This is a genomic window from Paenibacillus sp. FSL H3-0469, assembly GCF_038051945.1.
Classification (GTDB): Bacteria; Bacillota; Bacilli; order Paenibacillales; family Paenibacillaceae; genus Paenibacillus_AQ.
In genome coordinates, this window is sequence record NZ_CP150302.1 from 2,305,686 (window position 1) to 2,767,058 (window position 461,373).

General features: G+C 52.4%; 382 protein-coding genes, 3 tRNA genes, 1 other RNA gene, 1 pseudogene and 1 other annotated feature (2 of these 388 running past the window's edge). Of the genes and pseudogenes, 76 read left to right on the forward strand and 311 right to left on the reverse strand.

The features are described 5' to 3' along the window. Both NSS83_RS10030 and NSS83_RS10035 read left to right on the forward strand, forming a co-directional pair. Positions 1 to 450, forward strand: partial view of an FGGY-family carbohydrate kinase gene (locus tag NSS83_RS10030; RefSeq protein ID WP_341348163.1) — the final stretch only. Its footprint begins 1,176 nt before the window's first position; 450 of the gene's 1,626 nt are visible here — the last part of the coding sequence; the start codon falls outside the window, past its left edge; it ends in the stop codon at positions 448 to 450. Further along, complete coding sequence (locus tag NSS83_RS10035; RefSeq protein ID WP_341348164.1) at positions 447 to 1,016, forward strand: hypothetical protein; 570 nt, start codon at positions 447 to 449, stop codon at positions 1,014 to 1,016. Before NSS83_RS10030 ends, NSS83_RS10035 begins: the two co-directional genes overlap by 4 nt. A 542-nt stretch (positions 1,017 to 1,558) precedes the next feature. Here the strand turns inward: NSS83_RS10035 and NSS83_RS10040 are convergent. The 21 genes from NSS83_RS10040 to NSS83_RS10140 form a co-directional block, all read right to left on the reverse strand. Continuing rightward, positions 1,559 to 2,365, reverse strand: a complete 807-nt coding sequence (locus tag NSS83_RS10040) for a Nif3-like dinuclear metal center hexameric protein (protein WP_341348165.1) — start codon at positions 2,363 to 2,365, stop codon at positions 1,559 to 1,561. Positions 2,366 to 2,383: 18 nt separating this feature from the next. Further along, positions 2,384 to 3,277, reverse strand: coding sequence for a carbohydrate ABC transporter permease (locus tag NSS83_RS10045; RefSeq protein ID WP_036699441.1), 894 nt, complete (start codon positions 3,275 to 3,277; stop codon positions 2,384 to 2,386). 12 nt (positions 3,278 to 3,289) lie between these two features. Continuing rightward, the gene (locus NSS83_RS10050) at positions 3,290 to 4,219 is read right to left on the reverse strand and encodes an ABC transporter permease subunit (protein WP_341184580.1); all 930 of its coding nucleotides are present in this window, start codon (positions 4,217 to 4,219) and stop codon (positions 3,290 to 3,292) included. Positions 4,220 to 4,289: 70 nt separating this feature from the next. Next, complete coding sequence (locus NSS83_RS10055; protein ID WP_341184579.1) at positions 4,290 to 5,831, reverse strand: ABC transporter substrate-binding protein; 1,542 nt, start codon at positions 5,829 to 5,831, stop codon at positions 4,290 to 4,292. A gap of 532 nt (positions 5,832 to 6,363) precedes the next feature. Beyond that, on the reverse strand, positions 6,364 to 7,959 hold the full coding sequence (locus NSS83_RS10060; RefSeq protein ID WP_341184578.1) for a helix-turn-helix domain-containing protein: 1,596 nt from the start codon (positions 7,957 to 7,959) through the stop codon (positions 6,364 to 6,366). Between the two features lies 1 nt (position 7,960). After that, positions 7,961 to 9,679, reverse strand: a complete 1,719-nt coding sequence (locus NSS83_RS10065; protein ID WP_341184577.1) for a histidine kinase — start codon at positions 9,677 to 9,679, stop codon at positions 7,961 to 7,963. A gap of 330 nt (positions 9,680 to 10,009) precedes the next feature. Further along, entirely contained in the window at positions 10,010 to 10,822 is an 813-nt protein-coding gene (locus tag NSS83_RS10070) for an alpha/beta hydrolase-fold protein (protein ID WP_341184576.1), read from the reverse strand. Positions 10,823 to 10,848: 26 nt separating this feature from the next. Next, entirely contained in the window at positions 10,849 to 12,315 is a 1,467-nt protein-coding gene (gtfA, locus tag NSS83_RS10075) for a sucrose phosphorylase (protein ID WP_341348166.1), read from the reverse strand. Positions 12,316 to 12,326: 11 nt separating this feature from the next. Further along, positions 12,327 to 13,283, reverse strand: a complete 957-nt coding sequence (locus NSS83_RS10080) for a sugar kinase (protein ID WP_341184574.1) — start codon at positions 13,281 to 13,283, stop codon at positions 12,327 to 12,329. 97 nt (positions 13,284 to 13,380) lie between these two features. Then, on the reverse strand, positions 13,381 to 14,313 hold the full coding sequence (locus tag NSS83_RS10085; RefSeq protein WP_341348167.1) for an alpha/beta hydrolase: 933 nt from the start codon (positions 14,311 to 14,313) through the stop codon (positions 13,381 to 13,383). A 46-nt stretch (positions 14,314 to 14,359) separates the two neighbouring features. Beyond that, entirely contained in the window at positions 14,360 to 15,334 is a 975-nt protein-coding gene (locus NSS83_RS10090) for a LacI family DNA-binding transcriptional regulator (RefSeq protein WP_341184572.1), read from the reverse strand. Between the two features lie 395 nt (positions 15,335 to 15,729). After that, entirely contained in the window at positions 15,730 to 16,719 is a 990-nt protein-coding gene (locus NSS83_RS10095; protein WP_341184571.1) for a LacI family DNA-binding transcriptional regulator, read from the reverse strand. A gap of 107 nt (positions 16,720 to 16,826) precedes the next feature. Beyond that, a complete protein-coding gene (locus tag NSS83_RS10100) occupies positions 16,827 to 17,654 on the reverse strand; it encodes a carbohydrate ABC transporter permease (RefSeq protein WP_341184570.1) in 828 nt (275 codons plus the stop codon). Further along, a complete protein-coding gene (locus NSS83_RS10105) occupies positions 17,654 to 18,535 on the reverse strand; it encodes a sugar ABC transporter permease (RefSeq protein ID WP_341017703.1) in 882 nt (293 codons plus the stop codon). The genes NSS83_RS10100 and NSS83_RS10105 overlap by 1 nt, the downstream gene beginning before the upstream one ends. Positions 18,536 to 18,618: 83 nt before the next feature. Further along, positions 18,619 to 19,980: an ABC transporter substrate-binding protein gene (locus tag NSS83_RS10110; RefSeq protein ID WP_341184569.1), complete on the reverse strand. Its 1,362-nt coding sequence runs from the start codon at positions 19,978 to 19,980 to the stop codon at positions 18,619 to 18,621. 446 nt (positions 19,981 to 20,426) lie between these two features. Beyond that, positions 20,427 to 22,055, reverse strand: coding sequence for a response regulator (locus tag NSS83_RS10115; RefSeq protein ID WP_341348168.1), 1,629 nt, complete (start codon positions 22,053 to 22,055; stop codon positions 20,427 to 20,429). Next, the gene (locus tag NSS83_RS10120; RefSeq protein ID WP_341184567.1) at positions 22,009 to 23,721 is read right to left on the reverse strand and encodes a histidine kinase; all 1,713 of its coding nucleotides are present in this window, start codon (positions 23,719 to 23,721) and stop codon (positions 22,009 to 22,011) included. The genes NSS83_RS10115 and NSS83_RS10120 overlap by 47 nt, the downstream gene beginning before the upstream one ends. 56 nt (positions 23,722 to 23,777) lie before the next feature. Further along, positions 23,778 to 25,484, reverse strand: coding sequence for an extracellular solute-binding protein (locus NSS83_RS10125; protein ID WP_341348169.1), 1,707 nt, complete (start codon positions 25,482 to 25,484; stop codon positions 23,778 to 23,780). Positions 25,485 to 25,588: 104 nt separating this feature from the next. Beyond that, entirely contained in the window at positions 25,589 to 26,467 is an 879-nt protein-coding gene (locus tag NSS83_RS10130) for a carbohydrate ABC transporter permease (RefSeq protein ID WP_341184565.1), read from the reverse strand. Positions 26,468 to 26,485: 18 nt separating this feature from the next. Next, positions 26,486 to 27,346: an ABC transporter permease subunit gene (locus NSS83_RS10135; protein WP_341185239.1), complete on the reverse strand. Its 861-nt coding sequence runs from the start codon at positions 27,344 to 27,346 to the stop codon at positions 26,486 to 26,488. Between the two features lie 886 nt (positions 27,347 to 28,232). Continuing rightward, entirely contained in the window at positions 28,233 to 32,564 is a 4,332-nt protein-coding gene (locus NSS83_RS10140; protein WP_341348170.1) for an endo-1,4-beta-xylanase, read from the reverse strand. Positions 32,565 to 32,719: 155 nt separating this feature from the next. Between NSS83_RS10140 and NSS83_RS10145 the strand changes: the two genes are divergently transcribed. Then, positions 32,720 to 33,130, forward strand: a complete 411-nt coding sequence (locus NSS83_RS10145; RefSeq protein WP_341348171.1) for a hypothetical protein — start codon at positions 32,720 to 32,722, stop codon at positions 33,128 to 33,130. A gap of 45 nt (positions 33,131 to 33,175) precedes the next feature. On the opposite strand, the gene NSS83_RS10150 is transcribed toward NSS83_RS10145, so the two are convergent. The 13 genes from NSS83_RS10150 to NSS83_RS10210 form a co-directional block, all read right to left on the reverse strand. Beyond that, positions 33,176 to 35,545 carry a glycoside hydrolase family 95 protein gene (locus NSS83_RS10150; protein WP_341348172.1) on the reverse strand — a complete coding sequence of 790 codons (2,370 nt, stop codon included), beginning with the start codon at positions 35,543 to 35,545 and terminating at the stop codon, positions 33,176 to 33,178. A gap of 94 nt (positions 35,546 to 35,639) precedes the next feature. Continuing rightward, positions 35,640 to 37,373: a hypothetical protein gene (locus NSS83_RS10155; protein ID WP_341348173.1), complete on the reverse strand. Its 1,734-nt coding sequence runs from the start codon at positions 37,371 to 37,373 to the stop codon at positions 35,640 to 35,642. Between the two features lie 8 nt (positions 37,374 to 37,381). Then, positions 37,382 to 38,254 carry a carbohydrate ABC transporter permease gene (locus NSS83_RS10160; protein WP_341184560.1) on the reverse strand — a complete coding sequence of 291 codons (873 nt, stop codon included), beginning with the start codon at positions 38,252 to 38,254 and terminating at the stop codon, positions 37,382 to 37,384. A gap of 27 nt (positions 38,255 to 38,281) precedes the next feature. Next, on the reverse strand, positions 38,282 to 39,148 hold the full coding sequence (locus tag NSS83_RS10165; protein WP_341018635.1) for an ABC transporter permease subunit: 867 nt from the start codon (positions 39,146 to 39,148) through the stop codon (positions 38,282 to 38,284). A 132-nt stretch (positions 39,149 to 39,280) separates the two neighbouring features. After that, positions 39,281 to 40,873: an extracellular solute-binding protein gene (locus tag NSS83_RS10170; protein WP_341348174.1), complete on the reverse strand. Its 1,593-nt coding sequence runs from the start codon at positions 40,871 to 40,873 to the stop codon at positions 39,281 to 39,283. A 348-nt stretch (positions 40,874 to 41,221) separates the two neighbouring features. Next, entirely contained in the window at positions 41,222 to 43,471 is a 2,250-nt protein-coding gene (locus tag NSS83_RS10175; RefSeq protein WP_341348175.1) for a helix-turn-helix domain-containing protein, read from the reverse strand. An 18-nt stretch (positions 43,472 to 43,489) separates the two neighbouring features. Further along, the gene (locus NSS83_RS10180) at positions 43,490 to 44,692 is read right to left on the reverse strand and encodes an MFS transporter (RefSeq protein WP_341348176.1); all 1,203 of its coding nucleotides are present in this window, start codon (positions 44,690 to 44,692) and stop codon (positions 43,490 to 43,492) included. A gap of 10 nt (positions 44,693 to 44,702) precedes the next feature. Then, on the reverse strand, positions 44,703 to 45,686 hold the full coding sequence (locus tag NSS83_RS10185; RefSeq protein ID WP_341184556.1) for an ROK family protein: 984 nt from the start codon (positions 45,684 to 45,686) through the stop codon (positions 44,703 to 44,705). Between the two features lie 43 nt (positions 45,687 to 45,729). Next, positions 45,730 to 46,908 (reverse strand): ROK family transcriptional regulator, encoded by a 1,179-nt coding sequence (locus NSS83_RS10190; RefSeq protein ID WP_341184555.1) that lies wholly within the window; start codon positions 46,906 to 46,908, stop codon positions 45,730 to 45,732. 150 nt (positions 46,909 to 47,058) lie between these two features. Beyond that, complete coding sequence (locus tag NSS83_RS10195) at positions 47,059 to 47,670, reverse strand: GNAT family N-acetyltransferase (protein ID WP_341184554.1); 612 nt, start codon at positions 47,668 to 47,670, stop codon at positions 47,059 to 47,061. Between the two features lie 64 nt (positions 47,671 to 47,734). Next, a complete protein-coding gene (locus NSS83_RS10200) occupies positions 47,735 to 48,310 on the reverse strand; it encodes a TetR/AcrR family transcriptional regulator (protein ID WP_341348177.1) in 576 nt (191 codons plus the stop codon). 358 nt (positions 48,311 to 48,668) lie between these two features. Then, positions 48,669 to 50,615, reverse strand: a complete 1,947-nt coding sequence (locus NSS83_RS10205) for an alpha-L-arabinofuranosidase C-terminal domain-containing protein (RefSeq protein WP_341348178.1) — start codon at positions 50,613 to 50,615, stop codon at positions 48,669 to 48,671. 257 nt (positions 50,616 to 50,872) lie between these two features. Further along, positions 50,873 to 51,886, reverse strand: coding sequence for a cellulase family glycosylhydrolase (locus NSS83_RS10210; RefSeq protein ID WP_341185238.1), 1,014 nt, complete (start codon positions 51,884 to 51,886; stop codon positions 50,873 to 50,875). Positions 51,887 to 52,073: 187 nt separating this feature from the next. Between NSS83_RS10210 and NSS83_RS10215 the strand changes: the two genes are divergently transcribed. Next, on the forward strand, positions 52,074 to 52,856 hold the full coding sequence (locus tag NSS83_RS10215) for a helix-turn-helix transcriptional regulator (RefSeq protein WP_341184551.1): 783 nt from the start codon (positions 52,074 to 52,076) through the stop codon (positions 52,854 to 52,856). A 2-nt stretch (positions 52,857 to 52,858) separates the two neighbouring features. Here NSS83_RS10215 and NSS83_RS10220 read toward each other — a convergent pair whose 3' ends face one another. From NSS83_RS10220 to NSS83_RS10310, 19 genes are all read right to left on the reverse strand, one after another. Continuing rightward, entirely contained in the window at positions 52,859 to 56,023 is a 3,165-nt protein-coding gene (locus NSS83_RS10220) for an alpha-mannosidase (RefSeq protein ID WP_341348179.1), read from the reverse strand. Between the two features lie 17 nt (positions 56,024 to 56,040). Beyond that, positions 56,041 to 56,976 carry a TIM barrel protein gene (locus NSS83_RS10225; RefSeq protein WP_341348180.1) on the reverse strand — a complete coding sequence of 312 codons (936 nt, stop codon included), beginning with the start codon at positions 56,974 to 56,976 and terminating at the stop codon, positions 56,041 to 56,043. Between the two features lie 95 nt (positions 56,977 to 57,071). Continuing rightward, a complete protein-coding gene (locus NSS83_RS10230; protein ID WP_341348181.1) occupies positions 57,072 to 58,568 on the reverse strand; it encodes an extracellular solute-binding protein in 1,497 nt (498 codons plus the stop codon). Positions 58,569 to 58,599: 31 nt separating this feature from the next. Continuing rightward, the gene (locus tag NSS83_RS10235) at positions 58,600 to 59,478 is read right to left on the reverse strand and encodes a carbohydrate ABC transporter permease (RefSeq protein WP_341184547.1); all 879 of its coding nucleotides are present in this window, start codon (positions 59,476 to 59,478) and stop codon (positions 58,600 to 58,602) included. 24 nt (positions 59,479 to 59,502) lie between these two features. Beyond that, positions 59,503 to 60,453, reverse strand: coding sequence for an ABC transporter permease subunit (locus NSS83_RS10240; RefSeq protein ID WP_341348182.1), 951 nt, complete (start codon positions 60,451 to 60,453; stop codon positions 59,503 to 59,505). Positions 60,454 to 60,648: 195 nt separating this feature from the next. Beyond that, complete coding sequence (locus tag NSS83_RS10245; protein WP_341348183.1) at positions 60,649 to 62,286, reverse strand: hypothetical protein; 1,638 nt, start codon at positions 62,284 to 62,286, stop codon at positions 60,649 to 60,651. A 281-nt stretch (positions 62,287 to 62,567) separates the two neighbouring features. Then, the gene (locus tag NSS83_RS10250) at positions 62,568 to 64,820 is read right to left on the reverse strand and encodes a helix-turn-helix domain-containing protein (RefSeq protein WP_341184544.1); all 2,253 of its coding nucleotides are present in this window, start codon (positions 64,818 to 64,820) and stop codon (positions 62,568 to 62,570) included. Between the two features lie 175 nt (positions 64,821 to 64,995). After that, on the reverse strand, positions 64,996 to 65,370 hold the full coding sequence (locus NSS83_RS10255) for a glyoxalase (RefSeq protein ID WP_341348184.1): 375 nt from the start codon (positions 65,368 to 65,370) through the stop codon (positions 64,996 to 64,998). Between the two features lie 110 nt (positions 65,371 to 65,480). Next, positions 65,481 to 65,903 carry a hypothetical protein gene (locus NSS83_RS10260; protein ID WP_341348185.1) on the reverse strand — a complete coding sequence of 141 codons (423 nt, stop codon included), beginning with the start codon at positions 65,901 to 65,903 and terminating at the stop codon, positions 65,481 to 65,483. A gap of 90 nt (positions 65,904 to 65,993) precedes the next feature. Further along, on the reverse strand, positions 65,994 to 66,443 hold the full coding sequence (locus NSS83_RS10265) for a macro domain-containing protein (RefSeq protein WP_341184541.1): 450 nt from the start codon (positions 66,441 to 66,443) through the stop codon (positions 65,994 to 65,996). Positions 66,444 to 66,485: 42 nt separating this feature from the next. Continuing rightward, positions 66,486 to 67,133: a hypothetical protein gene (locus NSS83_RS10270; protein WP_341348186.1), complete on the reverse strand. Its 648-nt coding sequence runs from the start codon at positions 67,131 to 67,133 to the stop codon at positions 66,486 to 66,488. 48 nt (positions 67,134 to 67,181) lie between these two features. Continuing rightward, positions 67,182 to 68,873, reverse strand: a complete 1,692-nt coding sequence (locus NSS83_RS10275; RefSeq protein ID WP_341348187.1) for an ABC transporter ATP-binding protein — start codon at positions 68,871 to 68,873, stop codon at positions 67,182 to 67,184. A gap of 70 nt (positions 68,874 to 68,943) precedes the next feature. Continuing rightward, complete coding sequence (locus NSS83_RS10280; RefSeq protein WP_341348188.1) at positions 68,944 to 70,755, reverse strand: ABC transporter ATP-binding protein; 1,812 nt, start codon at positions 70,753 to 70,755, stop codon at positions 68,944 to 68,946. 172 nt (positions 70,756 to 70,927) lie between these two features. After that, a complete protein-coding gene (locus tag NSS83_RS10285; protein ID WP_341348189.1) occupies positions 70,928 to 73,312 on the reverse strand; it encodes a glycoside hydrolase family 2 TIM barrel-domain containing protein in 2,385 nt (794 codons plus the stop codon). A gap of 70 nt (positions 73,313 to 73,382) precedes the next feature. Continuing rightward, entirely contained in the window at positions 73,383 to 74,969 is a 1,587-nt protein-coding gene (locus NSS83_RS10290; protein WP_341348190.1) for a DUF3502 domain-containing protein, read from the reverse strand. Positions 74,970 to 75,062: 93 nt separating this feature from the next. Further along, positions 75,063 to 75,974: a carbohydrate ABC transporter permease gene (locus NSS83_RS10295; protein ID WP_341184537.1), complete on the reverse strand. Its 912-nt coding sequence runs from the start codon at positions 75,972 to 75,974 to the stop codon at positions 75,063 to 75,065. Between the two features lie 12 nt (positions 75,975 to 75,986). Then, complete coding sequence (locus NSS83_RS10300) at positions 75,987 to 76,856, reverse strand: ABC transporter permease subunit (RefSeq protein ID WP_341185237.1); 870 nt, start codon at positions 76,854 to 76,856, stop codon at positions 75,987 to 75,989. Between the two features lie 366 nt (positions 76,857 to 77,222). After that, positions 77,223 to 78,272, reverse strand: coding sequence for a LacI family DNA-binding transcriptional regulator (locus tag NSS83_RS10305; protein ID WP_341348191.1), 1,050 nt, complete (start codon positions 78,270 to 78,272; stop codon positions 77,223 to 77,225). 236 nt (positions 78,273 to 78,508) lie between these two features. After that, positions 78,509 to 79,192, reverse strand: coding sequence for a type II CAAX endopeptidase family protein (locus tag NSS83_RS10310; RefSeq protein WP_341348192.1), 684 nt, complete (start codon positions 79,190 to 79,192; stop codon positions 78,509 to 78,511). A gap of 203 nt (positions 79,193 to 79,395) precedes the next feature. On the opposite strand from NSS83_RS10310, the gene NSS83_RS10315 reads away from it, so the two are divergent. Together NSS83_RS10315 and NSS83_RS10320 are read left to right on the forward strand one after the other, a co-directional pair. Then, positions 79,396 to 80,130 carry a response regulator transcription factor gene (locus tag NSS83_RS10315; protein WP_341348193.1) on the forward strand — a complete coding sequence of 245 codons (735 nt, stop codon included), beginning with the start codon at positions 79,396 to 79,398 and terminating at the stop codon, positions 80,128 to 80,130. Then, positions 80,127 to 81,866 carry a HAMP domain-containing sensor histidine kinase gene (locus tag NSS83_RS10320; protein ID WP_341348194.1) on the forward strand — a complete coding sequence of 580 codons (1,740 nt, stop codon included), beginning with the start codon at positions 80,127 to 80,129 and terminating at the stop codon, positions 81,864 to 81,866. Before NSS83_RS10315 ends, NSS83_RS10320 begins: the two co-directional genes overlap by 4 nt. Before the next feature lie 45 nt (positions 81,867 to 81,911). Here the strand turns inward: NSS83_RS10320 and NSS83_RS10325 are convergent, their stop codons facing one another. Next, complete coding sequence (locus NSS83_RS10325; protein WP_341348195.1) at positions 81,912 to 82,292, reverse strand: hypothetical protein; 381 nt, start codon at positions 82,290 to 82,292, stop codon at positions 81,912 to 81,914. A gap of 119 nt (positions 82,293 to 82,411) precedes the next feature. Here NSS83_RS10325 and NSS83_RS10330 point away from each other — a divergent pair, with 119 nt between their 5' ends. Beyond that, positions 82,412 to 82,732, forward strand: a complete 321-nt coding sequence (locus NSS83_RS10330) for a DUF6809 family protein (protein ID WP_341348196.1) — start codon at positions 82,412 to 82,414, stop codon at positions 82,730 to 82,732. Between the two features lie 179 nt (positions 82,733 to 82,911). On the opposite strand, the gene NSS83_RS10335 is transcribed toward NSS83_RS10330, so the two are convergent. Then, positions 82,912 to 83,295, reverse strand: a complete 384-nt coding sequence (locus tag NSS83_RS10335) for a hypothetical protein (RefSeq protein WP_341184530.1) — start codon at positions 83,293 to 83,295, stop codon at positions 82,912 to 82,914. A 521-nt stretch (positions 83,296 to 83,816) separates the two neighbouring features. Here NSS83_RS10335 and NSS83_RS10340 point away from each other — a divergent pair. From NSS83_RS10340 to NSS83_RS10355, 4 genes are all read left to right on the forward strand, one after another. Next, positions 83,817 to 84,908, forward strand: a complete 1,092-nt coding sequence (locus tag NSS83_RS10340; protein WP_341348197.1) for a cohesin domain-containing protein — start codon at positions 83,817 to 83,819, stop codon at positions 84,906 to 84,908. A gap of 36 nt (positions 84,909 to 84,944) precedes the next feature. After that, complete coding sequence (locus NSS83_RS10345) at positions 84,945 to 85,727, forward strand: hypothetical protein (protein ID WP_341184528.1); 783 nt, start codon at positions 84,945 to 84,947, stop codon at positions 85,725 to 85,727. A 348-nt stretch (positions 85,728 to 86,075) separates the two neighbouring features. Further along, positions 86,076 to 86,219: an SOS response-associated peptidase family protein gene (locus NSS83_RS10350; protein WP_341184527.1), complete on the forward strand. Its 144-nt coding sequence runs from the start codon at positions 86,076 to 86,078 to the stop codon at positions 86,217 to 86,219. Next, positions 86,212 to 86,334: a hypothetical protein gene (locus tag NSS83_RS10355; protein ID WP_341348198.1), complete on the forward strand. Its 123-nt coding sequence runs from the start codon at positions 86,212 to 86,214 to the stop codon at positions 86,332 to 86,334. Before NSS83_RS10350 ends, NSS83_RS10355 begins: the two co-directional genes overlap by 8 nt. Before the next feature lie 275 nt (positions 86,335 to 86,609). Here NSS83_RS10355 and NSS83_RS10360 read toward each other — a convergent pair whose 3' ends face one another. Both NSS83_RS10360 and NSS83_RS10365 read right to left on the reverse strand, forming a co-directional pair. Further along, positions 86,610 to 88,283, reverse strand: coding sequence for a GBS Bsp-like repeat-containing protein (locus tag NSS83_RS10360; protein ID WP_341184525.1), 1,674 nt, complete (start codon positions 88,281 to 88,283; stop codon positions 86,610 to 86,612). 160 nt (positions 88,284 to 88,443) lie between these two features. Beyond that, the gene (locus NSS83_RS10365; protein WP_341348199.1) at positions 88,444 to 89,523 is read right to left on the reverse strand and encodes a discoidin domain-containing protein; all 1,080 of its coding nucleotides are present in this window, start codon (positions 89,521 to 89,523) and stop codon (positions 88,444 to 88,446) included. 186 nt (positions 89,524 to 89,709) lie between these two features. Between NSS83_RS10365 and NSS83_RS10370 the strand changes: the two genes are divergently transcribed. The 10 genes from NSS83_RS10370 (at position 89,710) to NSS83_RS10415 (ending at position 98,569) form a co-directional block, all read left to right on the forward strand. Beyond that, the gene (locus NSS83_RS10370) at positions 89,710 to 90,072 is read left to right on the forward strand and encodes an Imm8 family immunity protein (RefSeq protein ID WP_341184522.1); all 363 of its coding nucleotides are present in this window, start codon (positions 89,710 to 89,712) and stop codon (positions 90,070 to 90,072) included. Positions 90,073 to 90,190: 118 nt separating this feature from the next. Beyond that, a complete protein-coding gene (locus NSS83_RS10375) occupies positions 90,191 to 90,736 on the forward strand; it encodes a hypothetical protein (protein ID WP_341184521.1) in 546 nt (181 codons plus the stop codon). Positions 90,737 to 91,042: 306 nt separating this feature from the next. Continuing rightward, positions 91,043 to 91,336 carry a phosphatidylinositol kinase gene (locus tag NSS83_RS10380; protein WP_341184520.1) on the forward strand — a complete coding sequence of 98 codons (294 nt, stop codon included), beginning with the start codon at positions 91,043 to 91,045 and terminating at the stop codon, positions 91,334 to 91,336. 2 nt (positions 91,337 to 91,338) lie between these two features. Next, positions 91,339 to 91,494, forward strand: a complete 156-nt coding sequence (locus tag NSS83_RS10385) for a DUF2642 domain-containing protein (protein ID WP_339219403.1) — start codon at positions 91,339 to 91,341, stop codon at positions 91,492 to 91,494. Positions 91,495 to 91,918: 424 nt separating this feature from the next. Continuing rightward, a complete protein-coding gene (locus NSS83_RS10390) occupies positions 91,919 to 93,517 on the forward strand; it encodes a spore germination protein (RefSeq protein WP_341348200.1) in 1,599 nt (532 codons plus the stop codon). A 25-nt stretch (positions 93,518 to 93,542) separates the two neighbouring features. Continuing rightward, complete coding sequence (locus NSS83_RS10395; RefSeq protein WP_341348201.1) at positions 93,543 to 94,736, forward strand: Ger(x)C family spore germination protein; 1,194 nt, start codon at positions 93,543 to 93,545, stop codon at positions 94,734 to 94,736. A gap of 6 nt (positions 94,737 to 94,742) precedes the next feature. Then, entirely contained in the window at positions 94,743 to 94,976 is a 234-nt protein-coding gene (locus tag NSS83_RS10400; RefSeq protein WP_341348202.1) for a hypothetical protein, read from the forward strand. 12 nt (positions 94,977 to 94,988) lie between these two features. Beyond that, positions 94,989 to 96,110: an endospore germination permease gene (locus tag NSS83_RS10405; RefSeq protein ID WP_341348203.1), complete on the forward strand. Its 1,122-nt coding sequence runs from the start codon at positions 94,989 to 94,991 to the stop codon at positions 96,108 to 96,110. A gap of 312 nt (positions 96,111 to 96,422) precedes the next feature. Next, entirely contained in the window at positions 96,423 to 97,367 is a 945-nt protein-coding gene (locus NSS83_RS10410; protein ID WP_341348204.1) for an AraC family transcriptional regulator, read from the forward strand. Between the two features lie 146 nt (positions 97,368 to 97,513). Then, complete coding sequence (locus tag NSS83_RS10415) at positions 97,514 to 98,569, forward strand: aldo/keto reductase (protein WP_341348205.1); 1,056 nt, start codon at positions 97,514 to 97,516, stop codon at positions 98,567 to 98,569. A gap of 275 nt (positions 98,570 to 98,844) precedes the next feature. Here the strand turns inward: NSS83_RS10415 and NSS83_RS10420 are convergent, their stop codons facing one another. The 21 genes from NSS83_RS10420 to NSS83_RS10520 form a co-directional block, all read right to left on the reverse strand. Continuing rightward, positions 98,845 to 99,684 carry a carbohydrate ABC transporter permease gene (locus tag NSS83_RS10420; RefSeq protein WP_341348206.1) on the reverse strand — a complete coding sequence of 280 codons (840 nt, stop codon included), beginning with the start codon at positions 99,682 to 99,684 and terminating at the stop codon, positions 98,845 to 98,847. An 82-nt stretch (positions 99,685 to 99,766) separates the two neighbouring features. Continuing rightward, entirely contained in the window at positions 99,767 to 100,702 is a 936-nt protein-coding gene (locus NSS83_RS10425; protein ID WP_209988272.1) for a sugar ABC transporter permease, read from the reverse strand. Positions 100,703 to 100,719: 17 nt separating this feature from the next. After that, on the reverse strand, positions 100,720 to 102,633 hold the full coding sequence (locus tag NSS83_RS10430; RefSeq protein WP_341348207.1) for a GH32 C-terminal domain-containing protein: 1,914 nt from the start codon (positions 102,631 to 102,633) through the stop codon (positions 100,720 to 100,722). 95 nt (positions 102,634 to 102,728) lie between these two features. Continuing rightward, a complete protein-coding gene (locus tag NSS83_RS10435) occupies positions 102,729 to 104,342 on the reverse strand; it encodes a helix-turn-helix domain-containing protein (protein WP_341348208.1) in 1,614 nt (537 codons plus the stop codon). Positions 104,343 to 104,347: 5 nt separating this feature from the next. After that, positions 104,348 to 106,129, reverse strand: coding sequence for a histidine kinase (locus NSS83_RS10440; RefSeq protein ID WP_341348209.1), 1,782 nt, complete (start codon positions 106,127 to 106,129; stop codon positions 104,348 to 104,350). A gap of 90 nt (positions 106,130 to 106,219) precedes the next feature. After that, entirely contained in the window at positions 106,220 to 107,548 is a 1,329-nt protein-coding gene (locus NSS83_RS10445) for a sugar ABC transporter substrate-binding protein (RefSeq protein WP_341348210.1), read from the reverse strand. A 122-nt stretch (positions 107,549 to 107,670) separates the two neighbouring features. Then, positions 107,671 to 109,239: a response regulator gene (locus NSS83_RS10450; protein ID WP_341348211.1), complete on the reverse strand. Its 1,569-nt coding sequence runs from the start codon at positions 109,237 to 109,239 to the stop codon at positions 107,671 to 107,673. Between the two features lie 15 nt (positions 109,240 to 109,254). After that, a complete protein-coding gene (locus NSS83_RS10455) occupies positions 109,255 to 111,006 on the reverse strand; it encodes a sensor histidine kinase (RefSeq protein WP_341348212.1) in 1,752 nt (583 codons plus the stop codon). Between the two features lie 72 nt (positions 111,007 to 111,078). After that, on the reverse strand, positions 111,079 to 111,915 hold the full coding sequence (locus NSS83_RS10460; RefSeq protein WP_341348213.1) for a carbohydrate ABC transporter permease: 837 nt from the start codon (positions 111,913 to 111,915) through the stop codon (positions 111,079 to 111,081). After that, positions 111,915 to 112,796 carry a sugar ABC transporter permease gene (locus NSS83_RS10465; RefSeq protein WP_341348214.1) on the reverse strand — a complete coding sequence of 294 codons (882 nt, stop codon included), beginning with the start codon at positions 112,794 to 112,796 and terminating at the stop codon, positions 111,915 to 111,917. The genes NSS83_RS10460 and NSS83_RS10465 overlap by 1 nt, the downstream gene beginning before the upstream one ends. Before the next feature lie 82 nt (positions 112,797 to 112,878). Continuing rightward, positions 112,879 to 114,228: an extracellular solute-binding protein gene (locus NSS83_RS10470; RefSeq protein ID WP_341348215.1), complete on the reverse strand. Its 1,350-nt coding sequence runs from the start codon at positions 114,226 to 114,228 to the stop codon at positions 112,879 to 112,881. 15 nt (positions 114,229 to 114,243) lie between these two features. Beyond that, complete coding sequence (locus tag NSS83_RS10475) at positions 114,244 to 115,704, reverse strand: glycoside hydrolase family 32 protein (RefSeq protein ID WP_341348216.1); 1,461 nt, start codon at positions 115,702 to 115,704, stop codon at positions 114,244 to 114,246. A gap of 629 nt (positions 115,705 to 116,333) precedes the next feature. After that, entirely contained in the window at positions 116,334 to 117,770 is a 1,437-nt protein-coding gene (locus NSS83_RS10480) for a GH32 C-terminal domain-containing protein (RefSeq protein ID WP_341348217.1), read from the reverse strand. A 47-nt stretch (positions 117,771 to 117,817) separates the two neighbouring features. Further along, positions 117,818 to 118,984 (reverse strand): glycoside hydrolase family 172 protein, encoded by a 1,167-nt coding sequence (locus NSS83_RS10485; RefSeq protein WP_341348218.1) that lies wholly within the window; start codon positions 118,982 to 118,984, stop codon positions 117,818 to 117,820. A 34-nt stretch (positions 118,985 to 119,018) separates the two neighbouring features. After that, entirely contained in the window at positions 119,019 to 119,837 is an 819-nt protein-coding gene (locus NSS83_RS10490) for a carbohydrate ABC transporter permease (RefSeq protein ID WP_341348219.1), read from the reverse strand. Beyond that, positions 119,837 to 120,715, reverse strand: coding sequence for a sugar ABC transporter permease (locus tag NSS83_RS10495; RefSeq protein ID WP_173128580.1), 879 nt, complete (start codon positions 120,713 to 120,715; stop codon positions 119,837 to 119,839). The genes NSS83_RS10490 and NSS83_RS10495 overlap by 1 nt, the downstream gene beginning before the upstream one ends. A gap of 32 nt (positions 120,716 to 120,747) precedes the next feature. Further along, a complete protein-coding gene (locus NSS83_RS10500; protein ID WP_341348220.1) occupies positions 120,748 to 122,001 on the reverse strand; it encodes an extracellular solute-binding protein in 1,254 nt (417 codons plus the stop codon). A 150-nt stretch (positions 122,002 to 122,151) separates the two neighbouring features. After that, positions 122,152 to 123,345, reverse strand: coding sequence for a response regulator (locus tag NSS83_RS10505; RefSeq protein ID WP_341348221.1), 1,194 nt, complete (start codon positions 123,343 to 123,345; stop codon positions 122,152 to 122,154). Next, positions 123,342 to 125,087: a sensor histidine kinase gene (locus NSS83_RS10510; RefSeq protein WP_341348222.1), complete on the reverse strand. Its 1,746-nt coding sequence runs from the start codon at positions 125,085 to 125,087 to the stop codon at positions 123,342 to 123,344. The genes NSS83_RS10505 and NSS83_RS10510 overlap by 4 nt, the downstream gene beginning before the upstream one ends. Before the next feature lie 279 nt (positions 125,088 to 125,366). Next, the gene (locus NSS83_RS10515; protein ID WP_341348223.1) at positions 125,367 to 126,260 is read right to left on the reverse strand and encodes an ROK family protein; all 894 of its coding nucleotides are present in this window, start codon (positions 126,258 to 126,260) and stop codon (positions 125,367 to 125,369) included. Beyond that, a complete protein-coding gene (locus NSS83_RS10520) occupies positions 126,241 to 127,791 on the reverse strand; it encodes a glycoside hydrolase family 32 protein (RefSeq protein ID WP_341348224.1) in 1,551 nt (516 codons plus the stop codon). Before NSS83_RS10520 ends, NSS83_RS10515 begins: the two co-directional genes overlap by 20 nt. Before the next feature lie 746 nt (positions 127,792 to 128,537). On the opposite strand from NSS83_RS10520, the gene NSS83_RS10525 reads away from it, so the two are divergent. After that, positions 128,538 to 129,575, forward strand: a complete 1,038-nt coding sequence (locus tag NSS83_RS10525; protein ID WP_341348225.1) for a LacI family DNA-binding transcriptional regulator — start codon at positions 128,538 to 128,540, stop codon at positions 129,573 to 129,575. 483 nt (positions 129,576 to 130,058) lie between these two features. Here NSS83_RS10525 and NSS83_RS10530 read toward each other — a convergent pair whose 3' ends face one another. The 3 genes from NSS83_RS10530 to NSS83_RS10540 are packed head-to-tail and all read right to left on the reverse strand — an operon-like array spanning position 130,059 to position 135,525. Further along, a complete protein-coding gene (locus NSS83_RS10530; protein ID WP_341348226.1) occupies positions 130,059 to 133,016 on the reverse strand; it encodes a hypothetical protein in 2,958 nt (985 codons plus the stop codon). Beyond that, positions 133,013 to 133,627 carry an ABC-three component system middle component 1 gene (locus tag NSS83_RS10535; protein WP_341348227.1) on the reverse strand — a complete coding sequence of 205 codons (615 nt, stop codon included), beginning with the start codon at positions 133,625 to 133,627 and terminating at the stop codon, positions 133,013 to 133,015. Before NSS83_RS10535 ends, NSS83_RS10530 begins: the two co-directional genes overlap by 4 nt. Further along, positions 133,624 to 135,525 (reverse strand): ABC-three component system protein, encoded by a 1,902-nt coding sequence (locus NSS83_RS10540; protein ID WP_341348228.1) that lies wholly within the window; start codon positions 135,523 to 135,525, stop codon positions 133,624 to 133,626. Before NSS83_RS10540 ends, NSS83_RS10535 begins: the two co-directional genes overlap by 4 nt. A 592-nt stretch (positions 135,526 to 136,117) precedes the next feature. Between NSS83_RS10540 and NSS83_RS10545 the strand changes: the two are divergent. Then, a pseudogene (locus tag NSS83_RS10545) lies at positions 136,118 to 136,360 on the forward strand (JAB domain-containing protein); the annotation flags it as partial. A gap of 109 nt (positions 136,361 to 136,469) precedes the next feature. Here NSS83_RS10545 and NSS83_RS10550 read toward each other — a convergent pair. Further along, positions 136,470 to 136,661: a helix-turn-helix transcriptional regulator gene (locus NSS83_RS10550; RefSeq protein WP_341348721.1), complete on the reverse strand. Its 192-nt coding sequence runs from the start codon at positions 136,659 to 136,661 to the stop codon at positions 136,470 to 136,472. 160 nt (positions 136,662 to 136,821) lie between these two features. Here NSS83_RS10550 and NSS83_RS10555 point away from each other — a divergent pair, with 160 nt between their 5' ends. Then, positions 136,822 to 137,112, forward strand: a complete 291-nt coding sequence (locus tag NSS83_RS10555; RefSeq protein ID WP_341348229.1) for a hypothetical protein — start codon at positions 136,822 to 136,824, stop codon at positions 137,110 to 137,112. A 90-nt stretch (positions 137,113 to 137,202) separates the two neighbouring features. On the opposite strand, the gene NSS83_RS10560 is transcribed toward NSS83_RS10555, so the two are convergent. The 3 genes from NSS83_RS10560 to NSS83_RS10570 all read right to left on the reverse strand — a co-directional run bounded on the left by NSS83_RS10560 (position 137,203) and on the right by NSS83_RS10570 (position 138,659). Further along, positions 137,203 to 137,288 (reverse strand) — tRNA-Leu (locus NSS83_RS10560). A 144-nt stretch (positions 137,289 to 137,432) separates the two neighbouring features. Then, positions 137,433 to 137,897, reverse strand: coding sequence for a WGxxGxxG family protein (locus NSS83_RS10565; RefSeq protein WP_341348230.1), 465 nt, complete (start codon positions 137,895 to 137,897; stop codon positions 137,433 to 137,435). A 75-nt stretch (positions 137,898 to 137,972) separates the two neighbouring features. Further along, positions 137,973 to 138,659 (reverse strand): M15 family metallopeptidase, encoded by a 687-nt coding sequence (locus NSS83_RS10570; protein ID WP_341348231.1) that lies wholly within the window; start codon positions 138,657 to 138,659, stop codon positions 137,973 to 137,975. A gap of 181 nt (positions 138,660 to 138,840) precedes the next feature. Between NSS83_RS10570 and NSS83_RS10575 the strand changes: the two genes are divergently transcribed. After that, positions 138,841 to 139,002, forward strand: a complete 162-nt coding sequence (locus NSS83_RS10575; protein WP_200869526.1) for a hypothetical protein — start codon at positions 138,841 to 138,843, stop codon at positions 139,000 to 139,002. 42 nt (positions 139,003 to 139,044) lie between these two features. On the opposite strand, the gene NSS83_RS10580 is transcribed toward NSS83_RS10575, so the two are convergent. Continuing rightward, complete coding sequence (locus tag NSS83_RS10580) at positions 139,045 to 139,380, reverse strand: YolD-like family protein (protein ID WP_341348232.1); 336 nt, start codon at positions 139,378 to 139,380, stop codon at positions 139,045 to 139,047. 275 nt (positions 139,381 to 139,655) lie between these two features. On the opposite strand from NSS83_RS10580, the gene NSS83_RS10585 reads away from it, so the two are divergent. Next, on the forward strand, positions 139,656 to 140,081 hold the full coding sequence (locus NSS83_RS10585) for a GNAT family N-acetyltransferase (RefSeq protein ID WP_341348233.1): 426 nt from the start codon (positions 139,656 to 139,658) through the stop codon (positions 140,079 to 140,081). An 87-nt stretch (positions 140,082 to 140,168) separates the two neighbouring features. On the opposite strand, the gene NSS83_RS10590 is transcribed toward NSS83_RS10585, so the two are convergent. Further along, the gene (locus NSS83_RS10590) at positions 140,169 to 140,771 is read right to left on the reverse strand and encodes a hypothetical protein (protein WP_341348234.1); all 603 of its coding nucleotides are present in this window, start codon (positions 140,769 to 140,771) and stop codon (positions 140,169 to 140,171) included. Between the two features lie 201 nt (positions 140,772 to 140,972). Between NSS83_RS10590 and NSS83_RS10595 the strand changes: the two genes are divergently transcribed. After that, a complete protein-coding gene (locus tag NSS83_RS10595) occupies positions 140,973 to 141,464 on the forward strand; it encodes a PH domain-containing protein (RefSeq protein ID WP_341348235.1) in 492 nt (163 codons plus the stop codon). A 17-nt stretch (positions 141,465 to 141,481) separates the two neighbouring features. Here the strand turns inward: NSS83_RS10595 and NSS83_RS10600 are convergent, their stop codons facing one another. Then, positions 141,482 to 142,957, reverse strand: a complete 1,476-nt coding sequence (locus NSS83_RS10600; RefSeq protein WP_341348236.1) for a glycosyl hydrolase — start codon at positions 142,955 to 142,957, stop codon at positions 141,482 to 141,484. A gap of 162 nt (positions 142,958 to 143,119) precedes the next feature. Between NSS83_RS10600 and NSS83_RS10605 the strand changes: the two genes are divergently transcribed. Further along, positions 143,120 to 143,560, forward strand: a complete 441-nt coding sequence (locus NSS83_RS10605) for a NucA/NucB deoxyribonuclease domain-containing protein (RefSeq protein ID WP_341184506.1) — start codon at positions 143,120 to 143,122, stop codon at positions 143,558 to 143,560. Positions 143,561 to 143,647: 87 nt separating this feature from the next. Next, a complete protein-coding gene (locus NSS83_RS10610) occupies positions 143,648 to 143,836 on the forward strand; it encodes a hypothetical protein (protein WP_341184505.1) in 189 nt (62 codons plus the stop codon). Positions 143,837 to 143,883: 47 nt separating this feature from the next. Here the strand turns inward: NSS83_RS10610 and NSS83_RS10615 are convergent, their stop codons facing one another. After that, positions 143,884 to 144,039, reverse strand: a complete 156-nt coding sequence (locus NSS83_RS10615; RefSeq protein WP_155991357.1) for a hypothetical protein — start codon at positions 144,037 to 144,039, stop codon at positions 143,884 to 143,886. A 168-nt stretch (positions 144,040 to 144,207) separates the two neighbouring features. On the opposite strand from NSS83_RS10615, the gene NSS83_RS10620 reads away from it, so the two are divergent. From NSS83_RS10620 to NSS83_RS10630, 3 genes are all read left to right on the forward strand, one after another. Next, positions 144,208 to 144,384, forward strand: coding sequence for a YjfB family protein (locus NSS83_RS10620; protein WP_341184504.1), 177 nt, complete (start codon positions 144,208 to 144,210; stop codon positions 144,382 to 144,384). Positions 144,385 to 144,527: 143 nt separating this feature from the next. After that, complete coding sequence (locus NSS83_RS10625; protein ID WP_341348237.1) at positions 144,528 to 145,070, forward strand: ImmA/IrrE family metallo-endopeptidase; 543 nt, start codon at positions 144,528 to 144,530, stop codon at positions 145,068 to 145,070. Positions 145,071 to 145,139: 69 nt separating this feature from the next. Then, positions 145,140 to 145,304 (forward strand): hypothetical protein, encoded by a 165-nt coding sequence (locus NSS83_RS10630; protein ID WP_341184502.1) that lies wholly within the window; start codon positions 145,140 to 145,142, stop codon positions 145,302 to 145,304. A gap of 37 nt (positions 145,305 to 145,341) precedes the next feature. Here the strand turns inward: NSS83_RS10630 and NSS83_RS10635 are convergent, their stop codons facing one another. Next, positions 145,342 to 146,145: an undecaprenyl-diphosphate phosphatase gene (locus tag NSS83_RS10635; protein WP_341348238.1), complete on the reverse strand. Its 804-nt coding sequence runs from the start codon at positions 146,143 to 146,145 to the stop codon at positions 145,342 to 145,344. 215 nt (positions 146,146 to 146,360) lie between these two features. Here NSS83_RS10635 and NSS83_RS10640 point away from each other — a divergent pair, with 215 nt between their 5' ends. Continuing rightward, positions 146,361 to 146,564, forward strand: a complete 204-nt coding sequence (locus tag NSS83_RS10640; RefSeq protein WP_341348239.1) for a DUF6199 family natural product biosynthesis protein — start codon at positions 146,361 to 146,363, stop codon at positions 146,562 to 146,564. Between the two features lie 294 nt (positions 146,565 to 146,858). After that, the gene (locus NSS83_RS10645; protein ID WP_341150642.1) at positions 146,859 to 147,218 is read left to right on the forward strand and encodes a hypothetical protein; all 360 of its coding nucleotides are present in this window, start codon (positions 146,859 to 146,861) and stop codon (positions 147,216 to 147,218) included. A 435-nt stretch (positions 147,219 to 147,653) separates the two neighbouring features. On the opposite strand, the gene NSS83_RS10650 is transcribed toward NSS83_RS10645, so the two are convergent. The 12 genes from NSS83_RS10650 to pyrR all read right to left on the reverse strand — a co-directional run bounded on the left by NSS83_RS10650 (position 147,654) and on the right by pyrR (position 159,146). Continuing rightward, positions 147,654 to 147,857: a hypothetical protein gene (locus tag NSS83_RS10650; protein WP_341184499.1), complete on the reverse strand. Its 204-nt coding sequence runs from the start codon at positions 147,855 to 147,857 to the stop codon at positions 147,654 to 147,656. A gap of 468 nt (positions 147,858 to 148,325) precedes the next feature. After that, complete coding sequence (locus tag NSS83_RS10655; RefSeq protein WP_341184498.1) at positions 148,326 to 148,631, reverse strand: hypothetical protein; 306 nt, start codon at positions 148,629 to 148,631, stop codon at positions 148,326 to 148,328. 348 nt (positions 148,632 to 148,979) lie between these two features. Then, positions 148,980 to 149,053: transfer RNA gene (locus NSS83_RS10660), tRNA-Ile, on the reverse strand. 49 nt (positions 149,054 to 149,102) lie between these two features. Then, positions 149,103 to 149,176 (reverse strand) — tRNA-Met (locus NSS83_RS10665). A gap of 85 nt (positions 149,177 to 149,261) precedes the next feature. After that, a complete protein-coding gene (locus tag NSS83_RS10670) occupies positions 149,262 to 149,426 on the reverse strand; it encodes a hypothetical protein (RefSeq protein WP_167347621.1) in 165 nt (54 codons plus the stop codon). 786 nt (positions 149,427 to 150,212) lie between these two features. Continuing rightward, positions 150,213 to 150,854: an orotate phosphoribosyltransferase gene (gene pyrE, locus NSS83_RS10675; protein ID WP_341184497.1), complete on the reverse strand. Its 642-nt coding sequence runs from the start codon at positions 150,852 to 150,854 to the stop codon at positions 150,213 to 150,215. Further along, on the reverse strand, positions 150,851 to 151,567 hold the full coding sequence (pyrF, locus tag NSS83_RS10680) for an orotidine-5'-phosphate decarboxylase (RefSeq protein WP_341348722.1): 717 nt from the start codon (positions 151,565 to 151,567) through the stop codon (positions 150,851 to 150,853). Before pyrF ends, pyrE begins: the two co-directional genes overlap by 4 nt. Positions 151,568 to 151,764: 197 nt before the next feature. Beyond that, positions 151,765 to 154,986, reverse strand: a complete 3,222-nt coding sequence (carB, locus tag NSS83_RS10685) for a carbamoyl-phosphate synthase large subunit (protein WP_341184496.1) — start codon at positions 154,984 to 154,986, stop codon at positions 151,765 to 151,767. Between the two features lies 1 nt (position 154,987). After that, positions 154,988 to 156,169: a glutamine-hydrolyzing carbamoyl-phosphate synthase small subunit gene (carA, locus tag NSS83_RS10690; RefSeq protein ID WP_340752336.1), complete on the reverse strand. Its 1,182-nt coding sequence runs from the start codon at positions 156,167 to 156,169 to the stop codon at positions 154,988 to 154,990. An 84-nt stretch (positions 156,170 to 156,253) separates the two neighbouring features. Further along, positions 156,254 to 157,534 (reverse strand): dihydroorotase, encoded by a 1,281-nt coding sequence (locus NSS83_RS10695; RefSeq protein WP_341185234.1) that lies wholly within the window; start codon positions 157,532 to 157,534, stop codon positions 156,254 to 156,256. Between the two features lie 119 nt (positions 157,535 to 157,653). Beyond that, entirely contained in the window at positions 157,654 to 158,562 is a 909-nt protein-coding gene (locus NSS83_RS10700; protein ID WP_341184495.1) for an aspartate carbamoyltransferase catalytic subunit, read from the reverse strand. A gap of 2 nt (positions 158,563 to 158,564) precedes the next feature. Beyond that, positions 158,565 to 159,146: a bifunctional pyr operon transcriptional regulator/uracil phosphoribosyltransferase PyrR gene (pyrR, locus tag NSS83_RS10705; protein ID WP_076076014.1), complete on the reverse strand. Its 582-nt coding sequence runs from the start codon at positions 159,144 to 159,146 to the stop codon at positions 158,565 to 158,567. Positions 159,147 to 160,030: 884 nt separating this feature from the next. Here pyrR and NSS83_RS10710 point away from each other — a divergent pair. Continuing rightward, positions 160,031 to 160,591: a GNAT family N-acetyltransferase gene (locus tag NSS83_RS10710; protein WP_341348240.1), complete on the forward strand. Its 561-nt coding sequence runs from the start codon at positions 160,031 to 160,033 to the stop codon at positions 160,589 to 160,591. Positions 160,592 to 160,894: 303 nt separating this feature from the next. Here the strand turns inward: NSS83_RS10710 and NSS83_RS10715 are convergent, their stop codons facing one another. The 3 genes from NSS83_RS10715 to lspA all read right to left on the reverse strand — a co-directional run bounded on the left by NSS83_RS10715 (position 160,895) and on the right by lspA (position 163,720). Further along, positions 160,895 to 162,148 carry an LL-diaminopimelate aminotransferase gene (locus tag NSS83_RS10715; RefSeq protein WP_341348241.1) on the reverse strand — a complete coding sequence of 418 codons (1,254 nt, stop codon included), beginning with the start codon at positions 162,146 to 162,148 and terminating at the stop codon, positions 160,895 to 160,897. A gap of 101 nt (positions 162,149 to 162,249) precedes the next feature. Next, on the reverse strand, positions 162,250 to 163,224 hold the full coding sequence (locus NSS83_RS10720) for an RluA family pseudouridine synthase (RefSeq protein WP_341184491.1): 975 nt from the start codon (positions 163,222 to 163,224) through the stop codon (positions 162,250 to 162,252). After that, positions 163,217 to 163,720, reverse strand: coding sequence for a signal peptidase II (lspA, locus tag NSS83_RS10725; protein ID WP_341185232.1), 504 nt, complete (start codon positions 163,718 to 163,720; stop codon positions 163,217 to 163,219). Before lspA ends, NSS83_RS10720 begins: the two co-directional genes overlap by 8 nt. Before the next feature lie 256 nt (positions 163,721 to 163,976). Here lspA and NSS83_RS10730 point away from each other — a divergent pair, with 256 nt between their 5' ends. Continuing rightward, positions 163,977 to 164,705 (forward strand): TraR/DksA C4-type zinc finger protein, encoded by a 729-nt coding sequence (locus NSS83_RS10730; RefSeq protein WP_341184490.1) that lies wholly within the window; start codon positions 163,977 to 163,979, stop codon positions 164,703 to 164,705. Positions 164,706 to 164,823: 118 nt separating this feature from the next. Here NSS83_RS10730 and NSS83_RS10735 read toward each other — a convergent pair whose 3' ends face one another. From NSS83_RS10735 to NSS83_RS10800, 14 genes are all read right to left on the reverse strand, one after another. Then, positions 164,824 to 165,234: a DUF5665 domain-containing protein gene (locus NSS83_RS10735; protein WP_341184489.1), complete on the reverse strand. Its 411-nt coding sequence runs from the start codon at positions 165,232 to 165,234 to the stop codon at positions 164,824 to 164,826. A 176-nt stretch (positions 165,235 to 165,410) separates the two neighbouring features. Beyond that, complete coding sequence (ileS, locus tag NSS83_RS10740) at positions 165,411 to 168,503, reverse strand: isoleucine--tRNA ligase (protein WP_341184488.1); 3,093 nt, start codon at positions 168,501 to 168,503, stop codon at positions 165,411 to 165,413. A gap of 743 nt (positions 168,504 to 169,246) precedes the next feature. Beyond that, positions 169,247 to 169,522: a binding site (T-box leader), on the reverse strand. Positions 169,523 to 169,582: 60 nt separating this feature from the next. Further along, positions 169,583 to 170,635 (reverse strand): pseudaminic acid synthase, encoded by a 1,053-nt coding sequence (gene pseI / locus NSS83_RS10745; protein ID WP_341348242.1) that lies wholly within the window; start codon positions 170,633 to 170,635, stop codon positions 169,583 to 169,585. Beyond that, positions 170,613 to 171,185, reverse strand: a complete 573-nt coding sequence (gene pseH, locus NSS83_RS10750) for a UDP-4-amino-4,6-dideoxy-N-acetyl-beta-L-altrosamine N-acetyltransferase (RefSeq protein WP_341348243.1) — start codon at positions 171,183 to 171,185, stop codon at positions 170,613 to 170,615. The genes pseI and pseH overlap by 23 nt, the downstream gene beginning before the upstream one ends. Next, positions 171,157 to 172,251 (reverse strand): UDP-2,4-diacetamido-2,4,6-trideoxy-beta-L-altropyranose hydrolase, encoded by a 1,095-nt coding sequence (gene pseG / locus NSS83_RS10755; protein WP_341348244.1) that lies wholly within the window; start codon positions 172,249 to 172,251, stop codon positions 171,157 to 171,159. The genes pseH and pseG overlap by 29 nt, the downstream gene beginning before the upstream one ends. Positions 172,252 to 172,268: 17 nt before the next feature. Continuing rightward, on the reverse strand, positions 172,269 to 173,066 hold the full coding sequence (locus NSS83_RS10760; protein ID WP_341184483.1) for an SDR family oxidoreductase: 798 nt from the start codon (positions 173,064 to 173,066) through the stop codon (positions 172,269 to 172,271). A 4-nt stretch (positions 173,067 to 173,070) separates the two neighbouring features. Further along, the gene (locus NSS83_RS10765) at positions 173,071 to 173,988 is read right to left on the reverse strand and encodes an aldo/keto reductase (RefSeq protein WP_341348245.1); all 918 of its coding nucleotides are present in this window, start codon (positions 173,986 to 173,988) and stop codon (positions 173,071 to 173,073) included. A 17-nt stretch (positions 173,989 to 174,005) separates the two neighbouring features. Beyond that, the gene (locus NSS83_RS10770; protein ID WP_341348246.1) at positions 174,006 to 175,775 is read right to left on the reverse strand and encodes an N-acetylneuraminate synthase family protein; all 1,770 of its coding nucleotides are present in this window, start codon (positions 175,773 to 175,775) and stop codon (positions 174,006 to 174,008) included. A gap of 24 nt (positions 175,776 to 175,799) precedes the next feature. Next, positions 175,800 to 176,996, reverse strand: a complete 1,197-nt coding sequence (gene pseC / locus NSS83_RS10775; protein ID WP_341184480.1) for a UDP-4-amino-4,6-dideoxy-N-acetyl-beta-L-altrosamine transaminase — start codon at positions 176,994 to 176,996, stop codon at positions 175,800 to 175,802. After that, positions 176,993 to 177,958, reverse strand: a complete 966-nt coding sequence (locus NSS83_RS10780; RefSeq protein WP_341184479.1) for a GDP-mannose 4,6-dehydratase — start codon at positions 177,956 to 177,958, stop codon at positions 176,993 to 176,995. Before NSS83_RS10780 ends, pseC begins: the two co-directional genes overlap by 4 nt. Positions 177,959 to 177,969: 11 nt before the next feature. Further along, the gene (locus NSS83_RS10785; RefSeq protein ID WP_341348247.1) at positions 177,970 to 178,974 is read right to left on the reverse strand and encodes an SDR family NAD(P)-dependent oxidoreductase; all 1,005 of its coding nucleotides are present in this window, start codon (positions 178,972 to 178,974) and stop codon (positions 177,970 to 177,972) included. A gap of 17 nt (positions 178,975 to 178,991) precedes the next feature. After that, a complete protein-coding gene (locus NSS83_RS10790; RefSeq protein ID WP_341348248.1) occupies positions 178,992 to 180,416 on the reverse strand; it encodes a CDP-glycerol glycerophosphotransferase family protein in 1,425 nt (474 codons plus the stop codon). 40 nt (positions 180,417 to 180,456) lie between these two features. After that, complete coding sequence (locus NSS83_RS10795) at positions 180,457 to 181,233, reverse strand: glycosyltransferase family 2 protein (protein WP_341348249.1); 777 nt, start codon at positions 181,231 to 181,233, stop codon at positions 180,457 to 180,459. A gap of 178 nt (positions 181,234 to 181,411) precedes the next feature. Continuing rightward, positions 181,412 to 182,386: a glycosyltransferase gene (locus NSS83_RS10800; protein WP_341348250.1), complete on the reverse strand. Its 975-nt coding sequence runs from the start codon at positions 182,384 to 182,386 to the stop codon at positions 181,412 to 181,414. An 87-nt stretch (positions 182,387 to 182,473) separates the two neighbouring features. Between NSS83_RS10800 and NSS83_RS10805 the strand changes: the two genes are divergently transcribed. After that, on the forward strand, positions 182,474 to 182,938 hold the full coding sequence (locus NSS83_RS10805) for a hypothetical protein (protein WP_341184474.1): 465 nt from the start codon (positions 182,474 to 182,476) through the stop codon (positions 182,936 to 182,938). Positions 182,939 to 183,038: 100 nt separating this feature from the next. On the opposite strand, the gene NSS83_RS10810 is transcribed toward NSS83_RS10805, so the two are convergent. From NSS83_RS10810 to NSS83_RS10985, 36 genes are all read right to left on the reverse strand, one after another. Beyond that, a complete protein-coding gene (locus NSS83_RS10810) occupies positions 183,039 to 183,524 on the reverse strand; it encodes a DivIVA domain-containing protein (RefSeq protein ID WP_036690176.1) in 486 nt (161 codons plus the stop codon). A 131-nt stretch (positions 183,525 to 183,655) separates the two neighbouring features. Beyond that, the gene (locus tag NSS83_RS10815) at positions 183,656 to 184,438 is read right to left on the reverse strand and encodes a YlmH/Sll1252 family protein (RefSeq protein ID WP_341184473.1); all 783 of its coding nucleotides are present in this window, start codon (positions 184,436 to 184,438) and stop codon (positions 183,656 to 183,658) included. A 5-nt stretch (positions 184,439 to 184,443) separates the two neighbouring features. Then, the gene (locus NSS83_RS10820) at positions 184,444 to 184,713 is read right to left on the reverse strand and encodes a YggT family protein (protein ID WP_036724260.1); all 270 of its coding nucleotides are present in this window, start codon (positions 184,711 to 184,713) and stop codon (positions 184,444 to 184,446) included. A 7-nt stretch (positions 184,714 to 184,720) separates the two neighbouring features. Then, positions 184,721 to 185,164, reverse strand: coding sequence for a cell division protein SepF (gene sepF, locus NSS83_RS10825; protein WP_341184472.1), 444 nt, complete (start codon positions 185,162 to 185,164; stop codon positions 184,721 to 184,723). Next, positions 185,164 to 185,859, reverse strand: coding sequence for a YggS family pyridoxal phosphate-dependent enzyme (locus NSS83_RS10830; protein ID WP_341184471.1), 696 nt, complete (start codon positions 185,857 to 185,859; stop codon positions 185,164 to 185,166). Before NSS83_RS10830 ends, sepF begins: the two co-directional genes overlap by 1 nt. Before the next feature lie 4 nt (positions 185,860 to 185,863). Continuing rightward, positions 185,864 to 186,721 carry a peptidoglycan editing factor PgeF gene (pgeF, locus tag NSS83_RS10835; RefSeq protein WP_341184470.1) on the reverse strand — a complete coding sequence of 286 codons (858 nt, stop codon included), beginning with the start codon at positions 186,719 to 186,721 and terminating at the stop codon, positions 185,864 to 185,866. A 168-nt stretch (positions 186,722 to 186,889) separates the two neighbouring features. After that, positions 186,890 to 187,234, reverse strand: a complete 345-nt coding sequence (locus NSS83_RS10840) for a YlmC/YmxH family sporulation protein (RefSeq protein ID WP_341184469.1) — start codon at positions 187,232 to 187,234, stop codon at positions 186,890 to 186,892. A gap of 165 nt (positions 187,235 to 187,399) precedes the next feature. Next, positions 187,400 to 188,182: an RNA polymerase sporulation sigma factor SigG gene (gene sigG, locus NSS83_RS10845; protein WP_036690188.1), complete on the reverse strand. Its 783-nt coding sequence runs from the start codon at positions 188,180 to 188,182 to the stop codon at positions 187,400 to 187,402. Positions 188,183 to 188,260: 78 nt separating this feature from the next. Beyond that, entirely contained in the window at positions 188,261 to 188,983 is a 723-nt protein-coding gene (gene sigE / locus NSS83_RS10850; protein ID WP_036690190.1) for an RNA polymerase sporulation sigma factor SigE, read from the reverse strand. A gap of 19 nt (positions 188,984 to 189,002) precedes the next feature. Further along, a complete protein-coding gene (gene spoIIGA / locus NSS83_RS10855) occupies positions 189,003 to 189,959 on the reverse strand; it encodes a sigma-E processing peptidase SpoIIGA (RefSeq protein ID WP_341184468.1) in 957 nt (318 codons plus the stop codon). A 216-nt stretch (positions 189,960 to 190,175) separates the two neighbouring features. After that, on the reverse strand, positions 190,176 to 191,027 hold the full coding sequence (locus NSS83_RS10860; RefSeq protein ID WP_341348251.1) for an Rpn family recombination-promoting nuclease/putative transposase: 852 nt from the start codon (positions 191,025 to 191,027) through the stop codon (positions 190,176 to 190,178). A 127-nt stretch (positions 191,028 to 191,154) separates the two neighbouring features. Beyond that, entirely contained in the window at positions 191,155 to 192,273 is a 1,119-nt protein-coding gene (gene ftsZ / locus NSS83_RS10865; RefSeq protein ID WP_036690196.1) for a cell division protein FtsZ, read from the reverse strand. A gap of 63 nt (positions 192,274 to 192,336) precedes the next feature. Continuing rightward, on the reverse strand, positions 192,337 to 193,599 hold the full coding sequence (gene ftsA / locus NSS83_RS10870) for a cell division protein FtsA (protein ID WP_036690197.1): 1,263 nt from the start codon (positions 193,597 to 193,599) through the stop codon (positions 192,337 to 192,339). A gap of 326 nt (positions 193,600 to 193,925) precedes the next feature. Further along, positions 193,926 to 194,690, reverse strand: a complete 765-nt coding sequence (locus tag NSS83_RS10875) for an FtsQ-type POTRA domain-containing protein (RefSeq protein WP_341184466.1) — start codon at positions 194,688 to 194,690, stop codon at positions 193,926 to 193,928. A gap of 65 nt (positions 194,691 to 194,755) precedes the next feature. Beyond that, positions 194,756 to 196,039, reverse strand: coding sequence for a UDP-N-acetylglucosamine 1-carboxyvinyltransferase (murA, locus tag NSS83_RS10880; RefSeq protein ID WP_341184465.1), 1,284 nt, complete (start codon positions 196,037 to 196,039; stop codon positions 194,756 to 194,758). A gap of 186 nt (positions 196,040 to 196,225) precedes the next feature. Continuing rightward, entirely contained in the window at positions 196,226 to 197,341 is a 1,116-nt protein-coding gene (murG, locus tag NSS83_RS10885) for an undecaprenyldiphospho-muramoylpentapeptide beta-N-acetylglucosaminyltransferase (RefSeq protein ID WP_341184464.1), read from the reverse strand. A gap of 5 nt (positions 197,342 to 197,346) precedes the next feature. Further along, positions 197,347 to 198,444: a stage V sporulation protein E gene (gene spoVE, locus NSS83_RS10890; RefSeq protein ID WP_036724276.1), complete on the reverse strand. Its 1,098-nt coding sequence runs from the start codon at positions 198,442 to 198,444 to the stop codon at positions 197,347 to 197,349. A gap of 49 nt (positions 198,445 to 198,493) precedes the next feature. Next, positions 198,494 to 199,915, reverse strand: a complete 1,422-nt coding sequence (murD, locus tag NSS83_RS10895; RefSeq protein ID WP_341348252.1) for a UDP-N-acetylmuramoyl-L-alanine--D-glutamate ligase — start codon at positions 199,913 to 199,915, stop codon at positions 198,494 to 198,496. Positions 199,916 to 199,918: 3 nt separating this feature from the next. Next, positions 199,919 to 200,884 (reverse strand): phospho-N-acetylmuramoyl-pentapeptide-transferase, encoded by a 966-nt coding sequence (mraY, locus tag NSS83_RS10900; RefSeq protein WP_341184462.1) that lies wholly within the window; start codon positions 200,882 to 200,884, stop codon positions 199,919 to 199,921. 15 nt (positions 200,885 to 200,899) lie between these two features. Then, complete coding sequence (murF, locus tag NSS83_RS10905) at positions 200,900 to 202,309, reverse strand: UDP-N-acetylmuramoyl-tripeptide--D-alanyl-D-alanine ligase (RefSeq protein ID WP_341185230.1); 1,410 nt, start codon at positions 202,307 to 202,309, stop codon at positions 200,900 to 200,902. Beyond that, the gene (locus tag NSS83_RS10910) at positions 202,309 to 203,796 is read right to left on the reverse strand and encodes a UDP-N-acetylmuramoyl-L-alanyl-D-glutamate--2,6-diaminopimelate ligase (RefSeq protein ID WP_341348253.1); all 1,488 of its coding nucleotides are present in this window, start codon (positions 203,794 to 203,796) and stop codon (positions 202,309 to 202,311) included. The genes murF and NSS83_RS10910 overlap by 1 nt, the downstream gene beginning before the upstream one ends. A 94-nt stretch (positions 203,797 to 203,890) precedes the next feature. Then, positions 203,891 to 205,819: a stage V sporulation protein D gene (locus tag NSS83_RS10915; protein ID WP_341185229.1), complete on the reverse strand. Its 1,929-nt coding sequence runs from the start codon at positions 205,817 to 205,819 to the stop codon at positions 203,891 to 203,893. A 90-nt stretch (positions 205,820 to 205,909) separates the two neighbouring features. Then, positions 205,910 to 208,141 carry a penicillin-binding transpeptidase domain-containing protein gene (locus tag NSS83_RS10920; protein WP_341184460.1) on the reverse strand — a complete coding sequence of 744 codons (2,232 nt, stop codon included), beginning with the start codon at positions 208,139 to 208,141 and terminating at the stop codon, positions 205,910 to 205,912. A gap of 42 nt (positions 208,142 to 208,183) precedes the next feature. Then, complete coding sequence (locus NSS83_RS10925) at positions 208,184 to 208,582, reverse strand: hypothetical protein (protein WP_341184459.1); 399 nt, start codon at positions 208,580 to 208,582, stop codon at positions 208,184 to 208,186. 23 nt (positions 208,583 to 208,605) lie between these two features. Further along, entirely contained in the window at positions 208,606 to 209,559 is a 954-nt protein-coding gene (gene rsmH / locus NSS83_RS10930; RefSeq protein ID WP_341184458.1) for a 16S rRNA (cytosine(1402)-N(4))-methyltransferase RsmH, read from the reverse strand. Between the two features lie 39 nt (positions 209,560 to 209,598). Continuing rightward, entirely contained in the window at positions 209,599 to 210,036 is a 438-nt protein-coding gene (gene mraZ / locus NSS83_RS10935; RefSeq protein WP_036690220.1) for a division/cell wall cluster transcriptional repressor MraZ, read from the reverse strand. A 209-nt stretch (positions 210,037 to 210,245) separates the two neighbouring features. After that, positions 210,246 to 211,517 carry an adenosylhomocysteinase gene (locus NSS83_RS10940; RefSeq protein WP_341184457.1) on the reverse strand — a complete coding sequence of 424 codons (1,272 nt, stop codon included), beginning with the start codon at positions 211,515 to 211,517 and terminating at the stop codon, positions 210,246 to 210,248. Positions 211,518 to 211,542: 25 nt separating this feature from the next. Continuing rightward, positions 211,543 to 213,174, reverse strand: coding sequence for a bacillithiol biosynthesis cysteine-adding enzyme BshC (gene bshC / locus NSS83_RS10945; RefSeq protein ID WP_341184456.1), 1,632 nt, complete (start codon positions 213,172 to 213,174; stop codon positions 211,543 to 211,545). 195 nt (positions 213,175 to 213,369) lie between these two features. Next, positions 213,370 to 214,290 (reverse strand): ATP-binding cassette domain-containing protein, encoded by a 921-nt coding sequence (locus NSS83_RS10950; RefSeq protein ID WP_341151112.1) that lies wholly within the window; start codon positions 214,288 to 214,290, stop codon positions 213,370 to 213,372. Between the two features lie 8 nt (positions 214,291 to 214,298). After that, a complete protein-coding gene (locus tag NSS83_RS10955) occupies positions 214,299 to 214,571 on the reverse strand; it encodes a hypothetical protein (RefSeq protein ID WP_341184455.1) in 273 nt (90 codons plus the stop codon). Positions 214,572 to 214,865: 294 nt separating this feature from the next. Beyond that, positions 214,866 to 215,813: an ABC transporter permease gene (locus tag NSS83_RS10960; RefSeq protein WP_341184454.1), complete on the reverse strand. Its 948-nt coding sequence runs from the start codon at positions 215,811 to 215,813 to the stop codon at positions 214,866 to 214,868. A gap of 3 nt (positions 215,814 to 215,816) precedes the next feature. Further along, positions 215,817 to 216,749, reverse strand: coding sequence for an ABC transporter permease (locus tag NSS83_RS10965; protein WP_076076346.1), 933 nt, complete (start codon positions 216,747 to 216,749; stop codon positions 215,817 to 215,819). A gap of 225 nt (positions 216,750 to 216,974) precedes the next feature. Then, the gene (locus NSS83_RS10970; RefSeq protein WP_341184453.1) at positions 216,975 to 218,693 is read right to left on the reverse strand and encodes a peptide ABC transporter substrate-binding protein; all 1,719 of its coding nucleotides are present in this window, start codon (positions 218,691 to 218,693) and stop codon (positions 216,975 to 216,977) included. 150 nt (positions 218,694 to 218,843) lie between these two features. Continuing rightward, positions 218,844 to 219,203, reverse strand: a complete 360-nt coding sequence (locus tag NSS83_RS10975) for a DUF3397 domain-containing protein (protein ID WP_305954367.1) — start codon at positions 219,201 to 219,203, stop codon at positions 218,844 to 218,846. Positions 219,204 to 219,236: 33 nt separating this feature from the next. Next, the gene (locus NSS83_RS10980; RefSeq protein WP_341184452.1) at positions 219,237 to 220,217 is read right to left on the reverse strand and encodes a 2-dehydropantoate 2-reductase; all 981 of its coding nucleotides are present in this window, start codon (positions 220,215 to 220,217) and stop codon (positions 219,237 to 219,239) included. 139 nt (positions 220,218 to 220,356) lie between these two features. Continuing rightward, positions 220,357 to 221,004, reverse strand: coding sequence for an RsfA family transcriptional regulator (locus NSS83_RS10985; protein ID WP_036690232.1), 648 nt, complete (start codon positions 221,002 to 221,004; stop codon positions 220,357 to 220,359). 346 nt (positions 221,005 to 221,350) lie between these two features. On the opposite strand from NSS83_RS10985, the gene NSS83_RS10990 reads away from it, so the two are divergent. Both NSS83_RS10990 and NSS83_RS10995 read left to right on the forward strand, forming a co-directional pair. Continuing rightward, on the forward strand, positions 221,351 to 221,587 hold the full coding sequence (locus tag NSS83_RS10990) for a DUF2626 family protein (RefSeq protein WP_340752288.1): 237 nt from the start codon (positions 221,351 to 221,353) through the stop codon (positions 221,585 to 221,587). Between the two features lie 173 nt (positions 221,588 to 221,760). Continuing rightward, on the forward strand, positions 221,761 to 222,897 hold the full coding sequence (locus tag NSS83_RS10995; RefSeq protein WP_341184451.1) for a hypothetical protein: 1,137 nt from the start codon (positions 221,761 to 221,763) through the stop codon (positions 222,895 to 222,897). On the opposite strand, the gene NSS83_RS11000 is transcribed toward NSS83_RS10995, so the two are convergent. Both NSS83_RS11000 and NSS83_RS11005 read right to left on the reverse strand, forming a co-directional pair. After that, entirely contained in the window at positions 222,889 to 224,121 is a 1,233-nt protein-coding gene (locus NSS83_RS11000; protein WP_341184450.1) for an extracellular solute-binding protein, read from the reverse strand. The two genes, NSS83_RS10995 and NSS83_RS11000, sit on opposite strands and share 9 nt — an antisense overlap. A gap of 405 nt (positions 224,122 to 224,526) precedes the next feature. Next, complete coding sequence (locus tag NSS83_RS11005) at positions 224,527 to 225,858, reverse strand: PhoH family protein (RefSeq protein WP_340752285.1); 1,332 nt, start codon at positions 225,856 to 225,858, stop codon at positions 224,527 to 224,529. Positions 225,859 to 225,964: 106 nt separating this feature from the next. Here NSS83_RS11005 and NSS83_RS11010 point away from each other — a divergent pair, with 106 nt between their 5' ends. Then, on the forward strand, positions 225,965 to 226,540 hold the full coding sequence (locus NSS83_RS11010) for a YhcN/YlaJ family sporulation lipoprotein (protein ID WP_341184449.1): 576 nt from the start codon (positions 225,965 to 225,967) through the stop codon (positions 226,538 to 226,540). A gap of 34 nt (positions 226,541 to 226,574) precedes the next feature. Here NSS83_RS11010 and NSS83_RS11015 read toward each other — a convergent pair whose 3' ends face one another. The 6 genes from NSS83_RS11015 to NSS83_RS11040 form a co-directional block, all read right to left on the reverse strand. Next, complete coding sequence (locus NSS83_RS11015; protein WP_036690242.1) at positions 226,575 to 227,027, reverse strand: pyridoxamine 5'-phosphate oxidase family protein; 453 nt, start codon at positions 227,025 to 227,027, stop codon at positions 226,575 to 226,577. A gap of 100 nt (positions 227,028 to 227,127) precedes the next feature. Next, positions 227,128 to 228,231 carry an LCP family protein gene (locus NSS83_RS11020; RefSeq protein WP_341184448.1) on the reverse strand — a complete coding sequence of 368 codons (1,104 nt, stop codon included), beginning with the start codon at positions 228,229 to 228,231 and terminating at the stop codon, positions 227,128 to 227,130. Positions 228,232 to 228,318: 87 nt separating this feature from the next. Continuing rightward, positions 228,319 to 228,615, reverse strand: coding sequence for a YlaH-like family protein (locus NSS83_RS11025; protein ID WP_341348254.1), 297 nt, complete (start codon positions 228,613 to 228,615; stop codon positions 228,319 to 228,321). Between the two features lie 150 nt (positions 228,616 to 228,765). Continuing rightward, positions 228,766 to 230,610: a translational GTPase TypA gene (typA, locus tag NSS83_RS11030; RefSeq protein ID WP_341348255.1), complete on the reverse strand. Its 1,845-nt coding sequence runs from the start codon at positions 230,608 to 230,610 to the stop codon at positions 228,766 to 228,768. A gap of 254 nt (positions 230,611 to 230,864) precedes the next feature. Further along, entirely contained in the window at positions 230,865 to 231,377 is a 513-nt protein-coding gene (locus NSS83_RS11035) for a hypothetical protein (protein WP_341184447.1), read from the reverse strand. Between the two features lie 161 nt (positions 231,378 to 231,538). Next, positions 231,539 to 232,198, reverse strand: a complete 660-nt coding sequence (locus tag NSS83_RS11040) for a TerC family protein (RefSeq protein WP_341184446.1) — start codon at positions 232,196 to 232,198, stop codon at positions 231,539 to 231,541. Between the two features lie 182 nt (positions 232,199 to 232,380). Between NSS83_RS11040 and NSS83_RS11045 the strand changes: the two genes are divergently transcribed. Further along, positions 232,381 to 233,070, forward strand: coding sequence for a TerC family protein (locus NSS83_RS11045; RefSeq protein ID WP_341348256.1), 690 nt, complete (start codon positions 232,381 to 232,383; stop codon positions 233,068 to 233,070). On the opposite strand, the gene thiI is transcribed toward NSS83_RS11045, so the two are convergent. From thiI to NSS83_RS11075, 6 genes are all read right to left on the reverse strand, one after another. Continuing rightward, complete coding sequence (gene thiI / locus NSS83_RS11050; RefSeq protein ID WP_341185228.1) at positions 233,052 to 234,293, reverse strand: tRNA uracil 4-sulfurtransferase ThiI; 1,242 nt, start codon at positions 234,291 to 234,293, stop codon at positions 233,052 to 233,054. The two genes, NSS83_RS11045 and thiI, sit on opposite strands and share 19 nt — an antisense overlap. Positions 234,294 to 234,350: 57 nt before the next feature. Beyond that, on the reverse strand, positions 234,351 to 235,502 hold the full coding sequence (locus NSS83_RS11055; protein WP_341184444.1) for a cysteine desulfurase family protein: 1,152 nt from the start codon (positions 235,500 to 235,502) through the stop codon (positions 234,351 to 234,353). A 114-nt stretch (positions 235,503 to 235,616) separates the two neighbouring features. Continuing rightward, positions 235,617 to 236,327 (reverse strand): lytic transglycosylase domain-containing protein, encoded by a 711-nt coding sequence (locus NSS83_RS11060; protein ID WP_341348257.1) that lies wholly within the window; start codon positions 236,325 to 236,327, stop codon positions 235,617 to 235,619. A 155-nt stretch (positions 236,328 to 236,482) separates the two neighbouring features. Further along, complete coding sequence (locus NSS83_RS11065; protein ID WP_341184442.1) at positions 236,483 to 236,893, reverse strand: hypothetical protein; 411 nt, start codon at positions 236,891 to 236,893, stop codon at positions 236,483 to 236,485. Between the two features lie 13 nt (positions 236,894 to 236,906). Then, positions 236,907 to 237,122: a DUF1540 domain-containing protein gene (locus NSS83_RS11070; RefSeq protein ID WP_341184441.1), complete on the reverse strand. Its 216-nt coding sequence runs from the start codon at positions 237,120 to 237,122 to the stop codon at positions 236,907 to 236,909. A 151-nt stretch (positions 237,123 to 237,273) separates the two neighbouring features. Further along, entirely contained in the window at positions 237,274 to 237,771 is a 498-nt protein-coding gene (locus tag NSS83_RS11075) for a YpuI family protein (RefSeq protein WP_036724316.1), read from the reverse strand. A gap of 284 nt (positions 237,772 to 238,055) precedes the next feature. Between NSS83_RS11075 and NSS83_RS11080 the strand changes: the two genes are divergently transcribed. After that, the gene (locus NSS83_RS11080; RefSeq protein WP_341184440.1) at positions 238,056 to 239,927 is read left to right on the forward strand and encodes a S8 family peptidase; all 1,872 of its coding nucleotides are present in this window, start codon (positions 238,056 to 238,058) and stop codon (positions 239,925 to 239,927) included. Positions 239,928 to 239,944: 17 nt separating this feature from the next. Here NSS83_RS11080 and NSS83_RS11085 read toward each other — a convergent pair whose 3' ends face one another. Further along, positions 239,945 to 241,378 (reverse strand): PLP-dependent aminotransferase family protein, encoded by a 1,434-nt coding sequence (locus NSS83_RS11085; RefSeq protein ID WP_341184439.1) that lies wholly within the window; start codon positions 241,376 to 241,378, stop codon positions 239,945 to 239,947. A gap of 96 nt (positions 241,379 to 241,474) precedes the next feature. Here NSS83_RS11085 and NSS83_RS11090 point away from each other — a divergent pair, with 96 nt between their 5' ends. Next, on the forward strand, positions 241,475 to 242,689 hold the full coding sequence (locus NSS83_RS11090) for a PLP-dependent aminotransferase family protein (protein ID WP_341184438.1): 1,215 nt from the start codon (positions 241,475 to 241,477) through the stop codon (positions 242,687 to 242,689). A 526-nt stretch (positions 242,690 to 243,215) separates the two neighbouring features. Here NSS83_RS11090 and rnpB read toward each other — a convergent pair. The 31 genes from rnpB to NSS83_RS11245 form a co-directional block, all read right to left on the reverse strand. Next, positions 243,216 to 243,631: RNase P RNA component class A (gene rnpB / locus NSS83_RS11095), an RNA gene on the reverse strand. A 63-nt stretch (positions 243,632 to 243,694) separates the two neighbouring features. Continuing rightward, positions 243,695 to 244,810 carry a Nif3-like dinuclear metal center hexameric protein gene (locus NSS83_RS11100; protein ID WP_341184437.1) on the reverse strand — a complete coding sequence of 372 codons (1,116 nt, stop codon included), beginning with the start codon at positions 244,808 to 244,810 and terminating at the stop codon, positions 243,695 to 243,697. Then, entirely contained in the window at positions 244,786 to 245,565 is a 780-nt protein-coding gene (locus tag NSS83_RS11105) for a class I SAM-dependent methyltransferase (protein ID WP_341184436.1), read from the reverse strand. The genes NSS83_RS11100 and NSS83_RS11105 overlap by 25 nt, the downstream gene beginning before the upstream one ends. Further along, positions 245,562 to 246,386: a hypothetical protein gene (locus tag NSS83_RS11110; RefSeq protein WP_341184435.1), complete on the reverse strand. Its 825-nt coding sequence runs from the start codon at positions 246,384 to 246,386 to the stop codon at positions 245,562 to 245,564. The genes NSS83_RS11105 and NSS83_RS11110 overlap by 4 nt, the downstream gene beginning before the upstream one ends. A gap of 144 nt (positions 246,387 to 246,530) precedes the next feature. Beyond that, positions 246,531 to 247,664 (reverse strand): RNA polymerase sigma factor RpoD, encoded by a 1,134-nt coding sequence (gene rpoD, locus NSS83_RS11115; protein WP_036690273.1) that lies wholly within the window; start codon positions 247,662 to 247,664, stop codon positions 246,531 to 246,533. A 40-nt stretch (positions 247,665 to 247,704) separates the two neighbouring features. Continuing rightward, positions 247,705 to 249,525: a DNA primase gene (gene dnaG, locus NSS83_RS11120; protein WP_341348258.1), complete on the reverse strand. Its 1,821-nt coding sequence runs from the start codon at positions 249,523 to 249,525 to the stop codon at positions 247,705 to 247,707. A gap of 39 nt (positions 249,526 to 249,564) precedes the next feature. After that, positions 249,565 to 250,014 carry a YaiI/YqxD family protein gene (locus tag NSS83_RS11125; protein ID WP_340757645.1) on the reverse strand — a complete coding sequence of 150 codons (450 nt, stop codon included), beginning with the start codon at positions 250,012 to 250,014 and terminating at the stop codon, positions 249,565 to 249,567. A 207-nt stretch (positions 250,015 to 250,221) separates the two neighbouring features. Then, positions 250,222 to 252,303, reverse strand: coding sequence for a glycine--tRNA ligase subunit beta (gene glyS, locus NSS83_RS11130; RefSeq protein WP_341184433.1), 2,082 nt, complete (start codon positions 252,301 to 252,303; stop codon positions 250,222 to 250,224). Then, entirely contained in the window at positions 252,296 to 253,183 is an 888-nt protein-coding gene (glyQ, locus tag NSS83_RS11135) for a glycine--tRNA ligase subunit alpha (protein WP_341184432.1), read from the reverse strand. Before glyQ ends, glyS begins: the two co-directional genes overlap by 8 nt. A 447-nt stretch (positions 253,184 to 253,630) precedes the next feature. Then, a complete protein-coding gene (gene recO, locus NSS83_RS11140) occupies positions 253,631 to 254,386 on the reverse strand; it encodes a DNA repair protein RecO (protein WP_341348259.1) in 756 nt (251 codons plus the stop codon). Positions 254,387 to 254,422: 36 nt separating this feature from the next. Then, positions 254,423 to 254,566, reverse strand: a complete 144-nt coding sequence (locus tag NSS83_RS11145; protein ID WP_076075837.1) for a YqzL family protein — start codon at positions 254,564 to 254,566, stop codon at positions 254,423 to 254,425. A gap of 110 nt (positions 254,567 to 254,676) precedes the next feature. Beyond that, positions 254,677 to 255,567 carry a GTPase Era gene (era, locus tag NSS83_RS11150; RefSeq protein WP_036690285.1) on the reverse strand — a complete coding sequence of 297 codons (891 nt, stop codon included), beginning with the start codon at positions 255,565 to 255,567 and terminating at the stop codon, positions 254,677 to 254,679. A 548-nt stretch (positions 255,568 to 256,115) separates the two neighbouring features. Continuing rightward, on the reverse strand, positions 256,116 to 256,265 hold the full coding sequence (locus NSS83_RS11155) for a hypothetical protein (RefSeq protein ID WP_341348260.1): 150 nt from the start codon (positions 256,263 to 256,265) through the stop codon (positions 256,116 to 256,118). A gap of 243 nt (positions 256,266 to 256,508) precedes the next feature. Next, positions 256,509 to 256,928, reverse strand: a complete 420-nt coding sequence (locus NSS83_RS11160; protein ID WP_340993992.1) for a cytidine deaminase — start codon at positions 256,926 to 256,928, stop codon at positions 256,509 to 256,511. A 76-nt stretch (positions 256,929 to 257,004) separates the two neighbouring features. After that, positions 257,005 to 257,400, reverse strand: a complete 396-nt coding sequence (locus NSS83_RS11165; RefSeq protein ID WP_341184430.1) for a diacylglycerol kinase family protein — start codon at positions 257,398 to 257,400, stop codon at positions 257,005 to 257,007. After that, positions 257,400 to 257,900 carry an rRNA maturation RNase YbeY gene (ybeY, locus tag NSS83_RS11170; protein WP_341184429.1) on the reverse strand — a complete coding sequence of 167 codons (501 nt, stop codon included), beginning with the start codon at positions 257,898 to 257,900 and terminating at the stop codon, positions 257,400 to 257,402. Before ybeY ends, NSS83_RS11165 begins: the two co-directional genes overlap by 1 nt. After that, positions 257,872 to 260,151, reverse strand: coding sequence for an HDIG domain-containing metalloprotein (locus NSS83_RS11175; protein WP_341184428.1), 2,280 nt, complete (start codon positions 260,149 to 260,151; stop codon positions 257,872 to 257,874). Before NSS83_RS11175 ends, ybeY begins: the two co-directional genes overlap by 29 nt. A 17-nt stretch (positions 260,152 to 260,168) precedes the next feature. Beyond that, positions 260,169 to 261,140 carry a PhoH family protein gene (locus NSS83_RS11180; RefSeq protein ID WP_341017476.1) on the reverse strand — a complete coding sequence of 324 codons (972 nt, stop codon included), beginning with the start codon at positions 261,138 to 261,140 and terminating at the stop codon, positions 260,169 to 260,171. A 15-nt stretch (positions 261,141 to 261,155) separates the two neighbouring features. Continuing rightward, positions 261,156 to 262,337 carry a sporulation protein YqfD gene (gene yqfD / locus NSS83_RS11185; protein ID WP_341184427.1) on the reverse strand — a complete coding sequence of 394 codons (1,182 nt, stop codon included), beginning with the start codon at positions 262,335 to 262,337 and terminating at the stop codon, positions 261,156 to 261,158. Continuing rightward, positions 262,334 to 262,627: a sporulation protein YqfC gene (gene yqfC / locus NSS83_RS11190; RefSeq protein ID WP_209872075.1), complete on the reverse strand. Its 294-nt coding sequence runs from the start codon at positions 262,625 to 262,627 to the stop codon at positions 262,334 to 262,336. Before yqfC ends, yqfD begins: the two co-directional genes overlap by 4 nt. 180 nt (positions 262,628 to 262,807) lie before the next feature. Continuing rightward, positions 262,808 to 263,404: a hypothetical protein gene (locus tag NSS83_RS11195; protein WP_341348261.1), complete on the reverse strand. Its 597-nt coding sequence runs from the start codon at positions 263,402 to 263,404 to the stop codon at positions 262,808 to 262,810. Between the two features lie 16 nt (positions 263,405 to 263,420). After that, positions 263,421 to 264,422: a flotillin-like protein FloA gene (gene floA / locus NSS83_RS11200; protein WP_209872081.1), complete on the reverse strand. Its 1,002-nt coding sequence runs from the start codon at positions 264,420 to 264,422 to the stop codon at positions 263,421 to 263,423. A gap of 36 nt (positions 264,423 to 264,458) precedes the next feature. Further along, the gene (locus tag NSS83_RS11205; RefSeq protein WP_341348262.1) at positions 264,459 to 265,841 is read right to left on the reverse strand and encodes an NfeD family protein; all 1,383 of its coding nucleotides are present in this window, start codon (positions 265,839 to 265,841) and stop codon (positions 264,459 to 264,461) included. Between the two features lie 156 nt (positions 265,842 to 265,997). Further along, on the reverse strand, positions 265,998 to 266,441 hold the full coding sequence (locus NSS83_RS11210; protein ID WP_036724349.1) for a GatB/YqeY domain-containing protein: 444 nt from the start codon (positions 266,439 to 266,441) through the stop codon (positions 265,998 to 266,000). A gap of 15 nt (positions 266,442 to 266,456) precedes the next feature. After that, positions 266,457 to 266,630 carry a 30S ribosomal protein S21 gene (gene rpsU / locus NSS83_RS11215; protein WP_005547957.1) on the reverse strand — a complete coding sequence of 58 codons (174 nt, stop codon included), beginning with the start codon at positions 266,628 to 266,630 and terminating at the stop codon, positions 266,457 to 266,459. Positions 266,631 to 266,771: 141 nt separating this feature from the next. Then, entirely contained in the window at positions 266,772 to 267,131 is a 360-nt protein-coding gene (locus tag NSS83_RS11220) for a histidine triad nucleotide-binding protein (RefSeq protein ID WP_341184424.1), read from the reverse strand. Between the two features lie 655 nt (positions 267,132 to 267,786). After that, a complete protein-coding gene (locus NSS83_RS11225; RefSeq protein WP_341184422.1) occupies positions 267,787 to 271,473 on the reverse strand; it encodes an AAA family ATPase in 3,687 nt (1,228 codons plus the stop codon). Between the two features lies 1 nt (position 271,474). Next, positions 271,475 to 272,656 carry an exonuclease SbcCD subunit D gene (locus NSS83_RS11230; RefSeq protein ID WP_341184421.1) on the reverse strand — a complete coding sequence of 394 codons (1,182 nt, stop codon included), beginning with the start codon at positions 272,654 to 272,656 and terminating at the stop codon, positions 271,475 to 271,477. A gap of 507 nt (positions 272,657 to 273,163) precedes the next feature. Beyond that, the gene (locus NSS83_RS11235; protein WP_341348263.1) at positions 273,164 to 277,351 is read right to left on the reverse strand and encodes a UvrD-helicase domain-containing protein; all 4,188 of its coding nucleotides are present in this window, start codon (positions 277,349 to 277,351) and stop codon (positions 273,164 to 273,166) included. Beyond that, the gene (gene addB / locus NSS83_RS11240) at positions 277,348 to 280,908 is read right to left on the reverse strand and encodes a helicase-exonuclease AddAB subunit AddB (RefSeq protein ID WP_341184419.1); all 3,561 of its coding nucleotides are present in this window, start codon (positions 280,906 to 280,908) and stop codon (positions 277,348 to 277,350) included. Before addB ends, NSS83_RS11235 begins: the two co-directional genes overlap by 4 nt. Positions 280,909 to 281,310: 402 nt before the next feature. Beyond that, positions 281,311 to 282,714, reverse strand: coding sequence for a class I SAM-dependent rRNA methyltransferase (locus tag NSS83_RS11245; RefSeq protein WP_341348264.1), 1,404 nt, complete (start codon positions 282,712 to 282,714; stop codon positions 281,311 to 281,313). Positions 282,715 to 282,814: 100 nt separating this feature from the next. On the opposite strand from NSS83_RS11245, the gene NSS83_RS11250 reads away from it, so the two are divergent. Together NSS83_RS11250 and NSS83_RS11255 are read left to right on the forward strand one after the other, a co-directional pair. Then, entirely contained in the window at positions 282,815 to 283,798 is a 984-nt protein-coding gene (locus NSS83_RS11250) for a Na/Pi symporter (protein ID WP_341184417.1), read from the forward strand. A 154-nt stretch (positions 283,799 to 283,952) separates the two neighbouring features. Next, positions 283,953 to 284,330 (forward strand): STAS/SEC14 domain-containing protein, encoded by a 378-nt coding sequence (locus tag NSS83_RS11255; RefSeq protein ID WP_341184416.1) that lies wholly within the window; start codon positions 283,953 to 283,955, stop codon positions 284,328 to 284,330. Positions 284,331 to 284,438: 108 nt separating this feature from the next. Here NSS83_RS11255 and NSS83_RS11260 read toward each other — a convergent pair whose 3' ends face one another. From NSS83_RS11260 to NSS83_RS11325, 14 genes are all read right to left on the reverse strand, one after another. Further along, positions 284,439 to 284,633, reverse strand: a complete 195-nt coding sequence (locus NSS83_RS11260) for a hypothetical protein (protein WP_341184415.1) — start codon at positions 284,631 to 284,633, stop codon at positions 284,439 to 284,441. A gap of 41 nt (positions 284,634 to 284,674) precedes the next feature. Beyond that, the gene (locus tag NSS83_RS11265) at positions 284,675 to 284,953 is read right to left on the reverse strand and encodes a hypothetical protein (RefSeq protein WP_341184414.1); all 279 of its coding nucleotides are present in this window, start codon (positions 284,951 to 284,953) and stop codon (positions 284,675 to 284,677) included. A 74-nt stretch (positions 284,954 to 285,027) separates the two neighbouring features. Continuing rightward, the gene (locus NSS83_RS11270; protein ID WP_341348265.1) at positions 285,028 to 287,274 is read right to left on the reverse strand and encodes an Ig-like domain-containing protein; all 2,247 of its coding nucleotides are present in this window, start codon (positions 287,272 to 287,274) and stop codon (positions 285,028 to 285,030) included. Between the two features lie 288 nt (positions 287,275 to 287,562). Then, complete coding sequence (gene mtaB, locus NSS83_RS11275; protein WP_341348266.1) at positions 287,563 to 288,897, reverse strand: tRNA (N(6)-L-threonylcarbamoyladenosine(37)-C(2))-methylthiotransferase MtaB; 1,335 nt, start codon at positions 288,895 to 288,897, stop codon at positions 287,563 to 287,565. Between the two features lie 3 nt (positions 288,898 to 288,900). Then, positions 288,901 to 289,665 carry an RsmE family RNA methyltransferase gene (locus NSS83_RS11280; RefSeq protein WP_341348267.1) on the reverse strand — a complete coding sequence of 255 codons (765 nt, stop codon included), beginning with the start codon at positions 289,663 to 289,665 and terminating at the stop codon, positions 288,901 to 288,903. Positions 289,666 to 289,828: 163 nt separating this feature from the next. After that, positions 289,829 to 290,512, reverse strand: a complete 684-nt coding sequence (locus NSS83_RS11285) for a site-2 protease family protein (protein WP_341348268.1) — start codon at positions 290,510 to 290,512, stop codon at positions 289,829 to 289,831. Between the two features lie 2 nt (positions 290,513 to 290,514). Then, on the reverse strand, positions 290,515 to 291,573 hold the full coding sequence (gene prmA, locus NSS83_RS11290; protein ID WP_341348269.1) for a 50S ribosomal protein L11 methyltransferase: 1,059 nt from the start codon (positions 291,571 to 291,573) through the stop codon (positions 290,515 to 290,517). Positions 291,574 to 291,734: 161 nt separating this feature from the next. After that, a complete protein-coding gene (locus NSS83_RS11295) occupies positions 291,735 to 292,316 on the reverse strand; it encodes a DNA-3-methyladenine glycosylase I (RefSeq protein ID WP_341184408.1) in 582 nt (193 codons plus the stop codon). A 111-nt stretch (positions 292,317 to 292,427) separates the two neighbouring features. After that, positions 292,428 to 294,089, reverse strand: a complete 1,662-nt coding sequence (locus NSS83_RS11300; protein ID WP_341184407.1) for a DUF4179 domain-containing protein — start codon at positions 294,087 to 294,089, stop codon at positions 292,428 to 292,430. Beyond that, the gene (locus NSS83_RS11305) at positions 294,049 to 294,606 is read right to left on the reverse strand and encodes an RNA polymerase sigma factor (RefSeq protein WP_341184406.1); all 558 of its coding nucleotides are present in this window, start codon (positions 294,604 to 294,606) and stop codon (positions 294,049 to 294,051) included. The genes NSS83_RS11300 and NSS83_RS11305 overlap by 41 nt, the downstream gene beginning before the upstream one ends. Before the next feature lie 414 nt (positions 294,607 to 295,020). After that, complete coding sequence (locus tag NSS83_RS11310) at positions 295,021 to 295,932, reverse strand: methyl-accepting chemotaxis protein (protein WP_341184405.1); 912 nt, start codon at positions 295,930 to 295,932, stop codon at positions 295,021 to 295,023. A gap of 112 nt (positions 295,933 to 296,044) precedes the next feature. After that, positions 296,045 to 296,404, reverse strand: coding sequence for a hypothetical protein (locus tag NSS83_RS11315; RefSeq protein ID WP_341184404.1), 360 nt, complete (start codon positions 296,402 to 296,404; stop codon positions 296,045 to 296,047). Positions 296,405 to 296,526: 122 nt separating this feature from the next. After that, the gene (locus NSS83_RS11320; RefSeq protein ID WP_341017446.1) at positions 296,527 to 296,706 is read right to left on the reverse strand and encodes a YfhD family protein; all 180 of its coding nucleotides are present in this window, start codon (positions 296,704 to 296,706) and stop codon (positions 296,527 to 296,529) included. A 43-nt stretch (positions 296,707 to 296,749) separates the two neighbouring features. Continuing rightward, the gene (locus NSS83_RS11325; protein WP_076154203.1) at positions 296,750 to 297,109 is read right to left on the reverse strand and encodes a hypothetical protein; all 360 of its coding nucleotides are present in this window, start codon (positions 297,107 to 297,109) and stop codon (positions 296,750 to 296,752) included. A gap of 572 nt (positions 297,110 to 297,681) precedes the next feature. On the opposite strand from NSS83_RS11325, the gene NSS83_RS11330 reads away from it, so the two are divergent. Beyond that, the gene (locus tag NSS83_RS11330; protein WP_341184403.1) at positions 297,682 to 301,752 is read left to right on the forward strand and encodes a S8 family serine peptidase; all 4,071 of its coding nucleotides are present in this window, start codon (positions 297,682 to 297,684) and stop codon (positions 301,750 to 301,752) included. 410 nt (positions 301,753 to 302,162) lie between these two features. Here the strand turns inward: NSS83_RS11330 and dnaJ are convergent, their stop codons facing one another. The 10 genes from dnaJ to gpr all read right to left on the reverse strand — a co-directional run bounded on the left by dnaJ (position 302,163) and on the right by gpr (position 314,375). Next, positions 302,163 to 303,290 (reverse strand): molecular chaperone DnaJ, encoded by a 1,128-nt coding sequence (dnaJ, locus tag NSS83_RS11335; RefSeq protein ID WP_341150572.1) that lies wholly within the window; start codon positions 303,288 to 303,290, stop codon positions 302,163 to 302,165. Between the two features lie 118 nt (positions 303,291 to 303,408). Beyond that, the gene (dnaK, locus tag NSS83_RS11340) at positions 303,409 to 305,256 is read right to left on the reverse strand and encodes a molecular chaperone DnaK (RefSeq protein WP_036732232.1); all 1,848 of its coding nucleotides are present in this window, start codon (positions 305,254 to 305,256) and stop codon (positions 303,409 to 303,411) included. A 73-nt stretch (positions 305,257 to 305,329) separates the two neighbouring features. Further along, entirely contained in the window at positions 305,330 to 305,902 is a 573-nt protein-coding gene (gene grpE / locus NSS83_RS11345; RefSeq protein WP_341185227.1) for a nucleotide exchange factor GrpE, read from the reverse strand. Positions 305,903 to 305,975: 73 nt separating this feature from the next. Then, the gene (gene hrcA, locus NSS83_RS11350; protein WP_340994015.1) at positions 305,976 to 307,007 is read right to left on the reverse strand and encodes a heat-inducible transcriptional repressor HrcA; all 1,032 of its coding nucleotides are present in this window, start codon (positions 307,005 to 307,007) and stop codon (positions 305,976 to 305,978) included. A gap of 289 nt (positions 307,008 to 307,296) precedes the next feature. Next, complete coding sequence (locus NSS83_RS11355; RefSeq protein WP_341348270.1) at positions 307,297 to 307,752, reverse strand: N-acetyltransferase; 456 nt, start codon at positions 307,750 to 307,752, stop codon at positions 307,297 to 307,299. Positions 307,753 to 307,880: 128 nt separating this feature from the next. Beyond that, a complete protein-coding gene (gene hemW / locus NSS83_RS11360; protein WP_341184399.1) occupies positions 307,881 to 309,065 on the reverse strand; it encodes a radical SAM family heme chaperone HemW in 1,185 nt (394 codons plus the stop codon). Positions 309,066 to 309,208: 143 nt separating this feature from the next. Continuing rightward, a complete protein-coding gene (gene lepA, locus NSS83_RS11365) occupies positions 309,209 to 311,020 on the reverse strand; it encodes a translation elongation factor 4 (RefSeq protein ID WP_341348271.1) in 1,812 nt (603 codons plus the stop codon). Between the two features lie 224 nt (positions 311,021 to 311,244). Continuing rightward, positions 311,245 to 311,760 carry a hypothetical protein gene (locus NSS83_RS11370; RefSeq protein WP_341184397.1) on the reverse strand — a complete coding sequence of 172 codons (516 nt, stop codon included), beginning with the start codon at positions 311,758 to 311,760 and terminating at the stop codon, positions 311,245 to 311,247. A gap of 29 nt (positions 311,761 to 311,789) precedes the next feature. Continuing rightward, positions 311,790 to 313,169: a stage II sporulation protein P gene (locus tag NSS83_RS11375; RefSeq protein ID WP_341348272.1), complete on the reverse strand. Its 1,380-nt coding sequence runs from the start codon at positions 313,167 to 313,169 to the stop codon at positions 311,790 to 311,792. A gap of 195 nt (positions 313,170 to 313,364) precedes the next feature. Next, the gene (gpr, locus tag NSS83_RS11380) at positions 313,365 to 314,375 is read right to left on the reverse strand and encodes a GPR endopeptidase (RefSeq protein WP_341184395.1); all 1,011 of its coding nucleotides are present in this window, start codon (positions 314,373 to 314,375) and stop codon (positions 313,365 to 313,367) included. 179 nt (positions 314,376 to 314,554) lie between these two features. Here gpr and rpsT point away from each other — a divergent pair, with 179 nt between their 5' ends. Continuing rightward, complete coding sequence (gene rpsT / locus NSS83_RS11385) at positions 314,555 to 314,827, forward strand: 30S ribosomal protein S20 (protein ID WP_341017430.1); 273 nt, start codon at positions 314,555 to 314,557, stop codon at positions 314,825 to 314,827. A gap of 182 nt (positions 314,828 to 315,009) precedes the next feature. Here the strand turns inward: rpsT and holA are convergent, their stop codons facing one another. The 5 genes from holA to NSS83_RS11410 form a co-directional block, all read right to left on the reverse strand. Continuing rightward, positions 315,010 to 316,029 (reverse strand): DNA polymerase III subunit delta, encoded by a 1,020-nt coding sequence (gene holA / locus NSS83_RS11390; RefSeq protein WP_341184394.1) that lies wholly within the window; start codon positions 316,027 to 316,029, stop codon positions 315,010 to 315,012. A gap of 296 nt (positions 316,030 to 316,325) precedes the next feature. Continuing rightward, positions 316,326 to 317,582 (reverse strand): zf-HC2 domain-containing protein, encoded by a 1,257-nt coding sequence (locus tag NSS83_RS11395; protein WP_341184393.1) that lies wholly within the window; start codon positions 317,580 to 317,582, stop codon positions 316,326 to 316,328. Next, the gene (locus tag NSS83_RS11400; RefSeq protein ID WP_036690462.1) at positions 317,579 to 318,130 is read right to left on the reverse strand and encodes a sigma-70 family RNA polymerase sigma factor; all 552 of its coding nucleotides are present in this window, start codon (positions 318,128 to 318,130) and stop codon (positions 317,579 to 317,581) included. The genes NSS83_RS11395 and NSS83_RS11400 overlap by 4 nt, the downstream gene beginning before the upstream one ends. A 117-nt stretch (positions 318,131 to 318,247) precedes the next feature. Beyond that, a complete protein-coding gene (locus NSS83_RS11405; RefSeq protein ID WP_340752222.1) occupies positions 318,248 to 318,505 on the reverse strand; it encodes a hypothetical protein in 258 nt (85 codons plus the stop codon). A gap of 212 nt (positions 318,506 to 318,717) precedes the next feature. After that, the gene (locus tag NSS83_RS11410) at positions 318,718 to 319,359 is read right to left on the reverse strand and encodes a bifunctional 2-keto-4-hydroxyglutarate aldolase/2-keto-3-deoxy-6-phosphogluconate aldolase (RefSeq protein WP_340752221.1); all 642 of its coding nucleotides are present in this window, start codon (positions 319,357 to 319,359) and stop codon (positions 318,718 to 318,720) included. Between the two features lie 410 nt (positions 319,360 to 319,769). Between NSS83_RS11410 and NSS83_RS11415 the strand changes: the two genes are divergently transcribed. After that, positions 319,770 to 320,729: a sugar kinase gene (locus NSS83_RS11415; RefSeq protein WP_341184391.1), complete on the forward strand. Its 960-nt coding sequence runs from the start codon at positions 319,770 to 319,772 to the stop codon at positions 320,727 to 320,729. A gap of 121 nt (positions 320,730 to 320,850) precedes the next feature. Here NSS83_RS11415 and NSS83_RS11420 read toward each other — a convergent pair whose 3' ends face one another. The 10 genes from NSS83_RS11420 to NSS83_RS11465 all read right to left on the reverse strand — a co-directional run bounded on the left by NSS83_RS11420 (position 320,851) and on the right by NSS83_RS11465 (position 334,348). Beyond that, positions 320,851 to 322,815 (reverse strand): carbohydrate-binding protein, encoded by a 1,965-nt coding sequence (locus NSS83_RS11420; RefSeq protein ID WP_341348273.1) that lies wholly within the window; start codon positions 322,813 to 322,815, stop codon positions 320,851 to 320,853. Between the two features lie 124 nt (positions 322,816 to 322,939). After that, entirely contained in the window at positions 322,940 to 323,950 is a 1,011-nt protein-coding gene (locus NSS83_RS11425) for a glycoside hydrolase family 130 protein (protein WP_341348274.1), read from the reverse strand. A 56-nt stretch (positions 323,951 to 324,006) separates the two neighbouring features. Continuing rightward, positions 324,007 to 324,843 carry a carbohydrate ABC transporter permease gene (locus NSS83_RS11430; RefSeq protein WP_341184388.1) on the reverse strand — a complete coding sequence of 279 codons (837 nt, stop codon included), beginning with the start codon at positions 324,841 to 324,843 and terminating at the stop codon, positions 324,007 to 324,009. A gap of 14 nt (positions 324,844 to 324,857) precedes the next feature. Continuing rightward, complete coding sequence (locus NSS83_RS11435) at positions 324,858 to 325,760, reverse strand: sugar ABC transporter permease (protein ID WP_341184387.1); 903 nt, start codon at positions 325,758 to 325,760, stop codon at positions 324,858 to 324,860. 107 nt (positions 325,761 to 325,867) lie between these two features. Further along, a complete protein-coding gene (locus NSS83_RS11440; RefSeq protein WP_341184386.1) occupies positions 325,868 to 327,256 on the reverse strand; it encodes a sugar ABC transporter substrate-binding protein in 1,389 nt (462 codons plus the stop codon). 171 nt (positions 327,257 to 327,427) lie between these two features. Next, complete coding sequence (locus tag NSS83_RS11445; RefSeq protein WP_341184385.1) at positions 327,428 to 329,047, reverse strand: response regulator; 1,620 nt, start codon at positions 329,045 to 329,047, stop codon at positions 327,428 to 327,430. Positions 329,048 to 329,050: 3 nt separating this feature from the next. Then, positions 329,051 to 330,859: a sensor histidine kinase gene (locus NSS83_RS11450; protein ID WP_341184384.1), complete on the reverse strand. Its 1,809-nt coding sequence runs from the start codon at positions 330,857 to 330,859 to the stop codon at positions 329,051 to 329,053. Between the two features lie 265 nt (positions 330,860 to 331,124). After that, on the reverse strand, positions 331,125 to 332,150 hold the full coding sequence (locus tag NSS83_RS11455) for a LacI family DNA-binding transcriptional regulator (protein WP_341184383.1): 1,026 nt from the start codon (positions 332,148 to 332,150) through the stop codon (positions 331,125 to 331,127). A 498-nt stretch (positions 332,151 to 332,648) separates the two neighbouring features. Next, positions 332,649 to 333,815: a hypothetical protein gene (locus NSS83_RS11460; RefSeq protein ID WP_341348275.1), complete on the reverse strand. Its 1,167-nt coding sequence runs from the start codon at positions 333,813 to 333,815 to the stop codon at positions 332,649 to 332,651. Beyond that, positions 333,812 to 334,348, reverse strand: a complete 537-nt coding sequence (locus tag NSS83_RS11465; RefSeq protein ID WP_341348276.1) for a sigma-70 family RNA polymerase sigma factor — start codon at positions 334,346 to 334,348, stop codon at positions 333,812 to 333,814. The genes NSS83_RS11460 and NSS83_RS11465 overlap by 4 nt, the downstream gene beginning before the upstream one ends. 523 nt (positions 334,349 to 334,871) lie before the next feature. Between NSS83_RS11465 and nrdI the strand changes: the two genes are divergently transcribed. The 4 genes from nrdI (at position 334,872) to NSS83_RS11485 (ending at position 339,896) form a co-directional block, all read left to right on the forward strand. Next, complete coding sequence (gene nrdI / locus NSS83_RS11470) at positions 334,872 to 335,231, forward strand: class Ib ribonucleoside-diphosphate reductase assembly flavoprotein NrdI (protein WP_036732265.1); 360 nt, start codon at positions 334,872 to 334,874, stop codon at positions 335,229 to 335,231. Continuing rightward, positions 335,218 to 337,302: a class 1b ribonucleoside-diphosphate reductase subunit alpha gene (nrdE, locus tag NSS83_RS11475; protein WP_341184381.1), complete on the forward strand. Its 2,085-nt coding sequence runs from the start codon at positions 335,218 to 335,220 to the stop codon at positions 337,300 to 337,302. Before nrdI ends, nrdE begins: the two co-directional genes overlap by 14 nt. Positions 337,303 to 337,338: 36 nt before the next feature. Then, the gene (gene nrdF, locus NSS83_RS11480) at positions 337,339 to 338,298 is read left to right on the forward strand and encodes a class 1b ribonucleoside-diphosphate reductase subunit beta (RefSeq protein ID WP_341184380.1); all 960 of its coding nucleotides are present in this window, start codon (positions 337,339 to 337,341) and stop codon (positions 338,296 to 338,298) included. An 818-nt stretch (positions 338,299 to 339,116) separates the two neighbouring features. Next, positions 339,117 to 339,896 (forward strand): alpha/beta hydrolase, encoded by a 780-nt coding sequence (locus tag NSS83_RS11485; protein WP_341348277.1) that lies wholly within the window; start codon positions 339,117 to 339,119, stop codon positions 339,894 to 339,896. A 34-nt stretch (positions 339,897 to 339,930) separates the two neighbouring features. On the opposite strand, the gene NSS83_RS11490 is transcribed toward NSS83_RS11485, so the two are convergent. The 7 genes from NSS83_RS11490 to NSS83_RS11520 form a co-directional block, all read right to left on the reverse strand. After that, complete coding sequence (locus tag NSS83_RS11490) at positions 339,931 to 340,707, reverse strand: ABC transporter permease (protein ID WP_341348278.1); 777 nt, start codon at positions 340,705 to 340,707, stop codon at positions 339,931 to 339,933. Continuing rightward, positions 340,685 to 341,611, reverse strand: coding sequence for an ATP-binding cassette domain-containing protein (locus NSS83_RS11495; protein ID WP_341184378.1), 927 nt, complete (start codon positions 341,609 to 341,611; stop codon positions 340,685 to 340,687). Before NSS83_RS11495 ends, NSS83_RS11490 begins: the two co-directional genes overlap by 23 nt. Positions 341,612 to 341,691: 80 nt before the next feature. Next, positions 341,692 to 342,399: a response regulator transcription factor gene (locus NSS83_RS11500; RefSeq protein WP_341184377.1), complete on the reverse strand. Its 708-nt coding sequence runs from the start codon at positions 342,397 to 342,399 to the stop codon at positions 341,692 to 341,694. After that, positions 342,377 to 343,327 (reverse strand): HAMP domain-containing sensor histidine kinase, encoded by a 951-nt coding sequence (locus tag NSS83_RS11505; RefSeq protein WP_341184376.1) that lies wholly within the window; start codon positions 343,325 to 343,327, stop codon positions 342,377 to 342,379. Before NSS83_RS11505 ends, NSS83_RS11500 begins: the two co-directional genes overlap by 23 nt. 29 nt (positions 343,328 to 343,356) lie before the next feature. After that, entirely contained in the window at positions 343,357 to 346,134 is a 2,778-nt protein-coding gene (locus tag NSS83_RS11510; protein WP_341184375.1) for a ComEC/Rec2 family competence protein, read from the reverse strand. 153 nt (positions 346,135 to 346,287) lie between these two features. Continuing rightward, positions 346,288 to 346,806: a dCMP deaminase family protein gene (locus tag NSS83_RS11515; RefSeq protein WP_340752204.1), complete on the reverse strand. Its 519-nt coding sequence runs from the start codon at positions 346,804 to 346,806 to the stop codon at positions 346,288 to 346,290. 559 nt (positions 346,807 to 347,365) lie between these two features. Beyond that, entirely contained in the window at positions 347,366 to 348,103 is a 738-nt protein-coding gene (locus tag NSS83_RS11520; protein WP_341348279.1) for a helix-hairpin-helix domain-containing protein, read from the reverse strand. Positions 348,104 to 348,241: 138 nt separating this feature from the next. On the opposite strand from NSS83_RS11520, the gene comER reads away from it, so the two are divergent. Further along, entirely contained in the window at positions 348,242 to 349,093 is an 852-nt protein-coding gene (gene comER / locus NSS83_RS11525; RefSeq protein ID WP_341184373.1) for a late competence protein ComER, read from the forward strand. Between the two features lie 139 nt (positions 349,094 to 349,232). Here the strand turns inward: comER and leuS are convergent, their stop codons facing one another. Together leuS and NSS83_RS11535 are read right to left on the reverse strand one after the other, a co-directional pair. After that, entirely contained in the window at positions 349,233 to 351,662 is a 2,430-nt protein-coding gene (leuS, locus tag NSS83_RS11530; protein WP_341348280.1) for a leucine--tRNA ligase, read from the reverse strand. 1,258 nt (positions 351,663 to 352,920) lie between these two features. Continuing rightward, a complete protein-coding gene (locus NSS83_RS11535) occupies positions 352,921 to 353,988 on the reverse strand; it encodes an AI-2E family transporter (RefSeq protein WP_341184371.1) in 1,068 nt (355 codons plus the stop codon). A gap of 192 nt (positions 353,989 to 354,180) precedes the next feature. On the opposite strand from NSS83_RS11535, the gene NSS83_RS11540 reads away from it, so the two are divergent. Continuing rightward, positions 354,181 to 354,906 (forward strand): glycoside hydrolase family 16 protein, encoded by a 726-nt coding sequence (locus NSS83_RS11540; protein WP_341184370.1) that lies wholly within the window; start codon positions 354,181 to 354,183, stop codon positions 354,904 to 354,906. 275 nt (positions 354,907 to 355,181) lie between these two features. Here the strand turns inward: NSS83_RS11540 and NSS83_RS11545 are convergent, their stop codons facing one another. Beyond that, positions 355,182 to 356,762 carry an extracellular solute-binding protein gene (locus tag NSS83_RS11545; protein WP_341348281.1) on the reverse strand — a complete coding sequence of 527 codons (1,581 nt, stop codon included), beginning with the start codon at positions 356,760 to 356,762 and terminating at the stop codon, positions 355,182 to 355,184. A gap of 84 nt (positions 356,763 to 356,846) precedes the next feature. On the opposite strand from NSS83_RS11545, the gene NSS83_RS11550 reads away from it, so the two are divergent. Continuing rightward, a complete protein-coding gene (locus NSS83_RS11550) occupies positions 356,847 to 358,595 on the forward strand; it encodes a sensor histidine kinase (RefSeq protein WP_341348282.1) in 1,749 nt (582 codons plus the stop codon). Next, on the forward strand, positions 358,573 to 360,180 hold the full coding sequence (locus tag NSS83_RS11555) for a response regulator (protein WP_341348283.1): 1,608 nt from the start codon (positions 358,573 to 358,575) through the stop codon (positions 360,178 to 360,180). The genes NSS83_RS11550 and NSS83_RS11555 overlap by 23 nt, the downstream gene beginning before the upstream one ends. 9 nt (positions 360,181 to 360,189) lie before the next feature. On the opposite strand, the gene NSS83_RS11560 is transcribed toward NSS83_RS11555, so the two are convergent. The 6 genes from NSS83_RS11560 to NSS83_RS11585 form a co-directional block, all read right to left on the reverse strand. Next, complete coding sequence (locus NSS83_RS11560; protein ID WP_341348284.1) at positions 360,190 to 363,159, reverse strand: hypothetical protein; 2,970 nt, start codon at positions 363,157 to 363,159, stop codon at positions 360,190 to 360,192. Between the two features lie 209 nt (positions 363,160 to 363,368). Continuing rightward, positions 363,369 to 367,925: a carbohydrate binding domain-containing protein gene (locus tag NSS83_RS11565; RefSeq protein ID WP_341348285.1), complete on the reverse strand. Its 4,557-nt coding sequence runs from the start codon at positions 367,923 to 367,925 to the stop codon at positions 363,369 to 363,371. 348 nt (positions 367,926 to 368,273) lie between these two features. Further along, positions 368,274 to 368,483: a hypothetical protein gene (locus tag NSS83_RS11570; RefSeq protein ID WP_036690502.1), complete on the reverse strand. Its 210-nt coding sequence runs from the start codon at positions 368,481 to 368,483 to the stop codon at positions 368,274 to 368,276. Positions 368,484 to 368,497: 14 nt separating this feature from the next. Next, positions 368,498 to 369,019: a PRC-barrel domain-containing protein gene (locus tag NSS83_RS11575; RefSeq protein ID WP_341026451.1), complete on the reverse strand. Its 522-nt coding sequence runs from the start codon at positions 369,017 to 369,019 to the stop codon at positions 368,498 to 368,500. An 88-nt stretch (positions 369,020 to 369,107) separates the two neighbouring features. Further along, positions 369,108 to 370,259 (reverse strand): cysteine desulfurase family protein, encoded by a 1,152-nt coding sequence (locus NSS83_RS11580; protein WP_341348286.1) that lies wholly within the window; start codon positions 370,257 to 370,259, stop codon positions 369,108 to 369,110. A gap of 131 nt (positions 370,260 to 370,390) precedes the next feature. Beyond that, positions 370,391 to 370,861, reverse strand: a complete 471-nt coding sequence (locus NSS83_RS11585) for a DUF523 domain-containing protein (RefSeq protein WP_341348287.1) — start codon at positions 370,859 to 370,861, stop codon at positions 370,391 to 370,393. Positions 370,862 to 370,963: 102 nt separating this feature from the next. Here NSS83_RS11585 and NSS83_RS11590 point away from each other — a divergent pair, with 102 nt between their 5' ends. From NSS83_RS11590 to NSS83_RS11600, 3 genes are all read left to right on the forward strand, one after another. After that, positions 370,964 to 371,662: an SOS response-associated peptidase gene (locus NSS83_RS11590; protein ID WP_341348288.1), complete on the forward strand. Its 699-nt coding sequence runs from the start codon at positions 370,964 to 370,966 to the stop codon at positions 371,660 to 371,662. Between the two features lie 112 nt (positions 371,663 to 371,774). Continuing rightward, positions 371,775 to 373,589 (forward strand): alpha-glycosidase, encoded by a 1,815-nt coding sequence (locus tag NSS83_RS11595; protein ID WP_341348289.1) that lies wholly within the window; start codon positions 371,775 to 371,777, stop codon positions 373,587 to 373,589. A gap of 147 nt (positions 373,590 to 373,736) precedes the next feature. Next, the gene (locus tag NSS83_RS11600) at positions 373,737 to 374,168 is read left to right on the forward strand and encodes a GNAT family N-acetyltransferase (RefSeq protein WP_341184360.1); all 432 of its coding nucleotides are present in this window, start codon (positions 373,737 to 373,739) and stop codon (positions 374,166 to 374,168) included. On the opposite strand, the gene NSS83_RS11605 is transcribed toward NSS83_RS11600, so the two are convergent. The 3 genes from NSS83_RS11605 to NSS83_RS11615 are packed head-to-tail and all read right to left on the reverse strand — an operon-like array spanning position 374,147 to position 376,075. Beyond that, positions 374,147 to 374,629, reverse strand: coding sequence for a hypothetical protein (locus tag NSS83_RS11605; RefSeq protein WP_341184359.1), 483 nt, complete (start codon positions 374,627 to 374,629; stop codon positions 374,147 to 374,149). The genes NSS83_RS11600 and NSS83_RS11605 overlap by 22 nt on opposite strands. After that, positions 374,626 to 375,885 (reverse strand): DNA polymerase IV, encoded by a 1,260-nt coding sequence (locus tag NSS83_RS11610; protein WP_341184358.1) that lies wholly within the window; start codon positions 375,883 to 375,885, stop codon positions 374,626 to 374,628. Before NSS83_RS11610 ends, NSS83_RS11605 begins: the two co-directional genes overlap by 4 nt. Continuing rightward, a complete protein-coding gene (locus tag NSS83_RS11615) occupies positions 375,878 to 376,075 on the reverse strand; it encodes a hypothetical protein (RefSeq protein ID WP_340827527.1) in 198 nt (65 codons plus the stop codon). The genes NSS83_RS11610 and NSS83_RS11615 overlap by 8 nt, the downstream gene beginning before the upstream one ends. A 295-nt stretch (positions 376,076 to 376,370) precedes the next feature. Here NSS83_RS11615 and NSS83_RS11620 point away from each other — a divergent pair, with 295 nt between their 5' ends. Then, positions 376,371 to 376,751: a hypothetical protein gene (locus NSS83_RS11620; protein WP_341184357.1), complete on the forward strand. Its 381-nt coding sequence runs from the start codon at positions 376,371 to 376,373 to the stop codon at positions 376,749 to 376,751. 578 nt (positions 376,752 to 377,329) lie between these two features. Beyond that, positions 377,330 to 377,752: a DUF3221 domain-containing protein gene (locus tag NSS83_RS11625; protein WP_341184356.1), complete on the forward strand. Its 423-nt coding sequence runs from the start codon at positions 377,330 to 377,332 to the stop codon at positions 377,750 to 377,752. Positions 377,753 to 377,883: 131 nt separating this feature from the next. On the opposite strand, the gene NSS83_RS11630 is transcribed toward NSS83_RS11625, so the two are convergent. Beyond that, complete coding sequence (locus NSS83_RS11630) at positions 377,884 to 378,291, reverse strand: hypothetical protein (RefSeq protein ID WP_341348290.1); 408 nt, start codon at positions 378,289 to 378,291, stop codon at positions 377,884 to 377,886. A gap of 235 nt (positions 378,292 to 378,526) precedes the next feature. Here NSS83_RS11630 and NSS83_RS11635 point away from each other — a divergent pair, with 235 nt between their 5' ends. Then, positions 378,527 to 379,528, forward strand: coding sequence for a VanZ family protein (locus NSS83_RS11635; RefSeq protein ID WP_341184354.1), 1,002 nt, complete (start codon positions 378,527 to 378,529; stop codon positions 379,526 to 379,528). Positions 379,529 to 379,613: 85 nt separating this feature from the next. On the opposite strand, the gene NSS83_RS11640 is transcribed toward NSS83_RS11635, so the two are convergent. The 7 genes from NSS83_RS11640 to NSS83_RS11670 form a co-directional block, all read right to left on the reverse strand. Then, positions 379,614 to 380,102, reverse strand: coding sequence for a DUF4358 domain-containing protein (locus NSS83_RS11640; protein WP_341184353.1), 489 nt, complete (start codon positions 380,100 to 380,102; stop codon positions 379,614 to 379,616). A gap of 22 nt (positions 380,103 to 380,124) precedes the next feature. Further along, the gene (locus NSS83_RS11645) at positions 380,125 to 381,273 is read right to left on the reverse strand and encodes a DHHW family protein (RefSeq protein WP_341184352.1); all 1,149 of its coding nucleotides are present in this window, start codon (positions 381,271 to 381,273) and stop codon (positions 380,125 to 380,127) included. Between the two features lie 37 nt (positions 381,274 to 381,310). After that, on the reverse strand, positions 381,311 to 382,717 hold the full coding sequence (locus tag NSS83_RS11650; RefSeq protein WP_341184351.1) for an MBOAT family O-acyltransferase: 1,407 nt from the start codon (positions 382,715 to 382,717) through the stop codon (positions 381,311 to 381,313). A 35-nt stretch (positions 382,718 to 382,752) separates the two neighbouring features. Continuing rightward, the gene (locus NSS83_RS11655) at positions 382,753 to 383,439 is read right to left on the reverse strand and encodes a GDSL-type esterase/lipase family protein (RefSeq protein ID WP_341184350.1); all 687 of its coding nucleotides are present in this window, start codon (positions 383,437 to 383,439) and stop codon (positions 382,753 to 382,755) included. Positions 383,440 to 383,588: 149 nt separating this feature from the next. Further along, a complete protein-coding gene (locus tag NSS83_RS11660) occupies positions 383,589 to 385,406 on the reverse strand; it encodes a HAMP domain-containing sensor histidine kinase (RefSeq protein WP_341348291.1) in 1,818 nt (605 codons plus the stop codon). Beyond that, positions 385,403 to 386,080, reverse strand: coding sequence for a response regulator transcription factor (locus NSS83_RS11665; RefSeq protein ID WP_341348292.1), 678 nt, complete (start codon positions 386,078 to 386,080; stop codon positions 385,403 to 385,405). Before NSS83_RS11665 ends, NSS83_RS11660 begins: the two co-directional genes overlap by 4 nt. Before the next feature lie 588 nt (positions 386,081 to 386,668). After that, positions 386,669 to 387,088, reverse strand: a complete 420-nt coding sequence (locus NSS83_RS11670; RefSeq protein ID WP_173128615.1) for an Rrf2 family transcriptional regulator — start codon at positions 387,086 to 387,088, stop codon at positions 386,669 to 386,671. A gap of 321 nt (positions 387,089 to 387,409) precedes the next feature. On the opposite strand from NSS83_RS11670, the gene mnmA reads away from it, so the two are divergent. Further along, on the forward strand, positions 387,410 to 388,531 hold the full coding sequence (mnmA, locus tag NSS83_RS11675) for a tRNA 2-thiouridine(34) synthase MnmA (RefSeq protein WP_341184347.1): 1,122 nt from the start codon (positions 387,410 to 387,412) through the stop codon (positions 388,529 to 388,531). 371 nt (positions 388,532 to 388,902) lie between these two features. Here the strand turns inward: mnmA and NSS83_RS11680 are convergent, their stop codons facing one another. From NSS83_RS11680 to NSS83_RS11695, 4 genes are all read right to left on the reverse strand, one after another. Then, positions 388,903 to 391,785 carry a glycoside hydrolase family 48 protein gene (locus tag NSS83_RS11680; RefSeq protein ID WP_341348723.1) on the reverse strand — a complete coding sequence of 961 codons (2,883 nt, stop codon included), beginning with the start codon at positions 391,783 to 391,785 and terminating at the stop codon, positions 388,903 to 388,905. A 36-nt stretch (positions 391,786 to 391,821) separates the two neighbouring features. Continuing rightward, the gene (locus tag NSS83_RS11685) at positions 391,822 to 394,557 is read right to left on the reverse strand and encodes a glycoside hydrolase family 9 protein (RefSeq protein ID WP_341348293.1); all 2,736 of its coding nucleotides are present in this window, start codon (positions 394,555 to 394,557) and stop codon (positions 391,822 to 391,824) included. A 495-nt stretch (positions 394,558 to 395,052) separates the two neighbouring features. Then, positions 395,053 to 396,357 (reverse strand): replication-associated recombination protein A, encoded by a 1,305-nt coding sequence (locus NSS83_RS11690; RefSeq protein ID WP_341184345.1) that lies wholly within the window; start codon positions 396,355 to 396,357, stop codon positions 395,053 to 395,055. Positions 396,358 to 396,535: 178 nt separating this feature from the next. Beyond that, the gene (locus tag NSS83_RS11695) at positions 396,536 to 396,826 is read right to left on the reverse strand and encodes a CD3324 family protein (protein WP_036690524.1); all 291 of its coding nucleotides are present in this window, start codon (positions 396,824 to 396,826) and stop codon (positions 396,536 to 396,538) included. A gap of 608 nt (positions 396,827 to 397,434) precedes the next feature. Between NSS83_RS11695 and NSS83_RS11700 the strand changes: the two genes are divergently transcribed. Continuing rightward, positions 397,435 to 399,450, forward strand: coding sequence for a methyl-accepting chemotaxis protein (locus NSS83_RS11700; protein WP_341184344.1), 2,016 nt, complete (start codon positions 397,435 to 397,437; stop codon positions 399,448 to 399,450). 393 nt (positions 399,451 to 399,843) lie between these two features. Here the strand turns inward: NSS83_RS11700 and NSS83_RS11705 are convergent, their stop codons facing one another. The 10 genes from NSS83_RS11705 to NSS83_RS11750 form a co-directional block, all read right to left on the reverse strand. Then, positions 399,844 to 402,132 (reverse strand): UvrD-helicase domain-containing protein, encoded by a 2,289-nt coding sequence (locus tag NSS83_RS11705; RefSeq protein WP_341348294.1) that lies wholly within the window; start codon positions 402,130 to 402,132, stop codon positions 399,844 to 399,846. 190 nt (positions 402,133 to 402,322) lie between these two features. After that, entirely contained in the window at positions 402,323 to 403,624 is a 1,302-nt protein-coding gene (locus tag NSS83_RS11710; RefSeq protein WP_341184342.1) for an NCS2 family permease, read from the reverse strand. A 193-nt stretch (positions 403,625 to 403,817) separates the two neighbouring features. After that, entirely contained in the window at positions 403,818 to 404,576 is a 759-nt protein-coding gene (locus NSS83_RS11715; RefSeq protein WP_341184341.1) for a tRNA threonylcarbamoyladenosine dehydratase, read from the reverse strand. A gap of 76 nt (positions 404,577 to 404,652) precedes the next feature. Next, positions 404,653 to 406,431, reverse strand: a complete 1,779-nt coding sequence (gene aspS, locus NSS83_RS11720; protein ID WP_341184340.1) for an aspartate--tRNA ligase — start codon at positions 406,429 to 406,431, stop codon at positions 404,653 to 404,655. A gap of 51 nt (positions 406,432 to 406,482) precedes the next feature. Then, positions 406,483 to 407,742 carry a histidine--tRNA ligase gene (gene hisS / locus NSS83_RS11725; RefSeq protein ID WP_341348295.1) on the reverse strand — a complete coding sequence of 420 codons (1,260 nt, stop codon included), beginning with the start codon at positions 407,740 to 407,742 and terminating at the stop codon, positions 406,483 to 406,485. A 983-nt stretch (positions 407,743 to 408,725) separates the two neighbouring features. Next, on the reverse strand, positions 408,726 to 409,187 hold the full coding sequence (locus NSS83_RS11730) for a hypothetical protein (protein ID WP_341184338.1): 462 nt from the start codon (positions 409,185 to 409,187) through the stop codon (positions 408,726 to 408,728). A 59-nt stretch (positions 409,188 to 409,246) separates the two neighbouring features. Next, positions 409,247 to 409,753, reverse strand: a complete 507-nt coding sequence (locus tag NSS83_RS11735) for a type 1 glutamine amidotransferase domain-containing protein (RefSeq protein WP_341184337.1) — start codon at positions 409,751 to 409,753, stop codon at positions 409,247 to 409,249. A gap of 158 nt (positions 409,754 to 409,911) precedes the next feature. Further along, positions 409,912 to 410,067, reverse strand: coding sequence for a hypothetical protein (locus tag NSS83_RS11740; RefSeq protein WP_156949513.1), 156 nt, complete (start codon positions 410,065 to 410,067; stop codon positions 409,912 to 409,914). Positions 410,068 to 410,328: 261 nt separating this feature from the next. Then, complete coding sequence (gene dtd / locus NSS83_RS11745; protein ID WP_341184336.1) at positions 410,329 to 410,772, reverse strand: D-aminoacyl-tRNA deacylase; 444 nt, start codon at positions 410,770 to 410,772, stop codon at positions 410,329 to 410,331. 29 nt (positions 410,773 to 410,801) lie between these two features. Beyond that, on the reverse strand, positions 410,802 to 412,982 hold the full coding sequence (locus tag NSS83_RS11750) for a bifunctional (p)ppGpp synthetase/guanosine-3',5'-bis(diphosphate) 3'-pyrophosphohydrolase (protein ID WP_341184335.1): 2,181 nt from the start codon (positions 412,980 to 412,982) through the stop codon (positions 410,802 to 410,804). Positions 412,983 to 413,294: 312 nt separating this feature from the next. Here NSS83_RS11750 and uraA point away from each other — a divergent pair, with 312 nt between their 5' ends. Then, complete coding sequence (gene uraA / locus NSS83_RS11755; protein WP_341184334.1) at positions 413,295 to 414,605, forward strand: uracil permease; 1,311 nt, start codon at positions 413,295 to 413,297, stop codon at positions 414,603 to 414,605. Between the two features lie 117 nt (positions 414,606 to 414,722). On the opposite strand, the gene NSS83_RS11760 is transcribed toward uraA, so the two are convergent. The 6 genes from NSS83_RS11760 to NSS83_RS11785 all read right to left on the reverse strand — a co-directional run bounded on the left by NSS83_RS11760 (position 414,723) and on the right by NSS83_RS11785 (position 421,426). After that, positions 414,723 to 415,241 carry an adenine phosphoribosyltransferase gene (locus NSS83_RS11760; RefSeq protein WP_341185224.1) on the reverse strand — a complete coding sequence of 173 codons (519 nt, stop codon included), beginning with the start codon at positions 415,239 to 415,241 and terminating at the stop codon, positions 414,723 to 414,725. 29 nt (positions 415,242 to 415,270) lie between these two features. Next, positions 415,271 to 417,685, reverse strand: a complete 2,415-nt coding sequence (recJ, locus tag NSS83_RS11765) for a single-stranded-DNA-specific exonuclease RecJ (RefSeq protein WP_341348296.1) — start codon at positions 417,683 to 417,685, stop codon at positions 415,271 to 415,273. Between the two features lie 29 nt (positions 417,686 to 417,714). Further along, a complete protein-coding gene (locus NSS83_RS11770; RefSeq protein ID WP_341184332.1) occupies positions 417,715 to 418,680 on the reverse strand; it encodes a cation diffusion facilitator family transporter in 966 nt (321 codons plus the stop codon). A 121-nt stretch (positions 418,681 to 418,801) separates the two neighbouring features. Then, positions 418,802 to 419,698 carry a protein translocase subunit SecF gene (secF, locus tag NSS83_RS11775; RefSeq protein ID WP_036690539.1) on the reverse strand — a complete coding sequence of 299 codons (897 nt, stop codon included), beginning with the start codon at positions 419,696 to 419,698 and terminating at the stop codon, positions 418,802 to 418,804. After that, the gene (gene secD / locus NSS83_RS11780) at positions 419,688 to 420,941 is read right to left on the reverse strand and encodes a protein translocase subunit SecD (RefSeq protein ID WP_341184331.1); all 1,254 of its coding nucleotides are present in this window, start codon (positions 420,939 to 420,941) and stop codon (positions 419,688 to 419,690) included. Before secD ends, secF begins: the two co-directional genes overlap by 11 nt. A 233-nt stretch (positions 420,942 to 421,174) precedes the next feature. Further along, entirely contained in the window at positions 421,175 to 421,426 is a 252-nt protein-coding gene (locus tag NSS83_RS11785; RefSeq protein WP_036690543.1) for a post-transcriptional regulator, read from the reverse strand. A gap of 214 nt (positions 421,427 to 421,640) precedes the next feature. Here NSS83_RS11785 and spoVB point away from each other — a divergent pair, with 214 nt between their 5' ends. After that, positions 421,641 to 423,242, forward strand: a complete 1,602-nt coding sequence (spoVB, locus tag NSS83_RS11790; protein WP_341184330.1) for a stage V sporulation protein B — start codon at positions 421,641 to 421,643, stop codon at positions 423,240 to 423,242. On the opposite strand, the gene NSS83_RS11795 is transcribed toward spoVB, so the two are convergent. Continuing rightward, positions 423,239 to 424,048, reverse strand: coding sequence for a DUF421 domain-containing protein (locus tag NSS83_RS11795; protein WP_341184329.1), 810 nt, complete (start codon positions 424,046 to 424,048; stop codon positions 423,239 to 423,241). The two genes, spoVB and NSS83_RS11795, sit on opposite strands and share 4 nt — an antisense overlap. Before the next feature lie 198 nt (positions 424,049 to 424,246). On the opposite strand from NSS83_RS11795, the gene NSS83_RS11800 reads away from it, so the two are divergent. Both NSS83_RS11800 and NSS83_RS11805 read left to right on the forward strand, forming a co-directional pair. Then, entirely contained in the window at positions 424,247 to 424,639 is a 393-nt protein-coding gene (locus NSS83_RS11800; protein ID WP_341184328.1) for a TIGR04086 family membrane protein, read from the forward strand. Between the two features lie 99 nt (positions 424,640 to 424,738). After that, on the forward strand, positions 424,739 to 425,578 hold the full coding sequence (locus NSS83_RS11805; protein ID WP_341348297.1) for a phosphatase PAP2 family protein: 840 nt from the start codon (positions 424,739 to 424,741) through the stop codon (positions 425,576 to 425,578). A 191-nt stretch (positions 425,579 to 425,769) separates the two neighbouring features. On the opposite strand, the gene yajC is transcribed toward NSS83_RS11805, so the two are convergent. The 9 genes from yajC to NSS83_RS11850 all read right to left on the reverse strand — a co-directional run bounded on the left by yajC (position 425,770) and on the right by NSS83_RS11850 (position 435,248). Then, a complete protein-coding gene (yajC, locus tag NSS83_RS11810; RefSeq protein WP_036732365.1) occupies positions 425,770 to 426,084 on the reverse strand; it encodes a preprotein translocase subunit YajC in 315 nt (104 codons plus the stop codon). Positions 426,085 to 426,129: 45 nt separating this feature from the next. Beyond that, positions 426,130 to 427,266 carry a tRNA guanosine(34) transglycosylase Tgt gene (gene tgt, locus NSS83_RS11815; protein WP_341017307.1) on the reverse strand — a complete coding sequence of 379 codons (1,137 nt, stop codon included), beginning with the start codon at positions 427,264 to 427,266 and terminating at the stop codon, positions 426,130 to 426,132. A 21-nt stretch (positions 427,267 to 427,287) separates the two neighbouring features. Beyond that, positions 427,288 to 428,316, reverse strand: coding sequence for a tRNA preQ1(34) S-adenosylmethionine ribosyltransferase-isomerase QueA (queA, locus tag NSS83_RS11820; protein WP_341348298.1), 1,029 nt, complete (start codon positions 428,314 to 428,316; stop codon positions 427,288 to 427,290). A gap of 17 nt (positions 428,317 to 428,333) precedes the next feature. Beyond that, positions 428,334 to 430,436 carry a SpoIID/LytB domain-containing protein gene (locus NSS83_RS11825; RefSeq protein ID WP_341184325.1) on the reverse strand — a complete coding sequence of 701 codons (2,103 nt, stop codon included), beginning with the start codon at positions 430,434 to 430,436 and terminating at the stop codon, positions 428,334 to 428,336. Between the two features lie 176 nt (positions 430,437 to 430,612). Continuing rightward, positions 430,613 to 431,620, reverse strand: coding sequence for a Holliday junction branch migration DNA helicase RuvB (ruvB, locus tag NSS83_RS11830; protein WP_036732369.1), 1,008 nt, complete (start codon positions 431,618 to 431,620; stop codon positions 430,613 to 430,615). A 31-nt stretch (positions 431,621 to 431,651) separates the two neighbouring features. Beyond that, positions 431,652 to 432,275 (reverse strand): Holliday junction branch migration protein RuvA, encoded by a 624-nt coding sequence (gene ruvA, locus NSS83_RS11835; RefSeq protein WP_341184324.1) that lies wholly within the window; start codon positions 432,273 to 432,275, stop codon positions 431,652 to 431,654. Beyond that, complete coding sequence (ruvC, locus tag NSS83_RS11840) at positions 432,272 to 432,775, reverse strand: crossover junction endodeoxyribonuclease RuvC (RefSeq protein ID WP_036690559.1); 504 nt, start codon at positions 432,773 to 432,775, stop codon at positions 432,272 to 432,274. The genes ruvA and ruvC overlap by 4 nt, the downstream gene beginning before the upstream one ends. A gap of 468 nt (positions 432,776 to 433,243) precedes the next feature. After that, positions 433,244 to 433,990, reverse strand: a complete 747-nt coding sequence (locus NSS83_RS11845) for a BofC C-terminal domain-containing protein (RefSeq protein ID WP_341184323.1) — start codon at positions 433,988 to 433,990, stop codon at positions 433,244 to 433,246. Between the two features lie 88 nt (positions 433,991 to 434,078). After that, on the reverse strand, positions 434,079 to 435,248 hold the full coding sequence (locus tag NSS83_RS11850; RefSeq protein ID WP_341184322.1) for a serpin family protein: 1,170 nt from the start codon (positions 435,246 to 435,248) through the stop codon (positions 434,079 to 434,081). Between the two features lie 265 nt (positions 435,249 to 435,513). Here NSS83_RS11850 and fabV point away from each other — a divergent pair, with 265 nt between their 5' ends. Then, positions 435,514 to 436,704, forward strand: a complete 1,191-nt coding sequence (fabV, locus tag NSS83_RS11855; protein ID WP_341184321.1) for an enoyl-ACP reductase FabV — start codon at positions 435,514 to 435,516, stop codon at positions 436,702 to 436,704. Between the two features lie 177 nt (positions 436,705 to 436,881). On the opposite strand, the gene NSS83_RS11860 is transcribed toward fabV, so the two are convergent. From NSS83_RS11860 to NSS83_RS11870, 3 genes are all read right to left on the reverse strand, one after another. Continuing rightward, positions 436,882 to 437,592: an ABC transporter permease gene (locus tag NSS83_RS11860; protein WP_341184320.1), complete on the reverse strand. Its 711-nt coding sequence runs from the start codon at positions 437,590 to 437,592 to the stop codon at positions 436,882 to 436,884. Further along, positions 437,589 to 438,434 (reverse strand): ABC transporter ATP-binding protein, encoded by an 846-nt coding sequence (locus NSS83_RS11865; protein ID WP_036690565.1) that lies wholly within the window; start codon positions 438,432 to 438,434, stop codon positions 437,589 to 437,591. The genes NSS83_RS11860 and NSS83_RS11865 overlap by 4 nt, the downstream gene beginning before the upstream one ends. A 105-nt stretch (positions 438,435 to 438,539) precedes the next feature. Further along, complete coding sequence (locus NSS83_RS11870) at positions 438,540 to 439,475, reverse strand: LytTR family transcriptional regulator DNA-binding domain-containing protein (protein ID WP_341184319.1); 936 nt, start codon at positions 439,473 to 439,475, stop codon at positions 438,540 to 438,542. A 111-nt stretch (positions 439,476 to 439,586) separates the two neighbouring features. Between NSS83_RS11870 and NSS83_RS11875 the strand changes: the two genes are divergently transcribed. The 3 genes from NSS83_RS11875 (at position 439,587) to NSS83_RS11885 (ending at position 442,389) form a co-directional block, all read left to right on the forward strand. Next, positions 439,587 to 440,045: a hypothetical protein gene (locus NSS83_RS11875; protein WP_341184318.1), complete on the forward strand. Its 459-nt coding sequence runs from the start codon at positions 439,587 to 439,589 to the stop codon at positions 440,043 to 440,045. Between the two features lie 107 nt (positions 440,046 to 440,152). Further along, on the forward strand, positions 440,153 to 441,310 hold the full coding sequence (locus tag NSS83_RS11880; protein ID WP_341184317.1) for a glycoside hydrolase family 88 protein: 1,158 nt from the start codon (positions 440,153 to 440,155) through the stop codon (positions 441,308 to 441,310). 113 nt (positions 441,311 to 441,423) lie between these two features. After that, the gene (locus NSS83_RS11885) at positions 441,424 to 442,389 is read left to right on the forward strand and encodes an MBL fold metallo-hydrolase (RefSeq protein ID WP_341184316.1); all 966 of its coding nucleotides are present in this window, start codon (positions 441,424 to 441,426) and stop codon (positions 442,387 to 442,389) included. An 86-nt stretch (positions 442,390 to 442,475) separates the two neighbouring features. Here the strand turns inward: NSS83_RS11885 and NSS83_RS11890 are convergent, their stop codons facing one another. The 9 genes from NSS83_RS11890 to NSS83_RS11930 form a co-directional block, all read right to left on the reverse strand. Next, complete coding sequence (locus NSS83_RS11890; protein WP_341184315.1) at positions 442,476 to 443,294, reverse strand: class I SAM-dependent methyltransferase; 819 nt, start codon at positions 443,292 to 443,294, stop codon at positions 442,476 to 442,478. A gap of 270 nt (positions 443,295 to 443,564) precedes the next feature. Then, entirely contained in the window at positions 443,565 to 444,194 is a 630-nt protein-coding gene (locus NSS83_RS11895) for an HXXEE domain-containing protein (RefSeq protein ID WP_341184314.1), read from the reverse strand. A 23-nt stretch (positions 444,195 to 444,217) separates the two neighbouring features. Beyond that, positions 444,218 to 444,799, reverse strand: coding sequence for a TetR/AcrR family transcriptional regulator (locus NSS83_RS11900; RefSeq protein ID WP_341184313.1), 582 nt, complete (start codon positions 444,797 to 444,799; stop codon positions 444,218 to 444,220). A gap of 228 nt (positions 444,800 to 445,027) precedes the next feature. After that, positions 445,028 to 448,795 carry an Ig-like domain-containing protein gene (locus NSS83_RS11905; protein WP_341184312.1) on the reverse strand — a complete coding sequence of 1,256 codons (3,768 nt, stop codon included), beginning with the start codon at positions 448,793 to 448,795 and terminating at the stop codon, positions 445,028 to 445,030. Between the two features lie 136 nt (positions 448,796 to 448,931). Beyond that, on the reverse strand, positions 448,932 to 450,482 hold the full coding sequence (locus tag NSS83_RS11910; RefSeq protein WP_341348299.1) for an ABC transporter substrate-binding protein: 1,551 nt from the start codon (positions 450,480 to 450,482) through the stop codon (positions 448,932 to 448,934). Positions 450,483 to 450,520: 38 nt separating this feature from the next. Continuing rightward, the gene (locus NSS83_RS11915) at positions 450,521 to 451,405 is read right to left on the reverse strand and encodes a carbohydrate ABC transporter permease (protein WP_036690583.1); all 885 of its coding nucleotides are present in this window, start codon (positions 451,403 to 451,405) and stop codon (positions 450,521 to 450,523) included. Positions 451,406 to 451,420: 15 nt separating this feature from the next. Then, the gene (locus NSS83_RS11920) at positions 451,421 to 452,407 is read right to left on the reverse strand and encodes an ABC transporter permease subunit (RefSeq protein ID WP_341150513.1); all 987 of its coding nucleotides are present in this window, start codon (positions 452,405 to 452,407) and stop codon (positions 451,421 to 451,423) included. A gap of 275 nt (positions 452,408 to 452,682) precedes the next feature. Continuing rightward, positions 452,683 to 454,992 (reverse strand): helix-turn-helix domain-containing protein, encoded by a 2,310-nt coding sequence (locus tag NSS83_RS11925; protein WP_341184309.1) that lies wholly within the window; start codon positions 454,990 to 454,992, stop codon positions 452,683 to 452,685. 33 nt (positions 454,993 to 455,025) lie between these two features. Continuing rightward, a complete protein-coding gene (locus tag NSS83_RS11930; protein WP_341348300.1) occupies positions 455,026 to 455,772 on the reverse strand; it encodes an SGNH/GDSL hydrolase family protein in 747 nt (248 codons plus the stop codon). A 134-nt stretch (positions 455,773 to 455,906) separates the two neighbouring features. On the opposite strand from NSS83_RS11930, the gene NSS83_RS11935 reads away from it, so the two are divergent. Next, the gene (locus tag NSS83_RS11935; RefSeq protein ID WP_341184307.1) at positions 455,907 to 456,773 is read left to right on the forward strand and encodes an AraC family transcriptional regulator; all 867 of its coding nucleotides are present in this window, start codon (positions 455,907 to 455,909) and stop codon (positions 456,771 to 456,773) included. Positions 456,774 to 456,792: 19 nt separating this feature from the next. Here NSS83_RS11935 and NSS83_RS11940 read toward each other — a convergent pair whose 3' ends face one another. Then, positions 456,793 to 457,704: an AraC family transcriptional regulator gene (locus NSS83_RS11940; RefSeq protein ID WP_341184306.1), complete on the reverse strand. Its 912-nt coding sequence runs from the start codon at positions 457,702 to 457,704 to the stop codon at positions 456,793 to 456,795. 136 nt (positions 457,705 to 457,840) lie between these two features. On the opposite strand from NSS83_RS11940, the gene NSS83_RS11945 reads away from it, so the two are divergent. Further along, positions 457,841 to 459,832, forward strand: a complete 1,992-nt coding sequence (locus tag NSS83_RS11945) for an alpha-amylase family protein (protein WP_341184305.1) — start codon at positions 457,841 to 457,843, stop codon at positions 459,830 to 459,832. Positions 459,833 to 459,897: 65 nt separating this feature from the next. Beyond that, positions 459,898 to 460,320, forward strand: coding sequence for a VOC family protein (locus NSS83_RS11950; RefSeq protein WP_341184304.1), 423 nt, complete (start codon positions 459,898 to 459,900; stop codon positions 460,318 to 460,320). A 17-nt stretch (positions 460,321 to 460,337) separates the two neighbouring features. Here the strand turns inward: NSS83_RS11950 and NSS83_RS11955 are convergent, their stop codons facing one another. Continuing rightward, entirely contained in the window at positions 460,338 to 461,222 is an 885-nt protein-coding gene (locus tag NSS83_RS11955; RefSeq protein ID WP_341348301.1) for a LysR family transcriptional regulator, read from the reverse strand. 141 nt (positions 461,223 to 461,363) lie between these two features. Here NSS83_RS11955 and NSS83_RS11960 point away from each other — a divergent pair, with 141 nt between their 5' ends. Next, positions 461,364 to 461,373, forward strand: the 5' end (the start) of a protein-coding gene (locus tag NSS83_RS11960; RefSeq protein ID WP_341348302.1) for an NAD(P)-dependent oxidoreductase. The gene runs 938 nt beyond the window's last position; 10 of the gene's 948 nt are visible here — the first part of the coding sequence; its start codon is at positions 461,364 to 461,366; the stop codon falls past the right edge of the window.

Below are 461,373 nucleotides of genomic sequence, written 5' to 3' on the forward strand. Positions count from 1 at the left end.
TTCACTCTGGCTAATTTCATGAGAGTTCATCTGTATAGCGCCTTTGCTGCGTTAAGACTAGGAATGGATATTTTGACCGGGCAGGAACGGGTAACGTTTGACCATATTTCAGCGCACGGCGGATTGTTCCGCACCCCGCAGGTCGGACAGCGGATCTGTGCCGCTGCACTGAATGTTCCGGTCTCAGTCCTGTCAACGGCCGGTGAAGGCGGCGCATGGGGAATAGCCATTCTGGCCTCTTATATGAAGCATAAGGAGCCGAACGAGAGCCTGGCGGATTACTTGAGCTCTAAGGTATTCTGTAACATGGAAGGACAGGAGGTATCGCCTGACCCTACTGATGTGGAGGGCTTTGCCCTCTATATGGAGCGTTACACCGGGGGGCTGCCCATCGAGCAGGCGGCGGCAGAGCATTTACTGGAGAACCGGAAGAGAGGAGAATCTCTATGATGAAGAATAAAATGCTGTTTGCTGCATTGCTGGCGCTCGTGCTGCTGGCTGCGCCCACTCCCTTTGCTTACGCTAAGGCACCGGATGCCAAAGCACTGTTCAAGCAAAAGTTCCCTGGAGAAACGGTACGGTTGCTGAAGACCGCAGACCTGAATAACGATCAGAAGAAGGAGAGCTTCCTGCTCACCGAGTCGGGCAATTTGTATCTGGTGAACTCCAAGGGTGTAGTTGTGCTGATTGAAGAGAAGCTAGTGGAGTACGAAGAAGATGAAGCGGACATGCATATCTTTGCCGTCTCACCTACGGAGAAGCAACTGGCGGTTACCGTGGATTATCTGCCCTCGAACACCCAAGTCTCGGTCTACCGCCTGAACTATGGCACTCTGACCAAGAAGCTTCAGTTCATGGGCGATCAGGGAGCTGAGATCGATAAGAAGGGGCGCCTGCACCAATACTGGAAGGACTTCAAAGATGAGGGCGGCGGCTGGGACCTGGCAGAGGGGATCTTCACCTGGGACGCCAAGGCGGGCAAGTACAGAGCTACGGGCAATTACGTCTTGCAGTAGTATAAAAAGCAGCCATCCTCCCGGTAGCGGGGGATGGCTGCTTTTGGTTTATGCCGGGCTTGCGGCATATCCGGGCTGGGCGAGGCCCAGCATCATTTGCCTTTGATTCTGCGGGATCTGCGCGGCATCATTTGCCTTTGATTCTGCGGGATCTGCGCGGCATCCTTTGTCTTTGATTCTGCACGATCTGCCCTGCGGACTGAGAGGCGCTTATTCCGCCAAAAAGCCGCTTTTTGCGCAAGTAACGGACTTCAGGGCCCTTATTGGTGGGAATTCCGCCGATTCACATCAGTTAGCGGGCGAATAAGTGCATCTCAGTCCGGCAGACGGCGCAAAGTTGGCTTTTCCCAGAAATAACGACCCTCCAGTCCGTCCGCCAGTTACCGACCCCAGAGGGTGGGATGATAGAGGCATGTTGGCGGAACAGCGACAGGAGCAGTGAAACAGTGGCGGAACAGTGGCGGAACAATGGCGAAACAGCGGAACGCTTGTGGAACAATGCCCCGTTCACTCTGACTCAGCATCCGCCCAATCCCAAGGTCTCACAAATACACAAACGGCTCCTTCGCATCCACGAAGGTAACCGGAACCCCGTCCACCAGCGGGGCCAGCCACTCCGCCATATACTTCATGCCCCACTCCTCGGAGCGTTCGTGACCGATCACGATCATCGCCTTGTTCATGCCCAGCATGGCCGCATCATTAATGTAAGCACATAAGGTCCACTCCGTAATGTCGCCGCAGACCATCACATCCAGATTCTTCTCCTGCATCAGCTCCATCGGCATCTGCTCCCGGCCCAGGCCTAGACTGCCGCCGCCGACAAGAATGCCAATACGGGAGCAGGCCGCTGCCGGATCGCCGACGATCTGGATCACCTTCATCCCCAGACGTTCCTTCAGGAAGCCTGCCAGCTCGCCGACCGTCGTCTCCTCGATCAGATACCCCCAGGCGTCCTTATCGTCCAACTTCTTGTCCGCCCAATCCAGCTCTTTCAGCAGTCCGTCATAGATCCGGTCCGTATCTGCCAGATGCATATGGTCATGGAAGCGCCAGATCGTAATGCCGTGCTCCTCGATCAGCCTTTTTTTCGCCAGATATACCGGGTCCTGCTGCAGCCAGTCCAGTGTATCTTTGCCGGTAAAGTAGGTCGGCTCGTGGGTGATAATCAGGTTGGCGCGAGCCGCAATGGCTTCCTTGATAACCCCCACCGTCGCCATAAACGTTGTGACAATCCCTGTGACCTCCATGTCTTCACTGCCGCTCGCCAGCACATCACAGGTCTGCTCCAGCCTCCGTCCCCCGCAGCAATCGAGCAGAATCCGGTCAATCACCTCATGCACTTTCATACGCCCATCTCCTTTTCGTTAACCTTTGACAGCACCGATTACTACGCCACGGGTCAGATATTTCTGCATGAACGGCAGGACGAACAGCACCGGCACAATACCAAGCACCGCCATCGCCATCCGCACCGCTGTACTTGGCAGAGAGACCGTGTCGGCTCCGAGCACACTCCCGGCCTGGCCGGAATTGAGGAACTGGATGTTGCTCATGAGCTGCATCAGCAGATTCTGAATACCGTACAATTGCGGCTTAGATACAAAATATAACGCATTGATCCAGTCATTCCAATAGGCCAGGCCCATGAACATCCCGACCGTTGCCATGACCGGCATGGACAGCGGAAGCATGATGCGGAAGAAGGTCCGCAGCTCCGAGGCACCATCGATCTGTGCGGCTTCGATAATCTCCAGCGGCACATTATTCTTGAAGTAGTTACGGACCAGCAGGACGTTGAACCCGTTCGCCAGCAGATTGGGCAGGATCAGCGCCCATAGCGTGTTTTTGATATGGAAATACTGGGTCCACATGATGTACGAAGGCACAATCCCCCCGCTGAACAGCATCGTGAAGAACACGACAAAGGCCAGCGTATTATGATATTTGAAATCAGACCGCGACATCGGGTAAGCCAGCATGCTTGTTATAAGCAGTCCGATGGCGGTTCCCAGGATCGTCACCAGAAAGGATACCCCGTAGGCTCTGATGAAAATGTACGCCGAGGACTTAATGTACCGGTACGCCTCCAGGCTGGTATGCTCCGGGAAGAAGCTGTAGCCGTTGCGGATCAGGGCCGTCTCCTCCGTGAACGAAGCAATCACAATCAGCAGGAAGGGTAAAAAAGCAAAAACCGTCAGCAGGATCATCACGACCGCAGAAAATACCGTAAACGCCCGTTCTCCTCTTGTTTGGATCATCTGAATTTCCTCCTAGAACAATGCGTTTTCTGGATTGACCTTCTTGACGATGGCATTGACCGTAAGCACAAGCGCAAAGCCGACCAGCGACTGATATAGACCGGCGGCGGCCGACATTCCGATATCATTGAGCTGCATCAAGGCGCGGTAGACATACGTATCAATCGTCTGGGTAGTACTGTACAGCGCACCGGAGTTCATAGGCACCTGATAGAACAAGCCGAAGTCGGAGTTGAAAATCCGGCCCATCGACATCAGCACCAGCACAATAATGGTCGGCTTCAGCAGCGGCAGGGTAATCATGCGGATCTGCTTCAGCTTTCCGGCTCCGTCGATTTTGGCCGACTCATAGATGCTCTTGTCAATTCCGGCAATCGAGGCAAAATAAACAATCGATCCGTAGCCTGCCGTCTTCCAGATCTGTATAAGAACCAGCAGGTACGGCCAGTACTTCGCCTCCGAATACCAGTTAATCTCCGGTAGGCCGAGCGGCCGCAGAATCGAATGGTTCACGAACCCGCTGTCGGCATTCAGAAAAGCGAAGACGAGCAGCGAGAGCACGATCATCGAGATCAGGTTCGGCAGAATCAGCCCGGTCATGAACAGCTTCGAATACAGCTTATTCAGCAGCTCCGACATCAGAATGGCAATGATAATGGAGACTATAGTTCCAAGCGCGATAAAGGCCAGATTGTACAGCAGCGTGTTACGGGTCATAATCCAGGCGTCACTGGTCTGGAAGAGAAAGGTGAAGTTCTTGAAGCCGATCCAGTCGCTGCCGAAGATGCCCTTCGCATAATTGACATCCTTGAAGGCGATGAACACCCCGAACATGGGGAAATAGCTGTTAATGAGAAAATACAGCAGGCCTGGGCCCGCGAGTATGAGGAGCGGCAATGTTTTTTTGAGCGGCTTGGATGGGGACTTGCGTCTGGCAGTCATGCCGGTTCACCTCCATGGCCGGGGGCAGAGCCTTAGTTACCGCTCCGCCCACAGCGCATTCATATAATGATTATTGCTGTTGCGCGGCAAGCCACGCATCCAGTTGCTGCTGCTTGCTGTCAATAATAGCCTGCGCACCGGCATCCTTCAGCGCACTGATGAATTTCGGGATGATGGTCTCCGGGTCCACCGATCCGCTGACAAGTGCCGGCAGGAACTGGCTGACCACGTTATTCACAGCGCTAATCTGCGTCTTCACTTGACCCTGGTCGAAGATGAAGCCGAAATATGGCGATCTTGCGGTATCCTTATTCTCCTTCAGCTTCAGCTCGACATCCGACCAGTCAATTCCCTCCAGCTGATACTGAAGCGATTCGGAGCCTACGATCCCTGAGCTAAGCATTGCTGTATAAGGCACCGTATTGGCGTCCATGCCTTCAGGGAATTTCACATGATGCTCATCCACCTTGAGGTAATCCTCCCCTTCGATTCCGAAGAGAATGGTGTTAATCAGCTCCTTATCGGTGTAGAGCAGGTTCAGGAACTTCACCGCAGCCTCCGTCTCCTTCGAGGTGCTGGAGACCATCCAGGTTACGGAGTTCACCGCACTGGTATCGAAATAGAACGGGGCGATGCGCTTCGTCTCAATATTTTTGCCGACCTGCGCACTCAGCTGCTTGCCAACCTCCATGCCGCTGTAGCCGCCCAGGAAAGAGAAGCCGCGCCCGGAGGACACCATCTCCATGGCTGTAATGGTTGTGGTTGCGGTATCCTTCTGCAGATACCCGGCCTCGAACCAGTCTCTCATCATTTGAATTCCGTTCTTGAAGACATCCGATTCGTAGAAGTTAACGACCTTGCCGTTGTCACCGATCACGACACCGACTCCGGTCGTATCGGTCAGATAATCCACCTTGCTCGCACCCTTCATCCAGTTCACAAGTCCCGTATCTGTCGGATTCACGTTGATCGGGCCAAAGGGAACCACATCCGGCAGCTTCTGCTTCACCGCACCGAACACGGCTGGCAGATCCTCTGCCGATTGGATGGAGTCTGCTGCTACGCCCGCCTCTGCGAGCATATCCGCGTTGTAGATAATATTGGTCGGCAGCGCCATCCCTTTATTCACCGGAATGCCGTAGATATGGCCGTCCATCGTGGTGGTTTTGAGAATATCCGGGCCGAAATCCTTATCCAGAATGGCTGTCAGCTCTTTGCCGTGTTCAGGAAGCAGCTCTTCGAGCGGGGCCACCTGGCTCTTGGATACATAGTTGGAGAATTGTCCGAGGGTGGTGAAGACATCCATCTTCTCCCCGCTCTGAAGCGCGAGATTGACCTTCTGGGCGTAATCTGCCGGGCCGAAGAGACGGAAGTCCACCTTCACCCCGATCTTCTCCGTTGTGATAGCGTTGATCGCATTCGTTACCTTGCTGAGATCATCGGGAATCCGGTTGAAGGAGGGCAGCGCGAATACAATCTCAGCCACCTTGGCCTTAGCTTCCGTATCCCCGGAATTCTTGGACGATGTATTGGAATTGCCGCCGCAGGCGGAGAGCAGCGAACCGCAGATTACCATAGACAGCAGCAGTGAACCTAACCCCTTTTTCTTCATTATCATCATGCCTCCTGTTCTGTATTTACACTCTCATTGTACCGGCCCTGGAGGGGGGCGGGCTTTCAATAATACGGGCTGTTTTTATAAAAACCCGCACTAGGCGGGTGGTGAGGATTCTCGGCTCTGCATTGCTAATTAGTTCTCTGGGGGACGGCGGCAGAACGCCCGGCCTTGGCAAAGAAACAAGTGGAAAAACGTATTCTAATTTCTCCATTTCTTATAAAGTTACCTCAACAAGTGGAAAAACAGCATCTAATATTAGCATTTTCTCTGCTTTGCCGGAATTATGTATACTTAAGTGTTGTTTATCCAACTATTCCTCCGTCAGTGTTCATACGTTCGGCAACAGGTGTATAAAATCCAACTAAATTCTGCGCAGGAGCAACCTTCTCCTAGTTCCCTTAACATAGTTTCCAGCACCTCCAGTCAGTCAACCAGCAGGATGCTGCGCACCTTAGGCACGATACCTGCCTGCTCAGCAAGAAGCCCCGCCTCCGGTAGGAGAAGCGGAGCTTCGTAATGGTCATCATCATGGAGCAGATTTGTGCCTCAAGCGGTAAGCTGCCGGGGTTTCGCCTGTCCATTTTTTGAATACGGTGGAGAAATAGGAGAGGGTATCGAAGCCGGTATCTAAGGCAATCTCCCCGATGCTCGCCGTGCTTTCGACCAGCCTCTGCTTCGCCGCTCTGATCCGGCAGTCGTTCAGGTACTCCTTCACAGTCTGGCCGGTCCCGTTCTTGAATACCTTGGCCAGATAATCCGCGGTCAGGTATACGCTGGCTGCAACATCCTCCCGGCTCAGATCCTGGGTATAGTGCTCCTGAATGAACCGCTTGGCCCGCTCGACCACCCCTTCGGACTGCAGCACCTCCTTGATGGAATCGAGCGTCTTGTCCGTCAGCGCCTGCGCCCATTTCATGAAGTCGAACACGCTGCTCTCGGCATCCTGGGCCAATTGCTGGCTGAGCTCGCCCTCGAAGAGGCGGTGCGCCTGAATATGGTGCCGCGCGAGCAGCGAATAGACCACCTGAAGCAGGTCCTCGCGGATCGAATGGAGCGTGGCCGCATCCAGCTTATTCAGACTCGTCAGCAGCTCCAGTTCTTTCTTGAGCCGGTTCACAATCTGCGCTTTCTCCTGCTGGACGAACAGCAGAGTGAACAGCTCCGTATCCAGAGTGTAGCGCTCGGTCAGATCCACATGGAAGGGCTTATTGGGCAAATGCAGCTTGCCACGGAAAATAATATTTGACTCGTCCGCCTGCTCCAGCTCTGTCTTAAGCTGCGCCAGGCGGGAGATCGCCGCAGGCTCACTGAAGTAACAAGTAGCCGTACATTTCAGATACTGCCTGGACAGCCGGATGATCTCTCCGGCGCCCGCCTCCAGCTCCTTCATATCCGCCGGACTCTCGGCAATGATTGCATTGTAGAATACTTTATCGGCCTGATAGGCAATCATCCGTCCGCTGCCCACCCGGCTGCTGAGAATTTCAGAGACCAGGTTCGAGAGGGCGTAATGGAAGATGCTCTCATCCCATTCCCGTTCAATCTGGGAGCGGGGAACGCTTACCAGCAGCAGCCTATACTCCGCATGCACCTGAACGGCCAGCTCCCGCTTCTGTACCTCACTCTGGATTAGCTCACGCCGGGGAGAGATCGTCGCCGTCAGCACATCGCTCCAGAAGGTGCGTTCCATCAGATCCTGGTTCTTCAGCCACGCATGGCCCAGCTTGCTGTATTCGCCTAGCATGATTTTGTTCTTCAACCTATCCATAGACTTACGCAGCGCCGCTTCCAGCTCCTGCTTGTCCAGCGGCTTGACCAGATACGAGTCGGCGTCATACGAGATCGCCTTGGAGGCGAAGGTGAAGCTCTCATGACAGGTCAGGAAGATGAATCCGCCTTCATAATGACGGTCTCTGGCCCACTTGATCATATCTATGCCCGACCCGCGCGGCATTTCAATATCGCAAATCATCAGATCCGGCTCGCCGTTCTCGAATAGTTGCTTCGCATCCTGTATATTATGAGCGGTGAGCACTTCCGTAATTCCGAATTCCTCCCAATTCACAATGCCGCGCAGCGCTTCAATTGTAGGAATATCATCGTCAATCAGCATACAACGCATATTATCCTCCCTCTAAGCCGGGCTGGCTCCATTCCGTTGGCTTCACAGGAATCCACAGCTCAACCCTCGCACCTGTAGACCCGATATTCGACAGCTTTAGCAGATCCTCCCGTTTGTAGAGCAGTCTGAGGGTCTTGCGGATATTGGCAATGCCCACTCTGCCGCCATCCTCTCCTGCCTCTTCTCGTTCCGGCTGATCCAGCCACTCCGAAGTGAAGCCTGCCCCGTTATCTTCTATTACAATGCTGACAAATGAACTATCGTCCCGCCGCTCCATCCGCACTCTGATGAAAATAGACAGCAGCTCCTGAACGAACATGGCATGCTTGAACGTATTCTCCACAAAGGTCTGAATCATGAACTGCGGAATCGGCACCTGCCGCGCTTCCTCCTGCATCTCGATCATGAAAAAAATCTGCTCAGGATAACGGATCTCCTGCATCCGGATATAATTCTCAGTATGCCGGATCTCCTCCTCCATCGTCACTTCCATCAGCCCCCCTCGGAACATATACCGGAGATGCTCGGAGAGGCAGTGGATCAGCCGGCGGATCTCCTCATTTTTATTCTGATAGGTTAGGCTCGTAATCGTTGAGATCGCATTCAGGAAAAAATGGGGCCGGATCTGCATCTGCAGATACTTGATCTCGGCGCGGCTGATCTCGATCTGTTCTTCATAGGACTGGATCTTCAGATCCTTGATCTCACTGACCATGGACTCCAGCGCATGGAACAGCTTCAGGAATTCCAGCGAGTAGGGGGTATTCTGCGGAATCTGATATTCCAGCTGCCCCTGCTCGACTGCCTTCGCTGCCTTCACCAGCTCCAGAATCGGCCTCAGTACATCCCTCGTCAGGAATCTCAGCACCAGCGGCACCACGATAACCGAGAGAATCGCGAGCAGGACGATCCCCCATTGAATCAGCTTCAGGCCCGTGAACAGGCTACCCTTGGTAACCATTTGGGTCATCTGTCCGAACTCGCCGATCGGTTCAGATACAATCAGGTACTCCCGCTTATACTGCCTGCTTAAGCTCTCAAGCGTCGTCTCTCCCTCCTGCAGAGAGATATTACTCGCTGCCAGTATAGTTCCCTTAGAATCACTCAGCACATACCGGTTCTGATCATTCCCTCCCCTGTCGACCATGGCCAGCAGCGTGTCCGCTTTCACCAGCGTTCCGAAGCTGACTCCTGAATACGAAATATATTTGAACAAGTAAGACTCGCCGCGGATCTGGAAGACCTTCCATTCGCCGCTATGTTCTGCCGGAGCCGTACTGAATGTATGCATATTTATAAAATCCACCAGAGCCAGCTTATCCTCCGATTGAATCCGGCGGTTGAACTGCTCCAGCACCAGCTCATCCGAGAGCCTGATGAACATGCCGTCGCTCGAATTATCGCCTGCTATTTTGGCTTGCAGACTATTTTTGAGCTGCTGGACCCTGAAATACCGGCTGTTCTCATCCATCCCCGCCGAATTCACCGCAGCATCCACGTTATGGTCGAACACCTCAATGAGGTCCTTGGAGAAATTGTTGAAGTTATTATGAATATTGGCCTGATAGAGGGCCAGTGTATTACGCGAGCTAGTCAGAGCATTGCTCCGCACTACCTCCAGGGAGTAGATGTTACTCAGAACAAGGATGGACAGCAGGATCGCAAGAATCACTGTCATCTGCAACGAAAATTTGAACACGATACTGTTGGTTCGGATCATCCCCGCCTCTTCCTTTCCCCGGAATTCAGCACGCCCCTGAGCCGATACCTTCTGTCGGACCCAGGGGCGTATAAGTATGCAATTTGCGGTTATATTGATTATGATTAAAAGTTTCTCTTTTTGGGGATGGGCGTGACTCCAGAGAATGTTTGGCCCTCCGGCCGCTGCCCATCCCCAGATTTCTTGATTACACCGCTTTTCGCGGTAGAAATCCGGTGACAGCTGATGCTTCCGAAGCGAGCTTTCCTACGGAAAGCTTTCAGGCGGATGCTACCGCTCCTACAGTTCCAAAATTCTCCTCCGCCACTTTTCCCTGTCAATTTTATAAAGTTAATCTATATAGCTAGTTTGCTGGTTAACCGCCCAGTCCAGCGCAGCTTCGATATGCTTATCCCAGTACGCCCAGTTATGGTCGCCAGGGCCTTCTTCATAGTAATGGGCAGCCTGCACGCTGTCCAGGAACTGATGGAACCGGCGGTTCACATCCAGCAGCATATCCTCGGTTCCGCACGCCATATACAGCTCCGGCAGGGCAAGTCCCTGCACCCTCACATCACGCACCAGCTGCTCGGGGTCCTTGTCGCTGCCGAGCAGCTTACTCAGATCGCCGAAGACGCTGGCATAGTAGGAATAACTGGCAATTCCGTCTTTATAGTCTGGGGCAATATTGGCTACTCTATACGGAATTAAGGCCGAGGATAAGGCAATGATCCGGCCGAAGCGCTCCGCGTATTTCAGACCGTTGCGGATCGCACCGTATCCGCCCATCGATAAGCCGCCGATCCAGGTATCCTCTCTGGCTGCTGATAGCGGGAACAGCTTACGGGTGAAGTCTACCAGCTCTCTGCCGATATACTCACCGTAATATTCTTCCCTAAGCTCATCATTGACATAGAAGCGGTTCTCTCCGGCCGGCATGAATACTGCCACCTGATGCCTGTCCGCCAGCTCTCTGATCCTTGAGAAGTTCAGCCAGTCGTTCTGGCTGCCGGAGAAGCCGTGCAGCAGATAGAGCGATCTCAAGGGCTGGCCCGACCAGGCCGGCAATCCCCAGCCCTCCGGCAGATCCACCGGCAATATGGCCTGGATCGTGACCTCCCGCTTCAGACTCGCCGAGAACAGGCTGATTTGCATTGTAGCCATCATCATTCCCCCTTAACGAATTAGAATCAGACCCAGTATACCGCTTCTTGTCCCTGCTGATCTATATATTCGATAACAGTCTTATAATTCTGCAGGTTAATGTGCAGCCGGCAATATGCTGTTCCTTGCTCCCACATCAGCCTGATTTCATCCGCCTCTGCCTCCAGCACCCGGAAGGTTCCATTGAAGGCGCTATACTCATTGCGGAAGCGGATCAGCTTCATCAGCCGCTGCACAACCTCGCGCTGTGATTCGGCTTCAATCTCCTCCAGCGTATAGTTATGGCGGTTGATCTCCCGTCCTTCGCCTGTCAGGGCCACCTGCTCCAGATCATTACGGCCAGCCAGCAGGCCTACATAATAGACCTGCGGAATACCCGGCGCGAAGAATTGAATCGCTCTGGCTGCCAGATACGCATCGTCATCCTCATTCAGTACACTGTAGTACGTGCAGCGGATCTGATGGACATCGAAGCCATCCGGCGCTTTATGCTCCTCGGACAGAATCAGACTCAGGTTCGCCCCGCGCTCCACGCAGAGATCCACCAGCTCCCGCGCTTCCTTCGTATCGATCAGATCATCCAGATCCGGCTTCACCGGAACACCGTCATGACAGTCCAGCATCGTGAACTGCTGATGCGGGCGGGTCCGCAGATAGTCGTACAGCGCCGTATTGGATCTGCCGGTAAGCGCCTCAAGCACGCGGTAAGGCAGAATGAAATCATAGATCCAGCAGCCGTACTCCGATAGCTTGGTCTGGATACTGTGGTGTGCATGCACCTCGGGCAGCAGCTCTATATCCAGCGAATCCGCCATCTCCTTGATCCAATCCAGGAATTCATAAATCTCCGGCTCCACATAAAAACAACTGGTGCCCAGCTTCTTGATCACGTACCCGACCGCATCCAGCCGGACGATCTTGACATTCTGCTCTTTGAAGTTCAGGAAGAACTGCCGCAGCAGGTCGCGGGTAAGCGGAGAATGGATATCCAGATCAATCTGCTCGGAAGGGTCGGTTTTGCCAAAAGTGGTCCAGACCTTCTCTTCCTCCCCTCCGGAGGTCGTGAAGGTAGAATACGGCAACGGCCGCCGCAGGAACATCTTCCCGATATCTGCACGCACAGGCTTGCCATCCTCCCAGATCTTGTCCAGGGTGATGAACAGATCCGCATATTCAGAAGCCCGGCCATGCTCCAGGAAGTCCTGGAAATACGGCGATTGCCTGGAGATATGATTGACCATCAGATCCACCAGCACATCGAATTCTACCCCGATGCTGCGAATATCCTCCCAGGTGCCGAATTCCGGCTCGATCTCAAGATACGTCAGCGGCGCAAAGCCGCGGTCCCCGGAGGAAGGAAAAGGCGGAAGGATGTGAATCCCCCCGGCAAACAGTCCGGCGAAAGGACCGCGAAGTACCTGATGCAGCTGCTTCAGGTCTCCGCCCAGCGAATCGGGATAGGTAATTAACTGCACTTGATTCTTCAGTGTCATTTCAGAGCCTCCTACAGGTTGAATTCTTGCTTAATGGTCTCCAGCGCAGGCAGATCCACTACCGCACCCGTGAATTTCAGTTTGTACGCGCTGACGGCAAACCCAAGCTCCAGCGCCTCTTCGAGCGTATACCCTTTAATAACAGCCGTATAGAAGCCGGACCAGAAGGCATCTCCTGCTCCAGTCGTATCTTCAATTTGCGTAGCCTTGGTGGCAAACGACTTCGTTTCGCTGCCGGTGGAGACGAGTGCCCCATCCTTGCCCAGCGTCAGAATGACCAGCTTCGCACCAAGCGCAAGGAATCTGGCGATCTGCTCCTCCGGCGTGCCGGGTCCGAACAGACGCTCGGCGTCATCCTCGGAAGGCTTGATGATATCCACCTGCGGGATGATGCTTTTGACATAGGCTACGCCGTCTTCTCCCTTCTGCCAAATTGAGGGATGATAGTTGGGATCGAAGCCGATCAGCACCTTATGCTTCCTCGCCGTCCTGATCACCCGCTCTACCGCCCTACGGGACGGGTTCCTTGAGATCGGCCAGCACGAGAAGTGGACAATGCTGGAATGAATCAAGGCTTGCTCCAGCGCCTCATTGTACTCCAGCCGGTAATCCGCCGCACGGTAAAAGATCGGAACCGGCGTAGCCTGACTCTTCGTTATCACCACCATACTGGTAGAATCATCGACCTGCTGGATGCCGCTTGTCGCCATTCCGGCGCTCTGCAGCCGGTTCATCAAGTAGTTGCCAAGGCTATCCCTGCCTACCGCCGAAGCCACATGCGACCGGATGCCCAGCTTCCCTGCATTAATGGCAATATTCGAAGGCGATCCGCCAAAATACCGGGTATATCCATCACATACCGTGTCCTCGCCATACTCATTGGAGATCATATCCACGAGCAGCTCGCCCACTGTTAACACATCGTTCGCCTGATCTTCAAACCGTATTGTCTCTCCGAGTCTAAACACCCGCACTCCCCCTTGGCACTCCAATATCCTTGCGTCCTATTCATTCTATGGGTTCTGTGTACGCAATACTTTCAAAAACCCGTCCTCTTTTTACAATTTAAGAGTTCAAGGCTCTTGCTAAGGCATGGATATAGCCTTCTCTGGCTCTGCGGGCGACCTCGGCTGCAGGAACAACATGCTCAAAGCCATGATAGCCCCCCGGGTAGAGATGAAATTCGACTTCTACACCGGCCTGTGCCAGCCTGGCCACATAGTCAATCGTCTCATCCCGGAACGGGTCGAGCTGTCCGACACAGGTATAGGCGGGCGGAAGCCCCGCCAGTTGATCCGCACGGCCGGGTGCCGCATACGGGGAGGTGTCAGCGCCCCCGGCAGGACCGCCCAGGTACATCTCCCAAGCTACCAGATTGTTCGCCCGGTTCCACACCGCAGGGTGAGTTACCTCATAACTGGAAGGTGTAATGTTGCGGTCGTCCAGCATCGGATACAGCGGAAGCTGGAAGCAGAGGGCAGGACCTCCCTTATCTCTAGCCATCAGGGCCAAGGCAGCCGCCAGACCGCCGCCCGCACTCGCGCCGCCTACGGCAATCCGGGCCCTGTCAATCTGGAGATCATTCCCCGGATCTGCAAGCCACACCAATGCCGCGAAGCTGTCTTCCACCGCTGCCGGGTACGGATGCTCCGGGGCAAGGCGGTAATCGGGCGACACGACAACACAGTTAGCCGCGAGGACGAAGCTCTCGCATAACGCATCATCGCCGCTCGGCTGGCCCAGAATATAGCCGCCCCCATGAGTCCATAGCAGGGCAGGCAGCTTATGCTTACTCCGCTTCGCCGGTTCAAAGATTCTGATCCGCACCGGCCCGGAACCGGCAATCAGGACCCGCTCCGTAATGCGGACGCAGTCTGACGGTTCAGCAGGCAACGGGACCATATTCCGGGCTGCGGCCAGATCCCCCGGCAAATGCAGCGGCGGCAATCCGGCCATCCCCTCTCTTAACTCCGGGGCCACGCGGTGAATGAAATTCATCTATATTCCCTCCATATCGTTCGAATGTGAATGAATCCTGTGTGCTTCAAGTGGTCCCCTTCTCCGCTAACCGGACGGGAAGAATGGTCTCCAGCGGGACCGGCTCGCCGGCGATCTGCTGAAGCAGATATTGAACGGCCAGCTCGCCCATTTTCTTAATCGGCTGTACGATGGTAGTCAGATCCTCCGCATCCAGGGCGGCAATTCCGTCATAGCCTACGACCTTGACTTGACCGGGCACAGCTCTGCCCAGCCTTCTGCACTGCTTCAGCACCTGCAATGCCAGCATATCACTGCTCGCGAATACGCCGTCCAGCTCAGGACGCTCCTCAAAAAGACTGCTGACCAGCTTCTCGTAATCCTTATACTTGAATCCATTCAGATCGGTTTGCCTTACGGTGTACGCAACATCTTGCCCTTTGACCTGCTCCAGGAAGGCGTCATGCCTTTGCTTGGCCAGCAGATTAAGGCGCAGATTCCCGCTAAGATAGGCGATGCTCCGGCATTTTTTGCGCAGCAGCAGCCGGGTGGCCAGCACTCCCCCCTGATAGTTATCCGAGGCAATGAACGGGATCGACTTAGAGATCTGGCGGTCCAGCGACACCAGCGGCAGGTTGATCGACTTGTAATCGTTCACGCTCATCGTATGGCTGCCCATGATGATGCCGTCAACCCGGCTAGCCCGCAGCAGATCGATGTACTCTTTCTCTTTTTTCTTGTGATGCAGGGAATTGCACAGCATCAGCTTATAGCCTTGTTCATAGGCATAGGCCTCAATATGCTTGGTTACCTCTCCGAAGAACGGATGGGAGATATCCGGCAGAATCAGGCCGATAATATTGGACTTCTTACGCAGCAAGGAACGTGCCACCTCACTCGGATGATAATTCAGCTCCTCCATGGCATCGTTCACCTTTTGCTTCAGACTCTCACTGAGGTATCCCCGGTTATTAAGCACTCGGGAGACGGTAGTGACGGAGACGCCGACCTTCTCGGCAACATCTTTGATGGTTACAGCCATCCGTACCTCCTGACCCGGGTCAGCCTACTTCCTCCGTTCAGCGGAACAGGGCAAGGTTCTATGTTAACCGGTTGATATAATAGGGCAGCAGCAGCGGGTAATTGTATTTCCTGCAACAGAAAACGCATAGCTGACCGTAAAATGAGATTCTATTGTATTTCATACATTGGAATATCGTGTTTCGGGAGAAAATGGGCCTTTTTCCAACATTCAATTGTACGGAGTACAATAGATTCTATTTTAAAGCCTTTTTTGCAGCATTCTATTGTACAGAGGGCAGTTGCTATCGTTCCAGCGCCTACAGCTTCCGAAGAACTGCTGAGCGAATATTCACTATACTAACTCTGATGCTCTACTAAGGCAGACGCTGGCAGGAAAACTGCCAGTCCGGGGTATCAGGTCGTGCCGCGCTCCACAGCCGTTACCGGAAACGTATTCACCATCGTCACCGCCTGGCCCTCGATCTGCCGGACCGCCAGCTCCATAATGGCTTCGCTCATCTCCTGAATCGGCTGCCGGACCGTGCTTAGACGCGGTGAGATCATGGAGGCGAGCTGCACATCATCATAGCCCACAATGCGCATTGCGGAAGGAATCTCCTTGCCGAGCAGGTTGCAGGCATGAATGACCTCGGCGGCAATCACATCACTGCTGGCAAATACGCCGTCAATCTCAGGATGCTCCTGGAGGTAGGCGGCAATGGCAGTGTCCCCTCCGGTATAGCTTCCCTCTTCAACCTCCAGCTGCAAGTACAGCGGCGCAAGTCCAGCGCGCTTCATCTCCTCTTCGTACCCCTGCCTTCTCAGACCGGCCAGCATGAAGTGATGCTGGGGACCATCGATCCCCCGCTGGATATAGACCGTGTGCCGGCAGCCCTGGCCGGTTAATAACCGGGCAGCCAGCCGGCCGCCCTCCAGATTATCCGAGGTGACCACGGGGATGTCCTCCGAGATTACACGGTCGAAGGAGACGATCGGCAGGTCCAGGTGCAGATAATGCTGCACATCCAGCACGGCACTGCCCATGATGATGGCATCGACCTGGTTTTTTTTGAGCATCTCGATATAATCTACTTCCTTGGAGACGTTGCGGTTGGAATTGCAGAGCAGCAGCTTGTAGCCCTTAAGGTCTGCATAATATTCGAGATAGGCGGTCAGCTCGGCAAAAAAAGGATGGGAAATCGCCGGGATGATCAGCCCGATCATATTGGATTTTTTGCGGAACAGGGCCCGGGCCATTTCATTCGGCTGATAATTCATTTCCTTCATCACCCGGTAGACCTTCTCCTTCGTCTTGTCACTGATATACCCTCTATTGTTAAGGACTCTGGACACTGTATTCACAGAAAGTCCTGCCTGCTTTGCGACGTCTTTCAGATTCGCCATAGGAACCACCTTGCTTTTTAGTTCCAATTATAGAGGAAGTTCGCATGGATTTCAGCTATATACGCGTAATCGTCACTGCGGTGAAGATTTGGACTTCCTCGCTTCCCTTATTTCAGCGCCCCTTCCGTGATCCCCTTGATGATCTGTTTTTGCAGGAACAGGTAGATGATCAGCACGGGAATTATTGTCATAATTAGCCCGGCCATCAGCGGCGCGTAGTCCACAGAATAGGAGGAGAAGAAGGTATACGTGGACAGCGGCAGGGTCTTCTGATCCGGCGACAGCAGCACGAGACTGGGCAGAAGATAGTCATTCCAGATCCAGAGCACATCGAGCACCAGCAGGGTGACGAATACCGGCTTCAGCAAGGGCAGCACAATACTGAAAAAGGTACGCAGCGTGGTGCTTCCTTCGATAAACGCCGATTCTTCCAGCTCATAAGGAATCCCTTTGATAAAGCCGTGGAACGTGAAGACGCCAAACGGCACTCCGAAGCCGAGATACATGAACAGCAGCGTCAGCTTGGTATTCAGCAGCCCCATATTCCCGTACAGCATCACCATGGGAATCATCAGCACCTGGAAGGGCAGAGCCATAGAGGCCAGCATGAGGAAGAAGAAGATGGAGTTCACCTTCCATTTGTAGCGCACGAACAAGTACCCGGTCATCGCCGAGAAAATAATAATGATTGTGACGGAAATCCCCGTAATGATCAGCGAGTTCATGAACCCCTGCATAAAATCCATATTGTCAAAGGCGCTGGCGTAGTTCTTGAAATTAATCGTTGTCGGCAGTGACAGCGGGCTCTCGAAGAATTGCTGGGTGGTCTTGAAGGAGTTCATAATAATCAGCAGGAACGGTGTTAAAAAGGCGAACAGCAGCAGGTATAAGAATCCTGTCCGGAGGCCCGGGAGGATGCGCCGGTTAGCATTCATTAAGATTCCACCTCCAGCTTCTTCAGCAGATAGGATTGCGTCAACGCGATAATCGCTACGACAGCGAACAGAACAACTGCCTCTGCCTGGCCGACACCGTATTGATTGGACAGGAAGGCTTTTTGCACGATATGGTAGGTGGCCAGCTCCGTTGAATTGAACGGTCCGCCCTTGGTTAAGGCCAGGTTGATGTCATACGTTAAGAAGGACCGGGACAGGGAGATGAAAATACAGATGACGATTGCAGGAACCGTCAGCGGCAGAATAATTCTGCGGATCACCGAAGTCCGCCCTGCCCCGTCGATGTTTGCCGCCTCCAGCACATCATTCGGAACGCCTGTGAAGCCCGCGATATAAATGATCATCAGATACCCGACCAGCTGCCAGGCGGTCGCAATAATCAGCGCCCAGAATGCCGTCCCCGTATTCGTCAGCCATGAGGTCTGAAACAGCTCCCAGCCGTATTTAGCGCCAAGGTAAGGCAGCACTTGTGAGAAAAGCGTCTGCCACAGGTAGCCAAGTACGATCCCTCCGACCAAATTGGGTGTGAAGAACCCTGTGCGCAGCCATTGCTCCCCTCTCCCGCCTCTCGTCAGGGCGAGCGCGATGAAGAAGGCGAACACATTGGCAATCACCACAGTGAAGAAGACGTACTTCAGGGTGAACCACAGCTGCTGAAGGAACACCTTATCCCTGAATACCTCCAGATAATTCGTGAAGCCGATCAGGCTGCTGTCGCCTGTACGGACATCCCAGTTCGTGAAGGTCAAATATAAGCCGACGATGAACGGTATGATCACAACGGCGGCAAAAGCGAAGATAGAGGGACCTCCGAAGACCAAGAATGTCCCCGCATTCTTCAGTGATAGCTTTTTGTTCATAGTGCTGCCCCCTTTCCTCTTAACAGGCTGAACTGGAGAATGTCCGGTTCAGCCTGTTCTTTTAGCACAAACGAAGAGATTGTCTATTTCCCTGCATACGATTTCCAGTAATCCTGAACCTCCTGCGCAAGCCCCTGGCGGTCGATATTGCCTACCAGATACTTCTGCATCGCAGCTCCGGTCTTGGCCCAGTAATCCTGCGGCAGGTAATTGATGACACCGATGTTGATAATCTTCCCTTGCTTCACGTATTCACTGACGGCGTTGGACATGATGTTCGTGCTCTTCGCCTTAAGATCCTTATACGGCATGGACAGCCCCATATCGCTAATAATGGCCTTCTGCCCGTCCTCGCTGCTGACCATCCATTCGATGAACGCTTTGGCGGCTTCCTGCTGCTCCGGCGTAGACTTCGAATCATCGATGGCGAACAGCTTAGGCTCGCTGTAGGCGACTTGCGTGTTGCCGAAGTCCTCCGGGTTATTGCTGACCGGCAGCGGCAGGATACCGAAGTCGGTATCGCGGCCTTCCAGCGTTCCGATGACCGCCCAGCTCCAGTCCCCCATGAAGTAGAAGGCCGCAGCCCCCTTAGCGAAATCCGCGCTGTCGCGGTTATAATCGGCAACGAGCGGGTCGCTCTTGCGTGCGTTGTACTTTTTCAGCAGATCGAAGGTATCCATCAATCCGGTGAACTGCGGATTCTCCGTCAGCTTCACCTGCCCGTTCTTCAGCTCCTCCACGAACTTCCGGTTGTCCTCCACCTTCTGCGACTGCAGGGAATAGGTCAACCCCAGATAGTGGGCACCGAGCGACCAGTCTGCTCCATGAAGCATGACCGGCGCTTTGCCGGAGGCTTCAATTTTCTTGAAAACCGCCTCCAGATCATCACGGGTCTTCACCGATGCAGGATCAAAGGCACCGCCGATACCCTCTTCTACCGCACGTTTGTTGTACAGCAGACCGTAGCCTTGGGCCGTCCAGGGAATACCCAGGAATTGTCCGTCCAGCAACGCGCCGTCGATGGCTCCCGGATTGGTGAGGGCCTCATACTTCGCCTTCTCCGGCTCTAAATCCAGGAAATCATCCTTATATTGAAGTATGGTGCCTGCATCCAGATTCACGATTGTCGCCGGATTGCCGGAGGCCAGCAGGGATTGGAATTTCTCAAGCTGCGCGCCGCCGATCGGTGTAGGAATCAGCTCAATCGTCACCTGCGGATTCTGCTCATGATACTTCTTGAACAGCTCCTCGAATACGGTATTGACTTCTGCAGAGGTATTGAAGAAGGTGAGCTTAACATCCTTGGCGGCTTGCTCTGCTGCTGGCGTCTCTCCCTTTTCTTCCTTAACAGCACCGTTTGCCGAATTCCCCTTGGAGCAGCCTGCGAGTAATCCGGTGACCACCGTCAGAGCGATAGCGAAGCTTGCAGCTTTTCTCAATTTCAAATGAATTCCCCCCGTACTTTTGATTGTTTTGAATGCGCATACATTTCAGATACAGCTTTATGATAACCGGTTAACATATTTATGTCAATCGGTTATCATATTTAAATTTTAGCTAATAAAATCCGCCACACGCGCCGCTCCCAGCCCAATTGTAATCGGTTTTTCGATTACATTCGGCTCACGCCCGCTCCCAGCCCAATTGTAATCGGTTTTTCGATTACATTCGGCTCACGCGCCGCTCCCAACCCAATTGTAATCGGTTTTTCGATTACATTCGGCCCACACGCCGCTCCCAGCCCAATTGTAATCGGTTTTTCGATTACATTCGGCTCACGCGCCGCTCCCAGCCCAATTGTAATCGGTTTTCCGCATACATCCGACAAAAAAAGGCCTCGGCCCAAATGAGCCGAAACCTCTGATAGTACGGAACGGGACCCTACATCAGCCTACAGCTTCCCCCGGAAATCCTGCGGCGTCATGCCGAACTGCTCCTTGAACACTTTGATAAAATATTGGCTGTTGGCGTAGCCGAGCTGCTCGGAGATCTCATAGATCTTCAGCTCGGAGTTACGGAGACTCGCTACGGCCTGCTCCATCTTCATATTCAGGATATACTCGCTGATGCTGATCCCGCTGACCTGCTTGAACAGTCTGGAGACATATGCCGGATGCAGCGAGACCGCGTCCGCTACGAATTGCTGGCTGGCCTGCGCCAGATTAGCCGCGATACAGCTCTGCATCTCCTTGACGATGCCCATCCGGTTATTCTGTGTATCCCGTTCGAGCTTGCTCTGCAAGGTATCCACCAGCGCTTCTCCCCAGCTGATCAGCTGGGACACGGAACGGAAAAGAGTCTTATCCAGCAGCTCCCGCCCGACCAGATCGGACAGCAGGCTATGATTCTTATGGGCAATATAGTGAAAGGAGCCGAGAATCATGGTGCGGATCTCCTCAATGTATTCTTCGTTATAGGCCGGCAGATTGTTGCTGAATTCCTTCATCTGCTGCAGCCGTTCCTTATACCCCTGCCACTGGCCGGTCTCCAGCAGATGCATCAGTGAGGGGGAAGCATATAAGTCCTTGAGCGGCTGGACCGGCGAACTCTTCTGCTGATCCGTCAAGGAGATGAAATAGCCCTTGTCATTGCCCACTTGCTGCCTTAATGCCGACTGGGAGTCCTCATACATGGCGCGGAGATCCAGCGGGAATTCGCCCGGGTAGGACAGAATGACCGAGATTCCGCCATTCAGATATTCATTCACACTGCTGTGCAGCTGATGGGTATTATGGGTTAGCTGCTTCAGGATCTTGCCTTGGTCAACCGCCCCCGCTTCATTGCTCTTCACAATAAACACCAGGTTCTCGTAAGCATCCCGGCCATGCCACATCTCGAAGCCCGGGCCCAGCAGCTCGCAGGCGATGTTGGTCACCGCGTATTCAAAGAGTAATTGGCTATCCAGCCCGAAGTTCGTGAAATGCTCCTCCAGACGGATCAGAATCAGGAAGACCCGGTCGTTCAGCTGAAAATCAATCTGATAACCGCTCAGCTTCTCCTTCAGCCGTTCCTGCGGATAGGATTTGCCCTGAATCAGCTCGGCCAGCAGCTTGTCCTTCAGCGCCGGAAGATGCTCACGGAAGGCCAGCATGGCCTGCTCATAGGAGGCCGTCCGGTCAAGCTCCTTCTTGATGGTCTTAATCGTGCTTTCCAGAGCCGTCCGCAGCTTCTGGTGATCCAGCGGCTTAACGAGATACTCTACCACGCCATACTGAAGAGCTTCACGGGCATATTCGAATTCGGCATAGCCGGTCAGCAGAATACACTTGATTCTCCGGTGGGTCCGCTGTACCTGCTTCACCAGCTCCAGCCCGCTCATCCCGGGCATAGCAATGTCCGTAATGACGATATCGACCGGATTTTGCCCGATCATCTGCATGGCCTGGGCGCCGGAGTAGGCTTTATATACTTTTTCAATTCCGAAGTCCTGCCATGGAAAAGCAAGCTCCAGATCATCTACGACATATTGTTCATCATCTACCAGCAGAATTTGCAGAATGGGGTTCTCCCTCCTTTTCAATACGAATCCGGTAACAGGTGCCTTCGGACAGCACGGAGTCTACGGATAACCCCGAGTCCTTGCCAAAATACAGGCGCAGCCGCTGATTCACATTCCTTAGCCCGGTTCCGAGCTGTTCATTGCTGATGATATTGTCCTCGATATGGCGGCGGACCGCGCCAAGCCGTTCCTCCGTCATGCCGATTCCGTTATCCTTCACGGTAATCAGCAGATACGAAGCATCTTCCTTGGCGGCAACCGAGATAATGCCGGGCTTCAGGCTCGGTTCAATGCCATGCTTAATGCAGTTCTCCACCAGCGGCTGCAGAATCATCCTTGGCAACCGGTATCTGCCCGCCTCTGCCGTGACACCGAACTCGAAGGTGATTTCTCTTTTGCGCAGATGGACCATATGCAGATAATGCTCGACGAAATCCAGTTCATCCTGAAGCGTAGAATCCAGCTGTTCAATCTTGTGAATGTACCGGCAGTAGGAAGCCAGATGCAGCGTCATCGCGGTAACCGCATGATAATCCTCAATGCTTGCTTTGCTCTGAATGAAATTCAGGCAGTTATAGAGAAAATGCGGATTAATCTGTGCCTGATACTGCTTCAGCTTCGCTTCCTTTACTTCAATCTCTCCTAGCAGTACCTGCTCGATCAGTGTCTGGGTATTCTCCGCCATCCGGTTAAAAGAATTGCCGAGCACCTTGAACTCATTGACCTGCAGATCGACGGCACGGCTGGAAAAGTCGCCCCGGTCGAACCGGTCAATCGCCTTGCGCAGCATGATCACAGGCTTCTGAACCTGCTTGCGGAGCAGCAGAGTGTAGAACATAATACCAACCAGCACTACCAGTACCGCATACAGGAACAGCCGGTTATTGCGGTTAATCGGTTCGATATACTGGCGCTTGGGATAGGCGTCTATAAAATATAGATCCAGCATGTCCGACTTCATATAGTTAATCTGGTACTCTGTACGGTTCTCTGTAGCGGAGATGGTCCCCCTGTTCCCGCTGATCCGGGGACTGATCGACTGTAACAGCTGCTGCGGAAATGCTTCCCCCGGCTGAATAAAGGCCTGCTCAGAGGCATCATATAGCAGCGGCATACCGGAGACATACTGATCCATCATTTTCACCAGATTATCCAGAGAAATCCTGACTTCAATTAACAGCGAGCTGATATGACTGCGCATGATGTTGGAGTAATATCCCTTGCCTTCCTTATCCATGTGCAGCACCCAGCGGTTCCGCGCCTGCTCCGGGGGACTGAAAGTGCTGAAGGAGAAGGAGGAATCCGAGGATACCGTCTCTTTCTCATCCTCATAGTACAGAATGACTGTATTCTTCCAGGAGGTGGAGGCCGTGTTCAGGGCCAGCTTATCGATGATGGTCAGCTTCATCTCATATTTGGAATATTGATCCCCGAACTTCAGAATATAAGGATATCCACGCACAGACTGGTCCTGTGACAAAGTAATGGTATTTGTCAGCACCTGTTCAAATTGCGTGGATAGCTGGGAGGTCATGAATTCAACCTCATACATTTTATTTTTTCTCAGCTCATTCTGAATGTCCTTCACGTTCAGCCGGTAGATGAGCCAAAACGCACCTACAATGATCAGCAGCATCAGCATCAGGACAAACGACAGCCACTGAAAGATAGACAGTCGATATTTCACATTGCCCTCCTCCGAATGAAAGGACGGCCTAGGGGCCGCCCTTGTTCTTTAACTCTTTATTTCTGCAGGGATTGATACCATTCATTGACCTCAGTGGTCACTTTGTCGCCGCCTGTAGTTTTCCATTTCTCTACAAAGGTATCGAATTCGTCTACCGGTGCTTTGTCATAAATAATTTTGTTCAGAATTTCCTTCTCCAGCTTCTCCAGCATATCTCCGCGGGCGAGCTGAGTTTCAGTAGGTGTACCTGTGAACATCTCAGGCATTACACTGTCCTTCTGGTCGATGATGATCTTGGCTGCTAAGATCTGCTCAGGAATACGCTCGGACAGATTCTTCTCATACTGGTTAGCAGGCTCAGCGCCGCCGGCCAGCTTGGCCAGTGTATTCATCATCAGGTTAGGAATAATAGCTCCATCATAAGTCAGAGTGTAACGGATCGCATCCACCCAGCCGCCTGGAATCTTATCCGTATCCTGCTCTTTCAGGACGGTTCCGTCTTCAGCGATATCATAGTCATAGCCTTTGGCAAAGCCGTTCACGAAGGTTGTGCTGTCCGGGTTAGCCCAGTTATCAAACAGATAGTTCTGGTAGACGAAGAATGCGTCTTTATGCTCCATATCCTTGTTGATCAATACAGCACCGGAGGCGATCTTCGTGCCGTGTCTGCCTACCTTGCCGTCCGGGCCTGCCGGAAGCGGATAAGCCTTATGCACTGCACCTGGAACGTTCTTCTGCAGATCCGGCAGCGGCCAGCCTGTCATCCAGTAAGGGCCGACAATGATACCGGATTTGCCTGCTGTAAAAGCTTCTGTTGCTTTGTTCTCATCATACAGACCGGATTCGGAGGAGATATATCCTTCCTTCATCCATTTCTGCATCGTTGCCAGACCTTGCTTCATCTCCGGCTGAACAGAACCGTAAGCGAGCTGGTTGTCCGCTGTCTTGTTCCACTGGTTAGGCATCGCGCCGAACATCCCGAAGACCCATCCGGCTTCCGACATCCATGTGTTCAGGTTGTTTTTGAAGCCTACAGCCAGTCCCGTTGTATCCTTCTTGCCGTTGCCGTCTGGGTCCTGGTTCGTGAACGCATCGAGGACGGTTTCCAGCTCAGCCAGATTCGTCGGAGCCTTAAGGTTCAATTTCTTCAGCCAATCCTCACGGATATACATAACCGGATCATTATTATAAGCGTTTTCCAAAATCGGGATACCCATCCGCTTGCCGTCTCTCATGTAGGGATTCCACACAGTTGGCTCTTCAGCCATCGCTTTTTTGTAGATATCGGAAGCATATTTGTCGAACAATTCGCCCGCATCGGTGAACTGGCCGCTGTCAATCAGATCGGAGATCAGGGAAGGGCTGCCGCGGAAGGAGATGATATCCGGCATTTTCTCACCTGAGGTCAGCATCAGGCGCAGCTTGGTTTCATAGGCGTTGTTCTGGTCACTTACGGTCCAGAGATACTTGATGTCAATGCCCAGCGTATCCTTGGCCCATTTGGTGTGCACGTTATTCTCGATATTTTCGCCATTCTTGAATTTCAGGCTGCTTGCGATGGGAAATACGGTTGAAATGGTTACCGGCTCTGTATATTTACCATTCTCAAAGGGAGCCGAATACATCGCGTCTTCGCTTGCCGCCGGCTTGTTGTCCCCTTCTGCCTTCTTGTTGTCAGCATTGCCGCCGCATCCGGCCAGCAAGCTGCCCAGCATGACTGTGGATAACACTGCTGCCGCAGAAAATTTCATTTTCTTTATCATTTAATCTTGCACCCCTTTAATTAAAATTTAATCATATTAATTATTTGAGTCAATCTTTTTTAGCTTCCAGCGCGTGCATCACCCCCTTTAAATAGGAAGGACGGCTATTCCTTAACCGCCCCGAGGACAATTCCCTTCACGAAGAAACGCTGCAGGAATGGATACACGATGAGGATTGGTGCCATTCCGATGAAGATCTGAGCGGCTTTGACCGTTCTTTGTGAGATATTCTCCAGATCCTCCGGACGCACGGTCACTTTACTGAAGTCCTGCTGAACAATGACCGACTGCAGGAAGGTCGCCAGCGGATAATTGCGGTGATCCGTCATATAGAGCAGGCCGTCGAACCAAGAATTCCAGTGACCGACAATCGTGAACAGCGACAGTGTGGCAATGGCCGGCATGGATACCGGAAGATATACGCTGAACAGTGTTCTGAAATGACCTGCGCCGTCGATGAAGGCGGCTTCTTCCATTTCTTTGGGCACGGCCCGGAAGAAGTTAAGCAGCAGAATGATATTCCATACCGAGACAGCTCCCGGCAGAATCAGTACCCACAAAGAGTTCATCAGGTGCAGCTTCTGGATCAGAATGTACATCGGCACCAGACCGCCGCTGAACAGCATGGTGAAGACCAGCAGCCAGATATACAGGTTCCGGCGTCTGAACCGGGCGTTCTCTTTGGACAGTGCATAGGCAGCCAGAATGACGATCCCCATGCTAAAAGCAGTTCCCAGCACCGTGCGCTGCAGCGTCACCCAGATGGACCGGGTGAAATTCTCATTGGCTACGGTCTTGGTATAGGCGTCCACTGTGAAATCTACCGGCCACAGACCAACCAAGTTGGCATTGGCTGCCGATTTCCCGCTGAACGATACAGCAAGGACGTGAATCAGCGGGACAACACACATGATCGAAACTGCGATCATCAGGATATAGTTGAACACGGTGAAGATGCGGTAAGGTTTTGTTTTATGATACATGCCAGATTGGCCTCCATTCTAGAAAATACGGTAGTTAGCAAATTTATACGATAGGCGGTAAGCTGTTACGATCAAGACAAAGCTGACAACGGATTTGAACAATCCGACCGCCGTGGAGAAGCTGAACTTACCGTCAACAATTCCTAGTCTGTAGACAAATGTATCGATGATGTCCCCTTTATCGAAGACAAGCGCGTTATACAGGTTGAAGATCTGGTCGAAACCTCCGTTAAGCACGTTACCCAGCGCCAGTGTTCCTACTACGATGGTAATCGGCAGCATGGCCGGCATCGTAATCGACCATGTCTGCTGCCAGCGTCCTGCTCCGTCAACCTCAGCAGCTTCATAGAGTGCCGGGTTAATTCCCGCCAGGGAGGCCAGGAAGACGATGGTGTTGAAGCCGAACTCTTTCCAGACATCACTCACTACTACGACAAACCGGAACCAGTTCCCGTCACCCAGGAAGAAAATCGGCTGGATGCCGAATACACTGACCAGTACCTGGTTGATCAGGCCGCCGTCTCTGGCCAGCAGGTCGGAGAGGATACCGCCCAGGATCACCCATGACAGGAAGTGGGGCATATAGACAATGGTTTGTACCATTTTTTTGAACGCCATCTTGCGGATCTCATTCAGCAGCAGTGCGAATAAGAAGGGAACGATCAGGTTGGCGAGCATTTTCAGCCCGGCAATAATCAGTGTGTTCCAGATGATCTGAACGTTCTCGGGAATACTGAACAGATATTCAAAATGTTCCAGCCCCACCCACTTGGAAGCGCTAAAGCCTAAGCCCGGCTTGTAATTCTTGAAGGCAATCGCAAGTCCTGTCATTGGAATGTAGGCGAAGATCACGGTTAGGATCAATGCCGGCAGAACCATCAGATCGAGGCTAAGCGTCGATTTCCATTTCGATTTTTTCCGGGGACTCCCCGCATTTACATCCAGTTTCTCGCCTTTTACGCTGGCTGGCGTAACCAAGTTTTTCATGCTTCTGCTCCCCTTTGCTGGTCAACGTGTATCCGTTTACTTTGTTTATAAATTAATAATACCTAGCCGGACATGACAGATACATGATAAATACAGAGCATTGATAACAAAATGATAACCACAGGCAGTTTTGAACGTAGCATTACGGTGGCACTTGGATGGACGCTCCGCGAACGGAACGTTGTTACAATCGCTGTGGTCTCCGCTGTTTAAGCGGGGGCAATATTTACTGCAAAAGAACAAACCTTTACGAAGCTATCCACTAACCATGACATGGCGGATTGTAGCTTAGATTAGGTTCAAACAACTTCAAACAGCCATGAGAAACTTCGGCAATTCAGAGGTACCCCGGCAACATTGAGTAGCTTCTAGTTACGCCGCCCAAACGATGGTTGCACAGCCTACTACAGAATTAGTTGGAAAAACGAATCTTAATTTAGCCGTTTTGGAGCTTTTGAGGAAATTAGGTGGATTTATGCTATTTATTTTTGCGGATTTCTTCTTTTTGTTCTGGCCCCGGCGTAACAAGTGCCTTTTTTCCAACTGTTGTCCCGCTAGGTCAATTCCGCGCGCGAACAAGTGCCCAAAATCCAACTATTTCCTGGCATAGAAGTCGGTTATCCGCCCGCTCCAAAGCGTCATTCTCCACCCATCGATTTTCGCCCGCCCGGATGGCACACTCCCTCCCATCACAAAAAGCAGCGGCCCCCCTCATCGGGAGAACCGCTGCTCGCTGAAGGCTATATACTTGCTGAGGCTAATCTACTAATTCGCTAATCTACGGGTTGAGACCGATTATCCGGTACACTACCACCGCAGCCTGCTCCTTGGTCATCTGGGCCATCGGCAGGAAGTTGCCGTTCTGTGCGCCTTGGATGACTCCGGCAGCCTGTAGCTTCTCTATAGCGCCTGAAGCTTCCGCGCTCAGCTGGTTCAGATCTTTGAATTCTGGAACCGCTGCTGGATCGGCCTTCAACTTGATCTGCTCCAGCTGGATGAGCCGGTTCAGCATGACTGCCATTTCTTGACGGCTGAGTGTATCGCTCGGACTGTAGAGCCCGTCTGCTCTACCTTTTACAATACCTAAGGCTCCAGCAATGTTGATAGCCTCGGCAAACGGGGAATCCTTACTGACATCCTTGAAGCCTGGAGCGGCTGCTCCAGCTTGGAGGTCAAAAGCATCGACCAGCAGCTGGGCAAATTCCGCCCGGTTCATCAACACCCCTGTCTCATAGGAAGCCTCTGCTCCCAGAGGAAGTATCCCGCTTGCAGCCAGAGCTTCAACGCTCTCGGCAGCCCATTTGCTGCCCTTGTGATCCGGCAGCTTCACTGTGGCCGCCGCATATTGTCCAAGCTCCTTAGTCTTGAAGGAGACATAGCCTGTCGCCGGATCATATTGACGATCCTTCACAACTGCAAGCTTACCATTCTCCAGCACCTGATAGACCGCAAGCTGGTGCGCCCGCTCGCCTGACTTAAGCTCATAAGGCAGCAGCAGGGTAAGCGCAGCAGCGTCCACCGCTGTGTTCTTGGCTCCACGGATCGCAAGCGAGAAGTCCAGTACAGCCGCTCCATCCAAGCGGGTCTTCACTGCTGCCGGCCATCCGTCCTGGCCCACACGCTTAACTTGAAGCTGAAGAACATCCCCAGCCTGCGTATCCTGTAATTTCAGCAGCTGTGTGTTCAGGCTCAGCACTGCCCCGAAGCCGCTCTCAATACGAATCTCCTTAATCTTCGGCTGTGCAGCTAGACTCTGAAGCGGAAGCCCCAGCTGCAGCGCTTGGGTCCCTGAGGCAGGCTTGACGGCAATCTTCAGAATGCCGCTGTCCAGCGACTGAAGAACAGCCTGATTTACTGCATCCGGCGCGAGGTCCACATTCAGGATTCCCGCCTTATCCGGGGAAGTCTGAACGGTCAGCTTGCCATCTGCGAAGACCGCTGCCGGAGCCGGTGATTTCACAGATGGTGCCGAGCCTGGCGATGGAGACGAAGAAGTCCCATCTGTAGGGGTTGGCGGTGCCGCCTCAGGCAGCGCAAAGGTCAAAATCCCGAAGTTTGCGGTATCCCGCCACGTATCCTCTCCCCTGTCATTCCATTTACTCGTACTGCGGGTGCCGTCGCCCCGGTCATCATTGATCTGGAGATCGAGCCCGATGGAGCTTCCCGCCGCCCCCTTGATCGTGCCGAAATTGATCTTAGCTTCGACGCGGTACCCGGTGTCCGTATGGACTACCGCGCTGGTCAATCTGCTATCCGAGGCTCCTCCGCCAAAGGACGCCACATTATTAATGTTAATCCGGTATTGGCCGTCATCCCCCTCATAATACGGGGTTCTGCTGAAATTCTCATCGATGAAGATCTCCACGGAGTCCTGGTCCCATGGATTCGCGGCATCCGCCTTCAGCAAGGCGTCCTTCACATCAATGATCAGATAGAGGCTGTCCTCCGTCCACATCGATCTGGCTTCTGCGGTGGTACTGTAAGGCGCGGCAGACATTGTCACCTGAAAAGGCCTCGCCTTCTCCCACTCCGCATCCATCTGTCCGTCGATCTTCACCTGACCCTTCAGCGATTCCGCTGAATTAGGCATGGCAGAGAGTCGCAGAACTCCGTAATGACTGGTATCATTGTCCTGGGACCGGCTTCTATCATTCCAGTAGGCAGGAACAGAGTCGGGAACACCGGCGTCACTGACACGGATATCAAGACCCAGCTCCGCGTCTGCGGCACCCTTGACGGTTACGAGCGGAATTCTTGCTTCAATGATATAACCGCCCTCGCGTTCTGTGCTGGTGAAGCTGACTCCTTCGGTCCCGGAGCCCGAACGCGGCAAGCTGATCTTGCGGTCATCCGGCTGATACGCCGTAGTCTTCCCATTGTTCTCATCCAGGAAAAGCTCAACCTTGTCTTCCGCATTCCGGCTGGCATCGGTAACGTCTACCTTCACATACAGGTTATCGGTATCCCACAGCGTATGAACCTTGGCAGTTACTGTACTGCCCTGTTCCAGCGGAACCCCTGCTGTTTTGCTCCACAGGGCTTTCCCGGCTGCGCCTGCCTGAGGCGTACCCTCAAGCGCCACGGCTACATTGTGAATGGCCGGCAGCTTGGACGGGTCCACTGCCCCCCAGAATGCAGGCTTGGCCTTCAGCTGCTCATCGAACAGCATGGCATGGTTGTTGTAGCTTTTCTCATCCTGCACGCCCCAAATGGAGACCGAGGAGATCGTGTCCTTGTACTTCTTGTAGAGCTCGAACAGATCATTATAGCGTTTGCCCTGCCGCGCAGCGATATCTGCTGGCAGCGGTGAAGAAGGGCTAATGCCCGAATCTACGTCCAGCTCAGTGATTTGAATGTCCAGATCAAGCTGCGAGAATTGCTGAATCGTCTTTTCAATCTCCGAAATGGATGGGGAGAACAGTCCGTGATGCGACTGGAGGCCCACGCCGTCAATCAGATTCTTCGCCTTGAGCGTCTTCAGCAGCTTGTAGATATGCTCACGCTTTTCCGGTACCTCTGTGTAATAATCATTGTAATAGAGCTTCGCTTCCGGGTCCGCCGCACGGGCGAATTCAAATGCCTTCTCGATATAGTCCGGACCAATCAGGTTATACCAGGGGGACAGTCTCATCCCGTCCGGGCCGCCGCCATTGTCGGCAATCGCTTCGTTCACTACATCCCAGGCATAGATTTTGCCTTTATAGCGGTGCATAACGGTCTCGATATAACTCTGTAGACGCGTAAGCAGCAGCTCTCTGCTTGCCTGCTGGCCGTCAGGACCTGTGAACATCCACTCGGCAGCATCCACATGCCACAGCAATGCGTGTCCGCGAAGTCCCATACCGTTCTCCTGGGCAAAATTCACATATTTATCCGCCCCGTCGAACACATAAGTGCCCTCGGAAGGAGCCAGGAATTTGGGCTTCATTTCATAGGTAGCTGTAATGCTGTTGAAATGCTTCTTCAGCAGCTCCCCATAGACCCCTTCCATTTGCCAAGAGTACGCAGCAGCACCAATAGCGAAATCGTTCGCATAGATGTCTTTTAGCGCAGGGATATCCTGTTCAATGCTCATCTCAGGCGCAGGTTCAATAACTACATCATCTACATAAAAAGATAACGTATCCACAGTCTCCTCTGTAATATAAGGAGTCTCCACGAACAGGTTCACCTCAGACGGCTGGTCGCTGTACTGGAAAGTCCCCTTCAGCAGATGCCATTGATCCCACTGATCCGCCTTAATATCAACCTTATCGATCGCATTCCAGCTCTCGGAGCCGGCCTTCTTATACACTGTCATTTGCAGGCTTTTGTCGGCCTCCGGCTTCTCCTTCAGGCGCACATACAGCGAGAACTGGTAGCTCTTGCCCGGCCGCAGATGCTCCTTCACACTCAGGCTTGGCCCATGGAAGCTACGATCTCTTCCTTCGACCAGCATACTGTGAGTTCCGGTATTAGCCGTATCCTGACTCACCGACAACGATTCCGGGCCAATCCGGTTCTTCCAGCCCTGAAGCGTTCCGTCTTCAAAATCCGTGCGCAGCCCTTCCTCCCCTTCCGGGACTTCAGCCGCTGCGGTGGTAATCTTGATATCATCCACGTAGAATGCGGTTCCTGCTGCGGCTTCTGCATAAATCTCCGTGAAGCCTACCTTATCGCCTGTAATAAAAGTACCTTCCAGATACGTCCATTCCCCGGACCCCTTCGCTCCGCTAAGTTCCGCTACAAGCGTCCAGTCCTCTTTTTCGCCGATTTTGGTATGTACCGTGAGTTTGACCGGCGCCGGAGATTTCACCCATGCTCCCACAGTGTAGGCTGTGTCCGGAGTCATGTGGTCCGTCAGAACCTGATTAGGCCCTTCCCAATCCTTGGTCCGTCCATCTACGTACAGACTGTAAGAGCCTCCATGATAGACCTCCTTCGTTACTGTAAGCTGTTCGTCGCCCTTCTTGGTCCAGCCCTGTGCGGTGCCGTCCTCAAAGTCCGAAGCAAGGACAACTGCCGGATCTCCCTCATCCGCAGCATAGGCCGGTGTCCGCATCGGCAGCACCGAAGCCGCCAGGACGACCAGCGCCAGCCCTAGGCTCATCATTCGTTTACGCTTGAGCATCTGTACCCTCCTAAGAATCTTCTTTATAAAGCGCTTACAGATTGAATTATAGCGGATTGGAAATCGTTTACAAATAACAATTTGATAGGATTGATAACAAAATGATAATAAGAGCGGAGAAAAACCCGCCATAGTCACCCCCGGCTCCTTCCCCCTTGCACCAGCACGGCAACATCCGGCGCAATGTGATCGGTTTTTCGATTACATTTGAACCACACACCACCATCCGGCGCAATGTAATCGGTTTTTCGATTACATTGGGTCCGCACGGCACCATCCGGCGCAAGGTAGTCGGTTTTTCGATTACATTTGGTCCGCACAGCACCATCCGGCGCAATGTGATCGGTTTTTCGATTACATTTGATCCGCGCGGCACCATCCGGCGCAATGTGATCGGTTTTTCGATTACATTTGGTCCGCACAGCACCATCCGGCGCAATGTGATCGGTTTTTCGATTACATTTGGTCCACGGACCTACGTCTCACCCATTGTGTTCGGTATTTCGCATACATTTGGCCCGCGCACCTACCCAAACAACGCAAAAACAGCACGCTCCACAATCTGAAGCGTGCTGCAATTTGCATAACTGTTGTTCACTCTGTCTTATCTGCTAAGCATACCGTACCACAACACGTTCCCCCGCCTGCATCTCAATACTCACCAGGCCGTCCGAATCCGGCTCCAGCAATAGCCGGTCTTCTCCGCGCGTAATCTCCAGAGGGCGCTCTGCCAGCACCCGGCAGACTCCCCCAAGATGAGCAGTAACCTCCGCTTGCCCGAGAACGCCAGCGCTCCAGGTCAGGTTCACTTCATAGCCGCCCCGGGCCCGCAGGCCCTTCACCCGGCCTTCGCCCCAGCTTGAAGGCAAGGCTGGCAGAAACTCCAGATACCCTTGATGCGATTGCAGCAGCATCTCGGCAATTCCGGCTGTAGCTGCGAAGTTCCCGTCAATCTGGAACGGCGGATGGGCGTCGAACAGGTTCGGGTAGACGCCGCCGCGTTCATTGTTAACGGCCTCCGGCTGAACTAGTGTCAGCAGGTTAGTGATCAGCTGCTTGGCGCGGTCACCTTCCTTGAATCTGGCCCATAGGCCAATTTTCCAGCCCAGGCTCCAGCCAGTTCCGCCGTCCCCGCGAATCTCCAGCGACGTTCTGGCCGCTTCGAACAGCTCAGGCGCCAGCGCCGCAGTGACCGATCTTCCCGGGTAGACTCCGACCAGATGGGAGACATGGCGGTGATGCACATCCTCATCCTCCATATCCGCCGACCACTCCTGCAGCCGGCCTCCGGCACCAATCTTGAGTGGCAGCAACCGCGCGCGGGCGGCTACCAGCTCAGCCGCGAATTCGCCGTCCAGCTCAAGCAAGCCGGCAGCAAGACTGCAGTTCGTGAACAGCTCCGCGATCAGCGACAGATCCATGGTTGCCGCTTCGCTGACGGCATACTTCTTGTCGCCGTCTACGATTTTGTGCTCAGGAGAGGTCGATGGTGAGGTAATCAGGTACCCCTCCGGGTTCTCGATCAGCCAGTCCAGGCAGAACAAGGCCGCTTCCTTCATTACCGGATATGCGGTCTCCCGAAGATAGGACAGATCGCCGCTGAAGGCATAATGCTCCCACAGATGCTGGGTAAGCCATACCCCGCCCATCGCCCAGGATGCCCAGACCGGGTCTCCGTCGCCGTAGCCGCCAACGGGAGCCGACTGCGCCCAGAGATCGGCATTATGATGGGCTACCCAGCCGCGCGCGCCATAGTTAATCCGGGCCGTCTCACTGCCGCCAGCCGCCAGCCTCCGGGTATAGTCAATCAGCGGCTGATGCAGCTCGGACAGATTGGTGACCTCTGCTGGCCAATAATTCATCTCCGCATTGATATTCAGTGTGTAATTGCTGCTCCACGGCGCCCGGGTATCCTGGTTCCAGATGCCCTGGAGGTTCGCCGGCTGTGTGCCGGGACGGGAGCTGGCAATCAGCAGATAACGGCCGTAATGGAACAGAAGCTCTACCAGCCCCGGATCATTGCTGCCGTAGGCGGCAATTCTCTGATCCGTCGGCATGCCCTCTGGAGCCAGGCTCTCTCCCAGATGCAGCTCTACCCGGTCAAACAGCTCCCGGTGATCGTCAACATGACGGCCCAGCAGCCCGGCATAAGGCTCACCAATGATCCGCTGTACAGCCCCAGCTGTCTGCTGACTTACATCATAATCCGCCTTCACTGTGCCGGATTCCGCATCGAAGGAGGTTGCCGCGCTGAAGTATAGAACCGCTTCCGTTGCGCCGGTAACCTGGATACCGTCTGCACTTGCTTCCAGACGGCCTCCAGTCTGGACCGCAGCCAGACGGCCGTGGAACTTCAGACTCCGCGGGGACTCTCCGCCGTAACGGACCGGCTGATCGACTTCGTAATAATTCGGCGCCACATATTCAGGAGCATGTCCGCTAATCGTGTATTGCTCTCCGTTTGCTTCCGAACGGTGACGGAGCGGACTGTCCAGCTTCGCCCGGAAGCTGAGGCGGTGCTCCTCGCTGGCCGTTAAGCGGACAATGATCGCCTGGTCCGGGTGAGAGGCGAAGACCTCCCGGGTATACCGGACACCGCCGATTACATAGGAGACGGTACCAACACCCGTGGACAAGTCCAGCTTCCGGCTATATTCCCCGTCTATGGTCTGCCCATGCTCCATCGTAAGCAGCAGATCCCCGAATGGCAGATAGGACTGGGCGTAGGGGCCCATCATTTTTTTGCATAGTTCATCCGCTTCTTCATTTCTGCCTTCTGCAATCAGCGCCCGAACCTTAGGAAGAACCTCACGGGCTCCCGGATTATTCCAGTCTGTCTTGTACCCGGACCACAGCGTGTCCTCATTCAGCGCCAGACGCTCCTTCTCAATGCCGCCAAAAATCATGGCTCCCAGCCGTCCGTTCCCGACTGGAAGCGCCTCCACCCAAAAAGTGGCAGGGGTATTAAATGAAATATTCATTGCGCAGCTTACCTCCATACACCTTAATTTCTAATCTGGCTGAACCCTTCCATCCTGATCAATCCTGATAACCCTTTCATTATATAGGCATCTGTCAGGAAAGACGAATCCGCAGAGTATACTCAAGCGGAGTAATGAGCGTTACGATGACTTTCTGGCAGCCTTCGGGATAGCTCATCCCGCGGATATCGGCCAGATGATGCTCATGACAGCCCTGCTCAAGCTCCATCCAATCCTCCCCGGAGCTGTAGCGCAGCGTCCCGGCGGTCCAGAAGGATGTCTCGCTCATACCCGGTACCGGCGTCAGCGCTGAGCCTTCGAGTCTGCCCTCGCTGCCGAAGAGCAGGACAATCTGGGTCAGCACATCTGCCGGGGACGGCGCTGAGAAGTGCAGATCCCAGCCAGCTTCCCACTCGCTTACCTTCACGCAGACACTGCTGGTCTGGTTATGGGTAAGCGGCCGCTCGCTATGAGGCAGCAGATACCACGGGCTGGCAGGCAAGCCGGTGCGCGGAGGCAGCTTATCTGCGGGAATAGTGCCATAGTAGCCCTTATCGGCAGCAGACTCCAGTTGGAATCCGTCCGCTGTCTCTGTCAGTGAATCCATCGTAATCTGTCCCGGCCCGAAGCTTGAAGCCAGCTGAACCCCCAGCAGCCTTGCCCGGCCATGCCGCAGCGAGAACAGCGAGGAAGCCTCGGTCATCACGCTTACACTGGTCTCTCCGCTGCGTACCCGGGCAACCGGTGCGCCGAATTCCGTATGCTGCTTGCTGTGGCGGACAGGCCCGCCGTAGCCGTCCTGACCGATCCGGCCGATCAGCTCCTGACGGTTGAACGCGCCATCTATTACCTTGCGGTAGCTGTCCGGCAGTTCTCCCGGCGCGACTGAGGCCGCCTGCATCTGCGGATAGAGCAGGAATCCCAGCATAATCTGATTGGGCAGCGAGCCCGGATGCATCACCGAGCGGCTTGCCAGCTCCGCAAGAGCTGCGAATTCCGGGTCGCGGTCCTGCTCTGCCATCAGCTGATAGCACAGATAATAGTCAGCCAGCGAGTAGACGCTGCCGAAATCCTGCCGCCCCGAATAATCGGTGACCACCTCACCGTCCGGGTGAACCAGATATTTCATCATCCGCAGATTCTGGCGGACCGGCTCCAGCAGCTCAGGGCGGTTCAGATCCTGCGCGGCGTAATAGAGCATAATGTCACTGACCGTATTGTAGATTCCGTTACTCCGCTCCGTCCATTCGCCGTCCGGCGTAATGTCCATCCCCTCTTGAAGCCATTCTCCGGCTCTTGCCTGCAGCTCCTCCAGGGCAAAAATCCGGTATAAAGACCCCAGCGCGGCAGTCAGCACCCAGCGGTGATTCGGGGTATGCACACCCCCGGTCAGCATCGCCGGAATCGTCCGTTCCAGGAAGACTCTTATCTGATCCGTTACCGGCTTCAGCGGCGGCCAGCTCTGCCGCTCCAGCAGCGTGAGGATATTGGCTAATCCGACCACCACGAACGCCGTATCCGGCGGGGAATGATAATTCGTCCAGCCCGGCGAGATCGTGCCGTCCTCATGCTGGAACCGCAGCATGAACGCCATCCCCTCATGCAGCTGCTCCAGCAGTACTATATCCCGGTAATACCGGGACTGCTCATTCACCAGCGCAGCCGCCCATGCCGCCAGATACTGGGCCGTGCCGGTGTGATTCGGCCAGGCTACGCCGCTCAGCGGATCACGCACACCCCCGAAGTACCGGCTCTCCCGGTCATTAATCTGCAGCTCCATGGATTCCTGTGTCCATTTGTCATTAATGTCCGTTATCTTCTTGAACATCTGTCTGCTCACCCTTTCACCGCCCCGGTCATCACACCGGAGACGAAGTATCTTTGCAGCCATGGATAGACGAGTAGAATAGGCACTGTGGCGAACACTACAGTAGCCGCCTTCAGACTCTCCGGCACAACCGTGCTGATCGCATTCCCCTCCATTCTCATCATATCGGTAACCTGGCTGTTCTGGATCATATGATAGAGCTTAAGCTGGAGCGGATACAGCTCCGGCTTCGTGATATACATCAGCGTATCCTGGAATCCGTTCCATCTGCCGACGGCATAGAACAAGCTTAGGGTAGCAAGCACCGGCATGGATAACGGCAGAATGATACGGATTAGCGTCCCGAACTGGCTGCTGCCGTCGATCTCAGCGGACTCCTTGAGCGCGTCCGGAATACCGGCCAGAAAAGAAATCAGGATAATCATATAGAAGGGGCTGATCAGACCGGGCAGCACCAGCGCCCAGATCGTATTCAGCAAATGCAGCTCCCGTGTCAGAATATACTCTGGAATAATACCGCCGCTGAAGAACATGGTGACGACAATGATGAACATGAAGATTTTACGGCCCTTCAGATCCTTCTTCGACAGGGCGTAGCCCGCCGCAACCGTCATCATCATGCACAGCGCTGTGAACAGCACCGTCAGGAATATCGTGAAGACCAGCGAGCGGATCATCGCGGCATCACCGAACACTTTTTTATACGCCTCAATATTGAAGTCCATAGGGAATAAAGTCACTTTGCCCGAAGCAATCGGGACCGTTCCGCTGAAGGATACAGCGAGAATATGCACGAACGGAATCAGACATGCCAGCACCGATAAGGTCAAGCAGATCACAATCCATGTATCAAACGCCTTGTTAGCTGCTCTTTCATTCATAATGTACACTCCCGATCCAAAGGTTGATTATAGGATGCTCTCGTCTGTAAGCTTCTTGGAAATATAGTTCGCTGCCAGCAGGAATAGAAGTCCGACCACCGCCTGGAACAACCCAACCACCGTAGCCAGCGTATACTGCCCCGATTCCAGACCGATCCGGTAGACAAAGGTACTCAGCACATCCGAGTATTCCATAACCGCAAGGTTACCGATCACGAACGGCCGCTCGAAGCCAATCGAGATCATGTTGCCCAGATTAATGATCAAGAGCGTAACAATCGTCGGCTTGATTCCCGGGATCGTAATATGCAGAATGCGCTTGATTCTTCCGGCCCCATCGACCTCCGCCGCTTCGAACAGCTCTTTATTGATGCCCGCGAGTGCCGCCAGATAGAGAATCGTCCCCCAGCCTGCGCTCTGCCAGACACCGGTCAGCAGGTAGGTGATCAGCCAATAATTTTTGTCAGAGAGAAAAGGAATGGCATCCAGCCCCAGGCTCGTTAACAGGTTGTTAATCATCCCCGACTGCTGGCCGAAGAGCTGGTACACGATCCCGCCGATGATTACCCAGGAAATAAAATGCGGAATATACAGAATCGTCTGAGACAGCTTCTTGAACCAGACCACCTTCAGCTCAAACAGCATGATCGCAATAATTAAAGGGGCGGGAAAAGAGACGATCAGATCCAGAACGTTCAGCATCAACGTGTTGCGTAAGGTTATATAAAAGTCCTGATTCGCAAATACCTCGCGGAATCCGTCAAGACCAATCCATTCACTGCCACCGATGCCTTTGAAAAAGTTGAAGTCCTTGAACGCAATCTGCACTCCATACATTGGACCGTACTTGAAAATAATAAAGAACAGGATGGGTAAGACCAGCAATGCGTACATCTGCCAATTTCTGCGGAAATAACGGGTGTATCCCACAACGATTCCTCCTCCACTATGCCATGAGGCTGTAAGGGGAAGCAGCCAAGACCGGCGGCCCTGCCGCTCCCCCTCCCTCACAGACCGCTAATTCAATTATTTCTGCTCGCTGTAGGCAGCCTTGCGTTCATCCAGAATGGCCTGTCCGCCGCTCGACATGTAGTCCTTCAGCATACTCTCATAGGTGACTTCGAATTCGCCTGGGGAGACCATTGTAGATTTGACCATCAACTGCTTGATTTTATCGCTAAGTGTCGTGCCGTATTTGCTCTCTGCCTCAATCGGACGGCTGGTGAACACCGGCTCAATCGGGTTAGTGGTGGAAATCGTCAGTGATTTCGCGATGATGTCCTGATACTGGGTGCGGAAGCTCTTCACGAAGGCTTCATTATTCTTCTCCTGGCTCTCAAAAATCCGTCCGTTCGCGATAATCCCGATATCCCCGCCGCCTGACAGCTTGTTGGAGGATTCGACAGACATATCCGGAATGGAGACCGGCACGCCGCCTTCCAGCGTGTAATGCTCGCCTTCAATCCCGTTCTGGATATATTGCAGGTGGCCATCTGTAGCCATCCAGTCCAGATACTTAATAGCTTCCACCGCATGCTTGCTGGACTTCGGTATCATAATGTACATTCCGTTCGGAGCAGATACCGGCTTAGCCATCTTTCCCTCGCTGTTCGTGAACGGATCAATGGCGCTCAGTACAGCCTTCGGGTTATTCTTCGTCATAACATCATAAGCACCGTCAGGGTAAAAGATCGCATCGTTATCATCGCTGAATGCGCCCACAAGCCCGTTCCCGATATTCTGCGTAAGGGTCTCTTTATTCTCGTCCAGAGCAAAATCCTTGCTGATCAGCCCTTCGTTATACAGCTTGTTCATATATTGAATGGCATCCTTGAATCCAGGCAGCAGAATCGGGTAGTCGCGGGAGCTCAGGTTCTGTGTAAGCTCGAAGCGCTCCTGCTCACTGACCGGCTTAATGAAGGACCAGACCAGCAAATCATACTGCGCCGCAGCAATTGTCATGCCCAGCGGAATCACCTTGCCGCCGGTTTCACCCGGATCTTTGGTCTTGAAGGCGGTCAGTGTATTGTACAGCTCCTCTGAGGTAGCCGGAACGGGAAGCCCCAGCTTATCCAGCCAGTCTTGACGGATGAAGGAAGCATATTTACCTACGGTAGAACGTTTGGCGGGAATGCTATACTGGACGCCATCGTATTGACCGTAGCGCAGAGTATCCTCGCCAAGGAACTTGGTCAGGTTCTGGCCGTGTTCCTTCAGCAGCGGAGTCAGATCCGTCAGCCCGCCCTGCTCGGCATATTTATTGAAAGTCCCGGAGTCATAGGTGAAGACGATATCAGGAACATCGGTTCCGCTGGCCATCAGGACATTAAGCTTGGTCACTTCTTCCGAGCGGGGGATAGGGACGAATTCCACATCGATATTGTTCGCCTTACCGAAATTCTCTTTCACATAATTGGTGAGGAAATTGTCGGATGCCGTAACACCGGCCGGCGCATTGCCACGGTCAAAAATTTCAATCTTCAAGCTGCCGGCTGGTGCTTCACCGTTGCCGCTTGCTTCATTAGAATCTTTAGACGAGCATGCAGACAATACCATGGATGACATAAGAACCGCTGAGAGACCGAGCGCCAACTTTCTTTTACCGTTATCATTTGTCATATTTCCTGTCACCTATCCCTTTCGATTTCTGATTTCAATCAGCCTGTTGTCTCTGTATGATGCTTACGGCTTGACCATGTGATGAATTATTACATCGTTTGCGGAATTCGACAATATACATGTTTCTTATTGAATTTTCATGAAAAAACCAATGAAATTGCAGCGTTTTTCATTCCTAATATACAATTATCGTAGAAATCCTTCACGAAAATTGTATCCACAAACCTAAATACCTAACTTATATATAACTTATTATGTTATGTATTTGTCATCCATTGCCCCATATCTCCCCCAGCAATTAAAAAAAGCGCAAACCCGGAATCAGCGGAAGCCGGATTTACGCAGTGCCTATTCATCTTTATGGAGCTTTAATTTGCGGTAATCCCCCGGGGTCATGCCCGTAATCCGTTTGAAGACCCGTCCGAAGGTAATGGAATTAGCATATCCAATCTGCAGAGCAATATCCTGTATGCTCTCTGAAGTCGTATCCAGCAGTTCCTTGGCCTTCATCAGCCGCAGCTCTGCGAGAAAGTCCACGAACTTCATATTGAACTCTTCCTTGAACAGGTAGCTGGCGTATTTCGCAGAGATCTGGAACCGTTCGCTCAGATGATTCAAGGAGAGATCAGGATTCGCATAATGCTCTTCAATATAATGCTTAACCTCGGTAATCATTACCCGGTGGCTCTTCAGCTCATTGACCGACACATAGACATGGTAGGTTTCATTCAGCCAGCCGGTCAGCAGCTCCCGGATCTCTTCAAGATCGGTACTGCCCCGGATGCGTTCCCGCAGACCGCCGGTCCATGCTGCCGCAAGCTGACGGTCCAGCGTCTCCGCTATGCCCTTAAGCTCCTGCTCCAGCGCCTGAAGCAGCACTTCCAGCAGCATATAGATCTCTTCGTCTTTCAGGCGGTCCTTGCGGAAGGAATCGAAGATTTCGTCCAGCCGGATTCGCCAGTTCTCGCCCGATAGGCGGAATTCACGGACAAGCTGGGTGAAGCTTCCGAAGTATTTGTAGCTCTGTAGTCCGGATTCGTCCTGCTGATCCATCTGCACTGCCGCAATCTCTGTCCCCAAGGCCAGCCTGTGACTCAGTACCTCAGCCGCAGCCGCGTAAGAATTCCGGATCTCCCGCCAGTCCCGGACGACCGTACCCACTCCGAAGGTCAGAGATACCCGCAGATTATCCATAATCCAGCGGTGGCAGTCTCTTGCCAGCTCCAGCATCGTATCGCTGTCATCCTTCACCGGCTGGAACCGGAGGCCAATAATCATCCCCAGCCGCTCCCCGCTTATCCATTCGGCCCAAGCCTGAAGCTGCTTATCTGCCATCAGGTCCCCCAGTACATTGGTTAAGGCGAATTTCAGCAGGTTCTGATCCTGAGCAGGCAGCGCACGCCAGTCCTTCTCCCGGTTCAGCTCGGCTGCGAATACAACGAAGGCTTCGAACTCCCTAGTGCCCTCAAAAGGGTCCAGCGACTCCAGCCGCTCTGCCGCATCCTCCAGCCGCTGCCCGCTGAGGAAATCCTGGAACAGCTCCCGTCGCTGAATGACCAGATTCTCGTAGCGTTCCCGCTCATAGTCGGTAGTGATCTGCACCAGCCGGTCCAGTGCGTTATGCATCAGGGCCAGCTCATCGGAAGCCACAGCAGGCGCGGCATGCTGGGCCGCAGGCTGGAGTCCTTGAATCCGCACCATCAGTTGATGGATAGGCCGGTAATTCCGCCGGGTGATGTAGATGATATACACTACGCCCAGCGCAATCGTCAGCAGCCCGAGAATGAACCAGACGTAGGAGATCACCGAGATCCAGTCGAATAAGCGCCCGGCCCGCAGCCCGCTCTCGAAGGTCCAGCCGAGATCCTTCGCCTCGACCTTCGAGAGCGTTCTGTTATTCCCGCCGTCTGCGGCTGGAGCAGAATCATAGACCGGTGTCCCCGAGACATCCTTGATCCGCAGGAAGGACAGGTCTCCACTCGTCAAGCTGTCCACCAGACGCTGTATGCGGTACACACTGACATTAATAACAATATAACCGTCGGAGCCCCAAGGAATCGGCAGCCTGCTGGCCAGGCTGATCACCGGCCGTAAGTCCTGAGAGTTCCTGGGCTGAACCATCCGTACAGCGCTCCACCCCTGCTGCTGCTTATTCGCGGAGAGGCGCTGCAAATATTCTGCCTCCAGCCCCTGGCCCTGTCCCGGATTCACGTATCCGCTCTGGCCCAGCATCAGCTTGTCCTTGTTACGGTAGACATAGATTGAATCAATGAGGCTGAAGCGTTCAGATAGACGGTTCATACTCTGCACAATTTCATATGAGCTGCCTGCCGGTGATTCCGTACCGGAGGGCGCATCCAAGAAGTCATTATAAGAATAGTTATTTCCGATCTCCTGCAGCACCCCCAGCTCTATATCATTCAAGGTCCGCTCCACCGTATCCGCCACATAGCTGGTGGATATGTAATTAGCCTTCTGCGTCTCGCTGCGGGACAGCTCCGTAATGACCATGAAGGCCAGGAAGATTAGAACAGTGACTACAAGCAGGAAGACAGGGAAGTATGAGAATAGCATCCGACTATACCAACTGCGCTTCATAGAGCTTCCCCCTTCTTCTTATTCAGACTGCTGCTGCCTATGTGAAATGGTCTTGACTCTGTACAGCAGCAATGCACCTAACGCGGCGCTCACCGTACAGGAGAAATACATCAGCCCCGGGCCGCCGGTCTCCAGCAGATACCCGTTCAGCAGGTTACCGGCAATGCCGCCAAGACCGACAAACACCATATTGAACAGGCTTTGTCCTGTGGCTTGCAGCTCTTTGCCCGTAATAGAGGCCACATATTCCACAGCTGCAATGTAAAAGAAACCAAACGACATGCCGTGCAGTGTCTGGACACCTATCATAACACCGGGAACAGGAATGAGCCATTGGATCGCCCAGCGGAGCATGTAGACAACGGAGGCCAGCATCAATGTTTTCTCATAGCCGTACTTCTTCAGGACTCTTGCGGCCACGAGCATTGCCGGAACGCTGGTAATGGAAGCAATCATCAGGGCGATGCCTGACCATGCGAAGCTCCCGCCCGCCATCTGGAAGGTCAGGACAAAGAAAGAGTTGAAGGCCGTAAGTGTCTGGTTCACCAGAAAACAGCCGGCGAGAAACAGCAGAAAGACCCGGTTGCCCAGCAGCTGCCTGATTCCGCTGGTGAAGGTTACATGCTGCGTCTGCCGCTCCACATTCACCGGGATGGTAATCACGAGCAGAAGGGCAAGCAGGTTGAAGATCAGGAAGGGAATCCATAGCTCTGCAACTCCCATCCAGTTCAGATACAGTCCGCCGAAATACCCTCCCAGCGCTGTGCCGATACTGCCGAACAGGCGGATGGTGCCAAACGAGGTACCTGCGGCTGAAGCTGCATTCACTGCATAAGAGTCGGCAATCGGCGTCTGGGTACTCTGAAAAATCGTATACAAGCTGTATACAAGTACAATGACGACAAGCCATTTTACATTGTAGAGATAGACTATGGTGCCGGGAACAATCAGGGTAAGCATCAGTACCAGTCTTGTTCGTTGATAGCGGTCCACCAAAATTCCCCATAACGGCTGAAACAGAATCGCCAGCAAGGTGCCGAATGCCATCATCACTCCAATTCTCTGGCTCGTCATGCCCTGATGAACCAGAAGGGAGGTGACATACGGGTTGAAGCTGCCCCCGGCCAGACCTGTGAACAGATACAGCCCGCGCATCTTCAGCAGGACCTCGCTCTCCTTGCTGCCTACAGAGAATCTCATTATACTTGTTCCGCGTCTCATATTCATACCCTCAATTCTGCCCGGTTCCTGCGTTCAGCCTGCTTCGGGCCGCGGCCGCAGCACCTATCGCTCCCGCCTGATTACCAAGCACCGCCTGCCGGATCAATAAAGATTGTTCAGGTGTATACCGGCTGACCCGCGCTGCAACCTCCTGCACATAGCCCGGGTTCTTCTCCACGACACCACCGCCCAGAATCACCAGCTCCAGATCCAGCGTAATCGCAATATTCTTGACCGCCGCCGCCATCTGTTCATACGCATGATCCAGCAGCGCAAGTGCGGTCTCATCCTGCTGCTGCGCCGCTGCAAATACATGCTCCGCCCGGACCGCATCGCCCTGCGCCAGCTCCCGGATCAATGAACTGCTATTATTCCCGTGCAGCCTAGCCGCTGCTTTCGCCCCGATACCCGTGCCGGATACCTCCATCTCAAACGGGCCAAACTCACTGTACTCCGGATCGGCAGCAGCATGAACCGCTCCCGGCTCAACGATGAGATAGCCGATCTCACCCGCAGCGAAGCTGGCTCCCCGGTAGAGCTGGCCGTTCAGGAACAAGGCGCTGCCCACTCCAGTCCCGACCGTAATCATAATGAAATGCTCAGACCCGGCAGCCGAGCCCGCTGCATACTCGCCCATAGCCGCCATATTCACATCATTGTCCAGCACCACCAGTCCGGGATAATAAGCTGCAATTACCGGACGGATATCCGCGGTTGCAGGCCAATTGAGCGCCGGTGCGCTAGTCAATGTACCCGTGCGCTCATTCATGACTCCCGGGAACCCGATGCCTACTCCCTTCAGAGAAGCGAGCTTAGTACCGTTACGCTTGCATAGCTGCTCCAGTTCGGCGAATAACCAGCGGAAGAACACCCCCGGCTCCCGGCTCAGCTGCGTCTCCACCTTGTACTGTTCAAGCACCGTTCCTTCTTCATCCGTCAGGCATAGCAGTGTTTTGGTTCCGCCCACATCAATTCCGGCAGTTAACATATTCATCTAGGATTCCCCCGTCATTCTATTTAATATAAGCTTATACTTCTCATGCCCGCATCTCACGAAAAGCCAATTGGACCGCGGTCTGCACCGCTCCAAGCACCACATCCTTGTCCCCGTGGCTGGACGCAGCCAGCCGGGGCTTCCGGTGAAGCCCGCCCAGCCGGGATTCCAGCCTCTCCAGCAGGATCTCCCCATGGCTGCCCAGTTCGCCTCCAAGGACCACTGTCGTTGGAGCCATCACGGTACAAATACTGCCTACCGCCTCTGCAAGCAGATTGCAATAGGCCTCGATAATAGCAAGTGCAAGAGGCTCACCTCTGCGCACTTCATCCCATATCTGCTCCACCGGTCCTCCCGGTATGGACAGCAGATACGCTGAATCACCTGAACTTGTGTGTTCTTTTGCCATCCGGTTAGCCAGCTGCCTTAATCCGTCTGTAGATAGTACATCCTCCAGCCTGCCCGCGCTCAGCATCAGATTGGCTAGTTCCCCTGCACCGCCGCCAAGCCCCCGGTAGATCTCCCCGTGGATAATGAAGCCGCCCCCGGTTCCTGCGCCTATGGAGAAGTACAGGAGAGAGCCGCTTGCCTCCATCCCCGAAGAGGTATACTCTGCCAGCGCCGCGAGGTTGACATCATTCTCCGTCACGACAGGCACGGGGAACAGCTGGGCCAGATTAGTCCTTGCGAGCACCCCTTCACACCCGCGCAGCGGGGCAACCAGGTCAGATACGCTGCCATCTGCCGGGTCCACTACGCCTGGAATCCCGAAGGCCGCGGCCCGCAGCTTCTCCCGGGAGATCCCGGAATCCGCAAGCAGTCCCTCTATGCTCTGCACCAGAAAGTCGTGACACACCGCCTCTGTCAGCCCGCTCTCCGGCATAGACAGCTGCTTGTAATAGCAGATTTCTCCGCTCATATCCGCAAGCGCTATCCGCAGGCTGCTTCCTCCCACCTCTGCCCCTAGGGTATAGAAGCATTTCGGGTTGAATTCCACTAGAGTCGCTTTACGGCCCTGAGTGTTCTCCGCTCTGCCGGTCTCTCTGACCAGTCCGCGTTCTATAAGATGAGCAATGGCTGAGGATACCGTAGGCTTGCTTAGGCCGGTATACCGGCTAAGATCCGCTCTGGATTGCGGTCCGCCGCCGATGATCCGGTCCAGAATCAGAAATTCATTCAGATTGCGCATGACCTTGGGGGTCCCGGCCGTTTGAATTTTCACGATTCATACTCCGTTCTATACATAGTTAATTAAGTTTACTAACTTAATATACAGTCTAATATACAATCTTTCGGGTGATTTATCCAGACCCTATCACCCCATAAAATGCAAAATCCCCGATCCTCCTGCGGACCGGGAATGCGTGCCAGGCTAATTCAGCATTTTCTCCATATGCAGCACTTTGTGGAAGCCGGCCTGCGAGGAGAATAACCGGGTATTCTGCACCTTGAAGGTCCGGAAGCCCACCCGCTCATACAGCTTCTTCGCCAGCGGATTGGTATCGACAACCTCCAGCAGCACCTTACTGCGGTCCGCCTCCCGGGACCACGCGAAGACAGCCTCCAGCAGCCGGGTTCCGATTCCCAGCCCTCTGGCCTGCTCAGACACAACAAGCGGATCAATATGCACTGCATTTGAGGGGGTATTGCCATGAAGCAGGCGGAAGATGCCATAAGCTGCATAGCGCCAAGCGCCGCCGAGCAGCCCGAAGGTCTGCCTAAGTGAACGGTAATTCAGTGTCATGAAGAAGCCAACGCCCGTCTCCAGACCGGCAAAGCCTACGACCCTTCCTTCATACACCGCATACAGGGCCTTGTCATAATGCAGACAGCGGCTCAGCACGTCCACAATCTCCTGCTCTTTACGGGAGAAGATCCATATTCCGCTGAATTTCAAGGTAAAAGCCTGATAAAACAGCCTGGCGACTTCGCGTTTCTGTTCCTCATCCAAGCGGCTCACGATCTCTACTTGCAGTGTTGACATACAAATTCCTCCTTATTGTTCCGTTCCAGATTCTACCGTCTTGGTGAACGTGCCCTCTTCACGGTTACCTGCCGTCCCCATGCCCTGTTCCGCTGAAGCCTTGGAGGACTGTAGTAACCAGCAGCTTCGGAGCATCATTCTTCGCAAGATTACCCTTCTGAATCTCCTGCCAGGCAACGAACAACAGATTATACATGACCGTTATGATCCAGTGGGCGGTCATTCCGGTATTCAGCAGACCGCGTGCCTGCCAGCCCTCCACCGCTTCCCGCAGCGGCTGCTTGATCCGTGCTTCCTCGGCTACAATATGCGGATTCTCGTCCACGGAGGCGGCGCTGCTGAGAAAAGACACCTTACCACCCAAGGGAATCAGCACCTCGAACACTTCCGTCAGGAATGGGAGCATATCGTGCTCCTCTGCGGTAACGCCTCCAAGCGCTTCTTCCACCAGCCCGATCGCATTCAGCGCCAGCGCATCCAGCAGCAGCTCTCTGGTGGAGAAATAACGGTGCAGCGTCGCAATGCCGATCCCTGCGTGATCCGCGATCTCCTGTAGAGTAGCCGTCGGCTTGAGCGCCAGCAGCTCCGTCGATGCATCCAGAATGGCCTTCCGTTTGTTATCTTTAACACTAGTTTTCATGAATATAGGCCTGCCTCTGCTGTAGGATGAGTGATAGTTTTGTCAACTTAATGATACTAAATTAATTAAAATGATATATCTATCTATCATTTTAGTTTATTTTATACCGGGAGGTTGGTGGTGTCAAACTTCCAATGCGCGTTAGCCAAAGGTTAACTGTAATTCATACAACTAAAATGAACAATTCAGGCTCTATGGGCGGTTTAATGCAGTTAACTCAGCTTATCCGGGTTTTAGGCTACTTTTAGCTGTACGGAATACAATTAAACTGACTCCTGGAAAAAGAAGGGGAGACGGCAACCTCCCGTCTCCCCCATATTCCTTTTATTTGATCTTGCGAGCACTACTTTCGCCCACCTTACCTTACCTCGCATTCCATCCGCAGCACATGGAACGACTTCGGCTCCAGTGTATAAACCATCCGGCTTGCGGTCTCAATCGGCACACGCTTAGGCGCGATGTTGCGCGGAGCCTCAATCGAGTTCACTTCCGTCTCCTCGCCCTGCATCACATAGGCTTCGCCGCTTCCGGTCAAGGACAGCGCAGTCTCCAGCTCCACCTGAACGGTACGGTCCTGCGTGTTCACCAGCTTCACATAAAGGATCTGCTGCTCCTCATCATAAGATACAGTGTAAGGAATCTCCTCCTGGTCATGTACCGTCTGCAGTACCTTCGTTCCCATCAGCGTACTGTACAGTTGCTGCACATAGTAGCTTGGCGTGCCGTAGCTGTTCTCACCATCGAACCAGATCATGTCCGGCGACCACTGGGCGTAGCCAAGTCTGGCGAACAACGGTGCATAAGAGGCCAGCACGACGATATCAGCGTTGCGCTCAAGGCCCGTCAGGAATGCGGCTTCGGCCAGCGCAGCGCCCCAGCTGTTGAAGTGCGGCGAATTCATCCCGTTGCCATAATGGCCTGCGTACTCCCCGGCGAATACCTTGATATCCCGCGGATACTTATCATAGAAATGCACATTCTCGCACAGCCATTCCGGCTTCACATAATAATGCTCATCGACCGCATAGACGAAATTCGGATTGCCCGCAGCACGCTTCCGGTAATATTCCCACGCCCGGGTGTAGTTATCTGAGCTGACATCCGGCCCGGCAGAGCCGATTAGCTGCACAGCCGGGTACGCTGCATGAATCGCCTGCTCGAACAGATCGTACCTGGTGAAAAAGTCCGCATGCTCCGTCTCCCACTGTTCATTGCCGATCCCGATCATCTCCAGACCAAATGGTTCCGGGTGCCCCATCTCACTCCGCAGTCGTCCCCACGGTGAATCCACCGGTCCGTTGGCGAATTCCAGCAAGTCCAGCGCATCCTGGATATACTCCTGGAAATCATCATCATGTACGCCCACATGCTCAGTAGACTGGAACTGGCAGGCCAGCCCGACATTCAGCACCGGAATCGGCCGCGCTCCCAGGTATTCACACAGCAGAAAATACTCATAGAACCCGATTCCCAGGCTCTGATTATAATGGCTGTACTCGCTCGTGTACTGATTCTCTTCATTATTCCCGTGCAGCGCCCAGCGGCTGCTGTTATTCTTGCGTTGTTCGGCGGCGCCCACACTCCGCTTCCATTGGTAACGGTTCTCCAGGTTATAGCCCTCAACAATACATCCACCCGGGAAGCGCAGGAAGCCCGGCTTCATCTCTTCCAGCAGCCCGACCAGATCCCGGCGGAACAGACCCAGCGCCGCATCGGAGGGAATCATGGAAATAAAGTCGAAGCAGACCGTGCCCGGCGCATCCAACCGGATGACGAAATCCCCATACGATACAGCCTCATTGCTGCTAAGCTGCGCCGTATAGCGTGTCCACTCTTCCCCTACCGCTGAGGTGATGACAGCCTGCGCCATAACTGTACCGCTTGTCTCAACTGAAACTTCAATGCCCCCTGCGTACCCCTCCGCTCTGGCATAGAAGGATACCTCATACGTAAGTCCCGGCTTCAGAGACACACCATCATAGGCCTTATTGGTAAAAGCGTTCTGCGTCTCCCCGGCGGTAAACGCCAGATAATGGGGATTGACCTCATTCTGCGGATGCTCCGTCTCAATCTTCAGGGTGGCCCCGCTGGCTTCTGCCGGATATGCTGTCCAGCCATAGAGACCGTCATGGCTCTCGCTGTAGCTCCCCCTGTCGCCCTGCGCCTTCATGAATTCAAAGGAACGGTTCTCAATCATCTCGGCATGCAGCCCGCCGTCCAGCCCGTAGTTGATATCCTCGAAGAAGAGCCCTATCATCCCCTTGGTGATCGGCACACCGGATTTATCTGTGATTTGTAGTTTCATTTATAAGACCTCACTTAGAAAAGAGTAATAAAAAACTAAACGCACTTAAAGAGTTTGACTGGAAGCGCTATCGTCACTGCGGTGAACATTTGGACTTCCGGTCGCTGCCCTTCTGCAGATTTCTTGATTGTATACCGCTGTTCGCGGTGGAAATCCGCAGACAAAGGCGAACGCTGCCGCTCCTCCAGTTCCAAATTCCCCCTCCGTTTCTTTACGCTTTTTGCTAAATCTCTTAAGTGCTTCTTATTATTAGCCGCCTACAAATATGAAATAACCTCAGACGTAATGCTGCTGTCGTAACGGTCGGAGATGCCGAAGTCCATCTTTTTATACGTCCACGCGGCCCGCCCGATCTTGTACTGCTCGAACACTCCATGCACATCCCGGTACCAGTTCACCACGCCCTGCGACGGGGCTTGTTCAATGACTCCATATTCCCCGCAGTACAGATACACATTCCGCTCCGCTGCCACATCGATGGCGTTCTGAATCAAGCTGGTCATGTACGCCGGACCCATCTCTTGGATACCTTCGGCATGAAGCCCGGAGCCAAAAGCACCAATGGCCGCCGAAGTGCTGCGGTAGTTCGCAAGGTCACCCGGATACTCCATACTGCTCTTAGGCATCTGTTCCACCCAAGCCGCACGCTGGTGTGTGAACAGGAACGGCTCATAGAAGTGGAACGTGTACACGATATTCTCGTCATAGGGCTGATCGAGCAGCTCCAGCGTATGCACACTGTTCCACTGGATACCACCGATAACGATTTTGGTCTCCGGGGCGTGCTTGCGTATCTCGGCAATTGTCCGGTGGGCCAGTGCGTTCCAGCGGCTGCTGTCCTGCTCCACAATCTCATTCAACAATTCAAAAGCCACAGTATCCTTATAACTGGCATACCGGCTGGCAATTGCCTTCCACAGATTCAGGAACCGCTCCTGGAGCGCCGGATCATCGAACAGGGAATTCTCGGCCACGCTGTTGAAGGAGAAGCCGGGCGTTTTATGCAGATCAATAATGAGATTCAGCCCATGGGCAGCACACCAGCGGATGCAATTGTCGATATGCTTGAAACCGGCGTAAGTTTCAGCATTCCCCGTATCCTCTATCACTTCATAATCCACAGGAAGCCGGACATGGTCCAGACCCCAGGAGGCAATCGTCTCGATATCCTTCTCCGTAATGAAGCTCTCATAATGGGCATGCTGATACGGACACTGGGACAGCCAGCCTCCAAGATTCACCCCTCTGGTATAACCCGTCCATTCTTTCATCACGATCATCCTCTCCGGCCTCAGCCTGCATTGTAAGCTCTTACTGCTACCTGTCTTAAGCATAGATAAACCCTGGCCGCAGAACAATTACACATCGTGCGTAAGTACTAACTTATTGTGCAATCCTCATTTACAAAGGGCACTCTAAGCTTCTACAATAGACCTATCTGCTGCGCAGGAGGCTTCTATGAACATACACAATATCGGCTACAACCACAGCCATGACGCGGACTTCATCATTAACCGGCCCCAGGGCTCGGGCGACCATATGCTATTGCTGCTGAAAACCCCGGCCATCTTCACTTTGGAGGGAGAGAGCCGGGTCACCGGACCGGATTCCTTTATCCTATATAGCGAGCACACCCCCCAGCTCTACCGGGCGCATGGGCCGCAGTTCACTAATGACTGGTTCCATTTCCGGCTGGACAACCCGGGGGATGAAGCGCTGCTGGACCGGCTGGCGATCCCCAGGGATGAAGTGATCCCGATTGGCGATCTGAACGAGCTGTCGATCATCATTAACCATTTGTGCTATGAGGCTTATTCCGAGAACCCGCATAAGGACGAGACGATTGAATTATATCTGCGGCTATTCTTCATTAAGCTCAGCAACCGGATTCATTCGACCCAGAAGGAAGTCGGCAACACGCACTACAACAAGATGTCCATTATCCGCACCAAAATCTACAACCAGCCCTTCCTCAACTGGACGATAGATGGACTATCCCACGAGCTGACCATGAGCCGTTCCTGCTTCCAGCACCTATATAAAGACTACTTCGGCGTAAGCCCGATGGCCGACGTCATTGCCAGCCGGATCGAACATGCCAAGTACCTGCTCACCACCACAGACATCTCTGTCAAAAAAATCGCCGAAATGAGCGGCTACGCCAGCGAGATCCACTTCATGCGCCAGTTCAAGCAGCAGACAGGGCGGACGCCGTCACAGTACAGGGAACTCGTAACATAGCTTTACAAGAACCTTAGCTTCAATGTTCTAATTTCATATGGCGTAATTTCTGTTTCATAACGCTGACCGCAGGAAGGGCTTCCAACCGGATGCTCCATCAGATCACACTCCTGCCAGACCGCATCCGGCCATTCTGTGCTCAAGACCACTGTCCCGCGGCGCCCGGTGAATTCATGCAATCTGATAATGACCGCATCGCCCTCCTCTGCCAGTTTCACAGCATCCACCATAATATGATCGCAGTCGATTTGCAGAAATCCCTGTCTGGAGAGCTCGGATGCTCCGGCGGCGTACTGTAGAGGGTCGTTCAGATCCCAGGCCTCCTGTACGGTACAGCCCTCGATCCAGTCCCCCTCATGCGGCAGCAATGCATATGTGAATATATGCCTTCCCTGATCTGCCTGCGGATCGGGAACCATAGCCGATTTGACCAGCGTAAGACGCATCACAGCATCCTTAATGTCGTATCCGTACTTGCAATCATTCAGCAGACTGACTCCATAACCCCGTTCAGATAAATCTGCCCATTGATGACCCACCGTCTCGAATCTGGCAGCATCCCAACTGGTATTCCAATGTGTAGGCCGCGACACATTCCCGAACTGGATATCATAGGTAGCTTCCACAGCACGGATCTGCACCGGAAAAGCTACCTTCAAGAGACGCCGCTGCTCATGCCAGTCCAGCTCCGTCTCCCAATCGATCCGGCGGCTGCGGGTATATACAATCATTCTTTGTTCTATCCTTGAGTTTTTGTACATCCAGCAGAAATGAATGACGGCGCGAAGCGGCCCTGACTCCAGCAGTGTGACCGCTTCAAGCCCGGTAACGGTCTCCATTTTTTCTGTATAAAAGATATCGATGTCCCAGGCTTCATGTCGGCTTTTGGGCTTATCCTCAAACGTCTGCAAAACGTTGCCGCATTGTCCGGGTTCAAGTACAGTGCGCCCGCACTGGCGGTCGTAGAGCAGCGTAATCTGACCGGATTCATTCCACTCTATATCGTAAAACGGAGTTGTTATTCCGTTTGTCTTCCAGTTAAACGGATCATGATCCGCTATTACAGACACTGCCGTCTCTGGTGCTGCTGCAGTCCAGGTAACGTAATCAAGCGCAGGCAACGCTTCCGCATATACCAGCAGGTTCCCGTCATGGGTACGCTGGGTAAGCAGGCGGGCACCTGCCGAATCATTCCAGCAGGTATGGAGCTCCGAAACCTCCCCTCCTTCGCCTTGCTTTAGGCAGACCAGCCCGTCCCTTGCCCATGATGCACTGTTAAGCACGGTAACCGCCTTGCCCGCAGCTGGAGGAAGAATGAATGCTGCGGCCGCTCTCCGCCAGACCTCCGAAGCCAGCCTCTCGGCTGTCTCGTATTCTGCCCGGCTATCTTCGTACACTTCCCGGATGGAGGAGCCTGGGATGATATCATGAAATTGATTTCGCAGCACAATGGTCCAGATATCTGCGATAGTGCCTGCAGGATAAGCTGCCGGCGCTTTGCCTTGGGCATAGGCCAGTACACTCAGCCATTCGGTTCTGCGCAGCATAAGCTCCAGCTTGCGGTTCATCCGTTTGTTATGCGCCTGACTCGTGTAAGTCCCCCTGTGCAGCTCCAGATATAATTCGCCGTCCCATACATGAATATATTGCTCCGATTCCTCCAGCCTCTGTTCCAGCTCCCGGAAATAATCATCTGCCCGTCCTGTAGTCACATTAGGCATCCCCGGAATCTCGTCCAGCCTGCGGCGCATCTCCAGCATTTCACGGTTTACTCCGCCACCGCCGTCCCCATATCCGTAGGCAAGCAGCAAGGTCTGGTTCAGCGCCTTATCCTGATAGCTCTCCCAGATTCCCTGCACACTATCCGCCGTAATCGAACCATTGTACGTATAATAAAAAGCTCCCTCGCTCGCCCCCGAATCCGGGGTCGTGATGAAGTGCGTTGTTATCTCTGTCCCGTCTATTCCCCGCCACTTGAACGTATCATGCGGCATCCGGTTATATTGGTTCCAGCTGATTTTCGTCGTCATAAAGGCCTCTATGCCGGACTTTTTCAAGATTTGCGGAAGAGCCCAGCTGTATCCAAATACATCAGGGAGCCACAGATATTTGCATTCCACTCCAAATTCCTTTTGAAAAAAACGTGTTCCATAGAGTAATTGCCGTACTAGCGATTCACCAGAGGTCAGATTACAGTCGGCTTCCAGCCACATCCCGCCCCCTGCCTCCCAACGGCCCTCTGCCACCCTTTGCTTTATTTCCTGATAGATCTGCGGATAATCTTCCTTGATATATTCATAGAGCTGCGGCATGGTCTGCAAGAATACATACTCCGGATACTGCTCCATCAGCCGAAGTACTGTGGAGAAGGAACGGGCCGCCTTGTCCCGTGTATGCTTCAGCCTCCACAGCCAGGCGACATCGATATGCGTATGCCCAATACACTGAACCGTGACTGCACTATGCTTGGGCAACGCGGCGAGACCTGCCCGCAGCAGGGTTAAGGCTTTTCCGGCAGAGGTATAGAAGCTTTCCGCTCCCGGTTCTGACCAGTCCAACGCTCTGAATGCCTGATCCAGCAGCTGCAGCAGGGCGTGACGTTCGGCCTGATGATCAGCCATTGAAGCGGCCGCACCCAGACAAGCCTTCCCCGTATAATAGAGGTCATCCGCAGCCTCATCAAGCACAGACAGCTCTGCCCGGCTAAGCTGGTGCTCCATTACCGCATCCGGCTGATAGCCGCCAAGTCCTGACCACATTCTCAAGTGCAGCGCAGCTGTTGTTCCGCATAATCCATCCGGGAGCCTCACTTCACCATGATTACTGTCCACCCCCTGGTATGGGCTTCCGTTCAGGAACATCAGCGATTCGAATCCGCTATTATTCCCGCCGCCGTTCGTTCCCAGCTCAAAGCGTGCCACTACTATTTTCCCCAGCCATTGCGCCGGAATGTCCACATTAGCGGCCAGCCAGTAGTATTCGTCCTTTCCCTTCCACCTGTCTCCAAGCGTAACAGGAATCCATTCACCGGACTCATCAGGGTATGCACCAGCGCTTCCAGCCGTATCCCGCTTCATTAATAGCCCTTTCATTTCTCTTCTCTCTCTGTACCGGAGATCCTCCAGCTCAGCAATCCGGGCCCCCAGCTTCTCCACAGTCCACCACATGGCCACTCCTCCATATTCTAATGTAACTTCCCCGTAATCAAGCGGTGACTGCGTTGAATATCCTCCGCCGAACAGGCCGCCTTTAATTCATATACCTTCAAGGTTGCTGCTTCAATAGCCTTCAGATAGAAGTCGAAGGATTGCGGATCATTACTGTGCACATACGGACACCAATGATCCGAGAGCCCTAACGTTTCATGAATATGAACCCCATAGATATAAGGCAGTAGATCGTCCAGCTCCTCGGTATTGGAATATAAGCCCATCCGGTCCATCATAGTGGCATGTCCAATGTCATACCATAGACGAACCGGACTTCCCTTTAAGCTGTCACAAATGGCTTTAGCCTCACTTAAGGTTGGAATCTGGTAGCAGCGTGAACGGGTCTCGATGCCGATTGTGACCTGCCAGCCCTTCTTGGCCACATATTCACTGACCTCTTCCAGACTGCCGCGAATCCGTTCACAATAAGCAGGACTATGCTGCTCACGAACATCAGCCATCTGTCTCCATAACCTCTGATACTCCGGCGAGCCCGGTCCATACTCCTGATATAGCTGCTTAAGCTCATGATCAATATTGTAGTCAAAGGGAACCTCACCCGGATGCACGACAACCGCTTTCGCACCATAGCGGCGGGCATACTCAACCGATGTGATCAGCAGCTCCACAGCACGCCGCCGCTTCGATTCATCCTTATAGCCAAGCAACAGTGAATCTGTGTCATAATCCTTATCACTCACATACGGAAATACATTATGCACGCTCGATATACTGATTTCACCGCTGTCTATCATCGGTTCAATACTGCTGAGCAGCTCTCTGGTCACATTATAATTCAATTCCACATGCCGGAAGCCTAATTCCTTAATCTCTTCAATTAATCTGCGTCCGCTCTGTTGTTGCTTAATATTCCAGCAGGTAGAGAACGAATAATCGCCCTTATCCTCCATAGCTCAGACTCCTTTCTGTGCACAACTCTTGTAAAAAGAGAAATCCGCCAAAAGTCCAGGCGGATTTCCATAATGCGGTTAGCTGTCCTGCATCTTTATTTACTGGCCGTCTCATTATAATTAGCTGTGAATTCTTCAATGATCTGATCTCCGCCGCTACTCCGCCATTTAGCAATCGCGTCTTCCCAGCCTTTGTCATCCAGCTCGCCCAGCACGTACCGGACCTGGGCATCTGTAATGGCTTTTCTGAGCTCGCTTCCTTTATCGGTGTTTGTTGCTGAGATCAGCCCGGCGCTATAATCAATAACTGCAATGCCGCTGTTACTAATAATGGTGTTCTTCACCTTCGCTTCAATCTCAGTCTCTTTCGGTGTTATACCGGCATAGGGGTCATCCCATTTGAAATTTTTCCAGTCTCCGCTGCCGCTGGAGCCGGCAATAATAACCGCCTGATTGTCTTCCACAGTGTAGTCCGTGCCTTCTACGCCGTACATTAACAGACTTTGAAGCGGTTCTTCGCCCAATTGATCCAGGAAGGCAATAATCTGTTTGAGCTTCCCTTCATCCGGTACACTGGATTTTGGAATGGCGAGAATATTGTCATAACCGAGAGTGGCTCTAGCCCGCTCGCCTTGCGGACCCTCGAAATTCTGGGCAATATCTACTACTACAGCAGGGTTTTGCTTCATTAAATCTGTATGCCGGACGATAGCGTCATCCAGCACCGCGAAATAGATGCCCGCTTTTTCCTGATTGAAATACTCATATTTCTTGGCAATCGGGAAATCTGCGCCGATCAGCTTCTCATCAATCATTTTCTTGTACAGATCCAGCGAAGCCTTGAAATCAGGATACATGAAATCCGGAATAATCTTGCCGTCCTTCAGTCCCCAGCCATTGGCACCCCCGGAGTATACAGCCAGCTGCTTCAGAAGCTCCATCGTACTGTCTTCCTGGATTCCAAAGGTATCGTTCTTGCCATTCTGGTCCGGGTCATTCTCGGTAAACGCTTTCGCAATCGTATAGATATCATCCACCGACTTCGGAGGCTGCAGCCCCAGCTGATCCAGCCAGTCTTTACGAAAGATCATCCCATATCGGGCCAGCACACGCTCACGGGGAATTCCGAAGAGTTGGCCGTCAATCGTAGCATTATTTTTGCTTACTTCTGACATATTCTTCAGATTCTTCGTATCCTTCAGGTACGGGGCAAGATCCCAGAATACACCGGCATTCTGCGCCTGCAGCATGGCTGATTCTTTGTTTCTGCGGATCAGCAGCAGGTCAGGCATGGTTCCGGCTGCAATGGTAGCACTAACCTTGTCATCGTAGCTTGAAGCAGGCACCCAGGTGATATCCAGCTTGGTATGGGTCTCTTCCTGAATTTTTTGCAGAATCGGGCTGTCATTCTTCGGCGGCTCCGCCAATTGTTGAATCATCATAACACTCAGCTCAAGCGGCTTCTCTTCATCTGTATTTACCGCAGCAGAGGTAGTCTCCTTATTGCCGCAAGCAGCCAGCATCGTGATGGACATACTGGCAATACCGGCTATGGCGATCCATTTTTTAGTCTTCGTAAATGATGTGATCATATCTCTTGTCCCCTTTTCTTAGTCAAGTCTATTATCCTTTTACAGAACCCAGCAGTGCCCCTTTAGCAAAATGCTTCTGCAAGAACGGATATACCAGCAAAATCGGCAGTGTGGATAAGACAATTACGGCCATCTTGATCGTCTCGGCAGGAGGTGCAACATAATCGCTTCCAAACTGAGTGGAGTCCCCTATCCCTCCTTGTGATAATATTACGATTTGACGCAGCCACACTTGAATGGGCCATAAGGCATTATCGTTTATATAAAGCACCGCATTAAAGTAAGAGTTCCAGTGTCCCACTGCATAGAACAAGGTAAGTGAGGCCAGAACAGGTGCGGACAGCGGCAGCACAATACGGAACAGAATGCCAGGGTCGCTTGCGCCGTCAATACGTGCAGCCTCCTCAAGGCCTTCCGGGAGCTGCTGGAAAAAGTTGCGCATAATGATCAGATTAAAGGCACTGATGAGTCCAGGGATAATAAGTGAAGCGGTACTATCCAGGAGCCCCGTCCAGCGCACCATCATATAGGTAGGAATCATTCCTCCGCTGAACAGCATGGAGAATACTACCAGACGCATTACAAGCTTGGTTCCAGCTACATCCTTCTGGGCCAGCGGGTATGCCAGCAGCGCCGTAAAGAACAGATTACATAATGTCCCTGCTACGGTTATAAATACGGATACGCCCAGACTGGAGAGGATAATGTCCGTGGACAGAATATACCGGTAGCCTTCAAGCGAGAACTTGGTCGGAAATAGAACAAATCCTCCTTTAATCAACTCTTCCGGTGCGGTAAACGATGCTACCAGAATATAAATGAAGGGCAGCACGCATACGAGGGCAACGATCAATAGCAATGTATAATTGATACCATCCACTAATCTGCCCGTCAGGGATTGTTCCTTCATGATGATCTCCTCCTTATGGATGGCTTAATAGATTCCATCTTCCCCGAATTTTTTGGACAGCCAGTTGGAGCCTACGACAAGCACCAGTCCCACTGTGGACTTGAATACCCCTACAGCAGTGCTGTAGCTTAATTTACCTTGCGAGATCCCCATACTGTACACATAGGTATCGAACACTTCACCCACCTCGCGGTTCATGGCATTGACCATCAGGAAGATTTGTTCAAACCCTGTATCCATGAAATGCCCCAGACGGAGGATCAGTAGAATAATAATGGTGCTGCGGATAGCCGGCAGAGTAATATGCCACATTTGACGCCAACGGCTGGCTCCATCGATTTTGGCCGCTTCATATAAACCCGGGTCCACCCCTGCAAGCGCTGCCAAAAAAATAATCGTCCCCCAGCCTGTTTCCTTCCACATGACCTGTGATGTAATGACCGTGCGGAACCATTCTTTGCTCAGCAGGAAGTTAACCGGCTCCCGCCCGGCACTCTCCAGCAAAGAGTTGAAGATGCCCCCCTGAGAGGATAAGAACAGGAAGCTGATTCCAGCCACCACTACCCATGATACAAAGTGGGGAATATAGATTAGCGTCTGCACAATACGCTTGTACGATTCCTTCCGTACCTCATTAAGCATAAGTGAGATAATGATCGGAAGCGGGAAGAAAAACACAATATTATAAGTTGCCAGTATAAAAGTATTGCGGAATAGCATCCAGAAGGTCTCATCCTGGAAAAACGTCGCATAATGCTTGACTCCAACCCATTTACTCCCCAGCATTCCGAGGAACGGCTGATAATCCTGAAAAGAAATCAATATTCCCCACATTGGCATATATTTGTATACGATAAAGAATAACAATCCCGGCAGCATCATGAGATAGAACCAATAATGCTTTTTAAGACGACGTACCATTCTCAGCCGTTTCGTGGATCTCAGCGGCTGATTGTTTAAGGAAACAGCTTGCATGTGTATATCCCTTCCTTCTTGCATTCATTGTGGGAGGCTTCCAAGTGATAGCTTAACCTTATTCGCTCAGGGGATAGCCGTCTACAATCCCAAGAGCAGATAACATAGATAATAATCATTAGGGAAGCTTAACGGGCTTCTTCGCTACCTGATGACACCTGCTGCATTCAGCCGCACAGGCCTACGGGCACCACCTCATAACAGCTCCAGTTCAACCGTATGATCGAATGGTGTCAGCCAGTTCAGCGACAGCGACAGGCAATTCTCCGGCAACCGGTCATTACGGATGACACCTACCAGATGTTCCTGCGCCCCTGCTCCGATCCTTATGGCGAAGTCTCCTGCCTGATAAATGGCTGAACCTTGGGTCAGGAAATAATGGCCTGGCGCTGCCCCGGGCTGCAGACCTTCTCCCGTCAATACACCCCTGCTGTCCAGTACAAAGGTCAATTGGGTGAACAAATCCTCTGCCTGATCCGAACGAATACGGATGGACCACACCTTTCCGCTGCGCTTCACCTCTGATATAAGCCGGTGCGTCTGCAGATGGGTCATGGGCCGCCGTTCATGCGGCAGCAGATACCAGGGACTGTATGCTCCCTGTTTCCCGGTATGGGCAGGAAGATATTCTGTGGGTATGGGACCGTTATAACCTTTCTCCATAGTGCTGCTAAGTGTATAACCCTGCTGCTGCTCCAATTGTTCGAACTGGACAATCCCCGGCAAAAAAGCCGTTGTCAGCTTGGTCCCCAGTACATGTGCATCTCCGTGTCTCAAGGCAAAGAAAGAGGAATTGCGGGTCATCACGGTTACGCTAGTCAGCCCGTCCCTGTACCGGACTATGGGAGAACCAAAGGCAGTATGGGCAGAGCTATGTAAAAGGGTTGCCGGCCCGCCTTGATTCCGCATGCGCTGCAAATCCTCGTCTGCAGGATGTGCTTCATTGATAATCGCTTCGTAGTGTACCGGAAGCTCCTTACGGAGGATACCCTTTAGCCCGATCTGCGGATAGAGCAGACAGGTCATAAGCCCGTGATTATTCACGCTGCCCGGTTCCTGTGCCGCCTCCGCAGCCGCGTCTGCCAGTGCGGCAAATGTACCGTCATTGTCCTCCCACGCCGTAAGCCGGGAAATGGCATAATAAGCGGACAGATCATTCTTCACCCCAAAGTCTTGACGTCCTGAATATTCAGTCACTATATCTCCGTTAGGATGGATCAGCAGAGTCATCATCCGCAAATTACGGCGGACAGGATCGAGGAGCAGCGGACGATGCAGTGTGGCTGCTGCATGATACAGCATGATATTACTCACCGCATTATAAATACCGTTACTCCGTTCCGTCCATTCCCCGTCAGCGGTCATGTCTATCCCTTCTGCCAGCCAGCAATCGGCACGATCTGCAAGCCGCGGATCACCAGACCGTTCATAGAGCAGCCCTAATGCGGCGGCAAGCACCCAGCGGTGATTCGGCGTATGGCCGCCGCCAGTCAGCATCGCAGGGACTGCCCGCTCCAGAAATTGCTCAAGCAGTAACCGCACTGTCTTAGTCTCCGGGTGTGACCCGCGCTCCAGCAGCCGGCAAATCTGTGCTAGTCCAACGACTACGAAGCCGGTGTCCGGCGGGGAATGATAATTCGTCGAGCCCAGTGTAATCGTTCCATCTTCATGCTGGGCGCGGACAATGAAGCGGGCGAGGCATTCCATTCGCTGCAACAGCCCGGCACTTCCGCAGAACCGGGAATCCGGGTTCACATAAGAGGCTGCCCAGGTCGCCATTACAGCAGCACTTCCGCCGTGATTCGGCCTTGGGATTCCCGTATTGGAATCCATTATGCCTCCTATGTATTTGCTGAGTGGATCTTCTACTTGTGCACCCATACTTGTCTGCGTATACCGTTCATTAATGTCCAGCAGTTTTCTGTATGAAGACTCTTCTCTGTAGTTCATATCTGTAACTCACCTGCCTTCGTGTTCTTGTCCTTAATATAAAAACAAAACCTGCTAACCGTATACAATCTCCCGGGCAGGAGCTGTAACGAAGAGCAGGTTATAATCTTTATGGCAGATGAATAATGAACGGAACGGCACTTGTTGTCCATGTACGGAACGGCTCAAGTTGAACGATATTTTTTCCGGTATTCTCCCGGCGTCATATTCTCCATCTTACGGAAATACCGGATATAGTTCTGTGCATTCTGATAGCCAATTTTGGCTGCAATCTCAGCAATCTTCATCTCGGTCTCCAGCAGCCAGCACTTCGACTGGTTCAACCGGTAAAGGGATAAATACTCACTAAAGTTTGCACCCGTCTCTTTACGGAATACGGTCTTCAGATAGTTCGGGTGGTAGTTAAGCCGGGCCGCGCAGACCTCCAGAGTCAATTCGGTCATAAATTCATTATGAATAATATCTTTCATCTGACCAGAAATATTCTGGTTGCGGGCCTCCCATTTCTTCCCCAGCACGAGCACCATGGGCTCCATCACACACTTCATGAACCAATCCTCAGTCTCCTGCAGCGTCTTCATCCGGAAGAGCTGTTCAAACAGCTCTTGCTCATTATCTGTAGGTACAGGGAAGGCTTCCCCCGTATTCTGAACCTCCCTTACGAGGTTAGCCAGCAGACGGAATAACATCATCTGATATTCGCGGTGAAGGATATTTTGCCGGAGCATGGTGGTCAGGAATTCATGCAGCAGTTGCCCGGCTTTGTTCAGATCAGGGAATAGCAGCGCTTCAATTAACTGCTTCTCAAGCCATTCCGGATAGATAATATGCGCCCGGCTGTCCGGCAACACATCCTCAACATGAAGAATGGATTCCTCTCCAAACCGGATTCTATATTTCAAGGCTTCAAGGCTTTCATTATACGCTTGAGCCGCTCTTGTTAATTTCGAATGGAGGCGGCTGATTCCGAGGCTTACTTGCAGCCCCAGGATTTCTTTTACCGTAGATTGAATCGCCTCCGCCCATATGTACATCTCATGCTTGGCGGCATCCGTGTCCTCATGCTGTGTGCCCACGAGCGTAATCTGCTTGCCTTGGTGCACTACAGGCTCAAGTCTTATCGATGAAGGGATAATCTCGGCTGCAATATTGGATACGGCGAACATGAGCAGATCCCGGTCCTTATCCTGAAATCTGGTTTCATTAAAGGTGTCAATTTGTACGGTTATCACACCATACGGACCCAAATCCTGCGTGCTGTAGTAATGCTTCACTTGCTCCTCTATCACCCGGTTTCCCAATTCGCCAAGGATAAGCTTGCGGACAAACAGCTCTTTGAGCTGCTTCTGCTGGCCTTGCATCTTATCCAAAAGCTGTAGCTGTGACGACTTAAGCGACTGGATCCGTTCCCCGATCAGCTTAAGCTCATCCCTCTGCGTTACGGGCTTAAGATTATCCCCTTCAATGGCCGCCTCAAATATACTGCGGATCGGTGAATATATCCGGCGGGAGCCCATAAATGACAATGCAAATAACAGGACAAGCATGACCGTGCCAATCGTTAGCGTATACCAGCCGATGGCCCGCGACTCTGCCGTAATCTGCTCTATGGAGAAGAGCGAGATATAGGTCCAATCGTTGAATGTAGACTTCCTGTAGGTCATCCCCACTGCTCCGGTCGAAGCATTGTCCAGTTCCACATAGCCCTCCCTCAAATCCGAAAGGCCAGCCCGCTGCGTCAGCTCCCGGATCGTTTGTTCCGGAAAAGGAATCCCTGACACATCCGTAAGGGGACGCAGTGCCGCATCGATAATAAAGGTATAGCCATTTCCGCTGCCTGGAAGCAGCTTCTGTAAGGTGGAGGCCGGTATAATCGCTTCCAGCAGGCCATCAGGATTTTCTTCTATATTAAGCGGCAGCTTCTTGACAATCCTTACATTATCGCCCGATTCATCCGTAATCCAGAAGGCAGATCCCGGCAGCTGCGCCATTTGGTTGGGCATACTCAGCTCAGCCGCTGTTGGTGCTCCAGTATAGCCGCTGTTATCCAGTATCCAGTTCCCCCGGAGGCTGGTTAGCCGGACATCCCGGATCCCCATCTCGTAAGATTGAAGCCTCCGCAAGCCTTGTGCCATATCATTAATAAGCGGATAATCCATCGGGACGAGCTCTGTACGCAAGGCTTGCGTGAGATTGGTGCTGCTAATGAACTGGATCATAGAGCTATTAATGATTTGCAGTAACTGTTCCACCTTGAGCTCGGTTTGAGCCATAACCTGAATATTCCCTTGGATGACCTTATCCTGAATAATCGCCCTAGCTTTCCCGTACGATAACATTCCCAGAAAAATCACCGGTAGAGTAACAAGCACCATGCTGAACAGCAGCAATTTACGTAAGTATTTCGAATGTCGCATGACAAGCCCTCACTCGCCTCATGGATTATTGGTCATCCCCATTATTAAAGCGCATTCATAAAAACCGGGAATAGCATTCAGGCACAGACCGTTCCACAGCCCGGGTATAGATAGTTATTAGGTTAGACGTAATCACAGTTCCTGTCGATAATCATTAGAGCAGATAAATGGCGAATCAAAGCCATTCCAGAAATTCAAGACGATTCCCAAATGGTTCGTTGATATAGAAACGCCTAACGCCTTCATCCGCCCTTGCTTCATCATCCGTAACTTGAATATGATGCTGCAACAGATGCTCACGCAACTCATTCAAGGGCTGCACATGAAATGCCGGATGCGCTTTGGTAGCGGGAACAAAATCCCGCTGCACCCCGATATGTACCTGATGCTTCCCGCATTGGAACCATACCCCGCCCCGCTTTTGCAGCAGCTCGGGTTTGGGGATCTCCGCCCAGCCTAACAACCCATTGAAGAATCTCCGGGCCTCAGCTTCACAACCCTCAGGGGCTGCCAGTTGTACATGATCCAGACCATAATAATTGTAAGTCATCCATCTTCCCCCTTGATAGTTTCATCTGATGAAACTTGATTTCATAATATAATTATATATTATAGTAATTCACAATATAAATCCATAACATAACCCCTCAAAGTGATGACTCAGGTACTTTGCGGGGACCCCAAAACATATATATTGGTGGAACAAAATGCCTGCGGCATTGCCGTTGTAGTCGGTTTTTCGACCTTATCCCGCCCACGCACCTCTGCCTCACCGAATGTAGTCGGTTTTTCGACCTTATCCCACCCACGCGCCTCTGCCGCACCGAATGTAGTCGGTTTTTCGACCTTATCCCGCCCACGCGCCTCTGCCGCACCGAATGTAGTCGGTTTTTCGACCTTATCCGGCCAATACGCCTCTGTCGTGCCAAATGTAGTCGGTTTTTCGACCTTATCCGGCCCATGCGCCTCTGCCGCACCGAATGTAGTCGGTTTTTCGACCTTATCCGGCCCAAGCACCTCTGCCGTACCGAATGTAGTCGGTTTTTCGACCTTATCCGGCCCAAAAGACCTCTTGCTGTCCATGTGTTCGATGAAATCAGCGAAGTCATTCCTTATCCATAAAAAACAGCCCGCCAAAAGCGGACTGCTCTAAACTCTTATAATAGCTTTAATTTAAATCTTATACAACGTAACCTCATAGTCTGCAAAAACCTTCCCGATCATCTCCTCCACTACACTCCACTCCCCGTTCGCCAGTCCGCAGCCAATGTTATACGGGAGCGCCACAGACAGACCCTTGGCCTGTGCTTCAGTCTTCAGTGTGGTTAATGCTCGCTCCAGCGCAGCATAATCCGTATACCGGGTTTTGCTCCTTCCATAGTTAAGCTGGCCGAACAGATTCGCCGTGTACTTCTCACCCGTCTGCACCAGCTGGCAGTGCCCAAGCAGCCCGTCAGGCGTGTGCTGGTCACAGTATTTTTTATACTCAGGATATAAGTTCGGATAACGATCCCGCAGGATCTTCGCAATCCCCGACCCCATCACTCCCTGACAATTCACCTGATGTCCCAGTATATCTTCACTGGCTTCCATCATATCTCCATTCACTAACCGGATGCTCATAATTCTCTCCTTGTTGTTACGACTTGGGTGTTTGGTTACCTTTTAAAATCCCATAATGTCTCGGAGCTTGTCCGCTGTCTCCAGCACAAAGTTATCTACTTCCGCTTCCTTCATATAAACAGGTTCATATTCTATAGACACTTCTGTGTTGCAATAAAAGTGAATGATATTCTGTATTTGTTTAAAGGTCTGGCCTTTAGGAAAGAACGGTAAGTATTCGGGATATTGCTGAATATGTTGCACATCGCTCCAAAACACATGATCGCCATGCAGCTTCAAATATTTGAAGTCCAGCCAGTACCAGTCCCGCTTCACCAGCTGATTGTACTCGGGAGTACCTTTTACCGCTTGATGTACTGGCTCCTCCTGCTTGCTCTTGGTTAACTTAATCCATTCGACATCCGTTATAAGATGACAGTAATACCCCCAATAATAGGAACCTGCATTAGAAGTAGGCTGAACATCCTTCAATGCATACTGCTCCCGGAACAGCTCTGGCTGAATCCCCTGTCCATCCTTAAAGTGGGTAACACTCTTAGGTATACGTTGAAATGGACCAAGACTCCCCTCACCATCAACGATCCCGCAGTCAGGGCCAATATTCCCTACCAAAAAGTCTACCTTGGATACCGGAACCCCCGCCTTCATCAATGCTTCAGCTATTCTAAAATGAGTAACCCATGTAGCCATATAGCATTCCTCCTGAGACTAACTATACTCTTATAATACACATTTCACCTACACATACCACTTCCGCTGCGCCTCATACATCGTCCGATACTCGCCCGCCGTGCTCATGAGCTCCTCATGCGTGCCATCCTGCACGATCCTTCCATCCTTCATCACGATAATTCGATCCGCGAGCTTCACAGAGCCTAGTCTATGCGAGACAAGGATTGCGGTTTTATCCCGGCACAGGGCGGCGAAGTCGTTGTACAGACGGGTCTCCTCCAAGGGATCGATGGCCGCCGTAGGCTCATCCAAGATCATATAATCACTGTCGCGGAACAATCCGCGCGCAATCGCTACACGCTGCCACTGACCGCCGGATAGATCCGTGCCGCCGAACTCACGCCCCAGCATCGTATCCAGCCCGTCCTTATACACCTCACCAGATACAAGCACCCCGGCCTCCACACACACCGATACTACTGCGGCATCCTCTGCTGGTTTGGAATATTGGCTGATCCGCACATTCTCCCGGATGGTCTCATTATACTTGCGATAATGTTGAAAAACAGCCGACGTTCGCTCATAGCCAGTCTGCGAAGCCTCCACGTTCCCGTACCACACTTCCCCTTCCGTGGGCGGGTATAATCCCATAATGATACGGCACAGCGTGGTCTTCCCGCTTCCATTCTCGCCTACAATCGCCAGCGTCTGCTTGTCCGGAATGGTCAGGTTAATCTCCTCCACCGCATTTCGGATCGCCAGCGGATAGCGGAACCGGACAGCTTTTAGCTCAATATCACTGTCTGCAGGTCTTGGCAGGTTGTGGGTCCTCTGAACAGGTTCATCGATGAAATCCAGGAAATTCTCAGTAGACCCGATATTCTCTGTAGCCCAGGCGATTCTCTCGGTAATCAGCTTGTTCATGAACCGGTATAGACTGCCAATCGAAGCCAGCACCGCCGCAAAAGCTCCAATCGATATCTCCTGCCTCATCACAGCCACAAACAGCATATACACGATCAGGCCGTACCCAATCACCGTCACTACATTCAGTATGAGCTGAACGAGGTGTTTGCGGAGCTGCGTCCGAAGTACGATAGCGTTCAACCCTTGCAGGGCAGAGGTATACAGATTATCGAAAAATGCAGTAGCCCCCAGCAACCGGGTCTCTGAGAGATACGCCTTGTCCGTCAAGCACCGCTCATAATACTCAGCTTCCCGCCGGATCGGGGCAGATGCCGCTTCCAGATTCTTGAATGCTGACATCATCACCCCTTGGGATAGCATAACCGGGACGAATACGGCGACAATACTTAGCGCAAGCACCGGCTTGAGCGTGAACAGATACCACCCGATGAACACGAAATAAGTCGTATAGTAGAACAGAATGTCCAGTAAGGTCGTCCCGATCCAGATCAGCTTGCCGCTCCCGTTCACAGCCTTATCGATATAATCCAGCCGCTTCGTGTCCTCGAATTCAGAGACCTGTAACGAATCTACTCTCTTAAAAATCATCAGGTTCAGGTGCTTGCCCACGCTTAGCCCGTAAATCTCCTCATAACAGTTCCCGAGTCCGTCCATGACATGATAGAACAGATACATAAGCGCCAGGATGCACAAGGAAAGGAGAATCGCCTTGAAGTCTATTCGGTCTGTAGCATAGGCAGCAGCCGCATCCAGAAATCTCTGCATAAATAACACCTGCAGCACCCAGGAGACCGCCTGGAGCAAGGCAATGCCGATGTACGTGTAAGACATCCCGGGATTCACCTGGAATAAAAGCCGCAGGCATTTGGTCCCGTTCCTCAGGAATCCCTTCCCCTGTAGTCTACCCATGCTGCACCATACTCTCTGCTTCATACCACGACTTTTGGCTGGCGAACATCCTACCGTAAATCCCGTCCGGGATTGCCAGCAATTGCTCATGGGAGCCCTGCTCTGCAATCCGCCCGCTACGCACCACCAGGATCTCATCCGAGATTCTCGCAGCGCCCAGCCTGTGGGTGATGAAGATAGTGAACCGGTCTGCGCGGATGCTGCTAAACATCTCATATAGCCTACTCTCTTCGATGGGGTCCAGGGCAGCCGTAGGCTCGTCCATAATATGGATGGCAGAGTCAGAGTACAACAGTCTGGCTATCGCCAGCCTTTGCCACTGCCCGCCGGAGAGGTCCTGGCTGTTCTCTTGGATTTTGCCGGCATATGTATCGAGACCCGCTTCCAGACCCCGGACCATCCCGTCCAGATTCATCTTGCTTAAGCTCTGACGGATTCGCTCTTCATCCAGCTTCAGGATATTCCCCAGCCGGACATTCTCCCGGATCGTCAGCGCGTACCTGGCGTAATTCTGGAAGACCACTGCGATGATGCTTTTCAGCTCCGGGTAGCTGTACTCCCGCAGGTTCCTATTATTAATGAAGATTTCGCCCTCATAGTTATCGTACAGCCCGGTGAGCAGTTTGATCAGGGTGGACTTACCGGCCCCGTTCTCTCCGACAATAGCATAGCTCTTCCCGCTAACCATGGTGAACGAGCATTGATTCAATATGTATCTCTCCGTATCCGGGTAGCGGAAGCTCACCTGCCTGAATTCCAGCGAATCAAAGACGAAGCCGCCCAACTCCACAGGCAGAGCAGCAGCATCCTTCTTCTCACTGAGTCCGGCAAAAGCAGAGAAGTCCTTCAGATACGCCTTCATCCGCGCATGCTCCTGCATCGTCTCGGCTAACTGCCAGGACATCCTCTGCACGAGACTGAAGATCGCGGCCACCAGCGAAATGTAGAGTCCTATCGTTAGCTCGCCCAAGTGCAACGCAGGCAGCAGCAAGGCCACTATGAGGATGCCGATCAGCAGGGCGATGATCGAGCCGCTTTTCAGATAAAAGAAGCTTCGGATCTGTATCTTCTTCTCCACCGCGTACGTCTGATCATACAGCTTACCGTACCGCTCCCGGAGCGCCGGACTATATCCGAACAACGTGCGTTCCTCCGCATTCTCCCGGCTGGTCAGGATATGGGCCAGATCTGCGCTCCTCCTCCGTATCCGCTCCGCTTCCATCCCCAGCACATAATTCGCCTTGCCCGTCTTCATGGCGATGTAGAACAAAGGCACCGCAACCAGCACAATCACAATTCCCGTAATGAACGTGGATGACATCACAATCACCAGCAGCGAAGCGGTCCCAATCAGCAGATTCAATCCGCTCATCAGATTGTTGAACCCGCCCATGAAATGACCCACCGGATCTCCGCACACCCTATGGATTAACTCCGCAGTCTCTTTATTCTCAATATGCTGATACGCAAGCCGCGACCGCTTGAGCACCATCTCCCGCTTCAGCCGCACATTCAGCCGGTTGCGCCCCGTCAGCTCTATGAGCTGCATCAGGCTGGGAAGCAGATGAGTGACGATCACATAAACCATAATCAGCGCTAGCGGCCTATAGATTAACGAATACTCCGCCCGGCCATTCACAATATGGGTCGCCGTATTAATGAAATAAGCCATCACCAGCGTCTGATAAGCAGGCATCAGAGCATCCACCAGCATATACCCCATCGCCGCCATCGTCTGCACCGGAATCACCCGAAGCGGAATCCTGATCAGATCGAATACTGTATATTTTCTTGAAGTAAGCATGTAATCTCCTTGTTAGCTTGAATTATAAGCACACCTCAATTCATAGTATCATTTCCACCCGGGAGGAATAACCTGTCAGATTATAGGGGTTGGGTGAAAATAAAAATGACTGTGCCGGAATGGGCAGCAGTCATTTTATATAGTAGTGTTGTTAGTCTTATACGGTACAAACTCATAAACAACTTATTTCAAGCTCTGCCGGCGATAGTCCTGGAGTGACCGCAGTGACCTTAATCGTTCCGGAGACGGCTCCGGCCCGGATATAGGCCAGCAGCTTGCCGTGATGGGTACTTCGGGTATGGGAACGGTAAGACTCCAGATCCTGCACATTTCCATTCTCTAGTCCCAGCAATTTACCTGCTCCCTCTACGGTCACCGTGACAGGAACCTCCGCGCCATAGACCCCAATGCCCGCCGAATCCATGATTTCGAGCTCCACATGGACGATATCCCGCAGGTTGGCCCGCAACTGCAGGGTATCGGCTGTCAGCCTTAGCTGCTCCGGCGCCGCCGCCGTGTGCAGCTCCCGCTTGACCGTTCGGCCCTGTTCGTCTGTCCCGGTTAAGAGCAGCGTTCCCGGTTCAAAGTTCACCTCCCAACTCAGCAGCAGCTCCCCGCTCTCATCCGGACGTCCTCCCCCCAGCAGCTTGCCATTAAGGTACAGTTCCGCAGCCGCCAGATTGGTATACCCGTCAACGATCAACCGCTCGCCCGGCTCCCAGTTCCAGCTTGGCCCGCCGCCTGACCGGCCACCGGTGTCAGACATTCCTGGTTCACCTGCCCTGCGGACCGCGAGATAAGCCATCGGCATATCACTCCACAGGCTCTGGCGATAGTAATAGCTTGGTTTCGGGAAACCGGCAAGATCCATGAACCCTGCCTGCGCGGCCCGGATCGGCCAGCCATGCGCTTCTCCCAGATAGTCGATTCCAGTCCATATAAACTGTGCGCAGATATCGGGATGATCGCGGACCGCCAGCCACTCCTGCAGTCCCGGAGAATTCTCGCTGCCGTAGAGCACACGATTTGGATAAGAGCTCCGATCCTTTTCATATAAAGATTCCCTGTAATTATAGCCGACCACATCGAGCGTATCGGAATAACCGATCAGATTCGCTAGTTCCGGATAAGCGAGTGCCGCCGTTACTGGCCGTGTCTTGTCACATGCCTTCACAGCCTCCACCAGTTTACTTGCTATGACAGCAAGACGCTCAGCATTCGGCTTATTCGGATCATATACACGTTCTGCAGCAGGCTTGTTGGCATCATTGTTGCCCGTCATCGTCTGGAAGGAGGGATGGCAGTAAGGATCATTAGGATAGTCTACCTCATTGCCAATACTCCATAGAATAATAGAAGGATGATTTCGGTCGCGCAGCACCATCTCCTGAATATCCGCAATGCCCCAGTCCGGGAAATCCTCATAATAGCCGAAGTGCTTGGGAGGATATACATTATGTCCGGTAGACCACTTGTTCTTGACACCCTCCCATTCATCAAAAGCTTCGTCCATCACCATAAATCCCATTTGATCGCACAAATCCAGGAGAATTGGAGCAGGCGGATTATGGCTCATGCGGATGGCATTGCAGCCCATTTCCTTAAGGTAGCGCAGCCGCCTGCCCCAGACATCGCCAGGAACGGCAGCGCCGAGGCAACCGGCGTCATGATGCACACAGACTCCCTTGATCTTAAGAGCCTCTCCATTCAGCTTGAACCCTTCTGCCGGATCGAAATGAATACTCCGGAGGCCGACGGGAGTGCGGACCTCATCCACCGTTGCACCTTTCCAGATAATTTCTGTAAGAAGTGTGTACATGTGGGGGGCTTCCGGCGACCAGAGCTTCGGTTCCTTCACTTGAATGACCTGTTGACTGCATTCCGCAGCGCCCGCCGCCGGCAGCAGCTCAAATGAGGTTCCTGAATCCATGCCCTCCTCATCCAAAAGAGTATGACGTACACCAATCTCAGCCGGTTCTCCTGTTTCGTTCAACATCTGGGTCTCTACCTGCAGCTCCGCCCATTCCCGGCCAATGTCAGCTGTCGAGGCAAAAACACCGTACTGCGCAACATGAATGTCATCCGTAAAGGTCAGATAGACATCACGGTAGATCCCTGAACCGGTGTACCAGCGGGAGTCTGCTGTCTCCGCATGGTTCACCTTTACCGCAATGGTATTCCCGGCTCCGCCATACGCCAGCAGATCCGTGATTTCATAAGTGAACGTGCTATAACCATAAGGACGTTTGCCTAAATAATAGCTGTTTACCCAGACCTGTGAATGGTTGTAGACGCCCTCAAAGGTAAGGTACGCACGTTTCCCCTCCAGCCGGTCCGGCAACACAATATGCTTGCGGTACCAGCCGGTTCCGCCGGGCAGATATCCGCTGCCGCTGGAATAATCCCTGGAAAAATCAGCCTCGATGGCCCAGTCATGCGGAAGTGTGACTCCACGCCAATCTTTGTCGTCATATCCCTTGTACCATGCTTCGGGTACATCCCCGCAATTGAAACACCACTCGGCATTAAGCCATATCTTGCTTCTGGACTCGTTCATGCACTTCTCCTTTATTCGGGCCTAAGATTTTCCTTTAGTTTGAATTTTTTAGTTCAATCTATATCGCCGTTTATTTCGCAGCTTCCATTTTTTGCTTGAACGCATCCAGCTGCTTCTGCAATTCAGCCTTGACTTTATCGTATCCGGCAGTCTTGATTTTGGCTCTGAACTCCTCCACTGCTTTGGCAGGATCACTTACCTTCCCGAAGTTGATAGCCGGTCCAAGCTCCCCGGCCACCTGCGAGATCGCAGTCAATTCACTCTCTACAGGCGTTTTGTCAAAGACAAACTGGCCGTAAGGATACGGAATTTTGATTTTGTCGTATTCATCATAGAGTGTGCCGATTTCACTCCACACCGTTTCGCTCGGGATTTCGAATTTATCCACTCGTCCGCCCCAGAAATCTGCATAAAAGCTGTCAGAAGCTTCGTTGTAGTTGGCCGGCAGTGTTCTTTTTCCATCCTTAATCTCGTATTGCACGCCTTCGATACCATAGTTGATCAGGTGATAGATTTCCTCGTTGTTGCGGATCAAATCATACGCCATCAGCGCCCGCTCCGGATTTTTGCTATGCGCGCCCAAGGAGGTACCTCCGTGTGTAATTGACAGCTCCATGAGATTCTTACCGCCGGTCCGGTTGAACGGGAACATCTGCAGCTCGGAGCCTGGTTCTGCTTTGTCCATCTCTACACGCAGCGTGGAGAAGGTTTGGGTGTGATGCTGGTCCAGACCGGATAACCCGGCTTTGAGAGCTATACGGTTGTCATTTTTGTTATTGAGCGCATCCTCGCGCCAGAATCCTTTATCGGCCCATTCTTTCATCAGCTTGGCATAATTCAGGAAGAGATCGCTGAAGATGGGCTCAGCTACAGTATATTTCTCATCGTTCGATTGCGCTGTAAATACTGGCATGTAGCCTGTAGAGATCGGGAGGTCCAGGTTATCCGTATAGGACTGAATATAGCCGCCCCATGTCACCGCACCGGAAGCCATATCCCATGGAATAACATCCGGCTTGTTGTCTTTGATATATTGCAGATACTGGCCGATTTCTTCCCAATTCTTGATCGGTTCGCCCAGCCCAGCCTCCTTCGCCCAGTCGCCGCGGTAGAAGAATCCATGATTGACCCATTGCGTGTAATCGTTCTCAGGAATCAGCACAATTTTGCCGTTGTAGCGGCTCTCGTTCCAATCCTCCTCCGGTACGGATTTCCAGGTTTCCGGTGCATACCTCGGCAGCAGCTCATCCAGATTCATGAAGGCACCCCGCTGCGCATTGGCCCAGGTATCCAGCCAATCCGTGCCGATGGTGATCAAATCAACCGCCTCCCCGGAGGCCAGCAGCAGGTTATATTTGGTCTGCCAATCGGCCCATTCGACCCATTTCCATTCCAGCTCGGCATTGATTTTTTCCTTCATAATTTCATTGACCTTGGCCAGCACCTTTTCGAATTGCCCATTCTTCGGCTTATCGCCCAGGACCACATAACTGACCTTTACGAACTTGGAGGTGTCCGGCGCCGAGCTGTCTTGCTTTCCATTGTCATTCGTCGTCTTAGCCCCATTGTTAGCCGCATTATTCCCGCCGCCGCAGGCGGCCAGTGTAAACAGTAAGAGGAACGTCAACAACATGCATGATGCTTTTTTGATCCCCATTCTTGTACAACCTCCCTGTATTTAATGTACTCTATGTGAGAAGGCATGATGGCCTTGGCACATCGTTGCAGTAGAATTGAAGGGTCTGGAAGATCAGCCCTTTACGGCCCCTACGGTGATACCCTTAATAAAGTAGCGCTGTACGAACGGGTAGAACAAAATGACAGGGCCCGTGGCCACTACGGCTGTCGCCATCTTCATGGACTCAAGTGGCACATCGCGAAGCTGCACATTCGAGGAGGCAGCGGAATTGCGGACAAAATCGGCGCTGGTGATCACGTTATACAGAAACAGCTGCAAGGTGCGGTATTTCATATCCGGCGACAGAAACAGCATGGAGTTATACCATTCGTTCCAGTAACCCAAGGCGATGAACAGCCCGATGGTGGCCAGGGCGGGCGTGGTCATCGGCAGAATCAGCCGGAGGAAAATTCTAAAATCACCCGCTCCGTCGATCTTCGCCGATTCGGTAATAGCATGAGGAATAGAGCGGACGAAGCTTTTCATCATAATGATCAAGAACGGACTTAGCAGACCAGGAAGCAGAACCGCCAGATAGTTATCTTTTAAATGAAGATACTGGGTGATGAGCAGGTAGAACGGCACCAGACCTCCAGAGAACAGTGTAGTGAAGTAGATGAAGAAAGAAATTTTGTTGCGGTACATGAAGTCCGGCCGCTGCAGCGCATATCCCGTCATAGCCACCAGCAGGAGGCCAACCGCCGTACCTACGATAGTCATAACAATCGTTACTATATAGGATCCGATGATCAGATCGGGATTCTCAAATACAATTTTATAAGCGAACAGACTGAATTCTTTGGGCCAGAAGTTGAAGCCGGAGAGCTTAATGGCCGATTCGGAGGTGAAGGAGGTCCCCAGCACCAGCAAGAACGGCAACAGGCAGCAGAGGGCAAAGAAGCCGATAAACAGATATCCAATCCACCGAACGACAAGTCCGCTGGCGTCGGTTTTTTTGTGTGCGCTTACAAAAGTCTCATCCATGGGCAAGTCCTCCTAAAAAAGTGAATTGTCAGGCGATACCTTTTTGACCAGCCAGTTCGCAGATAATACAACGATGAATCCGAACAAGGATTGATACAGGCTGACCGCACTGCCCATCGAGAAGTTGAAGTTGGTCATCAGCGAGCGGAACACATAGGTCTCGATAATATCCGTAGAGGCGTATAACGCTGTGTTGTTAGCCCCCACCAGATTGAAGAATAATCCGAAGTTCCCCTTAAGAATTCCGCCCAGCGAGAACAGCAGCAGAATGATGAAGGTCGGTTTGAGCCAAGGCAGTACGATATACCGGATACGCTGAAAAGCATTGGCTCCGTCGATCTCCGAAGCCTCCACAATCTCACTGTCCAGCCCCATAATGGCGGCAAAATACACAATGGAGCCATATCCGGTGCTCTGCCATAAATACGTGATAACAATGATAAACGGCCACGCCCCCGGACTAGAGTAAGCCTTCACCGGATCCAGTCCCAAGGAGTGCAGGACCGAGTTCAAAATGCCATAATCATAACTCAGAATGTTGTAGGCGATGAGGCCGATCAGAACGGCGGATACGAAATACGGCAGGAACATCATGGTCTGGGATACTTTCTTGAACCATTTGGACCGCATCTCGTTCAGCAGCACAGCGACCGTAATCTGAAGCATGTTGCCGAGGAGGATAAACGCGATGTTATAAGCGATGGTATTGAACGTCAGGCGCCACAGGTCACCCGTCATGACAAGGAACCGGAAATTCTCCAGCCCGGCAAAGGCGCTTCCGAAGATGCCGTCAGAATAGTTGTACTTGATAAACGCCAGATACAGCCCAGGCATAGGCATATAGGAAAAGATAAGAAAAAACGCTACAGCCGGAAAGCACATCAGCAGCAATGTCTTGTTGTTCTTAAAACGTTTCCAGCGGCCGCGCTTGGGTTCGGTATACCTCTTCTCTGTCAATTGGGCAGGTGAAGCAGTGGACATAAGACCCCTCCTTAATTGATTAGATAGCAGCTACCGGCTGTAAAATTTATGAAACCCATTTCACAAGAAAATAAAAAAATGAAACCTGTTATTCATCCTGTCTCTCTTCTTCTCGCAAATTTCCCAGGGAGTTTCCTTGTTCATTCAGCAAGTAATCGGATTATAGGTGAAATGGGTTTCATTAAAAAATAAAATGTAAGGGCTTTCTTCAACAGAATAAGCCCTCGTTATTTCAAAGTCAACTATTAATTTATGTTCACGGATCAATTATTTACGGGGAGGTGCTGTCGTCTGGCGTACCCTTAGCTCGGGAATAACCGAATGTAAACGGGACACCTGTTTGCCGGCGATTAGCTTATGCAGCATGTCTGCCGCCAGACGGCCTATCTCGCTGGCCATCAGCGAAACCGTAGTCAGCTCAGGAATGCTGAAGGACGCAAACGGAATATCATCATAACCGACGATGGACAATTCCGCCGGCACGGCAAGTCCCGCCCGGTCAGCCGCTTTCAGTGCGCCGATGGCCACCAGGTCGTTCATACACATGATCGCTGTCGGCCGGTCCGGCAACTTCAACACCTGCTCTGCAAACTTAAAGCCCATGTTGACAGAGAATCCCCCTTGGACCATCCATTCCTTGCGGACCTCCAGACCGTTGTTTCGCATGGCCGTCCGGAATCCCTGAAGCCGCTGCTGCGTATTGGACATATGCAAGAAACCGCCAATGACGGCGATATCCCGGTGTCCAAGATCGATTAAATGCTGTGCAGCCAGCTCCGCTCCCAGCCTCTGGTCGACCGCCACCCGGTGAATCTTCGTGTTGGGCAGATTCCCGTTAATCATCAGCACCGGAACACGTTTGGCCGCTTCCTCTACCTCCCGTACCAGCGCCGCATCCGGCTTGGACAAATCCAGCCTGCCGCCAATCATCACAATGCCATCGACCTGCTTCTCCATCAATATCCCCAGATACTGTGATTCCCGCGCATACTGGAGGTCAGTCTCCTCATCTGAAGAGACGGTATCGCACAAAAAACAGGTGTAGCCCAGTTTTCTCGTCTCCCGGTCAAAGCTGGCCAGCACCTCCGGAAAAAACGGGTTGGTGATATCCGGCAGGATGAACCCGATCATCCCGGTTTCTTTGCGGATCAGGCTTCGCGCAAGCGCGTTGGGCTGGAACTGGTGCTTGTCGATCAGCGCAGTAATCCGCTCCCTCGTTTCTTTTTTGACGGGGGCGGTATTATTAAGCACTCTGGATACGGTGGCAACCGAGACGTTGGCTTCCCTGGCGATATCATATACGGTAACGGGTTTCATTCTGTTCCCTCTCTTCGCCCATCGGCAATAACTGGCTTTGGCTTCATCTTATCGTCTAGCTCTGTATTAGTAAACCATTTATTCCTATTCCGCTCCGGGGCTGGGAAAAGCGTATGCAATGTTACTCGCCACTTTCAATGTTGGCTTCACAATAATGTAATGGGTTTCATTGATAAAAAACTGCCGGGAACCTCCCGACAGCCTAAATACTTTCATATTCACTCCCCTCCTCCATCTTACAGCGTAGAATAATAGATAAGATTGAGGCTGTTATACACGATATGCACCACGACTCCCGGCCAGATGGAGCCTGTCTTGCGGAACAGGTATGCTACCAGAACGCCGACCATGAATGCATCTAACAGGATAACGGTGAATCCATGAACCACGCCGAAGATTGCAGCGCTGCCTACGATTCCGGCCCATGGGCCATAACGGTTCAGGGCATTGGCAATGACGCCGCGGAATACAAATTCCTCGCTTAGCGGCGTTAGGATGGCCCCGGTGATAAGCAGAATAAACATGGAGAGCGGACCGCCTTGCGCTGCTGTCTGGAAGTCCGCCTGGGTGTTGATCTCGGTAATAAAGTGATAATAGATTCCTTCGATAACAAAACATCCCCCGAATGCAGCAATACCGATGACGACCGCCACCAGCAGCCATTTCCGTTCCGTCATCCGAAATCCGAAAGCACGTAAATTGCGAATCCGCAGGGCGTAGGCTGCGAACAAAGCTATAAAGCCAATCAGACCATTGCCCGCACCACCGATATTAATCCGCAAGATGGCTTGCTCATCAGGAATTTGAAGCATCCAGACCCCAAGGATTACGACGCCGATCATATAGAGGGACAGTGCAGTTAGGATCTCCGGCCAGCCGGGCCGGGTGTGAGGTTGTTCAGACAGAGATGGACTGCTCATTGCCATTCCCCCGATCGTGACCTTTTTTACTCATGCTATTTTCCTCCTATTCTTCTCATCGAAGCTCAAATTTACTGCTTAGACCTATCCTACCAACCCCAACAGAACAGAACTTAAACGAACCGCTGAATTTTCGCTGAATTTGGTGCCCGCTGTTTAGGTTCTGTTAAGATAAATATGCTATTTTGAACAAGGGTGACAAAATGCCAATTCTATCCGATATTAAAATCGCTATCATCGACGACGAACCTTCAATCATCACCATGCTGCAAATGGTGCTTCGCCGCGAAGGTTTTCAACAACTGTATGGGGCTTCCACTTGTGCTGAAGCTATCAGCCTGGTGCAACGCGTGGTCCCCGATATTGTCCTGCTTGACATTATGCTTCCTGACGGCAGCGGACTGGAGCTCTGCTCCAAGATCCGCGAATACGGGAATCCTTATATCCTGTTCCTGACAGCCAAGGCCACTGATCTCGATATCCTAAAAGGCTTTGCCATGGGCGGGGATGATTATATCACCAAGCCCTTCAACCCTCTGGAGGTAGCCGCAAGAATTCAAGCGCGTATACGCCGGTTGGAGCCGGAAGCTCTGGCGTCTGCTGCTGCGAAGGTTCCCGATGAGGGAATTTACCGGTTCGGCCGCTTCACCCTCAACGAGGCGGAGGGCGAGCTGACCGTAGAGGGACAACCCGTTCCTTGCCCTGCACAGGTCTTCCAGTTATTACTGCACTTCTGCCGGCATCCCGGAATTGTTTTCTCCAAAACCCAGCTCTATGACAAGGTCTGGGGCATCAACGGCCAGGGCGATGATTCGACCGTGATGGTGCATATCCGCCGCATCCGGGAGCGGATCGAACTCGATCCCGGCGATCCGAAGCTGCTGCTTACAGTACGCGGTCTCGGCTACAAGCTGGTGAAGGAGCCGGAGGAACGATGAAAATCCAGCAACGTATGGCCTTCCACTTCACGTATCAGTTGATTTTCTATGCGCTGGCGATTGTGACCATTGCCTTGGCTGCCTGCATCATGTTCTTCCAGAACATGACCAGCAATGAGATCCGACGGAACTTTCCGGTTGGCGTCCTGGAGCAGATTGCCCAAGAAGCCCAGTACAAAGACGGGAAGCTTCATATCTTCTCCCAGTGGAACAAGCTTATCGAGGAGAAAGGGATGTGGCTGCAGGTGGTAAATGCAGAAGGAGAGGTCGTCTACAGCATTAACACAGCACCCTATCCTGCACTGCCTGCCTCCTACTCCACCGCTCATTTGCTCGATATTCAAGAGACACGGAGACTGGGGTCTTATGCTGTGCAGACGCAACTGAATTTCTCGTTCCAGGACCCGCTGCTATATGTGCTCGGCTATCCAACTCCTGATCTTGACCAGCTCACGGCTTGGTTCAACGCTTATGGACAGAAAGGCTTGGTGAGGAGTGAGGCGGTTCCCCTCTTGGAACAGCAGCTTCGGGAGACTGGCAGTTATCTGCAAGTGATCGATTCTAAGAGTAACACTGTACAAGGCATTGGCGATCAAACGTATGTAGACAAGGCATACCGGCCGCTCGACATTCTGGCCATCCAGCAGTCTCCGGACAACTATGACGCGGGTATTGTGGCCCACCGGGACGAGCCGAGCAGGATGACCTGGATCGTCTATACGCCCCATGCAGCGGGACTCCCTCTGAAGCATCCTGTATTGGAAAATGTAACGCCGAGACTCATCTGGATTGCAGTACTGATCCTGATTCTCGCGCTGTCGATCTCCATCTGGCATGGCTACCGCTACGGGCGGCCCCTGATTCTGTTCGCAGGCTGGTTTGAACGCATGGGCCAAGGACAATATGACGAGGTGCTAACTGCCAAGGACAAGCGCAAAGTATTCCGCCGCAATGGCACCATGCGAACCCGCAACAGACTCTATCAGGAAGTCATTCAGGCCTTCTATCAGATGACTCATCAATTGGCTCAGATCGAGCGGGACCGCAAGAGGCTGGAGAAGGAGCAAGCGGAGTGGATGTCAGGGATCTCCCATGATCTGCGCACCCCTCTAGCCACGATTCAAGGCTACGGGTATATGCTGGAGAAGCTGCCTGAGCAATGGAGCCAAGAGGAAATGCGGATCATGGGTGCGACCATCCGGGAAAAAGGGGAATATATGCTGGAGCTGATCTCCGACTTCTCCCTGATCCATCAGCTCAAGCAGAGCGATTCCATCATGGTCCGGCGGGAGCTCGATCTGGCAGAATTGGTGCGCTGCTCCGTATTGAAGTACGTCAACGATGCCACCATGTCTGAGTATCTGTTTCACTACGCCGGGGAAGAGGATTCCCTGCTCATACAGGCAGATGTAACCTGGTTACAGCGGCTGATGGACAATCTGCTGTCCAATGCAGTCAAGCATAATCCGCCCGGCACCACCATTACCGTCACTCTTGCCCGAGTCCACGACAAAGCTTGCATACGGGTACTCGATAATGGAAAAGGGATGGACGAGGAGACACTGCATCATCTGTTCAACCGCTATTACCGGGGAACCAATACCGAGGAATCCACCGACGGCTCCGGGCTCGGCATGAGCATCGCCAAGACCATCGTGGAAGCACACGGCGGGGAAATTAAGGTTCAATCGACAATCGGGCAGGGTACGGAGTTTGAGATTATTTTGCCGTGCTAAGTAAACAAGGGTCCCAGTTCTAATGAACTGGAGCCCTTGTTCCCGTTAAGGTTGAATACTAACCTTTGTCGCGTACCACTTCCCGGATTTCAATTTCAGCGTTAACTGAACAGGTTCTCTGAATCCAAAATCATCATCATCATATTTCTGAGTCACATATACTTTTGAACCTGCGAAGTAATGCAGCGGTAATACAAAACCGATATGATGAGAGCTCGAATGGTACTCAAAGCCATCAGATGTCAGCCCACGTTCAACAGGATTAATTTTGCTGTATACCGAAGGACTCATATAATTCATATCAGCGTCCTTCCTCATAGCTTCTTCTAATATGATCTTGGTATCATGCGATATCCATGCCCCAAACGCGATGTAGGCAATAATAAATAGAAGAATGAATGAAAGGAGTACGATTCTCTTTTTCATGGGTACCTCCTTTTAAAAACCATATTTCCATCGCTCTGTAGAGTATACTACGTGGATTTAACAGCTTACATCTTTTATTGTTGAACACAAAGTATTCTATCGATGAAGGAGATGAGCAAGTGGAAAGTATCCTAGAGAGCCTGTACCACGGCAACTTGCATCCCGATGAAAATGTCATACCCGATGACCCTCAGTACTCTATTTTAAGAAAAAGAACATCTGAGATCATAGAGGTTTGGAAGGGACGGCTTTCAGCAGAGCAATTCGACGAATTAGAAGCACTGTTAGACTTGTATGGTCAAACTCATGGCATGGAGTTGGCGGCTAGTTTTAAGTATGGCTTTCGCCTGGGGGCGGGGATTGTGGTAGAGGTTTTGATCGGGGAGGAGGGGCTTGCTGGTCGGTTGAGTGCATTTCCAGACAAAGCTAAGAGTAGTTAACAGGATATTGGCCGCCAGAATCCGACGCATTTAAAGTCAGATTTCCATTATAAATCCATCCCTGTTTCCTCACACTTTTATACTCATTTCAATCCTGCTTCTCCTTATCAGATCTATGATCTAGCAAAAAATCCAGCCACAGAACATGACTGGATTTTTATTTTATTGTAATTGATTAATTAATGTGGGCCTTTGGTTGCTACGGGCCACCAATCCGCATCACTTACAACTGTCATTGTAATGTTCCCTTTATAGGATGCTCCTGGACCTCCAATAGAACCAGGCGTAAGTCTGTGACCTACATGAACACCTCTAGGAATTCTATACATACCGTTATCTTCAATGTAAGCGTGTATATCTGCCCCACCTTTGGTGTTATGGTCGGAATCAATATGTGTGTTAAAATCCACTACTACTGTACCATCTGGAGCTTTCAGATCTTCCCCATAGTTTTTTCCACCAGTGCCTGGATCACGATGGAAATCCCAACTTGCAGTTGCTTCGTGAAGCTTACTTTGATCAAAATCAGATTTATCCGGGAAGCCTGGAACTTTATCACTCACTTCAATCAACCTCCTTATTAGTTAAATGCAAATGTAGTATTTATTTTAAAATGTGAATTTATTCACATTAACTGATGAGTTATTTCAAAAAAAGCAAATTAACGGACAGACAGCCCGCTTTTCTTGCAAGAAAGCTAATCTAACGTGACAATCTGTCATAATACCTTGCCTGACTTTATCCAGATATATAATTTCTATTGTTTAGCCGGTTCTCATCCTCATGACCAATCTTCCCAAAAATTCAAAATGAACATTCGTTTGTTTTTAACTCAAACGAATGTTCTCTAATTAATCCTGATTATATGCGTTAACTCCCATAATTATGTACTTTTAATGTCTTCAATCTATATATCCCAAATATAAGAATTAATGTTTAGACGAATTACATTTTTCGTCTTAGGATAGTCAAGCAACATGAATACATATTTTCCAATGAAAGGAGAAATGAAACTATCAGTTCGTCGGATACATAAGATGGTTATAGAAATAACTTAAGAAAAACATTATGTGAGGAGATTAATATGAAAAAAATCGTTATGTTCCTAACAATATTCATGTGCTTTGCAGCAACTACTGCATTTGCTTCTCCATCAATTACTGGTTTACAATTTGATGGAACAGTATACAGTGGCACCACTACTGTTCGCAATTACGACACTAATGAGCTCATTGCATCTGAGCCTATTAATGTAAGTTCAATCAAGCTACAAGGTGCAGGAGGATCATACACTGGTAGTAACGGTTCTCCTAATGTAGTTAATGTAAGCATTATTGCTGATTCTGGGACTTATCAAATAGGTACCGTGGGATACAATAATGTAATATCAGTGGGTTCGTATCAAAATATCAATAAAATAATATTAACTGGTACTAATAGAGCAAGTTCTGTTAATGTCTTAATAACTATAACACCGGCGGAAACATCAACGCCAACGCCTATACCAACGGCCACACCAACACCAACATCAACGGTTGCACCAGAGCCCACACCAACCTTTACTCCAACACCAGCATTGAAACCAACTCTTGATGCTAATATTGCTCCAGAAAAAATCGGTCTAGGCAAGGAGTTCACGGCAGATATATCACTAAAAAACGTGAAGGATATTTATGCTGAAGACTTTGAAGTGAAGTATGACAAAGAGCATTTGCAATATCTCGGGTTTGAAGAGGTAACCGGTTATAAAGTATACAATAAACCTGTTGATCAAAACGGTGCTGTCCGCTTTGTAGTAGCAAGTCAGGGTGAAGAATACGGCATCAACGAAGATACCGTTGTCGTAAAACTCAAGTTTAAGGCCAAAGCCAAAGGGACTGCAGTTGTCGATGCAACTAAAGCGAGGATTGCAGATACCGAAGAGGAATATGACCTGGAGAAAGATAACTGCTTGGAAGACAGTGTCATTATTGAGACAATTGACGTTAACAAGTCTGGTACATATACCCTGGTTGACCTCGCAATCGATGCCAGGTACTTCAAGTATTTCGCCCCCGATGTTGATCCGGTTAAGTATAATGCTCAACAAGCCGGTGATGAATATGTGAATGATGATGACTTGCTTTTTATTGTTGATCAGATTTTAAATAATCCGGATTACTTGCCTAATACCTAAAGAACGATAAGAAAATGTATATGAGGGGTGTAATAATTGAGAAAGTTAAAACTAATGTTAGCTTTAGTGTTAATGTTTGCTGCTTTGCCTGTACAAGGTGCTTTTGCAAGTGTTGGTTCAGGTACAGTATATATTGATTTTGGTAGTAATGGACAAGATATAGCTAATTTTAAATTCACCGGTACAGGTACTGGAACAGATCTAAAATTTTTTGATATTAATGGGAAGCTATTTTTCGGTACTCCAGTTGGTTCGCCTGTGCCTTTAAGTGGTAGTTTTATAAATGCGCATTCGATATATGTTATGCGATATATGCAAGTAACACTTAATGCGGGAGCTACTCTTACAGATGTGTCGTGGACTAGCTCAACAGGAAGCACTGGAAACACTACAAACATTTCGACTACCAACCCCTTTCTAGACCCATCGCCGACACCAACGGCAACACCGACAGCTACGCCTGCACCAACAGTTCATCCTACACCTGTTCCTTCACCGACAGCTACTCCGGAGCCTACAGCAACGCCAACGCCTTCAGCAACGCCAAAGCCAACTGCAACACCAGAACAACCATCGAGTGATCGAGCGCTGCTTACAGTTACGTTTATCAACGGGACCGAAAAGGAATACGACCTTCCAATCGCTGAAGTTGAAGCATTCGTAATTTGGTATGATGCCCGTGATGCAGGCAGAGGCCCAGGCTGGTTTGCAATTGATAAGCACACGAATAACAAAGGCTCTTTCAAAAAACGTAAAGATTATGTAGTTTACGACAAAATCCTAACCTTTGAAGTAAGCGAGTATACAAGACCTGAATAATCCTTACCAGCACTTACCTCCTCTATCCAAAGTAGCCAAGAGCTAAAATTGGATAGAGGAGTTTTTTGTTTGAACACGCAATTTTATGATTATCATAAAGATCTTTATTTTGGGAGGTGGATTATATGTGTGGAAGATTTACTATAACTGTCACCCTGGAAGAAACTGATTACGCATTACCTGATCGATGACAGCAAGATAGCTATACTGAAACCAAACTATAATGTCGCACCTATGTATAACATCCCAGCTGTGATCGCCACTGATGATGGCAAACGTCTTGGGGAGCTTCGTTGGGGGCTTGTGCGGTTTGGTCCAGGGATGATAAGGTCGGCAGCAGGATGATTAATGCTCGAGCTGAGACAGACCGTTGCGCAGAAGCCTGCTTTCAAACGTTTGTTGAAATCCAAGCGCTGCATCATACCAGCGGATGGATTTTACGAGTGGAAAAAGGACGGTTTACCAAACAGCCTACCGAATTTTAATGAGTGATGGCAACATATCCTTTTCCGGATTGTATGACACATGGGAATATCCGGAAGGCAAGAAAATCAGCACATGTACCATCATCCCCACAACCCCAAACAGTTTGATGGCTGATACATGACCGTAGCCAGTGATCCTCCGGTCGGAGGATCAGGCCGATTGGCTGGAAAGAGATTATGACGATGTCAAATCCTATTAAAGCTGCTGAGGCCATATGATGCATCAAAAATGCGGTCTTATAAAGTCCCCTCGACTGTAGGTAATACGCGAAATAACTCTGAAGAATTGCTTGAGGATATCAGATAAAAACAAACCAGACGGGCATGTGCCTGACGGGTTTGTTTAAGTAGGCTCTGAATTTAAATCTATCTCGTCTAAACCAGCTTCCGGCGATCTTTATTTAATTTTTTCAGCAAATTCAGTAATTGGTAAACTCCCGTAAATACCAATTCGTTTAATTTGGTAATTCCCTTCAGAATCATTAGTGCTAATATATTTGCCATCATCAGTTGTAACCGCATATAAGTAGCCAGTATTTTTTATGGTATCAATAACATTTGAATTGTACCCACCTACTGGATATGCCATTACGTTGACAGGCTTATTCGTTATCGCAAATATTTTTTGTGCTGATGTAATATACTCCAGGCCTTCATTTACATCTGTTCTTCGAAGATCCACATGGTTATAAGTATGACTTTGAAACGAAATAATACCGCTATCGCTCATGGTTTTCATTTGACTAACAGACAAATAATTAACATTTGGATTATCAATATACGAGCCTATCATAAAAATTGTAGCTTTTGGATTGAAAGAACTCGTTTGCATTCCCTGTAATATTTGATATGCCTGCATATTATTAGCGTAACCATCATCAAGCGTTATAATGATGGGCTTCTCATAATTTTTATAGTTAGCAATTTGATCAAAAGTTAACATGGTATATCCATTATCTTTAAGGTACTGCATCTGTTGTTCGAAATCCGTTGCCGATACAGCCCCAGTACTGGGATCACCAATTTCATGGTACATCAAAACAGGAACCTGTTTTGCAAATATATTAATCTTAACCTGACCAAGTAGAATTGAAGTTCCATCCACTAACTCACCATAAACAATTACATGATAAATTCCATCTCGATTGCTGAAGTCTGAAATATTGACCGTTGAATTCCAACGATTATTTACATTATCATATGTCATATCGTACCACTTAGAATTATCTATTCCATCTTCATCTTTCCAAACAGCAAAATAAGCGCTTGTCATATTAGGGTTAATCTTATATGCATATACAGGAAATGAATCCCCTTTAATGGTTTCGTTACTAGAAGTTGCAGGGTTTACATTAACTTTCGTATTTGAAATGAGATTGTTTGATCCGTCTGCATTAGTCTTAAATATATTCATTTGATATTCGCCAATCTTATAATCAAAATTTTGAATATCGATATTATCTACATACTGACCACTAGAGTCCTTTGTCATTCCAAACCATTTTGCTGTATCTATTCCATCTTCAGTTCTCCAGACAGCATAAAATACCCCTTGAACATTTGGTAAATCTCTCGCATATAGATTAAAATTAGATTTATATGTATTTGTTTCACTAGTCATAACATCTAAATAATTCACCTTAAGCTCACCAAGAAAGTGCTCTGCCTTCACGCTCGTTTGTCCTGGATAATTCGTAATCCCATTTTGATAAACAGTTATTGTGTATTCACCTGGGGCGTTAGAAAAATCGCTAAAATATACTTTTGAAGACCAGCGATATACATTACTATTATCTTTTTGCATAGAGTACCATTTCGCCGAATTTGACCCTTCCGAGGTTTTGTAAACAGCAAAATAAGGACCAGTATCAATAGAATTATCCGCCTTATGCCACCCCATATACCATATATCACTCGCGGATACTTCAAAATAATCTTTTGTTGTATTGGCACTATCAACAACTAGTTTTCCATTACTAGTAATAGTATTTACTTGGGCATGTGCTGAAAATGAAAATATACTCATACAAAACGTTAGTAATAAAAAAGACAAGCATATTCTTTTTGACATAATATAATTCCTCCCCAAGTTAAGAAAACAAATTCAGCAAAAACAGATGTAACTAACATTATATTTGTAATGGAACATTATGTATATGTAGGCAAGGAATTTTTTCCTTCATGCAAAAAAACACCCTGCCATTACTGACAGGGTTAAATATGAGAAAAGGTTATTCTGCTGAATATTCATCCACACTGAACGTGAGGATCTTATCAAAGATTACATAATCTTTACGGGCGCTAAAGGGCCCTTTATTATTGTTATGTTTGGTGATCGCGTACTTGGCTGGTCCTGTTCCAGCATCTCTTGCATCATACCAATTCAAGAAAGCACTGACCTCTTCAGCCGAAAGATCATATTCTTTATCAATACCAGTTGTTAGTGTAATAGTAAGTATAGCACGTTCTCCTAAAGATTCTGGATCGGGCTGATTAACCTTTTGCGGGGTAGCTGATGCTTCATTTGAATTCAGACTTTCACTACTTCCGTCCGTTGCTGATACTACGTAATAATAAGTCATACCATTGATAACAGTATTATCCGTGTATGAGTCACCTGTAACATTGGGAGCGATTGAAGTGTATGGTCCTCCTGTATCGGTAGCACGCTTTACATTGTAACCAGTTGCACCTGTAACAGGTGACCAAGAGAGATCAACCATCTTATTTTTCCCAACTGCAACTAGATTTAATGGAGCCTCTTGTTTAGAGCCGATCAGTTCCATCTCAGCTACCATAATACAATAGCTGTTATTTCCAATATTATTTATCAATTGGACTCTCCAATATCTGTAACTACCAGTTGGTTTCCATACAAATTCTTGAATAGTATCATTTCCTAGTGCGCTACCTGAATATTGCTTTTCCCAGTTAGAATTATCATTTGAGGCTTGCACAACAAAATCCTTCATATCATATTCATATGATAGATCAGCCTTATACTTCAACTTTGAAATGGATTGTTCCTTACCAAAATCAACAGCTATCCATTCGTTTTTTGTCGCATTAGTAGAAAATCCTGCATTATTTTCGATCCAAACATTATCAAATGCTTTCTCAGGGCCAAAGTTCCGGGTATCGCCCGGTCTATTCCAAACACTACTTGCCGAAAACGCAGAATTTGGTAACCCATCTGTTAAGTCTACTTCTCCAGTAGCATCAGCAAACGCATGGTTTTGAAATACAAACATTGATAGTACCAAAGAAAGAGAAATTATCGTCTTAATCATTACACTTTTCCAACGTTTCAAAAAATCCATCTCCTTTAATATGTATGCATCAAGCCTACACCAAATAAAGGCGAACAAACAGTCTGTTTATCTACAGAAATTTACAATACACTTAAGAGTTCTTGAGGTAAAATGTGGAATCGAACAAGATATCAGCCATCAATAATGCACGAAATTAGGACATTGGTAAATTGAAAGGAGTTTATAATGGCAATAATTTCAGAACTAAAGAATGTTCATGTTTTTGCTGAAGGAGATGTGACCGGAGATTTCTGCGAATCCTTAGTTCTAGACATTGGTCCTGCAGATGTCTCTGGTGCTGATCAATTCTATGCTACAGTTGGGACTGCTCAAGGGATCGCGGATTTTCTTAGTACCAGACCATTTATAATTTGCAGAGGATTTGTGGTAGTTCCTGAATTCAACTTAAATGCCATTAAAGATTGTATTCAAGTTAGAATTTCGGAATGTGCTAAGGATGACTGGGAACAAACTGCATTGTCAATTAACAGGCTTTTTCCTTGGGAGTATGATGAAATGAAGAACTACAAACATTTTTCGCAAAATTAATAAAAGAATTGTACCCGTGAGCACTTTTTATTTAGTGTTTAATGTAAAATGCATAGTATATTCCCTATTATTCTGATAGACTATTTTTGCTAATTATTATCAGATTAAGGGGCTGTTCATGATGATGTTATTTATTTGGGGATTTATTGTAGTGCTCATTATCGGTATTGTTTTTGCAGCAAAAAAAGGAATTAAACAAGGGAATGAGCTAAAAGAACAAACCAAAAGTATCGGAGCGTTACAGGGGGTATTCGCAAAACATGTGGAGGGACTTGGCATTGGAAGTGTCGAGTGCAAGATTTTTAGATTTTCTGATCGAGTACTTATTGACTCAAGCAGACAAAGATTTGAAATCTATCTGACGCAATTCAGAGCAGCTGAAGTTAAAAGTATGCAAGAATTGATCGATAAAAGTAAAAGTGTTGTGGGGCGTGCAATGATTGGAACGCTTCTTGTACCTGGGTTAGGAACAATTGTCGGTGGAATGTCCGGAATAGGAAATAAAGAGAAAACTAGTCACTATATGATATTTAACTTTATAGATGCTCATGGTGAGTTGTCAGCTGTAACTTTTCAAGACACATTTGCATTTGGTATGAAGGATTTCTGCCAAGGCTTAAATAATTCTCTGCCGAACGACGAGGCCAGTGTCGTAAGACTTTAACTAATAGCCCGCCGACCAGCTAAGATTGACGGGCTTCTGCCTCCCCTTCGTTACAATTGGGAGAGGTTTTCCCATGTTCCCTGGTGGTTTTTTTGGTATGTCCTCAACACAATCTAATTATCAACTATTTCCTCCAATCATTCGCACCGTTTATGTTCGTTTCCCCCATATCCATACTCATCGCTTCTCTCTCGTTACAATGGGCTTATTTCATTATAAATTTTGTGTGCTATAGGCATATGCCGTGATGGATATGGGTTGTAGTCCATAGACTGTTGACGAGATAGTAATTGAGGAGGTTACCCCATGGAAACGAGTTATCAACAAGTTGCCTGGAATTGTATGAATAAGTATGTCGGTATTACTACAAGTGATGGTCAGTCTCACGACGGGTTTATTGCTCAAATCGATCAGAACAACGTTATACTTGCCATTCCCACAAATGAAATGATGGGCCAGATGAACGGAATGCCTGCTAACGCAACAGCCTACAGACAATTCGGATACTATCCGGGATTCTACCCGCGCCGCCGCTTTTATCCAAGACCGATTCCCTTTGGTGCCATTACAGCTTTGTACTTGCTTCCATTTTTCATTTAATAATGATTAGGGAATTCGTACAGGTAGTGCTCGAAACCACTCGCGGAGGGATTAGCGGCTGCTTAGTGGAAGTTAAGCCAGACCACGTTGTATTGGATACCAGGGGCCGGAAGTTTTTCGTACGAATCTGCGAGATTGTCTGGATTATGCCAGAATAGATTTTTGTGAAGAAGCTACGATAGTAGAGATCCCCTCAGTGTTACCCTAGCTTGGCGAGGAAAGCGTCAGCAGGGCGCCTCCACAATGAGGACTTGGTAGTTTGCACTACAACTTAATCGCCCGCGAAGAAGAGAACGAAATGATCCCGCTCTGTGCCGACGAAGGGATTCAGACCATGTCCTTTTAAAACCTTTTCTACGCTCCGGGAAGATTGAGCTTAAAGCCTTTAGCCGTGCGGGTTAAAGGCCCTTTTTTATGTTCCGATCACTATTCGTTCAGGGAATTGGATACGGAGCCATGTTAGCACAGTGAAGGAAAGGTAACTTGTTCTCGTTGCGTAAGTTGAATAAAAAAAATTCCAACAGACATAATATAGAAATGGAATTTTCAGGGCTGATTGAATAGACCGAGGGGGATGCGGAGATGAATACCTTTTGGCGGAAAAAGCTGTCTATGAAGTATAACCAATCAGAGCTGAAGCCGCAGGTCCAAACCCCCGCTTTGAATGATCCTCTCACTGGTATTTTGGAGCAAGATCTGTTGAAGATTAAAGAAACGTTTAAGAAAAGTAACGATGTGCTTTTTAGTGAATTTAACCTGGGGATCAATGAAGCCGTCCGGGCAGCTATCATCTATACCGACGGTTTAGCAGACACCACAATCATTCAGAACTCCATTCTGGATTCATTGATGCATGAAACCAGCCAAATGGAAGGCGGATTGGAGGGCCTGCCTACCGAATTTCTTTACAGGTGGATTAAGAAACGCAGCTTGACGGTTGGAGCAATGACGGAGCTCACGGATTTCGACTCTCTATATACCTCTGTCTTGTCCGGGAATACGGTTATTCTCTTTGACCGTTTTGTCCATGCGATATCTGTAAATACACCAGGCTGGGATGAACGGGGAGTCAGCGAGCCGGAATCACAAACCGTCGTTCGCGGTCCCCGGGATGGCTTTTGTGAAACCCTTCGAACCAATACGGCACTGGTGCGGAGAAGGATCAAGAACGCCAAGCTTTTTTGTGAACCTAAGCAAATTGGCCGGTTGACCAAGACTGACCTTGCTGTCATGTATATCCAGGGTGTCGCTAATGATAAAGTGATTCAGGAGGTTCATGAACGGCTGGATCGGATCGATATCGACGGCATTCTGGAGAGCGGTAATATTGAAGAACTGATTCAAGACGAAACCTATACTCCTTTTCCTACCGTGTACAATACGGAACGTCCTGACGTGGTTGCGGCGGCTCTATTGGAAGGTCGGGTTGCCATCATGATTGACGGGACTCCCTTTGTTCTTTTGGTTCCCGCTTTATTCATACAAAGTCTGCAATCAGCTGAAGATTATTACCAGCGGTCAGATGTAAGTTCTTTGATTAGAATTCTTCGCTACCTTTGCTTTCTTATCGCGTTGTTGGGACCTTCCATTTATATTGCCCTTACTACCTTCCATCAGGAAATGCTCCCAACGCCGCTGCTGATCAGCTTGGCTGCGCAGCGGGAGGGTGTTCCTTTTCCTGCTTTTGTAGAGGCCCTTGTTATGGAGGTCACCTTCGAGATCCTTCGGGAGGCTGGTATCCGTATGCCAAGGGCTGTCGGACAAGCGGTCTCGATTGTAGGGGCTTTAGTTATTGGCCAGGCATCTGTAGAAGCAGGAATTGTATCGGCTGCCATGGTAATCGTAGTTTCTATAACCGCAATAGCCAGTTTTGTCATACCTGCCTTTAACATGGCCATCTCCGTAAGAATGCTGCGATTTGTGATGATGGCGTTGGCGGCCACATTTGGATTGTATGGGATTACATTAGGTCTATTAGCCTTGTTGCTGCATTTGAATTCTTTGCGCTCCTTCGGTATTCCATATATGGCTCCATTAAGCCCATATATTGCAGATGATCAGAAGGACGCGATTCTTCGGTTTCCGCTAAAGAAATTATTAACGCGCCCCCGCCTAATTAGCCCAAAGAACCGGACTCGCGAAGAGACCTCTTCTACATCCAAACCGAAGTCAAACCAATAGAGTGTTGTATGGGAGGAGTTAGGTAATGCGCAGAGCCTCAATCTTTTTCATGACTGCTCTTTGCCTGCTCTTGATTACAGGCTGCTGGAACCGGAGAGAATTGAATGATTTGGCTCTGGTAGTAGCCATGTCCATAGATAAATCAGGCGACCAATATATGGTAACCTTACAAGTGGTTGATGCAGGAGAAGTATCCTCCAAGATAGGGACCAGTGGCAGAACCCCTGTCATCACCTATTCAGAAAAAGGAAAACACGTCTTCGAAGCTATCCGCAAAATGACGACGGAAACTCCAAGAAAATTGTACTTCTCCCATCTCCAAATGCTTGTCATTAGTGAGGACATTGCGAAAGAAGGGATTAGCAAATCTCTGGAATTTTTATCAAGGGATCATGAAGTCCGCAAAGATTTTTTCGTGGTCATAGCCAAAGAAGAACAAGCCAAATCTATTCTGGAAAACATTACATCGCTGGAGAAAATCCCGGCCCAAAAAATGAAAACCTCCCTTGAAACATCGCAAAAAGTATGGGCTCCCACAGTTGCCATCCAAATAGATCAACTCATCGCTGACTTAACCAGTGAAGGAAGTAATGCTGTGCTTACAGGAATCATAATTACAGGGAACCCCACTACAGGTACAACGTTAAAGAACGTGACCAAAACGAGTTCTTATTCCAATCTGAAGTTTCAGGGTGTCGCCGTTTTTAAGGAGGATAAATTGGTTGGATGGCTTAATGAGGAGGAGAGCAAGGGCTATAACTATATTAAGGATAATGTAAAAAGTACAGTTGCTCATATTGAATGTCCTGGGGGCGGTGATCTGGTCATGGAAGTTCTCCGATCCAAAACTAAAGTGAAGGGTAAAGTGATAAACGGTGAGCCGAGCATCGATATCCATCTAAATGCCGATATCAATATTGCAGAAGTAGAATGTTCAATTGATCTATCAAAAATTGAAAACATTATAGGACTGGAACAATCTATTAACGAAAAAGCAATTAGTGTTCTCGAAGCCTCCATCCGGAAAGCCAAAGAATTGGGATCAGATATCTTTGGATTTGGCGAAGTGATCCATCGCGCTGATCCACAGGCCTGGAGAACATGGAAAACGGATTGGAACAAGCACTTTGCAGAAATTGCCGTTACTATCCATTCAGATTTCAAAATTCGGCGAACCGGAATCGTTAGCAACTCTTTTCTCGATAAAGTGAAGGAGTAGAAGCCTGTGTTAGGAGCTATAGAGATACTGATGGTTTCTTCATTAATCAGCCTTTATGAAATCCCCCAACTGATTCAAGACAAGCGAAAAATGGATCTAATCATGTTTAGCCTGATTCTTGCCATCGCGACCGGATTAAGTATAGCGCTTGCTTTGAATATTCCAGTCCCTAATCCGGTGGATTGGTTAAGACCGATTTTTGATCCCGTCGGCCAGTCGGTTGATAATCTATTAAAGTAAGGGGGTAAAGTCATGCCGACGGTAAAAGAAAAGATATCCATCCGTCAATTTATCATATTAACAGTCATATTTACTATGGGTAGCTCGGTGTTGAACGGTACCACAATGCTTGTACGACTCGCCCATCAGGACGCGTGGCTGGCTAGTATCATCGGCATCATTTACGGTGTGCTGCTGGTACTGCTCTATGGATTACTGACCCAACGCCACCCTAACCTTAATTTAGCCGACTACATTGACAAGGTGTTAGGGAAATGGTTCGGCACACTTATGAAACTCTCCTTTAGCATTTATACCCTGTTGCTTTCATCAGCCTTGCTTCGGACCCTCGGTGACTTTTTAACGACACTTATTCTGCCGGAGACACCCATTCAAGCCGTTGAGATTGTTTTTATGCTCACACTCATTATGGGCGTACAGCTCGGGCTGGAAACGTTTACCCGAACTTCAGAGTTTTTATTTCCATTTATTATGTCTTTCATTATCCTTATCGCCTTATTTTTGTTACCCCAAATGAAGCTGGTGGACAATCTGTCTCCCGTTCTGGAAAATGGAATCAAGCCCATATTAAGTGCCTCTTACCGTTTGCTCGGGATTCCGTTTGCAGAATTGATCCTCCTGCTAATGATTACCCCTCATATCACCAACCGCAAAAAAATCCGTAAAAGTATGTTGCTTGGTGTGCTCGGCGGCGGAATTGTTCTAGTGATAATTAATGTGCTTTCGATTGCTGTTCTTGGAGCGGATGCCACTGCTGGACTCAGCTATCCGACTTATGAGTTAGCCAAAGAAATTAGTATCGGCAATTTCATTCAACGCATTGAAGTATTGGCCGGAGGGATAATATTCATCTCTCTATTCGTGAAGAGCATTATTGTCTTTTATGTAATGATTGTAATGGTAACGCATACCTTCCATGTTAGTAATTACCGCATAATCACATTACCTTTAGGAATGCTTGTTATGGTACTATCTATAATCATATTTCCAAATGTTATATATTTCCGCAATCTTGCCTTTGTGTTTTGGCCTACGTTCACATTGCTGCACGGTTTGATCTATCCCGTTTTGTTGCTTGGGATCGATTCCTTTAGACGACGGTTGAATAAAACGAAAGCGTCCCTGGAGAAGTAATCTTTTTGTTTAATATTGAGCTTGACGTTGAAATCGCCCCCCGCGATACGCCGGGTCGCTTCCGTCCGTTTTTTTTCTTTGGGCATTGCTGCCTTCACGGGTATGCCAAATGATTGTTCCGGCTTTCGTTCTGGAATAATGTTCTTTTCCTCAAGTGCGCTGAGCAAAAGATAACGTATCTCCCCCCTTCATAACGGCCTTAATACCGTACTCGTTGTTCCTATGTTAAAATAAGGTACGCGAATAACAAGGGAAGGTTAACATGATGAACATTACATAGATCTAAAGATAAAGCCTTACAGGAGGAACCGTATGTTTGATCTTAATCATTTTTTGCAAAAAGAGCTTGTGGAACTCGTGGATCGCCATACTCATATAGATGGTCCGCACTCTACATTAATTTCGTCCCTCAGCTTTTCCCGTTGTTCCATTCCTTACCATTCTACTGAGACTGATCCTCCCTACAAACTTAACAACCCTTCACTATACATCGTCGTTCAAGGTCTTAAGGGCATAGTCATTGGTAAAGAGCGCTTCAGGTATGGTCCGCCACACTACCTTGTAGCCTCTATGGATTTACCAATCATTGCCGAAGTGCTGGAAGCAACCCCCGAAGTTCCCAACTTAACCTGTAAAATCGAATTTACGCCCGGCCATATTTTAGAGCTGGTAAGCGATGATGCACTTAAGGAGAACTCCAAAAGAACATCCAGACGCGGTATGAATGTTGGCAAATTAGATATTCCCTTGTTAGATGCTGTTGTAAGGCTGGTTCGTCTGCTGGATACACCCGAAGATATTCCTGGGCTGGCGCCACTTTTTGCCAAAGAAATTCTATATAAGGTTCTGCACGGTGAACACGGTGACTCCTTAAGACAAATTGTATCGGAGGGGAGTCCAAGCGTTCATATCAAACATGCCATTGAGCACATTCTGAATCATTATCAGGATTCATTTCGCATTGAGGATTTGGCACAACTTGCGAAGATGAGCGTTCCGTCGTTCCATAGGCATTTTAAAGAAATCACCGGCATGAGCCCGATTCAATTTCAAAAACAGCTGAGACTTCAGGAAGCCCGCCGCCTATTACTATCCGGGTCAGAGAATGCAGCAGATGCTGCTTTTCAGGTGGGCTATGAAAGTCCGACGCAATTCAGCCGGGAGTACTCCAGGATGTTTGGCTTTCCACCCAAAGAAGATATGAAGCGGTTTATACAACTAAACGGAATCATCAAAGAGAGTAATGGGCAATTATAGCCTGCTACTCTCTTTTTTATTGCCGCCATGATAGGATTAGGCAACTTTTTGATTGGATCGGAGTACCGGGGGTTTGGCCATTCGCTGTATATTATGAATACCTTCAATAAGGTTCAACAAGAATATAATTTATTCAGGAGGTATTTATGCAATATGTTAAGCTAGGTCACTCCGGTCTCGAAGTTTCACCGATCTGCATCGGTTGTATGGGTTTTGGAGATCCCCACAGCGGTTACCCTGGCTGGGCGCTCGGCGAGGAAGGCAGCCGCCTTGTGATCAGACACGCGCTTGAGGCGGGGATCAACTTCTTTGATACCGCTAATTTGTATTCGCACGGAACCAGCGAGGAGAATCTTGGCAGAGCGCTCAAGGATTTCGCTACACGGGAGAACGTAGTCATTGCCACCAAACTGGGTGCCCCCATGCGTTCAGGACCTAATTCATTCGGGCTATCCCGCAAGGCCATTATGACTGAAGTTGACCACAGCTTGAGGCGTCTTGGAACGGATTATATCGACCTGTACCAGATTCATCGGGCTGACCCTTTTACCCCGTGGGAAGAGACGCTTGAAGCCCTTCATGATCTCGTAAAAATGGGCAAAGTGCGCTATTTGGGCGCCTCCACCATGAGGACTTGGCAGTTCGCCAAGGCCCTGCATCTCCAGAAAGAGAACGGTTGGACCCGCTTCATCTCCATGCAACACAACTACAACTTAATCGCCCGCGAGGAAGAGAACGAAATGATCCCGCTCTGTGCCGACGAAGGGATTCAGACCATGGTCTTCAGTCCGCTCTCGCGCGGTGTCCTGGCTCGGCCTTGGGGTGCACAAACGGCCCGCTCCGAGACCGAAGCCGGTGCTGCCCAATACTTCCAGGTAACTGCGGCAGCCGACCAGAACATTGTCGAGGCCATCGGTCAAGTTGCAGAGGAACGCGGGGTTAGCCGTGCCGAAATCTCCCTTGCCTGGTTGTATCGCAACCCAGTCGTTGCCGCCCCCATCGTCGGAGCGCTCAAAACTAGTCATATTGACGATGCGATCAAAGCCCTCTCGATCAAGCTATCCGACGAAGAAGCTGAGCGACTGGAAGCCGCATACACCCCTCGTATCGACGTAAATGTCAAAAATTCCGACCCGAAATCGATAGCCCGCATGGCAGCTACCGTTGGGCATGAGGTTGCGATTCCGGGTGGTTTGAAGTGAAATGAACAGAGTAAGAGGCCCATGCGGGGTTGCATGGGCCTCTTACTCTGTGGAACCAGCAGCCTCACCTACAAATACCTGTTTGGTCATATACAGCAATTGCTCCATTTGCAGACATCTTCAGCGGTGGAATACAGACCTCCAGTACCGATATGTTATAATTTTCTGTTGGAAGTTGTCCCTTATTAAAAGGGAAATAGATTCCCGCCATTTCTCCCGGGTTAAGCGCCCATCGTCACGGCCCCTTCCAGTTCAATTCGTTCCCATTCCTTTCATTACCCTTTCACACCCGACATCGTAATGCCCTGAATGTAATAGCGCTGCAGGAACAGAAACAGGATCAGGATCGGAACTGTGGAAATGGTGCTTGCGGCTAGAATCTTAGACCAATCGGTTCCTTCCACCGAGGAGAAAGCGGCAATGGCTACCTGGATCATCTGTTTCTTTTCGTCATTGATAACGATTAGAGGCCACAGATAGGAATCCCAGTTGCCAAGAAAGGTCATCAGCGCAAGGGTGATCATCGGCGGGACAGCCGCAGGCAAGACAATACTGGAGAAGGTCCGGGTCATCGAGGCTCCGTCGATTTTGGCCGCCTCCAGAATCTCATCGGGAATTTCCGCGAAGAACTGCCGCAGCAGAAAGATTCCGAACACAGACAGCATCGAAGGAATCACCAGCGCCTTATAGGAGTTCAGCCAGCCGAAATAATTCATCAGCAGATAGTTCGGGACCAGCGTTACTTCACCGGGAATAATCATCGCTGACATGAACAGGGCGAAGACAATCGCTTTACCCCGGAAACGCAGCTTGGCAAAAGCAAACGCCGACATCGAATTCACCAGCAGCACCAGCAGGGTTACACTTCCTGCAACAAACAGCGTATTCGCGATATAGCGGAGAAAAGGGTTGCCCTCACTGAAGATAACCTCTTTGAAGTTAGCCAGCGTTGGCTGGACAGGAACGAACAAATGAATATTCAGACTGGAGGAGTACTTGAACAATTCCTCATAAGGGCGTAGTGAACCCGAGATCATCCAGAGGATCGGGATTATTGAAATGACAGCCAGAACGGTCATCACCGTATACTTGGCAATGCTTGCAAAGCGGTTCATGTGGATTCCTCCTAGTAGTTTTACGAAACAGCCGCTTCCTCAAAATTCTCCTGCAGCAAAATGGGCTACAGAAGCACCTCCATTAATGTTCCGCGTTCCGGAACAGTCTCATTTGCACGAGCGAGATGGCGAGAACAATCGCGAACAGAATAAAGGCGGCAGCGGTGCCGTAGCCCATCTGCATCTGCTGGAAGGCCATTTTATAGATATAATAGACTGCGGTTTCGGTAGCCCCGTTGGGTCCTCCACTGGTCAATACAAACACAAGGCCGGACAGCTTAATGGCATCAATGGTCGTCATAATCACCACGAAGGCCGTGGTACGGTTGAGCAAAGGAAGCGTAATGCGGAAGAACTGCTGTATTTTGGTAGCACCGTCTACCCGGGCCGCCTCGTATAAATCTTGCGGAATGTTGTTCAGTCCGGCCAGGAAGATAATCATGAAAAAACCTACGCCTTTCCATATTCCCAGCATGATCACACCGTTCATCGCCGTATCCGGGTTGGACAGGAAATTGGTAGTGGGCAGATGAAGCGTCTTCAGTACATTGTTCAGAATCCCGAATTCCTTGTTGTAGATCAGTTTGAACACCGTTGCGGCCACTGCCGTAGAAATGACTACCGGAATGAAATAGAGTGTGCGGAACAGACCGGTAAGCTTGAACTTTTTCTGGATTAATAGTGCCAAGCCCAGTGAAATCGCTGTCTGAATCGGAATCACTACGATGGCAAAATGAAACGAATGCCGGAGACTGGCCAGGAAATCCCTGTCCGTCACCAGAGACTTGTAATTGTCCAGCCCGATGAAGCTGCGGGTTGATCCTACCAGGTTATAATTCTGAAAGCTGATCACAAAGGCTTGCAGCATCGGATAGAATACAAAGATGAGCAGCAAAGCAAAGGAAGGCAGCACGAACCACCAGGCGGTTATTTCTTCTCCCCGCAGAAACCGGCGGGGCTTTTTGCTGGATGGGGCAGTTTTGGAGGCAGACTCAGCTGCCGCTGTAACGCTTGTCATGATCTTTTCACTCCATTTCAATCCGGTTTATAGACGTACACGTTCATTACGGCATAGATTTGCCCACCCGGGGCAAGAGCTTTAATCTCCGTCTGGCCTTCCTTCAGCCCCTTTACGGCTGCGGATGTCCCGGCATGGCTCTCCACCTGGGCAACGGCCTCATCACTCGACACCCAAGTAAGCTCCTGGGGAGCTGTTAGCGGAACGACCGCCGCTGCCGCTTCCACAGTGCCGCCTAGCGGAACATCCACACTGGATTGGCTAAGCAGGACGCGAAGCGGTTCCGAGCCGTCAGGCTCCTCATTCCGCCATACACTGGCCATCGGATACATGACGGCCTGGTCCAGCATCACGTCCCCTTTTTTCACATACAGCTCCAATCCATTGCTGGTAGCCTCCGGGAAAAGAATACTGGAAATCACAGTCTCGCCGTCTGCGCCGAACACCTCCAGCGTCGATTCATCCACATAGATATGCAGCCTGACTTTACCGTTCACTGCTCTTAAGGGCGCCTGGACCGTTTCGGCAAACCCGGCTTCAAATGAACTGTCGCCTGATTGGGTTCGATCCACCGTTAGTGTTGAATTCGCGTTGTTATACGATATATTGGTCTCCTGATCTGCACCTTTTCTCAGTTTGATTCCGAATTCCGCCTCCCCCTTCACGGTGAACTCGGTATCGAGTTCATAGGAGGTCCCGTGCAGACCGGCCAGTGGATTGCTGCCTGGCTCTAGCCGCTGGGGTTCCAGCTTGACCGCTTGGCCACGCAAGGCTTCCAGCTCTTGCACCGGCTGCTGGACGAGGCGCAATCCCTCACCGGGAATGTCGCGCAGCTTCAGCTCCCGTGGCAGCGACAAATTCCCTTTCCACGGAGCGCTTGGCATCGAGAACGGATAGCGCCAATTGGACATCCAGCCGGCATAGATCCGGCGGCCGTCACTCTGCGGAATATCCGAGTAGGACACTGCGGCGTAGAAGTCTTTTCCGTAATCGGTCCACAGCACTTTGGAGGGCTCATTCTCGTTCTTGAATGTCTGTCCGTCAAAGCTGCCGATGAAATATTGCGCCGCCGAGCCACGGGTTGAGCTGTTATTGCCGATGCTGAGCGCCAGCACCCACCGGGTCTCCTTGCTGCCTTCCACGGGAAGCTCAAACAGATCCGGACATTCCCAGACGGCAGCATGTGAGCCCTGATCGGCGCCGAATTCGCTGGTCATCTGCCAGGTCTTCAGGTCTGGAGAGGAATAGAATCTCACCCGGTTGTCCACCGAGACAACCATCACCCAAGCGTGCGAAGGCTCATGCCAGAACACCTTGGGATCTCTGAAATCCTTGAGTCCTGAATTAGGAATCACGGGATTGCCCTCATATTTGATCCAGGTGCGCCCTTTATCAGAACTGTACGCCAGGCTCTGCGACTGCATTCCCCCTTTGAAATGGGTGAAGATCGCAACCAGTCCCGCTTTCCCGCCAAAAAAACCGCTCGTATCCTTCCAGTCCACCACGGCGCTGCCTGACCAGATCTCCCCGAGCGAATCGCGCAGGAGCGCTACCGGCAGATGCTGCCAATGAATCAGATCCGTGCTGACGGCGTGACCCCACTGGCCGCTGTTCTGGTAGAACTGGTGATATTCACCTTCGAAATAAACCATTCCATTCGGATCGCTCATATTCCCGCTTTCCGGCGACAGATGATACTGCGGGCGGTATAGCTCCGTGTAGTAATTGGGATCATCAGAAAACTGAAAGGCCGCAGGTGCAGGATTAGAGATCGCATTGGACGGAGTTTTAGCATCAGAAGTATTGCTGGTAGGATTGCCGTTGCCGCCAATAGTGCACCCTGCGATAACCAGCAGTACTACAGCCGCACACGCCAGTTTGCTTATAGTTTTGCTCTCTTTATGCGCTTGCTTCTCCCCGGAAACATTCATGCTGCATACTCCTATTCCTTGTTTGGTTGACACTATTGTAGCTGAACGGCCAGAGAAATTATTTCAATATGATCGGCTCAGAAGTTGTGATGTTCTCAGGGGTGATTCTTCAAATACCATTCACGGTATTCCTTGGGGCTTTTGCCGCTGTTTTTCTTGAAAGAGGTACTGAAATAGCTGGAACTGGAATAGCCGACAAGCATGGCGATATCAGTCAGCTTCAGTTCGTTCTCTTGCAAAAGCTGCTCCGCCTTGGTCATTCTCAGCCTGGTGACATAGTCGCTGAACGTAATGCCCACATGCTGCTTGAACAGCCCGGATAAATAGGTCTCATTCAGATGAAACATTTCAGCGAGGGAAGAAAGCGCCAGCTCGTAGGAGAAGTTCTCCTCCACGTATTTCCTGACCGCTTCGACCATATGCTGTCCGCTGGAGAAGCGGAGCTTCTTCACTTCGCCCATGACAAGCTGCGCCAGCTCATCAATCTGCCCCCGCACGCCTTCACGCGACTGGTAATCGGCAATGGTCATCTGACAGTTCCACAAATACTTCTGCAGGGCGGAGCCGCCGAGCTCGAATTTTTTGGCAATGGAGCTGAACATCAGCAGCATCCGCAGGGCCAGAAAGGTAAAAGCAAACATCGGCGTATCTCTCTCGCTACTGAAGATGGTGTCAAGCTGCTGGCGGAAGGTACTCATGTCCAAATTCTCAATCGCCTGCACCAGCTTCCGCTCCACCTCCGGGGTAAAAGCCTGCGTAAGCTCCATCACTTGGCTCCGTTCGCCCTTCCCATCTTTATACACGGTGCTTTGACTCCAGGACAACATGCATGAAGCATAACCGTTCTTCAGCCGCTTGAGTCCCTCCACTTCCTCGCCAATCCCCGTCACACATTCCAGCTTCAGGTAACTGGCGATGTTCCGTTTCAGTTCTTCTACGAACCTGTCCGTCCGATCGGCAGGCCCCGGCTCCATAATAACCAGAAAATACATCATCGCGGAATTGGCAACATCGCTGAATGGATAGATTCCTTCCCGCTTGGCAGCCGTCTCCCGGCATAACATCTGAAAAGCCAAATTGAGCAGATCCCGACGCTCCTGCCGGTCCGCCATCCGCCCTGCCGGCACTCTCATCTCCACAGCGACAAACTGCAGCTTCAGATCATCCGCCGTCAGCGGGGTCAACTGGAGCTGCTGCAGCCGCTCCTTGATCGCCGCCAGGCTGTACCACTCGTCCTTGACCATTTGCAGCAAAAAATTCTCCTGCAGCAGCCGCAGCTGCTCATTTTTCTGCAGCAGATCCTGCCTTGAGGCCTGCAGCTTTTGTTGCTCTTGTCTAATTTCTTCACCCAGCTTGCCAAGCAGCTCATTCAGTTCTGCGCGGGCTACCGGCTTCAGCAAATAATCCTTCACTCCAAGCTGTATGGCCGATTTCAGATAATCAAAGTCAGAGTATCCCGACAGCACAACCGTCCTCAGCAGCGGATACTTCGTTTTGCAGATGCGGATAAATTCAATGCCGTCCATCTGCGGCATACGGATATCGGCGATGACGAGCTGTGGCAGCGGTCCCTGCTCCAGCAGCTGCAGCGCTTCATTGGCGCTTGAGGCCTCCGAGACCACCCGGAAGCCGGCGGCTTCCCAGTCGATTTTGGCTTTGATACTGTTGCGGACCCCCTTCTCATCATCCACCAGCATAATGTCATACATAATAATCACCTCTCTATCAGCGGCAGCTTCAGTGTAATGGTTGTTCCTGTATTTAGCTTCGAATCAAGCACGGCTTCAAACTGCTCGCCGTAATACAGACGGCAGCGGGAGAGTACATTGCGTAGTCCGATGCTGTCCCCTTTATGATTTAAGATTCCCACACTGTCCCTAAGCTCCGTATCGGCAAGAATGCTGGCGATCAGTTCCGGTGTCATTCCTGAACCGTTATCCTGAATCTGCAGGTGCAGGCGCTCGCCGCACACACTGGAGGTGATCGCCACCTCGGCGATTCCCCCTTTATCCAGGCTGTACTTCACCGCATTCTCTACCAGCGGCTGCAGAATGAACTTGGCGATGAGCAGCTGATCCGCAGCGGAATCCTGCCGGACCTCCACCATCAGATGATCCTCATGCCGCAGCTTTAGGAGGAACAGATAGTCACGGATATAGCCAAGCTCCTCGCTGACTTGTACCAGATCCGTATCGAGACTCAGCGAATAACGCATCATTTTACCCAGTGCTTCCGTGGCGTCCATGACCAGATCCTCCCGTTTCATCGCCGCCAGACCGCTGATGATTTCCAGTGTATTGTTGTAAAAATGCGGATTGATCTGCAGCAGGAGCGCTTTGTATTCGGCATTTTTCCGGCGCAGATTGGTCTCGAATTCCGTCTCGATCAGATACTTCAGCTGATGGGTCATCTGCTCAAATACACCAGCCACATAGTCCACTTCGCTCTGCCGCGATCTAACCTTGGGCATATCCTTCATCGCCAGCTCGAACTGCCCGTTTCTCACATGCCGCATGGCCCGGGCCATGGCACTTAATGGCTTCGTTATGCCGGTAGAGAGCCACAGCGCCACAATAATGACAAGGATCAGCAGCACAAAGCTGGCAAGGAGCAGCGTTTCTTTGAGCCTGGTGATGGTCGCATACAGCTCCGCCTCCGGCACCTCGCCGACGATCAGCCAGTTCTGTGCAGGCAGCCTGCGGTAAAAGAACAGATAGTCGGTCCCCCCCTGGTGAAGGGGAAAAATGCCGCTGGTCTGTCCACCACTCTGTTTCTGCACAGTAGCAAGCCCGTCTCTAAGCAGCCCCTCAGCTCCTGTCAGATCCTGATTGAGTACACTGAGGCCTTCAGCCGTCAGCAGGAAGGCTTTGCCGCTTTTGCCGAAGCTGATTTTATCCAAATCCTGGCGCAGCAGCACCGTAGGATAATTGAGTTTGATTACTCCAACATCCTTAAAGGACTGGAGCTGCACCAAAGGAAGCACAAGACTATTGATCTCGCTCGAACGTATGCTGTCGTCAGCCTGATCCTTGTCCTTATGAGCCTGCGTCCAGCGTACGTCCTGCTCTTTAAACTGGCTGTACCAGCTGCTCTTCAAGTAGCCCAGGTCCTGTGTCCATAACCCGCCCTTTCCCTCCGCAAAGGTGGAAATGGAAATCACATTCGAATTATTGATCGCATAAGAGGATAACAGCTCCCGCATCTTTTGCTTGGCCAGATATCTTTCCCCATTAGTGCTCTCATCGTTCAGATCGGCGGTTATCCATTCCTGTGTGATGTCGCTGCTCAGCACCTGGTTGCCCATATCCTCAATCTGCGTCAGCAGTGTGCTGACATGGGAGGCAAATTGGTCTATGGTTTGCAGTGTGGACGTCTGGGTAGATTTACGGATCTGCTCCGACGATTCCTTGCTGAGGATGAAGACAACCGCCGTAATCGGAAGGATCAGCAGGATCGAAAAAGCCCACATCAATCTGCTGCGTAACGAGTAGAACATGACAACCGCACCCCTTACTACAAGTGGAAACGGCTTAGCCGCCCTTTGGTTAAAGGGCGGCTGCCGTTTCTGTAATGTTTGGAAATTTTATTATTTTTGCGGCAGATCTGCATATGCCTTGTCAATCTTTTTGATGGCGTCGGCAATGGCTGCATCCGCGTTGCGTCCGGCGATGGTCACTTCCTCAATCATCTTGTTTACCGCTTCGGACATTTGCGGGAAGACCGGTGTAATCGGACGCGGTCTGCCGAATTTCTGATTCTGTACGACAAAGATATTCTTCGGATATTGACCCAGCTCAGGGAACTCGTTGGCTACCGAATAGCGGGCCGGAATATCCTTTGTGATGGAGCAATAGGTCTTAGCTCCTTCAGAACCTGTCACCCAGTTTACAAACTGCCAGGCAGCATCGGCATTCTTACTCTTCGAGGAAATGGCCAGCGACCAGCTTCCGTTCGCAACAGCCTGCTGGGTTTCCTTCGGAAGCGGGGCGATATCATAATCTTCGCCTAATTTGAAATTAGGGAACTTGTCGGCATAATTGCCCAGTGACCAGGAGCCGTCGACCGTCATCGCCAGCTGATTGTTCGGGAACGGATCTGGCGGGTATTCCAGGGAGGACACTTTATCCTTATTATACAGGTCGGAGAAGAATTGCAACGCCTTTTTGGTCTCTGGCTTATCCAGGTAACCTTTGGAAGTTGTTCCATCCGGACTCATGATCTCGCCGCCAAACTGCCAAATAATCGGATATTTAAAGTAGGCTGCTGTTCCTGCATTACCGAAGCCCTGCGCCGGATCAATGCCGTACACGCCTTTGGCCGGGTCGTTAAGCTTTTTAGCTGCATCCAGCACCTGATCCCAAGTCCAAGGCTCTTCCGGGTTCTTGGAGGGAAGAGGAATTCCCTTCGCTTCAAACATTTTTTTATTATAAAAAAGAGCAATGGAGGATTCGGTGAGCGGAGCCATGTAAATTTCATTATTATAGGTGTACGTGGCAATGGTCGATTTCGGAATATCCTCCAGGTTGCCATCCTTCTTGAAATAGGCGGTCAGCGGCTGTAAAGCACCCGCCTGGGCGTAAGATGCCATATTCGGGCCATCGACGGCCATAATATCAGGGGGACTGCCCGAAGCAATGGATGTTCTCAGCTTGGTATCGTAATCGGCATACGGAATCGGACTCATCTCAACCTTTATATTAGGATGCGCTTCATTAAACGAGGCCACCAGCTTGTCATAGGCTGAATTCTCGGCGTCATTCCCCGAGTTTCTCCAGAATTTGAGCGACACCTTCTCTTCTTTGGGTGCCGACGAACTTCCCGCCTCCGGCTGCGCGTTATCCCCTTTGCTTCCACATCCGGCGAGCAGTCCGCATGCCAACATTGCGCTTAGTACCACTTTACTCTTACTGTTCAATAATGCCCTCCCCTTTCATCTACTGTCTACTGTCTGCGCTTACAACTGAATATTATCAAACCTGCCCGATGATAAAATTCATTATTCTCTGCACTGAGCTTTTAAAATGTTCGGTATTTCTATCAAAAGCAATCACTTTTCATCATATGTTCTTCTCTATACTGGCCGGGACTTACACCCACAACCTTCTTGAACACCTGGCAGAAATACCGCTGGTTATCATAGCCGACCCTTTCGGATATTTTGAAGATTTTTAAGCTGCTTTCTCTCAGCATCTTTTTCGCTGTCTGAATGCGCAGCAAAGTGACATATTCCAGAATGGTCTGTCCGGTCGACTTGGAATATAAGTTGCTTACATAGGAAGAATTAAGGCCGAACCGTTCGGCCAATTGATCCAGCCCAATATTTTCATGGTAATGGGATTCAAGATACGCTTTGATTTCTTGAACCACCTTTTCCTTCATCGTAGTCTTGGTTACACTCAGATAAAATTGCACACTCTTCGCTAAATCCTGCAGCTGTTGCTGCAAAGACGCCCAGTCCGGCGTGTCCAGTATCTTGTCCATCAGCTGCGGGCGGGCGCCGATTACTTTTTCAATCTTGATTCCATAGTCCTGTTCAATCAGATCGAGCATCCGGTTCCCCCACTCTATGCCTGCCTTCTTCAGCAGAACAGGAGCCATCAGCCGTCCCGTCCCCCATTCTATCCAACGTTCAAGCCTCTCCTCGAACTCTTTCTGTTCGTAACGGACGAAGGACTGGAGGGAGTCAGACCACTCGCTCAGCCACTGCCCGGATACGCGGGTAATCTCCTCTAAGCGGCTCCCCTCCATAACCGGAACCCCAAAGAACACCCCCATTTCACATGCCTTGTCAGCGGCTACAAAAGAGAGATTTGCATCTATAATTCCGGCTACAACCGGCCCCAGTCCAAACGACAATGAAATATCGTCTGCTGAGCTGTCCTTCGAGAAGGCTTCGGCTGCAGCCAGCAAAATTCCTGTTAACGGCTCGTTGTCCTCCATGGCCGCCATACATAATAAGATGACTTTCTGCTGCTCGTACAGCAGGTCCACAACGATTCCGCGATTCGTCAAAAAGCTGAGGAGAGCATCCGTAGCGCCATTATTCTTCAACCGTTCAAGCCACAGCGTCTGCGTACTTCCAATCACGAGAACCACAAACTGGTTATACCGTTCGTAGGGCGTCTGATCGAACGATGGGCGTTTGGCATGGACGATTAGATCTGTAAACGCCGCCCGGTCCAACGCTGCCACATTCCGAAGCTCAGGGCGATTCTCCGTGGCATCCGCTTTACGCTCCAGACGCTTGAGCGCTCTTGAGACAGTCTTGGCTACTTCCTCCAGCTCTGCCGGCTTGATCAGATAATCCACAGCCTCCAGCTTGATGGCTTCTTTGGCGTATTCGAACTCGGAATACCCGCTAATGATGATACACTCCGCTTTATGGCCCTTCTCCTTCAAGGCACGGATCAGCTCCAGCCCATTCAGGCCGGGCATCCGGATATCTGTCAGCACAATGTCCGGATCGGACTGAAGAATCCGTTCCAGGGCTTGCTTGCCGTTAGTTGCCGTCCCCACGATCCCTATCCCATACGCGTTCCAGTCGATCACAGCCGACAATGTCTCCACCACCAGCTGTTCATCATCCGCTATAAACAGTTTATACATGATGTAATCCCACCTTCATAGCCGGTCTTCATCCATAATTCCGATCCTTAGGGTAACCTTGGTTCCGGTGCCTGGAATGCTGTCGATGCGCAGCCCGTGGTTCTGGCCATAATGCAATTGAATCCTCTCCTGGATGTTCCTTAATGCATAGCCCTTAGGCTGCGTAACCGCAGGATCAAAGCCTACGCCGTCATCCTCGACCTCGAATACCAGCGTCTCTCCTTCGATACGTCCCCGAATGTAAATATTCCCTTGGCTCTCCTTCAGCTCGATTCCATGAAAAATCGCATTCTCCACCAGCGGCTGTATCAGAAGCTTAAGCATACGGATATGCTCAATTTCCGGTTCAAGCTCAATGGTCACCTCGAACTTTCCGTTATAGCGGATATTTTGAATCTCCAAGTAATTTTTCACCTGGTCGATCTCATTGCGGACAGTGGTAATATAGTCCCCGTTATTCAAGCTTAACTTAAACATGTTAGACAGCGACATGACCATTTTCGAAATGTTTTTGGCACCGATTCGTTCGGCCATCAGATAGATGGAATTCAGTGTATTGTACAGGAAGTGCGGGTTGATTTGACTTTGCAGCGCATGCAGCTCTGCTTCCCGCTCCTTGAGCCTGGCTTCTATTAATTTGTCCGATAATTCAGAGTTGGTGCGGAAGGTCCTCAAGAACTGATTGCCTATTTTCCCGATTTCATCTTCCTCCTGAAAAAGGATTCCTTCGATCCTCTCCCGTTTGGCCGCTTTTCTGGCAACAGAGGAGAGTAAAGTCAATTGCTTCGTGATACGCTTCGAGATTAAATACGAACCATAGGCAGCCAGCAGGAAAGCCACCATTGTCAGTGTTAGCGTAATATTACGTATCCATACAATTTCCGAATTGATATTAGAATAAGGGATCATGCTAACCACTTTCCACTGGGTTACCGGATTGGTATCGAAGGTGATGACATACCGTTCTCCGCCCATCGTTTCGATGCGGGTCCCCCGTTCAGGCAAGCCATAAAGCAGATCCATTTCTTTGGGAGGAAGCTGCTTCAGGTCGGCCGTGCGGGAGTTATAATAAATGACTTTATTTTGCTCCAGAATCATCAGATTCCCGTTTTCCGCGTTGGAAATATTTCGAAACATCTCATCGAAGACCCGCCTGTCGATTGAAATAATTAACATGCCGATCGGTTCGAGCGTCTCCAGGTTGTTTAACTGTTTACCATACAGCAGCAGGTTCGGAGTATCCTTGACAAGCCGGACTTCATCGCTGTTCAGCCACAAGCCCCGTCCGCCCATCCCTCCCACCTGTTGATACCATTTCGTCCGTGAGACTGCCTGATAGATATTGTCGTACGTTAACCTGTCCCATTGGTTCGTGGTAATCAGTTCCCTTTGCCCGCTGCCCACATAAACGTAACGTATATAGGATTTGTTGTTGGTAATATTGACGATCAGACTGCGGGTCGCATTTTGAAGGTCATAGATCTCCTTGAAATCATTCTTGGTATAGGAAAGGAAATTCTGAACGTCACGGGAGGACAGCATCAGCTTCGAGATCGCCTCCACATCGTTCACGAACGTCTGGATATTCCAATTGATGGAGCCCAGCAGATTGGAGGTGGTGTCGGACATCTTGTTTTCGATCACTTTGCTTAAATAGACGAAGGTTAAGGAAGCAATCAGGACAAGCGGCAGCAAAGAACAGGCGATGGAAAGTATAATGATTTTGCTGCGAATGCTGATCGACAGGAACAGCCGGTGTATTTTCATGAGATCCCCCTGACCCTGCAAAGTTGCAGCCTGGTACTTTCAGTATACCCTCTGGCCAAGGGATGCGGGAGATCAACCTTTCGTTGCTCCTGCCGTCATGCCGGAAATAACACTCTTGTTGAAAATGAAGTAGACCACCATCGTCGGAATGGTCGTGATGCTGATGGCCGCAAAGGTCGCTCCCCAATCCGTCAAACCGTACTGCCCGATATAATCCATTAAGCCAACTGGAATGGTCCGTGATTTCAGATCATGAATAAACGTATTGGCGAATATAAATTCATTCCAGACAAATATCAGATTCATAACGACAACTGTGACGATCGTATTCCGGGATAGAGGGAAGATCATCCGCCAGAACACCTGGTACACACCGCAGCCATCCATGACAGCGGCCTCCATGATCTCATTCGAAATGTATTTATAGAAGCTCACGAACAGATAAATCGAGATCGGCAGGGCAAAACCTACTTGAGGCAAAATAAGAGAAGCGAGTGTATTGATAATCCCTATTTTGTTATAAAGAATGAACAGCGGGATAAGCACGACCTGAATCGGGATCATAATGCCGCACAGAAATAAGAACAGCACACTTTGGCTCCATTTAAACGACATCTTCTCGATCACAAAAGCGGCCATGGCACTGAATAAGATCACAAGCACGATGGTCGTCACAGCGACTATGATACTATTGGAGAAATAAGTCCCCAGGTTCCCTTTGCTCCACACATTGAAGTAATTATCGAAGGTGTATTGGCTTGGCAGGCTGAGCGGATTATCCCCTGAGAAATCGTTAGGACCTTTGAAACTGGAGATGAACACCCACACCAGCGGATACACTTGAATGACAAGCAGCGCAAAGGAAACAACTAGAAGGACCGCCTTGGAATAGCCAGAAATTTTCATCATCAGGACTCCTTACTGTCCATCATCCGTCTGATAAAGGCAACTGCAATGAGGCTTTCAATGACGATAAATACAGCCATCGCGCTGCCATAGCCGAAGTCCAGACTGGAGAATGCGGTTTTATACATATAGGTTGGCAATAATTCGGTTACGCGGCCGGGTCCCCCGTTCGTCATGATATACGGGATGTCGAACCCTTTCAGCGCCCCCGTAGTCGCCATAATGATTGAGACCATCAGAACCGGCTTAATCAGCGGCATTTTGATCGAACGAAACAGCTTCCACGAAGAAGCTCCATCCATTCTGGCCGCCTCCTCGATATCGGCAGGAATGGAAATCAATGCACTATACAGGATAATCATATAAAGGCCGATATAACGCCAGCCTTCAGGTACCGATACCGCAGTCAAAGCCCAATGGAGGTCGGACAGCCAAGGCTTGCTCCAGTCGCCAAGACCGATCTGCTGCAGGCAATAGTTCAGGATTCCGACCGGCTCGAACGAATACACATTTTGGAACAACTGGGCTATCGCTACTGAGGTGATGATGGCAGGGGCAAAATATAAGGTTTTGAACAATTCTCTCCCTTTGGTGATGCTGGTCAGCAGGATGGCAACCAGCAAACCGAGCAACACCTGCATGGCTACAATAATGGAGACATAGATCAGATTGTTGCTGAATGCCTTCCAGAAGGTCTTATCTCCGCCGAACATCTTGGTGTAATTGTCAAAGCCGATATAGAGCATATCTGATACTCCGTCCCAGGAGAAGAAACTGAAGTACATCGACCAAAGGATAGGCGCCAGCACGGTGAGTAAATACACCAGTAATGCAGGCAGCAGAAAGACGAGAGCGGCTTTGCGGTTGCGCAGGACTTTATCCATATGCTTGCTCATTCCCTAATTTTAGTTTTATTGTACTTACAGCAGCCAACCGGCTTGCGGCCGGCCGCCATGTGTAGTATCGCTATTTGAAGTATTTCGGCGCGTTTTCTTTAATCGCCTGATCCATCAGCTCGGCAAATTCTTCAGGAGTATGCGCTCCCAGAGCCAGAGCATTCAATTCGTTGCCAAGCAGCTCATTCGTGGCCGGATCAAGGCGCGTATCCCACGGGACCGCAAAGACGTTGCCGGATTTGGCGATTTCATCTTGAATCTTGTAGAAGAGCTCCGGCATCCCCTGCTCTTGATCAAGTGAATAATTGAAAGGCGAGAATTGACCTTTCTCCGTATAGGCCTTCGGGTATTGCTCCAGAAGGAACTTGACGAATTCCTTCATCGTATCATCGAAGGTCTCCTTGTTGAAGGCAACGCCAATGCCCGAGTTAATAAAATAATCATTGTCAGCCGTTGTCGCACCTTCCATCATGGGAAGCCGGAAAAATCCGATATTGTCCTTCATTTCTGCACTTACCTTATCATTTACGAAGTTCATGGTCTCCCACGAACCCATGTAGTACATACCGGCTTTGCCGCTCAGGTACAAATCGCGCGCTGCGGTGTAATCCGTTGCAGTGAATCCTTGCTGAAAGTACCCTTTGGTGCCCAGATCATGAACGAACTTAATCCCTTCCATGCCGGCCGGGTCCTTGAAGGATGCTTTGCCCTGCTTTACATTCTCGATGAAATCATTGCCTGTCATGCGGAACGGTTTGTACGCCAGATACCGGAGAACCGGCCACTTATCCTTGCCGTCGACAGCAATCGGCGTAACCCCGCTTTGCTTCAGCTTCTCGGCAACCTCCATGAACTCATCGAACGTCTTCGGCGGCTCCAGGCCAAGATCCTTGAACATCTTGATGTTGTACCAGAATACCTCGATGCCATATTCCAGCGGGAAAGTATACATGCTGCCGTCTGCGAACTGCTGATATTGCAGAGCCACCGGGCGGAAATCTTTATATTTCCCCAGCTCCTCCAGCAGCTTTTTCATATCGACCAGTTTACCTTGCTCCACCAGCTTGGAAGCATAGGCATCCGAATCTGTATCAAACATGGCGGGCATCTCATTGCTGGCAATCAAGGTCCGCAGCTTCTGCAGGTAGGACGGACGATCCCCCGTGCCTTCCAGAACCAGCTCGAATTCAGGATGCGTCCGGGAGAACTCCTCTGCAATCTCCTTTACAGTAACAGCCGGAGGGCTGTCTACGCCGCGGGCCACGAACCACTTGTATGTTTTCTTGTCCACCTTCTGCGGATTTGCCGATCCTGTTTCTGAAGCGCCCTTATTCGTATTTGTGCCTCCGCATGCGCTCACCGTCGCCGCCAGGACAACCAGAGATAACGAGAGAGTCAGCCTTTTGACATAACGTTTCATTTATAAGACCTCCTGTTAGTTGGGAACCGCAAGGGATGCCTGTTCAAAATTCGCCCGGCCTTCCTGAACAAAACAGCCCCAGTTGCCGGTTTTTAAATTATACAAACGTGTAGTCATTGCGACCTGATCGGCCAAGTATACGACGCAAACCGAATTCTCCACAACGATCTCGATATTATAATTCGTATCGGCATGTAATTCTACCGGCACCTCCAGCTCCACCGCATGCGGGTGGTCTCCTTTGATATGCCACTGCATCTCCCCTTCGATCCGGCGGGGCCACATGTCGAACACCAGTCGGTTATGAATAGGCTCAAGGCGAATATAATAGGCGTCGTTGTTGTCCTCGCTTGCCCGAAGCATAATCCCGCAGCTTCTGGTTCCTTCGGTGAAGGATAACCGGGCTGAAATTTTGCAGGTTTCCGGCATGGAACCGGCAGATATGCAAGAGAAGGTCTCGTCCGCCGCCGCCGCTATCCCTCCCTCTGACTCCTTCCACTCCCCAAGCCGGGAACCCCACACGGCAGCCTGTTCCTTGGCAAAATGACGGGAGACCGTCTCCGGGATACGCACCGTTAAGGTTCCATCCTGTTCCTGAACGAGTTCATGCACGACCAGATTCCCGGCCCATTGCCAATCCCCGTAATCATCCCCGTTTTCCTTGCTTGGGTCCCAGCCAAAGGCATAGCGCTTGTTTCCGTCACTCCATGTTTTGGCGGCATAGAACGCTCTGGCGTCAAACGCATCGTTTCTCGGCGCCGTCCAAGGTCCGCTTAAAGATTTACTCATGCGGTAATGGGTGACAAACCGCTCCGAGAACGTGGAGTAGACCAGATACCACCATTCCCCGATTTGGAATAAGTCCGGGCATTCGTGGGTCACGTACATGTTCGGATTCCAGAACGGTTCGCGGATTTCCCATTGCCTCAGATCCTTCGAAGCACAGAGTCCGATGCTTCCCCGGCGCCGGGAAGGACCTTCTTTGTTCCTGGCGGCGAGAAGCATCCAGTACTCCCCCGCCTCTTCGTTCCAGAATACAAAGGGATCGCGCCAGTCATGCCTTTCATATTGAATTCCGTCGGAATAGAAGGTATCCTCGGGAATTTTCCGCCACTGCTCCATATCCGTGCTCACGGCGTGCATGACGCATTGGAGCGGCACTCCGTTCTCTACGAATTCCGGATTCGGATTGAGGCCGGTGTAGAACAGATGATATTCTCCCTGGGCTTCGATGATCGAGCCGGTGTAACAGTTGAGATCCTGCTCGCTCACACTTCCATGCTTCAGCATTTCGCCCATTTCTTCGTAGTGTACGAAATCGCTTGTGCGGAGCTCGAACCAGGAAGTTCCCTCTCCGTGAACACTCTTATTCTCCCTCCAGTCATGAAGATAGAACAAACGGAATGTACCGTCTTTATAGTAGGGAATGAGGTCTCCCACCCAGGCTCCTGCCGGCCTGTAGAACAAATTCGACAATGTTTGCAACCCCTTTCTTTTAACGTGCCTTGAGTATATAACATTAAGAAAGCGCTCTATATTCCAAGTTCTTTATCCTGTGTTCAATATTTTTGGCTTTTAATATCAAGGGGCTGTCCCAAAAGCCATGAACTGGCTGCTTGGGACAGCCCTTTATTTTGGAGTAAGATCAACGTGAGCACTTGGGTGGACGCTCCGCGAACGGACCGTTGTTCCAATCGCTGTTGTCCCCAGATTTTATTGATTCTCCTTAGCGGTGAAAATCCGGGGACAAAGGCGACCGCTGCCGCTTTTCCACAATCGTTCCGTCCTCTCCGCTGTTTAAGCCGGATACGGAAACACTTTTTTCAACAAACACAAAAAAAGAAATCACCTTTTTGGTAAAATGGAGGTACCACCCAACCCTTTCAAAAGGAGCGATTTCTTTGTACATTCAATAGTCCATGGACCCACTTTGCTTGCCAATGGATCTGGAAGAAGATATCCCGGAAACCGGCGGCGGCCGTGACAGCTATCACCCAAAAATGTTCACCAAAGTTATCGTGTGCAACAATAAATTCTTATATTTATAAAAAAACCTCCGTCTGCCATCACAAAGTGGCAAACGGAGGTTCTTTTGAATTAATAGTTTAAAGTGTTGCCTCAACATTTCCTCTGATCTCAACATTTGTAAAGACCGCTTCACCGTTCTCGATGAACAGGCCGGCTCCCCCTGTAGGGAAATCATAGGCTCTGGCGGCCAGTGCAACATCGTTGGCATAGGCGACAATGATGTTGCCGCTGATGATCACCTTGATCCGGACCGGCTCCCCTGCCTTGAGGGAGATTGGACGTTCTTCGATGTAATGATAATCATCGTGGAATTTGTTCGAACGATCGAACAGGAGTCTCCCCCTCTCAGGCTCTATACGAACCTGGCACCATTGTTCCAGCTTGTCTCCACCCGTGTGCAGCATCCAGCCAAAGGCACCGGTTCCCGGCTCCCAGTCTACATCCGCCTGAAGCAGAGCATGCTCCGGAAGCTGCACGAGCTCCTGCCAACCAAAACCATAACGCTCAATACCCGTGATGCTGGTTGTCCCGCTCCATTCACCCAGATGGACCTCGGGGTTAAGCACAAGCGGGCGGTCGAAGGACTGCTCCACCGCCGGGACCGGCATCACGCCAAGCGTCCCATCCGGGCGCTGCACCAGCTCATGAACCAGTACACTGCCTCCCCATTGATACTTGGCATTGTCATCCATGTTCATCCGGATGCCCTGCCAGCCCACCAGATAATGGCGTTCCCCGTCGGTTACGGTCTTAGCTGCATAGAACGCCCGTCCGTCAAACATATCATCGAAGCTTGGCGTGATCCATGGCCCATCGGGGCTGTCAGCCATCCGGTAACGGGTCTCCCACCAGCGGGTCAGGTTGGAGAAGATCATATACCATTTATCGCCGATCTTGAAGAAGTCGTGACATTCCTGGGAGTCGAACATGCGAGGGGCGTACAGCTTCTTGCTGTGCGTCCATTCGTTCAAATCCGGAGAAGTCATGATATGGGTACAGCTGCTCCGGTGGAGCAGTTCATCCTTCTCGGTCGCTGTTACGGCCAGCCAATAGCAGCCCGCTTCTTCATTCCAAAAGGCATGCGGGTCACGCCAGTGCAAATTGCCGTAATGCTCCACATCCGGTGTCACAAAAAAGTCAGGATCAAAGGTCCAGCTTCTGAGATCTGTGCTCGTTGCCCGCATCAGCACCTGCTCGAATTTCCCTTCAATATCCTTATGCCCCTCATTAAATGCCGAGAAATAGAAATGGAAGACGCCGTCACGGTGGATGACGCTGCCGGTGCCGATATGCCAGTGCTGATCTTCGGGACTGCCGCAAATGAGTGCGGGCTCCGGGTCGGTGTAGCTTACGAAATCCTTCGTGGTGGTATAATAAATACAGAATTTATATAAATAGAACAGGTAGTAAACACCCTCATGGTAAAATGGCATAAAGTCCCCGCATACGTCAGTACCAGGCATCGGTGCCCGTTCCTTTTCCGGCATAAAGAAAATATGTCTGCTGCCCTTCATTAAAAATTCCTCCTCGGGAAATATTGAATAATGAATTCTCTCACCTGCTAGAAGCCCTGATAAAATTTGCGTGCGCTCTCCTTCTCGGACAGCGGAAGCCGGAGATTCACCGGCAGCATTTCTGGAAATGCCTTATGCGGCTCACGTTGATACCAGTAAGCGACCGAAGAATAGTCATTGGATTGACTATTGCCGTGGCCATGCTCAATGCTGAAGCGCAAGGACTTGCTGAATATAATCGGGTCCAATAGATGGAAGCGGTACATGGTCCATTTACCGGAATAATCCTTAAAGGGAATCGTTGCCTTAGAGCGCCATGCAGGTCCATAGCCCCGAAGCGGTGCCGCTAGTGAGATCCCGTGATACGGGGAATCATATTTCCCCGAGGGGTATCCCCAGGCCGCACAGAAATAATCCTCCGTACCCGTGCCATGCAGCGTCGGCGGCCACTGGTCTCCGTCGATGAAGAACATATCGTCGCCTTCCCCCGGCCAGCTGAAGCCAGGAATCGGGTCGATATGGTCTATGCTCAGATTACAGCCAACGTAGTGACCTTCTCCTTCTGCATCCAGGATGCAGTAATTCTCGGTTCCCGACAGATTTTTGGCCGCATTCACCTGATTCTCGCTCCACCACGGATCGGTTTGCAGATCATGCGCCGGACGCAGCGCCGCAAGGTCCATGTTGCCCGCCGTTGGATTCTCGCGTCTCCACTGGGCATGGAAATAAAAGCAATCATCGCTTACAGCCATTTCTGTATAATCGATATAGTAATACAACACGATATCCTGCTCGCATTCATTCACGATATCAATGACCGCCTCTTTGCGGTAGGGCATCTGAAAGAAACTGTTCATCGCCGCTTTGGTCTCTATCTCATGCTGCGAAGTAATCATATTCAGAGGCTGAGACACAAAATGGCTGGCTACTCCGTGTCCGACTCCGAAAAAATCACCGATCGGGCAATCGACACTCGGCGAGGCTTCCCCATCCCAAAACATGCGCAGACGCATTTTTCGGAATACATACTGCTCTTCAGAAGCGATTGTGATCCAAATGTGACGGATGATTCCTGATCCCTTAATTTGACCGATAGATAAGGAGGCACCTGCCTTGACCGTGACATTATCCCGGTTCCCTCCGGTTTGGTCCCAGCTCGATTGCCGTCTGCTTTTGCCGGGCTGTTTATGAATCAGATCGTATAGTTCACTCATCTCTTTATAATCTCCCTTCAGATCCGGGCCTGCACTATTTGACAGCGCCGCTTACGATCCCGTTAATAATGTATTTTTGCAGGCCGGAATATACAAGCAATATCGGCAGCATAACCAGCAGATAGGACGCGAATGCCAGGCTGAAATCCGTTGAATATTGTGTCTGGAATACATATTGCAGCAAAGGCAGCGTATATTCGCCCGGATCGGACAGCATAACCAGCGGCAGCAGGAAATCATTCCAGATCCAGATCGTATTCAGAATGATCAGCGTGGCCGTCATCGGCTTCAGCAGCGGGAAAATGATTTTCCAGAACAGCCTGAACGGCCCGTATCCATCCACCTGAGCCGCTTCTTCCAGCTCCTTCGGAATTGACTTTAGATAACCAGTGTAGAGAAAGACGCTTTGGAACAGGCTGTAAGTCGTATAGAGCAATATAACACCGTATTTATTCAGTAGCCCCACCGCGCTGATCTGCTTCAACAGAGGCAGCATAAGCACCTGAAACGGAACGAACATTCCGCTGATGAAGAAGTAGTACAGAAAGCGGGAAGACTTGGAACGGCTTCGGGAAATGCCATAGGCAGTGCTCGCCCCGAACAAAATGATCAGGAACAGGGAGATGACTGTTATGAAGGTCGAATTCAGCAATCCCTCGAAATATCGTCCAAGCTCAATGGCCTGTTTGAAATTCCCAAAGTATATTTCTTTGGGAAAAGTCATAATATTGCCGCCCTCCCCAGACTTCTTCAGTGCAACGGTAACAGTCAGATAGAGCGGAAACAGCATCAGTGCAGCCCCAAGCCATACCAGAAGCTGTATAGCCCAATTTGCATAACGGTTCGACTTCATTACAGCTGCACCTCCTTCCGCCGCAACAGCACAACTTGCAGCAAAGCGGTCAGGAGAATAATGATAAACAGCAGAATCGAAGAGGCCAGCCCATAGGCATAGCGGTTATTTAGAATTCCGACGTTATAGATCAGCATCGTTACGGACTCGGTACTGAAGCCTGGTCCGCCACCGGTCAGGGCAACGAGCAAATCGTACACCATCAGGTTATTCTTCATGGCCAGGACAAAACATATCGTAATGGAGGGCATGATCAACGGAAGCGTAATTTTCGCAAATTCATTGAACCGGTTTGCCCCGTCGATGCTTGCCGCCTCATACAGATCTGTAGGAATGGTCTGCAGTCCTGCCAGGTAAATCACAAGCAGCAGAGGAGCTGACTGCCATACCGTAACTAACGCAACTGCCCAGAATACTAAGTCAGAGTCGGATAGCAAATTACTTTGCAAAAAACTGATATGAAGAGAATTTCCTAGTAAAGGAATCACTTTGCCGAAGATTTCCCGCCAAATATACCCGATAATTAAGAGGCCCAGAACAGATGGTAAAAAATAAATCGAACGGAGCATATTTCTGAACCGCATCTTGCGATTGAGCGCGAGGGCCGCGGCCAGAGCCACTACATTGGCTATGACCGCGCACACCAGCGCATACTTAAAAGTGAATAATAGTGTATTTAGAATTCGGGCATCCGTCAGCAATGATACATAATTGTCCAACCCGATGAAGTCAAAGCTTCTCGCCACTCCGTTCCAGTCCGTAAGACTGTAAACAAATCCAGATATCAGCGGGTACGTATGAAAGACAATCAGCAACAGCAACCCGGGCAGTATAAACCCGGCATTTATCCAGGAGGCACGCCCACCTTTCTGTCGCATGTGTCAACACCCTTTCTCTATCTATAATTTCTCTATTCTTTATACATTATGAACATGTCGTTCAGATTCTTTAGATACGCCTTGCTGTCTCTGCTCATCAGGAATTGCTGCGAGTATTTACGGAAATCGTTCTCCGCTCCAGTCCCTCCGTGCCAGTAGTGGTTAGGCCAGTTCGAGGAACGTCCCTCTTTCACTAGCTCAGCGATCTGTTTCACTTGCTCCTTGTTCATTTGGACATCCTTCACCGCACTGATACTGCCTTCATAGTCGGAGAACTGTTGTGCACTCTCTTTAGAGGTGAGGAAGGCAAGGAACTTCTTAGCTTCTTCCGGATACTTGGCTTGGGACGATATCGTGAATCCGGTGTCCACTCCGCCAAGAACCAGATTCTTGTCTTTATCATTGGTGGCCGGGAATGGGAACATACCATATTCAAATTCCGGGTTCAGCTTTTCTAATTGCGGCAATATAAATGTCCCCATGACATACATAGCACCTTCACCATTCACGAACTTTTGGTTGATCTGATCCGCCTTGGTTGCGATCGAATCCTTTTGCGCGTAATCATAAGCTACTAGCATTTTCTTGGCGATATCTTCCCAAAGCGGGTCACCCTCGATTTTCGCTTCTCCCTTGTTGGCTTTCTCCCAGTATGCCTTGTCAAATGAGTTGACCAACAGGTTCATATTGAAGGCGCTAACATCTGCTGTCGCATTAGGCATCAGAATCGGAGTTATGCCCAGCTGCTTGAATTTCTCCATGGTAGCGACAAATTCATCCCAGGTTTGAGGAATCTCGATCTTGTTCTCAGCGAACATTTTCTTGTTGTAAATGACGCCCATTGCATTCTGACTCAGGGCCACTCCATACATTTTGCCGTCGATCAAATAACGGTCCTGCACTTCCGGGATGATATTCTTAACGAAATCTTCGTTAGTAAGATCAAGCAGATAGTCGTTTTGGGCGCGAAGCACATAGTCTTGTTCAATCGGGTAGGAAATGAAGATATCCGGTATATCCCCCCGGGCAACTCTGGTCTTCAGCACCGCGGGACCGTCGGGAACATTGACCTGCTCAATTTTGACCCCGGGATTAGCAGCTTCGAATTCTTTGATCTTTTCATCAAAAAAGTTAACCGCTTCCACTTTCCATTGAAAAAATTCAATTTTCTTCTCAGCTTCACTGCCCTTCACTTCTTCTGCCGCATTATTCTTAGCCCCGCAGCCACCAAGAACCAGCCCTGCCATTAGCATCATGCTTACCCATTTGACCCCATGATTCTTCAAAAGTCATTACCTCCTCTTTGTTTGTAAGTGCTCTCAATAACTTGTCCTCTCTGTCTACAACCCTATTATATTTTTTGTAAGCGTATCTAAAAACGAGGTGTTTCTATGATTCATGTTGAAAAATCTATTCTGTCATTCATTCATATAAGGTCATACATCTGCGTTCCGGGACAATCCCGCCCGGTATTCACTCGGCGTCATGTTCATTTTGCGCTTGAACACCTGGCTGAAATAACGCTGATCGGTATACCCTACCTGGTTTGCAATCTCATACGTCTTCATGTTGGTTCCAGAGAGCAGCATACAGGCCTGCTGTATTCTCAGCTCCGTCATATGCTCTAAAAAAGTGCTGCCCGTCATCTGCTTAAGCAAAGCGCTGAGATGGCTAGTGCTCATGGCTACATGCTTCGCCACCTGATCAATAGCCAAATCCTCGCGATAATGCTCATTCATATATGCGAGCGCTGCTCCAATCTGTTTGGCCGGCGTTTTGCGGCTCGACAGCGATTGGTCCACCTCCTGAATCGTCCACACCCGGTGCTGAGAAGTCTCCGCCGAATTCAGCGTTTGCAGCAGATCCAAGATGCCGACGGCCTCATCATATGATTCCGCGAGTTCCTCCAACCCGCTTACCACCGATCCGGCAGCGATCAGCATGTCTTCTCCAAGGAGACTACCCAGGTCCTGCAATTCAGCCGCAGTCAACTCCGCACAATCATCGTCCTCACTCTCTATGTAAAATACGACCACAGCGTAGCGCTTAGAGGTAGAATAGACGAATCTGTGAAGCCCTTCAGGAGTCTCCCTTCCTTCCCATTGCACCAGATGCAAAGCGCTGGAATCGTCAGCCAGAATGACCGCAGTCCGGTACATGGCGGTACTGCGGAACTTACTGAAGTCAAACCGGCTGCCCATCATCGCATCGTAGAGCTGCTGTTTCATTGTGGAGTGTCTGACTTGCTCCTTTTCCTGGAACCAGGCGATCATGCTGTGGATGCATTTCTCAAGCTCCAGGGGATCAATCGGCTTGAGTATATAGTCGAACACCCGGTATTGCAGTCCTTTGCGGGCATATTCAAAATCGCTGTATCCACTGAGAATAATCACTTCCGGGCGCTCGGGCCAGCGGCTTATCTGCTCCAGCAGCTCGATACCGTTCATACCCGGCATGGAGATATCCGTTAATAGGATGTCCGGAAGTTCTAACTGCATCAGCTCCAGCGCTTCCTCGCCGTCTTCCGCGGTTCCGATGACCTTACAATCCATGGCGCTCCAGTTGATCGAAGTTTGCAGACTTTTTAGGATCAGCGGCTCATCGTCAACGATCAATACCTTATATTTCATTTAGCTGCCTCCCGTTCCAGTGGAAAGTTCAATTGAATGGCCGTTCCTTCATGAGGGTGGGAACAGATCATCAGACCATAGCCGTCCCCGTACCACATACGCAAGCGCCCCTGCACATTGGATAGTCCGTGAACGAGCCCGGGCTTGGCAGCAGACATCTGTTGCAGTATACGCTGTAAAGTGTCGTCATCAATCCCGGTTCCGTTATCCTGCACCCGAAGATAGCCATCCCCCCGCGCATTGATTCCTCCGGTAATATGGATGGTGAAATCGGGCTTCTTCTTACTGTATCCGCGAAGGAGACTGTTCTCGACCAGCGGTTGCAGTACCAGCTTAAGTACATGGTGGTCCAGCAAGTCATGATCTACGTCAATCTTGTAGGAGAAGCGGTCATCGAACCGTACCTTCTGAATTTCAATATAGCTGACCACATGATTCAGCTCGTGATTGACTGTAACCTCATCGTCCGCATGAATGCTGGACCGCAGCAGCTTGCCCAGATTGATCACAATATTGCTGATCGGCTTCTGATGGTTCATCAGCGCCAGCGCATTCACCGATTCAAGCGTATTGTACAGAAAATGAGGATTGATCTGATTTTGAAGCACCTGAAATTGGGCCTTCCGTTTATGCTCCTGCTCCAGCCTGACCTCCTCGACCAGTTGGCGCAGCCTGTTGCTCATCCGGTTGAAGCCGTAGGCCAGCCGCGACAGTTCTACCGAACGGTATTCAGGCATGGATGCATTCAGGTTACCGCTTTCTATTTTTTTCATGCGTGCCAGCAATTGAATGATGAAGCTTACGATTTGCCGTACATACAGAAAATTAAACAGCACGGCCAGCAGGATGACAAAACCAACCAGCCAAACCGTCGTATTGCGGATGTAATCGGTCTCCTTGGAAACCGCGCTCCAAGGCTTGATAGATATCAGATAGTAGGGGGCGTCCCCCGGATGCAGCGAATCGGATGTAATATAGGAAATCAGGCTCTTCTGGCCGCTTTCCGTATCGATCAGGGTACCTTCAGTCTCAGAGGACAGGCTATTCACGATCGGCAGTTCCAGACGTTTTCCAATGTTGTCGTGATTGGCTTCATAGAGAATGTTCCCGTTGCTGTCCATCAGGAGTTCCCTTGATCCATCCGGGTATCGTGTGAGGAAGATGTCGTCGAAGCGTTTGATATTGATTTCGAGAATCAGGTAGCCGAGATTTTTCAACGTTAACGTATCCTTAATCGTCCTGCCGAGCATGAATGACCACTTTTTTTGATCCGGGTATCTCTCCGTGGGCGGCAGCCATACACTTTTCCCCTCAGCTTCCAGCATGCGGCGATAAAAATCCGTTTGCTGAAAATCCCCAAACGGGAGGATGTCCCCGTTCATAAAGTGATAGTCGCTCCCCCCGGCGCTATACAGAATCAGATCATCCAGTGCATTTTGACCGTACAGAATTCCGGCAATGGCCTGGCGCTGATAATAGAAGTCCAGCAGGGAATCCTTATTATTATGTTTTAAGAAACTCTGTATTTCTTCGGATGCAATCACATATCCGGAGAAAGAATCAGCCTGCTCTACCACATTTCGAATATTGAGGTCTGTCGCCCGCAGGGTTTGAAGTGTTTCCTGGCCCACCTTTTCCTTGATCGCGGCGTAAGACAAACGGTAGGACACGATCCCCAACAGACTGATCGGAACCAATATAAATACAACAAAGGCAAGATAAATTTTACGATGCAGCGCCATCACAAACTTCCTCCCTTAAGATTCCTAATATAGTCTGTCCAAAAGCCATTATATCAACAACTCGCCGCTTCCATGGTCTTCACCCCTATAAGCGAGGCCCGACTTCCTCTCTTCCCCCTTGAGGGGCCGTTATGACGACGCGGCAGGATTCACTTCATGTTACGGCCTGGCGGGTTGCTCGCCCTGTCTCTGACCGGACTTTTCACCAGTTAGAAGATACGTGCTTTCTGGGCACGCCAAATACATAAAAAGCCGCCAATACGGCGGCTCCTTATGTATTCATTTTGTGACACCTGTACCTGAATCCAATGCTCTTACTCCCAGTGCTAAGGACCCACACAAGCCAGCATTATCGCCGAGCTTAGGGGCGACAATATAATGTTCGATATCCGATACAATAGGCTTGGCACTCACGTATCCATTGAGAATGCTGCCCACCTGCGCCCGGATCATCGGGAATAACTGGGCTTGCTTCATCACGCCCCCGCCGAGAATGACTTTCTTGGGGGATAACGTCAGGATGACATTCGATATGGCCTGCGCGATGTAGAACGCCTCCATCTCCCATGCCGGGTGGTCTTCCGGCAGTGTATCACCCTTAGCCTTCCACCTTGCTTCCAGTGCTGGGCCGGCGGCCATGCCTTCCAGACAATCGCCATGATAGGGACAATTGCCACCAAAGTCATCGTTCGGATGCCGCCTTGTGAGGATATGTCCACCCTCTGGATGAACAAGTCCATGTACCAGGTTACCCTCAGTATATACGCCGACTCCTACGCCAGTCCCGATCGTATAGTAGACGCAGCTATCCAATCCTTGTGCCGCACCCCATGTGGCTTCGCCCAACGCGGCAGCATTGACGTCCGTATCCCAGCCGACCGGAACATCGAAGACCGATTTTAGCGTACCCACGAAATTATATCCGGACCAGCCGGGTTTTGGCGTTGTCGTCACATAACCGTAAGTCGGACTGGAGTATTCGAGGTCGATTGGACCAAACGATCCGATCCCTATGCTATCGACTCTCTTATCCCGAAAGTAGGCGATGACATTCTCCATCGTCTCTTCGGGTCGCCGCGTTGGAAAATGAACCCGATCCTCAATTTCCCCTAATTCATTCCCGACACCACAGACAAACTTTGTTCCGCCTGCTTCAATTGCCCCGATACGCATGTGCTTCCTCCTTGATCTCATCTCTCCATATGCTTCCCAGCTCATTGATCTGGAGCGACACCAGCTTTACGTTTCCGCCTACCGCGTAGAGCTCAAGTCCGTTGCTTGCGGAAGCGGGGAAAATCATGTCCGAGATGACCGCTAGACCCTCACCACCGAACACTTCAACCGAAGACCAATCCATGAAGATGGACATGCGTATACAGTTATTCACAGGCGTCAGCGGTGCCTGGTGCTTCGCTGCGAAGTCCGGATGGAAATTCGTAGTTCCAGATTTCGTGCGATCGACAAACAACTCCATGTTCAGGGTATCGTACCCGACCACCGTTTCTTCATCTGCAGACTTTCTAACCTTCATTCCGAACTCCGTTGCGGTTCCAATTTCGAATTCCGCGATCAATTCCGCTCTATCAGTGGTGATGTCCGCCAGCGGATTCGTATCTGGAACCAAGGTTACATTCTCCAGAGCCATAAGCGGTGAACCTGTCTTTCTCAATTCTTCTACCGGCTCTTGCACCAGACGAAGGCCTTCCCGATAGGTTCTCAACTTCAACTCCCGTGGAATGGATGCATTTCCCCGCCACTTGTCAGTCGGAAGCGTCCCGGCATACCGCCAGTTGTTCATCCAGCCGATCCAGAGCTTACGTCCGTCTCCTTCCGGTATATCGCTCCAGGTGACGGCTGCATAGAAATCGGACCCGAAATCAATCCATTTCACATCATGAACCGAAAGAATAGGCTCGTCAGGTGTAAATGTCTTACCATCGAAGCTGCCGACGAAGTACATCATACCGGAGCCGCCTGCCGGTGGTTCAGGCTCGTTCGGGTTCACTCCATTACAATCGCCTACACTTAGAATGAGCACCCACTTCTTCTGATTGGGATCACCATCGACATGAATCGAGAATAGATCCGGACATTCATAAACGCCGCGATGTGTTCCGATGACGTCAGCGCCAAATGCACTAGCAAATGCCCATTCCTTCAAATTCGGAGAGGTGTAGAACTCCACACGGTCTTGAACAGCCAGAGTCATAATCCAACTAGATGTATCCTCATGCCAGAATACCTTCGGATCGCGGAAATCAAGCGTCGTCTCCGGAAACAGGACCGGGTTCCCTTCATATTTCGTCCAAGTCCGTCCCTTATCTCTGCTGTAGGCGATGCTTTGAACCTGCGGCTTACCTGGCTGCACCTTGTTGTCGTTATTCGTATAGATCGCCACAAGCCCTGACCCGTCCTCATCAAAAAAACCACTTGTGTTATGCGTATCGACTACCGCGCTTCCAGAGAAAATCGCACCGTCCTCACCTGGCGGCAAGGATGCTTCAAGCTCCTCCCAATGGACCAGATCGGTGCTTACCGCGTGCCCCCAATGCATTCTACCGAAATCAGGTTGGCTTGCGAACGGAGTGTGCTGATAAAAGAGGTGGTACTCATTCTCGTAATAAACCATTCCGTTCGGATCGTTCATCCAGTTCTTTTGTGGCGAATAGTGATACTGCGGACGGAACTTCTCTGTATAATTCATGTTTCTCCCACTCCTCCAGAATAATAATAATAATAATAGTAGTCGGAGCATGGCCTGTTACAGCATGAACTCACGCTCCGACGGTATGCATTATAATGTAACTGGCTATTTCCCCGCTCTGTCGTAACCTGTTTGTTTGATTTTCAGCCAATCCTGCTTTCATGTCCGGCATCGGGCTTCAGCATTTTTGCAGCCTTCGTCCAACACACAAATAATTTGCTGCGTTTCGCCCCTTCGATGTTCCTAATTATCAGCCGTGATAGCCATTCTACCACGGTCAAATCCCATAGCGTTCTCCCTCAATACTCATTTGCAAAACAAAAAATGTGATTTTGAATATTCCTTACACAAAAGTAAGTGCTTCCACATGTTACTGGTAACGGCTTAGCAAATTCAATTTACAACATCATGATTACTTCGTCAAGGCTTTCATGACCACAAAAGTAAACATATGAACACAAAAATAATAACATTATATTTCGATAACGTAAATTTTATTGGTTTTACAGCTTCAAACTATGAAATAGTAGTTTTTTATTAGGAGAAATCCATAACGAGGTGAATACAAACCGCCCAATTTTATTGTTCATTTGTTTACTTTTGCACAAAATGTAAACCTCAACACTCTTTCTTTTTAGGTTTTCACGAATTGTCCATTTGTAACAATCGAGTTGACATTTGCATCAATTTATACTACGATTATTTTGGTCGAGATTGCAATACTTCTGTTAAAGGAGCCATTATCTTTGAACAAAGAAAAAGTAACCATTCAAGATATAGCCGATTCGCTTGGACTTTCCAGGAATACGGTATCCAAAGCATTAAATAACAATCCCTCAATACCGGATGAGACACGCAGCAAAGTGGTTAGGAAAGCTATCGATATGAATTACAAGCAGTTCGCCTTGTTCGAACAAGAAGTCACACCTGCCAAAAGAACCGGTAATATTGCCCTGCTTACAGCAAATATGCCGAACAATTCACATTTTGGCACATCACTGTTAAGCGGTCTCGAACAAAAAATTAGCTCCGAAGGCTTTAATTTGTCGATACATATCGTTCGGGAGAATGAATTCGATTCGTCGGCTCTTCCTGTGAATTTCGACAAAAGTAAAGTAGATGGCATTGTCTGTATCGAATTATTTGACAAGAGCTACTCGGAGTTTATTACTTCATTCGGGATCCCCACATTATTCATTGACGCTTCAGCAGAACTGACGTTTTCTGAGATGAAGGCAGATCTACTGCTGATGGAGAACATTCACAGCACTTTTAGTCTAACGAAGAAGCTCATTGATGAAGGAATTACGGAGATTGGGTTCATCGGCGATTCCCGCCATTGCATGAGCTTCAACGAGCGTTGGGATGGGTTCACCAAAGCCATGTATGCCGCCCGGATTGATCTTGATGAATCCTTCTGCATTCTCGAAGACGACCGGCATATCGATGACTATAAGTGGCTTAAGCAGCGACTAGCAAGCATGACTAATCTTCCACCCGCGTTCGTATGCGCCAATGACTTCATCGCTATTAATGTCATTCGTATCTTAAAGGACCTAAATATTCAAATTCCTGGTGAGGTTAGGGTCTGCGGATTCGATAATTCCCCAGAGTCGCGAATCGTGGAACCCCACTTGACCACCGTTCATATCCACAGATCCGAAATGGGCTTCCTTGCCGCCGAGATGCTTCTGTCCAAAATCGAAAATCCCGACAGACCTCCACTGGTTACGCATGTGAAGACGCTGCCGGTTTTCCGTCAATCGACGGGGCATGAGGAGTAGACAGTAGAACAATGGCGTGGGATATACAGAAGAGGAGTATTGAAACTTGTCAGGACATCTTCTTTGCTAATTACGGCAAGGAACCTGTCATTCCACGATTTTTAGTTTGTAAGACAAATAAGGGTTCCAGCTCTAATGAGCTGGAACCCTTATTGTTGTTGTGCTGGGGACGGGGAAGAATTCGTACGGTACTTAGGTACCGCAGATTTTAAGTCTTGAAGTGGTCTTCGTAGAACCTTTTCTACGCTACGGGAATATTGGGCAAAAAGCCTTTATCCAGTATTTGGATATGTATCCATGTTAGCAAATACTTGGAGCAGGATGATGGTACTCCTGCTCTTTACACCATTCCTCTTATTTAAAAGGTCTATTATTTGACTTTGCTTTTGCTTAGAATGCAATTCTATGAACGAATTGTATAAGAGCTCCCCCAAACCCGCCTCATTAGTTGATGTGACTGTAGGAGCTTAAATTTAAAGACATTTAGTTAATGCGTTCAGCTCTGACACCGCCTTTTCTTTCAACTAGTTGATATATTTTAGAAGGTATACCTTCATTTTCGAGTTTTCTATGAAAAAACTTTGCTTGTGTCGAATCGTGGGTACTCATCAACACTTGAAAATCATATTCTGTAATATAATCTCGTAACACATCAAAAACAGAAGAAGCATGAACAAGATCATGATGTTGAATTGGATCGTCCAAAAGTAAAGCTTTCCATGGCGTCCATTCATATCTATTCGCCATCGCTAGTAATAGGGTTAATTGTAAATCGGTAATTTGTGCTTCACTGGCTATATCGGCAATATTAATATGTTTATTGTGAATTAATGCCGAAGTTTTAGCAGTTAGCTTATTTCTTATAATCTTATTACTTAATAACGGAGCATTAGCTATCATTGGGTTAATAACGATTCTTTTAAGCAATCCCTTCCATGGTTCATTTATGGCAACTAGTTCCTCATGAATTTTTTCCGATTCTAACTTGACATTATCAAGAAAGAAACCTATAGCTTTTCTTTTTTCTATAACATTTTGTAGAATAGAATCTTTTTGAATTACTGCAGACTTTAATGAAGTAATGTATGCATTTTCGGTTAGATCCCGTATTTGGTTTTTAATTTCATTATTGATTTCTTCAATCTTTTCAGCGGTACGCCAAGTCGCTAGCTCTTGTTCAATTTTTTCTAAGCTAATATTTGCTTTGTCTAAGCCCTCAATAGAAGTTTTAAGAATCTCAAGTTTTAATTCCAAGAATTCTTGGTTTGGCTGTCCTTCTAAACCTGCTTGCTCCCATTCAGCAATAATGGCATCTTGGATGCCTTTAACCTTAGAAATCGATTCATTCTCAAGTAAACAAGAATCCTCGTATTGTTTAAGCTCAGCTATATTTTTTAATAGTACAGCATCATTTTCATCAATTATTCTAATTAATTCTTTTTCTCTCAACGTTTTACTAGATATACTATTTTTTATAGCGTCTCTCCGTTCATTGGCCAATGACTCACCAGTGTTTTTTATTTTTACATTTAACGCGCTTAAATCATATTGTAGCCGTAAAATTATATTAGTAATTTCGTTTATTGATCTTTCATGTTCGTTTCTTTTCAACTTGGCATTGTCTATCTTAGCACTATCTTCATATGGTTCAAGCTGACTTTTTCTAATCTCAAGATCTCTAATATTTTGTGTGGTTTGCCTAACCTGTTCTTCAATATATAAATGTGCTTCCTCTGGATTCAGTAAACCGGGAAACTGTGGCTGAATTCTTTGTAAAATATTTTTTTGATTTTCTTCAACTCTATCGTTTTCAGAACTCAACTCTAATAACGTTTCTTGAAGCTTTTGATTTTCCATACTTAATTTTCGTTGAGCTTCCTCAAGAACGATAAAGGCCTCTTTCTCTTCCTCAATAGCATTTGATATGGCTGGATTTAATCTATTTAGTGAACTACCTATACGTCCAACCAATTCCTTAGGATCATAAGTAGCCTGGCAAACCGGGCAGTTCCCTTCATCGTCCGCCAAATTTCTCTTTATTATACTAACAGCCTCTTGGATGGCACCGGAAGCCTCATTGAGTGATTCAAGATTACTTTTTTTCATTAAATATTTATTATTCTCTTCAGAAACTTCATTATTTATTTGTGATATTGATTTATGGTAATCATTTCTCTTCTTTTCTAATGGAGGTATTTTATTCTGGAGAATATTATTAATCGCATCTGATAGATTATTCCATTGTTCATATAAATTTCTTTTGCTTTCAGCCTGCTTCAATAAATTCATTTTTTCGTTTATTGAATTTTGAATAAATTCATGTTGATCCTGAATCCGTTCATTCTCCTTGACGAATTTAACTGTTGACTCATACAATCCCTTTAATTCGATTAACTCTTTTTCCTTCTGATCGAGTTCTGTTTTTTTAACTTTCACATCACTCTCTTGCTGTTCAATCTCCTCAAACATCGAGTTAATAGAATTTAATTTTCTGACCTCGTTTTGTAAGACAGTCAAAGCATCCTTAGTAGTTTGAAGATTATCTCTAGTTTCTTCAATAAAAGAGCTAATCTCAACTATTTTTTTGGTGTATTTTTTTATATAGATTTGCTTATCAGTTATCATTATTTGATTCAAAAAAAAGAGCCTTGTCCGTTCCTTCAACCCGATTAACCGTATCCTAAGATCAATTTTATTATCTTTCTCTTGTTTAAAAGAAGTTTTAGTTTTCTCGAAAAAAGATATTACTCGTACTAAGTTCAACGAATCCTTATATTCTTCAAACCCGATCAAATTGCTTATAAGAAGAATATTAGCCACAATTTCCTTTAATGGAGTAAGCGTGGCTGCAGTTGCAAAGCTATCCCTTTTGGAAATTAATTCTTTGAATTCAGAGAGCTCTTTTTGAGCCTCTTCTAGGCTATTTAATGCAGTTGTTTCGGTTTTTCCGATTGCCGTTAAAAGCCCTTGTCTTTTGGACAGAATATTTTGCAGTTCTTTTCCCAGAGGTATCTGACTAAGAAATTCTCCGGCGTCTTTGTCATTCTTATCAATAAACCACTCATTACTTCGCTGTTCGAGAAAATGTGTTAATCTATATAAATAAGGTATAGATGATCGATTTTCTATTGCAAACAAATCGTCATAATTTCCACTCTGCTCACATTCCCCACCACTGCGGTATATAGATCGACAATATTTCCCGTCTGAAAAATCTAAGCGTGCACTCATTTTTTCTAGACCATTTCTAATAATTGCGTCTTGAGAATTTTCAAGGCGTTTGATTTGTCCAGTTAAAGCTAATTCAATCGCTTCAAAAATAGTAGTCTTTCCCGTACCATTTGAAGCTAAGATTATGGTAGCACCCGCGCCAAAATCGATTTCAACGTTTTCTCCCAATTTCCGTGCATTGGTGATAGATATTTTTTCTACATGTTTCATGATTTACCCTCCCCTTCAAGGAGTCCTTCAAGAAGTTCACTACCTGACAATTCAGAAAAGGCTTTATACCATTTTGTTTGTATTTCTGGAGTAAGCCAACTGAACTCGGCAAGTGTATTGGAAAAGGCCTTCACAATTGGATCTGCACTTTTGGCGGTACCTTTGCTACTTTTAAACTTTTGTAAAAAAGTACGGTCAATAAAATCAAGAATATCTTCTTTGGGTAAAAGAACATATTTGCGACAAAACTGCTCGGTCGATTCGATACGCAGACATTCTTCGACACTTATGTCACGGTTAAATGCTAAAAAGAGATATAGATCTGTGTTTTCCGATCCCAACAACCTTTCTTTAACAATAGCAACCCAGCTTAGAGCACTCTTCAACTCAGCTTTAATCTCATCTTCATCATGTGATACTATTTCTATAAATAACAGCGTTTTCCAATTGTTCGTTTTCACATTTAACCGCTTTATCCGGAGAATGTCCTTATTTTTAAGATTGTCAGCAGATAGACTAATCAATTCTTCTATAAATTCAACATTATGATCACAGAAGTAACGATCTTTAATTAAATTTTCAACTTTAGACTTGATTTTATCGAACTTCATATCATCACTCCATCAGCTATTTTATCGATTTCAAGCTGAGTATTAATTTTGTATTCATCTACGCTTCTTATAAGATATTCTCTTAGATCAGATATATTCCCATTTTCAAGTTTCTTCACAAATATCCGGTCTCTAGTAATCAATAATTTGGGGTACCTAGGGTGGGTTAATAAGCTACGTTTTGTAATTTCGCCCAGTATATCACCATTAAAAACTTCAGTTTCAGTCAGTTCTGACTGTGAAATTATTAATATCTCTTCTGCTTCCTTCTCAAGTAATTTCCCAATACCCTTATCATCATCAATCTTGATAATTTTCCTCAAGCCTTCGGCTGGCCCACTCCAATAAGCAAGTCCAATTGAATGCATTTTCAAATGAACATTTACTGCTTTCCAACTCGTATTTTCTTCATCACCTAAACATACAGACACGACCAATAAAAGAAAAATTGACTCGACTAGCAAATCTGTTGTTTGCGGGCCTACTCTTAACTCCCCAGAAATTGAATCCCCTTCAGCTCGGGGATGAAGTACGTTGACAAAAAGTTTTTTTTGTTCATCTATACTATTTTCCAGTATATGCTTCCAATTACTCCATCTTTTTTCGACTTCCGTTCTTAGATCACCACTTGTCATATTTCGTATATTATTTGATATTCCGCTGCTTATAAGTTCAAAACTTCGCTTATACATTTCTACATGCAATTCATTGGCATACTGTTCCTGGTCATCTATTGTCAACAACCCTTTTCTTTCACCTTGGATTAGTGGAGTTAGCCCATCCAAAATCCGTAAACCATTTAGATCATTTTTAGTTACTCCAAGCGTTCCACCAGTTTTATTTTTAATGATGCTTTCCCAACTAGATTTATCAGAGCAAATAATATCAAATGAACCATGGGGATGTAATAAAAGGCGCATTAGACTGTTTGTTACATGGCAATTTTCAATACTTGCTCCCTCAATTTTCAACTTACGTACATTGGGGTTTCCTGCAGCCCATAATGAAGGAATTATAACTGCTGGTCTTTCAAATACAGAATTATTTTGCAGATCATTTATTCCAGATATATGCCAAGTCGAGTCATTATTTTGAAATAATGTCCACTTTTCTATATCAGGGAGTAAATATTCTTGTATTTGATACAACAATTGTCGTGGCCTTATTGCGCCGGAGAATGTTTCATTTTCATCCATATACGAAAATATTAATGAGATCACCTTATCAACTTCGTTAGGTTGAAATACATAGTTAAGGTTGTTTTTCACACGGCATATAATGTCTGGTTCCTGACCGGGGGTTTTTATTTTTAAAACCCGTATGAGTTTTAAAATGTGTTCCCATCCATCGAAACCACACCAACTGATTAGCCAATTATATATATTTTTAGCATTCTTATCCACCGAGGCTAAATTCTCTAGGTCACCCGAAGTTGTAACACTTTTAAACTGATTTTCAAAGAGATTTCTTAAATGTCTAATTTCAAGTTCAGTCTTTATTTTTATTGAATCGTTTGGGAGTACAAGCCAAAACTCGTCTTTAATGTTAAGAGAACTAAAATCAACTGTTTTAATCCAATTCGCAAGACTTTCTATCGACTCGTCAAGAGGTGACAAATCTCTAAAAGCACCAGCTCTTTTTCCTTGAATATATGTATTTCTTATAATTGCATCAGAGGAGAAACCCGTTGTTTGCCTCTTAGCTTGTATATAAATATTGCCACCACCATTTTTTTCAATAACAAAATCATCCCATTTATCAATACTGCCCTGTTCGGCACCAATTGATAAATAGGAGGCATTTCCTTTAAAAAAATGCAATAACATATTTGTTATTTCTTCCAAGGCAAGATGTCGCTCAAATCTTTTAGTTTGATCGAGTCTAAGTTTATTTAACATGAAATAGTCTCCAGTAGTTTTTTTAAAAAAATCAACTTTTATCGGTTTCATAAAAATCATAACGGATTACTGTCTATGTAATCCCACTTTTAATTTATCAACCACACCCCATATATTTTGCAGGATTGATCAAACAATGGGTGTCTTTATTTGTAAGAATAGGAGACCAGTTCAAAAACTATCAGCAAATATAAGTCATATAAAATCCACTCTCTTATTTTCTTTTTTAACTGCGTTCTGAAAATAGCCTCTTGTTAGTGGTAATCTAAATTTCTTCCATAATTTTAAGACTTTAGGACTAAGTCAAAATACATAATTCGTCAATAACCTACCATCTCCTCCCAAACAAGTGTTCTATTTAAGGGTGTTTTGTAAATATGTCGTAAATTTGAAAATTTGAAATCTATATTATACATATGATAATCAGAAATTCTTGGGGAGGTTTAGCATTACGCGACAGGCTAAGGAACATGATTTAAGGCAATTAGTCTCTGAATCATTAAGGGAAAGCAATAACAGCTGCGCAAGAGCTTTTCGAGCTTTTCCTACAGTTACAGACCTAATGAATGTATCAGAACAAAAGTTAGTGTCTTTATGGGAAAAGCTCGGCAACTTTCACTGTTTTGAACAAAAAGAACACTTCATCTGCCTTTTCCTCCATACAAAGAACCGCCTCATCTTCAAAGAAGTCATCTCCATAGGCTCACTTAACACCGCGATCGTCCACCCTAGGGAAGTATCCATGCAGCGATAGGACGCTGTAGTACCTCGCTCATTTGTGCTCACCCGAGCGGTGACTCGGAGCTGCTCAATAGAGGATTTTAATCTGACAAAAACATCTCATAGCGGATGGGGATATCATAGGAATAGAATTCCTTAGCCGCTGCTATAAAACAAAAAAGAGTACCTTTTATCGGCACCCTCTCAGCTACACTATAACAATCTTATTTATCAGGACTGTACTCAATCAACTCCGACAGCTTACATTGAAACGTATCACAAAGTTTAAACAGTGTTTCTAGCTTAATCGTTTCTAAGTCGTTTCCTCTATACAGCTTATTGATTGAATTCCGGCTTAACCCTGATTTCTCCATTAATTCAGTAATATCGTCGATCTGATGCTCGGCCATTAGCATTCTTAGATTGCTTTTCAACAAGAAGTTCCCCTCCAGCTATTAGTATGAATGATGATTACAGACGATGGATTGACCTTACAAAGTTAAAAATTAACTTTACAATTAACTTCACAGAGTTATATAATGACCTTATAAAGTTAATTATTTGGAGGTGCATGGTTTGTATGAATCTTTAGAATCCTTAACCGACCCACTAATTCGTATCCGGCTTGAAAGGATGTACCGTGAACTGTTGGACAATGATCCTATCTATAAACAGCTTCTTCTGGAAAGCAGTGAGTGCTTCCGGCAACTTAGGATAGCTCTGCCAGAGGAGCAGCAGAGGGCTTCATTCCTGTACGAGGATGCCCAATTATCGCTCCAAGCCATTCTAGAACGCTCCATCTATCTGCAAGGATTCAAAGATGCTCTTTACCTCTTCAATGAATTACAGATTTCGTCTCCTGCTTAATTCGATTCTTCAATTACATTATCCTTTTTCTGTTCTGTATGTATAGAAAAGACGCATTCAGCAGAATGCGTCTTTCCCTACTACTATATATGCCGAGGACGGGGGTCGAACCCGTACGGTACTCACGTACCGCAGGATTTTAAGTCCTGTGCGTCTGCCTGTTCCGCCACCCCGGCATGGTATTGCGCGTTCTTACGCGACAAGAAATATAATAGCACGTATTAGGTGGATACGCAATAAATATTTCCTGTTTTCCCTGTCCTCAAAAAAATAGCCCGGTCAGCCAAAGCTGATACGGGCTTGTTGTCCACGGCCAAATCCTAGTGGCGGTCGCGCTCGCCGGTTCTGCTGCGCATGCCAGCCAGACCCAGGAGACCGACGAGACCGAGCCAGCCCCAGTTGGAGCGGTTATCGTTATTGTCTGTGGTGGTCGTGCTCTGTGCCCGATATCTGCCGGTAGGCATGTCGTTGGACAGCGGGGAGACAGAGCTGTTGTTCCCGGTACGGATTTTGTCCTTCATGATGTTTTCGGTCTTGTGCATGGAATCTCTGGTCTCATTCATCATGGTGTTGCCCCGGCCGTCCATCATCCGGTCATCCATATTGCCCATGTTGCCCATCCGGCCGTCAGTAGACATGTTGTTCATGCCTGGAGCGGTGGTGCTCATAACGCCCGGAGTCGTAGTTGTCATACCGCCCGGAGCTGCTGCGGAGATGTCACCTGCTCCGAGCAGACTCATGGACAGGACCGTACCGCAGGCAAGACTTGTGATCAGCTTGTTCAAAATGTTGTGCCCCCTTCATGGATGTGGTTAATCGCTGATAATTTCCCCATCCGGGACAGCATCTATGCAGAGAAGTTATTCCTTCACAATGTTCACGGTCTTGCTGGACGCATTATACGTGACCTTGGCTCCAAGTGCTTCCGCAACCGCACGTACAGGCGCATAGGTTACCGCATCGTCCATGACGCCGGTCGTCAGCTTCTTTCCATTGAGCGTAATATTTACCGGGATATCCTTGTTCACCTCTGGCTCACCTCCGGTTATACGGCTTAGTGCAGCTGCACTCTGCTGGGCAGTAGGCCGTCTGCCTGCCTTCAGGTCCTGGATGCTAAGGCCGAAGCTCATCTGCAGATGAGCGTAATCCTTGAAGGAGGTCCAGTCCCCGCCCCATTCGAACCCCAGCTTCTTCCCCTCCTGCACTACCTCTTGCCAGTCTGACACCTTGTCGCCGTCCCCGTCACGGGTCATATCCCAAGACACATTCCTGCCATCCGGCAGCAGCAGCGCAAAGTCTATTGCCAGTCCGTAATTATGGTAGCTGTCGCCTCCCCGGGCATTCGTTACAATGTCGCCCTTCTTGGTTCTCCCTTGAGCATATAGCTCATTCTGCTGCGCTATCGTGCGCATGCCCTGCGTAATGAGGATCGGTACCCCCCGGTTATAGCTCCGTCTAATCAGCTCGTTCGCCCCGGCCAGCACAGCCGGATGCAGCTTCGCCAGCCTTGCGGCCGACTTCTGCTTGACTTGCTCCAAAGTAAGCATCTACTCACCCCCTGGTATAGTATATGCCCGCTTTGGCCGGGCGGCTTACGCCGATGACCATTTTTTTCACAAAATGAAGCTGTGTAGCACCTTATCTCCCCGGATGAACTGTGCACCTACAGGCCAGAATAAGAATGCAGACCGCAAGTCAGGTCATTCTAACGGAAAGGGGGGATTGAACATGGAGATACACAGCGACAGCTACAGAATAGCCCCGCTTAGCGACCAGGAGGATGTCGTGGAGGTGATCCGCCAGGCTGAATCGGAGATTGCCCGGATGACCGGGAACCCGGAAGTCACGCTGATTGCCTATGAGAAGACGGATGGACACCGCAGCAAGTAAATGAGGCGTGCCCGTGCTGATCCCAGGCAGAGAGCTTACCTTTTAGACAATATAAGCCTCCACAATGTCATCTACAAGCAGCCACTTCCATTCCTCCGCCCACTGCAGCTTGAATTCCCGCGAGTGGGTGTGAATGGAGGTCACGAACCCGCTCAGCTTCACCTGCTCCTGAGAACCATACAGCACCAGCGTTACCCGCACATGACTCCGTAGCGATAAGGCCAGCGTATGCTCAATCTCCTCCAGCTTCTGCTCATCCAGCACCGGCCTCAGGCTATGCCAGGTCTCCCGTTCGTCCCTCCTGATCCCGCCCTTATGCTCCGTCAACATGCTTCGGCTGCTCTCCCGCAGACCGCCCGCTTCAAGCTTCTTGCCCATTGCTATTCCCCCACTCTGATGTTTATAACCCGGACTACATCATCTTTCCGCTCATAAACAGAACGTATGTTTGTATTATATCCGCGATTCAGCTTGTTAAGCAAGCAGAAATTAATGTCAGAGCAAGGACGCAGAAGAAGGGCTTCAACTGATCATAACAAAGGGTTGAGCTAGCACCACACCTGCATGAAAACAGCCATACTGTGGTTCTAGTAATTTAGCTAATCTGATGCCATCATTAGGGGAAAGGTGTAGAAAGAACGGAGATGATATTTATGATTAGAGCAGCAAATGTGGAGGATCGAGAGGGTATTTCCAGACTATTGACGCAGTTAGGTTATCCGGATACCGGGCTTTATATGAAAGAGAATATAGAAAGACTTCTTGCTGACCCCAATGAGGAGTTAATGGTCTATGAAGCGGAAGGAGGTGTTATCGCCTGTCTTTCCCTGCATTATATCCCGCAACTGGGCATGAGAGAAGATATCGCCTCCATTAGTTATCTGGTTGTGGACTCCTCAGCTAGAAGTAAGGGAATTGGACAGGAATTAGTGGAATCCGCTTCAGCTTCCGCCACCCGAAGAGGATGTGCCAGTATCCAGGTTCATTGCCATGCCAGAAGAATAGCGGCTCATACATTTTATGAAAGACAAGGTTTCAGGGAAGCCCCTAAGTACTTCTCAAAAAGATTGGACCAATAATTCAATCGGCAGCAAAAAGACGCCTACAGTAATGCTGTACAGCGTCTTCATCTGAATCCTTTGGCGTATAACAAGCCTTGTCTCTGCTTATTTCACTGACGAAGTCCCTGCGCTTCCGGTACCCGGTTCCTGCTTGGCATCTGTGCCTGCATCTGACACAGTTCCTGGTACGGATTGCTCCGGCTCAATCAGTCCGGCGGCTTCTCTGGCTTCATTCAGCTTGGAGATGCCATAGAGCATGGCTACGTCCGCCTGCTGATTCATCTCATTGAATTCCTCGGCGGTCACATCGGGCGATACTGCGCTCTTGGAAGCCTTCTCCTTAATCTGATAGGCACTCTTGAAAGCAATCACCGAATCTCTAAGCAGCTTCTCGATCGTATCCGGCAAGCCGCCCGCAATCTTGATATCGTTCACATGATCTGCAAGCTCGGAGGCGGTATCCTGGAAGCTGTCTACAGCCTTCTGGAATTCTTTGTCTGTCGCTTGTCCGGTGGAATAAGAGGTGAATGTGGTGTTGAAGTTCTCTAGCGAGGATTTGCCCATTTCGTCGAATTTCGACATTTCATTGTAAAAGTTCTGTACCGTCTCCTGCACCGCTTCCGGGGAAGCCGGTTCGGTGCTGTTATTGCCGCAGGCACTGAGGATCATGACGGCCATTAGCAGTCCTGTAAGTAAAGCTTGTCTCATAGTTAATATCCCTCCACTTAACAGAATAATATCGTTTTTTGTTAAGTGCAAATGAAATTAATGTAAAAGTCGGCGTAATGAAACATATGTCAGAAGTTAAGCGTATTCATAGGGAGAAATGGCGATCAATAACCATTTGATGACTGGCAATTGCTGTTATACTATAATGAATTTATCCGTTCAAGGAGAGGAAGATCTATCATGGCTTATTGCACAGTATGTGGTGCGGAATACAAGCAAGGTGCCAAATTCTGCGGGGAATGCGGGGCAAGCACAGAAGAGGCCGGTTCTCCGGCAACAGCACGCCGTCCGGCGTCTGGCCATAGCTCCGGTCCCGAACAAGAATTATGGCAGGGCAAGCCTGCCGGCATCTCCGACCGTCTCAAGGGGCTGATCGGGCTGAATACCACCAAATATACGATTACGTCCCAGCGGATTATGGTGAAGAGCGGGCTGATCGGCAAGGATGTCGAAGAAATCGAGCTGCTGCGGGTCAATGATTTCTCCGTCACCCAGTCGGTTATGCAGCGTATGCTGGGCATCGGGACGCTGATCATTTTATCGGATGATGCTTCATCTCCACAGCTCCCCTTCTATAGAATCCGTAAGGTTCAGTCTGTTAAGGATATCCTGCGCCAAGCCGTCCGTGATGAGAAAATCGCCAACAACATCAGCTACCGCGAGCATATCTGACGCTTCGTTACACTCTGTTATGGAAGGTAGAGGGCTCCTGCCGGAATTACGCCTTTGGCCTGGCTGGGGCTCTCCCACATCAGTACCGCCCGCGCATCCCCCTGGTTCTCATAGTACTCCACCTTCAGCTCATGCAGCTTCCCCGCAATCAGACTCACAGTGCCTTGCCGCTCCTGCCCGCTCTGCTTGATCCAGCTGTCAATAATCAGCTTCCCGTCGATCCATATCCGGATTCCGTCATCTGAATACGAATAGATCGTGTAGGTCTCACTATAGGCAGCGCTTATCCGGCCGCTCCAGCGTACCGAGAACAGATCTGCGTGAACAGCCGGATCGGGCGCTGCCTGTCTCCAGGCGAAGTTAATATTGGCATCTGTCCGGGTGAGGGCAGGCGTGCCGGTAAGCGTAATATTGTTGTAATACTGCCCATAGAGGCCCGGTTTGGGGAGTACCCCTCCTGAAGAAGCATACGCCGCCGCTTTGGCCGAATAGTCGTCTCTGGAGAATACGGCACTATTTTTCATAAAAGCCTGAATCACTGCATCCTTATTGCGCTCGTACAGCATCTTGCCCCAGGTCATCTGGAAGCTCCATTTGTTCTGCGTGCCTGCCAGCACAGCTGGCGGTGGAAGCTCCCCGTTCTCACCGATGGCGATCAGCTTGCCGCGCCCCAGGTCCCAGAGCGTATCATGATGGATTGCCTTGTAATCCCCCTCGAAAATATCCGCCGCCAGCACATCCACTCTGCCGCTGCCCGGATAATACTTCGCCGGCTCCTCACTATTCTTGTTCTTGGCATTCGGACTCCACACCCACAGCAGATTGTGCAGCTGATGATAGACGGTATACCGCTCGAACATGATCTCCCAGAGGGTCACGAAGGAGGATTTCTGCCCCCACCAGAACCAGCCGCCGTTCATCTCATGGTATGGTCTCCAGAGGACGGGGACACCGGCATCATTCAGTTTTTTCAGGAAAACAGCTACCTTATCCAGCTCGGCAATCATCGCCGTATACTCGGGTGTTCCCGGTGTGATGTACTTGCTGAAATTAGCTTCGCTGAGGCTCATGGAGACATTCGTCCAGGCTGGTGCCGTACCCGGCATGTTGGCATGATAGGTCATCGCTACGATGCCCCCGGCCTTGTGCCAGCGGATCGCACTGTCCGTTACGCCCTGACGCTGACTGCTGATGAGCTTCTCCGTCTGGCCGCTAATTGGCCCCATCTCATAGCCGTGCAGTCCGGCATAGGTACCCGCCGTATTCTTCAGCTTGTTGTTGATATCATCCGGACTCTCCAGGTAATCATGCTGGCCGCTGATCATTCCCTGGCCCTGCAGCCAGTACAGCGTCTCCAGCAGCTTCCGTGCGGGCGCCCCCAGCTCCGCGTCAGCGGGAGACATCTGTATTTTGCGAAAAGCCGCTTGCCACTGCACATCACCAATCAGCCGCGAGGCCGAATCCAGCAGGTCCCTGAGGTTGCGCTGTTCCACATTTTCCACCATCCTTTTCCTTGTGTTTGTACATATTATGACGAATTATGGAACTTCAGCACGGCTGCTGCACAGAATTCGGGCTGTCCCAATCGGTTATTCTTACGCTATACTATTCAGGGCACAGGCATTATACCCATACCCACATCCAAAGGAGCAGATATGAAAGCCAAAAAATCCATCATCAGTCTCATCATTATCGCCCTGCTCAGTCTGTCCGCCTACCTGCTGGAAGAAAACGGGCAATGGCTGCCGCAGACACCTTCCGGTCATTCTTCGGAGGTCGTGAAGCTGAAGTTCCCGGCAGACCGCTACCCGGAGACCGCGAGGCACATCCAGAAGGCCATCCGTAAGGGAGAATCAGCCATCTGCACGATCAACCGCAAGGATGCGGAGGAGAACCGCAAGGCGTCGCTGAAGGGAGTTCCCACGAAGAAAGGCTATGACCGGGACGAATGGCCGATGGCCATGTGTGAGGAAGGCGGAGCCGGGGCCCATATTGAGTACATAACCCCCAGTGATAACCGCGGAGCGGGAAGCTGGGTCGGCAATCAGCTGGAGACGTTCGCAGACGGTACGCGCGTAGAGTTTATTTTCAAGTAAGCCGGCATTGTGGGGGATGTTATTCAATTTCACTGCGATAAAGCGTAGAATGAAATGGGATAATATAACTTTGATGGAGAGCCGCATGTGTTCTATATCTGTTATCGGGGCAAACGGCTGTACGGCCCTATGTCCGAAGCTGAAGCCTTACAGGAATGGTTCGCGCTTGCAGGAACAATTAAGGAGCTCTATATCATTGAAACGGATGCAGCTACAGGCAGAATCAAACGCCAGATCGGGCCAACAGTCCGTAAAAATAACAGGAAAAAGAAATAGCCCTATCCGGCACAGGCCGGACAGGGCTACACTGGCTATAGGCTGTTCTAGAACAAGCAGGCTTTTGTGATGATAACCAGCAGGATGAACAGAACCAGAATTGCACCTGTCGAAGTCCAAGGGCTTACTACCGGAACGATTGGAGGTCCCTGATTCACTCCACCTACGTTATTTCCACAACCGCAACCATACTCTGCTCCCATGATTAATTCCTCCTCTTGAATATTGAATACAGCACAGAATATGTGGAATTCCGCTCCCTTGCATGGGCCAATTGGCAAAGAAATACCATTCACCTAACGGACAGGCGTCCAGTGGTCGATATAGAGTATGAAGCAATAGCTTCACAACATATGGAGGAGGAATGCCGGATGGATATTGCTGCATTATCCGTAGTGATGAGCCAGTCATCCTTACAGCAGGCCGCAGGGCTGCAGGTGATGAGCCTTGCCAAGGAGCAGGCGCAGAGCGGTGCCCAGGATATGATTCAGATGCTGAGTCAGGCCACGCACCCCACCTTGGGAAAAACACTTGATATTCGGGCGTAATTCCTTTATGCTTACATACACAGGAACACCAGTTCCATATTTCAGCCGGTGAAGAGTGCGCGCTGAACTGCTGCTTAGCCCTTACGGGCTTTTCTTTTGGCCAATAATACGAACATACGATCTTATATATGGGGTGATTGATTATGCAAGGCTATTATCAGATGACCGCATTGGAGAAATGGACAGAGGATCTATACCAGCGTATTGGTGTCCGCAAGCCGTCCGACATCTCCATTGATTACATAGCGAAGCGGCTTAATATCTGGGTGCACTATCTGGATGTCCGCAGTAAGGCGATTGAGGCTACAGCCGGAATGTACAGCATGTTCATCGACAACCGGCTCCCTCCCGAGCTGCAGCGGCTGGAATTCCTCCATGAGCTGTGTCATCTGCTGCGGCATGCCGGTAAGTCTACACTTATGCCCGGAGAGTTCACTCAGGCGCAGAGAGATGAATCCGACCGGTTCATCCTGTATGCCTCCATGCCCTATACCATGATCTCCGAGAAGACGCTGCCCGAACTTCGTGAGGATGCCGTTGCCGAGCTGGCTGTAGCATTCCAGGTGCCAATCCCCCTCGCGCTCCAGCGGATCGACCAGATCCAGAGACGGATTTTCCAGGGTCAATTAATGGCTGTTATGGAACGTAACGAAGACAGAAATATCATCCACAGACATATTCGCTAAGCGCTGCGGGGATAATACAGACTATAAATCAGAACACGAGATTCTACTGTAAAGGGGATCAAGATCAACGTGGAAGCCTTGAAAGTCATTCAATTATTGCTGACTCACCCTGAATACAGCGTGGATGCCGTTCATCCTGAAATTCCGGATTTTGTGGGTATCGAGACGATTGAAGTGGACCACGAGACCCAGACCTTCTCCATCCTGCTGCAGGAGCCTAAGGAATACGGCTGAGTGCTGAGCCTCCTGAGCGGATCACACCAGAGGCCCATTACAGGATGACAATTACATAGAACAGTCCTGCTAGCACGAAGCGGTACAGCGCGAACCACTCCAGGCGGAGCCGCTTGATCAGCTTGATGAACGTGACCACTGCAATCATGGCTACGAGGAAGGACGTCACGAACCCGATCAGCATCAGGGTCAGTGAATCTGAATTCAGCAGATCCCGGCTGTCATAGAGGTCCAGAAGGCTGGCTCCGAACATTACCGGTACTGAGATCAGGAAGGTGAAGTCCGCAGCGGCTTTCTGGCTGGTTCCCAGCAGGAGGCCCCCTGAGATCGTCGAGCCGGATCTGGAGAACCCGGGCCATAGCGCTAAGCACTGGAACAGCCCGATGCCAAAGGCTTGCGTATAGTTAAGACCGTCCACCGTCTCTGACGTAACGGTTCTCCTGCTGCGTGCAGCGAAGATCATCAACAGGCCACCGGCAATCAGACCAATCAGGACCGGCTTAGGGCCGAATAACTGGCTCTTGATCGTATCTTTGAAGAGCAGATACACCACCAGTGCCGGAACCATAGCCAGGATCATGTGGATGGCATTCAGTCCCTTGCTCTTGGAGAAATCCAGCTTCAGCATATTCATTCCGATGTTCACATACTTTTTCCAATACAGCATCAACACGGCCATTACCGCACCCAGCTGGATTACGATTTTGAAGGTAACCGCAGCCTCCCCCTCGAACTTCAGCAGATCCCCTGCCAGGATAAGGTGCCCGGTAGACGAGACCGGCAAGAATTCAGTCAACCCCTCAATAATCCCTAATAGTATTGCTTTGATAGCTTCAGTCACTGGTGAATAGCCCCTTTCGGAAGTAAATCAATATATTTCCAGTATAAGAGGCGCAGATAGAATTCCCCATCGAATGAGCTAACAATATGGGGGTTGATGTGACATAAGTGTCACGTGGGGCTGGAAGAATTCTGCGTTGTTAATTTGAAGCTGCATCCAGAAATATGCAACTTCATGCAATGGGCTTTCGTAAATGGAGAAAGGAGCTGGTAAAAATGGTTGTTATTTTCGCTGTTCTCTTCGTATTGATTGCAGTATTGAATATCTTCTTCCCGGCCATGGGCTGGCATATGCGTTACGGCTGGATGGTCAAAGGCGACTCCGGGCCCAGCGAGGCTTATCTTATGATGAGCAGAATCACCAGCGTGATCGTTCTTATTCTCTTTTTCTTGTTCTTTTTGCCTTCTATGTTTGGTTAATTCCCTAATAAGCATTAAAAATCAAATATTGAAATTTAGTCGAACACGCGGGCCACAAAATGGCCCGTTTTTCATTAGTAAAAACTTATATATAATTGCATTTTAATAATAATCCTTACAAAGTCCTAGGACATATTATTCAAATCCAATTAAAAATCAACAAACGACATTAACCTCCAATATATGACAAAAAATATCATTAAAAACCATACTTATTACTTATATACATATAAATCCATTTAATCTATTATTACTTATGTAACACACAAAATACTCATTTTGGAGGTTTGAAGTATGAAAAAGAAACTTTTGGTTGGCCTTTTAACCGTTACAGCTTGTTTCGCTTTAGGCTCCACCTCTTTTGCAGCAACTGCATCCATCCAGACTCCTGATCTTCCCGCAGTATCTACTCTAAACAAGGTTACTCCACAAGATGTGAGTGCCAAGGCTAGTTTTGAACAAATTATTGTTCACATGAATTCAGGATATTGGAAGTATCTCCCCGGATCACTTGAACTAATTTTTAATGATGGGGCTATTGTATTGTATGAAGATGGATGGGTTCAAGCTGTTCAATATGGAGCCTCAACTATATTTTCATATGATGAATTCGGAAACATAACTGCATATACTATTTTAGTAGATAGAAATTAAAACTAGCTCTTCTTTAAGGCAGAACGTACATAAGAAAAGGAGCCGCCGACGCTTCCCTATCGGCAACCCCTTTTCTTATTTTCTTTTAAAATCCTTATTCCAGTTTAAAGTTAATTTCTGAAGGCTAACGGGTCTGTGCCAACTTCTACCATTGGTCTCCCATTCCTTGACCGCTTGCAAATAAGGTTTGTAAAATCTCCAATCGCTTATATCCCACGAACAATAAATTTTTCGATAGAATTTACCATAAGGAATACCTCGGGAGTATCTTCGCACAGCCTTGCTTGCCTGTCGTTTCGTCCAGGGATTTGCCTGATCTTTACTTACGGGTGTTTTCTTAACGCTTCTAGTCAACTCAGCTCTAACCTCCTTCAGGGAAGCTAGAGACCGTCCAGTAACTTCATTGTTTCACCCCTTGATCAAGTCATACACAGATTATATTTCATCTTCTTTAATTTTCACAAGGTAAGGTTTACGCAGCAAATTATATTTGTAAGCCATAAAATACGACTCCTTTTCCTTCAAAAAAAGCTTTTCTATTCTTCCAACCGCAGCAGTACCTCCGCTTACGAAAAAATAATAAAAAATACATATGATCAGAATAATCACTGTTAAATTAACGATTTTTCTCTGGTTCATAATTCCTCCTTAATTGGGATAATGGAAACCTAAAGATCAGCTTGAAAGCGAAACATGCTGATTCTATATTGTATAATTATAAAATAATGTATATGAAAGGTGAAATAATGAAGAACAGTACTAAATGGTTTGTTTACATATGTTGGTTCGGGGCTCTTGCTATTAATATTCGGTTGTTAATACGATCAATTTCAAACAATGAGCCTGCATTCTCTAATGTAGTAGGTGTAATTTTATTGGTAATTGCTATTATTAGCATACATTTCAGTGAGAAAGCTAAAGAACAAGAGAATGGAAGTAACAAGCTTTAAAAAAATTTTAAGAAGTTCATGAACATAGTTATTGAGCATTTGCAAAAGCTATAAAATAAACCCGCCTGGCTTAATGCCAGACGAGTTTATTGTTTGAAAGTGTTTGAGAACATATATAATAGGCCCTCTAAAAACACAAAAAATCATCCTAAGGCGCTTAATTAAATTTTTCAACTAACAATTTCTTAATTCCATCAAGTAAGGGTAATTTCTCACCTGAACCATTGAAACTAGGCAATGAATCCCGGATATCATCAATTTCCTCTTCGCTAATATCAACACAGCGGCCTTGAATCAATATCCTCCAAACCAAAGGATATTCATTTATAAGTTCTACATTAGGTTTTAGTCCTTGTCGATCTCTTAGTTCAACCATAAGTGAGTTCAAAGCAGTAGTTATATTTACTCTTTTCTCAACATGAACATCAAATGCTTTTTTTATTTTCTCCCCCCAATCATCCATTACACTCACCTCCCTTCGACATCACATTTCGACATCTAGAAGTATCTTCCTTCCGACCCTTCCTTCTGGAACAAAACCGTGCAATTCTTAACGCCTCTATAAACAGTCTTTGCACTACTCAATGTCTATATGTGCATCAGTCGTTCTTACGACTCTCAGATTAATAGTTTCAGGAGGGTACCATATCGTGCTTAATAATTTGAGTAATAATTAACCAAATAGATGATTCGAAGCCAAACAGTTCTATTATATGGATAAATGTACTTCGTTTGCAAATCTGTTAGCAAGGTTGGGAAACTACCCTGAACAAAGTAAAACCCCCTTGCTAGGCAAGGGGGTTAAGTGAAGTGGGCCCTACAGGACTCGAACCTGTGACCAATCGGTTATGAGCCGACCGCTCTAACCAACTGAGCTAAGGGCCCGGACTAGGATATCCGTATTATACGAGTGCTGTCCGGTGTAATAAGGTAATTGCGGGGGCAGGATTTGAACCTGCGGCCTTCGGGTTATGAGCCCGACGAGCTACCGGGCTGCTCCACCCCGCGTCAGTTAATAATTATTTAAACAGCGACAATAGATAATATACAATATAGCCATGCATTAAGTCAAGGATGATTTTGGATTTTCTGTCTAAGGCAGAAAACGCACACCATAACGGCCCTTGCGCGAACGGTATATTTCCACAAAACTCGGATCATGATAGCCATAGATCCAGCCGTCCTGCTCCAGTCTTTTGGCAAGGCAGCCCGCTTGAAATCTGGTCCTGAACAACTTGGCAAAATAGATCCAATTCATGATACCCTCTTCTCCTTCATCGCAATAATATATGTCCCGGTGCTATTTATCATGCCCAGTTTTGCAAGAAAATTAGAGGATAGCTTGGCGGAGAAGATGGCAATTTCTGCCCGTATGCTTAGGTTACTGGTTGAAGAATAACGCAGGCATGGAGCAGATTACAGGGGATATGGAGTATAACAAATGAGTTGAAAACAAGGTGGTGGGCAATGGAACGAATGTGATGAGAGTAGCGGTCACATTCTTCACTGGAGCAAGACATGATGAGATTGGTTAGTAACGCATGGATATTGGAGTATGCAGCTAATTAGGGGCTGTGGAGATAACAAGCAGTTGAGATGATTACAGTTGGATTTTGTACACTTGCTTGGGCGGAAATCGCCTCTTCAAAAGAAATAAGTGGATTTAGGTCATCTAGTTCACGCCGTATCTGCGTTATTGTCCATTTCGGGTCTCAACAAGTGTATTTTTTCCAACTAGAGCATCCAGAAGTGTGCTGAGCCATTGAATAGATGCTGTTTTTCCACTTCTTTTCCTGACTGTCCAAAAACTAATTATTAGCACAAAATAACCCCACAAAGTGCGACTTTAGCTTCGATGATGACTCAGGTACTTTGCAGGGACCCCAAAACATATTAATTCTAAAAAGCCCAGCCCCCCCGGTAAAGGAGGACAAGGCTTCTTCTACGCATTTTCTAAGCTTTACGTTTACGCTCTACGTTTACGCTTTACGTATTCTCAACATTCTCCACGCACCATCTTCCATCCTCAGGGTCCTCTACAGCCCTACACGCCGAAGGCGGCAGGGTCCTGTCGCCAGGATTGCAGCAGCGCTACATCGCTCTCTGCGATCTTGCCTTGGGCCAGCGCCACATTAATCAGCGTGCTGTAGTTGGACAAGCTCTGGAGCGGAAGCTCGGCAGCGGCGAAGGCTTCTACGGCGCGGTCCAGCTCGTAGCTGAAGATGGCCAAGACGGCCAGCGGGAGGCCGCCTGCTTCTTGTACGGCCTGTGCGGCTTTGATGGAGCTGCCCCCGGTGGAGATCAGGTCCTCGATCACAACGACCTTCTGGCCGGGCGCGATCAGTCCTTCGATCTGGTTCTGCTTGCCGTGGCCTTTGGCCTTGTCCCGGATGTAAGCCATCGGGAGACCGAGCTTATCGGCCACCCAGGCCGCATGCGGGATACCGGCGGTTGCTGTCCCGGCAATCACCTCTGCGTCCGGGTAGCTGGTTCTGATCAGCTCTGCGAAGGCCTCCGCAATGTAATTGCGGACTGCCGGGAAGGCCATGGTCAGACGGTTGTCGCAATAGATCGGCGATTTGATGCCGGAGGTCCAGGTGAACGGCTCCTGCGGGCGCAGGGCTACGGCTCCGATCTCCAGCAGATGACTTGCGACCTGTTCACTTCGATTCTCTAATTTGCTCATGCTTGGCTCATCTCCTCAATAATAGATAGTGCTGCCGCACGCGGATCTGCCGCGGCTGTAATCGGCCGGCCCACTACCAGGTAGTGGCTGCCTTGGCGAATAGCCTGTCCGGGCGTCATGACCCGGGACTGATCGTCCAGTGACGCACCAGCGGGCCGGATGCCCGGGGTAACCGTGCGGAACTCGGGTCCGCACGCTTCAGCAATCACCACGGATTCCTGCGGGGATGCTACCACTCCATGCAAGCCTGCTTCCGCTGCCAGCTTGGCGTATCGCACCACTGCATCGGTCACTGTTCCGGCTATGCCGATTTCGCGGTTCATCACTTCCTGGCTAGTGCTGGTAAGCTGGGTTACTGCAATGATCAGCGACATGTGCAGCGATGGCTTCAGGCTGACCGCCTGAGCCGCTCCTTCCACCGCAGCCGCCATCATGGCTGCGCCCCCGGCGGCATGTACGTTGAACATGTCCACGCCCAGCCCGGTTAGGCTCTCAGCACCACCCCGGACCGTGTTGGGGATATCGTGCATTTTGACATCAAGGAATACCGAATATCCGCGCTCCTTCAGCTCCCGGATGAAGTCAGGACCGGCGGCATAGAACAGCTGCATGCCCACCTTCATATAGCAAGGGATACCTTCGAGCTGTTCGATCAGCGCCCGCGCCTGGTCTGCATTCGGGTAATCCAGGGCAACCATCAGCCGTCCGGCCATTTCATTCCATTTCTCAATCTGTCCGACATTCTCGTGCCCGTGCTGCTGCTCTGCTGCTGTCCGTTCCATTCGCCAACCTTCTTTCTTAGTTATCGTATCCAACACCTTCGATATTAAGGTCCCGGGCATAGGGGAACGGTCTGCGTTAACGCAAACCGTTCCTGTAGCAGCCTGTTACAGCTGCCTCACCCTCTATCTTATTGTCCGACAAAAGCAGGCATCGACTGGGACGAGAAGTTAATCGTCTGAAGCATTCTTAGCAGCGCCGTTACCGTATCGAGCGAGGTCATACATACGACTCCGTTCTCTACCGCTTCACGGCGGATGCGGAATCCGTCACGCTCAGGCGTTTTGCCCTTGGTCAGTGTATTGAAGACGAAGTTCGCTTGACCGCCGCGGATCAGATCCAGAATAGTCGGCTCGCCCTCATCCAGCTTGTTAACGTTCATCACGTTCAGCCCCGCCTGCTCCAGCGCCGCTGCTGTACCGCCGGTAGCGATGATTTTGTAGCCCATGGCATGGAAGCCCTTCATCAGCTCTACCGCTTCAGCCTTGTCTTTGTCGGCTACGGTTACGATGATTGCTCCGGTAGCTGGAATCTTCATTCCTGCACCGATCAGACCTTTATAGAGCGCCTTGGCATACAGCTTGTCGCGGCCCATGACTTCACCGGTAGATTTCATCTCCGGTCCCAGCGTAGGCTCCACTCTGCGCAGCTTGGCAAAAGAGAACACCGGCACTTTTACCGACACATAATCGCTCTCCGGCCACAGACCTTCCGTGTACCCGTCTTCCTTCAGCTTGCCGCCCAGAATGATCTTGGTCGCCAGGTTCGCCATCGGAATACCGGTTACCTTGCTAAGGAACGGAACCGTACGCGAGGAGCGCGGGTTGACCTCAATCACATACACTTCATTCTGATAAATGACGAACTGGATGTTCACCAGACCGATGGTCTTGAGCTCCTTGGCAATCTTGATGGTGATCTCAGCAATCTTCTGCTTCAGACCTTCATCCAGATATTGCGGCGGGTAGACTGCGATGGAGTCGCCGGAGTGAACCCCTGCGCGTTCCACATGCTCCATGATGCCCGGAATGACAACTGTCTCTCCGTCACAGATGGCGTCCACTTCCACTTCCTTGCCCAGCATGTAGCGGTCGATCAGCACCGGATGCTCCGGATTTACTTTTACCGCTTCAACCATGTAGCTCAGCAGCTCGGTGTCGTTGTAGACAATCTCCATAGCACGTCCGCCCAGGACATACGATGGACGAACCAGCACCGGATAACCAAGCGATTGCGCGGTTTCGACGGCTTCATCAATGTTGATTACGGTCTTGCCTTTAGGTTGTGCGATATCCAGACGGGCCAGCAGCGCTTCGAACTTCTTGCGGTTCTCAGCTTCATCGATGCTCGCCAGGCTGGTACCCAGAATATTCACACCCGCAGCAGCAAGCGGTGCAGCCAGGTTAATCGCGGTCTGTCCGCCGAATTGTACGATGACTCCGATCGGATTCTCCTGGGCAATTACGTTCATGACATCCTCGAAGAACAGCGGCTCAAAGTACAGACGGTCCGAGGTATTGAAATCCGTTGAGACGGTCTCTGGATTATTATTGATAATTACAGCTTCATAGCCGGCCTTCTGAATCGCCCACACCGCATGCACTGTGGAGTAGTCAAATTCAATCCCCTGGCCGATACGGATCGGGCCGGAGCCGAGGACAATGACCTTCTGCTTGTCGGAATGAATGACCTCATTCTCCGTCTCATAGGTCGAGTAGTAATATGGTGTAGTGGCCTCAAATTCAGCGGCGCAGGTATCTACCATTTTGAATACCGGAACCAGACCCTGCTGCAGACGCAGCACACGTACCTCTGACTCCTTGGTGAATGCTCCGCCTGGACGGCCTTCGGCACGGATCTCGGCAATTGCCCGGTCTGTGAAGCCCTTGCGCTTGGCCTGATACAGCGTCTCAGCAGACAAGGTCTCTTCGGCACGGATCTCTTCCTCGAAGCTCACAAGCCCCTCGATCTTGGAGAGGAACCACCAGTCCACATTCGTAATATCCTGAATCTCCTGCAGCTCATAGCCCCGGCGGAAGGCTTCCGCGATCAGGAACAGGCGCTCATCATCCGGCTTGGCAAGTCTATAGCGCAGCACACTCTCTTCAAGCAGCTCCGCTCCCGGCAGACGGAAACGGTGGACACCGATCTCCAGCGACCGGATCGCCTTGTGAATCGACTCTTCAAAAGTCCGGCCAATCGCCATGACCTCTCCGGTCGCCTTCATCTGCGTTCCCAGCTTGCGGTTCGCCGAGATGAATTTGTCGAACGGCCAGCGCGGGATCTTGCTGACGATATAGTCCAGCGTAGGCTCGAAGCAAGCATACGTCTGGCCGGTTACCGGGTTGACGATTTCATCCAGCGTATAGCCGAGGGCAATCTTGGCCGCCATTTTGGCAATCGGATAACCGGTCGCCTTCGATGCCAGCGCCGAGGAGCGGCTGACACGCGGATTCACTTCAATAACGTAATATTGGTAGCTCTGCGGGTCCAGGGCGAACTGTACGTTACAGCCGCCTTCAATATTCAGCGCGCGGATAATCTTCAGGGAAGCGCTGCGCAGCATCTGATATTCACGGTCGGACAGCGTCTGGCTCGGCGCCACAACGATACTGTCGCCCGTATGTACGCCAACCGGATCAAAGTTCTCCATGTTGCAGACTACAATACAGTTGTCATTCGCATCGCGCATAACCTCATATTCGACTTCCTTCATGCCGGCGATACTCTTCTCGACCAGACATTGGCCGATCGGGCTGTAACGGATACCCGCCTTAACGGTCTCGCGCAGCTCTTCTTCGTTGTCGCAGATCCCGCCGCCGGTTCCGCCCAGCGTGTAGGCCGGACGAACGATCAGCGGATAGCCGATTCCTGCGGCGAAGCCAAGCGCTTCTTCCACACTCGTAATAATCGCACTCTCCGGCACAGGCTGTTCCAGCTCGCGCATCAGCTCGCGGAACAAATCGCGGTCTTCTGCTTTCTCGATGGATTCGAGCTGTGTGCCCAGCAGCTTCACTTTCTCTTGCTCCAGGACACCGGCACGGGCCAGCTCTACGGCCATGTTCAGGCCGGTCTGTCCGCCGAGTGTAGGCAGCAGCCCGTCCGGGCGCTCCTGACGGATAATGCCGGTTACGAAATCAAGTGTAATTGGTTCAATGTATACTTTGTCAGCCATATTGGTATCAGTCATAATCGTTGCCGGGTTGCTGTTGATCAGCACGACCTCGACGCCCTCTTCCTTAAGGGCTTGGCAGGCCTGTGTGCCTGCATAGTCGAATTCGGCAGCTTGACCAATAACGATCGGACCGGAGCCGATAACCAGAATTTTTTTGAGTTTGTTGTTCTTAGGCATGTTATAGAGCTCCTTTCACGGCTTCAAGCTGGGGTGCGGATGATTTCGGTGCCGTGATTCTGGCATTCGCCGCAAGCTGTGCCTGGCGCGATCCGGCCGGCCGCTGCGCCTTGTGGTCTGCGATCAGCTGCAGGAAACGGTCGAACAGATAACTGCTGTCATGCGGTCCCGGCGCCGCTTCCGGATGGTACTGCACCGAAAAAGCGGGGTAGCGGGTATGCTTCAGTCCTTCAACGGTCTTGTCATTGTTATTGATATGGGTAACTTCCAGGTCTGTGCTGGCAATCGATTCCTCGTTCACGGTGTAGCCATGGTTCTGGGAGGTGATGAAGCAGCGTCCGCTCTCCAGCTCCTTCACCGGATGGTTCCCGCCGCGATGGCCGAACTTAAGCTTCTCTGTATCAGCGCCGCAGGCCAGTGCGAACAGCTGGTGTCCCAGGCAGATGCCGAAGATCGGGTATTCGCCGAGCAGCTCGGAGATGGTCTGTACCGCATAAGGTACATCCTTCGGGTCCCCAGGGCCATTCGAGAGCTGAATGCCATCCGGGTTCAAGCGGCGGATCTCGTCTGCAGTGACATCATGAGGCACAACCACCACATCACAGCCGCGGTTGTTCAGTTCACGCAGGATACCTGTCTTCGCGCCGTAATCGACCAGCACGATGCGTTCTTTGGTGCCCGGGCTGCTGTAGGCTGCTGTCGTAGAGGTACGGGCTACCTGATTGCGCAGCTCCTCAATAGTAGTGTCACCCATCATCTCCATTAATTCTTCCACACGCTTGTTAGAAGTGGTGAGGATCGCCTTCATGGTGCCGTAGTGGCGGATAATCCGGGTAAGCATACGGGTATCAATCTCGCTGATGCCGGGAATATCATATTCCTTCAGCAGATCGTCTACACTGTATTCAGCACGCCAGTTGCTGGGTACGGATTCGTGGCGCCGCACAACAAAGCCGTGTACAAAAGGGCGCACGGACTCGAAATCATCACGGGTAATGCCGTAATTCCCGATCAGCGGATACGTCATGGTGACGATCTGGCCGCAGTACGAAGGGTCCGATAGTACCTCCTGATAGCCTGTAATTCCTGTGTTAAAAACAACCTCGCCCGTTTTCTCGCCTTCCGCGCCAAATGCGGTGCCTGTAAACAGTGTTCCGTCCTGAAGCAGCAATCTCGCCTGCATGCCTTCCACTCCTTCTTGTTTCTGTAGTCTGATTCTTATGTCACAGCCATGCAGCCGGGCTGCATGGGCTACTGCTTACTTCTGTTAAGCCTCACTCCATACGGCTCTGCCGTCTACCCAGGTCTTCACCGGCCAGCCCTTAAGCTTCCATCCGGTAAAAGGTGTATTGCGGCCCTTGCTCGCAAACGTTGCAGGGTCTACTTCCTTCTCTTCATTCAAATCAATCAGGGTCAGATCGGCAGGCGCCCCTACTGCAAGGCTGCCTGTATTCAGTCTGAACACCCGGGCCGGATCAGCGGTCATCCGCTGCACCAGCAGGGACAGATCCCATTTGCCTGTGGCCACAAAAGTGGTATACAGCAGCGGGAAGGCCGTCTCAAAGCCGGTGATGCCAAACGGTGCAAGCTGCATGCCCTTGGCTTTCTCTTCTTCGCTGTGCGGGGCATGGTCGGTCACGATGATATCCAGCGTGCCGTCCAGCAGCCCTTCGATGCAGGCTTCCACGTCGCGGCGGGAGCGCAGCGGCGGGTTCATTTTCCAATTGGCGTCCATGCCAGGAATATCTTCCTCCGAGAGCAGCAGATGATGCGGGCACACCTCGGCGGTTACCTTAATGCCGATTTGCTTCGCCTGGCGGATCAGCCGGACCGATTGCTCAGTGCTGACATGGCACACATGATAGTGGACACCCGTTGCTTCAGACAGCAGAATGTCACGGCCTACATGAATGGCTTCCGACTCATTCGGAATTCCCTTCAGGCCATGCTTGTCGGCAAAAGTGCCTTCGGCTACCGGCGCTCCTTCCACCAGCGAGTTATCCTCACAGTGGGCAATCACCGGCATATCCAGTTCCTTCGCCAGCTTCATCGCATCCTTCATCATCTGCGCACTCTGCACGCCTACGCCGTCATCGGTGAAGCCGATCGCTCCCGCTTCCTTCAGTGCCGCAAAATCCGTCAGCTCGCGTCCCAGCTCATTCTTGGTAATGGCCGCGTAAGGCAGCACCTTCACAAGCCCCGCTTCGCGTGCCTTATCCTTCACCAGCTGTACGATCTCTGCACTGTCAGTTACCGGGCGTGTGTTCGGCATGCAGGCAATCGTGGTGAATCCGCCCTTGGCCGCCGAGCGCGCCCCCGTCTCAATGGTTTCCTTATGCTCGAAGCCCGGCTCACGCAGGTGCACATGCATATCGATCAGTCCCGGTATCAGCAGCTTGCCTTCCGCTTCAACGGTCTCTCCGGCTTCTTCTACCGCCTCGGCGGCATCCTGAATCTTCGAGATAACTCCGTCCTGCACAACAATATGCTTGCGCTCCAGCACGCCTTCTTCGTTCAGTACACTGGCATTTTTGATGATCACGGTTATGATTCTCCTTTGTGCCTTCCGGCCGCAGCCGTAAGCTCTGTAGTTATTATATAATAAAAATTCATCTTTGTGTATATTTATTAATGCTCTTATGTGAGGTTTTTTTGGTTGCCGTTCTGCTACTGCAAAGCCCGCTCCATGACCGCCATCCGTACCGGCACTCCGTTCGCCATCTGCGGGAAAATCCGGGACTGGCTGCTCTCCACTACCGCATCGTCGATCTCCACATTGCGGTTCACCGGTGCCGGATGCATGATAATCGTTGCCGGGTCCAGCCTGGAAGCCCGTTCCTCGGTCAGTCCGAAGTGCTCCCTGTACTGCTCAGCCGATAAAATAATGCCTGAAGCATGCCGCTCCAGTTGCACTCTCAGCATCATGACCACATCCGCTTTCAGCGCTTCTTCCATAGACACGTATGGAGCGTAGGCCGCAAGCTCAGGAGCCTGCATATTCACAGGGGCGCAGAACTGCACGCTTGCCCCCATTTTGGTGAGTGCCCAGAGGTTGGACCGTGCTACCCGGCTGTGCATAATATCCCCGATAATCGAGACCTTCAGGCCCTTCAGTCCGCCAAAATGCTTGCGCATCGTGTACAGGTCCAGCAGCGCCTGCGTCGGATGCTCGTTGTTGCCGTCCCCGGCATTGATCAGCGGAACGCCTACCTTCTCGGCAAGCTGCTGCAGCACCCCGGCAGGCTTCAGCCGGACGACTCCGGCATCGATACCCATTGACTCCAGTGTGCGCACTGTATCGTAGATGGACTCGCCCTTCTCCACACTGGAGGCCGCAGCCGTGAAGTTCAGTACTTGTACACCCAGACGTTTCTCAGCCATTTCGAAGGAAAAGCGGGTTCTGGTACTATTCTCGAAGAACATATTGGCAACAAAATGTGCTCTCAGCACCGGCGTGAGCTTCTCACTCTGATGATCCCAGTAAGCTGTTCTGTCTAACAGCTGGTTAATCTCCGACTCCGCCAGCTCCTTCATCCCCAGCAGACTGCGTTCCTTCACTTTGGTTGCCGTCATCATTGTTATCGTTCCTCCCGGTTTGAAATAATGTACACTTCGTCCTTGCCGTCATACTCGCTCAGGGACACTTCAATCTGCTCATGCCTGGAGGTGGGTACGTTCTTGCCGATATAGTCGGGGCGGATCGGCAGCTCCCGGTGGCCGCGGTCAGCCAGTACAGCCAGCTGGATCATCCGGGGCCTTCCGCAATCCATCAGTGCATCCATTGCCGCGCGGATCGTTCTTCCGGTGTACAGTACATCGTCGAACAGGATTACTTTCTTATCCCGGGTGCCGCTGGTGCCCGGAGGCAGGATCAGATTGCTGTTCACAACCGCCTTGTCCATCGCTTCCCGGTTGTCCCCGCCGCCTTCGCGGTCATCGCGGTAATGAGTAATGTCCAGCTCCCCGTAAGGGATGTCCACGCCCTCAATTTCCTTAATGCGCTCCGCGATCCGCTGAGCCAGGTAGATCCCCCGGGTCCGGATGCCGACCAGCAGGCAATTCTCGATACCCTTGTTTTTCTCCAAAATCTCATGTGCAATGCGTGACAGTGCCCGGCGAATCGCCGTTTCGTCCATAATGACATTTTTTTCAGTAACCATGCTCTTTGCCATCCTCCTGCTTGATCGCCTGTTCAAGTTCCCCGGATAAACTAAAAAACTCCTTGCCCAAAGCAGGCAAGGAGTGAAATCCGCAGATTCAAAAAGATGGCGTGTCCGCGCGCATAAAGAGGCACTCCGTACTCATACGGATTCCTGCTTTCTTACGCGAACCTCGATTCACGTTACCTTGCCAGCCTCACGGGACTGAATTAAAGGCGCTATTCAACTATAGGGAATTATGACAGATGGACGGGGGGATGTCAAATTTTCTTCACAGGACGGTTTAGGGGAGGGCGCAGCTGCGGTGATTTTGGACTTTCGGCCGCTGTTGTCTCCAGATTGATTTGAATTAACCGCTTAGCGGATTAAATCCGGAGACAAAGTAAAGGCGGACGCTATCGCTCCTGCAGTTCCAAAATCCCCTCCGCCGCTTCCACCTAAACGGTGCAAGAGATTTGACATCCCCCCTTGGGGGAGAGGCAGGCAGAGGGGGGCACTATGGCGCTGCGCTGATCGTGCGTATTGCAATGCCGATTGGTTATGGCTTGTATTTAAGGCTCATTGCAATCTCTGCAATAGATTTGATTGAATGGCCCGCTGAACTGTGTTCTAATGTATTTCGTACACTTGAATTGCAGATTTCTGCTCAAAAACATTGCTTTTACAGAATTCTAATGCATGAAATGCAATAGATTTACTTATAGGCACGTTTTAGCACTCATCTGCTGTACGAAATACAATAGAAAAAATCCTGCGCCACCTATCGAACCTCCCTGCCATTCTCTTCATTTGCATAAACATCTTTAATACTATCTTCCCTGCTAAGCCTTATTTTTGCTCTCCCCCCTTCCTCTGCTATGATGGAACTGGAGGCGAATACAATCATGAACATGGAGTTTATTACTATAGAAGAGTGGGATGAGGCGTGGTGGGGGCGGATGGAGCGGGTGTATCATGAAGCTTTTCCAAGTGGAGCCAAGACTAAAGGGATTCTCCGCAGTATGCTGGACCGTGGGATTGGTTACTTACATGCGGGGGTGCATCAGGGGACGGTTGTTGCGATGGCTGTTACCGGTGTAGTGGGGCAAGCTGCGGACAAGATCCTGATTATTGATTACTTGGCAGTAGATAAGCTATTGCGCGGGGAGGGTACGGGGACCTGGATGCTGGAGCAGATCAAAGCTTGGGCGGTGCAGGAACATGGCATCCGGGGAGTCATCATCGAAGCGGAATCGGGGGTTACGGCATCGCACAAGGAACGTATTCAATTCTGGGAGCGGAACGGGTTCGTCTTGACCTCCTATGTGCATCAATATCGAATGGTACCGGAGCCTTATCAGGCGATGATACTGCCACTGGGTGGATCAGGGAATGTGCCGGATGATGGTGAAGCGCTGTTTCGGTACATTAATGCTTTCCATCGGGTGGCTTACCGGAAAGGGTAGGCTGCACTGATGCTTTACTAATGCTCTGATGTTGCACATTATGCAGGAATTCTTCCGCTCCTGTGTGCTGCCGGGCCAATTGTTGCAGTTTTTGCAGGATTTATGCCAGATATTAATCATCACCGAATGGATTGTTGCAAAAAGTGCAGGATATGTGTGTTCGAGCTTGGTTTGAGCGGTGCGAGGCTGCATTTTGTGCAACAATTCGAGCCGGGCTGAGCGGGAGTCCGCTATGTAGATAGACGCGCACCACAAAGAAGCCGCCGCAGATTTCTCCGCAGCGGCTTCTTCGTTATCTACATTTTAAAATTCAAATTCAACGTCGCTCAGACGTCTTTGGATTTCGGAGATGACACGCTTCTCCTCTTCCTCGCCCTTGGCGACGAAGGTGACGGAGAAACGCACGAACGCGCCGGCATCATCCCAAGGCACGGTGGAGATGAGCTTCTCGCGGATCAGGAACTGTGAGAAATCCTCGCCGGATTCGAAGCGGCGTCCGCCCTTGACGCCTTTTGGCGCGGCTACATAGAGGAAGAAGGAGCCCTTCGGCTTCTCGGCCTTGAAGCCCAGGCTGTTCAGCGCATCCACCAGCATGTTGTGGCGGCGGGAGTATTTGGCGGCAATCGCTTCGGTAATCTCAGGATGAGAGAGACCGAACGCGGCAGCTTTTTGAATCGCGATGAACTGGCCGGAATCATTGTTGTCCTTCACATCACTGAACGCCTTCACGATCAGCGGGTTGCCGGCCACGAAGCCGATTCTCCAACCGGTCATGTTGTAGGACTTGGACAGGGAGTGCAGCTCCACGCCGACATCCTTGGCACCAGGTACGGACAGGAAGCTCAGCGGCTTCACGCCGTCATACGTCAATGCAGCATAAGGAGCGTCATGGATGACGACTACATCATATTTTTTGGCCCAGGCTACCACTTCAGTGAAGAACTCAGGTGTGGCACTTGCACCCGTAGGGTTGTTCGGATAGTTGAGGTAGAGCAGCTTCGCCTTGCGGGCAACCTCTTCAGGAATGGAGTTCAGGTCAGGCAGGAAGTTGTTCTCCTTCTTCAGCTCCACGGAGTAGACTTGTCCTCCCAGATACTTGGTATGAGTACCCAGCACCGGGTAGCCCGGAATGGTCATGATCGTGATGTCACCCGGATTAATGAATACGGATGGCAGCATTGCCAGCGCAGGCTTCGAGCCAATAGAATGCACGATTTCTGTTACAGGGTCAATTCCGTCCACCTGAAAAACTTCCTTAAGGTACACAGCCGCTGCTGCCTTAAATTCAGGAATACCGTTATCGGAGTAGCCGCGGTTCTCTTCCTTGGCCGCTTCCAGCGCAAGTCTGGACACGATGCCTTCATCTGCCATTTCGTCCGGCTCGCCGACGCCCATGTCGATCAGTTCAATGTCCGGAAAATCCTGCTTCGCCGAGGCTTTGGCGCGTTTGATTTTCTCAAATTTGTAGATGGAGGTGTCCTTGCCGTATCCTTCGCCGCCGATGCGGTCTGCAAAATTCGTCTGAATAAATGTAGCCTGATATTGTTCAATACTCATAATCTTCTACTCATCTCCTGGGCCTATGTTGTGAATCTATGCTCTAAATATGACGCAAATCCGGCCGCTGTACCATGGATTTATAATCTATTGATTTGTACTTATCTGCTGCGCAGCGTAAATAGAAGTTCTTCCATATCCGCCGGAATCGGCGCGCTGAACTCCTTGTATTCGCCTGTGGAAGGATGTACAAAACCCAGTACCGCTGCATGCAGGGCTTGTCCGTTCATGGTAGTTCCCTTGCTGCGCCCGTAGATTGGATCACCCACCAGCGGATGGCCGATGAACTTCATGTGAACACGGATCTGATGCGTGCGCCCTGTCTCAAGCTGCAGCTCCAGCAGTGTGCAGTCACCAAACCGCTCCAGCACGGTAAAATGCGTCACGGAGCGCTTGCTGTTCTTCTCGGTTACGGTATACAGCTTGCGGTCATGCGGATCACGGCCGATAGGAGCATCTACGGTTCCCTTGTCATGAGACAGATTGCCGTGCACCACTGCGATATAGCGGCGGGTCACACTGTGCTCCTTAAGCTGGGCGGACAGCGAAGCATGACTGGCATCATTCTTAGCTGCCATAATCAGACCGGAGGTATCCTTGTCGATCCGGTGGACAATGCCTGGACGAATCTCGCCGTTAATGCCGGACAGATCCTTGCAATGATACATCAGCGCATTGACCAAAGTGCCGGAGGGATGCCCCACTGCCGGATGCACAACCATGCCGCGCACCTTGTTCACCACAATCACATCGCTGTCCTCATAAGCCACTTCAATCGGAATATCCTGTGCGATCAGGTCCGTAACCTCGGGTTCCGGCACCGTAACGGTTACCTTATCGCCTTCATTCAGCTTATAGTTCGCTTTGACCGGCGCGCCGTTGACCACGACATGGCCACTGCTGATCCATAGCTGAACCTGGGAGCGTGAAATCTCGTCTTCCATGGCCTCTGTAACGTATTTATCAATCCGCTCCCGCGCATTGTCCTCGGCAACGATCCATTCGGTGACGTCTCTTCCTTCCTCGAGGGCGCCAGAATCCGCCAGCTCTTTGACGTCTTTGTTCAAATCATTCATTCCCTTCTTTGACTTCCTGTGATTCCTTCACCTCGGTGACTTCCTGTTCGCCCTTCACTTCCAGCAGCGTGTCCAGAATAATCAGACCCACCCCGACCACAATACAGGAATCGGCCACGTTAAAGATCGGGAACGTATAGCTTCCGAAATTGAACATGAGGAAATCCACAACCTCACCGTTAAGAATCCGGTCCAGGAAGTTGCCGACTGCTCCGCCAAGAACAAGTGCCAGCGCGGTAGGCAGCAGCTTGCGGGTCTTGCGGGTTTTGTTCAGATACCAGACGATTCCGCATACAACGATTACTGTAATCACAATGAAGAACCACTGCTGCCCCTCCAGAATTCCAAAGGCGGCTCCACGATTGCGGTGCGACGTAATAATGAAGAAATCCTTGATTACCGGAATTTGCTCTGCGAGCTCCAGCCGGGTGGCAATCAGATATTTGGTACCCTGGTCAATCAGAAATACAATTAGCGCAATCAGAAAGTACACCACAGAAGTTGTCACTCCGTTCTTATTTTTCCCGCGGCTTCGCGGTACGAATACTGTATAAAGACTTGTATATTGTAGCACAGGCCTCAAGAACCCGTCTATTGCATGACCTGGCAAACCGGTTAAGGCAGGGCACTATTTGCCAGCGCTAAAAAAGGGCCCCGGAGGCCAAGCTATCCGTAGAAGCGGAAACGGTTTTGCCTTCCTTTTAAAGGACGGTACCGTTTCAGCGATTAGCTACCGAAAGGAGCTCACAGCAATGAGCCATCTGACACCACAGCAGCTCTCCGGGCTGCGTACTACTCTCCAGCAGCAGCAGGAGGATATTAAGCACAGGTTGAAGAGCAGCGGACAATACGGACTACAGGAGGCGATGCGGGACAACACTGGAGAGCTGTCCGAAATCGACAACCATCCCGGTGATGCCGCCACAGAGCTGTATAACCGTTCCATGGATATCTCCCTGCTGGAGCGCGATGAGCATGAGCTGGACGATATTGAATCCGCCCTGCGGGCAATGGACGAAGGAACGTACGGCATCTGTATCGCCAGCGGTGAACCCATTCCTTATGAGCGGCTGGCCGCCCTTCCCTCCACCCGCTACACGAAAGAGCATGCTCCCCGCCAGAGCGCTCCATTCACCCGTCCGGCCGAGGAGGAGCTGCTGTCTCCGCCGTTTGGCCGCACCAGTCTGGATGAGCGGGATGACCAGAATGGCTTCGATGGCGAGGATGCCTGGCAGATCGTAGAGAGCTGGGGCAATTCAGATTCGCCTGCGATGGCTGAAGGCAGCAACATCGGCTCCTACAATGATATGGAGATCGAAGCGGACGAAACCGAGGGCTTCGTGGAGCCCTGGGAGAATTTCGTAGCCACCGACATTTCCGGCAATCATCTGATGATTATCAAGGGCAACAGCTACCGCCATTACATGGATGACGAGGAAGGCGACTACCTGCTGGACCCGACCCGAAAAGAGCGGAAGTAGCAGAGCTTGCACAGCAAATAAGCACAAACCATGCCCAGCTAATGCTTGGCAATGGTTAGGAACGATCCGATGAAGAGAAAACCCCACCAATGTGGGGTTATTTCAGGTTCAGCCGCACTTAGAACGTCTTCAGCTCCAGCTGATGCTGGACAATCCGCACAATGTCCGCGATATAGTCGCCGATAATCGGCAGATTGAGCGCGCCCAGCACCTGAAGCACATAAATAATCGTCGCCGCAAAAAAAGTGAATCCAAGCGCAATCCCCAGCCCCCTGGCTACTCCGGAGAGGATGTTCAGCCAGATCAGCCGGAAGGGGGAATACAGTAGCTCGGTATATTCCGAGATCCGTGACTTCTCCATCTGCTGGGCCAGACTCGTGGTCATCCGGTACAGGGCGTTCAGCTTCTCTTCCGGGGGAAGATCGGCCGGATCAACGGCTCTGTCCGTGGTTCTGATCGAAATTCTGCCCGGCTCTTCCGGCTCTTCCGGCTGCTCCGCAGGATTCTTCCCCTCTTTCCATCCCCCCATGCCCCTGCACCTCCTGTTGTCTATACGCCGCAAAACAAACGAGCCCGGTCAAAGAGAATTCTCTCTTTAAGCACAGGGCTCGTCATTTGCATTCTAACCCGTGGAAACTTTTCCTTTGCGGCTAGTATATGCCATACAGGGACAAGTAATACAGGTAATGCGCGGCCGCTCCAGAGTTAAGCGCCGATATGAATACCGAAGCTCTTGCCGCCGGCATCCACTGTCTCATAGGTATAATCTCCGTCAAAATCCACCGTAGTCAACAGTACATTCTCACGCAGCACATGCTCGAATGCGGTCACCGCCGCCTTCAGCTCGTCATCGACATGCAGGGTCAGGGCAATGCGCTTGTCAATCGGCAGATCCAGACGTTTACGGTAATCCTGCACAGCACGTACGACTTCGCGCACCCAGCCTTCCTGTACCAGCTCCGGTGTGATTTCTGTGTTCAAGGCCACTGTCAGTCCATAGCCGGAAGCGGAAGCAAAGCCAGGTTTGGCCTGCTTCTCAACCAGCAGCTCCTCGGACGTAATCTGCAGCTCTTCTCCGTCCGGTGACACGATGGCGATAACGCCTTCTTGTACCGCTTTGCGGGTAGCGTCACTGTCCATCGCTTTGAGGAAGCCTTGCAGGAAGCCGACGCTCTTGCCGTATTTCTTGCCTGCCACCTTCAGGTTCAGCTTCAGGGTGAAGTCTACGAAGCCGCTGTCGCTGTGCTCGATGACGATATTTTTGACGTTGATCTCTTCTTTGATCAGCTCTTCATAATCCGCCACGTTAAAGTTGTCAGGCGTGGACGCAATCAGCTCAGACAACGGCTGGCGGTTCTTGATGCCGCTCTCGTTGCGGACGTTACGGGCCAGCTCAACGATGCCGCGGGCGTACTCCATATCTTTTTCCAGGGCAAGGTCGATCAGGTTCTCGTCCGCTGCCGGATAGTCTGCCAGATGTACACTCTCTCCGCCGCCCAGGTTCGTGAAGATATCCTCGGACAGCATCGGGGTAAATGGAGCCATCAGCTTGGCTGTGGTTAACAGGACATGCGTAAGGGTGCGGTAAGCATCCAGCTTCTCTTCGCCCAGCCCGCTGCCCCAGAACCGGTCACGGGAACGGCGGATGTACCAGTTGCTCAGCTCATCCACGAAATTCTCAATGGCCTTGGAGGTGTTCACGAAGTCATTCACGGCCAGCCCTTTATCCACCAGCACGATCAGGCTGTTCAGACGGGACAGAATCCAGCGGTCGAGCTTATGCTCAGATACCTTGAACGGGTGATCCGCAGGATCATAGCCGTCGATTCCGGCATACAGCGTAAGGAAAGCATGCGTGTTCACCAGAGTGTCCACTACCTTGGACTTCGTCTCCCCGACCAGCCCCCGCGAGAACCGCTTGTTGTTCCACGGCGCACTGTCAGACAGAATGGCCCAGCGGAAGGCATCCGTGCCGTATTCGTTCATGATCTCCCATGGGTCAATGACATTGCCTTTGGATTTGGACATCTTTTGGCCGTTCTCATCGAAAATATGTCCGTGGGCGATAACCGCCTTGTATGGTGCCTTACCCGTGAACAGGGTCGATACCGCCAGCAGGCTGTAGAACCAGCCGCGCGTCTGGTCGATCCCTTCGCAGATCATATCCGCCGGATACTGGTCCTCGAACCGGTCTTGATTCTCGAACGGATAATGACTCTGGGCGAACGGCATCGAGCCGCTGTCGAACCAGACGTCGATCACTTCCGGGGTGCGGACCATGACGGCACCTTCGCTGAACGGGCTGCGCAGCTGGATATTATCCACGTACGGCTTATGCAGCTCGATATCTTCAGCGACCTCGCCGACGGCCATCGCTCTCAGCTCGGCGATGCTGTGCGGCGCAAATTCCTTGCCGGTCTCCTGGCAGACCCATACGTTAAGCGGCGTCCCCCAGTAGCGGTTACGGCTGATATTCCAGTCCACCAGCTCCTCCAGGAACTTGCCGAAGCGGCCTTCGCGCACATGGTCCGGGTACCAATCTACACTGTTATTGTTGGCAATCAGCTGATCCTTGATCGCTGTTGTCTGGATGAACCAGCTGTCTGTTGCATAATAGAGCAGCGGGGTGTCGCAGCGCCAGCAGAACGGATAACTGTGCTCGTATTTCTCCTTGTGGTAGAGCAGTCCGCGTTCAGACAGCACCTTCACGATATCCAGGTCACAATCCTTCACGAACCGTCCGGCAAAATCACTCACTACATCCGTGTATTTCCCGGAAGCATCTACTACATTCACGAAGCTGATCCCATTCTCGCGGCAGCTCTTATAGTCGTCTTCCCCGTGTGCCGGAGCCATATGTACGATCCCGGTACCGCTGGAATCTGTTACAAAAGAGGCTCCGACAATCACATTATGCTTCTCCGCCTTGATATAACCGAACGGCGGTGTATAGCTCTGGCCGATAAAGTCAGCGCCAGTGTGTGTAGACAGGATGGTGTACTCACCCTTCAGCACTTCGTCCACCAGGTTCTTCGCCAGTACATACACACCGTCTTCCTGCTGCGCACGCACATATTCCATAGCCGGATTCATCGCCAGCGCCATATGCGCCGGAAGCGTCCAAGGCGTGGTCGTCCAAGCCAGCACATAGTCGCCGCTGCCGTCCAGCTTGAACTTGGCGGTAGCACTCAGATCCTTAACGGTCTTATACCCCTGGGCAACTTCATGGGAGCTGAGGGTCGTCTGGCAGCTCGGGCAGTAAGGGCTAACGCGGTGACCGCGGTACATCAGGCCTTTCTCATGAACCGTAGCCAGGATGTTCCACACGCTCTCAATATACGTATTATCCAGCGTTACATATGGATGATCCAGATCGGTCCAGTAGCCGATCGCTTCTGTGAATTCCCGCCACTGCTTCTCATAGCCGAAGACACTTTCCTTACATTCCTTGATGAACTTCTCGACGCCGTATTCTTCGATATCCTGCTTGCCGGAGATGCCGAGCTTCTTCTGCACCCCGAGCTCTACCGGCAGGCCGTGCGTATCCCAGCCCGCTTTGCGGATGACGCGGAAGCCCTTCATGGTCTGGTAGCGGCCGATAAAATCCTTGATGACCCGGCCCAGCACGTGCCCGATATGCGGCACTCCGTTCGCCGTCGGCGGCCCTTCGTAGAATACGTAGTTCGGGCGTCCCTCGCGGTTCTCCATCGAGCGGCGGAACGTGTCCTCCTCGCTCCACTTTTTCAAGATCCGGACATCTCTGGCCCGGGCTTTTTCTTTGACGTCTACCTTATGCATGATGGTCAATCCCTTCGTTTAGAAAATATTTCAAAACCTTCAACCTTTTATAAAAGCTTTTCGATCCCTCCCAAACCCTCCCTTCGCCAAGGGAGGGCCCCAAGGGCGCTGCCCTCTGGACACCCTAAATCAGTGCATCGTGTAAGGAGCAGGGTCAGTGGACGGGAAGGATTACTTTGGCGGAGTCCTCAGCCCTTCTTAGGCTGCCCTGACGGGTACGCCTGCGGGGCCTTAACTGCGCTAGGGCAACGGGCTTGCCCGGGGGCCTTGCCGTTCGTTCTTGGGACTCCCGGCCCGCGAACCCAAAGGGCAGCACTGGACGGGGGCTTGCCGTTCGTTCTTGGGCCTCCCGGCCCGCGAACCCGGAGGGCAGCACTGGACGGGGGCTTGCCGTTGGCTCTCGGGCCACCCGGCCCGCGATCCCGGAGGGCAGCACTGGACGGGGGGCTTGCCGTTCGTTCTTGGGCCACCCGGCCCGCGAACCCGGAGGGCAGCACTGGACGGGCTGCGTAGTTAGCGCTGTTAAGGCCCCGCAGGCGTACCGGCTAGGGCAGCCTAAGAAGGGCCGATCCTACGCCGAAGTAATCCCTTCCCGTCCGCCGCCCCCTCTCCATACTCGGAGCCCTTGTTGCGGGTGTCCAGAGGGCGGCCAGCCCTTGGGGTCCCCCTTGGAAGGGGGATTTAGGGGGATCTAAGCCGATTTAGGGGGATGCCCAACACACAAATAAACGCCGCCCCGCCCCCAAAGGGGCGAGACGACGCTCGCGATACCACCCTAATTTGCACTGCACGCACATCCTAAGGGGTGTGGATTCAGTACAATCTCAGTCCGCAGGCAATAGACAACCTTGCGGGTCCGGGATAACGTCCGGCAGACGGCGGAGCCTACACACGTATACACGCTTCAGCTTAGCTTCTAGGGGAGGATCTTCGGGTAAGGCGTGAACGATCGGCTCGCAGCAAGCACCGACTCTCTGGAGAACGTTACCTTATCGTACTTGTCCCGTCATCGAATTTGGATTCAATGGATACAGATATGTTCTAGTTATAGACGTTTTCGCCCCAATTGTCAAGGCGGATTACAGCAGCAGGTCCCAGCTCAGCGGGGTGCCGGCGGGCAGACCGGTTCTCAAGCGTTTGCCGATGAGCAGATCATAATATTTGGGCGCGAGGCCGTAGCCGGGACGGATGACTTTGAGGTTATCCGCAGTGAGCAGGTCTCCGGCCTTGATATCCTTGGAGGTATAGACAGACCGTCTGAACTGCAGGGATTTCTCTTCTTCGGGGGTGGGGCCGATGGAGACGCCGCCGAGTGCCCTCCAGGCTGTATCTGTCTCCCGGACCAGGGAAGCGAACTCTGCCGGCTCCAAAGAGAAGGCAGCATCCACTCCCCCTTCCGCACGGTTCAGGGTGAAATGCTTTTCGATCACGGTACTGCCCAGCGCGACGCTTGCTACTGCTGCCCCTACGCCCAGGGTATGGTCAGACAGGCCTACCTGAGCACGGAAGACATCGCGCAGATACGGAATGGTGTTAAGGTTGGTATTCTCGGGCGAAGCCGGATAGCTGCTGGTGCATTTGAGCAGTATATATTCCTGGCAGCCTGCCCCGGTAATGGTGTGGACAGCCTGTTCAATATCGCCAAGCGAGGCCATCCCGGTGGAAATGATCATTGGCTTCCCTTTGGAGGCCACCTTCCGCAATAAGGGAATATCATTATTTTCAAAGGAAGCGATCTTGTAGCAGTCGACGCCGAGCGTCTCCAGGAATTCGAGCGAGGACTCATCAAACGGGGTGCTGAACGGGATCATCCCGAGTGCCCTGCACGAAGCAAAGATAGGCTCATGCCACTCCCAAGGCGTATATGCCTCAGCATACAGCTCATACAGCGATTTTCCCTTCCACAGTCCGTTCGATTCCCCAATCATGAAATCCTTACTCCGTAGATTAAGCGTCATAGTATCCGGCGTATAGGTCTGGATTTTGAACGCATGAGCGCCAGCCCGGGCAGCGGCCTTAACGATTTCGAGCGCACGGTCCAGGGACTTATTATGATTACCGGACATTTCCGCGATAACAAAAGGCGGATGCCCGCTGCCGATAGTACGGTTACCGATCCTGATTTCCTTCATGGCCTGTCGTTGCCTCCTCTGTCAGCCGTAGCCTGCGGCTCTCCCATGGCTCCCGGAACAGGGCCATCAAGACCACATCCACAGGCTGATGATTTCTGATCCGTTGCCTGCACAGCCTGCCTTCCTCTACGAAGCCTAGTTTACGGTGATAGGACAAGCTCCGCTGATTAAAATCCAGGATTTGCGCGCATACCTTACTTAGCTGCTCTACCTGAAAAATATGCTCCAGCGCCAAGATTCCCATCATGGTACCGGAGCCGGGGGGACAGCTCTTGTCCCCTATATAAAAGCCCCATTCACAGGTCTTGTGGATCCTGTCGATCTGCGAGAACTGCACGAAGCCCACCGGTGTGTCCAGATAGTAACAGATCCGGACGACCCGGCTGGTATCCTCCGCTATGGCATGCATCCAGCTAAGATGCTCTTCCAGCGGAATCATCCCGTCATGATTCATATAGGGCCGGATGTGATCGGCATTGCGCCATTCCCATATTAGCCGGCTATGCTTCTCACTCAGCTTCTCAAGCCTGTATTTCCTTAGGTCTGCCATAGTCCCCTCCCATAATCCTGTCTATGACCTCATCCCATTTATCCTCTCCCATCAGACGGAGCGCCTGCTCTGACATGGCCCGTACCCCCGCCGGGTCAGCCAGCATAGCCTTAAGCCCCTGCTCAATCTCTTGGGCAGTCACCTCACTACTCTTCCCCAGGCTTAATGCAGCCCCCTTCGCATGAACCAAGGCCGTGATCTCCCGCTGATTATCCGCCGTAATAATGCACAGCGAAGGCAGGCCCAGGTAACAGCGCTCCCAGGTCGTACTTCCGCCTGCTCCGATGGAGAGATCCGCCTTCTGCATCAAGTCAGCCATGTAATCAATCTGACAATGGAAGCTGGCCTGCGGCATCGTGTCACATAACGCTGCTATGTCATCCTTGCGGCGGTTCATTCCGCCTGCTACGACATCCAGCTTCAGGTTAGCGAAGGCGGGACTTTGCAGGGCCTGCAAGGTTTTGAGAGTCTCCCCCGTAGGATCGGTGCCGCCAAAAAACACCAGGACCCGGCTTATGCTTCCGTCACGCTCAGCCAGCCCCCGCTTAGCCGCGCGGAATTCAGGCCGGAGCAGTGTATAGCAGGTGCCTGTCAATTTCGTGCAGTAAGCAGGAAGCAACCCCTGGTAACGGTCTCTGGCAGCGGATGGATTGGGGTCCAGCAGCAGATCACACTCATGCGGGCGGTCCGCCAGATCGTCGATGGCTACTATCTTCTTCACTTTCCCCTGTACCCATGTCTCCCACCGCTTATCAATCCCGTAATGGTCGATAATAAGCCAATCCGCAGGAGCAGCCCCCTCCAGCCGCTGCACCGTCTCCATAGCATCGGTCCGCCAATCCACCTGAAGCCAGAATGCGGCGTACGACGGATCATCCGGCGGCGGCAGCAACTCCACCGCATAGCCCTGGCCTCTGATATAGTCGGCCAGATTCCCCGGCAGCTCACGGCAAATGAACGTGATCTGCCCGCCTCTGGCGGCAAGCCCGCCTGCAAGTGTCAGGCAGCGCATGATATGGCCCGTGCCCATAGAATACGAGGAATCGGCCCGAATCCATATATTCATTCGATTAGCTGCTGTGCTTACCATGCGGTCCAGCCTCCGTCAACAGAGATATTCTCACCTGTAACATAGCTTGAGGCGGCGGAAGCCAGGAATACCATCACTCCCTTCAAATCTTCAGGAGTGCCGATCCTGCCCAGCGGATTCTTCCTTTCCAGCTGCCGGATGAACTGCGGATCGGCAGCTTGAACCGCTGCATTAGGAAAGGGCCCGGGCGATACCGTATTCGCTCTGATTCCATGTTGCCCGAAGTGGCAGGCAATGTAACGGGTAAACTGGCCTATCGCTGCTTTACCGGCTCCGTAATTAGCGGGATTATCCATCCCGCTGTCTCCGTAGACCTCCGGGTTAGGCGAGACCAGCCCGTACATCGAGGAGACGTTAATGATGGAGCCTCTCTTTTGCTCAACCATATAGGGCAGGACCGCTTTGACACATCTGAAGGTTCCATTGATCGTCCCGTCCAGCCCGGTCAGCCACTGCTCTTCACTCATGTCCGCCAGCTTGGCCGCTGAACTGAACGCAGCATTATTGACTAAGATATCTATGGTACCGGCCGCTTCAGCGATGCTCTGAATACATTCTCTGACTGATGCTTCCTGCCGGATATCCATCGCCTTGCCGAAGCAGGCTGCTCCGGTGGTGCGGGCAATGGCCTCCGCAGCCTCCTTGCAGCGCTGCCCGTTCGAGCTGACCAGATAGACTGCCGCGCCTGCCTCAGCCAGCCCCTCCGCTATGGCAGTGCCCAGATAACCGGCACCTCCGGTCACCACCGCTGCCTTGCCTTGCAGATTAAATAATTCTTGAAGAGTATGCATCTTGTTAATTCCACCTCCTGGGGTCAATGATCTCTACAGGAATATCCGCAAAGGATTCACCAAGCGTCTGTCTCACCGCCCGGCTTAGAGGAGGCAATGCCATCATCCGCAGATTCTCCTGCACCTGCTCCACCGTCTCGCAGCCAATCACCAGCCCGGATATCCCCGGAAGATCCCTTACATAGAGGAAACACAGCTCTTTAACCGGTATCCCGGTTTCCTTGCTGTATCTGATTAATCGTAACAACGGCTGCTCCGCTTGCTTCAGCCCAGCCGGAAGCTGCTCCGGTGCCATCAGCAGCAGGCCTTGCAGATAGACGCTGCGGACGAAGATTTCTGTTCCCTTCCGGGCGAGCTGCTCCAGCATTCCATTAACGAGCCATCTCTGATCCAGGACATTCAGCGGAATTTGAATGCTGTCCAGCCCCTCCAAGCGCATAAAATCCGCAACATCCTCCGCATCATACACAGATACACCGATTCTGCGGATTAATTGCTGCCGCTTCAGCTCCTGCAGCACTCGCAGAATTTCGCCGCCCTGGTAAGTCATATCGAGCGGATCATGCAAGAGACAAGCGTCCAGCGCAGAACACTTCAGCCGGTCCAGGGAAGCATGCACGGAAGAGGTGACGAACCTCCTCCGCGCTTCCTCCGTGTGCAGCCGCAGCCGCTGGACGGAAGGGAGCTTCGTCACAATCTGCGGCCGGCTCTGCGGATCTGCACCTTCCAGGCAATCTCCGATGATAGACTCACTGTCCCCGTATCCCGGCGCGGTATCCAAATAACCGATCCCTGAGGAGAGGGCATATCGGAGCAGTTCGTTCCTCTGTTGCACAGAGGAGTTCGCAGCTGCATTCGCAATCCCGTAATTTCCGCCCAGCTGGGCCGTCCCCAGCACAAGGCCCGCTTTGTTTATCATCATCCGATGCCTCGCTAACGTTATAATTTCTTGTTCAGGGTGGTTGCTGCATTCAGCTCCTTGACCAGCTCCGTATCATCCCGCCATTTCACACGAATGCCCCGGTTGTGCTCGGCCACCTCAGGGTGTTCCTGAAGGAATGCCTTCAATTCTTCGAAGAATAGCGGTCTTGCCCCCACATCCAGTGCCTGATAGACCGTCTCGAACAGCTCCAGATCCTGAATCTCATCCATGGTCAACCGCCACTCAGGATGCACCCACTCCCCAGGAAGATCCACTGCATTGATCTTGAAGAGATGCGGATTGTTGAAAAAGTAAAAGGACAGATATTCCGCATGCGTAAGCGGATTGGAATAGTGCAGCAGCCTTCTCAGCGCTTCAACGGTAAAAACATCCCCGACCGTCCCCATGGTCGACTCCTTGGCGTAGGTGAAGTCTGCACCGCTTGCCAGATGCCGGTCTATCAGAAGCTGAAGCATCTCCGGGGAAATAGCCGGATTGTCGCCGGTCACCCGGACCACGATATCCGCCTGGGCCGCTTCTGCCACGCTCAGCATTCTTGCAGCCACATTGTCCGGGTCGCCGGTGACCACCTTCACCTGATCGTTCAGGGTGAACGCCGTAAGCGGCTGGTCGTCCGGCAGATCCGAGGTGGCCAGCACCACCTCATAGCCGCCCGGCACAGCCAGACAATTCATCAGGCATCTTTCGATGGCCGCAATACCGTGAATCTCGCGCAGCGCCTTGCGGCGGAGCCGGGTGGATTTCAATCTGCAGATGACAGCAATGCAGATTTTGGGTGCTTTTACCTTCCCGGGCGTGAGGGGTGTGTTCGCAGGAATGGCTGAGGTGGCAATCATAGGAAATGGTATGGAAGCCTTGCTTGCCATGAGGGCATCCGGCATAGATGAACGTTTATAGCATATGTTCTCAGGCGTGATCATTTCACCCGGGCGCAGCTCTCTGCGGGAGACGATCCTCAGAGAGGAATCCTCCAGATACCTTCTTTCCGATTCGTTAATTTCGAGACTGCCCTGTACACACTCTGCCCGGCGCAGCTTCTCCACCATCCGCCCGAATTCCTCCGGCTCAAGCGCGGAATAATAATCAATGCCTTTCTCCGCACGGTTCAAGGTAATGTGCTTCTCAATGACACTGGCCCCCAGCAGATAGGCATAGACCGGAAGATCAACCGCCATTTCATGATCAGCATCCTCATGGTCTGCGAAGCCCACCTCCAGCTGATAGGTCTGCTTGAGATGGGCGATGCGGCTCAGATTGGAATCCTCTGTCCGGGTCGGATAGCCCTGGAAGCCGTGCATAAGCACGATTGGACCTTTGAAATGGCTGCGGATGTAGGATAATTGGGAGTCCATCTCTTCCTCCAGCCATCCGCTTACGCCGATGAGTAAGGGCTTATTGAACCTGTGCAGGGCTAGAGTCAAGGGCAGCGACTGGAGTACGGTTGTGGGTAATTTCAAGCCGTCTACCTGCGATTCAAGCTCCGCGAGCAGCCCGACACTCCATTCATCATAGAGATCTACCCAGACCTCCAGCCCCTCAGCCTTGGCAAGCTGGACAGCCTCCGCCCATTGCTGCTTGCCGATGAACAAATCGATATACGTCTGATAATGGATGAAATCCGGCACCGCCAGGCTGTCGTAATGGAACCATTGAAATTTCACCCCGTCAGCGCCGCTGCGTGCGGCTGCGAGGATCAGCTCCCGCAGCCGGCGGGGGTCGCCCCAATGGGCATTGGCAATTTCGGCAATCACCTTCACTTTGCCCACATTAATCCCCTCCCTTCTCTATTTTTATTTGGAGTAGTGGCGGATCACCTTCTTGACCGCTGCGACCACATCCATCACATCTTCAGCTTCCATGCCCGCATATAGCGGGAGTGTAATGAATTCCTCATAGCAGCTTTCAGCGACCGGACAGATTCCCTTGCGGAACCCCAAGCTTTCGTAGTACGGGTGCAGATAGGCAGGGATGTAGTGGACGTTTACGCCGATGTTCTCCTTTTGCAGCGCCTGAAAGACCGTCTTCCTGGTAGCCGTCAGCTTGGAGAGCTGAAGTCTGACAATGAACAGATGCCAGCTCGACTCCGACTCTGGAAGCTGGTGCGGAAGAATGAGCTCCTCGGTGGCGCTCAGCTCTTGCAGATACAAGGCGGCAAGCTGCTTGCGCTTCTCGATGAAGCTCCCGATTCTGCGTAACTGGGAGATGCCAAGTGAAGTCTGTATATCTGTGATCCGGTAGTTGTAGCCGAGGAACTGCATCTCATAATACCAGGGTCCGTGATTCTCCCTTAACTTGCGCTCATCCCTGGTGATGCCGTGGGTGCGGAACTGCAGCAGCTTCTCGTAATACACCGGGTTATTTGTAGTGATCATTCCGCCTTCTCCCGTTGTTATATGCTTTACTGGATGAAAGCTGAACATAGTCATGTCCCCGATCGCCCCAATGCTTGTATTCTTATATCTCGCACCAAGCGCATGGGCGGCATCCTCAATCACGATCAAATTATGCTCCCTTGCAATCTGCAGGATCTCATCAAGCTGTGCCGGCTGACCCGTGAAATGGACGGGAATAATCGCTTTCGTTCTAGCAGTAATTCTCTCCCTGATCCGCTGCGGATCAAGATTATATGTCCGCGGATCGATATCGGCGAATACCGGTACGCCCCCCTGATACAGCACACAGTTCGCAGTAGCGGCAAACGTCATGGGAGTCGTAATCACCTCATCTCCTTCGCCGATCCCGGCGGCATAACAGGCCCCGTGCAGTGCCGCAGTTCCGCTGGAGAAGGCCACCGCATATTTTGCCCCGGTAAACGCTGCGATCTCTGCTTCGAATTGCTCAATGGCCGGGCCGCTGGTCAAATAATCACTTTGCAGCACCTTGACCACGGACTCAATATCCTCGTCATCGATCATCTGTCTCCCATACGGCAAGTAGTGGGCACGTACAGGCTTCCCGCCGTCAATGGCCAGTTTGCTTTTACTCATGATTGGTTCGGCTCCTTTCGGTGAAAGGTCTCAAGAATCCATTGCTCTGTCTGCCGGATGCCCTCTTGGATGGTAACCTTAGGTGTCCAGGACAATTGCTTCTCTGCCTTGTTGTAATTGCATAAGAGCTTCTGAATCTCACTCTGCGGGTGAATATGGGGAACATGCTGGACCGGTGCCTGCCCGTCTGCAATCAGCTCGGCCAATTGATTGACGGTGATATCCTCACCCGTGCCTGCATTAACAATTTCTCCATGCAGCTTGTCGCTGTAGCCCGCCTCCACTACGAAATCTGCACAGTCCAAGACATATAATAGATCCCGTGACTGGGTGCCGTCCCCGTAGATATTCAGCGGCTGGCCTTTTAATTTGCTGTGGATGAAGATCGCCACAACGCCGCCTTCGCCGCCGGTTTTCTGATAGGGACCATACGTGTTAAACGGCCTTACGACGACCACCGGCAGATCATAAGCATGGAAATAGGATAGTACCATGTTCTCCGCAGCGATCTTGGCCCCGGCATAGGGAGAGGCTGGCTTGACAGGAGATTGCTCGTCAATTCCCTGTTCATCCGCCGCCCGGGCGTAGACCATGCAGGTACTCATGAAGACCATCTTCACCTGCTGCTTGCGGCATTCCTCGAGCAGATAGAAGGTGGCCAGTGTATCATTGTTGAACGTGGTCTCAGGATCATCTATGCTGTCTTGCACATTAATACTTGCTGCCAGATGGTAGCACAGGTCGAAGGAGGTCTCACGGAAAAGCTTTTTCAAGGCTTCTCTGTCCTTGAGATCCATGATCTGCACCTTCTGTAAATACTCATGATCTTCATACTCCTTCAGATTATCCAGCGATGAATTCGCCAGATTATCGACGACCCATACCCTTTGTCCATCCTTTAACAAACGTCCGACTACCCATCTGCCGATGAAGCCGGCACCTCCGGTTACGAGTATATTCATAGTAGCCTCCATTAGATTAGATTTTGTTCCGATGCCAGCTTCTTGACCTGCTCCTTCGTCAGCGGGATCTCTCTTTCGGAGCTGTAGGTGCCCGGCTTCGGCCTGCTTGCTTCCCGGTAGGACTGCGGTGCAGCATAGGGGGAAGGGACAATGTATACATCCTGTAATTCAAAAGCGCTTAGGGATTCCTCGTGGGTCATCAGTTCTTCATATCTCTTCTCGCCCGGCTTCAGGCCGATCTCCAGGATCTTCACTGCAGTCGGGAGGGTCCCATATTTCTTCGGCGCCTCCTCGGCTACAACCTCAGCCAGATCCTTCAGCCTGATCACCGGCATCTTCAGAATAAAAGTCTCACCACCCTTCGCCAGCTGCAGGGACTGAACGGTCAGCCGGGTTGCCTGCTCCAGCGTCATCATGAACCTTGTCATGGACAGATCTGTTACGGTGATCGCCCTGCCTTCTCTCGCCTGCTTCACAAACAAGGGAATGACAGACCCTCTGGAGCCCATCACATTCCCGAACCGTACGGTGCAGAACACCGTTTGGCCGGAGCCGCCTGAGGTGACGGCAGAGGAAATCAGCTTCTCCGCAGACAGCTTGGTGGCTCCGTAGTTGTTGGTCGGTGAAATGGCTTTATCTGTGCTTGTAAAAATGACCTTGCATACCTTCTGCTGCTTCGCTGCCTGAATCACGTTATGAGTGCCGATAATGTTTGTAAGTACAGCCTCGAACGGGTTATATTCACAGAAGGATACATGCTTCATAGCAGCTGTATGGAACACATAATCTATCCCCTCCATTGCAGCCAGCACACGGTCATAATCCCGGACATCTCCGATCAGGTAGCTAAGTCTTGCGTTCCCTTGCAGCTCATCCTGCAGCTCGAACTGCTTATACTCGTCTCTGCTGAGAATCCGGATGATCTCTGGCTCCTGCTTCAGAAGGAGCTTTGCAATACTTTTTCCGATGGTGCCGGTACCGCCGATAATCAGAATCCTTTTATTCCGGAAGAACATGCTCTCCACCTCCCGCTTCATCGGTTCCCGCTTCCATGGATCAGGCGGTCCATGAGATCCGCAAGCGCTTTGCCGGAGTCAGGAATCTGATAGGCTTGCTGCAAGAATTTCTCTTTTACAGTCTTGTAGTTTGTTTTCTCTACATTGCTGGAATAATAGCGGGCGATGATGCGGGTTAAGTCCGACGGTTCTGTTTGAATATAGCGGTCAAGGGCATCATAGTAATCATATTCACGGTTAGCCTGAATGAATTTGTAGACAAATACAGGCTTATCGAACAAAAGACCTTCAAGGGCAACCGTGGAGAGGGTGGCGACCACAGCATCCGATTTCATAATCAGCTCACGGGTGTCTGCCTTGCGGTCGGTAACCACATGAACATTGCTATATTCTTCTTCGTACTCGGTATACAGCGAAATCAGCTTCTTGGACAGCTCCCAGGGATGGGGCTTGATGATCAGCTGAAACTGCGGATGTGAGGCCAATTGGGTGAGCAGGGTGCGGATCTTGTAGTCATCCAGCGTCGGTCCGGTAGCGATTAGTAAGGTGATTTTATGAGGATCAAGCTGGTAGGTTTCTCTAAAAGACTCTGTAGACGTAACCTTCGAAGTAAAGATATCATCGTAACGGGCATGGCCGGTAATCATGATCCGCCCGGCTTCAAGCCCTCTGCGCACGTACCAATCCTGTTCATATTGCCCGTAGATTGCGATATGGCTGGAGAATACAGGAATGAATGCTTCCTCTCCCATCAGAATTCCGTGCTGCAGACATACGCTGGGAATCCCCTTGATCCCTGCAACGACAGCAAGCGCCCGGCTGGCTACATCTTCTGTCGTACCTACCATTACAGCCGCTACCGGCAGGTCATCGTAGAGATTAAACACCATTTCGATAGTATCTACAATGGAAGGAATCCGGCTTAGGAAGGTCTGGGTAAAAAAATCATTGCTGAACGCAGGATGTCCTTCGGCCTTCGCGAAAAGGTCAGCAGCGCGCCGGACCAGCTCTTCCGCAGCAGCTTTGGTGTCCTGCTTGTAGCCCAAGCTATATACATTGGGGATTCCATACAGCTCGGTGGCTCTGGAGCGGGACAGAATCATTGCTGAATCTCCGCTGAAATGCTCGCTGATCGTTTTCTCCGACATTCTGATATAGTCCAGATTAATCAGTATTTTGCCCTTCAGATTGGACTTTACAGGCTGATAGAGCGGCGCAACCTCATTTTCAAAGAAAGGCTGAATCTGGTGCTGCTCATGAATACCGGAATGCTCCAGCTTCAGCTTAAAATCGCTGCTCCCCATCTCGCTCCTAAGCTCATCGTTGATTTGTTGATAGAAGTTCGTCATCAGGGCCAGAGGGATATTCCTGTACTTCAGCTCCTGCGCAGCATGGATAAATTCACTATAGAGCGACCAGTAATTGGACAGATAGATGGACAATCCGTTCTCCCTCCTCGTGGTACCTTTCTAGGCAGAGATTTTATTTCTTTTGCTGCTGGATGAACTTTAGCTCTTCCCTAAGCTCCTTGCAGGTCCGCTGCGGAGGAAGCATCTGAATGAACCGGCTCTTCTCCTGGTGCTGCAATTGATAGTGAATCGACAGCTCGGTGATGTAGTTATCATCCAGAACCTCGTCAACCGGGTAGAAATCCCAGAACTGGTTCAGCCGCCAGAAGAACCGGCCGTCGCCAATTCTATAAAACTCCGGATTCTCATCCCAGTAGGAACCGAACTTCTCTTGAATGACGGGAAGAATGGAGCTTCTGTGCAGGATGGAGCAATGATCGATGACGCAAGGGGCCACCGAAACGATTTTTTTGGCGGGTCTTAGCTGGCTGCGGGTCACTTCATTCTGTTCATTCAAGTAATTGACCATCGAAGCAGAATACGCAATCATAACCTCGGGGTTCTCCTCCAGATAGTCCACCATCTGCTCTAGTCTAGTATTTCTGTAACAGTTGTCATCCGTAGCATAGGAGATATACTCTCCCTTCGCTTGTTGCAGGGCCTGATTGATCAGCGCGGAATATCTGACCTTCTCCACTCTTTGTTCAAGGGTCTGAATGTCGCTCTTCATGAAGCGGATGCGCTTATCCTTCAGATAAGGCTCGATGACTTTGAGGGTCTCTTCATTCGAGTTATCATCCATCAGGTAGAATTCAAAGTCTGTGAGCGTCTGATTGAGAATGGATTCAATGGACTTTGCGACATATGCGGCCTTATTGTAGCTGGTCATGACGATCGTTACTTTTGGCAATCGAATACCTCCCTCGCTGTTTACTTGCTATCATATGCTCCTTCTTCGAAACGGTATAGGTTAGAAGACTAAATTTTTAAATGGAGGACAGAATAGCGGACTTAGTCTATGGGCAAACCTGAATAAACGCCCGGCAGATTAACTGCGGAGCGTCTATCAGGTCCGGTGAATCCGTCTATCAGGCTTGCACGTTCCTTAACAAATCATGTATCCGGTGTTCAAAGGTATGGGCTGCCAGCACCTGCTGCCTCGCTGCTTCAGCGATCCGCTTGCGCTCATCGTCATGGGCCATGTAGTAATGAACCTTCTGCAGCAAATCATGCTTATCCTGATAAGAAACCACCTGAGTGCCCTCGTCAAACTGATGGCGGAGCCCGCTTTTATAATCGGTAAGCTGAAACGCTTCACAGCTGGCCGCATCAAATGTACGGTTGTTGATGCTTGTGGCGATAATCCCTGCCCGGTTACGGTTGTACTTCTCAGCCGAAGGGCGGTGAATATTCAGCACAATCTTCGCCCCGTTGTAGTAACTCGCAGCCGTCTCCGGCGGGACCCAGGCATTCACCAGCTCCACATTGCGCTTAGCGCCATGCTTCCATTCATGATAGTACCGCCCCCACCCCCGCCCCACCAGTTGGATGCGATAGGCTGTGCCTGCAAGTAAGGCCTCTATAAGCTCAATCCGGTTACTGTAAGGCACGCCTACTAAGCAGATATCACTTCTATACTCCTCGGATACATCAGCAGGGTGAAACAGATTAGGGTCTGTACCCAGCGGCAGATGAGAGACCCGGGGATGCCCCAAAGCCCGATAATGCTCTGCTGCAGCCAGGTCAATGGTGAAAATATAATCAAAATAACCAATCAGCGGAGCCGTCCAATCCATGTAATAAGGGTCCTCTGTCATCCACACTGCCGACTTCACCCCGGATTGTCTGATGCACTGCAGCACAGGCTCCGGAATCTTCAGACCGGCCATAAGCAGAATCAGCTCCGGCTGCCATAAATGCTGTTTAAGCTTCAATTCATTCAACACACTGCCAGGCTGTAAAGCTCTGCAATGATGCCCCTCCTTCTGCAAAGTCTCTGCTATACGCTGTTCAAAGAAAGAATAGACACCCTGAAAACCTGAGGTTATAAATAGGATATTCATAGCTATCACCACCATAAGTCCGATATTTTTCCAGTCCATAGGATGTTGTCTCTAACATAATATTCACTCCAAACATAGGATGGAACTATGCCAGAATATGGAGGTGAAAAAATGCCGCATACCCTAGTAGAATTTGCCCGGAGTGTCAGTAGCAATCTATCATTTGGACCTACCATACCAATCGACGGGACCCAACGCCTGATTTTAGAATTCGGTATGGCTGTTCCTTCTGCTCCAAGCAATTACGTTGAGCTCACTACAACGGTTGGCTGGTTGGTTACGAACGTGTTTGCTACACCGCCCGTTCAGCCCACTATCCTGCTTGAATTACTTGTGGATGGAATCCTCGTAGGCAGTGCTGAACAATCCGCCATTCCGGCGGATGAAGATGAGACGGTTCGAATGACGACCATGTTCCAGACCATCCTTACCGATCTTCCTGAAGGCTATTATGCGTTTCAAGTCTTTGCCTCCAACCTGGAGGATCTTCAAGGCGAAATTAATCTGAGTGGCCCTATCCATATTACAGGAAAAGTGATCGTTCCCGTGTAGAATACACGCAAAAAAACTCCTTATCAGAGGTCTTGATTGACCTGCTGCTAAGGAGTTTTTGTGTATTGATAAAGGGTACAAGCTAACCGTCATCTTAGGCTCAGAGCGCGTTCTCGCTAACCTCACGGCTCTCCAGCGCATTCCAGTCATCCTGGGACAGCAGTTCCAGCTGGGCTTCCAGCAGTGTCCGGAACCGGGTTCGGTAGATCGAAGCCTGCTTGCGCAGCTCCTCGGTCTCAATCGCCACCTTGCGGGATTTGGACAACGCTTCATTGATAATCCGGTCGGCGTTCTTCTCTGCTTCCTTGAGGATCAGCTGGGATTCCTTCTTCGAGTTATTCTTGACATCATCCGCAGCCTCCTGGGCTACAAGAATGGTCTTGGACAGACTCTCTTCAATATTGACGAAATGATCCAGGCGTTCCTGAAGGGTTAACAACTGGTTGTGCAGTTCCTTATTCTCCCGGATCACGCTCTCGTAATCCTTAATCACCTGATCCAGAAATTCATTGACCTCATCTTCGTCATAACCGCGGATTCTCCGGGAGAATTCCTTGTTATGTATGTCGAGCGGTGTTAATGGCATGCTGTGCACCTCCTAGAAATTTCGGTGAAGATTATAGATGAAAGACAATTACCGGCGCACGGCCTGCTAAGTGTCCATATTTCCCTGAGATTATCAATTTCGACAAGCACAGCTGTAATCCTGCAAAGACTTCAGACAAATTTGCCTACCAAAATCCGGTAACGGCCCTTCTTCGTCAAGCTGCCGATCTCCAGCACCTTGAACCGTCCGAAGCCCTGGATCGAGACCATGTCCCCGTCCTTCAGCGGACAGGACGGATCTTCCTCGACCTTCCAGTTCACCCGGACGCGCCCGGCCTTGATCGGGGCCAGAATCTTGCTCCGGCTCAGCCGCGTGACATCCGCTGCAATCCCGTCAAGCCGCAGGGATGCCACCGTGAACTCCATTGCCTCCAGCTTCGCTTCACTGCTGCGCAGGCCGGATAACGGCAGGATCTCCGTACTGACGTTAACCCGATGGACACCGGTCAAATGAATGGACAGATAATCCGCGATGTCAGCAGCCACCACTACGTGGCAGCCGTCTTCCAGCACATGAATATCGCCGATCTTGCCTCTTTTGATACCTAGTCCCAGGATTGCTCCCATATAATCCCCATGTTCCAGCGATAGAAATTTCTGTTCACCTGAGGTGATCGCCAGCACGCTTAGTTCCATATCCTCATCCGTAAGGTCACGATAATCCGGAGCCAGCATTGCCCGCTTCCGCTCGGCATCCGAAGAACCGCCCTCCCAGCGCACAATCACATCAGGGTGGCGGTTCACCAGACTTTGCAGAATATAGCACTGACGGGGGTCCAGAAATTCGGTCAGCTTCGTCTCATGATACTCCCCGGCATTCGAGACCCACTCCCAGGCCTTGTCCACAAACGGCCGTTCATCCGGGTGGAAATGCCCGTAGATTTCATTCTTCATCGGACTCAGCCGAAGACCGAGGCTACGATAGAGTGCAGACCGACTGCGGCAAAGCGCAGCATGATAATCGCGACAATCGGGGAGATATCCAGCGTGCCAAACAATGGAGGGATAATCCTCCGGAACGGTGCCAGATACGGCTCCACCAGCTTGCCCAGCAGCTCGCCGATAAAATTCTCACGCAGATTCGGCAACCAGGACATCAGAATGTATACGAGGATCATGTAATAGTAAATCTGAAATAGGATGTCTATAATTGAAGATATTTCATTCAAACCCTGCTCACCTCATTCGGTTGTAGTCTTGCTCGTCACCCAGGATCTCGGTAATGGAGCCTTGGATCTCCACGGTGTCCGGTGTGCACATAAATATATTGCCCCCAATTTTGGATATTCCTCCACCCAGAGCATAAACAGTTCCGCTGAGAAAATCGATAATCCGCATCGCCTGGTCATTGCGCACCCGCTGCAGGTTAATTACTACCGTGCGGTGTGAACGCAAATGGTCGGCAATCTCCTGCGCCTCGTCATACGAGCGCGGCTCGTAGAGCACAACCTTCACATTTTTTTGGGAATGAATGCTGACGACGTTGGCCCTCTGATTCTTGCGTGTTTCTACAGGGGCGGGTTCGTATTCATCCTCATCACGGGAGATTTGCTCCCGTTCCACAACTTCCTCTTCCTCCTGCAAGCCCAAGAAACTCATAAATCGGTTCATCACGCCCATCATTCTCCCTCCTCATGACCTACTAATACCGTTCCCAGACGAACCCGGGTGGCTCCTTCCTGTATCGCCACTTCAAAGTCATTCGACATGCCCATCGACAGCTCTTGTATTGGCTCAGGTGTCAAACCCAACAGATTCAAGCGGTCACGCAGCTCGCGGAGTCCGCGGAATACCGGCCGGGTCGCCTCGGGGTCTTCCTCGTGAGGGGCCATCGTCATCAGGCCGACGACCTTCACCCGGTCAAGCGGAGTGATCTCCCGCAGGAAGTCCTCCACCGCTTCCGGCGCCAGGCCGAACTTGGTATCCTCGCCCGAAATATTCACCTGCAGGAACACCTTCACAGCAAGTCCGGCAGCTTCTGCCTTCTTATGCAGCTCCCTGGCCAGCGACAGCCGGTCCAGAGAGTGAATATATTGAAATTTACCGATAACGTCCTTCACCTTGTTCGTCTGCAGATGCCCGATAAAGTGCCAGATCCCCTTGTGTCCAAGCGCATTCCATTTCGGCTCCGCATCCTGCCAGCGGCTCTCGGCAATCTCCTCAAGCCCTGCTTCCAATACAGCAGATACCGTATTCAGTGATACGTATTTCGTTACCGCAATCACCTTGACTTCACTGGCATCCCGGCCGCTGGCCGCGCAGGCCCGTGCGACACGTTCCCGGGTAGTGGCTATTCGTTCTTGTAGCGAGGCCAAAATTTCAACTCTCCTTTATTCCGATCCAGCTCGTCATTCTCCCAGTGACCCCGTTTTCCTTCCGGTACGAAAAGAACAGATCACTGTTACAGCTTGTACACCAAGTTGTACATTCGATATGAGTCGGCAATATTCCTGCTTTTATCATAATGCGTTGGTTCAATTCTTTCAAGTTCAGCAGCATTTTGCTGCTGTCCGTCTCCGATGGTCTATATAAAGCCTGCGCGCCTTCCGCCGCATCCGGCAGGTTCAGCCCGGCCTCCAGCCGGCGGACAGGGTCCATGACGTAATCATCCACCTCATAGCAGCAATCTCCAATAGAAGGCCCTATAGCAGCCTGTATGTCCTCCGGGCGGCTCCCGTACGTCTGTCCCATACGATCCACCATCGCTGCCGCGATTTGGGCCACGGTTCCCTTCCAGCCCGCATGCGCCAGCCCAACCACCTGCTTCAGCGGATCATGGAAGAACAGCGGCACACAGTCGGCATAAAAAGAAGTCAACAGCACTCCGGGCACATTCGTCAGCAGCCCGTCTGTGGCCTGAAAGGCAGAGGCCCGGTCCAGGCTGCCCCGGCCGCGTTCCTGTTCTGTAACGATGGCGATCTCTTTGCCATGGGTCTGTTCCCCGCAGGTCCAGTCAGCCAGCCGGAAACCCAGACTAGCAGCCAGCAGGCTGCGGTTGGCCAGCACATCCGCCGGATCATCGCCTACATGAAAAGCACAATTGAAGCTGTCATACGGGACTTTGCCGCTGCCGCCTGCCCTGCCGGTGAAGCCTGCTGTAATGCTTGTATACGGCTCACGCCAGGGCTCCAGATGCAGCAGCATTGGCGCTGCGCCACTCTGCATAAACGGTTCCATCTCTTCACCTCCGCTTAAGTGTACCACACTCAGCCCCACAAAATATTCCCCACAAAGTGAAGTAACGCTTCGAAGCCTATTCAGGTACTTTGCGGGGACCCCGAAAAACCTCCTTGCAAACCTGCTCCTATGACTTTACCCATATCGGCAGAAAAAAGACGCACCCCATTAATAAGTGCGCCGTTCACTGCGTTCCGGCCGTTCCAGGTACATCATCTCGCGGTCCTCCTGTCCCTGCATCATGCGGGGCTCCTCCAGCTTCACGAGCACGACATCCGCACCGATCTTCACGATATTCCGCCACGGAATGACCAGATCGGCACCGCCGCCGAACAGCCCCATGAACCGGGTATACCCCGGGACGATCACAGCGTCAATGACGCCTCTGCGCAAATCCAGCTCCAGGTCGCTGATCTGGCCCAGCCGTTTGCCGTCAACAATATTGATTACATCTTTGGTTTGGAAATCGGAGATTTTCATCTTTTTACCCGAAGCTGACGTTTCCTCAATCATCCTGCCACCCCTGTACGTTCAGACCTATAGCTTCAGTATATGTCCATAGGGCTTGGCCGCATGACTGTATTCCAGAGTCTCATCACCCCGGACATATAAAAGGATACCCCGCTGGCTGCGATGTGCCGCCATCCGGAATATCCTCCGCTCATTTATAGACTGTGGTCAGGACTTTACATGCTTTTGCATTTGCTGGATCGCTGATTTCTCAAGCCGCGAGACCTGGGCCTGTGAGATGCCAATCTCGTCAGCGACCTCCATCTGGGTCTTGCCTTCGAAGAAGCGCATGGACAGAATGCGTTTCTCGCGCTGACCCAGCCGCTGCATGGCCTCCCGGAGCGCAATCTCCTCAATCCAGGAGACATCCTTGTTCTTGTCGTCACTGATCTGATCCATCACATAGATCGGGTCCCCGCCGTCATGATAGATCGGCTCAAACAGGGATACCGGGTCCTGGATCGCATCAAGCGCGAAGACAACATCCTCCTTCGGAACGCCGAGCGCTTCGGATATTTCGAAGATCGTCGGCTCCCGCGAATTCTGGTTCGTCAGGCTGTCACGCACCTGCAGCGCCTTATAGGCAATGTCGCGCAAGGAGCGGGATACCCGGATCGGGTTGTTGTCGCGCAAGTAGCGGCGGATCTCTCCGATGATCATCGGCACCGCATAGGTGGAGAACTTGACATTTTGCGATAAATCGAAATTATCGATGGCTTTCATGAGTCCGATGCAGCCTACCTGAAACAGATCATCCACGAACTCTCCACGATTATTGAACCTTTGAATCACGCTTAGCACAAGCCTGAGGTTGCCATTTACCAATTTCTCTCTGGCGGATCGCTCGCCCTGCTGCTGCAGCGAAGTGAACAATGCCCGCATTTCCACGTTCGTGAGAACAGGCAGCTTGGCGGTGTCCACACCGCAAATCTCGACTTTATTTCGGGTCATGATGATTAACCTCCCAAGGAGAAACATTACTGTACATTATCTCCCCGGTCCGGCATTTTATTCCTCAGCTTTCATCACTTACACCATCTTGTTGAACTCCTTGCGCAGCCGCTTGATAATTCGTTTCTCCAGGCGGGAAATATAGGATTGCGAGATGCCCAGCAGATCGGCCACATCCTTTTGCGTTTTTTCTTCGCCGCCCCGCAGCCCGAACCGCAGCTCCATAATCAGCCGTTCCCGCTCGCTGAGCTTCTCCAGCGCCTTCTGCAGAAGCTTGCGGTCCACCTGCTCCTCGATGTTGCGGTAGATCGTATCGTTCTCTGTGCCCAGCACATCCGAGAGCAGCAGCTCGTTGCCGTCCCAGTCAATATTCAGCGGTTCATCAAAAGAAACCTCGCTTCTGGTCTTGCTGTTACGCCGCAGATACATCAGAATTTCATTCTCAATGCAGCGTGAGGCGTAGGTAGCGAGTTTGATTTTTTTCTCCGGATCAAAGGTGTTGACCGCCTTAATCAGTCCGATCGCACCAATGGACACCAGATCCTCAATGTTAATGCCGGTGTTCTCGAATTTCCGGGCGATGTAAACCACCAGCCGCAGGTTGCGCTCAATCAGCATAGCCCGGACCGCCGCATCTCCGCTGGAGAGACGCTGGAGCAGGAATTCCTCCTCCTCGCGTGTCAGCGGCGGCGGCAACGCCTCACTTCCCCCAATATAATAAATCTCCTGGCTCTTCAGACCGAGCAGAAACAGCATGCGGTAATACTGCAGTTGCAGCACAAGCTTGAATTTGACCATTATTGTTCCTCCTATAGGTTACTTAGCCCATCACCTTGTCAGCCGGCGCTTCTGGAGCACTCTCTTTATGGGTCAGGTCAGGATGTATGACCGCCCGGTACGCGCCGTCTCCCGACAGTGTCCCGCCATCCAGCCCGATGAGTACCCTTGTGCTGCAAAAGGTATCACCGCCAAGCACTATACTCACCTTATCCGGCTTCAGCGCGAGCATGAAGGATGCCCCGCGGTTGACGCCCCTGTACGGCACCAGCCGCACTCTGTCCTGCCAGGCGAACGACTGCCCGTCCGTTTCCAGTACAAGTGTATCTGCACCCGTCTGGGTCAGCCTTCCTTTCCAGGAAGCCGGCAAATGGCCCTCCCACAGCGAGGCTTCCATCACCATGACCGGAATCCTCGTCAGCGGATCACTGAGCCGGTTCCCGGTATCCAGCAGTCCGGGACAGGTAACCGACACTCCGTCAATCTCCACTGTCACTTCCCCGATATAGGAGTCCAGCTGCTCTCTGTGCCGGCGGGAGGACTGGATCAGCTTGAAGAGCAGCAGCACCAGCGGAAGCAGGGCAAGCACGAACCAGAAACCGATCTTCAGCCGGTAAGCTTGGCCTCCCGATGAGGTGAAGATCATGCCCTTCCAGAGGTCACCAGAGCTTTGCAGCAGATAATGAACGCCTATGATCCCTCCCGCCGCCGCAAAATTAATGATATAAAACGCCCCAAATGCCCGAAGATAGCTTTGCAGACTTCTAAATCCAAAGGCTATCCAGATCATCAAAACCGATAACCCGAATTTGATGAGAAAGGTATACAGAAAGGACAGCTCCGGTACGAACATCATGACGACATAGAGTGCACCCGCCAGCGCTGAGAGAGTCAGGCGCCACCAGGATACCTTGTGCTTCACCAGCCAGCTTGTCAGCCACAGCAGGACTCCGTCGATCAGCAGATTGGCGGCAAAAATCAAGTCAATATAGACAACCATCGCTCTCACCTGCCTGCAAGCGGATATCTATCCGGAGGCCTCGGTGCAGGCTCTCTTTTTAGACGATAAGATTAGTATAGAAACTCCCGTATCCAAAGTCTGTCTAAACATGGGGGGCGTTCTTGCAGTTTTTTTGTCGGTTTATGGGCATTGAGAGGAACATCAGTGCACAACACAAAAGCCAGCCCTAAGCGGCTGGCTTCATGAGAAACGTATTTAGTTATTGATAGATTTCAGCTCTTCTTCGGAGAGTCCGGTTGCTTTCTGCACTGAAGCACGATCCATTCCCATCGTCAGGAGATTCTTTGCTATTACCCGCTTGGCCTCCAGTTCACCCGCCGCAGTCCCCTTGACGAAGCCTTCTCTAAGCGCACCTTCCCGCTGTGAGGCTTCGTCCATCAGAACCTTCTGGCGGTCCTCATATTTACGGCGGGCTTCTGAATCCTGGCTCAGAAATTCCAGCGTCTCCATCGCCTTCTTCAAGGCTGGCTCATTCATTTGCAGCACCTCCCATTCAGAGTAGTTGATCCCTTTCAGGAACAGCAGCCAGTTCACAAGGCCGCCCTCACCGGGCTTAACCGGCTGGTTCAGCTTGGGCAGCTCCAGGAAATGAATCTCGATATCATCTGTCAGCGGCGCTCCGCTGCTGTCCTCCCGCAAATGAAATACACTATGTGTATGTTCATTAGGGAGCACCTTGTAATTCAGAATGTTAATCGTCACGCATTTCTTAAGCTCGGTATATTTCCCGCTGACCTGAAGCTGCCCGGCATAACGCTTGCTCCAATAATACAGCGTCCGTTTCTCAATATCATATTTGTTGAACAGCTGCATCTCAATGTTAATCAGCTTGCCGTCCACCGTCTTGGCCCATATATCAAATATCGCCTGCTTATCCAGCGGATCATCCTTATCTGTATAAGAATTGAGCAGCACCACTTCCTCCAGCGGAAGATCGCCCGCATCCAAGAATATCTGGTTCAGAAAAGCGAGCAGTACATCCTTGTTGCCCTCGCTTGCAAAAATCCGCTTAAATACAAAATCCACCCGGGGGTCCAGCATTTCCATGGTATCGTCTCCCGTTATCGTTATTATACAGCCTGAAAAACAAAAAAAACACCATACCCCGCAGTTCAAAGCTGCGTGATACGGTGCTTCCGTAACAGTCTATCCTATTAATCGCTATTCATGGCTCTTAATCATTATTGCCGCGTGTCCGGTTGCGCAGGAAGGTCGGAATATCCAGCTGATCAGAGCTTGTCTGATTCCCGAACGGACGAAGATTCTCACTCTTGCTCTTATTATCAGCAGCCGGCTCGCTGTTTGCCGCAGGACGGCGTACAGGAGCTATTGGAGAAGGCTTGTGTTCAAAGCCTGTCGCAATAACAGTAACCTTGATCTCGTCCTTCATGCTCTCTTCGATAATGGCACCGAAGATCATATTCACTTCAGGGTCCGAAGCCGAGGTAACAATCTCTGCAGCTTCATTCACTTCGTACAGGGAGAGGTTAGAGCCGCCTGTAATATTCATAATGACGCCGCGTGCTCCTTCGATGGAGGTTTCAAGCAGCGGGCTCATAATCGCCTTGCGGGCCGCCTCAGACGCCCGGTTCTCGCCGGTGGCAATCCCGATGCCCATAAGCGCTGAGCCGCGCTCCGTCATAATCGTCTTCACATCGGCAAAGTCAAGGTTGATCAGGCCGGGAACCTGAATAAGGTCAGAGATGCCTTGTACCGCCTGCCGGAGTACATTGTCCGCTTCACGGAACGCTTCCAGCATCGGAGTTTTCTTATCCACAATTTCCAGGAGGCGGTCATTCGGAATCACAATCAGCGTATCAACCTTTTCCTTGAGCGCTTCGATTCCAAGCTCTGCCTGGTTGGCACGTTTTCTGCCTTCAAAAGTGAACGGGCGGGTCACGACGCCTACCGTCAATGCTCCGCATTCTCTGGCGATTTCGGCAATGACAGGCGCTGCGCCTGTTCCGGTACCGCCGCCCATCCCTGCGGTAACGAAGACCATGTCTGCGCCCTTCAGCGTATTCGAGATCAGATCGCGGGATTCCTCTGCCGCCTTCTTGCCGACCTCAGGATTCGCTCCTGCGCCAAGTCCGCGGGTCAATTTATCCCCGATTTGTAATTTATGCTCCGATTTGGCCATATGCAGCGCTTGGGCGTCTGTATTAACCGTGATGAACTCAACACCCTGAACGCCATTTTCAATCATCCGGTTCACAGCGTTGCTTCCGCCGCCGCCGACGCCGATGACTTTTATTTGCGCCAAGCTCTCCATTTCAAAATCAAATTCCAACATATTGTTTCCATCTCCCCCTCGAGTAGTGCTTGGATGGCCAATCCAAGTATATCTGGATTACACTTATATGAACTCGCTAAACATATTCTTTAGTCGTTCCACCAGACCCGGCTTCTTGGAAGAATCCTGGACCGGCGCTGCGCTCTGCTTGCTGCGGTTAACGGTCTTCTTGTTGGCACTTCCGCCGCTGCTGCGTCCGCGGTAGTTGCGTACCACATTATGAAGGATGCCTACACCGCCGGTGAAGCCGGGGTCACGCACTCCGATATAATCCGGCACTGCGATCCGTACAGAGGCTGCCAGCTCGTTCTGGGCTACCTTAAGCACCCCAGGCATCGAAACTGTACCACCCGTAAGTATATAACCTCCCGGAAGCTCCGTATAACCAAGCCGCTTCACTTCCTGACGGATCAGGTGGAAGATTTCCTGGACTCTCGGCTCGATAATCGCTGCCAGATCCTCCTGGTTGAATTCCTTCTCCACATTGCTGCCGATACGCAGGACCTTGAAGACGACCTCCGAAGCGGCATCATCGATCCAGGCACAGCCGTATTTCAGCTTGACCTTCTCGGCCTGGTCGGTAAGTGTCCGAAGTCCGTACGCAATATCATTGGTTATGAATTCTCCTCCGATCGGAATCGTGGAGGTTGCACTAAGGGAACCTTCTTCATATACGGCTATCGTGGCTTGTCCGGCACCGATATCCACCAGTACAGCCCCCATTGATTTCTCATCTTTGGAGAGCGCTAATCCGCCAGCCCCGAGAGACATAAGGACAAGATCTTTAACCTTCAGACCTGATTTCTCCACGCAGCGGAGCAGATTATGTATGGGGGTCTTGGCACCGGTGATGATCGTAGCCTCCACTTCCAGGCGGACGCCGATCATTCCGCGCGGGTCCTGAATGCCTTCAAGGCCGTCGACGATGTACTGCTTGGCGACAACATCAATGACCTCGCGTTCCGGCGGAAGTGCAATAACCTCCGCTGCCTTGATTACGCGGTCGATGTCATCTTCGCCGATCTCACGGTCCTCATTCTGAACGGCAACTACGCCGTGGCTGGATTGCAGGCCGATATGGTTGCCGGATATCCCGACATACACCTCGGATATTTGAATACCGACCATTTGCTCCGCATGCTCTACGGCACTCCTGATCGATTGCACAGTCTGATCGATGTCTACAATCGCACCCTTGCGTATCCCTTCCGAATCCGCAGATCCAACGCCAATAATATTGAAGGTTCCACTAGTAACTTCCCCGATTATTGCCCGAACTTTGGATGTACCGATGTCCAAACTAACAATGATGTCATTGTTGCTCAAGCCCTATGGCACCTCCTGTTATAATCATAGTAAACAAGCTTTTGATCCCGGTCGCGGGAAACATCTCTGTACATATTCAACATCCCTAATCCTTTCCCTCTTTTTTCAACAAATTTTTTGAGAGGAATAATATGACAAGGTCTTCACGTGCAGGCAGGCACCCTCCGCTTAGCGGGATCAGCACCTGACATTCAAAGAATAAAAACAAGAGAACAGCAGCTATATCCTGGATTGCATCTCAAAAAATCCGCAGAAAAAAGAGGGATATTGCTTATTACCCGTAAAACAGATTGTAGCATTTTTTCCGCCCTATTAGTAGGGACTATTTACTCTTGTACATCTGCGTCTTCCCCGGTGTCCCCGGCTTCAGTATGGAATGGAACATAGGAATCCGCCTCCAGCATTTTGATCAGTCCCGGCTCCTCCGTCTGAATCACCTGATTCAAATAGCCTACTTTATCCTTCAGCAATGAAATGGCAGTTATGACCTCAAAGCGTGAACGTGTGTAGAGCTTGATCCGGTCCGGAAATGACAGCGTCGGGGAAGGTACAATCTCGGATATATCACTGGTCAGCTCGTTCGGAATTCCGGCCAGCGCCTGGCATAGCTTGGTCTTGTAAGGATCGTCAGCCTTCCAGTTAGTCAATATCGGCTTCTCTACAGCAATTCCGGTATCCGTCACAGAGACGGCGGCCCCGCTTGACAGAATGGCTTCCAGCACGCCTGTCTGGTCCAGTTCATAAGCAACCGCCGGGTACTCCTTCACAATGATCGTAACCACACCGGGGAACTTCTTGCTGACCTGCGCCTCCTGAACTGTATTCAGCTCCTCCAGCGCCTTCCCCACGGAATCTCCAGAGACGGCGAAGAACTGTCCTCCGATCTTCAGGCCGCTTGCTGCCAGCAGCTGCTCACGGGACGTATATTTATCCCCCTGCATCTCAATGGCTGTAATCTTGCTGATCGATGAACGGAAGAAGATTACAGCCAGCAGCGCAGTAAACAGCAGTGCCAGAATGATAATAATTTTACGGTTTTTTCTCTTGCTAGGCTTGTCCTCTTTCAAAAGAGGTATTCGCGTTTTTGGCATTCTCATATCTCCGTAATAAGGCCCTGTCTCCTTCCTCACGGCTTCGCCGAAGGAGACAGGGAGCTTTAATTGGCCAGATCCAGCGGGTCAGGCACCGGCACCTTGCGGCTAATGCGCGCGCCCAGCTTTTGAAACAGTAATTCGATGCCGTCATATCCCCGGTCAATATGATGCGCCTGCTCTACAACAGTTGTTCCCTGAGCAGCCAGTCCGGCGATTACAAGGGCAGCTCCGGCCCGCAGGTCAGTGGCCTCAACCGTGGCTCCATACAACCGCTGAACGCCGCGTATGAAGGCCCTGCTCAAGTCAATAGAGATATCGGCTCCCATCCGGGCCATCTCCTCCACATGCTTGAAGCGCCCCTCGAAAACCGTCTCCTTGATTACACTGAATCCGTCCGCCAGGGACAATAGAACCATAACCTGGGATTGCAGGTCCGTAGGAAAAGACGGATACGGAGAGGTAACAATACGATCAACCGCACGGGGGCGTCCCATACAGCTGATATTAATTATATCATTGCACACTGTAATTTGAACACCGGCGCGCCTCAGGATGTGGATCAGGGAGGTCAAATGTCCTGCATTGGTGTGGGTCAGCGTGACATTTCCCCGCGTGGCGGCAGCGGCAATCATCACAGTTCCGGCAACAATCCGGTCGGGGATCACCTCATAGCTGCAGGCATGGAGCTTGCGGACACCCTGAATGGTGATTGTATCGGTCCCTGCGCCGATAATTTGTGCCCCCATCGCATTGAGGAAGTTCTGCAAATCCTGGATTTCCGGCTCTCTCGCTGCCCCGGAGATAGTAGTCGTGCCCTCGGCCATGGCGGCGGCCATCATGATATTCTCCGTAGCACCCACGCTCGGATAATCCAGATGAATATCACAGCCTCTCAAGCTGGCAGCCCGGCAGCAGATCCGGCCGCCCGTCTCCTCAATCTCTGCCCCGAGCAGCTTGAGGCCCTGCAGGTGGAGGTCGATCTTGCGCTCACCGATAGCACAGCCTCCCGGCTGATAGATCGTCACTTCCCCGAACTTGGCCAAAAGCGGGCCCATCAGGAATATGGAGGATCTCATCTGCCGCATCAAGTCCTCCGGAACATGAGAGGTCAGGAGAAAGGATGTATCGACGGTAACCGTCTCCTCTTCATGTACTGTCCTGCAGCCCAGCCGCTGCAGAATATGCAGCATCGTTTCGATGTCCAGCAGCTTCGGCACATTATGCAGTGAGTGAACTCCTTCGGCCAGCAGGCTGGCTGCCAGAATCGGCAGTGCCGCATTCTTTGCTCCATGGATACGTATGGTGCCTGACAGGGGGGTTCCACCCTCAATCACCAATTTGTCCAATGTATCACCTCCGAGATTACCGCTCACCCACCGTAAGCACTTCCTGGCCCCGCTGTCCTGCGTAATGGGACGGAACGGATTCCGTCTCCAAGGCTCAGACATCAAGAAGCGCTCTGGGTGATTGTCACGATTATAGGATCATCCTATGTTCGGAGTCCCGTGTGTGTGACAATGTAAGCCCGGATTCTAGCGTTTACGTCCTGCAGCCAGCCTGCGCAGCTCGCTGACTACCAGGGAGGCGGAATCTCTTTTGCCTAGGCGCCTTGAGGCCTCCGACATGCTATGGCGCAGCGTATCCGCTCCGATGATCTTCTGAACGGCTGTGAACAGCGCCTCGCCGCTTAAGTCCTTCTCCAGCACCACCACTGCCGCACCTTCAGCTTCCAGTGCTCTGGCATTGGCTTCCTGATGGTTGTTCGTTACATTAGGAGACGGAATGAGGACAGAGGGTATGCCAAGCGCGGTAATCTCTGCCAGAAAAGAGGCGCCTGCCCGGTTCACGATCAGGGAAGTGCAGGCCAGCACCTCAGGCATATTGTGAACATAAGGGAGGATATGCAGCCAGTTCGGAATACCGCCGAGCTGCTCGCGTACCGCTTTGCGGGTATCCTCAAAGTAGGACTCTCCGGTCACATACACATAGTGAACACCATTACCCTTACCCACAAATGGCGCCATTTCAATCATGGCGCGGTTAATCGCCTTGGCTCCCCCGCTTCCTCCGACAACCAGCACCACCGTGCTTCCTTCGGGAATGCCGAGTGAAGCGAAGCCGCGCTGCGGGTTCGCCGTCATGACCGTAGTGGCCCGGGGATTACCCGTATAAATTACATTCTTGGCCCCTGGAAAAGCCGGTTCTGTACCTTCAAAGCTAACCGCGACCGTACTGGCATACCGGCTGAGAAAACGGTTGGTCAGTCCCGGAATCGCATTCTGTTCATGGATCAGCGTCGGAATACCGAGCCGGGAGGCAGCATACACAACAGGCCCGCAGACATACCCTCCGGTACCGACAACCACATCAGGCTTGAACTCGCGCAGCATGGCCTTGGAGGCTTTGACCCCCTTCAGGAACCGCATAACCGTCTTCACATTATCCATCGACAGCTTGCGGCGGAAGCCTGTAATATCAATGGACTGGAAAGGCAGGTTCTCCTGGGGAACCAGCTTGCTCTCCAGACCCCGCTTGCCTCCGATATATAGGAAGACAGAATCCGCATCTTCGGATTCCAGTTGTCTGGCTACGGCTACGGCAGGATAGATATGTCCTCCCGTGCCGCCGCCGCTAAGTACAATACGCATGTCTTTCACCTCGCATAACGGGATAAATTAAGCAGAATGCCAAGAGCTGTGAGCATCAGGGTGAGTGATGAGCCGCCATAGCTGATCAGCGGAAGCGTGATGCCGGTTACCGGAATCAGACCGATCACCACACCGATGTTGATGACCACCTGAACCGCGACCATACATACTATGCCTACAGCAAGATAACTGCCGAAGCGGTCCGGCAGGCTCATGGCTACCTTCATTCCGCGCCAGATCAGCAGCAGGAACAGCAGCAGCACAGCAAGCCCCCCGATGAACCCCAGCTCCTCGGCCAATATAGAGAAAATAAAATCAGTCTGCGGCTCCGGGACGTAGCTGTATTTTTGCCGGCTCATCCCGAAGCCCAGTCCGCCCAGCCCGCCGGGGCCCACCGCATAGAGTGACTGGATGATCTGATAACCCGCACCCAGCGGATCGGACCAGGGGTCCAGAAAGGCGGTAATCCGCTGCAGCCGGTAAGGCGCAGCGGCAATGAGTCCGGCGAACCCGGCCAGCCCCAGCGCACCGAGGGAGAGCAGATGCTTCATCCGCGCCCCCGCTGTGAAGACCATCATCATGGCCGCGCCGAACATGACAGTGCCTGTACCGAGATCCGGCTGCAGCATAATCAGTGCGAACGCAGAGCCGATCAGCGCAAGCGGCGGAAGCAGCCCGCGCATGAAGCTGGAGATGTCATACTCCTCGGTTCCAAGCCACTTGGCCAGGAAGAGGATCATCCCCATCTTCATGAATTCCGAGGGCTGAATACCGAAGGAACTGATGCCGAGCCAGCTGCGTGCACCGCCGCGCACCACGCCGATGCCGGGGATCAGCACCAGCACCAGCAGGGCGAAGCACACGAGCAGGAGCGGCCGGGCGAACCTTTTCAGCACCAGATAATCGGTGTTCGCTGTAATGAACATCGCGATGAGGCCGAGACCTGCGAACAGCATCTGTCTTTTGACAAAATAAAACGAATCGCCATAATTGCGGAAGCCCAGAACGGACCCGGCACTGTATACCATTACCATACCGATAGCCAGCAAAGCCAGTATCGGAAGCAGCAGCCAGATATCGGGCGCATGACGGGATTTGTTCATCAGGAGCACACCTCTTGCATCCGTAGTAGGGGCTTATCCACCCCCCTACTTAAAGGTTATGCACCGCCTCTTTAAAAATACGCCCGCGCTCCTCATAGGAGGTAAACATATCCCAGCTGGCACAGGCAGGGGACAGGAGAACTACATCCCCGGCTTCCGCCAGGGCCGAAGCCTCCCGCACAGCCTGCTCCAGCACAGCAGCGGCACTCTCCCCATTATCGACGGAGATGACCGTCTTTACTCCTGCCAGCCGGGCTACAGCCGCCAGCTTGTCCCGGGTCTGCCCAAGCGCCACCAAGGCTTTGACATTCTCCCCGAGGACAGGCAGCAGCTCCATATAATCCGAGCCGCGGTCCAAGCCCCCGGCAATAAGAATGAGCGGCTTCCGGAAGGAAGCCAGCGCCATAGAGGTAGCTTTGGAATTGGTAGCCTTGGAATTGTTATAATAGGCGGCCCCTGCCTTGTCTGTTACATACTCCAGCCTGTGCTCCACCCCGCGGAAGGAAGCCAGCACCGGGCCCAGCACCGCCGGGTCTGTCCCTGCGGCAATAGCAATGCCGCAGGCAGCCAGCGCATTCCCCACATTGAAGCGGCCGGGAAGTCCGATAGAATCGACATCAGCAATTTCGGTCTCGCTCCCGGTGTAATCGCGGTAGATAATGACCCGCTTCAGCTCGTCATCCGTGTCCGCCACGTAGGACGGGCGGACGAAGATGCCCTGCACCAGCTCCTCGTTCATGGAGAAGGGCAGAATGCCCGCCTTCAAATAGGGCACCAGCTCGCGGCAGACCGGATCATCCCAGTTCAGCACAGCAGTATCCTCCGGTCCCTGATTGGCGAACAGCTTGGATTTGGAGGCTACATAATCCTCCATGCCTCCATGGTAGTCCAGGTGGGTCTCCGCGACATTCAGCAAGGCAGCAATCTTGGGCCGGAACGCTTCCGTGCCCTTCAGCTGGAAGCTGCTTAGCTCGACCACCATCCAGTTGTCCGCGTCAGCCTCCTGTGCGGCCTGAGAGAGCGGCGTTCCTATGTTCCCGGCCACAATGGGCCGCATCCCCGCTGCCTCCAGCATATGGCCCACCCAGGTCGTTGTGGTCGTCTTGCCGTTAGAGCCGGTGATACCGATCATCGGGGCAGCGCAGAGGTGATACGCGACCTCTACCTCGGTCACCACTTCAATCCCCAGCTCCAGCGCCTGCTGTACCGGAGCAACCGAATAGGGAATCCCCGGATTCTTGACAACCAGCTCCACACCCTCGTGGATCAAGCTGTCCGGATGCCCGCCGCATATAACAGAAATTCCCAAAGATTCCAGTTCGGAAGCTTCGGGACTCTGATCTCTTTCCTTTTTATCATTCACCGTCACCACAGCGCCGTGTTCATGCAGCACCTTGGCCACCTGGACGCCGCTTTTAGCGAGCCCTAGGACAACCACCTCTTGACCACGGTACAGATCCGGATGTTTCATTCGTTACAACCCCTTGATGAGATATAGTCCAGCTGCCGCCAGCACAAGGCCCACCGCCCAGAAGGAGACGACTACACGCCACTCCGACCAGCCGCCCAGCTCAAAGTGATGATGGATCGGGCTCATTCTGAATACCCGTTTGCCGCGTGTCTTAAACGAAGCGACCTGAATAATTACGGACAGCATTTCAACCACGAAGACTCCGCCGATCACCACAAAGAGCAGCTCGGTCTTGGTGACAATAGCAATCGCGCCAACCGCCCCGCCGATCCCGAAGGAGCCGAAATCGCCCATGAACACCTTGGCAGGATGGGCATTGAATACGAGAAAGCCAAGCACTGCGCCAATCATCGCAGCCGCACAGACACCAGCGGCAATCGAGGTTGCCTGCATGGCTACCACCGCGAAGGCAGCGAGCGCAATCGCGCTTACGCCTGACAGCAGACCATCCACGCCGTCCGTGAAGTTAACAGCATTCGTGACCGCCATCATCATCAACACAATGAAAGGATAATAGAACCAGGGGCCCCAGTCGAAGCTGAAGGAGGTTCCCGGAACGCTGATATTCGTATGATGTCCGGCCGAGATCAGCAGAACGCTGAGCACGACGCCGACCAGCAGCTGGCCCAGCAGCTTCTGCCGCGCCGTAAGGCCGAGGGAGCGCTTGAACACAATTTTGATATAATCATCCAGGAATCCAATGAGGCCATAGCCCAGCGTAGCAGCCAGCAGTACATAGAAATCCGAATTAATGACCGAGAATTTCAGAAAAGACAGCGTGAACGCGACCATGATGATTACGCCGCCCATGGTAGGGGTTCCCGCCTTTTTCAGATGGGTCTGGGGCCCGTCGTCACGAACCTGCTGCCCCAGCTTAAGCCGGCGCAGCAGCGGTATGATCAGCGGAGCGGCAATGACCGCAAGGATAAAGGACACAGCAATAGTCAGCAGAAGTAATTGATAATCCATGGGTACACCCCTCCTTTAATTAGCATTCGCTTCAGAATGTTCTTTCAAGCGCTTCAGCACTTCCTCCAGCCGCATCCCTCTGGATGCTTTGAACAACACAACATCGTCATTGCCGCACTTCGCATTCAAGGCATCGATCAAGGCTTCTTTATCCGTAAAAGCAAAGATATGCCCGGCCTCGAACCGCTCTGAGGCCGCCGCCGCAAGCTGCGCCGACAGCGGGCCGAAGGTGAATACAATATCCGTAAGCGCCGGATCGAGATAGCTGCCGATCTGCCTGTGGAACTCCAGCTCCTCCGGCCCGAGTTCCAGCATGTCCCCCAGCACCGCGATTCTGCGGCCGCTGCATTTCATGGACTGCAGCACATCAATCGCCGCTCTCATGGAGGTGGGACTGGCATTATAGGCATCATTCAGCAGAACCAGTCCGCTGGCCGCCTGAACAACCTCAATCCGCATTCCAGTCAGCTTGAGGCCGCTTAGTCCTTCTGCCATATTCTCATCCGTCACCTTATAGTGACGCGCCACTGCAAGCGCAGCAAGCGCATTAATTACATTGTGCTGTCCGGGCAGCGGAAGGGTAAAGGCCCGCTCCCCATGCCGCCGCGAGGTGAAGGTCATCCCCCCGCTGTGAGTCATCAGGCCGGTCGGATAATCATCATTGTCAGCCGACTGCCCGAAGCGGAAGGTCTGCAGCCCTTCAGGCGTGCGGAAGCCTGGCTCTGCCAGAACCTCGGCAAGCAGCGGCTCATCCCCGTTATAGATCAGCAGCCCGCCCGGCTGAAGTCCGTCCACAATCTCAAGCTTCGCTCTGGCAATCTCCTTGCGGGAGCCAAGCTGGAGCAGATGGGATTCGCCGACATTGGTAATCACCGCTACGTCAGGAGAAGCGAGCAGAGACAAGAGGGCGATCTCTCCCCGTGAGCTCATGCCCATCTCCAGCACAGCGATCTCCACATCGCTGTCCATGGAGAGAATCGTAAGCGGCAGTCCGATATGATTGTTGAAGTTCCCTTGGGTCTTGTGCACCTTATACTGCACTTCCAGCAGTGCTGTAATCATATCCTTGGTTGTCGTCTTGCCGTTGCTTCCCGTTACGGCAACCACCTGGGGGGCCACCTCAGCCAAATAGGCGGAGGACAGCTTTTGCAGTGCCGCTAAAGTGTCCTCTACCAGAATAATTCCGCCGCCTGCGGGTGCAGGCCCCTTATCCCTCTGCCAGAGGGTAGCGGCAGCTCCCGCCGCCAGTGAAGCGGCCGCATAGTGATGGCCGTCGAAGTTCTCTCCAACCAGCGGGACGAACAGGCAGTCCGCCGATATTTTGCGCGAGTCGGTTACGACTCCCTGAATCTCTATATCCTTAGCTTCGGATGAGGACAGCTCTCCTCCGCACATTTCCGCGACATTATGCAATGTTCTAATAATCAATAGCTTCGGCCCCTTATCACTTCTTTAGCAACGATGCGGTCATCGAAATCATGAACGACTCCCTTGATCAGCTGATAGGTCTCATGACCTTTCCCCGCAATCAATACTACATCGCCGGGGCTTGCCATTTCAATAGCTTTTGTGATGGCTTCCCGCCGGTCCGGAATCATCTCATAGCGCCCGCGCTCCACACCATCCTCACGCAGGCCGGCCTCAATATCGGCCAGAATCTGCAGCGGGTCCTCCGTCCGCGGGTTGTCAGAGGTGACCAGTACATGGTCGCTGTATTTCGCAGCAATCTTGCCCATGAGCGGCCGTTTGGTCGTATCGCGGTCCCCGCCGCAGCCGAAGACCGTGAGGACCTTACCTGCTGCAAATTCACATACCGCCTTCAGCACATTCTCCAGACCGTCTGGCGTATGCGCATAGTCAACGATGACTGCGAAATCCTGCCCGGCATCGACCGATTCGACACGGCCGTCCACGCCGGCAACCGACTCCAGGCTGGCCTTGATGTCCGCAAGCGGCACATCCTCAAGCAGTGCGGCTGTAATAGCCGCAAGCGCATTATAGACGTTGAACTTGCCGACCATGCGAAGCGAAATATCCGTCTCACCCTTAAACGTCTCCACGTGGAAAAAAGTTCCTTTGGCGGTGATCGATATTTGCGATGCCCGGACATTGGCAGCCTTGTCGATACCATATGTAATGACCTCCGCTGCGGTCTGGGCGGCAAAATAGGCGCTGGCTTCATCGTCGGCATTCAGCACAGCATATTTGCGTTCTTCCTTCCAAGGGGAGATCACGTTGCCGAGCCGTGAGAAGAACAAGCCCTTCACTGCGCGGTACTCCTCCATCGTATGGTGGTAATCCAGGTGATCCTGGGTCAAATTCGTAAAGATCGCGGTGCGGTAGTCGGTCCCCTTTACCCGGCCCTGCTGGAGCGCATGGGAGGAGACTTCCATTACACAGCACTGTACACCCTTAAGCGCCATCTGATTCAGGCTGCGCTGAAGCTCCAGCGATTCCTGTGTCGTACCGGACATCGGATAGCTCTGACCGTCATACCGCATCTGGATCGTACCAATCAGGCCAGTCTTCACCCCATGATCCTGCATGATCCGTTCAATTAGATAGGTGGTGGTTGTCTTGCCGTTGGTACCAGTGATGCCGATCAGCTTCATCCGGCTGCTCGGTGAACCGAAGAAGGCATTGGACAGCACTGACATGGCATACCGGCAGTCATCCACCACGATCTGCGGCAGGTCAATGTCCAGCTTCCGTTCGCAGACCAGAGCAGCCGCGCCTTTGGCGGCAGCCTGAGGTGCGTAATCATGTCCGTCCACTGTATGTCCGGGCAGACAGATGAACAAATCGCCCGGACCCACCTTGCGTGAATCGGCCTGCAAATCCGAAATTTCTATGTCTCCGTCCCCGTATAGACGGGCAGCCGCCAGACAAGAAGAGAGTTCTTTAATTAACATACCTATCCCTCACTCTGCATAAAATCCTTATATTTTGGGTAAATTATCCATCTTAATAAATTGTACCTGTAAGTTTTTCAGTATATAACAAAGCTTAAGGCTCACTTGGCGTTCCCATGTAAATCCGGATGGTGGAGCCCTGCTGCACTCTTGCCCCAGGCTTAGGAGCCTGATTGATCACGGTGTTGCCGGTGCCGGAACGGACCAGCATGAAATTCATATTCAGATCCTCATAGATATCCTGAACAGTTGCCCCCGTAAGATCAGGGACCGTCACTATGGGAGTCTCTCCGTATTTATAGGTTCTCGGCAGCTGATCCTTACGCTCCGGAACCTTCAGATACAGAAGAGAATCCTCAAGAATATTCTGGACAATCGGAGCGGCAACTACACCCCCGAATTGAATTCCCTTCGGGTTATCGACTGCCGTATAGACTACGATCTGCGGATCATCCGCCGGCGCAAAGCCGATAAAGGATACGATATGCTCTGTAGGAGAATAACGGCCGTTGATTACCTTCTGTGCTGTCCCTGTCTTGCCGCCCACACGGTAGCCGTCAATAAATGCCGGCCGGCCTGTGCCTTTGGCAACTACGCTCTCAAGGGCAGCCCGCACTTTCTTCGAGGTCTCCTCCGAGATCACCTGCCGCACTTCCTCCGGCTCGGTCTCAGAGACAACGTTCCCGGTATCCGGGTTAATCCAGGCTTTGGCCACATGCGGAGTATACAGCTTGCCGCCGTTGATGGCTGCCGATACCGCAGCAATCTGCTGAATCGGCGTGACGGACACCCCCTGGCCGAATGCCGTGGTCGCCAGCTCCACCGGACCAACCTGGGCGGGCTTGAACAGAATTCCATTCGCTTCACCGTTCAGATCGATGCCTGTCTTGCTCCCGAAGCCGAAATCACGGATGTACTTGAACAGCGTATCCTTACCCAGACGCTGCCCCAAGGCAACGAACCCCGGGTTGCAGGAGTTCTCGACCACTTCAAGGAAGGTCTGACTTCCGTGACCGCCCTTCTTCCAGCAGCGCAGCTTAGCACCGCCGACTTCAATGTAACCCGGATCGAAAAAATGCTCATGCTGCAGATCTACCTTCCCCTCCTCCAATGCCGCAGCCAGCGTGATGATCTTGAAGGTGGAACCTGGCTCATACGTCATCCAGATCGGAAGATTACGGTTATATACCTCAGCATCGTATTCCTGGTAGCTCCCCGGCTCATACCCCGGCCGGCTCGCCATCGCCAGAATTTCGCCATTGCGGGGGTCCATGGCAATAGACCAGGCGCCCTGCGCCTGATATTTCACCATGGCCTGATCCAGCTCGCGTTCCATAATGGATTGAATCTGCTTGTCGATGGTCAGCTGCAGGCTAAGTCCATCCTGCGGCTGCGTGTACTTCTCGGAGGACCCGGGCATCAGCCGGCCTCCCGCATCGGAGAGATAGGAGATATTGCCCGCGCTCCCCTGAAGCAGCTTATCATAGATGCTCTCAATTCCGGTAATCCCCTGATTGTCGATTCCGGTGAAGCCCAGAATATGTGCGGCCAGATCCCCGAAGGGATAATACCGTTTGTTGTCCTCAGCGACAACGATGCCCGGCAGCTGCAAATTACGGATGCTCGCGGCAAGCTCCATCGTAATTTTGCGGCCGCCGGGCTGCAGTTTCACTGAGGCCTTCTTTTGGGTCAGCAGCTGGGTTAGCTTCTCCTCGGTCATGCCGAGCAGCGGAGCTAGCTGCTTCGCGGTCTGTTCCTTCTCTTTCACCTGTACAGGAATGGCATAAATCGTCGGTGAGCTGATGTTATAAGCCAGCGCCACACCCTCCCTGTCCAGAATCTCGCCGCGTTTGGCGGTGAAGGGGATATTCCGCCGCCATAAATCCTCGGCCTTCTCGCTCAGCTTCTCGCCTTGGGTTAACTGTACATAGGCAAGACGCACAGCCAGCGCGCCGAACAACACGGCCAGTCCCAGCAGCGTCCACAGCATTCTCCGCCGGCTAACGACTTTTGATACCTTCACTCTGTTCTCCCCGCTTTCGTTCATAGACATGATCTCTTACCTTCATGACTATTCGGGACAAACAGGGGTTAGAACAAGCCTATATGTTTGCTACTTAGCAGCTTCATCCTTATCGGCATCACCGGCTAAGGCAACAGGTATATTCTCGCCATACTCATTAAGCGGGCTAAGCGTCAGCGCAACCTGGGTTTTACCTTTATTCTTGGTCTGCGTCTGCTCTGTGACATAACCTTCTCCATTGACGGAGATCCCCACCTTCAGCAGGTTCAGAATCTCCAGCGCATCGCGCAGTGACTGCCCGCGCAGATCCGGAAGCGTCACATTCTCTCCCTGCTCACTTAACAGATAGATGCGCTGCCCGGCGGTCAGTGCGGTGCCCTTCTCAGGGTACTGGCTGACTACATCCGCCCCTTGGCCCACAGCTTCGAAATCAAAGCCCTGATTAATGAGCAGCTGTCTTGCCGCTTTCACCGTCTTGCCGGTCAGATCCGGCGCTTTGCGCTGGACCACAGCCTCGGCTTTCACCGTCTTCTTGTCAGCAGGGCCTGTGACATCGCCTGCTTTGGGCACGCCCATATAAGGAAGCGCCTGGGAGACGATATCCTTGAAGACCGGACCCGCAGCAGCGCCGCCACCGGCCGCATCAGCAGGCTCGTCAATGATGACGAAGACTGCGATCTTCGGGTCATTAGCCGGTGCATAGCCAAGGAAGGAGGAGCGAACCTTGTCGCGGTCATACCCGCCCTTACCGTCTGGCTTAATCGCCGTACCTGTCTTGCCGGCCACGCGATATCCCTCAATGTAAGCATGCCGGCCGGTTCCGTGCTGCTGATCTGCCACTACCTGCTCCAGATAGCTGCTCGTCTCTCTTGCACTTGCTTCGGAGAGTACCTGCCGTACAACCTCAGGCTGAGTAACTGTGGTCTTGCCGGTGTTCGGATCGGTAACCTCCTTCACTACATGCGGCACCAGCAGCTTGCCGCCGTTCGCAATGGCTGCGACGGCTGTGAGTTGCTGAATCGGGGTCACCAGCAGCTTCCCGTGTCCATAGGCAAGCGTCGCATTCTCTACCGCCCTGCTTGGATCAGGGTTGACAATTCCCGTAACCTCTCCCGGGAGGTCAATGCCTGTCTTTTCCGTGAACCCGAAATCTGTGATATACTGCAGCAGCTTCTCCTTGCCCAGCATCTCATAGCCAAGCTTTACGAACGCAACGTTACTCGACCGCTTAACCCCTTCAAGGAAACTAATCGTTCCGTAACCGGCTCTGTTCATATCATAGATTGGCTTGCTGTATCCCTTGATCCGGACAGAACCGGACTGGAAGGTGGCATTCGGATTGAACAGCTTCTCCTGCACGGCACCCGCCAGCGGTACAATCTTGAACGTAGAACCCGGCTCGAATCTCGTCATAATAGCATGGTTATAGAAGCCGGCTGCATCCTGATTAAGATCATAGTATTCATTCGGGTTAAAAGTAGGCATATTCGCCAGACCCAGAATCTCCATCGTCTTCGGGTCGGCCGCAATGACACTGATTGACTTCGGCTTATACTCCGCATACGCCTTTTTCATAGCCTCTTCAATATAGAACTGAATCGTGCTGTCAATCGTCAGCTTGTAGTTGCTTCCATTCACCACAGGCTGGAATGTATCCTTCGAATCGGGCAGCTTGATGCCCTTGCCGTCACTCTGGTAGTTCAACTCGCCGTCCGTACCGGAGAGCTGTTTGTCCAGATACTTTTCCAGTCCCATGGCCGCTTTGCCATCCCTGTCGGTGTAACCCAGAATATGCGCAGCGAGCGAACCCTTCGGATAATAGCGCTTCTGCTCTCTGACGAGTCCGACACCGGTTTCCAGCGTATCATGCTCCTTCTTGAGCTTCTCAACGAAAGCCGTCACTTTATCCTTCATTTCCTCATCGATTTTCCAGCCTTCATTACGAATCTCACGGTTCTTCAGATATTTCCCGTCTTTATCCTTCGCCTCCACCAGCTTCTTCAGCTCATCCGCCGGTTTGTTCAGCAGCTCATGCAGGCCTTGAATCACCTCTTCGCCGATTTTTTTCTCGGCAATGACCTCAGGGTTAACCACCACCGTGTAGGCAGGCACATCACTGGCCAGAACATTGCCGTTACGGTCTTCGATCACCCCGCGGACGGCCTTGATGGTTGAAGTATGGGCCCACTGCTTAGCCGCGGTCTCCTGCCACTCCTTGCCTTGCAGAACCTGAATCCAGAATACTCTGGCAACTAAAACAAGAAAAAAGAGGGTAATACACCCTCCTATAAACAGCGTGCGAAGTTTGATTCTCTTAACCATAAGGTACCTCACAACCTCTATTATTGCGATTGCCGTTCATCGCTATTTTTTACCGGCTTTGTCAGTAGCCTGGCTGCTAAGCGGAACATAGATAGTAGATTCCTCAGAAGGGACCACAAAGCCCAATTCCTTCGCCCGCGGGACAATCATCTGCTCCAGCGTCTGCTTCTCCATTTTGAACGTGGCAATTTGCTTTTTGCTCTTCGCGATCTCGCTGTCCAGCTTCTGGGCCTGCATATTCAAATCGTAAATATGGACGTAACGCCAGATCAGGGAGGCTGCTACCAGAATAAAGGCTCCCAGTGTCAGCATGTACAAAAGCTTCTCCTGCAGCGGCAGCACTCTGCGCCTGGTGACAACTTTCGTTTTCTCACGGTACAGCGGGTTTGCCTCTTGTTTTCTCTTAGGTTGAACTGCTAAATTTCCGCGGGTATAAGCCATCTCTGATTCTCCTTTATCGTCATCTACAATTTCTCTGCGATACGCAGCTTGGCTGAACGGGCACGCGAGTTAAGCTCCAGCTCTTCTTCCCCCGGCACAATAGGCTTGCGGTTGATCAGCTTCAGGGTGCCTTCAGCACCGCACACGCAGTACGGAAGGTCAGGCGGACAAGTGCAACGGCTTAAGTAGCTGCTGAAAATCTGCTTGCAGATCCGGTCCTCCAGCGAGTGAAAGGTAATAACGGATACCCTTCCCTCAGGCGCCAGACAGCGCACAGCCGCATGCAGCCCTTCCTCAAAAGCACCCAGCTCATCATTGACGGCAATCCGCAGCCCCTGAAAACTCCGCTTAGCCGGATGTCCGCCGGTCCTTCTTGCCGCCGCAGGAATGCCTTCCTTGATTAGCTCGGCCAGCTCTCCGGTGGTCTCTACCGGGCGTTCTTCCCTGCGCTCTACAATCTTCCGGGCAATCCGCCGTGAGAATTTCTCTTCTCCATACTGGAAAAGCACCCTGGCAATGTCCTGCTCGCTCCAGGTATTGATGATATCTGCCGCACTCAGCTGTGCCGACTGGTCCATCCGCATATCCAGCGGGGCGTCATGGTTGTAGCTGAAGCCTCGTTCCCCTTCATCAAACTGCGGAGAGGATACCCCCAGATCAAAGAGAATCCCGTCTACCTGAGGAACTCCGTCCTTCTGCGGAACAAACGGCAGTTCCTTCAACACCTGCTCCAGATCGCGGAAGTTGGTCTTGACGGTTACCACCTTGTCGCCGTATTCGGACAATCTCTCTTTCGCGTTGTTCAGCGCCCAGTCATCCTGATCCAGACAGATCAGCCGTCCAGTGCCGCTAAGCTTGGATGCGATAAGGGCGCTGTGCCCGGCTCCCCCGAGCGTACAATCTACATATAGGCCATCCTTCTTGATGTGCAGCCCTTCTGTCGCTTCTTCTTTTAGTACCGTGATGTGGTGAAACAAGCTGCATCCCTCCAAGGCAGTAATTCGAAATGTTATGTTTTATAGATCAAAATTGAAATCCACCAATTTCTCGGCGATTTCGTTGAACGATTCCTCTGACTGTTCGAAGTACTGCTCCCATAGCTCCTTGTTCCAGATCTCCACCCGGTTCGAAACGCCCAGAATAACACAGTCCTTGTCCAGCTTGGCATATTGCCGCAGATTCCCCGGCAGATTCACCCTGCCTTGCTTGTCCCATACACACTCAGTTGCTCCCGAGAAAAAAAAGCGGCTGAAGGCACGGGCATCCGATTTCATCAGTGAAAGGCTTTTAAGCTTTTGCTCCATGATTCCCCATTCTTCCATGGGATAAACAAACAGGCAGGAGTCCAGGCCGCGGGTCGCCACGAAGGAGGTTCCGAGCATATCACGGAACTTGGCCGGGATAATGATCCGGCCTTTATCGTCAATGCTGTGCTGGTATTCCCCCATGAACATGCTCATTCCCCACCTCTGAATCCCGATTCCCCACTTTGCCCCACTTTTCACCACCTAAGCATAATAGATTCGCCATTAAAAATCAAAAACCTTTTTCCGGAGCAAGGTAATTTTTTCTTATTTGTCAAGAGGCTATTCTTGCATCCCCTGCGGACACGCAAAAGCCCGGGCCAATGTGATTGGCTCCGGGCTCGTGCAGATCCATATCCTTAGTCGTTCAGATTCCAGCTGTCCAGATACTCCACTTGCGCCTGTGTCAGGCTGTCGATGGATATCCCCAGACTTTCCAGCTTGTAACGCGCTACCTGCTCATCCAGCACATAAGGTACATTCTCCACTTTGACGCCAATGCTCTTATAATTGTCATTCACATATTTAAGGGACAGGGCCTGGAGTGCGAAGGTGGTATCCATAATCTCTGCCGGATGACCATCGGCTGCGCCCAGGTTCACCAAACGTCCTTCAGCCAGGAGATACAGCTTGCGTCCGTCCTTCAGCTGATATTCTTCGATGTTCTTGCGCACCGTCCGCTGGGACACTGAGCGCTCAGCCAGCTCCGGCTTGTTGACCTCCACATCGAAATGCCCGGCATTGCAGAGAATCGCGCCATCCTTCATCACATCATAATGCTCACCGCGAATGACGTACCGGTTCCCGGTAACAGTCACGAAAAAGTCTCCTTGCTTCGCCGCTTCCAGCATCGGCATGACATGGAATCCGTCCATATGTGCCTCTACCGCCTTGATCGCATCCACTTCCGTAACAATTACGTTCGCTCCGAGTCCCTTGGCCCGCATCGCTACACCTTTACCGCACCAGCCGTAGCCCACCACAACCACGGTTTTGCCGGCGACAATCAGGTTGGTGGTCCGGACAATGCCGTCCCATGCCGACTGTCCTGTGCCGTAACGGTTATCGAACAAATATTTGCAATAAGCGTCATTTACCGCCACCATCGGGAATTTCAGCATGCCCTGCTTCTGGAGCGCCTTCAGGCGGATAATACCTGTGGTTGTCTCCTCAGCTCCCCCGCGGATATTCTCCATCAGATCGGGGCGCTCGGAGTGCAGCAGGGTGGCGAAATCGCCGCCGTCGTCGATAATCAGATCCGGCTTGCTCTCCAGTGCCCGGATATTCAGTGCCTTGAACTCTTCCGGGGAAGGATTGTACTTGGCAAATACGGTAATGCCATCCTCAACGAGTGCAGCACACACATCGTCCTGCGTAGATAACGGGTTGGAGCCTGTAATTGTTACCTCAGCGCCGCCTGCCTGCACTACCTTGGCCAGATAAGCGGTCTTGGCTTCCAGGTGAAGGGTGATCGATACCTTGAGCCCCTTGAACGGCTGCTCGGCTTCGAACTGCTCACGGATACGGTTCAGTACCGGCATATGCTGGCGAACCCAGTCGATTTTGAGATGCCCCTCGGGTGCAAGCGACATATCGGCAACAATACTGTTTTGCTTGGATAATGAACTCATGGTAGGACCCCCTAGAATAATTTGCTTACATATAAATAATACGGTGTGTTCCGCTGTAGTCAGCAGGCACAGCCATCAATTCCTCCAGCCATTCCAGCCCGTAGCGGTTCAGATAATACATCATATTGTAGACCCGCTCCTGCAGCTTACCCAGCGGCATTAGCGACAGCTCAATCCGTTCCCACTGGCGAAGTGCAGCCTCATTCTGCTTCTCCATTGCATCCAGAGCTTTGCCCTGCAGGAAGGAGATCTGGTCAATAATCTTATCCTTATTATTGCTGCCCAGCTTCAGCAGTCCTGCCTGAATACTGCCAAGCTGTTCGATCAGCGGCTCATACATCCCGGAGAATACTGTCTTAATCTCTTCGAATTTGTCTTCGAGCTTCAGCTCATCCTGAGCGCTTAGCCACGCCTTACGTTTATCATCCAGACCCGCCTGCACATTTGTGAAGGACAAGCCGTATTTATCCATATGCTTGCGAAGCGTTCCCTCAATGACTGTAAAAGACATGCGCGGAATAATCAGCGGCATCTGTCCGTCCAGCACCCTGAAGGCTTGATGCGGAATCGCCCAGTAAGCCATTTCCCCTTGTCCTAGCACCGTAGCAAGTACAGGAAGTACATAGTCCTGCATCAGCGGGCGGGTTAGCACATTGTTGCTGAACCGTTCGGGATGGCTCTTCAGTAGCTCCAGCAGCTCAGAACGGGAGAAGGAGACAGTAGCTTTCCGGTCTGCGAACCGTCCCTCCGCCTTATGGAGCAGAAGCCTTGCACCCTCATGAATATAGAAAAGATTCGCATTGCCGGGCGTCACATCGGCCTGAAGCTCATATCCGCTGGCCGTAATCCGTTCAGCTGCTGCAAGATAAGCTGCCTCCAGCTCATCATTCCGCTCAATCATGGAAGCGAACATGGGCGCTTCCAGCCTGCGCAGGGCAGGATCGGCAGAATCCAGCAGAATCAGTCCGAATTTGCCGAACAAAGATCCCATCAGCTTGGCGAACGCCTCCGTCATATTCCCGGCGCCCGTAGATGCAGCCGTAACCAGCTCCATCAGCTGCGGTTTGAATTCACTGTCCTGTAATAAGCCGTCCAGCTGCGCAACTGCCTGAAGCCAGCTCTCGGCATCCACCTTAATCTCGCTGACCGAGGACCGGGGCCCTTCGCCTTTATCCAGCTTGATCCGGGTAATTTCGCCGCTCCGGTTCAGCACATAGGTATGATTGACCTCATCCCAGTCATGGTCCTCACCCGCAATCCAGAACAGCGGAACGACAGGCCGGCCAAGCTGGGCCGCTGCCTCCCTGGCTGCCTGAATGGTAGTAATGGCCTTATAGACCACGAATAGAGGGCCTGTGAACAAGCCGCTCTGCTGTCCGCCTGTCACTACCAGGGTCTCAGGCTGTTCCAGCAATTCAAGCGAACGGACAACGGCCTCATTGGAATTATGCTTGCTATTGTAGCTGCGCAGGTATGAGACAACCTCTGCGCGGTCTGCCCGCAGGCTTCCAGTACGATCAAGCCACGCTGCACGGTCTGCACGGCTCTCCGGGCTGCGGAAGTCCCCGCCATACAAATGTCCTACTGTTTCGTATTGATGTATATAGTCACTGGCGAGCGCAGATCCGCCCGGCAGTGGTTCCGGTACAACATTCATCGATAATGGCCTCCTTGTTCTGCAATAACCTGCTGCTATATGTAATTCATAAACCGGTAAACCCTTTATGATTGTATCCAATGTTGGGTGTGGCGTCAAAGTAATATACGCCATCCTTAGGAAGGATATCCGTAAATCGAAAGAATAGGCGAGAGCTGAATGCTCCCGCCTACGCTTCCGCCTGCGATTTTAAGTTTAGGCAAATTGTTTGGCTACGAAATGTCCCTTGGACACCTCAACCAGTTCATAATCACTGTCATTTGTTTTCTCGCCGGCCGCATAAATCGGGCTGCCCAGCTCATCATGCAGATGAATGCGTTTTTTGTTCGCTTCAATCTCTGGGTCCGGAACCGGAATCGCCGAGAGCAGGGATTTGGTATACGGATGGATCGGATTAGCGTACAACTCTTCGCTTTCCGCCAGTTCTACCATTTTGCCCAGGTACATAACGGCCACACGGTCACTGATATGCTTAACCATGGACAAGTCATGCGCGATGAAGAGATAAGTAAGTCCAAGACGGTCCTGCAGCTCCTTGAGGAGGTTAACGACCTGCGCCTGGATGGATACATCGAGTGCCGAGATCGGCTCATCGCAGACGATGAACTTAGGGTTCACGGCAAGCGAGCGGGCAATCCCGATACGCTGACGTTGACCACCGGAGAATTCATGCGGATAACGGGTAGCGTGATCATGGTTAAGGCCAACCATATCCAGCAGCTCTTCAATCCGCTTCTTGCGTTCCTGGCGGCTTCCGGCCAGACCATGAATGTCCAGCGCTTCACCGATAATGTCAGACACCGTGAACCGCGGGTTAAGCGAGGCATACGGGTCCTGGAAGATCATTTGCATATCACGGCGCATCGTCTTCATCTTGCTGCCGGACAGTTTGTAGATATCCGTACCATTGTATTTCACGCTGCCTGCAGTCGGCTCATACAAGCGGAGAACTGTACGGCCTGCAGTAGTCTTGCCGCAGCCGGACTCCCCTACCATTCCCAGGGTTTCACCTTCGCGGATGGAGAAGCTAATATTATCAACTGCCTTAAGAACTCTTCCTTTGCCCACATTGAAATATTTCTTAAGGCCTTCTACTTCAATCAGATTCTTGCTCAGATTCTTACTCAAACGAACTGCACCTCCTTGGCCATCGAATGCAGATTCCAGCAGTGCGCCATAAGCGTATCACTGAACTCTGTGATGCCGGGATCAATCCATTCCTTCACAAGAAGCACTGCTTCCCTGCAGCGCGCTGTGAACGGATAACCGACCGGCGGCTTAATCAGATCCGGGGAAGCTAAAGTGATCGGAATCACCTGCCCGCCCTTCTTCGGGTAAGCTGCGGCACCAGCCGCACAATACCCTTGGTGTACTACGATAACCCGGTCACATCTCACGGCAATTACGCCAGGAATGTGTAATCAGGATGATGGAGGTCCCAAGCGAATGTTCCACATCGCCGGAGATTTCTTGGGGATATTGGTTAAAGCGAGCCTCCGCATTCATAATGCTCACTACCCTCAGCATTTCAATAGCTTGATTATTCGCTTCGGCCGCTGATATATTCTGATGTTAGATCAAAACTTCGGTTATCTGTTTGCCCACTTGGATCATTGGGTTCAAAGAAGTCATCGGGTCTTGAAATATCATGCCAATATCTTTGCCGCATGGGTTCCATCATTATTTATTTCCTATTTTTTCAGCTTAGGGTCAAGCGCATCACGCAGGCCGTCACCAAAAATATTAAAGGAAAGCATCGTTAAACTGATAAGAATCGCCGGGAACAGGAACCGCCACGGATAATACATCCAACCGGTCAATGAGTCATTGATCATCGATCCGAGTGAAGCGACCGGAGCCTGTACACCAAGACCGAGGAAGCTCAGGAACGCTTCGGCAAAGATGGCATTTGGTACGGACAGCGTAATCGTTACAATAATGGGTCCTACAGCATTCGGCAAAAGATGCTTGAACAACAGCCGCTTGGACCCTGCACCCATCGAACGTGAAGCCAATACGAATTCACGGTTCTTAAGCTGCATAATCTCGCCGCGCACAATCCAGGACATCGTAATCCAGCCCGTTATCGTTAGCGCCAGGATAATGGTACCCAGACTTGGTTCAAGTACAACCAGCAACAGGATTACTACCAGCAGATATGGAATGGAGTACAGAATTTCAGAAATCTTATTCATGATATTGTCTACACGGCCACCGAAGTAACCCATGATTCCGCCGTAGATAACCCCGATGAAAAGGTCAATGGCAGCAGCGGCAAGGCCGACAATCAGCGAGATTCGTGCACCGTACCAGGTACGGACAAAGATATCGCGTCCCAGATCATCTGTACCAAACCAGTGAGCGGATGATGGGGGCTTATTCGTGTTGAGCAAATCATTAGAGTAGTAATTGAACTTTGAGAAGAACGGCGCAAAAATTGCAGCCAGTACGATCAGTCCAAGAACCCCCAGCGCGGTCATTGCCATTTTATTCTGGCGCAGACGCTCCCAGGAATCCCGCCAGGCGGACAGACTTTCGCGCTGAATGACTTCAGCCTGCCGTTCATCAATTCCGACCTTACGGAAATCTTCCGGTTTCAGGTTCGCATCCTGCGATACCAAATTTTTGTCAAAAGCCACTCGTTAGCCCTCCTTTCCGCCAGATAGTTTGATACGCGGATCTATAAACACATAAGCAATGTCAGTAATAAACCGTGCTACCATAAGAAGTACACCATAGAAGATCGTAATCCCCATAATAACGGTATAATCGCGGACACCTATCGCTTCGACAAATTGCTTGCCGATCCCCCCGACACCGAAAATCTGCTCAATTACGACAGAACCGGTTACGATGTTAGCTGTCATAGGTCCCATATAGGTTACCACCGGCAGAATTCCGTTACGCAGCACGTGACGGCTCAAGATAGCTGCCCAGCTTAGGCCTTTGGCCTTAGCCGTCTTGATGTAATCTGCATGCAGGACCTCCAGCATACTGGAGCGCGTCAGCCTCGCTATGAAGGCTATAGGCTGCGCTGATAACGCGGTTACCGGCAAGACATAATACATCGGCCCTTTGAACCCGGAGACCGGGAACATGTGGAACTTGTAAGCAAACACATATTGCAGCAGCGAGGCGACTACAAAGCTCGGAACCGCAATCCCCAGCACCGCCAGCACCATTGCTGCACTGTCAATAAACTTGCGGTGATAGAGTGCCGCCATCATGCCGAGGAAGACTCCGACAATAACCGACACGAGAATTGCGATAAGCCCCAGCTTCAGAGACGCCGAGAATGTCTGGCCGATCAAGTGTGTTACATCCTGATTCAGACGCTTCATGGATACACCCAGATCACCTTGGGCAATTTCACCCAAATACTTGAAATACTGATGATAGAGCGGCTTGTCCAATCCATATTGCTCGTATAAACGCGCTTTTATTTCTGGTGGAACCTTCTTTTCAGAAGTAAACGGGTCCCCCGGAATAGCTTTCATCAGAAAAAAGGTCGCTGAAATCAGCACAAATAGCGAGACAACCATATAGAAAAACTTATTGGCAATATAACGAACCATCCCCATCAACACCTCCTTTAACTTTTTTGAGACACATAATTAGATTTTATGAAAAAAATGGCCATTTGTCTAATTTCTTATTTTGTAAGTTCGTGAAATGTTTAACAAAAAGCCTGAAATGCAAAAAAAAGGGATATATATGGAATTCCACATATATATCCCGAAGTGTAAAGTTCCCTTCAGACTATCACTATTCAGTTATATAAGCTGAAGGTTCTGTCATTCTTAGTGCTCGAGCAGGTAAGCGCGAGTGAAGTCAATTGCACCGCTGAAGTCAAGAGTTACACCTTTGAGGTACTCTTTAGTCAGGGAGTTGTTAGTGTAGTAGTAGAATGGAATCAGGATCATGTCATCCTGAATGATCATTTTCTCAGCCTGTGCAAACAATTCTTGGCGCTTTGCCAGGTCAGAGCTTGTTTTGGCTTCGTTAATCAGCTTGTCATATTCAGGGTTAGCGTAACCAGTATCATTGTTACCGCCGCCTGTTACCCACATATCCAGGAAGGTCATTGGATCATTGTAATCCGCAGTCCAGCCGGCACGTGCGATCTGGTAGTTCAGGTTCTGGCGGTTGTCGATGAATACTGCCCACTCCTGGTTCACAGTGTTTACAGTGATACCCAGAGCCTGTTTCCACATATCAGCTACAGCCAAAGCGATTTTCTTGTGGCCTTCACTTGTGTTGTAAGACAATTCAATTGGTGGCAGCTCAGTCAGACCTTCTTCAGCCAGACCTTCTTTCAGCAATGCTTTGGCTCCTTCAATATCTTCTTTGAAGTAGTCGTCTTTAACTGCAGTACGGTATTCACCGTCAGCGCCCGCGATACCTGGAGGTACATACCCGAAGGCTGGAAGCTGTCCGCCCTGTGCTACGTTGTCAATCAGCGATTGACGGTTAATAGACATTGCAAGAGCTTTACGGATTTTTACATTGTCAAACGGTTTTTCAGTGATGTTGAATTCATAGTAGTAGGTACTTGCGATACCTTTTCTCTGGAATTCTTTAGGGAACTCTTTCTGTACGATTGGTACTTGTTCTTGCGGGATTTCACCGTGAGGTGCACCAGCGCGGTCAAGCTCGCCGTTCTTGTAGCTCAAGAGTTCAGTTGCTCCACTGTTAACCAGGGAGAAGTCGATTTTCGCCAGCTTGATGTTGGCAGCATCCCAGTATTTATCGTTCTTGCTAACTTGCAGGGATTGGCCGGTAGTCCACTCAGTCAGTGTGAACGCGCCGTTAGTGATCATAGTGTCTTTGCTTGTAGCCCATTTAGCATTACCCTCAACGGATTTGTGTACAGGGTAATAAGTATAGAAGGACAGAAGTCCAAGGAAGTAAGGAGTTGGTGCTTTCAGCGTAACTTCAAGAGTTTTCGCATCTACAGCTTTTACGCCCACTTGACTGAAATCTGTAATTTTCTTTCCATAATATTCTTCAGCATTCTTCAGGTAGTACAATTGATAAGCGTAAGGTGCAGTAGGATCTGTGTTAGGATCGAGCACGATTTTCCATGCGCGAACGAAGTCAGCAGCTTCTACAGGGTCACCGTTGCTCCACTGTGCATCACGCAGGTGGAACGTATATACCAGTCCGTCAGCGGAAATATCCCACTTTTCAGCAATACCCGGCTCAGCTTGGCCAGTTTCATCATTCATACGGGTCAGGCCTTCATACATAGTTTTCAGGACGGTGTTGGCTTGGCTGTCCTGAGCTTGTGCAGGGTTAAACGTAGGTGGTTCTGCAGTCAGGTTGACTCTAAGTGTCTGGTCAGCAGCCAGCTTCTCGTCACCTGTTGTTCCTGTGTTCGTGCTGCCCTCTGGTGCAGTCGTCGCCGCTGCATTGGTGCCGCTGTTCGCATTGTTCTTGTTTCCGCCGCAGCCAGCAAGCACTGTGCCGATCACCAGAACTATTGCGATCATGAGCAATAGACTTTTACTCTTCTTCATCTAGCAGTTCCCCCTAAATAGAATGTGGTATATGGTTTATGATTATACAACCAGTGGTCAAAAAAATCTAGAGCAATATTTTCTGAAAACGACTTTTTTTTAATTCTTTAAAATTTTGTGACGTTGACGCTTCACCGGAGCAGTGGAACGTTACATCGCTTGTGATATGTATTGAATGAGGCCTACAACCATAAATAATACGTAACCTACGCCCAGGAAAAAGAATGAAAGCCGCCATACAGCACGAAGTAACCGTTTTCCGTCCACCCCTCCTTTGAGACGGTTTTGCGCACCGCCAATCAGTCCGGCGGATATTAATACAATAAGTAGTATAAGAAAGAATCCAAAGGTTGAGTCGAAAATAATATTAAACAGTCCCGAAACTGACAGCAATAAAAACAAAGTAGTTACGTCCATCGCCAGCATCATTGTTTTCCTCTTATCATGCCTCAGCCCGATTCCTGCGAAATACACAATCAAAAAAGGAACAATCGGAATAACGCTTAACACGCCGAACGAATTCCGGAGAAATTCCAAACAGCCTCACCCCTCCCTCACAGTCATGCCTTCTACCAGTCCGCAAATCCAGCGGTGCAGCGGAGCCTGAATGCCCTGCCGCAGCCCCATATTCACAATGCTTCCATTAATCCAGCGGATTTCCGTCTCCCTTGCAGCAAGCACATCAGCCAACATCGATGATGTATTGCCCGAAGTCGCGCGGCACACTTCAAGAATGGCGTCCCAGGCATCGTGCTCAGGGAAAATCCCGCAGGCCTCTAATATCCCGGTTGCCTCTATATACAGTTCCTTCATAAGCTGTATACGTGCAGCAGAGGCCAGCAATTCGCCGTTCCGGACCCGCCAAATGGCGGTTAGAGGATTAATGACAGCATTGATCAGAAGCTTCCGGTAAATGATGGTATCCACTTCTTTCGACAGAGAAGCGTGAAATCCTGCTGAGGCAAGAGCTTCTATGAAACTAATTATGGCCTCAGGCTTAGATGCCTGCAGATCAGTTTCATGAATATTTATAGGAGAGCTGCTCTTCCCTATACATATTTCCCCTTTACCCGTATGAATAATCTCTGTTAATGTTTTCCTCTTGGCCGCCTCTGTTGTTACAGCCGCCCAGATGGATGACCCCGGCAGCAGCCCCCTAAGCAGCTCCAGATGTCCGCAGCCGTTCTGAAACCCTATGACTACAAGCTTCCTGCCGCTTAGCGGCCGGAGAATCTCAGGCAGAGCCTCATGAAGCACCTTCTGCTTGACCGTTAACAGTGTAACCTCCCCGGGTTCATCCAGCTGACACTGGGTATATCCTTCTACTGGTGCCGCTGAGAAGCTCCCGCCTGGAAGCCGTGTTGCTTCCCTGCCATCTTCATAGCTAATAGTAAGACCCCGTTCGGATAGCGCCTTGCTCTGCTCCTCCCCCCTGCACCATATCCGTACTTCAACCCCACTGGCGATCAGCCGTCCTGCAAGCAGCAGCCCCAGTGACCCCGCACCTATCACATCTATCCTCATGCTAATCCTGCCCCCTGCCATGCCTTGCTCCAATAATTTTCCTAATTATATCCTGCCTGTCTCTGCAAAAGCAAAACAAAAAACCCTGCTAATCCGTTGCTGTAACGCACTCGGACGCAGGGCTTGCTCTCTAAATCTTCTATTCAATCCGTTCCAGGTTTCCGTTCGCATCCATTTTGAAGCGGGTCTTCTCTTCATCCTCTTCGTTAAGAAAAGCCAGCCTGCGGGCACGGTCCATAATCTGGATCAGCGCCTTGTAATCATCATTAACCACACGGTAATCGCTCTGGGCAAGATTCACTTCTCTGGATAGACGTTCATTCTCTACTCTCAGTTCAGAGAGCTCCTCTTCCTTCTCCCGCAGATCGCGCTCTAGCATCTTAAGCTGTCTGCCGGCCTCCTGGAATGTCCCCTTCCACTGCCGCAGGAAGCGGATGACGGCATCGATGGACAAGCTATTCTCGCTTAATCCTTCGCTGCGGCTGTAGTCTTCCTCAATGTCACCGAGAATCAGTCCGGCAACCTGAGCCCCGCGCGAGGCAGGCTGTTTCTTCAGATAGCTCCGTTTCTGCCGCTGTCCTTTGGCAATCCCGATAGCGTCCTCGTAGCTTTTGCGCACGCAGCTGTTCCAGCGGAAACCGCAGGCCGCCGAAGTTCTGCCGATTTTTTCACCCACCTCTTCAAAAGCAGCAAGCTGTGTGCTGCCCTCGCGGATATGACGCAGCGTTATTTCTGCCAATATCAGATCATCTTCTGCACTCCAAGCATCCTGTCTAACGGCTGTCATAAAGCCTAACCCTCCTAACAACATCATGAAATAACCATCTTCAGAACCGGCAGCTCCGCCGGGTAGTGAATAGGGATAAAAGCTGCTTACTCCATTTCTATGCCTCTATTAGAGTTCATAGAATCTATTTGATACTAATTTGTATTGCCAATTTGTCTGCACCTCATACTACCTTTGTTATAAATTCCTCTTTTCCGTCCAGAAGGCATGTGTCAATAATAAAAATCATATATTTTATGAAATTTTGAATTTTTTTCAATGAATTCGTTTACAGTGTTTTAGACAGCCGTTATAATAAAGGGTAAGCAGCTGTTAGCCGGATTCATACTGGAAGGGGGACCCTCTCTTGGACCGCATGTTTCGCGTTTTAGGATTTTTTACACTCACCATCGGACTTATGGCTTTTGCCGGTAATCTGACGGAAATGGCCCTGCTATTCTTTTTGCAAACCGCTTTTTTTGTGATTCTGGGCTATATGAAATTTACGGAAAAGACCTACATCCTGCTCTTTTGGGGGTATATGATCCTGACGTTTACAGGCTTCAGCTATTGGACGATATTTGAGATGGGATTGCCGCTATAACGCATATATATAGGAGTGAACGGATATGGCTTCTTGCCTTCAGGGAGCATTTCCGTTCTTTTTGTTTGCAAAATTGTAGTTCGGGGAGACGCAAAACAGGGTATGATATTTTAACAGGCTGAAACATATTAATAGTACATACCTGTCTAACTCTGTTCAAGGTGGTGGTGCAAGTGTTATCCCGTAAACCTGTTCGCCGGTTATTCGCAGCAATATTGATCCTCACCTGCATCGCTATGCCGCCGGCTTCTCCGGTGTATCTTTCCGCCGGTTCCGGCTCCGCTTCAGGAGTCAGCGCTCCGCCGCCCTCTATGCCGGATGATGAAGAGACCCGCAAGCTGCTGGAGCAGACGCTGTCCTCCGCAGAGATTGAACGTGAGATTGCCCGGATTACCGCAGAACAACAGACGCTGGAGCGCAAAGCCGCTGAGCTGGAAGACCAGGCAGCCGCCAAGCAGAGTAATATCGCGGATCAGCAGGAAAGGGCGGGTGCTGTTGTGCGGGCCTATTATATGGGGGAACGGGATGGGCTTCTTACAGCCTTTCTCTCCGCCAAAAGTATCAGCAGGCTAATCGCTCTAGTCGATTATTATGAGATTATTATGGGGCAGGACCGGAAGACACTCACGGAATATGAGACACAATATAAGGATTTGAAAAGTACACTGACGGCCGCACGGCGCAGCAGTCAGGAGCTGGCAGAGCTCAAGACGGCGCTCGAAGAGCAACAGAAACGTGTGCTTGCCTTAGATAAGGAGATTGCAGGCGGGATTCAGGCCAGTACAGATCCTGAAAGTATGCAGCGGCTGCTGGAGGAGTTCAGTACATATTGGGAGAATATCGGCCTGCATGAGGTGCGGAAGTATTTCAAAGCGCTGGCTTCTGCCATGAAGCAGCTGCCGGAGTTCGTCCAGAGCCGGGAAGGCGTGCTGGTGCGCAAGGGGATGACCTATAATCTCGCCCTGTCTGAAACGGATCTGAATGAGTTCCTGGTTACCCAGAATCCGCTGTTCCAGGATTTCCGGTTTGCGTTCAAGGATAATTCAGTCTCGGCAACGGGTAAAAGCGGGGGCTTGTCGCTGTCGCTGACCGGCCGCTATACCATACAGCAGGAGCCTGTCAACGGCTTAATGTTCCATGTTGATCATGTGGTATTCAATGGTCTGGAGCTGCCGGATACCACCCGCCAGGCTCTGGAGGAAGAATTCGATCTCGGCTTCTATCCGTCCAAAATCGTCTCCTTCCTGCAGGCCACCGAGGTCGCAAGCTCGGACGGCATCCTGCATGTGAAGCTGTCCCTCTCATTCTAAAGGTGGCTTCACTACTGCTTCAAAAGCGGCCGCATTTAGCTTACCGGTTAACAAACCAAGCACTGCCTCCGCCTTCCGGCTCCACTCTGCCTCAGAGCCGGGACCGGGGGTGTTATCCTCTGCAAGAAACCATCCGGCTTCCATCGGCAGCTTCCCAATCTCGGGCTGAGGGGAGCGGTATAGCTCATCCAGTGCCGGCAGACGGTCCGTGTTCTCCAGCCATTCCATTTGGGCCGTGCTTGATGTGACGTAGGCGAGCCATTGGACCGCTGCTTCCGGACTGCCGGATTGTGCCGGAAGGGCAAAAAAGCGGCTCTGAATAACCTCATAGCTTGGTATATCCTCCTGCTTCTTCGGCATCTGCACCGCAAGTGTAGAATTTCCGTGCTTCTTCCACTCCGATAGCGGCACAGCCGCCACCGCAAGCTTCCCATCCTGCAGCAGTTCCCAGATTTCCTTATTGAACTGGCTGGTCAGATACATATAGCTACGCGCCGCTTCTGTCCACTGGGCCTGCTCAAGGCTGGCGGAGCGCAAGCTGCTGCCCATACTATGCAGCACAGCGGCATACCCGTAAGGATTCCGCGGATCCATTGCCAGCAGATAACGCTTCTTATCCGGATCCTCTTTCAACCGGACCAGCAGCTCATTCCACTGTTCCAGGCTTCCGGGCACCTCCGCAACACCCATTCCGGCGAGCCGCTCCGGCGAATACACGAGGACATAGGGATCGATATCCAGCGGTACTCCCCAGTTATATCCGTTCCACTGCATCTGCGGAATAAGCATCGGAAGCGGCGTGCTCCCGGGAACACTCTGGTAGATATCTACAGGCAGCAGATAGCCCCGGGTAGCCAGATCATAAATACTGTGACCGTCCAGCATCACGATATCCGGGCTTGTCCCAATGGTTAGTTCTTCACGTACCTGTGCTCCCCCGTCTTCCGCCTCTACATTCTTAAGGATCACGCTGACTCCGCTGGATATAGTGTACTCTTTGCTAATCTGCTCAAGCACGCTGAATTCCTCCGTACTGAGCGAGACGCGGATCTGTAGACTCTCGGCTTTGCCTGCTTCCCCTGAAGGAGGACGCTCTGATTGGTCCAGCGGCTGTCTGGGCGGATAGCTACCATGATCCGTATTCAGCTCCATGCTGGGTGACAGGCTTGTCAGGGCCAGCAGCAGAACTGCAAACAGCAGCCAGTAATTTTTGCGTTTCAGCACATGCGCTCTCTCCTTCAGCGTTTCTTATTCCTCATTTTAGCAGAGATGCTGGCGCTTGTCTTGGGTTGTGAAACCGTTCTCTTTATATAGAAGGAAACGGTGGGATGGGAGTGTCTGAGAAGCACAGCCGCAATTTGGGCGGTAGTCGCACCTGCGGTGAATATTTGGCCTTCCGGCCGCTGTTGTCTGCAGATTTCTCTTAATTAAACCGCTGCTCGCGGTAGAAATCCGCAGACAAAGGCGGACGCTACCGCTCCTACAGCTCCAAAATTCCCCTCCGGTGCTATCGCCATGTTGCTCCAGCTAATCCCAGCCAAATCCCCTCCTGCCGCTTCCGGGGGGCGGGCAGGAAAAAACCGGGAGTGGTGATCTCCCGGCTGGAATAAAGTTTGTTGTTGGTGCGGGTTACAGCAGATCGGCGGCCAGCTGGGCCAGATGCGAACGCTCGCCCTTTTCCAGCGTGATATGTCCGCTAATGCCCTGCTGCTTGAACTTCTCCACGATATAGCTGAGCCCGTTGCTCGCCGCATCCAGATAAGGGTGGTCAATCTGCTCGGGATCCCCCATCAGGATCACCTTACTGCCCTCGCCGGCCCGGGAGACAATGGTCTTCACTTCGTGGCGGGACAGGTTCTGCGCCTCATCAATGATAATGAACTGCGACGGGATGGAGCGGCCGCGGATATAGGTCAGCGCCTCTACTTGGATACTTCCCAGACCCATCAATATTTTATCGATATCCCCTGCCTTCTTGGTGTCGAACAGGAATTCGAGGTTATCATAAATCGGCTGCATCCATGGACGGAGCTTCTCATCCTTCTCTCCCGGCAGATAGCCGATATCCTTACCCATCGGTACCACCGGGCGGGCAATCAGCAGCTTCTTGTATTTGTGTTCATCCTCTACCTTGAACAATCCGGCGGCTAACGCCAGCAGCGTCTTGCCTGTGCCCGCCTTGCCGGTAATGGTCACCAGCGGAATATCATCATTCAGCAGAAGCTCAAGTGCCATCCGCTGCTGCGCATTCCGGGCGCTGATACCCCATACCGCATCATTGCCCAGATAAAGCGGCTCCAGACGGGAGGCATCACTGTTGACCTTCAGCAGCGCGGATTTGCCGCTTCCGATCTCATCCTTCAGAATTACGAATTCATGCGGATACAGCGGATAGGACAGCGACAACTGCTTCGTGGACAGGAACCGGTGACTGTAATATTCATCAATCAGTGAAGGATGGGCCATCAGCGACTGGCAGCCGGAATACAGCTCATTCAAATCGCCGGTGCGGTCGGACAGATAATCCTCCGGAGTTATGCCAAGCACATCCGCTTTGATGCGGACGAGAACATCTTTACTTACAAGTACCACAGGACTCGGGTCAGCCTTCTCATTCTCCTCATGAAGATAATTGAGCGCTACAGCCAATATCCGGTTGTCATTGGAGACTTCGCCGAACATCTCCTGTACCTTGACGAAGCTGCGGTGATTAAGCTCCACCTTCAGCGTGCCTCCATGGTCCAGTACCACCCCGCTATGCAGGTGACCCAGCTCCCGGAGTCCGTCTAACAGACGCGATACGGTGCGGGCGTTACGGCCGATTTCATCGGCATTACGCTTCTTGGAGTCGATTTCTTCCAGGACTACAGCAGGAATGACCACCTCATTCGCCTTGAAAGCAAAAATCGAATTGGGGTCGTGCAACAGCACGTTAGTGTCCAGTACGAATATCTTTTTCATGTTATCCCCTCCACAGCGCCTGGTTTGATTGATCATACATAACTCTTTTCAGCAAGGGCAACATAAGGTAAATCACTAATTCTCAGGCTGAAAGGAGTACTCACATATGAGAAAATCAATGTGTCTGTTGCTGGTACTGCTGCTGCTGACAAGCTGCGGTATCGCTAATAAAGAGACATCACCCTCTCCTCAGGATAAACAGTCGGCTGAAGCGGTGCACAGCCAGGGGAACCGCGGATTGCGGTCATTGTCGGAAGATGGTACAGCCGTACAAGAGCCCGCCCCGGATTCGGGACAAGCTTCAGAAGGCAAGCACGACAGCGATGTGGCACTCAAGGATCATTTTGAACAATTAGCGCGAAGAGTGCCAGGTGTGGAAGGCGTCCACTGTGTCGTCATGAACAACCTTGCCGTGGTCGGCATTGATGTGGACGGCGCCCTTACCCGTTCGCGGGTCGGAAGCGTGAAATATTCGGTAGCCGAAGCGATCCGCAAGGATCCCAGGGGCGTAAGAGTTCTGGTCACTGCCGACATGGATCTAAGCAGCAGGCTGGCCGAGATGGGCAAGCATATCTCTAAGGGCAACCCGGTCTCGGGCTTCGCCTCCGAGATGGCCGATATTATCGGCCGGATTATTCCGCAGCTACCGGAGGATATTGAGCCGCAAGGCAATACCCGGTAGATCCAAATTTCAAAAAAAGCCTAGTGATAGCACACTAGGCTTTTTGCATGGCGGCAAACACTTGTCCGTCCAGCTTCTCAGCCGCACGTGCATCGTATACCTTCGCATATTTCGGAGCAGATTCCAGGTGCGCACCATAGAACAGCGCATTACGGACCGCTTCAATCTCAATATCAAAACAGCACATCTTAAACGGAACATCCGGCAACGGGTCCAGCCGAACAGCGGCATGACCGTTAATGGCATGCACCGTCCCTTCGCCAAACACGGTAATCGTTACTCTCGGGTTAACCTTCATGTTGTTTACCAGTCTGGAGCGGTGGTCCACAGCCAGCCGGACAATGGAAGGGCTCACAGCATAGATCCAGGAGATCGCAGTCGACGTAGGTCCGCCGGATTCTGCATCCACAGTGTTAAGAAGAACAAACGTCTCCGATTGCAGCATAGCTAGCAAAGTTTCATTGAGCTGAGCAACGGCTTCAGACATAGTTACAGGCCCCCTATGCGGCAAGAATACATTCAATTTATTATATTATAGCACAGGACGAAACTTGCATTCAATTTACAGATTGTACCCTGCCCGCTGCTCAAGGCTGGCCTGAGACCGCTGCAGCGGACACTCCGGATATCCGGTCCTGGAGGCTTTTCTTGGCTGCGTCCAGCTCCTTATCGTTAATATATACATAGGGACTGCGCCAGGTTCCGGTTACCGGTACATATTCGACATTCTCCTTGGGAATATCCCAATAGGTGGCAATCAGGCTCTTAATCTGCGCATTCTCGATATCGCTCTCCAGATTATTATCCACCGCATCCAGCACCCGGCCGATTTTGAGGACACCGCCCAGCGACTGCATCTGGGAGATCAATGAAGTCAGTACCTCGTTCTGGCGCTTATTGCGTTCAAAATCATCCGAAGGCTTCGTCGCCGGCTTGCAGTTGGACTTGCGGTAACGCACATAATCCAGTGCTTTATCTCCGTTTAGCTGGGCTTCGCCTTTTTTGAGATTAATATTGGTGGCGTCCACACTGTCCGTGTAACACATATTGGCGCTGATATTAACGTCCACGCCGCCGAACTCATCTACGATATCCCGGAAGCCCTGGAAATCCAGCACCGTCGTGTAATCAACCGGAACCCCGAGATACTCACCCATCATCTTCTTCATCTGATCCTTGGCAAGCACGCCGGATTCCTTCTCCTTGCTCTTGAAGCGGGAGTAGAAAGCATTAATCTTCGTCTTCTTGTATCCGCCAAGCTCGACATATGTATCGCGGGGTAATGAGACCACCGTAGCCGATTTGGTCTCCGGATTCAAGGCCGCGACCATGATCACATCCGTCAGATTGGACGGGTGCTTCGGGCGGTTGTCCGTACCGAGCAGCAGCATTGTCAGCGGCTTCTCCGAGGCAGATTGCCCTGCGGCAACCGGCTGGTCCACTCCGAATCCTCCGTGGTCCACCTTCCAGTATAAATACCCTGCGTAGCCTAATGCCGCTATAACAGCAATTAGCAGAATGATGAACAGCACTCTCATCAGCCGGGCGAAGAATCCTCGCTTTTTCGGTTTCCGCGCTTTTTTCTTTGCGGTTGCAGCTGAAGCAGCAGACCTCGGCTGCTGCCGGTTAGTGGTGGTGCTTCCTTGCTGGCCGTTCCTTCTGGGTGGCAGATTGCCCTTACTTCTATTCATAATCCGTTTAGTTCCTTTTCATTCAACTGGAATTGAAGTAGATAACTTCGTAATAACTTAGACGAACCCTGTCATCAAAAGTTGCGTCTACTGCCGTTTTGCAGACGCTGCAGCCTTCCGCTTCTGCCGGGCCTCCACCAGATAGCGGACCCGCACAAGCAGCATCAGCCCGACCGCTACCAGCAGGCACTGGATGATCGGCAGCTTGTCATGCTGGAAGATAAGAAGCATACCTGAGCCTGCCGCCATCATCACATACAGTACGATCTCTTTGCCGATCGGCAGCTTCTGATTGACGCGAAATACTTGGTTATACACATAAGTCAGTAAGATAAAAATGACAATATAAGCGATAACTGGATGCTCAGCGAACCAGCTTTGCATAGCCGCTCACTCCTCCCGGATCATAAGTTACGCTTACATTATATCACCCGCAGCCGTTTTATACTGCTATTAATCCCTTCAATTTGAAAGATCCCCGCTGTAAAATGAGAAAAACCGCCGGATTATTCCGGCGGCTTGAATGGAAATATCTTACGCTTGGCTGGCTTGCGCCGCCTTACGTTGCTTCTCTACACGCTCGCGCTCGCCCTTATTCAGGATCTTTTTGCGCAGACGTACAGATTTAGGAGTGATTTCACAATATTCATCATCGTTCAGGTATTCAAGCGCGCCTTCCAAAGAGAAGGTACGTGGAGTCTTCATTTTCACAGTGTCATCTTTACCTGAGGTACGCATGTTGGTAAGTGCTTTTTCTTTGCAAATGTTGACGATAATATCGTTATCACGAGTATGCTCGCCTACAATCATACCTTCATAAATTTCAGTACCTGCATCCAGGAAGAGAATACCACGATCCTCAACACCAACGATGCCGTATTGAGTTGTTGTTCCACTTTCGCTTGCTACAAGCACACCCTGATGACGTCCGCCAACTTGGCCGCCAACCAGTGGAGCATAGCTATCGAAGGCATGGTTCATTACACCGTAGCCGCGTGTCAGCGTCAGGAAGTGTGTGTTATAGCCGATCAGGCCGCGTGCCGGAATCAGGAATTCCAGACGGACTTGGCCGGTGCCGTGGTTAATCATGTTGACCATCTCGGCTTTGCGGCTGCCCAGACTTTCCATAACGGCACCCATGCTTTCTTCCGGAATGTCAATCATGAGGCGCTCAAGCGGCTCGGATCTGACACCATCGATGTCTTTAATGATTACTTGCGGTTTAGACACTTGCATTTCATAACCTTCACGGCGCATATTCTCGATCAGGATACCAAGGTGAAGCTCACCGCGTCCAGAAACGATAAACGCATCAGGACTGTCAGTTTCATCTACACGCAAGCTCACATCCGTTTCCAGTTCTTTGAACAGACGCTCACGAAGCTTACGGGAAGTAACCCACTTGCCTTCTTTACCTGCGAACGGGCTGTTGTTCACGAGGAATGTCATCTGCATGGTAGGCTCGTCAATCTTCAAAACAGGCAGCGCTTCAGGATGCTGCGGATCAGCAATGGTCTCACCGATGTTGATATCCTTGATACCGGCAATAGCCACGATGTCGCCTGCGCCTGCTTCTTCTGTCTCCACACGCTTCAGACCCTGGAAGCCGAACAGCTTCTCGATACGGGCAGTCTTGCTCTTGCCGTCACGCATGATGACTGTAACGGATTGGCCTTGCTTGATTACACCGCGGTTCACGCGGCCAATAGCGATACGGCCCAGGTATTCGTTGTAGTCCATCAGTGTTACCAGGAACTGCAGTGGCTCTTCAACCTTCTCGGTTGGAGCCGGGATATGCTCAACGATTGTTTCATAAAGCGAAAGCATGGTCTCATCCTGCTTCTCAGCGTTCATGCTCGATGTGCCGTTAAGCGCAGAAGCATAGACTACAGGGAATTCAAGCTGGTCGTCACTGGCTTCAAGCTCAATGAACAAGTCCAGCACTTCATCAATAACTTCCTTCGGACGCGCAGCCGGACGGTCAATCTTGTTCACGACTACGATCGGGGTCAGGTGCTGTTCCAGCGCCTTGCGGAGTACGAACTTGGTCTGCGGCATGCAGCCTTCATAAGCATCAACAACAAGCAGTACGCCGTCAACCATCTTCATGATCCGTTCTACTTCGCCGCCGAAGTCAGCGTGTCCAGGTGTATCTACGATGTTAATCAGGAACTCTTTATAAGTAATTGCTGTATTTTTAGCTAGGATTGTAATTCCACGTTCCCGTTCGATATCGTTAGAGTCCATGGCGCGTTCTTGAACGTGCTCGTGTGCGCTGAAAATCCCGGACTGCTGGAGAAGCTGATCGACGAGCGTTGTTTTACCATGGTCAACGTGGGCAATGATCGCAATGTTACGGATATCTTTTCTTGAATGCATGATTTGTATCCAAATCCTCTCATTTATCAAATTAAAACTGTTTAAATTCTTAGCATGTCACGGCAGTCTCACAAAAGAAGCGCCAGGCAGAAAGCCGACGCTCCAACATTCCTTAATTTTATAGTGAAAGTACTATGAAAAGCAAGTCTTTTTCTGAAAAAAAACGTTGCCAAGTCCGCTTAAATTTTCTAATTTTGCCTTAAGTCCGGCTCAGCGGTCTTGAATTGTCCTATCAGTGTGTGCTGACGATCTGTTTACCAGCCACCGTTCCACTTCTTGCGGCTTCCCGGTCTGCCTCTTCCCAGCATCAGCCACAGTCCCGCAGCAACCAGCACAGCGCCGAGCAGATAGAGCGCCCCGGTACCTAATAGGGTGAAGATAACCAGCACTACACTAAGCAATCCAAGGATAACAGCGGCTGTAGTTAACCCGCCGGTTCTGCCAGAGGCATACAGCGAATATTCATACAGTCCCACTGCGATCCCCAGCAGAAGAACAGGCCATAAGTGTCTCATGAGGTCCCAGCCCCAGGTATTGCATAAGCCGAAGAGCAAGCCGTACACCGATAGTATGCCCGCTGGAATAAGTACAGATGCAGAAGCGCGGCGGGTGAAAAAGAGCACATGCAGGAACAGGCCCGGAACCAGAATGATGAGCGGCCATAAGGCCCGTCCCAGAAAACCGAACACCCCCAGCTTGCCCAGCAAGATCACGAGGCCGGCGGCGGCGATGAACACACCCAGTTTCATGTCATTTTTGGAAGACATCTTTCACCTATCCCTTCAACATTTCGTGTCTTTATTTTATCTGATAAACGCATAAAACACCATCATTCTTCACACATCGCGGCGGAGCATTCTCCGGAAAAAAGAAATAAGGCTGAACCAAAGCCTTCCAGCTTTTGGTACAGCCTTATTATTGCCGCTTATCAGCCTGCGGATACTTTCCTGTGCTTCAGCATGCCCGTAACAACCACGATAATGCCCAGCAGCATCGGCAGCATAGCATGAAGCGACGGCAACAGGAACGAAATCACCGGGCCGAATTTGGCATCCTGCAGCAGCATGTTCCCGGCGGTATACGCCAGAATATAGGCGCCGATGAACACCAGCACCGGGAAGCGGTGCAGCCAGCCCACGATAATGCCGCTCCCCCAGACGACAATCGGAATGCTGATCGCAATCCCGATTACGATGAGGGCCAGATCCCCTTTGGCAAGCCCGGCAATCGCCAGTACATTATCCAGGCTCATGATGAAGTCCGCCAGCAGGATGGTGCGTACCGACTTCCAGACGCTGGGGCTTCCCTCAATTCTCAGCTCTTCCTCGTCTTCGAGCAGCAGCTTGAAGGATATCCATAGCAGCAGCATTGCCCCTCCGGCTTCAATATAGGGAATCTTGAGCAACAGCACTGCGGCGAAGGTCAGGATACAGCGCAGCGCGACCGCTCCGGCTGCCCCCCACCAGACAGCCAGCTTTCTGTGCTTCTCCGGCAGATTTTTGCTGGCCATCGCAATGACCATGGCGTTGTCTCCGCTGAGCACCAGATTAATCATTAGAATTTCACCAAGCAGCAATAATGAATCCATCCACTTCAGCCTCCCTGAACTCCATGTAACTACATGTATGCCGGGGGGCGACAAGCTATGCTTCTTGTCCCGCTATTTTAGAAACTGCGCATGTACGGCCGGATTGCCGCGTATATCTATAGTCTACGGCCTGACTGGCCGTAAGGGACTGCAAGCCACCAAACCTATAGGAGTGACCCGGGATGAATACATCCGCTATGGATTTCATATTATCTCTGCTGAATATTGTGTTCCTCGATCTGATTCTGGCAGGCGATAATGCCATCGTCATCGGCCTGGCCGCGCGGAACCTGCAGGGAAAGCGGCAGAAGCAGGCGATTCTGCTTGGTACAGGCGGTGCAGTGATCCTACGGATCATCGCGACGATTCTTGTGGTGTGGCTGCTTAAAATTCCATGGCTGCTGGCAATCGGCGGGCTGCTGCTAATCCTTATAGCTTATAAGCTGCTGTCCGGCGGCAGTGCAGAGACGGATATTCAGGCCGGCGGAACTCTGTGGGCAGCTGTCCGGACGATTGTGATAGCCGATGCAGCCATGGGACTGGACAACGTTATTGCTGTTGCCGGTGCAGCGAATCATAATATTACGCTAGTGGTGCTGGGATTGCTGATCAGCGTGCCTATTGTGGTCTGGGGAAGTACCCTGTTTATCCGGTTAATCAACCGGTATCCATGGATTATCTATCACGGGTCAGGCGTACTCGGCTTCACAGCCTCCACCATGATTTCCGGCGAGAAGGTCATTGCCCCTTATTTCAAGGCACATCCGCTGCTGCACATTCTGTTCATCGCCGCAGTAATTGCCGGTATCCTGGCTGCGGGACACTGGAAGCGCCGCCGGACGGACTCCGCTCTTCAGAACCACTCTTCCTGAAGGCCTGCTTGTGCCGGTACTAAGTCCTCCGGCTTCTCGTTGCCATAAGGTGTAATGAGTACGGTCTCGGTTCCGGCAACCGCCGTATCGAGTAACGCCTGATAGCCCGGCAGCGTCGCTTCAATCTTGTCTACAATCCGCATATTCGGATTCGTCGTCGGCGATTTGGGCACGAACAGTGTACAGCAATCCTCGTATGGCAGGATGGACAAGTCATACGTACCGATGGTCTGCGAGAGCTCCACGATCTCACTCTTGTCCATCATCACCAGCGGACGCAGCAGCGGAAGAGCCGTTGCACGCCCGATCACATTCATGCTGGGCAGAGTCTGGCTGGCCACCTGGCCCAGACTGTCGCCGGTTATCAGCGCAAGTGCCCCCTCCTTCTCCGCAAGGGCGGTAGCAATCCGCAGCATAGCCCGGCGCATGAGTGTAATAATCAGGTTATCCTGCCCGATCCCGGTAAAAGAGGTCTGCACCTCCGTGAACGGAACCAGATGCAGCTTGATTACACCAGCATAACGCGACAAGATACGCGCCAAATCTACAACCTTCTGGCGGGCAAGCTCGCTCGTATAAGGATAGCTGTAAAAGTGAACGCACTCTACCTCCAGCCCCCTGCGCATCGATGACCAGCCCGCAACCGGACTGTCGATCCCGCCGGAGAGCAGCAGCATAGCCTTGCCGTTCGTTCCCAGCGGGAAGCCGCCGACTCCGGCAATATTCTCGCAGAAAATAAGAGTATGCTCTTCACGAATCTCAATCTTCAGCTCCAGATCGGGAGACTTCACATCTACCAGCAGCCCCGGATATCCCTGCAGCAGCGGTGTAGCTATAAGCTTATTCATCTCTATAGAGCCGTAGGGGAAGCCCTTCCACACCCGGCGCGCGCTAACCTTGAAGCTGGTTCCCGCCGCCGGAGCAATAAGATGGAGGAAGGTCTTGCTGGCCGCAAGAATATCCTCGAATTCCGGCCGGGAGACCTTCACCGGGCTAATCGAAGCGATCCCGAATACATTTACGAGCGCCTCCGTTAATTCTCCTGCGGGTTCACCGTTCAATTCGACATAGATCCGTCCGAACTCCCGGGTCAGCTTCACATTAGGATACGGCTTCACCATCTCCTTCACATGCCGCAGTACGGTCTTCTCGAACCGGCTGCGGTTCTTTCCTTTGAGAATGAACTCCCCGAAGCGCAGCAGGAGCATATCCGCATAGTCCATGCTGCTTCCGTATCCGGCTTTCTGTGCTCCGCTACCTGTCTCTGTTGTTGTCATTGGTTATTTCATGCCTCCTTCTGCAATCTTCAAGGATTGGACGGCTGCCAGCAGCGACTGCTCCAGCCGGATCACATCCTGCTGCGTGTGGCTGTCGCCCAGGCTGATCCGTATGCCGCCAAGCGCAGCAGCGGTATCCCTGCCCATCGACAGCAGAATCCGGCTCGGCTCGGCCAGGCGCGAGGAACAGGCGGAGCGTGTGGCGACCGCCATCCCTAGCTCCTCCAGCCTGCGGGCCAAGACCTCCCCTTTCATGCCGGGGTAAGAGAAATGAACAATATGCGGCGCCCCGTCCTCCATGCTGTTCAGCACAAGCTCCGGTATCCCTGCTATATAATTCTCCAGCTGTGCCTTGAGCGGACGAATCCGGGCGCTGAAGGCCTCCCGCTGTTCCCCGCTCATCCGCATGGCCTTGGCTGAAGCTACAATATTAGGCACATTCTCTGTTCCGGCGCGCTTGCCCTGTTCCTGGGACCCGCCAGTCAACAAGGGAAACAGCGTAACTCCTTCTCTGACATAAAGAATGCCCGTCCCGCGCGGACCGCGTAATTTATGTGCGGACAGGCTGTACAGATCAGCCTGCCAGGCCTTCAGTTCGACCTCAAGCTTACCGTAGCCCTGCACGCCATCTACATGAAACAGGGTCCGGCGGTTCACCGCCTTGACCTGTTGTCCGATCTCACGCAGCGGCTGCACCGTGCCGATCTCATTATTCACGTGCATCACACTGACCAGCACGGTATCCGGCCGGACCGCAGCAGCAATCTGCGAGGGTTCAACTACTCCCTGAGAGTCAGGGGCTACGAAGGTAACCTCCCAGCCCAGCTTTTGCAGCTGAAGACAGCTCTCGTAGACCGAAGGGTGCTCCAGCTCCGTGGTCACAATATGCCGCCCTCTGCTCTGATACTGCAGCGCAGCCCCTTTGACCGCCAGATTGTTGCTCTCGGTAGCACCCGAGGTGAATATAATTTCCTGCGGCAGCACATCAAGCGCAGCTGCGCATACTTCGCGCGCACGCTTGATCAGCTTGTCCGCCTCTTCTCCCGCCCGGTGCAGGGAAGAGGGGTTGGCGAAGTGCTTCCTCATCACCTGCTCCAGCGTCTGCACTACCTCCTCATAGGGAGGGGCAGCAGCGGCATAATCCCAATACAGCATATATCGGCGTTCTCCTTTGTGGATTAGAATTCATAACTGCTTATATGTTGCAAAAAGGATCAAACGGCCTGACCCGCAAAAGAAGCAGGGTGCAGATTCCGTTTGATCCTTATATTATACCGCGAATTGGGCGCGGGCGCGTTCTATTTTGGCAATGTAGGCCTGAGTCTCCTTCGGAAGCTCTGAAAGGTTCGCCATAAGCTCAGCATCGCTGCTGACTCCAAGCTTGTTCACCCTGCCCGGTCCGGCATTATAGGCGGCCAGCGCCATCTTCTCCTGTCCGTCATACCGCTTAAGCTGGTACGAGAGGTATCGGACACCGCCGTCAATGCTCTGGGCAGGATCGAAGGGATCGGAGACACCCAGTCCGTTAGCCGTTCCGTCCATTAGCTGCATCAGTCCTTTGGCACCGGCAGAAGATACAACATTCGGATTGAAGGAGGATTCCGTATCAATAACCGCCTTGATCAGATCAACCGGAACGCCATATTTCGCGCTCGCAGTCTGAATTAGCTGTTCATAATCTGTCGGCACGGTCTGCGTTATTTCCCCGGAAATGCCGCTATTGGACTCGGCTGCTTCCCCAAGCTGCTGCCACAGCAGATTCTCCACCGAAGAGTTACCTGCAAGAGCAACATATGTGCTTTTATTGCTGCTGTCAGTGGCTTGAGAGGTCCCCGCCGCCTGCTGAAGCATCGCGGTGAACGCTGCCGCCGAGGAACCGGTCACTCCGGGGTTCGCTTTGGTATCCTCACGCTTCATGCTTGAGCTTCTTAAGTCTACCCATTTCAACTGACCGCTTGGTGCAGCGGCATTGATTGACATGCATTCATTCCCTCTTTCACACGAAGTCTTATATTTGAACTTTACTATTTATTCACAGCGATTACTATATGCCTAAGCGAAAAAACAGACCTCAGACCTGCATAGTTAGGTCTGAAAGCCTGTTTTGGAAATCGGATGTGCAGATTCAGCCGGCTCTAACGGGCAAAAGGAATTAAGACAAAATAGCTTAAAGTGGATACAATCCCCAGCCCCATCGACCAGGCCCCGGCTGATTTTTGTCCTCTGGCATACGCATAATACCCCAGAACAGCGGCAATCGGCCCCAATATAATGGACCAGACGAATAAGGACACGACACCGAAGCCCAGGCCGATGTAGCCAATGCTCCGGTTCTCTCCCTCTCTTACGCCGCCCGTCGTCCGCTCAGCTTCGCCGCTCCGTTCCATAGTGCTCTGAAGCTGCGACGGGAGCGGACTGAGCTCGGCGGCATACTCCTCATTGTGGCTTCTGTCCCGGCGGGGGTAATCGACTCTGCTGCGCGGGCGCAGGATAACCTTTCTGCGGGCGGAACGGTCCACTTTGGGTTCATCATTCGGATTATCCATAAGGGCCTCCTTCTCAAGCGTTCGGCTTGAACGTCAGACAACAGGTTGCGGACGAGGTTCCGGCATGATCATGATGATTACCCGCCGTCAGCTCCTCTGCGTATTCCTCCATGTAACGGCTGCCTGCATGCTGATCGATCTCAATGACAATTTCCTCGGCACGGCACAGGTTCTGTTCTCCCCAATAATGACAGTTGCTCACACTACATTTCACAAGCGGTTTTGTCATAATGATCACCTCGTCATGTATTATGCCCGCTCGGGAAATCAGCTATGCGGCTGACTGCTGCTCACCTGAAAACAAAAAAGACCGCCCCAGCAGCCATATCGGCAGTTGGGACAGCCTTTTACAAAAATAAGGTTATAGACCGGACAATGGATTACACCTGATTCTGCATCCGCTTCTCCGTCAAATAATCATTCTCATAATAAGTCAGATCATCACGCAGTTCCTCATAGACCTTGGTGATCTCCATAATGATATCGCGTGCCGGACGGACAGGCTTCTTGCGGAAACGGATCGCATCCTGACCGGTATAGGCATAACGTCCATCCTCCGAATAACTCTCATTCTTAGGATAGAAGAAGTTATTAACTCCGAGATGATATACATTATATAGCGCTTTTTGCGCGAAAGGTTCATCAAAGGTAGCGCGGCGCAGTGCAAGCCCAAGCTTCTCATAAGACATTTCCGAGAACACCAGCAGATGCCGGAGATCGGACAAGAACCCCCGATAGAAATGCAGCGTTTCTTCATCCTCTTCGGTAACAAGCTGCGGCAGTGCATGCTCGTTCAGGAACAGTTCCATTTTGTCGATAACGGATTTAAGCTTCTCTCTCGTCGATTCACACAACTTCTGCACACTTACTGCTGACATGGCGGTTGCTCCCCCTTATTGTTCCTTGCATTAGTAGTTGTTAATGACACTTAGACATTGTAGCTGTACTCTCTTGATAGTATCACAAAATCTCTTAAGCCTCCACCGTACGGATACCGGAGAAAAATCCTGCTTCTGAAAAGAATAGTGCAAGCCCCGGAAGGCGCTTTCTTTTTGATATTAACATAAAACCAAGGACGGCGGTAGCCTTTTCGTAAGATGCATAAAACAGGCTCTTGCTCCGAACCCTAACCGGTATATGAAACCAAGAAGGAGCGGAAATCATGTCACGTAAAAATTTAACCGTCGCCGGTATAGTCACTGCTGCGCTGACCGTACTGCTGCTCACCTTCGCCCTGCGGCCGGAAGGCAGCGGCGGTACCCTTCGGCAAGCGTCTGTGCCTAATCCCTCTGAGGAAAAAGTAATCAAGAAAACCACCCTCGTGCAGGATGTAACGGCCACTGACAAGCTGAACCGCGTCGATGTAAACAGACATCTGAGCACCCTGCTGGCCGATATGCATCACGCTTCGCCTGAAGCTATCTCAGCATATGCCGCGAGCCTTCAGCAGGGACACGGGCATATTACCATGCTGATGATGGTTGATTTCAACACCCGTAAGACAACCACCTTCAAATCTTCTCTGCCGGAAGGAACCGACCAGGAGAATAAGCAGCTGCTTCATTATCTGAACACTGCCAAAGCTGCGATCAAAGGCCACCAGTCCTATGAATCCCCCTCGTTCATCATCGGCGACAAAAAGTATTATTTCGTAGCCCAGCGTAACCGGGAGGGTCAACTGGCTGTCATCGCCCTGATTAACCAGAAGATTCTGGACCGCGTTGCACTGCATCAGCTCAAGAATCTGCGGCTCATTCCGTACCCGAAGGAAGGCAAGTACCGGATAGAATCCGTCCACGCCGATACCTTGAAGGACATTACGGTCAAGACTGGACATGACAATGAGAACGCCAGCCATTACTATGAGAATGAGATTGTTGTCCGCTTCCCGAATGGTCATCCCACGGCGGCACAGCTTCAGACCATCGCCGCCGATATCCGCTGCAAGGAGCCGCGCAAGCTGGGGTATGCTTATATTTTCCGGTCGGAGCAGATGAGTTACTCCCAGCTCAAGACTTACTTCGCCAAAAAGTGGCATCCGCTGTACGCAGAGCCTCACTATATGTACTTAACCAATGATACGGTAAGTGAAAATACGGGAGCTAATGTGATTACCCCTAACGACCTGCTCTTCTCAACTTACCAGTGGAATCTGCCGGCGATTGAAACCCCGCAGGGCTGGAATCTGTCAAAGGGCAGCAAGGAGATCGTAATCGCCGTTGTGGATACCGGTGTTCAAGCGAACCACCCGGATCTGAAAGGGCAGCTGCTTAAGGGCTACAATGCGATTACCAGCGGCAGCACGCCGGACGACGATGTCGGACATGGCACCCATGTGGCCGGTATCATCGGAGCGTTAACCAATAATGAGGAAGGGGTCGCCGGCATTAGCTGGTATAACAAGATCCTTCCGGTAAAAGCGCTGGATAATTCCGGGGCGGGCACCACCTATTCGGTGGCCGAAGGCATTATCTGGGCGGCAGATCAGGGGGCTAAGGTGATTAATCTCAGCCTGGGCAACTATGCCGACTCGCAGTTCCTGCATGATGCGATTAAGTACGCCTATGACCGGGATGTGGTGATTGTCTCCGCATCTGGCAATGACAATACAGAGCGGCCGGGATATCCCGCAGCCTACGAAGAGGTGATTGCAGTCGCCGCAACGAATGCGGCGGGAGAGCGTGCTTCCTTCTCCAATTATGGGGACTACATCGATGTAACTGCACCCGGAGAGAGCATTGCCAGCACCTATCCCGATAATCAGTATGCGGCGTTATCCGGCACCTCGATGGCCAGTCCCCATGTAGCGGCGCTGGCCGGACTGGTGCGCTCCTTGAACCCTGCGCTGACGAACAAGGAAGTGGCTGCACTCTTGACCTCTAATGCCATCGATCTGGGCACCGCCGGCCATGATAAGTATTACGGCTGGGGCCAGGTGGATATCTACCGAACCCTGCAGGCGGCAGGAGGAGGCCAGGTTCCGCTCCAGCTGTTCCCGCAGCAGGTCGGCAAACAGCTCGATTCTATACAATAAGCTGCTGCCGTTAGCTGTTAAGAGCGCAGATGCCGTTCCAGCAGCAGCAGGAACTGGCGGAGTCCGCGCTCCATCCCCTCCAGCGTCAGCTGCGAATAGCTTAAGCGGATATGCCTGGAGGGTGTATCCCCGGCATAGCAGACATCACCCGGCAGGAAGGAGATCCCTTCCTGCTCGGCCAGAGCGTGCAGCTCCTCAATCGCGGGGGATTCCGGCAGCTGCAGCCACAGATTCAGCCCGCCCCCCGGCAGCTGCCAGGTTACCCCGGCCGGAGCATACTGCTTCAGCAGCCTCGCCGCCGCCTCCTGGCGGACACGCAGCGCGGACCGCAGCTTCGCTGCGTACTCGTCATATTGGCGCCCGATGAAGGGCAGTACAGCCCGCTGGGTCAGCAGCGGACTGCCCAAATCACTGGCTGACTTGGCGGCGATCAGCCGGGAGAGAATATTGCCCTCAGCAGCAACACAGGCGATCCGGCAGCCGGGGGCGAGGACTTTGCTGAAGCTCTTCATATAGACTACATGCCCGGCGGTATCCAGCGATTTAATGGACGCCGGGGGCGGCTGATGGAAGTACAGGTCACTGAACGGATCATCCTCCACAATGAGACAGCGGTAACTGCGGGCAAGCTCCAGCAGTCGCTGTCTTCTTGGCATGCTCATGGTGACCCCGCTCGGATTCTGAAAGGTCGGATTCGTATAGATGAGCTTAGGCGGCCTCCGGTCACACATCGCTGTAAGCTGGTCCACCCGCATGCCGTCCCCGTCCATCGGAACGAAGATCATCTCAGCCCCCCGCCCGGCAAAAACATCAATCGCCCCCGTATAGCTGGGCGCCTCCAGATACACCGTATCCCCCGGCCCAACAAAGGTCCGGGCGACCAGATCGATCCCCTGCTGCGCACCGCTTGTGATCATCAAATCACCGGCGCCCAGCTGGATTCCGCGGCTCTGCAGGTGCCTGCGCATCACCTCGCGCAGCTCCGGGTCTCCCTGAAAATTACCATAAGTGGCCATTAGCTCAGGCTGGTCCTTCACCAGTGCAGCCATGGTCGTGCCAATCGGCCCAAGCGGGAGCAGACTGCTGTGAATGGAGGCCAGATGAAAGGGATATTCTACCTCAGAATAATCGAAGTTACGCCAGAGCTGGGCCCGTGGCAGATAGTCATCATATCCGTCCTGCCACCCCGCTTCTGCGTCTTGCCTGCTCCGGTCCCGTTCTGCCACATAGCAGCCCTTGCCCTGCCTGCACAGAATATGTCCGCGCAGCTCCAGGTCAGCGTAAGCCTTGCTTACCGTTACCTGGCTAACCTTCAAGGAGGAGGACAGCCCTCTGACAGACGGCAGCCGCGAACCCGGCTGGAGCAGCCCCGAGGTGATCCGCTGCGCGATCGTCTCACTGATCTGCCGGGGCAGCGGTTTGTCGCCGCTGCGGAGTAAATCAATATGCATGGCCCGTCTCCTCCCAACTGTTATATTTACCGCTTTACTGTTATACCGCTATACCGTTATGATACTACAAAATTCAGAATAGCAGGGAGCATGAATATGAAGATCAACTATGCGGATATGACGAACCACCTGGGGTCCTCCGCAGTCCGCGATATCCTTAAAATCACACAGGGTAAGGACATCATCTCGCTTGCCGGCGGGCTGCCTGCCGAAGAGCTGTTTCCGGCAGAAGCGATCCGGGAAGCTTACAGCCGCGTTCTGAGCGGCGACAGCTCTGCGCTGCAATATGGACTGACAGAAGGCTATCTTCCGCTCCGTGAACAGCTTGCCGCCAGACTGGGGCAACAGGGCATCCCTGTCTCCACAGAGGAAATGATCCTCACTACCGGCTCCCAGCAGGCCATAGATCTGCTATGCAGAATTCTGCTTGATCCGGGAGACACCGTACTTGTAGAGGCACCGACCTATCTGGCCGCCTTGCAGGTACTGGGCTCTTACCGTGCAGACATCCAGGTTGTAAAGAGCGATGAGGAAGGGCTGCTGCCGGAGCATCTCGAAGAGCAGCTTCAAATGCACCGCCCTAAGCTGTTATACGCCGTTCCCACCTTCAACAATCCTTCAGGCGCAACCTGGAGCACGGCACGCCGTGAACAAGTGGTTGCGCTATGCCGGAAATACGGCGTGCTGATACTGGAGGATAATCCTTATGGAGAGATAAGGTTCGATGAATCCCCGGAGGCCTATCCTAAGGCCCTCGCAGCCATAGACAGGAATCTGGGCGGGGATACCTGCGTGGTCTATACAGGTACATTCTCCAAGATCGTAGCTCCGGGACTGCGGACAGGCTGGATCATTGGCCCTGCGGAGCTGGTCAAGACGATTGCCAGAGCCAAGCAAGCCGCCGATTTGCACTCCAGCACTATCGATCAGCGCGCCCTGCATGAGCTGCTGCTGTCCTTCGATCTTGAAGCCCATATCCGGCAGGTCTCCCGGGAATACAACTCACGGATGAAGCTGCTCTCGGCAGAGCTGGCTTTGCAGAGCTGGCAGGACACCTCCTTCCTGGAGCCGCGCGGCGGCATGTTCCTGTGGCTGAGCCTGCCGGCCCGGATTCATACCGCCGAGCTGCTGCCGCTTGCCGTGGAGCAGGGGGTTGCCTTCGTTCCCGGCGAGGTCTTCTATTCGGAGCAGCCCATGAAAAACACGATGCGCCTGAATTTCACTCATACCCGGCCGGAGCTGTTGCCGCTTGCGGTGCAACGCTTGACCACCGCGCTGTCCCGTTATGAGGAGCGCATGCTGCGTCTTTAAGGGAATCTGCTTAAGAAACATGGGAACATGGGAACATCGGCTCTGGCGGCGTCTGCGAAATGGCTTTTTCGCAGAGTCGTCTTGTACAGGTCCTCCACTTTCAAAGCCCTCATTCGTAACGATATGAACGATATGTGGACTCAGAAGACCCTATTTTGCTAAAAGGTCTTCTTTTCTGCTCGTTGCGGACTGAGGGGCCGCTATGGGGCCAGTGGGAACGCAAAATGAAGCAAAACTTGGTTGTTAAGGGCCACTGAGTCCGCATCGCTTACAAAATAGGCTCATTGTCCGAATTAATGGCTTTTGAGTCCGCGAGTGAAGAGGCTGAAGTATGATATTTACTGAATTCCGTTGTATATAATGAATGACCCGCGCGTACTTCTCCTACTCATGGCTCTCCTTCGCACTTAACATGGGGTCTAGAACTTCTTAATAACAAAAAGGCGGCCCCCATCAGGAGGCCGCTAACTCAATGTCTGTATGTGTAATAATTAATTACTGCACTGTGCTTGTTTAAGTTGTCAGTTAGGAAAGTTTGCCGTAAGCCGGGTTCTGTGCTCGTTGTGGTTCAGACGGGAACTACCCTCCCACCATAAGCGACAATCATCTATCTAGGCCATACATTACTGCACAGCTCCAGCGACCAACCTAGACGCGCCTCAGGCGAAGGCTGCGGCTTCCGTGAAGAAGACGCTGCGTCTCATTAGGTCTTGCTCCAGATGGGGTTTACCAGGAACGAAGTCACCAGCGTTCCTCGGGGTCTCTTACACCTCGGTTCCATCCTTGCCTGTGCCGCCCGAAAGCGGCCATCGGCGGTCCATTTCTGTGGCACTATCCTTCAGCTCGCGCCGACTGGACGTTATCCAGCACCCTGCCTTGTGGAGCCCGGACTTTCCTCCCGCATACGCTCTCACGCATACCGGCGATTGTCTGTCAAACTTTCCGAAACAACATTGTATATTATACAGATATGCCGCCTAGTGCACAAGTGTAAATAATGACGGCTTACAGGAATGTAAAAGGCTCGGTATCAGGCTGCGAGGCATGCACTGCCGTACCGTACTTATGCTCCGTCAGCTTGCCGGCCAGAAACTCCGCTACCTTCACCTTCATGATCTTCTCCGCATTATGGCCCGGATCGATTAAGGCGATTCCCGCGAGGTGCGCATCTTGTGCGGTATGGTAATCGATATCGCCGGTCACCAGCACATCCGCTCCCTTGAAGATAGCGCTGCTGTAATACTTGGCACCGGACCCGCCCATGACTGCCGCCTTGCGGATAGGACGGTTCAGATCTCCAACCACACGCACGCTCTTCACATCCAATCCGTGTTTGACCGTCTCGATGAACTCACCAAGCGTCGCCGGCTCCTTCAGCTTCCCTACTCTTCCGAGTCCAAGGCTGCGTCCCTTAAGGTCCATGGAGTAGAGGTCATAAGCCACCTCTTCATATGGGTGAGCCTTCAGCATGGCCTGTACCACCTTGTTACGGATCGTATGCGGTACAATGGTCTCGATGCGGACCTCCTCAGCCCGCTCCAGCTTGCCTGGCGTGCCGAGATACGGGTCCGTGCCCTCCTGCGGAATGAAGGTGCCATAGCCTTCGATATTGAAGCTGCAATGGCTGTAATTGCCGATCCAGCCCGCTCCGGCGTTCAGGATGGCATCCAGCACCTTCTGGTGATGATCCTTCGGTACGAATACAACCAGCTTGGACAGCTGCTCAGTATGAATATCCTTAATCGGCGCACCGTTCTCAATACCCAGTGCCTCGGCCATCCAGTCATTCATTCCGCCTTCGGCCACATCCAGATTCGTATGGCTGATGTACACGGCAATGTCGTTTTTGATCAGCTTCTCATATAAGCGGCCCGCCGGGGTATCCGTCAGAATCCCTTTGATCGGCCGGAAAATCACCGCATGATGGGCAATGATCAGATTACAGCCCTTCGCAACCGCTTCATCCACAATGCTCTCATTGACATCCAGCGCCACCAGCACCCCGGTGATTTCCTTCTGGAGACTGCCGATCTGAAGACCAACATTATCCCATTCCTCTGCCAAATGCTTCGGGGCAAGCTGCTCCATATATCCAATTACGGTCTGTCCTTTAGCAAACATTCCAGCACCTCCGCAATCCGTTTAATCTGAAGCTTGATTCTGCTGCGCTTCTCCTCAGCCGCCTCCAGCTCCGAACGTGCGAGCGAGGCCAGGATGCTCTCCAGCTTGGAGATTTCACCCTGCCATTTGGCAGCGAAGACTTCATTCGGCGCTTGCAGCAGCAGCGGTCCCATCTCCAGCAGCAGCGCCTGATCAAGGGCCATCTTCCCTCCGGCAAGCAGACGTTCGCTGTACAGCTCTTTATTCGTCCCCGCCGCTTCAGCACCCTCAGGGACAGCGGTCAGGATCTCATAGATTTTGCCGTCTTCCTCCAAAATATGCTCCGAGACCAGCACCCAGCTGTTAGCCAGCAGCCAGCGGCGCAGAATATCCTCGCCTACATTGGGCTGTAGCGCGAGCGTCTTCACCCCAGCCAGCTTGCCTAGCTTCTGCCCTCGTTCCAGAATCGCTGCGATCAGCGACCCGCCCATCCCGGCAATGGTAATGCAGTCTGCTTCCCCCGGCTCCAGCACCTCCAGCCCGTCTCCGCGCCGTACAGCGATCTTTGCACCGAGTCCTGCTTCCGCAACGCCGCGAAGCGCCGCTTCATAGGGTCCCGGATTGACTTCTCCGGCAATAGCCGAAGGCACACGGCCGCTCTTCACAGCGGCAACAGGCAGCAGGGCATGATCTGAGCCGATATCGGCAAGTCTGCTGCCCGCAGGGACCTGCTCCAGCAGCAGCTGAAGCCGGTCTGATAATTTTACATTGTTCATGAGGCCACCCACGTTATCCATTTTTTTCTGAAGAGGAACAGCAGCGCAAGGCCCACTGCAATCTTCAGTATTAATACAAGCGAGGTCCATTCCGGGAATCCCGCTCTGAGCCATAGCGCGTCTACCTCCGGCATCAGCCAGAGGGCAGCGCCCGCCCCCAGGTACACTCCTGAGACCCCGCTAACCTTGTGATACATCAACCAGCTCATCCAGATCATAAGCACACACAGCGGAAGCCAGAGCAGCTCCAGCTCCAGCAGAGAGGCATCCGGCCGGACATGTCCGAAGAATCCTGCATAGAGCAGAGCCCAGAAGGCATATCCGCAGAAATGAAGCAGCCCGATACGCAGAAAAAAACCAAGCACACACCACAGCAGACCGCAAGCTGCAATCAGCAGCGGTGTCCAAAAATCAGGATCCAGCTTATGCAGCTCAATCAGCCACAGTCCGAATCCCAGCGTTAAGATGCTGCCGATTCCCGCCAGCATCAGACTGATTGTCTTATTGCGGTTCAGGTAAATCGCTGAATATCCATAACAAATAATTAGGACGCTGAGCGCTGTAGCAAGTTGCAAAGGCCAGGGAAAAACGCTAAAATAAAGACTAATCAAGAAAATCAAGGAAATAATTCCAAAACCAAACAGCCAAATTTTGATGCTTCCCTGCTGGAGATTCCGTAACGATACCGGATTGCTGTCCTCCACCTCTGCCTGATCATCATACAGGTTGGTCAGGAAGTCACAGTATTGCTCCGGCAGAAGCTTGCTTCTTCTCCAGTATTGGATTTCTCTTAATATAGTATCACGTTTCTCCAGGTTCAACCGGCATCCCTCTTTTCAGAACTTGCCTTGCCTTCACTTTCATTACAACCTCCCGCACATGGCGGGGCTCCAGCATTGGTGAATCCCCTTGACAACATAATAGGACCTCCTGCCACCGTGCAGCAGAAGGTCCAGTTGTAAGGTCTATTCGAGGAAATCCTTCAGCCGCTTACTGCGGCTGGGGTGACGCAGCTTACGAAGCGCTTTGGCTTCGATCTGGCGAATCCGCTCGCGGGTTACGCCGAACACCTTGCCCACTTCCTCAAGGGTTCTCGTCCGTCCGTCATCCAGTCCGAAGCGCAGGCGGAGCACATTCTCTTCACGCTCAGTCAGCGTGTCCAGCACATCCTCCAGCTGTTCCTTCAGCAGCTCATATGCCGCTGCATCGGCAGGCGCCAGCGCCTCCTGGTCCTCAATGAAATCTCCCAGATGCGAATCATCTTCCTCACCGATCGGTGTCTCCAGCGATACCGGCTCCTGGGCAATCTTCATAATCTCTCTAACCTTCTCAACGGTAAGCTCCATCTCCGCAGCAATCTCTTCCGGCGACGGCTCGCGTCCCAGTTCCTGCAAGAGTTGGCGGGAGACCCGGATCAGCTTGTTGATGGTTTCAACCATATGCACCGGAATACGGATCGTACGCGCCTGGTCGGCAATCGCACGCGTAATCGCCTGACGAATCCACCAGGTGGCATAGGTACTGAACTTGAAGCCTTTGTTATGGTCAAACTTCTCAACCGCCTTGATCAGACCCATATTGCCTTCCTGAATCAGATCCAGGAACAGCATCCCGCGGCCGACATAACGCTTGGCGATACTGACCACGAGCCGCAGGTTCGCTTCTGCCAGTCTCCGCTTCGCTTCCTCATCACCATTCTTGATGCGCATCGCCAGTTCCACTTCATCGTCAGCCGATAACAGCGGCACGCGGCCGATTTCCTTCAAGTACATCCGGACGGGGTCGTTGATCTTGATCCCCGGAGGCAGCGACAGATCATCGTCGAAGCTGAAGTCGTCACCTTCTTTGTCCTCATTGTCTTCGCTTGGACGGAGGCTGTTCACCTCTTCATCATTTTCATTAACAACCTCGATCCCCAGATCGCTCAGCTGCTCGTAGAATTCCTCCATCTGCTCGGGGTCCTGATCAAATGGCGACAATTTCTCCATGATATCTTTGTAATTAAGTGATGATCTTTTCTTCCCGTGATCAATAAGCTGATCCTTAACCTGATCCAGAGTAAATTCCGCTTCCAGTTCAGTGTGCTGATCGTTCGCCATAATTCGACTCCCTCCTCCCTAGGTACATCCTGTCAACAGCTCATTGTCTCTCTAGGGCTAAAATTTCACTTGCTATTTGTGCTGCACGCAAAAAGTCACCGGATTTCTCCGCCTGAATCATCTCTTCACGCCTATGTTCAATTTTGCGCTGCAGAGGATACTTCCGCACTTCACGAATACAATCGTCCAGAACCTGGGTACTCCAGTCTGGAGGGGTATCCATCATGGAGATCGCCGTTGCGGTCTTCTCCAGACGGTCGTCCTGAAGCGATGATAGAAACCGGCTGATGCCGGGTGGTTTGCCTTGCGCATAATAAGCATATAGATAAGCGGCGATTGCCGCATGATCATCAATATTGAACTCTTCCCCGAGCCGTTCACCCACATAGGCCGCTGCTTCCGGGTCTTGAATCATTAAGGATAACAGCCGCCGTTCCGCAACATGGTAAGCAGGCAGCAATGTAGGTGTCTGCACTTGCCCTTTTTTATGCCTACCATTATTCCACCTATTATCGTTATTATCCCCTTCGGGATTGTTTTTTTGCATGGAGGCCCGAAGTAAATTGCAATCCTGCTTCAGACTGTCGTAGGACAGCTCAAGCTCGGAGGCGATTTCCCGCAGGTACACCTCCCGCTCCGTTGAAGAATGGAGTCCGGCGATAATCTCCAGAGCCTCCTTGACATAGGCAATTTTGCCGTCTTCCTCTAGGAGTATATGGTTTTTTTTCAGATATATAAGCTTAAATTTGATGGATGACACGGCAGAGTCAATCACTTGTTCCCTGAATCTGTCCCCGCCATGCCGGGAGATGAATTCATCCGGGTCGAGGCCGCTTGGAAGCAGTGCTACCTTGACCCGCAGACCGCTGGCTTCCAGGACAGGAATGGCCTTAAGGGCGGCAGCTTGTCCAGCCTTGTCTCCATCATAGGCAAGCACAATCTCATCTCCAAGGCTCTTCATCAAGCCCACGTGACCCTCAGTAAGCGAGGTTCCCATCGTGGCTACCCCGTTCTGCACACCTGCCTCCCAAGCCGAAATGACATCACCGTATCCCTCGAACAGGACGATTTGCCGCGTTTTGCGGATGGATGCTTTGGACTGGTGGAGATTGTACAGAATGCGGCTTTTGTTGAATAACCGGCTCTCCGGAGAGTTAAGGTACTTCGGCTGTCCCTCCCCGAGAATGCGTCCGGCGAAGGCAATCGTCTTACCCATGCGGTTCGCAATCGGAAAAATAACCCGGCCGCGGAAACGGTCCAGATATCCTTTGCCTTCCCCTCTGGCAGACAACAGTCCGCCCTTCTCCATCTCGGCGAGATCGAAGCTGCGCTTCTCCAGAAACTGCAGCAGCGTATCCCAGCGGTCCGGCGCGTAGCCGATCTGGAACTGGTCAATCATTTTGTCGCTGAACCCCCGGGTTCTTAAGTAATCCATAGCGGCAGTGCCGTATTCCGTGTTCTTCAGCAAAAAATGATAAAACTTCGCCGATAATTCATACGCCTGAATCAGCCGGTCCCGCTCTGGATCGGGGGCAGCCAACGCCCCGCCTCTCCCCTCAGGAACAGGGATATCACTCTCTTCCGCCATGATTCTGACTGCTTCGGGGAAGGATAATCCTTCGATTTCCATCCTGAATTTGATGGCATTTCCGCCCATACCGCAGCCAAAACAATGAAAGACTCCCCGGTCAGGGGTAACAGTGAAGGAAGGGGACTTCTCCGAATGGAACGGGCAGAGGCCCCATAAATATTTACCCTGCTTGGACAAATGGACAACCTTGCTGACTGTATCGACAATATCATGCCGCGCCAGCACGTTCTCGATAACCTCTTCGGGAATAGGACCATGTCCGCTAGCCACTTCAACCACCTTCATCTCTTAACAGTTAAATATAATTCGCTATAGCTGGACATTCTCCTGCAAAATTGTTAAAAGTTTTGTCAGTTTATGTTGAAAAAGATTTTTTTCCTCTGCGGTAATCGCTTTGGGACCCTTGGAATAGTGACCGCGCCTGCGTTCAACCGCCTTGGCATGCCTGCTCTCCAGCATAAAATCCATGGTAGAATTCTCATATTCCTGGCCCCGGTTCGAAAGTGCAAGGCAGCGTTTGCCCAGCGCCAGCGCCGCCAGTCCATAATCCTGCGTAATTACGACATCTCCTGCAGAAATATGATTGGCGATATAGAGGTCGGCACTGTCAGCCCCGCGGTCCACCTGAACCACCGTAACGCCTTCTTCCGCCCGCAGCACATGATCATAGGAAGAGACCATCAGCACCGGAAGCCCGAACCTGCGCGCCACGGTAATAATTTCCTGCTTAACCGGACAAGCATCACCGTCCACAACAATCTTCCTTAGCCGGGAAGTTACCAAGCTTAGCCTCACCAAATTCCTGTGTAATATATATTACGCGCTAACCGTTCAAAAATCCTTCTTTGGTAAAGCATAAATACGGAACGAATGTCAACTTACGCATTGGCACCGTTCCGTATATTTATACCCTAAACCCTCGATCTATACCATAAAATCGTAAACATTACTTAAAACCTTCCTAAATTACCACACCAGCTTGCCGAAATCAGCAAACAATTTAGAATCCGCATGAATGCCGGCCAGCAGGGCCAGACGGTTCGAGCGGACGCCTTCGTCTTCGGCCATAACCATAACCGAATCGAAGAATCCGGTAACGGCTGCTTCAAGTCCCGACAGAATCTGCAGGGCTTCAGCGGCATGTCTGGAAGCAAGAGCTGCGAGGTAAGGCTCATGAATACTCTGCCAGGTCGAGTACAGCTTCTGTTCCGCTTCTTCCTTAAGCAGGGCAGGGTCAGTAACTGCACCTTCCGGAGCTTTAGCGGCCAGATTGCTGACACGGGTCAGTGAATCCACGGTGATTTTGAAATCAGCCTGATCGGTTACAGCATTCATCAAAGCCAGACTTCTGCTTACTACATCAACGATATCATCGAATCCCGCCGCAAGCGCTGCATCCACAACATCATAGCGTACATCATTGTCGGCTAACAGGCGTTTGACGCGCAGACCGAAGAACTCATACAGGGTTATACGCAGTTCAGGGGTGAAATGTTTCTCTGCACGGGAACTTCCATGGACTTCCAGAGCCGCTGCAAAAATCTCCTGCAGGCTCAGGCTCAGCTGATGCTCCAGCACAATCTGGACAATCCCTGCCGCCTGACGGCGCAGAGCATACGGGTCCTGGGAGCCGGTTGGAATAATTCCGATGGAGAAGCAGCCGACAATTGTATCGATTTTATCAGCAAGGCTGACTACAAGACCTGCCTGTGTAGAAGGTACGGCATCTCCGGCGAAGCGCGGCTGATAATGCTCGAAGACCGCTTTGGACACCTGCTCTGCTTCCCCAGCCTTGCGGGCATAATCCTCACCCATTGTGCCTTGCAGCTCAGGGAACTCACCCACCATTTGGGTCACCAGATCGAATTTGCAAATATCCGCTGTACGGCTCACTTCTGCAGCAGCCTCAGAAGACAGCTCAAGCTTCACAGCCAAACGGTCAGCGATGGCACGGATGCGGCGCACTTTATCACCTACACTGCCCAGCTCTTCATGGTAGACGATATTCTCCAGCTTGGCCAGTGCATCGTTAATCTGCAGCTTCTGGTCTTCTTCATAAAAGAATTTGGCATCCGACAAGCGGGCGCGCAGCACCTTCTCGTTCCCCTTGGCGATGACATCCAGCGATACCGCATTCCCGTTACGTACCGTTACGAAGAACGGCAACAGCTTGCCGTCTTCACCGAACACCGGGAAGTAACGCTGATGCTCTCGCATCGAGGTGATCAGCACTTCCTGCGGAATATTCAGGAAGGCCGGATCAAAGGTACCGAACAGTACAGTCGGCGTCTCTACCAGGAACAGCACTTCTTCCAGCAGATCCTCCTTGATCGCAATCTTCCAGTTCTTCTCTTCCGCAAGCTTATGAATACCGATTAGAATCAGCTCTTCCCGCTCCTTCACATCCACCAGCACATGCTGGCTGCGCAGAGCTTCAACGTATGCAGCAGGCTCAGCGATCACAGCTTCTTCCCCAAGGAAACGGTGGCCGCGGCTCACATTGCCCGCTTTGACTCCGGTAATCGTAAGGTCAATGATCTCTTGGCCGAAGAGAGCCACCATCCAGCGGATCGGACGGACGAACTTGAAATCATAAGCGCCCCAGCGCATATTTTTCGGGAAGGTCATGCTGCTGACAATGCCCTGCAGGCCTTCGGAAAGAAGTGAGGCTGTCTCAATGCCGGTGCTGCTCTTGGTCACATAGATGTATTCCACGCCTGCCAGTTCCTTGAACGTGAACTGCTCCGGTGAAGCACCCTGACTGCGGGCAAAGCCCAGTGCCGCCTTGCTCCATTCGCCGCTGGCATCCAGCGCAATTTTGCGTGACGGACCTTTGACCTCTTCGCTTACATCCTCTTGCCGTTCAGCGGCATCCTTCACGAGTACGGCAAGGCGGCGCGGTGTTGCATATGCGCTAACGCCCTGATGACTGATCCTTGAGGCCTCCAGCCATTTCGCCGTTCTGTCCTTCAGTTGCTCCATCGCCGCCCGGATAAAGCGTGCAGGGATTTCCTCCAGACCGATCTCGAACAGAATATCCTTAGACATGGTCAGCACCTTCTTTCTTCAGCAGCGGGAAGCCCAGCTTCTCGCGTTCCTCCAGATATGTCGCCGCTACGGTGCGGGCCAAATTACGTACTCTCGTGATGAAGCCTGTGCGTTCCGTTACGCTGATTGCGCCGCGCGCATCCAGAAGGTTGAAGGTATGCGAGCATTTCAGCACATAATCATACGCCGGGAAAACCAAATGATTCTCCATCGCCCGCCGTGCTTCCTCTTCGTAGGTGTTAAACAAGGTGAACAGCATTTTGACATCCGAGACTTCAAAGGTGTAAGTGGAATGCTCAACCTCCGGCTGATGGAATACATCTCCGTATGTCATGCCGTCTACCCACTCCAGATCAAAGACATTTTCCTTATCCTGAATATAGGAAGCCAGACGCTCCATCCCGTAAGTAATCTCCACCGCTACCGGACTTGCTTCAAGTCCGCCAACCTGCTGGAAGTACGTGAACTGGGTAATTTCCATACCGTCCAGCCACACTTCCCAGCCGAGACCCGCACAGCCCAGTGACGGATTCTCCCAGTTGTCTTCGACAAACCGCACATCATGCAGCAGGGGATCTACGCCAAGCGCCTTCAAGCTGTCCAGGTACAGCTCCTGAATATTGTCCGGGGACGGCTTGATGATCACCTGGAACTGGTGATGCTGATACAGGCGGTTCGGGTTCTCCCCGTAACGGCCGTCGGACGGACGGCGTGAAGGCTCCACATAAGCAACCTTCCACGGCTCCGGACCCAGGGAACGCAAAAAAGTCATAGGGTTCATCGTGCCCGCCCCTTTTTCCGTATCATACGGCTGGACGAGAATACAGTTCTGGGCGGCCCAGAATTGCTGCAGGGTCAGAATCATCTGCTGAAAGTTCATAACTACCGGCTCCTTCGCTATACAAGTGTGGTACTGCCTCTTGCTTATGACTGGCTCTTGCTGCTGTGCGATGGAGGCGGCACCAGCTTCTATGTACTTGCAGTCTGTGATGGAAAAAGAATCTCCCGCACAGCCACAAGCCAAAAAGCTCCCGCCCCCATGCCTGATGAACAGACATAGGGACGAGAGCTCAAATCTATTCTCCCGCGGTTCCACCCTACTTGATTACGCAAAAATCACGAAATCCACTTTTCATGCTGCCGCTTCTGTGCTCCCGGGTGCCCTGTTCATGAACGTCGTCCCGCCAGGCTTCCACTACCCCCGGCTCGCTGCTGCGACAATACCGCCCACTACTTCCCCGATCTACGCACTCTCTCCAGTTCTGGAGCAAACACGGCAAACTTATAAAAGAAACTGAACTTATAGTAACGGATAATTTGCGATTCGTCAAATATTGTATTTATCGAGCTGGTCCAGGAAGCTCTGCGACTTCAGTCGCAGCCCCAGCTGCATATCCATGAATCCCCGCATGATGGCCTTCAGCTCCGCACGGGTCTCCGGCTTCACATCGACATTTCCCAGCCTGGTCAGATCCAGCGCCGCGAAGATCCGCAGCAGCTTCAAGGCACGCGGGGAAATCTCCATGGCCGGCGGATCGTTATGCCGGCAGCTGCGGCAGAGAACTCCCCCCAGACGGGGACTGATTCTGAGCTCCTCATCCGGCTTGTACTTGCCGCAGACGATACAGGAATCGAGCTGAGGCCCGTAACCGGCAGCCTGCAGCACCTTCATTTCAAATACATTATTGATAATGCCGGGATCTTTGTCTTCCTCCAGTGCATTCAGACAGGCGGTCAGCTGGCGGTACCAGAAGCTGCCTGTCTCTTCATCATGCAGTACCCGGTCGAGCAGCTCGCAGGCATAGGATGCATACGCCGCCTTGACCAGATCCTCCCGCAGCGGATGATGGGACTTCGTGATCTCTCCGGCATTGAGTGTTCCCAGTCCGCCATTATTGCGGAAGAACACGAACTCACCGGTTGTGAACAGCTGGATCAGGGCAGCATGACGGCTTTTGACCTTCTTGGCGCCCCGCACCAGAACCCCTACTTTACCCGCGTTCTCGGTGCAAAGCGTAATAATGGCGTTCCCTTCACCGTAGTCCATGCTGCGGATGACGATCCCTTCCACCCTGTATAGCATGCCTCTTCCCCCAACCACTCGGCAAGCAACCAGTCCTTATTGTGCTTCTTCATCGATGGCCATCTCTTCCTCCGCCGGCAGCGGTCCGCTGCCCTCGGGCGAATCCCCAGCTTCCCTGTACAGCAAATACGCATCGAGATCTCCAGTCATTGCAAAATACTTCCACGAAAAATTCCGCATTCGTATTCATCCTTTCTTCGGAAACACGATGTCTCTTCAGATGTAGGATGTGCGATGCCCCAGGATCTATCCGTGCAATTCCTGCCAAGTAGAGGCGGCGTGAGAGGTAATCATTCTTTATGGAAGCCCAAATCCCGCAGGACGCGGTCCTGGTTACGCCAGTCTTTTTTCACCTTCACCCATAATTCCAGAAAAATCTTCGAGCCCAGCAGATTCTCAATATCCGTCCGCGCACGGCGTCCGACTTCCTTCAGCAGCGCCCCCTGCTTACCAATAATAATCCCCTTCTGGGAATCGCGCTCAACAAAAATAACTGCAGAAATATGCACAACCCCATTTGGCTCCACACTCATATCCTCAATCGCCACTGCGATGGAATGCGGTACTTCTTCACGGGTCAGATGCAGAATCTTCTCGCGGATCAGCTCCGCGCAGACGAACTGCTCGGGGTGATCGGTAATCTGGTCGTCCGGGTAATACTGCGGGCCTTCCGGCAGATATTTCTGCACCTGCTCCAGCAGTGTGTTAACGTTATTACCCATCTTGGCTGAGATCGGTACGATCTCGGCGAACGTGTGCAGCTTGTTATACTCCGTAATCATCGGCAGCAGCGCTTCCGGTTCAATCTTGTCAATCTTGTTCATGACCAGAATGACCGGAGTCTTAATGCTGCCAAGCTGTTCCGCGATAAAACGGTCCCCGCCGCCCATTCCTTCAGACGCATCCACCAGGAACAACACCGCTTCCACTTCATGCAGCGTGCTCATCGCGGTCTGATTCATGTAATCGCCGAGCTTGGACTGTCTTTTATGGATACCCGGGGTGTCCAGGAATACAATCTGTGAGTTATTCGCCGTATAGACCCCGTGAATCTTGTTACGGGTGGTCTGCGGCTTGTCCGACATAATGGCAATCTTCTGGCCGATTACCTGGTTCATGAGTGTTGATTTACCTACGTTTGGTCTGCCGATAATGGCGACAAACCCTGATTTGAATTTCATATAATCTTCCTTCCTGACTACGTGGTTAATATCGTCCATGGCGTTTTAGATGAATCTAGTTCAAACTTAATATCAATTCAAAAGCCTTCACTCTTAAAGCTTTTCGATCCCCCTAAATCCCCCTTCGCCAAGGGGGACCCCAAGGGCCCCGGCCCTCTGGACACCCGGAACTGGCGTGGGCACAGCGGTTGGCGCGGGAAGAAACTTTGAAAGGGGGATCGCTTTTCGTTCCCTGCGGGAACCCGCTTAACTGCGGCTCGCAAAAAGAGACTGGTTACTTTAACAACTAACTAATGCCTTAATTGTATTTTGTACACTTATTCGGCTCCAAAACAGCGATGATTAGAGTTTAGTTGTAATTCATACATCTATTTTCCTCATTAAAGTCACTTTCGGCGATATCCGATGAATTTAGTTGTACATTTTACACGTAAATCAACTTTTAGCGGAAATAGTGGAAAGTTAGTTCTACAATATACAGTTACTCTGGAGCATGAGCGCTTACCGTTCCCTGCGGGAACACGTTTGACTGCGGGGCGGTTGGTTGGTTAGATACAAGGCCCATACGCTTCCTGCACACGCACACGCACACGCACACGCACACGCACACGCACACGCACACGCACACGCACACGCACACGCACACGCACACGCACACGCACACGCACACGCACACGCACACGCACACGCACACGCACACGCACACGCTTAATTGTATTTTGTACAGCAGAATTAGCAAATCCAAGGTTTTTTAACGGTTCTATTGTATTTTGTACAGCAGATTTGCTGCAAACACGCCATAAACAGATTATTTTCCATTTTCAATTGCATGAAATACAACAGAACCTTGTGTTGGACCAATTTTGGCTCATTCTATTGTACATTGTACAACAGAATGCCCAACAGCAATATGTTGCAGTCCACAAACTAACCTATTGCTATCACTCCGCACTCTGCCCCTGCGCCAGATCCGCCGGACCGAAAGCGCCGGGGAGCAGGTCACGCACAGTAGTCTCCACAATGTCACCCTTCAGGTTGCCGAGGATGACCGGCATATCGGGGCCGCACAGCTCGACCATCACCTGGCGGCAGACGCCGCAAGGCGATACGGGGCCATCCGTGTCCGCTACCACTGCGATGGCTTTAAAGGTACCGGGCTTATGACCGTCCGCAATGGCGCGGAACATGGCCGTCCGTTCGCCGCAGTTGGTGGGACCGTAAGCAGCATTCTCGATGTTGCAGCCGTGGTGGACCTTGCCGTCCTGATCCAGCAGCGCTGCCCCAACCCCGAAGCGGGAATAGGGTATATATGCATTGGCTCTTGCCTTGATCGCTTCCTGAAGAAGTAACGCAGAATCCATAGTTGTCCTCCTAATTAAAGATGACGGAGCGCGCAAAGCGGGTCCGCCTCTTACACCAGCTAAAGTTGTAAACTGATTATGACATAAGACCTGTGATCCAGTCCATCACGGGATGATAAAAAACATAGATTCCGGCAATCACGGCAAACACCGCCGTAAGCAGCACGGCTCCTGCGGCGGTATCTTTGGCCTTCTTAGCCAAGGGGTGAATCTCAGGCGAAACCAGATCAATCGTTGCTTCAATCGCCGTGTTCAGCAGTTCGGCTGTCAGCACCAGCGTAATGGCCAGCAGCAGTAGCATCCAGCTTGACAAAGGAAGCCTGAACACAGCGGCGGCAATCACTACGAGAACAGCAAGGCCGCTATGCACCTTCATGTTCAGCTCCGATTTGAAGGTTGCTGCAATGCCGTGCGCTGCGAAGCGAAAGGAATGCCAGAATTTTTTGTGGCCCACCGCCGTATTCTTGACCATTAGCGTGTCAACCCGACCTGAGCCAGAGCCTTCTCCTGCTTGGACATCATTTCCGCCTCCGCCTCCGGCTCCTGATGATCATAGCCCAGCAAATGCAGGAACCCGTGGACGAACAGGAAGCCCAGCTCCCGCTCCAGCGAATGGCCGTATTCCTCAGCCTGCTCCTGCGCCCGGGTAACCGAGATGATAATATCCCCAAGCACATTCGGCACTTCTTCCAGCTCTTCGTCTTCCTCTGCTAAGTCATATTTAATCTCCAGCTCGTCTTCTCCGGCCTCATTCATCGCGAAGGAGAGCACATCTGTCGGACGGTCAATACCGCGATATTCCAGATTCAGCTCGTGAATGCGTTCGTTATTGACGAAGGTCAGATCCACTTCCCCTGAGTCAATCCCTTCTGCTTCCCCCGCCGCCCGAAGAAGCCGCTCCAGCAGCTCAATCAGATCGCCGTTAATTTCATGTTCATCCTGTTCATTGTTCCAAACGACGCTCAGGCTCATTTTTGATGGCCCCTTCCTCTTTTTTGGGCTTGCGCACATCCTCGGGGTATTCAATCCGGGAATGGAAAATACCCATTACTGTCTCTTTCAGTGTCCGCGAAATAATATCCAGCTCCTTGAGCGTCAGATCGCATTCATCGAACTGATGGTCATCCAGCCGGCTTTTGATAATTTTCTCAATCATGGTCTCCACCTGCACCACGGTTGGCTTGCGGAGCGAACGGACGGCGGCCTCCACACTGTCGGCGATCCCGACGACTGCGGATTCCTTCGACTGCGCCTTCGGGCCGGGATAACGGAAATCCTCCTCCGTGAAGTCCGGCTCTACACCCTTATCCTCTGCAAGCTTCAATGCCTTATGATAAAAATAATGCAGGAACGTCGTGCCGTGATGCTGCTCCGCTATATCGCGGATCGGCTTCGGCAGCTTGTATTCCTTCTGCATCTCCACCCCGTCCCGGGCGTGGGCCACAATGATCGACTTGCTCAGCTTCGGCTCAATCGAGTCATGCGGATTCTCCATATTGTTCTGGTTCTCTATGAAATAGAACGGGCGCTTCGTCTTGCCGATGTCATGATAATACGAGCCTACCCGGCACAGCAAGCCGTCCGCACCAATCGCTTCGGCCGCAGCCTCGGACAGATTGCCTACCATTACGCTGTGGTGATAAGTCCCCGGCGTCTCAGTAAGCAGCTTGCGCAGCAGCGGATGGTTCGGGTTAGACAGTTCAACGAGCTTCAGTGCCGACAGAATACCGAACGTTACCTCGAAGAACGGCATCAGGCCAATGACCAGCACTGCGGTAAGCAGACCCCCGGCAAAGGAAAAGCCCAGAGCGTATAACGTATTCGTCTCATTCCATACGCCTCCGCTTAGCATAGTCAGTATGGCTACGGTCAAGCAGCCGAGCAGAGACACCATAATACCGCCCTTCAGCAGCGTTGAGCGCTGTCCGGCACGGTGGGTCGAGAAGATGGCAACATAACTTACGATTAGGGCAAAGAAGCCGAAGGTGAAATCAAATATCGTATTCTGCTGAACATTCAGCAGGATACTGGCCAGAATGCTGAACAGAATGGAACAGAAATAAGCTAAAGTCATGTCCAGCAGCATGGAAATCAGCATCGCGCCAAGAGCCACAGGTGCCAGATAGCCGATATATGTCCGCACATCGGTCTGCAGGAAGGCCGTCAGCTTCATCATAACAATCGTAATGATAAAGACCAGTACCAGCATAAGCAGCTGGGAGTTATTGTATTTGAAGCCTGAGGCTCCGCCATTGTAGCGGATGAAGGTCATCAGGCCAAAGGACAACAGTGCAGAGAGCAGCAGCAGGCCGAGCTGCGGCCAGTAATTAATCTCTTTGCTGAGCAGCCCGTTCTCATCCAGCAGCTTGTACAGCTCAGGGGTAATCTCCTGATTCTTGGCGACCAGCACATCCCCTTGCTCGATGAACACATCCGGCGTATTCTGACGGGCCTGCACCTTCGCTTCCTTGGTCGCATCCTCGTCATAGAATTTGTTGGCGGTGATCACCAGCCGCACCAGCTCCTGCACCACCTCGCGGGCGGTCCGCTGCCCCAGCGAACTGACGCTGACCTGCTCGGCCACCTTGGCGCGCGCGCTCTGGGCGTCGGTAATCTGGTCATTCATCAGCTTGGTGACAATATCACGGGCCACCGGCTTCATTTCGATGATATCCTGCTGAGTCAGGCGCGGGATCTTGATATAGGTCTCTTCCGGAATGACGTAGGCCTGATCCTTGATGACGGACTGCATTTCATCCAGCAGATGCTCGGAGTAAGTCCCGGCCTTCTGGCTGGCCGCCACAAAATTAAGAATAAAATCATTCGCCCGCCGCGGAATCTCTTCCCGGTAAATCTCTGTCTTCTCACTCTGTGAAATCGTATCATCCTGATTCAACCCGCCGATCCGGTCCAGCAGCAGAGTTACTAGATTCTCCGCCCGGATAGGAATAATGGCATAACGGTTGGTCACATTCTCTGCAGCAGTCTCCTGGGCCTTGAGCTTGGCGTTGGTGTCCAGGATTTGCTTGGGAGCTGTAATCTCCTTGGCACTGCGGGTTCCCTCTTTGATATCATACCTTTTGGGCAGCAGATCAGAGGACAGGCTGAGGTAGAAAACAACGGCCAGTAACAGGAAAAGAGTATAGCGCGTCACCGCGCTATACTTCCATCCGCTGCTGCTATATACAAATCCGCTTAATTTCGATGGTTGCTTTGAGGCCATGAAGACAATCCCCTTTTTTATTGGAGGTTTTCGGCAGAGCGGTCATAGGCAACGATAATTTTCTGTACAAGGGAATGACGGACAACGTCCTGCTCAGCGAAGTAGACAAAGCCAAGCTCCTCGATACCGGAAAGAATCGTTTTGGCTTCGATCAGCCCTGACTTCTTGCCGCGCGGCAAATCGATCTGGGTCACATCGCCCGTGATGACCATCTTGGAGCCGAAGCCCAGACGGGTGAGGAACATTTTCATTTGTTCGGGCGTGGTATTCTGCGCTTCATCAAGGATGATAAAAGCATCCTCCAGCGTACGTCCGCGCATATAGGCAAGCGGTGCAATCTCGATCAGCCCGCGCTCCAGCGCCTTCGCCACCTGATCAGGCCCCATAACGTCGTACAAGGCGTCGTAGAGCGGCCGCAGATACGGATCTACCTTCTCTTGCAAATCTCCCGGGAGGAAGCCCAGGTTCTCCCCGGCCTCTACAGCCGGGCGCGTAAGCACGATCCGTTTGACCGAGCCTTCCTTCAGCGCCGTCACCGCGAGGACCACAGCCAGATAAGTCTTGCCTGTGCCCGCCGGGCCGATGCCGAAGACGATATCACGCTTTTTGATGGTGCTCACATAATGCTTCTGGCCAATCGTCTTGACACGAATCGGCTTGCCGCGGAAGGTGGTTGTAATCTCGCCCTTGAACAGGTCCAGCAGCTGGTCGGCACGGAAATCCTTCGCCAGCTCCACGGCATACTGCACATCGCGTTCGCTCAATATATAACCCCCGCGTACGAGTGACAGCAGCACGTTGAAGAGCTGGCCCAGCATGTCCACTTCCCGCTCCGTACCGCGAATTGTAATTTCGGCCTCGCGTGAGTTAATAACTGCCGGAATTTCTTTCTCAATGATTTTCAGGAATCCGTCCTGCGGGCCGAACAGGGATTGCGCTTCTCCCGCATTGTGCAAAGATATTTGAATGCTTGTAGTCTGTTCTGACAAGTAGCCTCATTCTCCTCAATTGTTTACTATCGGAAGTTCTTCCGCGATTCTCTCTTCCACCTCAAACAGCACTTTCATATAAACTTTACCATTCTCTTTCTTCTCATGCAAAATTTTTTGACTTTTGATGACGCTATCAGCGCCGTAACGCGCGAAAATATCGCTCTTGGCCCGCGTTAGTCCCTCCGCTCTGGCTGCCTCTGGAGTAAGCGCTTCAGCGGTAGCTTTGATCTCCAGCTCCTTCTCGGTCATCAGGCCCAGCGGCAGCTGAAAAGAGCGCCACGACAGCATGTCGGGCTCTGAAAGCGTACGGGACTTTGCAAACCCGGAGTCCCCGTAGCCCCACAGCTGAATCGCCCATTTGCCGAGAACAAGATAGGTGCGGTCCTTGCGTTCTCCTGTATACGCACTGCCCGTTCTTTTGAGCGGTACCTCCAGATTATATTCATGCCATACAAGGCCTTTAACCATGCCTTTGGCGACTACAAACTCAGTATTCTCCTCGTCACCCAGCGCTCCGGAGATGAGGATGTCCCCTTTTTTGACCCGCGAATTCCGGCTGACCACCGGTCTGCCCTGCTCCGCATAGATTTCGGTCACCACCGCATCGGTCCGGCTGATGAGATGGCGCTGGCTGAGCAGCGGTTTATGATCCGGGCGGTCGGCTTCAACTACCTGGATGGTAATGCTCGTCCCGGTCCGGTGGAACCCGGCCCATGTCAAGCCCGGAACCAGGGTGGTCAGCTCCCGTGACAGCTCGTCCGACTCCTGCATGCGCCAAATCCACTGAAACGGATAGACGCCCTCCTTGCGTGCGGCTTCCAGAATGTCCTCGGTCGGAATGCGGGTATTCCCTTCCACCTTGACGCTCCAGATCATTGAGGAGAGCAGCAGCAGGCCTACACCGAAGATCAGCATCCCTGCGGCAAAAAACTTCCGTCTCCACAAGCGCGCGAGGCGAAACGGAAGTCCGTGCCTGGCTGTAACACGCATGCGGCAGCCTGTCTTTTTGAGGAGCGGGCGGAGCCGGAAAAAGTCATCCAGCAGCAGATTCAAATAAGCGCCGTCCCCGGCAGGCCTCACATCCCAGATGATGATGCCCGCTCCGGTTACAGCATTAATGAACTTCTCCACCTGCGGTCCGCTCACATGCAGTGTAACGAACCCCCGCAGTGATGACAGAGGCGGTTCTTTCATGGATTCTCCCCACTTTCCTTATATCTGATTTCACCGATTACTCCAATGACGGCAAGCTCCTGGCCCAGAATGTTGCGGATGACCAGTCCTTCGCCGGAAATCTCCAGCACTCCTTGGGTTAATGCCAGCCTGAGCTGCTCCGAAGAAAAATGCAGCACGCCGCGGTGGTTCTCAATATACAGCTCCTTATTGCCGATCAGGGTGATCCGGGGCATCTCCTGCAGCACATCCTGCGGAAGATCCAATATCCCGTTTGTCCATCCCCGCAGCCTGCGGCCGATACGGGTCATAAGTAGACGCTCCCCCTTCCTGCCTTCTGTACACCTTATGCGGCAGGGCGGCCGTTTATGAGAAGAACTCACATGCGGTCTCCTGGTACAACAGCAAAAAAGCCTGAATCCTTTCCCGCTAAGGAATAGATCCAGGCTTATTGCAGCATTACAGGTTGACCAGGAAGCGAAGGCAAGAACTTAGCGCCGCGTGGAATGCGGCTGGCGGGCACGGGGCGGACCCAGCACCTCCGCCCACACCAGACCGCTGCGCAGCGTGTCAGGGTCGCCTGTGAGCGGATGGCTGGTGAATGCCGGTGAGGTTGCGCCAATGCCCTCTCCGCCTGCCTCAGAGCCCGCAGACGGGACGGCAGCGGCCATACCGTCGAAGGCAGCCTGCAGCGCCTCCAGCTCCCGCTGCATGCGTGCTGTGCGGGCCTCCACGCTATCCAGGTCATCGGCCTGCTCCAGAGACACCCCTTCGCCGGTCTCATCACCGGCAGCCGGCTGCTCAGCCTCAGCCCAGGCTGGCGAAGACGGGACCTCCTGTACATCCGGCTGCGGGGCAGGCCGGTCTGTGTCTGCCCTTGTCCCGGCATGCGCCGGGAAGCCGCTTCCCTGCTGCTCCGCACGCCGGGCCTTCCCGCGGCGAGGCAGCGTATTACCGATGTCCCCTCCGCCGCCGCCAAAGGTAGGCATTCCCCCGCGCGGAGCCTGTTTGTCTTTGCCCTTCTTTTTGTTCAGATTGGTGAGGATCGCAATAGCCGCAAGTACCAGGAAATAGATCACGCCGCTCATGGGAGCTCACATCCCTTTATTTGTGGGGCGGACGGCTGCTGTCGTCCCCATCGTTTAGTTTGCCGAGGGAGCCGCGCATCTGCGTATCTGCCTCGATATTTTTCAGATTCATATAATCCATCACGCCAAGCTTGCCGGAGCGCAGGGCTTCGGCCATCGCCAAGGGAACCTGGGATTCAGATTCAACGACCAGCGCCTTCATCTCGACCACGCGGGCTTTCATCTCCTGCTCATGGGCAACCGCCATCGCCCGGCGTTCTTCAGCCTTCGCCTGGGCGATGCGCTTATCCGCTTCTGCCTGCTCAGTCTGCAGGTACGCACCAATGTTCTTGCCTACATCCACATCCGCAATATCAATGGACAGAATTTCAAAAGCCGTCCCTGAGTCCAGACCCTTGGATAATACAGTGCGGGAGATGGAATCCGGATTCTCCAGCACATCCTTATGCGAGTTACTGGAGCCGACTGTGGTTACAATTCCCTCGCCGACACGGGCAATAATCGTCTCTTCGCCCGCACCGCCGACCAGCCGGTCGATATTGGCCCGCACCGTTACCCGTGCTTTGACCTTAACTTCAATCCCGTTCTTGGCCACAGCCGCAACAATCGGCGTCTCAATGACACGCGGGTTAACGCTCATCTGAACCGCCAGCAGCACGTCGCGTCCGGCCAGATCGATGGCGGCGGCACGTGTGAATTCCAGCGGAATATCCGCTCTCTGGGCGGCAATCAGCGCGTTCACTACCCGGTCTACATTCCCTCCGGCCAGATAATGGCTCTCCAGCTGATTGATATTCAGCCCCAGCCCGGCCTTGGTCGCCTTAATCAGCGGATTGACAATCCGGCTCGGTGTTACCCGGCGCAGACGCATCGCTACCAGCGTGATAATGCTGATTTTGACCCCGGAGGCCCATGCAGATACCCACAGCATTACCGGGAAGAAGCTGAAGAAGACGCTTAGTACAATAATCACGGCTACCGCGATCAGCAAAAAAGTAATCATAGATGCTTCTAACATACGCTTACCAACCTCCTATATTTAGATAGACAACAATTATTTCGCAGCTTCCTTCACGACCACGCGGCCGCCCTCAACCTTCACCACGGATACAGCCGTCTGCGCCTCGATGAACCCGCCTTCTGTGACCACATCTATCCGCTCACCGTCAAAGGTGGCGGTTCCAGCCGGACGCAGCGGGGTTACGCTCATGCCGGAGGCTCCGATCAGACGCAGCTTCTCCGGGACAGGAACAAACCCTTTGTCTCTGGTAAGGCTATCCTGAAGGATGAACCGGTTCCAGATTCCCCGCTCCTTGAAGACCACGGCTACAAACACAATGACCACAGCCGCCGCCGAAAAAGCAATGCCCAGACTGAACAACGCATGCGTAAAGCTGTAAGCAGCCCTCACAACACCCGCCACCAGACTGATGGACCCGAGTATTCCCAGAATACCGAAGCTCGGCACAAACAGCTCCAGAATCAGCATCACCAGTCCCAGAATGAACAGGAGCAGCGTCTCCGCTCCAGCGAATCCGGCCACATAGTTACCGAAGAAGTAAAGGGCAAACGCCAGCGTACCGACAATTCCGGGCACCCCAAAGCCGGGCACCAGCAGCTCGATGAACACACCGGCGATACCCACGAAGAGCAGGATTGTCATGACCACCGGATGGGTCAGAAATTGCGACATTTTCTCAGCACCGGTATGCTCAATGCGAAAAATGTCGTCTGTTGAGTAGCCCAGCCAGGTAATCGCCTCCTGCTCCGTTCCTGCAATCCGGTCGGCGTAACCGGCCTGAAGCGCCTCATTGCTGCTCAGAGCGATAATCTCGCCCGCCTGCTTGTTCACACCCAGCTCCGGGCGGTTAACTACCAGATGAACATCCATCATGCCGGCAGCCACTTCAGGATCACGCCCGTTCAGCGAGGCAGCTCCGATCATTTTGGATTTCCAGTACGAAATCATCTTGGCGTCTTCCACGCTCTTCCCATTCATGTCCACCAGCGAAGCAGCCCCGATCATGCTGCCCGGCTTCATGATAATGGCGTCCGCGTTCAGCGCGATATAGCTGCCTGCCGATGCGGCGTTGCCTTTGATATAGGCCACTACCGGGATCTTGCTGTCTCTGACCAGGGTGCCGATTCGTTCGGCGGAATCCACCCGTCCTCCGGGCGTATCGATCTCCAGAACAATCAGAACTGCGCCGTAATTCGCCGCTTCCTGAAAGCCCCGTTCCAAAAAGCTCTGCAGACCCCGCTGAATCTCCTGGTCCACCGGAATAATGAACACGGGTCCGCTGACCACTGTACCCGAAGCCGCTCCCGGTGCGCGAACCGCTTCATTATCCGCCTGAACGGTCCCCGCCACCGGCAGGAACAGAAGAACCATTAAGGCCGCGATACAGGAAAATATGATGGTGCGTAACTTCTTCAAGCCTGCGCCCCCCTTTTGTCCATGAACCATTTGCATTCTCAACTTATCATTGTATGTAAGCCTGCATATAATTCTTAGTATACCTTATACGCAGGTCTATCCAAAAAGCTCCACATAATGAAAAACACCCCTTATAAAAGGGGTGCTAGCGTTATATTATTGCAGAAATTGCTGAACCGCCTGGTTCACAAGTTTACCATCGGCGCGACCTTTGACCTTAGGCATCAGTGCGCTCATCACCTTACCCATTTCACTTTTCGAAGAAGCACCGGTTTCCTGGATGGTCTGTTGTACAATTACTTTAATTTCTTCTTCGGTAAGCTGCTCGGGAAGATATTTAATGATAATCTCGATTTCTGCCTTAGTACTCGCGGCAAGCTCATCGCGACCCGCTGCTTCAAATTCTTGGAGGGCATCTTTGCGCTGTTTGATCTCACGACTAAGGATATCAAGCACTTCGTTGTCGTCTAATGTTCTCTTCAAATCTATTTCAAGATACTTTATTGTAGAACGAACCATTCGAATGGTGGAGAGTGTGAACTTGTCCTTACTCTTCATCGCTTGCTTCATATCTTCGTTTAATCGTTCGCTAAGATTCATGCGTGGGTAATCCTCCTAAAACTTTCTCTTACGAGCAGCCTCAGACTTCTTCTTGCGCTTTACGCTTGGCTTCTCATAATGCTTGCGTTTCTTCACCTCAGCCAAGACACCATCCTTAGCAATGGAACGTTTAAAGCGACGAAGTGCAGCATCAATTGTCTCGTTTTTGCGAACTTTCGTTTCAGACACCAGTTTTCCCTCCCTCCGACCAGACCGTCCAAGAGCATAACAACACGGTTCATCACCTTTCATTATAGGTCAAAGCTAAATAAGGTGTCAACCTTCGCGTTATTCTTTTTTCAGCCAGGCTGTATATAGTTGGATTGCTTCTTAGGCATGAGAACTGGAGTTCCCGGTAAGGGCACCAAGCTTGGCTCCGCCCAGCAGATGAAAATGCAGATGCGGCACTGCCATCCCGCTGTCCGGGCCGCAATTGTTAATCAGCCGGTAGCCGGTACCGGCAATTCCGAGCTCTGCGGCAAGCTGCTGTGCTACGGCATGAATCTCGCCAATCAGCGGCAGATCCTCAGTTGTAACCTCATTCATGGAAGCGATGTATTTCTTCGGGATAATCAGCACATGCACAGGGGCGGCAGGCTCAATATCGTGGAACGCCAGAATCCGCTCATTCTCGAACACTTTTTTGGACGGGATTACACCTTCGATTATTTTGCTGAATACAGTTTCCATACCACGCTTCCTCCCAAAAAATTTGTAATGCAGAAGCTTGCATCCGGCACTTTCCGCAGCACAAGCTGAGATAATAGACACGAACATGACTCTTATTCGTGCAACGGCCACCCGCCACTCACAGGCGATGATCCGTTATCGTTCAATCCAGCTTGAGCTCTGCGGGACGCACACGCCTGAAGATCTTCGGGCTTCCGGCCTGATCGGCTTCGCGACAAATTTCAATTTATGGAACTAATCATACAGGATGTTGAGCAATTACGAAAGGCGGAAGGCTATATTCGGTGAAATCAGATGTTGGGGGCGGCTTATGCTGGGATTGTGAGGGAAAGTGGGCGGGAAGCGATGTTATTAAGGAAATGGAGGGGGAGTAACAAGGAGCGTGGGATTAGGGAATAGGGAGAGTAGACTGTATTATAACAGATAACAGATCAGGTATGACCGCTGCTAACTTTGCGTGTGGACCCAAAAAAAAGACAAAAAAAAGGAAACACCCTTCACAGCTCATATGAGCTGCTTCGGCGGCGGACGTATGAGAAGGAGTAGATTCCCTGTCATACGTCCGCCGAGGTGTTTCAAATAATGTCGGCTTAGCTGTATTATAACAGGGGGTTGGAGGTGTATCTGTGATTCTCATCACAACCAACCCCGTCTTTCACATTTTTTCCAAAAGAATGGTTGAACCCCCGCCGCCCTGCTCTGCAGGAACCACAATCAGCTTGCGCGGCAGCCGGGCCCGAAGCTCGGGAACATGGCTGATGATGCCCACGGACAACTGGTCATTATGCAGTCTCTCCAGTGAAGTGATGACGGTGTCGAGCAGATCCGGGTCCAGCGTACCAAAGCCCTCATCCAGGAAAAAGAATTGCAGCGGATATTGTCCGCGCAGTTGAATCTGGGCTGACAGGGCAAGCGCCAGCGACAGGGAGGTCAGGAAGGTCTCTCCCCCGGATAACGTGGACACCGGACGTCTTACGCCGCCGTTCCCGTCATCCCGGATGACGAAGCCGCCGCCTGAATCCACCTCCAGCGCATAACGCTGCTTACTTAGGAACCGTAGACGCTGTGACGCAGCCTGGCACACCTGCATCAGCTGTTCTTCAGCAATATACTCCACAAAAGCATTGCCGCGCAGCACGGTCTGCAGCTTGGATAGACGCTCCTGCATCGCGGCATGTCCAGCCCGCTTGTCCTCCAGCTCTACCCAGCGGATATGGCGCTGCTGCAGATCCTCCAGATCCCGCTCTGCCCGCGCACGGGCCTGAAGCGAGGCTTCATCCTCCTCTTTGCACCTCAGCAGCGCGTCCTGGCTCTCCTGCCATTCTTCACTGCTGAGCACAGCTCCAGCCAGCTTCTCCTCAATACTCCGCAGCTGCAGCAGGCACTCCGCCTCCTCTTCGCGGTAGGACTTCACACGTTCAGCGGCCTGTGCCCGTTCTCCAGTCTCCAGAGATGAGGCTTCCACCTCTGCGGCCGAAGCAAACGGCGAAGACTGCAGACTCTCCTCCCACTGGGCGGCAGCGGCGGTATAATGCTCTTGCGCCGATTCTGCCGCCTGGCGGGCTACCGCAGCTTCGCGGGTCTGCTGCTGCGCCTTATCCGCTGCCCGGCGGTGTTCCTGCCGGCTGCGTTCCAGCGCAGTCTGCAGCTCCAGCAGCCTGCGTTCACAGGCGGCCAGCAGCTCCCTGGCAGGCTGGCCGCCGGTCCCTTCGCGCAGGCGCTGCTCTTTATCGCGGGCAAGTGCCTCCTTGCCTTCAAGCTGCGCATCCCACTGCGCCAGCTCCTTATCCAATCCGGCCAGTTGCTCGTTCAGCGTCTGCACAGCGAGGTTTTTCTCGTCCAGGAACTTGACGCTGATCTCCAGCCGGCTGCGAATCTCTTCAGCGCGTTCATCCTTGCCGAGCATCTCCTGATACGTTCTCTCCGCTTCCTCCGGGGCAAGCTCCGGGAAGAGACGGCTCCATTCTTCCCTTAGCTTGCCGGCTGAAGCAGCCAGCTCCTCTGCCTTGGCAGACAGCCCCTGCAGCCAGGTCTTCTCTGCTTCAGCACCCGCTGCCTCCTTGTGATACACCTGCTCCAGCTCCTGCAGGGAACGCTGCCAGTCCGAAGCCGCACGGCGCAGCTCTGCAGAGCGGCTTTTGAGTGCGGCCAGCTGATCATTCAAGGCAGACAACCGGCCATCCAGCACGGATAAGGCTTGTTCATCCGGAAGCTGCCCGGTTGCCTGGGAGCCGGTAGACTGCGGGGTGCTTACCGAATCAGGTTCGGCGTGGAAGCCGGAACTATTAGGAGTGTCTGATGCTGTATAAGAGCCGGAACTGCTTGAGCGCTTGGTAGCCTCAATAGACTCCGGAGTGTCTAAGGAACCGAAAGCGGTGTGGGACTCGGAATTGCTGAGAGTGACAGGTCCGGCATCCGAGCCGGAACTGCTTGAGCGCTTGGGTGCGGGTGCGGCGTGGAACGAAATGCTTGCCGTCTTGTCCGCAGCCGGCTCTGCCCCGGCGGCGCCAGCGGCGGACTGGTGCAGCGCCTCTTCAGATGCGCCTCCCGCTAGCCCAGCGAGCCACGAGCTGTCCTGCTCCAGCAGGCTGCGCAGCAGATGGCGCGTCTCCAGCGCCTGACGGGCCTGAGCGCGGACATGGCGGAGCCTATTGTCCAGCTCCTCAGAGTCCCCCTGCTCCTGCTGAAGCGCAGGGGAGGGGTGATGCTCGCTGCCGCATACCGGGCAGGGAACCCCTTCCTGGAGTTCACCGGCGAGCGCCTGTGAGAGCCGGTGAACCTCCTGCTCCTTCAGCGCAGCCTCCAGCGCGCTGATGTGCGCCTCCAGGCGGCCGGCAGCGTCTCCCGCTGCCCCTTCGGCCGTCCGCAGCTCTTCCTGGTGCAGGGCGGCGGCGGCCAGCAGCTCCCCGCGCCCGGCATCCAGCGCCTGCCGCCGGGACCCGGCGGCGGCCAGCCGCGCTTCCGCTGCCGCGAGCACCGCCGCGCGGCCCTGGCGCTCACGTTCTGCCGATTCCCGCTGGGCCTCGGCAGAACGCAGTCCCTGCAGTCTCTGCATGGCTTCCTGCAGAGACTGCCGCTCCTGGGAGCGGACCGCCAGCGGCTGCAGGCTCTGCTGCAGCTCGTGCTGTTTCTTTTGGCCGCGGGCCAAAAGCTCACGCTCCCGGGCCAGGCTCTCCCGTCCGGCGGCTAAGGACCGGGCGGCTTCCCCGCGGCGCGCCTGCAGCGCCGCCCGCTCGCTGTGCAGCGTGCTGAGCTCGGCCTCCAGCTCCAGCGCGCGCCGGTAGCGGCCCTCCTCCTCGCGGAGGGCCGGCTCGCCTGCGGACAGCGCGGCCTGGGCCGCTGCTTCCGCTTCCGCCCCGGCCGCCGCCTCCTGCACGGCGGCGGCGGCCAAGGCCTCAAGGCCCCCGGCGCGCTGCGCCCGGGCCTTCCAGGCCTCCTCCGCGCTGCGCCAAGCCTTTAGCGCGGGCAATCTGCGCTCGGCCTCGTCCGCCTTGCCGAGCTTCTGCTCCAGGAGGAGGATCTGCTCCTCCTGGGCCAGCAGACCCTGCCGCTGCGACTCGCGGCGGGTCCGTTCCTCCTGCAGCTCGCGGATGCGGACGAAGCGCTCGGCGCGCTCCGCAGCCTCCGTGAGACGCTTACGGCAGTCCGCCGCATGACGGATCGCCTCCTGCACACGGACGGCGGCCGCTTCCACATCTGCCTTGCCCGCGCTGCCCAGCCCCTGCTGCTCGGCTTCCAGAGCGCGCAGCGCCGCCTCGTTCTCCTTGACGCGGCGGCTCAGCTTCAGTGCCAGCCCGTCGCCGTACTGTTCCAGATGGAACAGACGCTGGAGCATCTGCCTGCGGTCCACGCCACGCAGCGACAGGAACTCGGCGAATTTGCCCTGCGGCAGCACAACAGCCCGGGTGAAATCGTCCATCTTCAGCCCGATGTGCTCTTCGACACAGCGCGTAACCTCGGCCAGCTTGTCGGCCATCACAAGATCGCCGTCCGCCTTGACCTCGATGAACCGGCTGATCGTATTGCTGACCGACTGCTCCCCGGTGCGTTTGAACTTCCGTTCCACGCGGTAGCGCCGCGCCCCGGAAGAGGAGTTCAGCTCGAAGGTGAAGGCCACGCTGAGCTGGTCCTCGGAATGGTTCATAATTCCCTGGGTTCCGTTCACGGCGCGCTCCACTTTGCCGTACATCGCCAGTGTAATCGCGTCCAGCAGACTGGATTTACCGCTGCCCGTCGGACCGAAGATCCCGAACAGCCCCGTCTCGGTCAGACTGGCAAAATCAATTTCCTGCTCCGCCCGGTAACTCTGCAGCCCGGATAATTTCAACAATATCGGCTTCAAATCAGTTCTCCTCCCCTTCCGCAGCTTCATGCCGCTCTTCTTCAGCCAGCTCCAGGAAAAGTGCGATCAGACTGTCATCCGGCTCCGCACCGCCGGTCTGGCGCTGATAGAACCTGCGGAACAGCTCCTGTACCGGCATGCGGGAGCGGGACATCTCTTCCAGCTCCTGCTCCATCTGCGGATAGATTGGCCGGATATGGACAATGCCTTCCCGTGACTTGCGCAGCCGCTGGATATCATTCATAGACATGGCCTCGGTTAGCCGCAGCTCCAGATCAATAAATGCCCCGGCGTCCCTGCCCTCATCCAGCCAGCCGTAGACCTCCTGCAATCCGCCTGTGGACTTCCAGTTCACCAGCGGCCGCCCGCAGGAAAGATAAATCTCCTCGAACACCGGCTCCCCGCCCGGTGCGACATCAATCATGGCCACCGACTTGGCCTGACCGGCTTCGGAGAAGCTGTAAGCCAGCGGGGAGCCGCTGTAGCGGATCATCCCGTCGCCTTTGACCCGCTGGGCGCGGTGAAGATGCCCAAGTGCCGTATATTGCGCGCCGCAAGAGAGTGCCGATGGATCAACGGTATAGGCGCCGCCGACCTGAATTGGCCGTTCGGAGTCGCTCTCCACGCCGCCCAGGACATAGATATGGCTCATTGCCAGGTTAACGGTCTCCGGGGTGAACTCGCGTCCAAGCAGATTCATCAGCCGCCCGACCCGGGCGCTGTAAGCCAGCCGCAGCTCAGCCTCTCCGCTGTCTCCGGCAAGCAGCTCGCCCAGCCGGGCTTCGGAGGGGTAAGGGAGCGCAGCGATTTTGGCAACCTCGCCAGTTCTGGCAGCATGCACCGTGACCGGTTCCGAAGTCGGCATTCCGACGAGCGTAATCCCCTGTCTGCGGACAAGCGGAGACACGGAAGCTACGCGCTCCGGCTGGTCGTGATTGCCCGAGATAACCACCAGCGGACGGCCGCCTGCCGTCAGTCTGGCCGCCGCGTCATAGAACAGTTGCTCCGCCGCAGCCGGAGGATTCACCGAATCGTAGACATCCCCCGCCATCAGAATCAGATCCGCCCCGGAGGAATCGGCAATCTCCACCAGCTCATCCACGAACTGCTCCTGCTCCTTCTGCCGGCTCCGGCCCTCCAGTGTCCGGCCCAGATGCCAGTCGCCCGTATGCAATATGCGCATTTCCGCCCTCTTTTCCCCGCCTGTCTGCGGCAATCATATATAAAAAGAACTTAAGATTTGAACTCAAAGCATGACCGTCTCTGAGGTGTACCTTTGGACTTCCATACGCTGTTGTCTCCTGATTTCGTTGATCTTTCCTTCTGTTCGAGGTTGAATTAGGTTGAATTAGGTTAACGGCGGCTGCACCTCGTCATCGGCCAATTAATCCTGCACGAAATACAACCTTCCTGCGCTAAGTAGCGTTCTTATACTGGAATTGTTGCAAGAATGGCAGCATTCCCCCTGCTTCAGGCCGATGTACAGAGCTATTCTTGTCTTTCATACAGCAATCCGATCCAACACGCAGCAATGTCTACACTCAAGCTGTAATAAGTGCAACATTTCGCATCATTCTGAGGGAGAACGACTTCGCTCAGCCAACGATCGCCAGACCGCAAGCATATAATTTGTCTCAATTACCGCTCAGCACCTATCTCCACCGCAGCAAACGCAACCCTTCCCCACTACTCACAACCTAACAGCATGTCCGCCGTCGAAAAAGTACAGCCATACCTCGCTGACCGGCTCGCCCAGAATATCCATCAGTGCCTTACTGTACAGCTCCAGCTGGAAACGGTATTTGTCCGTCAGCTGTGCAAGCCCGTCCCCGTGCGGAGGGATATGATCTGTTTTGTAATCCAGCAGAATCAGCCGTCCCTCTTCCCGGAACAGGCAGTCGATCACCCCTTGAATCAATACTGTCTCCGCAAAATCACCGCCGCCCGGCCCATCCGCAAGTCCGGCAGCCGCTTCATCCAGATAATCAAGTCCCCGGTAGGCTTCACCGGCTGGCATCGTGTAGCTGAAGGGCTGCTCTCTGGTCTTCCAGGCAGAATGGAAGAGTCTGTGGCCCAGCTCACTCCGGCAGAACTGCTCAACTTCCTCCAGTACCACCGCATCCGCCTGTTCCCTGCTAAGGATAGCAAGCCTTTCAAGACGCGTAAGCGTGGCCTCCAGCACAGACCGGTCTACCGGCTCATCCAGCGGAATATGCTGCATCACTGTATGGTAGGCTGTTCCGCGCTCGGCAGGGGTAAGTCCCCGCTGCTCCATGAATTTCGGCCGCTGGAGATGCAGGCTGTCCCTATACCCGCGTTCGTTCCGTTCGTCCGGTCCGCCCGGGAGCTTCCGCTCCTCCAGCTGGTCGTACGACGGCTGCTCCTGCATCGACAATAACCCCTTGAGCTCGGTGACCGAGGTCTTAGCAGGGATGCTTGACGCTGCCGCATACCGGTAAGTCCAGCCCAGTCTCTCCGCAATCTGCGCAGCGGCCGGGGTCTCAGGTGTTGACACCGTCTTCCCCCTGCGGAGCGCCTCCAGAATTACCCGGCGTTGTTCGTTCTTGTCCTGATCACCATCCCCGGCAAGAAAAGCGCCCGGGCTAAGCTCCGCTGCACCAGTCACCGTAATGCTCCAGTTCGACTCATCGCCATGCAGCACAGTGGATACCGGCCCCTCACTGCCTGCCAGCTTGCGCAGAATAGCAGCGGCAGGGTGGCGGATCAGCGCCGGTCCCACCCAGTCCAGATAGCTGCGGCCCCGGGCCAGCAGGTGATCCGCCAGCAGCAGCTCCTCGCGGCCCTGCATCGCTGCCCAGCCCGAAGCCGTGCGCGGCAGATCTCTGACCGTGCCGACCAAAATCATTTTGTCGCGCGGACGGGTCAGTCCGACATAGAGCACGCGCATCTCCTCAGCGAGCAGCTCCAGCCGCGATCGGCGGTTAATCGCCAGATAGGGCAGCGTCGGGTAACTGACCCGGGTCTCCCGCTCCACGAAGCGCGGCCCGAAGCCAAGCTCCTTGTGCATCAGGAACGGAGAATGCAGGTCCTGACGGTTGAACATTTTGGCCATGCCTGCCAGGAAGACAACAGGAAACTCCAGACCCTTGGACTTGTGGATCGTCATAATTCTGACGCCCCCGGCCTCCTCGCTGCTTCCTCCGGCAACCCCCAGATCGCCGCCGTTCTCCCTCAGCCGTGAGATGAACACCAGAAAGCGGAACAGTCCTCTGGCCGAGGTCTCGTTCTCGAATTGAACAGCCCGGTCATACAGCGCCTTCAGGTTGTTCTGGCGCTGAAAGCCTCCAGGAAGCCCCCCGACCCACTCCAGATACCCGCTCTCACGGTAGATCCTCCAGATCAGCTCGCTTAAGCTTCCTTGCCGGGCCGCATTTCTCCAGTTCTCCAGCCTGTCCAGGAAGGACTTAAGCTTACGCTGCAGCGTAAGCGGAATATCCCGCAGCGCCGCCGAAGCATCGGTTCCGTCAGTTATACCTTCCTGGACACCCTCATTTCCTGACGATGGCGTAAGCTCTGACGCGGCGGCTGTCTCTCCGGCTGTGTCACCGGTACCGGCATCCTGCCCCGCCAGCAGCGCGGCCTCCCAGAACAGATCCGGCGGATTGTCCCGCAGTGCCTCCCCTGCTTCAGAAGCCGCAACCAACGCATCGTAGAACGTCCCTCTGCTGCACAGCCGCACCTTCGCCAGCTCCTCCTCCCGGAGATTCACCACCGGTGAGCGCAGTACTCCGGCTAGAGGAATGTCCTGACGGGGATTATCGACAATCTGCAGCAGGGAGAGGGCAATCTCCACCTCCGTAGCCTGAAAATACCCCTTGTTCTGGTCACCGTACGCCGGAATACCTTCACCCCGCAGCTCCTCAATCATCAGCGGCGTCCATACCCGGGCCGAACGCAGCAGAATGACAATGTCGCCGTAGACTACGGGACGCATGATCCGCAGTGCTTTATCATAGATCAGCAGCGGCTCACCGCCGGTCATTCCCGTCATCTGCGAGATGCGCCGGGCAATAGCCCGTGCTTCCAGCTGCGCAGTCTCACTCTCGGCAGCCTCCAGCTCTAGAAGAGGCAGCTCATCGCCCTCTGCTGCTTCGTCCGCCGGCCCCGGGGCAGAGCCCCCCTTGTCGATCAGCAGCAGCTCCGGCGCAAAATAAGTATCCGGCCCTTTCTCTGCGGCTTCCGGGAAATTCGCTCCGTATACCAGCTCTGCCCGCTCGTCATAACTGATCTCCGCGACATTGCTGTCCATGATCTGCCGGAAGACCATATTCACCGCATTCACCACTTCCAGCCTGCTGCGGAAATTGCGGGCCAGATCGATGACCAGGCCATCTTCCTGTTTCTCCTGTCCCGGATCAGTCCCCGCCGCCCGGCCCTCTGCCTCACCGGCATGCAGGTCGCTGCCCGCACTGTCTCTGTGGGACAGCTCATTACTGAACCTGCGGTATTTATCCAGGAACAGTCCCGGCTCCGCCAGCCGGAACCTGTATATACTCTGCTTCATATCCCCGACCATGAAGCGGTTACCGGGGGCTTCCCGGGAGATCAGCCGGACAATCTCCTCCTGTACGCTGTTGGTATCCTGATATTCATCCAGCAGCACTTCGTCAAACTGGCTGCGGTACTCTATCGCCGCATCCGACGGGAACGAATGCCCCGGCTGCGAGTCCGGATGGCGCAGAATCTGCAGGCAGTAGTGCTCCAGATCGCTGAAATCCACCAGCCCGCGGCCTGCCTTCTCCAGACGGTAGCGTTCACCGAACGCGATTACGGTTTCTGCCAGCTCCTGCATCAGCGGAGCCGCCGTATGTAGTTCACCCAGGAAGGATTCCGCCGGACGGCCGAACAGGGATTTTTGCAGCTCGAGCAGGCTCTTCTTCACCTGATCCCGGATCGCCTTCACGCTCTCCTGAAGCAGAGGGTCCGTAGCATCCTTCTTGCAGGGCTTCAGCTTCCCGAAGGAGATCTCCATGAAGATATCATATAATCCGGCCCAGGGCTGTGATTCTACCGCATCCAGCAGACCCTGCGCCATCTCCAGATCGGCTGCAAGATTCTCCGCATAAGGCGCCGGACCGCCGGGCTGAAGCGCGATCTCACGCCCCTGCTCCAGCTGGCTGATCGCCCCCTTCAGTGTAAGCCGGGCTTCGGCAAGAATGCTCTGCACCCAAGGCGTATGGCTCAGAGCCTCAGCATCCGGCAGCGCAAAGTCGGCTGCGGTATCCCTCAGCCACTGCGCAGGCCAGGGATGGCTGCGCGCAAAATCATGCAGCCGCTGGATCAGCGAATGCACCGCATCATCGCTCCGTTCACCGCTGAACCAGTCTGCGAGCTGCACGAACAGGGTATCTTCCCCGTCCCCGGCAACCTCGCCGTATTTCTCCTCCAGCAGCTCTTCCAGCAGCTCCTGGCGCATCATCTCCGCTTCATGCTCATTCAGGATACGGAAGCCGGGATCAATCGGAATCATCTGGTAATACCGGCGGATTACTTCAAGGCAGAAGGAATGCAGCGTGGTAATGGAGGCTCTGCCCAAGAGAGCAAGCTGGCGGCGCAGGTATTCATTCCCGCCTTCACTGTCCTCCGCAAGCTTACGCTCCAGCGCTTCCCGGATACGCTGGCGCATCTCAGAGGCGGCTGCCTTGGTGAAGGTTGCCACCAGCAGCCGGTCCACGCTGAAGCCTGCTTCCTCATTGCTAATCTTGCGGATAATCCGCTCGACGAGAACCGCCGTTTTGCCGGAACCGGCTGCCGCCGCCACGAGAATATCGCTGCCGCTCTCGGCAATGGCGCGCCACTGGTCGTCACTCCATAGACTGCCTTCCGGCTTCGTTTCGGGTACAGGTCTTGTGCTCACAGCTTCTCTCCTCCTTTGCGGGACAGCATATCCCAGATTACTTCTTTGCCCGGCTTACTTAGAATGTTATAACTATTGCCCTCCACCGCTTCATCGAACTGGCAGACGGGACGGAAGGAGCAGAAGGTACAGGCTGTTTCCTGCTGGATGCGGTAAGGCTGTATCGCCACATCCCCCTCCGTAATGCTGGTCCCGATCTCCGAGATCGTGCTGCGCACCGAGGACCGCAGCTGCCCCCACTGCTCTGGGGTAGCTACAGATGCGCTGCTGTAGAAGCTGCCGTCACTCTTCAGCGCTACCGGAACAATAGAGGAATACCCTTTGTCGAGTGTGGTATCCATCAGCGAGACCACCTCGCGGTCAGCGGTCAGCAGGCCCTTCATCTTGAAGCGCTTCATCAGCTCCTGCTCCGCCTGCTCCCGGTTCATTCCGTTGGCTGAGGTCAGGAGCGGGTCATGAACGTGGAAATAGAGCGCTCCGGCAGGCAGTGCTGCCTGGCCGAGCCATTGCTCGGAATAGGTCAGCAGCACATCAAGGTAAGTTAACATCTGCAGCGACAATCCATAGTAGACCTCATGCAGCTTGAGGTCCTTCTGGCTTGATTTGTAATCGATAACCCGCAGCAGAATCCCCTGCTCCCCTTCAGCCTTATCCACCCGGTCAATCCGCCCGACCACCTCCATGACACAGCCGTTCGGCAGTGTAATTCTCAGCGGAGGCAGCTCCTGTCCGGGACCGAAATCCAGCTCCAGCCCAACCGGCTCGAAGCTCCCGCGCCGCGAATGCTCCCCGAGGATGACCGAAGCGCGGCCGACAATATTCTTCAGCTTGCGCGAGATATAACCGTAGCGCTTGCTGCTCATCAGAATCTCTCCCTGTAACAGCGGAGACAGCTTGTCTACGGTCTTCCCCGCCTCCGTGCGGCATTCCTCCGCAGTCATGCTGCCCCAGCTGCGGCCTTGCTCCTGCAGCCGCTTCGCCATCTCACTGAGGGCCGCATGGAAGAGCTGCCCGATATCCGGAGCCTGGAGCTTGTAGAGCTGGCGCTCCTTCAGCCTCAGCCCGTAGGAAGCGAAATGAGAGAAGGAGCAGGCAACGAACCGCTCCATCCGTGACACGCTGCCGCGCAGCGTGGAGCCGCCATACAAGCGCAGACTGGTCTCCTTCTTCAGCCGTATGCCTTCATTACGGTAGAACAGCGAGCCGAGCAGCCGCTCCAGCTTCAGCTTCATAGACAGATCCGCATGGCGGTATTCCGCTGCCTGTTCACCTGCTGGCTTGTCTGCGCCCTGCTCCGCCGCAAACCAGTTATAGACCTCCCACCACATGCCGGGGATCTCTGCACCTTGACGCCACTGGCGGAGCTGAAGCAGCAGCATGCGGAGTGTCTGCTCAGGATGGCCGATGAAGTCCATATGGACAGCGTCGTCATCATTACCGCTCGGCGGGAAGCCGGAGAGGAAGTGTTCATCTAACTGCTGCGGGAACATTCCCTGCAGCTGGCGGATAACCTCCGAGGGCAGCAGCGCCTTCCCCTCATCATCAGCTGCAGCATAGCTGATCCACAGCTTCCTGCTGGCTGCCGTAAGCGCATTGTAGATCAGGAAACGTTCATCCAGCAGCTTCCGGGATGAGCCAGGCGCAAGCTCCATACCGGACTTCTCCAGCAGGAGGCGTTCCCCTTCGGACAGAATGCCGTCTTCCTTGAACTGCGCCGGAACCACTCCTTCATTGAAACCGAGCAGGAAGGCGTACTTCACTCCCGACACCCGGGTACGGTCCATCGTACCTACCAGCACCTGGTCAAGTGCGGGCGGGACGAGCCCCATCTTAAGCTCTGCCAGCCCGGTCTCCAGCACCCCGGCGAACAGGCTGAATTCTATCCGTTCTTTGCCCATCATTTCGGCAATCTGGTCCAGCAGACCCAGAACAGCGCCCCAGAGCTGGCTATGCTCCCGTGCGGCTTCCGGACGGCCCTGCTTCAGAGACTCCGCTCCCATCCCTTCAAGCTTACGTGCCGCTTCCGTATCCTCCAGCAGCAGATATACCGCCCGGCATAGCTCCAGGCCGCTGCGGCTGGCTTTGATTCTCTGCTCAAACGCCTGCAGCGGTTCGGTGACCGCCTTCCGGCAGGCCTCCATCCTTGCCAGCATCGCTTCATCAACAGCTTCACTGCCCTCCAGCGAGAGGCGGGGAATCCCCTTCCAGGATCGCCCGTCCGTCCAGCGGTAGCCGTGAATTCCGCAAGCCAGCACGTAGTTCTCCAGCTCATCCATATGAGCGCGGGTAATGCTTCCGTCCAGCGGCAGCAGCAGCTCTGTCTTCACGCAGCGGAACACATCCTCATAACGCCAGCGGCGGCGGACGACATCCAGGGCAGAGCGGATGAATTCCACCAGCGGATGATGCAGCTCACTAAGCTTCTGGTCCAGGAAGAACGGAACGCCGAAGTCCTGAAATAACGGGGCGATCAACGGCTCATAATCGGCCATATTGCGCATGAATACCGCCATTTCCCCATATTTGGCTCCCGATTCTCTGGCCAGGGCCTGCATCTCGCGCAGCACGCCCTCCACCTCGGTGCGGCGTGAAGCCGCAGCCCGGATGCTGATGGCTTCCTTCACCTGTTCAGCCGGTCCTGTCCAGGGATGCCGGCGCTGTAAACCGCGCTCCAGATGTGCGAGAACGGGAGCGTCCTTGAACCTTGGCAGGACGGGCGGAGCCAGCAGCTCATCCCACACGGTAAGTCCCATCTCCTCTGCTAACCCCCGCAGCTTAATATAAGTAACCGCCGCCGGATGGAACAGCTCCAGTTCATGCGGGGCAGCGCCCGGCGGATAGATCCGGTCCAGTGTAAGCGCAATGTTCATGGTGTCAGCATACTGCATCAGCTCACGTAGGACGATGAATTCCTGGTTGCTGAAGCCGTGGAAGCCGTCCACCCAGATCTCAGCGCCGCGGATATAGGCAGAGTCCGCGATATGCTCAGACAGTTCGGCCAGCCTGTCCTCTTCATCGATATAGAGCTGTGACATCTCCTGGTCCAGCTCGCTGAAGACGAGATGCAGATCATCCAGCTTCCCGGCCAGTATAGGGCTGCCCAGTGTGGCATCCCGCATTCTGCCGATCTGCTCCTCCAGGTCTCCGGCTCCAAGACAGCAGCGCTTAAGCTCCGTGTGCAGACTGCTGAGCCGCTCCACAAATCCCGGCCGGTCCGAGGAAGCGCCGAACAGCTTCAGCTCCTCCTTGCGCTTGCTGATAATCTTGTAGATCAGCATTTTCTTGCCTTCTTCACTGATGGGCAGACTCGCGCTCCCTCCGGTCTCCTGCTTCACCCGGTAGGCAAGACGCGAGAAGCTGAGCGTCTGGGCGCGCAGACTTCCCTTCACACCGCCCGCCGCCAGTAGTCCCCGTTCCGCTCCGAACGATCCCTGCTCGGGAACAAGTATAATGATCGGGGCCCCCAGCGGCTCTGCCTTCAGCCTTGCGGATACCCGCTCCCATATTGTAGTTGTCTTGCCGCTGCCCGAGCGGCCGATGATGAAGTTAACCGTCATTTCAGCAGACTCCTTCCGTTGAATTCTGGCACTCTATGCGACACCAGAATCTATGAAAACTCTCGTCTCAATAGTATAGCATACCTCCACCGCACGCTCCAGAACGTACGTTTGCCATTGTTTGCAAAACACACTAAGTGAAAACCGCTTTGCAGTCCTTTTAAAAGACGGTACCGTTTCGTCGAGAAATAGAAGGATAATGTATGGTGTGAAACCTATACGCTTATATTTAAATAAAAGACTCTCCCGTAGCCGCGCAAACGGCGGACGGAAAAGTCTGATTAAACTCATGTAAATTAGTTTCAATGCTAACAGATAGTTGTAGAATACATCAAAAAGAGCCTCTATAAAAGAGACTCTTCCCGCAAAACCGGCTGCCCCGCCGGGTCTGGCACTTCTGTTCTATTTACTGCGCACCTCAAAGATGGCGAACTTCAGATAATGCCCCTCGTCCACGCCGAGAATCTGCGGATGATCCTTGCCTGCGGCCCGCCATTCGATCAGTCTCAGCACCTTGCCGGCATCCTTGGCCGCTTCCATGATCGTATCGAGGAACAGCTGCGGCTGCATGTGGTACGAACAGCTGGCCGTGACCAGATATCCGCCGTCATTCACCAGCTTCATGCCCTGCAGATTGATGTCCTTGTACCCGCGTACGGCACCTGCCACTGCGCTTTTGGTCTTGGCAAAAGCAGGCGGGTCCAGAATCACGACATCCCACGTGCGTCCTCCCCCGGCGGTCATCGGCTTCGCGGTATCCGCCTTGGCAGCCGGTTTGCTTCCGGTTTTCCCTTCTGCCGCTGCGCCGCCCGTAGCGCGCTCGGTGCGTTCCTCCTGACCCTTGACCTGATTGCGCAGGAAGGCAAATGCATCATCTACCACGAATTCCACCCGGTCACTGAACCCGTTGATCTCCACATTGGCCTTCGCGCTCTCGATGGCATGCGCAGACACATCCAGGCAGGTTACCTTCTTAGCGCCGTATTTGCAGGCATGCAGTGTGAAGCTTCCCGTATGCGCAAAGCATTCCAGCACAGTTGCACCATCCCAATATGGGAAGGTAACAGGCTTGCCGCTTTTGTTGACCGGCAGCGTCTGTAGTGACCCATCCTCGATTTCTACATTCTGCAGTGTAATTCCGCTGCGCCCGCCCCAGCCCTTCATCAGCGGAGCAATCGATGCTCTATTCTCCCGCTGATCGAAGAAATAGCCGGTCTTCTGCCCCTCTTCAATATCGACGATGACCTTCAGCCCGTTCTCACTTACGGTAATGTGGCGCGGGCATTCGCCGTAGAGCACACCCGTAGTCTGTTCCAGTCCCTCCAGCTCCCGTACACTGACATCGCTGCGCTCATAGATGCCGCGCGGCGCCATCACCTGCACCAGTGCCTCCACTATCTCGGAGCGGCGCTGATCCATAGCCAGTGTCAGCAGCTGCACCACAAGGACTTCACCGAAGCGGTCAATGATCAGCCCGGGCAGAAAATCCGCTTCCCCGTAGACCAGACGATAAGCGTCCGCCCCCGGCAGGAAGCGTTCCCTGTGCCGCAGACAGTCCGCGAACCGTTCTACAAAAAACGCCGTGTCCATCGCCGCCAGCTTGTGCTGCGACAGAATTCTCACCCGGATCTGTGAAGCCTGATTATAATACCCGGTAGCCAAGTACCTCCCCTGATGGGTCAGAACATCCACCAGTCCGCCTGCCTGCGGCTCTCCGTCTACAGATGCTACTTCACTGGCGAAGACCCATGGGTGGCCCTGCTCCAGTCTTTTTTTACGGTTGCGTTCCAGAATTACTGATGCCAATACCTTCAACTCCCTATTCTTGTTGCCAGATTAATATACATGTCCTATGCCTGGCGTTCATATATTGGTACAACCCCCGTTCAAAAAGGAGCCTGTCCTTATGATCCGTGAACTGTTATTCCCTGTCCTCTATGGTCTTGTCATATTCCTCGCCGGCATGAAGGTGATGGAAGCCTCGCTGTCGCGGCTGGCCGGTCCGCTGCTGAAGCGCAGCCTGCACAAGGCTACCTCCACACCGGCCAAAGGCCTGATCGTCAGCGCCCTGCTGTCGGCGCTGCTGCAGAGCAGCACCGCAGTAACGGTGCTGACCATCGGCATGGTCAATGCCGGGCTGCTGACCTATGCCCGCACGCTTGGCATTATTCTCGGCAGCAACATCGGCACCTGCCTGACAACGGAGCTGATCAGCCTGCAGATCAGCACGCTGGCCGCGCCGCTGCTGATCGCGGCGCTCTGCCTGTGGGCCGCCGCCGTGATGGCCGGCGAGCTGGCCCCCCAGTCCCGGCGGCTGCTTGATCTCTGCCGCCGGATCTCGGGACCGCTGCAGTTCATCTGCCTCGCGGTCACCGGCTTCGCGCTCGTCCTGTGGGGCATCGCGGTCATGCAGTCCATCGGCCCCGCCCTGGAAGGCAGCGCCCTGTTCCGCTGGTTTCTCGGGCATGCCGCAACCAGCGCACTCTGGGGGCTGGCCGCCGGGGCTGTGCTGACGGCGATGGTGCACAGCAGCGCCGCAGTTATTGGCATGGCGATGGGCCTCGCCGCCAGCGGCGTGATGCCCCCTGCGCTTGGCATCGCCATCGTCCTCGGCGCGAATATCGGCACCTGCGTCACTGCCGTCATTGCCGCCATCGGCAGTACGCCTTCCGGCGTATTCGTCGCCTGGTCGCATGTGGCGCTGAATATCGGCGGCGCCCTGCTCTTCCTGCCCTTCATCCAGCCGCTGCAATCCCTGTCCGCCTGGATCGGCGGCGGACCTGCCGCCCAGCTCGCCCACGCCCAGACCATTTTCAACGTCATCTGCTCGCTGGGAGTACTCCCGTTATGCTATCTGCCCGTCTGGTCCCGGCTGGAGCAGCGGCTGTAGCCCTGAGCCTTCCAAGAATCGTAATCGCAGTCCTCATTATACTTCAAATCCGCCGGACAGTACTAATTCAAAGCTTAATTACGCAAGAAATTTCCCCTCATTGATTTTGCAAGATTAATAAGCATAATTGAAACTAAGGGAGATGATTCCAAAGTTGAGTAATCAGAATATCAGTACAACAGTTTCAGGGGATTTAATCGTTACCCATCTAATTGGCAGGATTACAACAGATGATGTTAATGAATGGTTTTATGGGTTCGAGCATGCTTGCCAGCAATTCATTTCCACGAATCGGAAATACAAATTGTTGGTGGATCGAAAGGGATACACACCAGATCACTTTTCTGTCCAAAAAGCATGGAAAGATATGTTCTTTAACGAAACCTTATTGAATCACAGCAAGGCTATTGCATTTCTCCTTGAAGAAGGAGAGATCATGAATCATTTACAACAAACCAACACCAAAAAATCCGTAGAATTTTTTGATGATTATGAGCAAGCATTGATTTGGTTAAAGGAGTATCCAATATAAAATATTAAAAATTTCCAATTCATTGTGATTCGGCGATCTGTAATAGAAATTGCATCTTTAAATGAGAAGCTAAAAAAGACCTAGGGCACCATCGCCCCAGGTCTATATTTACATCAGCTTCTTAATCTTATCCAGCGGCAATTCAACAGCCTTAGAGACCACTTCGGGAGAAAATCCATTGAGCAGCAACTTACGGATGAGCTCCGCCTGACCTTCTGCTTTTCCTTCTGCTTTGCCTTCCTCAATACCTTCGGCTTTGCCCTCTTCATATCCCCAACGCTTCCAGGCTGGCATCAATTCCATGATAGCTTCTCCCTCCTCCGGGTAATGATCAATTAATTCTCTTAGAATCTCCTCATCCTGTGCCGGTCCGGCTTGAAATACAAATCCACCACTGACATAATCAGCGCCAGCCGTCCCTGATCCAATCGCGTCCTGAGCTTGATGAACATACGCAGGAACTCCCGCCGTACATCTCTCGCTTCTCTTGTAGTATACCCCGTCTTCGCTAATAACGCAGCAGCCACTGCATTGTATGAGTCGATGAAGCGCCGCCAGTTCTGCTTACGCAGCTCCACCTTAAGGAACTGGAAGCGCAGAATGGAATGCTCGGGAATAGACAAAAAACCCGCACACCGTCCACATGGACGAATGTACAGGTCTTTTGGTGGCCGCTCAAACCGCCGGCAGCACTACACTATTTCACAGTAACATATACCGTAACTGTCTTGGTTCCCAGTTTTCCTTTAATAGATGCGCTCCCCTTGCTCACTGCTGTAATCATCCCAGTAGCATTGACCTGGGCGACAGCAGGTTTGGAGCTGGTCCAGACCATGCTTCCTGTAACAACCGCAGTGCGGCCGGTATCATACAGCGCGGTTACTACTACGTTTTTGCCTGCTCCCGGTGCAAGATTCAGCCGGTTCTCACTGACCGTTAGCTTCATTAGCTTAGGAACAACTGTAATCTTAACCGTCGCCTGAATGCCCTGGTAGGAACCGGTCAGGGTTGTAGTTCCCTCAGCCAGTGCTTTGACCGAAGTCCCGTTAATGGTGGCCACAGCAGGGTTCGAGGATTGCCAGTTCATTGCACTCGAGAAGTTGGCAGATTTACCATTAGAAAAGTATCCAGTCGCCTTAATGGACTTGGAGGCCTTAATGTTCATTTCCAGCGTTGCCGGGTCCACCACCAGCTTCACGACCTTCTGTGCAATCGTCACCGGAACACTGATAGTCTTATTGGAATAAGTCCCCTTCAGGGTTGCCGTACCTTTGACCAATCCCTTGATAGTCTTCGCTGTGCTTGTCTGCTTAAGAACAGCATTGCTGCCGCTCAACTCCCACTTAATGCTTCCTGATACGTCCAGCTCGTCGCCATTCTCCAGTACAGCCTGAACAGCAGGCAGCGGCAGTTCTTCGCCCATGACTACGCCCAGCGCTTCATCAGGCCCGATTAGGACCAGAACTTTGTTCTGAACTGTTACATTAAACTGAACTGTCTTGGACCGGATGGCTGTAGCGGAAGCGGAGGTCACTTCACCAGTCTTAAGCTTCCCGGTCAGGATTGCTGTACCTGCCTTGCCGCCGACAAACTTCCCGTCCTTGATGGACACAATCTCTTCATTCGCAGAGGTCCACTCCATCTCATCGCTGATGTCGAGCTTGGTTCCGTCATACTTAGTTCCGTTCACCTTCGGCAGACTGACCGCATCCGCCGTGTATATTTCCTGCTCTGTCTTCTCCAGGCCCAGCTCAGTCAGCGTCGGATAGACGGTGATCTTGAAGCTTTTGCTGATTCCCAGATAGCTGGCCTTAATGATTGAGGTTCCTACTGTTTTACCCGTAACAGTGGCATAAGCATTGCCTGCATCTGCCGTATTGGCAATTACAGTAGCATTCATCAGGTTGTCCGAGGTCCAGACTGCGGACGCTGTTTCGTTCGAGGTTGAATTGATAGCATTACGCATTTCTGCGGTTACATTCAGACTCTCCCCCAGGAAAAGCGACTGGTCGCCGGAAGGCTTCAGCACAAGCGCTTCATAAGGCGCACGCACATAGACATCCACCGACTGGGTGACACCCAGATAGCTTGCGGTGATGACCGTTTTACCCACGCCAAGGATGGTAATCTCGCCGTCTTTAACAGTAGCTACGCTCTCGCTGGAGCTGCTCCATTCTACCTCATTGCCCAGGGTGATCTCCTGACTTGCCGAAGTAGCTTTGGTCTTGGCGGTCAGCTTGACCGGATTGTCCCCGACCAGCATTTCCATTTCCTTAACGATGGTGTCGTTCTTATCTTTCAGTACAATAGCGGCATAAGGAAGCTCTACTACCGCTTTGATCGTTTCGGTTAATCCTTTGTACTTGGCGGTAATAGTAGCCTTACCTTCACCGACCAGTGTAATCTTGCCCGCAGCAATAGTCAGCACGCCCGTATTCGAGCTGCTCCATTCTGCATCCTTGGTGACATCCTTCTCTGCAGTGGCCGAAGTTCCGCCGATGGCGGTCGCCGTAACAGACAGCAACTCATCTTTGTCGCCTAATTTATAGCTGCCCTCTGTGCTGCGGGTCAATTTCAGTTCCTTGAAGGAGTGAGTGACCGATACCTCTACAGAGGCTATGGCATTATTGTAGGTTGCTGTGATCATCGCCGTTCCAGCACTTACCGGTCTAAGCTGGCCGTTGAGTACTGTAACTACTTCAGTCTTGGAAGAAGTCCAGGTCGCGGCTGCCGTTACATCCCGTTTGGATGCGGAGCCTTCTACATTGGCATATACCTTAAGCTGCTTCGGTGACTGGCCCACGGTAAGCTCAACCTTGGCTGCGCTGTCGAATTCAATAGAGATAGTGTCTCCAGCAGCGGCAAAGACGTTTACCGGAAAAGCGGCTACAACGAGCAGTATCATAATGAGGAGCGTTTTTGTCATTTTCCTGTACACGGTCATCTGTTCTCTCCTTAGACGGTCTGATTATCGGTGGACTTTTTTCCCACTCTCTTCCACTATATCGACAAATCCGGCCCAAGTCTTTACCCCATTTTCCGTATTTCACGAATCCCGGGCAAATTCAGGTCTTTGTAACTATATAAAATGTACCTGTCAAAATTCCCCTCCGCCACTTTTCCCAATCTGTTTTTTCAAGTCCAATTTAAATAGATAATTACGGCATAACGAAAAACAGGATGTCTTCCTGCCGTAGAAGGCACAGAAGACATCCTGTAGCGGTCTATCTGATCAGGTGGCCGGAACTGCCCTGCTCACACTAACAAGCTCGCCGCGGCATTCATTCACGCCGGCTTCGGTTACCTTCACCTGGCACAGCTCGCCCTGCAGCGAATCGTCGCCGTCAAACAGCACCTGGAGATAGTTGTCGCTGAAGCCGTGCTGTACGCTGCGTCCCGCTGAACCCTTGGCGGCCCGCTCCGGAATGACGGACAAAGTCTGTCCCACGAAGCGCCGGGCATAGGCCAGCTGCATCTCTTCAGAGAGGTCGATCAGCTCCTGCACACGCGCATTCTTGATCTCCTCATCCACCTGATTGAGCATCCGTGCAGCCAGTGTTCCCGTCCGTTTGGAATACGGGAAGACATGCATCTCCGAATAGTTGACCGCCTTCATGAAGTCGTAGCCTGCGCGGAACATCTCATCCGTCTCACCCGGGAAGCCGACGATTACATCGGTTGTGATCCCCACATCCGGCATGGCCTGACGGATCAGCTGCATTTTGGCAAAATACTCTTCCGCGGTATACTTCCGGCGCATCGCCTTCAGCACCTCGTTATGGCCCGCCTGGAGCGGAATATGCAGATGGCGGCACATCTTGGTACTGCGGTTCAGTACCTCCAGCAGCTTCTCGTCTATCTGGCTCGCTTCAATGGAGCTGATGCGGACACGTTCCAGCCCGTCCACCTTATCCAGCTCCCAGAGCAGGTCGGAGAGACGGTAGTTGTCCAGATCATCCCCGTACCCGCCGGTATGGATGCCGGTCAGCACGAATTCCTTGTATCCGGCCTCCACCAGCTGATGCGCCTGGGCGACAATCGATTTTGGATCACGGCTGCGTGAGAGACCGCGTGACCACGGAATGATGCAGAAGGTGCAGAAGTTGTTGCAGCCGTCCTGAATCTTCATGAACGCACGCGTCCGGTCAGCGAACCCGGGCACATCCATCTCCTCGAACTCACGAGTCTTCATGATGTTACGGACCGCATTCACCGGCTGGCGCGACTCCTGAATATTCTTCACATGGGTCATGATTTGTTCACGGTCCTGGTTGCCGATCACCAGATCGACTCCGGGAATATCGAGAATCTCTCCAGGTGAGGTCTGCGCGTAGCAGCCGGTAACAGCTACGATCGCCTCGGGATTGCGGCGGACCGCCCGGCGGATCATCTGGCGGCTTTTTTTGTCGCCTGTATTGGTCACCGTACAGGTGTTAATCAGATAGACATCGGCGGAACCCTCAAAATCTACCTGCTCATATCCATCATTCTTAAAGAGCTGCCAGATGGCCTCGGTATCATAGAAATTGACTTTGCAGCCCAGTGTATAAAAAGCTACAGATGGCATGGTTTAAGCTCCTCCCATTTCTCCGGATTCATATAAAATGCAGGCGGCGGCAACCATACCTGCGGTTTCACAGCGAAGAATACGCGGCCCCAGCCCGACAGAGACTGCTCCGGCCTCCTCAGCCAGCCGGCATTCCTCCGTACTGAAGCCGCCCTCCGGCCCTACAACGATCATTACTTTGGCCGCAGCCTCCTGCGGAAGCGATGCCAGCCATGGCGCGGCTGCGCTGCGGAGCTGGAGCCCCTCTTCCTTCTCATAGCAGAAATAGACGGCGTCATAGCCGCTGAAGCTCTGAAGCAGCTGCTTCCAGCTGAGCGGCGAATTCACCTGCGGAACAATATTCCGGTGCGCCTGTTCGGCAGCTTCCTTGCAGATTTTGCGCCAGCGCTCTACCCGCTTACTCTCCTTGCGCTCATCGTACTGCACGATGGTCCGCTCTGAGAGGAACGGCGTGAAGGCTACAGCCCCGATCTCCGTACATTTTTGAATGACTGTCTCCAGCTTATCCCCTTTGGGCAGGCTCTGGGCGACAGTAATCTGGATGCGCGGCTCATGAGTCATCGCCAGTGGCTCCAATATGCTCACAGTGACCAGACCGATCTCTATGTCAGCAATCTCGGCCAGTGCCTCGCGGGACACACCGTCGCTGACGATCAGCTTGTCCCCGGCCTTGCCGCGCATGACCTTGGCGATATGGCGGGCGTCTTCACCATCAATGCTAACCTTGTCTGCTCCGAACTGTGCCGGAGTTACGAAATAACGCTGCATCTCTCATCCTCATCCTATCCGTTATTCAGCGTAAAAGCGGCGTAGTCCCCGTCAAATCAGGTCCCGGCCGCCGCTTCACACGTATCATTCATCTACTTAATAATCACATTATATTCTACAACGTTTGCTATGCACTGAACAGTCCCTGTCTGCACTGCCATGCTCAGACCCCGAACATTTTGAGGAACAGCTGGAAGAAATCATTGCCAGTCCGGGTCGCCCAGTAGCTAAGCGGTTCTATCGTATAGGCGCGCAAACCCGGAATGAAGATGATCAGCAGAAAAAGGAAAACGGTATACTGCTCATACTGCTGAAGTCTTCCCCGGATCGGACGCGGTGCGATATCCTCTACGATCCGGTAACCGTCCAGCGGCGGCAGCGGAATCAGGTTGAATACGAAGAGGAAGAAGTTGAAGTGAATGAACATCCCGAAGAACCAGATCAGCGCCCGGAGCACCTGCTCGTTCTTGATCGAATCCATCGTGCCCGTCCCCACAAGAATCGCATAGATCAGCGCGCCCAGAATACCGAGCAGCAGATTGCTGATTGGCCCGGCGGCTGATACGATAACTCCCATCAGACGGGGACGACTGAAGTTGTCCCGGTTCACCGGAACTGGACGCGCCCAGCCGAAGCCTGCAATCAGCAGCAGAATGATACCGAAGAGATCAAAGTGCACTGCCGGATTCAAGGTCATGCGGCCCAGCAGTCGCGCTGTAGGGTCCCCGAATTTATTGGCAAAATAAGCGTGGGCGAATTCATGCACCGTAAACGCAATAACAATCGTAATCAGAAAAAACGGAAGCTGCTGCAAAGGATATACTAAAATTTGATCCAGAGAACCCATGTCTACCTCTTTCCGGCTGTGAACGCCACCCAATCTTCTTCGCGGGTTACTTCTAAAATCTCGAAACCGGAGGACATAAGCGCTTCTGCTACCAGCCCTTCCTTATCCTTATAAATCCCCGAGGTAATATAGATCCCCTCAGGCTGAAGCGCACGGTAGACATCGTCCGTGAACAGCACAATAATCTCGGCCAGAATATTCGCCACAACCACCCGGACCGGAAGAGTCACTCCCAGCCCGTCTGCCGCCGGAGGTACAACAGGAACGGCCTCTTGGTCAGCCGTATTGCTTGGCCGGGCTGAAGGCCACATCTCTCCGGCTGAGGTATCCGCCGCCCCCTCACCGCCCAGCAGCGAGAGCAGATCGCTCTCCTTCACGGTGATCGCTGACTCCAAACGGTTCAGCGCCACATTGTCGCGGGCGCTCACCACAGCGACCGGGTCCAGATCCAGCGCCAGGACGGAGGCTGCACCAAGCAGCATCGCTCCGACAGCAAGGATACCGGAGCCTGTACCTACATCGATGACTTCGTCGCCGCTGACAATATGCTTCTCAAGAGCACGCAGGCACAGCGCCGTTGTCGGATGCGTCCCGGTCCCGAAGGCCATGCCGGGGTCAATTTCAATGATTTTCTCATCGGCGGAGGCCGGGGTATATTCTTCCCATGTCGGCTTAATGGTCAACCGCTCGGAGACGCGCAGCGGCTTGAAATACTGCTTCCAGGCATGAGCCCAATCATCTTCATCCACCGTCTTCCATGAGATCTGTGCCAGCCCGGGGTCGATGCCGAACTCTCTCAGCTCTTCAACCCTTGGAGCCACCTCGGCCACAACCGCGTCCATGTCCACCGATTCCGCATAATATCCTTTAATAACCGCTTCCCCTTCAGGGATGTCATTGAGCGGTTCATCATATAATTCACCGTAACGTGTATCCCGGGTTTTATTCAGCGTCCCGGATTCTTCAATAGAGACTCCGCCCGCTCCGGCCTCAACCAGCAGATTGGAGATCATCTCCTGTGCTTCCTCCGTTGTATGTACCGTTAATTCGTGCCATAGCATGGTAATGAATCCTCCTAAAAGTTTGTAAGCGTTACTTCTCTCGATTCTGCTTCGAACAAACTTACTTCGGAAGCATAGACTTAAGTTTTGCGAGCATAATCTCCCTTGAAGCATGTCTTAGCTAGTATAGCATTTCTTACCCGTTCAGCGCCAAACTGCGTTCAACTCTCTATAGCAGCCGGGGTGCTGCGGCAAAAACAATCCAGCGAATGGTCATCCACCATCCCGGATGCCTGCATAAAAGCGTAACAGATCGTTGAGCCGACAAACTTCATTCCTTTGCGCTTCAGCGCCTTGCTCATCTGATCAGACTCAGGAGTGGTTGCGGGCACCTCGGCTCTATTCTTCCAGTGGTTCACCACCGACTTGCCGCCGACAAAGCTCCACAGATAACCGGCAAAGCCTCCCTCTTCCTCTTGGCAGATCTGCTGGTACACCTGTGCATTGGTAATCACTCCCTTAATCTTCAGACGGTTGCGGACAATCCCCGTATTTTGCATCAGCTCTTCGATTTTGTCCTCCCCATACAGCACGATCTTCTCCGGATCAAAGCCGTCAAAAGCCTCGCGGAAGCCCTCCCGCTTCTTAAGCACCGTATACCAGCTCAGTCCGGCCTGCATCCCCTCCAGCATCAGCAGTTCGAACAGCTTCAAGCCGTCAGTCAGCGGTTTGCCCCATTCTTCATCATGATAAGCTATGTATAGCGGGTCCGTGTTCACCCAATCGCAGCGCTTCAGTTCCACCGTGCCTCTCTCCTCTGCCTTATGATCCTTCGGCTATTCATAAGCCGTATCTACTAACTGTATACGAAAAAAAGAGAAGAACACAAGGTTCTTCCCGTTAAAATAATGTTACTATTGTCCTTGCAGCTGTACCCGTGTCTCTTTGTCCGGTTCATTGGTAGAGTAGAAGAACATGTATATTGAAGCTTCTGTGCCTTTAAAATCCTTGTATACATCCATGCTGTGATTATTTCCGTCTCCACGAAAGCTTACTGTCACTGGTTTACCTAAGATTCGATCTTTACCAGTGCCGATATGAGTCTGATTCACGCCGCCAAAATGGGGATCATCACTCTTCATCTCTACATACAGATCCGCACCCTGCATATAATAGGTCCACTGCACCGGGTAACCGCCGGTTTGCCGGATTAGCGTCTGCTTCTCGCTGGAGATGTTGGTTAATTTCAGTGGTTTCTTGTCATCCTCATGCCGGGTAACCTTATAATTACCTACAAGCGTCATGGGCGTCGTCTTTGTGATCTCAAGATCTACCGGCCGTTCGAAACGCAGTGTTCTCAGATCCTTGTCCTCCGATGTCGAATACCACAATCCGCCTTCCAGCTTCTGCCCGCCTACCTCAAGACTATAATTCACATATGGCAGCTCAGCGAATTTAGCCTTAGTCCGGATGGACACACGGATTTGTGTAGGTGTTACAACCATTTGCTCAATCCGGTTACCGGCGTCTTCCGCTTCCAGTGGCAGATCCAGAACCGTCTTCATCGTGGCGCCTGCCATCTTCTTTTTGCTTAGCTCGAAATCGAATGTCCACGGACCCTCAATATTGCGTTCAAGCTTGGTGTAGCTGAGTTTATATGCCGTCTCTGCCTGAGGGACGTCAACAGGATTGTAATACTGAAGTGAGGTATATTCCCCGTTATCTCCCGGCTTGCCCATGGCACCTGGTTGAGAGTTCTTGACAGGCTCTCCATCTCTGTATGCTATGATTTGAGGGTATGCCAAGCTCTTGGATTCCAGATCATTAAAAATCGCTGCCGTGGACAGCATCAGACGCTCATTCCCTTCTTTAAAGGGCAGAACACTGAAGGACTCCAGTCCATCCCGGTTTACCTGGAAGTTCTGCAGCTCCGGCGAGTCCGTGTCCAGCTTCAGGTCCACCTCTTGTTGGGAATAGGATTGAATTCCTGTTGCGGTCAGGCTCACCTTGACCGTCTCCTGTCCCGGACTCCAGTTCGTCTCAAAATAACCATTGTACCGTTTGTTCTTCTCATCCCACTGCTGGTAGTAGTATTCATTGTCATCGCCGTTCCCTTTTGCATCCTTAAGAGACATTCCGTTCACATTCCACATACCATTGCCCTTATCTCCTCCAACATCGAGACTATAAAGAATTACAGTCCGGTTCTCATCAGAGAGCGCTGTATGCAGTGTCAGGGTTACTCCATCCTTAGTTATCGTTTGGCCCAGCGCCTGACCCAGATTCTTGGACAGTGCAGCCTGTATACCACTTCTATGGTTGAGCAGATTACCCCAGTCGTATTGCACAGCGGCATATACAGGAACAGCCATCAGCACTACGCTGAAGGAGGCTGCGACAGTGATCTTTCGCCAGTTACGATGGCGGACCGGGCTATTTGCTCCCGCACGGCTGCCGCCCTTGGAGGAAGTATATCCGGCCTGCTCCATCCGGCCCCACATTTGCTCGAAATCAGGGTAATTCAGCTCCTGATCTTCATTTAAGCGACGCTTTAACTGCGCTTCGGTTCTGTCCATATTCTTCGTCCTCCTTCGTTATGGGCTGAACGCCCGCTTCTTCCAGAATCTTCTTCATCATACGGAGTCCCTTGTGCTGTCTGGACTTCACGGTCCCCAGCGGGATATCCAGCATCCGGCGGATTTCCTCCAGACTGAAATCATGCATATACCGCAGAGTCAGCACCGCCCTGATCTTCGCCGGGAGCCGGGACATGTACCCGGCCCATTCCAGCTTCGTTTCCTTCTGCTCCACCAGCTTGTCTACCAGCGGCTGCGGATTCTCCCTGAACATATGGAGATGGGCCGTCAGCTTCTGCTGCAGGCTGTTCCTGCGCTTCAGATGGTTCAGGCAGGTGTTGACGGTGATTTTCATAATCCACGCCTTCAGATATTCAATGCCCTGCCGCTCGCTGCGGAAGAGAGTGATGAATACCTCCTGACACAGATCCTCAGCATCGGCAGCATCATGCACCATATAGTAGCAGGTGCGGTATACCTCCTTGTTGTAGGTCTGGAATAATTCCTTGTTATCCACTTGAGCATGCCCTCCTTTCCTGTTCGTTCTGTTTCTTATAACAACTCCGGGCGGCAAAAGGTTCATTTTCAGCATGAATTCTTACTCAAAGCTTGTTCGTCGCTGCGATGAATATTTGGACTTCCGGCCGCTGTTGTCTCCAGATTTCTTGATTTTCTCCGCTGATCGCTGTTGAAATCCGGAGACTGCTAATGCTTCCGATGCTAGCTTTCCTACGGAAAGCTTTTAGGCGGACGCTATCGCTCCTACAGTTCCAAATTTCCCCTCCGCTTCTTTTTGCTTTTCGTTTATTTCTTTAGTGTTTCTTATATGTGTGTAATAAAAAAGCAGCATGTCCACCTGGTGTACACAGGCTACATACTGCTTACGATAAATTGTCCAGGAATAACTGCTCATCTTCAGAACAAGCACGTCTTAGATAATGTTCATAACCTCGCGCGCCTGGTTGTCCAGCTCCTGCGCAGAGCTTGCGATCAGCGTGAATTCATCCAGCGCCACTTGAATCTGCTGCTGGCTGAGCTGCACATTATCCTGCACCTGGTTCAGCCCAATGGATATTCTCCCGACCTCTTCTGTAATGGCCTGGACACTGTCCCGGACTTCGGTAATCTGATCCTGCACCATCGCAGACAGCTTTCTTACCTCTTTGGCCACCACATCGAATCCCCGGCCGAATTCTCCGGCATGTGCAGCCTCAATAGCTGCGTTCAGGGCAAGCAGATGGGTCTGGGAAGCAATATCCCGGATGGTCTGCACTACGCCGCGGATCGCAGCCGCCTGCTTTTGCAGACTTAGTAGGGTTTCGGTATTCTCGCTCGACACCTCGGCAATCCTGTCAATACTCAGCAGCAGCTCCTGACTCCGCTCAATTCCTTTGTCCGCACGCTGATTGAGGCTATCCGCCATTCCCTGCATCAGCTCCACGACATGGCTCATGTTATTCTGTCTCTCCGTAATGTTGGTGGCCACCTTGGATACGCCGATGACATGGGTATCTGTCTCATCGAACACCGGCATATAGGTAGCTTCCAGCCAGACCGAATTCCCCTCTGCGTCCATCCGTTCAATTTTGTCCTGGAAGCTCCGGCCAGCCATTAAATTCTGCCAGAACAACTCATAATCCGGACTGTTCACGAATGAAGGGAAGCACAGCTGGCTGTGCTGCATGCCGTACATATCCTCCGTTTTGTATTTCACCGACCGGGCAAAAATCTCATTGACATAGGCGACACGGCGGTTCAGGTCAAACCGGATCATGGCGAGATTCTTTTCCAAAGCTTTGACTACCAGTTCGTCTGTAACTACTTGGTCTGCTAGATTTTCCATGTTGACTGCTCCCTATACATCTCATTTTTTAACTATTATGCCGGACGATACTCGCTTATTTCACTTTACTCTTATTAACGGCTGTTTCGGCTTTTAAAATGATATGGTTTTTCTAATTCCCTATCTTAATCCCCCATACGCTGTCCTTCCGGTACGCAGCCGCTTCCTGCAGCTCTGGAAGTCTCGTATCCTGCGGATAATGCCGCTCCAGATACTGGACGAAGACCTGGCGCAGGCCGATCTCCTTGTCCAGCTTATTGAATTCATTGGGATGCTTTTCCATTTCGGCGATAGAGGCTTCCCAGCGTCCAAGATCTGCGGCCTCCGACTGCTCTGATTGGACCTTATCAGCGAGCATTCGCAGCTCCTGATAAGCTTGCTTTATTTTGGAGGAATAGACCTGCTTCTGGTTCAAAAAGGTTAACAACGCAACCAGCAACGCCAGCCCCACCCACATTATTACTGTATTCACTTATGTATCCTCCCGGCTTCGCATATCACTCCATTATACACGCCACAACACAAAAATACCCCACTTGCGCAGGGTATCGACAGCAACAATTCGCCTGTTCATCTCTTCTTGACTTTACTGAATTATTCCTTCTTCATAATCTCGTCCAGCTGCCGCTTGTCCGCCTCACGGGAACGGTCCATGGCCTCTATATCATCCTGGTCTGCTTCAGCCGCTGAGAATTCAACATCCTCGGCCTTCGCCTCATAGAGCATTTTCATTTTTTCGGTTTTGGAAAAGATTTTCGAGTTCTCTCTGTCCATAGCTTACCATCAGCCTCCAATGTATTATCTGATTCTCTCAGCTTCAAATCATTCCGCCGGCTTCCTCAATCAGCGACATCGCCTGACCATGGACAGACGCGTCGACAATAACTGTCAGCAAAATATTTCTGCCTGTCGGTCCGCCATCCCCGCCGTGACTCATTCCGCTCCCGCTCGTATGCGCCGCAGCTAATATGCCCGTATGGTCACTGACTGCCGTCATCGAATCCATGCTCGCCAAATTGCCGGTTACCGGATTCACTCCCGGCTCCTGCCTACTCCCCCCAAACCTGCTGAACCGGTCAATCGAAATCTCCTCTGCACGCAGTGCCTGCAGCTTACGCGAGACCCCTTCCGCTTCTTCCGGGGTTTTAAAGTAGGCCAGTATACTTTTTTCAGACATCGGAATTCCCTGCTTTCTGCCTGGTATTCACTCGTTCAAGCTTACTTGGGTATTTTGGATTTTCGGACAGGAATTTATACATTGGGGTTTGCTGTGACTCCAAAGAAAATTCAGACTTCCACCCTCTGTTTTCTACAGTTTTCATAATTCTGAAGCCACACTTCTAAATTTCCAACCCTGTTTTCCGCCCAGAAACCATGTCAGTATTTATGACGAAATTTGTTTTTTTATCTGTTTTCTTGTATTTTTTTGTCTATTAAATTATCTCCACTAGTTTAAAAAGCCTAATTGTGTCAACTAACATTCCACATAAAACGAAAATATTCTCAAAACTCTATAAATTTTGTGTGGATTTTACAAATAACCAGTGGTAAAATCTTCTTAATATTTTTCCTAGTAATCTTGACGGAAATAAACCGGATTAATAGAAAAGGAGAATCCGCTACTGTCGTGAAGCAGGAGAGATGTGAGCCAGAACCAACATCATATTGTGGAGGGGATTACATTTGGAGTGGTCAAAATTACCTCGTAAGCTATCATTACTAACATTATCCTTAGGTGTAGCTGCAAGTATGATTCCGGGCGCGGCCTTCGCCGCCAGCAGCTTGAAGACACCCGTATCAGGCAATCATCTTCCAGCCTTGATTCCAGCAAATCAGCCTTATATTTCTCCACAGATTAACACCAAATCCTCAAATCTTGTCCGGGTTATCGTTCAACTCAGCGGCCAGCCTGCTGCCGTCGGCAAGTATGCCGCCAAACAAGGGATCAGCGCGCTCGCCAGAACAGCGACCGAAGTTGCGGTGAACAGCCAGCAGGCCGATGTGCTGGACCAGGCCGAAACCAAGGGCATTGACCTGTCCGTCAATTACAAATACGACACCGTATTGAACGGCTTCGAGGTCACGGTTCCTGCAGACAAAATTCCTGATCTGGCCAAAATCCCCGGCGTAACTTCCATCTATCCGAACAGCACCTGGTATGCTCTCCCTGATCAGACAGTGACCGAAGTAACTTACAGAAACGACAATGCTCCCCTGAAGCAGATTCATGCGGACTGGGCGGCTGACCAAGGCCTCACCGGAGCCGGACTGAAGGTCGGTGTAATCGACACCGGTGTTGACTATACGCACCCGGATATTGCTGGGGCTTATAAGGGCGGATATGACTCCTTTTACCAGGATAATGATCCCTATGAAGAAGTTCCGCTTACTCCAGAAGAAGATACCGAATATGGTGTAGGCTATGCGGGAACTTACCACGGTACGCATGTAGCTGGCACCATCATTGGTCAGTATGCAGCTAAAGGCGATGTTGCGCAAAAAGGCGTAGCTCCGGGAGCGGAACTGTACGTCTACAAAGTGTTAGGCCGCAATATTGATAAACCCAACACTTCCTCCGGGTCTTCCGCTCAAGTCATTGACGGGATTGAACGTGCGGTGAAGCAGGGCATGGATGTCATCAACCTGTCGCTCGGCTCCGATTCCGAGAAGGATGTCAATTCTCCGGATTCCATCGCGATTAATAATGCTGTACTCTCTGGAGTGACTGCTGTCATTGCGAACGGGAATAACGGAGAAGCAGGTTATTTCTCTATGGGTTCCCCGGCTGCCTCCCAATTGGCCATTTCAGTAGGTTCAGTAACCAGTCCTATTGATGCGTACTCCGGCGAATTCAAGGCAGAAATTGCAAACTCAGTAACTTCTGTTACTTATGATACCTACTTTCCGTTCCATATGATGGCGTATGAGCTGGCAAATGATGATTTCGCCACTATCATTGGTACTAAGCCAGTACGCGTTGTGTATGCTGATCTTGGAGCGAAAGAAGATTACCCTGCCGAAGATATCAGCGGTTCCATCGTGTTGGTATCACGTGGTGAACTGGGCTTTGTAGACAAAATTGCGAATGCTAAAGAGCGTAAAGCTAGAGCAATCGTAATTTTCAACGGAAATGCTCACAAAGTGGATGGTAAGAGCGAAGCTATTCTAGACGAAGACTACGAAGATCGTAGTGACTTCATTGGTGTGAACCTAGGTAATAGTTACCAAAGTATACCTACGTTTGACATCGAAGGCTCCAAAGGACGCCAATTAGCCAGAGCGATTCTGAAAAATGGCGATAATCCAACCTACTTCACTTTTGGGCCAGAATATCACCATGAAATGACAACAGGTGATACAATGAGTACTTTCTCTTCATTAGGACCAAACTTTGACGGTAATCTAAGCATCAAGCCGGACATTGTTGCTCCTGGTGACGGAGTGCTGTCTACGTGGCCAGCTTATGGCAAAGGCCATCCGGAAACAGATTATTCCAAAGCATACAATCGTATTAGTGGTACAAGCATGGCAACACCACATGTGGCAGGCTTAGCGCTGCTAATCAAACAGAAACATAAGGACTATACGCCATTTGACATTCGTGCCGCTCTGGCGAACACGGCAGACCCTGTTTTCTACCAGGGTGATCCTGAAGACTTCTATCTTCAAGGTCCTGGACGCGCTAATGTAGAAAATGCCATCAACACACCGGCACTGCTGCAGGCGATTGAGCCCATCTCCATTCTGGACAAGAACTTTGTCCCTCAGAATGTGATCAACTACAATCCGTCCACAAGCTTTGGCACATTGCTGCCAGGTTCTGAAGATACGAAAGTCCTGCAGTTGAAGAATATGAGTGATAGCACGCTCACCTATTCAGCTTCCGTGGAATGGAATTATGGTGATCCTAAAGTATCTGCGGCTCTCGACAAATCATCGGTAACTGCAGCCGCGAAAGGTGCCTCCACGTTCAACCTGAAGGTTACCGTTGCTGCTGATACCGAGCCACAAATGCTGCAAGGTAATATCGTATTGAAAGCAGACGGCCAGCCAACACTTCACTTGCCATTTGCAATCAATGTAGATAAGACTACCGAACAGCCTAGCTGGGGTACAGGCATTCAGGAAGCTGCACTGAGCCAGCCGATTGTCTACACCAATTCAAGTGCTATTCTGAACTATAAGCTGAAAGCAAAAGATATTAACTACTATGAAGTGAATCTGATTGGCTTGGATGATATCAAGAAAGGCTCCTTCCAGGTATCCACTACAGGATCACCAGATGAATTCTTTGAGCCTGGAAACTATAGCACAGTGATATCATCCACCTATCACCCATATGACCACAATGGTGATCCAATCTTGGATGCTTACGGCAACCCTGCGGTGGCAGGTCTTACAGACGGGGTGTACAAGCTTGAAATTCTTGGAATCACTGCTGAGGACAATACAAAGACACCGATCAAGATTGACTACAACAATGATGAATACTACAGCACCTACACCTCATTCCGCTTTATCACTGTCTCCGACAGTGGAAACAGTGGCGGTGGCGGTGGCGGTGGCGGTGGAGGTACAGTAGTAACGCCGACTCCTGTAGTGGTTCCAGCTCCTGTAAAGTCCCTTGTTGAAGAAGGCGTTCAACAGGTAACGGTAACACCTCTAACTGCATCGAAAGATGGTGTAACAACAGTTACCGTCAGTGACAGCGATCTAAAAGCCGCTCTTGCTAAAGCTTCTACTGTCAAGACAGCCGTTGTTATCTCTCTTATCAGCATCTCAGATAAGTCTGCTGAACTGAGCCTGACTGCTGATCAGGTGAAGTCGCTGGCCGCCATTCAAGCAGGCAGCACCATTATCGTGAATGTTGGCGGATCTGCTGTAGCCTTACCGGTATCCTTGCTTGCAGCTTCCCCTGCGGACCAGAGCTTCAAGCTTGTGATCAAGCAAGAGCAGGATGCAGCCAGCAAGCTGATTGCAGGTACTCCGGGTGCCAAGGTCATCGGAACTCCGGTATCCTATGAAGCTTCATGGACTACAGCTACAGGCAGCACTTACTTGAACGTTCCAACCAACGTTTTCATCAAGCGCACCTTTACTGTACCTGGGAAGATTGAATCGAAGACTGCTGGTGTACTGTTTGAAAAAGATGGACTGGTGACCCCGGTTGCTTCTGTCTTCACACCACAGGCAGATGATACAACCCTTGTGACCGTAAGCCGTCCAGGCTTCTCCGTGTATGCAGCAGTCAGCAAACCGGCAGCAGCCTTCACAGACATCGCTAATTCTAAATCAGCTGTTGCCATCCAGACCTTGGCCGACAAGCTGATTATCCAGGGAACCTCAGCAACAACCTTCGCGCCGCAGAGCAATCTGACCCGCGCTGAGTTCACCGCATTGTTGACCCGAGCACTGGGTCTGCGTACGGATGCTTCTGGTGCCTTCTCGGATGTGAAAGCAACCGACTGGTATGCCAAGGATGTAGCTGCAGCTTCCAAGGCCGGCCTGATTCTAGGTATCGGCAATGGCAAGTTTGCTCCAACCCAGAAGGTAACCCGTCAGGAGCTGGCCGTCATTCTGGACAGAGCAGTGAAACTGACAGGCACTGAACTAAAGGCTGTTGCTAATCCTTCGTTCACAACCTACTCCGACAGCGCTAAGGTAGCCCCTTACGCCAAGGACAGTCTGCAAGCCCTGACCAAAGCCGGCATCTTCGCCAGCGAGTCGGGAATTGCCTTTAATCCAACCGCTCCGGCCACCCGTGAGACAGCAGCCACTGCACTCTATGAATTGCTGAGCAAGAGCGGATTGATTCAGTAGTAGAATTAGCTTAAGAAGCTGTCCCAGTAGTCATTTACATGACTACTCGGGTCAGCCCTTTTTATTAGGCAAGAGCTGTCTGAGCATTTCAACAGAAGCTACTGCCAGAATGTACTTCCTCCTCTAATTGCATTTACTACATTAGATTCCCATTTAATTCGCCCTAAAAGATGTTCTGTTGTATTTCATACATTTGAATCTTAGATTTTTGCTTGAAAATACCCATTTAGAGAATTTCTACTGTACGATGTGCAACAGAATCTCTTTTTGGTGAATTTTATAAGCATTCTGTTGTAGCAAATACAACAGACCCACATATGCAATGCAAAAAACAGCGCCCCTCCTCCACGAATGGAGATAGGGCGCTGTTTCGCAATTTTTCCCACTATTATTTCATATTACCTAAAAGTTCAGTCTCCCCGAAACGCCTTCTTCACACGGTCGAAGAACGACTGCTCCTGCTCATGTGTGTTCTCTCCGTTATGGGAGGCGAACTGGCGAAGCAGGTCCTTCTGCTCTTCGCTGAGCTTGCTAGGTGTGACTACGATAACACGGACATGCTGGTCACCGACGCCATTGCCGCGAAGATGCGGAACTCCTTTGCCTTTGAGGCGGAAGAAGGTACCAGTCTGGGTGCCTGCCGGGATCTTGAGCTTCACCTTCTCGGTCAGCGTTGGGATCTCAATCTCATCACCCAGAGCCGCCTGAGCGAACGTCAAGGGAACCTCGCACATAATATCGTTGTTCTCGCGCTCGAAGAAATCATGATTCTTCACGCGAATCACAATGTACAGGTCTCCGGCCGGGCCGCCGCGTGTGCCGCCTTCGCCTTCACCAGTCATGCGCAGCTGCGCGCCGTCATCGACACCGGCAGGGATACGCACATGGATCTTGCGCTGTCTCTTCACTTTGCCTTGACCTGCACAGGTGGTGCATTTCTCTTTGATGATCTTGCCTGTGCCGCTGCAATGGGAGCAGGGACGGCGGTTACGCATCTGTCCAAGCGGTGTATTCTGTACGAATTCCTGCTGCCCGCTGCCATGGCAGACGGAACAGGTCTCCGGCTTCGTACCCGGCTTGGCTCCGGAGCCAAAGCAGGTATCGCAGGTCTCCGTGCGCGGAATGGTAATATCGGTCTCTTTGCCGAACACCGCTTCCTTGAACTCAATGGTCATTGTATACTGCAAGTCGCCGCCGCGCTGTGGTGCATTCGGATCACGCCGTCCACCGCCGCCGCCGAAGAACATATCGAAGATATCACCAAGACCGCCGAAATCTCCGCCACCGCCGCCAAAGCCGCCGCCCATTCCCTGATTAGGGTCAATATGCCCGTATTGGTCATACCGCGCACGCTGTTGCCCGTCGCTCAGAACGTCATAGGCTTCCTTAACCTCTTTGAACTTGGCCTCAGCATCACTGGCCTTATTCACATCGGGATGGTACTGGCGCGCCAGCTTGCGGTAGGCCTTCTTCACTTCGTCTTCTGAAGCATCTCTCCCGAGGCCCAGAACCTCATAATAATCACGTTTATCTGCCACTGCTTTCACCTCCGTACATCGTCAATTTCCCCTGTATACATGGTAAAAGGAAAGCCAAAACACGGGATGCCCCGGTATTGACCTTCCCTCTCACCACATTAGAATTTATCGTCTAAGGTTACCCTTGATTCTTCTCATCGTCAACCACTTCGTAATCTGCATCTACCACATTATCTTTCTTGGCATTGCCTTCAGAAGCATCCTGACCCGCTTCAGCGCCCTGCTGTTCCTGTGCAGCCTGCTCATACAGCTTCACGGACAACTGCTGTACAATCTCATTCAGCGCCTCTGTAGCGGCAGTAATTTCTTCCAGGTTGTCGGTTTCAAGTGCAGCCTTAACCTTGTCCTTGGCTTCATTAGCTTTGTCGATCTCGGAAGCATCGACCTTGTCGCCCAGATCCTTGATTACTTTATCTGTGGAGTATACGAGCTGGTCAGCACCGTTCTTGGCTTCAACCAGTTCTTTACGCTTGCGGTCTTCCTCAGCGTGCAGCTCGGCATCCTTCATCATCTGTTCCACTTCTGCGTCGCTCAGACCGCTGGAAGAAGTGATGGTGATCTTCTGGCTCTTGTTGGTGCCTTTATCTGTTGCAGAGACATTAACGATACCGTTGGCATCGATGTCGAAGGTAACTTCGATCTGCGGTACGCCGCGCGGTGCCGGTGGAATCTCGTTCAGCATGAAGCGTCCCAGCGTCTTGTTGCCGTTCGCCATCTCGCGTTCACCCTGCAATACGTGGATTTCCACGCTAGGCTGGCTGTCTGCGAAAGTCGAGAAGACCTGCGATTTACTTGTAGGGATCGTAGTGTTGCGCTCAATCATCTTCGTGAACACGCCGCCTGCAGTTTCAATACCAAGGGACAGCGGAGTTACGTCGAGCAGAACTACGTCTTTTACATCACCAGTCAGTACGCCCGCTTGAACAGCAGCACCCAGGGCTACTACTTCATCCGGGTTAACGCCCTTGTGAGGCTCTTTGCCGGTAAGTTTCTTGATCGCATCCTGTACTGCAGGAATACGGGTAGAGCCGCCGACCAGTACGATTCTGTTCAGGTCCGCAGGCGTCATACCAGCATCCTTCAGCGCTTGACGTGTAGGGCCCAGTGTACGCTCAACCAGACTTGCAGTCAGCTCGTCGAACTTGGCACGGGTCAGGTTGATCTCAAGGTGCTGAGGCACTCCGTCAACCACTGTGATGAACGGAAGCGATACTGTAGTTGTAAGTACGCCGGACAGCTCTTTCTTGGCTTTTTCCGCAGCATCCTTCAGACGTTGAACAGCCGCCTTGTCCTTGCTCAGGTCAATGCCTTGCTCTTTCTTGAATTCTGCTACGAGATAATCCATAACGAGTTGGTCAAAATCATCTCCGCCCAGACGGTTGTCACCGCTGGTAGCCTTTACTTCAAAGAAGCCGTCGCCCAGCTCAAGGATGGATACGTCGAAGGTACCGCCGCCAAGGTCATAGACCAGGATGGTGTGATCTTCGGATTTCTCCAGACCGTAAGCAAGAGCAGCTGCTGTTGGCTCGTTGACGATACGCAGTACTTCAAGGCCGGCGATTTTACCTGCATCCTTGGTAGCCTGACGCTGGCTGTCATTGAAATAAGCAGGAACTGTAATAACCGCCTGAGTTACAGGCTGGCCCAGATAAGCTTCAGCATCGGATTTCAGCTTCTGAAGGATCATAGCCGAGATTTCTTGAGCAGAATAGTCTTTGCCGTCAATGCTTTCTTTGTGGCCTGTACCCATGTGGCGCTTGATCGAAGCGATCGTACGGTCCGGGTTCGTAATAGCCTGGCGTTTCGCCGTTTCACCGACGATGCGCTCGCCGTCTTTCTTGAAGCCTACAACCGATGGGGTTGTACGCGCGCCTTCCGGATTCGGGATAACGACGGCTTCGCCGCCTTCCATAACGGCAACGCAAGAGTTCGTGGTTCCTAAGTCAATACCGATAACTTTACTCACTGTAATGTGCCTCCTCAGAAATAATGTGAAGCCCGGGGCTTCATCCATTTTTATTATCTTATATAGAACAGAACTACATGCTGACTTTGACCATGGCCGGACGAAGAACCTTATCCTTCAGGAGATAGCCCTTCTGGACCTCCTCCGTCACGATGCCTTCCCCGTACTCCTCGCTCTCCACCTGCATGATCGCCTGATGATATTCAGGGTTAAAAGGCTGTCCTACCACTTCCATAGCTGTAAGTCCTTCAGTCTTAAGGACTCCCTCCAGCTGACGGAAAATCATATTCACGCCTTTGATGAAAGCTTCAGCGTCTGCACCTGCTGCAGGAGTCGCCAGTGCGCGTTCAAAGTTATCCATTACCGGAAGCAGCTCGGTTACAAGCTTAGACGTTGCGTACTGCGCCAGCTCTTCCTTTTCTTTCTGGGTCCGGCGGCGGAAGTTATCGAAATCAGCCTGCACACGCAAGGTGCGCGCCTGATGCTCATCTGCCAGCTCCTGCAGCTTTCTGTATTCCTCATTGCCTGAAGCCGCCTCGCCGGCCTCTTCAGCCGTGAATGAGCCGCTATCTGCTGTGGTATCAGCCTCTTCAGCCGCGTGATTCTCATTCATCGAGGGATCATTCTTTTCATTCATTTCATTCATTTCCTGAACCTCTTCCTCTTTCAAGTTGTCTTCACCTCCTTAATATCATTCACGATGGACTAGTATACTCTGTTCACTTATACCAGTGTGCCAGCATCGCTGTCAAATCCCGGGACAAAATCCCCAGAATACCCATTACACGTGCGTACTCCATACGGGTCGGACCCAGGATACCAATGCTCCCCAGCGGCTTGCCGTCCAGCGAATAGGTGGCGGTAATCAGACTGCAGTTGGCAAAAGCCTCATGCTTATTCTCTGTACCGATGCGCACCTGCATTCCTGCTTCGCTGCTGGCCGGGGTGAGCATCTTGAGCAGCGTAGGCGTCTCCTCCAGCAGATCGAGAATCGTCTTGACCTTGTCGACGTCCTTGAACTCCGGCTGGGTCAGCATATTCGTAGCTCCGCTTAAGTAAATCCGCTGATCCTGGTCGCTCTCAAGCGCCTTATCCAGCACCTGCATTAATTCTTCATAATGGGAGATGTGGCGCTGCATTTCTTCGCCCAGCTCGGAATAGAGCTGACTCTTCAGCTTGTAGAGCGGTACATTGACCAGCTTGCTGTTCAGCAGATTCACGACCTTCTCCATCTCGGACACAGATATCTCCGGAGGAAGACTCACGGTTCGGTTCTCTACCTGCCCGGTGCTGGTAACAATAATCGCTACAGCGGTCTTGTCATCGAGCGGGAGCAGCTGGAAATGGCGCAATGAAGTATGAAAAACCTCCGGTCCCAGCAGGATGGAAGTATAATTCGTCATATTAGACAGGATCATTGCCGCATGTTGGATTACCTGCTCTGTAGCATTCAGCTTCTCAGCGAAAAAAGCGCGGATCGTGCCCAGTTCGGCCGTTTCGGCGGAATTCCACGGTACCAGATGATCCACATAGTAGCGGTAGCCCTTATGGGACGGGATTCTCCCTGCCGACGTATGAGGTTGCTCCAGATAACCCAGATCCTCCAGATCGGCCATTTCGTTGCGGATCGTGGCTGGACTGTAGCCCACGTCCCCGCGTTTCGAGATACTGCGCGAGCCCACCGGCTCAGCGGAAGAAATATAGTCATCGACAATAGCATTCAGTATCATTCTCTGGCGTTCAGTTAACATGTCATTCCCTCCTATCCGGCTGTGGCTCCGATTCGTTAGCACTCTAGTGAGATGAGTGCTAACCACTAATACAAAAATACCAAACTGACCTCGGCATTGTCAAGTGAGTTCAGCAACTTGATTGCGCCTATTTTAGTTAAAGCAATATAACATCCATACATCCATCAGGCATCATTGTTGTACGTTGTGCTTGTATCTGCAAAAAACCACTGTTACCCAGAAAGCCCAGCTTCCAGGGGGAACAGTGGTTTCTTATTATATAGTTTACCGGGGCTATTGTCCCGCCGGATTAGTCCAGTCTCTTCAGCACGGCGATCTCATCGCAGGCATGCTGCTTCTTGCAGTTCACGCAATCGGTCCAGACCTTCTCAGGGAAAATCTCCTTCTGCACCACATCGAAGCCGTTCTTAAGGAAGAAGTCCACAGCATAGGTCAGGGCCATAATCTTCGGGATTCGCTGGCGTCTGGCTTCTTCCACCAGCTTCTCCAGGATCATTGTGCCTACGCCTTTTCCCTTGCCTGCGTCATTCAGGCCAATCGACCGGACCTCAACAAGGTCGTTTCCGAGCCGGAATAAGGAACCGCAACCGACAAATTCGCCTCCAATCTCAGCGATCACGAACTGGTCGATCTGGCGGGTCAGTGCTTGCCTTGAACGGGGCAGCATAATCCCCTGCCTGGCATACTCCTCTATCATCAGACACAGCGGCTCTACATCCTCCACCGTAGCATTTCTGCATATCACTTGCTGCTCTCCCGCTGGAGAAGCCTTTTGGAAATGATCCGTTTTGACAAGCACCTTGACTCACCCCTTGTTGTTAATATGAATAAATATACAACACGGTGAATTACAATTCAAGGGGTATTTCAAAATTAAACCTCTGTCAAAGCACCGACAAATTCCCCGAAAACATCGTTGCCAAACAGGATTCCCTGCTTGCTCAGGCGATAGGTGTCCCCAGCCTGCTCCAGCAGCCCGGCCTTCAGCATTTTATGCAGCGGCGTTGCAAAAACAGCCTCCAGCGGTTTTCCGAATTGCGAGCGGAACGCCTGATCCGATATCCCTTCGCGCATCCGCAGGCCGACCATCATGAAATCCTCCATCGCCTCCTGCTCGGAGATCTGGTAGGCGTCCAGACGCGGCAGCCCGCTGAGCGAAGCCTCGTTATACGGGTTCACGCCCTTGATATTCATGTGCCGCTGCCGGCCCACATATCCGTGCGCTCCTGCGCCCAGACCGTAATAATCCTCGTTGCGCCAGTACGTTATATTGTGGCGGCTCTCCATTCCTGGCTTGGCAAAATTACTGATCTCATACTGCGTATACCCTGCGGCCTCCATAGTAGACATCAGCAGCAGATACATTGCCAGCTCATCCTCTTCATCCGGCAGCGGAAGCTTGTTCTTGTTGAACAGCGTGTGGAACAGCGTGTTCTCCTCCACCTTCAGGCTGTAGATGGAATAGTGCGGAAGATCCAGCGCCAGCGCCTTATCGATGCTCTCTCTGAGCATATCCACCGTCTGGTTCGGCAGTCCGAACATCAGATCCAGCGACAGGTTATTAAGGCCGACCGCACGGGCATTCTCCAGACTGCGGTATACATCATTCACATCATGAATCCGGCCGATTCCGCTCAGCAGCTCATTCTGGAATGCCTGCACCCCGAAGCTGACCCGGTTGACCCCGCCATCCTTCATGACTCTGAGCTTGTCGATATCGGTGGTGCCAGGGTTAGCCTCCATTGAGAATTCAATGTGCTCATCCCACTGCGGGAAATGCCTGCGGACGGATTCGAGGAAATAAGCCATCTCATCAGGCTTGAGTACTGTAGGCGTACCCCCGCCGACAAAAATCGTCTTGATCACACCCGGAGGCGTGTGCTGCACCGTCAGCTCCATTTCGCGGTCAAGCGCATGGAGATAGTCCATCACCGGCTGGTCCTTCAGCACGTAAGAATTGAAATCACAATAGAAGCATTTATTGGTGCAGAACGGGATGTGAATATATACGGCCTCAGGGGGACGGCCATGGTGTGCAGTGCTCGTAGCTGTATTCATTAGCTGTCTCCTTTGTTCTATTAATATACAGGCCTGCCACAGTACCTGCTGCTGAAAAGCAAGAAGAAACGGCTGCACCGCCCTGCGTAGGACGGCACCCGTTTCTGCGATAAACCGAAAGCTCCAGGAGAGCTTATATGCTGCTACTCAATCTGAAGCACGGCCATGAACGCTTCCTGCGGCACCTCAACGCTGCCGACCTGCTTCATGCGCTTCTTCCCTTCCTTCTGCTTCTCCAGCAGCTTCCGCTTACGCGAGATATCGCCGCCGTAGCATTTGGCTAATACGTTCTTGCGCATGGCCTTAACGGTCTCGCGCGCAACCACCTTCGTGCCGACGGACGCCTGAATCGGCACCTCGAACATCTGGCGCGGGATAATGCCGCGCAGCTTCTCACAGATGACCCGGCCGCGGTTGTAGGCGCGGTCGCGGTGAACGATGAAGGACAATGCATCGACCTGCTCATTGTTCAGCAGGATATCCATCTTCACGAGATTGGACTGGCGGTAACCGGAGATCTCGTAATCGTAGGATGCATAACCCTTCGTGCCGGATTTCAGCTGGTCGAAGAAGTCGTAGACGATCTCGGACAACGGAATCTCGTACGTAATGGTTACACGGTTGCTGTCCAGATACTCCATGTTGACGAATTCACCGCGTTTGTTCTGGCACAGCTCCATAACGGTACCCACGAAGTCGTTAGGCACGATAATGGCTGCTTTGACATACGGCTCTTCGATGAAGTCAATCGTTCCGATCTCCGGATAATGCGACGGATTGTCGATCTGGATGGTCTCCCCGTTCGTCAGCTTAATGCGGTAAATAACGCTCGGCGCGGTAGTAATCAGCGGCAGATTGAACTCGCGTTCGATCCGCTCTTGAATAATCTCCATATGCAGCAGTCCCAGGAAGCCGCAACGGAAGCCAAAGCCCAGGGCGCTGGAGCTCTCCGGCTCGAAGCTCAAGGAAGCGTCATTCAGCTGCAGCTTCTCCAGCGCTTCACGGAGATCATTATAATCGGAAGTCTCAATCGGATAGAGACCGCAATAGACCATCGGATTAATCCGGCGGTAGCCCGGAAGCGGCTCAGGCGTTGGATTCTTCGCATCCGTCACCGTATCCCCGACACGGGTGTCGCCTACATGCTTGATCCCGGCTACAATGAAGCCGACATCACCGATGTTCAGCTCCGGCACAATGGTCATGCGCGGCATGAAGGCTCCGACCTCGATCACCTCAAAGGTTTTGTCGGTGGCCATCATTTTAATCTTGGAACCGGCACGGATACTGCCGTCCATTACACGGACATAGACGATAACGCCCTTGTACGGGTCATAATGGGAGTCGAAGATCAGCGCCTTGAGCGGTTCTTCCGAGCTGCCTGTCGGCGCCGGAACCTGCTTCACGACCTGCTCCAGAATCTCCTTGATGCCGATGCCTGCCTTGGCGGAAGCCAGCACGGCTTCACTGGCATCCAGCCCGATGACATCTTCAATCTCCTGCTTCACGCGTTCGGCGTCAGCATTCGGAAGATCGATTTTGTTGAGTACCGGAAGAATCTCCAGATTGTTGTCGAGCGCCAGATACACGTTAGCCAGCGTCTGGGCCTCAATTCCCTGCGCCGCATCCACGACCAGCAGTGCGCCTTCACAGGCCGCCAGACTGCGGGATACCTCATAGGTGAAATCGACATGCCCCGGTGTGTCAATCAGATTCAGATAATAATCCTGTCCGTCATCGGCACGGTACGTCAGACGTACGGCCTGCAGCTTGATGGTGATGCCGCGCTCGCGCTCCAGGTCCATTTGATCCAGAACCTGCTCCTGCATTTCACGCGTAGTGAGCGCACCCGTATACTCCAGAATGCGGTCAGCCAGTGTCGATTTGCCATGGTCTATATGTGCAATAATCGAGAAATTGCGAATTTGTTGTTGTCGTTTCTGAACGTCAGTCATTCCTTACCCCCACAGACAGCCTAATGTTAATCCACTTATTATAACAGTACGGGCTCCGCCCATCAATCCCGCCGGCCGCCGGAAAAGAAAGAAACCGCCCAGACCTTCTGCAATCGCAGGCTGACTCTGCAAAAAAACACACAAACGGGTGCGGGCTTCCATCATCCGCAGCCGTTTGTGTCCTCAATCTCATTACAGCCCGGGAGATTCCGGGCACTTCCTGCTCACTCCTCCGAGGAGTCGAAGAGCGAGACCACCCAGCGGATGCCCTTCTGCGAAGCCTGCTGGAGCAGGCCGGCGGTCTTATCCGCCAGCACATCCACTGTAGGCTTCTGCTCCTCCGGGATCAGAATCTGCTCGGGACTGAGCGCAGAGTAGTCCTTCACCTCCTGCTGCGGGAGGCTGCCCGTGCCGCCTGCCGTCTGCGCCTGTGTACCTGCAGCCGGCTGCTGCATCGGCAGCATGGTGTAAGCACCCGTTACGGGATCAATAGTCACGGGTACATATACATAAGCCTGGCCGCCAGGGGCCTTGCTGGCCACCGGAACGTACGCAGTCCCGGCCGTGCCGTTCTGTCCAGCCGGAAGCTGGCTGCCAGCCACACTGCTCCCGGCCGGCTTACTCCAGTCCGGCAGGATACCTGAGACTCCCGAACCACCGCCACCGAACTGCAGTCCGACCAGCAGCCCTACGCCCGCCCATATTCCGACCATTACCAGCTTTTTACCGAACCGTGTCATAGTCTCCGCTCCTTTTCAGCTATTATCCGTCAGGAAGCCCCGCCTGCTGATGTCTCTGCCCCGGTGCCTTCAGACTGCGTACTGCCCTGATCCGGCGCAGCTGCCTTCTCTGCATCCCTGCTGCTCCAGTACACATCAGCAATCGCATCTGCCAGAATGTCCGCCGTACGCTTCAGCTCGTCGGCGCTGTTGTCAATTCCGCCCACCTCAATCAGCACACTGTTCGGGGACAACGTCTGGTTATATTCCCCATTATTCCCGTTTCCGGACGATTTCCCCCATATCCCGCGTGAAATTCCAGGATAATTTTTCTCCAGCAGCTGATGGATTTTATTGGCGAAGGCCTCGTTTTGCTTCCAGTTTTTATTCGCATGCCCCAAAATAAAATAGACCTGGGCATAATTTTTCCCGTTAATCACTGCCGTTGTTTTGCCGTGCCGCTGGGAATCGCGGTGGATATCAATCAGCTCACTCATCTGCTGGTTGGAGGCCATGGCCGATTTCACAGTCATACGAGAATATTTATAAGAGAAGTTCCAGTTGTAGCCCGGCACCTCTGTAGCATAGTCCTCCTGGGCATGGACAGTACCGATCCCGCGTTCCTCCAGCCTCTTGGAAATATAAGAGCCTACCAGCATGACATTCTTGGAAGGGACGGCCGAACTGGGGTTGTCGCTCTGTGCGCCAAGCAGCGGATTATACGCCTCCCGCGGATGGGAATGGTAGACGAGAATACGCTTGACCGAAGTATCTCCAGTGCCGTTCTCGGCATCTCCGCTTCCGGAGTAACCCTCGTCCGGCCCTGCATCAGGCGGGTCCGGAATAGGAGAATTCTCGGGCTGTACCACGCCTTCCCCCGGATTGTCATGGCCATTATCAGCCTCCGTACCGTTCCCTGAATCTGGAGGGGCTCCAGGGTCACCCCCTGCACCGGGATTTTCCCCGGCGGCCAGCTCATCTCCCCCCGGATGATAATCCGCCGGCGCTCCTGTGCTTCCTCCTGAGCCTTGGCGCAGCAGAAAGGGATCATCGGCAGCGAGTCCAGGCATCTCACGCGAGACCAGACTCTTGGGATCACCAGGATCAACACTGGTAAGCAGCCGGAATACGAAGGAGGTCACCTTGTCTCCGGAGAAAGCTGAAGGTTCCTCGCCCTTCGGCAGATGGGGAACCTCCATGCCCAGCAGCTCCATGAAGAATCCGCTGGAGAGTGAGGCCGCCAGACCTTTCATAGAAGGAATGGGCGAAGAATTCAGCTTTTGCCCGGCCAATCCGCCGGCTCCAAGCAGCATGAATAACACAAGCGAACCTCCGGCCAGCAGCAGCATCGTCCTTCCCAGCGACAGAATATCCATCAGCCGTCCGCGCAGCCGCCCTATATTCCATAGCTGAAACCATTTTCTGTTCATGATTGTTATGTCCTCCTCTAGGCCCTCTGTAATCTCTCATACTCCAAATCTATGAGCGTAGGAGTTATGCTAGAACCACAGAATGAGAGATAGCAGGGAGCATAGATAGAGAAGTGAAGCGGCAACTCATTCAAAAAGCCCGCAACCCGTTCTGCGTTATAGCAGGGCGGTGCGGGCCAGGTGATAAGTGACAGATCAGTGAGTGTAAGCTCCGACATTGCCAGGATCTACCGCTTCATGCAGGGCGGCATTCAAGCCGCTTGCCACAATGTTCGCGATCTCTTCAATGAATTCATCGATCTCTTTGGGGGTAACAATCAGGTCGTGACCCAGCGGCTCAAGCACTTCCTTCACCAATGCAAGACGCTCCTGTTCAGAAATATCGTCAAGGAGACCCATAATCTCTTTGGTATGAGCGCCCCCGTCAGCCATCTGTCCGAAATGGGTCCGCATCATCTCCAGCACGTTGTTGACAATGGTGGAGGCATAGCAGACTGTAGGGACGCCGATGGCAATGCAAGGCACGCCCAGCACCTCCTTGGTCAGCCCTCTGCGTTTGTTCCCGATCCCTGAGCCGGGATGAATGCCGATGTCAGCAATCTGGATAGTGGTATTGATTCTCTCCAGTGAACGGGAGGCCAGCGCATCAATAGCTATAATGACATCCGGGCTGGTGCGGTCCACAATCCCCTGCACAACTTCGCTGGATTCAATCCCCGTCAGGCCGAGGACTCCGGGAGCAATAGCGCTGACATTCCGGTAACCGGGCGAGATCTGGTCGGGCACCAGCTCATAGAACTGGCGGGTAATCAGCGAATTCTCAACGACCAGCGGGCCGAGCGAGTCAGGCGTCACATTCCAGTTGCCCAAGCCCACGATAAGCACCTTGGAATCGCGGTCAATGCCGATTTCATCCAGGAAGTGCTCGAATTCCCGGGCAAACACTGTAGAGACCTTCTGCTGGAGCCCGGTATCCCCGCCGCGCAGCCCAGGCACCTCCAGGGTCACGTAATTGCCGATAGCCCGTCCAATCGCCTGCGAGCCGGCAAGGTCTGCTACAGCAAGTCTCGTGACCTTGATGCCGCCCTCTTCTTCCACTTCCTCATTGACACCCGGGATCGGCGCATTGGCGTGCCGCTCTGCCATTTCCTTCGCTTCTACCGCCAAGTCCGTACGTACCGAATACAGCTGAAGATCCAGTTCCATTCTTAGTTCAGCCTCCTTTTGCATATTGCTGATAGTGTGCGAGAGAAAGCCGCCGTTTATACAAACCGCACTGAGGAATTCTAAAGCTTTTTATCTTGCTTTTTACTACCCTTCATGCTAAACTATTTTAAGTTGTGAATCATTTGTTGATTTCGAATGTCTTTCAGGAGGTGAATGCAATGCCAAATATCAAATCCGCGGTAAAACGCGTCAAGACGATCGAGAAACGCCGTGCACTGAACGCTTCCCAGAAGTCCGCGCTTCGTACAGCTGTGAAAACTGCTGATGTAGCAGTGACTGGTACGGAAGTTGAAGTAGCTCAGGCTGCTTTCCAAGCGGCTTCCAAAAAGCTGGACAAGGCTGTATCTAAAGGCCTGGTTCATAAAAATGCGGCTGCCCGCAAAAAATCCCGCTTGGCTAAGAAATTGAACGCTCTCAAGGCTCAAGCCTAAGCCAAGGGCGACAATCATAACGAGCATTGAAGAACCTGACCGCTATGCTGCATACGGTTAGGTTTTTTTATGCTTGTTAGCTTCACTCATTGAATTCCGCTGTACAATCAAAGAGCCTGCCCGCCCGCGTGTATCACGGGATGGACAGGCTCTTTGATTCGTTCCATGAGATGCCGCTCTATTCAGGCTCCAAGGCGCAGCATGAACATCTCCAGCCCCAGCACCTTATCGACAGCTCCCGTCTTCATCTGATAGTCCAGATCCGCCAGAATACTCAGGATCTGCCGCAGCCGCTGGCTTCCGAACTTATGGGCCTGCTCTCCAGCCAGCTTCACCGCATATGGATGCAGTCCGAGCTGAGAGGCAATCTGTCCCTGCGAATAGCTCAGGGCTGACAAGTCCTTGACCTGAAGGATGATTCTGAACTGCCGGGCAATCAGCGAAGCGATCTTGATCGGCTCCTCCCGCTGCTTCAGCAGCTCATAGAGCGTATTCAGCGCCTTGTCCAGGCGCAGATTCGCAATATCCTCCACCAGCGTGAAGATGTTCTGCTCAGTTCCCCGGTGGACCAGACTCTCCACCGCTGCCGCATCGACCCGCCCACCTGTACCGGCGAACAGGCACAGCTTGTCCATCTCCGCCGACAGGCCCTGGAGTCCGGTGCCGCTGCTTGCGATCAGAGCCTCAGCCGTCCCCGGCGCAAGTGAGCAGCCGCGTTCGCGGAAGCCCTTTTCCACCCAGCGCAGCAGCTCCTCCGCACCCAGGGGATTGAAGGCCAGTACGGTGCCGGAGGCTTTGATGCTTTTAACGATTTTTTTGCGTTCATCCAGCTTGTCGCCGTTCACCATAAATACAATCACGCTGAATTCGGCAGGGTGCTGCATATATTCGCTCAGCATTTCCACATTATGCTCCAGCTTCGCCTTCTCCTTGCCTGCCGTGAACAGAGCCGCATCCCGCACCAGCAGGAGCTTGCGTTCTACCATGAACGGAACTGTCTCCGCCTCTTCAATGACCGCTTGAACCGGAGTTTCGGAGAGATCGAACGGGATCACCGCGAAATCGCGGTCTTCTTTGGCTATCAGGTGTTCCTCCAGCATGGCCGCGAATTCATTCATCCGGAACTTCTCACTGCCGTACAGCAGGTACAGCGGGGAGACCTTTCCTTGCTTGATGTCTTTGGCCGCCGTTTTGGCATCCATCCTGCCACTTCCTTTTTTATATTCTTGATTGATACATTCGTACATTTTATCAAAAAAACGGCTGAAAACATAGGCATCTTTATCACCGCATTCTGCCCCATGGGCGCAAGCAAAAACGGAGCAACCTCGGCAGCCAGGGCCAAAGTTACTCCGTTTCAGCGGCGCATCTATATAAACGACGGAGGGAGCAGCTCTAGAAACTGTCCCGGCCGCCGGTCATACCGATGATACTCGCAAAGCTTGTAATTCATGTCCTCTTGCCTTAGCATATTCCGCAGGCTAGAAGAAGGTGCCGGTTATTTATCGGACGTTGCCGCGTCCGGGGTGATAGCCGGGCTGGGTACCGATGAAGCAGAAGCCGCCGGAGAAGCGGTTGGCGCTGGAGAGACGGCAGGCGCCTGAGAAGCAGACGGAGCAGGTGTTGCCCCCTCTGCCGGAACCGTATATACATTCGTCGTCTGCGTACCGTCCTCAAGCTGTAGCACATAAGTGAACTGGGTGCCGTCTTCCGACCACACACCGGAGACCCAGTTCCCCTCCAAAGGAAGCGAAGCCAATGTTGTGCGTTGTTGCTCTTCTCCCTCTGCGGTTAAGCTGTAGATTACCACATGCTGGCCAGTCAGCTCAGCCATATGCTGCCCGTCTGGCGAAGTCCACGAGGACTCTGCAAGCATCAGCGACATGGCTGCCTCTGTAGGGGCTGGAGTCGGTGCCGTCCGTACATCCGCCGCAGCCGGATTGTCGTCCACCGCACTCTGTTGTGTCGGTGTACTCGATTTCATGCTCTGGGTATCTGCTGACCCGCTATCCGCTTTCTTGGTGCTCTTGGGGCGGTCCGCCGGAGGCGCAGTAGCGGTGCGCTTGCTGGGCGGAGCTTCGCTTACCGCAGGCTCCGTGCCTGTATCCGAACCGCCGCCAGCTGCGGCCGGCTGATCAGCACCCTCACTGGGAGCAGGCGGTGCAGATTTCAAATTAACGTCCGCAGTTTCACCCGGCGCGGTCTGGTCCGTCTTTCGAAGCTCACTGCTGCCGCCGCTGTTATTCTGTCCATCCGCCTGCGGGGCGTCCGCACTGCTCTCCGTACTCATGCTGGAGTTCGCCGCTCCGCCGCTCATTAACTGGGATGACATATCCATATCTGCACCCGGCAGGCTCTTCGGCATATTGAATACGGCGATGAGCAGAATCACAGCTGCCGCCGCAGCGCCAATGCCTGTCCGCGCTGCCAGTGAAGGACCCTTGGGCTTCTTGCCCCGGTTATTTGAACGGGAGAAGGGAATAACCTTCGGATCTTCCGGCTCCATTACAGCAGGCTCTTCCGGGACACCACGGTCCAGTTGTTCAAGCTGAGGCAGGATAGAGTCAACCAGACTGAAGGGGGGCTTCACATCGGGAAGCTGCTCCAGCTGCTGGGAGAGCAGCGTCAGCCGGTCCAAGACTTCCGCGCAGGAAGGACAATCGTCGATATGACGGAACATTTCAAGCATTTCTTCCTGACTGAGATCATGATCTAAATAGCGGTGCATCCATTCCATCACCTCCGCGCACTTCATCCTGACACACCACCTTTCTGATACTCCTGAAGTCTATTCTGCAGCTGCTGCCGCGCCCGGAACAGGTACGATTTCACCGTGTTCAGAGGCAGATCCAGACAGTCTGCAATCTCGTTGTAAGAAAAATCCTGTAAATAGCGGAGCACGATTACCGTCCGGTGATGCTCCGGAAGCTGGTCGATGGCCTCACGGATATCCTCCGCCAGATAACCCGACATCACTTCGCGCTCTACGTTATGTTTTTTATCCTGAAACACCATTTCGTGTTCATCGATAGAAACGGTAGGCTTCGTTCTCCGGAATTTGTCTATACATATGTTGGTTACTATTCGCTGAACCCATGTTTTGAACTGCGCCTTCTCCTCATAGGAGCCGATCTTGGTGTACACCCGGATCAACGCTTCCTGGGAGGCATCCAGAGCATCCTGTTCATTATGCAGAATGTAGAAGGCCGTCTTATATACATGCCCTTCAATTTCTCGCAATAGGGTGATTAGAGCGTCGCGATCGCCCGCTTGAGCGGCTCTGATGAGTCCCTGCTCCACCACGAAGGTTCCCCCTCTCTATGCAATCTTACTGACGCGCAAGACTGCGAATTTGTTGCAAGCCTGTAATGATTATTTTATAGTCCGCAATCCCTACTAAGCATACAAGGGATGCTGCAATCATTCAAATACTCTTTTTAATGTATATAATGTAGTTGCGCACACCAGAAGCACCGCATAGTTCTCCCTGGAAGCATCATCAAGCACATATACTTCTCCCTGCTCAAAAAGTTGCGGATGATTATAGTTACGATACAGCTTATAAAGCGCTCCCGCCGTTACCCTGCAGCCGTGGACTGCGGTCCGGATCTCCACGTAATCGGCTTCTTCCACTACCAGTGTCGGGTACAGCTTGCTGCGAAGATCGTCGCCAGTCATGGCATCACCTTTCAGGTATACTTCTTAATGTCCGCAGGCGCTTAGGGCACTCTGCCTCTATTATAAGTATTGCCCGAAGCAGCAGCAATTCCATCATATAGGCTTATCTACGTTCAACAAAAAAATGCCCTGCCCCTAGAGGCAAGACATTTCTGTTGTACATGTATGACCGGAGGCCCGTTCTGCGCAAACGGCTCACCCTGAATCCAAGTTTACCGGCCTTGAATCTCCTTGAACTTCGCAACATACTGTGCAGCCAGCTCTGTGATCTGGTCATAACGGCCTTCCTTGGCCGGTGCGGTCAGGTTGCCGCCGATGCCGACAGCGATGCAGCCGTTCTTGATCCATTTCTCCATATTGTTCAGATCCACGCCGCCGGTTGGCATAATGTTCACATGCGGCATCGGCCCCTTAACCGCCTTGACATAGTCCGGTCCGAACGCACTGCCCGGGAAGAGCTTCAGCACATCCACGCCCAGCTTCAGGGCTTCCTTCATCTCATTCAGCGTCATGCAGCCCGGCATATAAGGAATGCCGTACAGATTACACATCTTGGCCGTATCCTCTTCAAAAGAAGGACTAACCACAAATTCCGAACCCGCCAGAATAGCAATTCTTGCCGTCAGCGGGTCTAGCACGGTACCGGCACCAATCACGGCGCGGCCCCCGTATTCTTCCACCAAGCGTTTGATCGCTACTTCGGCTCCCGGCGTCGTGAAGGTAACTTCGATATTATTCAGCCCGCCCTCGATACAAGCCACCGACATGGCATAAGCATCATCGGCATTATCCGCACGGATAACGGCTACTACTCCAACAGAGGTGATATTCTGCAATACTTTGATTTTCTTCATGGGGGTTACTTCCTCTCTGGTTATATTCCACTTAAGAATATTTATTTAGATAAACTAATTTATCTATTTTACTAACATCAGGCTTTATCCTTCTTAGAAAATAGTAATAACATTGCCGCCAACAGTCAATATATATTTATTTAGGAAGCGGCAACATTCCTTCAAGAATCGAAGAAAATCCTTATATATCAAGGACAAACGAATTCACCCGCCTGCTTTCTGTACAAAATAAGACCGCAGAATGAGCATTGCTATATTGTACAAAACCGTTTTATGTGATAATTTCAACTTATATTCTATCCCAAACCATAAACTAGGATCTAATTATACCCCTGCTATGCTTCCGAAGCGAGTTTTGCGAAGAAGAAGCAAGGAGTGTATGCTATCAAAACTTTTAGGAGGAACTATTCATGAATAAACAGCTGGATGCAGTCACCTTCGGGGAGCCGATGGCCATGTTCTACGCCAATGAGGCCGGCCCCCTGCATGAGGTCACTTCCTTCTCCAAGGCGCTGGCAGGTGCGGAGAGTAATGTAGCCACCGGATTATCACGCCTGGAGCATCTGACCGGTTATGTGACCAAGCTCGGCGAAGACAACTTCGGCCAGTTCATCACCTCGGCGCTGAATAAGGAGAAGATCGATACCGCGAGCATCACAACGACCAAGGAATTCTCCACGGGCATGCTGATCAAATCCAAGGTACTGACCGGAGATCCTAAGGTCGAATATTTCCGCAAAAATTCCGCCGCCTCCAAGCTGAGCCTCGCCGACTTTAATGAAGATTATTTCGCTTCCGCAGGCCATCTGCATGTGACCAGCATCTCTTCCGCACTCTCGGCTTCGTGTCACGAGTTCTCGCTGCATGCCATGGAGTTCATGAAGCAGCGCGGCAAGACTGTATCGCTCGATCCGAATCTGCGTCCGACCTTGTGGCCTGACACTGAAACTATGGTTGGTACGATCAACGACCTGGCTACCCGCTGCGACTGGTTCCTGCCCGGACACGGAGAAGGCAAGATCCTCACCGGTCTTGAGACTCCGGAGGAGATTGCCGGGTATTATCTGGAGCGCGGCGTATCCCTTGTAGTGATCAAGCTCGGTCCTGAGGGCGCTTACTACAAGACCTCCACAGGTGAAGAGGGCTATGTGGACGGCTTCAAGGTCGAGCAGGTTGTTGATACGGTCGGTGCCGGAGACGGCTTCGCGGTTGGGGTGATCAGCGCCATGCTGGAGAAGCTCAGCGTAGCGGAAGCCGTGAAGCGCGGCAATGCGATTGGCGCACTCGCCGTGATGTCGCCTGGCGATATGGACGGACTGCCCACCCGCGACGCGCTGGAAGCCTTCATGAGCACGGGCGTTAAGAAATAAACAGGCTCTCCGCAGGGACGTGACTGTAACAGAAACTGCAACTGCAAAAAGGTGTCCCGCAAGCCGGTCGGCTTGGGACACCTTTTTGCGGACCATCAGAGATAATCAAACCGCTTCCATTCTATTTGAACTGGAACCAGGTTAAATTTGCAACTGTGGTTGAATCTGACTTCACAAAAGTAACATATACCGTATGGTTTCCTACAGCTGTGCCGGCAGTAAGCGGGATATTCTTGAGGGACCATGTCTGCCATCCGCCTGTGCTTTCTGCTGTCCAAGAACCCAGCATAGTGCCCGTTGGACTGTCCAAGTGGAATTCAATCCTTCCGCCGGAATTAGCGGATGCAACCTTCAAATCAATGCTTGTTTTAGCTGTACTGCCAAAGTCTACATTTTTAAATGCGATATAGTCGCCATTACTGCCTCCACCCACATCAATCCCGCCATCAGTGCTTGACTCATAGGAAATAACACCTGAACTAAGGTTATAGCCTTCCGCTTCGAATTTCAATGTGTTGAATTTAGGATCTGCAGCATAGCTGTTCGTATCTGTTATTTTCAAATCTGCCAAATTATTCACCGCAGCTCCGCCGACGCGAACATTGTTTAAGGTAACTCCGGATACAGTAGAGGTGTCACTCCAACCCTTCATGATGGAAACTTCACCCAAAGCGCGTAAATTGATATTATTATAGACCACATTTTTGATCGGACCTGTTTTGGCCGAAAGATCAAACCATCTGGAGTGAACACCGGATCTTGGCCAAAAGCCTTCTACATCTATATTGTCAAATACGATGTTTTGTGCCGCTGGAGTTCCATACAGATGACCTACCGCTAAAGCACGCCAGCACCGGTATACAAAAGAGTTTTTAACAACGATGCCATCCTGAAGCTGTTTCACTCCATCTCCAACCTTGAATGCCCCGCATCTGCTCCAGGCCAAAGCATCATCCACAACTACATTGGACTGGTTCTCAGGAGTTCCCGGCCAGTTTGCAGCGATATCCGTAGTGGCTACATCCCAGGTCTTAAAGGAATAGGTGTCGTCCTCCGATACGGCTACAGTGTGCTTTATGAGTACATTCTGGCTCTCTTGAATATCGATTGCATCATTTTCATAATCAAGCTCATTGTTGTTGAAGTGCTTGGTATTCTGGAAGGTTACGTTATTAGATCTGGTAACGATTGTAGCCCAGCCGCCGCTGTCTCTTAGGGTTATGCCGTCAACCGTGAAGTTGCTGCACTGCAGGGGTACAAGAATATTGTTCAAATAATTGTTTGTATTTCTCATATAATGGCCATTGCCGTCAATCGTTCCCCTGCCGTATATCTTGATATTGTTTGCATTGGTTTCGGTATAAATAAACCAGGTTCCATCCTTATTCAGAGAATTCTTATGGAAATGGGTAGTGTAATCGCTTGGATTTCCTGAACCCCGTATAACCGAACCCCCCTCCAGATAAACCGAAACATTGCTTTTTAGAACAATATTTCCGCTCTTGTACACACCAGCTGGAACGTATACGATACCACCGCCTGCTGCGTTAGCAGCATTGATGGCGTTTTGTATGGCAGTTGTAGCCAAAGTGGCACCGGTACTGTCAGCACCGTACTGGGTTTTAACATTGTATATTCCTGTACCGGATGAGGCCGGAACATTGGTTTCAAGCGCATCTGCCGCAATCACCAGATCTTTCAGATTATTGATTTTGACGATAAGATAGGTTGGTGCTGAAAGGGTAAATGTAAGTGTATTTCCGCTCTTGGTTGCAGTGATTCCCAGAGCTTTGGGAGAAATATTATAGGTATTGATGGGCTCGCTTGCTGTTATTGTGATTGTAGTCGTACCTGAAAAAGAGAAATTACAATAATTATAGTTTACAAATACCGCCGAAGTGTCGATTACCGGTATATTGGTAGAGTCTGCTGTTACCGTGTATTGACTGGTCGTGGTATAGACCGACGGTAACGGATAGCTTACAATCGTACCCGCCGCGCTTGCTGTCAAAGGAAAGACTGGTAACAGGTTGGCCATACAAAAAATCAATAATGCACTCAATAATTTGAACCTTTTCAACATCATTAAACACCTCTTTCATATTTTTTTAGCAAACACCAGGTCATCAATGAATCGTGATTTCACCAGTGATGCTTTATTACTCTTTTCATAAAATCGACATCTATCAGCTCTCAGCCAGCTTCCAACCTTATTGATTCCCCGGCTCCAGACAGAGCCTGAGCAGATCGTCCACATGGGCCGTTGCCAGACATTCCACCGTATCCGCAGAGCCGTAATAGATCTTGACCTCGCCGTCATCCTCCAGAATCATCCCGCCCGGGAAAATCACATGATTGCGGAAGCCCCCGCCAATCTCATAGTCTGTCTCCGGTGCCAGCAGCGGTTGCTTACTCATGCCGATCACCTTGCGGGGGTTCTCCAGATCCAGCAGCATAATTCCCGCGGTATAGCGCTTCTTCCAGCTATCCTCCCAGCCGTGCTTGCCTCTGGCCGGGTCCACATCTACCGCATGGAAGGTGGTCAGCCAGCCTTTGTCCGTCCGGACCGGAGGTGCAGCCGGACCGACCTTGTCGTTGGCAAACGGCACCTGTTCAACGGCGAGCAGCAGGCTGGAGTTGCCCCAATGCTTGAGGTCCGGCGACTCGGAGATCCAGGCGTCGAAGCGGTCCCGGCCGCCGCGGCTGTACACCGTGAAGGGACGCTCCAGCCGGACATATTTGCCGCCGATCAGCTCGGGAAACAGCACCATATTGCGCAGGTCCGGTGTAGACAGGCTAAGCACCTCGAAGTGTTCCAGATCATCGGTAACGGCGATCCCGCCGCGGATGCCATGGCGCGTATCCACGGCAAAACACATATAACAGCGGCCGCCGATCACGGTCAGGCGCGGGTCGTAGGCGCGGATAGTCTCTTCGTCATGCATTTTGAACACCGGCTTCGGGCCGGCGGTCCAGCTCAGCCCGTCATCACTGTAGGCAATGCCGAGATCCGTGGTGTGATGCGGCGCAAGGCTCTGATCGGCCAGTGAGCCGTAATCATTGCGGAAGATCATCACATATTTGCCGTTGAACTTCGTTACACCGGCATTGAATACCAGTGCGGTGGGGTAAGGAACCTTCGCTGCATCCAGCACCGGATTGCCCGGATACCGCCGGATGAACGGGGCGGATTGCAGAATCGCCGGAACGTGTTGAGTCATGGGGTGTACCTCCTTGAATGATAAATATGGAATATGGGTTGCGCAGGACCGGACCGCTATCCCTTCAGGGAACCGGCCGTCATCTGCATGAAGGATTTGTTGGCGAACAGATAGGCCACGAGAATCGGCAGAATGGATAAGCAGGCGCCCGCCATCATATAGTGGGTCTGGGAAGCGGCTGAAATCCCGTACTTCAGGTTCGCCAGTCCGACAGTCAGCGTCTGCAGCTCCGGCTTCGTCATCGTGAACACGAGCGGCAGCAGATATTCATTCCACGCGCCGCGGAAGGTGAACAGGGCACCTACGCCGAGTCCGGGTCCGAGCAGCGGCAATATGATCCGCCAGAAGGTCCGGCCGGGAGAGCAGCCGTCTATTAGCGCCGCCTCGTCCAGCTCGCGGGGAATCCCCTTCATGAAGCTTGTGAGAATGAAGAAGATCGAAGCATGGGCGGAGATCAGAATCAGGATAACCCCCCACAGGCTGCTGTGCAGATGAAGCTTGACCATCAGATCGAACTGCGGACGCAGCACGACCGCCCCTACAGCTACGAACATGGTGAAGGACTGCATTCCGACATACCATTTTTTGCCGGCAAAATCCATCCGGTCCACCACATAAGCCGCCATGGATGATACCAGCAGCGTGCCGACCACCGCCGCCAGGGAGACAATCAGGCTGTTCAGGGTATACCTGGAGAAATTGGCCTGCGCCCAGGCTTCGGCATAGTTCGAGAAGTGCCAGCTCTCCGGCAGGAAGGTCGCACCCGCAGTAAGCTCGGCATTCGTCTTGAAGGAGCCCAGGATGGTGATCACAACCGGAATCAGGGTGATAAAAGCAAACGACAGCAAAAATATCCACAGGATTGTTTTGCCCAGTATGGTTCTTAGTCTCATAATAGCCTCTCTCCTCAATCGGTCTGATTCATGCGTCTGGATGCGTAGAAATAAACGAGTGATATCATCCCTACAATGACCGCAGACACAAAGGCAACCGCACTGCCGTATCCGAACTCCTGGACCTGGACCGCCGCGCTGCCCCCGCCGACAGGGAAAAATAATTTGTACAAATACAGGAACATGACCTCCGTCTTGCCTACAGGACCGCCTTCGGTCAGAACCATGATGCTCTCGTAGCCCTTCAGGGCTGTAATGATCGCCAGCATAATAACCATCTGCATGACAGGCCCCAGCATCGGCAGGGTGATATAGCGGAACTGCTGGATTTTCCCTGCCCCGTCCAGGGAAGAGGCCTCATACACATCCTCGGGAATATTCTGCAAACCGGCGAGAAAGAGCAGCATATAATTGCCGACCGCCCCCCAGGCCGCAACCAGAATGACGGTGAGCATGGCATATTTCGGCCCCAGCCAATCCACACCGGAATCCGAGAGGCCCGAGCGGATCAGGAACTGGTTCAGAATCCCGTTATATGAGTTGAAAATCGTGAAGAAGACTACAGCCATTACGGCGGTACTGATGACGGTCGGCATGAAGAAAATCCCCCGCAGCAGCTGTCTGCCCCGCAGCCCCCGGTTCAATATGGCTGCCAGCAGCAGGGCTAGCGGAATAGTGATCAGCAGCTTGCCGCCTGCATAGACAAATGTATTCACCACTGAATCCCAGAACTGGGTGTCCTTCAGGATGCGGCTGAAATTGGCCAATCCGGTAAACCGGGCCGTTCCGAACCCTTTGTAATCATAGAACATATAGCGGAACGCCCAGGCAATCGGGTAAATTCCGAGGACCAACGTGAGCAAGGCACTTGGAAAGATAAAGCTATATGAAAATAAGGCATGTTTCGTTTTGTTCATCTGGTTTCTTCCGGCTCCTCTCCCTTGCGGCCAGAGCAGGGGGGATGGGAAAGCTGCTTCCCCATCCCCCGTTATCCTAGCCTGTATCTCTATCCCTAACCTTCCGTCTATTTGGCGAACTTGCCGCCCAGAGCAGCGGGATCGAAGCCAGCATCCGGCTCGGCCTTCACGCCGTCATTCGCAATCACACTGTCCAGTGCAGTATTATAACGCTTGTTCAGATCAGCGATAATCGCCTTCAAATCGCCGCCGTTCAGCATATATTTGAAGAAGGCGTCATCCGATTTCATTCCTTCCGGTGCTACAGACGGATAGACCGGCCACACTCCATCGTTCTTATTCGGCAGGAAGCCTTCAATGCCGTTCACATCCGGTGTCTTGGCTGCTGCGCTAATAGATGGAACCATGGAGATGCCGAAGCCTTTTTCCTGATAATCCGTCAGCACCTGATCGCCGTACATGAACTCCATGAACTTCCAGGCTGCTTCTTTGTGCTCTGATTTCGAGCTGAGCGCCAGCCACTGGCCCCCGAGGAAGCCGGAAGCACCCTTCACATTGCCGTCGATGGTAGGAACCGGAGCTGCCGCCCAGTCAATCTTGGCCGGGAATTGATTCTTATAGACGCCCGGCTCTGAGGAGTAGGACATATACATTCCGATCTTGCCTTCGGCAAACTGTGCCCGCAGCGGATCAATATCCAGCGATTCTACACCCGGCAGCATGCTGCCGTCGTCCTTGATCTGCTTAAAGGCATTGATGATCGGCTCGAAACCGCTGAAGTCGTAGCGGGCCGTCTTGAAATCATACCCGAAGCCGCCATAGCCGCTCATCTCTGCAATCACCCGTGCCGAACGCGCGAACGCACTGCCGGGGCTCTTGAAGTTAAGGGCGAAGCCGTAAGCGCCGTCCGCTTTGCCGGCTGCTGTCAATTTCTTGGCTGTATCCACCAGCTCCTGCAGGGTAACCGGCGGCTGCTCAATGCCCGCTTTGGCGAACAGATCCTTGTTGTACACCAGACGCATCGTCGTTCCATAGTTCGGCAGACTGTAACGCTTGCCGTCGAATTCGTTCAGATCCGGCATGGCCGGGAATTTCTCCTTCAGCTCATCGTTTAGGAACTCGTCAATCGGAGCGAGAAAGCCTTTTTTGTAGAAAGTCTGGATGGTATTCTCCTTCACCCGGATCACATCCGGTGCATCGGAGGTCTGGAAGGACAGATCAAGCGCAGTATCGAAGTCATCGCCCTTGACGACCAGTTCCACCTCAATCCCGTCCTTATTAGATGCGTTGAACTCGGCCACCTTCTCCTTCACGAAATCCGCATCGTGGCGGTCGCCTGTCCAGTAGCTGATTTTAGTTTTTTCCCCCGAACCAGCTTTCGCCCCGTCTCCTGTGCCTTCAGCTGCATTGCCGCCGCCACTGTTACCGTTGCCGCAGGCTGCTAAGCCAAGTGCCAGGACCAAACTCAGAGATGTCATTAGCGTACGCTTCATCATTGGTAGTTCCCCCTTATATATCCCTTCTGTATTCGCTTACAAATTGATTATAGACGGATTGGCGCATCGGGATAAGGCGGGTAAGCCCACATTAAGGGCAGATATTTGCAGGAGTTCTATACAGATAAGGGAGGTAATCTCCGCCCTGCGGAAATCCCTCCCTGCTGATTTCTATTCTTTTCCAAGATAATGCAATTTGAACTCGGACGGGGTCATGCCGGTATATTTCTTGAACACCTCGCTGAAATAGCGCCTGTGCTCATACCCGAGATCCTGGGCAATCTCCTGAACCTGCCGGCCGCTAATCAGCATCGCCTTCGCCTTCTCCATCTTCTCATGCATCACATACTGCTGGAACGAAATCCCCTGCACCTTCTTGAACAGATTGGAGAAATATCCCTGGCTAAGGTTAATCTGCTTCGCCATCTGCTCCAGCGACAGCCCCGTATCCAGATGACTATGAATATATTCGACGGCCTGGCGGATAATCCGCGTGGACTCCAGGGAACGGGCCTCCGTAACTAGTGTACAAGCCTCCCGGCACAGCCAGGACAGCAGCTCCCGGATATCCTGCAGGGAAGGATGCACCTGATTCTTCATGGCGGCAATTCTGAGTTCCAGCGGCTCCACCTGCCCGTAAGGGAACTGCTCCAGCAGGACCCGGCAGATCCTGGAGCTCAGCTCATAGCCGACACTCTCAACATAACGCGGATCAGGCAAAAGCCCGCTGTCCAGCAGCTCCGAGAACAACTGGTCCAGCACCTGCAGGCCTTTGGCAGAATTGCCGGAACGCAGGGCAAACAGCAGCTCCTGCTCGGCGGCGGCGGAATAGCTGTGGAGCGAGAGCGGTTTATTCTCGATATTGCTATAATGATAGACCCCGTTGCCCCCGGTATAGAAATGATACCCCAGCGCGCTAAGCGCCTGTCTGTACGCTGTACCCAGCTCCTGAATCGCCGCCTTGCCGAGGCCCACGCCAATTGAAAGGGTATGACGCGAGAAGCGGCTTACATTCATGCAGCAGGCCTCCGTAATCAGCGCGGCGGTCTCCGGGTTCGAGCCGTTCATGATGCAGATGTACCGGTCTGTCGCCTCCCGGATAATAACGCCGCGGGTCAGGGCGGAAATCGTCTCTTCGAGAATATTGTGCAGGCTGAACCTTAGCAGCTCGACCTCCTGCACAGGCTGGCCGCTCAGCTTCTCCGCGAAATGATCAATCTCGGCGACAAACACGAAGAAATCATGCTGGTCCAGCGGGATATCAAGGTAGGCCCAGCGGGAACGGGCATCCGCCTCTGTCGTCTGGTGGTGCAGCAGGAAGGTGAGATATTCCTGGCGGAGGATGGGCAGACTTTCTCTGATTTTGGCCTCCATCGCAGTAAGTCTGGCGGTCTCCTGACGCTCCTCCCGGCACAGCTCCCTGGCCTTCAGCACTGCATTCACAATCTCCTCCAGGGAAAAGGGCTTCTTCACAAAATCAAGCGCCCCCAGCCGGATGGCCTCCTGGGCATAAGAGAACTCCGAGTAGGCGCTGAGAATAATAATCTTACAGTCCGGCAGCACCTCCAGAATCGCCCGGGTCATCTGCAGGCCGTCCATTCTTGGCATCCGGATATCCGTCAGCACAATGTCCGGCCGGGTCTCGCGGATGAGCTGCAGTCCCGCTTCACCGTCAAGCGCCGTCCCGGTGATCTCAATACCGTGCTCCTGCCACGGCGGCTTGCGCGAGACCATGTCCACCACACTTTTAATATCGTCGATTACACATAATTTGAATCTTTCCGGCTCCATGCCTCATCGCTCCTCCCCTAACGGAATCCACAGATCCGTCCGTGATCCCTTACTTGGCTCACCGCTGACGTCCATACGGGCTTCGGCCCCGTAATACAAGGCCAGCCGGTGCCTGATGTTGAACAGGGCATAGCCTTTTCTGGACTGCGGGGCTATGTCCATCCCCTGCTTGACCTGTGCAGCATCAAGCCCCCGTCCGTTGTCGGTAATGCAAATATGCAGCAGCCCCTGCTCCCGGCTGACCGTGATGTCTATCCTGCCTCCTATTGTCCGGTCGCTGAATCCATGCTGAATGCTGTTCTCCACCACCGGCTGCAGGATAATCTTCGGCAGCAGGCAGGACAGCAGGGCTTCGTCCTCTACCGTCACCGTGTATTCAAACAGTCCTTCATAGCATTTCTGTTGAATGGCGAAATACTCCCGCATGTGGGACAGTTCATCCTCAAGTGTAATCAGATCCTTGCCTCCGCTGAGCCCGATCTGGAACATCTGCGATAAGGACAGGATCATCTCATTCACATCGTCATTCTCGCCCATGACCGATTTGCAATAGATGGTATTGAGCGTATTGTACAGAAAGTGCGGCTCCATCTGCGCCGTAAGGGCACGGATCTCTGCATGCCGCTTGCCCTCCTCCTTGGTCTTCACATCCGCAATCAGCGTCTTAATCTCCGACATCATCCGGTTGAACTGAAAGCCGACCTGGGCCACCTCGTCCTCATAACGGCTCTCATACACCACACTGAGCTGGTTCTCTTCGACTCTGCGCATCAGCCGCCGCAGCTTGAACAGCGGCTTCAGCAGCACAGATGTCAGCTGATTGGAGATCAGCCAGGTGGCCAGCAGGAAAACAACGATGACATAGAGAGTGATGCGCTGCACCCGCTGCAGCTTGCCCAGCAGCTGGTCCCGTGACTGCATACCGGAGATGATCCAGTCGGGTGATGAGGCTGAGCCTGTATAATTAACCAGATATTCCTTGCCGCCGTAGCTGTAATAGTGATCCTGCGGATCGGCTGCTGTCCCGGCTTCGGGAAGCACCGGCTTCCATGGGAACCTGCCCCGGAACGGCCAGCGGGATTCCACCACCGCCTCTCCTTCCCTGCTCACCAGATAATAATTCCTCCCTGCTTGTTCTCCGCCTGTATTCAGCAGCTCATCTATCCGGCCCTCCCTGATATTGACCACAATAAATACATTGCTGATCGGCGTGTAAGGGTATTCATAAATTCCCCGGACTACGAAGGAAACCACCCGCTGGCTGCCCGTGAACAACCGGTCATAATGTCCTTTGGCCCAGTAGCCGCCCGGCTGCTCCTTGCTCAGATCATATAATTCCGAACCGTAGAACGAGTTGTCCTGCGCCCGGATCTGCGTAGTGGAATAGAAATCGCCAATCGGGGTAACGATCAGCACATTCTCAATGATCGGCTGATTGAACGTTGCCTGGGAGAGCACATATTGCAGATCCGACAGATGCACATAATAATTCGACACATCATGGCTGAACACATCGAGCATCATCTTGCGGTACGCATCGCTCAGCATCAGGGACTGCACGGACAGCGCCACATCATTCAGGCGGGAATCCAGCAATTGTGCCGTCTTGCTTACCGTCTCCCGGCTGCCGGCGTAGGCATTGTCCTCGATCTCCTGCGCAGCAATCCAGTACGAGAAGGTACCCATTGCACCGATGGACAGCGTGATCAGCACGATGAACGAGAACAGAATCCTCTGCTTAATGGATATCCGGTAATACCTGCCGGCGATCTGCCGCCAGAGCTTGCGGCCATAGGCTGTCAATGTATTCATAGCTTTCCTTTCTGAAGCATGTACCGTATACCTCCCTTTAGTTGTCCGTTCTTGTCACTTGTACCATACGGCTGCTACGGCCCGGCGTCAAGATAACTTGCTCGTTAGATAGCAGAAGTTAAGTCCAGAAAGGGGAAATCAAAAAACCGCTAAAATCCTTGTATAATCAAGGTTTTTAGCGGTTTCCCGGTCTTTTCCAATCCCGTAAGGGTTCCCGGCATCCGGGCAAAATAAAGCCTTATGGGGACGTTCATACCGCCTGTTGCTATTCCGGCTTAGCCGGAGGCTGCACCGAATCGCCTTGCTGCAAGGAAGGCGGGAATCTGTAGGTGATGGGGATCGCGCCGTCCGTGTCGTTGATCAAAGAGAGCATGATCTTCGCTGCCTGCATCCCCATCTCGTAGGCGGGCTGGCGGATCGTAGTAATATCGGGATTATAGATCCGGGCGAATTCTGCATCGTCAATGCCGATCACTGACAATTGGCTGGGGATGGAGATAGCGTTGCGGTTCGCATATTTAAGAATCTCGCCCAGCACCAGATCATTGGCGGCAAGCAGCGCGGTCGGCGGCTGGGGCAGCTGTAACAACTCATCCATTGCGGAAGCGATATCTTCGCGCGACACACTACGCATATACGAATCTAGCAGCGGCAGACCTGCTTCCTCCATCGCTTTTTTGTAACCGCTCATCCGCTCTTTGCGCGGGGTAATCGCATGTACGCCAAGCGGCAGGGATAGAATTGCAATCGCTTCATGGCCTTGGGTGGTCAGCTCCCGGATAGCAGTCTTCACCGCCATTTCATTATCCAGCAGCAGGCTCTGGGTCGTAATGCCGTCAACCAGCCGGTCCATGAAGACCAGCGGATATTCTGCTTCAATTAATCGGGTGTAAGGCGCAGGCTGATCTCCCGCCGGGAAAATAATCAGGCCATCCACCTGACGGGCAACCAGCGTCTCTACATAGGTATTCTCCTTGTCCGCATTCTCATCCGAGTTGCAGATAATCACCTGGATGCCGTGGCGCTGCAGCTCATTCTCAATCGCCCGGATGCACTGAATGGACAGTGAATAATCTATATTGGCTACAATAATGCCAACCATATGCGTGCGGTTCTGCTTGAGGCTGCGGGCAAGCCCGTTGGGCTGGTAGTTCAGCTCATCGATAACCTCGGCAATGCGGTTTTTGGTCGCCTCACTCATATACTTGAACCGTTTATTCAAAAATTGCGAGACTGTGCTTTTCGATACGCCCGCTTTCTGGGCCACATCCTCAATAGTCAGCTTCTTCATTGATCCCGCTCCACTCTTCGATATCGCACTCCAGAAGTAAACATTAACCAAGTTTACTTAGAGAGATTATCAAAAAGTATAGCTTTTTTTTAGTAAATTATCTATAAGATCAGATTGAAAATACGAAATAAGTGGATACGGCCTCTAAGGCGTGAGACAAATATACTAAATGACTGGGCTCCACGATGGTACCGGACTGTGATGCGCTTATTTCCTCGAAAAGCAGCATTATAACAGGCTTGTGGACTCCAGTGCGCTTATTCACCGTTACTCACCCGATTAAGACGCATTCGTAGTACAATAAGGGCCTTCCAGTCCGTAAGCGGGGTCAAATGTGCCAAATCGAGAATATAAAGGCTTCACAGTCCGCAAGGGACATAGATAACAGGCAAATTGGAAGACTCCCTGTCTTCAGAGGAATTGCTCCATTGACCGTCTGAGCATATCATGATTAGCATACTATTCCAGCACTCATCCTGCTCCTGTACTCTGAGTTGCTCAATTTCCTACTGTAGAGGCATCAATTTTCTCACCATGTTCCTCATACCACCAGTCGTAGTACCACTGATTGCCCGTCTTTATATCAACCTGTGTACTCCGCTGCTCTCCGTTAACTTCGTAATGGACAATGGTCACAAGATCTTTAGAATCAAGGGTAAGCGCTCCATAATGGAGCTTGGAGGGTTTTTCAACATTTTCTGTAGTGATTTCGCCCGAAAGTACCTGAGCACTGCCAGTTGCAATATCATACAACTTATTATGCTGTGTATAACCACCTTTTCCATCATCTGTATAATAAACAACCAAAAACTCTGCTTTTTCGGGATTAATGGCCATAAATGATTTATAGACTTGATACGCTTCATCTGAGATTAGTAGCTCTCGAGGAACAGAAATCTTCCCCTCTCCTGCTTGTCTGATATCCATCACATACAGCTTGGCCCCTGACCTTTTGGCATTCTCTCCAATAGTATAGCTGCTGCTGGAAAATAAAAGATAATCTCCCGCTCCAAATAAACTTCCCAGTGACAAATATGACTGTGCGCCTCCAGCGTATAAAGGAAAGACATACAACCGCTGTGCTGAATCCTTAGATAGCTCTGCATGCCCTTTTGGAGTCAGATAGAGAGTATACGGCTCTGTATTGTGTGTGTATTTAGGCTTGAGATAGTCAACCACAGGCGGCGGAGGTGACCAGACAATTCCAGCAGAGGTCTCAACAGCCATCGCAGCAGCCTTATTGCGGTCTAGTGGAAGAGGCATATAGTACTTAAGACCGCCTAATTCAAACTCTGCCGATATCTCGTACAGGCCCAGTCCTTGCTGAGTAGCCGAAGGAGACGCCGACGGCTGCACCACAGCCGCTCCCGAGCCAGGCTTAAAGACCGCTGCCAGCCTCCCTGCCGGATCAAGCCCGGCCCCTGGGCCAAACGGCCAGACCAGCGCGCCAAGCAGCAGGATAGCTGTCAGTCCGCCGAAGGCAGCCATACGGCTGAAGCGGCGGCGGCTTGTATGATTAGAGGATTCATGGGCAGCCTCTTCAATCCGCGCCATAAGTTGTGGCGTGAATCCCGGTTCTACAAGCGGAATCCGTCCGGCTTGCTTATACCAGTCCTTCTCCCCGCTCATCACCTTCACTTGCTCATGCTCTTGTCTTGTCTTCACTGGTCTTCCTCCTTCATCGCTGCTCTCACTTTCATTCTGGCCCGTCCGAGCCTGGATTTGACCGTCCCCTGCGCGATTCCAAGCAGCGCGGACAGCTCAGCGACTGACAGATCCTGCTGAATGTCCAGCACCAGCACCTCCCGGTACTTGTCCGGCAGCTCCATAATGATCTCCCAGATGCGGTTCGCGTACTGATTGCCGATAGCCTCTTGTTCTGCGGACAAGACGCCCCCTTTATCCTGATGGCTGCCCAGCGGAACGAACCTCCGCCAGAAGCTGCTCTTCCTTAAGCTGAACGCGGTGTTGCGGGTAATGGTGAGCAGCCAGGTTTTCAGAGTGGACTGCCCCCGGTACTTGCCGATGCTCTTGTAGGCCTTGAGGAATACCTCCTGGCTGATATCATTCGCCTGCTCCCGGCTGCGGGTTAAGAAAAAAGCATAATTCCATACATCCTGCCCGTAGGTCTCCATCATCTCGCGCAGCGATACCGATGAGGCACAGGTCATGCTATACGTTAGTTCTTTACTCTGCATGTTCTCTCCCCTCTCACCTAATAAGACTCCTGCCGACCGATATGGTTCCCTGTTATTGAAAATATTGGGGCACGCATCTGCTCAATTAGCCCCTGTTAGCTGAAATCAAGTGTACAAAATACAACAGATCTGATCCCCCAAAAAATTGGAGCAGCGTCTAATGTACGAAGTGCCATCAAAACTCCATCCGCCGACGGCAGAGCGCTTTCAAATTTTATAGCCGCCTCCCCTTCTCCAAATGCCCCATTCGGACCATTCCACAGCCCCGCAAATTGCTTAAAAAAAATACTAATTAATTATAAGAGAATAGAATGCAGGCGGGGCGTGGGATTGGCGATTTGGAGAGGCATTTTGGGCGGCTGTGAGGGCTTGTTCACCGCTTGACTTTTCAATATATGGTATATAAAATGATTAAGCATTACTAAATATAGTGTATATAAGAGCTAAGCCCATAAATCTAGTAAATCCGCTATTCTTTATTTGTCAAGTAGAATGGGCTACATGTTATAGGAGGTTAGGAGCCATGTTGATTGCTTACGATTCCAAGACCGGCAACGTTAGAAGATTCATTAATAAACTGAAGCTTCCGGCAGTTCAAATCGAAGAGCATATGACGATCGACGAGCCTTACGTGCTTGTTACATACACCACCGGATTTGGACAGATTCCAGAGAAGGTATCAACATTCCTTGAACGAAACCATTCCAGGCTGAAGGGCATCGCCGCGAGCGGCAACAAAAACTGGGGTGAGCTATACGCGCACAGCGCAGATCTGATTGCACAGCGTTACAACGTACCGGTGGTCGGCAAGTTTGAATTGTCGGGAACATTTGGTGATGTACAACGCATAAAACAGGAGGTGGACCGGGTTGCGGCATATTGAACTGAACAACATGTTGATGAAGAGAGACGAAAGCGGCTTTTTCCAATTGGATAAGGACCAGGAGGCGGTAGCTGAGTTCATGCGGGATGTGGAGCGGCGCAGCCTGACCTTCACGGATACCAAAGCCAAGATTGATTATATGATTGCCAATGATTACTACGAGGACCTGTACGACCGTTACTCCGCTGCTGAGATGGAGGATGTCTACCGGATCGCCCATGACTATAATTTCCGCTTCCCTTCCTATATGGCGGCTTCCAAGTTCTATACCGACTATGCCGTCAAAACCAATGACCGTAAGCAGTACCTGGAGCATTATCCGGACCGCGTAGCGGTAGTGGCTCTGCATTTGGGCCGGGGCAACGTGGAGACCGCCCGCACACTGGCCCGCTCGATGATGGAACAGCGCCTGCAGCCGGCGACACCAACCTTCCTCAATGCCGGTAAAAGCCGCCGCGGCGAGATGGTCTCCTGCTTCCTGCTGGAAATGGATGACTCGCTCAATTCGATCAACTATGTGCTGAATACCTGCATGCAGCTGTCAAAAATCGGGGGCGGCGTTGCCGTCAATCTGTCCAAGCTGCGCTCGCGCGGTGAGACGATTAAGGGTGTTGAGGATGCGGCCAAAGGCATCATGCCTGTCCTGAAGCTCATGGAAGACGGCTTCTCCTATGCGGACCAGATGGGCCAGCGTAAGGGTTCGGGCGCGGCTTATTATAATATTTTTGGCTGGGATGTACTGGAGTTCCTGGACAGCAAAAAGATTAACGCCGACGAACGGACACGCCTGAAGACGTTGTCTATCGGTCTGATCGTGCCTAACCGCTTCTACAAGCTCGCACAGGATAATCAGCCGCTGCATGTGTTCGCTCCTTACACGGTCTATCAGGCGTATGGTACGCACCTGGATGACATGGATCTGGACGTCATGTATGATACTCTGCTTGCCGATCCGCGCGTGAAGAAAAGAATCGCCATGAGCGCACGCGACATGCTGACCAAGATCGCCATGATCCAGCTTGAATCGGGCTATCCCTATATTATGAACAAGAGCAATGCCAACGCTGCTCATGCCCTGCGGGGTGTGGGTCAGATCAAGATGTCTAACCTGTGTACCGAGATTTTTCAATTGCAGGAGACTTCGGAGATTAATGACTACGGACAGCAGGACGAGATCCGCCGCGATATCAGCTGCAACCTGGCTTCCCTGAACATCGTGAACGTGATGGAGCACGGTAAGATCCGTGAATCCGTACATGAGGGCATGCTGGCACTGACGGCTGTCAGCGATATGACAACGGTATCCAACGCTCCAGGCGTGGCTAAGGCGAACAAGGAAATGCACTCCGTGGGTCTGGGCGTAATGAACCTGCATGGTTATTTTGCCAAGAATAAAGTCGCTTATGAGAGTGAGCAGGCCCGTGATTTCGCACGCACCTTCTTCATGACGATGAACTATCATTCGATTGAGAAAAGCATGGAGATTGCCGCCGAGACCGGCGAGACGTTCTATGGCTTCGAGCAGTCCGACTACGCCAGCGGCGTATATTTTGACCGTTATCTGACTACAGACTACCGTCCGGTTACGGCAAAAGCGCAGGAGCTGTTCGAGGGAATCTACATTCCTACTACAGAGGATTGGAAAGAGCTGCGTGACAAGGTGATGAAGCACGGCCTGTACCATGCTTACCGTCTGGCAATTGCGCCGACTGCGAGCATCTCCTATATCCAGAATGCTACCTCCAGCGTTATGCCGATTGTAGAGCAAATCGAGACCCGCACATACGCCAACTCGACCACCTACTATCCGATGCCTTACCTGCGTCCGGACAATGTGTTCTATTATAAATCCGCCTACCAGATGGACCAGTTCAAGGTCATTGATCTGATTGCGGAGATTCAGCCTCATATCGACCAGGGTATTTCAACAGTTCTGCATGTGAACAGTGATGTCACCACCCGTGAGCTGGCCCGTTCTTACCTGTATGCGGCGCACAAAGGGCTGAAATCCCTGTACTACACCCGGACCAACAAATTGTCTGTCGAGGAATGCCTGGCCTGCTCCATCTAAGAGGGGCACAGGTACAGAAAGGGAGAAGATACGATTATGAGCGCAATCCAAGCGGTGAACTGGAACCGTCCCGACGACGATTTCTCGCTGATGTTCTGGAACCAGAATATTATGCAGTTCTGGACCGATGATGAAATACCACTATCCGATGACAAAATGTCCTGGCTCACGTTGAGTGAGATTGAAAAGGACTCCTATATGAAGGTGCTGGGCGGACTGACCCTGCTGGATACGATTCAAGGCGGCGTAGGCATGCCGCAGATTATGGAGCATGTGGACGGCTTGCAGCGCAAGGCGGTCCTCGGCTTCATGGGCATGATGGAGCAGATTCATGCGAAGTCGTACAGCAGCATTTTCACCACACTGGCTTCAACGGAGGAGATTGACGGGATTTTCCGCTGGGTGGAGGACAATACGTTCCTGCAGTTCAAGGCGGAGACGATCTCGGAGTATTATCAAAAGATTGAGACGAAGAAAGACCTCTATCTGGCGATGTCCGCCTCGGTCCTGCTGGAGAGCTACCTGTTCTACAGCGGCTTCTTCTACCCGCTCTATCTGGCCGGACAGGGCAAAATGACCTGCAGCGGCGAGATCATCGACCTGATCCTGCGCGATGAGAGCATCCACGGCGTCTATGTCGGGGTGCTGGCGCAGGAGATTTTCGAGGAGCTGTCCGAAGAAGACCAGAGCGATGTCTACGAGACCCTGGTCGGCCTGCTCCGTCTGCTCCACGCGAACGAGGAGCAATACACCGAGCAGATCTACGCCCCGATTGGCCTGGTGGACGAAGTGAAGACCTTCCTGCGCTACAACGCCAACAAGGCGATGATGAACCTCGGCCATGATCCGCTGTTCGATGAGGAAGAGATCAACCCGATCGTGCAGAACGGAATCAGCACCCACACGAAGCAGCATGACTTCTTCTCGAAGAAGGGGAATGGTTATGTGCGGGCGATGAATGTGGAGCCTTTGCGGGATGAGGATTTTAATTTTTGAGATAAGCTGAATCGAAGAACCTGGCTCACAGCCCGGACGTCACTCCGGCGAATATTTGGACTTCCGGCCGCTGCCCGTATACAGATTTCCTGATTAGACCGCTGTTCGCGGTAGAAATCCGTATACAAAGGCGGGCGCTACCGCTCCTACAGTTCCAAAATTCCCCTCCGGTCCTTCTTGCTTTTCGCTATTTTCTTTGATTCAACTTATGTTAGGTTGTTGTATAGTAGAGGTAAAGCCCTGGCAGCTTGGACAAGCTGCCGGGGCTTTTTTATGAGAGGCATCCAAGCTAGTACAGCATCAGAATTATTATTGTGAATATCACCATTACCGGCTCTTAACGAACCAGCGTCTCATTCTCATAGCAGTCATTGGATGCTGTAGGCGCTGGAACGATAGCAACTGCATTTTGTACACTAGAATACTGTAAAAAAGCCTTCAAAATAGAATCTATTGTATTCGGTACAATTGAATTTTGAAAAAGGGCCAATTTTCACCCAAAACACAACATTCTACTGTATGAAATACAATAGAATCGCTTTTTACGGTCAGCTATGCGTTTTCTATTGCAGGATATACAATCACTTACTTGAATGTAGGATTAGAAGTCCGCAACAGGTGCAATATCAGCCTAATATTAGCTCGCTTGCTGAGGGTTGCCGTGCCTGATCAGGGTGCATGGGATTTGCAATGAGACCATAGGGTCAAATGTATGCGTCGAAAACCGAACCTACTAGTTTAGGTGGTTTCTATGAGACCATATTGTTACTGGGACGTAGGAGTAGGGATGATCTTTTTACAGGAATGAGGTGTGCGGAGTGGCTATACATATTCAGGAGTACGGAGACCCGAATGGGGATTATCTGGTGGTCTTCCTGCATGGCGGGGGCGTGAGCGGATGGATGTGGGAGAAGCAGATGGCGGCGTTCGCTGGTTATCATTGTCTGGTCCCGGATTTGCCGGGGCACGGGTTCAGCCGGGAGGATAAGGAGTTCACGATCCGCAGCAGTGCGGAGGAGCTTGTATCCATTATTGAGGAGCGGGCTCAGGGAAGAAAGATTGTTGTTACCGGATTATCTCTGGGCGCACAGGTGCTGGTTCAGATGCTGGCTATGAGGCCGGAGCTGATCGATTATGCTATCATCAACAGCGCGTTGGTGCGGCCGATTCCCTCCGCCAGCAGGCTGATCAGACCGGCGGTCAGACTGTCTTTTCCGCTGATTAAGTACAGATGGTTCGCGAAGCTGCAGGCTAAGACGCTCTATCTGGGCGGGGAGTACCTGGAACGGTATGTTGAAGAGAGCCGGCAGATGGAGCTAATGACGCTGATCCGGGTGCTGGAAGAGAATATGTCGTTCCGCATTCCAGCCGGGTTCAGCGAGGCCTCAGGCAAGATACTGGTTACTGTAGGTGAACGTGAGAAATCTGTCATGAAGCAATCCGCCCGGGATCTGGTGGCCGCCAACCCCCGCTCCATGGGCGTGGCGATTCCCCGGATGGGACACGGCCTCTCTCTGGCTAATCCTGAGCTGTTCAATAAGCTCGTCGAAGCCTGGATACAGGGCGGGGAGCTGCCCGGGGAATGCAGAAAAATTTGATCCGGGTGCCGCCGAGTGATGATTACTCCACTCCCTAGTTCAGATCCTCCCTGATTTTGTAGCGGACAGCAAAATAACTTAGGAATAGAATCGCCGCAATAGCCACTCCGAACGTATGAATCAGGTCAGCCGTGCTGCCTAAATCCTTCACCCTGATAATGGTGTTGATCAGCAGATATTTTGTCAAATGAATGTCCGTAAACAGATTTTCCAGCGCCTCCAGCACCATCCCGATCACATTCAGAGCCAGAACGATGCTGGCAGTTAAGCTAACTAACAGGTTCCGTGTAACCATCGCTATACAGAGAATCAACAGCGAGAACGCCCAGTGCAGAAGGAATTGGCCCGCCAGCAATGTAATGAACGCCCCCGGTTCCCCCAGATCTGTCTGGTCCCATAACAGCTTTCTCGCGATTCCGTCTGCAACCAGCAGGGTCAAGAACATCATGGCCACGAATAGCGAGAGAATCGCCATTTTGGAGAAGACGGAGTGGCTTCTGGCCTGCCGCATGGAGATATAGTTCTTGGAGAAGCCGGAGTTCCACTCGCTCATGTAGAAATAGATCGTGAACACTGCAATATAAATCAGCATCCAGGAAGGCGGCTGCGAGATGGTATACTGGATGAATTCGCTCTCGGTTAAGCTGCTGAGCATCGGACGGCCCTCCACCGGCTGCTCGTATTGCTTCATCATGAAGATGCCAAAGATCTGAAAGGCACAGAACAAAAGCAGCAGCAGGTACATAATCTTGTTCCGCGTGAAGCGGTACAGGTCCATTTTGAACAGGTTAATCATGGCGTTCACCTGCACTTTCCGTGCGCTCCAGGAAATATTGCTCCAGGCTCTGCTTATGCCTTGCGATGGAATCCACCATTACCCCATGCTGCGCCAGCACCTGAACGATCTGCCGGATGTGGATATGCCGGTCGTATACATAGACCGTGCGGCTATCCACCACCTTATATTGTGTAATCTTCAGCTCGCGCTCCAGCACCGGTAGAGCCTCCCGCGCTTCCTCCACGCTAATCTCGATCCGTTCCTCACAGCGCTGCTGCAATTGTTCCTTGGAGAGCACCTCGACGAATTCTCCCTGATGGATGATGGCATACTTGGTGGCGATCTTCGATAGCTCCTCCAGAATATGGCTGGAGATCAGAATGGTCAGGCCCGCTGCGTTCAGCTCCAGGATGAGCTCCCGGATCTCTACAATCCCCTGCGGATCAAGCCCGTTAATCGGCTCATCCAGAATCAGTACATCGGGGCTTCCGAGCAGAGCCACCGCGATTCCGAGCCGCTGCTTCATACCCATGGAATAGCTTTTGACTTTGGCGGTATTCTTAGGGTCCAGCCCAACAAGCTTCAGCAGCTTCCCGATCGTTAACTCCCTGTCACTTAGGCCATACGCGATGGCGAGCAGCTTCAGGTTCTCATAGGCTGAGACATTCGGGTATAATCCGGGCTGCTCAATCAGCACCCCCATCCGCTCAAAAAAAGACTGGTCCCCCGCCGCCGCACGGTTGAAGAAATGCAGCTCTCCCGAGGTCGGATACACCTGTCCGCTAATCATCTTAAGCAGTGTGGATTTGCCCGCACCGTTCTTCCCGATGATGCCGACAATCTCCCCTCTGTAGATTTTGAGATTGGCACTGCGCACCGCCGCTTTCGATTTGTACATCTTGGTCAGTCCGCTTAGTTCAATAATGCAATCTGTCATGTCTGCCACCTCCTTACCCTAAGTTAACAGGATGAAGACTAATAGTTCGCTAACAAAAGGTTAAGAAAGTTCAAAGTTCATCATGGACTCAGCCGGAAGCCGATGCCCCAGACCGTATCGATATAGGCTTCGCTGTCGTGCGCCTTGATTTTATTGCGGATATTGCTGACATGGACCGTTATCGTCTTGTCCTCGCCCAGATAGATCTCCTCCCAGGCCAGCTCATAGAGATCCTGCTTTGTGAATACGCGGGTAGGGTTCCTGACCAGCAGCTCGACAATCCGGTATTCCTGACGGGTCAGAGCAAGCACGCTGCCATGAATCCTGACACTGTAAGCCGTGCAGTCCAGCACCAGATTTTTATGCCTGAACTCCTTCACCGGCTCACCGCCAGCTGTCCGCTGGATATGGACATGGATACGGGCAATCAGCTCCTCCAGCTCAAACGGCTTGGTCACATAATCATCAGCGCCCAGCGTGAACAGATCCAGCTTATCCCCCAGTTGATCCTTGGCCGAGAGGACAATTACCGGAATCCGGGACTTCAGCTCCCCGCGCAAACGTTGCATGAACGCCTCTCCGGACAATCCGGGCAGCATCAGATCCAGGACAATCAAGTGGTAGTCCTGCTCAGCCAGATTCAGCATCCCCTCACTGCCTGAATAGGACTGGGTGCACTGATACCCTGCGGAGGTAAGCCCGTCATGCAGAATTACGTTAATATGCTCGTCATCCTCAACGATGAGAATTCTTCTGCGAAGCCCGCTATCCTTGAGATGGATGCTCATGGCTATACTCATCCTCCCTTTTTGAGAATCCGATCAGTATGCTGAAAGTATCCGCCGTACACCCGGCCTCTGCATGACCGTTCATCTTCTCCATCAGCGCCTTCACAATTGAGAGCCCCAGACCTGAGGAATGCCGGGTACGCGACGGATCTTCTTTGTAAAAGCGGGTAAATATCTTCTCCGTATCCACCCCGCTGCCTGCCTTAAGCCGGTTCGTGAAGCGTATACACAGCACCTCCTGCTTGTCCTCAACCTCTATGGCCAACGTGCCTTCGCCATGAATGAAATAGTTGCCGATGATATTGGTAAAGATTCGTTCCAGCGCATGGAGATCCCCCATCACCCGGGGAGAATGCACCGGCAGCCGTAGCTCGGGCTCACTCTCCGATCCGGCGAAGGCATCAATGAAAGTGAACAGATTCCGCTTCAGCACCTCCATAACATCCACGGGCTGCAGCTCGAGACTGTATTCGGGATTCTGCAGCTTGGTATAGAGGAACAGCTCATCCACCAGCTTGATAATCTGCTGTATTCTCGACTGGGCAAGCTCTACGTACCGCCCCTTCTCCTGCTCCACCTCTGTCCGCAGCGCCAATTGCAGATAACCGTCCAGCGAAGTAAGCGGCGTCCTTATATCATGTGACAGACTGGTAACCGCCAGATTCATCTCCTGATTCTTGCGGCTGAACTGTTCTCCCATCGCGCTCTGTCGGCTTAACAGGTTGTTGCAATCCTGTACCAGTCTGCCGATCTCCTTCGGCTTCAGTTGGGTAACTATCCGCTTACGGGAATCGTGCTCCATGATAAAAGAGAGCTGGCTGCTGATCTGCTTGACCTGTCCCCGGTAATTCAGCAGGTAGACAGTCTGGCCGATCAGCAGCAGCAGGAGTCCTGCCAGAACAATAAGGATACGATCAACTCCTCTCATATGGTTTTATTATATACGATTACAGAGTCTTAGTCCGGGGCAGGGGTGAGCTTGTGGCGTAAGGTGATGCCCTCCTTGCCCACTCTGAGCTGAATCTCCCCCTGCTGATCCGTCCGGTAGACGCGGGTTCCCGTACCGTTCAGACGCTCCAGCACAACACCGTGCGGATGTCCGTACAGGTTATTCACACCGGCTGAAATCACAGCGGCGCCGGGGGTCCAGAAGGCGAGCCAGTCTGCGCTGGTGGCGGTTTTGCTGCCGTGGTGAGCGACCTTGAGGATGTCGATGGGTCTGCCTTGCTTAATCCCGGATTGATTCGCGGAATGTAGGATGGCTTCTTCTGCCGCCTGGTCCATATCTCCTGTGAAAAGAAAGCTCCGGCCGTCCATCTCCAGCCGGAACACCACCGATTCGTGGTTCTGGTCTTCCACTTCCTCCGGCAGGGTCTGTCCATCCGCTGGGGGCTCCGGCCAGAGGAAGTTCAGCCGCGTGGCCTCGTCTGGGGCCAGCGTCATGCCCTGCTGCACCGGGTATAGCTGGACACCCGCGTCCAGCGCGGTCGCCATCAGCTTGGTGTAGGGCTCCGTTTCGGCTAATGTTCCGTTGAACAAAAGCGCCGATACCGGCATCCCTTCCAGCACCGCCTGCAATCCTCCGGCATGGTCCTGATCGCCATGCGTCAAGATAACCGCATCCAGCCGGTGAATTCCCCGCTGCTTCAGGAGCGGCAGCAGCGTCTTCGCCCCGACCTCGAACGGGCTGCGGCGGATGCGCCATTCCTCCCGGTTGCCGAAGCTTACGGTCCCGCCGCCGTCCACCAGGATATGGGCTCCGCCAGGCGTGGTAATCAGGCTGCTGTCCCCCTGGCCTATGTCCAGGTAGCTGATGGAAGCGGAGCCGTCGCGTAGAGCTTCGGCGTTATAGCCTTTGTAGAGCAGAATGGTCAGGCCTATAGCGCACAGCATGGCTACAAGATAACTCCATCGTGATAGGCCTGATTGAGGGTAGGATTGGAAAGCCAGTGCGGCTATTCTGCTGTTCGCAGCCCCTGCCGAATCCAGATCGTTATTGCGGCCAGTGCGGCCAACTCTGCCACGGAGTAGTTTACCTCTCGGTTCCGGCCTCTCCATCTCCGCCAGCGGACGGGTCTCATCATCCATGAACTGTGGAACAAGCTTAGCCTCAGTCCTCCGTTTCAACATGTGTAACAAACCATATAGCAGCCCATAGTAAAGGCAGATCCACAGGATTGACGGCGAAGCCCAAATCAGCACAACGGCGGTGAAGCTGTTCACCCACTCTACGACTGCGAAGGTAACATTATTAAGCAACTCCGCAAGCCGTGCAATGAACAAGGCTGCGTCATTCCATACCCGTCCCAGCATTAGCGCCAGCGTCCCCAGTGGCAACACCAGGAAGGTGATAAAGGGAACCAAGAGCAGATTGGCTACAACGGATAACAGCGAGAATTGGTTGAAATAATAGATCGTCAGCGGGAACGAGACCAGTTGAGCAATAATCGTTACCGAGAGGCTGCTGCCCAGCCAGCCCGGTAACCGCCTGAATAGCGGCGCAGCGAGCGGTGTATACACCATGAGTCCGGCCGTCACCAGAAAAGACAGCTGAAAGCTGACACTAAGCAGCAGATAAGGATTCCAGACCAGCATCATCAGCGCGGATGCAGCCAGAATATTCAGTCCATCCTTGAGCATGCCCAGCCTTGCCGCCAGCAGGGCAATCATGCTCATGATCCCGGCGCGGATCACAGACGGTCCGGCCCCAGACAGCAGCACATAGACCGGGACCAGCAGCAGGGTCACTGTCAGTGCGGTTTCTCTGGTTAAGCGGCAGCGGCGCAGAAGAATTAGGATTACTCCGACGTACACCGCTACATGCATCCCCGAAATGGCCAGGATATGGGTGAGCCCGAGCTGCGAGAACTGTCTGAAGGTCTCCGGGTCCAGTTCCTTTTGGATGCCGATGACAAGACCCTTCATATAACCCGCATGAGGCTCCTGAAATAAGCGGCTCATTTCTGCACCGAGCACAGATCTTGCCTTATCATTCCAGCGCAGAATCGTGGACGGCTCCCACGAGACTTGAGGGTTAACGGTTACACTGGCTGTTCCCGTTCCTTTTAGCAGCCAGTGAATCTTTTGGGTGAGCAGATAGGCACGGTAGTCGAATCCGCCGAAGTTGCGCGCTATCTGGGGCTGGATTAATTCCCCCTCAATGACCACCCGGTCTCCCCGCTGCCACTGCGCAGCCACCGCAATTTCACGCTCCTCCTGGAGCTTGATCTGTACAGTTACAAGTTCACCTTTAGCTTGCTTCTTCTCCACGGCTCCAGCTGCATCTGTCTTTGCCGCAACATTCGGATTGAATTCCTTTGCATTCTTTCCTTCTTCTCCTTCCGCTGCAGACTGTTCCCCTTGCTGATGCAATCTGATCCCGGACAGCTTCACGACAAAATCAACCCGGTCCCCGTCCCGCTCCACCGGAGAAGCAATAACGCCTGCGGCTGTTACATAAGCCTCATTTAGTTCGCTCACCGGTTGCCCCAGCACCTCAGGCAACAGACTCACATTTCGTACCTCACTATATTCCCAGTATAGGGCCGACACAATCAATCCCATAACCAGCACCGCTGCCGCCCTCCAGCGTATGCCGCCGCTCACCGCCCATACTACAGGCAGCAACAGCATCACGGCGAGGCAGAACAGCAGACTGCGGCCAGAGAACAGACAACCTGCGGCACTTCCCGCCACCCAGCAAACCGTGAGGCTTAATAACGGCCTTTTGTTCATGATTATCTCTCCTTCCTAATTAGCTCTAGACGCCAAAAAACCTCTGCATACGCATACTACATGCGTGTACAGAGGTTCTTCCCCTGGGCCAGTCCATATTCTAGCGGGATCTTGTTCACTCGAACTAACATTAAATCCTGCCGGTGTACGCCGTTACTCAGATATCGAAATCATCGTTTCCTTAGGCGGCTCGTAGTTCTCCAATTGGCGGAACACGATTCCTTTGGAGGAGAGCATCGCCTGCACCTTCTCCATATCTTTCTTGTAAGGACGCAGGTAGACAATCTCCACGATCCCGCTGTTAGCCAGCATATTGGCACAGGTCCAGCAGGGCTCATCCGTAACGTAGACCGTACTGCCTTCCCGGTCGCTCCGGTCGGTGAACAGCAGCAGATTCTGCTCGGCATGGATTGTGCGGATGCAGCGCTGCTTTTTGACCATTGTCTCTACACCGTCTATCATCTCACGCTCGTATTGCTCAGAAACCATACATCCTGCTTCCGAGCAGTCAGGAACGCCCATCGGTGCACCGTTATAGGCCGTACCCAGCAGCTTCTTCCCCTGCACCAGCACCGCACCGACATGGCGGCGGGGACAGCGCGAACGGGTGGAGACCATGCAGGCAATATCCATGAAGTATGTATCCCAGTTCTTGCGGTAAGCCACAGTCATCAGCAATCTCCACTTTCTCTAAATAGTTGTTCATTATTGTAGCATACCTGGCTGCGTTTTCACTAGGATATTGATACACTGAATCGCCGCAGAGTGGGATGTGATTGCACTTTGTACAATAGAAATTGCATTCTCAGCTCTTAAGTAATGTTCTGCTGCACTTTATACAATTGATTCTCTCATTTAGTCTCCAATGACTCTCTTTTGCAGAATTCTAATGTACGAAGTGCAGCAGATTCAGTTTTCCGACGGATTGAGGGCAAATCTAATGTACAGAGTGCAGTTGAAACTCACTATTCCTCAGCCCATGCTCTGAGAGTGAAGCCCTTTTAGTGGAAAAACTACAACTGTTGCTGGAAAAAGCGCCGAATATAAGGTTGTAATTGGAAAAACGACACTTAATTCGTTACAAATTATTGATTCTGCGCATTCGGACCAAATTAGCTGCCCTAAATCCACTTACTGTTCGTCAGGGTACCGTTAGAGATTTATTAAGTGTATAAAATCCAACTGCTTCCCCCTGCAGACAGGCTGTTCGTATACAATCAGGATGGCAGCCTTAAAAAGTCACCAGCGGCTTCAGCTTCTCCAGCAGCTTGAGGCCGATGCCCTTCACCTTCCCTAGATCGTTCGCGCTGCGGAATGCGCCCTTGCTGCTGCGGTAGTCGATAATCGCCTGCGCCTTTTTCTCCCCGATGCCCGGCAGGTCCATCAGGGCCTTGGCATCGGCAGTGTTCACATTAATCCGGCCGTCATCCGCTGCCGGGGCTGCAATGCCAGTGGCTTCGGCTCCCGCTGTTGCAGTGGCCGCTCCATTGCTAGGTGTTCCTCCATTGGTGACCGCACCATCAACAACTCCGCTACCCGCCGCGCTTGCATCATTCCCGCCTGCAGCTCCATTGCCAGTCACACTCCCGCCAGCTCTTGTATCCACTGTTACACCACCCGTGGCAGCATTTCCAGTTACTCCACTACTCGCCCCACCTGCCACACTCCCGCCTACCGCTCCATTCCCCGCCATACCGCCACCAGCTGCCTCGCCACTTGCCCCTCCACTACTATCCACAGCACCTGCACCTACCGCCTTCCCATCCGCCACACTCCCGCCAGCTGCCCCGTCCGCGGAACTCTCGCCATCAGTGCCTTCGTCTGCCACTCCCAGCGCCTGCGCCATTCCGGCATTCAGCGTTGACCATCCGGCAATGCCGGCGTCCTGTGCTCTGTGGTCTGCGGCCCACACCAGACCGCCGCCCAGCAGCGCGGCGGTGATGGCGCAGATGATCATTCTTTTATCCATCAGGTTGTCCTCCCTCATCGAACTGGAATTTTATTCAAAAATCCGGTTAAAACCTGTCATTGGTCCAAGTCTGGCCTGCATACACTTAACGAAGAGTATTCCTGTAAGCCAGCAGCATAAGAAAGGAGGTACCACAGGATGAAAGTGGGATTTATCGGAACAGGCAGCATGGGAAGTCTGCTGATCGACACCTTCCTTCGGTCGGGAGCCCTTGATCCATGTGACGTGATGGCCAGCAACCGCAGCCCGGGCAGGCTGATGGAGCTGAAGAAGCTTCATCCCGGAATTACGATATGCTCCGGCAACATCGAAGCCGCCTCAGAGAGCGACCTCGTGCTCCTGTGCGTCAAGCCTTTGCAGTTCAAGCGGGTAACCGATGAGATCGCCCCTTATCTGCGCAGCGACCAGATCGTTGTATCTATTACAAGCCCTGTGCAGCTCTACCATCTGGAATCGGTCCTGCCCTCCAAGGTCGCCAAAATCATTCCCAGCATCACCCATTCCGTCAGAGGCGGGAGTTCGCTGTGCATTTTCGGAAGCCGATTAAATAAAAAAGACAGGCTGCTGCTGCTCCAGCTATTCTCCTGCATTGGAGTTCCGGAGGAGATTCCTGAGGGTCATACGCGGATTGCCTCGGATTTCTCCAGCTGCGGTCCAGCCTTTCTGAGCTATTTCCTGGAGCGGTGGATTGAAGCGGCTGTAGAAGCAACCGGCATCGACGAAGCCCTGGTCACCCGGCTGGCGGGTGAGATGCTGCTGGGTACGGGTAAGCTGCTGACCGAAGGCTCATTCACCCCGCAGGAGCTCCAGGAACGGGTTGCCGTCCGCGGTGGCATTACCGCGCAAGCCCTGAATCACTTGCAGACCAGTCTGGAGGGGGTATTTGAACGCCTGATTACCACCACACACGACAAGTACGATGAGGATGTGGAAAAGCTCGACGAGCTGTTCGGGCTGGGCAGTATCGCGCAGAGCCGACTCGACCGCTAGCAAAATGCATCCATTAGCAGGGCCATTTCCTCCATAGGGCAATCAGCGGTCCCCTCCACCTCCGTAGAGAGCGCCCCGAAACCAAGAAAGCCCGCAGCACGGATACCTCCGTTGCTGCGGGCAGAATTGCGTTCTTCGCTTAACCCACTACGATATTTACCAGCTTGCCGGGAACGGCAATGATTTTGCGTACGGTTTTGCCTTCGACAGCCGCCTTCACATTCGGCAGAGCCAGGGCGTGGTCCTGCATCTCCTGCTGGCCCATATCCGCCGGAATCAGCGCGCGTTGGACGATTTTACCGTTCACCTGAACCACGATCTCAACCTCAGCATCTACAGTCAAGGCTTCATCATAGGCTGGCCAGGCAACATAGCTGATGCTTCCTTCATGGCCCAGCAGTTCCCACAACTCTTCGGCAATATGCGGTGCCAGCGGGGACAGCATCTGCACGAAATGTTCAGCTGCTTCCTTGGACAGACTCTCCTGCTTATAAGCGTCATTGATGAAGATCATCAGCTGGCTGATCGCCGTATTGAAGCGCAGCAGCTCGAAATCCTCAGTGACCTTCTTCAGCGTCTTATGCCAGGTGCGTTTGAATTCATCCGTGCCGCCGCCCTCTGTAATCTTCGCGCTGAGGCTACCGTCTTCATTCACGAACAGGCGCCATACGCGGGAGAGGAAGCGGTGAATGCCTTCGACGCCCTTCTCGTTCCAAGGCTTGGTGGCCTCCAGCGGCCCCATGAACATCTCATAGACGCGCAGGGTATCTGCCCCGTAAGCTTCCACGATCTCATCCGGGTTAATGACATTGCCGCGCGATTTACTCATCTTCTCATTGTTGTTCCCCAGGATCATTCCTTGGTTGACCAGCTTGTGGAACGGCTCCTTGGTATCGACTACGCCGATATCATAGAGTACCTTATGCCAGAAACGGGCATACAACAGGTGAAGCACCGCATGCTCCGCTCCGCCGATGTACAGGTCGACCGGCAGCCATTCCTTTTGCTTCTCCGGTGAACACAGCTCCTGATCGTTATGCGGATCGATATAGCGCAGGTAGTACCAGCAGCTGCCGGCCCATTGCGGCATGGTGTTGGTCTCGCGGCGGGCCTTCATGCCGGTCTCGGGATCAAAGGTCTCCACCCACTCGGTCACATTCGCCAGCGGAGATTCACCGGTGCCCGATGGCTTGATCGCATCCACATCCGGCAGAACCAGCGGCAGCTGATCCACAGGCACAGTCTTCATCGTGCCGTCTTCCAGGTGCAGAATCGGAATCGGCTCGCCCCAGTAACGCTGGCGGCTGAACAGCCAGTCGCGCAGGCGGTAGGTTACTTTGCCCTTACCGCTGCCCTTCTCTTCCAGCCAGGCGATCATCTGAGCCATCGCTTCAGTATTGGACAGGCCGTCGAGGAATCCCGAATTGACATGCGGACCGTCACCGGAGTAGGCTTCTTCTTCGATATTGCCGCCCTGCACCACTTCGATGATGTTCAGGCCGAACTGCTTGGCGAACTCCCAGTCACGGGCGTCATGGCCCGGAACGGCCATAATTGCTCCGGTTCCGTATCCGGCCAGCACGTAGTCGGCAATCCAGATTGGCACCTGCGCGCCGTTCACCGGATTAATCGCATACGCGCCGGTGAATACACCGCTTTTCTCCTTCGCCAGATCCGTGCGTTCCAGATCGCTCTTGCGCGAAGCCTTGTCGCGGTATTCGGCAACGGCGGCCTTCTGCTCCTCTGTGGTAATAGCATCCACCAGCTTATGCTCCGGTGCGAGTACGCAATAGCTTGCTCCGAACAGGGTATCGGGACGGGTAGTGAACACTTCAAGCACAGCGTCATGGCCCTCTATCGCAAAAGTTACCTCAGCACCGGTCGATTTGCCGATCCAGTTGCGCTGCATATCCTTGATGCTCTCTTCCCAGTCCAGTTCCTCCAGATCCTCCAGCAGGCGGTCGGCGTATTCGGTAATCTTCAGAATCCACTGGCGCATCGGTCTTCGGACGACGGGATGGCCGCCGCGCTCGCTTTTGCCGTCGATGACTTCTTCGTTCGCCAGAACGGTTCCCAGCGCCTCACACCAGTTCACCGAAACTTCGGCTACATAAGCGAGTCCGCGGTTATAGAGCTGGATGAAAATCCACTGCGTCCACTTGTAGTACCCCGGATCGGTCGTGCTGATCTCACGGTCCCAGTCGTAGGAGAAGCCCAGCGACTTGATCTGGCGGCGGAAATTGTCAATATTCTTGAAGGTAATATCACGCGGATGCTGCCCGGTATCCATCGCATACTGCTCAGCCGGAAGTCCGAAGGCATCCCAGCCCATCGGGTGCAGCACGTTGTAGCCGCGCATCCGCTTGAAGCGGGACACGATGTCGGTGGCGGTATAGCCTTCCGGGTGGCCTACGTGCAGTCCTGCGCCGGAAGGATACGGGAACATATCCAGGGCGTAGAACTTTGGCTTGCCTGATTCTTCACTTGTCTTAAAGGTTTTGTTCTCGTCCCAGAACTTCTGCCATTTCGGCTCGATGGTCTGGGCGCGGTATCCAATATTGTCGCTCATCTTGTGCTCCTCCTTGGAGTGTTGCTGTATTAGGTAACTCTATTGTAAAAAAGACTGTAAATAAGGGTCACTGCAGAAAGTTTTGGGCTTCCGCCCGCTGTTATACTCGGATTTCTGATTATAAGCTTCAGGGTAGAAATCCGAGTATAAAGGCGGCCACTAACGTTGCTACAGCTCCAAAATTTCTTTCCGTTCCTTTATATTTACATAAAATCTGTAATAACCAATTCACTTGCCCAGTGCAACAGCAAAGCCCAATATCCGCCCATGATTCGCCGGGCTAACTATGCTGTTTTTCACATACATTGAGGCCGTGTGCCTGCTTTCGAGCACAATGTATGTTGTTTTTCATATACATTGAGGCCGTGTGCCTGCTTTCGAGCACAATGTATGCTGTTTTCCACACACATTCAGGCTGTGTGCCTGCTTTCGAGCACAATGTATGTTGTTTTCCACATACATTCAGGCCATGTTCCTGCTTTCGAGCACAATGTATGCTGTTTTTCACATACATTGAGGCCGTGTGCCTGCTTTCGAGCACAATGTATGCTGTTTTTCATATACATTCAGGCCGTGTGCCTGCTTTCGAGCACAATGTATGCTGTTTTTCACATACATTCAGGCTGCGTGTATGCTTTCGAGCACAATGTATGCTGTTTTTCACATACATTCAGGCCGTGTGCCGCTATACCAACCGATTGTATTCGGTTTTAACCAGAATTTCAGTCACGTTCAGCATCATAGTCATTCTACGAAACTTTCCAAGAACTCTTATTCACAAATTTACACACAGCTTTTTCACAGCAACAGGAAACTATAGTTTCCTATTACAGCAAAAAACCTCCCATCCCTAGCGTATAATCGCTAGGGACGAGAGGTTTGAATTCCCGTGGTACCACCCTAGTTAGCGGCGGACATTCTTTGTCCGGCACTCACTTTGACACCCTGTATCGGGGGTGAGCCGACGTCGGTTCACTCGCATGTCTCCCTAAGGGACCTGCGGCTCGCGCCATTACTCGGAGGTGAGTTCACTGCGGCCCGTTAACCGGCTCGCACCTTAGGTGCCGGCTCTCTGCAATAACGGTCTCACGAATTAATACTCCTCTTCATCGCACTGCTATGATAACTCTTCTTATCGTAATATTCACCACATTATAACCAAAAGATACATGTACCGTCAATCCTTTCACCCGAAGTCGCGGCGAAGAAGCCGCCATTGCCCATGTAACTGAAGCGGCGGCGGGATCGGCTGCCGCTTCTACGCCGGCCTTCTGCGGATATAATAGCCGATGATATGCTGAATGACCACCTTGGCGGCAGCGAAGAAAGGAACAGCCAGAATCAGGCCGATCATTCCGGCGATCTCCCCGCCGACCAGCAGCGCGAAGATAATCAGCAGCGGATGCAGATGCAGCTTCCGTCCTACAACCTGCGGAGAGATCACGTTGCTCTCCAGCATTTGGCACAGGGTGTTCACCACCGCCACCAGCAGAACAAGGCGCCAGGACAAGGTCGAAGCCATAACAATAGCCGGAGCCGCCCCCAGGAACGGACCCATATACGGAATAATGTTGAATACCGCAACAACACAGGCGAACAGCAGCGCATAAGGCATGCCGATAATTGCGTAGCCGATATAAGCGAGCACGCCGATGATGATGCAGACGAGAAACTGCCCGCGGATATAGTTGCCGAGCGCTTCATCAATATCTTTTAACAGCATCACAATCGACTTGCGGCGCGAACGGGGCAGGCAGGATACCACCATCCGTTCGAACACCTCGAAGTCCTTCAGAATATAGAACACGAGAAAAGGCACAATGAATGCGTTGAACAGCACGCCAATGGTCGAAGCGATATTATTAAGGAAGTGGGAGATGCCTTCGGCCAGGCGGTTCTCCAGCTGATAGAACCAGTTATTCATTCCCGTCTCCACGCCGGGCGGAATCAGCCTGGAATTCATGCCCTTCATCAGCCCCTGCGCGTGCAGCGTCATCTCCGGCAGATGCTCATTCAGCTCCTCCAGCTGTTCAATGAACATCGGGATCAGGTTGATCAGGATCACCGCAAGCGAGGTCAGGAACACCGCATAGATCAGCAGGACAGCTACGCTGCGCGGCATTTTTCTTCTGGAGAGCATAGTGACCACCGGATTCAGCACATAGGAGATAATCATGGCGGCCAGGAACGGGGCCAGGATTGCTTTTAGAAACTGGAATACCCCATTCAGCATCGGACGGAGCAGCCAGACGAAATATAGAATAATCAGTGAGAGCAGCACGCCGGTCATCCAGCGGAGCCATTTACTGCGGAACCACTCCTCCATAATCTCCCTCCTGAACGTGTACAGCCCTTAACCATCATGCCTAATAGTATGTGTGGGAGGGGAATGAAATACTCTGCTCTGCAAAAAATTGGTTTTTTGTTATTTTAGTTCGCAGGTTGGTATAGTGGCCGGGTTCAAGGTTCGCTACAATCATATTGTAAAGCGCTTACATTATTGAGGAGGGTATTGTATATGAGGAGAAAGCTACACAAGTTATTCGGTGCAGGGATGACCCTGCTGCTTGCCGGTCTGCTGACAGGAGCTCCGTCTGTTTCGGCGGCCACCGTCTTTAATGAGCCTCTGACTTACTTCAACCCCGCAACCTGGCAAAAAGCAGACGGTTACTCGAACGGCTCCATGTTCAACTGTACCTGGCGTGCGAATAATATCTCATTCACCAGCGGCGGACAGCTTCGTCTGGCCCTGACCAGTCCCAGCAATAATAAATTTGACGGCGCGGAATACCGCTCTGTCTACAAGTACGGCTACGGCAAATACGAGGTCAGCATGAAGCCGGCCAAGAACAGCGGGATCGTCTCCTCCTTCTTCACCTACACCGGGCCTTCAGATGGGACACCTTGGGATGAGATCGATATTGAGTTCCTCGGCAAGGACACCACCAAGGTCCAGTTCAACTATTACACCAATGGCGTTGGCGGCCATGAGCAGATTGTCAATCTTGGCTTTGATGCTTCCCAGAGCTATCATACGTACGCCTTCGACTGGCAGCCGGGTTATATTAAATGGTATGTAGACGGGGTCCTGAAGCATACGGCCACCAGCAACATCCCCTCCCGGCCCGGTAAAATCATGATGAACCTCTGGAACGGAACGGGGGTAGATTCCTGGCTCGGTTCCTATAATGGGGCGAACCCTCTGTACGCCTATTACGATTGGCTGAAATTCACAGGCAACTAACTTGCAGGCAGGTGATGGACCCCGGCGATGCGCAAGCGGCATCCGCCGGGGTCCTTTTGTCAATGCGGATCATTGCGGAGCATCTTCAATATTTGTTATTCCAATCGCCACATTGTTATGGCGGCTGCAGCCGCCCTTCTGTACGATATATAGAAGAATGCAGCACAGGAGGAACAGAATTGTTGGAGCCGCCGCCAGGTACGTTGGCCGGAGCCCATGTGTATCTACGACAAGAAACCGCCTTATATTGAGGCGGTTTCTTGTCCCTGCGGCATCTAGCGGCTGCTGCGGTCCCAGGCATTGACCTCCATGGTTTCAGTAAGTCCGCCGTAGGTGTTCCACTTGTGCACGAATTCGTCGAATTCTTCAAGCGGGCTGTCTGCGAAGATGATTTTGATGAAGCTTTTCTGCTCCAGCTTCTTCAGCAGTTCGCCGTCGCGCTGCATCGTCGCAGTCGGAGGTCCCGTGAACTGCTCCTTGCGGGAAGCCTCCTTCTGGCCCAGCAGCACAGGGGCAATGTCCTTCGGGATCTCCCGGATGACGCCGGAGGGAATCCGGGCCCCGTCGAAGGTTAGCGTGTACGAGGCTACGCGGATGCCGCCCAGCGGCAGCTCCGAAGACTGGGCGCTCGGCTGGCCGCCCGCCATGGTAAAGTCATAGCCCTCTGCAAGACCATGAGCGAATTCACCAGTCGAGGTAGCATATGAATCGAACAAATAATTCTGATACGTAAAAAAGATCTCAGGGTGCTTCATCTTCTTATTGATCAGAATGGCACCGTTGACAGGCAGGGTCCCTCTTCTCATGGCGAGGCCGCCCGGTCCTGAAGGGATGGGAATTGCCCGGACACGCGCATCAGCGTCACTCTTGGTCAAGGAGGACAGGGGCCAGCCACCCATCCAGTAGGGTCCGGCAATGATACCCGCCTTGCCGGAGATGAACTGGTTCGCCGCTCCCTCTTCATCCAGCCAGGCACTGTCAGCGCTCAAATACCCGCGCTGTACCCATTGCTTCATGAGCTGGACAGCCTTCCTTGCCTCGGGCTGGATGGAGCCGTACTCCAGGGTGCCGTCACTCCGGCGGTTCCACTGCTCAGGAACCGTACCATAGGCGCCGAACACCCAGCTGCTGTCTCCCATCCAGGTGCTGGGCCCGTTGCGGAATCCGGCCGACAGGCCGTAGGTATCCTTGATCCCGTTGCCATCCGGGTCCCGGTTGACGAAGGCATCCATGACCTGCTCCAGCTCATCCAGGGTCTTCGGTGCTTTCAGATGAAGCTTGTCCAGCCAATCCTGGCGGACCCAGAGCAGCGGATCGGAGTTATATTCATAATCCATAATGGGAATGGCGTACCTGTGCGCGCCGCGCACGAAGGGGTTCCATGCCGAAGCATCCTCGGCAACAGCCTTCTTCCACACCTCGGACGCATGCTGCTCGAACAGGTCGCCGACTTCCATGAATTGCCCTGAATCAATCAGCTCCTGGATAATATCGGCATCTCTGGTCGTTACGATGTCGGGCATATTGCCTTTGGCCAGCTCCAGCCTCAGCTTGTTGGCGTAGGTCTCTGAGGTGCCGGAGATCGTCCAAAGATAGCGGATTCGGATGCCAAGCCGCTTCTCGGCCCAGGCCGTATGTACGTTGTGTTCCAGGCTCTCCCCTTTGATGAAATTGAGATTGGGGTTCACGGAGCCGACCGTATACAGGTCTACAGGAGGATCATATTTGCCTTCCTTAACATCGAAGTGAGGGGCTGTACTCTGCGGTGAAGCCGGCGGCTGACTATATTCGGTGCTGTGCCAGGAGTAGCCTGCCAGAATCAGGAGCAGCAGCAACAGCGGGGAACGGACTTTCATGAAACCACCTTCTTTTCGTAGAGTTCATAATCTTATGATACACTTCTCCATATTACAGCAAATGTCTTGAAAAGGATGATCTTTATGGTGGCATGGCGTCCCAACCTGTTCATTAAAATGGTGGCAATCCTGCTCTCCCTGATTGCAGCCACACTCTTGTTCTACGGATCGTCCTACCGTAAGGATGTCGGAGTCATTACCAGTCAGATCAAAACTACCGACCTCAATCATCTGGAATTCCTGACCCAGCAGATGGATAACAACATTAACCAGCTCGCGGGCAGCATGTATGCCCTGCAGAGAGATCCCACCATCCGCGATTATGAGCAGATTACACAGCTGGGCCATCTTATTGATCCAGCCCAGACGATTATGACGGTGCTCGAGAAGCTGTCTCTCCAGACCAGCTCCAGTACCTGGGAGAACCGGATTGTCTTGTACAAGCCCTTCAGCGGGGAGACCTTAGGCTCGGATTCGTCGTTGTCCTTCGATGTCACTGTCCTGCACAAGCCGCTTCCGGCAGGCTGGGAGTATATCTCGGCGGACAGGTCCGGCGCGGAGGCAGGCTTCCGGCTGCTCTTGTCGGACCCCTCCCAGGCAGCAAGCCGGCCGCGCGAGGCGCAGCTGCTGATGTCCATGTATTTGCCGGTCTCCAATATTGAACGGATGTTCGATGCCTACCAGTCGCAGAACACGGGCGATACCTTCTTGTACCATCCGTCATTCGGGGTGATCCTCTCGCGGAGTTCGGACCGGCAGATGGCGGAGCAAGTCACTGCGGCACTGAATATCACGGCCGGGAAGAGTACCTCCGACATCTTCGACCTTACACAGGGCAGCTTCCTGGTCAGCTCGGTGCCCTCCTCGGCCATCGACTGGCAAGTCGTGCATTATTCACCGCTGAAGGAGATTCTTGAGCCGATCCGCAGCAGCCGGACTTCCTTCCTGACGGGATCGGCCATCCTGCTGGCGATGAGCCTGCTCTTCTCCTTACAGCTCTACCGTCAGGTGCAGCGTCCGGTGAGCCTTCTGCTTCGTTCGCTTAACCGGATGAAGGAAGGCCGCTGGTCTACCCGTATCCATACGCGGACCAATCCGGAGTTCACGCTGCTCAATCAGGAATTCAATGACATGGCCGAGAAAATCCAGTCGCTGATCGAGCAGGTCTATCTGGAGCAGCTCCGGGCCAAGGATGCCCATCTGAAGCAGCTTCAATCACAGATCAATCCGCATTTCCTGTACAACTGCCTGTTCTTCATCAAGAGCAAGGCCGCCATAGGAGATACAGAGTCTGTCGAGGCCATGGCGCTCAGTCTGGGCGAATATTACCGCTATATTACCAGGGTCGATCATTCCCTCACCACTCTTCAGGATGAGCTGAAGCTGCTGGAGACTTACCTGAAGATCCAGAACCTGCGGAAGCAGCGAATACGCTACGAGGTGGAGATGGAGAGCGGGCTGCTGGACCTGCATATTCCGCGGCTGCTGATTCAGCCTCTGGTAGAGAATAGTATCATTCATGGCATTGAGCGAAAAATCGGTCCGGGCTCCATCCGGATCACCGGCCGCCATACCCGGGAAGCCATTCTCATTACCGTAGAGGACAACGGTGCCGGTATGACAGAGGAGGCTATTGCAGCACTTCAGGTGCGTATCAACGAAACCACGCGTGAGGATGGAGGCTGCGGGCTATGGAATGTCCAGCAGCGTCTCAAATTACATTACGGCGAGGCTTCCGGCCTAATAATTGCCCCATCACCTGAAGGCGGTCTAATCACAACTCTCCGTATGGAGAAGAAAGAGGAACCTGATGCACCAAATTCTATTGGTTGACGATGAACCCTATGTGGTCGATGATCTGTCCATTTCAATTCCCTGGGCGGAGATGGGCTTCGGACAGGTCCACAAAGCTTATTCCGGGTATGAGGCGCTGGAGCTGCTCCAGCGTCATCCCATCGATATTGTAGTCACAGATATCAATATGCCGGAGCTGTCCGGCACCGAGCTGATTGCCGCCATCCGCAAGCGCTGGAAGCATATCCGGGTGGTGATGCTGACCGGCTATGCGGAGTTTGAATATGCCCGCAAGGCTATTGAAGAGCAGGCCAGCGCCTATCTGCTTAAGCCGATAGCGAACGACCAGCTGATCGCCGTCATCGGTAAGCTGCAGGAGAAGCTGCGCAGTGACTGGGAGGCCTGGTCCTCCCACCAGCGGACGATGCAGACCTTCCGCGAGCATCTGCCGATCCTGCGGGACCGCCTGCTCGGGGAGCTGCTGCAGGGACGGAAGCTGCCCGGGCCGCAGCTCCAGGAGCGGCTGGGCCAGTTCGACCTGCCGTTCAGGACCGGGCTGCCGGTCTGTCTGGCCGTGGTCCGTCCCGAGGAATTCTTCCGGCGCCAGGATATGCACAGCATGCTGCTGTTTGAATATGCGATCATTAATATCGCCCAGGAGCTGTTCCAGGACCGGTTCCTGATCTGGTCCTGCAAGGATGTGCATGACTATCTCGTATTCCTGCTGCAGCCCAGGCAGGATCTTGAACACGGCGGCAATCCCGGAAATGAGGTGGCTCAGGCTGCCTATCAGCTGCAGAATCATGTCAGCACCCTGATGGGAGGCGGCCTGTCCGTGGTGACCACCGGCTGGGGCGACTTCCCGGATCAGGTCTACACTCTCTATCAATCAGCCATTTCCGCCATCCGCCAGCATATCGGCAGCGAGACCGGCATCTATCTCGATACCACAGATAACAGCAGCTCCCAGCCCGTGGAGATTCTCCAGCCGCTGTATGAGCCTCCGCTGCTGTTCCACATGTTCGAAGCGAACAACTGGCAGGGCATTGAAGATAAGCTGAACGCTATCGTCATGGAGCTGCTCGACAGTCCCGAGCGGTCACTGGAGCATATCCAGGAAGCCCGTCTGCACCTGGAGACAGCCTTCTATTACTTCGCCCACAAGAATAACAAGCTGCTGAGCGATATTATCGGCAATCCGCTGCTGGAGCAGGCTCCCTTTCAGACGCCGGACAAGCTGCGGGAGTGGGCTATGGAGGTTATCCTTCTGCTGAGAGAGCATACGGATTCCGAACGGCGGAACAGCCGGACCGTGCTGATCCGCAAGGTTCATGAGTATATCAACCGCAATCTTCACTATGTCTCCCTACAGGCCATCGCTGACCATGTCCAGATGCATCCGGTCTATCTCTCCAAAATGTACAAGCTGGAGACCGGCAAGCGCATCAGCGACTATATCAGTCAGGTAAAGATGGAAAAAGCGGCGTATCTGCTTATCCATACGCCGCTCAAAATTTATGAAGTTTCCTCGGAGCTCGGGTACTCCAACGCCCATTATTTCATTAAGCTCTTCAAGGAGTATGCGGGGATGACCCCGCATGAATACCGTGACCGGGCGCTGTAATTCCGTCAGTTACGCGAAGATAAGCTCTACCTCATGGGCGAAGCCGTCATCTACGGCCGGTACCAAGCCGTCCTCCAGTACCCGGCCGTCCAGTGTCAGCCGGGCTGCCCCGTCCTGCATGCGGTGGAAGCCCTCCGGCTTGCGGACCTGAATCCGGTAGGAGGAGCTGCCCAGCTTCAAGGTATAGGTAAGCTCCGTCTGCTCTTCCCGCAGCACCGGACTCAGTGCTATGCCCTGCTCCGTATATTCAATACCCAGCGCTTCCATCAGCGAGAGGGTGAGCCAGGTCGAGGTGCCGCTAAGCATCGGACCGATGTTCTCACCAGTCTCGCTGTTGTTGTATTGGGTACAAAAGCGCGGATTCCCGCAGACGGCAAACGGATCATCCATCGTCTTGAACGGCATAATCCGGTCCAGCAGCCAGTAGCCCAGGCGGCAGAGCTCGGCAGCCAGATCCGGGCTGGATACTTCCTTGGCCCCCTTGAACATTGCCGCAGCAGCCATCATGCAGGCATGCTTGAATACGCCGCCGTTCTCACGGTCACCCGGGAAGTATTCATCCGATGCCGTGTGCGTGGATACCCGGCCCAGCGCTACCGGCGAGACCAGCTTCATGCCATAAGGCGTCATCAGATGCGCCTTCAGGGTGTCCAGCATTACCGCAATCTGCTCCTCATCCGCACAGCCGGCCAGAATGCTCCAGCTGAACGAATTCAGGAAGTACGAGCCGTCCTTCGCCGGATCAGAGGACATCCCGTCCCCGGCAGCGCCGAGATACGTATATTCTCCGTCCGGATAGCGGTTGAACAGCACACGGGCGAAGAAATCGCCCTTCCAGGCATGCTCCTGGATGCGTCCGCGCAGCTTGACTCCGAAGCCCGTCAGCTCGTCTGCATACGCCTGCTCGCCTTTGCGGGCGGCCAGGGCGGACAATTCATCGACCGCCACCTTCAGCAGGAAGGCGTTCATGACGCTCTCGGAATAATCACTCTCCAGCGAATCCCCGAAGACGCCGCCGGCCTCCAGCTGCTTCCGGTAGAGTGCTTCCTTGGCCGGGCCGTTCAGATAGGTGTCATCGAGCTTCAGACAGTCGTTCCAGTCTGCGAAGTCGAGCAGCGGCAGGCCATGGCGTCCGATCGAGATCTGTCCGGAATAGACAATAATCGCCTTCAGGGTCTCGAATACAGGGCGTTCGGTATCCGTGCCTGCTACCGGACAAGACTCATCCAGGAACTCCGTATCTCCGGTCAGCATGACATAACGGTAGACAGCCTGGATCAGCCATAGTGCATCATCGGACCATTTGCCAGGTTCTTTGCCCACCCAGAAAAAATTGTGATACGCATACCCCAGCTCAAATACCATGCTGGTCCATTCTTTCAGCAGGCTCTTGACGAGGCCGCCCCGGCCCATCCCGACGAAATAATACATCGAGGCATACATATCCTGAATTTCACGGAAGCCGATCTCCCGGTAGCCTTTCTGGGTCTGACAGAAGGAGCGGGAGACAAAGCTCTGGTAGAGCACCTGAAAAGGCAGGTTGCGGTTCACGAACTGGTCGAAATCCGCGTCCCCGGAGGATACCTGCAGGAACCTGGAGTAATTCCGCACGAACTTCAGGGATTGTGCCAAGGCTTCTTCGGCCGCGCTGCGGCTTGTGAAGCGGGCGATCAATGCACCTACCTCTTCCTCCAGTACCGTATCGCTCCAGGTAGCACCGCTCTTGTCGGAGACAAGTCCCGTCAGCTGGTCAACCGCTGCCGAGGCTCCGGCAGCAACCTGAATCTCCCCCGCTACCGCGAAGAAGCCCGGGCCCTTGCGGTGCAGAATGCTGCTCAGCTTCAGCGCGTCGGATGGCCGGTGGAGCGAGCCGGTACCGACGAACTCATTGTAGCTGACGCAATATTCGCGCGGCAGCACCGGTCCGTCTTCCCCGTGGATAATCATTGTGTGGAAGCGCAGATCATGGCGCCCGCCTTCCGGGTAATAGTCAGGGCTAATTGCAGCTACGGCTCCATCAGCGTCCTGCAATACGCCGCCTTGCATAATAACATTGCTATACAGCACATCCTCGAACAGAGCGCCCGGTGCTGCCGAGCCGAACATGCCCGTATACACCAGACGAAGCTGGCGGCTGCTCTCTCCATGGTTCGTAATCGTAACCCGCTGCATCTCGGTCGCCAGCGGCAGACCCTCAGCATGCGGCAGAATGAAGATCGTGCGTGTAATCTCAAGTCCGCCGGACAGGCGGTACGTGATGATGGTTACATTCTGTGAATGGCGGCAGACCGCCGATTCAATGCCTTCTCCGCCCGGATCAGCGGAATAGAAGATCTGCTTCCCGTCCTCGAACAGATAGAATTGACGGTTGGCCGGGAAGCCGTTCTCCTCCTGACGCATATCCCAACGGGTCGCCAGCACCTGGGTAGCCGCATGGGAACGGAAGCTGCCGCCGCCAAGGCGGTCTACCACGCTCTTCGGTGTAGTCTGGAGCGGATGAGGGAACTCCAGGCGGTTGCCCAGCAGCAGATTGACCGCGAAGTGCGGACCCGGAACGGGGGAGCGCAGGTCAATGACATGCTCGCCTTCAGCGTTAAGGGCACCAGCCCAGCCCGGCGCAGCCTGAAGCTGCACCAGTGCCGCGCCTGCAGCCGCCTCCGGTATAGCTATTGCCTGTTCCTGTCTTCCCGCATGGCGGATATGCAGGGATAGTGCCGTACCTGTATCATTCACGGTGAACAGCGCGGATGTGCCAGCCGCCTTCGGCAGCAGCGCTGCCACTTCCGGGAGCTTCAGCAGCTCCTGAATGGCAGGCAGCCGGAGCGGAAGGCCCGCTACACCAACAGCTCCGGTGCACTGGGAATCCGTGAAGACGGCGCTTAGCCGGCCTTTTGCGTCTATCCGGTCTGCGAATGCCTGTCTTAGAATATCCTCAGGCGAAGCAGCCGCCGCTCTTGCGGTATTGAATTTCAGCATCATGAATGATTCTCCTCTTTTCCTGTTTTCTGTTGGACGATACTCATTCCCTGTTATGTATTCGCATCGGGCTGAAGAATTGGGGGAAGTTCTGAAGCAAGCATGGAGAACGGTTGCCCGTCCTCCATGTAATAATTATAGAAGTGTCTGCGTCCAGTCTAAATACCAAATCGTAAGCCTGAATAACAAAATCCAAAGCATGTTCAAGGTGCTTAAGGTGCTGCTGTTCCGTTATTCGTGAGCACAATATCATCCACGTCCACCGTCAGATGCCCGGTGCCGCCATCCTTGATATCTCCCAGCTCGAAGGAAATGCGGCCGATGGAGGTGCTGCCTCCGGCAACATCGAATTCTACGGTATATTCCTGATATTCACTGTTCAGATCAACAATCTTGCTCGTATACCCGTGCCAGTTGTAATTGTCCGCTACATCCAGCCAGCCGATGCTGATATTCATTTTGCGTTCAGCCGAGGCCTTGGCCTTGAAGGTAAGTGTATAATGATTGCCTTCGTTATAAGCGACTCCCTCATAAAAGACCTGCCGGTCCCAGGTGTTCGTTCCGGTGGAGCCCACCTTGATCTGCAGCGCGCCATCCACATTGTCAATGGCTAACTCCCCGTTGTCGGAGGAGTAACTGCTCCAGCCCTTAAGCGGCGCCGAGAAATCGCCGTTTGGAATCAGATTCTCCCCGTAAGCCTCACCGTCCAGCACCGGGCTTACCTGAAGCAAGGAGATATTGCTCAGATTGACCGTGTGCGCTCCGAGCTCTTCGGTGATCTTGCCGAGACTAAACTGAAGCACCGCAGCGTGATCGGTTGCCGGGGCAGTGAACAGATATTCATAGTGTCCGCCGTCTTGGCTGAGTCTAAGCTCCTGTTCCAGATAAGGAGTCCAGTTGCCATCCTCAGTCCCGTCACGCTGAACCAGCGCTCTAATATCCCGGGCCAACGAAGCATCCCCATCGAAGCGCAGCAGATATTTCTTGCCCTGCTCTACCGGGATGCCCGCTTGCTTCACCTGTGCATGCCAAGCCTCCGTTCCAGTTCCACCGAGGCTAACCTGCAGTTCCCCATACACAGCCTTCATTACAGTGCTCTTCCCGGGATCATCCGGTTCCCAGTCCTTCTTGAACAGCGTCCAGTTGTCGGTGGAATCGTCCTTGAAGCTGCCGTTCACCACCAGCTCGCGGGACAGATCCAGCCAGGCCAGATTGTAGCCGCTGCCGCCAAGACGGATGTAATAGCTTCCCGCAGGCAGCGTAAGCGGGGCTCCAATGATCGCCCGGTAGGACTGAAGGCCTCCGGTATCGCCAACTGCCGTGCTGTAGACAGATTCCGTCACTACATTCTGCTTGCCGCCATCCAGTACTGACAGCGTAAGCTCCGAATCGGCGCGCACACTGGATACGCGGGTTACTGGAACAATGCTTCCTGCCTGAGGCAGTACCACCTTGTATTCCACATAGTCGCCGTTCTCCATATCCGTGATATCCTTGCCGCCTTCGCCGCTCGGAATCAGGCCGGTTCCTGAGGCTCTCCAGAACTGGTCTCCCCGCAGATGCAGGTAGTTATGGAGCACTGGCGGATCGGTCATCCGTACCAGACGCACATTGTCAATCTCGGTCTGTCCCGCAGCCGCGCCCAGAAGGAACGATAACGCAGCTTCCGTGCCGGACCCGCCGGACAGCTCAATTTCTGCTGTATAGCTCTTCCACTCCGGTGTCAGAGTGAAGATGGTTCCGTCAGGATAGACCGTCTGACCACCGCTGCCCGCCAGCTTAATGCCAAGCGGCTGCGCCTCGGCCGATCTCGCATCGAAGGCAAGCTGGTAGACGGCTGCTGCGGACACAGGAATTCCTGCCTGGGTCAGCGTCACATCCTCCGGCGATCCTCCGGCCTTCTGCACGTCCGCCCGGAACTCCCGCTTCATCATCGGCAGAGCAAGTGTATTGGTTACACTGGCCTTCGCTGCTGCTTCCGAGCCCTGCTTAACGGCAAAGCTCCAATATCCAAGCCGTGCTTCTCCCAGATCGAAGCCTCCGTTATAGATCAGGTTGCCGTCAGCAAGCGGGGTGCGTACCACCGGCGGCGCTTCGGTCTCTACCACTCTTACATTCGCGAAGTAGGCGGAGATGTTGTTAAGACCCAGGTTGAACTCAAAGCGGGCATTATTATCCGAAGCCTTCGTCATCGTAAAGCTGTACTCATACGGCTGCCAGTCCGGTGTAAGCTGGAAATTGCGCTCCCCGGAATACGCCGTCCATCCGCCGCCGAATTCGGTCAGCTTGCTCATCAGCGGCCGGGCTGCGTCCGCTTTGGCCTCGAAGGTTACCTTGTAGGCTTTGTCCCTCTCCAGCAGCAGCGGCTTCTGCGCAAGCTGAATAGAGTAGTTCTGGGTTCCGGCCTCATGCACAGCAACCTTCACCGCCTTGCCCTTATCCTGATCCTCAATGACGGAGACGGTTCCGCTTCCGCCTTCATTCTCAATTAATTCCCAATATTCCGGCTGACCCTGGGCTGCTACAGTACCCTTGAAGTCCCCGTTGTAGATCTGATTTCCGTCTGCCAGAACAGGACGCTGCGGGGTCGACAGTCCCGGATCGACCGGCCGCTTCCCTGTTACATCCGGCCATTGATCCAGGTCCTTGTATTTGTAGACCCGTACGTAGTCTACATACATTTTATCCGACTTGAAGTCGGCCTTCGGATCGCCCGGCCAGTCGCCGCCCACGGCCAGATTCAGAATCATATAGAACGGCCGGTCAAACGGAGCAGGGTACGTATAGTAATCCGGCTGCCCTTCGGCCTTCGTGCCCCAGTCGCTCGTCTCAAAATACATTTTACCGTCCACATAATACCGGATCAGGCCCGGAAGCCATTCCAGCGTGAAGTCGTGATAATCATCTGCGAAGGTCTGGCCTTCCGGCAGTACATAGGTTTTGGTCTGGGACGCATGCGGAATGTCGTAGTGAATCGAGCCATGGACCGTTCTTGGATAGAGATCCGCCTCTGCCTTGCCGGCAACCGGTCCTGTCAATTCCATAATGTCCATCTCGCCGCTTCCCGGCCAAGGTCCATACTGCGTCTCATCATCGGTTGGCATCATCCAGATGGCTGGCCACATCCCCTGCTGAACCGGCAGCTTGGCCCGCACGGTGAATTTGCCGTAGGTCCAGTCGCCCTTCATCTTGGAGGTCAGCTTAGCTGAAGTATAATTCTTCCCGCCGTAAGCCTGCTTCCGGGCTTCCAGCTCCAGTACGCTCTGCCCGCTCTCTGTCGTAAGCGAGGCGTTGTCCGGGTGATAATATTCCAGCTCGTTATTGTACACCGTGCCGGTATCCTGTACATTCCATTTGCCCTCATCAATGGTCTGGCCGTCGAATTCGTCATTCCAGACGAGCTCCCATGGATTGTTCTGGGTTGGCGGAGTCGGAGCCGGCGTTGGAGTTGGTGTGACAGCAGGCGTTGCTGTCGGCACCGGCGCCGCAGGTGAAGGTGTGGAAGTTGGCGCTGGTGTGTCACCGCCTGCATTTCCGCCGCCCGCTTGGACTGGGGCAGAGGTAGCGGTAGCCTTCGCACTTGCCTGCGCTGTAGCTCCCGTTCCGGACAAGTCGCGAAGCGTCTCGCCAGTCTTGAGCGCCTGGCCGTTCAGCAGAGCACGGTCTGCCTGGTTCTCAAGCCGGCCGATCTGCCCCCGGCTCACGATCTCTGATCCGGCAGCATCTGCGCCGATGACCACAGTCTCTGCACGCGAGCCTGCTCCGATCTCCACCTTCGCCGGCTTAAGCAATTCGATCCGGGCTGCAGTGCTGCCATCCTCCAGTACCATTCGTACCAGGGCGGTAAGCTTGTTCAGCTTGATCTGTCCCAGAATGGATTGGCGGAATACCACGGAATGGTCGCCTCCTCCTGAGATATGTGCCGTTCCCTGCACCTTGATGTCTGAGAAGGCAACTTCCCCTTCTCCTGCCCCGGCTGTGACGTAGAGATTGCCGCTGACGGTTCCGCCATCAAGCTGCACATTCGCCCGGTTGACAATCACATTGCCGGACACCGCTCCAAGCTTCTGGCTTCCCTCGCCGGAGCTGATCCACCCGACCATCCGGCTCAGCAGCTCGGCCAGCTCGGCCCGGGTCATCTGCGCCTGCGGATTCAGCTTGCCGCCCGCATCGCCGCGCAGGTAACCGGCGTCCAGCATCGCACTCACGGCTTCCCGGGCATAGCCGCTGACCGCTGCCGCATCAGACTGGGCAGCCAGCGTACCCGGGGAGCCCGCCTCCAGCGTGAACGCCCGGCTCAGCATGGTTACAGCTTCCTGGCGGGTAACAGCCGCTCCCGGCTGGAACCGGCCGTCCGCGTAGCCTTGAATAACACCTGCGGCATTCACGCGGCTTACATCCTTGCCATACCAGGAAGAAGCGCTTACATCACTGAATACAGTGCTGCCTGAATCTGCGTAACGGAACACGCGGCTGATAATGGCGGCCATCTCTGCCCGTGAGACCGCTTGTCCCGGTCTGAATTGTCCTGCCTCGTCCCCCTGCAGAATTCCTGCGGCTGACAGCCTGTTCACTGCGGCCGACGCCCAGTGCTGCTTCATATCGGCGAACCCTGCCGCCGGGGCTGCTTCTGCCTGTCCTGTACTTGCAGACAGCCTGTCTGCGTCTTGTCCGCTATCTGCCTGCACTATTCCTGTAGTTCCCGGAAGCTGAATTCCTGACAGCAGCAATCCGGCAATCAGAAGCTTGGATATTCCTTTGCGGTACATCTGAACATTCCCCCTCGTGTAGAACCTTGTTGAATTCTGGTCTCGCGCCAGTCGATTTCAGTATAGGGTCCGTATCCCGGAGACGACATACCAATTCCTTAGCCCGTATAACAAAGATACAACTTTGTCCGGAGCTCCCTGTAAACGCCGCTCGCGCGAGTCCAATGTAACCGGTTTTTCGATTACAGCCGGCACGCACGCCCGTTCGCCTGCCTAATATGTTCTTTTTTCAGAAGGAAGCCTTAATTCAAAAAAAGCCCAAACACCCGGGCAGCTTAAACAAGCAACCCGGGTGTTTGGGCATAGCGGAACTATGTAACTGTCGTCACATTACGAGTAAGGCAACGGTCAGGAGGAGGCGTGGATTTGCGGGAAATCCTGTGCAACCTCTTCTCCCGAGAACAGATCGTCAAGCGAGCTGAGCGTGCCATCCTCTTCAACCTGATACACCGACATTTTCTCGCCGTTGACCGTTAGTTCGATGAAACAGCCCCAGCAATAGAACTGGTGGGAGCCGATCTTGCCGATATCCTTGGAGTTGCAGTTTGGACACTTCATATAATACATTCCACCTATCCGTTAACAATATTAATGGCGTTTTGGAGCCGTTCTTCACTCATCGCGGGAACCAGTACAGAATCCTCTCCGATAGTCATCTCTCCAGAACAAGGCAGCCATTTTCGGCCTTCGATCAAATCAGTTACCAGCCCGTCACTGATTTCCAGCGCTACTATTGTGTTTCCCAACTTTTGGTCAAAATAAACATCCGATATCCGCCCAAGCACCGTTCCGGATGCTGTAAGCACCTGCCTGTCCTTCAATTTGTTCTTTCCCAAGAGGAAAGTGTAGGATATATGGTCAGCGTCGACCTTAATAATCGACTCTTTATTGCGGATCATGACAGCATCTTCGCCATAAGCGGCAATATTATCCCATGCCACAACTTTCACATGACTAGAGAAAAAAGATTTGCTCTCCAGTTCAATACCCGTAATATTCCAGTTTGAATCCAGTCCGATATCGATTATTTCACCGACTTCAGTACCCTCTTCAACTTCATACACAGTGAGGCCAATCATATCTTGCAGCTTCATGGTATCCCAAGTCCCCTCACCTTAGTATTGCATACGGGTTCCCATGGGCCGGAGTACCTCTTAAACGGCTGCCAGAATGCACGGACGCCTAGTCTCTAGTACGCAGCCGGCTCAAAATGGTTCCAACTTTCTGGGCAACAACCTGCATTTCTTCATTAGTATTACCCAAACCTGTGCTAAAGCGAATCGCAGAGTTCAAAAGTTCTTCCGGAAGCTTCATGGCCCGGAGGACATGCGAGATTTCCAGAGATCCTGATGTACAGGCCGAACCGCTGGCTGCCGCTATCCGCTCCATGTCCAGGTTCATCAGCAGCACATCTGTCCCGGCTCCGGGAAAGCTGATATTCAGAATTCCAGGCACCGTATGCTGTTCATTTCCGTTGACCACATATCTCTCTGCTCCAACCTGCTTGTCCAGCTCCTCCAGCAGCGTGCTGCGTAGCTCCAGAGCCTGCTCTTGATGCTCCGGCAGCCCTTGCACAACCAGCTCAACGGCTCTGGCGAACCCGGCGGTATGAGCCAGACTCTCCGTGCCCGCCCGCCGGCCGCGCTCCTGAAGTCCGCCATGCTGTCTTGGCGTAAGCGGCGCCCCCCGCCGGACGTACAAGCCTCCAATCCCCTGCGGACCTCCGATCTTGTGGGCCGAAAAGCTCATATAGTCGACCGGCAGGTCACGGAGCACCAAGGGCAGTGTTCCCAGAGCTTGTACAGCATCTACATGCACAAGCACACCCCGTTCCGCCGCCAATCTGCCAATCTCTTCTATAGGCTGTACAGTTCCCACTTCATTATTCACATACATTATGCTAATCAGTACTGTATCCTCGCGCATAGCCGATTCCACATCCTCCAGAGAGACACGGCCGGTAGAATCCACAGGAAGATAGGTGACCTCGAAGCCCTGTCCTTCCAGCTCCGCGCAGGTATGCAGCACTGCATGATGCTCAACCGCTGTAGTAATGATATGTCTACCCTTAGAAGCAGAAGCATAGGCTGCGCCGAACAGCGCGAGATTATCACTCTCTGTGCCGCCGCTTGTGAAGACCCACTCCTCAGGGGAACAGCCCAAAAAGCCCGCGATTCTATCGCGCGCCCCATTTATAATTCTCTTGGCAGACCGTCCGAACTGGTGCACACTGGACGCATTGCCGTACTCGTTCAACAGCATATGATACATAACCGCTGCCACCTCCGGATGAACCGGTGTTGAGGCGGCGTGGTCCAAATAGATGGGTTTCATAACGAAATTCTCCGCTTCTTGAAATTCAGGATTTTCTTACAGGACTACTAGATTATACTGCTGAACTGCCTGTATTACCACCTGTTAATAAACACAATATTGTAACATTTGTCCATGGCCCGTGCCCCGGATCAGCCCTCTATTCCCGGCAACCGCGCCGCGAGCTGCTCCTCGGAGATCACTTCAATACCATGCAGCCGCAGGAGAGCTGTGGTCACCCCTTCTCCGGGGATTTTCATGCCCGCAAATTCTCCGTTATAGATCATGGAGCTGCCGCAGGAAGGGCTATTCTCCTTAAGGACAACAAGCGTGGCTGCTAAGCTCCGTACCTGCTCTAGTGCGGCATACGCGCCCTCTATGTACATTGCGGTTACATCCCTCCCGGTTCTATCCACCACCCGGGCCTGCCCCTCCAGCACATCTGTGCCGCTGCCGCCTATAATCTCTGCCGGTTCTCTCGGGGTAGAGAAACCGCCCAGCAGCTCGGGACATACAGCAACCGCCTGCCGGCTGTCCAGCAACTGCCGGATGCCCTGCTCCAGACAATCAGTTCCATTATATCTGACCTTCATTCCTGCCAGGCAGGAGCTTACGATAATCATTGCCAGCCGTCCCCCTTCGCAATCCTCAGTCTCATCTTATATAATGCTAAGACAAGCTGTTCGGTCTGTAAACCATTAACGATCCAGGGAGGCATAGACAACATGTGCGGAAGATACACGATCACGGTAACGCTGGAGGAGCTGATCACCAAGTATTTCATCCGGGAGCACCCGCTCATCCAATATGCACCGAGGTATAACGCGGCTCCGATGCAGCCTATTGCCGCTGTTATTCATGACGGCACACAGAATAAGCTCGGAGAACTTCGCTGGGGACTGCTCCCTTCCTGGTCCAAGGAGGACAAGAACGCTGCCAAGCTAATCAATGCCCGCAGTGAGACTCTGCTGGAGAAGGCTTCTTTCAAAGGACTGGTGGCCTCCCGCCGCTGTGTGATTCCCGCAGACGGCTTCTATGACTGGAAGGTCCAGGAAGGCGGCAAGCAGCCGCTGCGGATCACGATGCGGGACGGGAAGCTGTTCTCCATGGCTGCACTGTATGATATCTGGACCGGCCCTGACGGCGGCAGAATCTCCACCTGCACGATCATCACCACTACCCCGAACCGTCTCATGAAAGACATCCATGACCGGATGCCGGTCATTCTGGATGCGGACGGGGAGGCGCAGTGGCTGGAGCGCAGCAACCGGAATATTCCCGCCCTGATGAAGCTGCTGCGGCCTTACGATGCGGAGCAAATGCTGGCCTATCCCGTCTCCGCAGCCGTGGGCGATGTCAGGAGTGACTACCCGGAGCTGATCCGCAGAGCCGGGCCGGAGCCGGTGCAGGGGACCCTATTTTGACTACGGCCCTGGAAGTAATATCTGCTGTTTGAAACCTCTGGTCCCAGGGTATTAACTAAGGCTTATACCTCATAATATCCATCTACAATATGTATCCCAGGAGGAATTTCATATGGCTCTCAGCAGACAAGCAGTGTCCCAACCATCATCCGCCTCCTCCATCGAGCTGGAATGTATCTATCATTCAACGCAGGGACGATGGGCGTATGCTTATAACAAGGATACCTTCCACTTAAGAATCCGCAGCAAAAAAAACAATGTAGACCGGGTATTCGCACTGACCGGCGACAAATACGACTGGGAGCAGCATCATCAGGAGCTGAGCATGCGCAAGGTGGCTACTGACAGCTTCTTCGATTATTGGGAAGCAGAGGTCTTCCCCGAGTTCAAGCGTTTCTCCTACGGCTTCCGGCTGGAAACCGGTCAGGAGACGGTATGGATGCTGGAATCCGGCTTCTTTACAGACGGGCTGCCTGCGCCTGCCGGAGGCTATTACGAAATGCCTTATCTTCACGAGGCCGACCTGCTGAAGGTTCCAGAATGGGCAAAATCTGCGGTCTTCTATCAGATCATGCCGGACCGGTTCGCTAACGGTGATCCGGCGAATGACCCTGAAGGGACACTCGAATGGGGGGCACCGCCTGCCTACGACAGCTATTTTGGCGGTGACCTGCAGGGGATGATTGATCATCTGGATTATATTGTAGAGCTTGGCGTAACGGCGCTGTATCTGACCCCCATTTTCCAGGCTCCCAGCAATCATAAATATGACACCGTTGACTACGCAACAGTCGATGCAAACTTTGGAGATCTCGATAAGCTCAAGCAACTGGTGGACCTGGCCCATTCCAAAGGACTTAAGGTGGTCCTCGATGCCGTCTTCAATCATACCAGCTCCGGGTTCGCACCGTTCAAGGATGTGCTGGAGCATGGAGCGGACTCCAAATATGCAGGCTGGTTCCATATCCATGATTATCCTGTCCAGGTGGTGGACGGCAAGGCCAACTATGATACCTTCGGCTTCTTCAGCGGAATGCCCAAGCTCAACACTGCCAACCCGGAAGCCAGAGATTATCTGCTGGATATTACCAAGTTCTGGCTCAAGGAGGTCCACATCGACGGCTGGCGGCTGGATGTCGCTAATGAGGTAGACCATGTGTTCTGGCGGGATTTCCGCAAGGCGGTCAAGGAGATCAACCCGGAAGCGTTCATCATCGGCGAGGTCTGGAGCGACTCTCTCAGCTGGCTGCAGGGCGATCAGTTCGATTCGGTGATGAACTATCCCTTCTCTGACCGGCTGCTGAAGTTCTTCGGCGCGGACAACGGCATGGATGCGGACACCTTCGCCGCGCAGATCTACGGGCTGCTTATGCGGTATCCCCGGCAGGCGAATGAAGTGCTGTTCAATCTCCTGGCGAGCCATGATACCCCGAGAGTACTCACCCGGCTGGGCGGAGACAAGCAGCGGCTGAAGCTGGCCATCGCCTTCCTCTTCACGTTCACCGGTACGCCGTGTATTTTCTATGGAGATGAGATCGGAATTACCGGCGGGGATGACCCGGATTGCCGCAAATGCATGATCTGGGAAGAGGACCGGCAGGACCGGGAGCTGCTGCGCTTTTATCAGAGCCTCATTGCCCTGCGCAAACAGCACGAGGTGCTGCGCACCGGCCAGTTCTGCTTCCTGCTGAGTGATCCGGCCAGCCCGGGTCTGGTGTATGAACGCTGGAATGAGCACACCCGCTTCACGGTCTGGATGAACAACTCTACCGAACCGCTGACGCTTACGCAATCACTGGGCGGCGGAGCTTGGCAGGATGCCTTGAACGGCGAGCCTGTAGAGCAGGAGGGGGAGAAAATCCGTATGACGCTGGAACCGCTGGAATACCGGATTTTGTATAGCGGACAAGCTGGCGGCGAAGCCTGAGAACTATATTTAGACAAAGACAAGCCCCTTCCCGGGGCTTGTTTGTTTATAGCCGTTTGTTACACCGAACCGGGCTGCCGGAGGTGATATACTTTTGTAAATAACAATCGTTCTTCACACCCTATACAATGACAGGAGAGCCGCCGCATGAACATTAGAACCGCAACCGAAGCCGATTATGATTACCTCGCAAGCCGTGACCCTCATGTCCTGAACTCACTTCTTCTCCCGAAAATAAACCAGCAGGAGATTTACATTCTGAGCGAGGGCGGGCTGGACATTGGCTGGCTGCGTTACGGCTATTTCTGGGATCAGATCCCTTTTATGAATCTGCTGTGGATTGATGAGCCTTACCGGGGTGCCGGCTTCGGCAGACAGGCGGTGCTGCACTGGGAGCAGGCGATGCAGGCCATGGGCCACAAGCAGGTCATGACCTCCTCCATGGCCAATGAAGAGGCCCAGCATTTTTACCGGAAACTCTGCTACCGCGACTCGGGCTGCCTGCTGCCGGACAATGAGCCGCTGGAGATTTTCTTCACCAAAGCGCTGGAGCCTGGTCATGACGTGGCCCCCTGCTGATTCCGCAGCAATTCCCGAAGCTCTGCCGTATACCGGGTCAGCCGCAGGCTGATCTCCGTGCGCATCACATCCCGGGTGAGTCCGAAGCGTTCCTGATAGCCCCGGCAAAAGATTTTGTAATACACCAGGAACTCCTCCTGCTCATCGGGCACTACCCGGATATTGCGTTGCTTCAGCTCCTTCTGCAGCCGGTGGGTATCATCCATAATGCGCTGCTGAATCGCCTGGCCGGCAATCATAGAGGCCCGCTGGAGGATGCTGCCGGACAGCTCAATTTCGCGCAGGCTTTTGCTGACCATGGTGTCCAGGTAAGGGAGCAGGATGAGGTCACGCACCATCGTCCGTTCCTCGACCGTAATCATTCTTCGTACCTCTCCCCCCTGCTTCTGTTCATACTGCTGAACATGCTCTGTCATAAGCATCTTGGATTTCCAGCGTTCGTTGCCATCCAGCTTGCTCATTTGTAATGTCCCCCGATCTGCTCAGCCCGCTCCAGAGCAACCGCCGATTCCAGCAATGAAGAGGCGCGGATCAAGGCCTGGCTGCCATACCGGGTCTTGATCTGGTCAATCGCCTGTTCCTTGCCCAGAGTTCGTATACGGTCATCGAACAGGGTCAGCTGCATCACGCGGTCATCCGTTAATTCGGAGATGGTGATCGCCAGACGGCTTAGCGGCATCCCCGTCCAATGGTCCACGAATAAGCGGTACGCTGCTGCCGCCACCTCATGGGTCAGCGCGGACGGCTCCGGCAGTGTCGTCTGACGGCTGTAGGAATTGGAGGTATTGCCGTCCGTCTCGACTACCGCAACAGACACCACCGAGCCCATGTACCGGTATTTCCGCGCCCGCTGGCAGACCTCAATCACCAGCTCCAGCAGCACCACCTCAATCTCCTCCAGCCGGGTATACAGATTCCAGCGCAGCGCCTTCCCGTGGCCGACAGACTTCATCTGGTGGCGTATCCCGGTCACCACCGGGCTGGGATCGATGCCGCGTGCGGTCTGCCAATAATATTCCGCCTGGATATCGCTCTGCTTGCCCATAGTCCTGCGCATCCGTTGCTTGAACTCCCCCAGCTCCATCCGGGCAATATCTCCAATCGTTGTAATCCCCATACGGTAAAAGTTCTTAGTCATCCGCCCGGCTACCATAAACATTTCGTGTACCGGACGCGGCCACAGCTCAGTGTCCAGATTATCGTAATCCAGCCGGAACGTTCCGCCGGGCTTCTTCTTGGCGAAGTTGTTGGCCATTTTGGCGAGGATTTTGGACGGCCCGATGCCCACCCGGGTCCACACTCCGGTAGATAACAGAACGTGCTGCTGGATGGAGTGAATCAGCTCCGCCAGATCTCCTCCGAACGCGCGCAAGGAGCCGGTCACATCCAGGAACTGCTCGTCGATGCTGAACGCCTCCACCAGATCGGTATATACTTGGTAGATCTCGGAGATCAGGAGGGAGACCTTAATGTAGGTTCCCATCCGCGGCCGGATGACTACGAGCTCCGGGCATTTCGTCAGGGCTTCCCCCACGCGCGAGGCGGTGGTCACCCCGCGGGATTTGGCCAGCGGGCAGGCCGCCAGCACAATCCCGTTCATCCGCGTGGGATCGCCGACCGCCACAGGCTGATCCGCATATTCGGGATGGGCCGCCTTCTCGACGCTGGCATAGAAGGACTGGCAGTCGGAGAGCAGAATTATCCGCTCTCTAGGCATACCGTTGCCCCCGTACCGGGCGCCACGACAGAATATTGGCCGTCAGGAATACACGGGGCTGGCCGGTGCTCAGACAGGTAGCCCGAATCCGGCCGTCCCGCATCCCGCGCACCTCAATTTTCCGCTGCGTAATCCGGCCTGCCTTGTCCAGATATATCATTTCTATAGTTTGGCCGATGCTCATCTTCATGATTAATCGCCTCCGGGTACAGTAAGAACATCTGTTTGTATTATAACCAGCATTAAGTTTTTTAAGCAATGGTAAAATAGAACAGGTGTTCTTGTATTGAAACAGTATATGCAGCTGAGGGGATAATTAGAACCGGGAAGGGAAATTAAAGGGTAAGAAACGCTGGAATAAACAGGGGATTCACCGTGTTTCTTAGCTGGAACTTAAACCCAAAAGGCGGTAAAATTCATATTAAAGCTAGCGGAGATTATAACTGTATCAACCGATATTTGTACAAGGAAGAGGTTCAAGCATAATGAGAAAAATCGCCGTTGGCGGACACACTTACTGGTGGAGTTATCAAACGGTCAGAGATGTGCATTGCCGTTCAAAGCTGACGCTGATCACAGAGGACAGAAAGACCAAATGGATTGTTAAGTTTACCACTGTAGACACCATTACTGCCGGAAGTCCTCTAAATGAAGGATTACGGGTCATCAAAGAGGGGCAATACTATGCTCTCAATCTAAACCAGCCCAAGTATGTTGCCGAAGTGTTGCAGTATGTACTAGGTATGGAGCTGGATACATCTGCGAAGAACGTGCATGAGCTGAACGGTAATGATCTGCTGGCTGGCATGGGGTACCGGGACACTACGGGGATGTTGATACCCGCAGCAGTCAACCGGATGCTGTAGGCGCTGGAACGATAGCAACTGCATTTTATACAATGGAATACTGAAAAAAAGGCTTTGAAATACGATCTATTGTATTCCGTACAATGGAATGCTGAAAAAAGTCCCTTTTTCACCCGAAACACAACATTCTACTGTATGAAATACAATAGAATCTAATTTTATGGGGATCTTTGCGTATTCTATTGCAGGAAATACAATCAGCTACTTGAATGTCTGGTACTGATACCCAAAAAAGGATATACATTTAAAGTCAAAACTCTGGAAGAATGCAACTGTAAAGTTCAGTATCTACACAAGAAAGAGCCCCGCTTAGTTTCAGCAGGGCTCGGTAAGAATAATATTAGTTTGTTTTAAACCAGACTCCGCCTGTTCCATCATAATTTCGGGAGAATGCAATCAGCGGGGAGGCATCGCTTGTCTTCACTTTATAGCCAACCCAACCCTCATGAGAAGATCCGGCATAGACTTTTGTACTTATAGATGGATCTGGCGCTAGAATAATCTGGGCACCATATTCAGTGCTTAATCCGTGAAACCACGGTTAAACTAATGTCTTAATCCTTCAAAGGAGCAGGGCCATGCTACTAAAAACCAGTACTATCTCTAAAAGGGCTCTTATTTTTATTTTCTTGTTATTAGTTACTGCCTGCGGTAAGGGTGACACTGTATTTAAGGGAACTGTACACTCAGTAGATGTAGACAATAAAAGGATTCTAGTCATTGCTCAATTAAAAGAAGAAGACTTGAGTAAGAGTTATAAGGAAGTTCTAGAAACTAATATGTACTCTCAAGCCATTTGGGTAAATGAAGTTTCACCTTCTAAATATAAAAAGGGTGAAGAGATTGAAGTGTTCTATCAAGCAAGTGATGATTCATTTCCGGCACAAGTTACAGCCAACAAAATTGTAAAATCACCAGCCAGCGCCTCGTTCCACAGCAGTCATCCGGATACTCTAGGCGCTGGAATAATAGTAACTGCATTTTGTACAATTGAATATTGAAAAAAGGTCATTTTTCACCGGAAACACAACATTCTACTGTATGAAATACAATAGAACCTGATGAATGAATGGATCGATCTAGTATAAAAAAATCCCGCCGGCCAATTAAGGCTGACGGGTTGTTTGCTCTTTTACCCAGTGGAAACGCCTGAAAAGGTCACGGGCCCGGTAATGCTGGCCGTATTGAGCAGAATATTGGTGCTGTTATTGGCTGCCCCCAAAGAATAGGCATGATAACCGCCTGGAACATTTAAATCCAAATAAGAGATCGTAACCGGCTGTATTGCGAGTAGAGCGAGTCCGCTTGCTCCTACATTAAAAATCGGCTGGCCATCCCGGTATAACGTAAAAACTACATTCGGGATGCCAAGCGTAGTCTGAAAGCCAATGGTTGCATTCAGCACAACATCCCCGTTTATAACGGTAGCTATTCCAAACTCCGCCAATATTTGATTTTGACCCGGCGAGAGAATTGGAATGGACAAGGTCTGAGTGCCTGTAGATGCTGTACTCCGTCCTACATCAATAACTTGTGCCACGATCAAGCCACCTCCCTTCCTGTAATCTAGTAATAGATTATGTATGGAAGACAATTCCAGATTGGATGAATGGCAAGTACGATTAACACATTAAGGTGTGATGATAGAAGTAACTCGGTTACTGAGGACTGCACTGTTACCCCCGCCTTGCTTGGACCAACGAGGATAGCATATACTTCCTATGTTGCCCCCTGCAAGGGACACTACCATAACCGATAAAGAGAGGTCACACATCATGTTTCAAGGCAAGACGAGGACCGCCGCCTGGATCAGCTTAGGTCTCTACACGGTCCTCACCTTATTTTTCTTGTTTGTCGGCTTCAACCGCTCATCGGCTCTGCCCGAGACGGACCTCAGGTATCGCTTGGCTTTTGACGGCATTCCGTTGCATTTTCCGGGCGGGGGTTATTCGAATCTGTGGGTCTTCAATCTGGGCAACTATCTGGCCTTCGTCCCGTTCGGCCTAGTGGTTCCGCTGCTGATCCGCTGCCGCTTCCTGCCGTTCCTCTTGGTCTTCTTAGCAGCCATTACAGGAATTGAGCTGATTCAGATGGTAACACATTTGGGTTCGTTCGATATTAACGATATCGTTATTAATACGCTGGGCGCGGTTGTCGGCTACGGTGCCCAGCGGCTGATCCGCCGCGACCTTACAACCACAAAAGGTATGCTCAAGCTCCTGTCATCAGGCGCTGTCTTGACGTTAATCGTCTACTCCGCCGTGAGCGGTATCAACTATTATCTGGATCATGGCCGCGGTGAGATCAGAGCGCTGGACCAGTTGCCCATTGAGCACGGTGAAGTGCGGTGGGAACAAGGACTCCATAGTTTCACTATGGCACAGGAGCAGATTGAACCGGCTGTCAATCTCTATAGCCCTGATCATCCGGGAATCCATGAGTTCTCCCTGCGCCTGGATGGACAGTACAAGGAGTTAGCCGGGAATTTCGGCGTCCCTGACGATGCTATACCAGCTAAGGGCAGCGGTACCAGCAGCGTCATAATCAGCGCCGACGGAGAAGAGCTCTGCTCCCTCGATGTGAATATCGCAACGGGCGAGAATCAGCCGCTGTCTTTTCAGGTTTCAGTTGAAGGCACACAAGAGCTGACCCTTACAGTCAAAACCGATGCTCCCGACCCGCGCACCCATGCGGTATTGTGGGACCTTACGCTCACAGAGGCCAATGCCGGCCAAAAGCTGGCAGCACAGCTTCACCGGCTGCTGGGCGGGAAATAAAATAAATAGGTCCTCCTTTGCCCGTCCAGATGAACACCGGACGGACAAAAGGAGCCCACCACTGATCATAATTGTGTGTACGAGATTATTTTAGGGCTTCGCTAAATGCACTTTCGATTTGCTCCGCCTCCTTGGAGACTGTGAACAAAATATAGCGGCCTTTGACCTTTAATATATGCTTTTCGACGAGGTAAAATTGCTCGGGGCGGTAGTCTTTCAGCTTGACTTTTTGAGCCTCAATTCTTTCCATGATGTTCTCCTTAACGCTTTCCGCTTGATCCTCTTGCTTGACTCTAATCACGGCCAGTTCATTCGCTTCCACGTTCGATTCTGCCGTATACAGCACAAAATCCTGAACTACCTCTGCATCGAGATGATAGAGCTTCTTAAGCCTGTTCATATCCCCTTTGTCCATAGCTTCCATAGAGGCCGCTTGCTGGATGCGTTCCTCAATGGTATGGACAGGAACGTCTTTGGCGCCTTCCTTCTTACTGGAGCATCCGATCAGAATGCCGCATAAGCTCATGACGGCAGCCAGGACAACCAGGTATTTCATTTTCTTTCCCGGAAACATCGTTACTCAACCCCTTTGTGCATTATTCCACAGCATCTGCTAATGCTTTAATGGATGGATCCTCAGAAAATGTAGTCATATTATACAAAATCAGCATGTCGCGGATTTGCCGTTCTTTCATAAGCTTCAGCAGATCGCCATCATAATATCGGAGGTCTACCACATCAATTTCGCTGAAATGCGATGTTAAAAAAGGGATCAGGCTGTTTGCATATGAATCTTTAACAATAAGCAGCCTTCGCCCTTCCGTATGGCCGGTTGTTATGCGGATCAAGCCATGATTCCCATTGAAAAAAACAGTGTATTTATCCTTCTTGGCGAGGTTGCCCATAACGTACATCGAATCTGCACTTTGCTGTTCGTCAACATAATCTACGGAAAGAATCTCCGGTACCTTGGGATAGTACAGCTCAATAGAATCCGGCTGGATGTGCCGAACCCCGCTCTTCGAATACAGAGAACCATAAAACTGACCGGTGACTTGGCGGATGTTGAACTCCTCTTCGTTCTTGGGTGTAAAGCTCATGGGTGCGCCCAGCTCCCGATAGGCTAGAAAAGCACCTTTGGTCGTCCAGTGGTGATCTGTTTTGTAATAGACCGGCTGCTCCTTGTTCGCCTCCAGCACGGGGAAAACATTGATCCATCGAATGTCCCCGGGATCAGAAGCTTTTATCTTGTCCCAATAGACCCTCTCGTCACCCCCGGAAGCATAAGGCGGCAGTTTATCCTTAAGTATGGAAGCTGCGGTCGGCACCAGCATCATATATTTGCGCAGACCAGGAGTAGCCTGATCAAAGGCTTGAAGGGCTTTCAGCTTGTCCTCCAAGTCTCCATGTTCGGGAGGCGAAAATTTTTGAATCAAGTATCCATCCTTGCCGATGTAAACTCCATTGCTCTCCTTCCTCCCCACCCCCTGGTCTGCCCCGGATTTCAGTCCAATCCAAAAGTCTCTCTCTATAAACTGATCCGCTAGATACGCTTCAAATTCTGAAGCAAACTTGCCTGAGCCTAAGGCTTGAAGCGAGAAGTTCGGGAACTGCTGCAGCATCCGATTCTCTGATTCGGAAAATACCTTTGCCGGGGTCAAAACGTTGACAACCAATACCGCTCCAGTAAACATAAGCAGTACAATGGCGAGTGCGCGGTAATAGACTTGGTCGTATTTCTTCAAAGATAATCACCTCCCCAAGTGGAAACGGCTTTTATTTTCAAAAACGAAAGTATAAAAATGGATTGTACGTTGCATTGACCAGGTATGCTGTTGAGGCCACGATGAAGATGAAGCAGATGGCAAGCGCGGCAAACGTGCCGAACCGGGCAAATCTGGTTCTGAACCGGGTCAGTGCTTTGCTTGGAAACGGCGTGGCACAAACCGCCAAGAACAGCAGCAGCAGAGCATTCGCCGACAGATCGTAGAGCGCCCGGTTGTCCGCGAATCCATGTGTCCCGGCGCCAAACATCGTTCCAATGAAGGTCAGGGCTGCAGGCAAATGTTCAAATTCGAAAAATACCCAGCCGATGATCACGATCATCAGGGTGTAGACATGGCTTACAAAGACAGGCAAGCGCTGAAGCTGTTTCAAGAGAATCAGCTTTTCAAGCGTGACAAAGAGACCGAAATACAAGCCCCAAAGGATAAAATTCCAGCTCGCTCCATGCCACAATCCGGTTATAAACCATACCACCGCCAAGTTTCGCAGCTGTTTCAGCTTCCCTACCCGATTGCCGCCAAGCGGGATGTAGATATATTCACGGAACCAGGACCCGAGCGAGATATGCCACCTCCGCCAAAATTCCGTAATACTCTTGGAGGTATAAGGATAGTGGAAGTTCTCCATAAATTCGAACCCGATCATCTTACCTAAACCGCGTGCCATATCCGAATATCCGCTGAAATCGAAATAGATTTGAAACGTAAAGGCGATAATGCCGAGCCAAGCGGACAGAACCGACAGCTCCGCCGCAGGCACCGCTTTACTGCTTGCCCACAGCAAACCGATATTGTTGGCAAGCAGTACTTTTTTGGCGAGCCCTCTGATAAACAATTCCGCCCCTTCGCCAAAACGCTCCAACGTCACTTTGCGGTTAACGAGCTGCCCCGCAATGTCTCCGTATTTAACGATCGGTCCCGCTACAAGCTGCGGAAACATCGTCACGTAGGCGCCGAAGGAGATCAGATTCTTCTGAACAGGCATCTTCCTGCGGTAAACATCGATGATGTAAGACATCGTCTGGAACGTGTAGAACGATATGCCCACCGGAAGCGGAAGATCTGCTGCCTGCAAGTGCAGGTCGAACAACGAGTTGATATTATCGAGCACGAAACCTGCGTATTTAAAAAATCCAAGAATCCCCAGGCTGCCAATCATGGACAGAATCAAAACTCCCCGTGCAATTACTTTACGATGCCTGTATCTATCGATCAGGATTCCGTTCACATAATCGAATACCGTCGAGAAGATCATGAGGAAGATGTAGATGGGCTCCCCCCATGCATAGAAGATCAGACTTGCGCCGAGCAGAACAGCATTTCTAATCCTCATAGGCGAGAGATAGTAGATCAGCATGGTGACCGGCAGAAAGAGGAATAGAAATATAAGGCTGCTAAAGACCAATCCCCGTCACCTCCAGACCTTCACCTGGCTGCATGTTATTTCACCCGGTCTTTCAGCAAATCGAGCATACGTGTATAAAATTCCGGTTTAAAATGAATGCCGTCCGAACTATAAAAAGTTGTGCTGTCCGCAAATATGGAGGATAAATCGGCAAATCCGGCCTGCTTTTTGCCCGCCAGTTCTTTTAATCCCTGGTTGTAATCGTCGATATTTTTGTAGCGTGGTTCCACTTTCTCCGCTTCCGGTGTAACCGGCGTAACCGGTAAAATCGTTATGGATGCCTGCGGAAGCTTCTCCTTGATGCTGTCGATCAATTGGTCGTAGAACTTCAGTGAATACTGCTTAGGGTTATCGGTAATTTGCGGCGGCAATAGAATATCGTCGGATCCCAGCATAATAAATACATGTTGCGGATTCCGCTCTGTCAGCTTATCAACATCTCCACGGATAAGAGCCAGCTCAACCGTCTTTCCGGCACCTGCCACTACATTGACATCGTCCAGAATGTCATGGTAAGACAGTGCCTCTGTAATCGAATCTCCCAGAAATACGCTGTTCTTAAATATTGTTTTATAGGAAATAGAGTTTGGCTGCTCCGGGGGGGCTGTTTCATTGACCTGTGGCTGAGACGTCACGTTTTGCGGATTTTGCCCACTCCCGCATGCTGCCAAGGTGAGTGCGGTACTGCCTATAACTAGCGTTAAGATGATTTTTTTAAACATGAATATTGTCCTCTCTTTATTTAGAATTAGGTTCTCTGAAAGAAAGATTAACAGGGAGAGATGCAGAACAAGTGCAGAGCAAATCAATGCTGTATCAAAAAAGAACAAAAAAAAGCGCAGAACCGGGGTCTGCACTTTTTTCCGTATTTCTACGCTTTTTTATTCAATTGAAAATAAAACATCACTCCATCGGAGGTATTGTTAACGCCGTAAGGCGCACCGTGCATCTCCAGAATTTTCTTGGAGATGGCAAGACCAAGCCCCGTCCCTCCGGTTGACCGGTGGCGGGAGGTTTCACCGCGGTAGAAACGGTCCCAAATTTTCTCCAGCTGCTCGTCCGGGATATAGGCACCTTTATTTTCGATACTAATTTGAATGGTGTCCCTCTCTTCCGAAGTGGTTACGAATATAGATTCTTGCTCCGTCGTATACGAAATCGCGTTGGTAAGGAAATTGACGAGGATCTGCTCTATACGACGCTCGTTCCCCTCGACTTGGGCAGGGATAAGCGAAGTGTGGAGAAGCAAGTGCTTGGCTGCAAAATCCGGCGTTAATTTGGCATATACCCGCTTGATGACTGCATCGATATAGAACGAACCGACGTCCATTTTATATGTACCCGATTCATATTTGGCCAATTCCAGCATATCCCCAATCAGCACATTCATCCGGCCGACTTCGTCTTCCATTGCCGCAAAATAGTGATCCCGCTTATGGCTGGCAACCCCGTCATTCAAAATGGCAAGGCAGCTCTGAATGACGCTTAACGGAGTCTTCAGCTCATGGGATACGCCGGATATAAATTCTTTCCGTGTATGCTCCAACTGCTTTTCCTTCTCGATGTCCTGTTCAAGCTGGAGGATATGGGAATGCAGGCGCTCAGAAAGCTCATTAATGCTGCCCGACAAGTCTCCGATTTCATCCTTCGTTGTGACGGGAATTTTCTCCGAAAAATCGAGGTCCGCCATTTGCCGCGTGGTACGGTTGATGCGCAGCAACGGCCGGGCAATCTGACGGGAGTAGTAGAACGATGCGAGCAGTGCGAGCAGCAAGGTCACAATAACGATATACACGTAGTAGTCTTTGATGATCCCTACGGCTTCATTTACAGGCTGCAGTGACGTCATCGCGAACAGGTAGGCCGGATTTCCGTCGCTATCTTGGGTGCGGTCCACGAAAATTTTGTAGTTCACGTGATTTTCTTCAACATCTATGATCTGTTTTGCGTTGGCGCCCTCCTTAAAGTCGCCGTACAATAGATCCGCCTGGAAAGCTTTGATGCGTTCGAGGAACAGGTGATTGGTGTAACGCGAGACTCCGGCCCCTTCCGGTATCCGAACTTTCGTAATCGTTCCTTTGACCAGAAAGGTGGAATATTGCTCCCGATATTGGACCGCGTCCGTTTGTTCGAGGACCTCGTACTCTTTGCTTACCATCTGATGATTCTGCAGCCGGCTCTCATCTCTCAGATTGGAAGGGTTCCTGCCCATCCGCTGGATCACTGGCTGGTTGTTCATGATCAAGCCTTCTATTGCGATCGCTCCCCCTTCTTCAATCCAGGGAGTGAGGAACGTTCGATTGCTGCTGAAGTCCTCCACGCTGATAAAACTGTATAAAGGTACGGTTATCGTTTTACCGGAAAGCGCCGGTTCTTCCGAAGGTTCCAGCTTAATTTCCATGAAGAAATCATCGGCATATTTTACATTTCCGCGGGTGTCCAAAGCCGTGATCCAGGTGTTATGCTTTTGAAAAAAGTCCTGCTCCAGCCTGGCCATCTCCTGCGTGTTCGAGGCATGATTCAGGTAGTCCTGTTCATAAGCCTGAACCGCCGCGTTAACGTCCTTCATTTTTTGATGAACATAAAACTGTTTGAAAAATACGGTTTGCAGGATAAAAATAACGGCGATCAGGAACAGGCACAAGCCCGCTGTCAACAGGAACAGTTTTAGAACAATCCCCTTTTTCATAGCTCTTCCTCAAATTTATATCCTGAACGCACAACCGTAACAATCTGCTTGGCATGTTCCCCCAGCTTGGAACGCAAATTGCGGATATGGCTGTTGACCGTGCGATCATCGCCTGCGAAATCATATCCCCAAATTTTCGTAATCAGTTGCTCTCTGCTGATAATGATCCCTTTGTTTTGCAACAGATAAGCCAATATTTCGAATTCCGTATGCGTTAGACCGGAGCTGGTGCCGTCAACCGTAACGGTCCGGGATGGAAAATGGATTGAAATGCCTCCGCCGGACAACGTGTCGCTGTCATGCCCGCTGGTATGCCTGCTCTCTAGCAGCCGCTTGGCCCGTGCCAACAGAATGAGCGGGCGGTAAGGCTTCGTAACGTAGTCGTCAGCGCCAAGTCCGAACCCCAGCAACGTATCGTCCTCATCCGAACGGGCCGTCAGTATGATAATCGGCACATTTGACGTCTTACGGATTCGCCTGCACACGGACCATCCATCCAATTCCGGCAACATGATGTCCAGCAAAATCAAGTCCACCTCATGCTCCTGAAATAACGAGATCGCCTGCTTCCCGTCGATAGCTTCAATCACGCGATACCCCTCTTCCAGCAGATAATCCTTCATGATTTCACGCAAAATATCTTCATCTTCCACAATCAATATTGTTTTTGACATATCATAACCTCACACTTTTTTGTACAACCGGGAACGCAAAACTCATAGAACTACCAAAGTATACAATAAGGTTACCCTATATAGATAAAGATCATATGCAGATGGATTGGAGATTAAGTGGATAACGGCTGTCCAGAACTCCATACGATGGGGAATTTACTTTGCTGCGGGAACTTGCGCCTTAATATCAAAAGGACGGTATGAAAAAAGCTCCCCATGTTTTGTTCTTGAAGTACGAAAAAGCCCGATCAGATGACCAGACTAATTCCAATATTTAATTTATATTCGTCAAACAAAACGCTATAATTTACTCTGATCTGTTGGAGCGAAAGGAAGCGGCCAAGGCTTACCATATGAAGAAGGATAGGCCTAGTGAATAAGCTGGGCTTTTTCAACGCAAAAAAAGAGCCCTCCATAATTGAAGACTCGTGATTGAGTGCGGTGCTTGAAAAAGCAGGGCTCCCCGCTAATCTTACACCGCACAGTCTGCGCCGCCCACATGTCTCATTACTAACCGCCCACATGCGGGTAATTTGCGGGTAACCCTTTTAGACAATCCCTTTGAAATCAACAGGTTTCAGTCCCCTGTTAAATATAGAACATATAATTATCCGCCTGGCTCTCTTCCTTGAAGTTGATCAGGTCGGATAAGGTGGTGGAGTCGAGCACATCGGCGATGCTGTCGCGGATGCGCAGCCAGAGGTCGCGCTTGGCCGGGTCGTCTTCTTCGGTGAAGTCTACCGGGGAGATCGGGCCTTCCAGGACGCGGATGATATCTCCGGCGGTAATGGTGCTGGTCTCGCGGGACAGAATATAGCCGCCATAGGCTCCCCGGATGCTCTTCACCAGGCCGGCATTGCGCAGCGGGGCGATGAGCTGCTCCAGGTAATGCTCGGACAGTCCGTTTTTCTCGGCGATGCTCTTAAGTGATGTAGGCCCTTCGCCGAATTTCAGGGCAAGCTCCATCATAATGGTTAATCCGTAACGTCCTTTGGTTGATATTTTCAAAGGGGCACCTCTTTCGTATAGTTGCTGGTTCTGCCTGTGGCTATTCAGCGTGACTGGACATGCGATATGTCATATCAACGTATTCCGATGTCTGCTCTCAGCTTATGTTATCATATCTATAGATACATTTGGAACAGCAAACGGTAATAATTCGCGATTTTGTTCGCCACTGGTGGACAAATTGTCAATTTCGGACTGTTTTTCGCTATATTTTATAGCCCAGGTGTCCTCGTTTGGGGTAGACAGGTATGTTATAATACACAATGAGCCGGGTGTTCAGTGAGAACGCCGGTATTTTGTGTACAGAAAATGGTGATCACGATGACAAAAGCTAATCAGGATATCCGGGTCGTCGTCGGGATGTCGGGCGGTGTGGATTCCTCTGTTACAGCGCTGCTGCTGAAGCAGCAGGGGTATGACGTCATCGGCATCTTCATGAAGAATTGGGATGATACCGACGAGTTCGGCGTATGTACGGCCGAGACCGATGCCGAGGATGTCCGCCGCGTCTGCGAGCAGATCGATATTCCTTACTATACCGTTAATTTCGAGAAGGAATACTTTGATAAAGTCTTTTCCTATTTCCTTGAAGAATATAAGGCTGGCCGGACCCCGAATCCGGATGTGATGTGCAACCGCGAGATCAAGTTCGGCGAATTCCTGAACAAGGCGCTGCAGCTTGGCGCAGATTATGTCGCTACGGGGCATTATGCCCGGGTCGTGCAAGAAGACGGACTGTTCAAGCTCCTGCGCGGCGTGGACAACAACAAGGACCAGACGTATTTCCTCAATGCGCTGAACCAGTACCAGCTCTCGAAGGCCATGTTCCCGATCGGACATCTGCCGAAGCCGGAGGTACGCCGGATTGCCGAAGAAGCCGGACTCTATACCGCGAAGAAAAAAGACAGCACCGGCGTCTGTTTCATCGGCGAACGCAATTTCCGCGAGTTCCTAAGCCAGTACCTGCCAGCGCAGTCAGGCAATATGGTCGATGTCGCTACCGGCGAAGTGAAGGGCCGCCATGACGGCCTCATGTACTACACGCTGGGCCAGCGCCAGGGCCTTGGTATCGGTGGCTCCGGTACAGGCGAACCCTGGTTCGTAGCCGAGAAGGATCTGACGACTAATACCCTCTATGTGGTGCAGGGCGAGAAGCATGTCAGTCTATACTCAACCAGCCTCATCGCCTCCGGTGTTAACTGGATTGATCCGGACACCCTTGGCGATGAGCCGCTCAAATGTACGGCCAAGTTCCGCTACCGGCAGCCGGATCAGGGCGTTACCCTGACGAAGCAGCCGGACGGTACGGTGCATGTGGCCTTTGACGTTCAGCAAAAGGCGATTACGCCCGGACAAGCCGTCGTGTTCTATCTGGGCGACACCTGCCTCGGCGGCGGAACGATTGAGACGGCCGATAAGGTTGTGCCGCTGGCGCAGGTCTGATTGCGTCCATTCCAGAGAGCTACCCTAATAAAGAAAAACTTCCTAATGGGTGAACAGTGGCGTGGTGCTCAATCTAATGTGATCGGTTTTCCGTTTACATTTGGCCCACGCGCCTTCGCCCGGCACATTGTGATCGGTTTTCCGTCTACATTTGGCTCACGCGCCTTCGCTGAGCCCAATGTGATCGGTTTTCCGTCTACATTGGGCTCATGCGCCTTCGCCGAGCCCAATGTGATCGGTTTTTCGTCTACATGCTTCTTAGTACATTCAAAAAAGAACCTTCAAACCACAGCGCGTGGAATTGAAGGTTCTTCGTCGTTGATTAATCAAGATACAGAGTCACGCCGGGGCTGACTCACAGGGCGGCAGTCTTATTGCGGCTGAACGCCCCAGACCAGTACACCGTTCAGATACAGCGGCATCCGGTTCCAGTCTGTGAAAGACGTTTTGGTTGCATCATAGGAGTAATCGTCAGCCTCATTGTAATTGCTCCAGTCGGTCTTGTTAATGCGCAGTTGAATCTCGCCGGTATTCGCACCTGCTGCCAGACTGCCAGCGCCGGCGCTGAAGGAGATCTCCAGATAATGGTCTGCGCCTGTAACTGCTGAATCAAGCTTCACGAAGCTTCCCAGCACATTACTGCCGCCGAGGGCTGCATAATCGACATTGAACTGCTGTGCCCGCTCGCCGTCAATCGTGTAGTAATACCGTACCTTAACCTTGCTGAGGTCTACCGCTGTGGTCCCGTTATTGACAATCCGCAGTTGCGGACGGAACTGCGGATCTGTGGCGTTCGTATCCGTTGTACGGTATTGAACGACCAAATTCCCTACGGCAGGCGTAGCGGTTGGTGCGACTGTCGGTGTAGCGGTTGGCGCTGTTGTCGGTGTAGCCGTTGGCGCTACTGTCGGTGTAGCTGTCGGAACTACTGTCGGTGTAGCTGTTGGCACTGTTGTCGGTGTAGCGGTTGGTGTTGCTGTCGGAGTAGCCGTTGGCGTGGTTGTAGGGGTAGCTGTCGGCATAGGGCCGCTGCCGTTATTAATCAGCCGGTCATACTCGGCATAGGCCGTAGCCATATCCACCTGTGACCAGAAGCGGTGATAGGTGAACTCAGGTGCGCCATTGTCCCAGGTTTTGGTGGTTTTATTGTAGGAAGTGTTGTATTTGTCTTCGAGATAACTCCACTTGGGATCATTTTTGATATCCGGGAGAATATCGGTGTAGCTCGCATACACTCCATTGCCGCCCTTAGCCGGGTCAGATGGAACTGTCGCGTTCCCCGGAATGGTATTGCCCTGGCCGAAGGTACCGCTCCAGCCTGCCGGGAAATAGACCTCTTTGGTGAAGAACCGGAAATAATCGGCACGCTTCTCCAGAGTGGTGATTCCAAGTCCGTCATTGTAGCCCCAGGCGGTATCCAGCATGGACTTAGCCAGCTGCGAAGCGGTTCCGCCGAGCGCAGTGTAGTTGCCGTGCTCTGCTTTGTTCCCTGCGGCGAAGAACGTGAGGGCTTTGATATAGCTGCCCAGCACGCCGGTATCCTGCCCCGGGTCTTTCGTTACTGCCTTCAGGCTGCTGTTGCCGTTAAAAGTGCTGAAGCCGTTCCAGGTATCCGGCTGGCCGTGCCATTCCACATTGCCCGGAATCCAGAATTCGCCCGGTGCAGACACGGTAGCCACCTGCGGGTTGGCTCCGCCCAGAATCCGGTTGCCCTGCTGATCCAGATAATAGCCGGCGGTATCCGATACAGGACGGCTGCCTACAAAAGCATAATCTGAAGACCAGTCTATCCAATTCTCGATGACCCGTTTGGCCATTTTGAAATTATCCGAGGTGGTATCCCCGCTGGAAGCCAGGATATAATACAGCTCTGCTACGCGTTCCATACTCCAGGACTGCATCCCGAACCAGTTGTTGGATGGCGGGTCCTGATAGACAGGCGCCTCATCGTAGAGCATGCCGTAGAACGTGCTGGCTCCGGCAGGATAAGCGCTGTACGAACCGCCATAGCTATTGGTGGCACCGCCTGCAATCGCTCCTTCAGAGGATTGCAGCCAGTTGTAGAATTCCAATTGGCGGGTCAGCGATTTGCTCCAATCCGTTCCGGCTGTTGCGGAGGATGGAACCAGCCCTGCGGTTGCTGTGGACAGCGCATAGGCTGCAACCACATTCTGGTACCCTTGGTGCGCATGGCTCGCACCGATTCTCCAGGCCCAGTCTCCGCCGCTGCCCAGACCGCCGCCCCAGGAGGTATACCAGGCCATCAGGTACTGGTTGGAATCCTTGCCGGTTCCCGGCTGAGGCGAACCGTTAGCCGCACTGCCGACCTTCTGGAAGTACTTATCATACATACCGTAACGGAGGAAGTCGCCCATTTTCTTGGCTTTGTTCAGATAGACCGTATTGGTATAACCGAGATCCTTGGCCCAGTACATAGCCTGCACAGCGCGTGCATCGGCGTCCGTAGCATTCGTGTAACGCCACTGCGCGGAAGGCGCACTATTTTCCTTGGTGAACAGGCTCATGAAGCCTTCATTCGGCTTGCCGAAGGTCTTGTTATCCTGTGAAGGATGGGAGACCGCCTCCCACACCGATTCCTGCACGCCTCGCTGGAAGGTGTTCACATAGCTGGCGGTATGATTAGGATTCAGCAGGTTGCCGAACCCATACCAGTTGTCCACATCCACCAGCCAGTGCATCAGATAAGTCTGGTTATTGCCGTAGGTGGCCTTCAGCTCTGCATCGAGCGGGTCCTTACCCGGCGTGTACTTGCCGTTCAGTGCGCTTGGATACTGATCCGGCTGAGGAAGCTCCGAGGCGTAGGTGGCCGGGCTGTTCGGGTTGTAGCTGCTCATCGTCGGCTGCTCCTGCACACCGTCGCCTTCATTAATCGGAATGATGTATTTCTCCATGTTGTCCCAGGCGGATTCGAGCTTGCTCCAGTCCCCGGTGTTATGGCCGTACAGCACTTCAAGCCACATCCAGTAGCTATAGGCTTCGGAGGTAGTCATATGCCCATAGTTGGGCGCCTCGCTGAGCAGGGTCTCTACCGCATGATACGGGATACCTTCAGCCGAGAAATACCCGCTGGCCGGGTCCTTCAGCTGGTCATACAATTGCAGGAATCGGGTCTTCTCCACCGATGCCGCCTTGGCGGTTCCCGGGCTGAAGTTTAAGATTCCGCTGGTGAGGGAAAGGGTCAGAACAGCAGTCATGACTATGGAGGCCGGTTTCTTGAATGAACGTAGCTTCATCTTCATCATTTCGGCATACTTCCTCTCTGGTATGGTTTAGGGTTCGAGGCCCCAGACAAGTGTTCCTCCACGGTACAGGGTGACTTTGTTCCAATCCGCGAAGGTCTGCTGGGTACCGCCATAGGAATAGTCATTGCTCTCATTGTAGGCCGTCCAATCGGACTTGTTGAAGCGCACTTGAATTTCCCCGCTGTCTGCCCCTGGCGCCAGGCTTCCTGCTCCTGCCGCAAAAGAAATCTCCAAATACGAATCAGCCAGTGCCGTAGGCGCACTCAGCTTCCCGAAGGTTCCGCTCACGTTGCCGCTGCCGACCTGGGCGTAATCACAGTGGAATTCCTGCGGCTTGTCCCCGTCAACAGTATAATAGTAACGCAGCTTCAGACCGCTGAGCGGAATGGCCTCGGTTCCTGTATTGATAATCCGGAACTGGCTGCGGATCTGCGAATCCCCGGGACTGGTATCATTGGTGCGGTACTGCACACGCAGAGCGCCGGCAGGCACTGTAATCTCGCGCGGCTTGGCGCTCACCTGTACAGACGCTGTACTCTCCCCTACGCTGTTTGAAGCGGTTACCACATAATAATAGTCCACTCCGTTCGTTAGTCCGCTGTCGCTGTAGACTGCTGAAGTAGATGTACCCACTGTAGTGTACGGTCCGCCGCTCACCAGAGAGCGTTTGACGGTATACGACGTTGCACCGCTGACTGCATTCCAGCTCAAGGCTACGCTGGCGTTGCCGGGCTCAGCCTGGAGGCCCGACGGACGTCCCGGAACCTGCGGTTCACCTGGCGTTCCGCCGCCGGAAGGCAGCTCCCCGTACACTTTGACACCTGCATCGTATACCGGGATATAAGGGTTCTTCGTTGCCGCTGAAGCATTCGCAGCCACTCCCTTGAAGGAGAAGTCATTGCTGTTGTCCCAGAAGGTGGTGTTCAGCGGTCCGGCAATGCGGAACTGAACCTCCTTGCGGTAAGCAGACTGTCCTCCCGGATAGATCGGGGTGCCGGAGAAATCTACTTTGGTGTAGTAGATATGGTTCGCTTCATCGTAAGGCAGCAGCTGCGAGACAGTGGCTCCCTGGTTATAGCCTCCGGCCTTAACCGTGATATCGCCGGGACCATATCCCGCAGCAACAGCCTCGCTGATGTCCAGATAATAGTTGAAGGACAGCTGGCTGCTCGAGCGGGCAGGCCATGCGGAACGGTTATTGAGGACCGCGCGGATCTCCACAAAATTGCTGCCGCTGGCATTCACGGAAGTCTCCGTGAACATCTCATCCTCACGCGTTTCGGCCGGCGGGAAGTTCGCAAGCGGGCTCTGCCCCTGTCCGTGAAGCATCATCATCCGGGCCAGAGAGCCGGTAAAGGCCGAATTGTAATCGGTTGCAACTTCATTCGAGACATAATCGCTGATCGCATCGGTGTAAGCATCGGTCTTGGAGGGTCCGCCAACAAGTGCGCCGTAGAGCACATGCCGGTGGTTGGCCGGAGTAGTCTGGCTGTCGCTCCAGGAGCCGTGTGAGGTGCGGTGGTGAGGATGCTCAGGTGCATTCGCGCCGAAGCCGATGACATAGCTGCTATTTCGCGGATTGTCGCCCAGCATATAGTTAATCTGGCGCTCTGCGAAGGCTTGGGCGGTATTCTTTTTCACCGGATCAGTAACCCAGTCTGCATAGACAAAAGCAAGGAAAGCATGGTTGGCTGCATACCGCAGCGCCCCCCATTGATCCAGATGGGCCAGCCCGCCTGGAGTATACGTTACCCGGTCAGAGGTGCCGTTAACTCCAGTCGTCCAAAACTGCATATTACGTTCCGTGGACTGGATGAACTTGGGGTCCTCAGTGATGCGGGACAACAGCAGTTGTGCCCCATAATGCTTGTCATCCCAGGATTGGGTCCATTGGTAGCCCCAGTCACCGGCCTGGTTGGTGCCCCACAGATCACTGGCGGCAACCGCCTTGTCCAGATAGGCCTGCTCACCGGTCGCCAGGTATAGCCAGACACCGCCCCAGCTTAATTCATCGGCATAGCTGCTCCATGAATTGTAATACTGCTTGGCGTCAGTGATGGTATCGGAGTAAGCCCCCCGGTACGTATCGGCAAAATTGTATAATTGCTTGGCATGCAGCAGGAGCTTGTCCGCATAAACGGGATCTGAATCCCTGAAAATAATGGAAGCCGAGGCAAGGGCGGCGGCAGTCTCACCAGCCAGATCCGAGCCGGGATGTGCAGCATCAATTTTGTAGGCCGGGCGCGCCATAGGCATGACCTCCGCCGGTCCCCACCAGTTATGGTCCGCCGTGCCGTTACCTACCTGTCCCCACAGCTCATTCGGCGCAGTATGCGCTTTCACAAAATAGTCTGTAGCCCAGCGGATATTGTCCAGAATCTCATCAAGCTGCCCGGACTGCACGTAACCATCCTTGTATTCATAGACCGACCATGCCAGCATGGTCGCAGTATACGCCATCGGAAAACCGAATTTGACATGATCCCCTGCGTCGTACCAGCCTCCCGTCAGGTCATGGCCGACATCGGCACCATCCTGCAGCCCCGAGTCGCCTCTCCATTCCACGCGGTTATCCGCCGGCAGCTCACCCGAACGCTGGGCCTCGTAGAAATAGATCGATTTCTGCAGTGCCTCTGCATAATTAAATCCGGCGCTTGCCGCTTCGGCGACAGACGGGCGGACAGCCGTCCCTGAACCAATGGTGAAGGCCAACATCAGGCTTAGTGAAGCGATACAGCCGGTCTTCCGTTTACTTTGACTCATTCTTGCTCATCTCCCTTCGTTTTCTTGCTTTTTCAGTCCGTCAAGACTCTGACACGCACAAATACCTCCCCAGTGTCCATAATTAGACATCATATTTAGGCACGTTCCATATACCACCTCCATCTTACAAATTAAGGTAAAATACCCCTACCTACACATATACCACATACAGTAAATTAATTCTATATATTTACATTATATTTTTCTGAGGATACCGGTTTTTTGTCAAATTATTTCCATTTTCATCATATTTACCGTTCCAGCGTCAGCCATTGGTGGTGGAATGCACAGTTGACGCCGCCTAACGGAGTCTCCATACAACTAAATATAGGGCTGAACATTCAGCAAACGCAGCCCAAACGAGCAAGCCCGCCATTTACTCAGAAGCCTACAACGTCAAAAAGAGCAGCCTCCTCCGGTTAGGGAGAATGGCTGCTCTCTGTTTGTAAAATGTGTAGTTGGCTGGAGCAGACGGAGCGGGCTCTCACCGAAGCCCTACTGCCCGCGCCGCAGCTGCTGGTTATGGCGGATCTTGGCCTCGTTGCCCTGCTCGGTGGCCTGATAGAAGACCTTGCGGGCGATTGCCTTCGGCAAATAGTCCTGCTTCACATAATGGCCAGGAAAATTATGCGGGTACTGGTAGCCCTCATGGCCCAATTGGGCCGCGCCTTTATAGTGCGTATCCCGCAAATGCAGCGGCACCTCGGCCGACTTCAGATCCTCCAGACTGTTCATGACGTTCGCGATAGCGGTCACTACCCCGTCTGATTTGGGGCTCTCTACGGCGAACAGAATCGCCTGCGCAATATTCAGCTTCGCCTCCGGCCAGCCGTTATTACGGTAGGCATCCAGCGCACTGACCGCCTGGACCATCGCCTGCGGGTTCGCCAGGCCAATATCCTCACTGCTGGCTGCGATCAGGCGGCGGATGAAGGTCATCGGGTCCATTCCCAGCTTCTCCACCGCGTAGAGGAACCAGAACAGGGCGGCGTCACTGGAGCCGCGGATGCTTTTGTGAAAAGCGGATAGCACATCGTACTGCGTCGACTCGTCCGCTTTGACAATCGGGCGGCGGATCGACTCCTCCGCCACCGCAAGCGTAATATGCACGCTGCCGTCACGCTCCGGCGCCGTAGTCATCGCCGCCAGCTCCAGAGCATTCAAGGCCCGGCGGATATCGCCGTTCGCCATGGCGGCGATATGCAGCAGCGCGTCTTCATCAGCCTTCAGGTCCATGAAGCCGAGCCCCCGCTGATCGTCAGCAAGCGCCCGCTTCATCGCAATCAGGCTATGTTCGCTGGTCAGGGACTCCAGCTGGAATAAGGTCGAGCGGCTCATCAGGGCTCCATTCACATAATGGAACGGATTCTCCGTTGTCGCACCGATGAAGGTAATCGTCCCCTTCTCCACGGCCGGCAGCAGCGCATCCTGGCGGGAGCTGTTGAAGCGGTGCACCTCGTCCAGGAACAGAATCGTCTTCGAGCCGTACAGCGCCTTATTGCTCTGTGCGCGTTCAATGACCTCACGCACATCCTTCACCGAAGCCTCCACCGCATTCAGCCGTACGAATTCACCTTGGGTGTGATGCGATATGATATGGGCCAGAGTGGTTTTGCCGCAGCCCGGAGGCCCGTAGAGCAGGATAGAAGAGACCTGATCCGCTTCAATCGCTCTGCGGAGCAGCTTGCCCTTGCCTACAATATGCTCCTGTCCGATATATTCATCCAGATTGCCGGGCCGCATCCGGTCTGCAAGCAGCCGTCCGCTTCCCTGATCTTCACCCTGCGAGAATAAATCCATTCCTACACTTCCTTGCTATCATCTAAGATTTCGATAGAATACATACACTTCTCCTATCATACCATACCTGCACCGGCCGTTAAAAAGAGCATGACCCCGCCGCCACCGGCGGGAGCCATGCTCTTTGTTCTATAATTAGAACTCATATACGTTAATTAGAACTCATATACGTTCCAGACTAGCGGTTCATCGCCAGCCGCGTTTGCCGCATTTTTGAAATGATCTTGCGGATGCTTTCTTCGGATAAATGATATCTCTTCTGCAGCTCGTTCACCGAGCAGCCGCTGCTGTGACTACAGAAGATCTCTTCGTTGCGGGCAGCAATCTCTTGCCGGGAGCCGCTGTTCTCGCCCCATCTTACCCGTTCTTCCGCTTTCTTCGGGATGTATAACAGCTCACCCTGTATGTAACCCTGCAGCTCTTCGAGCAGCCCCGGGGGGAGCACATCCTTTCCATTGACGTAACTCACGTTCAATTTCCTCCTTCAACAGGTGTGTTCCGTTCAGTCCGATCACTGTGCTGTTCAGAATAATCATTCCACCTGCCTCCTTTCTTCTCCTCAAATTTGGTAAATCACCTAAATACATTATATTAAACCCTACGGTTATCGTCTACATTCATTATGGATCAGCGATCTGTCAGTACTTGGTCAGTGTCATTCTATATATTGTAGGAACCGGAATTACATATGCTCGTGTCCGCTCGTTATACATAAGGAGGCCTCGCGGCCTCCCCTTAAACAGGTCTCCGTCTTAGACGGAAACCACCTCGTATTCTGAAAACATATCTTCAGCCTCCTTCCAGAAGTAATCTTGCCCGGCCGGACACTTATTATTAAGCCACAGGCCGCCCGGGGTTACAAGTTCAAGAATAGTTATAATCGTTCTCCACCTGAAAAGCTGGCGCGCGTACTACCTGGAACGGGGAGTAGTTTGAGAAGAATTCGAGTTATTTTTTTGACGAAATACTAATTATTTAGTCGATTCCTGTCGAAATATATATTAAAATATCTAGTTACTTCGAGATATGGAAATAAATTTTAACCGCCATCCATTCAGAAATTCAGGAGGAACTTCCATGCCAACACCGAAAAAAACCCGAAAGCACCTATTCCGTATCACGAAGCTCAGAACTGAACTGATGCTGCTTATCATTACAGCTATTGTGCTGCCCTCGCTGGCTCTGGTGGCCATATCGACACAAACTTCAGAATCGGCGCTGCGCTCCAAAATGGAAGACACGACACGTTCAAGCATCCACCTCCTGGATAAAACATTGTCGCAGCTGATCCTGCTGGAGAGTGCCGCAGTGAATGAGCTGGCGTACGAGATGAGCAGCACCGGGCTTACGAACCATTCTCCACAGCTGCGCAAGCTGATCGACAACTTCAAACTCGAGCATCCTGAAGTAGATATCGTGGCAATAGGCAACGAGGACGGGAAATACATGTTCGCGCCGGATTCCAAGCTGGACAATTATGATCCCCGGATTCGCGACTGGTATATAGATGCACTTAAGACCCCGGAGACAACATCGGTGATCGATCCTATTTTCTCCAAAGTCACGAACAGCTACATTCTGCCGGTCTCCAAGGCTTTTCCGGACGGTAAGGGTGTGGTTACGATCAGCATCAGTATGAAGGAGCTTATGGAGCTGGCGAAGAATGTCAGCCTGGGCGATAGCGGATATGTCTTCATCCTGGACGGCAATAACAAGGTGATCTACCACCCTGCCCTAGAGATTGCTTCAGAAGCCACAGGCGCAATGACGGCTGGAACCAAGCAAGGTCCGGCGGGTAAAATCTCCTACAAGGATGCGGCAGCCGATACGCAAATGGACGGGTACTACATTACCAATGAGCTGACCGGCTTCACCTTGGCCGGAGTGCTTCCGGAGAGTGAATATACGAAGGCGGTCTACCCGATTCTGTACAAATCAGCTATCGTTCTCGTGATCGCGCTGCTGCTTGCTGCAGTGATTACCTTCCTCATTATCCGCCGGATTACCGGGCCGGTAGAACGCCTGAACCGTTCGGCCAAGCGGGTAAGCGAAGGACATCTGGATGAATTCGTCCAGACCAGCCGCAGGGATGAGATCGGTCAGCTTGCCGGCAATTACAATGAAATGGTCTCTTCACTGCGCACCATGGTACAGGAGGTTGCCGAGACCTCCGGCCAGCTCGCCGCTGCCAGTGAACAGCTCACAGCCAGTACGGCTGAGAACAGCAAAGCAGTCGAGTATGTGACGGAGCTGGTGGAGGAATCCACCAGGGGCGTGGAGACCCAGGCGTATGCTTCCGCCGAAGTCGCTACAACGATGGAGGAGATGTCCACTGGTATCCAGAAAATCGCTTCCGCTTCAGAAGCAATTGTGAGTGCCGCTATACTTACGGAAACGGATGTCGCAACCGGCAGCTCCAGAATGCAGGAGGCGCTACAGCAGATGAAAACGATCCGCGAATCGGTGCAGCAGTCCGGCACCCTGATCGCTGAGCTTAACGGCTTAAGCACCCGGGTGGCAGAGACCAGCACGGCGATCTCCGCCATTGCCAAGCAGACCAACCTCCTGTCGCTGAATGCCGGCATCGAAGCGGCCCGGGCCGGAGAACACGGCAGAGGCTTCGCCGTGGTTGCCGGTGAAGTGCGCAAGCTATCGGAGGCCACGAATAGCAGTGCCGGACAGATTCAGGAGACCATCTCTGAGATGGTAGGCCTGATCGCCAGCGCTTATGATGTGATGAAGCATAAGGTGGTAGAGGATGTGGAGCAGGGCATGGCGCTTACCGTGGAGGCGAGCGAAGCCTTCCGGCAGATTGAGCAGTCCACCCGGCAGGTCGGCGAGCAGATCCATGAGGTCTCGGCCATTACAGAGCAAATGTCGGCCAGCAGCTCCGAAGTAGCCGCCTCCGTCCAGGAGATGGCCACCATCGCCCGGGCAGCGCTCGACTCCTTCCAGAGCGTAACCGCAGCTACTGAGGAGCAGCTTGCTTCGATGGAGGAAATCACATCCTCCTCTGCGGCGCTCTCCGGCATGGCTGCGGATATGCAGGGACAGGTGGAGCGGTTCCAGTTCGATGCGAAGGGTAAGGCTTAATAATACAGAAGCGCCCCAAAATGCAAAGCAGCGATCCTCCAATAAAGGAGAATCGCTGCTTTTTGTCTTCAATCAGGGAAACTCCGCCGATCGTTACGGACTGAGGAGCGCTTATTTGGGATGAAGGTCATGATTGGGCAAAGTTACGGACACCATGGACCTTATCAGCCGATATTCCGCTCATAAGCATCGATTACAGAGACAATAAAGGCGCTACAGTCCGTTACAGCTCCAAAAGTGGCGTTTTCCTGAAAATAAGGGCGCTACAGTCCGCAAGGAGCTGCGCTCATTGGCGCATCTGTTTCGCCAAAGCGCCGAATCCATTTTACCGGATCGTAGCCGGATCGCCGCTGGTTGGGTCTCCCGCGACCGCTTGACGCTGTCTATTTTTGACTATTGCACCTCTGCCTCCGGCCAGCCGGAGACGGTCTCCTCTGCGTTCAGTTGAACGTAAGGCGGTAATTCGCCGCCCCGCAGCAGCCACAGCTCATGCAGGGCACGCGTACAGCCCACATACATCAGCTTCGCATCCCAGGCCGCCGCTCCATAATGGTCACTGTCGGCATCCGCCAGAATGACGGCATCGAACTCCAGTCCCTTGGACAAGTAGACGGGCAGAATCGACAATCCGCCGCGATATTCCGTGATGCTGCCGTCAATCAGATGAAGATCCTCGAACTGCGTGGCGAGCTCGGCGTACAGCTCAGACGCTTCCCGCAGGCTGCGGGTCAATACCGCCACCGTACGGTATTCGCGCCCGGAGAGCTGCGCCAGCGCGCTCTTAACCGCGCTGAGCCGCTCGTCCCTGCCCACAGAAGCATCCGTATACCATACCGCTTCCTTACCCGCAGCCGCATCCGTGTACCCTGCCGCTTCCTTACCCGCCGGAGCAGCCGCAGCCGTTCCCGGCAGCACATCCGCCTCATAGGAGATTAGCCGCACAGGATTTCCGCTGCGGAAGACCGGAACGGCCAGCAGCTCACTGCCTACGCCCGCAGACAGAATGCCGTTAGCGAACTCAATAATCTCCATCGTCGAGCGGTAGCTTCGGGTAAGTGCATGATATGCCGTGTGTTCTTCAGCGAACAGCGTCTGCATCTCTCTCCACGCATGCACTCCCTTGTAGGCGTGAATGCCCTGCGACAGGTCACCCAGAATGGTGAAGGAATGTCCTTTCACATACAGATCCAGTACAGCAATCTGGAACGGGGAGAAATCCTGCGCTTCATCGATCACGATATGGTCAAACCGTTCGGTACCCTCATTGCCGTTCAAAAGATAATGGATATACAGCAGCGGAGGAAGATCCTCCTCGCGCAGAATGCCCTTCTTCAGCTCCTTGACGGTCTCCTTCAGCACGGCAGGCGGAATCTCTTCCGGCGCTGCTGCCGGCCAGTCCTCCGGCACTTTCGCCGCCCGGAAGATCTGCTTATAGATGGCGAGCGGCTCGTACTTCGGCCACTTGGCGCTGTAAGCCTTCTCGCGTGCCGTGCCCTTCTTCTTGCGCTCCTTCAGCGCAGCCGCTGATGGACTCTTCTTAAGCTCCATCTCGATCCAGCGGTGAAGCCGCGCCATCACCCGCTCCTTGCGCTTCGCCGGAGGATACGGCGCATATTCCTCATTGTGCCAGCGCAGAATCACCTGGCGGCTCAGCACCGCCCCGTCCCAAGGGATGAAATCGCCCTCCGGCACAGCGCTGGTCTCCAGCAGCTTGACGCTGGATTCAATGACGCTCATCAGCACCGTTGATCCCTTGAAGCGCCCGGGGGTCTCTTCCGTGATGACCGGCATTGCTCCCGCCGTCTCGAACCAGCGGCTCATGACCTCCGAAGCATCCTGCTCCGGCAAGTCCACACCCAGTACCTCGGCCGCCCAGTCCGGGAACGTGCTCTGGGCAATATTGCCGACACCCAGCTCCGGCAGCACATCTGAAATATAGTCCAGGAACATCCGGTTCGGGGCGAAAATGATCATTTTCTCCGCCGAGACCTGCTCCTTGTATTGATACAATAAGAACGCCAGCCGGTGCAGCGCAACGGTGGTCTTACCGCTTCCCGCGACCCCCTGGATGATCAGCGCCGTGTTCTTGGCCGCCCGGATAATCTTGTCCTGCTCCTCCTGGATCGTGGAGACGATATCCCGCAGCCGGTTATCCTTGTTCTCCCCCAGCCGGTAGACCAGGAATTCATCCGATACCGCCGGTGCGTCGCTGTCACGGTTATACGTATCCGCCACCCGCTCCAGGATCTGCTTGCGAATCACGACGTTGCGCTTGAGATAGACCAGCCCTTCGATAAGCCCCTCCGGCGCTTCATACGAGGCAGCCTCCGTTCCTCCGGTAAAAGAATAAAACAGGCTCGCCACCGGTGCCCGCCAGTCAATGACAAGCGGACGGTCGCTTACCTGCTCGCGGTCTACGCCGATTTTGCCGATATAAAGTGCCTTGCGGTCCTGCTCGTCATTGCCCTGAAAATCAAGCCGTCCGAAATAAGGCTCCTGCCTAAGCTTGGCAAGATCTTTGCGCTTCTGTTCCCTCGAATCCTCCAGCACCTGCTCGGTATAATCGTGTCCCGTGTACACCGGTGTTGAGCGCAGCCGCTCAAGGGTGGAGTCAATCTCTGTCAGCACGTGGTTCAGCCTGTCTTCTTCCTCTTGATAGGCACTTTGAAAGTTGTCTTCCAATTTCAGTTACCTCCTAAAAGTTATGCGGGCATTCGCTTCCTGAATCACTACGAGCATAACTCGCTTCGGAAGCATGCACCTTAAGTGATGTGAGCAGTCCATCTTATCACAACACGACAGGGAAAGCCATATATTTCTATCTGCGGACCAGTGGAAGGGAAACGCGCCGCTCCCACCTTCCGCTTTGCCGTTAGCCCATCAGCGCATGCAGCACGAAGTTCGCAATGAACAGTCCGGCAATGCCGTACAATGCCGGAGGAACCTCCTTGCCTTTGCCGGTTGCCAGCTTCACCAGCGGGTAGGTGATGAAGCCAAACGCCATGCCGTCCACGATGCTGTAGGTGAAGGGAATCATCACCATGACCAGGAAGGCCGGGAACAGCTCTGTCATGTCGCCGAGATCCATCTCGCGCACGCTCTGCACCATCAACCCGCCGATTACGATCAGAATCGGCGCAATCGCGCTGTCCGGCACATAAGCCAGCAGCGGGATGAACAGAAAGGTCGCGCCGAACAGCAGGCCGGTGACGAGTGAGGTTAAGCCGGAGCGGCCCCCTGCCGCAATTCCGGCCGTGGATTCAGCAGCGGCGACCACCGGGCTGCTGCCGAACAGACCTGCCGCGATGTTGGCGAGCGACAGCGCCCGCAGACTGCTTTTGAAGCGTTCCGGACGTCCTGCCATCAGCGTCTGGGAAGAGATCAGGCCGATATTCTCGAAGACTACAATCAGCAGCAGCAGGAAGACGGCAATCCAGAAGACAAGGCTGACGAATCCGCTCCAGTCCATACTGGCGAACACGCTGCCGTAACCAGTGAACACATGTCCAGGCTCGGTATTCTTCGGCGCATGGGCGGCTCCCAGCAGATAGGCAAGCCCTGTGCCCGCGAGCATACTGATCAACAGCCCGCCGCGTGTGCCGCGGATGAACAGCACCAGCGCCAGCAGCAGCGTCACCACTGAGGTAATGACCGCAGGATCACTGAAATGCCCGATGGCAACGAAGGTGGTGGCGTGGGCAATGACAATCCCGCTTTTTTGCAGGCCGATGAAGGTCAGGAACAGTCCGATGCCGACGGTGATCGCATGCTGCAGATTATGGGGAATCGCATCGCTGAGAATGCGGTAGAGCGAGGTGAAGGCCACAATGGCGAACAGTACCCCGGTTACCACCACCACCGCCAGCGCCTCACGCCAGTCCAGCTTCATAGAATGCACCAGCGTATAAGTGAAAAAGGCGTTGATCCCCATGCCCGGGACGACGATAATCGGCGTTTTGCCGCCAAAAGCCATCAGCAGGCAGCCCGTCACCGCTGTCAGCAGCGTGGCAACCATCCCGGCCCGCAGCGGCATGCCTGCATCTGCCAGGATCGCCGCGTTAACCATTACAATATATACCGAAGCGAAATACGACAGGATACCGGCCGCCCACTCCTGCTTCCAGTTATCGCCCGGCTCCATTCCCACACTATTCCGCCAAATATTCGATTTCATGTAACAACCTCCACTTCAGTTCATCTCATGTGATGTTAAGTATCTCCCCACAATACATACCGTAAAATAACCCCACAAAGTGCGGCTTTAGCTCCGAAGCCTATTCAGGTACTTTGCGGGGGGCCCCAATACATACCGTAATAAAAGGGCATATAGCCGGAAACCGGCTACATACCCTTTTACCTGATAGAATTCATTCAAATGTAATGCCGCCCGTTGCGAGCAAATCCCGTACCGTTACACTGACCATAATCAGGCCGACTACAGGGGGTACAAAAGAAGTACTGGCCGGAGGCTGCTTCGCCTTGCGCCGGTCCGGCGCATTCGCAGGCACGATCTGCTCCGTCACATCTTCGCGCGGCTTCACAGGCTTCTCGGTGGAGAAGACCACCTTCACGCCCTTCTTGATGCCTTCCTTGCGCAGTCTGGTGCGGATCACCCGGGCAATCGGGTCCATGGTGGTCTTGGAGATGTCGGCGACCTGGAAGCGGGTCGGGTCCATCTTGTTGGCCGCTCCCATGCTGGAGATCATTGGGATCTTCCGGGCCAGACACTCCTTGATCAGGTGAATCTTATAGATAATCGTATCCGAAGCGTCAATTACATAGTCCAGCTTGTATTTGAACAGTTCCTCATACGTCTCTTCGGTGTAGAACATATTCAGCGCAATCGCTTCGCAGTCCGGGTTGATCAGCTTGATGCGGTCCACCATCAGATCGGTTTTGTTCTGGCCGATGGTCGTGGTCAGCGCATGAAGCTGGCGGTTGATGTTGGTAATATCCACCGAATCCTTATCAATCAGGATAATCCGGCCGATGCCTGTCCGGGCCAGCGCTTCCGCCGCCATGGCGCCGACTCCGCCGATCCCCAGCACAGCCACTGTGCTGTTTTTCATAATCTCCAGGCCCTCCGGCCCGATCGCCAGCTCCGTACGCGAGAACTGATTCAGCATGATGTCAGCCTCCTTGGGCAAGGCTTCCGGGACGTCACTCTGCTCTCCTGGTGCGCCCCGTCAGTCCATAGTTGATTTATTTCTTTTCTTTTTCCGGTTTCGGTGCCAGCTTGATATGCAGCTGCTCCAGCTGTCCGGCATCCACCGGAGACGGGGCATCCATCAGCAGGTCCGTTGCACTTGCCGTCTTAGGGAAGGCAATCGTCTCACGCAGATTCGTGCGGCCTGCCAGCAGCATAATCAGACGGTCGAAGCCGAACGCGATGCCGCCATGCGGAGGCGTGCCGTATTCAAAGGCATCCATCAGATAGCCGAACTTCTCATAAGCCAGCTCCTGCGAGAAGCCTAGGGCATCGAACATTTTCTCCTGAACATCACGCTTGTAGATACGCTGGGAACCGCCGCCCACCTCGTATCCGTTAAGCACGATATCATAGGCTTGAGCACGGATTGCACCGGGATCAGTATCGAAGAGATGCAGGTCTTCATCCATCGGGCGGGTGAACGGGTGATGCTCGGCCACATAACGCTTCTGGTCTTCATCGTAGCCGAGCAGCGGGAATTCCGTTACCCAAGCGAATTTGAACACACTATCATCGATCAGACCAAGCTGACGGCCGATCTTCAGACGCAGGGCGCCAAGTACATCGGCTACCACCTTCTTGGTATCAGCGGAGAAGAGCAGCAGGTCGCCATCCTCGGCACCTGTGCGCTCCTTCACGGCAGCGATTTCTTCCTCGGAGAAGAACTTCACAATCGGTCCCTTGAACTCGCCGTCTTTGACCTGAATCCAGGCCAGACCCTTGGCGCCGTAACGGGCCGCGTATGGTCCAAGATCATCAATCTCCTTACGGGTCCATGTGCCGCAGCCCTTAGCGTTCAGACATTTCACTTCTCCGCCCTTCTCAATCACGGAAGCGAACACCTTCACGCCGCTCTCAGCAACGATATCATTCATCTCTACCAGCTCCAGGCCAAACCGCAGGTCCGGCTTGTCGGAGCCGTATTTGCCGATCGCTTCGGCATACGTCAGACGCTGGAACGGAACAGCAACCTCAACACCGATCGTTTCCTTCAGCAGGCGCTGCATGAGCTTCTCCATCATCGCCAGCAGCTCATCCTGCGGCATGAACGAGGTCTCAATATCGAACTGCGTGAATTCCGGCTGGCGGTCAGCGCGCAGGTCTTCATCGCGGAAGCAACGGGCCATCTGGTAATAACGCTCGATGCCGCCAACCATCAGCAGCTGCTTGTAGATCTGCGGCGATTGCGGAAGCGCGAAGAATTCGCCTTCATGCACACGGCTGGGCACGAGGTAGTCACGTGCGCCTTCCGGCGAGCTTTTGGTCAGGATCGGCGTCTCTACATCGATGAAGCCTTCATTGTCCAGGAAGTCACGGAAAATCTTCGCTGCCTTGGAACGGAGCAGCAGCGTCTTGTGCATCTCCGGACGGCGCAGGTCCAGGTAACGGTATTTCATGCGCAGAGATTCGTCTACTTCCACCCCGTCTTCGATGAAGAATGGAGGCGTCTTGGCCGCATTCAGCACTTCAATATCTGTAATCTGCACTTCGATCTCACCAGTCGGCAGGTTGCGGTTAATGGTCTCCTCATCACGCTTCACCACGGTACCTGTCACGGACAGCACGTATTCACTGCGCACCTTATCGGCAATCTGCAGCGCTTCGCCGGAATAGTCAGGGTTGAAGACAATCTGTACAATCCCTGTACGGTCGCGCAGATCAATGAACAGCACGCCTCCAAGGTCACGGCGGGTCTGTACCCAGCCGTTCAATGTTACGGTCTCACCGATGCTCGCTGTTGTTAATTGTCCACAGTTATGGCTTCTGGTCATCTTTTATCCTACCCCTTCATGATTGAAATTACCTATACTCGCTAAAGTTGCTTAATTCTGAATCAGCGCCTGGGCCAGCTCGTCCAGCTTCACCGTCCGCTGCTCGCCGGTCTCCATTGACTTCAGTGCGATGACGCCGCTATTCAGCTCGTCTTCACCGAGAATCGCCGTATACCGGGCTGACATGCGGTCCGCCGACTTCATCTGCGCCTTCATCTTGCGCCCCAGGTAATCGCGCTCCGCAGAGAAGCCCAGGCTGCGCAGACGGAACAGCTGCTTCGTAATCTCCAGATCTGCTGCTTCGCCAAGTGCAACGAAGTACACATCCAGCGGCTTCGCCGCTTCCAGCTCGACACCCTGATTCTCCAGAATCAGCAGAATCCGCTCCAGACCAATCCCGAACCCGATACCCGGCTGATCTGGTCCGCCGATCTCCTCGACCAGACCGTTATACCGGCCGCCGCCGCCCACCGTGTCAATGGAGCCAATGCCTGCCGCTTTATACTCAAACGCCGTATGCGTGTAATAATCAAGGCCGCGTACCAGACGGGGGTTGATGCTGTACTCCACACCCATCACATCCAGGTGTCCCTTCACCTTCGCAAAATGCTCTGTACACTCTTCATCCAGACTGTCCAGAATAGAGGGCGCTCCGCCAAACTTGTCCTGATCCACCTTGCAGTCCAGCACGCGCAGCGGGTTGCGTTCCATCCGGCGCTGGCAGTCGCTGCACAGGCTCGCTCTCATCGGTCTCAGGAAATCCAGCAGCTTCTCGCGGTAAGCCGCACGGCTCGGCGCATTGCCGACCGAGTTCAGCTCTACCCGCACATCCTTCAGCCCCAGATCAATGTAGAACTGGTACCCCAGCGAGATGACTTCAGCATCAATCGCCGGGTCCACCGCGCCGAAGGCTTCGATGCCGAACTGATGGAACTGGCGGTATCTGCCGGCCTGCGGACGTTCATAACGGAACATCGGTCCGATGTAATACAGCTTGCTGACATCCGGCTCCCCGTATAGCTTGTTCTGGACATACGCGCGTACCACGCCTGCTGTCCCTTCGGGACGAAGCGCCAGATCGCGGTCGCCCTTGTCCTTGAAGGTATACATCTCACCTTCTACAATATCCGTTGTTTCACCGACTCCGCGCTCGAACAGCCCGGTGTGCTCGAACAGCGGGGTACGGATCTCCCGGTAATTGAAGCGGCGGCACAGCTCTCTTGCCTTGGCCTCCACTACCTGCCATTTCTCTACTGCACCCGGAAGTACATCCTGCGTACCTGTAGGTTTCTCGAATCTTTCTTTAGCCACAGTCTATCCCTCCTGAAAATAACCCCTAAAAACAGCAAAAAATCCCTCATCCCTGTTCAATTACAACAGGGACGAGGGATTATCATAACCAATAATTCACCCGTGGTACCACCCACATTCCGGGCTCCATGCAACTTGCTCTGCATAAGCTCCGCTCTAAGCGGTTAACGCCCGCCTACGCGCATTCGGCTACTGACTGAAGGCTCTAATGCTGCCTGCGTTCGCCGTGCGTTCTCGGGGAGGTCATTCGTCCGTTCATCAACAGAATCCTTACAGCCGTGCGGATCAGCGGGTGGTGGTCCTCCTTAACTGGACGACAGCCATGATCTGCGGGATTCCTCTCTGGGGTTGTGGGTTACGGATTACTTGGTCCCGTCATCAAAACAATATAAACTTACCTATACTGTTAGATTCTACTGAACCACTGCGCTAAAGTCAAGGATTGAATAAAATAAGCTGCCACGAGCCAGCGTTCCTTCAGCCAAGTGGACTGAAATACCGCTATTGGGGCAAAAGCTCCTCATTCTCAGCTTAAGCGGACTCAGATTCCGCTATGCACCTACATATGCCTCGTTATCCGCTCAATTCAGCCTAATAACGGAATGTCAGTCCGCTTCACTACTTCACTCTATTGACACTCCATGTTACTTGAAATCTCCCCAAAAATAAAAAAGTGACCTGCAGCCGATTGCTGCAGGTCCATCATCATATATTATAAAAAAGGGGGTCATGCTTCTATTATAAACACGCTATATTAAGGAATCATGAATGTAGTGTTACAGTTGCATTACAGAAAAGAAAGCGTTTCACCAAGCCGGCCAAATCCCTGCTGTCATGCTAATCCATAGGTTACACCATCCCCCTGCTCCTGTCTACATCTATCCCGCTGTTTTCCTTTTATGCTGCATATAAAACAGCTCCAGCCTCTCCATAACGGAGGGCTGGAGCTGAAATGTATACCGGCAGCGATGCCGCAGTCCTTTTTAATCAAAAATCTCCACATAGGCCTGCTTACCGCGCAGAACCTCTACAACCTCGTTGTAATGATTCTCGGCTACCTTGAGATCCATGACATAATGCAGGTGCTCCAAGTCGCTGCTTGTGAGCGCTTCCCCTCTATGCACTTCGCCCTCCGTACGTACTTCATCCGCACGCACTTCATCCGTACGTTTCAGATCATCATCGGTCACAACGGCCGGGACAATGGCCGCACCGGATCCCATGCCGCTTGCACCTCCGGCAGCGTACACGCCCCCGGCACCGGTTGAAGCGGTATTGGTGGACCCCAGCGGGATCAGAATATTGCGCCGGTTATTTACTCCATTATCCAATGGGTCAGTCAAAGCGGATACCTCAATCCCCTCTACACCGTACGGAATCAATGCTGTCTTGGCGCCTTCCGCTGCACTTTCTGTACTGAAATAGGCCTGGATTCTTTTACTCATTGTAAATCCCTCCCATAAAGTTGTATTATGCCTAACGGGTTATGCATGTATTTCATGTATTACAACACCTTAAGCAGCTCACGCACAAAAGCGGGCTCATCCTTGGGTGTGCGTGAAGTAATGTAATTGCCGTCTACGACGACCTCTTCATCCTTGAACTCCGCGCCGGCATTGATCAGATCATCCTTCAGCGGCGGGTAGGAGGTAAGGGTGCGGCCTTGCAGCAGTTCAGCGCTGATCAGAATCTGCGGGCCGTGGCAGATAGCGGCAATCGGCTTGCCTGCACGGTCAGCATCCTTCACGAATTGCAGAACATCCGGGTCGAGACGAAGATTCTCCGGCGAAGATCCGCCTGGAATGACTATCGCATCATACTCTCCGGCTGTGACCTCGCTGATCGCTTTATCAGCGGTATAAGATACGCTTCCTTGTTTGCCGAGCAGGGTCTCATTTTTCTTCAGACCGATGATTTCTGCCTGATGTCCTGCCTGTAAAACTTCTTCGTAAGGAACCTTCATTTCAGAATCTTCAAAGTCATTGGCGAGCAGAAAAGCTACTTTACTCATGAGATCCATATCTCCTCTCTTGGGTGCTGTCGTCTCGTCAATCTATTACCCTCATTCCCCCGCTTTATAACGAAGCCTAAGCAGTTCCCGTAAATTCTGTTCCGTACCTGCTGCCTCCGCGCTCAAAAAACTCCACTCCCCGTGTACCTTCACTGCGTTCAGGTACGCGGCAAAAGACCTCGGCCCCTCCGCTGAAGCCCCTGCGGCTCCTTCGGGTCCCCGGCTTCCTTGGCTGTCGCTGAAGCTTCGGCCATCGACCCGGCCACATGGGCCTGAATCGTGTTCCACATCCATGCTTTTGGTGCTTGTCTCATTCTGCTTGCTCCCCGCACTTATGAATAATGGTGCATCATTCATAGTCTATCCAGTCAGAGCTGCTGCTATCCCGCTTGGTTAACTCACAGCAAAAAGACCCCACCATGTGGAGTCCCGTGATGTATCTTATCAAGTGGAAACGGCTTTGCCGTCCTTTTAAAGAACGGTACCGTTTCGGCGAGAAATAGAAGGATAAATTATCGTGTGAAACCTATAAATTCTTATATTTACAGTTAAGGCGGCGTCTGCCGCCTGCATTCCTAACCCTTGCTGTCCAGCAGCAGCGTAACCGGTCCCCAGTTGGTCAGGGCGACATCCATCATCGCTCCGAACACGCCGGTCTCTACCTTCAGCCCTCCGGCACGCAGTTCCTGATTGAAGTAGTCGTAGAGCCGCTCTGCCTCCGCAGGAGCCGCTGCCGCCATGAAGTTGGGACGTCTGCCCTTGCGGCAGTCCCCGTACAGCGTGAACTGGGAGACGGACAGGATGGCACCGCCGGCCTCCGTCACACTATGGTTCATTTTACCGGCTGCATCCTCAAAAATCCGTAGTCCGGCAACCTTGTCCGCCAAATACTTGGCATCCTTCTCTGTATCCTCATGGGTGACGCCGACCAGCAGCAGCAGACCCTCTCCAATCGCTCCGGTCACTGTGCCGTCCACCGTCACACTGGAGTTCTTGCAGCGCTGCACAACGACTCTCATCTCATTCTTCAACTCCTTGCCTTAGCCCTCTATTGCATAATGCGGTTAACGGTATATACATCCTTGACCCGCTTCACTTTGTCGACCACAGACTGCAGGTGATCGGTATTGCGGATCAGAATCGTCATATGGATCATCGCCATCTTGTTCTTGTCGGAGCGCCCGGTGACCGCTGAAATATTGGTCTTGCTCTCCGATACCGCCTGCAGCACCTCATTCAGCAGCCCGTTGCGGTCATGGCCGGTAATCTCAATATCGACGCTGTAATTAGCCTCCATACTGCCTTCCCACTCCACTTCGATCACGCGGGCTGCTTCCTCTCCGTCCATCTCATTCGGAAGGTTCGGACAATCCTCACGGTGTACCGATACGCCCCGTCCGCGGGTCACATAGCCGATGATATCGTCACCCGGCACGGGATTACAACATCGTGCGAAGCGCACCAGCAGATTGTCGATCCCCTTGACACGGACCCCGTTGGTCGGCTGGTTGCGCTTCTCTCCGCTGGATTTGATCGCCTTCATCTCGGAGGTAAGCTCCAGATGGCCTGCGGCCTCCTCCTGTTCCTTACGCAGCTTCTCGGTCAGCTTGGAAGCGATCTGAGCGGCGGTAATCCCGCCGAAGCCGACCGCCGACAGCATATCCTCCACATCGTTGAAGGCAAACTTCTTCGCTGCCTCCGACAATTTGTCCTCCGTCAGCCAGTCAGAGACCTCTACGTTCAGGCGCTTCAGCTCGCGTTCGATGGCCTCCCGGCCCTTCTCCACGTTCTCTTCGCGCTTCTCCTTCTTGAACCACTGCTTGATCTTGCTCCGCGCATGCGAGGACTGGGCAATCTTCAGCCAATCGCGGCTCGGACCGTATGAATTCTTCGAGGTCAGAATCTCCACGATATCCCCGGTCTTCAGCTTATGGTCAAGCGGAACAATACGCCCGTTCACTTTGGAGCCGATCGTCCGGTTCCCGACCTCGGTATGGATGCGGAATGCGAAATCCAGCGGCACCGAGCCTGCAGGCAGCTCCACTACCTCACCCTTAGGCGTGAATACGAAGACGAGATCGGAGAAGAAGTCCATTTTGAGCGATTCCACGAACTCTTCGGCATCCTTGGCTTCATGCTGCAGCTCCAGAATCTCGCGGAAGAACGGCATCCGGTTCTCGGGATTGACGTTGTTGCTGCTGCCTTCCTTATACGCCCAGTGGGCGGCGATCCCGAATTCGGCCGTACGGTGCATCTCCCAGGTGCGGATCTGTACCTCCGTGGGCTCTCCTCCCGGACCAACAACGGTTGTATGCAAAGACTGATACATGTTCGCTTTGGGCATAGCAATATAGTCCTTGAAACGGCCAGGCATCGGCTTCCAAAGTGTATGAATAATACCCAAAGTGGCATAACAATCCTTAATATTGTCGACGATAATGCGGATAGCCAGCAGATCATAGATCTCGTTGAACTGCTTGTTCTTCGTGTTCATCTTGTTATAGACACTGTAGATATGCTTCGGGCGTCCCGAGAGATCGCCTTCAATGCCCATTTCATCCAGCTTGGCGCGGATGCGGCCGATTACACTGTCAATGAACTGCTCACGTTCTGCCCGTTTCTTGTGTACAAGATTGGCAATCCGGTAATACTGCTGCGGATTCAGATAACGGAGCGCAATATCCTCCATCTCCCACTTGATCGCAGAGATCCCCAGCCGGTCCGCAATGGGACAAAAGATCTCCAGCGTCTCATAAGAAATCCGGCGCTGACTCTCTTCAGACTGGTATTTGAGCGTACGCATATTGTGCAGACGGTCCGCCAGCTTAATCACGATTACCCGGATATCCTGGGCCATAGCGATGAACATCTTGCGGTAGTTCTCGTTCTGCTGCTCCTCCTTGGACCGGAAGCGGATGCGTTCCAGCTTGGTCAGGCCGTCCACCAGCATGGCGCAGGTATCGCCGAATTGCGTGCGGATCTGCTCCAGGGACACCGTCGTATCTTCCACAACATCATGCAGCAGCGCAGCAATAATGGATATGACATCCATTTGCATATTGACGACAATATCTGCGACCGCGAGCGGATGTAGAATGTATGGCTCCCCCGACTTCCGGACCTGCCCGTGATGAGCCTGATCGGCGAATTCATAAGCTTCACGGATGCGGAGAAGATCTTTTTCTTTTATATAGGCGCCAGCCTTCTCGGTTAATTGCTCTATGCCCATTCTCGTCGTATCCGTTTCCCTTCTATAATAAAATGAACCTGCAAGCATGCAGAATTTGCAGGTTCCATACGTTCCCGGCTGCATTGCGCTCAGGTTAAAGTTGTCTATAATTATGACGCTTACGAGGGATTCCGTCAACACTTGCCATAGCGTGGTATTCTTGTAAGGGAAAGGGGCAAGAAAAGACAATTTTGTGGCACGGGTAAAAATGTTGTTGTAAAAACCCGCCGATCTATTTAATCTAGTAAAGGCGGTTTTTTAAAAGATAAGAATTGTCAAATCAAATTAGATCAGAAAGAGAAGTGAACTCCATTGCAACGCGAAATTCAAATTAACGAAAGACTCCCTTGGGGCCCGGGCTTCCTCCTGAGTCTTCAGCATCTGTTCGCCATGTTCGGCAGCACTGTGCTTGTTCCCAACCTGTTCGGGGTAGATCCCGGCATGATCCTGCTGATGAACGGTATCGGCACCTTGCTCTACATTCTGATCTGCCGCGGCAAAATCCCCGCCTATTTGGGTTCAAGCTTTGCCTTCATCTCTCCGGTGCTGCTTGTGTTGAAAGATCATGCCGGCGATCATGAGCGCGGATATTCGCTTGCACTGGGTGCTTTTATCGTGACTGGTGTTATATTCATTCTTGTGGCCTTAATTGTACGTTATGCCGGTACCGGTTGGATTGATATTGTATTCCCTCCTGCAGTCATGGGAGCAATCGTTGCCACAATCGGACTGGAGCTTGTGCCTGTAGCCGCACGGATGGCCGGACTGATTGCTCCTGATGGTGTGGCTACCGCAGACTGGACGCCTGACGGCAAAGCGATAACCCTGTCGCTCGTCACGCTCGGTGTTACCGTGCTCGGCTCCGTGCTGTTCCGCGGCTTCCCCAAAATCATTCACATTCTCATCGGTATCGTGACCGGTTATGTACTCGCTTATATAATGGGTGAGGTGAACACTGGTGCTATCTCTCAAGCAAGCTTCCTCTCGCATCCAACAATCATTACCCCATCCTTCAACTGGCAGGTCATTCTGACTATTATTCCTGTATCGCTTGTGGTCATTGTTGAGCATATCGGCCATTTGCTGGTGACCAGCAATATCGTCGGCAAGGATCTGACTAAGGACCCGGGACTGGACCGCTCACTGATGGGTAACGGGATTTCAACTGTTCTCTCAGGGTTCCTCGGGTCTACACCTAATACCACTTATGGTGAGAATATCGGCGTAATGGCTCTGACCAAGGTGTACTCGGTATATGTTATCGCGGGGGCTGCTGTAATCGCCATTGTACTGTCGTTCTCCGGAACGTTCTCCTCAGTCATTGCTAACATTCCGCTGCCGGTCATGGGCGGTGTCTCCCTGCTGCTGTTCGGGGTTATTGCGGCGTCAGGCCTGCGTATCTTCGTTGAACAGAAGGTCGATTTCTCCAAAGCCACCAACATGATTCTGGCGACGCTCGTCCTGGTTGTCGGCATCAGCGGCATTTCGCTGAAGCTCGGCGGTGTAGAGCTGAAAGGGATGGCACTGGCGACTATCGTCGGTATGGTCCTCGCCCTGCTCTTCAAGCTGATCGAGGTTCTGGGCCTGTCCAATGAACAGGAAGCTGACAAATCGGCACATTAAGTGACTCACATCTTTTATTGTCCACCCACTTCAACCTGTAACAAAAAAACGGACTGCTGTCTTCATTCGACAGCAGTCCGCTTTTTATTTCCCGGGAAAAGTTGCCGGGCACGGAGATTAATCCTCGTAAGTCAACAAGGTAACTACTTCAATATCCGACAGCTTGTCCCGTCCGGACAGGGCTGTCAATTCGATCAGGAATGCAGCGCCGACCACCTGGCCGCCAAGCTGCTCTACCAGGTTAACAGAAGTAGCAATCGTTCCGCCTGTAGCCAGCAGATCATCTGCAATGAGCACCTTCTGGCCGGGCTTGATCGCATCGGTATGCACAGCGAGGGTATCCTTGCCGTATTCCAGATCATAGCCTACTTCGATTGTCTCATAAGGAAGCTTGCCGCTTTTACGGATTGGCACGAAGCCTACCCCAAGCGCGTAGGCCAGCGGCGCGCCCACTACAAAGCCGCGCGCCTCCGGTCCGGCAATGACGTCGATCTCCAGGTGGGCCACCAGAGCCTTAAGCTCATCGATGGCTGCACGGTACGCAGCGCCGTCCTTGAGCAGCGTGGTAATATCTTTGAAGCTGATTCCCGCCTGGGGGAAATCCGGAATTACGCGAATATTGTCTTTGAAATCCAACATCATCATCTCCTAAAAGTAAGCGGGAATCACCCCGCTGAAGTTACTTGAACCAATGACCGTGACAGCATGAACTCCTGCAATTCACTGCGGCTGCCTTCCATGAAATACTGCTCCATCTCCGCCGTCTTGCCCAGTCTGACGAAATGCTCTGATGAGCTCAGACTCTTGGCGGCAGGCTGCGGGACAAAGGTGATTGTGCCGCCGCTGCGCTCAATGAAGTCAAGCTCATCGAACACATCCAGCATTCTGCTCACCATACGCACACCAAGCGCCGATTGGCGGCTGAGCCGCAGCAGCACTTCATGCTCAGGAGTTGGAGATGCAGCGATTGCGGCGATCCATTTATATAACGATTTGAAATGATCACGGGTCGGCACCTGCAGCCGGTCACGCCCGTCACGGATCGAATGCAGCAGGGCAATGTTCTCCGCCCGGGGAAAAGCAGTAAACAGCGCTTCCAGCTGTTCCGGGGACTCGGGCATATCCAGCACACAGAGCAGCGACAGTCTCTCTTCATCATGCGCGCCTTCCGGCTGATGTACAGCAGAGATCCCGGCAGACTCATCGTATACCCAGAGGGACATGCCCTTAAGATCACGCAGCGGCGTCGTCCGGCTGTTCTGGAAGACCGCAGCACTCCGGCCCGGATGGCTGCCGCTATAGGTGCGGAGCAGCTCCTGAATATGCGCCGCCTGCTTGACAGCATCAGCTGCGCCGCGCAGATCGAACAGTTGCGCCTTCGGCACCGCCAGATCCTGCAGCATCAGCTGGGGCTTGCGCGAGCCGTTCCATTCATTGACGGACAGCTCTGCCAGTACATCCACGACTGTTCCGTCCGGAAGCAGCTCTGCCAGCGGACCCTTGCCGAAGGCTACAGCTTCAATCGTCAGCTTGTCCTGCTGGAGCACAAGCTTCAGGTGCTTGCCCTCCTGGCCCATCTTCCGGGTCTCCTTCACAACCGCTTCGCGCAGAATGAATCTCGGCAGCGGATTGGCCATGCCAAACGGGGCAAGCCGCTCCAGCTCAAGCGCAGCCTGGAGGGTCAGATCGGCAATGGAGACTTCGCCGTCCGCAGCTGTAACAGCTACGAAGTCCTCCGGTGTCAGAATAGACGCAGCATAGCTGTTCAGCGCCGCATCGAAGGCTTCCAGCTTATCCTGCGGCAGACTCATCCCCGCCGCAGCCGGATGTCCTCCGAAGTGGTCCATCAGTCCGGCGCATGAGGATAAGGCTGCATAGATATCCAGGCCCGGAATAGAGCGGGCAGAGCCCTTGCACATCCCGGTCTCCGGATGAATGTCCAGAATAATGACCGGACGGTAATACCGCTCCAGCAGCTTGGAGGCCACAATGCCGACTACGCCGACATTCCAGCCCTGGTCCGCCAGCACAATAATATCCGGCAGTCCGCTCCGGCTGATTCTCTCCTCCAGCTTGGCGGTGGCTTCAGTGACAATTCGCTCCACAACCAGCTGGCGTTCCTTGTTCAGCAGATCCAGCTCACCGGCAAATTGCTCAGCTTCTGCCGAATCTTCCGTGGTCAGCAGTGTAACCGCCCGGCCAGCATGATCCAGTCTTCCGCTGGCATTAATACGCGGAGCCATCCCGAAGGCGATATTCACCGCACTGACGGTGTTCATCGCAATACCGCCCACCGAGAGCAGCGCCCGGATGCCCGGGAAGGATGAATTCCGCATGCTGCTGAGGCCTCTGCGCACCAGACTGCGGTTCTCGCCCAGCAGCGGCATCAGGTCAGCTACGGTGCCGATGGCGGCAATCTCACACCATTCCTCCGGCACTTCGCTGCCCAGGAGCGCTTCAGCCAGTTTGTAAGCCACCCCCACTCCAGCCAGACCCTTGAACGGATACGGGCAGTCAGGCAGCTTCGGGTTAATCAGGGCATACGCCTCCGGCAGCAGCTCAGGCGGCTCATGATGGTCCGTGACAATAACATCAATGCCCAGCTCCGAGGCATAGGCAATCTGATGATAGGCACTGATACCAGTATCAACCGTAATGACGAGAGATACACCCTGCTGGACCGCCCAGTCCAGCGCATGATTATGCAGTCCATAGCCTTCATTGGACCGATGGGGAATATAAATGTCAAAGGAGGCGCCGAGATGACGCAGCAGGTAGATCATCAGCGCTGTGCTGGATACCCCGTCTGCGTCATAATCACCGTACACCAAAATATGCTCTTCCTCCTGCAGTGCCTTCTGTATCCGCGGCACCGCTTCAGCCATTCCTTTAAGCAGGAATGGATCATGTCTATCTTCCGCTCCTGAATCCATGAATACGCGCGCCTTGTCAGCGGTATCCATACCTCTTTGCACCAGCAGTGAAGAAAGGAGCGGAGAAATAGAAAGGCTCCGGGCCAGTTCCTGAATACGCTCGGAATCGGCTGCCGGAGATTGCCAGCTTGTTTTTGAATGAAGCAATACAGCTCACCTTTCTCTCACCTTGCAGACTACTGAAGCAGCGTGGGAATATCGTTGTCCACGAGCTCGTGATTGCTTTTATAAGGATAACCCGGATCATACGGCACAACATCCATATGAACCTCACCAACATGAACGAACCGGTGCTGAAGCAGTTTCCTTGCACATTCCGAAATATCCTGTGCTTCCATCACGCTGATCCGCGGATTCACACTAATCTTTACATGCAGATTCACATAGTCGCCTTCCTCCAGCGCCCGGAGCTGCTCCACCCGGATGACTCCGTGTACCCGCTGAACCGTCTCAATGAAGCTGGCTGCTTCCTCGGAAGGAAGCTCCTGAATCTTCTTGCTGTACACAGAGGAAGCAATTAATGAATAGCCTTTGCGGAGAATCAGACATCCGGTCAGCAGAGCTGCAATGGGGTCCATGTAGAGCAGAGGATGCCAGTTCAAGTATCCTCCAGTTATGGCCAGGGCAATTCCGATAAATACAGTTATAGACGTATAGAGGCTGAACCGGTGGCTATCGGCATAAGCTGCATGACTGCCGTCACCCTTTTTTTTGAAATAACGGTACTGGTATTGAAATACAGCCTCTTTGAACACAATGCACAGCAGAACAGCAACAAGCGCTGACTCCTCCGGTGCCGACAGATGTCCCCTTGTCAAATCACGGATAGCCGAGAAAGCAACCTGCAGCCCGCCCATAATAATCAGCACAGAGAACAGAATAGCCGCCATGGGCTCCTTGCTTCCTTGTACAGTGCGGCCACGTTCGGCTGCGCCTGTAGTCTTGTGACTCTGCTTCAGGTTCCACGGAATCACCCCCGCCAGTCTGGCAGCGGCATCTGCTCCCGAATAAATTGCATCCCCCAACAATGCTTTGCTGCCTGACAGATAACCGATACTTCCCTTGGCTACAGCAAGCAGAACATCACTAAGGATTCCGGTCCAGGCAACAGTTTGTTTCCGGGGTAATGGTTTGTCATTCATAACGAGGCCCTCCTTACCACTAGCAGGTAAACTCATGATGATGAAATCAAGCAAGACGCCCTAACCCGAAGATTCCGAAAAGCCGCGTCGCTACAGACGCGGCTTACAGAACAAGCGGGTGTTAGACTTTGGCCGGGGTCTTAGCCGGCTTCTGGCGCTTCTTCAAGAGCAGCCAGAGCGGACTTGCGATGAAGATCGATGAATAGGCTCCGAAGAGCAGACCGATAACCATGGCCAGCGAGAACATGCGGATCGACTCGCCGCCCATAATCAGCAGGAAGAACGCGGCGATAAATACGGTGAAGGCTGTATAAAGAGAACGCATGAGTGTCTGCATTACACTTTTGTTAACCAGGTGCTTCAGGTCCTCATACGACTTCTGTTTACCGAAGCGCAGATTCTCGCGTATCCGGTCAAAGATAACGATCGTATCGTTAATCGAGTAACCGATAATGGTCAGCACCGCGACAATGAAGGTAATGTCAACCTCCAGACGGAAGATCGAGAAGATCGCCACTACCATGAATGCGTCATGGAGCAGCGCCACAATGGAAGCCAACGCGAAACGCCATTCAAACCGGATACTAACATAAATGATAATCCCGATACTGGCAAGCAGCACAGAATAAATCGCATTCCGGGCCAGCTCCTTGGCCATTTCGGTATCTACGGTGTTGATCTCAAAAGACGCCTTCTCATCAATCTTGTTGATTGACTTCTTGAGGGTCTCGCTCTGTGTATCACTCAGCTCTTGATCATAACGGATGTTGACCCGCTTGTCGCCGATGGTAATCGTCGGCTCATGCCCAATGCCTGCATCCTTTAGAGCCGGCTGAAGCTCAGCCAGCGTGACACTCTTCGAGAGCGACACGTCCACATTGGAACCAGCCTTGAAGTCAACGCTGTAATTCAGGCCGAAGGTCGCCAGAAAGATCAGACCAGCTACAGTAATGGCGATCGAGAAGATATAGAAAAATTTACTTAAATGTACGAAGTCAAGCTCTTTCTTAAAGCGCACTGATGTCACTCTCCTTTACCCCAAATTGCTTCGGCTTCTTGAGTGCGCCGGCTTTAACCAGCACAGTCAGCATCCAGTGGGCAAAATAAAGGTTTGTTACGATACTTAGTACAATTTCCACGATCAGAATCAGTGCGAAGCCTTTGACCGCACCAGTACCGAAGGCGAACATGACAGCCGCTACGATAATAGTGGTTACATTCGCATCCATAACTGTACGGAAGGAGGTCTTGTTCCCTGCTTTGACGGAAGACATAATGCCCTTCCCGCTGCGCATCTCTTCCCTGATCCGTTCATTGGTAATGATATTGGCATCGACGGCCATCCCTATACCGAGAATGAACGCGGCGATCCCGGGAAGGGTCAGCGTAAAGTCCGCCAGGACAAATACCAGAATCAGCAGCCAGGTGTGCAGGATCAGCGCGAAGCTGGCCAGTACGCCCGGAAGACGGTACATAAGCAGCATGAAAATCAAAATAATCACAGAACCGACAATACCGGCTCTGACAGTCTCATCCAGGGATTGCTTACCCAGTGTAGCCCCTACGCTCTGGGAATATTTCTCTGTCAGCTTCAGCGGCAAAGCACCGAGGTTGATCGTATCGGCAATCTCACGGGCTTCATCCAGCGTATATCCTCCGGAGATCGAAGCCTTACCATCGGTCAGCACAGCTCGTACCGTCGGAGGCGCAGATAACAGGTTCTCATCCAGATAGATAGCAAGTTCCTTACCCAGCAGACGCTCGGTAATCTCTGCGAATTTCTTCTTGTCTTTGATCGAGATGCTGATTTCGGGACGGTTCAGACTGTCGCGTTGAACCTCTGCCGCACCTTCCACGAAGTCACTGCCTACAAGCTCAATCTTACTGAATACTCCGGGAGCATCCCCTTCCTTGGCACTGCGGAAGGTGAGAACTGCGGGTTCTTTCATTTTCTTGCGGACCTCTGCTTCGTCGGTAACACCTGCGATCTTCAGACGGATGCGGTCCGTACCTTCGGTGGTCACCTCAGGCTCGCTGGTTCCGAGTGCATTCGCCCGCTTCTCCAGGCTCTCTGCAGTCTTCTGCAGCGAAGCGCGGGTCAGAGTTCCTCCCGTATCCATTGGCTCGGCGTGGTACAGAATTTCGAATCCGCCCTTAAGGTCAAGACCCAGACGGACTCTGTCCAGCAGCCCGGGAGTAGTAAATACCATGACGCCGGTTAGAACGACCACGGTAATGATAAAGCTCAACATTCTCTTCATGCTCTAGCTAGTTCCCCTTTCATTACTTCAATATTCCTATTATAGCTACGTGCGAAATGACCGTCAATTCATAAGGAATGACGGTGTCTTGATTCACACAAAGAAACGGCAGGTTCTGCTGCACAGCGAGGATACCTCCGTTTGATAGGACAAGTCTGAACACTCTGTACTTACTTTACTGCTTCGCGTACCCGTTTGCAAAAGAAAATCGTTCCTTTTGACAAATCCCCCCGTTAATTCAATCCCCGGTAGGCCGCCAAGGTCAGATAAGTCATATAACTGCCTGACTTGAGCGAATAGATGTCATTGACCAGCCTGTGCAGGGGAGGTCTCCCCTCCTTGGCATAATTGCGGCTGATGCAATCCCAAATATCCTTACCGGTCACATATTCATAGCCGAGGAGCCGGAATTCCTCCGCTTTGCTGATGCACATGGCTTCGATATCTTCACTAAGCTCGTCATATCTCCATTGTTCCGATTCCACGTGCAGGCACCTCCAAAGATTCCTCAATTACGTATGCTCAGTGGTACGTATTCGACCCTGCGCTCATACTTTCCTGCTTTCGGCCAAAAAACTTGTCTATGGAATGCTTGTCATGCAGCGCACCTGTACCGGCATATCCTTATACAAGCCTTGCTTGATTATGGCGGTAATTCACTTGCAGTTTCATCTCATATGTAGGAAGAAGGAGTGCCCTGTGAGGAAACAGACCTTTATACAAGGAACGATCATCCTGCTGCTCGCCGGTATCATTAACCGGATGCTTGGCTTCATTCCCCGGATTGCCCTGCCCCGGATCATCGGCGCTGAAGGGGTGGGTCTGTATCAGCTTGGATACCCGTTTTTCATTGTGCTTATTACGGTAATTACGGGAGGAATCCCGCTGGCCATTGCCAAACTGGTTGCAGAAGCCGAAGGGGAGAACCGCCCGGAGCAGTCCCGCAAAATTCTGCAAACCGGCCTTGCCCTCAGCCTGTCGCTGGGCATTGTGTTCACCTTCGTCGCCCTGTTCAGCGCCTCCTGGGTATCCAGCGTTCTCCTGACGGACCGGCGTGTCTATTACACCTTCGTCAGCATGACCCCCATGATCGCCATCGTCGCCGTCTCATCCATCTACCGGGGATACTTTCAAGGCAGACAGAACATGATTCCCTCGGCCTTCTCCTCCGTGCTGGAATCGGTCATCCGGATCTTCTTCATGCTGTGGTTCTCCTGGATGCTGCTGCCGAAGGGAATCGCCTTTGCCGCTGCGGGTGCGATGCTGGGTGTAACCGTGGGGGAGATCGCCGGAATGCTGGCCCTGCTGGGGCAATATTATTTTAACGACAAAAAAGACAGGTCTGAACCCCCGCCTTCCGTAGATGTGACTGTTCAGAATACACAAGGCAATGCCGGACGCGAGCCTGGGCAGACAACTACACCTGTATTTAAGCGTCTGATCGGTATTTCAATACCGGTTACCGCCGGACGACTGATCGGCTCATTCTCTTACCTTCTGGAATCCATTATTACCGTGCGCAGCCTCGCGCTTGCCGGAATCGCAGCCGCCGCCGCAACCGCACAATATGGTTCCTTGCAGGGAATGGTGATTCCGCTGCTGCTGCTGCCGGGTGTGCTAAGCTCCTCGCTGGCCGTCTCCCTCGTCCCTTCCTTATCCGAGGCCGCCGCCCGCAACGATTTGCCCACGATTCACAAAAGAATGCACCAGGCCCTGCGGCTCGCCATGGTGACCGGTGCCCCGTTTGCTGCCGTTATGTATATTCTTGCCGTACCGCTCTGTACACTAATGTACGGCAATGCGGCGGATACAGCCCCTATGCTTAGAATGATGGCTCCGTTCGCAGTATTCCTCTACGTGCAGGCCCCGCTGCAAGCAGCCCTTCAGGCTATGGACCGGCCGGGCAAGGCACTGATCAATACGCTGATAGGAGCTATAGTCAAAATCCTGCTGATTCTCCTGCTGGCCTCCCGCCCCGAATACGGCATTCTGGGCGCTATCATCGCCATTATGGTTAACAGCCTGCTTGTCACGCTTCTGCACGGCTACAGTGTGGTCAAGCTGACCGCCATGTCCCTACGCTGGTCGGACCCGCTCAAAATCCTGGCCGCTACGGTCATCATGGCCGCCGGAATGTCGTATGTCTATACGTCTGTTCCAATCTCACAGTCGCAGTGGATACAATTCCTGGCCGCTGGTACTTGTGGTATGGCCATCTATCTAAGCATCTGCCTGTTATCCGGGCTGATCTCCAGACGCGACCTGGAACGGGTGCCCTTTTTCAGACGCTGGCGCAGTTAGGTCTGCTTCCCTTTATCCGGATTGATCGGGGCAATATAGAGCTCCCCCTTATGGTCCACGGAGCACAGGAAGACATCCCGGAAATCAGAGACCCCCTTCTGCCGGATCTGCGTTCTTAGCCAGAAGCGGTTCTTGCCGATCATCTCCAGATTGCTGTCCTGCACCTTCCCGTCCATAATCAGGGGAATCGGCAGCCCTTCATAACGGATCTTATGCTTCGGCAGCTTCACGGAAGCAGAGTCACCGCCGGATGATTCAGCATCGCCGGATTCCTTCTGGCTATCTCCGTTCTTCTCCTTCCGCTCTGCGCCGGAGCTGCTGTTGCCCGACTGATTGGATGAAGTGACGTTGGCATTCTTCTCAATTACGGTTAACTGCCCGCTTGTCTCCAGGATCGCGAACTCCACATCAGCCGGACTGACAATATTCTGCCCGCGGAGCTGCAATAGCAAATCATCAATATTATACCGCTGCCTGCGCATCTCGCCCCGGTGAATCTTCCCGTCCGAAATCAGGATGCTGGGTCTGCCATCCACCAATAAACGCAGCTTCCGGCTCTTCAGACTGAGCTGTGCGACGATAACCTGAATCAGCACCAGGGTCGCCATAGGCACAATACCATCATAGATGGGGCGCTCGATATCCTCAATTACAAAGACACCGATTTCGGCAATCATGATGGAAATGGTCAGGTCAAATACAGACAGCTTGCCGATTTCACGTTTGCCCATGATGCGCATGCTCAGGAAAATGAAGATATACATCAGCACGGTCAGAAAGACATGGGTCGTAATATGCTGGAACATATTCTCTTCGCTCCCCTTCCGCTACTCCCCCGAAGAGGGATTAATGTACCCCTATTCTGACCTGACCGTAAGGGGAACATTCGGAAAACGGCTGCTTAATTACTGGTAAAAGTCATACCGCCTATTCTTGTACTATTGGGGCAAGCCTCCCCATACAATAATTAGTATCCGGTTAACAAACTTTTAGGGGGTTTTACCATGTCTCTGATCAGGCGTCTATTCTCATGGAAAATATCTAGTCCGGTATTATCGGGTTTAATCCGCTCGTTCCTGTGGATGATGCTGGGTGCGTTCATCCTCTCCCTCCTGCTCTGGGGCAGCGGACTGCAGGAACAGGACCTCACTATGTACACCTATATTGTGCACGGCGTCGCTGCCGCATTCGGAGGCCTGACCGCAGGCAGCAGAGCCGTCCGCAGAGGCTGGTACCAAGGAGGACTCACAGGCATGTTATACGGACTGGCTGTGCTCCTGATCGGATTTCTCGCGCTTGACAGTTCACCCGGAGGAATGGACTTCCTGTGGGTTCTGGCGGCTGCAGGCATCAGCGCACTCGGAGGAATGTTTGGAGTTAATTTACAGAAATCCTAATTAATATAATTTTCGAAAATTGAAACCTTCCCTTGAAAATATGGTACACTACCTATGTCTGACTTCATATGAGCGATTATCAAGGAGGCTTCGAATGCTTTGCTGTATCAGTCCATGAATCTTGTAGTTGTATATACCGTTGCCATTGTTGTGATCTTAATCTGGATCGGCGCACGGCGCAATCCGCTGATGGCCTTAGTTGAAATCGGGAGAGAGCTGCTGAGGTCCTATAAATTCGCTCTCATTATTATAGGAATGTTCAGCATTCTTGCCCTGAATAAATATGAGCTGCAGATCGAAGAGAAGATGCGGTTGACCGCAGATTACACAGGTTTTGTATTTGGCCTGGAGGGGCATTTCGTCCGGATGGTTCAAGAGCTGTTCTACGCACCTTGGCTGACCCCGGTTATTGTCTTCTTCTATATCTTCATGCTGCAAGCCGTGCTGGCGGCCTCGCTCGGGATCTATCTGCTGGACAAAAACCGTGTGATCCTCTATGCGACCTGCTACACCATTATTTTAACCTATGCTATCGCTATTCCGTTCTATCTGTACTTTCCGGTTAACGAGGTATGGTCCTATGCGCCTGCCGGGGTCCGATTCATCATGCTCGACGTTTTCCCGAAGTTTGAACAGGAATACCGGCCGCTATCCGGCCTCAATAACTGCTTCCCGAGCCTGCATACCGCTATCTCCGTATCCATGGCTCTGCTCGCTTACCGTTCCGGCAACCGCCGCTGGATGGTGATCAGTACAATCTCAGCCGTTATTATCGTATTTGGAATCTTCTATCTCGGCATTCACTGGCTGACCGACATGATTGGCGGCACCTTGCTGGCTGTGCTGTCTACGGCTATCGCCGTACCGCTTGCCAAGCTCACCCTGCGCAGCGGGGAACAAGGCTTGAGAGTGCGGGGCCGGGTTACCAACACACGGTAATGCAATCATTTCAGCACTTGAAAAGCATACAAGTAGAAACGGCTTTGCCATCCTTTTAAAGGATGGTACCGTTTCAGCGAGAAATAGAAGGATAATGTACAGTGTGAACCATAAAAATTCATGTATTTAAAAAAAATCGGCGTATCTCCTAAGAGATACGCCGATTTTTATGTAAGTTAGCAGAGAGACTATTACATCTTGTCTTCTACTTCCACAACCGCGTGACTGATCGAACCCCGGTCAAATGTCAATCGGGTCACATCATTAACCCGCAGAATAACGATGTCATCCGAAATCTCCATGATCGTTCCGTGCAGACCGCCGATGGTAACTACCTTATCGCCCTTCTTCAGCGCTTTGAGCATTCCGTTGCGTGCCTTGGTCTTCTTCTGCTGCGGACGAATCAACAGGAAGTAGAACACGACAAACATCAGTACAAAAGGACCTACAAGACCCAGAATACTGCCTCCGCCGCCTGTACCTGCTGCCATATAAAACTGTGACATATCATTTCCCCCCTTTCAAGAATAAACATGAACACTCCGTACGCTCTAGAAGCCTTTTAGATTATCATATAATCCGTATTGTGCAAAAAACTCATCGCGAAAATCAAGCAGCCGATCTTCCATGATGGCTTCACGCACTTTACGCATCAATTCCAGCAGGAAGTGTAAGTTATGGTACGTTGTCAGCCGCAAGCCGAAGGTTTCATCGGCCTTAATCAGATGACGCAGATAAGCACGGGAATAGTTCCGGCAGGTGTAGCAGGTACACTCCGGGTCCAGCGGCCCGAAATCACGGGCATACTGGGCGTTACGCACGACGAGTCTCCCCTGACTGGTCATGGTTGTTCCATTACGGGCAATACGGGTAGGCAGAACACAGTCGAACATGTCTATTCCGCGGATTGACCCTTCCAGCAGCGCATCCGGTGAACCAACGCCCATCAAATAGCGCGGTTTCCCTTGCGGCAGCAGCGGAACCGTGTAATCCAGCACTTCATACATAAGCTGCTTGGACTCTCCGACGCTGAGTCCCCCAATAGCATACCCCGGGAAATCCATGGAAGTCAAATCAGCCGCGCTCTGCCGGCGGAGATCCTCATGCATGCCTCCCTGTACGATAGCGAACAGTCCCTGGTCATTCGGACGGGCATGACTTTTGAGGCAGCGTTCGGCCCAGCGAGTAGTGCGTTCAAGCGATTTCTTCACATACTCATATTCTGCCGGATAAGGCGGGCATTCATCGAAGGCCATCATAATATCGGAACCGAGCGCATTCTGGACCTCCATAGCGACTTCGGGAGACAGAAACTTCTTGTCCCCGTTCAGATGGGAGCGGAAATGAACCCCTTCTTCGGTGATCTTACGCATATCGCTCAGGGAGAATACCTGAAAGCCGCCGCTGTCAGTCAGGATCGGGCGGTCCCAGTTCATGAACTTATGCAGGCCGCCCGCTTCGCCGATAATCTCATGACCCGGACGAAGGAACAGATGGTACGTATTGCTCAGAATAATCTGCGCTTCCATCTGCTTAAGCTCTTCAGGACTCATCGTCTTGACAGTAGCCTGGGTGCCCACCGGCATGAAGGTTGGTGTCTCAATAATTCCGTGCGGGGTATGGACTCTTCCGAGCCGTGCTCCGGATTGCTTACATGTCTTAATGTGTTCGTAAGTGATGGCTGCCATTAGTTTAACCCTTCCTCTTGCTTAATAAATGAACATTGCATCGCCGAAGCTAAAGAACCGGTACTGTTGCTTAATCGCTTCTTCATACGCAGCGAGAATCAGCTCCCGGCCAGCCAAAGCGCTTACCAGCATGACCAAGGTTGACTTGGGCAGATGGAAATTGGTGATCAGTGCATTAACAATAGTGAATTCATAACCCGGATAGATAAAAATATCCGTCCAGCCGCTGCAGGCCTCAATCGGCCCGTCCTGGCATTGTCTGCCTACGGTCTCCAGGGTCCGGCAGGAGGTTGTGCCTACAGCTATTATTCTTCCGCCCCTTGCTCTGGCTTCATTAAGCGCATCCGCCGCTGCCTGGGACAGCTCGAAATATTCGGCATGCATGACATGCTCTTCTACGGTCTCGACAGACATCGGACGGAATGTCCCCAGACCGACATGGAGTGTGATATAGACGATATTCACACCGATGGCTGCAATCTGCTCCAGCAGCTCTGTGGTGAAATGCAGTCCGGCTGTCGGCGCTGCCGCCGATCCTTCATGCCGGGCATACACGGTCTGATAGCGCTCACGGTCATCCAGGGTTTCCTTGATATAAGGAGGGAGCGGCATCGAGCCGAGCCTGTCCAGAATCTCCTGGAAAATCCCCTGATAGATGAAGCGGAGTGTCCGCCCGCCCATATCCGCCTCATCTTCAATCACGGCACGAAGCTCTTCGCTGAAGACGATGACCGCTCCGGTCTTCAGCTTCTTGCCGGGCTTCACCAGCGCCTCCCAGCGGTCGCCCTCCAGATTCTTAAGCAGCAGGACCTCGGCCTTGGCTCCGGTATCTTCCTTGACTCCGAATAGTCTGGCGGGAATAACCCGTGTATCATTAAGTACAAGCGTATCGCCCGGGCGGAACTGCCCCAGTATATCCGTGAAATGACCGTGGTCCAGTTGCCCGTTCTCCTTGTCTACCAGCAGCAGTCTGGATGAACTGCGGTCGGCAAGCGGAGTCTGGGCAATCAGCTCCTCCGGCAAATTGAAATCATAAAGTTCAACATTCATAATAGGATCTTCATTCCTTAATTCTTAATTATAGTAACGTTATTAAAATAGTGTTGCAATATTTGCTTATAATCATACCCTTTGTCGGCCATTCCCTTCACGCCCCATTGGGACATGCCGAGTCCGTGCCCGTATCCCCAGCCGATGAAATAGAAGCCCGGACTGCCGGTCACGACTCTTGCGGTCTGATCCGCGCCCATCACAACCGTTCCGCTGCCGCTGGACGTCACTTGTCCCGAAGCAGACAGCACTCCGGCCGAGCTTGCGCTGCCGATAGCAGCTGTAGAGCCGTCAGCGCCTAATACAGTATAACTTCCGGCAGGTACAATATCAAACAAGGTGCTGGGCAATCCGCCGAAGGAGGAACGGAACAGATCCGGGTACTTCACCTGCAGGATCTGGCCGTTCGCCTTGACCTCCACTGCTCTTCCCGATGGCCCGCGCCGGGTAACCTCCAGAGTGGTTATGGAAGAGGGCAGAGTGCCGCTGGTCTTGCCAGCCAGGCTCTTCAGCAGCTCGGCCGAAGAATAGGGACCCTTGATCCAGCTGTAACTACCGGATTCATAGACCTGATTCAGCACTACGGCGTTCTGGCCGGGATTCAGCTTGCCTGCCGAAGCAGCACTGCTGTCAATGACAGGCAGCGGCCGGATATTCACATCCTTGGCTGTGGCTGTAGCAATGGGGAGCCCTGCGGCTGTCTTCTCGCCTGTTAATTTGATGTTATCTTCCCGGGCATAGCCGGAGACGCCGCTGTCCAGCAGTACATAGTACCACTTCTTGGCTGAACCCACCGCAGCCACATCCTCTGCGCTGGCCACACTGGCATAGTTGCCGCCGCTGTTCCATACTTCCGACGGGTCAGCCGTAACGCCGCCGCTGTTCGAGGAGAATACCGCCTCTACGACCTTGCCGCCGCTCTGCAGCACTTCACCTGCGGTTGCATCAACCGCCTTGATGATTGTGGGGGCTTCTGCACCGATGCCGTTATAGACCTGGCTGAGCGTTGTATCCACCACATTGGCAACATCGAAGCGGTTCCCTTGGGACAACGCGTAGCTGCGTGCCGCTACAGCCTGGGCCTTCAGCGCCTCCTCCGGCCAGCCGGAGGATACCTCTCCCCCCACTACCGCATACAGATATTGCTCCAGCGGAACCACGTTAATGACAGACAATGAACCATTCAGATTGCCAAGCTCCATATCGCCGCGGTAGATCCGCTTGGACCTTTCTGTAAGCATAATTCCCTTATCATTGCCGGACAAAATGAACTTTGCATTACTTCCGGATAACAGATAATGAAAGGCTTGGACTTCGCTGTTGAAATCAAGCCCTGCGTCCATGCGGATCATTACTCCGGGTGCACCCGGAGCCACAGGCGTCAGAGAAAGCTGAGGAAGCAGCGCAGCAGCCGAAGCAGAGACCGCCGCAAGCTCGCTGTCACTTGACGCCTCGCCTACCCATACCTCGGTCCGCGCACTGCCGCCCTCACCGGATATGAATACCGGCCAGGCATCTAAGCCGGCTGTGGTCAGACTGCTCACTACCGCCTGGGCTTCCTCAAGTGTAGCGTAGGAGCCCGCAGACAGATGCTTGGTTCCGGCCACCGCCGGGGTCTGCCCGTCTGGAATCGCCAGACCGGCTTTGAGGACTGAACTCAGCCCGTTGTTGGCTGCACCCTCACTGGCATAGCCTCCGGTATATAGCTGATATACCTTAGCTCCGCCTCTTGCAGCCATAAAGATCTGCGGCTTATTGGAGCCAGCCTGGAGCTTCTTCGCTGCATCCGCAGCGGTCTGCCAGCTTGGCGTCTCCAGCACCTTCACCCGGAACCCGTCCAGACTGACACGGACCTTGTTCTGGGCCGGAACCGACAATAACGGGCTGCCGCCGGCTGCCGGAAGCAAGCTGAAGCTCTGCTCGGACTGCAGGGTTACCAGCGGTACGGTAGATTTATATTTGCTGCCAATGTCAGCATACAGTGCAACCCGGATGGGCCCGCCGGAATCGGCGCGGGCGTGATCTGCCGGAATGAGCAGACTGCCTGCTGCAAGCAATGCAGCCAGCGCCCCACGGCCCAGCAGCCCGATTCCTGTTGTTGTCCACTTCGCAAGTTTCATTGTAGGCCTCCTATAAATATTAATGTTATGAACACGCACTTAAGATTTGAATTGCAGCTTGGTTGTCGCTGTGGTGAACATTTGGACCTTTTATAGGCTAAATATAAGCTGAATATCGGCTAAATGTAGCCCAGATCATACGCAAGATATTGCACTACGGGCAGGATTCTCAGCAATCAATTCTGCTGCGGAGGAAGCGGAAGGCCAAGATGATGATATGCCGCAGGCGTAACAATGCGGCCGCGCGGCGTACGCTGCAAGAAACCGATCTGCAGCAGATAAGGCTCGTATACATCCTCAATGGTCTGGCTCTCTTCGCCTATCGTAGCGGCGATGGTATCCAGTCCAACAGGCCCGCCTCGGAAGGAGCTGATCATGGATTGCAGCATCTTATGGTCGATGCTGTCCAGTCCCCGGGGGTCCACCTGGAGCATCTTCAGCGATTCGGCAGCAATCTCCGGGGTGATAATCCCGTCGCCCCGGACCTGAGCGTAATCGCGTACCCGCTTCAGAAGACGGTTGGCAATCCGGGGTGTTCCCCGGGCCCGCAGGGCAATCTCTTCCGCTGCATCGCCCAGAATCTCGATGCCCAGCAGTTCAGCGTTGCGAGCCACGATGAAGCTTAGTTCATCAATGGTGTAATACTCCAGCCGGCTGACCACTCCGAAGCGGTCACGCAGCGGAGCAGACAGCAGTCCCGCGCGTGTCGTCGCCCCAATGAGCGTGAAGGGCGGCAGATCGAGCCGGACCGACCGTGCGCTCGGCCCCTTGCCGATCATAATATCCAGCGCGAAATCCTCCATCGCCGGATACATGACCTCCTCCACCGTCCGGTGCAGACGGTGAATCTCGTCAATGAACAGCACATCGCCTTCCTGAAGGTTCGTCAGCAGCGCCGCCAGATCGCCGGGCCGTTCAATTGCCGGGCCGGAGGTGGTCCGCAGATTGACTCCCAGCTCGTTGGCAATAATATTGGCCAGCGTCGTTTTGCCGAGACCCGGAGGTCCGTAGAGCAGAACATGATCCAGTGCTTCACTGCGCATCTTGGCCGCTTCTATATATATTTTCAGGTTCTCTTTCACCTGGTTCTGGCCGATATATTCACCCAGATAACGGGGGCGCAGACTTAATTCCACCGCCTGCTCGTCCATCATCAGATTAGCCGATATAATCCGGTCATCCATTCTTCCTCACTCCGTTCTTCAGGGACCTATCCTATTTGGCGATATACAGCAGCCCCAGCGCCTTCTTCATCAGCACATCTACCGGTCCGGTATCCGTGCCTTCCTGCTTCATCTTCAAGTACACCCGGTCCAGCTCGGCATCAGTGTAACCAAGCGCCTTCAGCGCATCCCGGGCTTCTTCCCACGGGAGCGCCTCTGCCTTACTCTGTGCTTCAGCAGCCACTGCGAACAATCCCGTCTGCAAGGCTGCCCCGCCGAAGCCGTCCAGCTTGTCCTTCAGATCCAGAATCATCCGCTGCGCCGTCTTCTTGCCGATCCCCGGCAGCTTCGTCAGGAAAGTAATATTCTCCTGATAGATGGCTGCGATCAGCTGGTCCGGCGTTCCGCCCGTCAGAATGCCCAGCGCTACACGCGGGCCGATGCCCGACACCTCAATCAGCTTGCGGAACAGCCTCTGCTCCTCACGTGACGGGAATCCGAATAAAAGCGTAGCATCCTCGCGGGTCTGATAATGAATGAACACAGTCACCGGACCCTCAGTCTTGGCAAAAGCATACGGGTTCGGGCAAAATACCCGGTACCCCACGCCCTGCACATCCAGCACAACATATTCCGGCTCCAAATGTGCAACCGGCCCTCTAAGAAAATCTATCATTTTCGCAATACCTCATTTAATTTGGAATTAAGACTCACGGAATGGGCATGGCATACCGCCACCGCCAGCGCATCCGCCACATCATCGGGCTTCGGCACAGCCGTCAGCTTCAAGAGCAGCTTGACCATCTCCTGCACCTGCTTCTTCTCCGCCTTGCCGTAACCGACTACAGCCTGCTTCACCATCATTGGGGTGTATTCTGCCACCGGAAGCCCGCGCTGCACGGCTGCCAGAATCAGCACCCCGCGTGCCTGCGCCACCGGCAGAGCCGTGGTCACATTGCGGCTGAAGAACAGCTTCTCTACCGCTACCGCATCCGGCTTATATTTATCTATCAGCTGTACCATGCCTTCATAGACATGCAGCAGACGCTCTTCTTCCGGGGTATGTGCCTCGGTCTGGATACAGCCGTATTGGACCGGTGTTAATTTGTTGCCAACCTTATCTACGAAGCCAAAGCCGACAATCGCCAGCCCCGGATCAATCCCCAAAATGCGCAAGATCCTTCTCTCTCCCCTATGCCCGGGCGGATAATCCGGCCCTAAAGCGAACATATGTATTCCTTCCACCCATTATAGCAAAAAAAATTCCCCGGGAGACAAAAAGTTTGTCCCTGGGGATTTGAAACGCTATTGTTTGTCTACATGTCAGGGCTCAGGAGATAGAGGTGCACTAATGCTCCTCATTTGCTCATTTAGCCAACATTCCCGGGATTCAGGTGCACTAATGCTCCTCATTTGCTCATTTAGCCAACATTCCCAGGATTCAGGTGCACTTGTGCTCCTCATTTGCTCATTTAGCTAACATTCCCGGGATTCAGGTGCACTTGTGCTCTTCACTACGCTCCTTTAGCCGCACTTGGCGCTACCTCTCTAGGATTTATCCCTTTCATTCCACGCACAAAAAGACCCGCAGGCCACTTCGCGCCGCGAGTCTTCATGCTACTGCTGCAAATTCTATAGTCTCCCTCACTCTGCATGCATCACCTGTTCCGAGGAGTCCCTCGCATAGTCGCTGAAGGTAGAGAGCACGCTGTTGTACTCCTCCAGATCCTGTACCCGGATGCCCTGATGAAGCTGCTCCCAGATTCCCTTGGGCAGAGAGGATTTGATCGAGCCCATATCCATCTGGAAAAAAGTCTTCATGACCCGCTCCGCCTCGGGCGGTCCTTGGAACAAGGTCAGGTTGCCCTGCTCGTCCACTCCGAAGTAGGCTTCTTTCTTGGTCAGCGGCGACAGGTCATTAACCCGCTGCTCCAGCCACAGGTCCCCCTCCCGGCTAATCCAGCCGCTCCAGCCCGCATGCCGGACAATCAGCTCGTTAAGCTGGGCCGGAGTCTGCTTGCCGGGCAGGGTCTGCACTTCTTCTCCGGCTACATAGAGGGTCTTGAGATGCACCGTTCTGCTGATGGCTTCCTTGCCCACAGCCTTCAGCAGCTCTTGACTGTTCATCATGGCGGCATCATCTTCGGTATCATCGTCTGTATGGATATATACGGCGGCTACAGCCGGTAAGCTGCTTCCGGGCTCCAGGTTCTGCCCTGCGCTGCCGCTCAGGAATGACGAAGAATTAAGCAGCGTGCTGATCTCTTCCGGAACCTGCATGCCGCGCCAGGCGAGCAGCGTCAGCACCAGGCAGGCCGCCCCTACCCAGGGAGCTTTTTTCCAGCGTCTCCACCGCCGCCACAGTTGTTTTTTCAGGTGAAAAGCATTCACGTTAATCCCTTCATTCTGGTTTTTTCCTATTGTGACCTGTGAAGGGATCATTTATGCGTTAATGCTTGAAATTCATCCCAGCTTGAATTCAACCCGCACTCTGCGGATTCTCAATCGCCCCCAGGAACAGCACCACTCCGGTCTGCCTGTCCCGGATCATGAACAGGAACGGCCGGTTGACATTCATTTCGAAGGGCGCGTCTACAGGCGGTGCTGATCCGGCACGCAAACCAACTACAGTGGAAGCCGCCGCCTCCGTTCCCCGCTCGTTCACATCAATATAGGTTTTGTGGATGACCTGTTCCACATAAATCGGGCTGTCCAGATCCGCCATAAGGGAGAAATCCCCCCGTTCTGGATCAAAGGCAAGCATAGCGCCCAGCGCCTGCAGCGCCTTGGAGAGCTCTGTCCCATAGCTGGCCGTGAACCTTGGCAGCAGCAGCGTCCCCCGGGAACTGGAGAAATCCTCATTCCGTAGCAGAGCCCCCTGCTCCAGATGACTAACAAGCTCCGCGAGCGAAGATTGCTCACCTGGGAGGACCACTACCATCTCCATCTGTCCCTCTCCGTAAGGAAGCTTCACCGCCTGCCAATCCTCATGAGCTGCATACCCGAACATACCGCTCCGCTTCATCATCATCACCTGCACTGCCGGTCCGTCCGTTGGATAAAAGTCCGCCTGCTTCGTAGCCTCTTCCTCGAACACATCCTTCCAGACGGCTTTGAAATACAGCGCGTTGACCAAAACGGCCACAGCCTGCGGTCCGGGCGGCTTCGTGAGCATCTCCTGAATCTTGTCCCCCGTATGGTCTGCCACCCATCCGTTAATCTCCTTCACAGACTTCTCTGCAGCCAGATCCGTAGTCTTAATCTGTGCATCATAGAAATCCTTACCGGTCCCCAGGTAGTCCTTGCGCAGCGGCAGCCCCTTCATACCCCAGACTGAATTCGCTATCTCCACCTCTACGCCCGGTCCTCCATGAATCAAGAGCTTCATTAATGACTGATGGCCGGTATTCAGCTTCTTTCTTTCGTCCGGCACGTAGCCCAGCAGCTTCCCCAGTTCCTCTGCCGTCTCGCCGGCACTGCCGTTATAAGCCAGGGCCAGAGCGGCAGCGACACTGTAAGGGGATATCGTCAGGTTCCCGCTCCCCTGCTTCCATAATTGGCTGAACAGCTTCACGCCCAATTGGTTGCTGCTCTCAGCCAGCCCCGAATCGACCGCTGCTGCGGCAGCCTGTCTTTCCGCGTAATTCATGTCCGAACCTCCTTCGCTACAGCCGCCCAAGAGCAGCACGGTTAGTATAAGTGCGGATAATCTTTTGCGCATGCCAAGCCCTCCCTGAATTCTCCGTAGCCTCTCTACCCACTGACGCTGCGGATTGGGAAATGTTGCAAATTCTTACCGGCAGGCATACAAAATTGCTATTCATTATATTGAAGGCTTATCTTTCTATGCCATCATTTGCTATACTCTATATTAACGAAAAAAGTTAAAAACTAAAACAAAGGGGATATCCTTGATGATTATTCAGCCAAAAACACGCGGCTTTATCTGTACAACAGCTCACCCGGAGGGATGTGCCGGACAAATACAGGAACAGATCGATTATGTACGGTCGCAAAAGAAGCTTACCGGCCCGGTGAACGTGCTGGTCATCGGCGCTTCCACAGGCTATGGACTGGCTTCGCGGATTGCCGCTGCCTTTGGCGCGGGCGCGAACACCATCGGCGTCTTCTTCGACAAGGCTGCTGAAGGCACCCGCACCGCCTCCGCAGGCTGGTACAATTCTGTTGCCTTTGAACGGGAAGCGGCCAAGCAGGGGCTGAAATCCTTCAGCATCGTCGGCGATGCCTTCTCTGACGCCATCAAGACCACAACAATCGAGCTGATCAAAGCCGAATTCGGCACCGTTGATCTGGTCGTGTACAGCGTAGCCTCCCCGCGCCGCACCCATCCTGTAACCGGAGAAGTGTTCTCCTCGGTGATTAAGCCGGTAGGCCAAGCCTATTCGAATAAGACGATGAACTTCCACACCGGAGAGGTCTCCACCGTTACCATTGAACCGGCTACAGAGGATGAAGTCCGCCAGACCATCGCCGTGATGGGCGGAGAAGACTGGGGCATGTGGATCAGCCAGATGCAGGAGGCCGGTGTGCTTGCAGACGGAGCAACTACCGTAGCGTACTCTTATATCGGACCCAAGATTACGCATCCTATCTACAAGGACGGAACCATCGGCCAGGCGAAGAACCATCTGGAGCAGACCGCCATTGCCTTGAACGAGCAGCTCTCCGCCACCGGAGGCCGGGCCTTCGTATCCGTGAATAAAGCACTGGTTACCCAGTCCAGCTCGGCTATCCCGGTAGTGCCGCTGTATATCTCCGCCCTGTACAGAGTTATGAAGGAGAAGGATCTGCACGAGAACTGCATCCAGCAGATGTACCGTCTGTTCGCAGACCATCTGTATAACGGCGGTGAAGCCGCTGCGGACGGCAGCCACCTGATCCGCATTGACGACTGGGAGATGCGCGAGGATGTACAGATCGAGGTCATGAGACGCTGGAATGAGCTGGAGACCGCTAATGTGCCGGAGCTGGCGGATCTGGCAGGCTATCAGGACGACTTCTTCCATCTGTTCGGCTTCCGTACCGAGGGTGTAGACTATGAAGCTGAGACAGACCCTGCCGTAGAGATTCCTAATATGGTGTAAAAGCCTGATGCTTGCTGGCCGCAAGTGGAACAAAATCACCATGCGATTGTCTAAGATTACCTGCGCGCCTGCACAATTCCCATACACCAAGAAGCCGCTCCTCCCCGGAGCGGCTTTCTTGGCGTTCTATCCGGCCTATGACGCGGCCTGCGCCACAATCCGCACAGCACCGCCATTCTATTCGTCCCGGAGCCGCTTCTGGTACAGCACCACAGACACAAGCGTCAGCACGGCTGTCCACGCTGCAATAATCAGCAGAGGCGGCCACACCTCTGCCGCCGAATAACCGGCAGGGCTCAGGTTCAGCAAATGTATTAATTGGCTGCTTGGCATGTAGTCCAGCAATCCTAATACTGGATAATTCTTCGCCAATACAGCCCCCCACGGTGCGCCCATGAAGATGAAGGCTACCGGGATGATGGATAAGGAAGCATCAAGTAAGGTTTTGGAATAGAGACCGCAGATCGTCCCGGCTGCCGTGTAGAGAACAATGGAAAGAACAATCGCGGCTACAAATGCCCCTATACTTACTGGTTCATAGCCATACAATAGTGTAGAAACGGTAAGTACCACCGCTGACATGACAAAGACCAGACTGCTTTTGCCCATCAGTACATCCATTGTAGTAGCCGGAGTCATCATAAGGGACCGCAGCGTGTTACGCTCCTTCTCTTCCGCAATCAGGCAGGCTTGAGCGAAGCAGGTCAGCAGCACAAACGAACTGTTGAACAGAAGTCCGGCGGCTCCCGGCAAGGGTGTACCTGCGCTTTTAAACAGCAGCGCAAACAGAATCGGAAACAGCAGCATAATGGACAGCGCATAATTGCGCGAGAATTCCTTGTAATCCTTCACAAAGATCGCGCTGGCCCGCTTATAGGAGATGTTCATAGCAGCTCACTTCCCGTCATTTTGATAAAAATATCACCCAGGCTCGGTTCCTTCGTCTCTACCCGTTCAATAAGTCCCCGCTTCATCCAATCCGCGATCCGGTCCGCCGTGTCCCCATCCACCGGAAGCTCATGAGCCTCTCCGCTGGTCAGCTCCACCCGGATCACATTCTCGCGGTGCTGACGCTTCAGCTCCCGCGGAGAGCCGATGGTCTGGATACGTCCCTGATAGAGAATCGCCACACGGTTACAGAGCAGCTCCGCCTCCGCCATATCATGCGTTGTGATGAAGATAGTCGTACCCTTCTCGTTCAGATAACGTAAGCCTTTATAGATATGCGCTGAATTCACAGGGTCCAGGGCCGAGGTCGGCTCATCCAGAAACAACAGCTCCGGCTCATGGATAATGGCGCAGGCCAGCATCACCCGCTGACGCATGCCTTTGGACAGCGTGTTTGTTTTCTTCTTGCGCTCACTGCTCAAATTAACGAACTGCAGCACCTGATCCACCGCAGAGCGGGGAAGATCGTACAGCTTCCGGTACAGCTCCAGATTCTCCTCTATGGACAACCGCTCGTACAGGCCGCTGTTATCGGTCAGAATACCAAAACGCATCTTCTGGGCCGACTGCTGCATCGCCTCTGCCGGCTGATCGAAGACTTTGGCCGCTCCGCCAGTCGGCTTCAGCTGTGCAGTCAGAATCTTAATTAAGGTGGTTTTGCCTGCACCGCTCGGACCGAGGAACCCGAAAATCTCCCCCTTTGGAATACTGAAGGACACCTCTGTCAGCGCATCTCTAGCCCCGAAGGTCTTGCGGACCTGCTCTACCTGAATAACCGCCATCTCGCCACATCCTTTAGTTGTTGATGGCTTAACGTTATCCGGATTCCAGCCTTTCAGCCACCAAAACCGGGTGAATTGTACCCATTCCGGCCTGAACGGTACCTTTTACAGCTTAAGCAGCGCCTTAAGTTCCTGCAGCTTGGAGCGGGATAACGGAACCACGGCCTCCTTGCCGGTGTTCAGCCGCAGACTGTAGCTGTTCTTCGTCCAGGTAATAATCTCCCGCACCTTTTGCAGATTGACGATGTAAGACCGATGACACCGGAAGAAGCCGAAATTCAGCAGCCGCGCTTCGAGCTGGGTCAAGGTCAGGGCACAGTCATAATGCTCACCGCCGACATGCACCAGGATAGAGCCTTCTACACTTTCAATAAAATCAATCTCGGGCGGGTCAAATAAAATCACCTTATCCTCCCGTTTGGTCGAGACCTTCTGTAAGGTGATGTTGGCCTCATCCTGCTTCTGCGCTTCCTGCCTGTCCTCTTCCGAATCGCGGATATCCAGCTGATGAAGCCCGGACCCGCTCAACCGGTAGATGACATCACAGGAGATCAGCGCATCCTCCAGATTCGAGGTCAGAATGAGTATTCTTTTCTGCTGCGACAGATCATCCAGTATCCGCTTCAGCTGGCGGCGGTCCTGCTCCTCCAGATAGAAATATGGCTCCTCCAATACGAGCGTGGATTGATGGGCGAAAAAAGCCCGCAGCAGGGTCACATACACCCTTTTCGAAGAGCTGAGCTGCATCAATCTGACCTTACGTTCCTCCTTCAGCGCAAAATAATCAGTTAACACAGCCGCACGCTCTTCGCGTCCCGACATCCGGATCAGAAACGAGATTAGCTCCTCTACCGTCAACCGCAGATACTCGTTCTGCCCGGCCCATGACAAATAATTGCCGGAATCCCGGGACAATTGCTCCATTAACAGTTGCTTGCGTCTCAAATCCGTGATAATACCAACCGAAGGGTTCGCTGACAGATCAAGCTCGAGCTTCGGCATCATTAATTCTCCGTCTTCATATATAGGTTGAAATTGCATGTCTTCCTCCCGCTCCAGGCTCTCTAGGATATATAATGCAATTATAGAGATATGCTATGTATTTGTCAGGTATGGCCACTATCATTGCACAGAGGAAGGCGGATTTCTGCGATGGGACTACATGCTCTGGGTTTTATCATCTCTTTACTCGTATTACTGCCGAATCTTATATTCCTATTCTTCCCGCCCCGGAGTGTTCCTGACTCCTTGAACTCCGCCCCGCTGGTCTTCACGCTCCTGGAGCGGGCAGGGCAGATTACCTGCTTCATGCTACCCATTCTTTTCGGCCGATTGATTTCTGCTCAGACCCTGGGAGTATCCGCTGTACTGATGGCACTCTGCCTGCTGGTTTACTACGGCGGCTGGGTGCGCTATTTCCGGAGCGGGAGAGCTTTTACGGCGCTGTTCAAGCCCTGGCTGGGCATCCCCGTTCCTATGGCCGTCTTCCCGGCCCTCTATTTCCTGCTGCTTGGCGTTTGGCTCCAATCCTGGTTGTTCATTGTTCCAGCCTGTCTGTTCGCCGCCGGTCATTTAGTCAACAGCTGGAGCGTCTACGGGCAGCTCCGTTGATAGCAGATCCGCAATATAACTATAGTTTTGCGCAACAAACCTACAGCTTAATCGGCTTATAATGTAGTTAAGCACACTATAGCGATATTATGGAGGTTATGGCGGGTATGATGAACTGGGAGCAGGCGATTGAGCAGACGCTTACGACTACGCGGCTTAATGTGAAGCGATTTGGTGAGAGGTTTCCGATTGTAAGTATAGGGGACGGCAAATATCATCTGACAGACCACACCAACTGGACGGAGGGCTTCTGGCCCGGCATTCTTTGGCTAAGCTATGAATACAGCCGGGACCCGGAGATTCATGCCGCCGCCATCCAGGCGACTGACTCCTTCCGCCAGCGCATGCTGGACGGGCAGGCGCTGGATCACCACGATATCGGCTTCCTGTACTCACTGTCGGCCAAGGCCCGCTGGATTGCAGACAAGGATGAAGCCTCGCGCCTGCTCGCCTTGCAGGCAGCGGACCAGCTAATGAAGCGCTGGCGCCCCGGTCCGCAGCTCTTTCAGGCTTGGGGAGCCGAGGGGGATGAAGACAACGGCGGACGGATCATCATCGACTGCCTGATGAATCTGCCGCTCCTCTGTTGGGCCAGTGAACAGACCGGCGACCCGGTCTATGCCAGGGCTGCCCGTATCCACGCCGAGACAAGCCGCCGCTTCCTGGTGAGGGGCGACGACTCTTCTTACCATACCTTTTATTTCGACCAGCAGACGGGGGATGCCCTTCGTGGAGGTACGGCACAAGGGTATCAGGACGGCTCCACCTGGACGAGGGGACAAGCCTGGGGTGTCTACGGCTTCGCTCTCGCCTACCGCAGCTTCCAGGAGCCTCATTACCTCGAAGCCTCCAAAAGAATGGCCCGCTACTTCGTGGAGCATCTCCCCGCCGACCATGTGGCCTATTGGGATTTCGATGCCCCGCAGCAGGAAGGCACCCCGCGCGACAGCTCCGCTTCCGCCATCACCGTATGCGGTCTCTTAGAGCTGCTGGAGCATCTGCCGGAGAATGATCCCGACCGGGACTATTTCTGTGACGCCGTGAACAAATCCATGGACTCGCTGATCAATCGCTACTTCACCGCAGGCCACCCGTCAGAAGAGGGATTTCTGCGGCACGGCTCCTATTCGGTCAGAGGCAACGCCTCCCCGGATGATTTCATGATCTGGGGCGACTACTTCTTCCTGGAGGCGCTGCTACGTCTGGAACGGGGTGTTCCGGGGTATTGGTATGAGCGGGGGACGGCACAAAATACAACGATCTGACCTTTGATCCCAGATTGGTGGAGCATTACACATCCTACTTTATGGAAAAAAATATTGTCTAGCGGACTCTTGTAGCGTATAGTATATTCCCATGTTGGAAGGGAGAGATTACTATGCTGAACAGGATTGAATCATTTCAAGGCTCCAGGCATTTCCGGCTGCAATATATTGCAGATAGCACCGTTGCAGCGGTTGCCGTTCCAGGCACAGGCTCACTCGCAAACGCGGCCATTATTGACCTGGGGGGACTCACTTTGGTGGTGGACACATTCGCGACGCTGGAAGCCGCACAGGATTTGAAGGCTGCTGCTGAGCATCTCACAGGGAACCCTGTATCCTATGTAATCAACACACACTGGCACAGCGATCATACTACTGGCAATCAGGTATTTGTGCCTGACGCTCAGCTGATTGCAACATCAGGCACCCGTGAGACGATGAATACATTCGCCAGAGACCGGGTAGCCCAGTACCAGAACAACAGAGAGAAGATGCTAGAGGCGATCCGGGAAGCGGAATTGCAAGGCGAGCAGGAGACAGATAGCAAGCTGAAGCAGGAAATGGCTTGGGAGAATGCAACGGACCGTGAGTTCGTGAACATGCTGCCGCAGTTGGTTCATACAGTACCGAGCGTGACTTTTGACCGGCATATGACCATTCATGGCAGCAACCGCAGCGCGCAGCTCATTACATATGGCGGAGGACACACGCAGAGCGATGCTATTGTGTACCTACCAGAAGATAAAATTGTCATTATCGGGGACCTCGTACTCTCGAACCACCACCCTGTTCTAGCCAATGCCAATCCTCAGGAATGGCTGTATATTCTGGAGCAGGTTGAATCGCTGGACGTGGAGACGATTGTACCGGGGCATGGTGAGGTCTGCTCCCTGCAACAGCTTCATGCGGTGAAGGGATACATAAGCAGAATGATCGCCATCGTGACCGAAGCCGCTCAGAATCAGCAGAGTATTGAAGAGATCGAAATACCCGAAGAATACCGGGCTTGGTACTTCACAACCTATTTCAAGACGAATTTGAATAAGGTGTATGACCTGATTACTGCTTTAGGGGAGTAACCGAGAGCATTCGGCGTATATCGTATAACCAGACGAGGCAAGAAAAGAAGAGCATATCCCTTCTTTTCTTGCTTTTTCTATGCATACTATCCTTTCCTAAGTACAAAACATAGCGTGTCTGCTCCTCCCGTATACGGACTGCCGCAACTATCATCGTAAACACTGTCCAGTTGGAATCCCCAAGGCAACACTTCATCCGCAAGGGTCTCCTGTGTAAACACCGTATTCCAGATCAAATAATGATGCAGCTCATGATCGGCAAGTATCAGAGTCTGACGGGCCTCCACGGTATGCCCCTCAAAGAAATAAGATGCTTCGAGACATACATGTGGTTCAGCATTCCAAAAACCTCCGTATGGATACACCCTCCACGAGGTACTGTCCTGCTTACTCCAATTCGTCTTCTGCGTGAACACATCGAAGATAAACAGGCCGCCTGGCTTTAAGGCACGGTATACCTTAGACAGCAGGGTGTTTCGCTCACTTAGTGTAAGCGCGCCGTAATCACAATAAATCAAGGTGATGCTATCGAACACTCCGGTATAATCCAGCTCCAAATAATTCTGATAGATATACCGGCTCCGCGTATCCTGCTCTTGGGCATAGGCGATGGAACGTCTTGAGAAATCAAGTCCCGTTACGTTATACCCCTGTTCAGAGAGACGCTTGGTATATAGTCCCGGTCCACAGCCAAGGTCAAGAATACGGCTCCCCGGCGGGATCAGACGGCTAAGCCACTTCACTGAACGATCAATATCTCTGTGCCTGCGGCTCGCCGCTTCCCAGTCCGGATTCAGATGAGCCTCCAGCATATTTTTGGAGATATGCTCATCATCCCAGAACGGTTCATTACTGCGCTGCCAAAGCACAGGATTGCGTACAAGGGAGAATAGTTGAGTTAACATCGGCCTTCCTTTCACGATTCAGAAGTTTGGTGATACATAAAATGGTAAGGGTTCACTCATACCGGTAGCAAGGCACAGAACGATTAAAAGAAAAATGGATAGCCCGCTGACACTCCGCTGGGGGAACCACACAAGGCTATCAGGACGGGTCGACCTTGTTTCCTGGAGCACCCCCCTAGAGAAGTACAGGGAGAGCATACATTGAGGTAGAAATGAAAACAGCGACAGCAAAGGACGCGATAAGAATGTTCCTGACTGCCGCTACTTTATTTATTTATGAGTATGAGAATACCTTAATTGTTTTTGCGAAAATTTGTGAATGGAGTTTTTGTTTTTCAGCCATGTATTTCCTTTCACTATAAAAAGATAAACAGCTATGCAAAAATAAATTACACCCCAAATCCAGTCTGACCGAGTTATTAAATGATGCTCATATACGTAGTTGATGTACCAGATGCCCACCGGTAAATGTACAACAATTGCGGAGACTAAGCCTGGATTATACATGCTTTTTGCTCTTATATTAACGACGACTCCATGAAAAATGATTTGGAAAAAGCCCATTAAAACAGGTGCCATTCCCAGCCATACTACAGACGGGAAAAATACAGGAAGCAAGTAAAACACATAGGCGATAACCACATTAATAATCATTGCCGACTGTTTATTTAATGGATAGTTGTCAGGGGATTCACTTTTAAACAAAGCTTTATTGAATATGCCTGGAAAATATCCCGGCCAGCGGTATTCCTCAAACTGGTGAAGAAGGATCGCCACCAAGCTTAACCATAATATGCTGTTTATCCGTGGTATTTCTCCCCAGTTCAATAAGAGATAAACGCATATTAAAATACCCAAGAATAGTCCGATGTCCTGCCAGTTCTTTCTTAAAATGTTCATTAACTCACCTCAATCTGAGTTTATTAATGAAAGTATCTCGCAAAGAGCAGGTCAATCTGCTCCTCTACAGGTGCTATCTTCACGGAAGCTCCTGTTTCAAGTATAGGACTCATAAGGGCCGGTAGAAAAAGCGCTCCAAAAATCTGCGTCGTCATGGTCATCAGGTGCTCTGGCTGCTGTTCACCGGTTATCTCTCTTAAAGTATTTTGTATCTTAGCAAACCCCAGCAGATTCAAAAATGATCCATATTCATACTGGGAGGTGAAAATGGTAGTGCCCATCAAGATGATTCTGGAGAGCAATTCGGGATATTGTCGGATCACCTGCAAATAATCGAGTAAAAATCGCCTCAATCTGTCCCGTGAGGATATAGAGAAGTCGTCAAGTATGGCAAACGTATCCTGAAAGCTGTTCAATATCAATTTCGTAGATTCGCTAAACAAGTTTTCTTTGGACCCAAAATAATAGTTCACCAGAGCGACATTCGTGTTTGAGGCTTCTGCAATTTTTTTGATAGTGATCCTTTCAAAGCCTTCTTGTTTAATCAACTCCAGGGTGGCATGCATAATCTTCTCTTTTGTTTCCAGCTTTTTGTCTGGCTCCATCTGCTACCTCCAAGTATATTCCCTGAGTTTAAATACAATTTTAAATGACATTTAAAATCGTATTTAAACTCAGTATAGCTATATTTTTCCTTTTTGCAAAGTTTATTTATCGGGAATTTCATTTGTGATCGGTTTTCCGATTACATTTGGCCTACGTAGCGCCCATTGTATTTAGTCCTAAACAACATAAAAAACGCCCTCCCCAGAAAGGAAAGGCGTTATCCCGCATTATGGCATCACCGAGAAGACAATATCGTCGAACAGCATGTAAGCGAAGCCGCTGGTGTAGAAGCCGACCTTGCCGGACGGGCGGTGGCCCGGATCGGTGCCGGAGAGTCTTGGCGCGCCGTCAACGGATACAGCGATGTCCCCGCCCATCGCCGTTACCTTCACCGCATACTCCGTATCCGGCTGCAGGTCATGTCCAGGCAGCACACTCTCGGTCAGCTTCTGCCACGCTGTATCATACAGAATCCAGGAGGAAGATCCGTCTGCCCGGGTCCGGTACCCGATCCGGGTAGAGCCGCTGCTGTCCTGGCGGTCGAAGATGTATAGGATGCCGTTATCCGGCATCACGGCGGGCGTCTTCAGCTTGAACTCCAGCTGATAGGCGGTGAAGCTGCGGTCCAGCAGGCCGCTGGCCCCGTTCAGCAGCTTATAGCGGCGGTTGCCGTCCGGATCGGCGGCGATGCTGCGGTTCGGGTCCACCGGCCAGCCATTGCCTCCGTTCTCGAAGTTGGTCTCATGCATAATATTCGAGACGGTGACTGTAATATCCGCTTTAATCAGCGGATTCACCGTTGACACAGCCGAGATGACCGTCTGCCCCTCGTATACGGCATGCACCACACCAGTACTGTTCACCGTAGCGACCGCCGGGTTAGCCGACTGCCAGGTCAGGCCTGTATCCGGCGTATCCGCAGGGTCGAAGGCTACCTGTAACGCCTTATCTTCACCTGCGGCCAGACGCACGTTATTCTCTGCCGGAATAATCCCGGCCAGCGTTGTCGTCAGCTCCCTGAACTGAATGTCATCGAAGTGCATCTGGCTGACATTGCTGACATAGAAGCCGACCTTCCCTTCCGCATTATGCCCCGGGTCAGTGCCCTTCAGGCGGAACGCTCCGTCCAGATAGACGCTGATATCGCCGCCCTTCACCAGCATGCGGACCGTATATTCCGTATCCGGCTGCAGGTCATGCCCCGGCAGCTTGACTTCCTTCAGCACCGTCCAGGCTGAATTATACAGCAGCCAGGCGGAGCTTCCGTCCGCCCGGGTCCTATAGCCGATCCGGCTGGAGCCGCTTCCGGCCTGGCGGTCGAAGATATACAGTGTCGCGTTATCGCCCATCACCGCCGGGGTCTTCACCTTGAAGCTCAGCTCATAGTCCGAGAAGGATTTGGGGCTAAGGGCGGAGGCCCCGTTCAGGATCTTGTACCAGCGGTTCGTGCCGATCTTCTCGATGCTGCGGTTGGCATCCTGCAGCCAGCCGTTCGCGCCGGATTCAAAGTCCGTGAAGTCCATCACGCCGTCGCCCGCCTCCACGTGAACCGTAACCGTGGCAGTCAGCAGCGGATTCTCCACTGAAGCTACCGTGATCACCGTGGTCCCAACCGTCCGGCCGGTTACGGTTCCTGCCCCGTCCACTGCCGCGATAGCCGGATCAGCCGAAGTGAAGGCCAAAGCCGGATTGTCCGCGTTCCAGGGGAGGACCGCCGTGCGCAGCTTCACCGTTTTCCAGCGGTCTACGTTAATCTCGCTGTCATAGACACTCACGCCCTGCACGGGATAGCTGTCCGCACCGGCTGTCGTGCCTGCCTTACCGGCAACGCCGATCTCGCCGAACGGAATCTCCGGGAAGCCGGGAATCACATCATATACATCCGCATCCGGCCGCAGCGACAGATCGCCTCCCGCCAGATCGGTGAACCCGGGATCTCCTGCGGTTACCCAGTTATTCGCATACTGGACCAGCCCGAACTTGTCATAGGCCCCGTACACATTGGTTGTTACACTGCGCGGAACGGACGGGTTATAGATAACATTGCCCTGGAACGTATTCGTATCAGGATAATAACGGTTCTCCGTGAAGAAATCCGCCAGCTCGGGATACTTCGTCAGATAAGGCGTTCCGGTGAAATTATTGTTCGCTGCGAACAAGGCCTGCCACTTCGGCATGTAATTCAGCGGCACCTGATCATCCGGCTCATCGCCCAGGAACATATCCGCATAGTCATACGGAATTTTGCTGTCAATGAAGATATTGTTGCGGGTCAGGATATGGGCGCCACCGTTATTTTTAATAGCGGAATTACCCATCTTGTAAAAGATATTCTCGTCAATAGTCAGACCCATCGTGAAATTGTCCGGGTATACGCCCTCTACACCCGCTTTGCTCTCCCCGATGTTATGGAAGTAATTACGGCGGATTACCGTTCCCCGCTCATGGGGCTGTTCCCCCGCGTTCATATAGATCGCGCCGAGATCCGAGAAGGTCGTGCATACATCATAGATCTCGTTATATTCCACGGTATGATCATTGCCGAAGATCAGCACACCGGGATGCGGCGCGTCATGCAACTCATTGTGCGACATGCGGTTGCCCACGCCGGACAGCAGCACCCCGGGATTATAGGCTTTGTGATAGTAGGCAAAATCGTGAATATGCGAATTCTCCACCCTGTTGTTCCCCGGGGCAAGCGTCGTTTTGTTGCCCCCAGTCAGCGTGACGGCAGTGCCGCCGATATGATGAATATGCGTGCTGACAATGGCGTGATCTGTTCCCGGTGCCCCTTCGAAGTTATTGTAGTAGAACCGGCTCTGAGTATTGACCAGCACCCCGCTGTTGGTGAAATTGCGGATCTCGCTGTTCAGAATACGCATTTGCTTGCCGCCCATGAACACCGCTGCGGAATCGCGGCCGTTCTCCAGCACCAGCTCCGAGAAGTCGATGTACGAGGCGTTCAAGGCGTTGATCATCGGACTCTTCAGCATCGTGACTTCAATATCCGGGTTCCCGGCAGTAAATTCCGCGTTCGGCAGAAAATAGAGCTTGCCGGCCTGGCGGTCGATATAATATTCGCCGGGCATGTCGATCTCCTCCAGCAGATTCTGCGCGAAGTGGAAATCCGGGTACCAGTTCTTGAAGATCCCGCTCATCTCTCCGTAGCGGAGGGTGATGCTTTTGGCGGCCGTATCAATGGAAGCAATCTTGTTGTACGACCATTCCCAGCTATAACCGAAGATCCCGTCCAGCCAGATGTCGTCCGCCTGCGTCCAGTACTGGGGACGGTCATACGTGTAGGTGAAGGTTCCGCCGCGCGTATGCACTTCGCCGTTCGGGTCCTTCCGGGTCGGGCCGGGATCAAGAATCTCATCCATCTGGACCGTGCCTTCATTCGGCCAGCGGGCCAGTGTCATGCCCTGCCCGGCCACGTACAGCTCCATCGGCGGCACCTCGCTCAGATCATTCGCCAGATAATAGCCGTGGCGGCTGAGCTGGCCGTAATCGGTAATGCCCAGCGCTCCCAGATCGGCGGCCAGCACCTTCGTTCGCGCCTCCGGGCTGATGATCCGGCTGAGAATGGCCGTGTCGGTAACCGGAACGAAGGCTGATTTGGCGAGTTGGCGGGAGCCGGACAGCGTGACCTCCTCTCCCGGATAAGCCGTATACGTGATGGGCTTGTCGGCCTCACCGGAGTCCTGTTCACGCAGCTCGAAGCTGGAGGTCCGCTCATACCTTCCTTCCCGCAGATACACGGTGACTCCGCCATCCGGCAGTCCTTCCTCCGTCTTCAGCGTACGAATCGTATCGCGCGCCTTCTCAAGCGTCTGGAACGGGGCATTTAGCGTCCCAGCATTGGAATCGCTTCCATTATTGGCCACATAAAAGGCCGTCCCGGACGTTCCTCCCTCCGCATATGCAGGGGCTTCAAACGGCAGAGAGGGCATCAACAACAGACTGGCTGCAAGTGCCGCAAGCAAACGTTTTTTCACCAAGGCTCCTCTTCCTTTCAACGTGGGATGTAGGGGCTTACGCCAACTTCAGTCTGGCGAAGCCCCCCATGAGCAGCAGGTTTCTCCGGTTCTCCTCAGCCGTGCAGATCTATTCTGTTTCCTTACACCTTACGCCTTATTTCTTCAGACCTTTATCCTTCAGGAATTGTTCGAATTGTTTGGTGACTTCCGCCACATATTTCTCTTCGCCGGCTTCCTTCAGCTTGCCATAGAGCGCAGGCCAGGTTTCATCAAAATCAAGCGTACCGGTAACCAGCCCCCGTTTGTATTCTCCCCACACGGCGTTCAGGTTGGCAATTTCGGTATTCACCGGCTCGGAATTGAACTTGAAGGCACCAACCGGATTCACCTCAGAACCGGAATTGATCTTCTTGGTCTCTTCCCACACATTCTCCGGCTGACCTTCTTTCAGATAGGAGTTGAATACGCTACCGAACACCCAGTCCATATTCGGCAGATAGCGGGAATCCGCTTTGGCCTTGATGTACTCCCCGTCTGCCTTATCATAATGCTCCCCGGCAATTCCGTTACAGAGCAGATTGTACAGCTCCTTGTCGGTATTCACCAGATTCAGGAACATCATCGCGCGCTCCGGATTAGGGGCCGTACGGCTGATCGATTGGTTGGTTGTGGCCGAATAACCGTTGGAGAACCAGTCGCTGAGCGGTACCGTGATGACGTCATTGCCGCCGTTTTTGGCCTTCACCTCAGCCTCAACGCCCGGCTTCAGCGTCACGTTGAAATCGACGGCAATCTGGCCTTTGGCGAGGTAATCATTCGCTTTTTCGGTAGCAGCATCCTTGTAAATATAGCCATCCTTATACCACTTGCTGGCCAGCCGGAAATTGTCCAGTTCTTCTTCCGGGTACCGCTGGAGCGTATACGAGGGATCATCTGTCTTGATATAGAAATGGTCATCCAGACCCGGAACTACCCAGTACTTGTCGTCATGCGCCTGCGGATTGATGAAGGAAGTGCCGAATACGCCAAACGGAATGATATCCTTCTCGTTCTGCTTAATCTGGGCCAGGAACGGCTCGATGTCCGCAATTTTTTTGATGGAAGCGGTATCAAGTTTGTACTTGTCAGCGAAGCGCTTCTGGATGATGAAGCCGTACCGGGAGCCGTTGATCTGCTGGTTCGGAATACCGTAGATCTCCCCGTCCACCGAGAGGCCATCCCACATCACCTGCGGCACCTCCTTCTTCAGCTCCGGCGCATACTCGTCAAGCAGCTTATCCATCGGCTGAATCGCTCCCTTGCGCACCAGCTCCTCCGGCTTCAGCATATAACCGGTCCAGAGAATGTCGAACTTCTCGCCTGCCGCAAGCACGGTGTTCATCTTCTGCACATAGTCCCCGATTGCTACAGGCATCAGCTTCACGGTGGCGTTGATCTTCGCCTTCGTAATCTTGTTCACTTCCTCCTGCACCTTATCCTGGTCTGCCTGCAGCTGCGACAGCGGATAATACCAGGTCAGTTCGACCGGCTTCAGCTCGCCGTCCTTCCCGGATTCCGGTGCCGCGCTCTGCGCAGCCCCCGTTCCGCTTCCTTCCGTACCTGTAGCAGCACTGCCATTGCCGCCGTTATTGTTCCCTCCGCAGCCTGACAGCACGGATGCAAGCAGCATTACGGATGCCAATACGCCAACCAGCCCTTTTTTCATGTGAGTGACCTCCTGTACTTAGTACATGTAATTGTATGTTAACCCTTTAGGGAGCCAACCGTAAGCCCTTTGACGAAAAACCGCTGAAAAAACGGGAAGATGACCAGCATCGGTCCGCCGGCCAGTACGGCAATAGCCATCCGCGCGGAGCTGTTCGGGAAGCTGCTCAGGTCAATGCCAAGCTGCCCGGTAAATTCGGAGTTCGTCGTGAGAAACTCAATGCTGTTGAGCGTCCGCACCAGCAGGAGCTGCAGCGGCACCTTGTTTGGATCATCAATATAGAGCATCGCGTTGAACCATTCGTTCCAGTAGGTGAAGGAGATCAGCAGACCCAGCGTCGCCAGCGCCGGAGTGGACAGCGGCAGGATGATCCGGAAGAAAATGCGGAATTCCCGCGCCCCGTCGATTTTGGCGGATTCAATGATCTCCAGCGGAATCTTGGACATGAAGCCCTTCATGACCATAATGTTGAACGGCGACAGCAGAATCGGCAGAATCAGCGCCAGCAGGCTATCCTTCAGATGCAGGTACTGAGTAATGAGAATGTAGGAGGGAACGAGTCCCCCGCTGAACAGCATGGTGAAAAATACATAGAACGTCGTCGCCCGGTTATACCGGTAATCCTGCCTTGAAATCACGTAGGCGGTCATCGCGGTCAGCAGCAGTCCAGCCAGCGCGCCGATGATCGTCACCGTGAACGTAACTCCATAAGCCCGGAGCAGGATGTCGGGAGCGTCCAGCAGATAGCGGTAGGCATCCAGACTGAAGGATGAAGGAATGAACTGGTACCCGTTCTCGGTCAATGATTTCTCATCCGTCAGCGAGACCACGATGACCAGCAGGAATGGCAGAATCACCACCAGCGACAGCACGATAAACAGCAGATTAATGAACAGCTTCGAGAATTCAAATTTTTTGCCCACGCTTAGGGCACCTCCTTACCACAGGGAATTATCGGGATCGACCTTGCGCACAATTCCGTTAGCCGTCAGTACCAGCACCAGACCGACAACCGACTGATAGAACCCGGTAGCCGCAGACATGCTCACATTGCCGACCTCACGCAGCGCACGGTACACATAAGTATCAATGATATCCGTAGAGCCATAGAGAAAACCGGAGTTATTCGGGATGAAATAATGCAGGCCGAAATCCCCGCGGAACATATTACCGATGGATAGAATCAGCATAATAATGATGATTGGGGCCATCAGCGGAATCGTGATTTTGAAGGCCATTTGCCGCTTGGTTGCCCCGTCGATCCGTGCCGCCTCGTAATATTCACTGTTAATGCCAATAATGCCGGCAAAATAAATCAGCGTGTTGAACCCCACCACTTTCCACAATTGAACCAGAATCAGAATGACCGGCCAGGGTCCGGGGTTCTGATACCAGCTCACCGGATTCAGCCCGAAGGATTCCAGCGTGCGGTTGATGAAGCCGTCCGAATGGTTCAAGAAGGCATAAGCCACGTAACCCACAAGCACCCATGACAGAAAATGGGGCAGAAACAAGGCCGTCTGATAGAACTTGCTCCACTTAGCCTTAATCTCATTCATCAGAATAGCCAGCAGCAGCGCCGCTGAGGTGCCAATCAGAATATAGGCGGTGTTATACAGAACCGTATTCCTTGTAATCCGCCACGCCGTGTCCGTAGTGAACAAATAACGGAAGTTATCCAGCCCGACCCATTTACTGCCGAAGATGCCGAGATCATACCGGTAATTCTTGAAGGCGATAATCAGACCAATCATCGGAATATACGCGAAAATCAATTTGTACAGCAATCCCGGCAGCGAGAGCAGGAACAGCTCCCGGTTGCTTTTGAAATGGGTCAGCTCCCTTCGGAGCCAGGATTTTCTGCGCGTGGCCGGCAGCGCTCCTGAACTTGCCTGCTGTTCCGCCAGCGGAACCTTATTCAACATAACCTTGAGCCCCTTCCTTTCCTTTCCTTCCTTAGCTGCAGCTGTTTGCCTGTGTCCCAGGCTTTGCACGACTAACAATAGCGCAGAATCAGGCCGCTGCGTTACTGTACAATTGCAAGAATGCTGTAAAGCCGGGCTGTATTGTTGCCAGATTACTATCTAGCGGGGAACGAATTCCTGCGCGGCACAGCAAAAAGCCCGCCGCATGAACATTGCTCATGTAACGGACCCTGCCTTACGTATTGGACGCTGCTTGACCCATTTGGGTAAAGGAATCATCTGCTGCGGTCAATGGCTGATTTCAGGCGGTACTCCTTCGGCGTGGTGCCATAGCAGCGCTTGAACAGGCGGTAAAAATAACTCTCGTTCCCGAACCCGACCTTCTCCATAATCTCTGTTACGGTGAAGTCCTCTTGCTCCAGGTACTTCTTGGCACTGGCCAGCCGGACGGCGTTGATCTGATCCACCACGCTCGTGCCTTCCTGCGCCTTGAACACCTGGCCCAGATAGACCGGACTCATCTTAAGCATATCGGCAATCCGCTGCACATTCAGGTCAGGATCGGCGTAATGCCTGTCAATAATCTCCTTCACCGTGTCCGCGAGCAGCCGGTTCTTGTCCTCGCGCCCGCTCCGGCGCTGCCCGGCGACTTCCCGCACCACCTCCAGCAGGACCGTCTCCATCTCATCCAGCGTCTCCTTCTCCAGAATCCGGCGGTTGATCGCCTGCAGGTTAAGCGAGACCGGATTGACACTCCGGCTGTTCATCTCGGCTAGCGTCTGGCTCAGAGTCACGGCCAGATGAAGCACCGCAGAATACATATTCTCGTAGCTGAAGCCGCCAAGCAGCGCTCTCCACTTGCGGATCGTCTGCTCAGTCTCTGCCAGATCCCCGCCCTTCAATCCTTCCGTCAGCTGCCGCTCCAGCTCCTGCGGAATGCGCAGCGCTTCATTCGCCTCATTCGCCCGGAGCATTTCAGGCTCCAGCACTGCTCCTTTGCCGTAGATCATCCGGTAATTGGCATGGCGCTGCGCCAGATTATAATGCGCCGTGATGCTGCGGTAATCCGTGAAGACCTCGCTTAGCGTGACTGTAAAAGTAATATGATAATAGTTGCCGATCGTCTGCTGGAGCTCCCTGAACCGCTCCTCCAGCTTCGCCAGCTCCCCGTCCGCACTCCCGGCAATGAAGACCAGATGCCCGCTCTTCATATCTGCAGCTTCACAGGAGCCCTGAAGGCGCAATAATTCCTGTCCGATGTTGGAGATGGCGAAGTACAGCAGCGATTCCATTGGCAGTCCCGGCTCTGCCGCCAGCCCCTGCAGGTTGTCGATCTGCACGAGCGCCAGCCGGAGCGGAGACGGATAGGCAATATCGATGCCGTGCTGCTCTCTGAGCTGCAGGAAGGACTGCTCATCCAGACTGTGGCTTGAAGCGATCAGGCTGCGGAGCTGATAGAGCTTGGCAATATTGGACTGCGAGGCCCGCTCCAGCTCCAGCCCCTTCAGCTTGCTGATCATCTCCGTAAGGTTGGCTGCAATTAGTGACAGCTCATCCTTAGCCTGCGGCGCGCCCCGCACATCGCCTGGAACCAGAGTCAGCAGCTGGCCTACCGGCTTATACAGCCGCACCGCGAAGAACACGGACAACAGCACGGCCAGCAGAACAACAGACAGCGTGACCGCGATCTCCGTCCATTTCATCTGCCGGACACTGCCCAGCACCACATCATAATCCTGCATGCTGATAATCTGCCAGTTGTTCAGGGCTTTGCTCAGATAAGTCACTTTATATTTCCTGCCGTCATGACTGTAGTTGAAGGAATCCAGCGGCCTGCCCGAAGCGCTGATCCGCGGCAGCAGCTCTCCCTTCAGGTTAAGCCCTTCAGGAACCTGCCCGCCGGTTGCGATCAGCACCTCACCGTCGGTATCGGTCACGAATAACACATCATTCTGCCGTTCCGCCACTTGGTTAAGCGCTTTCATATTATCAAGCATCCATCCCGGCTTGACCGTGAGGATCAGCACATTGTCATTGATTGAACCCAAGGTATCCCCGTCATACAGGAAGAAGGCAAAGACATCAATCCCCCCGCCCTTGCCGTCCAGGTCGAGCGGAATGAGCTGGAGCTTCGGCAGATCTGCCCGGGAATCCATATAGTTCTGCAAGGAGCTGTACAGAAGACTATTGTTAATCTCATGATTCAGCGACGAGAAGAACCGGTGCTGGGCCCCATTATAAAAGACGGCCGCATGCAGATACGGTGAGGCTGCAACCGTATGATTCAGCCGCTCAATCTTGAGGATGCTCTGCCTGTAATCAGCGCCGGACTTCAGCGCCAGCATCTCCTCGTCATTGTACAGGGAGACCGCCAGATCTTTTACAATTCCGTTCATGTTCTCGATATTGTAATTGATCTGGGTCAGCAGCTTGCGGTCCGCTTCATTCTGGAGGCTGAGCACCTTGCTGCGGGCACCCGAGTTCATCAGCAGCGAAGCTACAGCCAGAATGGCAACAACAAGCATAAAGCTGAGTAGGATCCGCTGCAAGTATTTACGCGAACGGATCGTCTGCAGTACGTTCATGTGATCCCTCTCCCGGCTCTTAAGGTGTCCTTACTATAATCCCGCGCCAAAATACTTGTCAATCTGCAGTTCCGGCTCCCCGCCGTACAATTCCCGAAGCAGCGTCCGTGCGATCACCCGGTGCCCCGTGGTGTCCGGATGGATACCGTCGCCATATCTGTAAGCGGTGTTCTGCGAGCGCTCATGCCGGATCAGCTCCAGCAGCGGCGTACGCAGATCAATTACTTTGTCCGCAGGGCAGCCCCTGGACAGCAGCCAGTCCGCATAACGTTTCAGCACCTGATCGTAGTCCTTGTATGGCGCCAGATAACTGAAGTCCGCCGCGTCTGCGGGCTGTAGCTCCCCCGTCATGGATAGGGCATCGAACGGTGGAGGTGTCATGAGTACGATCCCGGCTCCAGCTTCACCGACCCGGCTGCTGAGTGCCAGCATACCTGCCTGATAAGCGGCGAACCGCTCTTCCGAGAAGGGATGATAGATCCCGTCATTCATGCCATAGCAGGCTATAACCACATCAGGAGCAGCCTCCGCCATCTCTCTGGCCAGCCGCTCATGCACGCAAGGGCGCGGATTGGGATGCGCTGCTTCGCTCAGACCCGAGACCGTCTCGCTGGGTACTCCGGATGGAATCAGCTCGGCGGTCCACTCCGGCCGGTGCGTGTTCAGCCATTCCCGGATCAACCGGATATATTGTCCGTCAGCAGTAATGCTGTCCCCGAGGAACAGTATCCGAGGATTTCTGTTAGTCAGTGTAATTCTATCTTTAAGTATATTCCGCATTCTTTGCCCTCCTGACCTTGGCACAGGTCTCACTCCCCGGCCGCAGCCGGGCCGGTTCACCCGCCACCCTAATGGTAGCGCCACCTGCGTCTTTGCGCCTTGACGATCCCGACCTTCTTTAGCATAATATGGCCATGACTACCAAAATCCTAGCGCGGGATATCGGCCTTGAGCCGGGTTTTACCTTTAGAATCCAGAAATGCCCGCTGACCCATGATTACTACGTCCACAGCCATGATTTCTCGGAGCTTGTCGTTATTCTGTCGGGACACGCCATACACATCATTGAAGGGAGAGAGGTGCCGGTTAAGGCCGGACAGGTTTTTCTAATCCACAGCAACGTTTCCCATGGCTACAAGAATGTTGACGGAATTGAATACGTGAACGTGATGTTCCAGCCGGAGCAACTGCTCCAGCAGTCCGAGCTGAGGCTCCTGCCCGGCTTCCAGGCCTTATTCTATATTGAGCCGTTCTACCGGAAGGAGATGCATTTCAAGGGGATGCTCTCGCTGGATGCGGGACAGCTCCAGGAAGCTACCCGGCTGCTGGATCAGATTCTCGAGGAGCATGACCGGCAGCCTGAGGGCTACCGGCTGATGATCCGTACCTATTTCACCGCTCTGGTAGGCATGCTCTCCCGCTATTATCAGAACAGCAGCAGTCATGAGGATAACAAGGCGCTGCGGATCGGGGAGACCGTCACCTACATCGAAGAACACTTCCTGCAGCCGATCACGCTGCAATCGATGGCAGACCGGGCCTATATGTCCACCCGCCAGTTCCTGCGGGTCTTCACCCGCAACTACCAGACTACCCCTATGGATTATGTCATCCGTAAGCGGCTGGATTATTCCTGCACCCTGCTGCGCAGCCCGGGCCTGAGCATCTCGCAGGTGGCGATGGACAGCGGCTTCCATGACCAGAATTATTACTCCCGCCAGTTCCGCAAGGTATTTAACTGTAGTCCCAGCCAATACCGCGAGCGGATGCTGGGCTCCTGACCGCTGCCCGGGCAGGCGCTCAGCCCTCCCCCGGACCGGTCACAGCAGCAGCCTCATCCCGCTGGCGCAGCCGCTGCCGGTAGGCTCCCGGAGTCACACCGAACCTGGCGCTGAACAGCCGGGTCATATAGTTAGGGTCCTGAATGCCTACCCGTTCGGCAATTTCCGAGATGCCCAGCACCGTACCCCCCAGCAGCTTCTTCGCTTCTTCCAGACGCAGGTGCAGCACATACTGCAGCGGCGTGGTGCCGATATGCTGCTTCATGCATCTGGTAATATAATCAGCCTGGAAATGCAGTTCCTCCGCAAGTCCCGCCAGATGAAACGGCTCCCGCCAATGTTCCGCCAGATAGGCTGCGGCAGCACGGGCCAGCCGGACCGCCGGCTCCGGCGGCTGAGCCGTATGCTCACATTCCGCCTGAAGCGCCGCCAGCAGACCAGCCAGCAGCAGATGAAGCCGCATGGCATTCTCTGCGCTAAGCCGGTTATGAAGCTCGTTCATCTCCTGCAGGATCGGCTCCAGTCCCTCCAGATCAACAGCTGCGAACTTCGGCAGATACAGCCGCTGCTGCACCGAAGGCTCCTCGTCTTCTACCGTCCCCTTTGCCAGTAGTGTAGACCAGGGGATATCCCCGCGCTGGATATACGCCGGTTCAGGTGGATGAATGAAATGCACCCAGTAGATCTCCGTGTCCTCCCCGCAGGCACGGTATCCGTCATGCGGCAATCCAGCCTCAAGCAGCAGCACCATCCCCGGCCCCACCGCATATTCCTTATCCGCTTCCATCATATAGAGCGTCCCCCGCTTGACCAGCAGCAGATCATATACACCGAAGGTGCGGGCGAAATGCCGGTCCCCCGGCGACCAGACGGCATGTCCCACCGTGACAAACTGCGGCAGCGGCGGAATCGGAAACTCCAGGCATAGCATGATGTCCCCTCCTCTCCTCTTCAAAGTCGGTTTTGTGCTATTTCAAGTCTATATTAACACTGGCTGATCCCGCAATAAAGAGGTACAGTGACTGGGAATCTTCTTTTCATTCCATTCCATAAGGGGTTGTGTATCCATGCGTTTTCGTCAGGTTCATCTTGATTTCCATACCTCAGAAGCCATTCCCGGCATTGGCCGGGACTTCTCCAGAGCCCAGTTCCAGTCCATGCTGCGTACAGGTCATGTAGACTCTGTCACCGTGTTCTCCAAATGCCATCACGGCTGGGCCTATCATCCCAGTGAAGCCAATGAGATGCACCCTGAGCTTACCTTCGACTTGCTGGGTGAAATGATTGAGGCTGCCCATGAGATCGGTGTCCGTACACCGGTGTATTTATCGGCCGGCCTGGACGAGAAACTGGCCCGCCGCCACCCGGAGTGGCTGATCCGTGATGCCGAGGACCGGACCCGGTGGGTGAAGGATTTCATGACACCCGGTTACCATGAATTCTGTATGAACACGCCTTATCTGGACATCCTGCTGGCCCAGATTCATGAGGCGGCTTCCCGCTACGATGCTGACGGCATCTTCCTGGACATCGTTGGTTGCCGTAAATGCCGCTGCCAATATTGCGTCGCCGCTCTGCGGGCCGCGGGACAGGACCCCCGGGATGAAGCCGCCGTCATCGCCCTCGGGGAGCAGACTTACCTCCACTATGCCCGCCGTGTGCGGGAGACTCTGGATGCCGTGAAGCCCGGACTTCCCGTCTACCACAACAACGGTCATCAGCAGCGGGGACGCCGTGACCTTGTGCAGGTCAACACTCATCTGGAGCTGGAGTCCCTGCCCACCGGGGGCTGGGGTTATGATCATTTCCCGCTGTCTGCGCGGTACGTCCAGACGCTGGGCATGGAATTCCTCGGCATGACCGGCAAATTCCATACCTCCTGGGGGGAGTTCGGAGGCTATAAGCATCCGAACGCGCTACGGTTCGAGACCGCGCTTAGCCTCGCCCATGGCGCCAGATGCTCGATCGGTGACCAGCTCCATCCCTCCGGTCTGATGGATGAGGCGACCTACGCCTTAATCGGCGCTGCCTATAGTGAGGTAGAAGCAAAAGAGGAATGGTGCAGCGGGGTCACTGCTGTGGCCGATATTGCCGTCCTATCGCTGGAAGCGGCACGGGAGGCCTGTCCCGGCGGGCAAGCACGCAAGGGAGAGCGCAATCTGGCTGACGCCGGAGCGGTGCGGATGCTGACCGAAGGGCATTACCTTTATGATATCGTAGATACATTCAGCGATTTTAGCGCCTACAAGGTGCTGATTCTCCCGGATGAGGTATCTGTATGGCCTGAGCTGGCCGATGCCATAGAGAGCTTCACAGCTGGCGGCGGCAAGGTGCTGGCTACCGGACGCTCGGGATTGAATCTGGCCGGGGATGCCTTTGCCCTGGACCTGGGAATCAGCTGGCTTGGAGAGAACCCCTACCAGCCCGCGTATTTCAAGCCCTATTTCACTCCTGGTGCGCTATTGCCCGCTTCCTTTGTCATGTATGGCGAAGGCCAGCTAATTGAATTACAGGAAGGTCAAGGAGAGGCGCTCGGACATCTGGAGAACCCCTATTTTAACCGTGACGTCTTCACCTTCTGTTCCCACCAGCACACACCGGGCACCATGGAGAACAATGGTCCGGGGATGGCCGAGAGCAGGAGCGGAATCTATCTCGCCTGGAAGGTATTCAGCGAGTACGCCGAAGCCGGCTCTCTTATCCTGAAGGAGCTGGTGCTGCATGCACTGTCGCGGCTGCTGCCTGAGCCGTCACTGCGTACGGATCTGCCGGCCCGCGGCATAACGACCCTGCAGTATCAGCAGGCAGAGCAGCGTTATGTGAATCATCTGCTCTATGCCGCGCCTGCCCTGAAGGGCCGGATTGAAGTCATCGAGGACCTCGTGCCGCTCCATGATATTACCGTCAGCCTGCGGCTCCCGTCTCCCGGCCCCGTCCACCGGGTCTATCTGGCCCCCTCCATGGCAGAACTGCCGTTCACGTTCAGCCCGGATGGCGAGATTGCCTATACCCTTCCTTACCTGGAGAATCACCAGATGGTCGTGATTGAGCTGGTGTAGATTAGGTCCATTTATAGTAGAATAATAAGAACTATACCATTGCCTAGAATGAGAGGATGACCGGGATGCCTCAGTCCATTGTACACATTGCTCTAGTCGTTAAGGATTATGACGAAGCCATAGAATTTTATACCAACAAGCTGAATTTCACATTAGTTGAAGATCTTTATCAGCCCGAGCAGGATAAAAGATGGGTCGTAGTCTCCCCTCCCGGGTCAGCAGGCACCACCCTTCTGCTGGCCCGGGCGTCGAAGCCTGAACAGGAGCCCTTTATCGGCAATCAGGCAGGCGGACGGGTATTCCTTTTTCTGAACACCGATAACTTCTGGCGAGATTATCATGAAATGGTCTCCAGGGGGATTGAATTCGTCAGAGAACCCAAAGAAGAAGCATATGGAATCGTTGCGGTATTCAAGGATTTGTACGGCAACCTGTGGGACCTGCTGCAGATGAACGCAGACCACCCGATTTCCAAGCGGATACAATGATTGCACAGCAGGCCAACTCATTGAACTCCAAATGTATCTCGCAGATAATTATCAAGAATCTGAAGGGGCTCGTGTAACGCCTGGTTTGGAAACTTATGAGTTACCTTATAGCCTACTCTGTGGGGCACTGACACCGCCAGCTTCTGAAGAACAAATTCTCCCATCCCCTTCATATGGACGCCAATCGAAGCGGGCACAATCGTCCATTGTCTGGCATTCGTCAAAAAAGTAGTGATGAGTCCCGCTGAGTCCAGATGTACACGGGACGGACACAGCGGGTCCCACCACTGGTCATGTCTGAATTGAAACTCCCGATTCCAATTGACGAGGACTTCATGCTCTGCTTCCAATTCTTCCATTTCCACCGTATCTCCAGCCTGCCGCCCTGGCACAGCCAAGCGCAACAGCACCATTTCTTCAGTGAAAAACGGTTGAACAGTAACGCTAGGCGACACAATTTCCCGTACCACAAACGCCACATCCATCTCACGCCGCTCAATACTATCAAAAGCCTCCTGAGTATGCTGCGTACGAATCTGCAATCGGATGGACGGAGTATGCTGATTAAGCATTCTATATACCGGAGGCAAGACAAAGTGGCTTATACTTTCGGCAGCGCTTATGGCCAGACTTAACTGCGAACCATTCGCCTTTAAAATTTGAGTTTCCCTCCAGAGCGCCTCCCATCTTTCCGCAATACTAAAAAAGTTCTCCCCTTTTGGGGTCAGGCTGATTTTGGCTGCCCCTTTTCTTCGCTCCACCAACAGTCCGCCCATCCCTTGCTCTAATGTCTTTAAGCGGTAACTTACCGTTGCTTGTGACAGATGCAGCAGATCGGCCGCTTTACTTATACTCCCAGTCCGTACGATAGCTAAAAACGCTTCTATCCCAGGAAAATACATAGAATACCTCCTCAATATATAGAAAATATTAATATAGTTCACAAAATATTTGCGTTTTACAACATTATTCTTTATGTCTAAAATTATCATTAACACAGACAAGGGGTCAAATAGTCCAGGTTATGAAAAGGTGGTTTAGCTATGAAGGTTC

What these genes read in the sequence shown, in the direction of transcription:
- tgt (WP_341017307.1), bottom strand. Translation starts at nt 427,266, where the DNA reads ATGGCAGCCATCACTTACGAACACATTAAGACATGTAAGCAATCCGGA.
- NSS83_RS10585 (WP_341348233.1), top strand. Translation starts at nt 139,656, where the DNA reads ATGATTAGAGCAGCAAATGTGGAGGATCGAGAGGGTATTTCCAGACTA.
- carA (WP_340752336.1), bottom strand. Translation starts at nt 156,169, where the DNA reads ATGCAGGCGAGATTGCTGCTTCAGGACGGAACACTGTTTACAGGCACC.
- NSS83_RS10805 (WP_341184474.1), top strand. Translation starts at nt 182,474, where the DNA reads ATGCCAGAATATGGAGGTGAAAAAATGCCGCATACCCTAGTAGAATTT.
- grpE (WP_341185227.1), bottom strand. Translation starts at nt 305,902, where the DNA reads ATGAATGAAATGAATGAAAAGAATGATCCCTCGATGAATGAGAATCAC.
- NSS83_RS10925 (WP_341184459.1), bottom strand. Translation starts at nt 208,582, where the DNA reads ATGGCTTATACCCGCGGAAATTTAGCAGTTCAACCTAAGAGAAAACAA.
- NSS83_RS11420 (WP_341348273.1), bottom strand. Translation starts at nt 322,815, where the DNA reads ATGATGTTGAAAAGGTTCAAATTATTGAGTGCATTATTGATTTTTTGT.
- NSS83_RS11555 (WP_341348283.1), top strand. Translation starts at nt 358,573, where the DNA reads ATGCACCAAATTCTATTGGTTGACGATGAACCCTATGTGGTCGATGAT.
- NSS83_RS10380 (WP_341184520.1), top strand. Translation starts at nt 91,043, where the DNA reads ATGGAAACGAGTTATCAACAAGTTGCCTGGAATTGTATGAATAAGTAT.
- NSS83_RS11495 (WP_341184378.1), bottom strand. Translation starts at nt 341,611, where the DNA reads ATGACAGATTGCATTATTGAACTAAGCGGACTGACCAAGATGTACAAA.
- NSS83_RS11085 (WP_341184439.1), bottom strand. Translation starts at nt 241,378, where the DNA reads ATGCATATTGATTTACTCCGCAGCGGCGACAAACCGCTGCCCCGGCAG.
- leuS (WP_341348280.1), bottom strand. Translation starts at nt 351,662, where the DNA reads ATGAGCGACAATATTGGATACCGCGCCCAGACCATCGAGCCGAAATGG.
- murD (WP_341348252.1), bottom strand. Translation starts at nt 199,915, where the DNA reads ATGAAACATCCGGATCTGTACCGTGGTCAAGAGGTGGTTGTCCTAGGG.
- NSS83_RS10350 (WP_341184527.1), top strand. Translation starts at nt 86,076, where the DNA reads ATGCTCGAGCTGAGACAGACCGTTGCGCAGAAGCCTGCTTTCAAACGT.
- NSS83_RS10780 (WP_341184479.1), bottom strand. Translation starts at nt 177,958, where the DNA reads ATGAATATACTCGTAACCGGAGGTGCCGGCTTCATCGGCAGATGGGTA.
- NSS83_RS10070 (WP_341184576.1), bottom strand. Translation starts at nt 10,822, where the DNA reads ATGGCTACAATGCAAATCAGCCTGTTCTCGGCGAGTCTGAAGCGGGAG.
- NSS83_RS10570 (WP_341348231.1), bottom strand. Translation starts at nt 138,659, where the DNA reads ATGCTTACTTTGGAGCAAGTCAAGCAGAAGTCGGCCGCAAGGCTGGCG.
- NSS83_RS10125 (WP_341348169.1), bottom strand. Translation starts at nt 25,484, where the DNA reads ATGATAAAGAAAATGAAATTTTCTGCGGCAGCAGTGTTATCCACAGTC.
- NSS83_RS11935 (WP_341184307.1), top strand. Translation starts at nt 455,907, where the DNA reads ATGACTACCAAAATCCTAGCGCGGGATATCGGCCTTGAGCCGGGTTTT.
- rpsT (WP_341017430.1), top strand. Translation starts at nt 314,555, where the DNA reads ATGCCAAATATCAAATCCGCGGTAAAACGCGTCAAGACGATCGAGAAA.
- NSS83_RS11710 (WP_341184342.1), bottom strand. Translation starts at nt 403,624, where the DNA reads ATGAAATCGAATATTTGGCGGAATAGTGTGGGAATGGAGCCGGGCGAT.
- NSS83_RS10160 (WP_341184560.1), bottom strand. Translation starts at nt 38,254, where the DNA reads ATGAATGAAAGAGCAGCTAACAAGGCGTTTGATACATGGATTGTGATC.
- NSS83_RS10130 (WP_341184565.1), bottom strand. Translation starts at nt 26,467, where the DNA reads ATGTATCATAAAACAAAACCTTACCGCATCTTCACCGTGTTCAACTAT.
- NSS83_RS10460 (WP_341348213.1), bottom strand. Translation starts at nt 111,915, where the DNA reads ATGATGAAAATTTCTGGCTATTCCAAGGCGGTCCTTCTAGTTGTTTCC.
- NSS83_RS10100 (WP_341184570.1), bottom strand. Translation starts at nt 17,654, where the DNA reads ATGAATGCTAACCGGCGCATCCTCCCGGGCCTCCGGACAGGATTCTTA.
- NSS83_RS10045 (WP_036699441.1), bottom strand. Translation starts at nt 3,277, where the DNA reads ATGATCCAAACAAGAGGAGAACGGGCGTTTACGGTATTTTCTGCGGTC.
- NSS83_RS11080 (WP_341184440.1), top strand. Translation starts at nt 238,056, where the DNA reads ATGTCACGTAAAAATTTAACCGTCGCCGGTATAGTCACTGCTGCGCTG.
- NSS83_RS11800 (WP_341184328.1), top strand. Translation starts at nt 424,247, where the DNA reads ATGTCTCTGATCAGGCGTCTATTCTCATGGAAAATATCTAGTCCGGTA.
- NSS83_RS11735 (WP_341184337.1), bottom strand. Translation starts at nt 409,753, where the DNA reads ATGAGTAAAGTAGCTTTTCTGCTCGCCAATGACTTTGAAGATTCTGAA.
- ftsZ (WP_036690196.1), bottom strand. Translation starts at nt 192,273, where the DNA reads ATGTTGGAATTTGATTTTGAAATGGAGAGCTTGGCGCAAATAAAAGTC.
- NSS83_RS11165 (WP_341184430.1), bottom strand. Translation starts at nt 257,400, where the DNA reads ATGGTCAAGAATACGGCGGTGGGCCACAAAAAATTCTGGCATTCCTTT.
- NSS83_RS10670 (WP_167347621.1), bottom strand. Translation starts at nt 149,426, where the DNA reads ATGAATTGGATCTATTTTGCCAAGTTGTTCAGGACCAGATTTCAAGCG.
- NSS83_RS11620 (WP_341184357.1), top strand. Translation starts at nt 376,371, where the DNA reads ATGAGAAAAATCGCCGTTGGCGGACACACTTACTGGTGGAGTTATCAA.
- murG (WP_341184464.1), bottom strand. Translation starts at nt 197,341, where the DNA reads ATGCGTATTGTACTTAGCGGCGGCGGCACGGGAGGACATATCTATCCT.
- NSS83_RS11595 (WP_341348289.1), top strand. Translation starts at nt 371,775, where the DNA reads ATGGCTCTCAGCAGACAAGCAGTGTCCCAACCATCATCCGCCTCCTCC.
- NSS83_RS10135 (WP_341185239.1), bottom strand. Translation starts at nt 27,346, where the DNA reads ATGGTTCTGCCGGCATTGATCCTAACCGTGATCTTCGCCTACATTCCA.
- NSS83_RS11945 (WP_341184305.1), top strand. Translation starts at nt 457,841, where the DNA reads ATGCGTTTTCGTCAGGTTCATCTTGATTTCCATACCTCAGAAGCCATT.
- NSS83_RS10265 (WP_341184541.1), bottom strand. Translation starts at nt 66,443, where the DNA reads ATGAGCATCCGGTTAGTGAATGGAGATATGATGGAAGCCAGTGAAGAT.
- NSS83_RS11020 (WP_341184448.1), bottom strand. Translation starts at nt 228,231, where the DNA reads ATGAATAGAAGTAAGGGCAATCTGCCACCCAGAAGGAACGGCCAGCAA.
- NSS83_RS10240 (WP_341348182.1), bottom strand. Translation starts at nt 60,453, where the DNA reads ATGCAAGCTGTTTCCTTAAACAATCAGCCGCTGAGATCCACGAAACGG.
- floA (WP_209872081.1), bottom strand. Translation starts at nt 264,422, where the DNA reads ATGTTAGAAGCATCTATGATTACTTTTTTGCTGATCGCGGTAGCCGTG.
- NSS83_RS10580 (WP_341348232.1), bottom strand. Translation starts at nt 139,380, where the DNA reads ATGGGCAAGAAGCTTGAAGCGGGCGGTCTGCGGGAGAGCAGCCGAAGC.
- NSS83_RS10840 (WP_341184469.1), bottom strand. Translation starts at nt 187,234, where the DNA reads ATGATTGAGGAAACGTCAGCTTCGGGTAAAAAGATGAAAATCTCCGAT.
- NSS83_RS10730 (WP_341184490.1), top strand. Translation starts at nt 163,977, where the DNA reads ATGAGCCATCTGACACCACAGCAGCTCTCCGGGCTGCGTACTACTCTC.
- NSS83_RS10615 (WP_155991357.1), bottom strand. Translation starts at nt 144,039, where the DNA reads ATGGGAGCAGAGTATGGTTGCGGTTGTGGAAATAACGTAGGTGGAGTG.
- NSS83_RS10150 (WP_341348172.1), bottom strand. Translation starts at nt 35,545, where the DNA reads ATGAATATTTCATTTAATACCCCTGCCACTTTTTGGGTGGAGGCGCTT.
- mnmA (WP_341184347.1), top strand. Translation starts at nt 387,410, where the DNA reads ATGACAAAAGCTAATCAGGATATCCGGGTCGTCGTCGGGATGTCGGGC.
- NSS83_RS11600 (WP_341184360.1), top strand. Translation starts at nt 373,737, where the DNA reads ATGAACATTAGAACCGCAACCGAAGCCGATTATGATTACCTCGCAAGC.
- NSS83_RS10435 (WP_341348208.1), bottom strand. Translation starts at nt 104,342, where the DNA reads ATGTATGACATTATGCTGGTGGATGATGAGAAGGGGGTCCGCAACAGT.
- NSS83_RS10195 (WP_341184554.1), bottom strand. Translation starts at nt 47,670, where the DNA reads ATGTCAACACTGCAAGTAGAGATCGTGAGCCGCTTGGATGAGGAACAG.
- NSS83_RS10765 (WP_341348245.1), bottom strand. Translation starts at nt 173,988, where the DNA reads ATGATGATAAACAAAGCGGGCCTTGTGCTGGGGACGGCCCAGCTGGGC.
- NSS83_RS10810 (WP_036690176.1), bottom strand. Translation starts at nt 183,524, where the DNA reads ATGCCATTAACACCGCTCGACATACATAACAAGGAATTCTCCCGGAGA.
- mtaB (WP_341348266.1), bottom strand. Translation starts at nt 288,897, where the DNA reads ATGCCATCTGTAGCTTTTTATACACTGGGCTGCAAAGTCAATTTCTAT.
- ileS (WP_341184488.1), bottom strand. Translation starts at nt 168,503, where the DNA reads ATGCATAAGGTAGACGTCAAAGAAAAAGCCCGGGCCAGAGATGTCCGG.
- NSS83_RS11005 (WP_340752285.1), bottom strand. Translation starts at nt 225,858, where the DNA reads ATGAAAAAGATATTCGTACTGGACACTAACGTGCTGTTGCACGACCCC.
- NSS83_RS10425 (WP_209988272.1), bottom strand. Translation starts at nt 100,702, where the DNA reads ATGACAAGCGTTACAGCGGCAGCTGAGTCTGCCTCCAAAACTGCCCCA.
- NSS83_RS11210 (WP_036724349.1), bottom strand. Translation starts at nt 266,441, where the DNA reads ATGAATCTTAGCGAACGATTAAACGAAGATATGAAGCAAGCGATGAAG.
- NSS83_RS10280 (WP_341348188.1), bottom strand. Translation starts at nt 70,755, where the DNA reads ATGCTTACTTCAAGAAAATATACAGTATTCGATCTGATCAGGATTCCG.
- NSS83_RS10480 (WP_341348217.1), bottom strand. Translation starts at nt 117,770, where the DNA reads ATGAAGGGCAGCAGACATATTTTCTTTATGCCGGAAAAGGAACGGGCA.
- NSS83_RS11795 (WP_341184329.1), bottom strand. Translation starts at nt 424,048, where the DNA reads ATGTTCCAGCATATTACGACCCATGTCTTTCTGACCGTGCTGATGTAT.
- NSS83_RS11900 (WP_341184313.1), bottom strand. Translation starts at nt 444,799, where the DNA reads ATGGAGCCAGACAAAAAGCTGGAAACAAAAGAGAAGATTATGCATGCC.
- NSS83_RS11010 (WP_341184449.1), top strand. Translation starts at nt 225,965, where the DNA reads ATGAGAAAATCAATGTGTCTGTTGCTGGTACTGCTGCTGCTGACAAGC.
- NSS83_RS11605 (WP_341184359.1), bottom strand. Translation starts at nt 374,629, where the DNA reads ATGAGCAAGCTGGATGGCAACGAACGCTGGAAATCCAAGATGCTTATG.
- NSS83_RS10225 (WP_341348180.1), bottom strand. Translation starts at nt 56,976, where the DNA reads ATGGAGGATAAGGGCGATTATTCGTTCTCTACCTGCTGGAATATTAAG.
- NSS83_RS11655 (WP_341184350.1), bottom strand. Translation starts at nt 383,439, where the DNA reads ATGTTTAAAAAAATCATCTTAACGCTAGTTATAGGCAGTACCGCACTC.
- NSS83_RS10655 (WP_341184498.1), bottom strand. Translation starts at nt 148,631, where the DNA reads ATGGATGATTGGGGGGAGAAAATAAAAAAAGCATTTGATGTTCATGTT.
- NSS83_RS10785 (WP_341348247.1), bottom strand. Translation starts at nt 178,974, where the DNA reads ATGTTCTTCCGGAATAAAAGGATTCTGATTATCGGCGGTACCGGCACC.
- gpr (WP_341184395.1), bottom strand. Translation starts at nt 314,375, where the DNA reads ATGGAACTGGATCTTCAGCTGTATTCGGTACGTACGGACTTGGCGGTA.
- recO (WP_341348259.1), bottom strand. Translation starts at nt 254,386, where the DNA reads ATGCTATACAGGGTGGAAGGGATCGTCATCCGCAGCATGGACTACGGT.
- rpoD (WP_036690273.1), bottom strand. Translation starts at nt 247,664, where the DNA reads ATGGCGAACGATCAGCACACTGAACTGGAAGCGGAATTTACTCTGGAT.
- hemW (WP_341184399.1), bottom strand. Translation starts at nt 309,065, where the DNA reads ATGAATACAGCTACGAGCACTGCACACCATGGCCGTCCCCCTGAGGCC.
- NSS83_RS11690 (WP_341184345.1), bottom strand. Translation starts at nt 396,357, where the DNA reads ATGGATTTATTCTCGCAGGGTGAAGATCAGGGAAGCGGACGGCTGCTT.
- NSS83_RS11270 (WP_341348265.1), bottom strand. Translation starts at nt 287,274, where the DNA reads ATGACCGTGTACAGGAAAATGACAAAAACGCTCCTCATTATGATACTG.
- NSS83_RS11100 (WP_341184437.1), bottom strand. Translation starts at nt 244,810, where the DNA reads ATGTTTGCTAAAGGACAGACCGTAATTGGATATATGGAGCAGCTTGCC.
- NSS83_RS11325 (WP_076154203.1), bottom strand. Translation starts at nt 297,109, where the DNA reads ATGTCTGAAAAAAGTATACTGGCCTACTTTAAAACCCCGGAAGAAGCG.
- pyrF (WP_341348722.1), bottom strand. Translation starts at nt 151,567, where the DNA reads ATGGCCGGACGGCTGATGGTTGCCCTGGATTACCCGAATGCAGACCAG.
- NSS83_RS10375 (WP_341184521.1), top strand. Translation starts at nt 90,191, where the DNA reads ATGATGATGTTATTTATTTGGGGATTTATTGTAGTGCTCATTATCGGT.
- NSS83_RS11320 (WP_341017446.1), bottom strand. Translation starts at nt 296,706, where the DNA reads ATGGACAGAGAGAACTCGAAAATCTTTTCCAAAACCGAAAAAATGAAA.
- NSS83_RS10050 (WP_341184580.1), bottom strand. Translation starts at nt 4,219, where the DNA reads ATGACTGCCAGACGCAAGTCCCCATCCAAGCCGCTCAAAAAAACATTG.
- secD (WP_341184331.1), bottom strand. Translation starts at nt 420,941, where the DNA reads ATGAAGAGAATGTTGAGCTTTATCATTACCGTGGTCGTTCTAACCGGC.
- yajC (WP_036732365.1), bottom strand. Translation starts at nt 426,084, where the DNA reads ATGTCACAGTTTTATATGGCAGCAGGTACAGGCGGCGGAGGCAGTATT.
- pyrE (WP_341184497.1), bottom strand. Translation starts at nt 150,854, where the DNA reads ATGAGCAAATTAGAGAATCGAAGTGAACAGGTCGCAAGTCATCTGCTG.
- dtd (WP_341184336.1), bottom strand. Translation starts at nt 410,772, where the DNA reads ATGAGAGTCGTTGTGCAGCGCTGCAAGAACTCCAGTGTGACGGTGGAC.
- NSS83_RS11715 (WP_341184341.1), bottom strand. Translation starts at nt 404,576, where the DNA reads ATGCTGAATCAGTTCTCGCGTACGGAGCTGGCGATCGGGCCGGAGGGC.
- NSS83_RS10315 (WP_341348193.1), top strand. Translation starts at nt 79,396, where the DNA reads ATGCCAATTCTATCCGATATTAAAATCGCTATCATCGACGACGAACCT.
- NSS83_RS11280 (WP_341348267.1), bottom strand. Translation starts at nt 289,665, where the DNA reads ATGCAGCGTTATTTCGTAACTCCGGCACAGTTCGGAGCAGACAAGGTT.
- NSS83_RS10470 (WP_341348215.1), bottom strand. Translation starts at nt 114,228, where the DNA reads ATGAAACGTTATGTCAAAAGGCTGACTCTCTCGTTATCTCTGGTTGTC.
- NSS83_RS10155 (WP_341348173.1), bottom strand. Translation starts at nt 37,373, where the DNA reads ATGTTCAAGAAGATAACGGACATTAATGACAAATGGACACAGGAATCC.
- NSS83_RS10715 (WP_341348241.1), bottom strand. Translation starts at nt 162,148, where the DNA reads ATGAGTATTGAACAATATCAGGCTACATTTATTCAGACGAATTTTGCA.
- NSS83_RS10395 (WP_341348201.1), top strand. Translation starts at nt 93,543, where the DNA reads ATGCGCAGAGCCTCAATCTTTTTCATGACTGCTCTTTGCCTGCTCTTG.
- thiI (WP_341185228.1), bottom strand. Translation starts at nt 234,293, where the DNA reads ATGGACTATGCGGATATGCTCCTGCTGCGCTTCGGGGAGTTCATTCTC.
- NSS83_RS10230 (WP_341348181.1), bottom strand. Translation starts at nt 58,568, where the DNA reads ATGATCACATCATTTACGAAGACTAAAAAATGGATCGCCATAGCCGGT.
- NSS83_RS10405 (WP_341348203.1), top strand. Translation starts at nt 94,989, where the DNA reads ATGCCGACGGTAAAAGAAAAGATATCCATCCGTCAATTTATCATATTA.
- NSS83_RS11565 (WP_341348285.1), bottom strand. Translation starts at nt 367,925, where the DNA reads ATGTACCGCAAAGGAATATCCAAGCTTCTGATTGCCGGATTGCTGCTG.
- NSS83_RS10290 (WP_341348190.1), bottom strand. Translation starts at nt 74,969, where the DNA reads ATGGGGATCAAAAAAGCATCATGCATGTTGTTGACGTTCCTCTTACTG.
- NSS83_RS11740 (WP_156949513.1), bottom strand. Translation starts at nt 410,067, where the DNA reads ATGAGACAAGCACCAAAAGCATGGATGTGGAACACGATTCAGGCCCAT.
- NSS83_RS10495 (WP_173128580.1), bottom strand. Translation starts at nt 120,715, where the DNA reads ATGCGACAGAAAGGTGGGCGTGCCTCCTGGATAAATGCCGGGTTTATA.
- NSS83_RS11090 (WP_341184438.1), top strand. Translation starts at nt 241,475, where the DNA reads ATGAAGATCAACTATGCGGATATGACGAACCACCTGGGGTCCTCCGCA.
- NSS83_RS10040 (WP_341348165.1), bottom strand. Translation starts at nt 2,365, where the DNA reads ATGAAAGTGCATGAGGTGATTGACCGGATTCTGCTCGATTGCTGCGGG.
- NSS83_RS11395 (WP_341184393.1), bottom strand. Translation starts at nt 317,582, where the DNA reads ATGAAGTGCGCGGAGGTGATGGAATGGATGCACCGCTATTTAGATCAT.
- NSS83_RS11250 (WP_341184417.1), top strand. Translation starts at nt 282,815, where the DNA reads ATGATCCGTGAACTGTTATTCCCTGTCCTCTATGGTCTTGTCATATTC.
- NSS83_RS10360 (WP_341184525.1), bottom strand. Translation starts at nt 88,283, where the DNA reads ATGTCAAAAAGAATATGCTTGTCTTTTTTATTACTAACGTTTTGTATG.
- NSS83_RS10465 (WP_341348214.1), bottom strand. Translation starts at nt 112,796, where the DNA reads ATGGATAAAGTCCTGCGCAACCGCAAAGCCGCTCTCGTCTTTCTGCTG.
- NSS83_RS10165 (WP_341018635.1), bottom strand. Translation starts at nt 39,148, where the DNA reads ATGTACGCATTGCTGGTCTTACCCATCCTGTTCTTTATTATTTTCAAG.
- NSS83_RS11580 (WP_341348286.1), bottom strand. Translation starts at nt 370,259, where the DNA reads ATGAAACCCATCTATTTGGACCACGCCGCCTCAACACCGGTTCATCCG.
- NSS83_RS10735 (WP_341184489.1), bottom strand. Translation starts at nt 165,234, where the DNA reads ATGGGGGGATGGAAAGAGGGGAAGAATCCTGCGGAGCAGCCGGAAGAG.
- NSS83_RS10055 (WP_341184579.1), bottom strand. Translation starts at nt 5,831, where the DNA reads ATGAAGAAAAAGGGGTTAGGTTCACTGCTGCTGTCTATGGTAATCTGC.
- NSS83_RS11955 (WP_341348301.1), bottom strand. Translation starts at nt 461,222, where the DNA reads ATGTATTTTCCTGGGATAGAAGCGTTTTTAGCTATCGTACGGACTGGG.
- NSS83_RS10065 (WP_341184577.1), bottom strand. Translation starts at nt 9,679, where the DNA reads ATGATCCGAACCAACAGTATCGTGTTCAAATTTTCGTTGCAGATGACA.
- NSS83_RS10310 (WP_341348192.1), bottom strand. Translation starts at nt 79,192, where the DNA reads ATGAGCAGTCCATCTCTGTCTGAACAACCTCACACCCGGCCCGGCTGG.
- NSS83_RS11440 (WP_341184386.1), bottom strand. Translation starts at nt 327,256, where the DNA reads ATGATGAAGCGTACGCTAATGACATCTCTGAGTTTGGTCCTGGCACTT.
- NSS83_RS10270 (WP_341348186.1), bottom strand. Translation starts at nt 67,133, where the DNA reads ATGGCTACATGGGTTACTCATTTTAGAATAGCTGAAGCATTGATGAAG.
- NSS83_RS10515 (WP_341348223.1), bottom strand. Translation starts at nt 126,260, where the DNA reads ATGCGTATCGGGGCAATTGAAGCAGGCGGAACAAAGTTTGTCTGTGGT.
- NSS83_RS10215 (WP_341184551.1), top strand. Translation starts at nt 52,074, where the DNA reads ATGAACATACACAATATCGGCTACAACCACAGCCATGACGCGGACTTC.
- NSS83_RS10430 (WP_341348207.1), bottom strand. Translation starts at nt 102,633, where the DNA reads ATGAATGTTTCCGGGGAGAAGCAAGCGCATAAAGAGAGCAAAACTATA.
- NSS83_RS10205 (WP_341348178.1), bottom strand. Translation starts at nt 50,615, where the DNA reads ATGAAACTACAAATCACAGATAAATCCGGTGTGCCGATCACCAAGGGG.
- NSS83_RS11410 (WP_340752221.1), bottom strand. Translation starts at nt 319,359, where the DNA reads ATGAAGAAAATCAAAGTATTGCAGAATATCACCTCTGTTGGAGTAGTA.
- NSS83_RS10250 (WP_341184544.1), bottom strand. Translation starts at nt 64,820, where the DNA reads ATGCGACATTCGAAATACTTACGTAAATTGCTGCTGTTCAGCATGGTG.
- NSS83_RS11055 (WP_341184444.1), bottom strand. Translation starts at nt 235,502, where the DNA reads ATGCTGTATTGGGATTATGCCGCTGCTGCCCCTCCCTATGAGGAGGTA.
- NSS83_RS11145 (WP_076075837.1), bottom strand. Translation starts at nt 254,566, where the DNA reads ATGCGGAATTTTTCGTGGAAGTATTTTGCAATGACTGGAGATCTCGAT.
- NSS83_RS10760 (WP_341184483.1), bottom strand. Translation starts at nt 173,066, where the DNA reads ATGCATACTCTTCAAGAATTATTTAATCTGCAAGGCAAGGCAGCGGTG.
- nrdF (WP_341184380.1), top strand. Translation starts at nt 337,339, where the DNA reads ATGAGCGCAATCCAAGCGGTGAACTGGAACCGTCCCGACGACGATTTC.
- NSS83_RS11940 (WP_341184306.1), bottom strand. Translation starts at nt 457,704, where the DNA reads ATGCTATGCCTGGAGTTTCCGATTCCGCCGCTGCCGCAGTTTGTCACG.
- pseG (WP_341348244.1), bottom strand. Translation starts at nt 172,251, where the DNA reads ATGAATATATGGATTCGGGCCGATTCCTCGTATTCTATGGGCACGGGC.
- spoIIGA (WP_341184468.1), bottom strand. Translation starts at nt 189,959, where the DNA reads ATGGTTGTCTATATTGACTTGATTTTTGCCGCCAATCTGCTGATCGAC.
- NSS83_RS10235 (WP_341184547.1), bottom strand. Translation starts at nt 59,478, where the DNA reads ATGAAGGAACAATCCCTGACGGGCAGATTAGTGGATGGTATCAATTAT.
- sigG (WP_036690188.1), bottom strand. Translation starts at nt 188,182, where the DNA reads ATGACCCGAAATAAAGTCGAGATTTGCGGTGTGGACACCGCCAAGCTG.
- NSS83_RS11540 (WP_341184370.1), top strand. Translation starts at nt 354,181, where the DNA reads ATGAGGAGAAAGCTACACAAGTTATTCGGTGCAGGGATGACCCTGCTG.
- NSS83_RS11665 (WP_341348292.1), bottom strand. Translation starts at nt 386,080, where the DNA reads ATGTCAAAAACAATATTGATTGTGGAAGATGAAGATATTTTGCGTGAA.
- NSS83_RS10390 (WP_341348200.1), top strand. Translation starts at nt 91,919, where the DNA reads ATGAATACCTTTTGGCGGAAAAAGCTGTCTATGAAGTATAACCAATCA.
- NSS83_RS11880 (WP_341184317.1), top strand. Translation starts at nt 440,153, where the DNA reads ATGATGAACTGGGAGCAGGCGATTGAGCAGACGCTTACGACTACGCGG.
- NSS83_RS10210 (WP_341185238.1), bottom strand. Translation starts at nt 51,886, where the DNA reads ATGAAAGAATGGACGGGTTATACCAGAGGGGTGAATCTTGGAGGCTGG.
- NSS83_RS11260 (WP_341184415.1), bottom strand. Translation starts at nt 284,633, where the DNA reads ATGGAATTGATGCCAGCCTGGAAGCGTTGGGGATATGAAGAGGGCAAA.
- ruvB (WP_036732369.1), bottom strand. Translation starts at nt 431,620, where the DNA reads ATGGATGACCGGATTATATCGGCTAATCTGATGATGGACGAGCAGGCG.
- yqfD (WP_341184427.1), bottom strand. Translation starts at nt 262,337, where the DNA reads ATGAAAGAACCGCCTCTGTCATCACTGCGGGGGTTCGTTACACTGCAT.
- NSS83_RS10325 (WP_341348195.1), bottom strand. Translation starts at nt 82,292, where the DNA reads ATGAAAAAGAGAATCGTACTCCTTTCATTCATTCTTCTATTTATTATT.
- era (WP_036690285.1), bottom strand. Translation starts at nt 255,567, where the DNA reads ATGAAATTCAAATCAGGGTTTGTCGCCATTATCGGCAGACCAAACGTA.
- glyQ (WP_341184432.1), bottom strand. Translation starts at nt 253,183, where the DNA reads ATGAACTTTCAGCAGATGATTCTGACCCTGCAGCAATTCTGGGCCGCC.
- NSS83_RS11875 (WP_341184318.1), top strand. Translation starts at nt 439,587, where the DNA reads ATGGGACTACATGCTCTGGGTTTTATCATCTCTTTACTCGTATTACTG.
- NSS83_RS10590 (WP_341348234.1), bottom strand. Translation starts at nt 140,771, where the DNA reads ATGAGACAAGCTTTACTTACAGGACTGCTAATGGCCGTCATGATCCTC.
- pseI (WP_341348242.1), bottom strand. Translation starts at nt 170,635, where the DNA reads ATGAAGGAAATCAGGATCGGTAACCGTACTATCGGCAGCGGGCATCCG.
- NSS83_RS10320 (WP_341348194.1), top strand. Translation starts at nt 80,127, where the DNA reads ATGAAAATCCAGCAACGTATGGCCTTCCACTTCACGTATCAGTTGATT.
- NSS83_RS11450 (WP_341184384.1), bottom strand. Translation starts at nt 330,859, where the DNA reads ATGAATACATTGACAGCCTATGGCCGCAAGCTCTGGCGGCAGATCGCC.
- NSS83_RS10090 (WP_341184572.1), bottom strand. Translation starts at nt 15,334, where the DNA reads ATGGCTGTAACCATCAAAGATGTTGCCGAGAAGGTCGGCGTCTCCGTC.
- NSS83_RS11370 (WP_341184397.1), bottom strand. Translation starts at nt 311,760, where the DNA reads ATGACACGGTTCGGTAAAAAGCTGGTAATGGTCGGAATATGGGCGGGC.
- NSS83_RS11640 (WP_341184353.1), bottom strand. Translation starts at nt 380,102, where the DNA reads ATGTTTCCGGGAAAGAAAATGAAATACCTGGTTGTCCTGGCTGCCGTC.
- NSS83_RS11515 (WP_340752204.1), bottom strand. Translation starts at nt 346,806, where the DNA reads ATGACTGTGGCTTACCGCAAGAACTGGGATACATACTTCATGGATATT.
- NSS83_RS11040 (WP_341184446.1), bottom strand. Translation starts at nt 232,198, where the DNA reads ATGGATTCATTATTGCTGCTTGGTGAAATTCTAATGATTAATCTGGTG.
- NSS83_RS11060 (WP_341348257.1), bottom strand. Translation starts at nt 236,327, where the DNA reads ATGTCAATCAATGCCGCTGCACCAAGCGGTCAGTTGAAATGGGTAGAC.
- NSS83_RS11070 (WP_341184441.1), bottom strand. Translation starts at nt 237,122, where the DNA reads ATGACAAAACCGCTTGTGAAATGTAGTGTGAGCAACTGTCATTATTGG.
- NSS83_RS11730 (WP_341184338.1), bottom strand. Translation starts at nt 409,187, where the DNA reads ATGAGTAAAAGAATCCAGGCCTATTTCAGTACAGAAAGTGCAGCGGAA.
- NSS83_RS11330 (WP_341184403.1), top strand. Translation starts at nt 297,682, where the DNA reads ATGATTCCGGGCGCGGCCTTCGCCGCCAGCAGCTTGAAGACACCCGTA.
- NSS83_RS10255 (WP_341348184.1), bottom strand. Translation starts at nt 65,370, where the DNA reads ATGACTTACAATTATTATGGTCTGGATCATGTACAACTGGCAGCCCCT.
- NSS83_RS10385 (WP_339219403.1), top strand. Translation starts at nt 91,339, where the DNA reads ATGATTAGGGAATTCGTACAGGTAGTGCTCGAAACCACTCGCGGAGGG.
- NSS83_RS11700 (WP_341184344.1), top strand. Translation starts at nt 397,435, where the DNA reads ATGCCAACACCGAAAAAAACCCGAAAGCACCTATTCCGTATCACGAAG.
- NSS83_RS11850 (WP_341184322.1), bottom strand. Translation starts at nt 435,248, where the DNA reads ATGAATTACGCGGAAAGACAGGCTGCCGCAGCAGCGGTCGATTCGGGG.
- NSS83_RS11500 (WP_341184377.1), bottom strand. Translation starts at nt 342,399, where the DNA reads ATGAGCATCCATCTCAAGGATAGCGGGCTTCGCAGAAGAATTCTCATC.
- NSS83_RS10415 (WP_341348205.1), top strand. Translation starts at nt 97,514, where the DNA reads ATGCAATATGTTAAGCTAGGTCACTCCGGTCTCGAAGTTTCACCGATC.
- mraZ (WP_036690220.1), bottom strand. Translation starts at nt 210,036, where the DNA reads ATGTTCATGGGGGAATACCAGCACAGCATTGACGATAAAGGCCGGATC.
- aspS (WP_341184340.1), bottom strand. Translation starts at nt 406,431, where the DNA reads ATGACCAGAAGCCATAACTGTGGACAATTAACAACAGCGAGCATCGGT.
- NSS83_RS10085 (WP_341348167.1), bottom strand. Translation starts at nt 14,313, where the DNA reads ATGAATTTCATTCACCGCGTGGCCCCGGAGTTAAGAGAGGGGATGGCC.
- NSS83_RS11870 (WP_341184319.1), bottom strand. Translation starts at nt 439,475, where the DNA reads ATGCAATTTCAACCTATATATGAAGACGGAGAATTAATGATGCCGAAG.
- NSS83_RS10550 (WP_341348721.1), bottom strand. Translation starts at nt 136,661, where the DNA reads ATGCTAATGGCCGAGCATCAGATCGACGATATTACTGAATTAATGGAG.
- NSS83_RS11300 (WP_341184407.1), bottom strand. Translation starts at nt 294,089, where the DNA reads ATGGACAGAACCGAAGCGCAGTTAAAGCGTCGCTTAAATGAAGATCAG.
- spoVE (WP_036724276.1), bottom strand. Translation starts at nt 198,444, where the DNA reads ATGAACAAATCCCGTCATGCGCCCGATATCTGGCTGCTGCTTCCGATA.
- NSS83_RS10540 (WP_341348228.1), bottom strand. Translation starts at nt 135,525, where the DNA reads ATGTTAAATAAACTTAGACTCGATCAAACTAAAAGATTTGAGCGACAT.
- NSS83_RS10455 (WP_341348212.1), bottom strand. Translation starts at nt 111,006, where the DNA reads ATGAAAATACACCGGCTGTTCCTGTCGATCAGCATTCGCAGCAAAATC.
- NSS83_RS10260 (WP_341348185.1), bottom strand. Translation starts at nt 65,903, where the DNA reads ATGGACAGCAAGAGGTCTTTTGGGCCGGATAAGGTCGAAAAACCGACT.
- NSS83_RS10910 (WP_341348253.1), bottom strand. Translation starts at nt 203,796, where the DNA reads ATGTTAATTAAAGAACTCTCTTCTTGTCTGGCGGCTGCCCGTCTATAC.
- addB (WP_341184419.1), bottom strand. Translation starts at nt 280,908, where the DNA reads ATGACGGTTAACTTCATCATCGGCCGCTCGGGCAGCGGCAAGACAACT.
- NSS83_RS10060 (WP_341184578.1), bottom strand. Translation starts at nt 7,959, where the DNA reads ATGCGTTGTATGCTGATTGACGATGATATTCCTACAATTGAAGCGCTG.
- fabV (WP_341184321.1), top strand. Translation starts at nt 435,514, where the DNA reads ATGATTATTCAGCCAAAAACACGCGGCTTTATCTGTACAACAGCTCAC.
- NSS83_RS10185 (WP_341184556.1), bottom strand. Translation starts at nt 45,686, where the DNA reads ATGAATATGTTAACTGCCGGAATTGATGTGGGCGGAACCAAAACACTG.
- NSS83_RS11075 (WP_036724316.1), bottom strand. Translation starts at nt 237,771, where the DNA reads ATGTCAGCAGTAAGTGTGCAGAAGTTGTGTGAATCGACGAGAGAGAAG.
- NSS83_RS11465 (WP_341348276.1), bottom strand. Translation starts at nt 334,348, where the DNA reads ATGCAGAGTAAAGAACTAACGTATAGCATGACCTGTGCCTCATCGGTA.
- NSS83_RS11770 (WP_341184332.1), bottom strand. Translation starts at nt 418,680, where the DNA reads ATGAATGACAAACCATTACCCCGGAAACAAACTGTTGCCTGGACCGGA.
- NSS83_RS10295 (WP_341184537.1), bottom strand. Translation starts at nt 75,974, where the DNA reads ATGGATGAGACTTTTGTAAGCGCACACAAAAAAACCGACGCCAGCGGA.
- NSS83_RS10170 (WP_341348174.1), bottom strand. Translation starts at nt 40,873, where the DNA reads ATGACAAATGATAACGGTAAAAGAAAGTTGGCGCTCGGTCTCTCAGCG.
- sepF (WP_341184472.1), bottom strand. Translation starts at nt 185,164, where the DNA reads ATGGGCGTGATGAACCGATTTATGAGTTTCTTGGGCTTGCAGGAGGAA.
- holA (WP_341184394.1), bottom strand. Translation starts at nt 316,029, where the DNA reads ATGGATGCCAAAACGGCGGCCAAAGACATCAAGCAAGGAAAGGTCTCC.
- NSS83_RS10220 (WP_341348179.1), bottom strand. Translation starts at nt 56,023, where the DNA reads ATGTGGTGGACTGTGGAGAAGCTGGGGGCCCGGATTGCTGAGCTGGAG.
- NSS83_RS10355 (WP_341348198.1), top strand. Translation starts at nt 86,212, where the DNA reads ATGAGTGATGGCAACATATCCTTTTCCGGATTGTATGACACATGGGAA.
- NSS83_RS10920 (WP_341184460.1), bottom strand. Translation starts at nt 208,141, where the DNA reads ATGGTTAAGAGAATCAAACTTCGCACGCTGTTTATAGGAGGGTGTATT.
- NSS83_RS11230 (WP_341184421.1), bottom strand. Translation starts at nt 272,656, where the DNA reads ATGCGCATATTGCATACGGGCGACTGGCATCTGGGCCGGACACTGGAG.
- bshC (WP_341184456.1), bottom strand. Translation starts at nt 213,174, where the DNA reads ATGAATGTTGTACCGGAACCACTGCCGGGCGGATCTGCGCTCGCCAGT.
- NSS83_RS11535 (WP_341184371.1), bottom strand. Translation starts at nt 353,988, where the DNA reads ATGGAGGAGTGGTTCCGCAGTAAATGGCTCCGCTGGATGACCGGCGTG.
- NSS83_RS10605 (WP_341184506.1), top strand. Translation starts at nt 143,120, where the DNA reads ATGAAAGCCAAAAAATCCATCATCAGTCTCATCATTATCGCCCTGCTC.
- NSS83_RS10105 (WP_341017703.1), bottom strand. Translation starts at nt 18,535, where the DNA reads ATGAACAAAAAGCTATCACTGAAGAATGCGGGGACATTCTTGGTCTTC.
- NSS83_RS10985 (WP_036690232.1), bottom strand. Translation starts at nt 221,004, where the DNA reads ATGACAGCCGTTAGACAGGATGCTTGGAGTGCAGAAGATGATCTGATA.
- NSS83_RS10300 (WP_341185237.1), bottom strand. Translation starts at nt 76,856, where the DNA reads ATGTGCTTTCCGGCTGTAGCGTTTTTTCTTATCTTTTCCTATATGCCT.
- NSS83_RS10595 (WP_341348235.1), top strand. Translation starts at nt 140,973, where the DNA reads ATGGCTTATTGCACAGTATGTGGTGCGGAATACAAGCAAGGTGCCAAA.
- pyrR (WP_076076014.1), bottom strand. Translation starts at nt 159,146, where the DNA reads ATGGTTACTGAAAAAAATGTCATTATGGACGAAACGGCGATTCGCCGG.
- glyS (WP_341184433.1), bottom strand. Translation starts at nt 252,303, where the DNA reads ATGTCTAAGGATATTCTGTTCGAGATCGGTCTGGAGGAAATCCCTGCA.
- NSS83_RS11045 (WP_341348256.1), top strand. Translation starts at nt 232,381, where the DNA reads ATGAATACATCCGCTATGGATTTCATATTATCTCTGCTGAATATTGTG.
- NSS83_RS10175 (WP_341348175.1), bottom strand. Translation starts at nt 43,471, where the DNA reads ATGAAGCGCAGTTGGTATAGTCGGATGCTATTCTCATACTTCCCTGTC.
- NSS83_RS10305 (WP_341348191.1), bottom strand. Translation starts at nt 78,272, where the DNA reads ATGAAACCCGTTACCGTATATGATATCGCCAGGGAAGCCAACGTCTCG.
- NSS83_RS11860 (WP_341184320.1), bottom strand. Translation starts at nt 437,592, where the DNA reads ATGAACATCTCCTATAAGCGGGCCAGCGCGATCTTTGTGAAGGATTAC.
- carB (WP_341184496.1), bottom strand. Translation starts at nt 154,986, where the DNA reads ATGCCTAAGAACAACAAACTCAAAAAAATTCTGGTTATCGGCTCCGGT.
- NSS83_RS11405 (WP_340752222.1), bottom strand. Translation starts at nt 318,505, where the DNA reads ATGACTGGCGACGATCTTCGCAGCAAGCTGTACCCGACACTGGTAGTG.
- yqfC (WP_209872075.1), bottom strand. Translation starts at nt 262,627, where the DNA reads ATGACCCGTATCGGCCGCAGGCTGCGGGGATGGACAAACGGGATATTG.
- NSS83_RS11510 (WP_341184375.1), bottom strand. Translation starts at nt 346,134, where the DNA reads ATGAACAAAAGGCCGTTATTAAGCCTCACGGTTTGCTGGGTGGCGGGA.
- NSS83_RS10245 (WP_341348183.1), bottom strand. Translation starts at nt 62,286, where the DNA reads ATGGATTCCAATACGGGAATCCCAAGGCCGAATCACGGCGGAAGTGCT.
- NSS83_RS10970 (WP_341184453.1), bottom strand. Translation starts at nt 218,693, where the DNA reads ATGAAGAAGAGTAAAAGTCTATTGCTCATGATCGCAATAGTTCTGGTG.
- NSS83_RS11520 (WP_341348279.1), bottom strand. Translation starts at nt 348,103, where the DNA reads ATGGATAAAAGAATGATCATCTGCGCCATCACCGCCGCGCTGCTGGGC.
- NSS83_RS11025 (WP_341348254.1), bottom strand. Translation starts at nt 228,615, where the DNA reads ATGCAAAGCTGGTTCGCTGAGCATCCAGTTATCGCTTATATTGTCATT.
- NSS83_RS10420 (WP_341348206.1), bottom strand. Translation starts at nt 99,684, where the DNA reads ATGAACCGCTTTGCAAGCATTGCCAAGTATACGGTGATGACCGTTCTG.
- NSS83_RS11375 (WP_341348272.1), bottom strand. Translation starts at nt 313,169, where the DNA reads ATGAACAGAAAATGGTTTCAGCTATGGAATATAGGGCGGCTGCGCGGA.
- NSS83_RS10875 (WP_341184466.1), bottom strand. Translation starts at nt 194,690, where the DNA reads ATGCCAAAAACGCGAATACCTCTTTTGAAAGAGGACAAGCCTAGCAAG.
- NSS83_RS10410 (WP_341348204.1), top strand. Translation starts at nt 96,423, where the DNA reads ATGTTTGATCTTAATCATTTTTTGCAAAAAGAGCTTGTGGAACTCGTG.
- NSS83_RS10095 (WP_341184571.1), bottom strand. Translation starts at nt 16,719, where the DNA reads ATGGCGAATCTGAAAGACGTCGCAAAGCAGGCAGGACTTTCTGTGAAT.
- pseC (WP_341184480.1), bottom strand. Translation starts at nt 176,996, where the DNA reads ATGAGTAAAAGCAAACTGGCCATTGACGGCGGGAAGCCTGTACGTGCC.
- NSS83_RS11505 (WP_341184376.1), bottom strand. Translation starts at nt 343,327, where the DNA reads ATGAGAGGAGTTGATCGTATCCTTATTGTTCTGGCAGGACTCCTGCTG.
- NSS83_RS11570 (WP_036690502.1), bottom strand. Translation starts at nt 368,483, where the DNA reads ATGAAGTGTCCAAACTGCAACTCCAAGGATATCGGCAAGATCGGCTCC.
- NSS83_RS11160 (WP_340993992.1), bottom strand. Translation starts at nt 256,928, where the DNA reads ATGGATTCTGCGTTACTTCTTCAGGAAGCGATCAAGGCAAGAGCCAAT.
- NSS83_RS10035 (WP_341348164.1), top strand. Translation starts at nt 447, where the DNA reads ATGATGAAGAATAAAATGCTGTTTGCTGCATTGCTGGCGCTCGTGCTG.
- NSS83_RS10180 (WP_341348176.1), bottom strand. Translation starts at nt 44,692, where the DNA reads ATGAGACGCGGAACAAGTATAATGAGATTCTCTGTAGGCAGCAAGGAG.
- ruvA (WP_341184324.1), bottom strand. Translation starts at nt 432,275, where the DNA reads ATGATAGATTTTCTTAGAGGGCCGGTTGCACATTTGGAGCCGGAATAT.
- NSS83_RS11895 (WP_341184314.1), bottom strand. Translation starts at nt 444,194, where the DNA reads ATGAACATTTTAAGAAAGAACTGGCAGGACATCGGACTATTCTTGGGT.
- NSS83_RS11415 (WP_341184391.1), top strand. Translation starts at nt 319,770, where the DNA reads ATGAATAAACAGCTGGATGCAGTCACCTTCGGGGAGCCGATGGCCATG.
- NSS83_RS11425 (WP_341348274.1), bottom strand. Translation starts at nt 323,950, where the DNA reads ATGACTCAACACGTTCCGGCGATTCTGCAATCCGCCCCGTTCATCCGG.
- NSS83_RS10510 (WP_341348222.1), bottom strand. Translation starts at nt 125,087, where the DNA reads ATGGCGCTGCATCGTAAAATTTATCTTGCCTTTGTTGTATTTATATTG.
- NSS83_RS10200 (WP_341348177.1), bottom strand. Translation starts at nt 48,310, where the DNA reads ATGAAAACTAGTGTTAAAGATAACAAACGGAAGGCCATTCTGGATGCA.
- NSS83_RS10940 (WP_341184457.1), bottom strand. Translation starts at nt 211,517, where the DNA reads ATGAGTTCATTATCCAAGCAAAACAGTATTGTTGCCGATATGTCGCTT.
- NSS83_RS11925 (WP_341184309.1), bottom strand. Translation starts at nt 454,992, where the DNA reads ATGAACGTACTGCAGACGATCCGTTCGCGTAAATACTTGCAGCGGATC.
- NSS83_RS11065 (WP_341184442.1), bottom strand. Translation starts at nt 236,893, where the DNA reads ATGGATAATCCGAATGATGAACCCAAAGTGGACCGTTCCGCCCGCAGA.
- NSS83_RS10370 (WP_341184522.1), top strand. Translation starts at nt 89,710, where the DNA reads ATGGCAATAATTTCAGAACTAAAGAATGTTCATGTTTTTGCTGAAGGA.
- NSS83_RS11435 (WP_341184387.1), bottom strand. Translation starts at nt 325,760, where the DNA reads ATGAACAAAACGAAACATGCCTTATTTTCATATAGCTTTATCTTTCCA.
- NSS83_RS11750 (WP_341184335.1), bottom strand. Translation starts at nt 412,982, where the DNA reads ATGGGCATAGAGCAATTAACCGAGAAGGCTGGCGCCTATATAAAAGAA.
- mraY (WP_341184462.1), bottom strand. Translation starts at nt 200,884, where the DNA reads ATGGATTATCAATTACTTCTGCTGACTATTGCTGTGTCCTTTATCCTT.
- NSS83_RS11590 (WP_341348288.1), top strand. Translation starts at nt 370,964, where the DNA reads ATGTGCGGAAGATACACGATCACGGTAACGCTGGAGGAGCTGATCACC.
- NSS83_RS11920 (WP_341150513.1), bottom strand. Translation starts at nt 452,407, where the DNA reads ATGTTGAATAAGGTTCCGCTGGCGGAACAGCAGGCAAGTTCAGGAGCG.
- NSS83_RS11615 (WP_340827527.1), bottom strand. Translation starts at nt 376,075, where the DNA reads ATGAAGATGAGCATCGGCCAAACTATAGAAATGATATATCTGGACAAG.
- NSS83_RS10140 (WP_341348170.1), bottom strand. Translation starts at nt 32,564, where the DNA reads ATGCTCAAGCGTAAACGAATGATGAGCCTAGGGCTGGCGCTGGTCGTC.
- NSS83_RS11950 (WP_341184304.1), top strand. Translation starts at nt 459,898, where the DNA reads ATGCCTCAGTCCATTGTACACATTGCTCTAGTCGTTAAGGATTATGAC.
- NSS83_RS11430 (WP_341184388.1), bottom strand. Translation starts at nt 324,843, where the DNA reads ATGAGACTAAGAACCATACTGGGCAAAACAATCCTGTGGATATTTTTG.
- NSS83_RS11825 (WP_341184325.1), bottom strand. Translation starts at nt 430,436, where the DNA reads ATGAAACTTGCGAAGTGGACAACAACAGGAATCGGGCTGCTGGGCCGT.
- NSS83_RS10860 (WP_341348251.1), bottom strand. Translation starts at nt 191,027, where the DNA reads ATGGAAATGCTGGACCCCCGGGTGGATTTTGTATTTAAGCGGATTTTT.
- NSS83_RS11550 (WP_341348282.1), top strand. Translation starts at nt 356,847, where the DNA reads ATGGTGGCATGGCGTCCCAACCTGTTCATTAAAATGGTGGCAATCCTG.
- lepA (WP_341348271.1), bottom strand. Translation starts at nt 311,020, where the DNA reads ATGACTGACGTTCAGAAACGACAACAACAAATTCGCAATTTCTCGATT.
- NSS83_RS10720 (WP_341184491.1), bottom strand. Translation starts at nt 163,224, where the DNA reads ATGAATGATTTGAACAAAGACGTCAAAGAGCTGGCGGATTCTGGCGCC.
- NSS83_RS11560 (WP_341348284.1), bottom strand. Translation starts at nt 363,159, where the DNA reads ATGATGCTGAAATTCAATACCGCAAGAGCGGCGGCTGCTTCGCCTGAG.
- NSS83_RS10340 (WP_341348197.1), top strand. Translation starts at nt 83,817, where the DNA reads ATGAAAAAAATCGTTATGTTCCTAACAATATTCATGTGCTTTGCAGCA.
- NSS83_RS11930 (WP_341348300.1), bottom strand. Translation starts at nt 455,772, where the DNA reads ATGCGGAATATACTTAAAGATAGAATTACACTGACTAACAGAAATCCT.
- pseH (WP_341348243.1), bottom strand. Translation starts at nt 171,185, where the DNA reads ATGGCAGACCTAAGGAAATACAGGCTTGAGAAGCTGAGTGAGAAGCAT.
- NSS83_RS11455 (WP_341184383.1), bottom strand. Translation starts at nt 332,150, where the DNA reads ATGAAGAAGCTGACTATTGAGGATGTGGCCCAGAAAGCGGGCGTATCG.
- NSS83_RS11545 (WP_341348281.1), bottom strand. Translation starts at nt 356,762, where the DNA reads ATGAAAGTCCGTTCCCCGCTGTTGCTGCTGCTCCTGATTCTGGCAGGC.
- NSS83_RS11575 (WP_341026451.1), bottom strand. Translation starts at nt 369,019, where the DNA reads ATGAAGCTGCAAGATATGATTGGCCTCACTGTGTATGAAGTTGAAGAG.
- NSS83_RS10575 (WP_200869526.1), top strand. Translation starts at nt 138,841, where the DNA reads ATGGAGATACACAGCGACAGCTACAGAATAGCCCCGCTTAGCGACCAG.
- NSS83_RS11035 (WP_341184447.1), bottom strand. Translation starts at nt 231,377, where the DNA reads ATGTCTTCCAAAAATGACATGAAACTGGGTGTGTTCATCGCCGCCGCC.
- prmA (WP_341348269.1), bottom strand. Translation starts at nt 291,573, where the DNA reads ATGCTATGGCACGAATTAACGGTACATACAACGGAGGAAGCACAGGAG.
- NSS83_RS10535 (WP_341348227.1), bottom strand. Translation starts at nt 133,627, where the DNA reads ATGAAGTTCGATAAAATCAAGTCTAAAGTTGAAAATTTAATTAAAGAT.
- NSS83_RS11890 (WP_341184315.1), bottom strand. Translation starts at nt 443,294, where the DNA reads ATGTTAACTCAACTATTCTCCCTTGTACGCAATCCTGTGCTTTGGCAG.
- nrdI (WP_036732265.1), top strand. Translation starts at nt 334,872, where the DNA reads ATGTTGATTGCTTACGATTCCAAGACCGGCAACGTTAGAAGATTCATT.
- NSS83_RS10450 (WP_341348211.1), bottom strand. Translation starts at nt 109,239, where the DNA reads ATGTATAAACTGTTTATAGCGGATGATGAACAGCTGGTGGTGGAGACA.
- NSS83_RS10650 (WP_341184499.1), bottom strand. Translation starts at nt 147,857, where the DNA reads ATGAACCAGAGAAAAATCGTTAATTTAACAGTGATTATTCTGATCATA.
- NSS83_RS10440 (WP_341348209.1), bottom strand. Translation starts at nt 106,129, where the DNA reads ATGTTCTACTCGTTACGCAGCAGATTGATGTGGGCTTTTTCGATCCTG.
- NSS83_RS10275 (WP_341348187.1), bottom strand. Translation starts at nt 68,873, where the DNA reads ATGTCTTACACGTACATCGGCATTGCCTTGCTCCAGGCGGTCTCCTGG.
- NSS83_RS11885 (WP_341184316.1), top strand. Translation starts at nt 441,424, where the DNA reads ATGCTGAACAGGATTGAATCATTTCAAGGCTCCAGGCATTTCCGGCTG.
- NSS83_RS10625 (WP_341348237.1), top strand. Translation starts at nt 144,528, where the DNA reads ATGCAAGGCTATTATCAGATGACCGCATTGGAGAAATGGACAGAGGAT.
- NSS83_RS10485 (WP_341348218.1), bottom strand. Translation starts at nt 118,984, where the DNA reads ATGAGTGAACTATACGATCTGATTCATAAACAGCCCGGCAAAAGCAGA.
- NSS83_RS10620 (WP_341184504.1), top strand. Translation starts at nt 144,208, where the DNA reads ATGGATATTGCTGCATTATCCGTAGTGATGAGCCAGTCATCCTTACAG.
- NSS83_RS11685 (WP_341348293.1), bottom strand. Translation starts at nt 394,557, where the DNA reads ATGAGTCAAAGTAAACGGAAGACCGGCTGTATCGCTTCACTAAGCCTG.
- NSS83_RS11635 (WP_341184354.1), top strand. Translation starts at nt 378,527, where the DNA reads ATGTTTCAAGGCAAGACGAGGACCGCCGCCTGGATCAGCTTAGGTCTC.
- NSS83_RS11195 (WP_341348261.1), bottom strand. Translation starts at nt 263,404, where the DNA reads ATGAGCGGCGTGATCTATTTCCTGGTACTTGCGGCTATTGCGATCCTC.
- NSS83_RS10965 (WP_076076346.1), bottom strand. Translation starts at nt 216,749, where the DNA reads ATGGTTCGTTATATTGCCAATAAGTTTTTCTATATGGTTGTCTCGCTA.
- gtfA (WP_341348166.1), bottom strand. Translation starts at nt 12,315, where the DNA reads ATGACACTGAAGAATCAAGTGCAGTTAATTACCTATCCCGATTCGCTG.
- hrcA (WP_340994015.1), bottom strand. Translation starts at nt 307,007, where the DNA reads ATGTTAACTGAACGCCAGAGAATGATACTGAATGCTATTGTCGATGAC.
- NSS83_RS10700 (WP_341184495.1), bottom strand. Translation starts at nt 158,562, where the DNA reads ATGATGACGGCAACCAAAGTGAAGGAACGCAGTCTGCTGGGGATGAAG.
- NSS83_RS10980 (WP_341184452.1), bottom strand. Translation starts at nt 220,217, where the DNA reads ATGAGGATAGATGTGATAGGTGCGGGGTCACTGGGGCTGCTGCTTGCA.
- NSS83_RS10490 (WP_341348219.1), bottom strand. Translation starts at nt 119,837, where the DNA reads ATGAAGTCGAACCGTTATGCAAATTGGGCTATACAGCTTCTGGTATGG.
- NSS83_RS10815 (WP_341184473.1), bottom strand. Translation starts at nt 184,438, where the DNA reads ATGAAGAATGAAATCTACGGGCATTTCCACCCGGATGAACGGCCGTTT.
- typA (WP_341348255.1), bottom strand. Translation starts at nt 230,610, where the DNA reads ATGCATTCAAGAAAAGATATCCGTAACATTGCGATCATTGCCCACGTT.
- NSS83_RS11625 (WP_341184356.1), top strand. Translation starts at nt 377,330, where the DNA reads ATGCTACTAAAAACCAGTACTATCTCTAAAAGGGCTCTTATTTTTATT.
- NSS83_RS11015 (WP_036690242.1), bottom strand. Translation starts at nt 227,027, where the DNA reads ATGTCTGAAGCCGTTGCTCAGCTCAATGAAACTTTGCTAGCTATGCTG.
- NSS83_RS11445 (WP_341184385.1), bottom strand. Translation starts at nt 329,047, where the DNA reads ATGGAGCCGGAAAGATTCAAATTATGTGTAATCGACGATATTAAAAGT.
- NSS83_RS10505 (WP_341348221.1), bottom strand. Translation starts at nt 123,345, where the DNA reads ATGAAATATAAGGTATTGATCGTTGACGATGAGCCGCTGATCCTAAAA.
- NSS83_RS10530 (WP_341348226.1), bottom strand. Translation starts at nt 133,016, where the DNA reads ATGAAACATGTAGAAAAAATATCTATCACCAATGCACGGAAATTGGGA.
- NSS83_RS11285 (WP_341348268.1), bottom strand. Translation starts at nt 290,512, where the DNA reads ATGGGTTCTCTGGATCAAATTTTAGTATATCCTTTGCAGCAGCTTCCG.
- NSS83_RS10710 (WP_341348240.1), top strand. Translation starts at nt 160,031, where the DNA reads ATGAACATGGAGTTTATTACTATAGAAGAGTGGGATGAGGCGTGGTGG.
- queA (WP_341348298.1), bottom strand. Translation starts at nt 428,316, where the DNA reads ATGAATGTTGAACTTTATGATTTCAATTTGCCGGAGGAGCTGATTGCC.
- ybeY (WP_341184429.1), bottom strand. Translation starts at nt 257,900, where the DNA reads ATGAGCCTGAGCGTCGTTTGGAACAATGAACAGGATGAACATGAAATT.
- NSS83_RS11910 (WP_341348299.1), bottom strand. Translation starts at nt 450,482, where the DNA reads ATGAAAAAAGGGCTGGTTGGCGTATTGGCATCCGTAATGCTGCTTGCA.
- NSS83_RS11585 (WP_341348287.1), bottom strand. Translation starts at nt 370,861, where the DNA reads ATGATTATCGTAAGCTCCTGCCTGGCAGGAATGAAGGTCAGATATAAT.
- NSS83_RS10800 (WP_341348250.1), bottom strand. Translation starts at nt 182,386, where the DNA reads ATGAATATCCTATTTATAACCTCAGGTTTTCAGGGTGTCTATTCTTTC.
- NSS83_RS10285 (WP_341348189.1), bottom strand. Translation starts at nt 73,312, where the DNA reads ATGAACGAGTCCAGAAGCAAGATATGGCTTAATGCCGAGTGGTGTTTC.
- NSS83_RS11220 (WP_341184424.1), bottom strand. Translation starts at nt 267,131, where the DNA reads ATGGAAACTGTATTCAGCAAAATAATCGAAGGTGTAATCCCGTCCAAA.
- NSS83_RS11105 (WP_341184436.1), bottom strand. Translation starts at nt 245,565, where the DNA reads ATGAACAATGTAAAATTATCAGACCGGCTTCAGCTGCTGCTGGAGCAG.
- comER (WP_341184373.1), top strand. Translation starts at nt 348,242, where the DNA reads ATGAAAGTGGGATTTATCGGAACAGGCAGCATGGGAAGTCTGCTGATC.
- NSS83_RS10640 (WP_341348239.1), top strand. Translation starts at nt 146,361, where the DNA reads ATGGTTGTTATTTTCGCTGTTCTCTTCGTATTGATTGCAGTATTGAAT.
- NSS83_RS10520 (WP_341348224.1), bottom strand. Translation starts at nt 127,791, where the DNA reads ATGAATTATACAGAGAAGTTCCGTCCGCAGTATCACTATTCGCCACAA.
- NSS83_RS11610 (WP_341184358.1), bottom strand. Translation starts at nt 375,885, where the DNA reads ATGCCTAGAGAGCGGATAATTCTGCTCTCCGACTGCCAGTCCTTCTAT.
- NSS83_RS11175 (WP_341184428.1), bottom strand. Translation starts at nt 260,151, where the DNA reads ATGGCCTCAAAGCAACCATCGAAATTAAGCGGATTTGTATATAGCAGC.
- NSS83_RS11660 (WP_341348291.1), bottom strand. Translation starts at nt 385,406, where the DNA reads ATGAAAAAGGGGATTGTTCTAAAACTGTTCCTGTTGACAGCGGGCTTG.
- NSS83_RS11865 (WP_036690565.1), bottom strand. Translation starts at nt 438,434, where the DNA reads ATGGCGGTTATTCAGGTAGAGCAGGTCCGCAAGACCTTCGGGGCTAGA.
- NSS83_RS10645 (WP_341150642.1), top strand. Translation starts at nt 146,859, where the DNA reads ATGAAAAAGAAACTTTTGGTTGGCCTTTTAACCGTTACAGCTTGTTTC.
- pgeF (WP_341184470.1), bottom strand. Translation starts at nt 186,721, where the DNA reads ATGGAACCGTTTATGCAGAGTGGCGCAGCGCCAATGCTGCTGCATCTG.
- NSS83_RS11680 (WP_341348723.1), bottom strand. Translation starts at nt 391,785, where the DNA reads ATGAAGCTACGTTCATTCAAGAAACCGGCCTCCATAGTCATGACTGCT.
- NSS83_RS11310 (WP_341184405.1), bottom strand. Translation starts at nt 295,932, where the DNA reads ATGGAAAATCTAGCAGACCAAGTAGTTACAGACGAACTGGTAGTCAAA.